Consider the following 439,568-nt stretch of genomic DNA (forward strand, 5'->3'; position numbering starts at 1 on the left):
CAGCGTTCGTCCTGAGCCAGGATCAAACTCTCCGTGAATGTTTTCCCGTAATCGGGATGAACACCACGAGAGCGGTGCGAGAGGAGGAATGATCCCCTCGCACACAGCGTCCTCGCTGTGTTTTTCAAAGGAACCTCGTCCCAGCAGATGCTGGAGACGGGGTATCAACATATCTGGCGTTGATTTTTGGCACGCTGTTGAGTTCTCAAGGAACGGTCGCTTCCTTTGTACTCACCCTCTCGGGCTTTCCTCCGGGCTTCCCTTCGGTGATCCAAACTCTATCAGGCTTTTCCGGTCTCTCTGACCACCGTCCTGCGGGCATGCAGAAGGTGATCCCGAGATAGGATCTGACAAGTATGGGTGCTGCCCGGCAAGGACGCCTGGTGACGTCACTCAGCCCCGAGCAGGGGTACGACTGTACATGGATCCGCGGAGTGGGTGCAAATCGTTTCGTTTGGTGGTCTAGACCACCAACGTGAGCTGTGTAAGCTCTCGCCCGTAACCGGTACTTACCGTGACATAGCCTGCTGCCACACTGCGCCGTCCCGGCGAGGCAGTGACGGCGCACATGAATCCCCACCCCTGGGAGGCTTCCCATGACCACCGTGACGTCCCCCGTCGCAGGACGCGCCATCGGACTGGCCGCCGTGCCGGATCCGGTCTTCTCCGGAGCCATGGTCGGCCCCGGCACGGCGCTCGACCCGGTACGCGAGCCCGCCGACGCCGTGGCCCCCGTGGACGGAGTCATCGTCTCGCTGCACCCGCACGCCTTCGTCGTCGTCGACGAGGAGGGACGCGGGGTGCTCACCCATCTCGGCATCGACACCGTCCAGCTCAACGGCGAGGGCTTCGAGCTGCTGGTGAAGAAGGGCGACACGGTGGTGCGCGGCCAGGCGGTGGTGCGCTGGAACCCCGCCGCCGTCGAAGCCGCCGGCAAGTCCCCCGTGTGCCCGATCGTGGCCTTGGAGGCCACCGCCGACAGCCTCTCCGATCTCCGCGACAACGGAGAGGTGAAGGCCGGCGACCGTCTCTTCACCTGGAAGTGACAGCACTGCCTTCCCAGGGCCGGCCTTCCCGGGGACGGCGTACAACAACCACCGCGGCGGTGGGACCCGCCGCACTATCGGAGACGGGTGAGATGGAGACAACGCTGCGAGGCGTCGGTGTGAGCCACGGTGTGGCGATCGGCGAGGTTCGGCACATGGGGACGGCGGTGCTGGAGCCGCCTGCCAAGCAGATCCCCGCGGAAGAGGCGGAGCGTGAACAGGGGCGCGCCCGTCAGGCGGTGGAGGCCGTGGCGGCCGATCTGATGGCACGCGGCAATCTGGCCGGGGGCGAAGCGCAGGCGGTGCTCGAGGCGCAGGCCTTGATGGCGCAGGACCCCGAGCTGATGGCGGATGTGGATCGGCGGATCGCCGTCGGCAGCACGGCCGAGCGCGCGGTCTACGACGCGTTCGCCGCCTACCGGGACCTGCTCGCCGGTGCCGGTGAGTACCTCGCGGGCCGGGTGGCCGACCTGGACGACGTGCGGAATCGTATCGTCGCCCGTCTGCTCGGTGTGCCGATGCCGGGTGTGCCGGACAGCGACGAGCCGTACGTGCTGGTCGCCCGTGACTTGGCGCCGGCGGACACGGCGCTGCTGGACCCGACCCTGGTCCTGGGCTTCGTCACCGAGGAGGGCGGGCCGACGAGTCACAGCGCGATTCTGGCGCGCGCGCTCGGTGTGCCGGCCGTCGTAGCGCTGCCCGGCGCCGTCGAGCTGGCCGAGGGCACGGTCATCGCCGTCGACGGCAGCACCGGCGAGATCTTCGTGAACCCCGGTGAGGAGAAGAAGGCGCAGTTGGAGGCCTCGGCCGCCGAGCGCAAGGCGGCGCTGGCCTCCGCGACCGGTCCCGGTGCCACTTCGGACGGCCACAAGGTGCCGTTGCTCGCGAACATCGGCGGTCCCGCGGACGTGGCCGCGGCGCTCGCTGCCGGTGCCGAGGGTGTCGGTCTGTTCCGGACCGAGTTCTTGTTCCTGGACGACAGCAAGAACGCGCCGTCCGAGGAGAAGCAGGTCGAGACCTACCGGCAGGTGCTGGAGGCCTTCCCCGAGGGCCGGGTCGTGGTGCGTGTGCTGGACGCGGGCGCGGACAAGCCGCTGGACTTCCTGACGCCGGGCGACGAGCCGAACCCGGCGCTCGGTGTGCGGGGGCTGCGGACGCTGCTCGAGCACCCCGAGGTGCTGCGCACCCAGCTGACGGCGCTCGCCAAGGCGGCCGAGGGCCTGCCGGTCTACCTCGAGGTGATGGCCCCGATGGTCGCGGACCGCACGGACGCCAAGGCGTTCGCGGACGCGTGCCGTGCCGCGGGGCTGCGGGCGAAGTTCGGTGCGATGGTCGAGATCCCGTCGGCCGCGCTGCGGGCGCGCTCGGTGCTTCAGGAGGTGGAGTTCCTGTCGCTGGGAACCAATGACCTGGCGCAGTACACCTTCGCCGCCGACCGTCAGGTGGGTGCGGTGTCGCGGTTGCAGGACCCCTGGCAGCCCGCGCTGCTCGACCTGGTCGCGATCGCCGCCGAGGCTGCGCGGGCCGAGGGCAAGAGCTGCGGGGTCTGCGGTGAGGCCGCGTCCGACCCGCTGCTCGCGTGCGTGCTGACCGGTCTGGGTGTCACCTCCCTGTCCATGGGTGCGGCATCCCTTCCCTATGTACGGGCGACGCTGGCGAAGTACACGCTGGCGCAGTGCGAGCGCGCGGCCGCGGCGGCGCGTGCCGCGGACAGCGCGGACGAGGCGCGCGCCGCGGCGCAGGCGGTGCTGTCCGGCGAGTGACCGTGGCCCGCCGTTCGCCGGCTGGTCCTCGAGGGGCGCTCCACCTGTCGGGTGGGGCGCCCCTCGGGTGTTCAGCCGTGCCGCGGGGCCGGTCCTTCTTCTGCTCCGAGGTCGGGCGGCTCGCCGTAGTCGACGCCCGATTCCGGGGAGATCAGGTCGCCGGATTCGATGTCGGTGCAGTAGGCGTCGAAGACCTCGCCGGCGGTGAGGGGTTCGAGGCCGCCGGCGTGCAGGCGCCAGCCGTAGACGCGGTCGGCGGTGCCGGGGGCGGTGGTGCGCATGACGAGCCCGCCGGGGCCGTCGGTGGCGATGCCGAGGGCGAGGACCGTGGTGAACTCCAGGGCTTCGGCCTCGTCGAGTTGTGTGGCGTCGCCTTCGTCGTCGGCGTGGAGGACGGCGAGGAGGGTTTCGGGTGTACCGGTGACGCTGCACACCAGGTGCCGGTTGCCGGGCGGGGCCGTGTCGAGGATGCGGACGACGAGGTCCGCGGCCCGGGCGAAGGCGGCGCGGCCGATGTTCTCGCCGCAGGAGGCGCAGGGGCCGAGCCGGGCCAGCAGGGTGGAGGCGTACTCCCAGGTGGCCTGGCGGACGGCCTCGTCGACGAGGTCGGGGACGAGTTCGGCCAGGGGCCGGCCGTCGTAGGGAAGGGTGGGGCCCCTGCTCGCGAGTTCGGCGGTGAAGCGGGCGCGGCTGGACGGGATGTCGGGGTCGAGACCGGTCGCCGCGCAGTATTCGGCGTACTCCTCGGGGTCGAAGAGGGCCACCGTGGTGTGGCCGCCTTGAGCGGCCAGGAGCTGGAGGAGTTTCTCGACCTGGTGGAGGTAGGCGGTGTGGTCGTCGAACGTGAAGCTGCGGTAGCGCCGCATGGCGCTGAAGTCCTGTTCGTCGGTGAGCAGGCCGATGGTGCCGGCGATCTCCCGGCGCAGGTCGCGCCGCATGGTCAGGTGGTCGGTGTGCGCCATGTTTCCCCCTGTGAGCGCTGTCGATCAATGCTCACTCACCGTAACCGGAGCCACTGACAACGGGGGCGGGCAGGCGTTCACGGAGCCTGCGGGTCCCCCCACCGTGGGCGGTGGGGGGGACCCGGCGCTCAGGCGCGCTTGCGGGCCAGTTCCTCGTAGAAGCGCAGCAGGTCGAGGTCGTCGACCGAGCCGGGGTTGACCGCCTTGTCCAGCGGCGTGCCCTGGAGGAGGCGCTTGACCGGGACCTCGATGCGCTTGCCGGTGAGGGTGTGCGGGATGCCCGGCACCTCGATGACCTCGTCGGGGACGTGGCGTGGGGAGAGCTGTTCGCGGATGGTCCGCTTGATGCGGTCGAGCAGCGCGTCGTCGAGGACGGCTCCGGGTGCCAGCTGCACGAAGAGCGGCATCCAGTAGCCGCCGTCGGGCTGTTCGACACCGATGACGAGGGATTCCTTGATCTCGGGGAGGCGTTCGACGGCTTCGTAGATGTCGGCGGAGCCCATTCGCACGCCCTGGCGGTTGAGCGTGGAGTCGGAGCGTCCGTGGATGATCACCGAGCCGCGGGAGGTGAGCGTGATCCAGTCGCCGTGGCGCCACACGCCGGGATACATGGCGAAGTAGCTGTCGTGGTAGCGGCTGCCGTCGGGGTCGTTCCAGAAGTGGATCGGCATGGACGGCATGGGGTTGGTGACCACGAGTTCGCCGACCTCGTCGATCAGCGGTGTGCCGTTCGGGTCCCAGGACTGGAGGTCGGTGCCCAGGCACGGGGCCTGGAGCTCGCCGATGTGGACGGGGAGGGTCGGTACGGCTCCCGCGAAGCAGGAACACACGTCGGTGCCGCCGCTGACGGAGGCGATCCACAGGTCCTCGCGGACCTCGTCGTGCAGCCAGCGGAATCCGTCGGGCGGCAGCGGCGATCCGGTCGTCGCGACGCACCGCACCGTCGACAGGTCGAAGTCCCGCGAGGGGTGGACCTCCGCCTTGCGGCAGGCCATGACGTAGGCTGCGGAGGTGCCGAACAGGGTGGCTCCGGTGCGTTCGGCGATACGCCACTGGGCGCCGGTGTCGGGGTGGCCGGGGCTGCCGTCGTACAGGATGACCGTCGTGCCGGTCAGCAGTCCGGAGACGAGGAAGTTCCACATCATCCAGCCGGTCGACGTGTACCAGAAGAAGCGGTCCCCGGGGCCGAGGTCGCAGTGCAGGCCGAGCTGCTTGAGGTGCTCGACGAGGATGCCGCCCTGGGACTGCACGATCGCCTTGGGCAGGCCGGTGGTGCCCGAGGAGTACAGCACCCACAGGGGGTGGTCGAAGGGCACCGGTTCGAAGACGGGGTCGACGTCGGCGGAGGTCAGGTCGGACCACTCCAGGGCGCCCTCGGGGGCTTCGGTGCCCAGGAGGGGGATGTGGACGACCGCGCGCAGGGTGGGAAGTTCGCGGCGCAGTTCGGTGACGACGTCGCGGCGGTCGTGCTCCTTGCCGCCGTAGCGGTAGCCGTCGACGGTGAACAGGACGACCGGTTCCACCTGCTGGAAGCGGTCGAGGACGCTGCGGGCGCCGAAGTCGGGGGCGCAGGACGTCCAGACGGCGCCGACGGCGGCCGTGGCGAGGAGGGCGACGACGGCCTGGGGGATGTTCGGCAGATAGCCGCTGACCCTGTCCCCCGGGCGTACACCGAGGGCGCGCAGCTCGGCGGCCAGGGCGCCCACCTGGCGGCGCAGTTCGGTCCAGGTCACCGGGCGCGGTTCGTGTGTCTCGTCGACGTGGAGGAGGGCGGGTTCGTCGGCGCGCGTGGCGGCCGCGCGCAGGGCGTGTTCGGCGTAGTTCAGGGTGGCGCCGGGGAACCATTCGGCGCCGGGCATCGACCGGTCGCCCAGCACGCGCGCGTAGGGGCTGGTGAACCGTACGTCGAACCACTGCGTCACGGCTTTCCAGAAGGCTTCCAGCTCGTCGACGGACCAGCGGTGCAGGGCCGGGTAACCGCCCAGGGCCGGGGCGCCGTGGTGCTCGGCCGCCCAGGACTGGAACTTCGTGATCTGTGCCTGGGCGATCCGCTGCGGATCGGGCTGCCAGAGCGGCAGGGGGTTCGCGGTCGACATGGGGCGGCTCCCGGACTGTGCGCGTCGTGTGCGTCGGTCCGCGCACGTGCTGGGGTGTGCGCGTGACGCGGCTGACACGGACGATGCCATGTGATCGACTTCTACACCAGGGTGCACCGCACATAGTCCGCGTCGTGAAGATGTGGTCGCGGCATGGATGAACGGCAGTTGAACGCCACGCGCGTCAACGGCCGTCGATGGCAGGGTGAGCAGTATGGACGGTCGTGACCTGGTGCGTTCGGTGAAGGCGGTCGGTTCGGCGGGGGTGGCCCAGGGGCTGCGCACCGTACGCGCCGCGTGGCGCCGGCGGCGCGCGGACGCCGTCGGCCTGCCGTCGCGGGGGGCCGAACGCGCGCGGGTGCCCGGTGCGGTGCGGGACGTGGAGCCCGGGCCCGGGGGCGGTGTCGTCCGCTTCGCCCGCTCGGAGCTCCGTATCGCCGTCGCCGGGAACGGGGCCGTCTTCTGGGGGTGGGACGGCGCCGGGCCCGAGCCGTCGTACGCGCTCGCCGGCCCGTGCCCGGAGCCGGACCCGCGCGCGGTGCTGGAGCCGGACAAGGACGGTGGCTGGCGGGTCGTGGCGGAACGGGTCACCCTCGGTGTCTCGCGGCACGGCGCGATCGAGGTCCGCACGCCCGGGGGTGTGCCGCTGCGCCGTGATCTGCCGCCCCGGTGGTGGGAGCCGGACGACGGGGGCCCCGCACGGTGGTCGCAGCGGTCGGAGGTGGCGGCCGACGCGCGGTTCTTCGGTCTGGGCGGCCGGGCCGGCGGTCCCCGGCTGCGCGACGGCACCTATCGCCTGTGGAACACCGATCCGGGCCATGCGTTCGGTCCCGGTGACGACCCGCTCCACGTCACCATGCCGGTGCAGCTGGTCGTGGCCGAAGCGGGCACGCACCTGGTGTTCCACGACAACTCCTGGGACGGCACGGTCACGCTCCGGGAGGGTGCGGAGGGCGCCGGCTCGGGCCACGACCGGGCCGGGGCGAGCGAGTTCAGGATGGACGGCGGTCCGCTGCGCTGCTGGGTGATCGTCGGCACCCCCGCGCGCGTGGCGCACGTCTGGTCCTCCCTCACCGGACCGGCCGCGGTCCCGCCCGCGTGGGCCCTGGGACACCATCACGCCGGGTGGGGCTCCGGCGGCGAGCAGGAGGTGCGGCGGATCGTCGCGGGCTATCACGAGCACGAACTGCCGCTGGACGCCGTGCACCTGGACACCGACCACCACGACACGCACCAGGTGTTCACGGTCGACGAGGACCGCTACCCCAAGCTGCCGGTGCTGGCCGAGGAGCTGCGGCGGGACGGGATCCGGCTGGTGTCCGTCGTCGAACCTGCCGTGAGGGCCGTGCCGGGCAACGCCGTGTACGACGGCGGAACGGCCGCGGACGCCTTCGTGCGGGACTCCTCGGGCCGGTTGGTGCGGGGCGTCGCCCGGCCCGGAGAGGCGGTTTTCCCGGACTTCACGCACGCGCGCGTGCGGCAGTGGTGGGGCGGCTTGTACCGGGAGCGGCTGGGGCGGGGCTTCGCCGGTTTCCGGCACGACATGAACGAGCCGACCTCCTTCGCCGCCTTCGGCGAGACGACCCTGCCCCGGTCGGCCCGGCACGCCCTGGAGGGCCGGGGCGGTGACCATCGCCAGGCGCACAACGTGTACGCCCTGTGCATGGCCGAGGCGGCGTACGAGGGGCTGCGGGACCTGGTGCCCGAGGAGCGGCCGTTCCTCTTCTCGCGCTCGGGCTGGGCCGGGACGCAGCGCTACGGCGGCACCTGGTCGGGCGACGTGGCCACCGGCTGGCCGGGGCTGCGGGCGTCGCTGTCACTGGTGCTGGGGCTGGGGCTGTGCGGAGTGCCGTACTCCGGCCCGGACGTGGGCGGGTCGGCCGGCGGCCCCTCCCCCGAGCTGTATCTGCGCCGGCTCCAACTGGGGTCCCGTCTGCCGTTGTTCCGCACGCACGCGAGCCCGCGGGCGGAGCGCGGGGAGCCGTGGGAGTTCGGGCCGGAGGTCCTGGAGCACGCGCGCGTGGCGCTCGTCGAGCGCCGGCGCCTGCTGCCGTACTTCGTGACGCTTGCGCACTTGGCGCGGCGCACCGGGGCGCCCTATGTGCGGCCGCTGTGGTGGGGCGCGCCGGAGGACCGGGCTCTGCGGGACTGCGAGGACGCCTTCCTGCTCGGCGACAGCCTGCTGGTGGCGCCCGTGCTCGACCCCGGTACGGACCGGAGGGCGGTGCGGCTGCCGCGGGGCCACTGGTACGACACCGCGACGGGACGGGCGTACGAGGGGCCGGGGCAGGTGCTGGTCGACGCCCCGCTCGCGCGGATTCCGGTGCTCGCGCGCGCGGGCGCGGTGATTCCCGTGCGGGGTGAGGGCGGCGGCCTGGAGCTGGAGGTGTGGGCGCCCGCCCAGGGGCGTACGGGCGGCGGACTGGTGGTGCCGGACGCGGGCGACGGCTGGGAGGAGCCGGAGCTCGAACGCTACGCGACCCGTTGGCAGGACGGGGAGGTCGTCGTCGAGCGCGAGCGGGAGGACGGTGCCGGCGAGCCCTCCCACCCGGTGCGCATACGGGGGCTCGGCGCGTCCTGAGTTCGGGCGGGCACCGGGCGGCCGTTGGGGCGTGTGCGGCCTGTCAGAGGTAGCGGCCGTCGAACCAGGCCCGGACGGCCCGGGTGTGCAGCGGGAAGGCGAGCTCGGCGGGCCTGCGCAGCAGGTGCCGGTCCTCCGTCTCGTCGGTGGCGGTGAACTGCGGCAGGCCCTCGGCGGGGCGCTCCGGAAGCAGTCCGAAGAGCAGCAGGTGCCCATCGGGCGAGCTCATCGCGTCGGCGAGCCGCACATCGCGCGCGGCCGCCTCGATCCCGGTCTCCTCCCGGAGCTCGCGGACGACGGCCTGGCGCCAGTCCTCGTGGTCGTCGATGTAGCCGCCCGGCAGCGCCGTTCCCCCGCGCGCGGGGGCGATGGTGCGGGTGATGACGACCAGGGCGGTGCCCCGGGTGTCGTACACGGGCTGGAGGGCCACCGCGACCGGCAGCGGGTTGCGGTAGGCCACGGTGCCGCAGGCCGGGCAGGTGCGGGGCCAGCCGGTGACGCCCTGGCCGTAAGGCGCTCCGCAGCTCGAACAGTGGGAGTGCGGTACGGAGTTGGCGGCCGGGTCCGGAGTTTCGGGCACGCGCGGACTGTATCCGATCAGTGGGCGGACGTCTTCCGTCGGTGGTTGTCACCGTTGCCGCCGGTGTCCTTGACGCTCCCTGTGCGCGGGGGAACACTTCCCCCACTCCCCGGACCCGGGCGTCTCGGGCGTCGGCGCCCCTGCCGCCCATCCCGGGCTGATTTCATCCATGTGGGACAAACTGTTACCAGTGAGGGCGAGGGGACGGATGGTCCCGGCCCTCGGCCGCTTCTCCACTCCCCAAGGGACAGCCATGACGGACAACGCCGAGAGGTTCGTGGCCGCCATCGACCAGGGCACCACCTCGAGCCGCTGCATCGTCTTCGACCACAGTGGCGCCATCGTCGCCGTCGACCAGCGCGAGCACCGCCAGATCTTCCCCAAGCCGGGCTGGGTGGAGCACGACGCCACCGAGATCTGGTCGAAGGTGCAGGCGGTGGTCGCGGGCGCGGTCGCCAAGGCGGGGCTGCGTGCCGACCAGCTCAGCGCCCTCGGCATCACCAACCAGCGCGAGACGACCGTCCTGTGGGACCGGGCCACCGGCAAGCCCGTGCACAACGCGATCGTCTGGCAGGACACGCGGACCGCGGCGCTCTGCAACGAACTGGGCGGCTCCGAAGGGCAGGATCGCTTCCGCGAGCAGACCGGCCTGCCGCTCGCCAGCTACTTCTCCGGCCCCAAGGCGGCCTGGCTGCTGGACAACGTGCCCGGCCTGCGCGATCGCGCCGAGCGTGGTGACATCGCCTTCGGCACGATCGACACCTGGCTGATCTGGAACCTCACCGGCGGAGTCGAGGGCGGCCGGCACGTCACCGACGTCACCAACGCCGGCCGCACCATGCTGATGAACCTGCGGACCCTCCGGTGGGACCGGTCGGTCCTGTCCGCCATGAACGTCCCCGAGGCGATGCTGCCCGAGATCAGATCCTCCTCCGAGGTGTACGGGACCGCCGTCGGCCAGCTCGCCGGGGTGCCCGTGGCATCCGCCCTCGGCGACCAGCAGGCGGCCGTGTTCGGGCAGGCCTGCTATGACGTGGGTGACGCCAAGAACACGTACGGCACCGGCAGCTTCCTGCTGCTGAACACGGGCAACCGGCCCGTGCCGTCCAAGAACGGCCTGCTCACCACCATGGGCTACAAGATCGGCGACGAGGCCCCGGTGTACTGCCTGGAGGGCGCCATCGCCGTCACGGGCGCGCTGGTGCAGTGGTTCCGTGACCAGCTCGGCATCATCCGCACCGCGGACGAGATCGAGCCGCTGGCGGCGAGCGTGGAGAACAACGGCGGCGCGTACATCGTGCCCGCCTTCTCCGGCCTGTTCGCGCCGTACTGGCGCTCCGACGCGCGCGGGGTGGTCACCGGCCTGACCCGGTACGTCACCAAGGCGCACCTGGCGCGGGCCGTGCTGGAGGCGACCAGCTGGCAGACGCGCGAAGTCGTGGACGCCATGTACCAGGACTCCGGGGTCCGGCTGACGACCCTGAAGGTCGACGGCGGCATGACGAAGAACAACCTGCTCATGCAGCACCAGGCGGACGTGCTCGACGTGCCGGTGATCCGTCCCAGGATCTCCGAGACCACCTGTCTGGGCGCCGCGTACGCGGCCGGGCTGGCCACGGGTGTGTGGAACGACCTCGAAGAGCTCAAGTCGCACTGGCGGAAGGACGCCGAGTGGACCCCGTCCATGGACGCCGCCGTCCGTGACCGCGAGTACCGCAACTGGCGCAAGGCCGTGGAGAAGAGCTTCGGCTGGCTGGAGGACGGCGAGAACTAGGAGTCCCCGGCCCCTCGTGAGCGGACCGTGCACCGGACCCTGCCCAAGGGCCGGGGCACGGGCCGCTCACGTGGCGTCAGACGGCGGCGGCCCGGCGGCGGTCCGCGGCGTGGGCCATCGCGTGCTGGACGACCTCGATGAGGACCTCCTTCACCGACTCGCGTTCGCGGGCGTCGCACAGCAGCAGCGGAACGTGGTCGTCGAGGTCGAGGGCCTGGCGGACGGTGTCCACGGGATGGCGGGCGGCGCCGTCGAAGCAGTTGACGGCGACGAGGAAGGGGATGGAGCGCCGCTCGAAGTAGTCCACGGCGGCGAAGCAGTCCTCGAGGCGGCGGGTGTCGGCCAGCACGACCGCGCCGAGCGCGCCCTCGGACAGCTCGTCCCACATGAACCAGAACCGCTCCTGCCCGGGCGTGCCGAACAGGTACAGCACCAGGTCCTCGCGCAGCGTGATACGGCCGAAGTCCATGGCCACCGTGGTGGTGTGCTTGCCCTCCACGCCGCTGACGTCGTCGACCGGCCGTCCGGCCTCGGTCAGCAGCTCCTCGGTGCGCAGCGGCCTGATCTCACTGACCGCGCCGACAAGGGTCGTCTTGCCCACGCCGAAGCCGCCGGCCACCAGGATCTTGAGCGTGACGGGCTCGACCGGGGGCTTGCCGCGCTCAGAACGGCCGAGGATCATCGATCTCTTCTCCTGCTCGATGGGGGTCGGGCGACGGCGGGCCGTATCCTCCGCCGCCGGGGGTCTCGACGACCAGTACGTCGCCGGGGGCGACGTCCGCGGAGTCGCTTCCGCCGAGTTCGGTGACCGTGCCGTCCGCGTGTTCCACCCGGTTGGCGCCCAGTGCCCCGGGCTCGCCGCCCGCCATGCCGTAGGGGCGCACCCTGCGGTGCTGGCAGAGCGTGGAGACGGTCATGGCCTCCAGGAAGCGGATGCGACGCACCGCACCGTCCCCGCCCGGCCACCGTCCGGCGCCGCCGCTGCCGTGCCGGACGGTGAACTCCTCCAGCCGTACGGGCAGCCGCCATTCGAGGACTTCGGGGTCGGTGAGCCGGGAGTTGGTCATGTGCGTCTGGACGACGCAGGCGCCGGGGAATCCGTCGCCCGCGCCCGAGCCGGAGGCGACGGTCTCGTAGTACTGGTGGCGCTCGTTGCCGAAGGTGATGTTGTTCATCGTGCCGGAGCCCTCCGCCTGGACACCGAGCGCCGCGTAGAGGGCGCCGGTGATCGCCTGGGAGGTCTCGACGTTGCCCGCGACGACGGCGGCCGGGGGCCGCGGGGAGAGCATGGAGCCCGGCGGCACGATGATCTCCAGGGGGCGCAGACAGCCGTCGTTGAGCGGGATGTCGTCGGCGACCAGCGTGCGGAAGACGTACAGGACGGCCGCGTTGACCACGGAGAACGGGGCGTTGAAGTTGGTCGCGAGCTGCGCGGAGGTGCCGGTGAAGTCGATCGTCGCCGACCGGCGTTCGCGGTCCACACGCACGCGTACGCGGATGACGGCGCCCGAGTCGGTCTCGTAGGCGTACTCCCCGTCGTCCAGGGCGTCGACGACCCGGCGGACGGCCTCCTCCGCGTTGTCCTGGACGTGCCGCATATAGGCCTGGACGACGTCGAGGCCGAAGTCCTCGATCATGTGGGCGACCTCGTCGACGCCCTTCTGGTTGGCGGCGACCTGGGCGCGCAGGTCGGCGAGGTTGGTCTCCGGGTTGCGGGAGGGGTGGGGCGCGCCGGTCAGCAGGCGGCGGGTCTCCTCCTCGCGCAGGCGGCCGTTCTCGGCGAGCAGCCAGTTGTCGAAGAGGACGCCCTCCTCCTCGATGGTGCGGCTGCCGGCCGGCATGGAGCCCGGCGCGATCCCGCCGATCTCGGCGTGGTGGCCGCGCGAGGCGACGTAGAAGAGGATGCGGTCACCCTGTGTGCCGGCGGTGTCGAACACCGGGGTGATGACGGTGACGTCCGGCAGGTGCGTGCCGCCGTGGTACGGGTCGTTGACGGCGTAGGTGTCGCCCGGCCGCATCCGGGGTCCGCGGCGCTGGATGACCTCCTTGACGCTGGTGCCCATCGAGCCCAGGTGCACGGGGATGTGCGGGGCGTTGGCCACCAGGTTTCCGTCCGGGTCGAACAGGGCGCAGGAGAAGTCGAGGCGCTCCTTGATGTTGACCGACTGGGCCGTGGACTCCAGCCGGGCGCCCATCTGCTCGGCGATGGACATGAAGAGGTTGTTGAACACCTCCAGCAGGACCGGGTCGGCTTCCGTACCGAGATCGGAACTCTGCGTGACCGTCATGCGTTCCAGGAGCAGATGTCCGTCGTCCCGCGCCACGGCCCGCCAGCCGTCGTCGACGACGGTCGTCGCACTGGCCTCGGTGACGATCGCGGGGCCGGTGACGGCCTCGCCGGGGGGCAGGTCCTCACGTCGGTGGAGGGGTACGTCGCGCCAGGCGCCGCCGGTGTGGAGGCGGACGGTCTCCGGGGCGCTGGAGCGGACGGCGCGGGCGGGGTCGTACGGGGAGAGGGCGGACAGATCGGGGGGGTCGGTGATGCCGGTGGCTTCCACGGAGAGGGCTTCGACGACGATCGGGCGGTCGAGCGTGAAGGAGTACGTGGCGCGATGACGTTCTTCGAAGGCGCGCCGCATGGCGGTGGGCGCGGTCAGCTCGACGGTGAGGGTGGTGTCCGTGCCGTCGTAGCGGAGCTGGGCGCGGCGGGTGACGCGGACACGTTCCTCGGGGACGTCCTCGGCGCGCAGTTCCGCGCGGGCCGCGCCCTCCAGATCGTCGGCGGTCTTCAGCACGCCCGGCATGGCGCCGGGCTCCAGGGGTGCTTCGACGGACTGCTCGCGCATGGCCGTGGTGTCGGCGAGACCGATGCCGAGCGCGGACAGGACGCCCGCCATGGGCGGGACGAGCACGGTGCGGATGCCGAGCGAGTCGGCGACCATGCAGGCGTGTTGTCCCCCGGCGCCGCCGAAGGTGGTGAGGGCGTAGCGGGTGACGTCGTGGCCCTTCTGCACGGAGATCCGCTTGACGGCGTTGGCGATGTTGGCGACGGCGATCTGCAGGTAGCCCTCGGCGACCTGCTCGGGGGTGCGGTCGTCGCCCGACCGCTCACGGATCTCGCGGGCGAGGCCGGTGAAGCGTTCGCGGACGAGTACCTCGTCGAGGGGCTGGTCGCCGCCGGGGCCGAACACCTCGGGGAAGTGGGCGGGCTGGATGCGGCCGAGCATGACGTTGGCGTCGGTGACGGCGAGGGGGCCTCCGCCCCGGTAGCAGGCGGGTCCCGGGTCGGCGCCCGCCGAGTCCGGGCCGACCCGGTAGCGGGAGCCGTCGAAGTGCAGGACCGAGCCGCCACCGGCGGCCACGGTGTGGATGTCGAGCATGGGGGCACGCAGCCGGACGCCGGCGATCTGCGTGGTGAGGACGCGTTCGTAGGTGCCCGCGTAGTGGGAGACGTCGGTGGAGGTGCCGCCCATGTCGAAGCCGATGACCCGGTCGAAGCCGGCGAGCCGGGACATGCAGGCCATGCCGACGATGCCGCCCGCGGGGCCGGACAGGACGGCGTCCTTGCCGCGGAACTGTCCGGCCTCGGCGAGCCCGCCGTTGGACTGCATGAACATCAGCCGCACGCCGTCCAGTTCGTCGGAGACGTGCTGGACGTAGCGGCGCAGCCCGGGCGACAGGTAGGCGTCGACGACGGCGGTGTCGCCGCGCGGCACGAGCTTCATCAGGGGGCTGACCTCGCTGGACAGCGAGATCTGCGGGAAGCCGACGCGGGCGGCCAGCTCGCCGACGGCCCTCTCGTGCGCGGGGTGCAGATGGCTGTGCAGGCAGACCACGGCGACGGCGCGGATCCCGTCGTCGTACGCCTGCCGCAGAGGTCCGGCCAGCGCGTCCAGGTCGGGGGCGCGCAGGACGGTGCCGTCGGCCGCGATGCGCTCGTCGACCTCGACGACCCGCTCGTACAGCAGCTCGGGCAGCTCGATACGGCGGGCGAAGATCCGCGGGCGGTTCTGGTAGGCGATGCGCAGGGCGTCCCGGAAGCCGCGGGTGACGACGAGGACGGTCCGCTCGCCCGTGCGTTCCAGCAGGGCGTTGGTGGCCACGGTGGTGCCCATGCGGACCGACTCGATGGAACGGGCGGAACCGTCGAGGAGTGCGCGGATGCCCGCGACGGCCGCGTCGGTGTACCGCGCGGGGTTGTCGGACAGCAGCTTGTGCGTGACCAGACGGCCGTCCGGGCGGCGCGCGACGATGTCGGTGAACGTGCCGCCCCGGTCGACCCAGAACTGCCAGCCCGTCATGTCACCACCCTGCTCTCCCACCGCTCACAGCGCCCGCAGGCCGTTGATCACGTCCCGCAGGATGCTCTCGTCCGGCAGTTCCGCGGGCGGCACGGGACGCGTCACGTGGACGTACTCCTCGTCCACGAGGTCGCCGACGAGCACGCGCACCACGCCGATGGGCAGATCGAGTTCCGCGGCGAGTTCGGCGACCGACTGCGGGGAGCGGCACAGCCCGACGATGTCCACGTGTTCCGGGGACAGCGTGACGTCCGCCTCCGGGTCGTCCACATGGGGTTCCGTGACGACCACCGCGATCAGGTCGAGGCGGTGCTGGGCCGCATGGCTGGTGCGGCCCCGCGTCATGGCGTACGGACGGACCACCGGTCCGGCCTCGTCGTCGAACCAGTGGCTTCGTGCCTGACCGTCTCCGCTCATGTCATCCCACTACCCGCCTCAGGGCACATCGGTGCGCGGAGCGGCACCCAGATGCGCACCGACCCGCTTGACCAGCAGTGTCATCTCGTAGGCCACCTGGCCGACGTCGGAGTCGGCGTCCGACAGGACGGCGAGGCAGCTGCCGTCGCCGGCCGCGGTCACGAACAGGAAGGCGTCGTCGAGCTCGACGACCGTCTGCCGGACGCCGCCCGCGTCGAAGTGCCGGCCCACGCCCTTGGCGAGGCTGTGGAAGCCGGAGGCCACGGCGGCCAGGTGTTCGCTGTCCTCCCGGGTCAGGTCCTTGGACACGCCGGTGGCCAGTCCGTCCCGGGACAGGACGATGGCCTTGCGGATGCTCGCGACCCTGTCCACGAGTTCGTCGAGGAGCCAGTTCAGCTCCACCTTGTTCACCTTGTCCGCCTCGGCCGTCTCGTTCGTCCTGTCCGTCGTGGTGTGGCCGGTCGCCTTCGGTGCGGTCATCGACCGTCCCCCTTTGTCGTTCCTTGTGCTGTGCTGTCGTCCGGGGCATGGTCCCCCGCGGCGTTCTCCTCGCGCCCGCGCCGCCAGCCGCGCTGGAGCGAGGCCATCCGGCTGCGTACCTCGTCGGCGTCGCGTTCGGCCGGGTCCGGGCCGGCGCCTTCGGGCCGGTCGGGGCTCCGCTTCAGTTGCGGGGCCAGACTGGCCTGCCGTCTGCGCCGGGGCAGCGGACCCGCGTCGGGTCCCGGGCCGCCGGGTGCCTCGGCCGGGTCGCGCCCCTCGCCGTCCTGCCCGCCGCCGGCGGGCGCGGGCCGGACGGTGCGCCGCGGAAGGGCCGGAGGCTGCCGCGCCCCCCGGCTCGCGGCCGGGGACTCCTCGGTGCTGTCGCGTTGCCCGCGCCCGTCGGCCGCTGCCGTGGCCGGTCCGGGCGGGGACTCGCCGCGACGGCGGGTCGGCAGCGGGGCCGCCGGTTCACGCTCAGGGCGGCCGGGACCCACCGGGTCCTCGGCGCCGGCCGTCTCGCGGCGGGACCTCTGCTCGGTGACCGGGCGTCCGTGGGAGCTGACCAGCTTGGGTGTCCGGCGCCGGGGCAGCGGGACCGCGCGCCCCGGGTTCTCCTCCTCGCCGGTCTCCTGCGGCGTGCCACGCCGGCTCGTGCTCTGCCGGTGCTCGGCGAGGCTGCGGGGCAGCGTCTCGTGCGCCGTCCGCCGTGCCGGGGAGAGGCGCGGGCCCAACAGTCCGCCGCGTTCGCCGGCCTCCTCGTCGAGGACGTCCGGGAAGTCCTCGATGGCGTCCAGGTCGACGGGCGCCTCCAGCTCCACCGGCCCGTCGAGGACCGAGGCCGGCAGCCCGGGCAGTTGCACGGGTGCCTGGGCGAGAGCGGTCCTGCGGCCTCCCTCCCGGTCGGCCTTCGGGGTGGGCCGGTCGAGGCGGAAGCCGATGCCGTTGGTGTCCGGGACGTCGTCCGTCAGCAGCGCGTCGGGGATGAAGACGATCGCGGTGGTGCCGCCGTACGGGGACGGCTGGAGCGAGACCCGGACGTTCTGCCGCTGGGCGAGCCGGCTGACCACGAACAGTCCGAGCCGGTCGGTGTCGGAGAGCTCGAACTCGGGTGTCTCGGCGAGCCGGAGGTTGGCGTCCAGCAGCGTCTCGGCGGCCATGCCGAGGCCCCGGTCGTGGATCTCCAGGGTGAAGCCGTTGGCGACGCGTTCGCCGACGACCTGGACCGCGGTGTGCGGCGGCGAGAACACCGTGGCGTTCTCCAGGAGTTCGGCCACGAGATGGGTGAGGTCGGCGACGGCCGGGCCCGTGACCGCGGTGCGCGGCAGCCGCCGGACCTCGATGCGTTCGTAGTCCTCGACCTCGGCGACGGCGGCGCGCACGATGTCCATCAGCTGGACGGGCTTGCGCCACTGCCGGGACGGGGCGGCGCCGGAGAGGATCACCAGGCCTTCGGCGTGCCGGCGCATACGGGTGGTCAGGTGGTCCAGCCGGAACAGGTCGGCGAGTTCGTCGGTGTCCTCGGTGCGGCGTTCCATCGCGTCGAGGAGGGTGAGCTGCTTGTGCAGCAGGACCTGGCTGCGACGGGCGAGGTTGACGAAGACCTCGGAGACGCCGGCGCGGAGTTCGGCCTGTTTGACGGCGGCCTCGACGGCGGCCCGCTGCAAGGTGTTGAGGGCCTGTCCGACCTCGCCGATCTCGTTCCTGTCGTACTCCAGGCGCGGGACCTCGGTCTCGACGTCGACCTGTTCGCCGGCCGACAGGCGGCGCATCACGCTGGGCAGCCTAACGCCGGAGGCCTCGTGGGCCTCCAGGCGCAGTTGCCTGAGGTCGCGGATGAGGCCGCGGCCGACGCGCACGGACAGGACGAGCGAGACCAGCACGGCGATCAGGCCGAGCACGCCCGCGACGGCGGCCTCCAGGATGACGTCCATCGCGACCGGGCGGACACGGTCCTGGAAGCGGTCGTTCGCCTCGTCGTTGAGGGTGCCCAGCTCGTCGAGGACGTCTCCGGCGGCGGTGTCCCAGCTCTGCACGCTCACCGCCCGCGGAGTGCCGGACGTGCTGGAGACGGCGGCCTGTTCGGCGGTCCGCAGCGGTGCGGAGGAGGCGTTCCGCCAGAAGCGGTCGTAGCGGCCGCGTTCGGCGGAGGGCAGCAGGGGCAGGTCGACGTCGTACAGCAGGGAACGCTGGGCGACCAGGTCGGAGATGCCGCGGGTCTCGTCGCGGGAGAGGTGGCCGACGATCAGCGAGGAGCCGAACAACGCGTCCTCGCGGGAGAGGAGTTCGCGGGCCTGGGCGAGACCGACCAGGGCGCGGTACTGCCTGGCCAGGTCGACGTCGTCGACGACGTGGAGGTTGGCGAGCAGGGCGTAGCAGGGGTCGATGAGCTGGTTGTAGAGGTCGAGTGCCTGGGCGCGTCCGACGGTGCGGTCCTCGACGCTGCGGCGCAGCGAGTCGATGCCGTCGAAGGCGTCCAGCGCGACGCTCAGGCGTCCGGCGCCGGACGGGCCGAGCGCTTCGCGGACGTCGGGGTTCTTCGCGGTCCTGCGGATCCTGGCGATGGCCTCGTCGGTGGCGCTCCTGCTGCGCCGCAGTGCGGCGAGGCCGTCGGAGGCGCGGGGGTCGGCGAGATGGACGAGGGTCTGGCGGCGTTCCTGCTGCAGGCCCCGGACCGTGTCCTCGGTGGGGTAGGCGACTTCCTCCACCACGGAGGACGCGTTGAACAGCTGCGTCACCTGCCGCCCGGTGATCAGCGTGGCGAAGGCCCAGATCGCGGTGAGCGAGAGCAGCGGCACGAGCAGCAGCGCCACGATCTTCCGGCGGATGGACTTCCCGCGAAAGCGCATGGCCTCCCCCAGCTCGTCCCCCAGAGGCCCCGGGGTACACATGTGCGTCAACAAACGGCGCGAGCCTACTACCGACATGCAGTCAACTCGAAGAGTCGTCCGGAGCCAGTACTTCCGTATGAGTGCCGGGAGCGGGCGAGTTGTCGGGGCATTGCGGGAGATGCCGGTCCGGAAGGCCGTGGTGGCGGGGGTACGGGAACGGGGCGTCCGGCCCGGTCGGTTGACCGATTTTTTTCGTCGGCCGGGAATCTTCGTGACGTCTCGTTCGTCCTTGTCCATGGGAGATGGGGGCGGAATCGGCCACAGGAGACGCAGTGCGCCTCCGGGCCGCGTAAAACAGCGCAAGCCGGGCAGCCACTGGGGAGCCGATTCTTCGGGCACCGGGGCGAGCGGTCTGCCGGCGGTGGGGAGGGACGCAAAGTGATGGGGACAGCGGAGCGACCGGGGGCGTACGGGTCTTCGGTGTACACGGGCGGGCGGGACGGGCAGCCGTCCTACAGGCCGTTGTGGGTCGAGGAGCCCGCGCGGCGGCGCAGGCTGCCGGATCCGGTGCGTTCGGCCGCCGTGCGGGCGGTGCTGATCGTCTCCGTGACGCTGATACAGGCCGTGGTGGCGTTCCTGTTCAGCGTGTCCGGGTCGTGGCTGGCGTTCCCGATGCTTCTGAGCAGCGTGGCCGGCACGGTGGTGGCCACCTGGGCGGCGCTCGACGTGTGGGTGACCCGCCAGGTGTGGAACCAGCGCAACGGCGTGGTGTCGGTGCCGAGCAGTACCGCGCGTGCCCTTCGGCGGGAGCGGCGCCAGGCGCGGCGGGAGGCGCGGGCCGCCGAGCGGGCGCGGAAGCGGATACGCGGCCGGAACGGCTCGGGGCAGCTGTCGCATCCGTAGGGGTGACCCGGCCGCCGGCGGGCGGCGGCCGGTCGAGCGGCCGGGCTCGGTCGGGCCGGTCGAGCGTGACGGCCCGGCCGGGCTCGGTCACGCCGGACGCTTGAACATCCGGGTCGCCGTGATCTCGCTGTGCACCGCCTCGCCCGCGGGAGTCTGCTGCGGCAGCCCTGGCCTCAGGTGCTCCTCCACACTGATGTACTTCAGCCCGGCCCTGAGGTCGGCGTCGTTGCGCAGCCGGATGACCAGGGGGAACTCGGCGAGCGCCGTCGTGTCGAACAGGCCGGTGGTGTAGAGGAGCTGCACACCGAGGGCGTCCGAGACGGCCCGCTGGAGCTCCAGCAGATAGGTGGCGTTGGCGCGGCCGATCGGGTTGTCCAGGAAGAGCGTGCCCGCGTGGCGGTGCTTGTCCCGGCCGCGGTCGTTCGACCTCAGGGCGGCCATCGTGCAGTACAGGGCGATGGCCGCGGTGAGCAGCTGGCCACCCGAGAACACGTCGCCCATCTGCCCGACGGGGACCCGCTCGGCGCGCAGGACGGCGTCCGGCTTGAGGATCTCCACGGCGATGCCCTTGGGCTGGAGCGCCGCGCCGACTCCGCGCAGCAGCAGGGACATGCCGTCCCGCCGCAGGTCCGAGTTCTTCTTCACGGCGGCGCGGGTGGCCTCGTCGATGACCTCGCCGAGCCGCTCGGTGAGCGTGGCCTGGTCGGGTTCGTCGAAGCGGATGCGCAGGAACTCCTGCCCGGACCACTCGCCGAGCCCCTCCGGAAGGCGGGACAGACGCTGGGCCGACCTGAGCGTGGCGAGCGCCGACTCGACCAGTCCGCGCAACCGGTCCACGATCGAGTCCCGGTTGCGTTCCAGTTGGGCCAGTTCGTCGGTGAGCACCCGGAGCCGGGGCGCGAAGGCCTCCGCCCATTTCCGGGCGTGCTCGGGCAGGGCGGAGGCGGGCAGTTCGCGGATCTGCTGCCGGGCGGGGGTGCGCACCTGCTCGTAGCGCGTGGAGTTGGCGTGCCGGACGAGGACGTCGCTCGCCTCGCGGGCGGCGGAGTCGGCGGCGGACAGGTCGCCGGCGCAGCCGCGCAGTGACCTGCGGGTCTCGGCGGCCGCCTGCCGGGCGTCCTCCGGGCTGCCCGGGTACGGCTCGGGTTCCTCCTGCTCCTCGTCACTCGTGTTTTCGCGCAGCTGGTCGCGCAGCATGCCGGCGATCTCGTCGAAGCCGCCGGCCGCGTCCTCGGCGGCGCGGTGGGACTCCAGCAGCTCGGCGTGCGCCTCACGGGCCTGGGCCAGCGCCCCGGCCCTGGAGGCGAGTTCGGCGGTGGCGGTGCGCAGCAGGGCCTGTGCGTGCTCGGCGTCGCGCGGGAGCAGGTCCTCGGGGAGTTCGGTGTGTGCCTCGCCGTCCTCGGGTGCGTGCCGCTCGGCCTCGCCGCGCAGCCGGCCGAGCTGTTCGCTCGCGGAGGACATCCGGGTCTCCAGGAGCTGCACCAGCTCCTCGGCTCGGGCGGCGGCGCCCTGCCGGGACGGCCCGTCGGAGCCCTCGGGGGATTCCAGGAGTTGTTCCGCGCGCGTACGGACCCTGTTGCTGAGCCGGTCGAGTTCGGCGCGGGCGGCGCTCTCGTCGCTCTCCGCTCGGGCCTGCTCGGCACGCAGGTCCGCGCCGACACCGACCTTCTCGTAGACCTGGGAGGCGGCCCGGTAGGCCTCGCGCAGAGCGGGCAGGGACGCCCTGGGTGCCTCCCCGTCGCTCTCCGGCACGCCGTCGGGGGCGCCGGCGATCTCGGAGCGCTCGGCGCGCAGCGCCCGCGCGGTGCGGCGGGTGTCGTCGGCGGCGCGCTGAGCGGCGCGCCGGTCCTCGTCGGCGGCACGGGCGCGTTCCAGGCAGACCTGGGCGCGGGCCTCGGACTCGGCTGCCTCGTCGGCGAGTTCGCGCAGCCGGGCCTGCCAGCCGGCCCGCTCGCGCAGCCGGAACGCGAGCCCGGCGAGGGCGTCGGCGGCGCGCCGCGCCTTCTGGGCGGCCTCCTGCCGCTCGTCGCGCTCCTGGGCGACTTCGGCGGCGGCCTCGTCGGCCTCCGCCCGCAGGCTCCGCGCCTCGGCCAGCTCGGCCTCGGCCTCCTCGGCGAACACGCGCGTGTCCTGGGCGGCCTGTGCCAGCTCCAGCAGCCGGCCGGCGGGGCAGCCGGTGCGCCAGGAGGCGAGCCGCGCCGCCAACTCCCGGTCCTTGCCGAGCCGGGCGGCCAGGGTGCGGATTTCCTCGTCCCGCTCGGTGGCCCGCGCGCGCAGCGCCTGCCGTTCCTCGTCGGCGGCGTACTCGTCGTGCATGGCCGGGTTCGGCGGAACGAGGAACACGTCGCCCTGCGGCGTGCCGTCCGCCGGGGTGGGGGCGAGCAGGGCGGCCGCGGTGCCGACGGCCACGGTCGAGCGGGGCAGCAGGGCCGCGTCCGCGAGGGCCTCGCGGGCACGCGCGTGCGTGTCCGGGTCGGTGATGATCACGCCGTCGACCAGCTCGGGCCGGGCGGCCAGGACGCGCGCGTGGTCGGCGGGGTCGACGGCCTGGGCGAGGTAGCGCCAGCCGGGCAGCGCGGGGATGCCGTGCTCGCCGAGGAACTCCACCGTGGCCAGTACGTCCGGGCCGGGCGGCAGCAGGCCGCCGTCGCCGAGCGCGCCGAGGATCCGGGAGTCGTCGGCGGCGGCGGTGCGCAGTTCGAACAGATGCCGCTCGGCGGAGGAGACGGCGTCGACGAGCAGTTCGCGCAGCTCGTCGGCGAAGCGGTCCAGGTCCTCGGGGGTGAGCGTGCCCTCGGCCCCGGCCTGGTCCGTCTCCGCGGCACTCTGCCGTCCCGGGGTGCCGTACGGCGCCCCTCCGGTGCGGTGGGCCGACTCGGCACCCGCCATCGTGGCGTCCGGTCCGGTCCGGGGCGCCGGCACTCCGGCCCGCGCGGCCCCGGTCGCGCCCGGCAGGCTCAGCAGTTCCGCGAGCCGCCCCTCGGCCGCCAGCGCCTCGGCAATGCGGCGCTCGGTCTCGTGGGCGCGCTGGGCCGCCGTCGCCGCGTCGGCCGCGCGGGCCGCGGTGAGCTCCGCGCGGGATTCGGCCGAGGCGGCCTCGCGCGCGTGTTCCGTGGCCTTCCGGGCAGTCTCGCGGACCTGGTCCCAGGCGGCGACCGCCGTCTTCTCCGCGTCGCTGGCGGCCAGGGCCGCACGCGCCGGATCGGCGTCGGGGGCGCTGTCGTCCAGCCAGCCCGCACGTACCGCCTCGGCGGTCTCCTGCTCGACCTCGGCGAGGCGCTGCCGCAGATGCCCGGCCTCGCTGCGGGCGCGCTGCGCCTCGGTCGCGGCGGCGGTCTGGTCCCGGTAGGCGGACTCGCCCACCTCCTGGAGCCGCGCGGACCGCTCCTCCTCCTCGTTGGCGACGGTCTCGGCGCTCTCGGCGGCCGCGTGCAGGGCCCGTACGAGATCCGTGGCGGCCTTGGCGCGCGCGGCCAGGGCCGGGGCCGCGTCCCGCTCGGCCTCCTGGATCGCCGCGGAGACACGGGCCACACGGTCGGCGGCGGCGCGGTGGCGCAGCACGGCCTCGGCGGCCTGCCACGCCGCGTACAGGGTGCGCGCGTCGGCGAGCTCCCGCTTCTGCGCGGCCGCGGATTTCTCGGCGGCCGCGAGGGCCAGTGAGGCATGCCGGTAGGCGAGTTCGGCGGCGATCAGCGCGCTGCGCTCGCGGGCGCCGTCGGAGTGCGTGACGCCGTAGGCGGCGGCCGTGACGCGCTGGGCGAGGTCGGCGGCCCGGACCCGCTCCCGTACCGCCCGGGCGGACAGCCGTCGCGCCAGCGTCCGGGTGCGCCGCTCGGCCGCGACGTGGACGTCACGCGCGCGTGTGCGGGCCTCGGCGGCCTCGACGATCCGGCCCAGCAGGTCGACCGAGCCCGCGGTGAAGTCCCGCTCGGCGATCAGCTCGGCGCGCCGGCCCAGCTTGTTGCCGAACCCGCTGACCAGGTCGGCGAGCCCGTCGGTGTCGCGGGTGTCGGTGACGGCGCGCAGCAGCAGGTCGGTGAAGTCGGAGTCCTTCTTCACCGCGAACAGGCCGGCCGCCTCACCCTCGTCGGCGTTCATCTCCCGCTGGTAGCGGAAGAGTTCGGGGTCGAGGCCGAGGTCGCCCAGGTGCTCGGTCCAGCGTTCGTGGATCTCCTCGAAGTGCACCTCGAGGTACGGGTAGGTCCTGGCAGCCTCGGTGATGGCGTCCCGGAAGCCCTTCATGGTGCGGCGACGGCCCCGCGCGCCCGACTGGCCCTCGGCGGAGGGCCGTACGGAAGTGGCCTCGGCGACGGGGAGGTTGTCCAGGGTGAGTCCGGGTCCGGGCCGGAAGGAGTACCAGGCCTCGGCGAACTTCCGCGGGTCGTTGGAGACCTGGCGCCCGCGCCACTCGCTGACCTTGCCGACGACCACGCACTCGCCGGTCTGCACGTGCTGCCACTCCAGCGCCACGTGCCCGCAGTCGTCGGCGAGCAGGAACTTGCGCAGCACGCCGGAGCTGGCGCCACCGAGGGTGTTGCGGTGGCCGGGCAGCATCACCGAGAAGATCAGCTTGAGCAGCACCGACTTGCCGCCGCCGTTCTCCAGGAACAGCACACCGGCGGGGGCGGGCCGGCGCGGCGGGCCGACCGGCTCCTCCTCGAAGAACTCCGCCTGGATGGGCGCGGGATCGGGCACCGGCTCGCCCACGCTCCGCAGGTCAAGCACGGTGTCGGCGTAGCGCGCACCGGCGGGCCCGATGGAGTAGAGGCGGACCCGGGACAGCTCGTACATGGCGGACTCTCGTCAGTCTTCTTGCAGTTGGGGGGTGGCGGACTTCGTGCGGGCGGGGGTGGCGGGAGGCGGCAGGGCCTCAGGAGTGGAACGGCAGCCCGGCGTCGGCCACCAGGTCCAGGTCGTCGCCGTCCTCGGCGGGCAGCAGGCTCGGTGTGCCGCCGGTCATCGGGACGATGCCCAGTTCCAGGAGTTCGGCCAGGGCGGCGCTGCCCGCCATGTCGCGCACCTGGAGCTGGTAGCGGGCCGTCGTGCGGTACGTGCCGCCGCTCTCGTCGCCGGTGCGCTGGAGGAACCCGGAGTCGGTCAGGAACGCCAGGGCCTTGGCCACGATGCCCGTGGTGGAGGCGGCCGGCCGGCGTGCGTCCTTGGTGGCCCCGGTCGCGCTGCGTCTGGCCCAGATCCGCCAGGCGGCCTCGAGGCCCGGCGCGTCGGTGGCCGGGTCGGTGTTCTCGCCCTGCTCCTCGGCGCGTTCCTCCAGGCGGCGGCAGGCCTGGCGGACGAAGGCGTCCACGCCGTTGACGGTGACGCGCCCGATGTAGCCGTCGTCGGCGAGGTCCTCGGGGCGCGGGAACGCCAGGGCGGCCACCGCGAGGTGGGCCAGTCCGTGCAGGAAGCGGTCGCCGGAGTCGGCGGCGGTACGGCGCGCGTAGTCGCCCATGCGGACGGCGAACACCGAGTCCTCGGCGGCGGTGACCGCCATCCCGGCACGCGGGGACACCTCCAGCACGACCAGCCCGAGTCCGGCGGCCACGGCGTCCGCGAGCCGTGCGAACGCCGGGTCCTCGCGGTGGCGGCGCAGCAGGTCGGCGTACTCCTGGTCGCGGGCGGGCTGCAGCTTGGGCTGGAGCCCGAAGGCGACGAGCCGGGCCGCGTCGGCGGCGTCGGCGGGTGTGACGGCGACCGCCGTGGGCGCGCCTGCGGCTTCCGGCTCACTCCGGTCGACGTGCTCGGTCACGGTTGGGGCTCCTTGCTGGGGTGTCGCTCGTGCGTACGGTTGCCGGCGGGGCTCACGCCGCCTCCGTCCGGTCGGCCGCCATGCCCGCCGCGTCCAGCAGTGCCGTGCCGACGATGAGGTCGGCGCCGCCGAACTCCCGATCGTCCAGTTCGGTCCCGTCGTCCACGGCGAACAGCAGCTTCTCCTCGCCCTGCCGGTAGGCGGTGCCGACCGGGGGGCTGGCCGCGTGGACGGCCAGCAGGGCGACCAGGTACGGCAGGTCGGGGTCCTTGTCGCGGGCCTCGGCGAGCAGTCCCGAAAGCCGTCGCGGCGCGTCGGCCGGCAGGTCAAGCAGCTCCATGGCGGCCGCGAGCTGCTCCTCGCTGAACCGGCTGTCGTCCGGGGTGGCGATCAGGTCGGGCTCGGGCATCTCGGCGCCCAGGTGCTCCCGCTCGACGGGCGGCGTCAGCAGGATGTCCACGAGGTCGGCGACACGGACCGACACCGGTGTGCGCAGCCCGGTCCCGCGCGCGAAGAAGGCGTCCGTGACCCGGATCGCCTGCTCCAGCGGCAGCGGGAGGGTGGGCGCGAGCAGGTGGCCGTAGAGGTCGGTCCCGGAGGTGGTCAGGGGGGTGGCGAAGGCCTGCCGGTCCTGCTCGGCGCGGAACAGGGGCCCGGCCTCCAGCAGCCGGGACTGCAGTTGGGTGTGCCTGCGGATGCAGTCCTTGACGATGTCGACCAGTTCGGCGGCGCGCCGCTTGTGCTCGGGGTCCTCCGACTCGTCGCGCGCCCTGCGGATGTTGGTCAGGATCGCGTTCTCGTGCCGGTAGCGGTCGGCGACGTGGTCCAGGGCCTCGGCGATCATGTCGGGGACGGCGCTGAGCCAGTCCACCGCCCGGACGTTGCGCCGGGTCGCCTCCAGGGCCCTGCGCAGGGTCTCCGAGTACTGCACGGTCCGGTAGCGGGCCTGTTCGGCGGCGAGCTGGGCGTCCGCGAGGCGGCCGCGGCTGATGAGCACCTCCAGCTTGACCTCGGCGGCGATCTGAGCGCTGGTGACGTCGGTGTCGAGGGCGCCGACGAGGACGTTGACCGCCTCGTCCGTGGTGCGCAGGTAGACGCTGCCGCCGGGGCCGGGGACCTCCTCGATCAGCTTGAAGTCGTAGTCGCGGCGCACATACGTGCCGTCCGGCCCGAAGGTGCCGTACACCGCGCGGAAGCCGCGGTCGACGCTGCCGACGTTGATCAGGTTCTCCAGGACCCAGCGGGCCACGCGCTCGTGCTCGCCGGACGGACGCCGCGGGGCCTGCGCGGCGACGCGCGGAACGAGCCGGGCCACGACCTGGTCGTGGTCGGCGCCGGTGTCGAAGTCCATGTTGAGGGTGACGAGGTCGATGGCGGCGAGCGCGACCTCCGCCATGCCGTACACCGAGTACTCGCCGGCGAGGTTGGCCTTGCGGACGTCCAGGTCGTGCAGCGGCGCGGTGCAGGCGAGCGCGCGCAGCCGCCGCGCCAGTCCCTCGTCGGCGGCCGGCCCCTGTGCGGGGCGCGGCCCCGCGCTGAGCTGGGGCGGAACGCTGTCCGTCGATGCAGGCGAAGTCACGGTGCACAGATTAGGTCCTCGGCCTGACAACGACCCAAACGGCACGGACGCGGCCGCCACGGTGCGTCGTCCCGCCCGCCCTCGCACAGGGCGCGGAGGGTCCGCCGGTCGCGGGTGAGGTACGGCCCGTCAGCCGCAGCGGGTCGTACGCGACGTGGACGGCGGGCACGGTTCGGCGGCGGTTGAAGGCGCCGCGCCGTTCCCGTGGGCCGGCCACTCCCGGCTCAGGCCAACTCCGGCTCCGCCCCCTCCGGCGTCGACAGCGCGGCCAGGGCCGCCGATACCGATGCCGACGAGCGCAGGTCGAGGCGGGCGCTCGTGCCGCGGGCGTGGTGGCGGAGTTCGTCGGCGGCCAGGGTGAGCAGTTGCGGCAGCAGGTCGGTGCAGCGCCGGGCCACCCAGCCGGTGCCCGCCGTGGCCAGCCACCACAGGCTCGCCGACCGGGTGGGCGCGGGGAACTCCGGCTCGGGCGAGGGCGCGGGCCCGCTCGCCACACCCGTCTCCGCGAGCAACGTGTGGAAGCGGAAGGCGAGTTGGCGGTGACCGCGCTCCCCCGGGTGCAGCCGGTCCGCGCTCCACATCGCGCGGTCGGTCAGCCACTGGCCCGCGTCGGCGTGCAGGTGCACGGCCCCGTAGCGCTCCGACAGGGCGTGGACCACCGTGTTGACCGCCCGCTGCCGCCGGGCCAGCGGGCGGGCCAGCGCGCCGGGCAGGCCGAGCATCGCGCCGGGGTCGGGCAGACAGGCCGTCAGCAGGACCGCGCCCCGGCCGGTGAAGGCCGCGAAGACCCGGTCGAGCCGGGCGGCCACCGCGTGGATGTCGAAGGTGCGGCGCAGGGTGTCGTTGACGCCGACGACGACCGACACGACGTCCGGGCGCAGCTCCAGTCCGGCCGGCGTCTGGCGCTCCAGAACGTCGCGGGTCTGCGCCCCGCTCACCGCGAGGTTGGTGAACTCCACGGCCGAGGGCTTCTCGGCGAGACCGCCGGCGAGCAGTGCCGCCCAGCCGCGCCGGCCGTCGCCCGTGGGATCGCCGACGCCCTCGGTCAGCGAATCGCCGAGGGCGACGAAGCGCAGCGGTCTCATGCCACACCCTCCTGCAACGGACGTCGCACGGGAGCCGGGACGTCGTGCGCGGCGAGGAACGCCTCCACGGAGGCGGTCCACCCGAAGCACTCCGCACGCGCGCGTGCCGCCTCGCGCCGCTCCCGTTCCGGGCGTGCCAGCAGGCCCTCCACGGCGTCGGCGAACGCCTCGCCGTGGTCCGCCGCGCTGTCGCCGGCGGAGCCGATCACCTCCGGCAGCGCGGAGGAGGCGCTGGCCACCACGGGGGTGCCGCAGGCCATCGCCTCCAGCGCGGCGAGCCCGAAGGTCTCGGCCGGCCCGGGTGCCAGGCACACGTCGGCGGAGGCCTGGAGCGCGGCGAGCCGGTCGCGGTCGCGGACGTGCCCGAGGAACGTCACCGGCAGCGCCCGCTCACGGGCCCGCTGCTCCAGCCGCGTCCGCAGCGGACCGTCCCCGGCCACCACCAGCACCGCCCGCCGTCCGCGCCGCAGCAGCGCCTCCAGCGCGTCCAGCGCGTTGCCGGGCCGCTTCTCCACGGACAGCCGGGAGCACATCACCAGCAGCGCCTCGTCGTCGCGTGCGTGCCGGGCACGCAGAGCCGCCTCCCGCAGCGCGGGGTGCCGTTCCACCAGGTCGACGCCCAGGGGCGCGCGCACGACGTTGCGCGCGCCGACCCGCACGAACTCGCGCTCGGCGAACTCGGTGGTGCACACCACGCGCGCGTAGGTGTGCGCGGTACGGACGTTGAGGGCGTCGGCGGCGCGCTGGGACAGGGTCTGCGGCAGGCCCCAGGTGCGCAGCACGCCGTCGGCGGTCTCGTGGGACACCATCACGGCCGGGACCCGGGCCCGCCGCGCCCACTTGCCGGTCCACCGCAGCGTCGTGCGGTCGGAGACCTCCAGGCGGTCCGGTGCGAGCTCCTCCAGGACGGCGGCCACCCGCCGCTTGTCGGTGAGGACGCGGTAGCCGCCGGTGCCGGGCAGCAGCGGCCCGGGCAGTGTGATCACGCGGCCCTGCTCGGTCTCCTCGTCGGTGTGGCGGTCGCCCGGGACGACCAGCACCGGTTCGTGGCCGGCGGCCTTGTAGCCCTTGCCGAGTTCGCGCAGGGCGGTGCGCAGTCCACCGGAGGCGGGGGCGACGAAGTTCGCGAGCCGCACGAGGGTGAGCGGCGCGGTGGTCATGCCGCCACCGCCGTCCGCCGCGCGGCGAGCACGTTCTCGTAGTGGGCGATGAGCTGGTCTCCGACCGCCGCCCAGGTGCGCTCCTCGACCGCGGAGCGGCCGGCCGCCGCGAACGACGCCCGCAGTGCCGGGTCGGCGGCCAGCGCCCACACGGCGTCGCGTACGGCGGCCGCGTCGCGCGGCGGGACCAGCAGCCCGGTGCGGTCGTGGGCGACCAGGTCGAGCGGACCGCCCGCGGCGGGCGCGACGACGGGCACCCCGGAGGCCATGGCCTCCTGCACGGTCTGGCAGAACGTCTCGAAGGGGCCGGTGTGCACGAAGACGTCCAGCGAGGCGAAGATCCGCGCGAGGTCGTCGCCGGTGCGACGGCCCAGGAAGACCGCGCCCGGCAGGGACTCGGTCAGCTGGGCGCGGCTGGGCCCGTCGCCCACCACCACGACCCGTACGCCGTTCAGGCCGCAGACCCCGGAGAGCAGTTCGACCTGCTTCTCGGGGGCGAGCCGGCCGACGTAGCCGACGATCAGCTCACCGTTCGGGGCGAGTTCGCGGCGCAGCGCCTCGTCGCGGTGCTCGGGGCGGAAGCGGACGGTGTCCACGCCGCGGCCCCACAGCCTGACACGGGGCACGCCGTGTGCCTCCAGGTCCTGCAGGGCGGCGCTGGAGGGGGCGAGGGTGAGGTCGGCGGCGGCGTGGACGGAGCGGATGCGCCGCCAGGCGGCCGCCTCGCCGGCGCCCATGTAGGTGCGGGCGTAGCCGGCGAGGTCGGTCTGGTAGACGGCGACGGCGGGGATGCCGAGCCGGGTGGCGGCCGCCATGCCGCGGACGCCGAGGACGAAGGGGCCGGCCAGGTGGACGAGGTCGGCGCGGTGCTCGGTGAGCGCCGCCGCGACGCGCCTGCTGGGCAGGGCGACGCGGACCTGGGGGTAGCCCGGGAGCGGAAGGGAGGGGACGCGGACGACGGGGCACGGCGCGGGGGCGTCGGACCCGGTCGAGGCGGCGGTGGCGGGAGCCACGACGAGGGGGGCGTGACCGCGATCGACGAGGTGCCGGGCGGTCTGGAGCGCGCAGTGGGCCACGCCGTTCACATCGGGGGGAAAGGATTCGGTCACGATGACGACACGCATACCGGTGTTGTCGCCGTGCTGGACGTGCCCGCGTCAACGTGGATCTTTCCGGACGAGGAACGTCCCATGAGCGTTGTGCTGTGCGGCCGGACCGGACGGTCCCCGGCCACGCGCTCCTGGCCCCCGGGTCACCGGATGTTCACGCGGTGGGCGTGTCCGGCCCGATCCGGCTGCGCACGGCGGTCTGGACCTCGTCCTCCTCGGCCGGGTCGGCGGCGAGTCTGCGCAGTCGTTCGACGACGCGCGTGTCGCCGGTCTCGGCGTGCCGGGCGGCGATCTCGCGGGTGGTCTCCTCGCAGTCCCACAGGCACTCGACGGCGAACCCGGCGGGGAAGGAGGGGTCGGTGGCGGCCAGGGCTCGGGCGGCACGGCCTCGCAGATGTGAGGAGGCGGTCTCGCGGTAGACGTGGCGCAGGACGGGCGCGGCGCAGGTGATGCCGAGTCGGCCGGCGCCGTCGACCAGGGTCCACAGGGTGGGCGCGTCGGGGCCTTCGCCCCGGACCGCCTCCCGGAGGGCGGCGAGGACGAGGTCGCGGTCCCGGACCGCGCCGCGGCAGGCGAGCACTCGTCCGGCGGCGGCGCCGAGCGGGTCGGGGCGGTGGGCCCAGCCGCGTGCCCGGTCGACGGCGGCGGCTCCGCGCATGCGTTCGAAGGCGTCGACGGCGGCCTCCACCACGGTGGCGGAGCCGTCGGACACCGCGGCCTCGATGAGGTCCAGGGCGTCGGGGTCGTCGCCGTCGGCGAGGTAGCGCAGGGCGGTACAGCGGGCCGCGTCGGTGCCCGCCCGGGCGGCGCGGAGGATCTCGGGCCGGTCCTCGGGACCGGCGACGGCGGTGAGGCAGCGGGCGGCCGGGGCATGGCGGGGCGCGCCGCGGTCGGCGCCCTGCTCGGCCCACTCGAACACCGCCTGCACGCTCCACCCGGGCCGGGGTCCGGTGGGGCGCATCTGCCGTTGCCAGAGGTCGAAGCAGCCCGCCTCGTGCGCGGCACGCACGCGGGTGGCGACCGACTCGCGCGGGTCGTCGGCCCACAGCCGCCACGGCCGGGGCTCGAAGGCGTCGCGCACCGCGGCGGCCAGCTCGGCCTCGCCCTCGGCGTCGGTGGCGAAGCGCGCGAGGACCGGCGTGGCGAGGGCGCGCAGCCCCGCGTCGTCGTCCCTGAGCGCCAGTTCGTCCAGGGCCCAGGCCCAGTTGGCGCCGGTGGCGGCGTACCTGCGCAGCAGGGCGAGCGCGTCCCGCCTGCCGTAGGAGGCGAGGTGCCCGAGCACGGCGAGGGCGAGTCCGGTGCGTGACTCGTCGGTGTCGAGGGCGTCCTCGGGGTCGAGGAGGTGCTCCTCGATCCGGTCCAGTTCGCCGTCGAGGTCGAGGAAGAGGCGGGCGTAGTACAGGGAGCGGTTCTCCACCTGCCAGTCGTGGCGTGGGTCGCTGAGCACGCAGTGGTTCAGTGCCGCCAGCGCCTCGGCGCGGGGGGCGGTGAGCGCGTGCAGCGTGCCGTCGCCGCGGCCCCGCTGGAGCAGGCCGAGCAGCGTACCGCTGGGCGCTATGACCGGATCGAACATGGGAAACAGCCTCACATCAAGCGTCGACGCAACCGGGGATCTCGTACTACCTGGCCGCGCGACAACACGTCGGGGCGCCCGCCGTCCGCTGCTTGCTGTAGACCATCTTCCTCTGCCTCTCGTCGGTGGCCCATGCGGGCCGGATCACGGCCCGCGCGGTGCGGCAACACCTGCCCAGCCATCGCGTCCGTGAATCACGACGTCATGATGACCCGGCGCCCGCGCTGCCGCGACCGAAATTTCCGGCGGCCCTGTACCGCCTCCCCCGTTGTTTGTGTCGTTCCTGGTCAGAAGGGCCGAAGCGGCTGCTTCCGGCCCGGGGATCAGCTCTCGCCGAACATCTCCAGCAGCTCCGTCCTGCCGAACATCCGGGCCGTGTCGACGGCCGAGGGGGTGCCGGCGGACGGGTCCGCGCCGCCCTCCAGGAGGGCTGTGATCACTTCCTGCTCACCCTTGAAGACCGCTCCTGCGAGGGGGGTCTGGCCCCGGTCGTTGACGCGGTCGGCGTCGGCGCCTCGGGCCAGCAGCGCGCGGACGGCGGCTGCGTGGCCGTGGTATGCGGCGAGCATCACCAGGGAGTCGCCGCGGTCGTTGGTGAGGTCGGCCGGGACGCCCGCGTCGACGTACGCCACGAGTGCCTCGGTCCGCCCCTGCCGGGCCAGATCGAAGATCTTGGTCGCCAGCTCCACGACCTCGGGGTCGGGGGCTTCACTCATCGGCCGGACCGCCTCTCACTGCGAACGTTCGGTACTGCGGGGAGCAAGCGTACGGCGGTCCGCGCTGGTCGGCCGTACGGGTGAATCGCCAGCGTACTGGCTCGTGCGCCACATGGCCGGATGCGCCCGAGGTAAAGATCACCACGGACACGGTCGGACGCAACAGTGGCCCTCAGGCACCCCACGGGACTCCGCCAACCGATGGAAATCTAACGAAATTCACCTAGTTGCACCTTTTGTCATATGGATACATTCTGTGAGCCTGGAAGAACTCATGGTGACTGTCCCCCGTGAACCAGGAGAGAGCAATGATCCTCAACATCTCGGGCGTTGTGCTGCTCGGCACCGTCGTCTTCCTGTTCTGCCGCAACCACGGACTGAAGAGCTCGCACGCGACGGTCTGCGGGCTCTTCGGCTTCTACCTGTCGAGCACCGGCGTGGCCCCGAGCATCAAGGCCGGGGGCGCAAGCCTCGCGAGCCTCTTGGGCGGGCTCAATTTCTGATTCCGCCCCCGTCCGTACGCACCCCTGGAGCATCAAGTGGCCCGGCGCCCTCTCCCTCGCATTCTGAGCAACGGCAGCGCACAGATCGCCCGCGGCCGGGAGCTGGCCCGGACGGCGGCGGGCGGCGCCACCGATGTCCTCCACCCGCTGATCACGATCTCGCGCGGTCTGCGCCGACTGGCCGGGGCCGGGCGGCGCAAGTGGGCGGAGACACCGAAGGACCGGCGGGGACCGCTCCTCTTCCTGGTCGTCTCGGTGATCCTGGTCGTGGCCCTGGTGCCGTACGGGCCGCTGCTCTCCGGCATCGTCCTCATGGCGGCGGCCGGCTGGCAGGGCCGCGACCGCACCCCGCCGAAGTCCAAGGGCCCCGACGAGTCGCGCATCCAGCGCCTGGCCTCCCTGTACGAGGCCCTGGTCCCCTACTTCTCGGCGGCCGAGGATCCGGCACCGCTGTACGCGCACGGTGGCGCGTGGGAGAAGGCGTTCCCCACCTTCGAGTTCGACGACTCGGGACGCGTGAGCCACCTGCTGATCCGTTACCCCGCGTACTTCACCGACGGCGAGACCGAGTCCCGCGCGCGGATCGAGCACCTGCTCACCGTCAAGGCCGGCCGCGGGCGCGAATACCTCTTCTCCTGGGACGAGGAGGGCAACCAGCTCACCGTCACCGCGCTCGCCCCGCTGCCCACGGACATCGCCGCGCAGCGCTTCGTCACGGCGCCGGGCGAGACCGTGCTCGGCTTCACCGACCCCGGCGAGGTCCAGCGCACGCTCCCCCTCGGCTACGGCGAGGAGCAGCGCGACGTGCCGCCGGTCCTCTGGCGCACGGGCCTGCGCTCCACCGAGCCGCACCTGCTGACCCTGGGCCAGGCCGGCAGCGGCACCTCGACGTTGCTGCGCTCCATCGCGCTCCAGGCCCTCCAGCACGGCGACGTGCTGATCGTCGACGGCGGCGCCACCGGCGAGTTCGCCTGCCTGTCCGGCCGGGACGGGGTGCTCGCGGTCGAGTGCGGGCTGGCCGGGGTGCTGGCGAGCCTGGAGTGGGCGGCCACCGAGACGGAGCGCAGGCTGATCGCCGTCAACCGCGCGCGGCAGGCGGGTCATCCGCCGCCGGAGGACACCAAGCGGCCACTGTGGCTGCTGCTCGACCGGCCGACCGCGTTCACGCACCTGGCCGCCGCGGACGGCCGCAAGGACCCGCAGGCGCTGCTCCAGGTGCCGCTGCGGCACGGGCGCGCGGTCGGCGTGGCGGTCGTCGTGGCCGAGCAGTTCGACAGCGCGGAGGCGCTGAGCGACGCGGTACGGCAGCACACACGCGCGCGTGTCGTCCTGGGGCCGGCGACGGCGGAGCAGCTCAAGGCGGTACTGGGGGCGCCGCCGCACACGACGCCGCTGCCCGTCGTCCCGGCCGGACGCGGGTACGCCCGGCTGGGGACGAAGCCGGTCCACCGGCTCCAGGTGCCGGTCACGCCCGACCCCTACGACGACGCGACGAGCGACGCGCACCGGCAGGCCGTGCTCGACCTTCTGCCGCCGAAGACCACGCCGGCCGACGGGGAGCGGGTGCCGGAGCCCATGGAGGCGGTGACGGAAGCGGTCGCGGAGCCCATGGAGACGGTGACGGAAGCGGTCGCGGAGCCCATGGAGACGGTGACGGAAGCGGTCGCGGAGCCCACGAAGGCGGTCGCGGAGCCCTCGTGAACCCCCTCGTCGGAGCCCTCGTGAACGCCTTCCGCAGAGCCCTCGTGAGCCGCGAAGCCGCAAACGGGGGCGAGGCGCGCCGCCCCGAGCCGACCCACCGGGCCGCGGGCGGCGCTCAGGCGACGAAGGTGCGAGGGGACTCGCCCCCGTTGGAGGCACCCGCCTCCACCAGCCGGGCCGCCGCCGCCAGTCGCGTCGCCGCCTCTTCCGCCACCGCTCCCGCGACCGTGAACGGCAGGCGGACATAGCCCTCGAAGGCGCCGTCGACGCCGAAGCGCGGGCCGGAGGGAACACGGACGCCCACCCGCTCGCCCGCCTCGGCGATACGGGAGCCGGACAGGCCGCCGGTGCGCACCCACAGCGTGAGGCCGCCGCCCGGGACCTCGAACTCCCAGCCGGGCAGCTCGCGCCGGACCGCCGCGACCAGGGCGTCCCGGTTGTCGCGGGCCTGGTCCCGCCGGACCGTCACGGCCTCCTCCCACCCCCCGGTGCTGAACAGCCAGTTCACGGCCAACTGCTCCAGGACGGGGGTGCCCAGGTCGGCGTAGGCCCGCGCGGCGACCAGGCTGCGGATCACGTCGGGGGCGGCCCGTACCCAGCCGATGCGCATCCCGGCCCAGAACGCCTTGCTGGCCGAGCCGACGGTGATCACCGTGGACCCGGCCGGGTCGAAGGCGCACACCCGCCGCGGCATCTCCAGCCCCGGATCCAGGTACAGCTCGCTCATCGTCTCGTCGACGACGAGCACCGTCCCCGCCGAGCGGGCCGCCTCCACCAGCCTCCGCCGCTGCTCCTCGTCGGCGAGCGCGCCGGTCGGGTTGTGGAAGTCGGCGACGACGTAGGCGATCCGGGGCGCGGCCTCGCGCAGCACCTGGCGCCAGCGGTCCAGGTCCCACCCGGTCAGCCCCTCGGCCATGGCCACGGGCACGAGCCGGGCGCCCGCCTCCCGCATCAGCTGGAGGATGTTCGCGTAGGACGGCGACTCGACGGCGATGCGCTCACCGCGGCCCCCGAAGAGGTGGCAGATGGCGTCGATGGCGCCCATGGCGCCGGTCGTCACCATGATCTGCTCGGGCATGGTGGGGATCCCACGCGTGGTGTACCGCTCGGCGATCATCGAGCGGAGCGCGGGCAGTCCGGCGGGATAGTCGCCGTGGGTGTGGGCGTAGGGCGGCAGTTCCTCCAGCGCGCCCCGAACGGCGCGGGTGAGCCACGGCTCCGGGGCCGGCAGGGCCGCGGTGCCGAGGTCGATCACCGAGCCCAGTGCCTCCGGCGGCAGGGGCTCCAGTCCGCGCGCGGGCAGCGGATTCCCCGCCGGCACCGCAGTCCAGCTGCCCGCGCCGCGCCGGGACTCCAGGAAGCCCTCGGTGCGCAGGGCCTCGTACGCGGCGGCGACCGTGGTGCGGCTGACGGAGAGGGACAGGGCGAGTTCGCGCTCGGCGGGCAGCCGGGCGGCCACCGGGACACGGCCTTCGAGCACCAGCAGCCGGATGCCGTCGGCGAGCGCGCGGTAGGCGGGCGGGCGGCGTGAGCCCGGGCCCGCCGGGCGGTCCTGCTGGGACTTGAGCAGCCGGGCGAGCTGCGCGGCGCCCACCGCAGAGGTCCACTGCGCCATGACGACCAGTCCACCTTCCTCGAATTGGCCATGGATGGATCATCTCCCCACACCACAGAGTGTCATCCACCAGTCCACTTCCACCACCAGGGGGGACGTTTTGTCCACACCGGCCCGCCTCGGGCGACGACTGATCCAGCTCTACGCCGGCCTCACGCTGTACGGCGCGAGTTCCGCGCTCCTCGTCCGGGCGGGCCTGGGCCTGGAGCCATGGAACGTGCTGCACCAGGGCCTGTCCGAACTGACGGGCCTGACGATCGGCGTGGTGTCGATCATCGTCGGCGCGATGGTTCTGCTCCTGTGGGTGCCGCTGCGCCAGCGCCCCGGGCTGGGCACGGTCTCCAACGTCTTCGTCGTCGGCCTCGCCCTGGACGGCACCCTCGCCCTGGTGCCCGACGCCCGCACACTGGCCGTCCGGGTTCCGCTGCTCCTGGCGGGCATCGTGCTCAACGGAGTGGCCACCGGTCTCTACATCGCCGCCCGCTTCGGGGCCGGCCCCCGCGACGGGCTGATGACCGGGCTGCACCAGCGCACCGGCCGCTCGATCCGCCTGATGCGGACGGCCGTGGAGGTGGCGGTCGTGGTCACCGGCTTCGCCCTCGGCGGCACGATCGGCGTCGGCACGGTGCTGTACGCGGTGTCCATCGGCCCGCTGGCCCAGCTCTTCCTGCGCGTGTTCGCCGTTCCGGCGCCGGCCGGAGACAAGCCCGTTGCCGCCGGGACACCCGAACGAGCCATACTGCGTCCGTGACCACGCCCGCACGCCACCCGTACCTCGACCATCCGGGGCCCATCCCGTTCGCGCACCGCGGCGGGGCGGCCGACGGGCTGGAGAACACGGTGGCGCAGTTCCGGCAGGCGGCCGGACTCGGCTACCGCTACATGGAGACCGACGTGCACGCCACGGCGGACGGCCGGCTCGTCGCCTTCCACGACGCGACCCTGGACCGGGTGACCGACGGCGCCGGCCGGATCGCGGACCTGCCGTGGGAGGACGTGCGCCAGGCGCGCGTGGCGGGCCGGGAGCCGGTGCCGCTCTTCGCGGAGCTGCTGGAGACCTTCCCCGGCGTCCGCTGGAACGTCGACGTCAAGGCCGAGCCCGCCCTGCGCCCCCTGCTGGACCTGATCGAGCGGACGAACGCCTGGGACCGCGTCTGCGTGGGCTCGTTCTCCGAGGCACGCGTGGTCCGGGCGCAGCGCCTGGCCGGGCCGCGCCTCGCGACCTCGTACGGCACCCGCGGGGTACTGGCTCTGCGGCTGCGCTCCTGGGGTCTGCCGGCGGTGCCGCGCCGGTCCGCGGTGGCCGCGCAGGTGCCCGTCTCCCAGTACGGCGTCCCGGTGGTCGACGGGCGGTTCGTGCGCGCCGCACACGCGCGCGGGCTGCACGTGCACGTGTGGACGATCAACGAACCCGCGCTGATGCACCGTCTCCTGGACCTCGGCGTCGATGGCATCATGACCGATCACATCGACACGTTGCGCAAGGTCATGGAGGACCGGGGCGTCTGGGCCTGAGGCCCGGCACACCCCCGTTCGCCTTCGCGGACCGTCGGCAACAGGGGAACCAGCGGGGAAGCGAGGGCACGGGGTGGGCAGTGACACCGTGCGGGCAGGACAGGCCGGCGACGAGGCCGCCGACCGGCGCCGCGAGCAGCGCGGCTGGTACTTCTACGACTGGGCGTGCTCCGTCTACTCCACGAGCGTGCTCACCGTGTTCCTCGGCCCCTACCTCACGGCGGTCGCCGAGTCGGCGGCGGACGCGGACGGGTTCGTGCACCCGCTGGGCATCCCGGTGCGGGCCGGGTCGTTCTTCGCGTACTGCGTCTCGGCGTCCGTCATCGTGGCGATCGTGCTGATGCCGGTCGCCGGCGCGGCGGCCGACCGCACCGGCCGCAAGAAGCCGCTCCTGGCGGCCGCCGCCTATGTGGGCGCCGGCGCCACCACGGGCCTGTTCTTCCTGGACGGCCACCGCTATCTGCTCGGCGGTCTGCTGCTGATCGTCGCCAACGCGTCGGTGGCCGTCTCGATGGTCCTCTACAACTCCTACCTGCCGCAGATCGCCGGGCCCGAGGAGCGCGACACGGTCTCCTCGCGCGGCTGGGCCTTCGGTTACGCGGCCGGCTCACTGGTGCTGGTGGCGAACCTCGTCCTGTTCACCGCCCACGACTCCTTCGGCGTCTCCGAGTCGACGGCCGTGCGCATCTGCCTGGCCTCGGCCGGTCTGTGGTGGGGCCTCTTCACGCTCGTCCCGCTGAAGCGGCTGCGCGACCGCCGCACCGCCCCCGTCGCGGCGCGGGTCCACGGCTGGCGCCAACTCGCCTCCACCATCCGGGACATGCGGGGCAAACCGCTCACCCTGTCCTTCCTGCTGGCCTATCTCGTCTACAACGACGGCATCCAGACGGTGATCTCACAGGCCTCGGTGTACGGCTCCAGGGAGCTGGGCCTGAGCCAGTCGACGCTCATCACGGCGGTGCTGATGGTGCAGGTGCTGGCGGTGGCGGGGGCGCTCGGCATGGGCCGGCTGGCCCGCCGGTACGGGGCCAAGCGCACGATCCTCGGATCGCTGGCCGCGTGGGCGGTGATCCTGGCGGCCGGGTACTTCCTGCCGGCCGGGGCGCCGATGTGGTTCTTCGTGCTGGCGGCCGGGATCGGGCTGGTCCTCGGCGGGAGCCAGGCGCTGTCCCGGTCGCTGTTCTCGCACCTGGTCCCGCCGGGCAAGGAGGCCGAGTACTTCTCGGCCTACGAGATGAGCGACCGGGGCATGAGCTGGCTCGGCCCGCTCCTGTTCGGGCTCACCTACCAGCTGACCGGCAGCTACCGGGACGCGATCATCTCGCTGGTGGCGTTCTTCGCGATCGGGTTCGTGCTGCTCGCCCGGGTTCCGGTGCGCCGTGCGATCGGCGACGCGGGCAATCCCGTTCCGGATCGGATTTAGCACTCAAGGCGAAAGGGCGGTAGTGTACGCGTTTGGCCTGCCAGGCGTACCGTTACTGCGCGTCAAAGATGCCGAAACGCTGGGTGACATCTCCTAACGGATGTGACAAACCGGGCGCCGGTGGGTACTGCACTGGTTGACAAGGCTGCGGCTACGACGGCGACGCATGACCCGGAACGGGAGATCGGAACGGGAATCTTTACCGCCGACCGGACGTTGACCGGATGACGACGACAGCGACACCTGTCCTGTGGGCGACAAGCCCGGGAGGCACGATTCATGAGTGAGCGAGCTCTTCGCGGCACGCGCCTCGTGGTGACCAGCTACGAGACCGACCGCGGTATCGACCTGGCCCCGCGCCAGGCCGTGGAGTACGCATGCGAGAAGGGGCACCGTTTCGAGATGCCCTTCTCGGTCGAGGCGGAGATCCCGCCGGAGTGGGAGTGCAAGGTCTGTGGGGCCCTGGCACTCCTGGTGGATGGCGACGGACCGGAGGAGAAGAAGGCGAAGCCGGCGCGTACGCACTGGGACATGCTGATGGAGCGGCGTACCCGCGAGGAGCTCGAAGAGGTCCTCGAGGAGCGTCTCGCCGTGCTGCGGTCCGGTGCGATGAACATCGCCGTCCATCCCCGGGACAGCCGCAAGAGCGCGTAGTCCCCGCCGGGGGCCGGGCCGGTTCGCAGCGCACGCCACGTACGCCAATGGCAGCGGGCGCCGTACGTTCACGTACGGCGCCCGCTGCCATGTCCGTTCTCGGTGGCATGGGTGGCGCGATGCGCCGGTGTCACCGGGTCACCGGGTCAGCGGCGGGCGCTGCTCCCCTGACGGATCGGCCGGCCCCGACGCGCTCGCCGACTCGTCCCTGATCACCTCGCCCTGGACCACCTTGCCGTCGGGGCGGTGGATGCGGGCCTGCTGGAAGGCGTCGCCGAACGTGCCGGGGGTGGCCTCGCGCAGCCTGCGGTCGACGGTCCGTCCCGTGTAGCGGCTCACGGCCTGCTGGACCGGCGGAAGCAACAGGAGCAGGCCCACCGCGTCCGAGATCAGGCCGGGGATCATCAGCAGCAGGCCGCCCAGCATCATCAGGCCGTTGCCACCGCGGCGCGAGGAGGGGGCGCCGCCCTGCTGGAGCGCCTCGTTGAGGTTCTGGAAGGCACGGCGGCCCGCCCGCTTGATCACCACCGCGCCGAGGACGAGGCCGGCGACCAGCAGCAGGAAGACCGTGAACCCGCCCGCCGCTCCCGCGACCACCGTCAGCAGCCAGATCTCCAGCACGATCCACACCGCGAGGCTCAGCGGCAGATACCGGCGGGGCCGGGAACGCCGGGGCCGGGCGGAGTACGAAGAGGTCGGAGCGCCAGTCGTCATGCTCCCAGTGTGCCTGGCGGCTGCTCAATCCCGGATAAGCACTACGCCTGGGGCTTGCCGCCCCGGCTGGTGATCTTGGTCACCCGCTCCCCCACGCCCCACGCGGTGACCCGCCACAGCGCCTCGACGAGGATGTCACGGCTCATCTTGGAGTCGCCGTGCTCGCGCTCGACGAAGGTGATGGGGACCTCGACGACGTGGTAGCCGGCCTTCACGGCGCGGCGGGCCAGGTCGACCTGGAAGCAGTAGCCCTGCGAGGCGACCTCGTCCAGGCCCAGGCCCTCCAGCGTCTCCCGGCGGAAGGCGCGGTAGCCGCCGGTGATGTCCCGCAGGGGGAGGTCCAGGGCGATGCGGGAGTAGGTGCTGCCGCCGCGCGAGAGGAACTCGCGGGACTTCGGCCAGTTCACCACGCGTCCGCCCGGCACCCAGCGGGAGCCGAGCACCAGGTCGGCGCCCTTGAGGGCGGTCAGCAGCCGGGGCAGTTCCTCGGGCTGGTGGGAGCCGTCGGCGTCCATCTCGATCAGGACGCCGTAGTCGCGCTCCAGGCCCCAGCGGAAGCCCGCGAGGTAGGCGGCTCCGAGGCCCTCCTTGCCCTTGCGGTGCAGCACGTGCACCTGGCCGTCCTCGGCCGCCAGTTCGTCGGCGAGCTTGCCCGTGCCGTCGGGGCTGTTGTCGTCGGCCACGAGGACGTGCGCCTCGGGGACGGACGTGCGCACCCGGCTCACGATCGTCTTGATGTTCTCCGCCTCGTTGTAGGTCGGAATGATCACCAAGGCCGTGCCGAGCGGGCCGAGTCGCCTGTCCCGGGCCCGGGAGCCGGCCGCGGGGGTGCCGTCGCCGTCGTTCACTACTGCCCCTTCATGTCCGTACGCAGGGGACCACCCTAGTGGCCCCGGCCTGCGAGGACGTGACATCGCAGGCGTACGGGGGTGTCGATTCGGCAAGAGCGGGGTAAGAGCGCTCGCCTCGATCGTGTCATGGATCCGCCCGTCCGGCGGATGGGGGCCCGGCGCCCTTCGGGCCGACCTGGGACCCGCTGGCTGCGGGTCTACCGAAAGCCGTTGTCTACTGAGCGCCCGGGCCCCACCCGGGTCACACCTTGCCGACCGTCCGGAACGTTCCCCCGCGGACGCGGGCGCTGAGCCTGGCTCCCAGCGACGGTGACCCGGTGCGGTACACCGTCCCTGACGCAGCGGCGCCGCGACACGGGTACGGAAGTTCCCCGGCCGGGCGTCCGGTGGTGGACCCGGCAGAACCTACCGGCCCGCTGCCGTCGCCTGTCAACCAGTGCCTTGACCTGTACAAACGACCACAACAGCCAGGTCGGGGCGGAGGATGCGCAGGTCGCGCGACCCAGCGGCGGACGCGGGGCGGCACAGCGCCTCCCCGGGAGATCACTCGCCCGGCCGTACGAACACCGTCCGTCCGCCCACCACGGTCCGCAGGCAGACGGGCAGGTCACCGCCCGGGGTGAGGTCGGGCAGCCCGGGGGTTCCCGAACGCGGGTCGGTCGACCAGCGCGCGACCCGGTCGTCGGGGGCCTGGACGACGAGTTCGCCGGTGCGCCAGACGGCGTAGTCCGCGGGGGCGCCGGGCACCAGGACGCCCGCGTCGTCCCGTCCGACCGCCCGCCAGCCGCCGCGGGTGTGCGCGGTGAACGCGGCGCGGACGGAGACGCGGTGCTCGGGGGTGCGGTGGAAGGCCGCCGCCCGAACCGTGCCCCACGGATCCAGCGGGGTGACGGGGCTGTCGGAGCCGAAGGCGAGGGGGACGCCGGCGCGCAGCAGGGCCGCGAAGGGGTTCAGCGTCCGGGCCCGCTCGGCGCCCAGGCGCTGGGCGTACATGCCCTCCTCGCCGCCCCACAGGGCGTCGAAGGCGGGCTGTACGGACGCGGTGAGACCGAGTTCGGCGAAGGCCGCGACGGTCTCCGGCGTGAGCATCTCGGCGTGCTCGACGCGGTGCCTGGCGGCGCGGACGCGGGCCAGGCCGACCTTCTCCGCGGCGGCGCGCACACCGTCGACGACCGCGGTGACGGCGGCGTCGCCGATGGCGTGGAAGCCCGCCTGGAGGCCCGCCTCGGTGCAGGCGGCGACGTGGGCGGCGACGGCGGCCGCGTCCAGGTAGGCGGTGCCGGTGTGGGCGGCGTCGGTGTAGGACGCGTGCAGGCAGGCGGTGTGCGAGCCGATGGAGCCGTCGACGAAGAGGTCACCGGCGGCGCCGGCGGCGCCCAGCCGGCGCGCCTTGTCGACGTCCTGCTCGGCCCAGTAGCCGACGACCCGGGGGCCGGGTTCCTCGGCGGCGAGCCGCAGCAGGCCCGTGAAGTCGTCCTCGGAGGAGATGCGCGGGCCGCCGCACTCGTGCACCGATCCGATGCCCAGGGAGGCGGCACGGGCGAGCGCCGCGCGCTGCGCCCCGGCGCGCTGGGCAGGGGTGACGGCGGCGAACGCGGCGGCCCGTACGGCGTGGTGGGCGTCGCCGGTCAGCGGGCCGTCCACGGGCCCGTGGATCTCCGGTACGAGGTCGAGCAGTGCCGTGGTGACGACCGCGGAGTGCACGTCGATACGGCTGAGGTAGAGCGGCCGGCCGCCGGTGGCCTCGTCGAGTTCGGCGCGCGTCGGGGGCCGTCCGCCGGGCCAGCGGGCCGCGTCCCAGCCGTGGCCGAGCAGGACGCGGTCGTCCGGCCGGGCGGCGGCGAAGTCCCGTACCCGGGCGAGCGCCGCCTCCAGGGAGGGCGCGTCGGACAGGTCGAGACCGGTGAGCGCGAGGCCGGTGGCGGTGGTGTGCACATGGGCGTCGGTGAACGCCGGGGTGACGAGGGCACCGTCCAGATCGACCACCTCGTCGACACCGTCGGCGAAGGCGTCGGCCGCCCCCTCCGAGCCGACCCAGGCCACTTGGCCCGCCTCCACGACCATGGCGGTCGCGAACGGGTCGGCGGGACTGTGGATCTCGCCCCTGCGCAGAAGGACGGTCCGGACCTCGGCAGCACGCTCACTCATGCCCCCAGTCTCCCGCCTGCCCCGAACCACCCGGCACGCAGGTCACCCGGACACGCTCCGGAACTCCACCGCGGGCGCCCCGACGAGCCCGCCCCGCGTCCCGGGACGTGCCTGCTGCGCCGGATCGGGTCAGATACGGGGCGGGCGGGATTCGTACGGGGTGGAGAGGACCACCGTCGTACGGGTCGACACGCCCGCCAACGTGCGTACGCGGGCCAGCAGTTCCTCCAGCTCGTGCGGGGTGGAGACGCGGACCTTGAGGATGTAGTTCTCGTCGCCGGCGACGCTGTGGCAGGCCTCGATCTCGGGGACGCCGGCCAGCCGGTCGGCGATGTCGTCGGGGGCGCTGGGATCGAAGGGTTTGACCGAGATGAAGGCGGTCATGGGCAGCCCCACGGCCTCGGCGTCGACGACGGCGGCGTAGCCGCGGATGACACCGCGCTGCTCCAGCCGCCGCACCCGCTGGTGCACGGCCGACGTGGACAGACCAGTGGCCTTGCCCAGGTCGGTGTAGCTCATCCGCCCGTCCTTGACGAGCAGCTGCACGATCTGTCGGTCCAGCTCCTCCATGGCGCAAGAACCTACCGTGCGGCCGATCTCCCGGAACAGCCGAGCGGCCCGGGTCGTGTCCCGCCGGCGGACAAACCCACCACGGCGGGCACCTGCGAGCGGCATGTGACCAACGCCACACACCCCGAAGCCCCTCCGTGATGTTCTCGTGATTACCGGCGAGAGCGGACGGGAAGTGCTTGCTGTGGTCGAGGCCGCAGCGCCTTCACGGCCCAGCCTTAGGGGGAGAATCCCATGCAGAGTCTCAAGCGCCCTGGTCGTCCTGTGCCCAGGCGACGGCAGTCGGTCATCGAGTTCCAGCCGGAGAGCCTGGAACCCGACGTCGACGACGACGTGGACGGCGCGGAATCCGACGCCTACGACACCTTCGAGATGTACCGGGTGTTCTGCCCGGAGTGCGCGCAACCCATCGCCCTGCTGGCGGACGAGGAGGTTCTGCCGGAGCACGCGCTGTGCGTCTCGCCGTGGAACCCGTTCGGACTCACGGTCTGCGCCGGTACGGGGCGCTGGGCGTCCGAGGCCCGGCCCGCGGACGAGTCCGTCGACCCCCAGGAGCAGGACACCGCGCTGCTGTTGACGCTCCCGCAGAGCCTCGACTGGCGCATGCAGCCCTTCTCGCACGTCGGCGGCCCGGGCTCCCGCCCGATGCGCGTGCCGCAGCTGCGCCGGTTCGCCGCCTGAGCGGCGCCGCACCGCCGGGCACCGGCGTCCGTCCGCGCACCACGGCCAGGGCGCACAGGCCGCCGTGGTGCCCGAACAGCGCCCCCGGTTCTCCGGAGGCCGCCGGCTCGGACGCCGGTGAACTCACGCGCGATTCCACCGGGCGGTGACCTGCCCGCCGTACTCCGCGTTGCCCGGGTATGACCACCACGCATCCGGCAGCCGGACGACGGCGGCGCGTCTTCGTGCCGCCGCCGCCCGCAGAATCGGTTCCGTCTGTGCCTTCGCAGCCCACGGACCCGCCGATCTACCGCGACCTGATGCGCGCCTGGGCCGACCGGGGCCGCACCCTGCCGGGACGTCACGACCCGGAGTGGGTCCGGCTGGCGGCGCCGCCGGCCGGTCTCGCGCAGCTCAGCGGGTCTCGGGACCCGCGACGTGACGGGCGATGACCATCCGCTGGATCTGGTTGGTGCCCTCGACGATCTGCAGGACCTTGGCCTCGCGCATGTAGCGCTCGGCCGGGAAGTCCGTGGTGTAGCCGTATCCGCCGAGCACCTGGACGGCGTCCGTGGTCACCTTCATGGCCGCGTCCGTGCAGAACAGCTTGGCCATGGCCGCCTGCCGCGCGAACGGCAGGCCCGCGTCGCGCAGCCGCGCCGCCGCCAGGTACAGCGCGCGGCCGGCCTCGATCTGCGTCGCCATGTCGGCGAGCATGAAGCGCAGCCCCTGGAAGTCGGAGATCGGCCGTCCGAACTGCTGCCGTCCGGCGGCGTAGCCGACCGCCTCGTCCAGCGCGGCCTGGGCGAGGCCGATGGCGCAGGCCGCGATGCCGAGGCGTCCGGAGTCGAGCGCGGACAGGGCGATGGCGAAGCCCTGTCCCTCCTCCCCCAGACGCCGGTCGTCGCCGACCCGCACACCGTCGAGATGGATCTGCGCGGTGGGTGAGCCCTTGAGGCCCATCTTCTTCTCCGGGGCAGCGGCACTCAGGCCCTCGGCGCCGGCCGGCACGAGGAAGGCGGTGATCCCGCGCGGGCCCCGCTCACCGGTACGCGCCATCACCGTGTAGAAGTCGGCGACCCCGCCGTGGGTGATCCAGGACTTGGTCCCGGTGAGCACCCACTCGTCGCCGTCCCGGACCGCCTTGGTGCTGAGCGAGGCGGCGTCGGAGCCGGAGGCCGGCTCGGAGAGGGCGTACGCGCCGAGCAGGCCGCCGCCCAACATCGCGGGCAGATGCTCGACCTGCTGCTTCTTGGTGCCGTAGGCGGCGAGCCCGTAGGAGGCGAGGGTATGCACGCTCAGGCCCAGGCCGACGGTGAGACGGGCCGCGGCCAGCTCCTCCAGGACCTGGAGGTAGACCTCGTAGGGCTGGTCGCCGCCGCCGTACTCGGAGTCGTAGGGCAGGCCGAGCAGGCCGGAGCGGGAGAGCAGGGTGAAGACCTCGCGCGGGAAGCGTCCCGCGTCCTCCTCCTCGGCCGCCTTCGGGGCGATCTCGTGCTGCGCGATGTCGCGGACGAGCGAGATCAGGTCCCGGGCCTCCTCCGTGGGCAGTTGCCGGTCCACCGGCTGCGGGGCGCGGTCGGGCATGGCTACGCTCTCCTCCCTTTCGGGCACATCGGCGGATGTGCGCCTTGGGTGGGGCGGCTCCGCCGGGGTCTTTCTCGGGCCCAGCCGGTGTCGGCGATCCCGGGTCACGGAAGCTGCTGACCAGCGGCTGTGCGCTGTGAGTATGCCCGATCCGAGGCATCTCGTCACCGGTTAACGACCGCTTACTTCAAGAAATCCCAGGGGCCCGAAATTGGTCCGAACCATTGACCGCACTGGTCTAGTCCTCCTAGGGTGCCCGAAACCAACGCTTACCGCGTTCATGCCAATCGGCACGATCCCCTCTCCCCCACGAGGAGACACCGATGCACACTCCGCACCGCCTCCGGGCGCTGCTGTCCGCCGCCTGTACCGTCGCACTCGGCGCCGGACTGCTCGCCGGCGCGGGCACGGCCACCGCCACCCCCACCCGGTCCGCCGCCCAGACGGCCGCCGCGGGTTCCAAGGTGGTCGGCTACTTCACCGAATGGGGCGTCTACGACCGCAAGTACCACGTCAAGAACATCGAGACCTCCGGCTCAGCGGCGAAACTCACCCACATCAACTACGCCTTCGGCAACGTCACCGGCGGCAAGTGCGCCATGGGCGACTCGTACGCGGCGACCGACCGCGCCTACACCGCCGCCGAGTCGGTGGACGGGGTCGCCGACACCTGGGACCAGCCGCTGCGCGGCAACTTCAACCAGCTGCTGAAGCTGAAGAAGAAGCACCCGGGGCTGAAGGTGCTGTGGTCGTTCGGCGGCTGGACCTGGTCGGGCGGCTTCGGCGAGGCCGCGAAGAACCCGTCCGCCTTCGCCCAGTCCTGCTACGACCTGGTCAAAAACTCCAAGTGGGCGGGCGTCTTCGACGGCATCGACATCGACTGGGAGTACCCCAACGCCTGCGGCAACACCTGCGACACCAGCGGCCGCGCGGCCTACAAGAACCTGATGGCGGCGCTGCGGGCCAAGTTCGGCGGCGGTGCGCTGGTCACCGCGGCGATCCCGGCGGACGCCAGCAGCGGCGGCAAGATCGACGCGGCCGACTACGCGGGCGCCGCGGCGCATGTCGACTGGTACAACCCCATGACCTACGACTACTTCGGCGCCTGGGACGCGGCCGGGCCGACGGCTCCGCACTCGCCACTGACCTCCTACTCCGGCATTCCGAGGACGGAGTACACCACCTCGGCGACCATCGCCAAGCTCAAGGGTCTCGGGATCCCCGCGTCGAAGCTGCTGCTCGGCATCGGCTTCTACGGCCGCGGCTGGACCGGCGTCACCCAGTCCGCCCCCGGCGGCACGGCGACCGGACCGGCGGCGGGCACGTACGAACAGGGCATCGACGACTACAAGGTGCTCAGGACCAAGTGCCCGGCGACCGGCACGGTGGGCGGCACCGCGTACGCCAAGTGCGGCAGCGAATGGTGGAGTTACGACACTCCGGCGACCATCGCGACCAAGATGACGTACAAGAACGACCAGGGCCTGGGCGGGACGTTCCTCTGGGAGCTGAGCGGGGACACCGCGAGCGGGGAGCTGATCAAGGCGATCAAGTAGCGCCAGGACCGAGGAGGCGGGGCGGAGGGCGAGTCCCCTCCCGCCTCCTCGCCCTGGGCCCTTGTCTCTCAGTCGTCGCGACGGGCGGGTGCGGGGGCCGGGTGGGTCGGGTCGATCTCCTCGATGGCGCGCAGCGCGCCGCCGAGGGTCTTCACCAGCAACTCGCGCATGGTCTCCCGGGAGAGTCCGGGCCGGCCGATCCAGTCCAGGGTGGCGCCCTCGACACTGCACACCCAGGCGAGCAGCCCCATGCGGGCCACCGGGGCGATGGCGGTACGGCCGTAGGCACCATCGGCGATGGTCGCGACGATGGCCTCGCGCACGCCGTCCCGGATGGCGTGCACCTCGGTGTCGAAGCCGACGCCGCCGCAGACGATGGTGCGGTAGGCGGCCTGGTTGTGCTCCGCGTAGCGCAGGTAGCCGTCGATGGTGCGCTGCACCCGGTCCACGGCCGGCATCTCCAGGCCGCGCGCCGCGGAGGTGACCAGGTCGGCGACGGAGTCCTCGATGATCGCCAGGTAGTAGCCGCGCTTGGACCGGAAGTAGTAGTAGATCAGTCCCTTGGCCACATGGGCCTGCCGGGCGATGTCGTCCATCGAGAGGGCGTCGTAGGACGTGTCGGCGAACAGCCTCCGTCCGATGGCGAGGAGTTCGGCGCGACGACCCTCGGAGCGCTCGGTGCCGCGCACCCGGCTGGGGGTCCCCCCTGCTCGAACGGAGTTCGGAGCTTGGGGGCGGGCGGTGTCACGCGGTGGGATGTTCAATTCGACCCTGGCCTCCAACTGGCGGTCGGACAACCGCAGTATGGCAGGCCGTCATGGCCCGGAGGCGGGTCGCCTCGAAGGCCCCGGTCGCCCGGGGCCCTCGTGCACGCGCGGAGTTCCGCTCAGCTCACGCCCACGGCGGCGAGCGCCTTGCGCTGTTGGCCCGTGAGGTGGGCCGGGAAGTACAGGTAGCAGATGCCGCCGGAGCCGGAGGCGACCTTGCCGGAGGCGTTGTAGCGCTTGGTCCTGAGCCAGATGTTCTCGAACTCCCGGCGCCGGTACACACGCCGTACCGCCGCGTCGTTCGGCGAGGCCGGGTCGTTGGCGATCACGTCGCCGTCCGCGGTGAAGCCGATGACGGTCATGAGGTGGCCGTTGGTGCCGTAACCGGCGCCTGTCAGCTCGGTGTTGAGGAAGGACTGGGACGTTATGGCCGGGATCCCGGCCGCGATCAGCGTCTCCAGGTCGGTGAGCGAGCCGAGCCGGGTCACCACTGCCTGGAGGTCCTTGAAGGTGGCCGCGTAGGCGGCGTTGAACGGCCAGTTGCCGCAGCCTTCGTACTGGTGGTCGTACGTGTACCGGGCCGCGTTGCAGACCTGCGGGTCGGCGTAGGACGGGTCGACCCAGGACAGTTGCTCGGGGGTGAGCCGTCCGCCCCAGTACTCGATGATCATCTGGGAGGAGGTGGGGCTGCACCAGGCCTCGCCGCCGTTGTCGTACTCGGGGTACTGGCCGGAGTGGATCGACTGCGAGTAGCGCGGAACGGTCAACTCCTTGGCCACGCCGGGTGCGGAGGCCGGGACGGTGAAGCGGTCGGGGACGTCGGAGCCCATGGCGCCGATCCGCCAGACGGTGGGCGTGAGCCGGGTGCCGGGCCTGCGGTGGAGGGTGAGCCGCAGCCGGTAGGAGGTGAGACGCAGCCCGGAGGCCGGATCGTCCAGGGAGAAGGTGTCCGTCCAGATGGTGCTGCGGCCGTCGCTCTGGCCGTCGACGGAGGTCCGTTTGACGTCCTGGTCGCCGGCCGCCCAGCGGCCCATCACGTACCAGGGGGTGTCCGTGCCGTCGGAGTACGTGCCGCGCAGTTCGACCTGGAGCCAGGTGCCGGCCGGGGTGTGCGCGTTCCAGGAGGCGACCGCCTCCGTCGCCGGGACGGACAGCCGGTGCGCCGGGCTGGTCCAGGTGGCGTACTCCCAGGTCCTGGTCGTGCCGGTGTGCGGGTCGGTGTAGTCGGTGGTGCCCGCGGGCTGCGCGATCTCGAGGCCGGGCCGGGTGCCCGCGACGGCGCGGGTACCGCGGGCCGTTCCCGCGCGCCAGTCGGTGTAGGTGGTCCAGGCGCGGTAGTCGACCGGGCGGGCCGGGGCGGCTCCGGCGCCCTTGGCGGGGGCGGCGGGGGCGGCCGTGGCCGCAGCGGCCAACGGGGCCGCGCCACCCGCCATCGCCGCCGCGGCGACCGCGACGGCCAGGACTGATCTGCGGGACGGCTGTTCGGCTCTGCTCATGGGTGGATGACCCCCAGGTGTCCGAAGTCGGGGCGGGTCCGTGGCTGCGCCCACTATGGCCGTGACACCCGCCTCCTGCCAGCACTTCGACATACGCCACGCCCACCAATATTGGTCTCCACCACTGGCATGACCTGCGCCGAGTCCCCGCGTCGCCGGTCAGGCGGCCCGCCCGCGCGGCCCCCCGCGACCACCGGCGGCGCGGGGAGCGGTCACTAGAATGACCGGGAAGAACACACCGTCCCGTCCCCTCCACGCACTCCGGGAATCGCCATCCGCGCCCTCGCCGCCTTCCTTCGTGACGCGCCGCCGTCCTGCGGGACCGTGCGGCTGGTCGGCGTCGACGGGCACGCGGGATCCGGGAAGTCCACGTTCGCCGGGAAGTTGGCCGTGGCGCTGGGGGGCGCGCCTGTGCTGCACCTGGACGACGTCGCCAGCCATGAGGAACTGTTCGCGTGGGAAGGCCGGCTGCTGAGCGAGGTCGTCGAGCCCCTCGGGCGGGGAGCGGCGGCACGCTACGCCCCCTACGACTGGCGGGCGCGGCGGTTCGGGGCCGCGCGGACGCTGCCGCGGGCGCCCGTGGTCCTTGTGGAGGGCGTGGGCGCCGGACGGCGGGCGCTGCGTCCGTATCTGGCGCGCCTGCTGTGGATGGATCTGCCACGCGAGGAGGCCTGGGGGCGGGGCCGGTCGCGCGACGGCGAGGAACAGCAGGAGTTCTGGGCCGGGTGGGTCGAGGCCGAGCGGCGGCATTTCGCCGAGGACCCCTCGCGGCCCTTCGCCGATCTTCTGGTACGGCAGTTGCCAGAGGGATACGCGGTGCTGCCGGGGCCTGCCGGGGCTGTTGGACCGGACCAGTTCGTCACCCACGGTGACGGGTCATCGGCAATGTGCTGAACTTGTGAAGACCCTTGCCAAGCAACTTTCCCGAGTCCCCCAACTCCGCTTGACCCGGGGGCCGTACAGGTCTTACGTTCTGAATGAGCGGTCATCGCGTACCGCCCGCAGTCACGAAGCCCCCGGTTGTTCCCCCGTGATCGGGGGCTTCGTTCTGCCCTCTTCGCGTTTTCCGGACGCTGCGCGACGTCATTCGCTCACCCTCGGTCACCACATCGGGTGCGTCCCGTACTCCGCCGCCTCACCGAACAGCCTGTGCGGCACCCTTCGGCGGGCGGCGGCCCCGCAGGTACGATGCCCTCGGTGCGACCTTTGAACGACTGCTTCGCGCACCTGCAACTCCGGTCCGCGGCAGAGCGGTTCGACCACAGGAAGCCGTCAGGTGGATGCCTGGCGGCGAACCTTCGGGGGCACGGTTTGTGGGGGACGTGATGGACTTCGGCACGCAGGGCCCGAAGGCCCCGGCCGACCTCGCGTGGCTGCGAGGCGTGGACGCCTACACGATGGGCGCCTATCCGCAGGCGGAGGAGGAGTTCCGGGCCGCGGTGCGGCTCGACCCGGGGATGGCCGACGGCTGGCTCGGTCTGCACGCGCTGCGCGTCGACACGACGACCGCGCTGCTCAGGATGTTCCGGCACCGCGACCGCTTCGGCGAACAGCGCGCCCGGCACCGCCGCACCCTCAACTCCTGGTACTGGCTGGGCTGGTGGGTGCAGCCCGTACTGGAGAGCCCGCGCGACCTGCTGCTCGCGCACGTCTCGCACTGGCTGGACGGCCGCCATGTCCCCGAGCTGGACCGCGCGCTGGCCGGGCTGCCGCCGGTGGACGCCGACCCCCAGGTCCGCTTTCTGCACGCCTGCCGCGCCTACCTCGTCAAGGACTGGGAACAGCTCGTCCGGCACACCGACCCGCTGCTCGACGATCCGCTGCTCGGCATCGAGGCCGGACTGTTCGGCGGCATGGCCCGGGTGCGCCTGGAGATGTACGGGCAGGCCGAGCCGCTGCTGTCGGCCGCGCTGATGCGCTGCCGCAGCGAGCAGCCGCAGCGCAAGGAACTCAGGTACTGGCTGGCGCGGGCGCACGAGGGCACCGGCCGCAGCGCGGCGGCGCTGCCCCTGTACCGGGCGGTGCACCGGGTCGATCCGGCCTTCATGGACACCTCGGCGCGGCTCACGGCGATCGCCGAGGGCGACGGGTACGAGGACACGGCCGGCCTCGCCGCAATCACCCTCACCGGCCTCGGGCAGGACCTCATGGACGGCCCGGATCTGCTGGACCCGCTGTTCGGCGCCGAGGGCCGGGACCTGAAGCTGTCCGGGACCGACCTGTCGGTGACCGGTCCACTGCCGTCGGTGACCGATCCGGCGGTGCGCCGGCGCACCCCGGCCGCCGACGCGCCGCTGCCCACCGGGCCCACCGACCCGGCGCTACTGGAGGAAGCGCTCTCCGAACTCGAGCGCATGGTGGGGCTCGAACCGGTGAAGCGGCAGGTCAAGGCCCTGTCGGCGCAGTTGAACATGGCGCGGCTGCGGGCCGGGCAGGGGCTGCCGGTGCAGCCGCCCAAACGCCACTTCGTCTTCTCCGGCCCCTCGGGCACCGGCAAGACCACCGTCGCCCGCATCCTCGGCCGTGTCTTCTACGCGCTCGGCCTGCTCGGCGGCGACCATCTGGTGGAGGCGCAGCGGGCCGACCTGGTCGGCGAATATCTGGGGCAGACCGCCGTCAAGGCCAACGAGCTCATCGACTCCGCGATCGGCGGTGTGCTCTTCGTCGACGAGGCCTACTCCCTGTCGAACTCGGGTTACGGCAAGGGCGACGCGTACGGCGACGAAGCCCTCCAGGTGCTGCTCAAGCGGGCCGAGGACAACCGCGACCACCTGGTGGTGATCCTCGCCGGCTACCCCGAGGGCATGGACCGCCTGCTCGCCGCGAACCCCGGGCTGTCGTCGCGCTTCACCACCCGGGTGGACTTCCCGTCGTACCGGCCGACGGAACTCACCGAGATCGGCAAGGTGCTCGCCACGGAGAACGGTGACCTGTGGGACGACGAGGCCCGGGACGAGCTGCACTCGATCGCCGGGCACGTGGTCGACCAGGGCTGGATCGACGAACTCGGCAACGGCCGGTTCCTGCGGACCCTCTACGAGAAGAGCTGCGCCTACCGGGACCTGAGGTTGTCGACGTACCCGGGAACGCCGACCCGGGACGACTTGTCGACCCTGCGGCTGCCGGACCTGATGCAGGCGTACGGGGAGGTGCTGTCGGGACGGGGGCCCCAGGATCCGTCGGGTGTGTGAGCACGGCCCTCGCCACCGAGGGCGGTCAGTCGTCGAGGATCGCGCCGCGTTCGCCCATGAAGCGCAGCCACTCCCGGTGCCAGCCCGTGGTGCCCCGCAGGTCCACGCCGTGCCAGTCCGGTTCGGAGCGGCGGCCGACCAGCCGCTCGCCCAGGGGCTCCCCCGAACCGCTGTCGAACAGCCGTACCCAGCCGTCCGCGCCGGCCGTCGCCACCACCCCGGACTTGGCGTGCAGCGCCACGGAGAGCACGGCGTGTCCCCCGCCCACCGACCAGTTGCGCTCCCGGTGCCTCAGGTCCCAGGAGCTGAGCGTGCCGTCCCGGCAGCCGCAGTAGAGCACCCCGGTGCCCGCGTCGTACACCAGGCCGAGCACCGTGTCCCCCAGTACGGCGAGGTCGGCGGCATGGCTGCCGTCGTCCTGGACGAAGAGCCGGATCCTGCGGTCGTCGCTGCCGCTGGCCACCAGGCCCGTGCCCGGCAGCGCGCACAGGCAGTACACCCCGGCGTCCGGGTGCGCGACCCACTGCCTGACGGGCCGGCCGGTGACGGCGTCCAGGGCGGCCACGGTTCCGGCGGAGGAACCGGCGAACATCAGGCCGGCGTCCGGGTCCAGGGCGAGGGAGCGCACGTAGCCGGAGGAGACCCGCGTCTGCCACACCTCGTCGCCGTCGAGGGTCCACAGCCGTACGGAACCGTCGGTGCCGCCCGAGGCGAGCCGGGTGTCCCCGACCGCGACGGCGGAGGTGGTGGGGGCGCCGTGGTGGGCGATCTCCAGGAAGGCCTGCCCGTTCTCCCGGTCCGCCAGATACACGCCGCCGTCGAGGGCGGCCGCCACCACATAGCGGCCGTGGGACATCAGGGCCATGTTGCGGAAGACCCCCGGGCAGCGCATGCTCTCCAGGGTGTCCAGGCGGGCCCGGTCCAGCACCTGCACCAGGCCCTCGGCGGTGCCGGCCACGACCTCGCCGTCGTCGGGCAGCATGCCCACCGCGGAGACCACCTGGGTCTCGTGCAGCATCGCTCCGTGCAGCCAGGCGCCCCGCAGGTCGGCTCCGGTCACCACGGCACCCTGGAGCAGCACCGAGCGCAGATCGCAGTCGCGCAGATCGGCGCCGGCCAGCCGGGCGCCCTGGAGGTCGGCACCGCGCAGATCGAGTCCGCGCAGCGAGCGGCCGGCCAGGGAGACGCCCATGCGGTTGGCCAGGGAGAGGCAGTTGGCGGGCAGCCGGCCGCCGACCAGGGAGCCCACCGGTCCGGCGGCGGGCTCGCGGACGGCCGGCGCCGACCCGCCCGGCGGCAGCCAGTCCAGCGGCGACAGTCCGGCGGAGGCCAGTTGCTCGGCCAGGTAGCCGACCGGTTCGGGCAGCAGCAGCCGTTCGTCCAGCGGGGCCCGGTCCCCGGCCCGCAGCGCCGTGCACAGGCTGCGCGCGGTGAGGAACTCGCGCATCGTCTTGAGCCGGAAGCGCACGGTGCCGTCGGCGGCCACCCGCAGGAAGGCCTCCCAGCGGGGGTCGGTGCTCAGCGGTCCGGCCGTCCCGGCGGAGGCGGGTTCGGGCACGCCGAGGATGCCGCGGGCCTCGGCCAGCGGCAGGGCGTGGGTGGCCCGGCTGCGCATCCGGCCCGCGAGCGCCGCGAGCCGGTCGGTGTCGGCGCGGACCGCCGCGCCGTCGACGGCGACGCGTTCGGCGCCGCCGAGCAGGACGGTGACGTACTCCTCGAACAGCTCCGAGGCGGTCGTGGGGGCCTCGCGGCCGGGCACGGCCAGTACCACGGACATCAGGTCGAGCAGACCGGGCAGCCGGGCCAGGTCGGTCAGGGCGCTGCTGGCGTCGATCAGCCGCCGCACCGGTTCCGACCGGGTGCCGAGCCGGCGCACCAGGGCCTGGACGCGCTGCTCGTAGCCGAGGTCGGCGAGCCGGATCACCTCGAAGGTGGACCCGTCCGACAGCCGGAGTCCGGGGACGCCGGCGGTGTCCTCGGGCGCGCTCCCGGACATCGGCGCGCCCGGCGCATCACCGGGGCGCAGGGCGGAGCGGTCCTGTTCGAAGTAGCCGGGCCTGCTCGCCAGCAGGATCTTGCTCCGGGGGCCCACCAGATCGGCGAGTTCGGCCAGCGTGCGCCGGGCACGCTCGGGAGTGACCTGCCAGCGCAGTTCGTCGAGCCCGTCGAGGATGACGACCAGCCGGCCGGTGTCGTTGGCGTACCGGAAGGACTGTGTGCCGCCGAGGAGCTCGGCGCCCTTGCCGCGCATCTGCGCGATCAGGAAGTCCTCCAGCGAGCCGGTGGCCGGCATCTCCGACAGCAGGGCGAGCACGGGGACACGTCCGCGGTCGGGGTCGTCCAGGCAGCGGCGGGCCAGGGCGTAGGCGAGGTGCCGGCAGTACCAGGACTTGCCGCTGCCGGGTTCGCCGAGCAGGGTCAGCTGGCTGTGCGAGCGCTCGCGCAGCCAGGAGTCGACGTAGTCGTCGAGCCAGTAGGCGTCGCCGCGCACCGGGGCCACCGCGTCGGACAGCGGGCGCCGGCACTGGAGATCCACATAGGCGCCGCGCTGGGTTCCGTTCTCGTACTCGTCGAGGATCCAGCGCAGATACGGTTCGACGCCGAGTACGCGCTCCAGCAGGGACTGGCGTGTGTGCAGTTCGAGCCGGCCGTCGGTGGCGGCGAGGCGGCGGGCGGTGTTGGAGATCCTGGTCTCGGTGACGGCCATGCCCCGGCCGTGTCCGCCGACGCGTTCGGCGAGCCGGCGCACATCGCCGCCCGACAGCTCGCCCTCCACGATGTGCGCGGTGAGCGGCCCGGGTTCGGTGGGGTGGCCGAAGACCGACTCCACGGCGCGGTCGCTCAGCCGGACCGAGTGCTGTGCGCTCCAGCCGAGGACGCCGAGCTGCTCCTCGCACTCCCTTATGGCCGGTGACTCTCCGCGCAGCGCCTCGGTGCCCTGCCGTTCGGCGGTGCCTCGGACCAGGTCGAGCAGGTCCCGGGTGTAGGCGGCGGTGGGGGCGCCGCCGGTGGTGACGACCTTGATCTGGCGCCGCCCGTAGGCGGCGCGCACGCCCTCGTCGGCCTCGGGCAGCACCACGACGGCGCCACGCCAGTAGGCGCCGAGCGAGTGCAGGGCGGGTGCCAGGAGTTCTTCGAGGACCGCGTCGTACGGGGCGAAGCCGACGAGGACCAGGGTGTGCGAGGCGGGCAGGTCGGCCAGGCGGGCGGTGAGCAGGGGGCGCAGAAAGCGGGCGGCCCGCCGCTCCCGTTCGCCGAGCAGGGCGTCCTGCGGGGCGTCCAGACAGCCGAAGAGATGGACGATCTGGGGCTGTGCGGTGTCCCAGAAGGCGATCGCCGTCTCGGTCTTGACGACGTGGAAGGGGCGCCGGAAGCGGCGGTAGGCGTGTTCGGCCGTCGGATACAGCGAGGTGACCAGGAGGCAGGCCGGTGGGCGGGCCGCGAGCCATTCATGGAGCGCTTCGGAGGGCGAAGGGGGCCGTGCGGGCGTCTCGCCGGGCACCGCCGGGCGTCCTGCGGTGCGCAGCAGGGTGATCAGGGCGGCGCGGCCGAAGCGGGCCAGGTACTCCTCGGTGAGCCGGCCCAGCGGAAGGGGCGAGGACTCGTCGGCGCGGCCGAGTTCGGCGAGCAGCGCCGTGCGGACCGTGTCATCCGTCTCGCGGTCGAACTCGGGGCCCAGGACCACGGCCAGGGAGCCGGTCTCCCAGGCCCGGGCCAGTTCGACGACGAGGTGCGGGTCGAACTCCGGCTGGGTGTCAGGCATGGGCGGCGCTCAGTCCGTCCAGCCAGCGGGCCAGGGCCCGGGTGACGCCGTCGTCCGTCACGTCGAGCGGCAGGGTGCGCAGCCCGCGGGTGAGCGCGACCCGCTGCTGCAGGGGCGAAACGTCGGCGGTCAGCACCCAGCCGACGGGTTTGTGCTCACCGAGCCCGGCGGTCGCCAGGTCCCAGAGCATGTTGAACTCCGGGTCGGACGGCCCGGCGCCGAGCACCAGCAGTTCATGAGTCTCCAGCAGGCCGCGCACGTACTCGGCGAGCCTGGGTTTGACCGCGCCGTACACCGCGAAGTCCCGGCGGGTGACGGTCAGCGTCTCCGGGTTGAGCACATCGCCGCACATCTTGACCAGCCGGGGGCGGGCGGGGGCGGTGTAGGCGAGGTCGGAGTCCCGTACGACGACGTCGACCGGACCGGCGACATCCTGCAGGGCCTCCTCGAGCAGCACGTCGTAGTTGGTGGTGAGGATCTCCTTGAGGCCGGTGGCGGCCAGTGCCCGGTGCGCCTCGGTACAGGCGAGGGAGCGGCGCAGTTCGCGGCGCAGATGGGAGATGAGGCTGTTGCGGCCGTACTCCGCCTCGTACGCCTCGGCCAGCGCGGGCAGGTCGTCGGGCAGCGGGGCGCCGCCGGCCGCCGGGCCCAGGGCCTGCCCGAGCGGGGCGAAGAGCCGGCCCCAGCCGGGGTATCCGGCACCCATGGACAGTCCGGCGCCCACGAGGACGGCCAGGCGGCCCTCCGCGGCCCGTGCGGCGAGGTGTCCGAACACTCCGTCGGCTGCTGTCATCCGCGTCCACCGTCCCCGTTCGTTCGTCGTGCGTCGGTCGTACGTCCGTCGATCACTCGGTGTCCGTCCGCCCGGCGGGGCCGCGCAGCTCCGCGACGGCGGAGCGGAAGCGGGAGACGGAGGCGTTGCCCCGGCCGTGGCCGTAGTCGTGCCGGACCCCGACCTCCAGTTGCCGGGTGACCCAAGCGTCCCACACCGCACGCACCCGCGGGTCCTCGATCGCATCGAGGGCCGCCCGGATCCGGCGGGTCAACCGGCCTGTGGCCAGGGCGACATGGGAGCGCACGGCGTAGTGCTCCAGCATCCGGTCCACCCGGACGAGTGCCTCGGCGCCGAGCGGGCCGCGGCCCCACACCCGACGGGCGAGCCACTGCCGGTCGGCGGGGTCGGCGCGCCCCCACAGCAGTCCCGAGACCGCGGTCACCCTGCCGTCGCCGAGGTCGGAGTGGCGCCGTCCGCCGTCGCGGCTCTCCCTGGCGGTGGTGTTGCGCAGGTCGTTGCGCAACTGGCCGGCCTCGGCGCACCAGGGGTAGGCGGTGGTGACGAAGGCCGCCGCGCGCGGGTCGCCGCCGGCGGTCAGGACGTCGGCCCAGGCGCGCCCGACGAAGGCGGTGCGCCGCCGGGCCGCCTCGGTGTACCGCTCCCAGGAGAACGCGTCGGTGGTCAGCGCGTGCCGCTGCGACTGGCCGTCGGCCATCCCGGTCACGCACTCCTCCCACAGCGCGCCGGGCAGCCCGGCGAGCGGTCCCGAGCGCGGCACGCCCCGCCGGGCGGCCTCCAGGGAGCGGGTCAACTCGCCACGTCCGTGGGCCGCGTAGGCCGTGGCGGTGCCGTAGCGCACGCGTTTGCGGTCGAGCAGGTCGTCGAGGCAGTAGAAAACCGCGAACAGCAGCTCCGGCACCAGACAGCGGTGGACCAGCCGGTTGGGGCGGCCGAGGGTCAGCCAGGGCAGTACGGCGCGGTACTTGCGGCCGGGCATCGCCTCGACGTAGTGCACGGCGGCCGGGCCCAGCCAGTGCGCGGCGGCGGTGCGCAGCGGGGTGCTCCACAGGTCCTGGACGAAGACCGCGGTGAACTCGGTCTCCACCGCGCCGTACCAGGTGGTGACCGGCCAGGGCGCCCCGTCGGGCCCGGTGGGGGCCAGGTCCGGGGCCGGGGGGACGTTCACTGGGCCGGCCGGCGGGGCGGCGCGGCGGGGCGCTCGCCGCTGGTCCGGCCGGCGGCCGGGCCCACCGTGTCCAGCCAGTGTTCCCAGGAGTGCACGGCCAGGGCCGTGTCCCGCATGGAGAGGATGCCGCGGCCGAACGGCTCGCTCACCGTCTTGCGGTTGGCCCAGAACACATCGGTGAAGTCCTCGGCCGCGGCGAGCCGGCGGTAGTCGACGTACGTCATCGGGCGGGGTACGGCGCCGGCCGCGCGCACGGTGTCCAGGGTCACGGCGACCTCGTGGCGGGTCTGGCCGGGCAGCCCCACCATGACGAAGCAGATCAGCAGGATGCCCTCGGCCGCGCACCAGGCGCCCAGATCGGCCAGCCGCTCGGCGCCGACGCGCCCGGAGAAGCGGTTCCGGCCGTCCGGGAGCAGCGACTCCACGCCGACGGCCACCCGGGTGCAGCCGGCCGCGGCCATCTCGCCCAGCAGCGGGGGGTCGAGTTCGGCGTGCGAGGTGACGCACTTCCAGGTGACCCCGGTGCGCGGGGTGCCGACGCGGGCGCAGAAGTCGTGGACGTAGTCGCGGTGGGCGGTGAAGTTGGCCCCGAACAGCGAGACGGCGGTGTATCCGTGGCTCTCGCGGGCCGCGCGCAGATAGCCGGCCAGGGTGTCCAGGCCCGTGCGGAAGTACTCGTGGCGGCCCATCACATCGGGGATCGGGCAGTAGCCGCAGTAGCTGTCGCAGCCGCGTGACACGCCGACCGCGAGCTCCCGTTCGGGTTCGCGGCCCGGGTACGACTCGTCCGCGGGCAGCCGCGCGTACCCGGCGACGGGCAGCAGGTCCAGTGCGGGCAGTTCCCAGTCGCCGGCCAGGCGGACGCCGGCCGGGCCGCGGGTCCAGGTGCCCGCCGTCCGGGTCAGGGTGCCGGGCACGGGTCCCGGCTCGACGCCGGCGGCCACCTGGGCGGCGATCTCGGCGAGTGCCGGCTCCCAGTCCTGCTCCAGGACGATCCAGTCGGCGTCGGTGCGCTGGAAGAGCCGGCGCAGGTGGTAGGCGCCCCGCCCGTACAGGGCGATCCGGGTGCCGGGGGACAGCTGGCGCAGCAGCCGGATGGTACGGGCCGTCTCCAGGGTGTTGTCCAGGGTGACGTGCAGGACGACGAGTCCGGTGGCGTGCAGTGCCTCCTCGACGACCGTGTCCCAGGTGACCTCGGGCAGGACGCCGTCGACGACGCGGACCTCGTGTCCGGCGCGATCGCGCAGATGGGCGGCGACCTCGCCGAGCTCCACGAAGTGGTGGTCCAGGTTGAGATAGGCGCTCACACAAGGTGCTGAGACGATCCGGATCAGCATGGCCGGCCTCCTGGCGGGTCGCGCGAGTGTTCCCGGACAGTACGGAAGTACGGGGGTGCGGAGAGCCGCCGCGCCGGCCGGGCCTCGTGCGCCGGGCGCGCCGTGTAGTGAACCATGCCACACCAGCGAGGACGGGGGCAGCGGTGCGCGCGCCTCAACAAGTGCCGCGCACGGGGCAGTTGCGGTGGATCCCGCCATACGGAAACATCGGCCCGGATGAGGCATCTGCGCAATGTCGAGGTCTACGTGGCCGCGGCGCTGGCCGCCGTGTTCGCCGTGCTGTCGGTCATCGGTGACATCGTGCCGGTGGACCTGCGGTGGGCGGCGCTGCTCGCGGCGGTGGCCCTGCTGGTGTACCGGTCGGCGCTGGAGACCCGGGGCCCGTCCGGGGACGAGTTGCTGGGGGACCGGGTCGCGCTCCAGGAGGCCTCGCCGCCGCTCGCCAAGCGGCTGGAAACGGCCCGTACGGTCTGGCTGTTCGCGCCGAGCGCGGTCAACTTCCTGACGCCGCAGGTGTCCCAGGCGCTGCGGCACCATGTGCTGAGCCGGCCGGAGGGGTCGGTGCGGGTGGTGGTGCTGGACCCGGCTGCCACGGACGCCGTCGCGGTCGCCGAACACCAGCTGGACGACAGCCTGGACGCTCCGCTGCAGCGGCTGCGGCCGTCGCTCGACACGGTGCTCCGGCAGCTCCGCACCATGGACTCCTGGCCGCGCACCGGCACCTTCGAGTACCGGGTGCTCCCCTACAGCCCCGGCTTCAGCCTGCTGGCCGTCGACCCGGGCGAGCGGGACGGCTGGCTGGTCCTGGAACTGCACGGCATCCGCAACGAGGCCGTCACCAGCCGAATGCACCTGCGCCTCACCCGCCGCGCCCACGAGACGTGGCACCGCTACTGGCTCCACCAGTACGAACACCTCTGGCACCAGTCCAGGCCCCTGGACCCGGCCCCGGGTACGGGGCCCGGCCCGACCCCGGCGCCCGGCCCGACCCCGGCGCCCGGTCCGGCCCCCGACTGACGAGCTGGTCCGGCCTGTGAGCGAGGCCCGGCGCACCGGTCCGCGCCGTGGCACCACGACGGCGCTGAGCGGCGGCGGCCCCCAGTGGGCGGCGGAGGTCAGCCTGCGGGACGCCCCGGCGCAACCGGCGAGGGGGCTCCTTCGAAGCCGGAAACCCGACCCGGCCGGGGCGACGACGCTCGGTGAAACGGCCACCGGCCCACCCGGTGAAGCGGGTGGGCCGGTGGCCATGGTGGGTCAGGCCGTGAGGGCCTGCCGGGGGCCGGGGCGGGGGGACGTGAGGGTCGGGGTGCGGTGGGCCGGGTCTGTGACTTCACCGACCAGGAGCTCCAGCACGTCCTCCAGGGCGACCAGGCCCAGCACCCGGCCGGTGGTGTCGGCCACCTGGGCCAGATGGGTGGCGGCCCGGCGCATCACCGTCAGGGCGTCGTCGAGCGGCAGATCGGCCCGCAGCGTGGTCATCGGCCGCCAGGCCCGCTGTGGCACCGCCCCGTCGAGGTCCTCCAGGTCGAGCACGTCCTTGACGTGCAGATACCCCAGGAAGGCACCGTTGCCCGCGGCGACCGGGAAGCGCGAGTAGCCCGTCCGGGCGGTGAGCGCGACGATCTCGGCCGACGTGACCGACGGGCCGACCGTGACCAGCGCCTCGGGCCGGAGCAGGACGTCGGTCACCGGCCGTGAGCCCAGCTCCAGCGCGTCCTCCAGACGCTCCTGCTCCTCGGGGTCCAGCAGCCCCGCCTGACGGGAGTCCTCCACCAGCCGGCCCAGCTGCACGCTGGTGAAGGCGGCCTCGACCTCGTCCTTGGGCTCGACGCGGAAGAGCCGCAGGACACCCTTGGCGCAGGCGCCGAGCGCCACCGTGATCGGCCGGCACAGCCGGGCGAAGGCAACCAGACCGGGACCGAGCCACAGTGCGGCCTTCTCCGGCGCGGCCATCGCGAGGTTCTTCGGCACCATCTCGCCGATGACGAGGTGGAAGAAGACCACGGCCGCGAGCGCGATGACGTAGCCGAGCGGGTGGACCATGCCGCTGGGCATGTGGAGCCATGCGAACACCGGCTCCAGCAGCCGGGCCACCGTCGGCTCGGCGACGGCGCCCAGGGTCAGCGAGCAGACGGTGATGCCGAACTGGGCGGCGGCCATCATCTGCGGCAGCCGCTCCAGGCCGTGCAGCACCTGGCGGGCCCGGGCCGTGCCGAGCGGTTCGATCTGGCTGCGGCGGACGGAGACGAGGGCGAACTCGGCACCGACGAAGAAGCCGTTGGCGAGGACCAGCAGCGCGGCGAAAAGCAGGTGGATCACGCTCATCGGGCGGCCTCCGCCACGGCCGGGACCGGGTCCGCCGCGGTGACGGTGCGGACCAGCCGCACCCGCTCCGCGCGGTAGTGCTCGACCTGGCGCACGGCCAGCCGCCAGCCCGGCAGCTCGGCGCTGTCGCCGGGGGCCGGGATGCGGCCGAGCAGGTCGGCGACCAGGCCGGCGACGGTCTCGTACGGGCCCTCGGGCGCGTCCAGGCCGATCCGCCGGAGCAGGTCGACCCGGCAGCCGCCGTCGACGTCCCAGGCGGGGCTCCCGTCCTCGGGCGGGGCCGGCGCGAGTTCCGGCACGTCCGTGGCGTCGTGCTCGTCGCGGACCTCGCCGACGAGTTCCTCGACGATGTCCTCCAGGGTGACGACGCCCGCGGTGCCGCCGTACTCGTCGACGACGACCGCGATCGGCTGCTCGTTGCGCAGCTGGGCGAGCAGCGGCTGCACCGGCAGGGTCTCGGGGACCAGCAGCGCCGGGCGGGCGATACGGCCCACCGGGGTGCGCAGCCACTCGTCGGACGGCACCGCGAGGGCGTCCTTGAGGTGGACCATGCCGACGACCTCGTCGATCTTCTCGTGGTACACGGGGAAGCGGGACAGGCCGGTGGCACGGGTGAGGTTCACCACGTCCTCGGCGGTCGCCGAGGACTGCAGCGCGCTGACCTTCACCCGCGGGGTCATGACGTGCTGTGCGGTCAGGTCGCCCAGGGACAGGGTGCGCACGAAGAGGTCCGCGGTGTCCTGTTCGAGGGCGCCGGCCCGGGCCGAGTGGCGGGCCAGCGAGACCAGCTCGCCGGGGGTGCGGGCGGAGGCCAGCTCCTCCGTGGGTTCGACGCCCAGGGCGCGCACCAGCCGGTTGGCGACCGTGTTGAGCGCCGCGATCACCGGGTGGAACAGGCGGGAGAAGAGATGCTGCGGGCCGGCCACGAAACGCGCCACCTGAAGGGGCCGGGAGACCGCCCAGTTCTTGGGTACGAGCTCGCCGATCACCATCTGGACCGCCGAGGCCAGCAGCATGCCGACGACGACGGCGACCCCGGAGACGGCTCCGCCCGGGACACCGGCCGCCGCGAACGGGCCGCGCAGCAGCCCGGCCAGCGCCGGTTCGGCGAGCATGCCGACGACCAGGGAGGTGATGGTGATGCCGAGCTGGGTGCCGGAGAGCTGGAAGGACAGCTCCTTGAGGGACTCGACGACCCTGAGGGCCCGTCTGTCGCCCTCCTCGGCGGCCTTCTCGGCGTCCGGGCGCTCGACCGTGACCAGGCCGAACTCGGCCGCGACGAAGAAGCCGTTGGCGAGAATGAGCAGAAGCGCCGCTCCGAGGAGCAGCAGGGGGATGGTCATGATGCCGCCGCCTCCGCATATACGCGGAACAGGTCCGCGCTATGTCGGCAGGGGGCGGCGCAGGTACTGCAGGACGATCCGTCCATCGCCGGGGGGAGTCACTCCTCGGGTAGCAGGAGCCCCTGGCACCGGTCGTGGAACCCAGGGGCGGAGGCGCAGCGAAAACGCGTCCGTAACCAGATTAATCAAGACACCGGCAGATGCGGCAGGGCGGACGGCACAGAGTCAGTCCCGAGGTTCGTCCGGGGACCGCTCGGAGCCCGGGACCGAACGGGCTTCGACGAGCGCGCGCAGGGCGCGCGCATCGGCGATGGCCTGCTGTTTCGCTATGCCCGGCTGGATGCCCAGTGCGGCCAGGCTGGTGCCGTCGCTGAGGTTCAGGAAAACCCACGGATCACCCGGGCGCAGGTTGACCTGTACTATCTCGGCCCACTCCAGACGGCGCCGGCCCGCGATGTTGACGACGGTGACACCCGCGTCGTCGGCGACCACCTTCGGGCGGGCGAGCAGGACCAGGACCCCGGCCAGGAGCGCGCCGGTGAAGGCGAAACTCACCCGTTCGCCGGGGCTGAGCTGCTCCAGCAGCAGCCCCACGGTCGTGATCACCACGAATATGGCCGCTCCGGCGGTGAGCAGGACGGCCCGGGTGCGGCCCGGCCGGAAGGTGACGGGAAGTGCGGGCAGGTCGGACATCTCTGTGTGCCTCCTCGTCCCTCAGAGACGGCAGGCGTGGATGGCCGTGGTGAGGATGGCCCGGGCGCCGATCTGGTACAGATCGTCCATGATCCGCTGCGCCTCCTTGGCGGGGACCATGGCACGCACGGCGACCCAGCCCTCGTTGTGCAGCGGGGAGACGGTCGGGGACTCCAGGCCCGGGGTCAGCGCGACGGCCTTCTCCAGCTGCTCGACCCGGCAGTCGTAGTCCATCATCACGTACGTCCGGGCCACCAGGACGCCCTGGAGGCGGCGCAGGAACTGCTGCACCTTGGGCTCCTCGACGTCGGCGCCGGTGCGGCGGACGACGATCGCCTCGGACTTCATGATCGACTCGCCGACGACCTCCAGTCCGGCGTTGCGCAGGGAGGTGCCGGTCTCGACGACGTCGGCGATGGCCTCGGCCACACCGAGTTCGATGGCGGTCTCGACGGCGCCGTCCAGGTGGACGACGGAGGCGTCGATGCCGCTGTCGGCGAGGTGCTTGCTGACGATGCCCTCGTAGGACGTGGCGACCGTCTTGCCGTTCAGGTCCGCGACGCCGCCGACCGTGCCGGGCTTGGCCGCGTAGTGGAAGGTGGAGCGGGCGAAGCCGAGCGGAAGGATCTCCTCGGCGCCCGCGCCGGAGTCGATGAGCAGGTCGCGGCCGGTGATGCCGATGTCCAGGCGGCCGGTGGAGACGTAGATCGCGATGTCGCGGGGGCGGAGGTAGAAGAACTCCACCTCGTTGACCGGGTCGACGATCCGCAGCTCCTTGGACTCCCGCCGTTGCTGGTAGCCGGCCTCATGCAGCATGTCCGCCGCAGGGCCGGAGAGTGAACCCTTGTTGGGGACGGCGATGCGCAGCATGAGGTCGGCTTCCTTCGTTCGTCTTGTACGACAGTGTGTGCGGTTGCTGGTACTCGGAGTGCTCGGAGTGCTCAGAGGTGGGCGTAGACGTCGTCCAGGGAGATGCCGCGGGCGACCATCATCACCTGGACGTGGTACAGCAGCTGCGAGATCTCCTCGGCGGCCGCCTCCTTGCCCTCGTACTCGGCGGCCATCCAGACCTCGGCGGCCTCCTCGACGACCTTCTTGCCGATGGCATGGACACCCTTGCCGACCAGCTCGGCCGTGCGGGAGGTGGCGGGGTCGCCGTTGGCGGCCTTGTGCTGGAGCTCGGTGAAGAGCTCCTCGAACGTCTTCTTGGACATGGTGCTGCCAACCCTACGCGCTCCGGGCGGCTGCTCACCGCCAGGGTTCGGATACCGAGCGGAGCGTGGCGGCGGTCGCGACCGCCGCGGTGACCGCCTCGTGGCCCTTGTCCTCGCTGGATCCCTCCAGGCCGGCCCGGTCCAGGGCCTGCTCCTCGGTGTCGCAGGTGAGCACGCCGAAGCCGACGGGAACGCCGGTCTCGACCGACACCTGGGTCAGGCCGTTGGCGACGCCCTGGCACACATAGTCGAAGTGTGGGGTGCCGCCCCGGATGACGACGCCGAGGGCGACGACCGCGTCGTAGCCGCGCCCGGCCAGGACCTTCGCCACCACCGGAAGCTCGAAGCTGCCCGGCACCCGGAGCAGGGTCGGCTCGTCGATCCCCAGCTCGTGCAGGGCACGCAGGGCCCCGTCCACGAGTCCGTCCATCACCTTCTCGTGCCACTGCGCCGCGACGACGGCGACCCTGAGGTCCCCGACGTTCCGGACGGACAGTTCCGGTGCACCCTTGCCGCTCACGTGTCTCCTCGAGTCTTTTCGCTTACTGGTTGCCGCAGGTGGACACGGCGGTGGTGTCCAGCCAGGGCAGGTCGTGCCCCATCCGGTCCCGCTTGGTGCGCAGGTAGCGGAGGTTGTGCTCGCCGGCCTGGACGGGCATCGGCTCCCGTCCGGTGACCCTCAGGCCGTGGCGGAGCAAAGCGTCGGTCTTGTCGGGGTTGTTGGTCAGCAGGCGCACGCTCCTGACCCCGAGGTCCTGAAGGATCCGCGCGCCGGCGCCGTAGTCACGGGCGTCGGCGGGCAGTCCGAGTTCGAGGTTGGCGTCGAGGGTGTCCCGGCCGCGCTCCTGGAGCTCGTAGGCGCGCAGCTTGGACATCAGGCCGATGCCGCGCCCCTCGTGGCCGCGCAGGTAGACCACCGCTCCCCGGCCCTCCTTCTGGATGCGCTCCAGGGAGGTGTCCAGCTGGGGGCCGCAGTCGCAGCGCTGGGAACCGAAGACGTCTCCGGTGAGGCACTCGGAGTGCACGCGGACCAGGACGTCCTCGCCGTCGCCGATCTCGCCGTGCACCAGGGCCACGTGTTCGACGCCGTCGGCGGTGGAGCGGTAGCCGTACGCGGTGAAGACGCCGTGCGCGGTGGGCAGGCGGACTTCGGCCTCGCGGCGGACCGCGGGCTGGGACGGCCGCTCCCCCTGCTCGGGCGGGGCCGGGAGCTCGGACGGGCGCCGGTGCGCGATCAGGTCCTCGATGGAGATGATCGTCAGGCCGTGCTTGCGCGCGAAGACGATCAGTTCGGGCAGGCGGAGCATCCGGCCGTCCTCACCGGCGATCTCGACGATCGCGCCGGCCGGGCGCAGCCCCGCGAGCCGGGCGAGGTCGACGGCCGCCTCGGTGTGGCCGGGGCGGGCGAGCACCCCGCCGGGACGGGCGCGCAGCGGGAAGACGTGGCCGGGCCGGACGAGGTCGGTGGGCTCCGCGGTGCCGCTCGCCAGCAGCTGGAGGGTGGTGGCGCGGTCGGAGGCGGAGATGCCGGTGGTGACGCCGTGGGCGGCACCGGCGTCGACGGAGACCGTGAAGGCGGTCTTCATCGACTCCGTGTTCTCCTCGACCATCTGCGGCAGCTTCAGCCGGTCCAGCTCCTCGCCCTCCATGGGCGCGCAGATCAGGCCGCGGCACTCGCTCATCATGAAGGCGACGATCTCGGGGGTCGCCTTCTCGGCGGCGATGACGAGGTCGCCCTCGTTCTCGCGGTCCTCGTCGTCGACGACCACGACCGGGCGGCCGGCCGCGATGTCGGCGACGGCCCGCTCGACCGGGTCGAGTGTCAAGTCCTCGGTGTTGTCGGTGCCGTAGAGGACGGTTGCCGCGGTCATGCGGGCGCTCCTTCCAGGACGGGCCGCGCGTCCGTGCGGGTGCGCAGCCACCAGTCGCGCATGCCCCACAGGACCAGTGCGCCGTAGACGATGTAGACGAAGCCGGAGAAGGCGAAGCCGTTGGCGAAGTTGAGCGGTACGCCGACGACGTCGACGAGCAGCCAGGCGAACCAGAACTCGACCATGCCGCGCGCCTGCGCGTACATGGCAACGACGGTGCCGACGAAGATGTAGGCGTCGGGCCAGGGGTCCCAGGACAGCGACGGGTAGGCATGGAACAGTCCGGCGACGGCGACCGTGCCGACCGCGGCGGCGCCGAGCAGCACGGCACGCTCGCGCCAGGTGGCGAACCGGACGGCGATGTGGCCGTCCGCCGCCCGGCCCTTGCCGCGGTTCCACTGCCACCAGCCGAAGACGGCGACCACCATGACGACGATCTGCTTGCCGGCGCTGCCCGAGAGATGGGCGGTGGCGAACGCGGCGAACAGGATCAGGCCGGACAGGAACTGGACGGGCCAGCTCCAGATGGAGCGCCGCCAGCCGAACGCGAGGCCGAGCAGGCCGATGATGTTGCCCGTCATGTCGGACCACTTGATGTGCTGGCCGAGGAGGGTGAACGCCTCGGAGTTGAGCCAGTTCACCGTCCGGCTCCCCGCGCACGGTCGCCGAGCAGCCGCTCGACGTACTTGGCGACGACGTCCACCTCGAGGTTGACCGGGTCGCCGGGCTGCTTCAGGCCGAGGGTGGTCAGCGCCAGGGTGGTGGGGATGAGGCTGACGGTGAAGTGTTCGTCGCCGGCCTCGACGACGGTGAGGCTGATGCCGTCGACGGTGATGGAGCCCTTCTCGACGACGTAACGCGCGAGGTCCGGCGGCAGCGAGATCTTCACGATCTCCCAGTGCTCGGAGGGGGTGCGGTCCAGGATCGTGCCGGTGCCGTCGACGTGCCCCTGCACGATGTGGCCGCCGAGGCGGGCGCCCACGGCGGTGGGGCGTTCGAGGTTGACGCGGGAGCCGGTGGTGAGGACGCCGAGGCTGGAGCGCTTGAGGGTCTCCGCCATGACGTCCGCGGTGAACTCGTCGCCCTCGTGCTCGACGACGGTGAGACAGACCCCGTTCACGGCGATGGAGTCGCCGTGCCGTGCGCCCTCGGTCACGACGGGGCCGCGGAGCCGGAAGCGGGCGGCGTCGCCGAGGTCCTCCACGGCGGTGACTTCGCCCAGCTCTTCGACGATTCCGGTGAACACTTCCCGGGTCCTCCTGCCTCTTCGGGGCACGGACTCCGGGGGCTGCCGACGTCGACAGACTGCACGAACGAGGACCCTCGGAGGGCGACGCCGGACGGGACCCGCCCGTGGAGGGCGAGCCCAGAGACGGCGGCGCACACGGGTGTGCTCGCTCGCCGCGCACTGCCTCCCATCCGGACTTTAACCGTCGGTCCAGGAATTCCACCTGGTCAACCGGCCGCTGGAAGCGACCGGGTCGCGGACTATAACCGCCGGTTCGGACTTTCACCGACCCCGGAGTGCGCTGCTACTGGTACAGAGCCAGTGTGCCACGCCCGATCGGCGCGACTACCGACGAAGCGTGTGGGGTGGCTCACAGAACGTACCGCCCGCCGTGCCGTGCGCGGGCGTGGAGGTCCGGCGGCGGGCAAGGGCCGTCGTCACCGCCGCCGGACCGGTCTGCACGGAAGTCAGACACTAAGAGGACTAGACCATGCAGGTCAACAGGTGCGTGGGACATGCAAGTTCCGCCGCGCCGGGCCGAACATACGGCGCGAGCTGTGAGGTTCGCACGACGCTGGACCGAATTCCGTACTCGCTGGACCGAATTCCGTACTCGCCGGACCGAATTCCGAACGGCGCCGGACCGAATTCCGAACGGCGCCGGACCGATTCCCGTGCGGCGCCGGGCCGGACCCCATGCCGCGCCGAACCGATTCCCGTGCGGCGGGCCGGACTCCTTGCCACGCCGGGCCGGACCGATTCCCGTGCGGCGCCGGGCCGGACCCCTTGCGGTGTCAGCGCTCCGGAGGGGCGAACAAGTCGTCCTGGGCCCGGTCGCGGGCGGTCACGAGCGCGCCGCGCAGCACCGCCCGGCCGCCGAGCGCGCCCGCCCTCACCTCGGTGCGCAGCGGGGACATCCGCGCCACGCGCTCCGCCACGCGCGCGGCGAGCACCTCACCGCCCGCCTGTCCGATCTCGCCCCCGAGGACCACGCACCCGGGATCGAGGACGGCCACCACCGAGGCGACCCCGAGGGCGACGCGGTCGGCCAGGGCATCGAGGAAGCGTGAGGCCACGGCGGAGTCCTCGGCGGCGGATACGGGCGCCCCCGCGGTTGCCCGTACCGCCGCCCGCACCAGTTCCGCGGCGACCGGCTCCGAACCCACGCCCTCCGGCCCGGCTCCCTCCGACCCGCTCCCCTCCGACCCGGCCCCCTCGGCCAACAGTCCGTGCCGCGCCGCCAGTTCCCTCACCGCCGTCGCGCCGGCCAGTGAGTGGAAGCCGTCCGCGCAGTCCGTCGCCGAAGGGAGGCCGTCGGTGCCCGGGACGGGCAGGAAGCCGATCTCGCCGGTGCCTCCGGAGGCACCGCGGCGCAGGGTTCCGTCCAGGACGACGGCCGCGCCCGTGCCGTGGCCGAGCCACAGCAGGACGAACGTGTCCCGGCCCCGGGCGGCCCCGTCGCGCTGCTCGGCCAGCGCCGCGAGGTTGGTCTCGTTCTCGACGGTGACCCGGGCCCGCGGCAGCCGCTCCTGCAACGCCGCCACCAGCCTGCGATGCCATTCGGGCAGTCCCGTGGAGTCGCGGAGCTCGCCGGTGACCGGGTCGATCAGCCCCGGCGCGCCGATGCCGACCGTGTGCAGCCGCTCCGCTCCCGCCTCCTTGACCACCCGCTCCACCAGACCGACCGCCTGCTCCAGCGCCGGCCCGGTGCCTGTGTCCCCGCCGATCGGCACGGACTCCGCGGCCAGTTCCCGGCCCAGCAGATCGGCGACGATCACGGACACGCTCTCGGTGCGGACGTCGAGGGCGGCCAGGTGGGCGCGGTCGGCGACGATGCCGTACAGCCGGGCGTTCGGCCCGCGCCGCTGCTCGCCGGACTCACCGACCACGGTGATCAGGCCGGAGACCGTCAGCCGTTCGACGAGGTCGGCGACGGTGGGCCGGGACAGACCGGTGAGCTGCTTCAACTTCCCTGCCGTCAGCGGTCCTTGCTGCTGAAGCAGCCGCAGGGCGAGCCGGTCGTTGATGGCCCGGGCGGTGCTCGGGGATGCGGGCATGCCGGGAATCCTCCCAGATCTGCGGGCTGCTGCCGTCCTTGATGTGCGCTATCTATCAGGCAGGTTCCCTGATAGTTTACGTCGGCGCGACGGCGCGAGGGGCAACGGCGGTCAGCCCGGGAGGGGCCGGACAATGAGTGCAGTGGTCTACGCACAGCGCGAGGTGCGGCGCGCCCGGTACGCCGTGGCGGCCGTCTTCGCCGTACACGGCGCCGTCACCGGCTCGTTCGCGACCCGCGTGCCGTGGATCCAGGACCACGCCGGGGTCAGCCCCGGGCAGCTGGGGCTCGCGCTGGCCTTCCCGGCCCTCGGCGCGTCCCTCGCGATGCCGCTCGCGGGCGGCATCAGCCACCGCTTCGGCGCCCGCAACGCGCTGCGTGGCCTGATCGCCCCGTGGACGCTCGCCCTCGTCCTGCCCTCCCTCGCGCCGAACCTCCTGACCCTCTGCCTCAGCCTGTTCGTCTACGGCGCCACGGCGGGCATGGCGGACGTCGCGATGAACGCCCTCGGGGTGGAGGTCGAGAACCGCCTCGACCGTTCGATCATGTCCGGCCTGCACGGCATGTGGAGCGCGGGAGCCCTGGTCGGCTCGGCGGCCGGCACGGTCGCCGCGCACCTCGGCTCGGACGCGCGGCTGCACCATCTGCTGGCCGCCGCCGTGCTGACCGTGCTGGGCGTGGCCGCCTGCACCTGGGTGCTGGACCTCCAGCCCGCCCAGGACGAGGAGCCGCCGCCGCGGTTCGCGCTGCCGCCGAAGTCGGCGCTGCTGATCGGCGCGATCGGGTTCTGCGCGGTGTTCGCGGAGGGCGCGAGCCTGGACTGGTCGGCGGTCTACCTGCGGCACCAACTGGAGACCTCGGCCGGCCTCGCGGCGGCCTGCACCACCGGCTTCACCCTCACCATGGCGATCGCGCGGATCGCGGGTGACCGGGTGGTGGACCGGTTCGGCGCCGTGCGCACGGTGCGGACGAGCGGCGTGCTGGCGGTCGTGGGCGGCCTGCTCGTCGTCGCCGGGGGCCATCCGGCGGTGGCGATGACCGGGTTCGCGCTGATGGGCCTCGGTATCGCGGTCGTCGTACCGCTGTGCTTCGCCGCGGCCGGCCGCAGCGGCCCGAACCCCAGTCAGGCCATCGCCGGTGTCGCGACCATCACATACACCTCCGGGCTGGTCGCCCCGAGCGCGATCGGCGGGCTGGCCCAGGCGACCAGCCTGGTGGTGTCCTTCGGCCTGGTGACCCTGCTGGCATGCGGTCTGGTCGCCTTCGCGGGGGTGCTCAGGGCGGGTGACCGGGACCGGACGAAGGTCGGTCCCGCGAGCACCGCGGTTCCCGACCCGCGGCCCTGAGCGACGCCTGAGCGGCTCCTGAGCGGCGTCTGAACGGCCCCTGAGCAGGGGCGGGTGGGTACGGGACCTCCGGGCACCCCCGACAATGGTGCGGACAGGCTCCACGTACAGAGAAAGCGAAATCCCACCATGAACCTCGGCGTGCGCTGGAAGCTGCACGGTGACGGGCGTACGCCCGCACCCGGAGCAGTGGTCCGGCCCGACGAACGGCTCTCGTGGCCCCGCACGGCAGGACTCGGCGCCCAGCACGTCGTGGCCATGTTCGGCGCCTCCTTCGTCGCCCCCGTGCTCATGGGTCTCGACCCCAACCTCGCGATCATGATGTCGGGCGTCGCGACCGTGATCTTCCTGCTCGCCACCCGCGGCCGGGTGCCCAGCTACCTGGGCTGCTCGCTCTCCTTCGTGGGCGTCGCCGCGGTCATCCGGGCGCAGGGCGGCACCAGCGCCACCGTGACCGGCGCGGTCTTCGTCGTCGGGGTCGCGCTGTTCCTGGTCGGCCTCGCCGTGCAGCGCTTCGGGGCGCGGATCATCCACGCCGCGATGCCGCCCATCGTCACCGGCGCGGTCGTCATGCTGATCGGCTTCAACCTCGCTCCGGTGACCGCCTCCACCTACTGGCCGCAGGACCAGTGGACGGCCCTGCTCGTGATGCTGTTCACCGGGCTGGCCGTCGTGTGCCTCCGCGGCTTCTGGTCCCGGATCGCGATCTTCCTCGGCCTGCTCTTCGGCTACGCCGCCTCCTGGGTCTTCGACCACGTCTTCGGCAGGATCCACTCGGTCGACGCGAGCGGCAAGCTCACCGACCACTGGCGCCTGGACCTCTCGGGCGTGGGCAAGGCCGACTGGATCGGGCTGCCGTCCTTCCACGGGCCCAGCTTCCAGTGGTCGGCGATCCTGGTGGCGCTGCCCGTCGTCATCGCGCTGGTCGCGGAGAACGCGGGGCACGTGAAGGCGGTCGGCGAGATGACCGGCGACCCGCTGGACGACAAGCTCGGCACCGCGATCTCGGCCGACGGTGTGGCCTCCATGCTGTCGACCGCGGTGGGCGGCCCGCCGAACACCACCTACTCCGAGAACATCGGCGTGATGGCCGCGACCCGCGTCTACTCGACGGCCGCGTACTGGGCCGCCGCGGGCTTCGCGCTGCTGTTCGGCCTCTGCCCCAAGTTCGGCGCGATCGTGGCCGCGATCCCGGGCGGTGTCCTCGGCGGCATCACCGTCATCCTGTACGGCATGATCGGCCTGCTCGGCGCGCAGATCTGGATCAACGCCAAGGTCGACCTGCGCAACCCGCTGAACCTGGTGCCGGCCGCGGCGGGCATCATCATCGGCGTCGGCAACGTCAGCCTGAAGTTCAGCGACACCTTCTCCCTCAGCGGCATCGCGCTCGGCACCCTGGTCGTCATCACCGGCTACCACGCGCTGCGCGCGTTCGCGCCCGCCCACCTCAAGAAGCAGGAGCCGCTGCTGGACGAGGGCACGTCGTCGTACGGCGGGGAGGCTCAGGGCACCGGGCCCGCCTCGTAGGTCCCCCTCCGCCCGACCTGTCTCACAGGCCCCCTCCGCCCCGTTCGCCGACGGGCGCGTTCCCCCGTTCCGGGGAAGCGCCGGGCCCGTCGGCGAACGGGGCGTCCCGGGCCTGGGACGCTGCCCTCATGGGGCAATCGGCACAACTCACCCATGGCCCGGACACAGTGGACGCGCTGGTCGCCAGGATGCGCCACCTGGCCGCCGGGCTGCCCGAGCGCGACGGGGTCGCGGTCTTCCAGCGTGTGTACCTCGCCGCCGCCGAGGCGGCCGGCCGATGGCCCGCGACCACGCTGGACGCACCGTTCGCCGGGCGGTACCTCGCCGCCGTGGACGCGGCCGCCGAAGGACGGCGGCCGCCCGCCTGCTGGCGGCCCCTGTTCCAGTTCCGGCGGCACCCCGGGGTGCGGCCGGCGCAGTTCGCGCTGGCGGGCGTCCACGCGCACATCGGCCACGACCTGGCCCTCGCCGTGGTGGACGCCTGCCGGGCCGCGCGGTGCGAACCGGCCGAGCTGGAGGGCGAGTTCGACCGCTTGGGCGACTTCCTCCTGTCGCTGGAGGAGCGGGTCCGCGAGGACCTGGTGCCCGGTCCCGAACTGCTCCACATCACCGATCCGCTCACCCACCTGCTCGGCTCGTGGGACCTGGAGCGGGCCCGGGAGGCGAGCTGGTCGGCCGCGCGGGCGCTGTGGGCACTGCGCCGACTGCCCGACATGGCCGAGGAGTTCGGCCGGCGGCTGGACGCCGCGATCGGCTTCGACTGCCGCATGATGCTCACGCCACTGCCGGGCTGATCCGGACATCCGCCCCGCACCTTCCCGGAACTCCCCCGTGATCACTGTACGTTGACCGCGGAACACGGACGATCACGAAGGAGCGCACCGTCATGGCGACCCGTCTGGGAATCGGTCTTCCGCAGAACCGGCAGTACGACCTCGGCAGGGACGTGCCCGACGTGGCACGCGCCGTGGAGCGCATCGGCTACGACAGCGTCTGGGTGTACGAGCGGGCCCTGTTCCCGGAGCCCGCCACACAGGGCCTGTACGGCATCGAGGGCGTGCCCTGGCCCGACTCGTACCGGCACGTGGCCGACCCGCTGGTCACGCTCACCCTGGCCGCGGCGGCCACCGAGCGGGTCCAGCTGGGCAGCAGCGTGCTGGTCGCGCCGCTGCACGTGCCGTTCCAGCTCGCCAGGTCCCTCGCCTCCCTGGACGCGGCCAGCGGCGGCCGGGTGCTCGCCGGCTTCGGCACGGGCTGGTCCCTGGACGAGTACGCGGCGGCGGGAATCCGGCCGATCAAGGAGCGCGGCCGGGTGCTGGACGAGGTGATCGACGTCTGCCGGGCCGTGTGGGGGCCCGACCCTGTGCGCTACGACGGCCGTGTCACGAAGATCGAGTCGGCCGTGGTGGGCCCCAAGCCGGCCCGGCCGATCCCGATCCTGCTGGCCGCGAGCACCCGCAAGGCCCGGGAGCGGCTCGTCGAGCACGCCGACGGCTGGCTCCCGGTGGCCATGGGCGCCGAGCAGGTCGCGAGCCAGTGGGACGCGGTGCGGGACCTGGCCGCCGAGCGTGGCCGGCAGCAGCCGATCCGGACGGTGCTGCGGGTGAACGCGACGTACTCGGCCAAGGCGTACGAGAGCACCGGCCGCCGGCCCTTCCAGGGCGACGCCGACCAGATCGCCGAGGACCTCCTCGCGTACGCGGCGATCGGCCTGGAGGAGATCCTGATCGACGTGCAGGGCCGGCTGCGGGACGCCGAGGAGCTCAAGGACGTCGCCGCGGAGGTGTTCGAGAAGGCGCGGGCGGCCGGGGTGTGACCGCCCTGGACTCCGGTCAGTCCTCCGGGAGTTCGACCGGAGCGATCTCGTCGTAGACGTCACCGGGGCCGGGGTTGGCCGGGTCGGTGCCGCCGCCGAGGTGGTGCATGACGCCCCAGACCGCGTTCAGCGCGGTCTGTACGGCGCCCTCGGCCCACCCGGCCGTCCAGGAGATGTCGTCGCCGGCGAGGAAGACGCCCCGCTTGTCCTCGGGCAGCCGGTCCTGCATGAAGTGGGTGAACAGGCGCCGCTGGTAGCGGTAGTGACCGGGCAGGTTGGCCTTGAACGCGCCCATGAAGTAGGGCTCGTTCTCCCAGGAGACGGTCACCGGGCTGCCGATGATGTGCTTGCGGATGTCGACGTTCGGATAGATCTCCGAGAGCGACTTCAGCATGACCTCCATCCGCTCGTTCGCGGACAGCGGCAGCCACTTCAGGCTGTCGTCGCACCAGGTGTAGGAGAGGCAGATGACGGCGGGCTTGTCCGGGCCGTCGTCGAGCAGGTAGGTGCCGCGGGTCATGCGGTCGGTGAGCGTCATCGACATCACGTCCCGGCCGGTCGGCTCGCCCTTGTCTTCGACGGCCCTGTCCCGCCAGAACGGCCGGTCGACGGGCACGAAGAGCTTGCTGGACTCCATGTAGTGGGTGCGCTCGATCGCGGTCCAGTGGTCGATCGGGAACAGCGCGTCGTCGCACCGGACCTTGGACAGCAGCATCCAGGACTGGGCAGTGAAGACGGCCGCCTTGTAGGTGCGGATGTCGCCGTTCGCGTCCGTCACCGTGATCCGGTTGTTCGCGGTGCGGTGCAGCCGGGTCACGGCGGGGCGCGGGTCGCCGTCCACATGCAGGGACTTCAGCGACGTGCCGTAGGGCCAGTGCAGGATCTTCTCCGGCTCGCGCTCCCAGAGCCTGAGCGGCAGTTGCTGCGAGCCGCCCACGATGCCGCGGTGGTGGTCGTCGGCCTCGGTGTAGACGACGCGCAGGATCTCCAGGATGGAGTTGGGGAAGTCGGTGTCCCAGCCGCCGGTGCCGAAGCCGACCTGGCCGAAGATCTCCCGGTGCCGGAAGGACCTGAAGGCCTCGGAGTCGCACAGGAAGCCGTAGAAGGTCTGGTTGTCGAGCTTCTCGACCAGCCGGGACCAGATCTCGCGGATGCGCGGCACGTCGCGCTCGCGCAGGGCGCGGTTCATGTCGGAGAAGTCGGCGCCCGCCTCCAGGCACCTGTTCCAGGCCTCCGCCACGTCCCGGTAGACCTGCGGCAGGTCGTCGATGGTCTCGGCGTAGTGCGACTCGCCCTTGAGGTCGACGACGGTCGACGGGGTCGCCTCGGCCAGGGGGTTGGGGAACGGCCGGGTCTCGAGGCCCACCAGGTCGATGTAGTGCTGGAGCGCGGTGGAGGACGGCGGGAAGCGCATGGCGCCCATCTCGGCGGTCAGCGACTCGTCGCAGCCCTCGAAGCCGACGGTGCGCAACCGGCCGCCGATCCGGTCGGCCTCGTAGACGACGGGCTTGAGACCCATCTTCATCAGCTCGTAGGCGGCGACGATGCCGGAAAGGCCGCCGCCGATGATCGCGACCTCGGTGCCGTGCTCGGTCGCGGGGACCTGGCCGAGGCCCGCCGGGTGGGCGAGGAAGTCGTCGTACGCGTACGGGAAGTCCGGGCCGAACATGGTGATCGGCGGCTGCTGCTCGTCGGCGTGCTCGACGGCGTTGGGCACCGTGGACGTCATGGGGTGCGGACTCCTTGCGCGAAAGAACCGGGGGTGGGGAGAGAGGGAGGGTCCGGGGGTCAGACGAGGGACCCGTAGAGGCCGGGGCGGCGGCCTTCCAGATACGGGTTGGCCTCGCGGGAGGCGGCGAGGGCGGCGGGGTCGGCGTCCGCGAGGACCAGTTCCTCGGACCGGCCGGCGCGGGTGCGGGCCACCCCGTCGGGGCCCGCCAGGGCGGAGAGCCCGACGAACTCGAACTCGCCTTCCGTGCCGACCCGGTTGACGTAGGCGACGTACATCTGGTTCTCGAAGGCGCGCACCGGGACCAGCGACTCGGCGACGAACTGGAACGGGTGCATGAGCGCCGTCGGGACGACGAGGAGGTCGGTGCCGGCCAGCGCGTGGGCGCGCACGTTCTCCGGGAACTCCACGTCGTAGCAGATGATCAGACCGACGGTCAGTCCGTTCAGCTCCGCCTGGACGACCGGCTGCTCGCCCGGCGTGAACTGGCCGTGCTCGAAGTCGCCGAACAGGTGGGTCTTGCGGTAGTTGGCGAGGCGGGTGCCGTCGGCGGAGATCAGCTGCACGGAGTTGTAGACCGTCTCGCCGTCCCGCTCCGGGTAGCCGTAGGCGACGGCCAGCCCGTGCCGGCGGGCCAGCTCCGCGACCGCGTCCGCCCGGTCCCCGTCGGCGGGCTCGGCCAGGCGGCCGATGTCGTCGCCGATCGCGTACCCGGTCAGGAACAGCTCCGACGTCGCCAGCAGCCCGGCCCCCGCGGCGGCGGCCCGGCCGGCGGCGTCGTCGAGGACCTTGAGGTTCTCGGCGACGGAGCCGGGACGGCCGGAGCTCTGGAGCAGGGCGGTGCGCATGGGTGTTCCTCACCGGTACGGGGGGTTCGGGGGTCGGTTAGACCGTACGTTCGGCCGTCTCGGGCGGACAAGCCGGAGCCGTTGCGCGCCGGTGAGCGAATCGTTGCGTACAACCAGGGATGGGCGGCGATTCGTTGCGCCACCGCGGGACACGGGGTCGAAGCACAGGTCCGCAGCCGCCCCGCGGCCTCCCGCTCCGGGCCGACCGCCCGGGCGCCCGCTACGCGCCGGGCCGGCCCCGGTGGCCCCCTGGCACGCCGAAGGCGGTCACGACCGCCGCGTGGTCCGAGGGCCAGTCGTTGCCGGCGACCTCCGGCCAGGGACGCGGGGTACCCCTGACGTACGTCCAGGAGTCGAGCACCCGCAGCCCCCGGTGCAGCACGTAGTCGATGCGGTCCTGCGGCTCGGGCCGCCCGCTGCCGTCCTCGTGCACCGGGTGGATCGGTGACCAGGTGTGCCCCGGGTCGGCGGCCGGGTCCGGACGGGCCTCGCGGTAGGAGTCGCGCAGGCCCGCCTCCTCGGCAGCCTTCGTCACCGGCCAGGCGACGTCCGGCCGGTCCAGGTGGGAGGGACAGTTGAAGTCACCGACCAGGACGACCGGTACGGAGGGGTCGCCCTCCTCGTCGATCCGGCGCAGGGCGTCCCGCATCTGCGTCAGCCGCACCTCCTCGTGGGCGATCAGCAGGTCCGCCGCGAGCCCGTCGTAGGCCGACTCGTACGGGCCGTAGGGCGTGTAGTGCAGGTGGGCCGTCCAGACGTCGACCTCGTGGCCCGGCGCGAGCCCGATACGGACCCCGGCGGCGCCGTAGAAGCCGACGTCCGGGTCGCCGAGGCGCGCGGTGATGGGGTGGCGGCTGATGACACCGAGGTTCTCGCCCGCCCGGTGGTGGTACCAGCCGAGTTCCCCGGCGAGCTCCTGGGCCGCGGTGCCCCCGGTCTCCTGCAGGCCCACGACGTCCGCACCGCACTCCAGGATCGCCTCGACCTGCTTGGCCCGGTGGTCGTCGACCTTGCTCCCGCCGAGCCAGAGGTTCCAGCTCATCACCCGCAGTTCGCCGCTCACCATGGCGGAGAGTTCCCCGGGGGTGACCCCGGTCAGGCTCTCGCGCAGCCTCCGTCCGGGTGCCGCGTCGATGGGGGCGAGCGACGGCACGGCGAGCACCGCGCACCCGGCCGCCTCGGCGGAGCTGACGCCGGTCTGCGTGTCCTCGACGGCCACGCAGGCGGCGGGGTCGACACCCAGGGCGCGGCAGGCGGCGAGGTAGGGGTCGGGGGCGGGCTTGGTGCGGTCGGTGTCGTCGGCGGTGACGGAGACCGTCAGGCGCCCGGGGCCGAGGACGTCGAGCACGATGTCGGCGACGGCGCGGGGCGACGCGGTCACCAGGGCGGTGGGTACGCCCTCCCGGGCGAGGGCGTCGAGCAGGTCGAGGGCGCCGGGGCGGGGCACGGTGCCGGTGCGGACACGGCCGGTGAACTCCCGGTGCAGTTCCCGGGCCACGTCCGCGGCCGGTGCGCCGGAGGCCGCGGCCAGCCAGCCCGCCGTGTGCTCGACGGGGCGGCCGAGCACCTCGGGCTGGTCCGCCTCGGTCAGGGGTCTGCCGGCGACGTGTTCCACCGCCTCCCACCACAGCCGCTCGGTGTCGACGAGCGTGCCGTCCATGTCGAACAGGACGGCCTGGAGGGGAAGCCGGGGGTGGGGGGTCACGTGATTCTCTTTCACAGCGGGTTCTTCGGGACCGGTTCTTCAGGACTGGCGGCTCACGGCCGGCGCCTCACGACCTGTTCGGGCGTTCTGCCACGAGGACGGGCCGCTCGGGCAGCGACACGTTCACGGCGGTGCCTGCCGCGAGCCCGGCGGCTTCGTGCGCGGGCAGGTCGGCCTTGACCTCGGTGGCGTCCGCCAGCCGGACGGTGATCCGGACGGTCGCGCCGAGGAAGGCGGTGGCGACCACCCGCGCGCCGCCGTCCTCGGTCGCCCGCACCTGGACGGCCTCGGGCCGCACGAGCACGTCCACCTCGCTCGCGGCGGGCGCCGGGCCGTTGACCGGCAGCCGCTGTCCGAGCACCTCGACGCCGCCGTCGGACAGCCGGCCCGGGATCCGGCTCATCGTGCCGACGAACTCGGCGACGAAGGCGGTCGCGGGGCGGCCGTACAACTCGGCCGGAGGCGCGCATTGTTCGAGCCGCCCGGCGCGCATCACGGCGACCCGGTCGGCGATCGACAGGGCCTCCTCCTGGTCGTGCGTCACGAACAGGGTGGTGATGCCGAGCTCCTGCTGGAGCCTGCGGATCTCCTCGCGCAGGGTCAGCCGGACCTTGGCGTCGAGGGCCGACAGCGGCTCGTCGAGGAGCAGGACCCGGGGGCGCAGGGCGAGCGCTCGGGCCAGCGCGATCCGCTGCTGCTGACCGCCGGAGAGCTGGTGCGGGAATCGGTCGCCCTTGTCGGCGAGGCCGACCAGCTCCAGCAACTCGGCGGCACGGGAACGGCGTTCGGCCGTCCGCACCTTGCGCATCCGCAGTCCGAAGGCGACGTTGTCGCGGGCGCTCAGCTGCGGGAAGAGACTGTACGACTGGAAGACCATCCCGGCGTCGCGGCGATGGGCCGGGACCCGGGTGACGTCGGCGCCGTCCACCAGCACCTCACCGGAGTCGGGGTGTTCGAACCCGGCGAGCATGCGCAGCGCGGTGGTCTTGCCGCAGCCGGAGGGCCCGAGCAGCGCCAGGAACTCCCCCGGCCGCACGCTCAGGTCGAGTCCGCCGAGGGCGACCGTGGCGCCGAACTCCCGGCGCAGCCCACGGAATTCGATGGTGGCGGCCTGCGTCGTGGCGGCCTTCTCAAGGGTGGTGGCGGTCATGGTTCATCCCCGGGACGAAGCGGTTCGGGTGCGTCCGCCGGCACCGGCGAGCGCGAGAAGCAGTGCCCAGGTCACGAGGAGACTGAGCACGGAGACGGCGACGGACATCTGGGCCTGCGAGCCGCCGATGCTGAAGATCCACACGGCGAAGGGCCGGAAACCCAGCAGCTGGGCCACGGTGAACTCGCCGAGGACCAGCGCCAGGGTGAGGAAGGCGGCGTTCAGCAGCGCCCCGCGCAGATTGGGCAGCACGGACCGGATCAGTGCCTGCGGCCAGGAGGCGCCACAACTGCGGGCGGCCTCGACGAGGGTCCGCACGTCGATCGCGCGGAGCCCGGAGTCCAGGGCCCGGTACACGAAGGGCAGCGCCAGTACGACGTAGGCGAGGACGAGCACGACGGGGAAGTCCGGATCCTGCAGGGCCACGAACGTCTGGAACAGCGGGGTGCGGGACAGGTGCTCGGGTCCCCACTTCAGCACGGTCGCGATCCCCGCGACGTACGCGATCGGCGGCACGACCAGCGGCAGCAGGCACACCACTTCGACGACGGGCCGCAGCCGGGGCGCGCCGAGCCGGAGCGCGACCATGGCGGGGACCATCAGCAGCAGCACGACGGCGATGGTGGCGGCGGCCAGTTGCAGCGACAGCAGCAGGCTGGGGACGAAGCCCTCGGTGGAGACGATCCGCGTGTAGGCGTCGAAGGTGACGCCCCGGCCCGGCACGTCGACCGTGAACACCACGGACGCGGCCAGCGGAATCAGGAAGTACAGCGCGGCGAGACCGAGGACGGCCCACCGCCATGGGTTCAGGCGAGCCATCGGGCGCTCCGGCGTTGCAGGGGCAGGTACACGGCCATGACCAGGCCCGCCACCAGGACCATGTCGAGGCTGAGGGCGAGGGCCACGTGCTCCTGGCCGACCAGCACGTTGCCGGAGAGGGCGTCGGCGATCTGCAGGGTGACCAGCGGCACCGAGCTGCCGACCATGGCGGCGGCGGTGGCGTAGGCGGCGAAGGCGCTGCCGAAGAGCAGGACCAGCCCGCCGAGCAGGGACGGCGCGAGGACGGGCAGGGCGACGTGCCGCCAGTACTGCACGGCCGTGGCGCCGTTGTTCCGCGCCGCCTCCCGCCACTGGGAGCGCAGGCCGTCCAGCGCGGGGGTGATGGTGAGCACCATCAGCGGGATCAGAAAGTACAGGTAGACGATCACCAGGCCCCAGAAGCTGTACAGGTCCCAGCCCTTCTCGGTCAGGCCCAGGTGCCGGGTCAGCACACCGGCGTTGCCGAGGGTGGCGACGAAGGCGAACGCCAGCGGGACGCCGCCGAAGTTGGCGAGCACCCCGGAGGCGGTGAGCACGGCCTCGCGCAGCACCCTGGAGCGGGAGGTCACGACCGCCTGCGCGAGCGGCAGCCCGAGCAGGGCCGCGAGCCCGGCGGCGACGGCGGACAGTTTGACGCTGCCGAGCAGGGCGGTCAGGTAGGCGCCGCGCAGGGAGGTCGTCAGGTTGTCCGTGGTGTGGGACTCGGCGCCCGTCGCCGGATCCTGGACGGTGAACGCGCCGTTCAGCATCGCCAGGGCGGGCAGCCCGAAGGCGAGTGCGGTGAAGGCGAGCAGAGGGACGACGGCGAGCCATCCCGGGGCGCGGCGCCGCCGCTTCACCGAAGCGGCGGGCGCCACGTCCGCCCGCGTGAGGGCGGTGGTCATCCGGAGACGGCCTTCCCCCAGCCCTGCGCGAGAACGTCCTTGGCCTTGCTCTGCTGGGCCTCGGACGGGAAGGCGGGTGTGCCGTCGACCTCCGGCAGCTTGGTGGCGGCGGCCTGGTCGAGGGTGCCGGCCTTCTCCATGGCGGGCATCAGGACCGGGCGGGCGTAGCCCTTGAGCCACAGGTTCTGGCCCTCGGCGCTGTAGAGGTACTCCTGCCACAGCCGCGCGGCGGCCGGGTGCGGGGCGTCCTTGTTGATGGCCTGGGAGTAGTACTGGGCGTACCGGCCGTCGGCGGGGACGGCCACCTTCCAGTCCACACCCTTGGACTTGAACTCGTCGGCGTACCCGGCGTTGAGGTAGTCCCAGTCGATGCTGATCGGTGTCTCGCCCTGCTCGACGGTGGCGGGGGTGGACTCGACGGGAGTGAAGTTGCCGTTCTTCTTCAGCTTGGCGAAGAAGTCGATGCCGGGCTGGATGTCGTCGAAGGAGCCGCCGGCGGCGAGGGCGGCCGCGTAGACGCCGCCGAAGGCCGCGCCGGCCTTGGTCGGGTTGCCGTTGAGGGCGACCTGCCCCTTGTACTCCGGCTTGAGCAGGTCCTTGAAGGTGGTCGGGCACTCCTTGACCCGCTTGGCGTCGCAGCCGATGGAGACGTAGCCGCCGTAGTCGTTGTACCAGCGGGCCTGCGGGTCCTTCTGGCCGGCGGGGATGCCGTCGAACGCGACCACCTTGTACCCGGCGAGCAGGCCCTGTTCGGCGGCGCTGAGTGCGAAGGAGCTGCCGAGGTCCAGTACGTCCGGGGCGCGGTCCTGGCCCTTGCGGGAGGTGACGGCGTTGATCTCGTCCTGGCTGGAGCCGTCCGGGTTCTCGACCTCGATCTTGATGCCGTACTTCTTCTCGAAGCCGTCGATCAGGGCGCCGTAGTTGGCCCAGTCGCGGGGCAGCGCGATGGCGTGCAGCGTGCCCTCCTTCTTGGCCGCCGCGACCAGCGCGTCCATCCCGCCGAAGTCGGCGGCGAAGGTGGCGGTGGCGGCGCTCTTGCCGTCGGCGGTGGCCGACGCCTTGTCGGGGGCGGCGCCGCAGGCGCTCAGGGCGAGCGCGGCGACGACGGCGAGGGAGCCGCCCAGGAGGGCTGTTCTCGGCAAGGACACGGTCACGGTCTCTCCAGGGGTGCGCACGAGGGGTGAGGCAGAGCGGAGAACTTGTCTGAACAAGTTGACCTCAGTACGCCCGTCGATGATGTCCTGAACATGAACGCCGGCCAAACCTCCAAGGCCCTTCGCCTGCATAGTTCCGTCCGCCTGGATCGACACTGAAACTCGATTAGGCTGCCTACGCTGTGCACAGCTGTCGACTCAGAGGGGAAGCATGACGGCACGACACGAGGAGATCGCCGACGCCCTGCGGCGTGCCATCGACCACGAGGAGTACACGGTCGGCAGCCGGCTGCCGACCGAGACGGCCCTGGCCGCCGAGTACGGCGTCGCACGCGGTACGGTCCGCCAGGCCGTCGCGGCCCTCACCGCCGAGGGGCTGATCGGCTCCCGGCAGGGCGCCCGCCGGGTCGTACTGGCCAGCCGCCGCAGCCAGAGCTTCGCCGAACTGCGCAGCTTCGCCCAGTGGGCCCGCGCCATGGGGCGGGAGGCGACGGGGCGCGTGGTGGCCCAGGAGTACCGCCCGGCGACCCAGGAGGACGCCGTCCGGCTCCAACTGGACGAGGGCTCACCGGTGTTGCACGTTCTTCGGGTACGCGGACTGGACGGCGAGCCGGTCCTGGTGGAGCGGACCGTGTACGCCGGCTGGGTCGCCCCCGCCGTCGAGGCGATCGAGCCCGACTGCGCGTCCGTCACCCAACGGCTCTACGAGGACACCGGCCTGGTCTTCGCCTATGGCGAACACCTCATCGACGCGGTCGCGGCAGGCGCCCAGGACGCCGAACTGCTCGGCATCCGCCGCACGAGCCCGCTGCTGCGGGTCCGCCGGGTGACGACGACCCGCGAGGGGCGCCCCGTGGAGTGGTCGGACGACCGCTACCGTCCGGACGCGGTGAGCTTCAGCGTGCACAATTCGATAGGGAACAACGCCCTGGCACGCAAGACGGCCGGCTGAAGGGGGCCTTCATGGATGTCGCCGGAATCACCGCGCTGCCGTACGTCGACGAGCACACGACCGTCGTCGCGGCGGACACCGACGCCGTGTGGCGCGGGCTCGGCGCCGCGCTGGAGGAATCGTTCTGCGGTCCCGGCGCGGCCCGTTACGCCCGCCTGGTCGGATGCGCCGACCGTGCGGCGGCCGGACCACGTCCCTTCGCGGAGGGCTCGACTCTCCCCGGGTTCCGGGTGGTCGCCGCCGACAGGGGCCGGGAGCTGGTGCTCACCGGACGTCATCGCTTCTCGTCGTACGCGCTGACGTTCCGCCTCGAACCGGCCGGTCCCGGGCGTTCGCGGCTGCGCGCCGAGACCCGGGCCGCCTTCCCCGGCCCGGCCGGCGGCCTCTACCGGCGGCTGGTGATCGCCACGGGCGGGCATGCGATGGGCATGCGGCGCCTGCTGTCTGCGGTCGGCCGCCGGTCCGCCTGACGGCGGGTCAGCCCGGCGCGCCGGAGGAGAAGCGGCGCAGCAGGGGCGAGAGCACCAGCACGGACTTCGTCCGTTCCACGAACGGCTCGCCGGCGATCCGCTCCAGGACCCGCTCGAAGTGCCGCATGTCGGCGGCGAAGACCTGGACGATCGCGTCCGCCTCACCGGTGACGGTGGAGGCGGACACGACCTCCTGGTAGCGCTCGAGGCCGCGCTGGATCGTCTCCGGCGAGGTGTGGCGCCGGCAGTAGATCTCGACGAACCCCTCGGTCTCCCAGCCGAGTGCCGCCGGGTCGACCCGGACGGTGAAACCGGTGATGGCCCCGGTGGCGCGCAGCCGGTCCACGCGCCGCTTCACGGCGGGCGCGGACAGGCCGACCAGCTGCCCGATGTCCGCGTAGGAGCGGCGGGCGTCCTCGGCGAGGGCGTGCACGATGCGTTCGTCGAGATCGTTCAGCACTGTCGGTGGATCACTTCTCGGGACTCGGCGGCTCAGTTCCAGCTGGCGTGCAGCGGCTTGCCCTCGGCGTAGCCTGCCGCGCTCTGAATGCCGACGATGGCCTTGTCGGCGAACTCCTCCAGTGAGCCGGCCCCGGCGTAGGTGCACGAGGAGCGGACGCCCGCGATGATCGAGTCGATCAGGTCCTCGACGCCCGGCATGGCCGGATCGAGGAACATCCGGGAGGTCGAGATGCCCTCCTCGAACAGCGCCTTGCGGGCGCGGTCGTACGCGGACTCCTCGGAGGTGCGGTTGCGCACCGCGCGCGCGGAGGCCATGCCGAACGACTCCTTGTAGGGGCGGCCGTTGGCGTCGTGCTGAAGGTCGCCGGGCGACTCGTAGGTGCCCGCGAACCAGGAGCCGATCATCACGTTGGACGCGCCGGCCGCGAGTGCCATCGCCACGTCGCGCGGGTGGCGGACACCGCCGTCGGCCCACACGTGCTTGCCGTACTTCCTCGCCTCGGCCGCGCACTCCAGGACCGCGGAGAACTGCGGGCGGCCCACGCCGGTCATCATGCGGGTGGTGCACATGGCGCCCGGTCCCACGCCGACCTTGACGATGTCGGCGCCCGCCTCGATGAGGTCCTTGACGCCCTCGGCGGAGACGATGTTGCCGGCGACGACCGGCACCCGCGGGTCGAGGTCCCGCACCAGCTTGACGGCGTTGATCATCGACTCCTGGTGGCCGTGCGCGGTGTCGATGACGAGGGTGTCGACGCCCGCGTCGAGCAACTGCTCGGCCTTGCCGGCCACGTCGCCGTTGATGCCCACGGCGGCGGCGATGCGCAGCTTGCCCCCGGCGTCGGTGGCCGGGGTGTACAGCGTGGCGCGCAGGGCGCCCTTGCGGGTGAGGATGCCGGCGAGCCTGCCGTCCTTGTCCACGGCGGGCGCGTAGCGGCGGTTGGCACCGTCCAGGGTGTTGAAGGCCTCGCGCGGGTCGATGTCCGCGTCCAGCAGGAGCAGGTCCTTGCTCATGACCACTTCGAGCTGGGTGAAGCGGTCGACACCGGTCAGGTCCCGGTCGGTGACCACACCGACCGGCCGGTGCTGCTCGTCGACGACCACGCCGGCGTTGTGCGCGCGTTTGGGCAGCAGGGCCAGGGCGTCGGCGACGGTCTGGTGCGGGGCGAGCACGATCGGGGTGTCCAGGACCAGATGGCGGCTCTTGACCCAGGAGATCACGTCGGTGACGACGTCGTTCGGGATGTCCTGCGGAATGACCACCAGTCCGCCGCGGCGGGCCACGGTCTCGGCCATGCGGCGCCCGGCGATGGCGGTCATGTTGGCGACGACGAGCGGGATGGTGGTGCCCGTGCCGTCCGGGGAGCCGAGGTCCACGCCCTGACGTGAACCGACCGCGCTGCGGCTCGGCACCATGAAGACGTCGTCGTACGTCAGGTCGTACGCGGGCTGGATGTCATTGAGGAAACGCACGTGCCGCACATCCCAGTCGATCAGAGGTGACCCCCGGACAGGTCCGTCAGGGGGAAAGAGCACGTACTTCATTCTCCCATGGCGCGGGCCGTGCCATGCCCCGGACGGAACGTCCAGGCCGGCCGCCCGCCCCCTAGGAGGAACCTCCAAGCGCGAGGGCGACGTCCAGGGTCGGCCGGCCGTCCACCGAGGCGGCGAAGACCTCCTCGGCGATCTCCCACTCCTCCGGCCTGGCCTGCGCGTACGCCTGCCAGCCCCGTACCACGATCAGCATCCCGCGCTCCACGGCCTCCGCCGGCCAGAGGGTCTCGTCGCCGAGGCTGTCGGCCAGCGCGTCCCAGTTCCGTCCGAACCAGCCGGGCAGTGAGAGGGCACGGGCGACCCGGTCCATCAGCCCCGCCTTGTCCGTGACACCGTCGAGGTCCAGCGTGACCACGACCCGGCCCGCCAGGTCTTCGCTCATCTCAGCACCGCCCGGAACGTGTTGTAGTGATCATCGGTGTAGTAGAACTCCCCGCCCCGGCCGGTGACGATGCGCCTGGCTCCGCGGTCGCGCGACCCCGGGGTCCGTACCGTGTACTCGTGGTAATAGCCGCGCGGCTCCTTGGGCAGCCGCCCCTCGAAATTGCCGAACACGGTGTTGTCCTGCCGGTACGGATAGGGGCCGCCCTTGTCGACGAGGGCCAGGGTCTGCCGGGCCTCGGCCGGCAGCCGGGACTGGCTGATCGTGGCCATCCCATGGGCCCACGACGGGGCTGAGGGGTCGGAACCGCCCGGCCCGGAGGGCGAGCAGCCCGTCAGAAGGACGGCGAGCGTGACGAGGAGCCCCGCGAGCACACGGGGGACGAACCGCAGCAGCATGCCGTCGATGCTCCCACGGCCGTCCCGCGCGGACTCGTCAGGGGCCGTCCGGGTCCGCCCTGTTGAGAGCCGGCCTGGGGGCGGGCCCCGCCGTCATCAGGTAGTCCGCGGCCGAGGTGTCCGTGACCAGGCTGGTGACCAGGCCGGACCGCAGCACCGCGTCGATCGCCGCCGCCTTGCGCTGTCCGCCCGCGATCGCGACGACCTCGGGGATACGGCGCAGCTGGTCGGCCTTGACCGTGATGCACCGCTCCCCCAGGTCCCGTCCGATCCGGCGGCCGTCGGCGTCGAACAGGTGCGCGGCCATCTCGGCGGAGACGCCGAGCGAGGCGTAGTGGGCCCGCTCCTCGTCGCTGAGCATGTCGTGCACCGTCGAGATGCCCGGCTCCCAGGAACCGATGGACACACAGGCGACCGTGACCTTGTCGAAGTACTCGAAGGCGCGCGCGATCCCGGTCTGGTGCCGCAGCGCCGCAGCGGTGGCCGCGTCCGGCAGCAGCATCGGCGCGTAGATGGGGTGGGCGTCGCCCCCCGAGACCTGGGCGGCGCGGCGCACGGCCTCCACCGAGCCGCGCTCGGAGGTCCCGGCGTCGTACACCCCCGTCAGCTGCACCACCGTGCAGGGCGGCAGCCGGTTCAGGGCCGCCGCCATGTGGATGGTGGAACGGCCCCAGGCCAGACCCAGCACGTCTCCCTCGTCGACGAGCTCGCCGAGCAGATCGGCGGCTACTTCGCCGAGGTTCTCGGGGTCGGGCGTCTCCTCTGCCTCGGCCGGGGACTCGACCACGACGGCGTGCCTGAGGCCGTAGCGGGCGCGGAGCGCGTCGGAGCGCTCGGCGTCCAGCTCGGCCGGCACGCGGATCTCGATGCGCACGAGATCCCGTTCGAGAGCGGTCTCCAGGACCCGGGCCACCTTGAAGCGGCTGACGCCGAACTCCTCGGCGATCTGGATCTTCGATTTGCCCTCGAGGTAGAAACGGCGGGCCATGGCCGCCGCCTGCACCAGCTCAGCGGGTCCCATCCGCATGGCTGACCGGCCCGCCGACATACCCGACACGGCGATCTCCTCACTGCTGTTCACATTCTGGATTCACCGTTCATCCTTGCAGATCCTGCGCGCTTGATCAGCCCTGCTGGGGAGCCGTTCACTCAGCCGTTGTTCAGTGGCCGCACGCCCAGGACGCCTTGGTGGTGGCCGTTTCCGCCTGACTGCGCAGGGCTCGCACCGCTTCGGCGGGGTCCTGCGCACCGTAGACCGCCGAGCCGGCGACGAACACGTCCGCGCCCGCCTCCGCGCACCGCTCGATCGTCGAGGCCGACACTCCGCCGTCGACCTGGAGCCACAGCTGGAGGCCGTGCTTGCCGATCAGCTCCCGGGTGCGGCGGATCTTGGGCAGCATGATGTCGAGGAAGGCCTGGCCGCCGAAGCCCGGCTCCACCGTCATGATCAGGAGCATGTCGAGCTCGGGAAGCAGGTCCTCGTACGGCTCGATGGGGGTGGCGGGCTTGAGTGCCATCGAGGCCCGGGCGCCCTTGGCGCGGATCTCGCGGGCCAGCCGGACGGGGGCGGCGGCCGCCTCGACGTGGAAGGTCACGGAGGACGCACCCGCCTCGACGTACTGCGGCGCCCAGCGGTCGGGCTGCTCGATCATCAGGTGGCAGTCCAGCGGGGTGTCCGTCGCCCGGGCCAGGGACTCCACGACGGGCACGCCGAGCGTGAGGTTCGGGACGAAGTGGTTGTCCATGACGTCGACGTGGAGCCAGTCGGCCCCTTCGACCGCCTTCGCCTCCTCGGCGAGACGCGCGAAGTCGGCGGACAGGATGCTGGGGTTGATCTGCACGGCCATGACCCAAGCGTGCCATGCCCGGGCCCGCCGGCTCTCCCCGGTACCCGGCCTCAAGCCGGGTACCGGGGAGAGCCGGCGATCATGACGCACGGGCGCGCGGGCGGGGCCGCCGTGCGCGGGTGCGGGCGGGGCCGCCGTGCGCGGGTGCGGGCGGGACCGCCGTGCGCGGGTGCGGTCGGGACCGCCGTGCGCGGGTGCGGGCGGGACCGCCGTGCGCGGGTGCGGGCGGGACCGCCGTGCGCGGGTGCGGTCGGGGCCGCACCCGCCGGCCCGCTCCACGGACGCTCCATGGACGCTTCGCGGGACGGCATGGGCCGCACCCGGGAAGGGGCCGGTCAGCCGGTGCGGCGGATCAGGGCCAGGTACATCGCGTCGGTCCCGTGCAGATGCGGCCACAGCTGCACGTCGGGGCCGTCGCCGAGGATCCCGACGCCCGGCAGCAGCGGGCGGGCGTCGATCAGTTCGGCCTCGGGGAACTGCTTGAGCACGTCGGTGACCACGACGCGGGTCTCGGCGAGGTGGGGGGAGCAGGTCGCGTAGCCGACCACGCCGCCGACGCGCACCGACTCCAGGGCCGTGCGCAGCAGGCCGCGCTGGAGCGGGGCGAAGCCGTCCAGGTCCTCCGGGCGGCGCCGCCACCGAGCCTCGGGGCGCCTGCGCAGGGCGCCGAGCCCGGTGCAGGGGACGTCGACGAGGACACGGTCGAAGCTGCCCGGCCGCCAGGCGGGACGCGTGCCGTCGGCGGCGATCACCTGGTACGGACCGGGGTTGCCGGCCAGCGCCTTCGCCACCAGCCCGGCGCGGTGGGGCTGCTTCTCGGAGGCGAGCAGGACGGCTCCGCGCTCGGCGGCGAGCGCGGCCAGCAGGGCCGCCTTGCCGCCGGGGCCCGCGCATCCGTCGAGCCACTTCCGGTCGGGGCCGTCGAGGGGCGCGTTCGCCAGGGCGAGCGCGACGAGCTGGCTGCCCTCGTCCTGGACGCCGGCCCGGCCCTCCCGTACGGCGTCCACGGCGCCCGGTTCGCCGCCCTCGGTCAGCCGTACGGCGTACGGCGACCAGCGGCCCGGCACCGCGGCCTCCTCGCGCAGCAGCTCCTCGGTGCCGGCCCGTCCGGGCCGGGCGACCAGGGTCACCTCCGGCCGCTCATTGTCGGCCTCCAGCAGGTCCTCGATCCCGGCGCGCCCGCCGCCGAGGGAGTCCCACAGGGCGGAGACGACCCAGCGGGGGTGGGAGTGGACGACGGCGAGGTGGTCCTCGGGGTCCTCGTCGTAGGGCGGGGCGACCTTCTCCAGCCATCCGTCGAGGTCGTGCTGCGCGACCTTGCGCAGCACTGCGTTGACGAACTTGGCCCGCCCGTCGCCGAGGACGACCCGGGCGAGCTCGACGGTGGCGGACACGGCGGCGTGGCTGGGGATGCGCGTCCCGAGCAGCTGGTGGGCGCCGAGGGTCAGCACGTCCAGGACGGGCGGGTCGACCTCGCGCAGCGGGCGGTCGACACAGTCCGCGAGGATCGCGTCGTACGTTCCCTGGCGGCGCAGCGTTCCGTACACCAGCTCGGTGGCGAGCGCGGCGTCCCGGCCGTCGAAGTCGCCCTTCTCGCGTGCCTTGCGCAGCAGCGGGGGCAGGACCAGGTTGGCGTAGGCGTCCCGCTCGTCCACGGCGCGCAGCGCCTCGAAGGCGAGGATGCGGACGGGGTCCTTCTGGGGTCGGCGGTAGGGCTTGGCGGGCTTGCCGGGCCGACGGGTGTCGCTCACGAAAAGGTGCTCCGGTTGTCTGGGTGCGCCGCGCTCGGACGCGCGGTGCACCCAGCCTACGTCCCGGTCCGGGCCGCCCGGTCAGCCGCCGAGCGTCTCGCCCTCGGCGATGCGCGCCCCGCGCGCCCAGTCCGCCGCCCGCATCGGCTTCTTGCCCTGCGCCTGTACCCACAGCAGCTCGACGGCGTACGAACCGGTGCCGACGTGGACGTCGTTCTTGCCGACGGCGAGCGCGCCCGGGGCGAGGTCGGTGCGCTGCGGCGCCGGGGCGGCCTGGATCAGCTTGAGCCGCTCGCCGCGGAACGTGGTCCAGGCGCCGGGCGCCGGTGTGCAGCCGCGTACCACGCGGTCCACGCGCAGGGCGGGCGCCGTCCAGTCGACCCGGGCGTCCTCGACGGTGATCTTGGGGGCGAGGGTGACGCCCTCGGCCGGCTGCGGCACGGCCGCCAGGGTGCCGTCCTCGATGCCGTCCATGGTCGCGGCGAGCAGTCCGGCCCCGGCGAGGGCGAGCCGGGTGAGCAGGTCGCCGCTGGTGTCGGTGGGCCGGATCCGCTCGGTGACGGCGCCGTAGACCGGGCCGGAGTCGAGCCCTTCCTCGATGAGGAAGGTGGACGCGCCGGTGATCTCGTCCCCGGCCATGAGGGCGTGCTGCGCGGGGGCGGCGCCGCGCCAGGCGGGCAGCAGGGAGAAGTGCAGGTTGACCCAGCCGCGGGCGGGGATGTCGAGGGCCGCCCTGGGCAGCAGGGCACCGTAGGCGACGACCGGGCAGCAGTCCGGGGCGATCTCCTTCAGCCGCTCCAGGAACTCCGGGTCGCGCGGCTTGACGGGCTTGAGCACCTCGATCCCGGCCTCCTCCGCCCGCTCGGCGACCGGGCTCGCGACCAGCCTGCGCCCGCGCCCGGCCGGCGCGTCGGGCCGGGTGACGACGGCGGCCACCTCGTGCCGCCCGGAGGCGAGCAGGGCGTCCAGAGCGGGAACGGCGACCTCGGGGGTACCGGCGAAGACGAGCTTCATGGGGTGGCTTGGGCCTCTCGGGCGGGTTGGACGGCGGGCAGCGCACCAGTCTATGACCACGGGCGAAAGGCCGTGGCTGACGGGCGGAGCGGTGCCGCGGACGCCGGGCCGGGCGGAAGGTGACGGGGCCGGGCGGCAAGTGACGGGGCCGGGCGACACAGGTAACAGGGCCGGGCGACAGGTGACCGGGCGGCAGGGGACAGGGCCGGGCGACGAGCGGCACGCCAGGCGGCGAGCCACGAAGCCGGGGCAGCAGGAGGCAGGCCACCGGAGCCGCGGCTGCACACGGCACACGGCAGGCGGCAGGCGGCACACGGCAGGCCGCACACGGCAGGCGGCAGGCGGCACACGGCACACGGCAGGCGGCACACGGCACACGGCAGGCGGCACACGGCAGGCGGCAGGCGGCAGGCGGCACACGGCAGGCGGCACACGGCAGGCGGCAGGCGGCAGGCGGCACACGGCAGGCGGCAGGCGGCAGGCGGCAGGCGGCAGGCGGCAGGCGGCAGGCGGCAGGCCAGATAGCAGGCCACGGAGCCGGGGCAGCAGATGACTGGGCCGGGCAATGGGCGGCACGCCAGGCAGCAGACCACGAAGCCCAGCCACAGACGACCCAGCCGGGCAACAGCCGGCACGCCAGGCAGCAGGCCACGGAGCCGGGACGAAGCAGACGACCGGGCGGCGCGTCAGGTGACGGGGGGGAGGCCGTCGGCCGACCGTGCAGCGCGCGTCCGGCGCACGGGGGCGTACGCGTGTTTCCCTACGCCCCCACACCGTGACCCGTGGAGGGCAAGCGCGTTGGTCAAGTAAGAGTTGACCACAGCGGGCCGCCTGCTCGGCCCGATTCCTTTCAACGCCGGTTCGAGAGGCTTGTTCATGGCCGACCACGCAACCCACGACGCCCAGGCCCGGGCCAGCCTGCACTTGCTGGTGCGGGACATCGAGCGGGTCCGCCGGCAGGTGGACGCACTGCGCACGCTCACCGCCCAGCTGGGCAACGTCTACCGCCCACGCCGCTCCGGCCCCTCCACGGGCTTCGTCGTCTACGGACGCGCCCCCGCCCCGACCGTCCGTCTCGCCCAGGAGCTGCGGGACAGTGTCGAGACCCTGGTCACGGCCGCCGTGGACTTCGACCGCTCGCTCGGCTTCTCGTGGGACGCCGTCGGCTCGGCCCTCGGTGTCACCAAGCAGGCGGTCCACCGGCGTTACGGCGCACGCCGCTCGGCGGCCGCGCCGGCCGCCGAGGGCGAGCGGACCCCGGAGCCGACCGGCACCCGTACGGTCAATGTCGGCACCGGCATCGCCACGGTCCCCGCGGCCCGCTCCATGCCGACCCAGCCGACGGCCTGCGGCCCGGCACTGCGCGACGAGCCCCGCCCCACCGCCTTCCCCGGCCCCCGCAACGGCTGACGCCCCCTTCCCGTGTCCCCTCCCGGCGGGCACCCGGGAGGTCCTGACACCACCGTCGGCCGGGCACTGACGGCTCCCGTCCGCCCATCTCACGCGGTCCCGGGCGCGGCCGGACACCAGGCGGTTCGCTCACCGCTCCGGCCCGACGGCCGCCGGGCACCCCGGCGAGACCCGTGCCGGCACGACGCGGTGCGGCCTCGGCCACCGCACCGGGCCCTCGGGGCACAGCCCCGGAACACCGGCCCGCGCAGACCCGACCGCCCGACCTGACCTGCGATCCGTCCTCCGCAGGGCACCGACTCGCCCGTGCCGCACGGAGCCTCGGGCCTCTGCGCGCCCACAGCCCGGCCGGGACGCGCGCCTTCGGCGAACGGCAGTACACGCGGCCGGAGTTGGCAGCCCCCCTCACCGTGCGGGCGTTGCCGTGTCAGCCGATGTCCGGTGGGTCGACGCGTACCTGGACCGGGTCATGGTTTCCGCGGGCCATGCGGGCCGCCTGAGTGGACTTCAGGGCGGAGGCCAACGCGGCTCCACTGCCGGGCGGGACGCGGATCAGGGCCCGGGTCCAGTGTTCGCCGGGTGGGGGCGCGCCGGATCGGCGCGGGCGTCCCGGAGGCGTGACCGGTAGCGGGACGGGCCCCAACACCTCTGCCTCCCGCGGCAGTTCGACGGCGGGGAGGAAGTCCGACACCGCCTCCGCCGGGCCCGACACGGCCGCCATGCGGGACACCGGCGGGAACCCGAGTTCGGCGCGTTCGGACAGCTCCCGCAGGGCGTGACCGACTGGATCCCAGCGCACCAGCGCCTGCACGGGCCGCAGGGTCGGCTCGGCGACGACCACCACGGTGCCGCCCTCCGGCTGCGGCCGGACGAGCGCGGCGGCGGCGATCCAGCGCCGCAGCGCGTCCTCACCGGCGCGCAGATCGGGACGCCCGAGCATGGCCCAGCCGTCCAGGAGCAGGGCCGCCGCGTACCCGCCCTCGGCGACCGGCTCCGCACCCGGGGTGCTCACCACCAGCGCGGGTGTCCCCGGCACCGTGTCCAGCACGTGCTCGCGTCCCGAGGTCCGCACGGGTACGGACGGGAACGCCCGGCCCAGTTCCTCGGCGGTCCGCCGCGCTCCGACGACCTGGGCCCGCAGCCGGAACGAGCCGCACTCCGGGCAGTGCCACGCCGGCTCCTCCCGCCCGCACCAGTCACAGCCGAGCGCCCCCGCGTCCTGCCCCTGGAGGGGTCCCGCGCAGTGCCGGCACCGTGCGGGCGCCCGGCACTGCGCGCAGGCCATCCGCGGCACGTAACCCCGGCGGGGCACCTGCACCAGTACGGGCCCGTGCCGCAGTCCCTCCCTGGCCGCCTGCCAGGCGAGCGAGGGCAGCCGGGCCGCCCGCGCGGCCTCGTCCCGGGCGAGATCGGTGTCGCCCACCGTGCGCACGAGCGGAGCCGCCCGCCGCACCTGTTCCCTGGCCGCGACGAGCGGCCTGGCCCAGCCGCTCTCGACGAGCTGTGCCGCCTCCACCGTGCAGCTCCAACCGCCCAGCAGGAAACCGCACTTGTCCTGCGCGGCGCGCAGCAGCAGCACTTCGCGGGCGTGCGGCTGCGGCGCGTGCTGCTCGCTGTGGCTGTCGTCCCCGTCGTCCCACAGCGCGACCAGCCCGAGATCCCGCACCGGCGCGAACATGGCGGCCCGGGTACCGACGACGGCCCGTACGGATCCCCGCCGCACGGCGAGCCACTGCCGGTACCTCTTCTCGGGCCCCGCGTCGGCGGTGAGCAGCGCGTGCCGTCCCTCGCCGAGCAGGGCCGTCAGCGCGGCGTCCACCCGGACGGCGGCCCGCCCGTCCGGTACGACGACGAGCGCACCGCGTCCCGAGGCGAGCGCGGCGGCGACGGAGCGGGCCAGTTCCTCGCTCCACCCGGGCCCGGGCAGCGCGTTCCACACGGCACGCGGCGAGCCCCCCGCGGCCAGGGCCCGCACGAACGCGTCCCCCCGCTCGTAGCGGGCCCAGGAGCCCGCGTCGGGTGCGGGCGGCGGCGGCAGCGGTGCGGGCGAGGGCCGTTCCTCGGCGCGCGCCCTGCGCGGCGGCACGGCGAGTTGGAGTACGTCGGCGACGCTGCCCGCGTACCGGTCGGCGACGGCCCGTGCCAGGCCGAGCAGTTCCTCGCTGAGCACGGGCTCGGGCGACACGACCTGGGCGAGCGCGGCGAGCGGCCCCGCGTAGTCGGACTCGGCCCGGCGCTCGATCAGGTACCCGTCGATGAGCCCGCCGCCCTCGCGCCGTCCCTCGCGCACCCGGTGCCGTCCGGCTCCGAACCGCACGCGCACCCGCACCCCGGGCCGCGCGTCGGCGTCCAGTTCGGCAGGCACGGCGTAGTCGAAGTAACGGTCGAGGTGCAGTGCGCCCTTGTCGACCAGTACGCGCGCCACGGGCAGCTCCCCGGCGAGCGCGGCACCGCGCCAGGTGCGCGGCTTGGCCCGCGGCTCCTGCGCCTTGCGCACGCTCTCCCGGATGAGCGCAAGCTGTTCCGGCGGCGCCCCCGCGGCCCCGCCGTCCCCCGTCCCGTTCTCGCTGCTCACGCTTGCATTCTTACCAAACGGGACCGACAACCGACGGCGAGCGAGGCCCGAACCCTCCTGGGGTCCGGGCCTCGCTCAGGTCTCGCGGCGGACGGCGCCCGCGGCGCCGGTCCTACAGACCCGCCGCCTCGCGCAGCGCGTCCACGCGGTCGGTGCGCTCCCAGGTGAAGTCGGGCAGCTCGCGGCCGAAGTGGCCGTAGGCGGCGGTCTGGGCGTAGATCGGGCGGAGCAGGTCGAGGTCGCGGATGATGGCGGCCGGACGCAGGTCGAAGACCTCGTCGATCGCCTTCTCGATCTTCTCGGGCTCCACCTTGTGGGTGCCGAAGGTCTCCACGAACAGGCCCACCGGCTCGGCCTTGCCGATCGCGTAGGCGACCTGGACCTCGCAGCGGGAGGCCAGGCCCGCCGCCACCACGTTCTTGGCGACCCAGCGCATCGCGTACGCGGCCGAGCGGTCCACCTTGGACGGGTCCTTGCCGGAGAAGGCGCCGCCGCCGTGGCGGGCCATACCGCCGTAGGTGTCGATGATGATCTTGCGACCGGTCAGTCCGGCGTCGCCCATCGGGCCGCCGATCTCGAACCGGCCGGTGGGGTTGACCAGCAGCCGGTAGCCCTCGGTGTCCAGCTTGATGCCGTCGTCCAGCAGCGCCTTCAGCTCCGGCTCGACGACGAACTCGCGGATGTCGGGCGCCAGCAGCGAGTCCAGGTCGATGTCGGAGGCGTGCTGCGAGGAGACGACCACGGTGTCGAGGCGGACCGCCTTGTCGCCGTCGTACTCGATGGTGACCTGGGTCTTGCCGTCCGGGCGCAGGTAGGGGATCGTGCCGTTCTTGCGCACGTCCGACAGGCGCTTGGACAGCCGGTGCGCCAGGAAGATCGGCAGCGGCATCAGCGTCGGGGTCTCGTCGGAGGCGTAGCCGAACATCAGGCCCTGGTCGCCCGCGCCCTGCCGGTCCAGCTCGTCGATGCCGTCGCCCGCGGCGCCACCCTCGACCCGCGATTCGTACGCCGTGTCCACGCCCTGCGCGATGTCCGGGGACTGCGCGCCGATCGAGACGGACACGCCGCAGGAGGCGCCGTCGAAGCCCTTCTTGGAGGAGTCGTAGCCGATCTCGAGGATCTTGTCCCGGACCAGGGTCGCGATGTCCGCGTAGGTCTTGGTCGTGACCTCGCCGGCCACGTGCACCAGGCCGGTGGTGATCAGTGTCTCCACGGCGACCCGGGAGGTCGGGTCCTCGCGCAGAAGCGCGTCGAGAATGGTGTCGCTGATCTGGTCAGCGATCTTGTCGGGGTGACCCTCGGTCACGGACTCCGAGGTGAACAGGCGACGGGACACAACGCTCCCTGGGGTTGCAGCGGCTGCTGGCTGATCATTGGCGGACGGGCACGGGGCTGCGCCCGGCGTCGTCCGAGAACAGTTTATCGGTCGCGCTCGGCCACCGGCCCACCTGTCTCGCCTCTCGGGAGCGCTGTGACCTGCGGCACGGGCATTCTGCCCAAGCCCGGCGACCTTGACCAGAGTCGCCACGCGCCGGGCTTCGACGTTCGAGGGAGCCGGGCAGGGGGCGCTCAGCCCAGCCGGGCGGCCACCAGGTCCCACACGGTGTCGGCCAGCGCCTCCTTCGGACCGTGCGGCACGTGGGTCTCGCCGCCGCCGGCGGCCAGCACCACGGCTTCGTTCTCTTCCGCGCCGAAGGTCCTGCGCTCCCCCACCTCGTTGACCACGAGCAGGTCACAGCCCTTGCGCTCGAGCTTCTTGCGCCCGTTGGCGAGGACGTCGTCGGTCTCCGCGGCGAAGCCCACGATCACCTGTCCGGGCCGCGCCCGTTCGGCTGATATCTCCGCGAGGATGTCCGGATTGCGTACCAGCGTGATGGGCGCGGGGTCCTCGCCGTCCTTCTTCTTGATCTTGCCGGCCGCGTAGGCCGCGGGGCGGAAGTCGGCGACCGCGGCGGCCATGACCACCGCGTCGGCGTCCGCGGCGGCCTTCAGTACCGCCTCCCGCAACTGCACGGCCGTGCCGACCCGGACCAGGTCCACGCCCGCCGGATCCGGCAGGGCGGTGTTGGCGGCGACGAGCGTGACCCGGGCCCCACGGGCCGCCGCCGTCCGCGCGAGGGCGTAGCCCTGCTTGCCGGAGGAACGGTTGCCGAGGAAGCGGACGGGGTCGAGGGGCTCACGGGTGCCGCCGGCGCTGACGACGACGTGCCGCCCGGCGAGGTCGGGCTCGGCCGCGCCCCGGGCCAGCACACGGCGGCAGACCTCGAAGATCTCCGCCGGTTCCGGCAGCCGGCCCTTGCCGGTGTCGACGCCGGTCAGCCGGCCGACCGCCGGTTCGATGACGACGGCGCCGCGGCGGCGCAGCGTCGCCACGTTGTCCTGGGTGGCCGGGTGCTCCCACATCTCGGTGTGCATCGCGGGGGCGAAGACCACCGGACAGCGGGCGGTGAGCAGGGTGTTGGTCAGCAGGTCGTCGGCGAGGCCGTGGGCGGCCCTGGCGAGCATGTCGGCGGTGGCGGGGGCGACGACCACCAGGTCGGCCTGCTGCCCGATGCGGACGTGCGGGACCTCATGGACGTCGTCCCAGACCTCGGTGGACACGGGGTGGCCGGACAGGGCGGACCAGGTCGCGGCGCCGACGAAGTGCAGCGCGGAGGCGGTCGGCACCACACGCACGTCGTGCCCCGACTCGGTCAGCCTGCGCAGCAGCTCGCACGCCTTGTAGGCGGCGATGCCGCCACCGACCCCCAGAACGACCTTGGGCTTGCTCACCGGGCCTCCCCGCACTCGACACACGCACGCCGCGGTTCGTCGGCGTACGCGTCCATGCTGCATCATCGCGGGATCGACTCCCGCACCCCCCGAGCACACCACAGGCCCGGCAGTCGTGCTGCCGGGCCTGTGGAAAAACCTACTGCGATCTGCAGATATGAAGAACCGCAGGGGCTACTGAGCGGGGACTACTGACCCGGGCCCTCGATGGCCTCGGACGTCAGCAGACCCGCGTTGATCTCCCGCAGGGAGATGGAGAGCGGCTTCTCGTGGACGTGGGTGTCGACGAGCGGACCGACGTACTCGAGGAGGCCCTCGCCGAGCTGCGAGTAGTACGCGTTGATCTGGCGGGCCCGCTTGGCCGCGTAGATCACGAGGCTGTACTTCGAGTCGGTGGCCTCGAGGAGCTCGTCGATCGGCGGGTTGATGATGCCCTCGGGCGCGGAGATGGAAGAGGACACGCTCTACCTTCCGATGGATGGGAAAGAATCAGTCGGTGCGACCGTCACGGTCACTCTCACGATCACACAACGTCCATCAAGGCTAGCAGCTCGCGAGCCACGTCCTCGACGGAGGTGTTGACCAGGGTCTCGTCGAACTCCGGCTCGGCCGCGAGTTCGATCTTCGCCGCCTCCAGCCGCCGTTCGATGACCTCGGGCGGCTCGGTCCCCCGCCCGGTGAGTCTGCGCACGAGCTCCTCCCAGGAGGGAGGAGCCAGGAACACCAGCCGGCCCTCGGGCATGGACTCGCGGACCTGCCGGGCGCCCTGGAGGTCGATCTCCAGCAGCACCGGCACACCCGACTCCAGGTGCTCCAGCACGGCGGCGCGCGGCGTGCCGTAGCGGTTGCCCGCGAACTCGGCCCACTCCAGCAGCTCGCCGTTGGCGATCATCTTGTCCATCTCCTCGTCGGTGACGAAGAAGTAGTGGACGCCGTGCTGCTCACCGGGACGGGGCTTGCGGGTCGTCGCGGACACCGACAGCCAGACCTCGGGGTGTTCCTTGCGCATATGGGCGACGACCGTGCTCTTGCCGACCCCTGAGGGGCCGGAGAGCACGGTCAGCCGCGGACGTGCGTCCGGGGGTACGGGGGTCGCGCCCCGGGGTGTTACAGCCATGCGCCGATTATTCCAGCAATCGCGCGGTGCCCGGGACTCCGGCCCCGAGCCCCCGGATTCAGGAGCCGGTGCTGCCGAACTCGCGCTCCAGGGAGGCGATCTGGTTGGACCCGAGGCCGCGCACGCGACGGCTCTCGGAGATGCCGAGCCGCTCCATGATCTGCTTGGCGCGGACCTTGCCCACGCCCGGAAGGGACTCAAGAAGGGCGGAGACCTTCATCTTGCCGATGACGTCGTTCTCCTGGCCCTGCTTGATGACCTCGTGCAGGGAGGCGCCGGAGTGCTTGAGTCGATTCTTGACCTCGGCCCGCTCCCGGCGAGCCGCGGCGGCCTTTTCGAGCGCGGCTGCGCGCTGTTCAGGGGTTAGGGGCGGAAGAGCCACGCCTACGTCACCTCGGATGTCGAACTGTCGGATACGGACCGGTGAGGAACCTAGTCGCCCCACACCTGAGGAGCTACGAGCAACACGCTTGCCCGTTCTCCCCCACTACCTTGAGGGCGTGGGAGGCGCCCCCACTCGACGGAGACTAGCGGTCTCGTCCGCCAGAGTCAGCGAGAACAGAGGAAAAGTCCTGGTCAGCCTCCGCCAGGCCGGGCATTTAGGACATAATGCCCCGGATTTGAGGATGTATCCAGACCCAGGCGGGCCCCGGGACGCCCGCCCGGTGACTCAGCCGCCGGTCACCGCGGTCCTGATCTCCTCCGCGAAGCGCTCCGCGGCGCTCCGCAGCGCCCCCACCTCGGGACCGTGACGCAGAACACCCCGGCTGACGCTCGGGACCACGTTGCGCACCACGGAGCCGAACACCCGGGGAAGGTCGGCCGGCGTCGCTCCCTGCGCGCCGATCCCCGGCGCGAGCAGCGGCCCGCCCATGTCCAGGTCGTACGACGACAGGTCGCCCAGCGTGGCCCCCACCACCGCGCCGAAGGAGCCGAGCGGGGCCTGCCCCGCGTTCTCCTCGGCGAGGTGCGCGAGCACGGTCGCGGCCACGGAACGGCCGTCGGGCCGCACGGCGTGCTGGACCTCGGCGCCCTCCGGGTTGGAGGTCAGGGCCAGCACGAACAGGCCCGCGCCGCTCTCCCGCGCCAGGTCGACCGCGGGCCTCAGCGACCCGTAGCCGAGGTACGGCGAGACGGTGAGCGCGTCCGAGAACAGCGGCGCGTCCTTGCGCAGGAACGACTCGGCGTAGGCGGCCATGGTCGAGCCGATGTCGCCGCGCTTGGCGTCCATCACGACCAGCGCCCCGGCCGCCCGGGCCTCCTCGACCGACTTCTCCAGGACGGCGAGGCCGCGCGAGCCGAAACGCTCGTAGAAGGCGCTCTGCGGCTTCAGGGCGGCCACCCGGCCGGCCAGCGCCTCCACCACGGTGCGGCTGAACCGCTCCAGACCGGCCACGTCGTCGTTCAGGCCCCACTCGGCGAGCAGCGAGGCGTGCGGGTCGATGCCGACGCACAGCGGGCCGCGCTCGTCCATGGCACGGCGCAGACGCGCGCCGAAGGGTTCCACCGGGCTCATGCCGCCTCCCCCGCCTTCCTCACGTCGGCGCCGACCGCGTCGGCGAGGGTGGCGTACGGGCTGGTCCGCAGGCGTGCGGCGAGCCCCTTGTGGATCGCGCGGCTCCAGAAGGGCCCCTGGTAGACGAAGGCGCTGTAGCCCTGGACCAGGGTGGCGCCGGCCAGGATGCGCTGCCAGGCGTCCTCGGCGTCCTCGATGCCGCCCACGCCGACCAGGGTGATGCGGTCGCCCACGCGCGCGTAGAGGCGGCGCAGCACCTCCAGGGAGCGCGCCTTCAGCGGCGCGCCCGAGAGTCCGCCGGTCTCCTTCACCAGCGAGGGCGCGGACGTCAGCCCGAGTCCCTCGCGCGCGATGGTGGTGTTGGTGGCGATGATCCCGTCCAGGCCCAGCTCCACGGCGAGGTCGGCGACGGCGTCGACGTCCTCGTCGGCGAGGTCCGGGGCGATCTTCACCAGCAGCGGCACCCGGCGCCCCGGCACGACCCGGTCGGCGGCCTCGCGCACGGCGGCAAGGAGCGGGCGCAGCGCCTCGGTGGCCTGGAGGTCGCGCAGTCCGGGGGTGTTCGGCGAGGAGACGTTGACGACCAGGTAGTCGGCGTACGGGGCCAGCCGCTCGGCGGACTTCACGTAGTCGCCGACGGCCTCCTCCTCCGGGACGACCTTGGTCTTGCCGATGTTGACGCCCACGACGGTCCTGAACGCGGGCGTGCGCGAGGCCAGGCGCGCGGCGACGGCGAGCGAGCCCTCGTTGTTGAAGCCCATGCGGTTGATCAGCGCGCGGTCCGCGACCAGCCGGAACAGCCGCTTCCTGGGGTTGCCGGGCTGCGGCTCCCCCGTGACCGTGCCGATCTCGACGTGGTCGAAGCCGAGCATCGACATCCCGTCGATCGCCACGGCGTTCTTGTCGAAGCCGGCGGCGAGCCCGAAGGGGCCGTGCATCCGCAGCCCGAGGGCCTCGGTGCGCAGCTCCTTGTGGCGGGGGGCGAGCACGGCGGCGACGAAGGTGCGCAGCACCGGGACGCGGGCGGCGAGCCGGATCCAGCGGAAGGCCAGGTGGTGCGCCTGTTCCGGGTCCATCCGCTGGAAGAGCAGACGGAAGAAAAGCTTGTACATCACTGAGTCCTCGGGTGTCCTCGGGGCCTCATGGGTCCCCATGGGTCCTCGTGAAGAGGGGGGACACCGTCTCCGGTGTCCCCCCTCGTGGCCGCTAGTCGCGGGTCGCGGTCAGGTGTCCCGCGTGTTCCTGGAGGGAGCGGACACCCACCTCGCCGCGGTGGAGGGCGTCGATGCCCTGGACCGCCGCGGCCAGCGCCTGGACCGTCGTCAGACACGGCACGGAGCGCGCCACGGCCGCGGTACGGATCTCGTAGCCGTCCAGGCGGCCGCCGGTGCCGTACGGGGTGTTGACGATGAGGTCGACCTCGCCGTCGTGGATGAGCTGGACGATGGTCCGCTCGCCGTTGGGCCCGGTGCCCTGGGACTGCTTGCGCACGACCGTGGCGTTGATGCCGTTGCGCTTGAGCACCTCGGCCGTGCCGGAGGTGGCGAGCAGTTCGAAGCCGTGGGCCACCAGCTCACGGGCCGGGAAGATCATCGACCGCTTGTCCCGGTTGGCGACCGAGATGAAGGCGCGGCCCTTGGTCGGCAGCGGACCGTAGGCCGCCGACTGCGACTTGGCGTACGCGGTGCCGAAGACGGAGTCGATGCCCATGACCTCGCCGGTGGAGCGCATCTCGGGGCCGAGGACGGTGTCCACACCGCGTCCGGAGGTGTCCCGGAAGCGGCTCCACGGCAGCACGGCCTCCTTGACGGAGATCGGCGCGTCCAGCGGCAGCGTGCCGCCGTCGCCGTTCCTCGGCAGCAGCCCCTCCTCGCGCAGTTCGGCGATGGTCGAGCCCAGCGAGATCCGGGCGGCGGCCTTGGCGAGCGGCACGGCGGTCGCCTTGGAGGTGAAGGGGACCGTACGGGAGGCGCGCGGGTTGGCTTCCAGGACGTAGAGGATGTCGCCGGACAGCGCGAACTGGATGTTGATCAGGCCGCGCACCCCGACACCGCGCGCGATGGCCTCGGTGGAGGCCCGCAGCCGCTTGATGTCGTACCCGCCGAGCGTGATCGGCGGCAGCGCGCACGCCGAGTCGCCGGAGTGGATGCCGGCCTCCTCGATGTGCTCCATGACGCCGCCGAGGTACAGCTCCTCGCCGTCGTAGAGGGCGTCGACGTCGATCTCTATGGCGTCGTCGAGGAACCGGTCGACGAGCACCGGGCGGGAGGGGCTGATCTCGGTCGACTCGGCGATGTACGCCTCCAGGCGCGCCTCGTCGTACACGATCTCCATGCCGCGGCCGCCCAGGACGTAGGACGGTCGGACCAGGACCGGGTAGCCGATCTCGTCGGCGATGGTCTTGGCCTGGGCGAAGGTGGTGGCGGTGCCGTGCTTGGGGGCCGGCAGGCCCGCCTCGACCAAGACCTGGCCGAAGGCGCCCCGGTCCTCGGCGGCGTGGATCGCCTCGGGCGGGGTGCCGACGATCGGCACGCCGTTGTCCTTCAGGGCCTGCGCCAGGCCCAGCGGGGTCTGGCCGCCCAACTGGACGACGACACCGGCGATCGGGCCGGCCTGCCGCTCCGCGTGGACGATCTCCAGGACGTCCTCCAGGGTGAGCGGCTCGAAGTACAGCCGGTCGGAGGTGTCGTAGTCGGTGGAGACGGTCTCCGGGTTGCAGTTGACCATCACGGTCTCGTACCCGGCGTCGTGCAGCGCGAAGGAGGCGTGCACGCAGGAGTAGTCGAACTCGATGCCCTGGCCGATGCGGTTGGGGCCGGAGCCCAGGATGATCACCGCCGGCCTCTCTCGCGGGGCGACCTCGTTCTCCTCGTCGTAGGAGGAGTAGAAGTACGGCGTCCTCGCGGCGAACTCGGCGGCGCAGGTGTCGACCGTCTTGTAGACCGGGCGGATGCCGAGCGCGTGCCGCACCTCGCGGACCACGTCCTCGCGCAGGCCCCGGATCTCGCCGATCTGCTGGTCGGAGAAGCCGTGCCGCTTGGCCTCGGCGAGCAGGTCGGCGGTCAGCTCGGGCGCCTCGGCCAGCTCGTCGGCGATCTCCTTGATCAGGAACAGCTGGTCGACGAACCACGGGTCGATCTTCGTGGCGTCGAAGACCTCCTCGGCCGTGGCCCCCGCGCGGATGGCCTGCATCACCGCGTTGATCCGGCCGTCGGTCGGGCGGACGGCCTCGCGCAGCCGCTCGTGCCGGTCGCCGGGGTCGCCGACGAACGTGAACCGGCTGCCCTTCTTCTCCAGCGAGCGCAGGGCCTTCTGGAGGGCCTCGGTGAAGTTGCGGCCGATGGCCATAGCCTCGCCGACCGACTTCATGGTGGTGGTCAGCGTGGAGTCGGCCTGCGGGAACTTCTCGAAGGCGAACCGGGGCGCCTTGACGACCACGTAGTCGAGGGTCGGCTCGAAGGAGGCCGGGGTCTCCTGCGTGATGTCGTTGGGGATCTCGTCGAGGGTGTAGCCGACGGCGAGCTTGGCGGCGATCTTGGCGATGGGGAAGCCGGTCGCCTTGGAGGCGAGCGCGGAGGAACGCGACACGCGCGGGTTCATCTCGATGACGATGACCCGGCCGTCCTCGGGGTTCACCGCGAACTGGATGTTGCAGCCGCCGGTGTCGACGCCGACCTCGCGGATGACGGCGATGCCGATGTCCCGCAGGATCTGGTACTCGCGGTCGGTGAGCGTCATGGCCGGGGCGACGGTGATGGAGTCGCCGGTGTGCACGCCCATCGGGTCGAAGTTCTCGATGGAGCAGACGACCACGACGTTGTCGTGCTTGTCGCGCATCAGCTCCAGCTCGTACTCCTTCCAGCCGAGGATGGACTCCTCCAGGAGCACCTCGGTGGTCGGGGAGAGCGCGAGGCCGGTGCCCGCGATGCGGCGCAGCTCGTCCTCGTCGTGGGCGAAGCCGGAGCCGGCGCCGCCCATGGTGAAGGAGGGGCGGACCACGACCGGGTAGCCGCCGAGCTCGTCGACGCCGGCCAGGATCTCGTCCATGGTGTGGCAGATCACGGAGCGGGCGGACTCGCCGTGCCCGGTCTTTCGCCGGACGGCCTCCACGACGCCCTTGAACTGCTCGCGGTCCTCGCCCTTGTGGATGGCCTCGACATTGGCGCCGATCAGCTCGACGCCGTACTTCTCCAGGACGCCGTTCTCGTGCAGCGAGATGGCGGTGTTGAGCGCCGTCTGACCGCCCAGGGTGGGCAGCAGGGCGTCGGGGCGCTCCTTGGCGATGATCTTCTCGACGAATTCCGGCGTGATCGGCTCGACGTAGGTGGCGTCGGCGATCTCCGGGTCGGTCATGATCGTCGCGGGGTTGGAGTTGACGAGGAGGACCCTGAGACCCTCGGCCTTCAGGACGCGGCACGCCTGGGTGCCGGAGTAGTCGAACTCGGCGGCCTGGCCGATGACGATCGGGCCGGAGCCGATGACCAGGACGGACTGGATATCGGTGCGCTTAGGCACGCTGGCCCTCCATCAGGACTGTGCTCATCAAAGACGTGAAGCGGTCGAACAGGTAGGCGGCGTCGTGGGGTCCCGCGGCCGCTTCGGGGTGGTACTGGACGCTGAAGGCCGGCTTGTCGAGGAGCTGGAGGCCTTCCACCACGTTGTCATTGAGGCAGACGTGGGAGACCTCGACACGGCCGAAGGGGGTGTCGGAGACCCGGTCGGTGGGGGCGTCGACGGCGAAGCCGTGGTTGTGCGCGGTGACCTCGACCTTGCCGGTCGTACGGTCCTGCACCGGCTGGTTGATGCCGCGGTGGCCGTACTTCAGCTTGTAGGTGCCGAAGCCCAGCGCGCGGCCCAGGATCTGGTTGCCGAAGCAGATGCCGAACAGCGGCGTGCCGCGCTCCAGGACGCCCCGCATGACGGAGACGGCGTGGTCGGCGGTGGCCGGGTCGCCGGGGCCGTTGGAGAAGAACACGCCGTCGGGCCCGACCGCGTACACGTCCTCGACCGTGGCGGTGGCGGGCAGCACGTGCACCTCGATGCCGCGTTCGGCCATGCGGTGCGGGGTCATGCCCTTGATGCCGAGGTCGACCGCGGCGACGGTGAACTTCTTCTCGCCGATCGCGGGGACCACGTACGCCTCCTCGGTGGCCACCTCGGCGGACAGGTCCGCGCCCTCCATCCGGGGCGACTCCAGGACGCGGGCCAGCAGCGCGGCGTCGTCCTGGACGGCCTCCCCGCTGAAGACGCCGACGCGCATGGCGCCGCGCTCGCGCAGGTGGCGGGTGAGGGCGCGGGTGTCGATGCCGCTGATGCCGACGACGCCCTGCGCGGCGAGCTCCTCGTCCAGGGTGCGCTGGGCACGCCAGTTGGAGGGCCGGCGCGCGGGGTCGCGCACGACGTAGCCGGAGACCCAGATCCGGTTCGACTCGGGGTCCTCGTCGTTGACGCCGGTGTTGCCGACGTGCGGAGCGGTCATGACGACGACCTGACGGTGGTACGACGGGTCGGTGAGCGTCTCCTGGTAGCCGGTCATGCCGGTGGAGAACACGGCCTCGCCGAACGTCTCCCCCACGGCCCCGTAGGCACGGCCGCGGAAGATCCGGCCGTCCTCCAGGACGAGTACGGCGGGAACCTTCGAGGTTCCCCTGGTGGAGGTGGTCATCGTTCGGCGCCTTCCGTGCTGTTCTTCTCGATCATGGTGGTGAGGGCCTCGACCCACTCGGTGTGCTCGGCCGCCCGGTCGGAGCGGAACCCGGAGTCGATCAGGCGATCGCCGTGCTCCCAGGTCACGACGAGCAGTCCGCCCTCGGTGAGCACCTTGCCGGCGATGCCCTTGTCGAGCCGGGCCCCGCGCAGCTGTGCGGCCGGGACGAAGAAGTCGTTCGCTCCGGGGCGCACCACGTCCAGGCCCGCGTCGGTCAGGGTCAGCTCGGCCCGGCTGCGGGTGCCCAGGCCGCGCGCCACGATGCGGTCCAGCCACTGCCCGGCGGTGGTGGAGCCGTGGTAGCGGCCGGTCATCGTCAGGTGCGCCGGACCGGGCTCCTCCGGCGCGCTCGGCAGCTCGGGCAGGTCGCCCTGGAGGGTGGCGCGCCACTTCCAGCCCTCGCGCATCAGCCAGTAGACGAGGGCGATGAACAGGACGAGGCCGATCAGCCAGCCGATACGGGCGCCCCAGTCGGTGACCGTGGCCGATTTCCCTTCCGCGGCGACTTCGGTCGCGAGCCCGGCTGCGAGCAGAGGTGCAGATGTCACGTGAGCTTCCCGTCGACGAGCGTGGCCTTGCCCCGGAGCCACGTGTGGGTGACACGGCCCGGCAGCTCACGTCCCTCGTACGGGGTGTTCCGGCTGCGCGAGGCGAAGCCCGCGGGGTCCACCTGCCCACGGTATGCCGTGTCGACCAGCGTGAGGTTGGCGGGCTCACCTGCCGAGACGGGGCGGCCGTGGCCGGTGGCCCGCCCGATCCGGGCCGGCGCGAAGGACATGCGGTCCGCGATGCCCGCCCAGTCCAGCAGACCGGTGTCGACCATGGTCTCCTGGAGCACGGACAGGGCGGTCTCCAGGCCGACCATGCCCATGGCGGCCGCGGCCCACTCGCAGTCCTTGTCCTCGTGCGGGTGCGGGGCGTGGTCGGTGGCGACGATGTCGATCGTGCCGTCGGCGAGCGCCTCGCGCAGGGCGTGCACGTCCCGCTCGGTGCGCAGCGGCGGGTTGACCTTGTAGACCGGGTTGTAGGTGCGCACCAGCTCGTCGGTGAGGAGCAGGTGGTGCGGGGTGACCTCGGCGGTGACCTGGATGCCGCGGGACTTGGCCCAGCGGACGATCTCGACGCTGCCCGCGGTCGACAGGTGGCAGATGTGGACGCGGGAGCCGACGTGATCGGCGAGCAGGACGTCGCGGGCGATGACCGACTCCTCGGCGACGGCCGGCCAGCCGCCCAGGCCCAGTTCGGCGGAGACGACGCCCTCGTTCATCTGGGCGCCCTCGGTCAGCCGCGGCTCCTGGGCGTGCTGGGCGACGACGCCGCCGAAGGCCTTCACGTACTCCAGCGCCCGGCGCATGATCACCGCGTCGTCGACGCACTTGCCGTCGTCGGAGAAGACGGTGACCCCGGCGGCCGACTCGTGCATGGCGCCGAGTTCGGCGAGCTTGCGGCCCTCCAGGCCGACCGTGACGGCGCCGATGGGCTGCACATCGCAGTAGCCGTGCTCCCGGCCCAGACGCCAGACCTGCTCGACGACGCCGGCGGTGTCGGCCACGGGGAAGGTGTTGGCCATGGCGAACACGGCGGTGTAGCCGCCGGAGGCGGCCGCGCGGGTGCCGGTCAGGACGGTCTCCGAGTCCTCGCGGCCCGGCTCGCGCAGGTGGGTGTGCAGGTCGACCAGGCCCGGCAGCAGCACCTTGCCGTCGGCCTCGACGATCTCCGCGCCCTCGGCAGACAGTCCGGTGCCGACCGCCTCGACGACCTCGCCGTCGATCAGGACGTCCTGCGGCGCGCCGCCGAGCACCTTGGCACCACGGATCAGAATCTTGCTCATGTCTCTTACTTCTCCTCGGTGGTGCGGGCTTGCGGGGCGGGCTCCATGCCCCCGAGCAGGAGGTACAGCACGGCCATGCGGATGGAGACGCCGTTGGTGACCTGCTCGACGGCGGTGCAGCGGTCGGAGTCCGCGACCTCGGCGGTGATCTCCATTCCGCGGACCATCGGGCCGGGGTGCATCACGATGGCGTGCTCGGGCATCCTGGCCATCCGCTCGGCGTCCAGACCGTAGCGCCGCGAGTACTCGCGCTCGGTCGGGAAGAAGGCGTCGTTCATCCGCTCGCGCTGCACGCGGAGCATCATCACCGCGTCGGACTTGGGCAGGGTGGCGTCGAGGTCGTAGGAGACCTCGCAGGGCCAGGACCCGACGCCGACCGGCAGCAGGGTCGGCGGGGCGACCAGGGTCACTTCGGCGCCGAGGGTGTGCAGCAGGTCGACGTTGGACCGGGCCACCCTGCTGTGCAGCACGTCGCCGACGAGGGTGACGCGCCTGCCGGACAGGTCCTGGCCGAGGCCCGCGTCCCTGCCGACCAGCCGGCGGCGCAGGGTGAAGGCGTCGAGCAGCGCCTGGGTGGGGTGCTGGTGGGTGCCGTCGCCGGCGTTGATGACGGCGGCGTCGATCCAGCCGGAGTTGGCCAGCCGGTACGGGGCCCCGGAGGCGCCGTGCCGGATGACCACGGCGTCGACGCCCATGGCCTCCAGGGTCTGGGCGGTGTCCTTCAGGGACTCGCCCTTGGACACCGACGATCCCTTGGCGGTGAAGTTGATGACGTCCGCGGACAGCCGCTTCTCCGCGGCCTCGAAGGAGATCCGGGTGCGGGTGGAGTCCTCGAAGAAGAGGTTGACGACGGTGCGGCCGCGCAGGGTCGGCAGTTTCTTGATCGGCCGGTCGGCGACCCGGGCCATCTCCTCGGCGGTGTCGAGGATCAGGACGGCGTCGTCGCGGGTGAGGTCGGCGGCCGAGATGAGATGACGCTGCATCTGTCAGGCTCCGTAAGGCGGTTCATTCGGGAGAATTGGGGCATACGGGCGCGTGCGAGGGCACACGCGCGGGGCGTACGGCGATGCGTACGCGCGCGTGTTACGGCTGGTCGCCCTGGGCGGCCGGCTTGGCGCCGAGCAGCACGGTGTCGCGACCGTCCTCCTCGGCGAGCAGGACCTTGACCGTCTCCCGCAGCGACGTGGGGAGGTTCTTGCCGACGTAGTCGGCGCGGATCGGCAGTTCGCGGTGGCCGCGGTCGACGAGGACGGCGAGCTGCACCGCGCGCGGACGCCCGATGTCGTTCAGGGCGTCGAGGGCGGCGCGGATGGTGCGGCCGGAGAAGAGCACGTCGTCGACGAGGACGACGAGGCGGCCGTCGATGCCGTCACCGGGGATCTCGGTGCGGGCCAGCGCACGCGGGGGCTGCATGCGCAGGTCGTCGCGGTACATGGTGATGTCGAGCGAGCCGCAGGGGACCTTGCGTTCGGTGATCTGCTCGAGTTTGACGGCGAGCCGCTGGGCGAGGAAGACGCCCCGGGTCGGAATGCCGAGGAGCATCACGTCGTCGGCGCCCTTGGCGCGCTCGACGATCTCGTGGGCGATGCGGGTCAGCACCCGCTCGATGTCGGGGCCCTCGAGAACGGGCCGGGCATCGGACGCTTGCGTGGTTTCGTGCGAGTCCATAAGAAACGGACCTCCTTCTCCGCCTCACGGGACGGACCTTAAAGGACGTCGGAATTGCGCCATACACGCTACCAGGTGCCGGAGACCTCCCTGATCACCCCCTTGGCGCAACGGACCGCGGTTACCACGGAAGCGGCGCTGCGGACCATTCGGCTTGACGCGGCAGAGTAACGCTGCGTAACCTCACAGTGAGTTACCAGCCGCGCGGCGTGGCACCCGAGCCAGTCGCGTCGACACAGTGTCCGGGGAGCCATATGTCCAGCGAATACGCCAAACAGCTCGGGGCCAAGCTCCGGGCGATCCGCACCCAGCAGGGCCTTTCCCTCCACGGTGTCGAGGAGAAGAGCCAGGGACGCTGGAAGGCGGTCGTGGTCGGTTCGTACGAGCGCGGCGACCGTGCCGTGACCGTGCAGCGCCTCGCCGAACTGGCGGATTTCTACGGGGTCCCCGTGCAGGAGCTGCTGCCGGGCACCACCCCCGGCGGAGCCGCCGAGCCCCCGCCGAAGCTGGTCCTGGACCTGGAGCGGCTGGCCACGGTGCCGGCCGAGAAGGCGGGCCCGCTCCAGCGCTACGCGGCGACGATCCAGTCGCAGCGCGGTGACTACAACGGCAAGGTGCTCTCCATCCGCCAGGACGACCTGCGCACACTCGCCGTCATCTACGACCAGTCGCCCTCGGTCCTCACCGAGCAGCTGATCAGCTGGGGCGTGCTGGACGCGGACGCGCGCCGCGCGGTGGCGTCCCACGAGGAGAGCTGACCGCTCGGCAGACCCAGCAGAAACGTGCCGCCGGGGTGGCCGGAACCGTTTGGTTCCGGCCACCCCGGCGGCTTTTTCGCGGCCCCCGTGGGGTGAGCGCGGCCCTGAAGCGGTCAGATGGGACCGGGCGCGTGCACACGGACGCCGAGGGGCCCGCAGCAGTCGTGCTGCGGGCCCCTGCACGTCCGTGCGGGCACCGGCTGCGGGCCGGTCCCCTCTTACACCTGGTCGCGGCGGAGGGAGGGCTTGAGCTCCTTCAGACGGCCCAGCAGGCCGTTGACGAACGAGGGCGACTCCTCCGTGGAGAACTCCTTCGCCAGCTGCACCATCTCGTCCAGCACGACGGCGTCCGGGGTCTCGTCGACCCAGATCAGCTCGTACGCGCCGAGCCGCAGAATGTTGCGGTCGACGACCGGCATACGGTCGAGCGTCCAGCCGACCGCGTACTGCGCGATCAGGTCGTCGATCCGGGTCGCGCGCTCCGCGTAGCCCTCGACGAGCTGCATCGTGTACTCGCTCACCGGGGGCTGCCGGGTGTCGGTCCGGGAGAGCCGGATCCAGTCAGCGAGGACCGTCAGGACGTCGGCGCCGCGCTGGTCACCCTCGAAGAGGATCTGGAAGGCACGCTTGCGGGCCGTGTTGCGGGCAGCCACGGTTAGCTGTTCACCCGGCCGAGGTAGTCGCTCGTGCGCGTGTCGACCTTGATCTTCTCACCGGTGGTGATGAAGAGCGGGACCTGGATCTGGTGGCCGGTCTCCAGCGTGGCGGGCTTGGTGCCACCGGTGGAGCGGTCGCCCTGGACGCCCGGCTCGGTCTCGGCGACGGTCAGCTCGACGGCGGCCGGCAGCTCGACGAAGAGCACCTCGCCCTCGTGCTGGGCGACGGTGGCCTCGAAGCCCTCGATCAGGAAGTTGGCGGTGTCGCCGACGACCTTGCGGTCGATGTGCAGCTGGTCGTAGGTCTCCATGTCCATGAAGACGAAGTAGTCGCCGTCCATGTAGGAGAACTGCATGTCACGCTTGTCGACGGTGGCCGTTTCGACCTTGACGCCGGCGTTGAACGTCTTGTCGACGGTCTTGCCGGAGAGCACGTTCTTGAGCTTGGTGCGCACGAAGGCCGGGCCCTTGCCGGGCTTGACGTGCTGGAACTCGACGACGGACCACAGCTGGCCGCCGTCGAGCTTGAGCACCATGCCGTTCTTGAGGTCGTTCGTGGAAGCCACGGTTGCGGAATCTCCTGGACTGACGTACGACCCGGGGGCAGGCGCACAGCGCGAGGCTAGAGCGCGAGGAGCTCCTTGGTCGTGATGGTGAGTAGCTCGGGTCCGCCGTCCGCCTCGGGGCGTACGACGAGCGTGTCATCGATCCGGACACCGCCCCGGCCCGGGAGGTGGACCCCAGGTTCGACGGTGACCGGCACGCAAGCGTCCAGTTTACCCATGGCTGAAGGGGCCAGCTGCGGGTCCTCGTCGATTTCGAGTCCGACCCCGTGCCCGGTGAGGGGTTGCAGGCCCTCTGCGAACCCGGCCGAATCCAGTACCTGGCGCGCGGCGCGGTCCACGTCACGGTAGGCGGCGCCGGGGGCCAGGGCCTCCCGTCCGGCGCGCTGGGCTGCGAAGACCAGGTCGTAGAGCTGGATCTGCCAGTCCGCCGGAGACGTGCCGATCACGAAGGTGCGGCCGATCTCGCAGCGGTAGCCGCGGTAGGCGGCGCCCAGGCACACCGTGAGGAAGTCGCCCTCCTCGACCCGCCGGTCGGTGGGCCGGTGGCCGCGGCGGCCGGAGTTCGGGCCGGTGGCCACGGAGGTCGGGAAAGCGGGTCCGTCGGCGCCGTGGTCGACGAGCCGCCGCTCCAGCTCCAGGGCGAGATGGCGCTCGGTGCGGCCGACCAGGATCGACTCCAGCAGCTCACCGAGGGCCTGATCGGCGATCTCGGCACCGATTCTCAGACAGGAGATCTCCTCCTCGTCCTTGACGACTCGGAGCTGCTCGACCGCGCTGCCCAGGTCGGTCAGACGCAACTGGGGCGCCACCGAGCCGAGGGCCCGGTAGCGGGCCACCGTGAGGTGGTGCTCCTCCACGGCGAGCGAGTCGGCGCCCTGGGTCCGGGCGTGGTCGGCGGCGGCGACGGCCGGGTCGCCGCCGGAGGGTTGGGGCAGGACCTGCACCCGCAGCGCCTCGTCGGTCCGGCCCTCGCAGGGCCGGTCGTCCGGCGGGCTCTGGCACACCAGCAGGTCCTCGCGCCTTCCGAGAAGCAGGACGGCACCCTGCGGGGCCGCCCCCGCGAGGTACCGCACATTGGCGGGACGAGTCACCAGCGCCGCCGCGCTGCCGCCCGCGTTGCAGCGCTCCCTCAGCCGGGTCCGGCGGGCCGCGTACACCTCTGACATGAACCGAGCGTAAGAGTCATGGCTCAATATCGCCGTTCGAGAGGTCCGAGTGGGTCTGCCGGATCCCGGCCCCGGGGCGCCGGGTGCCGTGTCCGGCGGTCGGGCCGCCTGCCCGGGCCCGCCGGGCGCGGCCGCGCCCTACCAGTTCGGGGGGCTGGCGATGGCTCGGGACAGGACCTCGTCCAGGACTCTGGCCGTGGCCGGGACGTCGAGTTGGGAGTTGTCGATGATGGGGAGGCCGGATCCGTACCAGCCGGCCATGCGGCCGTGGATGCGGGCGACCTCCTCGTCCGTCAGCCGGCGGTTTCCGGAACGCTCGGCGTTGCGCTCCAGGACGATGTCCAGGCCGGGCAGCAGCACGACCGGGAGCAGGCCGGGGCCGACATGGCGCTTCCAGCCGCCGAGCCCGACCACCGGGCGGTCGGGGAAGACGGCGTCGTCGAGGATGCACGAGATGCCGTTGGCGAGGAAGTTGCGGGCGGCGAATCCGCAGGTGCGGCGGGCGAGGCGGTACTGCGCCTCGGAGTGGTCGTTCCAGCCCGACTGCGGGTCGGCGAAGCCGGAGCGGACCCACTCGCGGACGTCGTCGAGGCTGATGTGCGCGGTGGGCACGCGGCGGTGGTCGGCCCAGTACTTGGCGACGCTCGTCTTGCCCGCGCCCGCCGGCCCGATCAGCAGCACCGCCAGCGTGGTGGTCGTCGGGTCGGGCGCGGTCTGGGCCGGCGGCACGCTGGGCATGCCGACGGGACCGCCCGGCGGCAGCCGGACATGTCCGGTGGCGTCCGTCGCGGGCGGCGCGGCGGGCGGCGGGACCCCGGGGGCCGACGGGTGTGGGCTCTGGGGGTGCGGCCGCTGAGGCTGCGAGTTCTGGGGGTGCGGCGCCGACGGAGGCGGCTGCTGAGGATGCGGCGCCGACCGGGGCAAGCCCTGAGGGTGCGGCGCTGACGGGGGCGGACCCTGAGGACGCGGCGCCGACAGAGGCGGACCCTGAGGACGCGGCGCCGACAGAGGCGAGCCCTGGTGATGCGGCGTCGGCAGAGGCGGCCCCTGGTGATGCGGTGCCGACGGGGGCGGGCCTTGGGGGTGCGGGCTCTGGGGACGCGGCGCCGACAGGGGCGGACCCTGAGGGTGCGGTGCTGACGGACGCGGGCCCGGCGATTGTGGCGCCGACGGGGGCGGGCCCTGAGGGCGTGGGCTCTGAGGATGGGGCGCCGACGGGTGCGGGCCCGGCGGTTGCGGTGCCGGGGCGCCGGGATGGCCCGATGCCGGAGGAGGCGGGGGCACGGGCGCGGAGCCCTGGGACGCGCCCGGGTGCCGCGGCCCCGGGTGATGTGCGTCCGGCGCCCAGCCGGCGGCCGGTCCGTGCCCCGGCTGGCGGGGCGGCGGCAGCGGTGAACCCACTGCGTGCTGCATCCGGTGCGACTCCGTCTCGTACGGGGCAATTGGCGCCGGCAGCGGGTCCCAGCCCCGCCGCCTACCGAACGGTACCGTCCCCGGCCGCCATATGGTGAACGGCCGGGCGCGGTCCGAAGTGCCCGTCGCGGCAGGCAGAACGGGGCGGATGCCGCTCGGTGGGACTTACTGTCCGACCTCGCCGTACGCGGCGAGCAGCACGGCCGGGTCGGGGCCCTCCAGGACGGTGGGCTTGGCGAGGCCGTCCAGGACGATGAAGCGCAGCAGGTCGCCGCGGGACTTCTTGTCGACCTTCATCGTCTCCAGCAGCTTGGGCCACTGGTCGTAGCGGTAGTGCAGCGGCAGGCCCACCGATTCGAGGACCGCGCGGTGGCGGTCGGCCGTGGCGTCGTCCAACCGGCCCGCCAGACGGCCGAGTTCGGCGGCGAAGTGCATGCCGACGGCGACCGCGGCGCCGTGCCGCCACTTGTACCGCTCGTTCTTCTCGATCGCGTGGCCCAGCGTGTGGCCGTAGTTGAGGATCTCCCGCAGGCCCGACTCCTTCAGGTCGGCGGAGACGACGTCCGCCTTGACCCTGATGGACCGCTCGACGAGTTCGGCGGTGTGCGGGCCGGCCGGGGTGCGGGCGGCCTCGGGGTCGGACTCGATCAGGTCGAGGATCACCGGGTCGGCGATGAAGCCGGCCTTGATGACCTCCGCGAGCCCGGACACGTAGTCGTTGACCGGGAGGGAGTCCAGCGCGGCCAGGTCGCACAGCACACCGGCGGGCGGGTGGAAGGCTCCCACGAGGTTCTTGCCCTCGGCGGTGTTGATGCCGGTCTTGCCGCCGACGGCCGCGTCCACCATGGCCAGCACGGTGGTCGGGACGGCGATCCAGCGCACCCCGCGCAGCCAGGTCGCGGCCACGAACCCGGCCAGGTCGGTGGTGGCGCCGCCGCCCACGCCCACGATGACGTCGGTGCGGGTGAACCCGCACTGGCCCAGCGCCTTCCAGCAGTAGGCGGCGACCTCCGCGGTCTTGGCCTCCTCCGCGTTCGGCACCTGGATGGCGACGGCCTCGTAGCCCTGCTCGGCCAGGTCGGCGCGGAGCGCGTCCCCGGTCTCGGCGAGCGCCTCGGGGTGGATCACGGCGACCCGCTTGGCCTTCTCGCCGACCAGGCCGGTGAGTTCACCGAGGAGCCGGCGGCCCACCAGGACGTCGTACGCCTCGGTGCCGGCCGTGCCGGCGATGTGGATCCGCGTGACCGACTCGCTCATACTTCCTTCAACTCCAGTGCGTCCAGGGCGGCTTGGGTGACCTCTTCGGGAGTGCGCCCGTCGGTCGGCACGACCGCGGTGGCGACCTCCTCGTACAGGTGCCGCCGGGCCTCCATCAACTCGCGCCACTGCTTGCGCGGGTTCACGGCGAGCAGCGGGCGGGCCACGTTCAGGCCGGTGCGCCTGACGGCCTCCTCGACGTCCATCGACAGGTACAGGACCGGCAGCCGGGCGATCAGGGCCCGTGTGTCCGGGTCCAGGATCGCGCCGCCGCCGAGGGCCAGTACGCCGTCGTGCCCGGCGAGCGCCCGGCGCACCGCATCCTTCTCGACGGCACGGAAGAACGGCTCGCCCTCGTCGACGAAGATCTCGGCGATGGTGCGGCCCTGCTCCGCGACGATGTCGTCGTCGACGTCCCGGTAGGCGATCCCGAGGCGGTCGGCCAGCATCCGCCCGACGGTGGACTTGCCGACGCCCATGGGTCCGACCAGGACGACGACCGGCTCGGCGCTCACCGGATCGCCAGGTTCTCGAGGTAGGACCGCACGTTGCGGCGGGTCTCGGGCACGCTGTCGCCGCCGAACTTCTCCGCGACGGCGTCGGCGAGGACGAGGGCCACCATGGCCTCGGCCACGATGCCGGCGGCCGGCACCGCGCACACGTCGGAGCGCTGGTGGTGGGCCTGCGCGGACTCGCCGGTGGAGACGTCCACGGTCCGCAGGGCCCGCGGCACGGTCGCGATCGGCTTCATCGCGGCGCGCACCCGCAGCAGCTCTCCCGTGGTCAGCCCGCCCTCGGTGCCGCCGGAGCGGCCCGTGGCACGCCGGATGCCCTCGTCGGTCGTGACGATCTCGTCGTGGGCCTGGGAGCCGGGCACCCGCGCCAGGCCGAAGCCGTCGCCGACCTCGACGCCCTTGATCGCCTGGATGCCCATGAGCGCGGCCGCGAGCCGGGCGTCGAGCCGCCGGTCCCAGTGCACGTGGGAGCCCAGGCCCACCGGCACGCCGTAGGCCAGCACCTCCACCACGCCGCCGAGCGTGTCGCCGTCCTTGTGGGCCTGGTCGATCTCCGCGACCATCGCCTTGGAGGCGTCCGCGTCCAGGCAGCGCACCGGGTCCGCGTCCAGCTTCTCCACGTCCGCCGGGGTCGGGTACACGCCGTAGGGCGCCTTGGCCGCGGCCAGCTCGACGACGTGGCTGACGATCTCGATGCCGGCGGTCTCCTTCAGGTACGACCGGGCCACGGCGCCCAGCGCGACACGGGCCGCGGTCTCGCGCGCGGAGGCCCGCTCCAGCACCGGCCGGGCCTCGTCGAAGCCGTACTTCTGCATGCCCGCCAGATCGGCGTGCCCGGGCCGGGGCCGGGTCAGCGGCGCGTTGCGCGCGAGCTCGGCCAGCTCCGCCGGGTCGACCGGGTCGGCGGCCATGACCTTCTCCCACTTGGGCCACTCGGTGTTGCCCACCATGACGGCCACCGGGGAGCCGAGGGTGAGGCCGTGCCGGACCCCGCCGAGGAAGGTGACCTCGTCCCGCTCGAACTTCATCCGGGCACCGCGCCCATAGCCCAGGCGCCGCCGTGCGAGGTGGTCCGCCACCATCTCCGTGGTGACGGGCACGCCGGCGGGAAGGCCCTCCAGCGTGGCGACGAGTGCGGGTCCGTGGGACTCCCCCGCGGTCAGCCAGCGCAACCTGCTCAACGGTGCTCCTCATGCTCGCGCCTGGAACTGCGACGGCGCGACCGGGTGCGCGGCCCTGGCCCGCCACCTCCGATCCTCCCACGTCCGGACGTCGGCCCCGGTCGCCGGTCCAGCAGTCGGACGCGCGGCGCACAGGCCCGCCCCGTGGCACCGGCATGTCACGTACTCCCGTCGGCCCGTCACGGGCGCACGGCGAGTGGGTCATCCGGGCCGCGAGGGCCGGCGCTTCTGCGCCGGAGGGGATGCGCCCTGGTCAGCGGGCCGCGAGGGCCTTCTCGCCCGCTTCGCGCATGGCGTGCAGGGGGGCCGGGCTGTGGCCCGTCATCTGTTCGACCTGGAGGACCGCCTGGTGCACCAGCAGGTCGAGGCCGCCGACGACGGCGCCGCCGGCCATGGACCAGCGGGCCGCCAGCGGCGTGGGCCACGGGTCGTAGAGGACGTCGAAGAGCGTGGCGGGCCGTCCGGGTACGGCGTCGACGAGCGCGTCCGTCGTCCCGGCCGGGGTGGTGGCGATCACCAGCGGCGCCTTCAGGGCCTGCCCGGCGTCCGTCCAGTCCGCCGTGCGGACCTCGACGTCCAGCCGCTCACCCCACTCCCGCATCTCGGCCGCGCGGGCGTCGCTGCGGACGTAGGCGACGACCTCGCCGGTGCAGACGCGGGCGAGCGCGGCCAGCGCGGAGGAGGCGGTGGCGCCGGCGCCGAGGATCGCCGCCGAGCCGACCTGCTCGACGCCGTGCTCGCGCAGGGCGGCGACCATGCCCGGCACGTCGGTGTTGTCCCCGACCCGGCGGCCGTCCGCGGTGAACACGACCGTGTTGACCGCCTCGACGGAGGCGGCGGTGTCGCTGATCTCGTCGAGCAGCGGGATGACCGCCCGCTTCAGCGGCATGGTCAGCGACAGCCCGGCCCACTCGGGTCCCAGGCCCTCGAAGAACGCGGGCAGGCCTGCCTCGTCGATCTCGAACCGGTCGTACGACCAGTCCGTGAGCCCCAGCTCCGCGTACGCCGCCCGGTGCAGCACCGGGGAGAGCGAGTGGGCGATCGGTGAACCGAGCACAGCCGCCCGACGGGCGTCAGTTGCTCTTGGTGGCATCGAACTTGTCCTTGAGCTTGAGGAATTCGGCGTACGTCTTGGCGAACTCCGTCTTGTGCAAGCCGTCGGTCGCCACGAAATAGATCCAGCCGTCCTGGGTCGGATTCAATGCCGCCCTCAGCGCGTCGTCGCCGGGGTTTCCGATCGGTCCGGGCGGAAGGCCCTTGTTGGTGTAGGTGTTGTACGGGTCCTGGTTGCTGTTGATCTCTTTTTCGCTGATGTGGATGTTGCTCTGGCCCTTCAGGTAATTGAAGGTCGAGTCGAACTGCAGCAACTGGTTGGTCTCGGTGTTGGTCGGCTTCAGGCGGTTGTAGATCACTTCCGCCATCTTGCGGAAGTCGTCGTGCGTCTTGCCCTCGGCCTGGACCAGGCTCGCGACCGTGACGAGCTGGAACGGATCGTCGAGGTTCAGTTCCTTCGCCTTGTCGGCGAACTTGTACCGGGCGTAGACCTCGTCGGCCTGTTTGACCATTTCCTTCAGGACCGCCTCGGGCTTCATGCCCTTGGCCGCGGGATAGGTGCCCGGATAGAGGAAGCCCTCCAGCGGATCCTTGATCCGGCTCTTGTTCTGGGCCCACTTGGGCAGACCGAGGTCCTTGTACTGCCGCGCGGCGATCTTCTGCGTGGTGCCGGCGGCCAGTTCCAGCTGCTTGTCGATGTCCTCGTAGACCAGGGCATTGCGTTCGCCCGGCTTGACCAGGACATTGCTCTGGCTCTTGGGGTCGAGCATCATCGTGATGGCGCTCGCCGCGGACATCTGCTTCTTCAGCAGATAGGCGCCCGCCTGGATCCGGTCTCCATTGGGGTTCTTCGACTGCGCCGCCACGAAGGCGTCGACGCTCTTGACCACGCCCGCCGCCTTCAGCGCCCGGCCGATGTCGTAGCCGCCCGCGCCCTTGGGGATTTCGACGGTGACCATCTCGTTGATTCCGTCGCCCGCGTAGTCCGGGGCGGCGCCGAAACGATCTTGGTAGAACTGGTAGCCGTAGTAGACGACTCCGGCGGTACCTCCGCCGAACACCAGGGCGACGACCAGGCAGGCGCAGCCGCTGCGGCGCTTCTTGTCCTTGCCCTTGCCGCCACGGCCCTTGCGGTCGCCCCGTCCCCGGCCCTCGTTCGGATCGTCGCCGTCCTCGTCGTCCTCGCCGTCGCCGGCCGCGAAGAACGCGTGGTCGTCCTGTTCGGCTTCGGGATCCGGGTCCCAGTCGGGCCGCGGCTCCGGCTCGGCGCGCCGACGGCTCGGCGGCTCCGGCGGCGGGTAGGCCTCGGGGGTGCCGTAATGATCGGGCTGTTGCGCGCCGTAGGACGCGGCCTGCTGGCCGTACGGGTCGGCCGGGTCGCCGGGGTAGGCCGGCTGCTGCTGCCCGCCGGAGCCGTCCCAGCCGCCCTGGCCGTAGCCCTGCTGCTGGAGGTGGCCCGCGTACTGCTGGTCGTACTGCTGCTGACCCTGGTCACCGTAGGGCTGCTGGTCGTACTGCTGCTGCCCCTGCTGACCGTAGTGCTGCTGCCCCTGCGGGTCGTAGTGCTGCTGCCCCTGGTCACCGTAGGGCTGCTGCTGGTACTGCCCGTCGTAGCCGGCCTGCTGCTGATCCCACTCGCCGTACTGCTGTTGCTGCGGCTGCTGCGGATGGTGCTGCGGCCCACCCCCGTAGGGGGACTGCGGGCCCGCGTGGGCCTGCTGTCCCCCCCATCCGCCGTCCCCGTACAACGGGTCCTCCGGATGCCACGGTTCGGGGCCTGGACCCCGGCCATACTCAGTCATCGATCCCCTAGAGCCGCGAGGCGTCGGTCACACGGCTGTGTGCCCCGGCTTCCGTTCCGCCTCTTTCTGTGCGTCGTCTGTTCGAACGCAGGCGCATCGCGCGGAACGTTACCGTATCGCGATCAGATGACCACTTCGACGCCCTCGCCCGGTGCTTTCCCTGACACTCGTTCGGATTCCAGGGCTTGTTGGAGGATGATGACGGCCGCGGCCTGGTCGATCACGGAGCGTCCCTTCTTGGATTTCACCCCGGAGGCACGCAGTCCCTGACTGGCCGTCACCGTGGTCATCCGCTCGTCCACCAGGCGGACCGGCACCGGGGCGATGCCCTTGGCCAGCTCGCCGGCGAAGGCGCGGACCTTGACCGCGGCCGGCCCCTCGCCCCCCTTGAGGGAGCGCGGGAGACCGACGACGACCTCGATCGGCTCGTACTCCGCGACGAGTTGCCCGAGCCGACGGTGTGCCGCGGGGACGTCCCGGCCGGGGACCGTCTCCACCGGGGTGGCGAGGATCCCGTCGGGGTCGCACGAGGCGACCCCGATCCGGGCGTCCCCGACGTCGATCGCGAGCCGACGTCCTCTGCGCATCGCTTCGGCCGCCCTACTTCGCCGTCTCGGCCACGAGCCGCTCCACGGCGTCAACGGCCTCGCCGACGGCGGCCGGGTTCTGTCCGCCGCCCTGGGCGACGTCCGGCTTGCCGCCACCGCCGCCGCCGAGGGTCTTGGCGGCCGTGCGGACCAGGTCACCGGCCTTCAGGCCGCGCTCGCGGGCGGCCTCGTTGGTGGCGATCACCGTGAGCGGCTTGCCGTTGTTCACCGTGAACAGGGCGACGACGACGGCCCGGCCGCCCTGGATCCGGCCGCGCACGTCGAGCACCAGCTTGCGCAGGTCGTCCGGCGTGGTGCCGTCCGGGACCCGGCCGGTCACGACGGCCACACCGCGGACGTCCTTGGCGGACTCGGCGAGACCGGCGGCGGCCTGAAGCACCTTCTCGGCGCGGAACTTCTCGATCTCCTTCTCGGCGTCCTTCAGCTTGCCGAGCATGGCGGAGACCTTCTCCGGCAACTCCTCCGGGCGGCCCTTGATCAGCTCCTGGAGCTGGGCGACGACCGTGTGCTCACGGGCCAGGAAGTTGTAGGCGTCCACGCCGACCAGGGCCTCGATACGGCGCACACCGGAGCCGATCGACGACTCGCCGAGCAGCTTCACCAGGCCCAGCTGGGCGGTGTTGTGCACGTGGGTGCCGCCGCACAGCTCCTTGGAGAAGTCACCGATGGTCACCACGCGCACACGCTCGCCGTACTTCTCGCCGAACTCGGCGATGGCGCCCTGCTTCTTGGCCTCGTCGATGCCCATGACCTCGGCGTGCACGTCCAGATCGCGGGCGAGCACCTCGTTGATCTTCTGCTCGACGTCGGTCATCACGGCCGTCGGGACGGCGGACGGGGAGCCGAAGTCGAAGCGGAAGCGGCCGGGCTGGTTCTCGGAGCCGGCCTGGGCGGCCGTCGGGCCGAGGGCGTCACGCAGGGCCTGGTGGGTCAGGTGCGTGGCGGAGTGGGCGCGGGCGATGGCCTTGCGGCGGCGGAAGTCGATCGAAGCCTGGGCCTTGGCGCCGACGGTGACCTCGCCGACCTGGACGACGCCCTTGTGGACGTACACGCCCGGGACCGGCTTCTGGCAGTCGCGGACCTCGATGACGGCGCCGGAGTCGACCTTGATGCGGCCGGTGTCGCCGATCTGACCGCCGCCCTCGGCGTAGAAGGGGGTGCGGTCGAGGACGATCTCGACCTCGTCGCCCTCGGTGGCGGCCGGGGAGGAGGCGCCGTCGACGAGGATGCCGACGATCGTGGACTCGCCCTCGGTGTCGGTGTACCCGATGAAGTCGGTCTCACCGGCGGAGTCGGCGATCTCACGGTAGGCGCCGACGTCGGCATGGCCGGTCTTCTTGGCCTGGGCGTCGGCCTTGGCGCGCTCCCGCTGCTCCTTCATCAGGCGGCGGAAGCCCTCCTCGTCCACGGACAGGCCCTGCTCGGCGGCCATCTCCAGGGTGAGGTCGATCGGGAAGCCCCAGGTGTCGTGGAGCAGGAAGGCCTTGTCGCCGGGCAGCACGGCGGAGCCGGCGGCCTTGGTCTCGGCGACGGCGCCGTCCAGCACGTTCGTACCGGCGTTGAGGGTCTTGAGGAAGCGGGCCTCCTCGGCGAGGGCGACCTTCTCGATCCGCTCGCGGTCGGTGATCAGCTCGGGGTACTGCTGCCCCATCATGCCGATCACCACGTCGATCAGGTCCTTGACGACCGGACCGGTGGCGCCCAGCAGGCGCATGTTGCGGATGGCGCGGCGCATGATGCGGCGCAGGACGTAGCCACGGCCCTCGTTGCCGGGGGTGACGCCGTCGCCGATGAGCATGGTGGCGGTGCGCATGTGGTCGGTGACCACGCGCAGCGCCACGTCCGAGTCGTGGGCGTCGCCGTAGGCGACACCGGTGAGCTCGGTGGCCTTGCCGATGACGGCCATGGAGGTGTCGATCTCGTACATGTTCTGCACGCCCTGCAGAATCATGGCGAGCCGCTCCAGGCCGAGCCCGGTGTCGATGTTCTGGCTCGGCAGGTCGCCGAGGATCTCGAAGTTGTCCTTGCCGGTGCCCTCGCCGCGCTCGTACTGCATGAAGACGAGGTTCCAGATCTCCACGTACCGCTCGTCGTTGACGGCGGGGCCGCCCTCGACGCCGAACTCGGGGCCGCGGTCGTAGTTGATCTCGGAGCAGGGGCCGCACGGGCCGGGAACGCCCATGGACCAGAAGTTGTCCTTCTTGCCCAGGCGCTGGATGCGCTCCTTGGGCACGCCGACGACCTCGTGCCAGATCCGCTCGGCCTCGTCGTCGTCCTGGTAGACGGTGATCCAGAGCTTCTCCGGCTCCAGGCCGTAACCGCCCTTGTCCTGGGGCGAGGTGAGCAGCTCCCAGGCGAGCTTGACGGCGCCCTCCTTGAAGTAGTCCCCGAAGGAGAAGTTGCCGCACATCTGGAAGAAGGTGCCGTGCCGGGTGGTCTTGCCGACCTCTTCGATGTCGGGCGTGCGCACGCACTTCTGCACGCTGGTGGCGCGCGGGAAGGGCGGCTTGACCTCACCCAGGAAGTAGGGCTTGAAGGGCACCATGCCGGCCGGGACGAGGAGCAGAGTCGGGTCGTCCGCGATGAGCGACGCCGAAGGGACGACGGTGTGCCCGCGCTCCTCGAAGAAGCTCAGCCAGCGGCGGCGGATCTCAGCCGACTCCATCAGTGGTCCTCATTCCGGTTGTACGAGTACGTCGTGTAGGGGTGTTCCGAGGACGCCGGGCCCTCGACGTACTTCGGGTGATTGCGGTTCTCGATGGCGGTGTACCGCCTGGACGGGGGCAGTTCCGGGTCGACCGGGGCGTTCAGGCCCAGGGCCTCGCCGAGTTCGGCCTCCCGCTGGGCCATGTTGTCGCGGACGTCGAGCGCGAAGCCGAGGGCGCGGTCCTTGAGCCGGTGACCCGCCTCGACCGCCTTGGTCGCCGCGGTCGCGGCGAGGCTCTCGGGGGTCAGCTGCCTGAGTTTGCGGTTGACCTTGGTGGTGGCCCACACTCCGGCGGCGACACCAGTGGTGAACCAGAACGTACGGCGGAACATCGCTAGTCCTTACTTCTCCCGGTTGTTCCGCTTCCCCCGCCGCGCGGCCGGGACGGTGCGGCCCACGATCACGGTACGCCTCGACGCCTTGCCGGGCACGTCCTCCTTGCGGCCGCCGAGCGCCCGGCGCACGCCGTATCCGAAGGCCGCGACCTTGACCAGCGGACCGCCGAAGGTGGAGGCGACGGTGGTCGACAACGCGGAGGCGTTGGACGTGACCTCCTGGACGTCGGAGGCGATCGCGTCGACACGGTCGATCTGGCTCTGTGCGGAGCGCACCGCCTGGGAGGCATCGGCCAGCAGCGGAACTGCCTGGTCGGTCACGTCCGCCACGAGCCGGGTGGTCGCCTTGAGCGTCTGGGCCAGCCTCGCCAGTGCGACCGCGAGGAAGGAGACCAGGATCGCCCAGAACACGGCCACCAGGATCCCGGCCACCTCTCCACCGGACACTGTGCGCACCCGCTCCCTGAAACGTGCCTGTACATCGAGAAAGTCGTGCACCGAGCCTATCGCGCCGAGGGTGGGGCTCCGTACCGGATTTCGCGCCCGTGCGCCGGTGGAACGAGCGAGCCCGCCGTCCCGCCCGCCCGGAAGGGCGGGGAGACGGCGGGCCGGGTGGTGCTGTGGTGCTACGGCCTGCCGGTGATCAGCGGGCGTAGTACTCGACGACGAGCTGCTCGTCGCAGATCACCGGGATCTCCTTGCGGTTCGGCTCGCGGTCCAGGCGGAACGCCAGGGCCTTGAGGTTCACCTGGAGGTAGCGCGGGGTCTCGCCGTCGGGGGCGAAGCCACCCTCGCGGGAAACCTGGAAGAGGGTCTTCTCGCGGCTGCGCTCGCGGACCTGGACCACGTCGTCGGGACGGACCTGGAAGGACGGCTTGTCGACCTTCTTGCCGTTGACCTGGATGTGGCCGTGGACGACCATCTGGCGGGCCTGGTAGATCGTGCGGGCGATGCCCGAACGCAGCACCAGGGCGTCAAGACGCTTCTCGAGGTCGATGACCAGGGCTTCACCGGTCTTCATCGACGTCTTGGCGGCACGCTCGTAGGCGCGGACCAGCTGACGCTCGCTGACGTCGTACTGAGCACGCAGACGCTGCTTCTCCAGCAGACGGACCTTGTAGTCCGAGTTCTGCTTGCGGCCACGGCCGTGCTCACCCGGCGGGTAGGGACGCGCCTCGAAGTACTTGACGGCCTTCGGGGTCAGCGCGATGCCGAGGGCACGCGACTTCTTGACCTTGGGGCGGGACTGGTTCGCCATGAACCAAACACCTCGCTTTTTCTGTGCGAATACGGCTTCACCAGGGTTAGGGGAGGTCGCATCCGCAGCCGGGGAAACCCTCCGGGGCCCTGCCGGGCCTGGTGGGCAGCCGCTCCCCTGGTCTGGGCACATACGTGCAGCACGCGAGTGGCCCACCGACCGCTCCCGGAGCTCCGGGTGGTGGTGGGCTGCCCGCGACACCGTTCGACGGTGCGCGACGCTCCTGGATCCCCGCCGTCCTGGAACGGCGGAGTTCCGGCTGAATGTCCCGCTCTGGTGGCGCCGGTTCCCCTTTCGGGGTTCCGGACACGGAACTCAGCGCTTCCCGGCAGTCTACAGGGCGCTCAGGACCGCTTCCGACCGAGGTGCTTGCGGGTCCACTCCACCGCGTCCGCGTACCGCGCCTCGGCGCCGTGCCGTCCCGGGGAGTAGTACTCGCGGTCCTTCAGGGCGTCCGGCGCGTACTGCTGGGCGGCGATGCCCTCGGGCAGGTCGTGCGGATAGACGTACCCCTGCGCGTGCCCGAGCTTGGCCGCGCCCTTGTAGTGCCCGTCCCGCAGATGGGGCGGGACCGGTCCGGCCTGTCCCTTGCGTACGTCGTCCAGGGCTGCGCCGATGGCCGTGGTCGCCGAGTTGGACTTGGGGGCGAGGGCCAGGGCGATGGTGGTGTGGCTGAGGGTCAGGGCGGCCTCGGGGAAGCCGATCATGGCGACGGCCTGGGCGGCGGCGACCGCCGTGGGCAGCGCGTGCGGGTCGGCCAGCCCGATGTCCTCACTGGCGGAGATCATCAGGCGGCGGGCGATGAACCGGGGGTCCTCGCCGGCCTCGATCATCCGGGCCAGGTAGTGCAGGGCGGCGTCGACATCGGAGCCTCGGATGGACTTGATCAGGGCGCTGGCGACATCGTAGTGCTGGTCGCCGTCGCGGTCGTACTTCACCGCGGCCCGGTCGACGGTCTCCTCGAGCGTGGTCAGGCCGATCTCGCTCTCGCCCTTGTCGAGGGCGGCCCCGGCGGCGGCCTCCAGGGCGGTCAGGGCGCGGCGGGCGTCGCCGCCGGCGATGCGCAGCAGATGGCTCTCGGTGTCCTCGGGGAGGCCGACGGCCGACCTCAGGCCGCGCTCGTCGGTGAGCGCGCGGCGGAGCAGACCGCGCACGTCGTCGTCGGTGAGCGGTTCGAGGGTGAGCAGGAGCGAGCGGGAGAGCAGCGGGGAGATCACCGAGAAGTACGGGTTCTCCGTGGTGGCCGCGATCAGGGTCACCCAGCGGTTCTCGACCGCCGGGAGCAGGGAGTCCTGCTGGGCCTTGCTGAAACGGTGGATCTCGTCCAGGAAGAGGACGGTCTCCTTGCCGTACCCGCCGGAGGCGCGGCGGGCGCCGTCGATGACCGCGCGGACCTCCTTGACGCCCGCGGTGATCGCCGACAGCTCCACGAAGCGCTTGTTGGTGGCCTTGGAGACCACGTACGCCAGGGTGGTCTTGCCGGTGCCGGGCGGGCCCCACAGGATCACCGAGGAGGGTCCCGCAGGGCCGCCCGCGCCCTCGCCGACCAGCCGGCGCAGCGGCGAGCCCGGCTTGAGCAGGTGCTGCTGGCCCACCACCTCGTCGAGGGTGCGCGGGCGCATCCGGACCGCCAGGGGACTCGCGGCCGGGTCCTTCTCCTGGCGTTCTTCACTTGCGGCGGTGAACAGGTCGGGCTCCACGCTGAAACCCTATGGCACACCACCGACAACGTGGCCGGACGGTGATCACCGCTCCGGCTCAGGCCCAGAGGCTGGTGCCCCAGCGGGTCAGGATCAGCATGACGATGACACCGCAGTGCGTGACCGGCAGCACCCAGGTGAACTCGGCGAGGAAGTTCTTCACCGGGCGCGGGGCGGGCAGGAAGTCGTTGCGGATGTTGAAGGAGGTCACGTACCAGAACATGACGATCGTGGCCACCCAGGCCAGCGAGCACCACAGGCACAGCGCGTTGATGCGGTACAGCGACTGGAACTGGAGCCAGGTGACGAAGCAGACGCCGAAGAGCGTGCCGAAGTTGAAGGTCAGCCAGTACCAGCGCGGGAAGGTGGTGCGGGCGAGCAGGCTCATGCCGACGCAGATGACGATGCCGTAGGCGACCAGGCCGAGCAGCGGGTTGGGGAACCCGAAGACGGTGGCCTGCTTGCTCTCCATGACGCTGCCGCAGGACACGATCGGGTTGAGGCTGCAGCTCGGGGTGAAGGTCTTGCCGCTGAGCTTGCCTTCGAGGATCTTCTGCTTGTCGATCGTGATGATCCACGCGGCGAGCAGACCGGCCGCTCCGGTGATCACCAGCAGCAGCGCGAAGGCGCGGCTGCCGCCCACCGTCCGCGGCGCGGTCACCGCGCGCTCCGGCTCGGGCTCCGCGGAGACGTGTTTGACTGTCGTCTTGCTCATCACGCCGATTCCGTCACTTGTGAGTTGGACCTTCTTCGGGCACGGCCATTGTGCCGCACGTGCGTGTGTGAACACCGTCAGGTGGTGACACGAAGGTGTGCACGGCCGGATCCGAACGTTCGGTTCCGGACGATGCTCGGACCATGACGCGAAACGAACTCGCGGTGCACGTACGGGGGCTGCGCAAGCGGTACGGGGACGTCACCGCGGTCGACGGAATGGACCTGGCGATCAGGAAGGGCGAGGTCCTGGGGCTGCTCGGACCCAACGGCGCGGGCAAGAGCACCACGGTGGAGATCATCCAGGGCCACCGCTCACGGGACGCGGGCGAGGTCTCGGTCCTGGGGGCGGACCCGGCGAGCGCCACGCGCGCGTGGCGCTCGCGCGTCGGAATCGTCTGGCAGGACGAATCGGCGCCCGCCGAGTTGACGGTCCGCGAGACCGTGCGGCACTTCGCCCGGTACTACCCCCGGCCGCGCGACCCGGAGGAGGTCATCGCCCTGGTGGGTCTGGAGGCGAAGGCGGGGAGCCGGATCAAGGCGCTGTCGGGTGGCCAGCGGCGTCGGCTGGACGTGGCCCTCGGGGTGATCGGCGGCCCGGAGCTGCTGCTCCTGGACGAGCCGACGACCGGTTTCGACCCGGCGGCGCGGCGCCGGTTCTGGACGCTGATCCGCACGCTCGCGCAGGAGGGCACGACGATCCTGCTGACCACGCACTACCTGGAGGAGGCGGAGGTCCTCGCGGATCGGCTGGCGGTGGTCGCCCGAGGCCGGATCGTCGCCGAGGGCACCTCCCGCGAGCTGCGGGAACGGCACGCCACCGGTGCCACCGTCGAGTGGACGGACCCCGACGGCACCCCGCGCACCGAGCACACCGGCACCCCCACCAGGACAGTCGCCGGCCTGATGCGTCGCTTCGACGGAGAGATACCGGGCCTGCGGGTGGGCCGCCCCACGCTGGAGGACGTCTATCTCCGGCTGACCGGACAGGAGGACGCGTGATGACCTCGACGACCGGACGGACCCGCGCCGGGGCGGCGGCCGCGCGGCTGCCCGGGGCGTGGGGCATCGGGCTGCACCGGGGCGCCCTGGAGATCAGGCAGTTCTTCCGGCAGCGCGAGCAGGTGGTGTTCACCTTCGCCTTCCCGGTGGTGTTCCTGTTCCTGTTCGCGTCGATCTTCCACGACGACGTCAGCGGCACCGGCGTCACCGCCTCGCAGCTCTACGTCTCCTCGATGCTGGCCTCGGGCATCATGTCGACCAGCTTCCAGTCCCTGGGCATATCGATCGCGGTCGAACGGGACGAGAAGGCGCTGCGCCGGCTGAGCGGCACGCCGATGCCGCCGACGGCGTACTTCCTGGGGAAAATCTGGCTGGTTCTCTTCACCGGCCTGCTGGAGACGGCGATCCTGCTGCTCGTCGGCACCACGCTGTACGGCGTCCGGCTACCCTCGGACGCGACCCGGTGGTTCCACTTCGCGTGGATCTTCGTGCTCGGCCTGACCGGGTGCGCGCTGCTGGGCATCGCGATCAGTTCGGTGCCCAGGTCGGCGAAGAGCGCCGCCTCGGTGGTCGTGCTGCCGTTCCTGGTGCTCCAGTTCATCTCCGGGGTCTACATCCTGGTCGACGCCCTCCCCGGCTGGATGCTGAACGTCGGCGCCCTCTTCCCGCTGAAGTGGCTGTGCCAGGGCCTGCGCGGGGTGTTCCTGCCGGACTCGGCGCGGGTGCTGGAACAGGCGGGGAGCTGGGAGTTCGGGCGGATCGCCCTGGTGCTCGCGGCCTGGTGCGCCGGCGGACTGGTGCTCTGCCTGCTGACGTTCCGCTGGAAGGACCGGCGGGCGGGCTGAGTCCGGGAGGCGGCCGCGGCCGGGACGGCGAAGGGCGCCGGTGCCCGGACAAGCACCGGCGCCCTTGCGTGAGGAGCGTCAGCCGAGACGGGATTCCAGTTCCGCGACGATCTCGTTGACCGCGATCGCCGTCTGCTCTCCGGACTCCATCTCCTTGAGCTGGACGACGCCGTCGGCGAGGTCGCGCTCACCGGCGACGAGCGTGAAGCGGGCACCGGACCGGTTGGCCGCCTTCATGGCGGCCTTGAGGCCCTTGTGGCCGTAGGAGAAGTCGGCGGCGATGCCCACCTTGCGCAGTTCGGAGACCTTCGCGAACAGCACCCGGCGTGCCTCCTCGCCGAGCGGGACCGCGAACACGCTGGTGGCCGACGGGATTGGGAGGTCGACTCCCTCCGCCTCCAGGGCCAGGACCGTACGGTCCACGCCCAGCGCCCAGCCCACCGACGGCAGCGCGGGGCCGCCGATCATCTCGGACAGGCCGTCGTACCGGCCGCCGCCGCCCACCGCGGACTGGGACCCGAGCCCGTCGTGCACGAACTCGAAGGTGGTGCGGGTGTAGTAGTCGAGTCCGCGGACCAGCTTGGCGTCGTCCTCGAAGGCGACTCCCTGGGCCTCCAGCAGCGCCCGCACTTCCTCGTGGTACGCCTTGCAGCCGTCGCACAGGTAGTCGCGCAGTAGCGGGACGCCCGTCAGCTGCTTCTGCACCGACTCCCGCTTGTCGTCCAGGACGCGCAGCGGGTTGATGTCGATCCGGGTGCGGGTGTCCTCGTCCAGGTCCAGGCCGCGCAGGAAGTCCTGGAGGGCGGCCCGGTAGACCGGACGGCACTCCTTGTCGCCCAGGCTGTTGAGCAGGATGCGGAAGTTGCTCAGGCCCAGCGAACGGTAGGCCTGGTCGGCCAGGATGATCAGCTCGGCGTCGAGCGCCGGGTCCTCCGCCCCGATCGCCTCCGCGCCGACCTGCGAGAAGTGGCGGTAACGGCCCTTCTGGGGGCGCTCGTAGCGGTAGTAGGAGCCGGAGTACCACAGCTTGACCGGCAGGTTGCCGGCCTTGTGGAGGTTGGCCTCCAGGGCGGCGCGGAGCACGGAGGCGGTGCCCTCGGGGCGCAGGGCGAGCTTGTCGCCGCCCTTGGTCTCGAAGGCGTACATCTCCTTGGTCACGATGTCGGTGGACTCGCCGACGCCGCGTGCGAACAGCTCCACGTTCTCGAAGCCGGGGGTCTCGATGTAGCCGTAGCCGGAGTTGCGCAGCGGGGCGGCGATCGCCTCGCGGACCGCCAGGTACTTCGCGGAGTCCGGCGGGATCAGGTCGTACGTGCCCTTGGGGGCCTTGAAGGTGCTCACGGAAGGTCTCTCGTCACATTCCTCGTCGGGGAGCGTCGTCCAGGTCCGCTCCCGGGCCGGCGGCCACCTGCCGCAGATAGGGATTGGTGGCGCGCTCCCGGCCGATGGTCGTCTGGGGGCCGTGGCCGGACAGCACCACGGTCGAGTCGTCGAGCGGCAGGCACACGCGGGCCAGCGAGTCGAGCATCTCGGCCGTGTCACCGCCGGGCAGGTCGGTGCGTCCGATGGAGCCGGCGAACAGCAGATCCCCGGAGAAGAAGACCGGCGGGATGTCCGCGGCCCCGGGCATCCGGAAGGTCACCGACCCCTTGGTATGGCCGGGCGCGTGCGCGACGGAGAACTCCAGGCCGGCCAGCTTCAGCTCGGCGCCGTCGGCCAGTTCCTTCACGTCGTCCGGCTCCCCCACGGTCAGCTCGCCCATGAGCGGCATGCCGATGGAACGGCCGAGCGCCTTCTCGGGGTCGCTCATCATGTACCGGTCGGCCGGGTGGATCCAGGCCGGTACGTCGTGCGCGCCGCACACCGGGACGACCGAGGCCACGTGGTCGATGTGGCCGTGGGTGAGAACGACGGCGACGGGCTTGAGCCGATGCTTCCTGACCGCTTCCTCGACGCCTTGGGCGGCCTGGTGGCCGGGGTCGATGATCACGCACTCCTCACCGGCGGCGGGGGCGACGAGGTAGCAGTTCGTCCCCCAGGCCCCGGCGGGGAACCCGGCAATGAGCACGATCGTCCTTCGTTGTGTCGATTACGGGCGGCTACAGCTGTTGTCAGAGCCTACCGGCGCTGCCGGATCCTCAGGTAACCCATATACGGTACGGGCACACGCGGGTGGACGCCTCGGGCGACGCACCCGTGACCGGTGGACACACGAGACGCATGAGGAGAGAACGCGGTGGTCAGCCAGGAGCAGCGGCGGCGTCAGCTCGCCCGGGAGAAGTTCTTGCGGCAGCAGCAGCGGCGCACCGCCGCGCGGCGCAAGTCACGCGCACGCACCTCCGTGATCGCGTCGGTACTGGGCGTGGTCCTGATCGGCAGTGTCGCGCTGTACACGACCGGGGTGCTGAAGAACGGCAAGGGCGACAAGGCCAACGCGAGCGCCGAGGTCACCCCGAGCGCCTCGGCCACCAGCAAGGCGCCGGACCCGTGCGCGAAGCCGGCCGCGGGCTCGGTGAAGAAGCTGAGCTGGGCCAAGGAACCGGCGATGTCCATCGACAAGTCGGCGAAGTACACGATGACGCTCGACACCACGTGCGGCGGGATGGACCTGGACCTGAAGGCGTCCGCGGCACCGCACACCGTGAACTCCTTCGACTTCCTGGCCGGAAAGGGCTTCTTCGACCACACCAAGTGCCACCGGCTCACCGCCGAGGGCATCTATGTCCTGCAGTGCGGCGACCCGGAGGGTACGGGCCGGGGCGGTCCCGGATACACGATTCCCGACGAGAACCTCAAGGACAAAAGCCTGAAGGGCGACGTCTATCCGGCGGGCACCGTGGCAATGGCCAACACGGGGCAGGCGCACTCCGGTGGAAGCCAGTTCTTCCTGGTGTACCAGGACAGTCCTCTCCCGCCCAGCTACACGCCTTTCGGCACCGTCTCCGAGTCGGGTATGAAGGTGCTGAAGAAGATCGCTGACGCAGGGGCGGAGCCCGCCGATCCGGAGACGGGCAACACCGCCCCGAACGCGACCGTGGTGATCAACAAGGCGACGGTGACGAAGTCCTGACGGCAGCGACGACCGGCTGGGAAATTTCGGTCGCGCTGGATGCGGACAGGCCACCCGCCGGTCGCCTATGTTGGCGGTGACGAAACTGTGGACGATGCCCGGGGGAGCTTCGAGGCCCTCCGCAGGCATCATGTGGAGGAGGCGCTGTGAGCAGCGACCCGTGGGGCCGCGTCGACGAGACGGGGACCGTGTACGTGCGTACGGCCGATGGCGAGCAGGTCGTCGGTTCCTGGCAGGCCGGCTCCCCTGAGGAGGCGCTGGCCTACTTCGAGCGCAAGTACGAGGGCCTGGTTGTCGAGATCGGCCTCCTCGAGAAGCGAGTGCAGACCACCGACCTGTCGGCCAAGGACGCCCAGGCCGCCGTCGGCCATCTGCGGGAGCAGATCGACGCGCACCACGCGGTCGGCGACCTGGACGTGTTGCGTGCCCGCCTGGACAAGCTGGTCGGGACGGTCGAGGCACGCCGTGAGGAGCGCAAGGCGCAGCGCGCCCGGCAGGCGGACGAGGCCCGGCACGCCAAGGAGGCGCTGGTCACGGAGGCCGAGGAGCTGGCCCGTTCCGATCAGTGGCGGGCGGCCGGGGAGCGGCTGCGCGCGCTGGTGGACACCTGGAAGGGGCTGCCGCGTCTGGACCGCAAGTCCGACGACGAGCTGTGGCACCGCTTCTCGCACGCCCGGTCGGCGTTCTCCAAGCGGCGCAAGGCGCACTTCGCGCAGCTGGACGCGCAGCGCGAGGACGCACGCAAGGCCAAGGAGCGGCTGGTCGCCGAGGCCGAGGCGCTGTCGGGCTCGACGGACTGGGGTCCCACCTCGGCCCGCTACCGCGAGCTGATGACGGAGTGGAAGGCAGCCGGCCGTGCCCAGCGCGAGCACGAGGACGACCTGTGGAACCGCTTCCGCGGTGCCCAGGACGTCTTCTTCGCCGCCCGCAGCTCGGTGTTCGCCGAGCGGGACGCCGAACAGGCCGAGAACCTGAAGCTGAAGGAGGAGCTGGCCGGAGAGGCCGAGAAGCTCCTGCCGATCACGGACCTGAAGGCCGCCCGCGCCGCCTTCCGCTCGATCAACGAGCGCTGGGAGACCATCGGCCATGTGCCGCGCGACGCCCGTCCGCGGGTGGAGGGTCGGATGCAGACGGTCGACCGGGCCATCCAGGAGGCCGAGGAGGCCGAGTGGCGCCGGACGAACCCGGAGGCGCGGGCCCGTGCCGAGGGTCTGACCGGTCAGCTCCAGGCCGCCGTGGACAAGCTGCGGGGGCAGATCGAGCAGGCCCGCGCCCAGGGCAACTCCTCCAGGGCCGACAAGCTCGAGAAGGAGCTTGACGGCCGCCAGGCGCTCCTGGACCAGGCTCTGAAGGGCCTCCAGGAGTTCGGCGGCTGATCCTGGGTCCGCCTGGATCCGGCGACGCTTCCACTGACGGCTGAGGGCCCCCGTAGCGCCTACGGGGGCCCTCAGCCGTTCTCTGTACTTGTCTTTCCCCGTACTCGTCCGGTGGCGGCTACGCCCGGCTGCGCGCCGACGTGACCCGGTAGACGTCGTAGACGCCCTCCACGCCCCGCACGGCCTTCAGGACGTGGCCCAGGTGCTTGGGGTCGCCCATCTCGAAGGTGAAGCGGGAGGTGGCGACGCGGTCGCGGGAGGTCTGGACGGCCGCGGAGAGGATGTTGACGTGCTGGTCGGACAGGACGCGTGTGACGTCCGAGAGCAGACGGGAGCGGTCCAGGGCCTCGACCTGGATGGCGACCAGGAAGACCGAGGACTGGGTGGGCGCCCACTCGACGTCGAGGATCCGCTCCGGCTCACGCGACAGTGACTCCACGTTGACGCAGTCACTGCGGTGAACCGATACGCCACTACCCCGCGTGACGAAGCCGATGATCGGGTCGCCGGGTACCGGAGTGCAGCAGCGGGCCAGCTTGACCCACACGTCGTCGACGCCCTTGACGACGACACCCGGGTCGGCGCTGGAGCGGCGCTTGCGGGAGCGTCCGCGCGAGGGCGGCACGCTCTCGTCGATCTCCTCGGTGGCCGCCTCCTCGCCGCCGAGCGCCTGCACCAGTTTCTGCACGATGTTCGGCGCGGAGACGTGCCCCTCGCCGATCGCCGCGTACAGCGCGGAGATGTCCGAGTAGCGCATCTCGTGCGCGAGGGTGACCAGGGAGTCGCCGGTCAGGATGCGCTGGATCGGCAGGTTCTGCTTGCGCATCGCGCGGACGATGGCGTCCTTGCCCTGCTCGATCGCCTCGTCCCGGCGCTCCTTGGAGAACCAGGCCCGGATCTTGTTGCGGGCGCGCGGGGACTTGACGAAGCCGAGCCAGTCGCGGGAGGGACCGGCGCCGGCCGCCTTGGAGGTGAAGACCTCCACCAGGTCGCCGTTGTCCAGGGTCGACTCCAGCGGAACGAGCCGGCCGTTGACGCGTGCTCCTATGGTGCGGTGGCCGACCTCGGTGTGGACGGCGTAGGCGAAGTCCACCGGGGTGGCGCCCGCCGGGAGCGCTATGACGTCGCCCTTGGGCGTGAAGACGAAGACCTCGTTGCGGGACAGGTCGAAGCGCAGCGACTCCAGGAACTCGCCGGGGTCCTCGGTCTCCTTCTGCCAGTCCAGCAACTGCCGCAGCCACGCCATGTCGTTGATGGCGCCCGCGTCCTTGCCGGCCTTGCCGGCGGGCTTCGGCGCGTCGGTACGGACCTTGGAGGCGCCGGCGACGGCCTCCTGCTTGTACTTCCAGTGCGCGGCGATGCCGTACTCGGCGCGGCGGTGCATGTCGAAGGTGCGGATCTGCAGCTCGACCGGCTTGCCGTTGGGGCCGATGACCGTCGTGTGCAGCGACTGGTACATGTTGAACTTGGGCATCGCGATGTAGTCCTTGAACCGGCCGGGGACCGGGTTCCATCGCGCGTGCACGGTGCCGAGAGCGGCGTAGCAGTCGCGGACCGTGTCGACCAGGACGCGGATGCCCACCAGGTCGTAGATCTCCGCGAAGTCACGGCCGCGGACGATCATCTTCTGGTAGACGCTGTAGTAGTGCTTGGGCCGGCCGGTGACGGTCGCCTTGATGCGCGCGGCGCGCAGGTCGGCCTGGACCTCGTCGGTCACGATGGCGAGGTACTCGTCCCGCTTGGGGGCGCGCTCGGCGACGAGGCGGACGATCTCGTCGTACATCTTGGGGTAGAGGATCGCGAAGGCGAGGTCCTCCAGCTCCCACTTGATGGTGTTCATGCCCAGCCGGTGGGCGAGCGGGGCGTAGATCTCAAGCGTCTCGCGGGCCTTCTTCTCCTGCTTCTCGCGCTTGAGGTAACGCATGGTGCGCATGTTGTGCAGGCGGTCGGCGAGCTTGATGACCAGGACGCGGGGGTCCTTGGCCATGGCGACGACCATCTTGCGTACGGTCTCGGCCTGCGCGGCCTCGCCGAACTTGACCTTGTCCAGCTTGGTGACGCCGTCGACGAGCAGGGCGACGGTGTCGCCGAAGTCGCGGCGCAGCTGGTCCAGGCCGTACTCGGTGTCCTCGACGGTGTCGTGCAGCAGCCCCGCCATCAGCGTGGCCGGGTCCATGCCGAGTTCGGCCAGGATGGTGGTCACGGCGAGCGGGTGCGTGATGTACGGGTCGCCGCTCTTGCGCTTCTGGCCGCGGTGCCAGCGCTCGGCGACCTGGTAGGCGCGCTCGATCTGGCGCAGGGTCGAGTTCTCGATCTTCGGGTCGTTGCTGCGCACTATCCGCAGCAGCGGCTCCAGCACCGGGTTGTACGGGTTGGCGCGCTGCACGCCGAGACGGGCGAGGCGGGCGCGGACGCGGTTGGAGGAGCCGGAACGGCCGGGCTGGCCGACGGAGGGGCGCACGACGGGCGGCGGCGCGGGACGCTCGGTCGGGGCCGGCTTGGGGCGCGCGGCCTCGGTCGACTTGCCTACGGGGGCGGACTGGGCGTGCTCGGCCGTCCCACGGGTGTCGCTCTTCGCGTGCGGCGCGGGCTTCGCCGCGGGCGCCGAGGCGGACTCGGGCTTGGCGGCGGTCAGTGGCTGGGCCTCGTCTGGCAAGAGGACTCCTCGTGCGCGATCCGGGTCCCCCAGTCAGGCTCCGGAGCCCCCATGGTAGCGATCCAGAGCTCCGGGATCCCCTCCAGCCCGATCGAAGGACCGTTTACGGGACTAACACACAAGACGGACACGAGATTCCGGTACCCCCCTTTCAAGCCCCCGAACAACCGGGCACCGCCCGTTGTACGGGGTCCGAAGCCCCCGCCGGGACCTGGGCAGAGCCCCAGGAGGGCGCCTCTCCCCCACCGAGCCGGGCAGACGGCCGGGAAACCGGGAGTGCAGGGGGCAGAGCTTCCGCTGGGGTCTGGGGCGAAGCCCCAGGGACGGGCCCTTTTCACCCACCGAAACGGGTGGCCGGGTGGGAAAGCCGGGGGTGCAGGGGGCGAAGCCCCCGCCGGGGTCTGGGGCGAAGCCCAGGGAGGGATCCTCTTCACTCACCAAGACGGGTGGGCGGCCGGGAAAGCCAGGGGTGCAGGGGCGAAGCCCCGCCGAGGTCTGGGGCGAAGCCCCGGGGACGGGACCCTACCCACCCACCGAGACGGGTGGGCGGAGCGGGGGCGCAGCCCCGGAACAGGGGGCCCGAGGCACCAAGCCCCAGGCCCCCACACACCACACTCAGAGCCGGAGGAGCGCCTCCAGCGGCGCCCCCGACAACGCCGGCTCCAACCGGGTCCGCCCACCGAGAAACCCGAGTTCCATCAGTACCGCCACACCGGCGACCTCCGCCCCGGCCCGCCGGATGAGCTGGATGGACGCCTCCGCGGTACCTCCCGTCGCGAGCACGTCGTCGACGACGAGAACACGGTCCCCCGCGCTCAGATCCTCCGCGTGGACCTCGATCTCCGCCGAGCCGTACTCCAGGTCGTACGCCTGGCTCAGCGTCGCTCCGGGGAGCTTGCCCGCCTTGCGCACGGGGATGAAGCCGAGGCCCGCGCGGAGCGCGACCGGGGCGCCGAGGATGAAGCCTCGGGCCTCCAGGCCGACGACCTTCGTCGCCCCCTCCCGGGTGCCGACCTCCGCCAGCGCGTCCGTGAGGACGGTGAACGCCGCCGGATCCGCCAGGAGCGGGGTGATGTCCTTGAACATCACCCCCGGCGACGGATAGTCGGCCACATCACGGATGCGGCTGAGCAGCAGCTCCTGGACGTCGGTCATCGTCGCTTCCCCGAGGGTCGGCCGCGGCCCCGGCCGCGGGAGGCGGGCTGGTTGCGCGGGCCCACCACGGCGGGTGCGGCGTCCTCCGGGTCCTCCGGCTCGTCACCGGCGGTGACCCCGGCGGACTCCGCCTCCAGGGGCTCGCCCTGCGCCGCCGCGTGCGCCCGCTTGGCGAGCACGCGCTTCTTGAGGGCCTTCATCTGCGGCTCGAGCTCCTTGAGATCGGCGACGAGCGGCGTGGCGATGAAGATCGAGGAGTACGCACCGGCCGCGAGGCCGACGAACAGCGACAGCGAGATGTCGTTCAGCATGCCCGCGCCGAGCACACCGCCGCCGATGAACAGCAGGCCCGCCACCGGCAGCAGCGCCACCACGGTGGTGTTGATGGAACGGATCAGCGTGCCGTTGATCGAGCGGTTCGCGATCTCGCTGTACGTCCAGCGGGTCTGCCGGGTGATGTCCTTCGTCTGCTCCTTGAGGCTGTCGAAGACGACGACCGTGTCGTAGAGCGAGTAACCGAGGATCGTCAGCAGACCGATCACCGTACCGGGCGTGACCTCGAAGCCGACGAGGGCGTAGACGCCGGTGGTGATCGTCAGGTCGTGGATCAGCGCGACGAGCGCGGCCAGCGCCATACGCCACTCGAACGCGATCGCCAGGTAGATCACGACCAGGACCATGAAGATCCCCAGGCCCTGCCAGGCCTTGTTGGCGATCTGCTCACCCCAGCTAGGACCGACCAGGTCGGCGTTGATGTGCTCCGGATTGACCTTCAGGTCCTTGGCCAGAGCTTCCTTGACCTGGTCGGACTTGCCGGTCTCGATGCCGGCGATCTGGATGCGCAGGGTGCCGTCACCGAGCTTCTGCACGATCGACTCCGCGCCGGAGGCGGCGTCGTGGGCGTAGCTCTCCGCCTGGGCCACCGACGCGCTCATGTGCTTCGGCGTGGTGAAGACCGCTCCGCCCTGGAACTCGATGCCCATGTTCAGGCCACGCACCGCCAGGCCCAGGATGGCCGTGATGGTGATCAGGATGGAGATGCCGTACCAGATCTTGCGGTTCTTGATGAAGTCGTAGCCGACCTCGCCGTGGTGCAGTCGGGCGCCGAGGTTGCCGAGTTTGGACACCTCACGCCTCCTTCGTCTCGATGGGGGCGGAGGGACGGCGGGTGCGGCGCAACGGAGGCTTGGCGCCCAGGCGCTTGGGATCCAGTCCCGACCAGCTGTGGCCACTCGCGAAGAACTTCCGACGGGCGAGAATCGTCATCAGCGGCTTGGTGAACAGGAAGATGACGACCACGTCGAGCACCGTGGTCAGACCGAGCGTGAACGCGAAGCCCTGCACCTTGCCGACGGTCACGATGAACAGCACGGCGGCGGCCAGGAACGACACGAAGTCCGAGACGAGGACGGTACGCCGGGCCCGCGGCCAGCCGCGCTCCACGGCGGGGCGCAGCGAGCGGCCCTCGCGGATCTCGTCCCTTATGCGTTCGAAGAACACGATGAACGAGTCCGCGGTGATACCGATCGCGACGATCGCGCCGCACACGGCCGGCAGGTTCAGCGCGAAGCCGATGGTCGGGCCGAGCAGCGACATGAGGGTGTACGTCAGCATCGCGGAGACCATCAGCGAAGTGATGGCGATCATCGCCAGGCCGCGGTAGTAGACCACCAGGTAGATCACGACCAGGGCCAGGCCGATGGCGCCCGCGATCAGACCGGCGTGCAGCTGCTCGCCGCCGAGCGCGGCGGTCACGGTGGTGACGCTGTCCTCCTTGAAGGTCAGCGGCAGCGAGCCGTAGGACAGCATGTTGGCGAGGCTCTGAGCGGACTGCTGGTCGAAACTGCCCGAGATCTGGGCGTTGCCACCGGTGATGGCGCTGCGCACGTACGGGTCCGAGACCACGTCGCCGTCCAGGACGATGGCGAACTGGTTCTGCGGGGACTGGTTCTGAGCCAGCCTGCCGGTGATGTCCGCAAACTTCTTGCCGCCCTTGCTCGTGAAGTCGAGCTGGACGATCCAGCCGGAGGCACCCTGCGTGTCGAAGACCGCTTGCGCCTTGTCGACGTCGGTGCCGTCCACCTGGGCGGGGCCGAGCAGGTACTTCTGCCACTGGCCCTGCGAGTTCTGGCCGCAGGCGACGGTCGACTCGGTGGGCAGCACGCCCTTGCCGGCGGTGGCACGCACGTCCTGCTTGCTGCAGTCCAGGGCGGCGTACTCGGCCTGGAGCTTGCTGTTCGCGTCACCGGAGCCGCTGCTCGGGGACGGTGCGGCGCTGGTGGAGGCCGACGGGCTCGCCGAGGCGTTCGGGCTGGCCGGGGAGCCGTTCGCGGACGGGGTGGCGTCCGCCTTCAGAGCGTCGGTGACCGGGCGGCCCTGCTTGGTCTCGGTGGCCGAGGGAGTCGGGGAACCGGAGGGGGTCGCCGCGCCGGTGGACTTGTCGGTCGCCTTGTGGGAGGTGCTGGGCGACGGCTCGGCCGGGGCGGCGCCGCTGATGTCGGTGGCGAGGACCGGGCGGAAGTACAGCTTCGCGGTGGTGCCGACCTGCTCCCGGGCCTGCTTGGAGTTGGTGCCCTTGGGGATGTTGACAATGATGTTGTCATTCCCCTGGGTCTGGACCTCGGCCTCCGATACACCGAGACCATTGACACGGCGTTCCATGATGTTGACAGCCGTGTCCATGTTGGCCTTGTTGACCGCGGATTCCTGACCGCGCTCCGGTACCGCCCGCAGCGTGATACTCGTACCGCCGGCCAGGTCGATGCCCAGGCGCGGAGCGGTGTTGCCGGTGACGAACATGCCTCCGGTGAGCGCCACGATGGCGATCAGAATGAGGGCCAGCGAGCGCCCCGGCTTGCTCTGGGCGCTCGCACTGCGTCCCTTTTTGGATACAGCCACCTTTTCAGCTACTCCCTCTCGGGCCGTCCCGCGCCGGGTGAGCTCGGCGACGGCCATCACATGGTGTCGGAATCCCGCGCGAAGTGAACGCATCCCAGGGCGCGCGCAGGTCGTGCCGCGCGCCCTGGGTGGTGACTACTTCGCCTCGGAGTCGCCGTCGGTCTTCTTCGGCTCGTCCTCCGCCTTCGCCTCGGCCGCGTCGGCCGGCTCCTCGGCCGACTCGGCCGGGTCCTCGGCCGACTCGGCCGGGTCCTCGGCCGCGTCCTTCTTGCCGAGGTCGATGGGCTTGTCGTCGGAGGCGCCGTCGGTGTCGGTGTCGGCGGACTCGTCGGCACCGGTGAGGGAGGAGGCGTCGTCGGGGACGAGGTCGGCGTCGGACTTCAGGTCGTGCTCGACGCCGTGGACGATGCGGTTGTACTCGTCGTCGCTCAGGACGGTCGCGATCGCGTTCTTGGCGAACAGCAGATCGACGCCCGGGCCCGCGTCGAGGAGGACCGTGTCGTCGTTGACCTCCTTGACCGTGGCGTACATGCCCCCGATGGTGCGGATACCACTACCGGGCTGCATCTGGTCGCGCATGTCCGCGGCCTGCTGCTGCTTCTTCTTGGCCGACCGGGTCATCAGGAACATGGCCCCGATGAGCACGATGAACGGGAGGAGGGTCACGAGACTCACGGGTCGGAACTTCCTTCACACGACCGCGATGGGGAGCGGCCTGATTGGTTGGGGGTATGTGTACTGCCTACAAAGGCGGCATCGGCGGAGTCTAGGCGAGTCCGCATGCAAGGAACAACGCTCAGCATGACACCTGGGTTCCTCCCCGGGCCAATACCTCAGCCCTCACGCCCCGAACAGGCCCTGTTGTCCGTTTCCCGCAGCTGACGAGCCGGGCGGGGTGAGACCGAGGTGCGCCCAGGCGGCGGGGGTGGCAACACGGCCGCGCGGAGTGCGGGCGAGCAGGCCCTCGCGGACGAGGAACGGCTCGGCAACCTCCTCGACGGTCTCACGCTCCTCGCCCACGGCGACCGCGAGCGTCGACAGGCCGACCGGGCCGCCGCCGAAGAGCTTCAGCAGTGCCTCGAGGACCGCCCGGTCGAGCCGGTCGAGGCCGCGGGCGTCGACCTCGTAGACCGCCAGGGCCGCGGCGGCGATCTCGCGCGTGATGGTCCCGTCTGCCTTGACCTGCGCGTAGTCGCGGACGCGGCGCAGCAGGCGGTTGGCGATGCGCGGGGTGCCCCGGGAGCGGCCGGCGATCTCGGCGGCGCCGTCGGTGTCGATCCGGACGTCGAGCAGGTTCGCCGAGCGGTGGACGACGCGCTCCAGCTCCGCGGGCCCGTAGAACTCCATGTGCGCGGTGAAGCCGAAGCGGTCGCGCAGCGGGGGTGGCAGCAGGCCCGCGCGTGTGGTGGCGCCCACGAGGGTGAAGGGAGGCAGTTCGAGCGGGATGGCGGTGGCGCCGGGCCCCTTGCCGACGATCACGTCGACCCGGAAGTCCTCCATCGCCATGTAGAGCATCTCCTCGGCGGGCCTCGACATGCGGTGGATCTCGTCGAGGAAGAGCACCTCGCCCTCCTGGAGGGAGGACAGGATGGCCGCGAGGTCGCCGGCGTGCTGGATGGCGGGACCCGAGGTGATGCGGATGGGGGCGCCCATCTCGGCCGCGATGATCATGGACAGAGTGGTCTTTCCCAGGCCGGGGGCGCCGGACAGCAGCACGTGGTCGGCGGTGGCGCCGCGCGCCCGGGCGGCGCGCAGCACGAGGTCGAGCTGCTCGCGGACCTTCTCCTGGCCGATGAACTCGCCCAGGTCCTTGGGGCGCAGGGCAGCCTCGACGGCCTGGTCCTCACCGTCGGCGGCGGAGCCCACCAGCCGCTCCGCCCCGGGGCCGACGCGCTCCTCGGCGGCGGGCGTGTCGGTCGTGTCGTCCCAGTTCACTCACGTACTCCTGGCTCAGCGGGCTCGGTTCAGGGTCTGCAGGGCCGCCTTGAGCAACTGGCCCACCTGGGGCGTGCCGCCGGCGGCCTCGGCCTGGGGTGCCACGGCGGTCACCGCCTCGTCGGCCTCGCGGGTGGCGTACCCGAGGCCGATCAGCGCCGCGTGCAGCTGGTCGCGCCAGCCCTGGGTGACCGGTGCGCCGACGACGGGTGCGCCGATGGGCTCGCCGAGCCGGTCCTTGAGCTCCAGCAGGAGCTTCTGGGCGCCCTTCTTGCCGATGCCCGGGACGGCGGTGAGGGCCTTCTCGTCGCCGGTGGCGACGGCCCGGCGCAGGGCGTCGGGCGTGTGCACGGCCAGCATCGCCTGGGCGAGCCGCGGTCCCACCCCGCTGGCGGTCTGCAGCAGCTCGAAGACCTGGCGCTCGTCGTCGTCCGCGAAGCCGTACAGGGTCAGTGAGTCCTCCCGTACGACGAGGGAGGTGGCGAGCCTGGACGGCCGGCCGAGGCGGAGCGTGGACAGCGTGTTCGGGGTGCACTGCACGGCCATGCCGACACCGCCGACCTCGATCACCGCGGCGTCGGGGGCGAGGGCTGCGACCGTGCCGCTGACGAAGGCGATCATGCCGTACGGCCTTTCGTTGTCGTCGTTGTCGTCGGGTGTCCGGCCGCGTGCGCGGCGACGGCCTGCTGGAGCCGGTTCTGGGCGGGGGCTCGCCAGATGTGGCAGATGGCCAGGGCGAGAGCGTCGGCGGCGTCGGCCGGCTTGGGGGGCGCGGCGAGCCGCAGCAGCCGGGTGACCATGGCGCCGACCTGCGCCTTGTCGGCGCGGCCGCTTCCGGTGACGGCGGCCTTGACCTCGCTGGGGGTGTGCAGGGCGACCGGGATGCCGCGGCGGGCCGCGCACAGCATCGCCACGGCGCTCGCCTGGGCGGTGCCCATCACCGTGCGCACGTTGTGCTGGCTGAAGACGCGTTCCACCGCCACGTATTCGGGGCGGTGCTCGTCCAGCCACCGCTCTATCCCCTGCTCGACGGCGACCAGGCGGTGGCTCAGGTCGGCGTCCACGGGGGTGCGGACGACTCCGACGCCGAGCATGGTCAGCGGCCGGCCCGCGACTCCCTCGACGACACCGACGCCGCAGCGGGTCAGTCCGGGGTCGACTCCCAGTACGCGCACGCGTGTCCCCTCCCCTCGTGACATGGTCGCGGTCCGTGGTGGTGATCTTTGCCTGACGCCAGGCTATCCGCTGCCACCGACAACGACGGCGGGCCGGCGGGAATGTCCCACCGGCCCGTCATGCGTGCGGGGCGACCGCGCGTCCGCGGCGGCGTTACGCCTCGACCTTCTCCATGATCTCGTCGCTGACGTCGAAGTTGGCGAAGACGTTCTGCACGTCGTCGCTGTCCTCGAGCGCGTCGATCAGCTTGAAGATCTTCTTGGCACCTTCCTCGTCCAGCTCCACCTGCATGGTGGGGACGAAGTTGGCCTCGGCGGAGTCGTAGTCGATGCCGGCCTCCTGGAGGGCGGTGCGGACCGCCACCAGGTCGGTGGCCTCGCTGAGCACCTCGAAGGACTCGCCGATGTCGTTGACCTCCTCGGCGCCCGCTTCCAGGACGGCCGTCAGGACGTCGTCCTCCGCCAAGTCGCCCTTGGGGACGATCACGACGCCCTTGCGGTTGAAGAGGTACGACACCGAGCCCGGGTCGGCCATGGAGCCGCCGTTGCGGGTCATGGCGACGCGGACGTCGGAGGCGGCGCGGTTGCGGTTGTCGGTGAGGCACTCGATGAGCACCGCGACACCGTTCGGCCCGTAACCCTCGTACATGATCGTCTCGTAGTCGGCGCCGCCGGCCTCGAGACCGCCGCCGCGCTTGATGGCCGAGTCGATGTTCTTGTTCGGCACCGACTGCTTCTTGGCCTTCTGCACGGCGTCGTAGAGCGTCGGGTTGCCGTCCAGGTCGACGCCGCCCATGCGAGCCGCGACCTCGATGTTCTTGATCAGCTTCGCGAAGAGCTTGCCGCGCTTGGCATCGATGACGGCCTTCTTGTGCTTCGTCGTGGCCCATTTAGAGTGGCCGGACATCTGCCTGTCTCCTTCGCGTAACCCGTCTGCGTACGAACGCAGGAATCCTACAAGGACTCCGGTGTCCGGTTCGCGCGCACCATGTCGACGAACAGGGCGTGCACACGGTGGTCGCCGGTCAGCTCCGGGTGGAACGACGTGGCCAGCGCGTTGCCCTGACGGACCGCGACGATGTGGCCGTCGTGCTCGGCGAGCACCTCGGCCCCGGCGCCGACGGACTCGACCCAGGGGGCGCGGATGAAGACGCCCTCCACAGGATCTCCCAGAACGCCCTTGACGTCGACGGCGGCCTCGAACGACTCGTTCTGCCGTCCGAAGGCGTTGCGGCGCACGATCATGTCGATACCGCCGACGGTCTCCTGGCCCGAACGCGGGTCGAGGATCTTGTCGGCGAGCATGATCATGCCGGCGCAGGTGCCGTAGACGGGCATGCCGTCCCGCACGCGCGCGCGGAGGGGGTCCATCACTCCGAAGAGGACGGCCAGCTTGGAGATGGTGGTGGACTCGCCGCCGGGGAGGACGAGGCCGTCGACCTCGGCGAGCTCTTCGGGGCGCCGCACCGGCCTGGCCACGGCGTCCGCCGCGGCCAGGGCGATGAGGTGCTCCCGTACGTCGCCCTGAAGGGCCAGGACGCCAATGACGGGTGAGTCGGTCATGTACGTGGGGTCTCTCTGCGTGCGGTCCCTCGGAGCCGGCTCACCAGCCGCGGTTGGCGTAGCGCTCGGTCTCGGGGAGGGTGTCGCAGTTGATGCCGACCATGGCCTCGCCGAGGTTGCGGGACGCCTCCGCGATGATCTTCGGGTCGTCGTAGAAGGTGGTGGCCTTCACGATGGCGGCGGCGCGCTTGGCCGGGTCGCCGGACTTGAAGATGCCGGAGCCGACGAAGACGCCCTCGGCGCCGAGCTGGCGCATCAGGGCCGCGTCGGCGGGGGTGGCCACACCGCCGGCGGAGAACAGCACGACCGGGAGCTTGCCCAGCTCGGCGACCTCCTTGACCAGCTCGTACGGGGCGCGCAGCTCCTTGGCGGCGGCGTACAGCTCGTGGTTGTCGTAGCCGCGCAGGCGGGCGATCTCGTTCTTGATCTGGCGCAGGTGGCGGACCGCCTCGACGACGTTGCCGGTGCCGGCCTCGCCCTTGGAGCGGATCATCGCGGCGCCCTCGGCGATCCGGCGCAGGGCCTCGCCGAGGTTGGTGGCGCCGCAGACGAAGGGGGTGGTGAAGGCCCACTTGTCGGAGTGGTTGACCTCGTCGGCCGGGGTGAGGACCTCGGACTCGTCGATGTAGTCGACGCCGAGCGACTGAAGGACCTGGGCCTCGACGAAGTGGCCGATGCGGGACTTGGCCATGACCGGGATGGAGACGGCGTCGATGATGCCCTCGATCATGTCCGGGTCGGACATGCGGGCCACGCCGCCGTCCTTGCGGATGTCGGCGGGGACACGCTCCAGGGCCATGACCGCGACGGCGCCCGCGTCCTCGGCGATCTTCGCCTGCTCCGGCGTGACGACGTCCATGATCACGCCACCCTTGAGCTGCTCGGCCATGCCGCGCTTCACACGGGCGGTACCGGTCTCGGGAGTCTGGGCGGAGTCGGAAATCGTGGTGGACACGGGTGACCTCACTTGGTGAGAAGAGGGTGTGGTGCGTCACCGAGGAAACGGGATTGGACCAGTCCACGGCAAGGGCCAATGGGAACCCGGTGGATCCTTTTCGCCCGGCACCGCCCGAAAGGGCGCCACTGGTTCCGGTCAGGCGGCCCGCTCCGCCAGGGCCGTCGGCGGCTCGTCGTCCATCTCGAAGGCCATGGGGAAAGGGGCGTGTCCGGCCAGCCGGAACCACCGCACCTTGCGGTGCTCACGCAGCCGGCGGGCGGCTCCCACCGCGTCGTTGTGGAAGCGGCGCGCCATCGGCACCCTGCGCACGGCCTCGGTCAGCTCGTGCGCCGCCTCCTCTCCCCCGGGCGCCTCGCGCACCGCCTCGACCTGCTGGGCCTCCGCGAACACGGCCCGCAGAGCCTGACTCAACTCGCTCTCCGCGACCTCCCGTTGCTCCTCCTCGGCCTGCCGCGCGGCGTGCGCGGACTCGTACAGCACGATGGAGGCGGCCGGGTCCAGCACGCCGGAGGTGGCCAGTTCCTGCGCCACCGAGGCCCGCCGCAGCAACTGCGCGTCCAGCGCGGCCCGCGCGGCGTCGATACGGGCGTGCAGCCGGTCCAGCCGCCCGGCCGTCCAGCTCAGATACAGCCCGATGGCCACGAGCGCGACGACAATCCAGATGAGCGTTACGGTCACGGGCGGCAAGGCTACCGGGACGCGCCGCCCGGACGGCCTGGGCCTTGCGTCCCGGATGCGTTGCCGAGGTCAGTCGCGGGCCAGGCCCAGGCGGGCCCGCAGCCCCGTGGTGCGTTCGTCGGCGGCGACGGCCGCGGCGCCGGCGGTGACCGTTTCGTAGACGGAGAGGATGTCGGCGCCGACGGTCGACCAGTCGAAGCGGCGCACATGGGTGCTGCCGCGTTCGCGCAGTTCGGCTCGGCGGGACGGGTCGGACAGCAGGCGCACGGCGGCTTCGGCGAGGGCGTCGGCGTCCTCGTTGGCGAAGAGTTCACCGGCCTTGCCGTGGTCCAGGACCTGGGCGAAGGCGTCCAGGTCCGAGGCGAGGACCGGGGCTCCGGCCGACAGGGCCTCGACCAGGATGATGCCGAAGCTCTCCCCGCCGGTGTTCGGGGCCACGTACAGGTCCACGCTGCGCAGGAGACGCGCTTTGTCCTCGTCGCTGATCATGCCCAGGAACTCCACGCGCGAGCGCAGTTCCCTCGGCAGGTCCTCCACCGCCTGCTCCTCGTCCCCGCGGCCCGCGACCAGCAGACGGGCCCCCGGGCGGGCGGCGAGGATCCCGGGCAGCGCCCGCATCAGCACGGGCAGGCCCTTGCGGGGCTCGTCGATGCGGCCGATGAAACCGATCGTGTCCCCCTGCCACTCCGGCTTGGGCTCGGCACGGGCGAAGAAGTCGACGTCGACGCCGTTGGGGATGACCACCGCGTCGCCGCCGAGGTGCTCGACGAGGGTGCGGCGGGCGTACTCGCTCACCGCGATCCGCGCGCTGATCTTCTCCAGGGCCGCCTGGAGGATGGCGTACGCGGCGATCATCGCCCGCGACCGGGGATTGGAGGTGTGGAAGGTGGCGACGATCGGTCCCTGGGCCGCCCAGCAGGCCAGCAGGCCCAGCGACGGCGAGGTCGGCTCGTGGATGTGGATCACGTCGAACCGGCCCTCGTGCAGCCAGCGCCGCACCCGGGCCGCCGACAGGAAGCCGAAGTTGAGCCGGGCCACCGAGCCGTTGTAGGGCACCGGGACCGCCCGGCCGGCCGAGACGGCGTAGGGCGGCAGCGGGGTGTCGTCGTCGGCGGGGGCGAGGACGGACACCTCGTGGCCGAGGCCGATGAAGTACTCCGCCAGGTCCCGGATGTGGAACTGCACACCACCGGGCACGTCCCACGAGTACGGGCAGACGATGCCGATCCTCACGCCGTCGCCTTCCCGGGACGCGCCGGATCCCGCCCGGGATCCAGGTCCGCGAGCCACAAGCGCTGAAGCATGTGCCAGTCCTCCGGATGCTCGGCGATCCCCGTGGCGAAGGCGTCGGCCAGCGCCTGTGTCATGACAGACGTCTTCTCGGCCCGCGTACCTGTCCCGGGCACGTCGACCGGGGGATGGACACGGCCCCGCATGACGGGCGAGTCGTCGTACCAGAGGGTGACGGGCAGCAGCAGGGCTCCCGTCTGCTGGGCGAGGAGGGCGGGCCCGGCGGGCATCCGGGCCGTCTCGCCGAAGAACGTCACCTCCACCCCGGAGGCCGACAGGTCACGGTCGGCGACCAGGCAGACCAGGCCGCCGTCGCGCAGCCGCCGGGCCAGCGTGCCGAACGCGGAACCGCCGCTGTGCGGCAGGACCTCCATGCCGAGGCCCTCGCGGTAGGCGACGAACCGGTCGTAGAGCGTCTCCGGCTTCAGCCGCTCGGCGACCGTCGTGAACGGCGTCTTCAGCTCGGTGGTGACCCAGGCGCCGGCCAGGTCCCAGTTGGCCAGGTGGGGCAGGGCGAGGACGACGCCCTTGCCTGCCGCCAGACCGTCGGTCAGGTGGTGCAGGTCCTTGGGGTCGAAGCCCGCCCTGATCCGCTCGGCGCTCCAGGCCGGCAGTCGGAAGGACTCCATCCAGTAGCGCAGGTACGAGCGCATCCCCGCACGCGACAGCTCGGCGAGGCGCTCGGGGGTCGCGTCGGGGAGCACGCGCGCGTAGTTGCCCTCCAGCCGCCGCACACCCTTGCCCCGCTGGCGCCAGGCCAGGTCGGCGACCGTGCGGCCGAGTCGCGCGGCGACCGGTTCGGGGAGCTTCTTCACGGTGCCCCAGCCGAGCCCGTACAGCCCGTCGGTGAGCCGCTCCTGGACGGTCATTTCGCCGCTCCGCTCCCCTGCTCCCGCCGGGCCGCCTCGGCCTCCGCCTCGGCCGACTCCCGGCGCACCGTGACGACCCGCTGGATCAGCGTGACCAGGCTGCCCGCGGCGACGATCCACAGGGCGATCGGCAGCAGGTACTGGATGCCCGGCACCCCGAACTTGTGCAGGCCCGCGAACCCGGCCGCGACCAGCGAGATCACCAGCCGCTCGGCACGCTCGACCAGCCCGTTGACGGCGACCGGCAGGCCGATCGACTCGCCCCGGGCCTTGGTGTACGACACCACCTGGCCGCTGGCCAGACAGAAGATCGACACCGCGCACAGCACGTTGTCGTTGCCCTGACCCGCGTACCACAGGGCGAATCCGCCGAAGATCGCGCCGTCGGCGACCCGGTCGAGCGTGGAGTCGAGGAAGGCGCCCCAGCGGCTGGAGCGGCCGAGCTGGCGGGCCATGTTGCCGTCGACGAGGTCGGAGAACACGAACAGCGTGATCACGACCGTGCCCCAGAAGAACTCGCCCCGCGGGTAGAAGACCAGCGCGCCCGCGACCACTCCGGCGGTCCCGATGAGCGTGACCGTGTCCGGGCTCACGCCCCGGCGGATGAGAAACGCGGCGAACGGTGTGAGGACACGCGTGAAGAATGCACGCGCGTACTTGTTCAGCATGGCCTTCCCGAGGGTCGGTGTCGCCGGGCGGCCCCTGCTGGCCACCGGCTGGCCCATCGTAGCCACGCACGCGCGTGCGCGGAGGTCGGGCGCCCGACCTCCGCGGGCACCGGCGGCCACCCGTGCGCAAGCGCTGGTCGACGCCGGGATCGGGTCCTTCGTATGGACGCAGCGTGACGGGAGTGGAAAGCTCGAAGGACCGCGGGCGTCGCAGGAGCCGCCAGTGCACGCGGTGCCGCGTGTCCGCGCCCACAGTGACCTCACCCTCAACGGGAGGCAGGATCATGGGCGACAAGACGCAGACCCACCCCGGAGCCGCCGGCAGGGCAAGGGCGGCCGACCATCCCGCATCCGTACGCAATGTGGTGCTGGTCGGCCACTCCGGATCGGGCAAGACGACCCTGGTGGAGGCTCTCGCGCTGACCGCGGGAGCGGTGAACCGTGCGGGCCGCGTGGAGGACGGCGGCAGCATCTCGGACTACGACGAGATCGAGCACCGGCAGCAGCGCTCGGTACAGCTCTCCCTGGTGCCCGTCGAATGGGACGGCATCAAGATCAACGTGCTGGACACCCCCGGCTACGCCGACTTCGTCGGGGAACTCAGGGCCGGTCTGCGCGCCGCGGACGCGGCCCTGTTCGTCGTCTCGGCCTCCGACGGCGTGGACGGCTCGACCCGCATGGTCTGGGAGGAGTGCGCGGCCGTCGGCATGCCCCGCGCCATCGTGATCACACACCTGGAGGCCGCCCGCGCGGACTTCGAGGAGATGACACGGGTGTGCGCGGAGGCGTTCGGCGCGGACGACCCCGACGCCGTCCTGCCCCTCTACCTGCCGCTGCGCGGCCCGCAGGGACCCGACGGGCACGCGCCCGCGACCGGTCTGGTCGGACTGCTGACGCAGAAGCTGTTCGACTACTCCTCCGGCGAGCGCAAGGAGTCCGAACCGGGCGAGGACCAGCTGCCGCAGCTGGAGGAGGCCCGCAACCGGCTGATCGAGGGCATCATCGCCGAGAGCGAGGACGAGACCCTCATGGACCGCTACCTCGGCGGTGAACAGGTCGACGTCAAGACGCTCATCGAGGACCTGGAACGAGCCGTCGCCCGCGGGGCGTTCTTCCCCGTCCTGGCCGCCGCGCCCGCCGCCGAGGGCGCCAAGCAGGGCATCGGCACCGTGGAAATCCTGGAGCTGATCATCCGCGGCTTCCCCACCCCGCTGGAGCACGAGGCACCCGCGGTCACCACCATCGACGGCGGCCCGCGCGAACTGCGGCCGTGCGACCCGGACGGGCCGCTGGTCGCCGAGATCGTCAAGACCTCCTCCGACCCGTACGTCGGCCGCGTCTCCCTGATTCGCGTCTTCTCCGGCACCCTGCGCCCCGACGAGACCGTGCACGTCTCCGGACACGGCCTGGCCGACCGCGGACACGAGGACCACGATGTCGACGAGCGGGTCGGCGCCCTGTCCACCCCCTTCGGCAAGCAGCAGCGCCCGGTGACGCACGTCATCGCCGGCGACCTCGCGTGCGTGGCGAAACTGGGCCGCGCCGAGACCGGCGACACGCTCTCCGCCAAGGACGACCCGCTGCTGATGGAGCCGTGGCAGATGCCCGACCCGCTGCTGCCCCTCGCCATCCAGGCCCACAGCAAACCCGACGAGGACAAGCTCTCCCAGGGCCTGGCCCGGCTCGTCGCGGAGGACCCGACGATGCGCCTGGAGCAGAACCAGGACACCCACCAGGTGGTGCTGTGGTGCCTCGGCGAGGCCCACGCCGACGTCGCCCTGGAGCGGCTGCGCAGCCGCTACGGCGTCCAGGTCGACGTCGTACCGCACCGCGTCTCGCTGCGCGAGACGTTCGCGGACCGGTCCGCGGGGCGCGGACGGCACGTCAAGCAGTCCGGCGGCCACGGCCAGTACGCCATCTGCGAGATCGAGGTGGAACCGCTGCCGGGCGGCTCGGGCATCGAGTTCGTGGACAAGGTCGTCGGCGGAGCCGTGCCACGGCAGTTCATCCCCTCGGTGGAGAAGGGGGTACGGACCCAGGCCGCCAAGGGCGTCGCCGCCGGCCACCCGCTGATCGACGTACGCGTCACCCTGCTGGACGGCAAGGCCCACTCGGTGGACTCCTCCGACGCGGCCTTCCAGACCGCGGGGGCGCTCGCACTGCGGGAGGCCGCGGCCGACGCGCGGATCCACCTGCTGGAACCGGTGGCCGAGGTGACCGTGCTGGTCGGCGACGACTACGTGGGGCCCGTGATGAGCGACTTGTCCGGACGGCGCGGCCGGGTGCTCGGCACCGAACAGGTGGGCAGCGGCCGCACCCTGATACGCGCCGAGGTGCCCGAGATCGAGATCGGCCGGTACGCGATCGACCTGCGCTCCCTGTCGCACGGCACGGCCCGCTTCGACCGACGGTACGTACGGCACGAGCCGATGCCGCCCCAGGTGGCCGACCGCATACGCCAACAGGAGCGCGAGGCCTCATAGTCGGCGCGCCCGGCGCACAACCAGGGCACTGGAACGCATCGTTGCGAACAGGTGGACGGCTCCGGCCGTCCACCTGTCCACGCGCTCCGCTGCCGATACCCTGATGACCTGATCAACAGGTGTGCGGGGCAGGGAAGTCGGGAAGGCCGCAGATGCAGGAGCGGCGGCAATGGGGGCGGAAGTGACGGACGGATTCGATTTCAGTCCCGGGGCTCAGGTGCCCCTGTCCGGCTCGGCGGGGCAGACGGCGGCGACCAACGCGCTCGCCGCGGCCGCCTACCGGGACGACGAAGTGACCAAGATCCTGGCCGCGGACAACGAATGGCACCAGTCCAAGGTCAGTCTGCCGCGCCCCTGGGCGAAGATCTTCCGCCCCAGGTTCGGCGAGGCCTTCTCCCGCGCGGTGATCGACCGCATGCTCGGCGCCGGGCGCAAACCGCTCATCCAGTCCTTCGGCCTCGAACCCCAGGTCGTCGTGGAGCACTGCCTGGCCGCCCACCGCATCCGCCGCGACCGCGACAACTGGCTGACGGCGGTGACGGTACTGTGCGGGCTGCTCTTCCTGCCCGGCCTCTTCGTGTGGCTGCTCGTGTTCACCTTGCGCGCCACCATCGGCAAACGTGAGGACAAACGAGCCGGCGCGCTCGCCAACACCCTGCTGGTCGCCATGGCCGCACTCGCCGTGCTCTTCCTGATCAAGATGCCCTTCACCGACTTCTGGGCCTGGTACGCACGCGCGGCGGTCGTCATGCCCGTGATCGGCTGGTTCTGGGCCAAGCAGATCTGCGAACGCTCGGCGCGCGAACTGCGGGAGCGCTGGGAAGGCCTCCTGACCGGCGGCGGCGTGGGCGCCAAGATCCCCGAAGCCGTTCCGGGCAACCCCGGCGACGCGGCCGAACAAGTACGCAAGGAACTCGCCCGGCTCAGCGCCGAGCAGCGCTCCAACTCCGTCTTCTACGCCGGGCCCAAGGGCATACTCGGCATGGGCACCCGCTGGGGCAGCTGGCAGCTGGCCGAGGAACTGGTCTCCGCCGAACCGGGCAAGGAGTTCCACCCCTTCCGCAGCTGGGACGTCATCACCGCGATCCAGGGCGGCCTGGCCATGCTCGAACGCACCTCCGTCAACACCGGCGGCTTCCCCAAGCCGACCGTCACCCACTGGGTCGTCACACCGATCGGGGAGAACGCCAAGGAGGTCTCCCGGCCGAGCGGCACCGACGTCGAGACGTACACGGTCAGGACGCACGCCATACAGGACATCTGCAACAAGCAGCAGTTCGGCAGCGGCGACCGCCACTACCTCGGGGTCCAGTGGACCCTCTGGGACGGCCATCTGGTCATCACCATGCTGGTCACCGTGACGGTGCTGCACGACACCCTGCGCGTCGAGGTCACCGGCCACGCCCTGGGACCGGTCAACCCCCTGTTCAACGAGAAACCGGCGGCCAAGGAGAAGGAAGTCCAGAAGGCGCTCCGCTTCTGGGAGACCCGCAAGGTGAAACTGCCCCTGATCGACGCCGACGAGGTGGTACGGCTCGCCGCCCGCGCCCCCCTGTCCTGGTACCCGCCGCTGCTGAAGTGGCTCGGCGGCAGCCTCACCCTGCCCGAGCCGTTCGGCCTGCGGCACGCCTGGGCCGACCAGCCCTGGCGGCACCGCTTCATGGCCGACGACGCGCTGCGCGCCGCCACCCCCGTGCTGCGGGTGGTGCACGCCGCGGCGCTCAAGGTCCTCAAGGAGAACGGCGTGAACGTCGAGAAGTTCGGCTCCCGCTCCGCGGTCCTCAGCGGCGCCGTCCAGGACGTGTCGCCGAGGAAGGCCGACTCCTACGACGCGTGAGGCGTACGCCCGTCGGACGGACTAGGCCTGCCAGGCCTCCGCGAGCATCTTGCGGGTGTCGGCGAGAAGCTGCGGCAGCACCTTCGTGTGGCCGACCACCGGCATGAAGTTCGTGTCACCGCCCCAGCGGGGCACGATGTGCTGGTGCAGATGGGCGGCGATACCGGCGCCGGCGACCGTGCCCTGGTTCATGCCGATGTTGAAGCCATGGGCGCCGGAGGCGGCGCGCAGCGCCCGCATCGCCTGCTTGGTCAGCTCCGCCAGCTCCGCGGTCTCCGCCTCGGTCAGGTCGGTGTAGTCGGCGACGTGACGGTAGGGCACGGTCATCAGGTGGCCGCCGTTGTAGGGGTACAGATTGAGCACCGCGTACACCAGCTCGCCGCGCCGGACGATCAGCCCGTCCTCGTCGGACTTGGCCGGGATCGAGCAGAAGGGGCAGCCGTCGTCGGCACCGGGGCCGCTCGGCTTGTTCTCGCCCTGGATGTAGGCCATCCGATGGGGCGTCCACAGGCGCTGGAACGCGTCCTGCGTCCCCACTCCGATCTGCTGCTCCGGCTCACTCGTCATGCGTGCAGCATATGGCGTGCGGCCTGCGGGCAGGCAAAGGCCCCCGGGGATGCCCCGGGGGCCTGAAGACCTATGTCGCTGGGCGCCGCATCACACCTGTACGCGGCGCTCCACCACGTCGAGGAGCTTCGCCAGCGCCTCGTCACGCGGAATGCCGTTCTCCTGGGAACCGTCGCGGTAGCGGAACGACACCGTGCCCGCGTTCATGTCGTCGTCACCGACGATGATCATGAACGGCACCTTGAGCTTCTGATGCGTCCTGATCTTCTTCTGCATGCGGTCCGAGGAGGAGTCCACCTCGACGCGCAGGCCCTTCTTCTTCGCGTCCGCGGCGAACTTCTGGAGGTACTCCACGTGGGCGTCGCCCACCGGAATACCGACCGCCTGGACGGGCGCCAGCCACGCCGGGAACGCGCCCGCGTAGTGCTCCAGCAGGACCGCGAAGAACCGCTCGATGCTTCCGAACAGCGCGCGGTGGATCATGACCGGGCGCTGCTTGGTGCCGTCCGCGGCCGTGTACTCCAGGTCGAAGCGCTCGGGCAGGTTGAAGTCGAGCTGGACCGTCGACATCTGCCAGGTGCGGCCGATCGCGTCCTTGACCTGGACGGAGATCTTCGGGCCGTAGAACGCCGCGCCACCCGGGTCCGGGACCAGCTGCAGGCCCTGCTTCTCGCCGACCTGGCGCAGGGTCTCGGTGGCCTCCTCCCAGACCTCGTCGGAGCCGACGTACTTCTCCGGGTCCTTGGTGGAAAGCTCCAGGTAGAAGTCGGTCAGGCCGTAGTCGCGCAGCAGGTTCAGCACGAAGGTGAGCGTCTTGTCGAGCTCGTCGGCCATCTGCTCGCGGGTGCAGTAGATGTGCGCGTCGTCCTGGGTGAAGCCGCGGGCACGGGTCAGGCCGTGCACGACACCCGACTTCTCGTAGCGGTAGACCGTGCCGAATTCGAAGAGCCGCAGGGGCAGTTCCCGGTACGACCGCCCGCGTGCGTCGAAGATCAGGTTGTGCATCGGGCAGTTCATGGGCTTGAGGTAGTAGTCCACGCCCTCGTCGAGCTGCATGGGCGGGTACATGCCTTCGGCGTACCAGTCCAGGTGGCCCGAGGTCTCGAAGAGCTTCCCCTTGGTCGCGTGCGGGGTGTAGACGAACTCGTAGCCCTCCTCCTCGTGGCGGCGGCGCGAGTAGTCCTCCATTACCCGGCGGATGATGCCGCCCTTGGGGTGGAAGACCGCCAGGCCGGAGCCGATCTGCTCGGGGATGGAGAACAGGTCCAGCTCGTTGCCCAGCTTGCGGTGGTCGCGCTTCTCGGCCTCGGCGAGGAAGTCCAGGTGCGCCTTCAGCTCGTCCTTGGACGGCCAGGCGGTGCCGTAGATGCGCTGGAGCTGCTTGTTCTTCTCGTTGCCGCGCCAGTACGCCGAGGCGTTGCGCATCAGCTTGAACGCCGGGATCAGCCGGGTGGAGGGCAGGTGGGGACCGCGGCAGAGGTCCTTCCAGCACAGCTCGCCGGTCTTGGCGTCCAGGTTGTCGTAGATCGTCAGCTCGCCGGCGCCGACCTCGACGTCCGCTCCGTCATCGTGCGAAGCCGACCCCTTGAGACCGATCAGCTCCAGCTTGTACGGCTCGTCGGCCAGCTCCTCGCGGGCGGCCTCGTCGGTGACGACGCGGCGGGAGAAGCGCTGGCCCCGCTTCTGGATCTCCTGCATCTTCTTCTCGATGGCCTTGAGATCCTCGGGCGTGAACGGCTTCTCGACGTCGAAGTCGTAGTAGAAGCCGTCCCTGACCGGCGGGCCGATGCCCAGCTTGGCCTCCGGGAAGATCTCCTGCACGGCCTGCGCCATGACGTGCGCGGTGGAGTGGCGCAGGATGTTGAGGCCGTCCTCGGAGGAGATCTCGACGCCCTCGACGGTCTCGCCGTCCTCGATCTCGTGGGCGAGGTCCCTGAGTTCGCCACCGACGCGCGCGGCGACGATCGAGCGCTCGCCGGCGAAGAGGTCGGCGGCCGTGGTGCCCGTCGTCACCGTGCGCTCTTCCCGCTCGGAATCGCGTTGGATGATCACACGGACGTCTGACACCGGTCTCTCCTGACTGCAGGTGGGGTGCGGCGCCATACCTGGAGCGCGCGCATGACTGGGATCGTACCGACCCCGGGCCCGTGACCGCGAAACGATTACGCACGGTCCACGGTCGGTCGCGGTCGTCCGCGTCAGTCGCGGTCGTCCCCGCCGCACGCCTCCTCGAAGCAGTCCGTGTCCTTGGCGTTCTCCTGCAACGACTTCATCAGCCGGTCCCGCTCCTCGTCGTCCACCTGCACGGGTACGACGCCCGAGGCGCCCGTGAGCCGGCGGAAGCCGCCGCGGCTCTCCAGCCGTCCGAGCACCCGCACCGGCAGTCCGACGAGGTGGGCGTGCCCGGCGATGCGGTAGTCCTCCTCGTCCAGGGTCGCGCGCACGTACGGCACTTCTGCGCCCGCGAGCACCCGCAGCCGTACGGTGCCCTCGCCGCGCGGCTGCGCACGGCGCAGCCGCACCACGGTGCCGGTGATCCGCGCGGGCACCGACGGTTCGGCGTGCAGATAGCGGGCGCCCGCCTCGCGCAGCACGGGCAGGTCGCCCGGCGAGAACTCGACGGCCTCTGCGGCGGCCGCGCAGGCCTCGGGGACGCCCGCGGCGGGCGCCCACTCGACAGCGACGCGCGCGCCCTCGGTGCCGCGGACGAGGGCGGCGACGGCCTCGGTGAGCTCACGGCTGGCGCCCGCGCGGACGGCGCCGTCGAAGGCGTCCATGGCGCCGGTGGCCCGGCGGTAGTCGACGGCCTCGCGGACGGCGTACAGGGCCTGGTGGAGGCATACGGCGAGGGGGCGTCCGGGGTCGACGGGGACGAAGGCGGTCAGGCCGCGGCCGTCGGCGGCGGAGCCGACGAGGACGTGGTCCAGGCACGCTGCGGCCGTACGCCGGTGGCGGGCGCCGTGGTAGCCGGCACGCGCGCGTGTGGCGAGCGCGGCGGCGAGCAGCATCTGCCGGGCGGCGCCGCGCAGCCGTTCCTCGACGGTCCAGCCGGCGGCGTCGGCAGGCCCCTCCGGCACGTCCCGCCACCAGCGGATCTCGTCGCTGGGCAGGCTGAGCGCGACCAGTACCTCGCGCGCGGAGGGCGTGCCGCTGCGGGCGAGGGCGTCCAGTGCCTCGCCGAGCAGGTCGTCGCTGTCGGGGAAGGCGCGGCTCTCGGGCACGAGCAGGCTGGTGCCGGCGCCGCCGGGGCCGGGCGGGGTCCAGCGGCCGTAGCGGCCGACGGCGCCGCCGCGCCGCTGCCAGCCGTGCCGGCGCAGCAGGGCCCCGAGGACGGCGGGGTCGACGTCGGAGGGCGCGGGGAGGCGGTTGCGGTGGGCGCCGACGGGGTGCGGTCGCACCGGTCGCAGCGGCTGGCCGAGGGGGCGGTGTGTCATGGTCTGCCTCCCGTCCCGACCCGCGTCATGATCTCGCACAGGGCCCGGTCGTCGAAGATGCGCGAGGTCGGCATCCGCACGGTGGTGCGGTGCCGGCCGGTGACGGGGTGGCCGGCGAGGTTGACCCAGTAGCAGCAGTGTCTGAGGTCGAGCCGGTCGTGGCCGGCGCGCAGCCACTGGTCCTGCGACCGGGGCACGATCATCACGACGAGGATCTTGTGCACCGAGACCGGGGTGCGGGCGAGTTTCGCCAGGTGGGCGTTGTCGAGCGTGAAGGAGAAGAACCGGCCCGGGGGGTTGGGCGGTACCTGGTAGGTGCACTTCAGCTGCACCTTGATGGTCACCTCGTCGTCGACGGTGTGACCGGGGGCGCTGTGGCTGACGTGCCAGTCGATGCCGTTGTCGGGGAAGGGCTGCGACAGCGAGCAGCCGGCCGCCGCGGCGACCGCGTGCAGATAGCCCACCTGAAGTGTCTCCATGCAGGCGGTGGTGGCGAGTGTGCCCCGTGGGGCGCTCGCGCGCTCGGGCAGCAGCCCGCCCCGCTCGGGCTGCGCCATCACCATGACCAACAGCCTTCCACGATTGGTGAATCCCCGCTGCGGGCGCGTGAACTGCAAAGACCCGCACTCCTGTTGTGTCCTTCCGGCGTACGGCGCAAACAGCCCGGGTATCACCAAACGGGCAGAAGGCGAACGCAGGAGACGCCGCGTCAGCTGCCCGGGTAGACCGAGGAGTTGTGGGCGTATGACGTGCTGGTACGAGGGGCCTCTGGCCGCGTTCGACACGGAGACGACGGGCGTCGACGTCGAGACCGACCGCATCGTGTCGGCCGCCGTCGTCGTCCAGGACGGCCCGGGCTTCCGGCCGCGGGTTCACCGCTGGCTGGTGAACCCGGGCGTGCCGGTTCCGGAGGCGGCGACGGCGGTGCACGGGCTGACCGACGAGCATCTCCAGCGCAACGGGCGCTGGCCGGCGCCGGTGGTGTACGAGTTGGCCGAGGAGCTGGCGGAGCAGGCCGCTCTGGGGCGGCCGCTGGTGGTGATGAACGCGCCGTTCGATCTGACGCTGCTGGACCGGGAGTTGCGCCGCCATCGGGCCTCGTCGCTGGAGCGCTGGTTCGAGGCGTCGCCGCTGCGGGTGCTGGATCCGCGGGTGCTGGACAAGCATCTCGACCGCTACCGCAAGGGCAGGCGCACCCTCACCGACCTGTGCGCGCACTACGGCGTGGCCTTGCAGGACGCGCACGACGCGGCGGCGGACGCCCTGGCCGCGCTGGAGGTGGTCCGCGCGCTCGGCCGCCACTTCGCGGCCCGCCTGGAACAGCTGACCCCGGCGGAACTGCACACGCTGCAGACGGGATGGCACGCGGCGCAGGCCCGCGGTCTTCAGGCGTGGTTCGCGCGCAGCGGGACGGAGGAGACGGTGGACCCGTCGTGGCCGCTGCGTCCGGACCTGCCGGCGGCGGCCGCCTAGTGCTGTGGCCGGAAAGGTTTGCCGGGAAGCTCGCGGCGTCCGGTGCGGTGCCTCGCAAGGCGGAGCATTGCCCGCGTACTGGATGTACTCGGGTGATGCGACAACGCGGCGTGGGGGTACCCCCGGCCGAAGGCTGGGGGAGTGCCGTGCCGGACGCCGCGAGCCGGTGAACCTTTCCGGTCACAGCACTAGGCATGTGAAAGGCCGGTCCGCCTGTGCGGACCGGCCTTACCCGGTGGGCGATACTGGGTTCGAACCAGTGACCTCTTCGGTGTGAACGAAGCGCTCTCCCACTGAGCTAATCGCCCGGGAACGCACTGAACCATACAGGCCCGCGGGGCGTTCGTTCAAACCGCTTCCAGGTGGGCGGCCAGTCCGCGTCGTCCGGCTCGCATCATCAGCCGGTGGTTGGCGCGGAAGAGGGGCCGGCCGGGCACGGCGAGCCGCCTGAGCAGCGGTTTGTTCACGTCGACGATCTGGTCGTAGCGGGCGAGGGTGCCGGTGCCGTGCGCGGTGAGCGTCCAGCGCGCCCAGCCGTCGACGTCCCCGGTGAGCGCGGCCTCCAGGACTCCGGCGGCCGGGTCGCGGCGCACCTCGCGCGCGGTGAAGGTCAGGTCGTGGGGCAGGAGGGAACGGATCCGGATGACGCCGGTCGCCGGGTCGGTCCGGGTCACCTCGCGCACCTGCCGCCACCAGTGCGGGTAGTCCTCGACCCGCTCCAGCGCCCGGTAGACGGCGTCGGGCGGTGCGGGCAGGGTCCACCGGGTGCGGAAGCGGTAGTGGGTCCAGTCCATGGAACGAGTCTGGCCCGGACGCCCGCGGTTCGGGATCTCTTCTTCCGTACCCATGAAGAAAGGTGACGGCGTTTTGGAAAAGGTCCGGGGATTTTCTCCGGCGGCGTCCGGCACTTCTCTCGGAATGGGACATAGTCCCGGAAGTCGGCCTTCTCCTTGATCCTCAAATACTTCTTCGGGAAGAACGGGACGGAGAGGGTCGACTTCTCGGCGCGTTCGCCGGCGCTCCACTCAGAAGTAACGGATCGTCACCGCGCTCTCTGGCGCCTCAGACATACACCAACGGCCCGTCCGCGTGATCGCAGACGGGCCGCCGGTTCCGGGTGGGCGATACTGGGTTCGAACCAGTGACCTCTTCGGTGTGAACGAAGCGCTCTCCCACTGAGCTAATCGCCCGGGCACAGAGAGAACATTACCGCATGTCAGGGGATACCCGGGACCACGGCCCGGCGAGCAACGGGACGCCACCCGCCGCGTTCAGCGGCCGCCGACGTCCCAGGGCGGCACCAGGCCGAACCTCCAGACGTACACCCCGGCCAGCGCGGCGACGATCACCAGGCCGATCAGGGTAAGCGCGATGTTGCGGCGGCGCACCTCGGGGTCGAGGGCCTGCTGGGCCGCCTCGGTGACCTTGCGCTTGGTCCAGCGCAGCACGAGCTGGGCCCAGACGAACTCGGTGGCCCAGATCGCCATGCCGCCGAAGATCACCAGCCAGCCCGGTCCGGGCAGCGCGAGCATGACGACGCCGGCGATCACGACCAGGAGTCCGACGAGGAAGATCCCCACCTGCCAGCCCAGGTGCAGCACGCGGCGTGACCGGACGAACGCGGGAGCCCGCGACCCCAGCCCCCGCCGGTCCCGCGCCTCCTCCGCCTCCGCCTCGGCCTTCGCCCCTTCCGGCGCCTCGGCCGGCTTCTCCGGTTCGTCACTCCCCGTATTCATACGTTTCAACCGTACCGGACGAGAATCCGGTCACCGGAATGGGCGTACCGTACGAACACGCCCTCGGCCGGAAGAGTTACGTAAAGCCAAGCAAAACACTCAGAGGGGTTTACAACGGCACCGTAGGTGGCATGTCGATTTCGCCGACGTGCGAATCCCCGAGCGCACACTGAGCGAAAGGCCCTGGCGCTTATGAACACCACGGTCAGCTGCGAGCTGCACCTGCGCCTCGTTGTATCGAGCGAGTCCTCTCTGCCTGTCCCCGCAGGCCTGCGGTACGACACGGCCGACCCCTACGCCGTGCACGCCACCTTCCATACCGGAGCCGAGGAGACCGTCGAGTGGGTGTTCGCCCGCGACCTCCTCGCCGAGGGGCTTCACCGACCCACGGGTACCGGAGACGTCCGTGTCTGGCCTTCGCGCAGCCATGGCCAGGGCGTCGTGTGCATCGCCCTGAGCTCTCCGGAGGGCGAAGCCCTGCTCGAGGCCCCTGCGCGGGCCCTGGAGTCCTTCCTGAAGCGAACGGACGCGGCCGTGCCCCCCGGCACGGAACACCGGCACTTCGATCTGGATCAGGAGCTGTCGCACATCCTCGCGGAGAGTTAGGAGCAGGCCCGTCGAAACCCTTCAAGCTGCCCGTCGCCGTCCACTCGGGGAGACGGCTCGGGCCAGGACAACCGCATACGCGAACACATCGGCACCGGTCTCCCGCGGGGGCTGGTGCCGATGTGCTCGCGTGACCTCAGCGGCGGCGCCGTGAGCTGCTCGGGGGCGCGTGGAGCCACTACCATCGGCCTGCATCGGCGGGCGTGTGCCCGATCCCCAGGTCAGGGAGCGAAACGTGCTGATCACCCACGACACCCGGTGCGCGCTGGACACCGTGGTGGATCTGGTGAACACCGCACCGGAGGACGACGGGGCACCGGACGGGCTGGAGGACGTCGCGGCGCTCGCGGATTTCGTGGCGAACCACAGGATGAGCGATGTGGGTGTGCTGTCGGAGTTCGATCTCTCCGCGGTGCGCAGGATCCGCGGCCGGTTCGCGGGGATCTTCGCGGCCCCGGACTGCCGGACGGCCGCGGGCATGATCAACGAGCTGGTGGCCGCCGCGGGCACCACGCCCCGGCTGACGGACCACGACGGGTACGACTGGCACGTGCACTACTTCGCGCCCGGTGCCTCCGTGGCCGACCACCTGGCCGCCGACTGCGGGATGGCGCTCGCGTTCTTCGTGGTGGCCGGGGAGCGGGAGCGGCTGCGGCGCTGCGAGGCTCCCGACTGCCGGCGTGCCTTCGTCGATCTGTCCCGCAACCGCTCGCGGCGGTACTGCGACAGCCGTACGTGCGGCAACCGTCTGCATGTGGCCGCCTACCGGGCGCGCCGCAAGGAGGCGGCCGGCTGAGCGGGGGGGGCGGGTGACGGACCTGTCCGGGCCGTCCCGGCGCCGTGCCGATGGTTGTCGTGGTCCCCGGCGGGTGACGCCGAGGACCCACGGATACGGCTCACAGCAACAGCAGGTCGTGCAACGAAGCCATGAGCAGCAGACACCCGATCACCGCAAGGAAGATCATCAGCGGCGGCTGGGAAAGGGCGAAGAGACATCCGCGCGGCTCGTCCTGCTTCGGCGCGGACTCGCTCTGTGTCGTGTCCACCATCTCGGGGCGATGATGACGCAGCCGCCGCGGCTGACGCGATCAACACACCAGGATTGTGCGGGAGTCAGCCGGATTCCGTGATCTTCGGTCCGCTTCGGCGCGGACCGTGATCACTTACGGGCGCACCCATGATCACCGTCATATGCCGTGCTTCTTCAGGATCGCCTCGATGTCGCTGAAGTCGTCCTCGCCCCCGGACGCCGCCGGCTTCGCGGCGGGCCGGCCGGAGGTGCGGGCGGCCGGTCCCAGGGACGGCGCCGACGCCGCCGGAGCCACCGCTCCCCGCTCCGCCGTCCGGGTCGTCTCTTTGCGCTCCGTGCGCGTGCCGCCGCGGCGGCGCTCCACCGCCCGGGTCGTCGCGAAGAGCAGCCAGGCGGCGCCGAGCAGGCCGAATCCCGCCCAGGCGGTCGGGCTGAGGGCGGTGTCGGCCAGCCAGCCGACGATTCCGGTCATCGCCAGGCCGACCGGGATCAGGGAGTAGGCGGCGATACGGGCCGCGGCGAGGAAGCGCCGCCGATACGCCGTGACGGCGGCGATGCCCAGGCCGGCCGCGGAAACGGCGGAACATACGGTCTCGGCGATCATCCGGTCCTCCAGGCAGGCTCACCGGTCGGGGTGGTTCGTCCCTTCCATCCTGCACCGCCCACCACCGGGGAGGCCATGTTCCGGGCGGACTTCAGGGGGATCTCCGGGTCGTCTCCTCCGCAGGTCCCGGTGGGGCGTACGACGTGTGATCCCGGTTGGGGCGCCCGCCAGGGGCCTGGGAGACTGTCCCCATGAGCGACTCCTCCCCCGCCCACGCCCCCGTCCCGGTCCTCGACGTCTGGTGCGAGCTCCAGTGCCCCGACTGCCGTACTGCGCTCGACGACCTGCGTGCCCTGCGTGCCCGGTACGGCGACCGGCTGGAGCTGCGGCTGCGGCACTTCCCGCTGGAGAAGCACCAGCACTCCTTCGCCGCCGCGCAGGCCGCGGAGGAGGCCGCCGAGCAGGGGCAGGGGTGGCCGTACGTGGAGGCGGTGCTGGGCCGGGTCGAGCGGCTGGCCCGCGAGGGCGAGCCCGTCCTGATCGAGGTGGCCCGTGAACTGGGCCTGGACGCCGAGGAGTTCGACACCGCGCTGATCGACGGCCGGCACATCCTGATCGTCGACGCCGACCAGGCCGAGGGCAAGGCGATCGGCGTGACCGGCACGCCGACGTACGTGGTCGGGGGCGAGCGCCTGGACGGCGGCAAGAGCCAGGAGGGGCTGCGCGAGCGCGTCGAGGAGATCGTGGACCGGCTGCTGGCCGAGGCCGGGCAGGGGAACTGACCGGCCCGTCCGTCGCCCCCGTTCGCACGGAGTGCCGAAGCGGTTCCTCAGAGCAGTTCCTTGTAGACGGCGCGCAGCACGGGCCGGTAGCCGAGGGACTCGTACAGCCGCTCGGCCGGGGTGTTGCCCGCGAAGACGTTGAGGCCCAGGACGCTTCTGCCCGCGGCCAGCGCCTGGGCCTCGGCCAGCAGCATCAGGGAGCGGCCGTGGCCCCGGCCGCGGAAGCGCTCGTCGGCCTCGACGTCGTAGACGAAGGCCCGCTCCTCGGTGACCGCCACCCACAGCGTGCCGACCGGGGTGCCCTCGTGCTCCAGGACGCTGAGCACCATGCCCGGAGTGTCGGGGCCCTGGGGCAGCAGCCGGGCGTGGTCCTCCTCCGACTTGGCCCATGCCTCGTCGGCGGGCACACCGCGGTCGATCCAGCTCTGCGCGTAGCCGCGCTTGCCGTCTTCGAGCCACGGGCCGTACTCGGCCGGGGTCATGGGCCTGCCCCGGCTGCCGGCGGGCAGTTCGGGCGCGGTGGCGTCCAGCCGCTTCTCCATGGTGCGGTTGCGTTCGACGTAGCCGAGCGCCGTGACCAGCCGGACCGCGGCCTCGGCGTCGGCGGGCACGGCGGCCTCGATCCGCTTGCAGCCCCAGCCGCGCACCACCTCCTCGGCGGCGAGCGCGGCCACCGTGCCGCGGCCCCGGCGGCGGTCCGGTTCGTCGATGTGCAGGTCGAGGACCCTGGCGACGGAGGGCCCGAAGACGGGGTGCGTGGCGAGGTGTATCCCGCCGACCGGACGGCTGTTCACGCACACCTGGTAGCGGCGTGAACGGGTTCCGTCGGCGTTCTGCTGCAGCGGCTCGGTCGGCCGCAGGGTCGTGGTCATCAGGGATGTTCTACCCGCTGCGGCACGACGCGGCAGCCGATTATGGCCCGCGTGTGCGGATCCGGACCGCCGTGTCTAGGGGTCCAGTCGGTGTGCCGAGCGTTCGTCGAAGATCCGCATGGCCTTGGCGGTCACCGGGCCCGGGGCGTCCGGCAGTTCGCGGTCGTCGACACGGTGCACGGCCTGGATGTCGCGCAGGGTGGAGGTGAGGAAGACCTCCTCGGCCCGGCTCAGGACGTCCAGCGGCAGGTCGGTCTCCTTCGCGCCCGTCCACTCGATCGTGAGGGCGCGGGTGATCCCGGCGAGGCAGCCGGAGGCGAGCGGCGGGGTGTGGATCTCCCCGTCGAGGACGACGAAGACGTTGGAGCCGGTGCCCTCGCAGAGCCGTCCGACGGTGTTGCCGAACAGGGCCTCGGTGGCGCCGTGTTGGTGGGCGCGGGCGAGCGCGACGACGTTCTCGGCGTACGAGGTGGTCTTCAGGCCGGTGAGGGCGCCGCGCTCGTTGCGGGTCCAGGGCACCGTGACGGCGGCGGTGGAGTCGGGGCGGCGGGTGGTCTCGCCGAGGGCGACCAGCAGCGTCGGGCCGTGGTCCCCCCGGTCGGAGCCGAGGGGACCCTGACCGCCGGTGTAGGTGATGCGCAGCCGGCCCAGCGGCATCGGGTTGGCCTCGAGCACGGCGGCGCAGGCGCGGCGCACCTCGTCGTGGTCGGGGTCGGGCAGGCCCAGGCCGCGGGCGGACCGGGTGAGCCGGTCCAGGTGACGGGTGAGCGCGAACGGCTTGCCGTCGAGCGCCTTCACCGTCTCGAAGATGCCGTCGCCCACGGTCAGCCCGTGGTCGAACGCGGAGACACGGGCGGACTCGATGTCCCGCAGCGCGCCGTCGAGCCAGATCTTCACCGTTGCAGTCCCTCTCCACTTTCCTCGTACGTGCCTGACGCTACCGCGAGCAGCCGGGCCGCCTTCAGCTCGGTCTCCCGCCACTCGCCCTCGGGGTCCGAGTCCCAGGTGATCCCGGCACCGGCGCCGAAACGCAGGACGGACGTGCCGGCGGCGCGGTCGATCCAGAAGGTGCGTATGCCGACGGCCAGCTCGCCCGTACCGCGGTCGGCGTCGACCCAGCCGATGCCGCCGCAGTAGGGGCCGCGGGGCGCGGTCTCCAGCGCGTCGATGATCCTGACGGCGCTCGACTTGGGGGCTCCGGTGATCGAGCCGGCCGGGAAGGCGGCGTCGAGCAGCTCGGGCCAGCCCGCGCCGTCGCACAGCTCGCCGCGGACCGTGGAGACGAGGTGGACCAGTCCGGGGTGCTTCTCGACGACGCACAGGTCGGGGACGGTGACGCTGCCGGTGGCGCAGACGCGCCCGATGTCGTTGCGGACCAGGTCCACGATCATCACGTTCTCGGCGTAGTCCTTGGCCAGGAGTTCCGCCTCGGTGCGGGCGGTGCCCTTGATCGGGCCGGACTCGACGGTCCGGCCGTCGCGGCGCAGGAAGAGCTCGGGGGACGCGGTGGCGATCTCCACCCCGTGGCCCGGCAGGCGAATCGTTCCCGCATACGGTGCCGGGTTGCCGCGGGCCAGTACGGCGGTCAGGGCGTCCACGTCGGCGTCGGGGGCGACCGGCGCGCCGAGCACGCGGCAGAGGTTCACCTGGTAGACCTCGCCGGTCGCGATGTGCTCGCGGACGCGGCGCACGCCGGCCGTGTACGCGGCGTGGCCGAGGGAAGAGGTCCAGTCACCGGCCGCCGGGCCGCGCCACCGGCCCGGGACGGGAGCGGGGACGGGTTCCTCCCGCACGTCACGGAAGCGGGCGCAGGTCAGCCGGCCCTCGTAGTCCGCGGCGACGGCCCAGAAACCGCTGGAGTCCAGGGCCGCGGGATCGCTGGTGACATCGGTCAGGCCGGTGGCGACACGGTCGCCGAAACGGGCAAGAGGAGGCAGGTCGAGCACGCCGTCGAGTCTATGGCGGGCGCCGTCCCGGGCGGTCCGGGCGTGTCGTTCCGGGCCCCCGGCCGCGTCGCCGAGCGGGCGCAGCGCAGCACGCTGCGCAAACGCGTTTTTGTACTGGCCCGGGAATCCGCTAGAGTTCAACACGTCGCCGGGCCGCGCAAGCGGACCGAAACGGCAGGCGGACGTAGCTCAGTTGGTAGAGCGCAACCTTGCCAAGGTTGAGGTCGCGAGTTCGAGCCTCGTCGTCCGCTCGTAGGAAGAGGGGATCTCCCGGATCCCCTGTACTCCTGGTGGAGTGGCCGAGAGGCGAGGCAACGGCCTGCAAAGCCGTCTACACGGGTTCAAATCCCGTCTCCACCTCCAAGGACGATTAGCTCAGCGGGAGAGCGCTTCCCTGACACGGAAGAGGTCACTGGTTCAATCCCAGTATCGTCCACTGGATCTGCCGAAGATCCTTACCCGCGCGATTAGCTCAGCGGGAGAGCGCTTCCCTGACACGGAAGAGGTCACTGGTTCAATCCCAGTATCGCGCACACGGATCGTGATCCCTACCCGTGATCATGATCTTGAGGACGATTAGCTCAGCGGGAGAGCGCTTCCCTGACACGGAAGAGGTCACTGGTTCAATCCCAGTATCGTCCACATACCACGAAGCCCCGGCCGTCGCGTACGGCCGGGGCTTCGTCGTTCCACGTGATCGGGGCCGGGGTTCCACGTGACCGGGCCGGGCCGCGGGGGCAGAGGGCAATGCCGGCGCAGCTCCCCAGCTGCGCCGGCATTCTGCCGTCCGCCGCACCCCCGTCCCCACGGGGTTTCATGGATGGATGTCCCCGCCCGGACCGCTCTTCCGGGCCTGGGGTCGCCGCTCAGCGCCCCAGCATCACACCCACGGACGACGCCTGTGTGGCCACTGTGTTCCAGCCGTCGAAGACGAGCAGGAGCAGGGCCGCCAGGGGAAGGGCCATCAGCGTCGCCACCAGGGGGTGGCGGCGGCCCGTACGGTGGGGGCGCGTGAGGCGCTCCTGTGCGCGGAGCAGCGTCCGCGGTGCCGTCAGGGCCATGGTCCCTCTCCTGACCGTCTCGGTTGTCGTTGGCAGCGGCGGGTGCTTGACCTCGGGGGACGAGTGCCGCACCCGCCGCTTGACCTCAAATCTAGGTGCGCGGCGCATCCGGGGCGTCATGCCCTCGTACCGATTGGAGGGCCTCCCGGAGGATGAGCCGTGCGCCGAGGACTACTCCCCTGGGTGGAGACATGTCTCCGGGCCTCGGGGTCTTCCCGGAGGGGTCGCCCGCGGCACCGCCGCCCTCACCGGCCACCGGATGAGCCGCCCCCGCTGTGCGTGACTTCGCTCACCTCGGCCGCACCCCGGCGCGGGGCCCGCTCCCCCCGGCGGCGGGGCCCGTCCGCCCCCGGCCCCCACGGCCGCCCAGCAGAGGTCCAACCTCCTTCCCCCTGCGGGCGGTTGGGATCTTGAAGCACCACAAGACGGGCTCACCCCAAGCGTGTTGACCGCCTGTCAAATCCGCTGTCTCGCGCGGACAATCGATGGGGTCGAGAGGGCGCGGCCTCTGCGCGCCGGCGGTCCCGGATACGTAAGCTGTGGCTCGTCACAGGGACCGGGCAGCGGGGATGAACATGGCGATGATGCGCCTGAGGCGCGAGGACCCGCGCGTCGTCGGCTCGTTCAGGCTTCACCGACGGCTCGGCGCGGGCGGGATGGGCGTGGTCTACCTGGGCTCCGACCGGAAGGGCCAGCGCGTGGCGCTGAAGGTCATCCGGCCGGATCTGGCGGAGGACCAGGAGTTCCGCTCGCGGTTCGCGCGCGAGGTCTCGGCGGCGCGGCGGATCCGGGGCGGGTGCACGGCGCGGCTGGTGGCCGCGGACCTGGAGGCGGACCGGCCGTGGTTCGCCACGCAGTACGTGCCCGGGCCCTCCCTGCACGACAAGGTGGCCGAAGAGGGTGCCCTGCGCGCGGCGGAGACGGCGGCGATCGGGGCCGCGCTGTCCGAGGGGCTGGTCGCCGTGCACGAGGCCGGGGTGGTGCACCGTGACCTCAAGCCCTCCAACATCCTGCTGTCCCCCAAGGGGCCGCGGATCATCGACTTCGGCATCGCGTGGGCGACCGGCGCCTCCACGCTCACACACGTCGGCACGGCGGTCGGCTCTCCGGGCTTCCTCGCCCCGGAGCAGGTGCGCGGCGCCGCGGTCACCCCGGCCACCGACGTGTTCTCGCTGGGGGCGACCCTGGCCTACGCGTCGACGGGCGACTCGCCGTTCGGGCACGGCAGTTCCGAGGTGATGCTGTACCGCGTGGTGCACGAGGAGCCGCAGCTGCACGGCGTGCCGGACGCGCTCGCTCCGCTGGTCCGGGCGTGTCTGGCGAAGGACCCCGAGGAGCGCCCCACCACGCTGCAGTTGTCGCTGCGGCTGAAGGAGATCGCCGCGCGCGAGGCTCAGGACCTGGACGAGGCGCGGCCCCCCGCGCCGCGTGGAGCGGAGGCCGACCGGTCGACGGGCCCCCTGGTCGACAGCTACCCGGGACGCCGGCGAACCGGTCAGCCCGAGCAGGCGCGGGGCCGGCGTCGTCCGCCGGGCACCCCCGCCCCACAGGGCGCGGTGCCTCCGTCGCGGGGCGGCACGTCGTCCCGCACGGGCGGCTCGTCCCGGGGCGGCGGTCCCTCTCGTACGGGCGGTTCGCGCCCGGCACCGGCGTCCCGGGGCGGTTCGCGCTCGGGGAGCGGCAGCCGTCCGGTGCGGCGCGACGGCGCCGGGCGGACGGGGCCGCGCGGCACGTCGAGCGGCCTGCGACCCGCCAATCCGAGGCTGCTGCGGCAGCGTCTGATCGTGTTCGTGGTGGTGACGCTGCTGGTCGCGCTCGGCATCGCGGCGGCGCAGGGCTGCCAGGGGCCCGCGCGGGGGCTGGGCGGCGACGGCCACGGCGTCCGGGAGCAGCGGCACGCGCAGACGACGGAGGCACCGTCGCCACGGCAGCCGTAGGGGACGGCGGGAGCCGCCGGGGAGGATCTCGGGCGTCGGGTGTCAGGTGTCGGGCGGGTGCAACGCTCGTCGGGCTCGTCGGGCGGCGGGTGCTACGGCTCGTCGGGCGGAGGCCACATCTCGTCGGGCGGGGCCTACGGCTGAGGGCGACCCGTCGCCGCGTGAAAAGCAACCGCAACGGCGGCGGACGTAAGGGCCGTGGGAATCGCCACGAACGATCCCGGGCGCCCGGCGATATCACGGCTCGTCGGGCCGGACGCCGACCCGTCCGGCAAGACCTACGCCGAGGACGACCCGTCACCGCGTGAAAAACGAGGGCGACCACGGCGGACGTGAGGCCGACGGGAGTCGCCACGGATCGTCCCGGGCGCCCGGCGGTCCCACAGGTCGTCACGTCGGACACCGACTCGTCGAGCAAGCCGGCGGGAGCCGCCACGGACGTTGGGCCGGGCGCCGGTTCGCCGGGCTCGTCGGGCGGGGGCGTCGGCTCGTTGGGCGAGGCCTATGGCTGAGGGCGGCCCGTCGTCACCGCGTAGAAGGCGACCGCGGCTGCGGCGCCCACGTTGAGGGAGTCGACGCCGTGCGACATGGGGATGCGGACCCACTCGTCGGCGGCGGCCAGGGCCCGGGGGGACAGTCCGGCGCCCTCGGCGCCGAGCATCAGCGCGACCCGGTCCATCCGGTGCGGGGCGACCTCGTCCAGGGTTTTGGCCTTCTCGTCGGGGGTGAGGGCGAGCAGCGTGAAACCGGCCTCGTGGACCGCGTCCAGGCCCCTCGGCCAGGTGTCGAGACGGGCGTACGGCACGGAGAAGACCGCGCCCATGGAGACCTTCACGCTGCGGCGGTAGAGCGGGTCGGCGCAGTCCGGGGAGAGCAGGACCGCGTCCATGCCGAGGGCGGCGGCGGAGCGGAAGATGGCGCCGATGTTGGTGTGGTCGTTGACGGACTCCATGACCGCGACCCGGCGGGCCGTCCGCAGCACCTCGGCCGCGGTGGGCAGCGGCTTGCGCTGCATGGAGGCGAGGGCGCCGCGGTGCACGTGGTAGCCGGTGACCCGTTCGGCGAGTTCGGGGCTCACCACGTGGACGGGTGCGGTGAGTTCGTCGATGACGTCGCGCATCGCGTCGACCCACTTCGCGGACAGCAGCATCGAGCGCATCTCGTACCCGGCGTCCCTGGCCCGGCGGATGACCTTCTCGCCCTCGGCGATGAACAGGCCCTCGGCGGGTTCGCGCCTGCGGCGCAGCTCCACGTCGGTCAGGTCCGTGTAGTCGCGCAGGCGCGGGTCGTCGGGGTCCTCGACGGTGATGAGATCGGCCACGGGTGATACTGCCTTGTCCTGGTGACGGTGGGGGCGGCTGGGGTGGGCGGGGGTCACTCCTCGGTGCGCGGGCCCACCGCGACGACCTCGCCGATGACGATGACGGCCGGCGGCCTCACGTCCTGCGCGCGTACGGTCTCGGCGACCGTCGCGAGGGTCGCGTCCACCCGGCGCTGAGCGGCCGTCGTGCCCTCCTGGACCAGGGCGACCGGGGTGTCGGGGGACTTGCCGTGGGCCATGAGCGTCTCGGCGATCCTGCCGATCTTGTCGACGCCCATCAGGACGACGAGCGTGCCGGTGAGCCTGGCCAGGGACGGCCAGTCGACCAGGGAACGCTCGTCGTCGGGCGCCACATGCCCGCTGACCACGGTGAACTCGTGGGCGACCCCCCGGTGGGTGACCGGGATGCCGGCCGCGCCCGGGACCGAGATCGAGCTGGAGATGCCGGGGACGACCGTGCAGGGAACGCCGGCCTCGGCGAGTGCCTGGAGCTCCTCCATGCCCCGGCCGAAGACGTACGGGTCGCCGCCCTTGAGCCGGACCACCGACTTGCCCTGCTTGGCGTGCTCGATGAGGGCGTGGTTGATCGCCTCCTGGGCCATGAAGCGGCCGTAGGGGATCTTCGCCGCGTCGATCACCTCGACGTGCGGCGGGAGTTCGGCGAGCAGGTCGCGCGGGCCGAGCCGGTCGGCTATGACGACGTCGGCCTCGGCGAGCAGCCGGCGCCCGCGGACCGTGATCAGGTCCGGGTCGCCGGGGCCGCCGCCGACCAGGGCGACGCCGGGGGTGCGGGTGCGGTGGTGCGGGGCGACCAGCGTGCCGTCGCGCAGGCCCTCCACGACCGCGTCGCGGATGGCCGCGGTGTGCCGGGGGTCGCGGCCGCGCGCGCTGGTGGTGAGCACGGCGACCGTGACGCCCTCGCTGTGGCCGGTGGCCGGGGTCCAGGCGGTCGCGGCGTCGGCGTCGTCGGAGCGGACGCACCACACGCGCAGACGCTCCGCCTCGGCCGAGGCGCGCGTGTTGGCGTCGTGGTCGCTGGTGGCGATCAGCGCGTACCAGGCGTCGGCGAGGTCGCCGTCCTCGTAGGGCCGCCGCTTCCAGGTGATCTCGCCCGTGTCCGCCATCGCCTCCACGGAGGGGGTGGCCTCGGGCGACACGAGGACGACGTCCGCGCCCGCCGCGGCGAGCGCCGGGAGGCGGCGCTGGGCGACCTGCCCGCCGCCGAGAACGACCACACGACGGCCGGTCAGGCGGAGGCCTACGGGGTAGGCGGGGTGTTCGGCCATGAGGCGAGCTCCTCTTGCGGCGGCGGTGCGATAGCCCTGACGTGCGGATTTTACGCGGTCGGGGGATGCGGCGGCCCGGGCGTCCGGTGGCTGGGCGGCGTGGCCGGGTCCGGGCCGTGGGCACCACCAGGGCACGTTGTGGACGGACCATGGGTCCGGTCCGTCCACACACGCGGCCGGCGGCCGGGGAATCGTGGATTCCGCGCGGCTACTTCTCCGTCACTCCCGCGGAGTCGAACGTGGCCACCTCGTGCATCGCCCGGGCCGTGCTCTGCACCAGCGGCAGGGCGAGCAGCGCGCCCGTGCCCTCGCCGAGGCGCAGGTCGAGGTCGACCAGAGGGCGCAGGCCGAGCTTGTTGAGGGCGGCGACGTGGCCCGGTTCGGCGCTGCGGTGGCCGGCGATGCAGGCCGCCAGCACCTCGGGGGCGATGGCGCGGGCGACCAGCGCGGCGGCGCCGGCGCTGACGCCGTCCAGGATGACCGGTGTGCGCAGGGAGGCGCCGCCCAGCAGCAGGCCGACGATGGCCGCGTGCTCGAAGCCGCCGATCGCGGCGAGCACGCCGATGGGGTCGGCCGGGTCCGGCTGGTGCAGTTCCAGGGCGCGGCGGACCACGTCGGTCTTGCGGGCCAGGGTCTCGTCGTTGATGCCCGTGCCCCGGCCGGTGACCTCGGCGGGATCGGCGCCCGTGAAGACGGAGATCAGGGCGGCGGACGCGGTGGTGTTCGCGATGCCCATCTCACCGGTGAGCAGCGCCTTGTTCCCGGCCGCCACCAGGTCGCGGGCGGTCTCGATGCCGACCTCGATGGCCTGCTTGGCCTCCTCGCGGCTCATCGCGGGACCGGCGGTCATGTCGGAGGTGCCCGCGCGGACCTTGCGGGGCAGCAGGCCCGGCGTGGCCGGGAGGTCGGCGGCGACGCCCACGTCGACGACGCAGACCTCGGCGCCCACCTGGGCGGCGAAGGCGTTGCAGACCGCTCCCCCGCCGAGGAAATTGGCCACCATCTGGGCGGTGACCTCCTGCGGCCAGGGGGTGACGCCCTGGGCGTGCACGCCGTGGTCGCCGGCGAAGACCGCGACGGCCGCGGGCTCGGGGATGGGCGGCGGGCACTGGCGGGACAGGCCGCAGAGCTGCGCGGAGATGATCTCCAGCATGCCGAGCGCGCCGGCCGGCTTGGTCATCCGCTTCTGCCGCTCCCAGGCCTCGCCGAGCGCCTTGGCGTCCAGCGGGCGGATCTGCGCGACGGTCTCGGCGAGCAGGTCGTGCGGGTCCTCGCCCGGCAGGGCGCGACGGCCGTACGTCTCCTCGTGCACGACCCAGGACAGCGGGCGGCGCTTGGACCAGCCCGCCTGCATCAGCTCGGGCTCGTCCGGGAACTCGTCGACGTAGCCCACGCACAGGTAGGCGACGATCTCCAGGTGCTCGGGCAGGCCGAGGGCGCGGACCATCTCGCGCTCGTCGAAGAAGCTCACCCAGCCGACGCCGAGGCCTTCCGCGCGGGCCGCAAGCCAGAGGTTCTCGACCGCGAGCGCGGAGGAGTACGGCGCCATCTGCGGCTGGGTGTGGCGGCCCAGGGTGTGCCGGCCGCCGCGGGTCGGGTCGGCGGTGACGACGATGTTCACCGGGGTGTCGAGGATGGCCTCGATCTTCAGTTCCTTGAACTGCTTCGCCCGGCCCTTGGGCAGCGACTTGGCGTACGCCTCGCGCTGACGCATGGCCAGTTCGTGCATCGCCTGCCTGGTTTCGGCGGAGCGGATGACGACGAAGTCCCAGGGCTGCGAGTGGCCCACGGACGGTGCCGTGTGAGCGGCCTCCAGGACGCGCAGCAGCACCTCGTGCGGGATGGGGTCGCCGCGGAAGCCGTTGCGGATGTCGCGGCGCTCGCGCATCACCTTGAGCACGGCTTCGCGCTCGGCGTCGTCGTAGCCGGGCGCGGCCGGGCCGGTGGGCCGCGGTGTCTCCGCCTCCGCGGCCGCGTTCTCCTCCCGGGCCTCCTCCGGGTCGGCGCCGTGGGTGTCCAGGTCGTCCGCGTGCTGGACGGCCTCGGGCGCGGGCTCCTCGCTCGACGCGGCGGCGTCGCCGTCGCGGGGTGCGGGGACCGTGACGGCGGGCTCCTCCGGGGCGAGTTGGTCCGCCGGGACGACGATCGGGTGCGGCGGGGTCGGGGCCAGGTGCGGGGTGGTGGGCACCGAACCCTCGACGGGCACGAACTCTCCGAGGGTCTGGCCGGGCTGCGGCTGAAGGGGAACGCCGGGGCGCAGGGGTGCGCCGTGGGCGTGTTCGCCGGTGGTCCGGTCCGCCGGCGGCTGGGCGGGCTGGGGCCCGGCCGTTTCGGAGGTCTCGGGGACGACGGCGTCGACGTGCTGGGGAGCGTCCGGATCCTGGACGGCGGGGTCCGCGATATGAGCCGCGGCGGGTACGGCGGCGGCATCGGCCACGTCCTGCGGGCCGGGCTCCACGACGGTGAGCGCCTCCGGCGCAGTCGGCTGCTCCACGACGGGGACGGGCGTCGCGGAGGCGTCGGCGGGAGCCGCCGGCGCGAGCGTGGTCTCGGGGGCGTCGGCTGCCTGGGCCTGCGGCCGCGTGGCCCCGGTCGGTTCATCTGCCGCGACGGTGGCGTCGGCGGAGTCGCCGGTCTCCGGGGTGTGAGCGGCTGCCTGAACCTGCGCGGCCTCGGCCTGGGCGGTCTGCGGGGCGGCCCCTGCCGGGCTCCGGCCCGTCTCAGGGGTGCCGAGGGCGACGGGCGCGGGCTCGACCTGCACGGCCCGCACTCCCCTGGGGCCGGTTCCCGTTGCCCGCGTCGTCGCGGCGGCGGCCACGGCGCCGGCGGGGACACCCGCCTGCGCGGCCTCGGCCGCGTCTTCGGGAGCAACGGCGGTCCGGGGCACGTCCAGGCCATCCGTCACCTGCGCGGCGTCCGGGGCGTGCGCGGGCTCGGCGGCACCGCCGGGCGCGCCCCCCGCCGCGGGCAGAGGGACACCGGGAACGACGCCGGCACCCTCCAACTGCGGGCCGGCCTCGGGCATCTGCCCACCATCGGGCACCTGGCCCGCGTCCGCGGCGACGGCACCGTCCGGCTGGGTCCCGGCTTCCGGCACCCGGCCACCGTCCGGAACCGGACCCGCGTCCGGGGCAACCCCGGCGGCAGCGCCCTCCGACGGGGACACGGCCGCGGCCTCAACTCCGGCCCCCGGCACGGGCGCACCGGGAGCGACACCGGCGCCCTCCGGCTGCGGCCCGGCCCCGGGCACCTGACCCGCGCCCGGGACAACCCCGGTCACAGCCTCCCCGGGCTGGAATGACACACCCTCAGCCGCACCACCGGGTTCAATCCCGGCCCCGGGCACGGCAACACCGGCGCCCTCCGACCGCGGCCCCGCCTCCGGCGTCCGGCCACCGGTCGGGACCTGGCCGAGCACCCGGCCCCGGCCGTCCGTCGGCGGGTGGCTCGTGTCAGGGCCGTACGGGACGGCGCCGGGCAGGGGCGCGTCGGCGGCGACGGCGGCCTGGGCCACGCCGACCGGCTCCGGGACCGCAACGGCCGTCTCCGCGGTTCCCGCCCCGGCGAGCACCGGAGGGGCCGCCACGGTGGGCTGGGCGCCCCAGGGCGCGGCGCCCTGCGGGGCCGTCTCGCGCAACTGCGGGACGTCGAGGTACTCGGGGCCGGTCGTGGGCGGTCCGGGCCGGCGGACCGGCGCGTCCGCGGGGCCGCGGTCGGCCAGGGAGCGGACCGGGCTCGCGGAGGCGTCGGGGATCGGCGGACCGAGGTGCAGCGGCCGGCGCGAAGGCACCGCCGCGGCGATCCCGGTCGGCGGCGTGGCCGCCGGGTCGTGGTGCCGCACACCGCCGAGGTCGACGGAGCCGGTGTCGCGTCCGGCCGTCTCGTGCGGGCCCGGCTGGTGGACGGCCTCGAGGACCGGCTCCGGGGCGGGCGGGGCCACCTCGTTGCCCCACGCTCCGTGGGAGCCCGGCAGGAGCAGGTCTTCGTCCTCGGCGGGAGACTCGGAGAGGTAGGCGTACGCACCGTGCGCGGGGACGCCCGGCTGCTCCACCATGCCTGCGCTCTCCGGCAGTCCCTCGCCCGGGACCTGGCCGGTGTCGGTCATGCGTACCCCTCGCCCATCGGTTTAGTGCTCCTACGACCAGCTCACCCGGAACGGCGCACCGACCGCCCCCAGTGAAGAACGAGCGTGCGCGCCGTGCGGCACGAACAACCCGTCCGGAAAAGGCGACAAAGCCATTGAGTGGCATTCTCGCGGTCGTCCGGCCACCGCGACAGCGTGATCCGCGACGGCCCGCTGTGGACTGCGCCACGTTGCGCGTTCTCCGGGTCTGCCGTACCACACCCGCCCTGAATCGGGTGGGTTTTCCGGACATTGACGAACGAACTTCCGGACCACCCGGTGCGGTGCAACGATCGGCCAGCCTACCGCGCGCGGTACGACAACCCGATCACGGGGCACGCTCGGGCAGCACGGCACTGAGCAGGAACACGACGCTGCGCTCGGTCTCCGTCCAGGCGCGCGTGTCGAGTGCCACGGACTGGAGCAGGGCGCACTCGACTTGGTATCCGTGCTCGGTGAGGTCGCGGCCGACGAGCTCGGCCGCGTCCCGGGTCGCGGCATGGGCGACGATCCGCTGCGGACGCCGGTCGGCGACCGCGGAGACCACGGCCACTCCCCCGCCGCCGACGCGGACGACGTCCGGTTCGGGCAGGTTCTCCAGAATGTGCGGGGCGGTGCCGTGCACCACCTGCGTGCGGACGCCGAAGCGGTGCGCGGCCGACTCGGTGCGGGCGCAGGCCCGCGCGTCCCGGTCGACGGCGATGACGGCGGCGCCGCCGCGCGCGGCCTCGGTGGCGAAGGCGCCGCTGCCGCAGCCGATGTCCCACACCAGGTCGCCGATTCGCGGTCCGAGGCGGGCGAGTTGGGCGGCCCGGAGCAGATCGGCCTCCCCCTCGCCGAGCCCGCCGCCGTAGGCCTCGGCGGGCTGGGTCCAGCCGCGCGGCCCGTGGGCGGGGTCGTTCCCGGCGATCCAGCCGCCGCCCTCGCCGCCGCCCCGGCCACCGATGACGATGACGACGTTGGGGTCGCGCCAGGTGTGGTCGGCGGCCTTGTCGGAGGTGACGACGCTGACCTGCTCGCGTGCGGTGCCGAGTTCCTCGCAGATGACGAACGTGCGGTGCACTCCGTCCAGGAGCAGGCCGAGTTCGGCGGGTCCGGCGCCGGGAGCGGTGAGCACGGCGACCTTGGCGTATGCGCGGCACACGTTCACCGCGCGTCGCAGGGTCCGCTTGTGTGCGACGACCACTTGGGCGTCGTCCCAGGGCATTCCGGCGCGGGCGAAGGCGGCGGCCACGGACGAGACGGCGGGGACGACCTCGACCTCCAGGCCGAACTCCGGTGCGCGCAGGCTCCGTACGACCCCGAAGAAGCCCGGGTCGCCGTCGGCGAACACCACCGCGGTACCGCGGTGGGCGGCGATGCGGCGGGCGGCGAGGGCGACACTGCCGAGGCGGATGCGTTCGGCGGTGCGCGGTACCTCGGGCAGCGCCAGGTGGTGGGCCGCGCCTGCCACGAGGGTGGCGGCGCCCAGGGCGCCGCGCGCCGCCTCGGTCAGCGGCGAACCGTCCCAGCCGATCACCGTGACCCGGTCGGCCATCGTCGTCAGTCTCCAGGATTGCGCAGGTCGTCGGGGCACGGACGCCCGAGGGCGTGTTCCGCGAGCGTACCGGGTGGAGCTGCCGGGTGCGCGGCGGGGCGGGGCGGGTGTGCCCGCGGGTCCCGGCGCCTCAGTTCCATTCCGAGAAGGACGTGTAGCCGCCGGACTCGGCGAGCTGCTCGCCCGCGCCCTCCAGGTCCTCCGGCAGCAGGCTCCACACGATGAAGTCGGTGCGCATGTCGGTCCATGTGCCGTCCTCGGTGCGGACGTGCGCTATGCAGGCGTTGCGCAGCACGCCCTCGCTGATGCAGCCGATCTTCTGGGCGACCTGCTGGGAGGCGGTGTTGTCGGCGGCCGTGCGCAGCTCGATGCGTTCGAACTTCTGGTCCCCGAAGAGCCATTGCGCGGTGGCGAGCGCGGCCTCCGCGGCATATCCCTCGCCGCGTGCCCAGGGTGCGACGATGTACGACAGCTCGGCGGACCGCACGTGCCAGTCGGCCTTGGTCAGCTGGACGACACCGACCAGCCGCTGGGTGAGGAACTCGGCGACCGCGAGGTCCAGGCCCCGGCCGGCGGTGCGTTCGGCAGGGGCGCACCCGGTGATCCAGGTGCGGGCCCCGTCCTCGGTGAAGGGCTGGGGGACGTCGGTCCAGGCCGCGACCTGTTCGTCGTTCATCATCTCGGCCAGGGCGGGTGCGTCGTCCTCCTCGAGGGGACGCAGCACCAACCGCTCCGTGCTGATGGAGATGTTGGGGAAGGTGCTGTTCATGCGCCGCTCCGTAACCTTCGGAAGAACCGTCAGGGCCTGCTGAACTGCCCAGCATGCAGCATGAAAGCACTGAACCGCACGACGGGGTCCTCCCCCACCGCCTGAACGGCGTGGGGGTGCCCCCACCCGGTGAGGGCGCGGACCCCGTGCGTCGCGCGGGTGGCGTCCGGCGGATCAGAAGGCCGGGACGACCGCTCCGTCGTACTTGTCCTCGATGAACTTCTTCACCTCGGGCGAGGTGAGGAGCTGGGCGAGCTTCTTGACCCGCGGGTCGTTCTCGTTGCCCTTCTTCACGGCGAGGAAGTTGGCGTACGGGTTGCCCTTCGCGGCCTCGGCGGCGATGGCGTCCTTGGCCGGGCTGAGCTTGGCCTCCAGCGCGTAGTTGCCGTTGATCACCGCGGCGTCGACGTCACCGAGGGAGCGCGGCAGCTGGGCCGCCTCCAGCTCCTTGAACTGCAGGTTCCTGGGGTTGGAGGTGACGTCCTTGGGGGTCGCGTCGTATCCGGCGCCGGCCTTCAGCTTGATGACGCCGTTGGCCTCCAGCAGCTTCAGGGCGCGGGCCTCGTTGGTGGTGTCGTTGGGCAGCGCGACGGTGGCGCCCTTCTTCAGATCGGCCAGCTTCTTGACGCTCTTGGAGTACACGCCGAGCGGCTCCAGGTGCACCGTGCCGCCGGGGACCGGCACGATGTCGGTGCCGTTCTTCTTGTTGAAGTCGTCGAGGTACGGCTTGTGCTGGAAGTAGTTGGCGTCGACCTGGCCCTGCTGGACGGCCGTGTTCGGGGTCACGTAGTCGGTGAACTCCTTGACCTCCAGCTTCAGGCCGGCCTTCTTCGCCAGGTTGTCCTTGACGTAGGCGAGGATCTCGCCCTGCGGGGTGGGGGTGGCGGCGACCGTCAGCGGGGCGTTCGCGTCGGTCTTGCCGGAGCCGGACTCCGAGCCGCAGGCGGTGAGCCCGAGGGTGAGGGCTCCGGCGGCGAGGACGGCGGCGGTGATCTTGGTGGTGTTACGCACGAAAAGTGCCTTTCCTTGGGTGGTGCGACCCCGGATACGGGGAGATCTGGGAGGAGGTCTTCAGGCGGCCTTGCCGACGCCGGTGGCCGCGGGCTCCCCGGCCTTCAGCAGCCGCAGCTTCGGCGCGGGGCCGGAGCGGCCGGAGCGGCGGTGCAGGGAGCGGGCCGCGAGGTCGCCGGCGAACTGGATGGCCGAGATGACCACGGCGAGGATGGCCACGGTGATCCACATGAGCTGGGTGTCGAAGCGCTGGTAGCCGTAGCGGATGGCGATGTCGCCGAGGCCGCCGGCGCCGACGGTGCCGGCCATCGCGGAGTAGCCGATGAGGGCGACGATCGTGGTGGTGGTGCCGGCGATCAGCGAAGGCAGGGACTCGGGGACGAGGACCTTGCGGACGATGGTCCAGGTGTTGCCGCCCATCGCCTGGACGGCCTCGACCAGCCCGCCGTCCACTTCGCGGACGGACGTCTCGACGAGCCGGGCGAAGAAGGGGATGGCGCCGATGGCCAGCGGCACGATGGCGGCCTCGCGGCCGATCGTCGTGCCGGTGACGAAGCGGGTGAAGCTCATCAGGGCCACCATCAGGATGATGAACGGCATCGAGCGGGCGACGTTCACGACCTGCCCGATCACCTTGTTGGCGACAACGTTCTGCAGCAGCCCGCCCCGGTCGGTGAGGACCAGCAGGACGCCGAGGGGCAGTCCGCCGACGACGGCGATGAGCGTGGACCAGCCGACCATGTAGAGGGTGTCCCAACAGGCCTGGGACAGCAGCGGCTGCATCGTCGAGAAATCAGTCCAGGTCACTTGGCACCTTCCTTCACCGGTTCCGGCTGCTGGGCCGGGGCGTGGTCGACGACGTCGATCTGCAGACCCTGCTCACGCAGGAAGCCGATGGGCACCACGTTGTCCTCGTAGCGGCCGGGCAGTTCGATGCGCATCCGGCCGACCTGGAGGCCGCCGATGGTGTCGATGGCCGCGCCGAGGATCGAGATGTCGATGTTGTAGGTGCGGGACAGCTGCGAGATGACGGGCTGGGTGGCGCTCTCGCCGTGGAAGGTGACGTCGATGACGGTCCGGTCGCCGGCGGAGGCCTCCCCACCGACCGGGAAGAGCGCGGCGGCCAGTTCGGAGCCCGGGGTGGCGAGGAGTTCGCTCACCGTGCCGGACTCGACGATGCGTCCGTTCTCCATGAGCGCCGCCGAGTCGCAGACGGACTTCACGACGTCCATCTCGTGCGTGATGAGCAGGACGGTCAGGCCGAGCTGCCGGTTCAGGTCGCGCAGCAGCTGGAGCACGGAGCGGGTGGTCTCCGGGTCGAGGGCGCTGGTGGCCTCGTCGGACAGCAGCACCTTGGGGTCGCCGGCGAGGGCGCGGGCGATGCCGACGCGCTGCTTCTGGCCGCCGGAGAGCTGGGCGGGGTAGGCCCGCGCCTTGTCGGCGAGACCGACGAGGTCGAGCAGTTCGAGCGCCCTGCTGGAACGTTCCTTCCCGGACGTGCCGAGGATCTCCAGCGGCAGCTCGACATTGTCCTGGACGGTGCGCGAGGACAGCAGGTTGAAGTGCTGGAAGACCATGCCGATCCGGCTGCGGGCCCGCCGCAGGTCCTTGCCCGCCCGGTGGCCGCGGCCGGCCAGCGCGGTGAGGTCCTGTCCGGCGACGGTGACCGTGCCGGAGGTGGGCCGCTCCAGCAGGTTGACGCAGCGGATGAGCGAGGACTTGCCCGCGCCGGACTGGCCGATGACGCCGTACACCTCGCCTTCGCGGACGTGCAGGTCGACGCCGTCGAGCGCGGTGATCTCGCGGCCGCGCGAACTGTAGACCTTGGTGAGGCCCGATGTGGTGATCACGTGGGTTTCCGTCACTGTCGAGTGCGCGGCGCGTCGTGGGCGCCGGGCACGGCATTCATGGTCGGGGAGCGCCAGAACGCGGCACGGCTCTCGCAGAGGTGCTCAAACCGGGAGAAACGTGTGCGCGGGGGCGTGGCTCGGCCGCGGGCGCCCGGACGGACCGGACGCGGGCGCGGACATGAGCGGGCTCTCGCTTCGGGGCGCGAGGCTCAGCTGGTGCAGGGGCCCTCTAGAAGGCGCACATTCGACGTACAGGACACATACAACGAGCACCGGGCGGCACAGTCGCCTCGGTCGCCGGGATGCGGTCGCTCGTCGTGGTCATGCGGTCAGTAAACCAGACCCACGGGGACGGGAGGCCAGCGTTGTCCACATGCTGGACGCACGTGGACACCTGGGCGATGGGGCGCGGACCTGGGGCTTTGGCGCCTGTGACCAGTGCGGACAAGGCCCGCGGGCGTCCGTCCGTACGACCGGGGGCGGGCGCGGGGAACGCCGGACTGTGGCCAACGCCACGGCGCCGCTTCGGGGAAGCCGCACCGGCGGGCACCGGGTCCCGCGGGGCCGGGCCGGGCGCGGCGGGGCGTTCGCCCCGTAATAAGGTCGCAGCATGCTTGATGCCCTGACGCTGGTGACCGGCGTCGCCGCGCTGCTGCTCGCCGCCTGGTGCGGCTGGGCGGCCTACCGTGACCAGCCCACGAAGGACTGGCACTTCATCGGGATGGCGGTGGTGTCGCTGCTCGCCCTGGTCCAGTTGGTGGTCGGGGTCGTGGCGCTGGCGCGGGGCGAGAAGCCGGCGCAGGGGACGACGATCTTCGTCGCGTATCTGCTGGGAGCCTTCGCGTGCGTCCCGGCGGCCGGGCTCATGTCGCTGACCGAGCGGACGCGCTGGGGTTCGGTGACGGCGGCGGCGGGCGGAGTGGTGCTCGCCGTCCTGGAGGTACGGCTCTATGACATCTGGGGAAGGTGAGATGAGCGCCGTGGAGGAGAAGCCGGCCGGGGCACGGCTCGTCAGCGGTCCGGGCACGCTGCTGGTCTGGCTGTACGGCGTGATGGTCGTCGGCGCGGTGTCGCGCTCGGCCTACCAGATCGCCACCGAGTTCGACCGGGCGCCGCTCGCCTACTCGCTGTCCGCGGTCGCCGGAGTCGTGTACGGCTTCATCACGTACTCGCTGGTGCGCGGCGGGGAGAAGGCGCGCAGGGCCGCGCTGGCGTGCTGCGTCGCCGAGCTGGTGGGCGTGCTGACGGTCGGCACGTGGACGCTCCTCGACAAGTCCGCCTTCCCGGACGCGACCGTGTGGTCGGACTACGGCCGGGGCTACGTCTTCATCCCGGTGCTGCTTCCGCTGTCGGCCCTGTACTGGCTGCGCAAGGCGCGGAAGCAGCAGCCGCAAGCGGCCTGAGCCGGTCCGCGGCCGCGCTACGCGGTCGCCGCGTAGCTGCCCTGCGGCTTCTCCAGGATGATCATCGGTACGCCGTCGGCGCCCTGGGAGGTGCCGACCACCTGGTAGCCCACGCGCCGGTACAGGCGCAGGTTGCCCTCGCTGCGGTGACCCGTGTGCAGCCGGAACCTGGTGGCGCCGCGCTCCACGGCCAGCGCGGCCTCGGCCGCGCGCAGCAGCCGGGCACCGATCCCGTGCCCCTGGAGGCGCGGGTGGACGCAGAGCTTGCTGATGAGGGCCGCGCCGTCCTCGGCCACCCGGCCGCGCACCGAGCCGACCACCTCGTCGCCGAGCCGCGCCACGAAGACGCAGTCCGCGGTCAGCTCGTGACGGATCGAGTCGAGGCTCTCGACGAGCGGGTCGATGCGGTAGTTGCCGTACAGCGCGGCCTCGCTCTGGAAGCACAGGTACTGCAACCTGAAGATCTGCTCCGCGTCCTGTTCGGCCGCCGCAGAGATGGTCACGCTCATGCCCATGTGCGCACGCCTCCCGCTCACTTGATCACCGGTCGTCCCCCACTCCTATCCCCGTGCTTCGCGGGCCGCAACCTCCGGTGCGCGCAATCGTCGCGGACATCCCGGACAACTGGCATGTTCCGGGCCCGTGCTGCCTTGTGAGATACCCAACTCACCCGCCCTCCAGTGGTGGGTGGGGTCCGGTGGCGACCGCGGTGCCCGTCGTGACGCGACGCGGCCGTCCCTGCGCGGGCTGCCGGGACGGCCGTGGGTCGCCCCGAACGGGGTGACGAAATTCAGCGGTTGGCGTGCCGGCCGCTCAGGAAGTCCTCGCGGGCGAGCAGTCCGGTGTCGGCGTTGTCGGTGAAGATGCCGTCGATGCCGGTGGCGAAGTAGGCCTGGAACACGGCGAAGACGTCACCGTAGGCGTCGGCGGCGGTGCCCTTGCGGAACGCGGGCGGCAGGAACGGGTTCTCGTTGCGGGCGGTGTACGGGTGCAGGATCAGACCCGCGGCGTGCGCGTCCCGGACCAGCGTGCTCGGCCGGGTGAGGTTGCCGTCGGCGTCCTTGGGGACGACCAGGTCGACGGTCGGGCCGATGCCCTGCGCGTAGGAGGCGATCTCCTTCAGGCCCTTGGGCGTGATCAGGTCGGCGACCGTGCGCGGATCGCCCGCCTCGACGAAGTCCCATGGGCGGCTGCGGGCGTCCGACAGCAGCACCACGAGCGGATTGCCGACCAGCCGGTCCAGCCGCTGGACACTGCTCGGCTCGAAGGACTGGAGGATCACCGGGGAGTCCTTCTTGTCCTTGCCGTACTTGCGCAGCAGCGCGGCGACCCGCTCCTCCAGGCCGAGGCCCAGCTTGCGGAAGTACGTCGGGTGCTTGGTCTCGGGGTAGATCCACACCTGCCGGCCGCGCTTGCGGGTCTGCTCGTCCTGCCACTTCAGGACCTCTTCGAAGGTGGGGATCTCCCAGCGGCCGTTGTAGAGGGTGTTGTGGGGACGGTTGGCCGGGATGCGTTCGATCGCGCGCAGCGTCTTCAGCTCGGCGAGGGTGAAGTCCTCGGTGAACCAGCCGGTGGTGGGCACCCCGTCCAGGGTCTTGGTGGTCCTGCGGGCGGCGAACTCGGGGTGGTCGGCGACGTCCGTGGTGCCGCCGATCTCCGGCTCGTGCCGGCACACGAGGTGACCGTCCTTCGTCGGCACCAGGTCACCGGCCTCGACGACATGGGCGCCGAGGTCGAGTGCCAGGTCGTAGGAGCCGAAGGTGTGCTCGGGCCGGTAGCCGCTGGCGCCCCGGTGGCCGACGATCGTCGGCACGGGCAGGCTCTTCAGCCCGCCGCCCTTCCGGCCGCCGGCTCCGCCCTGAACGGCTCCGGCCGCGCCGGGCAGTCCGAGGACCGCGCCGCCCGCGCCCAGCACCGCGGCCCCGAGTACGGCCCGGCGTCCGGTCCCGCGTCCCTGCTCGTCCGACTCCCGCGTACCCATGACCGCCTCCTGGTCTCGTGTCGTCCGTGCGCGCCGATCGTAGGTGGGCACCGATGACGGACGGGAGACCGCGCGGCGAACACCGGCGTGACGCCGGGTGTCGTCGGAGGCCGTACGGGACACAAGGGGCGTCGCCCGCCGAACGGGTGACGGTCCGTCGGCATGACCCGGGCCGGCCCGGGAAGACGCACTCGGTGGCGGTCGTCGCGGCCCCTGGTACGGCCGATCCGCCGAACGGGGCGAAGTGGCGTACGGCACGGGCGCCGCCGCGCGCGTCACGCGGTCCGGGTGCCGCCGCCTCGGGCCGCGGTGTGTCACGGCCCGCGGACCGCCGCCGGTCCCCGCGGACCGGAACCGCCACGGCCGCGCCCGGCACCACGAGCGGCACGACGAAGGCGACCGCGACGGACATCCCGTTCTCCGCCCCCGGACGGCGAGCGACCTCCATCACATCGTTCCGTTCGGGTCAACGGCGCGAAACGTACCTCCGTCGCAGGTAAACGTATGTCAACAGTGTGTAAGAGGCGGTGAGCCCGATGTGCATTCGGCCCCGGGCCGCGAGTATCGTCCTCACCTGCACAGACTCATGAACAATCCCTCGACATCTCCAGACACCGGAGGGCCCGTTGTCCCGCTTCGCGCTCATCAAGGCAGTGCTCGGCCCGATCATGCGCCTGATGTTCCGCCCACAGGTGGAGGGCGCGGAGCGGATTCCGGGCGACGGCCCGGTGATCCTGGCCGGCAACCACCTGACCTTCATCGACTCGATGATCCTGCCGCTGGTCTGCGACCGCCAGGTCTTCTTCATCGGCAAGGACGAGTACGTCACCGGGAAGGGCTTCAAGGGCCGGCTGATGGCCTGGTTCTTCACCGGCGTCGGCATGATCCCGGTCGACCGTGACGGCGGCCGGGGCGGTGTGGCCGCGCTGATGACCGGCCGCCGGGTGCTGGAGGAGGGCAGGATGTTCGGCATCTACCCGGAGGGCACCCGCTCCCCCGACGGCCGCCTCTACCGCGGCCGCACCGGCATCGCCCGGCTCACCCTGATGACCGGGGCGCCCGTGGTCCCGTTCGCCATGATCGGCACCGACAAGCTCCAGCCGGGTGGCTCGGGTCTGCCCCGGCCGGGCCGCGTCACCGTCCGCTTCGGCGAACCGATGGAGTTCTCCCGGTACGAGGGCATGGACCGGGACCGGTACGTCCTGCGGGCCGTGACCGACTCGGTGATGGCGGAGGTCATGCGGCTGTCCGGGCAGGAGTACGTCGACATGTACGCGACCAAGGCGAAGGCGGCCTAGCCAGGCCTCGGGCGGTCCGGCGGGGCACCGACGGCCGCGGGTCCGCCGTGGCCGGTCGCCACCACGCCGCGCAGGCTTGTCCCGGCACCGCCCGCGTCCCTGTCGTCCCGGCACCGCCCGCGCCGCCGTCGTACCGGCGCCGCCCGCCTCGTCGGCGGTGTGCCGCCCGCCGGGAGCGGTGTTCCGCCCGCCGGCCGACGCGCCGGGCTCCGGCGGACGGGGCCGCGACGACGGCGGCGACGGTCGACCGCCGTCACTCCGCCGCGCCGCCCGCCCGGGGTTCAGAGCTTCTGGCCCTTCAGCAGGAACCACGCCGCCAGTGCCGTTGCCAGCAGTACCGCCGCTCCCGCTCCCGACGCCAGGTGCAGGCCGTGGACGAAGGACTCCCTGGCCGCGTGCAGCAGGGCCTCGGAGGTCCGCGCCGGCAGGCCCGCCGCCACCTCGACCGCGCCGCCCAGCGACTCGCGGGCGGCGGACGGTGTGCCCTCCGGGCCGGTGAAGCCCCGGTAGACGCCGGTCACGATGGAGCCCAGCAGGGCGATGCCGAGGGCCGCGCCCAGTTCGTACGCCGTCTCGGAGACCGCCGAGGCGGCGCCCGCCTGCTCCTTGGGCACGCTGGACAGGATCACATCGGCGGTCACCGTGAAGGAGAAGCCGGCACCGACACCGACCACCAGCAGGGACGTGCCCAGCAGCGGGTAGCCGGTGGTCCCGCTGAGCGTCGTCAACGCGGCCAGCCCCAGCCCGATGGCAGCCAGTGAGCCGGAGACCACGGTCCGCACCGAGAAGCGCCTTGCCGCCCGCCCGGCGAGCAGTCCGGCCGCCACCGCGCCCACGGCGGCGGGCAGTTCGAACAGGCCTGCCTCGAACGGCCGCCTGCCCTGCACGAGTTGCAGGTACTGGGACAGGAAGAACACCAGACCGGACATGCCGAGCACGGTCAGCAGATCGGCGAGGACGGCGCCGGAGAACCCCCGGCTGCGGAAGAGCCGCATGTCCAGCAGCGGCTTCGGCAGCGTGAGCTGGCGGCGGACGAAGCCGTACAGCGCGGCCGCGCCCAGCAGACCCGTGGCCAGGACCGGCCAGGTGAACCCTCGCGCCGCGGCCTCCTTGACCGCGTAGACGACGCCGATCACGCCGACCAGCGACAGCACGACGCTCGCCAGGTCCCACGGGCCCGGGTCGGGGTTGCGGGACTCGGGCAGGGTCTTGATGCCGACCAGGACGAGGACCGCCATCACGGGCAGGTTGATCAGGAAGACCGAGCCCCACCAGAAGTGCTCGAGCAGCAGGCCGCCCACGATCGGGCCGACGGCCGTGCCGCCGGAGGCGGTGGCGCCCCAGATGCCGACGGCGAGGCTGCGCTCGCGCGGGTCGTGGAAGAGGTTGCGGATCAGGGCGAGCGTGGCGGGCATCAGGGTGGCGCCCGCGACACCGAGCAGCGCCCGCGCCAGGATCATCATGTCCGGCGTGGCGGCGTAGGCGTTGAGCACGGAGACCGCGCCGAACGCGGTGGCCCCGCCGAGCAGGATGCGCTTGCGGCCGATGCGGTCGCCGAGGCTGCCCATCGAGACGAGCAGACCGGCGATGACGAAGGAGTAGACGTCGCCGATCCACAGCAGCTGGGTGCCCGAAGGCCTGAGGTCCTCACTGATGAAGGGGGTCGCGAGACCGAGGACGGTCGCGTCGACGGCCACCAGCAGCACGGCGAGCACGAGGACGGAGAGCGCGAGCCAGCGGCCCGGACGCTGCTCCACCTCCGCCACACGAGCCGGCTGCAGGGTGCTGGTCATGATTCCTCGTTCCGTGAAGTGTCCGTGCGCAGTGCGCCGCCGAGCAGCAGCTCGGCGATCATGTGGTGGAAGTCCTTGGGGGCGACCTTGCCGCTCAGCACGACGTAGGCGCCGGAGGCGATGAGGCCGAAGAGGGCCTCGGTGAGCCAGGCGGGGGTGAGGTCGATACGGATCTCGCCGCTGAGCTGGCCGCGCCGGAAGACCTCGGAGATGCGCTCGTCGAGCCGCGCCCAGCCCTCGTTCTGCTCCTCGCCCTCGAACAGCTGGTTCTCCGTGTAGAGGAAGGAGAGCAGCCCGGCCGCCGGTTCGATCTCGCGGACCAGGCGCCGTACGGCGTCGCCCGCCGGCCCCTCCCCCAGACGGGCCGCGTCGAGGGCGGCCTCGCACTCGGCGATGCCGAGCGCCTCCAGCGCCCTGACGAGCGAGTCGCGTCCGGCGAAGTGGCGGTGCAGCGTGGCCCGGCTGATCCCGGCCGCCTTGGCGACCTCGTCCATGGTGGCGGTGGACTTGTGGGTGAGCAGGGTGGCTGCGCTGCGCAGCACGAGGTCACGGTCGACAGCCATGAGACAACGATACTCCACATGAGACATTGATGTCTCACATTAGGCGTACGTGTCTCACGGCCTCGTGCTGGAGGAGGGTGCCGTGGGCGCTCAGTGCCAGGGCAACTGCCCGCGCCGCTCCCAGTAGGCCCGCGGCTCCTCGGCCAGCGTGTCGAGGCGGGTGAGCTGGTCCTCGTCGAGGTCGACGGCGGGGGCGTGCAGGTTGGAGGCGAGCTGGCCGGGGGTGGCGGCGCCGGAGAGGACCACACCGGCCCAGGGGCTGCGCAGGATCAGGGCGAGGGCCACCGCGTCGCAGCCCAGGCCCGTCTCCCGGGCGACCGCCTTGAGCGCCTCGGGGGCGTACGGCTCGGCGAGCCGGCCGTTGGCCATGCCCTCCTTGACGATCACCGTCAGTCCGGCGTCGTGCGCCTCGGCGAGGGCGGAACCGGCGGAGGTCTCCAGGGCGTTGTACGTCGACTGGACGGTACGGAAGAGGGGGGCGCCGCCGACCGTCACGCCGAGCGCGGCCCGGACGGTGTCGGCCTGGGCGGGTCCGCTGGTGGAGAAGCCGATCGTGAGGCCGTCCGCGGCGGCCTCGGCGAGCCTGGCGTGCAGTTCCTTGTCGGTGAGCGCCGGGCTGTCCGGGGTCAGCGAGTGGATCTGGTACAGGTCGAGCCGGTCGCCGAGCAGTCCGGCGGTCTCGGCGCGCTGCCGCTCGTAGGCGGCGAGGCTGTGGTCCTTGACCTCGTGCCGGTCGGCGTCGGTGGTCCAGTTCGCGGTGTAGGTGTAGCCCCACTTGCTGCCGACGACGACATCGTCGGCGTCGGGGCGGGCCCTGAGCCAGTCGGCGAGGAACTCCTCGGCGCGGCCGTAGGAGCGGGCGGCGTCCACGTAGCGGACGCCCTGGGCGTAGGCGGCGTCCAGGAGTTCGTGGGTGCGCTCGCGCAGGGCGTCCACGGTGCGGTCGGCCGGGAGGTCCCTCTCACGGCCGAGGTTGATGTAACCCGGACGCCCGACGGCGGCGAGTCCCAGTCCGATGTGGCACGTGGGGGTCGTGGCCGAGGCCAGTCGGGCGAAGGGCATCGCGGGCTCCGTTCGGTCGCTTCCTTACGGCTGTGGACCAACGTAACCCGCGAGGCCCCGAAGGCCGGCGAACTACTTCCGGGCGTCCGCCCACTGGTGCTGCGCCGCCACGTCCGCCTTGACCTCGGCGAGCTGGACGGCGACCGCGCTCGGGGCGGTGCCGCCGCGGCCGCTGCGGGAGGCGAGGGCGCCGGGGACGTTGAGGACGGTGCGCACCTCGGGCGTCAGATGGGCGGAGATCTTGGCGAACTGCTCGTCGGTCAGCTCGTCGAGTTCCTTGCCCTCGGCCTCGGCGGCCTTCACGCACTCGCCGGCGACCTCGTGCGCCACCCGGAACGGCACGCCCTGCTTGACCAGCCACTCGGCGATGTCGGTGGCCAGCGAGAAGCCGGCCGGGGCCAGCTCCTCCATGCGCTCGCGGTGCACGGTGAGCGTGGCCATCATGCCGGTGAAGGCCGGCAGCAGGACCTCCAGCTGGTCGCAGGAGTCGAAGACGGGTTCCTTGTCCTCCTGGAGGTCGCGGTTGTACGCCAGCGGCAGGGCCTTCAGGGTGGCGAGCAGCCCGGTCAGGTTTCCGATCAGCCGGCCGGACTTGCCGCGCGCCAGCTCGGCGATGTCCGGGTTCTTCTTCTGCGGCATGATCGACGAGCCGGTGGAGAAGGCGTCGTGCAGGGTCACGAAGGAGAACTCCTTCGTGTTCCAGATGATGACCTCCTCGGCGATCCGGGAGAGGTTCACACCGATCATCGCGGTGACGAAGGCGAACTCCGCGACGAAGTCCCGGGAGGCCGTGCCGTCGATGGAGTTGCCGGCGCTGCCGCGCTCGAAGCCGAGGTCCCGCGCCACCGCCTCCGGGTCCAGGCCGAGGGAGGAACCGGCCAGGGCGCCGGAGCCGTACGGCGACACGGCCGTCCGCACGTCCCACTGGCGCAGCCGCTCGGCGTCCCGCGACAGGGACTGGACGTGCGCGAGGACGTGGTGGGCGAACAGGACCGGCTGGGCGTGCTGGAGGTGGGTGCGGCCGGGCATGGCCACGTCCGGGTGGGCCTCGGCCAGGCCGATGAGCGCGTCCTGGAGGTCGGCGATCAGACCGCCGATGATCCTGGCGTGGTCGCGCAGGTACATGCGGAAGAGGGTGGCGACCTGGTCGTTGCGGGACCGGCCGGCGCGCAGCTTGCCGCCGAGGTCGGCGCCGAGGCGCTCCAGCAGTCCGCGCTCCAGGGCGGTGTGCACGTCCTCGTCGGCGATGGTGCCGGTGAAGGAGCCGTCGGCGACGTCCGCCTCCAGCTGGTCGAGGCCGGCCAGCATGCGCCGCAGTTCGTCGTCCGTGAGCAGCCCGGCCTTGTGCAGCACGCGCGCGTGGGCGCGGGAGCCGGCGATGTCGTAGGGCGCGAGGCGCCAGTCGAAGTGGACGGACGCGGACAGCTTCGCCAGGGCCTCGGCGGGGCCGTCGGCGAAACGGCCGCCCCAGAGCCGTACGTCACCGCTGTTGCTGCTCACTGCGTTGCTCCTCGGAGATGGCGATGTGCGCGACCGCCTCCCCACCCGTGAGTGAGGAGGCGGTTGTCAGGCTAGTGCGTGCGAGGCGACCCGGCGCCGTGACGCGAGGTCCGCGCCGGGTCGGGGCCCAGGGTCTTTCGTCTGGATCGAGCCCGGCGTGATCCGGACGAGAGGCCCTAGGCCAGGTCGCGCCGTGCGGCGATCTGCGACGACAGGCTGTAGATGTCGATGAAGCCCTTGGCGGCGGACTGGTCGAAGGTGTCGCCGGTGTCGTAGGTGGCGAGGTTGAAGTCGTACAGCGACTCCTGGGAGCGCCGGCCCGTGACGACCGCGCGGCCGCCGTGCAGGGTCATGCGGACGTCGCCGGAGACGTGCTGGTTGGCCTCGTTGATGAAGCCGTCCAGGGCGCGCTTGAGCGGGGAGAACCACTGGCCGTCGTAGACCAGTTCGCCCCAGCGCTGCTCGACCTGCCGCTTGTAGCGGGCGAGTTCACGCTCGACCGTGACGTTCTCCAGCTCCTGGTGGGCGGTGATCAGGGCGATCGCGCCGGGAGCCTCGTACACCTCGCGGGACTTGATGCCGACGAGGCGGTCCTCGACCATGTCGATCCGGCCGATGCCCTGGGCGCCGGCGCGCTCGTTGAGCTGCTGGATGGCCTGGAGGACGGAGACGGGCTTGCCGTCGATGGCGACCGGGACGCCCTCCTTGAAGGTGATGATCACCTCGTCGGCCTCACGGGCGACGGCCGGGTTCTGGGTGTACTCGTAGATGTCCTCGATCGGCGCGTTCCAGATGTCCTCGAGGAAGCCGGTCTCCACGGCGCGGCCGAAGACGTTCTGGTCGATGGAGTACGGGGACTTCTTGGTGGTCGCGATCGGGAGGTTCTTCTCCTCGCAGAACGCGATGGCCTTGTCCCGGGTCATCGCGTAGTCGCGGACCGGGGCGATGCACTTCAGGTCGGGGGCCAGGGCGACGATGCCGGCCTCGAAGCGGACCTGGTCGTTGCCCTTGCCGGTGCAGCCGTGGGCGACGATGCCGGCGCCGTGCTTCTGGGCGGCGGCGACCAGGTGCTTGACGATCGTCGGCCGCGACAGCGCGGAGACCAGCGGGTAGCGGTCCATGTAGAGGGCGTTGGCCTTGATCGCCGGGAGGCAGTACTCGTCGGCGAACTCGTCCTTGGCGTCGGCGACCTCTGCCTCGACGGCACCGCAGGCGAGCGCGCGCTTGCGGATGACGTCCAGGTCCTCGCCGCCCTGGCCGACGTCGACCGCAACGGCGATGACCTCGGCGCCCGTCTCCTCGGCGATCCAGCCGATGGCGACGGAGGTGTCCAGACCGCCCGAGTAGGCGAGTACGACGCGCTCGGTCACGGGATTCTCCTCACACTGCATTCGCTGATATGCATGAGTATGCAGAACTCTGCATGGTTCGTCAATCTCATCCGGGGCGCGTCGCGGCACCAGGGGATTCGCAAGGTGCTTTCAGAACTCGCCCGTCACTCCCTGAACGAGCGCAACCGCTTCCGCGTATCTCCCGGCGAACACGGGCGCCCCGGCCGCCGGACCCCGGGCGCCTGCACCCGGCCGCCTGCACCTCACCCCGTGAGGTGACAGGCAGCCGTGGCCGCCCCGAGGAAGCGCCGGCCGGGGCGGCCACGGTGGGGCCTGTGGAGGCCGCAATTCCTTAGACAGGCGAAAGAACTTTCCCGGATAATCGTTGGACATGGGAAAGACGTATGAGCGCATAGACGGCAGGCTGCGCACGTTCATCGAGCGGCAGCCCCTCTTCTTCACCGCGACCGCCCCGCTCTCCGGCGACGGCACGGTCAACCTCTCCCCCAAGGGCCTCAAGGGCTCCTTCGCGGTGCTCGACGAGCACACCGTGGCCTACCTGGACTTCGCCGGGTCCAACGCGGAGACCATTGCCCACCTGCGTGAGAACGGCCGGATCGCCCTGATGTGGTGCGCCTTCCAGGGCCCGCCCAGCATCGTGCGCGTCCACGGCCGGGGCGAGCCCGTCTTCCGCGACGACCCTCGCTTCGGCGAACTCCTCGCCCGTTTCCCCGACATCGATCCGGCCGCCCACGGGCTTCGCGCGATCATCGTCGTACACGCCGAACTGGTGCGGGACACCTGCGGATACGCGGTCCCCTTCATGGCGTACGAGGCGGACCGCGATCTGCACGGCAGGCGCTTCGCGCGCGAGGACGACGCCTCGCTGAGCGACTACTTCACCCGGAAGGAGCACGTGGCCACCAGCCTGGACGGACTGCCCGGACTGCCGTTGCCGCTGCCGCCGTCCACGGTCTGAGCCATGCGCCCCGGTCTCGCCGCGCTCCTCGCCGCCCGGTCCCTCCTCGCTCTCGGTGCCGCGCCCGCGGGCGAGGTGCCGCTGCCGGAGCGGATGCGGGACACCGGCGGCGGCTCCCAGCTGATCACCGCTCAGGCGGCCCGCGCCGGCGCCATGTCGGGCACCGTCACGTGGTGGGACCTGCGCGGCGGACGCTGGGTGCGGGCCGGTTCGGCGCCGGCCCGGTTCGGCGCGAAGGGGCTCGTCGAGGGCTTGGAGCGGCGGCAGGAGACGTACACGACGCCGACCGGGCTGTACCACCTGCCGTTCGCCTTCGGCGTCCAGTCCGCGCCGGGCGGGACCCGGCTGCGGTACCGGCGGGTGGGCCCGGACTCTCGGTGGTGCCAGGACAACGGCTCGCGTTCCTGCAACCGCTGGACCCAGCCGCGCCCCGCGGACTGCCGGGCCACCGAGTCCGGGCACCTGGTGGCGTACCCGAGGCAGTACGCGCACGCGCTTGTCATCGGGTTCAACCACTCCCGTCCGGTGCGCGGCCGGGGGGCGGGCATCTTCCTGCACGTCAACGGGCCCGGGGCGACGGCCGGCTGTGTGCCGGTGCCACGTGAGGCCATGCGGCGGATCCTGGCGTGGGCGGATCCCGCGCGCCGGCCGCACATCGCGATCGGCACGGCGGGGCGGCGCGACCGCGATCAGCCGTTACTGACTCAGGGGCTTTCGTCCGGATCAGGCCGGATCAGGCCGGATCAGGCTTGCGAGCCCGGCGTGATCCGGGCGGAAGATCCTGGACGCCACCCGCCGGCAGCCGGACGATGAAGGCCGTGGAGCCGGGGCGGCTGTCCAGACCGACACCGCCGCCGTGGGCCTCCGTCACGGCCGCGACGATCGACAGGCCCAGGCCGGCCCCGGCGCCGCCGAAGGAGTCGGTGCGGCGGCGGTCGGCCCGGGTGAAGCGCTCGAAGACACCGGGCTGGACCTCCTCGGGGACGCCGGGCCCGTCGTCGTGCACCCGCAGCACGGCCGTGGCGGCGCTCTCCGGGTCCGCCTCCCGGTCGCACTCCAGGTCCAGTGACACCGTCACCTTGGTGCCCGCGGGCGTGTGCGCTCGCGCGTTGGCCAGCAGGTTGGCCAGCACCTGCTGGAGCCGGTGGGCGTCACCGGTCACCGTCACCGGTTCCTCCGGCAGCTCCAGCGTCCAGCGGTGCTCCGGACCCGCGGCCCGGGCGTCCGTCACCGCGTCCAGGACCAGTCGGGTCAGGTCGACCGGGTGGCGGTCCAGGGGACGCCCGGCGTCCAGCCGGGCCAGGAGCAGCATCTCGTCGACCATCTCGCCCATGCGCGCGGACTCGGCGGCGATGCGTTCCAGGGCCCGGGTGACCTCGGGCGGCACCGGCCCCGGGTGCAGCAGGGCGAGCTCGGCGTGGCCGCGCACCGTGGCGACCGGGGTGCGCAGCTCGTGGCTGGCGTCGGCGGCGAATCCGCGCAGCCGCTCCTCGCTGGCGTGCCGTTTGGTCAGCGCGTCCTCGACGTGGTGGAGCATCCGGTTGAAGGCGGCGCCGACCCGCCCGACCTCGCTGCGCGGGTCGGCGCGCGGCGCGCGGGGCGGCAGCGTCACCTCGCCGCTGGCGAGCGGCAGCTCGCTGACCCGGGCGGCGGTTTCCGCGACCCGGGTCAGCGGCCGCAGCGACCAGCGCACCCACAGGGCGCCCGCGACCCCGGCGACGGCCAGGGCCAGGGCGGAGACGATCCCCGCGACCAGTTCGAGGCGGTGGACCGCGGCCCGCACCGGCGCCATCGGCAGCCCGGTGACCAGCACGTCGCCGTCCCGGCCCGGCCAGGCCGCCAGCCGGTACTCACCCAGGTCGGACAGGCGCACCGTGCGCCCGCCGCGGTCCACCGGGAGCGCGGCCAGCGCCACGCGGTCGGCGCCGGTGAGGGTGACGTCGAAGCCGGGACGTGACTCGGAGGGGACCATGGCCGCGTGGGTCACCGTGCCGCCGAGGAGCCGCGCACCGAAGGTGCCGGCGGCCTGGCGGCGGGTGTCGCCGCGCTCGTCGCCGTCGTGGTCCGAGGGCTTGGCGGGCGTGACGGTGCCGTGCTCCAGGCTCTCCGGGAAGCCCGGACCGGCCTGCTGGAGCTGCTGGTCGATCCGGCCGGTGAGGAAGCCGTCCAGTTCGAGGACCGCGGCCACGCCGACGGCGGCGCAGCCGACGGCCAGCAGCACCACCAGGCCGAAGGTGAGCCGGGCCCGCAGGGTGCGCGGCCGGGGCAGCCGCGGTGTCCGCGGTGCCATCGCCCGCCGCGGCACGGTCACCGTACCGCCGGCTTCAGCACGTACCCGGCCCCGCGCACCGTGTGGATCATGGGCTCGCGGCCGGCGTCCACCTTCTTGCGCAGGTACGAGATGTACAGCTCCACCACATGGGCCTGGCCGCCGAAGTCGTAGGACCACACACGGTCGAGGATCTGCGCCTTGCTCAGCACCCGGCGCGGGTTGTCCATCAGGAAGCGCAGCAGCTCGAACTCGGTCGGGGACAGCTCGATCAGCTCTCCCGCCCGGGTGACCTCGCGGGCGTCCTCGTCCATGACCAGGTCGCCCACGGTCAGCCGCGGGCCGTCCGCCGGCTGCCGGGCCATGCCGGCGCGGCGCAGCAGTCCGCGCAGCCGGGCGACCACCTCCTCCAGGCTGAACGGCTTGGTCACGTAGTCGTCGCCGCCCGCGGTGATCCCCGCGACACGGTCCTCCACCGCGTCCCGCGCCGTGAGGAAGAGCACACAGACGCCCGGCTGCGCGGCGTGCAGCTCACGCAGCACGGCGAATCCGTCGGTGTCCGGGAGCATCACGTCGAGGACGACGGCGTCGGGCCGCACCTCGCGCGCCGCGGCGACGGCCGAGGCCCCGTCGCCCGCGGCGCGCACCTCCCAGCCCTGGTAGCGCAGGGCTCCGCAGAGCACTTCGGCGAGGTCGGGGTCGTCGTCGACGACGAGGACGCGCACGGGGGTGCCGTCGAGGCGGGTGAGGGCGGGCAGGCCGGGAGGGCTCGGGCGGAAGGTGTTCATGGCCCCTCCAGCATCGCCGGTCCCCGGCCCGGACGGCGAGGGAGGATGCTCTGAGTTTTCTGTGAGTGGGCCCACTCTGCCCGCGGCTCAGAGCTTCCTCAGAGGTTCGCCCCGCACAGTGGCGTCCTGGACCGGCGAAGGGACGGGAGAGCGGATGACCACGGTGTACGAGCGGCGGGCGGCACCGCCCGTGCCACTGGCGCCCCGGCGCTCCCCGGCGGGCGCGGTGCTGGCGCTGCTGTGGTCCGGTGCGGCCGCGGTGGTCCTCCTGTGGTGGTTCGACACCGCCTCCGTCGTGGGCGCGGCGGGCTGGCTGACCGGCGCCGGGCGGATCGCGGGCCTGCTGTGCGGGTACGCCTGCGCGGTGCTGGTCGGCCTGATGGCGCGGGTGCCGCTGCTGGAGCGCCGGATCGGCTCGGACCGAGTGGCGCGCTGGCACGCGATGGCCGGCCGCTACACGGTGTGCCTGCTGGTCGTGCACGTGGTGCTGATCCTCGCCGGGTACGCCGCGCAGGACGGCTTCTCCGTTCTGCGCGAGGCGGTCACGGTGGTGCTGGACTATCCGGAGATGCTGAAGGCCACCGCCGGGACCGTGATCCTCTTCGCGGTCGGCGTCACCTCGGCGCGCGCGGTGCGCCGCCGGACCGGTCACGAGTTCTGGTACTACACGCACCTGCTCACCTACGCCGCCGTCTTTCTGGCCTTCGGCCACCAGGTGGCGCTGGGCGCCGAGTTCACCGGCCACGTCCTGGCCACGGCGGCCTGGTACGCGCTGTACCTGGGCGTCGCGGCCCTGGTGGTGTGGTTCCGGATCCTGGTCCCGGTACGGCTCAACCTGCGCCACCGGATGCGGGTCGAGCTGGTCCACAAGGAGGCGCCGGGCGTGTACTCCGTCGTCGTGCGCGGCCACCGGCTGGACGAACTGGGCGCACTGCCGGGGCAGTTCTTCCGCTGGCGGTTCCTCGCCGAGGGCATGGCCTGGACGTCGACGCCGTACTCCCTGTCGGCACCGCCCCGCCCGGACCTGCTGCGCATCACGGTGAAGGCGCTCGGCGACCACAGCGCGGCCGTGCCGCTGCTGCGGCCGGGCACCCGGGTGTGGGCGGAGGGCCCCTACGGGTCGATGACCGCCGACCGGCGCACCTCGCACAAGTCCCTGCTGATCGCCGCCGGGGTCGGTATCACGCCGCTGCGGGCGCTGTTCGAGACGCTGCCCGGTGACGTCACCCTGCTGTACCGGGCACGTACAGCCGAAGACCTTGCCCTGGGCGGTGAGCTGGAGGCCATAGCGCGCGGGCGCGGGGCCCGGGTGCTGTACGCGCTCAACGGCCCGCGCGGCGAACGCCCCCGCCTCACCGTGGAGTCCCTGCGCACGGCCGTCCCCGACCTGGCCGGGCACGACGTGTACCTCTGCGGTCCGCACGCCTTCGCCCGGGACCTGTACGAGGTGCTGCGCGCCGCCGGGGTTCCGGACCGCCGTATCCACCACGAGTCGTTCGAGCTGTGAGGCCCTGTTGCACGCGCTGAGGAAGAACCGTCCGCTGCGCCGCGTCGTGCTGGCGAACGCCGCCACCGTCTCCGGACTGGTGATGCTGCTGTCGCTCAAGCCGCACACGCCGCCGCAGATCGCCGCGGATCCCGCGCCGGCCCCGTCCAGCGGTTCCAGCACGTCCGGCGGGACCGGCGGGGCCGGCCGGTCCACCGGTACCAGGTCCGTCACCGGTGAGACGGTGCAGACCCGCTGGGGTCCGGTCCAGGTGCGGGTCACGCTCGTCGACGGCCGGATCACCGACGTGACGGCGCTCGCCCAGCCCTCGGACAACCCGCGGGACCGGGAGATCAGCGGCTACGCCATCCCCCAGCTGCGCAGGGAGACGCTGACCGCGCAGAGCGCGAGCATCGACACCGTCTCGGGGGCGACGTACACCAGTGACGGATACCGCCGCTCGCTCCAGTCCGCGCTGGACGCGGCCCGGAGCTGAACCTCGACCGGACACTGAACGCGGGGCCGCCGTGGCACGTATTCCAGGGCCAAGGGACCACGCCGCCGCCCTTGACCCCGTCCGCGGAGGAACCGTGACCAGCACGCTCGCAGGAGGCCGCGCCGCCCGGCGCCAGACGATGCGCCGCATCCGGCCGCGCCGCTCCCCCGCCGTCCCGCTGCTGACCGCCGTCTGGGCGGGCGCGGCGGGCGTCGTCTGGCTGTGGTGGATGAACACCCCGTCCGTCGACGGCACCGCCGGGAGGGTCCTGAACGCGGGCCGGATCACCGGCCTGCTCGCCGGCTACCTCATGGCGCTGGTCGTGCTCCAGATGGCGCGGGTGCCGGCCCTGGAGCGGCGGGTGGGCTCCGACCGGGTCGCGCGCTGGCACGCCATGACCGGCCGGTACACGCTGTGCCTGGTCCTCGCGCACGTCTTCCTCACCATGTGGGGCTACGCGCTGCTGGGCGGCAGGTCGCTCGGCGACATCGTGGCGCAGACCGTCGAGTCCGTCGAGCAGCTGCCCGACATGGGCAAGGCCGCGATCGGCACCGGTCTGCTGGTGGTCGTCGGACTGGTCTCGATCGGCCCGGTGCGCCGCCGGATGCCGTACGACACGTGGTACCACGTGCACCTGCTCACCTATGCCGCGGTGTTCCTGACGTTCTGGCACCAGATCACCACCGGCAACGACTTCGCCGTGGAACCGGCCGCCAGGACCTTCTGGTACGGCCTGTACGGCGCCGTGACCGCGCTGGTGATCTGGTACCGGATCCTCACCCCGATCCGGCTGAACCTGCGCCACCGCATGCGGGTGGAGGCGGTGATCGAGGAGACGCCGGGCATCGTGTCGGTGCTGATCGGCGGCAAAAGGCTGCACCGGATGGGCGCGGAGGCCGGGCAGTTCTTCCGCTGGCGGTTCCTGGCACCCGGCATGCGGTTCTCCTCCCACCCGTACTCCCTGTCGGCGGCGCCCCGTCCGGACCTGCTGCGCATCACCGTGAAGGCGATCGGCGACCACAGCGCCGGGCTGCGCGAACTCACCCCCGGAACCCGGGTGTGGGCGGAGGGGCCGTACGGCGCGCTGACCGCGTCCCGGCGCAGCCGCGGCAAGGTGCTGCTGGTGGCGGGCGGGGTGGGCATCACGCCGATGCGGGCGCTGTTCGAGACGCTGCCCGGCGCGGCCGGTGACATCACGCTGCTGTACCGGGCCAACAGCACGCAGGACCTGGCCCTGTGGGGCGAACTGGCGAAGATCGCCGACGAGCGCGGCGCCCGGCTGATGTACGCGGTGAACAGCCCGGACGGGGAACGCCCCGACATCTCCGCCGAGTCGCTGCGCCGCAAGATCGCCGACATCGACCGTCACGACGTCTTCATGTGCGGCCCGCCCGGCTTCGCGCAGTCGGTGTACGAGGCACTGCGCGGCGCGGGTGTCCCCGCCCGCCGCATCCATCACGAGTCGTTCGAGATGTGAGCGACGGAACGCGGAACGGCCGCGGAAACCAGATGACTTACGGGACTCACGGGAATTCAGGAGCTCATCGGCGATGAGGAAGAGCCACCCCATCCGACGTGCCGTGCTGGCCGGCGCCGCGACCGTGTCCGGCATCGTGCTGCTGCTGTCGCTGAAGCCGGCCTCCGACCCGGCCTCCGCCTCGGCGGCCGGCGCGGCGCCGCAACGGACCGCGGCGGCGCAGGATTCGCCACAGGGCGGCAGCGGCGCGCAGCGGACGGGCACGCAGTCCGTGACCGGCGACGTGGCCCGGACCCAGTACGGCGACGTGCAGGTCCGGCTGACCGTCAGCGGCGGCAGGATCACCGCGGCGGAGGCGGTACAGGCACCGCAGGGCGGGGTCAGCGGCCAGAAGAGCGATCTGGCCGTCCCCAGGCTCAATCAGGAGGCCGTGACCGCGCAGAGCGCCGACATCGACACCGTCTCCGGGGCGACCTACACCAGCGGCGGCTACAAGAAGTCCCTCCAGTCGGCACTCGACAAGGTGAAGGCGGACGGTTCGGCGTCCGGGCAGGCCTCAGGTCCGGCGTCCGGGCAGGCATCCGGTCCGGCATCCGGGCAAGCCCCCGGTTCGCCTTCCGGCTCGTCCTCCTCGGGGGCCGCCGGCTCGCAAGCCGCGCAGACCCGTGCCGTCACGGGCGAGGCCGCGCAGACCCAGTACGGCCCGGTGCAGGTCCGGATCACGGTCAGCGGCGGCAGGATCACCAAGGCCGAGACGGTACAGGCACCGCAGGGCGGCGTCAGCGGCCAGAAGAGCGACCTCGCCGTCCCCAGGCTCAACCAGGAGGCCGTGACCGCGCAGAGCGCCGACATCGACACCGTCTCCGGGGCGACCTACACCAGCGGCGGCTACAAGAAGTCCCTCCAGTCGGCACTCGACAAGGCGGGTGGCTGAGGCCATGTCCGGTTCGGCGCAGGGTCCCGCCGCGGTGCGGCACGCGGAGGAGGTCATGGGGACCGTCTTCTCCTTCGACGTGCGCGGCGGTCGGTCCGACGCGGTGGCGGCGGCCCTGGACGAGGCGATCGCCGGGCTGCACCGCGCCGACGAGGTGTTCAGCACCTACCGCGACGACAGCCAGCTCTCCCGCCTGGCGCGCGGTGAGCTGACCGTGGCGGAGTGCGACCCCGAGGTCGCCGAGGTGCTCGAACTGGGCGCCGAGGCCGAACGGGTCAGCGAGGGCTGGTTCAGCCTGCGCTACCAGGGGAGCCTGGATCCGACCGGGATCGTCAAGGGCTGGGCCGCCGAACGGGCCGCCCGGCGGATCGCGGCGGCGGGGGTGAGCGGGGTCAGCGTGAACGGCGGCGGAGACGTGCAGTTGCTCGGCTCCCCCGACACGCAGCGGCCCTGGCGCGTAGGCGTCTCGGACCCCCTGCGCCCCGGCGCGCTCGCGGCGGTGGTCTCCGCGGCGGGTACGAGCGAGCTGGCGGTGGCGACATCGGGCACGGCCGAGCGCGGCGCCCACATCGTCGACCCGGGCACCGGCAGGTCGGCGGTCACCGACCTGGTCGCGGTCACCGTGGTCGCCCCCAGCCTGACCTGGGCGGACTGCTGGGCGACGGCCGCGTTCGCCATGGGCTCCCGCGAGGGCCTGGCCTGGCTGGAGTCGTTGCCGGACGTGGAGGCGCTGCTGATCACGGCGGGCGACGAGGTCAGGTGCACGCACGGGCTCGCCGCCCGCCTGGGCTGAGGTCCGGCCGGCCCCGCGCCGAGCTCACTGGCCGTTCTGCGCCAGCCTCAGCAGGTGGTCCGCCAGCGCCTGTCCCCCTGTGGGGTCCCGGCTGATCAGCAGCAGCGTGTCGTCGCCGGCGATGGTCCCCAGGATGTCGTGCAGCTCGGCCTGGTCGATGGCCGAGGCGAGGAACTGCGCCGCCCCCGGAGGCGTCCGCAGGACCACGAGGTTGGCGGAGGCCTCCGCGGAGATCAGCAGCTCCTGCGAGAGCCGCCGCATCCGCTCCTCCTTCACCGACTCCCCCAGCGGTGCGCGCGGAGTGCGGAAACCGCCCTCGCTGGGCACCGCGTAGATGAGGTCGCCGTCGGTGTTGCGGATCTTCACCGCGTTCAGCTCGTCCAGGTCGCGGGAGAGCGTCGCCTGGGTGACGCTCAGCCCGTCGTCGGCCAGCAGCTTCGCCAACTGGCTCTGGGAGCGCACTGGTTGCCGGTTGAGGATGTCCACGATCCGGCGGTGGCGGGCGGTGCGGGTCTGCGGCACCGCAGGCCCGGCCTCGGTCTGACCGTTCTGCGCCTGACTCATCGTCGTCTCAATCTCCGGATCATCCGTCCCCGTTTGCCACGTCCAGGACGCCGGGCAGCGCTCCGAGGAAGGCGTCCACCTCGTCGTCGCCGAGGTTCAGCGGCGGCATCAGCCGTACGACGTCGGGGGCGGGCGCGTTCACCAGGAAACCGGCCTCCTGAGCCGCCTGCTGCACCTGGGGCGCGCGCGGCTCGGTGAGCACGATACCCAGCAGCAGGCCCGCGCCCCTGACGTGGGCGACCAGCGGGTGGTCCAGTGACTCGATCCCCTCGCGCAGCTTCTCGCTCTGCCGCTTGACGTTCTCCAGCAGCCCCTCGCCCGCGATCGTGTCCAGGACGGCGAGTCCGGCGGCGCAGGCGACCGGGTTGCCGCCGAAGGTCGTACCGTGCTGACCGGGCTGGAGCAGGTCGCCGGCGCGCCCGAAGGCGACGGTGGCGCCGAGCGGCAGTCCGCCGCCCAGGCCCTTGGCGAGCGTGACGACGTCCGGCAGGACGCCCTCGTGGGCCTGGTACTCGAACCAGTGCCCGGTGCGCCCGACCCCGGTCTGCACCTCGTCGAGGACCAGCAGCGAACCCGTGGCCGCCGTGATCGCCCTGGCCGCCTTCAGATAGCCGGGCGGGGGCACCACGACCCCGTTCTCGCCCTGGATGGGCTCGATGACGACGAGGGCGGTCTCCTCGGTGACCGCGGCGGCCAGGGCCCGCGCGTCCCCGTAGGGCACGTGGGTGACCTCGCCGGGCAGCGGCAGGAACGGCTCCTGCTTGCCGGGCTGTCCGGTGAGCGCGAGGGCACCCATCGTCCGGCCGTGGAAGCCGCCCTCGGTGGCGACCATGTGCGGCCGCCCGGTCAGCCGGCCGATCTTGAAGGCGCCCTCGTTGGCCTCGGCGCCGGAGTTGCAGAAGAACACCTTGCCGTCCCGGCCGAAGAGCTGGAGCAGCCGTTCGGCCAGGGCGACGGGCGGTTCGGCGATGAACAGGTTGGAGACGTGGCCGAGGGAGGCGATCTGCCGGCCGACCGCCTCCACGACGGCGGGATGGGCGTGGCCGAGCGCGTTGACCGCGATACCGCCGACGAAGTCGACGTACTCCCGGCCGTCGGCGTCCCACAGTTTCGCGCCCGCACCGCGGACGAGGGCGAGCCGCGGGGTGCCGTAGTTGTTCATGAGCGCGCCCTGCCAGCGCGCGGTCAGTGCCTGGTTGCCCATCTCCTGATCACGCGCGTCCTGGTTGCTCACGTCCTGGTTGCTCACGACTCCCCCTGTTCGTCCGGCACGACCATCGTGCCGATGCCCTCGTCGGTGAAGATCTCCAGCAGGATCGAGTGCTGGACCCGGCCGTCGATGACGCGGGCGGTGGTCACGCCGCCGCGCACCGCGTGCAGGCAGCCCTGCATCTTCGGCACCATGCCGGAGGACAGCTCCGGCAGCAGCTTCTCCAGCTCGCTCGCGGTCAGGCGGCTGATCACCTCGTCGGAGTTCGGCCAGTCCTCGTAGAGGCCCTCGACGTCGGTGAGGACCATGAGGGTCTCGGCGCCCAGTGCCGCGGCGAGCGCCGCGGCCGCCGTATCGGCGTTGACGTTGTAGACGTGCCCGTCGTCCTCGGAACGGGCGATCGAGGACACGACCGGGATGCGGCCGTCGGCGAGCAGCGCCTCGATCGCGCCGGTGTCGATCGCGGTGATCTCGCCCACCCGCCCGATGTCGACCGGCTCGCCGTCGATCTCGGGGGTGTGCTTGGTGGCGGTGATGGTGTGGGCGTCCTCGCCGGTGAGGCCGACGGCGAAGGGCCCGTGCTGGTTGAGCAGGCCCACCAGCTCCCGCTGCACCTGCCCGGCGAGCACCATCCGCACGACGTCCATGGCCTCCTCGGTGGTGACCCGCAGACCCGCCTTGAACTCGCTGACGATGCCGTGCCGCTCGAGCGCCCGGCTGATCTGGGGGCCGCCGCCGTGCACGACGACGGGCCTGAGGCCGGCGTGCCGCAGGAAGACGACGTCCTGGGCGAAGGCGGCCTTCAGCTCCTCGTCCACCATGGCGTTGCCGCCGAACTTGATGACGACGATCTTGCCGTGGTGCCGGGTCAGCCAGGGCAGCGCCTCGACGAGGATCTTCGCCTTGGGGAGCGCGGTGTGTTTGCGAGTGGTTGCGGAGCTCATGAGGAGTACGCGCTGTTCTCGTGGACGTAGTCGGCGGTGAGGTCGTTGGTCCAGATGGTGGCGGTCTGGGCGCCGGCGGCGAGGTCGGCCACGATGTGGACCTCGCGGTAGCGCATGTCGACCTTCGCGCGGTCCTCGCCGACGCCGCCGTTCTTGCAGACCCAGACGCCGTTGATGGCGACGTTGAGCCGGTCGGGCTCGAAGGCGGCCCTGGTGGTGCCGATCGCCGAGAGGACGCGGCCCCAGTTGGGGTCCTCGCCGTGGATGGCGCACTTGAGGAGGTTGTTGCGGGCGATGGAGCGGCCCACCTCCACGGCGTCCTCCTCGGTCGCGGCGCCCACCACCTCGACCTTGATGTCCTTGCTGGCGCCCTCGGCGTCCCGGATGAGCTGCTGCCCGAGGTCGTCGCACACCGCTCGTACGGCCTCGGCGAACTCCGCGTACGGCGGGGTGACCCCGGAGGCGCCGGAGGCGAGCAGCAGCACGGTGTCGTTGGTGGACATGCAGCCGTCGGAGTCGACCCGGTCGAAGGTGACCCTGGTGGCGGCGCGCAGCGCCTGGTCGAGCACGTCGGACTCGAGGTCGGCGTCCGTGGTGAGGACCACGAGCATGGTGGCCAGGCCCGGGGCGAGCATGCCCGCGCCCTTGGCCATACCGCCGACGGTCCAGCCGTCCTTGGTCACCACGGACGTCTTGTGGACGGTGTCGGTGGTCTTGATGGCGATGGCGGCCTTCTCGCCGCCGTGCTCGGAGAGCCGGGCGGCGGCCGTCTCGATGCCCGGCAGCAGCTTGTCCATGGGCAGCAGGACGCCGATCAGTCCGGTGGAGCAGACCGCGACCTCGATGGCGCCGATACCGAGCACGTCGGCGGCCTTCTCGGCGGTGGCGTGGGTGTCCTGGAAGCCCTTGGAGCCGGTGCAGGCGTTGGCGCCGCCGGAGTTGAGGACGACCGCGGAGAGTCTGCCGTCCTTGAGGACCTGCTCGGACCACTGCACCGGGGCGGCCTTGACGCGGTTGGAGGTGAAGACGCCCGCGGCGGCGCGGCGGGGGCCGGTGTTGACCACGAGGGCCAGGTCCGGGTTGCCGCTCTCCTTGATCCCGGCGGCGATGCCCGCCGCCTGGAACCCCTTGGCTGCCGTGACGCTCACTGCATCTCCCTGTTCGCCGCGCCGCGGTAGCGGCTGATGTCACTGCCGCCCGTGCGGCGCAGCGGTGCGGCCATCGTCCTTGTCTGCGGCACGGTGGCTGCACGTGCGTCGCTCACGGTGCGACTCCGATCGTGGAAAGTCCGAGTTCCTCGGGAAGTCCGAGGGCGATGTTCATGCTCTGCACCGCGCCGCCCGCGGTGCCCTTGGTCAGGTTGTCGATGGCGCTGATCGCGATGACGCGGTGCGCGGCGGGGTCGTACGCCACCTGGATCTGCACGGCGTTGGAGCCGTACACGGAGGCGGTGGCGGGCCAGCGCCCCTCGGGGAGGAGGTGGACGAAGGGCTCGTCGGCGTAGGCCTTCTCGTACGCGGCGCGTACGGAGTCGGCGGTGACCCCGGGCCGGGCCTTGGCGCTGCACGTGGCGAGGATGCCGCGGGGCATCGGCGCGAGCGTGGGCGTGAAGGACACGGTGACGCGCTCCCCCGCCGCGGCGCTGAGGTTCTGGATCATCTCCGGGGTGTGCCGGTGCAGGCCGCCCACCCCGTAGGGGGACATGGATCCCATGACCTCGGAGCCGAGCAGGTGGGGCTTGGCCGCCTTGCCGGCACCGGAGGTGCCGGACGCGGCGACGATCACGGCCTCGTTCTCGGCGAGTCCGGCCGCGTAGGCCGGGAAGAGGGCGAGGGAGGCGGCCGTCGGGTAGCAGCCGGGCACCGCGATGCGCCTGGCCCCCGCCAGCGCGGCGCGGCCGCCGGGGAGTTCGGGGAGGCCGTAGGGCCAGGTGCCGGCGTGCGGGGAGCCGTAGAAGCGCTCCCAGTCGGCGGGGTCATTGAGCCGGAAGTCGGCGCCCATGTCGATGACGAGGACGTCGGGCCCCAGTCGCTCGGCGACGGCGGCGGACCGGCCGTGCGGCAGAGCGAGGAAGACGACGTCGTGCCCGGCGAGGACGTCGGGGGTGGTCTCCTCCAGGACGCGGTCGGCGAGGGGCGGCAGGTGCGGTTGCAGGGCGCCGAGCCGCTCTCCGGCGTTGGTGTTCCCGGTCAGGGCGCCGATCTCGGCCTCGGGGTGCGCCAGGAGCAGGCGCAGCGCTTCTCCGCCCGCGTATCCACTCGCTCCGGCGACCGCCACACGTACAGCCATGAACCCTCCTCCTCGATGGCATGACTATACGTATTCCTGCACGTTTATGCAACGGAATCAACGCCGGTCGTCGTACGGTGAGCGGGTGGAAAAGGGCGAGCGGGCGGCGGAGGGCCGGTTCCTGCCGGTGCCGGACGTGCTGGTGTACCTGGCCGGGAACTGGCGGGTCCGGCGGTCGGTGCGGGATCTGGCGGACGGCGGGACGGGGGAGTTCACCGGTACGACGGCCTTCGGCGCCCTGGACGGCGGCGGGCTGCTGCACCGGGAGTGCGGCACGTTCGTCTGGCAGGGGGTGGCCCGGCCCGCCGAGCGGACGCTGCGCTTTCTGCCCGGGAGCGTGCCGGGCACGGCCGACGTGCGCTTCGCGGACGGGCGGCCCTTCCACGATCTGGACCTGCGCTCCGGGCGGCACCTGGCCGCGCATCCGTGCGCGGCGGATCTCTACCGGGGCGAGTTCACCGTCCGGGACGCCGGGCACTGGCGCACCGTGTGGCGCGTGGGCGGCCCCGCGAAGGACCTGCTGCTGACGACGGACTACGCGCGCGAGGACTGAGCGAGGACTGAGCCCCTGGTACGCAGCCCGCCGCGGCTCCCGGCCGTCCGCTCCCCCGGCCGGCCGTCAGGGCAGCACCTCCGCGCAGGCCGCCCGCAGGCGGCGCACGCCCTCGGCGATCTCCGCCGTGCCGCCGACCGCGGCGAAGCTCAACCGCACGTGGGCGGCCGGGGGTTCGGCGCTGAAGTACGGGCGGCCGGGGGTGAGCGCGACGCCCGCGCGCAGGGCGGCGGCGGTCAGGGCGGCCTCGTCCGCACCGTCCGGCAGACGCGGCCACAGGTGGTAGCCCCCGGACGGGACGTGCGGCGGGGCGAGTTCGGGAAGGCGGCTCCGCAGCGCGGTGGTCATCGCGTCCCGACGGCTCTTCAACTCCGTGGCGAGCGCGCGCAGATGGCGGGGCCAGGCGGGAGAGCCGACCAGTTCGAGAGCGGCCTCCTGCAACGGCCGCGGCACGAAGAACGTGTCCACGACCTGGATGGCGCGCAGCCGTTCCAGCACCGGGCCGCGCGCGACCAGCGCACTCACCCGGAAGCTGGGCGAGGTGGCCTTGGTCAGCGAGCCGACGTGCACCACGACCCCGTCCGGGTCGGCGGCGACGAGCGGGGGCGGCAGGGTGCCCGCGTCCTCGTGCGCGAGCCGCCGTACGAAGTCGTCCTCGACGACGAAGGCGCCGGCCTCACGGGCCGTCCGCAGCACCCGCGCGCGCCGGTCGGGGGCGAGGACGGCGCCCGTGGGGTTCTGGAACAGGGGCTGGCAGACGAACACGCGGGCGCCGGTGGCCCGGAACGCGTCGGCGAGCAGTTCCGGCCTCACCCCCTCCGCGTCGACGGGCACGGGTACGGGCCGCAGCCCGGAGGACCGGGCGATGGCCAGCATGCCGGGATAGGTGGGCGACTCGACCAGCACCGGAGCGCCGGGCGGTGCCAGGGCGCGCAGGGCGGTGGTCAGCGCGGACTGGCCGCCCGCGGTGATCAGGACCTCGGCGGCGGTGACGGTCCCGCCCGGTCCGCCGATGTCCCGCGCGAACCACTCGCGCAGCTCCGGCAGCCCCTCCAGCGGCGGCCTCCCCCACGCCCCGGGACGGCGGCCGGCCCGGGACAGCGCGGCGGCCATGGCCCGCTCGGGCTGCAACGAGGGGTGCAGGTAGCCCCCGTTGAACTCGATCACGCCCGGCGGCGGGGCGGCCAGCGAGATCGTCACGCCGGAGGCGTCCACCGTGCGCGGTACGAGGTCGGCGGCGCCGTCCGCGCTGAGCGCGACCTCCTGCCAGGAGGTGTCGCCGGCGGGAGCGGTCGTCCCGCGCGCCGGGGCGCGGAAGGCGCCGGCGCCGGGACGGGTGACCACCAGGCCCTCCGCCGCCAGGTGCGACAGGGCCCGCGAGACGGTGACCGGGCTGACCCGGTACCGCTCGACGAGGACCCGGCTCGACGGGAGCTTTCCACCAGGTGAGTAGCGGTCCAGTTCCCGCCGCAGGCGTTCTGCGAGTTCGGTGACGCTGCTACGCTGTTGCATGAGAGCACAGAGTAGCGCTACCGCGCCGACACCGATAGCGGTGGACGCCCCGGCCCGCTCGCGCGCCGGCACCCTTCAGGCGGCCCTCGGCGTGGTCGCCTTCTCCCTGACCTTCCCGGCCACCGCCTGGGGCCTGGAGGGCTTCGGACCCTGGTCCCTGGTGGCCGTGCGCAGTGTGCTCGCCGCCGTCCTCGCGGGCGGCTGCCTGCTGGCGCTGCGCGTACCGCCGCCCGCACGCCGGCACTGGCCCGGCCTCGCGGTCGTGGCCGCCGGAGTGGTCCTCGGCTTCCCGCTGCTCACCACGCTCGCCCTGGAGACCTCCACCACCGCGCACGCAGCCGTCGTCGTGGGCCTGCTGCCGCTCACCACGGCGCTGCTCTCCGCGCTGCGCTTCGGCGTCCGCCCCTCGCGCATGTTCTGGACGGCTGCGCTGGCGGGCGCGGCGGCCGTGGTGACCTTCACCGTGCAGCAGAGCGGCGGTGCGCTGACCACCGCCGACGGCTACCTGTTCGGCGCCCTGCTGGTGTGCGCCGCCGGCTACACCGAGGGCGGCCGGCTGGCCCGCGTGATGCCGGGCTGGCAGGTCATCGGCTGGGCGCTGGTGGCGTGCCTGCCGCTCACCGTGCCCGCGGCCGCGCTCGCGCTGACGCACGAGCCCGTGCACCTGGGCGTCCACAGCGTGACCGGACTGCTCTGGGTCGCGGCGGGCTCGCAGTTCCTCGGGCTGGTCGTCTGGTACCGGGGCATGGCCGCCGTCGGCATCCCGAAGGCGAGCCAGTTGCAACTGGCCCAACCCCTGCTCACACTGGTGTGGTCGGTGCTGCTGCTCGGCGAGCACCTCACTCCGGCCGCCCCCGTGACGGCCGTAGCCGTGCTCGTCTGCATCGCCGTCACCCAGCGGGCGCGCGGCTGACCGGCGCTCACACCGGTGCCGACCGCACACCGGCCCGGCGGCTCACCGGTTCGGCCGCGCTCCGCACCGTAGACTCGGAAGTCGAGGACCGCTGCTCCCGCACATGGTGAGGAGGCCCCGCAGATGCGCGCAACCGTGGGCGACCAGCTCGTCCAGCACGGCAGGGTGGTCGGTCAGCACGACCAGATCAGCGAAATCGTCGAGGTCATGGGCTCGGAGGGCAACCCGCCGTACCGCGTCCGCTTCCCGGACGGGCACGAGGCCGTCATGTCACCGGGCCCCGACTGCCAGGTCCGCCACAAGAAGGAGCACGAACACCACTGAGTCAGCGCGGGGGTCTCGCCGGCCGGCGGTAGTGGTCGGCGACGACCCTCGCCATGGCCCCGGACGGATCGGCCGCCACCTCCTTCGCGGCGAAGAAGACGTGCCCGCGCACTTCCGGGTGCGCGGCAGCGAGGGTGAGGTGGCGGGACAGCTCGTCGGGGTCCCGCCAGGCCGCGCCCTGGGCGGAGTCGCCGGCCCTGTAGAGCGCCTCCCCCACGTACAGCCGCGTACGGCTGCCCCGTGCCGCCTCGGCCCACCAGGGCAGCAGGGCGGCGTAGTCGGCGGTGGCGAAGCCGATGGCCCAGTACAGCTGTGGGACGACGTAGTCGATCCAGCCCTCCCCGACCCACTTGCGGGTGTCCGCGTACAGGTCGTCGTACGTCTGCACGCCGGCCCGGGTGTCCGAGCCGCGCGGGTCGGACGAGGCGTTGCGCCACACCCCGAAGGGGCTGATCCCGAACCGGGTGCCCGGGCGGGTGGCGGCGACGGCCGCGGCCGTCTCGCGGATCAGCCGGTCGATGTTGTCGCGCCGCCAGTCGGCCCGGCCGGCGAAGGCGCCGCCGTACCGGTGGTGGGCGGCGTCGTCGTCGAAGGTCTGGCCGGCGACCGGATAGGGGTAGAAGTAGTCGTCGAAGTGGACGCCGTCCACCGGGTACCGGGACACCGCGTCGAGCATCGCCCGCTGCACGAACTCCCGGACCTCGGGCAGGCCGGGGTTGTAGTGGAGGCACCCGCCGTACCGGACCACCCAGTCGGGGTGCCTGCGGGCCGGATGGGAGGCGGCCAGCAGGGCCGGGTCGTCGTGCAGGGCGACCCGGTAGGGGTTGAACCAGGCGTGCAGCCGCAGTCCGCGGGCGTGCGCCTCCGCCACGGCCGTGCCCAGCGGATCCCAGCCCGGGTCCCTGCCCTGCGTGCCGGTGAGGAACTGCGACCACGGCTCGTGGGGCGAGGGCCACAGCGCGTCGGCCGCCGGGCGTACCTGGAGGAACACCGTGTTGAGCCGGCGGCGCACCGCCACGTCGAGCAGGGCGGTCAGCTCGCCGCGCTGCCGGGCCACGCTCAGCCCGGTGCGGGAGGGCCAGTCGCGGTTGCGCACGGTCGCCAGCCACATGCCGCGCATCTCGGTGACCTCGGCGCGGCCCCTCCGGTCGGTGCCGGTGCCGCCCGTCGCGGTGGCCGCGTCGCCGGTCACCGCCAGGGTCGACAGCGCCGCCACGGTGAACGACCGCCGTGTCACCCGTGTCCCTCGGGCCATCCGGGCACTCCCCGTACGCCGTGGATCCGCACGGTCACGGATCGTTCACCGGCCCAGCATGCCCGACCCGGGCGACCGATCACGGCCGCCACGGGGGTAACGTGCACGATCGGAGCAGGCACCGCACAACGGGCCGCCTGCCACAGCCGTAGGAACTGCGAAAGGGACGATGTGACCGGCATTTCGGGAGACATTGCACGCGTCGGAGTGGTGGGCTGCGGCCAGATGGGTGCGGGCATCGCCGAGGTGTGCGCCCGGGCCGGCCTGGAGGTGAAGGTCGCCGAGACCACCGGCGAGGCCCTGGAGATTGGCCGTACCCGGCTGTTCAACTCCCTGGCCAAGGCGGCCGAGCGCGGCAAGATCAGCGAGGCGGAGCGGGACGCGACGCAGGCCCGGCTGAGCTTCACCACCGACCTCGGCGAGTTCTCCGACCGCGACCTGGTGATCGAGGCCGTGGTGGAGAACGAGCAGGTCAAGACGGAGATCTTCCAGGTCCTGGACCAGGTGGTGACCCGGCCGGACGCGATCCTGGCCTCCAACACCTCCTCCATCCCGCTGGTGAGGCTGGCGGTCGCCACCGCGCGCCCCGACCAGGTGATCGGCATCCACTTCTTCAACCCCGCCCCGGTGCAGCAGCTGGTCGAGCTGATCCCGGCGCTCACCACCTCCGAGGGCACGCTGAGCCGGGCGCAGCTGTTCACCGAGAAGGTGCTCGGCAAGCACGCGATCCGCGCCCAGGACCGCTCGGGCTTCGTGGTGAACGCGCTGCTGATCCCCTACCTGCTCTCGGCGATCCGGATGTTCGAGTCGGGCATCGCCAGCCGCGAGGACATCGACAACGGCATGGAAATGGGCTGCGCCCACCCGATGGGCCCGCTGAGGCTGTCCGACCTGATCGGTCTGGACACGGTGGCCTCGGTCGCCCATTCCATGTACGAGGAGTACAAGGAGCCGCTGTACGCCGCTCCCCCGCTGCTCCAGCGCATGGTGGACGCCGGCCGGCTCGGCCGGAAGTCCGGCTCCGGCTTCTACACCTACGGCTGACCACGAGGAGCGACGGTCAGCGGGCCCGGCACCGAGGTGGTGCCGGGCCCGCGGCGTTCGCACACCGTGTGCGCTCCCTCAGGACAGCGTGTCCTGCCCGGGCCTGAGGTGGTGCAGAAGCAGTAACGCGGCCGCCATGTTGGCGGCTGGGACCTGGCCGCGGGCGACCAGGTCGGGAACGAGCTTGAGGGGGACCCATTCCCGGCGGTCGGACTCGAAGTCGTCCGCCGGGTGTCCGACGTACTCGCCCTCGTCCGACCAGTAGATGTGGTGCCGGGCATCGGTGAGTCCGTTGGACGGCTCCACGCTCATGAGGTGGTGCAGGGGGCCCGGCCGCCAGCCGGTCTCCTCCTCCAGTTCCCTGGCGGCCGCGGCCGTGATGTCCTCGCCGTCCTCCACGACGCCCGCCGCGAGCTCCCAGCCCCAGCTGTCGGTGATGAAGCGGTGGCGCCACAGGAGGAGGACCTCACCCGCCTCGTTCACCACCGTGGCCACGGCGACGGGCCGCAGCCGTATCAGGAAGTGGTCGAGGTGCCGGCCGTCCGGCAACTCGACATCCGCGAGGTTGACGGTGAACCAGCGGTTTGCGTACACAGTTTGTTCGTTCTGTTTCGTCCACTGCACGGTTCTGCCACCTTCCGTCGGGTCAGTGGCAATATCGCAGCCGGACCGGTCCCGCAGCAGGCGCATGGCGAGCCGCCGGGAGCACCGCGCCGCCGTCACAGCGGTACGCGCAGGGCTCCGTCGATCAGTTCGGCCGCCTCGGCCGTGCCGGCGCTGCCGTTGCGCACCAGGTGCTCGCGCACCGCGCGCAGTCTGTCCCGCAGCCGCTGCGACTCCATCCCACGGGCCTGTTCGGCCATCCGCACGGCCGTGGCCACCGCCTTGTCGGCGTTGCCCCGGCGCAGTTGGATCGTGCTGAGCATGGCCAGCCGGTGCACCCGGCCCCGGTCGTGCGCGGGGTTGTCCACGGCGGCCGCGGCGTGCTCCTCGGCGCCGGCCAGCTCGCCGAGGCTGAGCAGGGCCTCGGCCACCTGCACGTTGACCAGGCCGGGTTGGACGTAGCCCGTCTCATCGGGTTCGTATCCGCGCCGGATGCGTTCGGCGGCGGACTCGGCGCGCCCGATGCAGGCCAGGGCGCTCGTGCCGTCGCCGAGGTGGGCGTAGGCCTTGGCCTGCATCGCGTACAGGTCGGAGGCGAGCGCGGGGGTGATGTGCTGGCCGGCGGCGCGCAGCGCGGCCTCGGCGAAGGCGACGGCCTGACGGTACTCCCGCATGAACAGCGACTGGTTGACCAGCAGCGCGATCACATAGGCGCCGAGTCCCCGGTCCCCGCTGGCCTTGGCGAGCCTGAGTGCCTGGTGGAAGTAGCGCTGGGCCAGGCCGTGCGCGTCGGAGTCGTAGGCGCAGATGCCCACGATCGCCACCAAGGCGCCGGTGGCGCGGTGCAGTTGGCGGCCGGTGGCGTCGGTGTAGCTGCCCCGCAGCAGCGGGGCGGCCTCGGCGTTGAGGAAGCCCACGACACGGCCGCGGGTCGCGACGCCGCCGGCCTTGCGGTACATCTGCTCGTAGTGCGTGCGGGCGGCGCGCAGCATCTCGATGTCGGACGGGGTGACCCGGTGCCGGCCACCGCGGGAGACGTCCACGTCCTCGGGCGGGTTCTCCCACTCCCACACGGGCATGACGGCGGGCGTGCCGGTCACGGCGGGGGCTCCGAGGAGGTGCGGGCGCTGCTGCTCGTCGGATCGCCACAGGGCGGTGGCGCGTTCGACGAACCCGGACAGCGAGGTGCCGTGCGGCGCGGAGGGCTCGCCGGGCACGCCGAGGCCGATGTCGTCGAGCGTGACCGGCCGGTGCAGCCGACCCGCCAGCACCTCGCAGATCAGGTCGGGCACCTGGCCGCGCGGTCGCTGGCCCTTCAACCACCGGGCCACGGCGGTGTGTTCGTACCGGAGCGCGAGTCCGCGGGCCCGCCCCTCCTGGTTGACGTGCGCTGCCAGGCCTGCGTGCGAGATACCGGCCTCGTCCAGGACCGCGTCGAGCAGTGTGTTGGGCTGCATGGGTGCCCCCCGGTGGCTCTGTGGCGACAGCGTAGTGCGTTCGCCTTCACACGGGGTGTGAACGGAGCACGCGCATCCGGGCTGCACGCGCGCTGTCGCGGAGAGTCCCCACCCGGTTGACTGAACCGCCTCCTCCAAGAGGCCGTCCGGGCCGCCGGCTCCCCCTCGAAAAGTACGGCGGCCCGGCACGGCGACGCTCCGCGAGGTGGCCGGCCTTGCCGACCCGGGCGGACTCAAGCAGGGGCGCGGGGAACCGCGCGACCAGCCACCGGCCACCCGACAACCGACCCGCCCCACCGAGTGGCCCAGCCCCGTCGACCGAGGACGGCCAAAAAAAGGGGGCGCGGGAAACTGCGCGACCGGCCACCGACTGCCCGCAGTCGGCGACGGACTCGCAGTCCCCCGCGCTTGACCCGTCAGCTGCGCAGTACCGCCCCCGTGCGCGACGCGGCCAGCGCCACCGCCGCGTCGCGGGCGGCGGACGCCTCGTCCACGGTCAGCGTGCGGTCCGGCGCGCGGAAGCGCAGCGCGAAGGCGAGGGACTTGCGGCCCTCGCCGAGCTGCTCGGCATTCTCGTAGAGGTCGAACAGCCGGATGGACTCCAGGAGTTCACCGGCACCCTCGCGCAGCGCGGCCTCGACGTCGGCGGTCGGGACCGGCTTGTCGACGACGAGGGCGACGTCCTGCGTGGCGACCGGGAACGTGGAGATGCCCGGCGCCCGCGGGGTGTCGTCGCCGACCTGCTCCAGCACGTCCAGGTTCAGCTCCATCGCGCAGGTGCGCTCGGGCAGGCCCAGTGCCTTGACCACGCGCGGGTGCAGTTCGCCCGCATGGCCCACGACCCGCTCGGCGCCGTCCACCGTGACCGCGAACTCGGCGCAGCGGCCCGGGTGCCACGGACCGTACTGGCCCTTGCGCACGATCGGCTCGGCCCCGGTCTCGCCGGCCACGGTCCGCGCGGCCTCGACCGCGTCGGCCCAGTCGGCCGGGCGGCCCTTGCCCCACCAGCCGGTCTGCTCACGGGCGCCCGCGAGGACCACGGCCACATGGCGCGGCTGCTCGGGCAGCGCCGCGTTCAGCTCCGCGATCTCCTGGTCGGTGGGACGCCGGTCGATGGGCGGCTGGGCCGCGACCCGCTGCTCCTCGCGCGGGTGGAAGACCAGGCCGGTCTCGAACAGGGCGAGATCGTGGCTGCCGCGGCCGTCGTTGCGGCGCAGCGCGCCGAGCAGGCCCGGCAGCAGCGTGGTGCGCAGCGCGGGCTCCTCGTCGCTGAGCGGGTTGACCAGCCGGACCACACGGCGCGCGGGGTCGCCGGGCTCCAGGCCGAGCTGGTCGAAGACCTGCTCGCCGACGAACGGGTAGGTCGGCGCCTCGACGTAGCCCGCGCCGGCCAGCGCGCGGCCGACCCGGCGGTGCAGCCGCTGGCGGTGGGTGAGGCCGCGGCCCGAGGGGAGCCTGGGCAGCGTGGAGGGCAGGTTCTCGTAGCCCTCCAGGCGGATGACCTCTTCGGCCAGGTCGTTGGGGTCCGTCAGGTCGGGCCGCCAGGAGGGGACGGTGACGGTCAGCTCGTCCTGCCCCTCCACCTGGCAGCCGATCTGCTGGAGCCGGCGGACGACGGCCTCACGGCCGTAGACGACGCCCGCGACCTTGTCCGGGTGGTCGGCCGGCACGGTGATCGTGCGCGGAGCCGCGGGCGCGGCGACCTCGGTGACACCGGCGTCGGCCGTGCCGCCCGCGAGCAGGACCAGCAGGTCCACCGTGCGCTGGGCCGCGGCGGAGGCGGCCTGCGGGTCGACGCCCCGCTCGAAGCGGCGGGAGGCCTCCGAGGACAGCTTGTGACGGCGGGCGGTGCGCGCGATGGAGACCTGGTCGAAGTGCGCGGCCTCGATGACGACCTCGGTGGTCGCGTTCTCCGTGTCCTCGTGGTCGGCGATCTCGGTGTTGGCGCCGCCCATGACGCCCGCGAGGCCGATGGCGCCGCGCTCGTCGGTGATGACGAGGTCCTCGGCGTGCAGCGTGCGCTTGACGCCGTCGAGGGTGGTGAACTTCTCGCCCTCCTCGGCCCGGCGCACGCCGATCGTGCCCTGGACCAGCGTGCGGTCGTAGGCGTGCAGCGGCTGGCCGAGCTCCAGCATCACGTAGTTGGTGATGTCGACGGCGAGCGAGATCGGGCGCATGCCCGCCTTCTGGAGGCGGCGCTGGAGCCAGATCGGGGAGCGGGCCTCGGGGTCGAGGCCGGAGACGGTGCGCGCGGTGAAGCGGTCGCAGCCGTGCGGCTCGTCGATCCGCACCGGGTAACCGAAGGCGTTCGGGGCCGGTACGTCGAGCAGGGCGGGGTCGCGCAGCGGCAGACCGTAGGCGATCGCGGTCTCGCGGGCGACGCCGCGCAGGGACAGGCAGTCGCCGCGGTTGGCGGTGACGGCGATGTCGAGAACCTCGTCGACCAGCTCCAGCAGCTCGATGGCGTCCTTGCCGACCTCGGTCTCGGGCGGCAGCACGATGATGCCCTGGCTGCCGTCGTCGCCCATGCCCAGCTCGTCGCTGGAGCAGATCATGCCGTGGGAGGTCTTGCCGTAGGTCTTGCGGGCGCTGATCGCGAAGCCGCCGGGCAGCACGGCGCTCGGGAGGACCACGACGACCTTGTCGCCGACGGCGAAGTTGCGGGCGCCGCAGACGATCTCCTGCGGTTCGCCGGTGCCGTTGGCCTGGCCGACGTCGACGGTGCAGAAGCGGATCGGCTTCTTGAAGCCCTCCAGCTCCTCGATGGTCAGCACCCGGCCGACGGCGAGCGGCCCCTTGAGGTCGGCGCCGAGCTGTTCGACGGTCTCGACCTCGAGGCCGGACGAAATGAGCTTGGCCTGGACGTCGCGCCCGGTCTCCGTCGCCGGCAGGTCGACGTACTCCCGCAGCCAAGAAAGCGGGATCCGCATCAGATCTCCATCCCGAACGGCCGGGTGAACCGGACGTCACCCTCGACCATGTCTCGCATGTCTTCGACGTTGTGGCGGAACATCAGCATCCGCTCGATGCCGAACCCGAAGGCGAAGCCGCTGTACTTCTCGGGGTCGACGCCGCAGGCGGTGAGCACCCGCGGGTTGACCATCCCGCAGCCGCCGAGCTCGATCCAGCCCTCGGAGGAGCAGGTGCGGCAGGGCCGGTCGGGGTTGCCGACGGACTCGCCCCGGCAGACGTAGCACACCATGTCCATCTCGGCGGACGGCTCGGTGAAGGGGAAGAAGTTCGGCCGCAGCCGGGTCTTCATGCCCTCGCCGAACAGCGACTGCACCATGTGGTCCAGGGTGCCCTTGAGGTCGGCCATGGTCAGGCCCTCGTCCACGGCGAGCAGCTCGACCTGGTGGAAGACGGGCGTGTGGGTGGCGTCGAGCTCGTCGGTGCGGTACACGCGGCCGGGGCAGATCACGTAGACCGGCAGGTCGCGCTCGAACAGGGAGCGGATCTGCACGGGCGAGGTGTGGGTGCGCAGGACGACACCGGACTCGCTGCCGCCTTCGGGGCCCTGCACGAAGAAGGTGTCGGCCTCGCCGCGGGCCGGGTGGTCCGGGCCGATGTTCAGGGCGTCGAAGTTGAACCACTCGGCCTCGGCCTGCGGGCCCTCGGCGACCTCGTAGCCCATGGCCACGAAGACGTCCTCGATACGCTCCGAGAGCGTGGTCAGCGGGTGGCGGGCGCCGGCCGGTACGCGGTCGAACGGCAGCGTGACGTCGACGTCCTCCTCGACCAGCACACGGGCGTCCCGCTCCGCCTCGAGCTCGGTCTGACGGGCGGCGAGGCCCTTGTTCACCGCGCCGCGGGCCATGCCGACCCGCTTGCCGGCGTCGGCCTTGGCGTGCGGGGGCAGGGCGCCGATCTCGCGGTTGGCGAGGGAGAGCGGGGAGGCGGGGCCGGTATGGGCGACCTTGGCCTCGTGGAGCGCGTCGAGGGAGTCCGCGGCGGCGAAGGCGGCGAGCGCCTCGTCCCGCATGCGCTCGATCTCTTCCGGTTTCAACGCCTCGACCTCGACAGGGTCGTACGACTTATTGGGTGCCGACATCTCTTCCCGTGCTTCCGATTGGCTGGCTGGAGGTCCCCGTCACCGACTCGCACCGACTCGCACCGACTCGCGGACAGATCGTCACGGTTTTCGGGACACAAAGGTGCCAAAGGCCGAGTCTAACGGGGCCGGGGAAAGCGAATGCGCCCGTGGGTCCTCGGCGGGTGCTCAGAGCAGGTGTGCCGGGGTGCCCACGGGCAGGGTAAATCGGATCTCCGCGCCGCCGCCGCGGGCGCGGCCGACCGTGATGGTGCCGCCGTGGGCCTCGACGATGCCCTTGACGATGTAGAGCCCGAGTCCGGTCCCGCCGCGCTTGCTGCCCCGCCAGAAGCGGGTGAAGACACGGTTCATGGACTCCTCCGGAATGCCGGGTCCCTCGTCGCTCACCGTGACCGACGTGGCGGTGTTCCCCGCGTCGTCCCCTTCCCGTGGGGACGGCGCCGGCGTGACATCGATGGTGACGGATCCCTCGCCGTGCCGCACGGCATTTTCCACGAGGTTGCTCAGCACCTGGTCGATCTTGTCGGGGTCGGCCCACAGCTCGGGCAGCGGTTTCTCGACGCGCACCAGGAACCGGTCGGCGGGCTGGCCGGCGGCGACGTACGCCTGGACGTGCCGCCCGACCGCGGCGCCCATGTCGACGGGCTGGCGGCGCACCTCCAGGCGGCCGGAGTCGATGCGGGATATGTCGAGCAGTTCGGCGATGAGCCGGGTGACGCGGTCGGCGTCGGCGTCGACGGTCTCCAGCATCAGCCGTTTCTGGTCGTCGGTGAACCTCTCCCACTTGGCGAGCAGGGTCGCCGTGAAGCCCTTGACGGAGGTCAGCGGCGAGCGCAGCTCGTGGGCGACGGTGGCGATCAGCTCGGCGTGGCTGCGCTCGGTGCGGCGGCGGGCCTCGGTGTCGCGGAGGGAGACGACGACACGGCGGACCGGGCCGGTGGGGTGGGTGCGGACGTACTTCGCGGAGACGAGGACCTCCCGGCCACCGTGCAGCAGGAGGTTGCGTTCGGGCTGGCCCACCCGGATGGCCAGGCCGCCGTAGGGGTCGGTCAGCTGCCACCAGCGGCGCCCCTCCAGGTCCTCCAGCGGCAGGGCCTTCTCCAGGGGCTGTCCCAGGGCCTGGTCGGCGGGTACGGCGCTGATCCGGGCGGCGGCGGCGTTGAAGCAGATGATCCGCCCGTGCTCGTCGGCGATCACCAGGCCGTCGGGCAGGTCGTCGGGGTCGATGCCGAGGCCGGCGGGATCGTCCTGCCGGGGCGCGGGTGGTCGTCGCGCGTCCCGCGCTCCGGGCGCGCGACCGGTGCCGACACTCATCCCCTCACCCCACCTCTCAGCCGGTGCAGCAGGCCCCCGGGCTGGTCACCCTACTGGTTGCGGGTGGCAGAGCGGCATCCTCCGGAGCCGCGCTGCGCACGGGCCGACGCGTACAGACATACGGCGGCGGCGGTCGCGAGGTTCAGGCTCTCGGCCTTTCCGTGGATGGGGACGCGTACGACGGCGTCGGCGAGGGTGCGGGTCTCCTCCGGCAGGCCCCAGGCCTCGTTGCCGAACACCCACGCGGTGGGGCCGCCCATGGTGCCGTGGTCGAGCTCGTCGTCCAGATCGTGCTCGCCCGCGCCGTCGGCGGCGAGGATGCGCACCCCGGCGTCCCTGAGCGCGGCGACCGCCCGCTCGACGGGGACGCCGACGGCCACGGGCAGGTGGAACAGGGAGCCGACGGAGGCCCGGACGGCCTTGGGGTTGTAGAGGTCGACGGAGGCGTCCGTGAGGACGACCGCTTCGGCTCCGGCGGCGTCGGCGCAGCGCAGGACGGTGCCGGCGTTGCCGGGGTCGCGCACATGGGCGAGGACGGCGACGAGCTTCGGGCGGGCCGCGACGATGTCCTCGAAGGGGGTGTCGAGGAACCGGCACACGCCGACGAGCCCCTGCGGGGTGACGGTGGTGGAGATGTCGGCGATGACGTCGTCGGCGGCGAGGTGGATCCGGGCTCCCGCGGCGCGGGCCTCCCCCACGATGTCGGCGTACCGCTCGGCGGCCTCGACCGTGGCGAACAGTTCGACGAGGGTGGGCGTGTCGCCGGCCCGGTGCGCCGCCGCCTCCCGCACGGCCTGCGGCCCCTCCGCGAGGAACAGCCGCTCCTTGCCCCGGAAGTTCCGCTTGGCCAGCCGCCGCGCTGCCGAGACGCGGGGCGAGCGGGGAGAGATCAGGTCAGGGGTGGCGGGGGCCATGGAGAGCTTCACCTTCGGTAGGAACGTTCCGCCGCGACGGCGGTCAGCTGGCGGCCCCGGGCGGCGCCGGACGTGCCTCGGGCACCGCACGGCGCACATACGACGGACCCGCAGGCAGAGCCCACGGGTCCGTAGGATCGCGCCGACCGGGCCGGCGCTGCGTCACGCAGCCTTGGGCGCGTTGACGTCGCTCGGCAGGGCCTTCTGCGCGACCTCGACGAGCGCGGCGAACGCGCTGGCGTCGTTGACGGCCAGCTCGGCCAGGATCTTGCGGTCGACCTCGACGTTCGCGGCCTTCAGCCCCTGGATGAAGCGGTTGTACGTGATGCCGTTGGCGCGGGCAGCGGCGTTGATGCGCTGGATCCACAGCTGGCGGAAGTCACCCTTGCGCTTCTTGCGGTCGTTGTAGTTGTAGACCAGCGAGTGGGTGACCTGCTCCTTGGCCTTGCGGTACAGGCGCGAGCGCTGACCGCGGTAGCCGGAGGCCTGCTCGAGGATCGCCCGGCGCTTCTTGTGGGCGTTGACTGCCCGCTTGACGCGTGCCACTTGATTAACTCCTTGTAGCGGGGCCGTGGTTGTCCTCACACGGCCCGGAAACGATTGGGTCCCGGTCCTGACGTACGGCGCGCGGAGATCGGACGATCACGCGCCGCCGCGTCACTTGCCGAGAAGCTTCTTGATCTTCTTGGCGTCGCCCGGGGCCATCTCGGCGTTGCCGGTGAGGCGACGCGTCACACGGGACGACTTGTGCTCGAGCAGGTGACGCTTGCCGGCGCGCTCACGGAGCACCTTGCCGGAGCCGGTGACCTTGAAGCGCTTGCTGGCACCGCTGTGCGACTTGTTCTTCGGCATAGCGCCGTTCTCTCCTCGTAGGTGGCGCTCCGGTGCCCGGTCGCGAGAACCGGGCACGGTAGGAGCGTCGCTCTTGTATCGGTTACATCCTGGGACGTGGGGTCCCGGGGGTCACGCTTCGACGTGCTCCTCGGCCGACTCCTCGGCCGGCGCCTCGGCCGGCGCCTCGGCGTCCGCGGCGTTCTGCGAGCGGCCCGGGTTGGCCTTCGCTTCGGCCTTGCGGGCCTCCTGCGCCTGGCGGGCCTCGGCCATCGCCTCGGTCTTCTTCTTGTGCGGACCGAGAACCATGATCATGTTGCGACCGTCCTGCTTCGGGTTCGACTCCACGAAGCCGAGGTCCTGGACGTCCTCCGCGAGCCGCTGCAGCAGCCGGTAGCCCAGCTCGGGCCGGGACTGCTCGCGACCACGGAACATGATCGTGATCTTGACCTTGTCGCCCTGCTTGAGGAACCGGACGACGTGACCCTTCTTGGTGTCGTAGTCGTGCGGGTCGATCTTCGGCCGGAGCTTCATCTCCTTGATGACCGTGTGCGCCTGGTTCTTGCGCGCCTCACGGGCCTTCATGGCCGACTCGTACTTGAACTTCCCGTAGTCCATGAGCTTGCACACGGGCGGACGGGCGTTCGCCGCGACCTCGACCAGGTCCAGGTCGTACTCCTGCGCAAGCTCCAGTGCCTTCGCAAGCGGCACGATGCCGACCTGCTCGCCACTGGGACCGACAAGTCGCACCTCGGGAACGCGAATCCGGTCGTTGATGCGGGGCTCGGCGCTGATGGATCCTCCTCGGTTAGCACCACGCGACGGTCTGGCGGACAGCCGCGTACTCTGTGTTCGACAGACCTAACCGCGCCGAAGCACGAAAAATGCCCCGGACGATCACAGGCGGGGCTCCTCGAACTACCGGAGCAACCGCCGCGATGGACGCGGGGCGCACTTTCGGACGGATCGCCACCGCTGGGGCGGACCCGTCTGACCGGTGACCCGCCGCCCCGGAGGGCGGTCAGGTGGGAGTTCGAAGCCTCCACTTGTGGGCCGGGCCCGTATGCCTGGGCATACACGTCCAGCCGGTCGTCACACAAGGTTAGCAGGATCCATGGGGAAGGGCTAATTCAGGATGTCCAGGGCTCCCTGCGGGGGCCCCCTCGTCCTGCACCTATCGTGTGGGGCATGAGTGAGACCTCCCCCTCCGGCCCCGCCGAGCAGCCCGACTTCGACGCCATGACCCGCGACATCGCGGAGGTCCCGGCGGTCGAAGTGATCGTGACGGTCGCCGTCAACCTGATGAGCGCCGCCGCCGTGAAGCTCGGTCTGACCGAGGAGGGCGACGAGCACAAGGACCTGGACGAGGCCCGCAAGCTGGTGTCGGCGCTCGCCGGACTGCTGGACGCGAGCGCCACCGAGATCAGCTCCTTCCACGCGGCGCCGCTGCGCGACGGCCTGAAGTCGCTGCAGCTGGCCTTCCGCGAGGCCTCGCTCGTCCCGGACGAGCCGGGCCAGGGCCCGGGCGAGAAGTACACCGGGCCGATCTACGGCTGAGCCGCTCCAGCGGATCCCCGTTCCCGACCCGGCCGATCACCGCTGCGTCACGCAGCCGAACCCCGCTCCTTCACGTACAAGGGCTCGCCAGGCGGCGTCGCCCCGGCCGGCAGCAGTGCCAGGTCGAGGCCGCGCACCAGGCGGGCCCTCAGTGTCTCGCTGGCGGCGAGCCGCGCGGCCACGGCGCGGGCGGTCTCGGCCGGGGCGGTGGGGACGGACGGGTCGAGCACCAGTGCCAGGGTCCCGTCGGCCTGCCCCCGCCCGAGGTGGGCGCGCAGCACGGCGGGCTCCGCGGCGACGGCCTCCCGCACGGCGGTGACGACGGCCGGGTCGGCCAGCGGGTCGGTCGTCGTACGGCCCTCGGCGAGGGCGAGCAGGACGGGGCCGGTCAGCTCGAACGGCACCGGTCCGGCCATGTCCAGCACCACCGTGTCCGCCTTCTCGTGCGCGGTGGCCTCCAGGACCTGGTGCAGCCGCACGGCCACGGGCCGGGCGTCCGGGTCCCAGCTGGCCAGGGAGTCGGTGGAGGTGAAGGCGGGCAGCGCGGTGCGGTGACCGGCCTTCAGGGTGGGTACGGCCATCTCGCTGGTCTTCTCCCGGCGCAGCCCGTTCTCGTCCTCCTCGACCTCGCCGAGGACGGCCACCACGGGCACGAGCAGCCGTGCGCTCCTGAGCGCCTCCAGGACGGGTCCCACGGCGGTGCGGTCCTCGGCCCAGGCGGCGAGCGCCGCGCTCAGCCCGGGGTCGACGGAGCCGTCGTCGTCGGAGAAGCCGGAGTCGGGAATGTTCTTCTTCGCCACGGTGCCGACCCTATCCGGGGCCGTGCCCGCTCCCTCAGGGTCCCCTGGCCCACGTCCGCCGCGGCTCCCGCGGGACGTTCGGGCCCCGTATCGTCGGCGGCGGACGGGCCGCGCGCGGGGAAGCGGTGGGGGAGGACGGGGACGCGCGCGGGGACGGCGGCAAAGGACGGGGGCCGCGAGTGGGGAGGTGGCGGTGGGGACGGCGAGCGATGGACCGGTGCCCGTGCCGGTGGCGGTGACCGGGGGCGCGACCGTGGCGGTGGCGGCCCGCCGTCTCGGTTCCGGGGCGAGCGCCGGATACGGCGACGCCGTGTTCGACACGGCGAGCATCGTCAAGGTCGGCATCCTGGCGGCCCTGCTGCTGCGGGCGCAGGACGCGGGGCGGCGGCTGACCGGGCGGGAGAGGACGTACGCCGCCGCGATGATCGAGCACAGCGACAACGACGCGGCGTCGGCACTGTGGCGGGTCATCGGCGGAGCGGACGGCCTGGACGCGGCGAACGAGCGCTTCGGACTCACGGGGACCACCGGCGGCGACGGTCCGCTGTGGGGTCTGACCCGGACCACGGCCGCCGATCAACTCGTCCTGCTCCGGCAGGTGTTCGGCGGCGCCGGCGCGGAACGCTCGGAGCTGGGCGAGGCCTCGCGGACGTATCTTCAGGGGCTGATGGGACGGATCGCCCCGGGCCAGGACTGGGGGGTGTCGGCCGCCGCCGACGGCTCCGGGTGGGCCCTGAAGAACGGCTGGCTGCCGCGCGGTACGACCGGTCTGTGGGTCGTCAACAGCATCGGGCGGGTGACGGCCGGCGGCGACGACTACCTGGTGGCCGCCCTGTCCAGCGGCAACCGGACGAAGGAACAGGGCATCGCGCTGGTGGAGGCGGCCGCCCGGGCGGCGGTGTCGGCGTGCGGCCGGAGGGCGTGATCCGGGCCTCCTCGGCCGGACGGTCCGGGGCTGCGGCGGAAGAGCGGAGCCACGACCGGAAGACCCCGGTCTACAGCCGGAAGTCGGCCCCGCCCTCGCGGCGGCCGCGCCACAGGACGACCGCCACGACCAGCATCACTGCCCCGGCACTGCCCGCGAGGGGTCCCGCCCAGCCGGAGGCGCTGTCGGCCGCCTCGGCGGAGTCGGGGCCGGGGCCGAAGTACCGCTCGCCGTAGGACGCCGCGGTCAGGCCCTCGGGCCGGAGGCGGTCCGCGGCCTTGATGGCGGCGGCGGGATCGACCAGGCCGAAGCCGCGGGAGTCGTCGCGGCCGCCGACGGGGGCGTTGCGGGCCGTGTCCTCCAGGAGCTTCTTGATCTGGGCGGGGGTCAGACCCGGGTGGGCGGCCTTGACGAGGGCGACCGCGCCGGAGACGAAGGCCGACGCCGCGCTCGTGCCCCAGCCCTCGTAGTACCGCTGGTCGGGGTCGGCGATGACGACGTCGACACCGGGCGCGCTGACCGTCGCGTACCAGCGGCGGGTGGAGAAGGAGGCGCGGGTGCCGTAGCGGTCCACGGCGGTCGCGGCGATCACGCCCGGGTAGGCCGCCGGGTAGGAGATGTGGTCGCCCTTCTCGCCGCCGTTGCCGGCCGAGGCGACGACGACGGCGCCCTTGCTCAGCGCGTACTGGACGGCCTCGTCCTCGGCGGGCTCGGGGTGCGCGGAGTCCGAGTCGTCGCCGAGGGAGAGGTTGATGACGTCGGCGCCCTGGTCGGCGGCCCAGCGGATGCCGTCGGCGAGGGCGTTGCCGCGGGTGCTGCGGGCCTTGCTCCGGGCGGAGTCGTCCTCCTCCAGGATCACCCGCACGGGCAGGATCCGGGCCTCGGGCGCGATGCCCATGACTCCGTCCGTGTTGCCGGGGCCGTGCCCGTGACCGGCGATGATGCCGGCCATGGCGGTGCCGTGCCGGGCCCAGGGGCGGTCCCCGCGCCGCGCGCCGAAGCCGATCATGTCCCTGCCGGTCAGGACGTTGCCGCGCAGATCGGGGTGGTCGTCGTCGACGCCGGTGTCCAGGACGGCGACGGTGATGCCCTTGCCCCGGGTGGTGTGCCAGGCCTCCTGGGTGTGCATGGCGTCGAGGCCCCACTGCTGGGCGCGGATGCCGTCGGCGTGCGCGGGGGCCGACGGCACGAGGGCGAGGCAGGCGGCGAGGAACAGGCTCGGGACGCCGACCGCGAGAGCCCTGCGCGGCTTACGGTTCCCGGGTGTCACGGCGGCTGTCACGACGGCTCCTCCGTGGCTGACTTGACGGTCTGGCGCAGGCCCCGCTCGATGCGGTCGGCGAGGCCCTGGGCCTCGTTTCCGAGGCCTGCCTGGGCTGCGGGGGTGGTGGCTCCCGACTTCGTCGCGTCGGCGGCGGCCTGCGGGGGGCCGGCGGCGCGGCCGTCGGCCCAGCCGGACACGGCGTACACGACCACCGGGGCCTCGGTCAGCACGGAGACGGTCCACGACGCGCGCTGCTCGTCGCCGAAGGCCGCGGCGACGGTGCCCTTGGCGGCGTACGGGCGCGGCACGAGGTCGGTGCGCCGGGCGAGCCCCTCGTTCTCGAAGCGGGCGGCGAGGGACGTCATGGTGGGGGCGTCGGCCTTGGTGAAGAGCAGACCGACGGTGGTGACGTAGCTCTGGGTGGCGTCCGTGTAGGTGGCGCGCAGCAGACGGGCGCAGCCGACGGGGGTCAGGGCCTTGCGCAGCAACGGGTCGAAGGCGCCCTCGCAGCCGCTGTCCGGCGCGACGGCGACCCGGGTCCAGGTGCGGTCGGCTCCGCCCGGTCCGGCGCCGCGGCCGTCCACGGTGGGCGGGAAGAGCTGGTCGACGGGGACGCTGTGCCACATGGCGCCGGCCGTGGCGAAGCCGCCCTCCGCGCCGGGCTTCCCCGGCTCCCCGGTGAGCCAGCTGCCGGTCACGGCGCCGCCTATGAGCCCGATCCCGAGCACCACGCAGGCGGCCGCCACGGCGACCCGCGGCCGTACCAGCGCACCGGTCGGCCGTGCCCGCCGGTCGTAGCCCTCGGGCTCCCCGAAGCCCATGCCGAGCCCCGTCCCCGGCGCCATGGCCGCGCTCCAGGACAGCGCCGGATCAGGCGCCGTGGCGGCACCCGTGGCTCGCGGCGGTGCACCGGCGGGGGCCGCGGGAGCACCCGGGGAGGCGTCGAAGGGCGGATGCGGCGGAACCGGAGTCCACTCCGACCCGGTCGGCCGCTGGGGCGTGCCGGTGGGGCGGGGACGGTTGCCGGCGTCGCCCGGGCCGACGAGGCTGCCGGGTCCCGCGGTCCGGCCGGGCGCGCCCGGGTGGCGTGCCGTGCCGAGGGGGCCGGTCGCGGCGTCGGCGCCGACGACGGGCCCGGCCTGGGACTCCAGGGCGGTGGCGGGGCCCCTCGCGGTGTCCGACCGGGGGTCGCGTGCGGAGGACGGGGCCGTCGGGTGGTGCGGTGCGCTCGACACCGGGGGGTTGTGGACGGAGAGGGGGCGCAGGCGCGCGGTCGTCTCCGACGGGGTTTCGGCGGGCGCGCCGCCACCGCGTGCCACCGTTGAGGGCGAATGCCCCGGTGGCGGGGGTATGTTCCCGCGCTCGCGCCGGCCGGGCTGCGCCGGGTCACCGGGGAAGCGGTCGGCGGCCCTCCCGTCTCCGGAGGCCGCACGTCCTGACGGGGCGCCAGCGGAGCCGTAACCACGCGCAGCCCCGCGCCCGGGCGCCTGCGACGCGCCCGCTGAACGGCCCGCAGTCCCGGCGTGGGTGTCTGCGGACGCCCCAGGCCCGGCAGGGGTTCCGGACGTCGCGCGTCTCTCGGCCGATGGCGTGCCGAGTGGAAGGTCCCCTGCCCGACCGGGACCCGGCCGGGCAGGTGCCTCGCGGCCGGCCGTCGGGGGTGCGTCCGGGAAACGGGCCGTTGCCGGGGGCGGGGGCGGCGTCGTGAGGGGCGTGGTGCGCTGGGAAGGGGGTCGGAAGTCCGGGAATCGGGGGCGGGAAGCGGTGGTGGTCCGGGCGTCGTCGGTGGCGGAGCCGGTGCGAGGCGGTGGGAAGCCGGTGCCGTGGCCCGCGCGGATGTCCGTGTCCGACCCCCTCGGTCCTCCACCTGTCACGGCACCCGGGGAGCCGTCCGGAACCGGAACGGCGGAACCCGCCGAGGTGCCGCGCGGGGAGCCACCCCGGCCCGGAACGGCCGAACCCGCCGCAGTGCCGCGCGCGGAGACACTCCCAGCAGGAGCGGCCGAACCCGCCGAACCACCACGCGGGGAACCACCCCCAACGGGAGCGGCGGAACCCTCCGCAGCGCCGCGCGGGGAGCCACCCCGGCCCGGAGCGACCGAACCCGCCGAAGTACCGCGCGATTCCGTCGTCGTACCGCCGCCGGGCACCGCCCCTGCCAGGCCCTCGCCCGTGCCGGGCGCGGCCTGGGTGGGCCGGTCGTCGGTGGGGCGTGCCGTCGTGTCCGAGTCGCCGTCGCCGCCCGAGGGCCCGACGGGCCGCGGGGGGACGGGGGCGTGGCGCGCTTCCGTGCTCATGCACCCCCCGTTTCCTCGTGCCCGTGCCGTTTCACCGGGCACGGCCGTCCTCGTCGCCCCGCCCGGCGCGGACTCGTCGTCACCGGACACGCATACCCGTACGAGCGATCCGCCATCCCGGCTCAACGCCGCGGCCGGAATCACCTCGCGGTTCCGCCGATCGTGCGCGTCACTCTACGGGCTGCCCCGGTCCCGGCGGGAACCAGTCCAGGAGCCCAGGGGGATCTGCCCGGAACATCCCCCTACCCTGCGGTAATCAGGTCTGGCAGGCTGCGCCCATGACTGCGCGCGCCGCCGACCGGGCCCGTTACGACCGGGCCACCGCCCAACTCGACGCCCCTGTGGCCATCGTGGACCTGGACGCCTTCGACGCCAACGCGGACGACCTCGTCCGCCGGGCCGGCGGCAAGCCGATCCGGGTCGCCAGCAAGTCCGTACGCTGCCGGGCCCTGCTCGAACGCACCCTGGCGAAGGACGGCTTCGCGGGCGTCATGTCGTTCACCCTCGCCGAGTCCCTGTGGCTGGCCCGCTCGGGCTTCGACGACGTGCTGCTCGCCTACCCCTCCGCCGACCGCGCCGCCTACGCCGAACTCGCCGCCGACCCCAAACTCGCCCGTGCCGTCACGGTGATGGCCGACGACCCGGCGCAACTGGACCTGATCGACGCCGCACGCGAGGGCGGACGTGAAGTCGTCCGGGTCTGCCTGGAGTTGGACACCTCGCTGAGGCTGCTCGGCGGGCGCGTGCGGGTCGGCGCGCGCCGCTCCCCGCTGCACTCCCCCACCCAGATCGCCGACATGGCCCGTACGGTGGCCCGGCGGCCGGGGTTCGCGCTCGTGGGGATCATGGCGTACGAGGGCCATGTGGCGGGTGTGGGCGACGCGGTCGCGGGGCGGCCGCTGCGTTCGCGCGCGATCCGGCTGATGCAGGCGGCGGCGCGCAGGGAACTCGCCGAGCGGCGCGCCGCCGTGGTGCGGGCGGTCCGGGCCGTGGCGCCGGACCTGGAGTTCGTCAACGGCGGCGGCACCGGCAGTGTGCAGCACACGGCGGCGGAGGACGCGGTCACCGAGGTCGCCGCGGGCTCCGGGCTGTACGTCCCGCGGCTCTTCGACAACTACACGTCGTTCCGGGGCCGTCCGGCGGCGCTGTTCGCCCAGCCCGTCGTACGGCGCCCGGGGGTGGGGGTCGTCACGGTCCTGGGCGGCGGCTACCCGGCCTCCGGCGCGGCCGGCGCGGACCGGCTCCCGGTGCCGTACCTGCCCGAGGGACTGCGCTACGACCCCCAGGAGGGTGCGGGCGAGGTGCAGACCCCGCTGCTCGGCTCCCCCGCCGACGACCTGCTGATCGGCGACAAGGTGTGGTTCCGGCACGCCAAGGCGGGCGAGTTGTGCGAACGATTCGACACGCTGCACCTCGTCGAGGGCGATCGTGTGACGGCGGCGGTACCGACGTACCGGGGCGAGGGGCACACTTTCCTGTAGCCACGGGCTCCTTCCTGTAGCGACGGGCTCCATCCCGTAGCCCGGGCCCCGGGAGCCCGTACCCCCGGCATCCGCCGATTCCGGCTCAGCTCGACGGGCCGATGCTGCTGCCCACGCCGCCGCCGGTCGTGGCGTCGCCGATGGGCCGGATGCCCTTGGTGATCCTGTCCATGTCGGCCGGCGGCGGGCCGTCCGGACCGGCGTCGAAGACGAAGCGGACGAGGACCGGCGCCTGGGTGCCGGTGCTGGACGGGAAGACGAGCGACTCGACGTAACCGCCCGGCCCCTCGGCGGTTGCGACCAGCCGGCGCACGAAGTAGCCGGCCCGGCCCGCGACCGCGACCTGCCCGGACGCGACGGTCCGCTGGGAGGTGATCCCGCCGTAGAGGCGCTGGCCGATCGCGTTCCGCTCGTACGCCTCCTCGGCCGCGTCCTGGATGTCCCGCCTGGCCAGGGTCTCGGGGGTGGTGCCCTCGGCCGCGGTCGCCGTGCGGGTGATGACCAGGCCGTGCCGGCACAGCCCCACCCCGGCGGGGCAGTCGTAGACACCGTGGGTGGTCATGACGACGTCGTGCTGGGCGATGTTCTCCGGTTTCTCCCAGCCCTCCGGCAGCGGCAGGGTGATGCCGTTGAGCTGGTCGACGGCGACGGAGGGATCGTCGGCGGCGGAGGCTGCCGGGGACGGCGACGAGGTGGCGGTGGGGGCGCTCGTGGGCGTGGCGGACCGTGTGCCGGTGGCGGGGTCCGCCGTGCCGCCACCCCTGTCGTCGCGGCCCAGCAGGACCGCGCCCGTGACGACCGCGGCGACCAGGACGGCACCCGCGGTGACGAGGGCGACGGCCTTGACCCGGGACGGCCCCGCGCCGCTGGGCGGTGACGCGGGCGGCTGCCCGGGCGGCCCGGGGGCGCGCAGGTGCTCGGTCCAGGCCGTGCCATCCCACCAGCGTTCCAGGTGGGGGGCGTTGGGGTCGCGGTACCAGCCGGGCGGGGGCGTCATGCTCACCCCGGCACTCTATGCACCCGGTCCATCGGATTCATCGGCCGCCGGCCCCGCGGACGGCGGTCCGGGAGGCCGTGCTCGTGTGCGCGGTCCGCCGAATCCGCTGAATCCGCCGAATCCGCCGCGATCGCGCACACGTCAGCCGCCGTCACGCAACCGGCCCGGTTCCAGCCCGAGTTCACGCTCGGCCGTGGTGAACAGCAGGGTGTCGAGCGCTGGGTGGGTGAAGCGCGTGTCGTCGTTGGCGTAGGAGCCGAGTCCGTCGATCGCCACGAGGATGACCGCGCACGCCCCGAGGGCGTCGTCGGTGGTGAAGTCTCCCGCGCGCACACCGTCCTCGATCACGGCGGTCAGGGCGTCCCGCATGATCGCCTCCTGCTCGGCGACGACGCGCAGGAGGTTCGGGCGGTAGCGGGAGAGGTGGCGGGCGTTGAGCCAGAGCCGGCCGAGGTCGACGAAGTCCTCGCCGCCGAGGCGGCGCAGCAGGCGGCTCAGCCGCCGCACCGGCGGCAGCTCGGCCTCCCGAACCCGGACCGCGACCCCCGCCCCAGCCCCGCACGGCGCGCTTCCCGAACCCGGTCCGCGACGACCGTCCCCGCCCGGCACGGCGCGCTTCCCGAACCCGGTCCGTGACCCCCGTCTCAGCCGACCCCCGGCCGCGTGCGTTGTCCGGTTCCGGGTTCCGATCGTGTCAGGGACAGCAGTTCGCGGGCCGGGCCCACCGGGCGGTGACCGGTGGGCCAGACGGCGCGCAGGTCGCGTTCGAGGGTGACGCCGTCCACGGGCACGGGAACGAGCCGGCGCAGGGACAGCTCCTCGCCCACCGCGAGTTCGCTGAGCACCGCCGGTCCTGCTCCGCTCACCGCGGAGGCCTTCACCGCCGTCGTGGAGGACAGCTCGATCAGCGGGCGCGCCAGGCCGCCGAGCGCCGCGTCCAGCACCTGCCGGGTGCCGGAGCCCTTCTCCCGCAGGATCAGCGGCGTGGTGGCCAGTTCCTCCGCGGACAACGGCCGCCGGCGGCGGGCCCACGGGTGGGCCGGCGCGGTCACCACGAGCAGGCGGTCGTGGCCGATCACGACGGAGTCGAGACCGGACGGCACCGACACCCCCTCCACGAACCCCAGGTCCGCCTCGTCCGCGAGCAGCCGCTCCGCGACCACCGCCGAGTTCCCGGCGAGCAGGGACACCGCCGTGTCCGGCCGCCGGGTACGCAGCGCGATCAGCCATCCCGGCAGCAGGTACTCCGCGATCGTCATGCTGGCCGCCACCCGCAGCCGCGAGTCCCGCCGGTCCCGCAGCGCCTGCGCGCCCGCGTCGAAGGCCTCCGCCGCCTCGACGACCCGCCGCGCCCAGTCGGTGACCAGCGCACCGGCGTCCGTCAGCCGCGATCCGCGCGGCGAGCGGTCCACCAGCGCCACACCCAGCTGCCGCTCCATGGAACGGATCCGGCTGCTCGCCGCCGGCTGGGTGATGCCCAGCTCCCGCGCGGCCCCGCCCAGGCTCCCCAGCCGCGCCACCGCCAGCAACAGCTCCAGCGCGCCCAGGTCGGGCACCCGGTGCCCCAGCGAGGTCCTCGGCCGCCGTCCCGCGCCGTCTCCTCCGTTCACCTCAGTCCTCTCGGTACTCCTCATAAGGCCAGCTTATGTCGTGATAGACACAAACCCCCTGGTGGGAACGTATGGACCGGGAAAAGCTGGAGTCATGGTCATCGCAGCCCACACCCTGCCCCGGCAGGCCGCACCCCGGCCCCGCGTCCCCGCCGTCCGCCATCTGGGCCCCAACTGGTACGCCTCCGTCATGGGCACCGCCGCCGTCGGCACCGCGGGCGCCGCGCTGCCGCCGCACATCCCAGGACTGCGCACCGTGTGCACCGCCGTGTGGGCGCTCTCCCTCGTCGTGCTCGTGGCACTGCTCACCGCCCGCACCCTGCACTGGACCCACCACCGCGACCAGGCCCGCGCACACCTCCTGGACGCGACGGCTGCGCCCTTCTACGGCTGTCTGTCCATGGCCCTGCTGGCAGTCGGCGGCGGCGCCCTGTCCGTCGGGCGGGACTGGATCGGCACCCCGGCCGCGGTCGCCCTGGACGCCGTGCTGTACACCGCCGGTACGGCCGTCGGGCTCACGGCCGCCGTGGCCGTGCCGTACCTGATGGTCGTGCACCACCGGATCGAGCCGCACCAGGCCACGCCCGTGTGGCTGCTGCCGCTGGTCGCGCCCATGGTGTCCGCCGCCCTGGGACCCGCCCTCGTGGCGCACCTGCCGGCCGGACAGGCCCGGTCGACCCTGCTCCTCGCGTGTGTGGCGATGTTCGGGCTCAGCCTGCTCGCGACCCTGGTCGTACTGCCGGTGATCTTCGGCCGGCTGCTCACGGCGGGCCCGCTGCCGCTCGCGCTGACCCCGACGCTGTTCCTGGTCCTCGGCCCGCTCGGGCAGTCCACCACCGCCGTCGGCGCCTTCGCGGACACGGCACCCGGTGTCGTACCGGCCCCGTACGCCGGCGGTTTCGCCGTGCTCGCCGTGCTGTACGGCGTCCCGGTCATGGGCTTCGCGCTGATGTGGTTCGCCTTCGCCGCCGCCCAGGTGCTGCGCGCCGCCCGCCAGGGCATGGGCTTCGCCATGACCTGGTGGTCGTTCACGTTCCCGGTGGGCACCTGCGTCACCGGTGCCGCGGCCCTCGCCCGGCACACCCACCTCGCCGCCTGCAGCGCCCTCGCGGTCGGTCTGTACGCCGTCCTCGTGACCGCCTGGGCCGCCGCGGGCGTGCACACCGCCCGCGGGCTGATCAGCGGCGCGCTGCTCGCAGCGCCTCGCCCAGCACCCGCGGAGCCCGCGCCAGTGACGGCCCGTACCACGTCAGGTGCCGCCCGCTGACCAGCGCGCAGGGCAGTCCGGGGAAGGCCTCGGGACCGTCGTCGGCGGTGAAGCGGTACGGCTCGTCCGGCAGTACGACGACGTCCGGCGCCGCGGCCCGCAGTTCCTCCAGCGGGACGCGCGGATAGCGCTCGGTGTGCCGGGTGTAGAGGTGGTCGACGCCCAGACGGGCCAGGACGTCACCCGCGAAGGTGTCCCGGCCCAGCACCATCCAGGGCCGCCGCCAGATCGGTACGACGGCCGTCGTACGGCCCGGGGGCACGGGCGGTGACGACCAGGCCGCCTCGGCCTCGTCCAGCCACCGGGGCCGGCCGGTCCCGCCGCACGCGCTCAGCACCCGCGCCAGCTCGCGGAAGGCCTGCGGCAGGTCCCTGATCCCGGTCACCAGGACCTCCAGGCCCGCCGCACGCAGGGCGTCGAGGTCCGGCGCCCGGTTCTCCTCCTCGTTGGCGATCACCAGGTCGGGGGCGAGGGCGGCGATCCGGTCCACCTTGGGGTTCTTGGTGCCGCCGACCCGGGTGACGTCGAGGCCGGCCGGATGAGTGCACCAGTCGGTGGCGCCGACGAGCACGCCGGGCAGGGACACGGCCACCGCCTCGGTGAGCGAGGGGACCAGCGAGACGACCCGCATCAGCGCGACCGGTCCTGTACCGCCTCGATGTGCTCGGCGACCGCGACCACGACGACCCGGGTGTCGGCCACGGTCGCCCGCCAGCGGTGGCGGACCCCGCCGGTGAGGTACATCGTGTCGCCGCGCACCAGCCGGTAGGCACGGCCCTCCGCCTCGATCTCCACCGCTCCGTCGGCGACGTACATCAACTCGTCGTTGCGGTGCTGGAATTCACGGCCGGCGTCGTGGTCCCCGGTGAACTCCGAGGCGTGCAGCTGGTGGTGGCCGCGCACCAGGGAGCGCACCCGGGGTTCGGGTTCCAGCTCGGTGACCTCGGCGCGCACGACGTCGACGCTGCACGCCGGGTCGGCCGCCGCCAGCAGTTCCACGGCGGTGGTGCGCAGGGCGTCGGCGACCTTCTCCAGGGAGGTCTGGCTGGGCCGGGCCCGGTCGTTCTCGATCTGGCTCAGGAAGGGGACCGACAGGCCGCTGCGGTCGGCCACCACGGCGAGGGTGAGCCCCAGCGCGCGGCGGCGCCGCCGGACGGCCGCGCCCACTCGAAGGGGCCGCTCTTTGTTGTCGCCCATCGCTCCGGCTCCCTCCTTCGCTCGTCGGTCCGCTGCTCGTGGGGCCGCTGCCCGTGGGCCCGGTTCCGGGCGCACTCCTTCTGATGAGTTCTCTGCACCCTACGCATGTTCGGCAAACAGTTTCCTGTCGCCGTCATGTCCCTGTAAGGATCGCGCGGGCCCAGGGCGTGTGGGGGTGGCTCTGCGTGGTTGGCCGGATTCCTTCTGTGGACAAGCGTGCGGGGCGGGCCCGTCCTACGCATCGCAGGGCGACGCGGGGCGGGCCCGCCCCTTCGGCGGTGTCCGGGTCGGCGGCTACTGCGGGGTCATCCGCGCCGGGACGTCGGGGTGCTGCTTCAGCCAGGCGGTGACGGCCTCGGCCTCGTGGCCCTGACCGTGCTGGTTGATCTCGCTCTCCAGGCTGCCGAGCTCGTCCTCGCTCATCCTGAAGTTCTTGATCCACTTGGTGAGCTGCGGGTACTGCTCGGGGAACTTGGCGCTGGAGATGGTGCGCACGGTGTTGCCCTCGCCGAAGAGCTTCTTGTCGTCGGCGAGCTTGGTGAGGTCGTAGCGGCTGTACGCCCAGTGCGGCGACCACAGCACCACGGCCACGGGCTGCTTCTTGGCGTACGCGCGCTTGAGCTCGGCGAGCATCGCGGGCGTGGAGCCGTCGACGACCTTGTACTCCTTGTCCAGGCCGTAGCCGGGCAGGACCTTGTCCTTCAGCAGGGTCATCTCGCCGGTGCCCGGCTCGATGCCGATGATCTTCCCGTTGAAGGTGGACGCCTTGCCCTTGAGGTCCTCCAGGGACTTCACGCCCTTGACGTAGGACGGCACGGCGATCTCCAGGGAGGTCGGCTCGTACCAGGTGCCGAGGTCCCTGAGTCTGTCCTTGTTCTTGTCCCAGTAGTTCTTCTGGGCGTACGGCAGCCAGGCGTCGAAGTTGAGGTCGATGTCACCGCCGGCCAGGCCGGTGTAGACCGGGCCCACGTCCATCTGCTTCAGGTTCATCCGGTAGCCGCGGCGTTCCAGGACGTTCTTCCACAAGTGGGTGACGGCGATGTCCTCGTCCCACGGGAACCAGGCGACGTTCAGGGTGCGCTTGGCCTCCGCCGGCTTGGCGGCCGAGTCGCCGCCGGGCAGCGGGGCGAGCTTGTCGACGACGCCCGGGTTGTCCTTCAGCCAGGCGCGGACGGCGTCCTGCTGGCGGCCCTTGCCCGACTTGTTGATCTCGGCCTCGAGGCCGGTGAGCTGCTTCTCGGTCAGCTTGAAGTTCTTCAGCCACGTGCCGACGACCGGGTCGTCGTTCGCGAAGCCCTTGCGGGCCAGCGTGTGCACGCCGTCGCCCTTGCCCCAGGAGCCCTTGGGGTCCTTCAGCTTCTTCAGATCGAAGTCGCTGTACGCCCAGTGCGGTGACCAGAGCGTGACGACGATCGGTTCCTTCTTGCTGTAGGCGCGCTTGAGCTCGGCCAGCATGGCGGGCGTGGAGCTGTCGACGACCTTGTACTCCTTGTCCAGGCCGTAGTCCTTGAGGACCTTGCTCTTGAGCAGGGCCATCATGCCGGCGCTGGACTCGATGCCGGTGATCTTCCCGCCGAACAGGCCCGCCTTGCCCTTGAGGTCCTCGAGCGAGTTCACGTCCTTCATGTACGAGGGGACGGTCAGCTCCAGGGACGTCGGGCCGTACCAGGAGCCGAGGTCGTCGAGCCGGCTGCCGTACTTCTTCCAGTACTGGGCGTGGGTCGTCGGCAGCCAGGAGTCCGTCTCGAAGTCGACGTTGCCCTGGGCGAGCGCGGTGTAGAGCGGTCCGGCGTCGAACTGGCGGGCGTCGACCTGGTAGCCGCGCTGTTCGAGGATCTCCTTCCACAGGAAGGTGGACGCGACGCCCTCGTCCCACGGGATGTATCCGATGGTGATCTTCTTGCCGCGGCCGACGTCGCTGCCGTCGCCGGCGGCCGTCGTACTGCCGCCGCCCCCCGCGAAGAGGCCCATGCCGCCCGCGACCAGGGCGAGGATCACCACGCCGATCACGGCGATCTGCGGCTGCGGCCGGTAGGACCAGATCTTCAGGCCCTTGACGGCCCGCGCCTTGGCGGCGGCGCGCCGGCCGAGCGGCGAGACCTCGGTGCCCAGGGCGCTGGTCATGCGGTCGAGGTAGATCGCGAGGATCACGATGGCGATACCGGACTCGGAGCCGAGGCCGACGTTGAGCTGGCCGATGGCCTCGTTGACGTCGCCGCCGAGGCCGCCGGTGCCGACCATGCCGGCGATCGCGGCCATGGACAGGCCGAGCATGATCACCTGGTTGACGCCGGCCATCACGGTCGGCAGCGCCAGCGGCAGCTGGACGCGCAGCAGCGTGTTGCGGGGCGTGGTGCCGAACGCCTCGGCCGCCTCGACCAGTTCCTTGTCGACCTGGCGGATGCCCAGCTCGGTCATGCGGACGCCGGGCGCGAGGGCGAAGATCAGGGTGGCGACGATGCCCGCGGAGGCGCCCGTGCCGAAGAACAGGATGGCCGGGATGAGGTAGATCATCGCGGGCAGCGTCTGCATGAAGTCCAGGACCGGCCGGACGAAGGCGCTGACCCGGTCCGAGCGGGCCGCCCAGATGCCGACCGGCACCGAGATCACCAGCGCGATGATCGTGGCGACGAGGACCAGCGACAGGGTCACCATCGCGTCCGACCACAGCTCCATGGAGTCGATGAACGCGAACCCCACGAAGGTGAGCACTCCGGCGAAGGCGCCGCGCAGCCACCAGGCGAGCACGGCGAAGATGCCCGCGAGCAGCAGCGGTTCCGGCGCCTGGAGGACGGCGTTGATGCCGTCGTAGGTGCCGGTGAACACGGCCTTGAAGAAGTCGAAGAGCCAGGACATGTGGCCGAGCAGCCAGTCGACCGCGGAGTTGACCCAGTCGCCGAGCGGGATCCTAGGCACGGGCCACCGCCTTGTCGCCGCCCTTGTCCCGCGGCGCGTCGCAGCTCACCTGGGAGCTCTGCTCGTCGCCCAGGAAGCCGACGAGGCGCTGGCGCGGGACGATGCCGACGAGGTCGCGGTGCTCGTCCAGCACGGCGACCGGGTGGGGCACGCGGGCGCTGATCGCGCACAGCTCGGTGAACGGGGTGTGCGGGGTCGCGGTGTCACAGCCGCAGTCCGCCTCGTCACCGCGTACGTCGCGGTCCATGACCGACTCCGCGGTCAGCACCCGGGACCGGTCGACGTCCTGGGTGAAGGAGGCGACGTAGTCGTCGGCGGGGCGCAGCAGGATGTCCTCGGCGGTGCCCGTCTGCACGATGCGGCCGTCGCGCATGACGGCGATCCGGTCGCCCAGGCGCATGGCCTCGTTGAGGTCGTGGGTGATGAAGACGATCGTCTTCTTGAGCGTCTTCTGGAGCTGGAGCAGCTGGTCCTGCATGTCGCGCCGGATCAGCGGGTCCAGGGCGCTGAAGGACTCGTCCATCAGCAACAGGTCGGCGTCGGTGGCCAGGGCGCGGGCCAGGCCCACTCGCTGCTGCATGCCGCCGGAGAGCTCGTCGGGCCAGGAGGACTCCCAGCCGGCCAGACCGCACAGGGCGAGCGCCTCGTCGGCGCGGCGTTCGCGCTCGGCGCGGGGCACGCCCTGCACTTCCAGACCATAGGCGGCGTTCTCACGGACGCTGCGGTGCGGGAAGAGCGCGAAGTGCTGGAAGACCATGCTGATCTTCCTGGAGCGGACCTCGCGCAGCTCGCGGTCGCTGAGCGCGGTCAGGTCCTGGCCGTCGAAGCTGACGCTGCCGGCGGTCGGCTGCAGCAGCCCGTTCAGCATCCGCAGGAGCGTGGACTTGCCGGAACCGGACAGGCCCATGACGACGAAGATCTGGCCGGGATCGACGCTGAACGAGGCGTCGATGACGGCGGCGGTGGTGCCGTCGGCGCGCAAGTCCTCGCGGTCGGCACCCTGCCGTAGCTTTTCGACTGCCTCGTCCGGTCGTCGGCCGAACACCTTGAACAGGTGCCGGGCCTGAAGTCTTGAAGACACGCGTACCTCTTGTCTCGGGGCCAGGAACGGGATGCGGAGGGCCGCTGACAGTTGAAGAAAGCAACCACTTCGATCCGAAGCGCGCCTGCCCAGACCCGTTTGGCTCAAACCGAACGTGGCCTGCTTCACATCGCCGTCGGCTGCCGTTCACGTGGAATCCACGGTTCCCGGCCGTCCGGTGACTGTCGGTGCCGTACGGCATGATGCGAGACGTGACCGGACGACTGATGCTCCTCGACACCGCCTCCCTGTACTTCCGCGCCTATTTCGGCGTCCCGGAGTCGATCAGGGCCCCGGACGGCACGCCGGTGAACGCCGTGCGCGGGCTGCTCGACTTCATCGACCGGCTGGTCAAGGACCACCGGCCCGATCACCTGGTGGCCTGTATGGACGCCGACTGGCGGCCGGCCTGGCGGGTGGAGCTGATCCCCTCCTACAAGGCGCACCGGGTGGCCGTGGAGCACACCGGCGGTCCGGACGAGGAGGAGGTGCCGGACACCCTGTCCCCGCAGGTCCCGGTGATCGAGTCCGTCCTGGACGCGGTGGGCATCGCGCGCGTGGGCGTCGCGGGGTACGAGGCGGACGACGTGATCGGCACGTTCACCGCACGGGCGACGGGCCCGGTCGACATCGTCACCGGCGACCGGGACCTGTACCAGCTGGTGGACGACGCCCGCGGGGTGCGGGTGCTGTACCCGGTCAAGGGCGTCGGCACGCTCCAGGCCACCGACGAGGCCGCGCTGCGGGAGAAGTACGGGGTCGACGGCCCGGGGTACGCGGATCTGGCGCTGCTGCGCGGCGACCCGAGCGACGGACTGCCCGGCGTGCCCGGCATCGGGGAGAAGACGGCGGCCAGGCTGCTCGCCGAGTTCGGCGACCTGGCCGGGATCATGGCGGCCGTCGACGACCCGAAGGCGAAGCTCACGCCGTCGCAGCGCAGGCGGCTCGACGAGGCGCGGCCGTATCTCGCGGTGGCGCCGAAGGTCGTGCGTGTCGCCGCCGACGTCCCGGTGCCGGACGTGGACACGGCGCTGCCGCGCGCCCCGCGCGATCCGGCGGCACTCGAGGAGCTGGCGGCCCGCTGGGGTCTGGGAGGTTCGCTTCAGCGGCTGCTCGCCACGTTGCCGGCGTGACGGCTGTGGCGACGCGCGCGGCCGGCGGCCGGACGGGGGAGGTACTCACCGGGGCGAGGTGTTAACTTAGGTAAACCTAAGCAAGGGGAAACAGGGAGGCCGTCATGGCAGAACGTCCGGCGCGCAAGCCGCGCAGGACCCACTCCGCGCAGGTCGTCCGGACCGAACGGCTGACCCCGCACATGCAGCGCGTGGTGCTCGGCGGGGAGGGCCTGGCCGGCTTCTCGGCGGACACCTGCACGGACCACTACGTCAAGCTGCTGTTCCCGCCCGACGGGGTCACCTATCCGGAACCCTTCGATCTTCAGGGGATCCGCGAGGAGTTGCCGCGCGAGCAGTGGCCGGTGACCCGGACGTACACGGTGCGCGCCTGGGACCCCGGCCACCGCGAGCTGACCCTGGACTTCGTCATCCACGGCGACGAGGGGCTGGCCGGCCCCTGGTCGCTGCTGGCACGGCCGGGCGAGACCGTGCACTTCCTGGGTCCCGGCGGCGCCTACGCCCCGGACGCGAGCGCCGACTGGCATCTGCTGGCCGGTGACGAGAGCGCCCTGCCCGCGATCGCGCGCTCCCTGGAGGCCCTGCCCGAGGGCGCGACGGCCCACGCCTTCGTCGAGGTCGCGGGTCCCGAGGAGGAGCAGAAGATCGACTCCGACGTGGAGGTGGTCTGGCTGCACCGCGGCGAGCGGCCCGTCGGCCGGGCTCTGGTGGAGGCCGTACGGGCGCTGCCGTTCCCCGAGGGCCGGGTGCACGCGTTCGTGCACGGCGAGGCCGGGTTCGTGAAGGAGCTGCGCCGGCTGCTGCGGGTCGAGCACGCCGTTCCCCGCGAGGACCTGTCGATCTCCGGCTACTGGCGGCTCGGCCACGACGAGGACGGCTGGCAGGCCTCCAAGCGCGACTGGAACGCCCGGATCGAGACGGAGCAGGAGGGCGCGGCGCCGGCCGCGTGAGCCATGTACGAAAGCGGCGGTACCCGGGTCGGTACCGCCGCTTTCGCGTGGCTCAGACCGACCGCTGGTAGGAGCGGAACGTCCGTATCGACAGCCACACCGCGGCCACCGCGAGGGCCAGCAGCGCGCCGCCCCGGCTTCCCACGACACTCCAGTCGGGATGCGCGGACATCGCGGAACGGCCCGCCACCATCGCCCAGTTGAGCGGGTTGAAGTCGGCGGTGTGGCGCATCCAGGCGGGCATCTGCGCGGGCGCCATGAAGGCGGAGGACAGGAACGTCAGGGGCAGCAGCAGGAAGGTGTTGATCCCGATGATGGACTCCCGCTCCTGCACCAGCATTCCGAGCGCGTTGGAAAGCGCCCCGAAGACCGTGCCCAGCAGCACCGAGGCGAGCACCAGGATCAGGACGCCGCCGACGCCACCGGGGTAGTCGGCCCCGCCCAGCAGGCCGAGCAGCACGATGACGACCGACTGGAGGGCGGTGACCAGGCCGTTGTGGACCACGTTGCCGTTCATCAGGGCGGCCCGGCTGACCGGGGTGGTCAGGAACCGGTTGAGCGTGCCGCGCTGGATCTCCTCCAACGTGCCCATGCCGGCCCACATGTTGGAGCTGAGCGCGCTCATCACCACCACGCCCGGCACCAGGTAGTCCAGGTACGAGGTGGTGCCGAAGCCGCCGAGTTCGACGACCTTCCTGAAGAGGTTGCCGAACAGGAACAGCCAGATCACCGGCTGGATCAGCGTGATGACCGCGTAGGCCGGCTGGCGCGCGAACACCATCAGCTGACGCTGGGTCATGTACCAGGTCTGGGAGATCGCGGTGCTCATCGCGCACCTCCGGCGAGGGCGAGGGCCTCGGTGCCGGGGGCTCCGCTCCCGGCCTCCGCCTCGGCGTAACGTCGGCCCGCGTAGCGGAGGTAGACGTCGTCGAGGGAGGGGCGGGCCACGGTCGCCGCGGTCACGGTGACCCCGGCGCGCTCCAGGCCCGCGAGGAGCGCGGGCATGGCGGCGGCTCCGTCGTCGGCGCGGGCGCTGATCCGGCGTCCGTCGATCAGCACCTCGTGCACGCCGGGCAGGGCGCCCAGGGCGCTGCCGAGCACCGTGCGCCCGGCCTCGCCGACCGCCTCGCGCAGTTCCACGTGGACCGCGTCGCCGCGCAGTTCGCCCTTGAGGGAGTCCGGGGTGCCCTCGACGACGACCCGTCCGCGGTCGACGATGGCGATGCGCTCGGCGAGCCGGTCGGCCTCCTCCAGGTAGTGCGTGGTCAGCAGGATGGTCAGGCCCTCCTCGCCTGCCAGGCGGCCGATCTCGTCCCACATCGCCGTACGGGCTTCCGGGTCGAGGCCGGTGGTGGGCTCGTCGAGGAAGAGGACCTCGGGCCGGTGCACCAGTCCGAGGGCGACGTCCAGGCGCCGCCGCATACCGCCGGAGTAGCCCTTGACGGGGCGGCGGGCGGCGTCGGCGAGGCTGAACCGCTCCAGCAGTCCGTCGACCCGGCGGTCCAGGCCGGCGCCCCTCAGTCCGTAGAGCCTGCCCTGGAGCCGGAGGTTCTCGCGGCCGGTGGCGGCCGGGTCGGCGCCCGAACTCTGCGCGACCACGCCGATGGCACGCCGCACCCGGTCCGGGTGGCGCAGCACGTCGTGGCCGGCCACGGTCGCCTCGCCGGAGTCGGGGCGGGCCAGGGTGGTGAGGATCTTGACGGTGGTGGACTTGCCGGCGCCGTTCGGACCGAGGAGACCGAAGACGGTGCCCGGCTCGACGGTGATGTCCATGCCGTTCAGGGCGGTGACGTCACCGGGATAGGTCTTGGTCAGCCGACGTGCCTCGACGGCGGGCGCACGGGTGGGACTCATGGCGGAGCTCTCCTGGATGCGTGGATGCGGATGGGTGGCGAAGATCGCCGAATGATCCACGTGAGAGCGCCGGGCTACCCTGGGTGTGCCGCACCTCGATCGCCCAAAGAAGCCTCACGGTGGATTCGGCTCGGGGTTCGAGACCCTGGCGGGGCTGCTGCAACAGCCCTGCCGGGGTCTGTCTCATGGACGGTTCACTTCTGGTAGTGGCGTTCCTCGGCTTCCTTGAACTCCGCGGGGATCTCCCCCGTCTCGTGGAACCGGCGCCAGCTCTCGACGCCCGGCAGCGAGCCCTCGCGGATCTCGCGGGCGAAACCGCGGACCCACTCCGTCTCCGCCTCGGCCATGTGCTGGTGGTACTCGACCTCGACGAGGAACAGGCGCGGCAGCGTCTCGTAGAGCTTGTCCAGCACCGCCCGTCCGCTCGCCACCCGCATTTCCAGGGCGGTCAGCCGCTCCTCCAGCAGCCGCACGACGTCGTCCGGGGGCAGGGCCCCCAGCAACGAGAGCGCGGTCTCGAAGATCGGGTACTCCTTGGCCGGTACGGCGACGAGGTCCGACAGCCATCGCGTCATCTCCTCGCGGCCGGACTCGGTGAGCGCGTAGATCGTGCGCTCGGGGCGGTTGCCCCGCCGCTCCACGTCGACCACCTCGACGAAGCCGCGCTCCTCGAGGTTCTGCACGACCGTGTAGAGCGAGCCGTAGTTGATCTTGGTGCTGGCGTCCTTGCCCTGACGGCGCAGGGTCTGCGCGATCTCGTAGGGGTGCATGGGCTTCTGCCAGAGCGTGGTCATCACGGTCAGCGCGAGCGGATTGCTCAACTTTCTGCGCCCGCCGGCCATACCCCATCACCTCGCTTCCGAATATCCGTAGCCGAACATATCGCGACCTTATCCTCTCCGTCAATACACGCGATATATCGTGGCCTCCGGGATCGGGCACTCCGCCTCAGTCCCCCCGGACGCGCGCGTGCAGATGCATGTCGTGCCAGCCGTCCGCGTGGAGGCCCGAACTGCGCTTGGTGCCCTCCAGGGCGAAGCCGGTCCTGGTGGCGACGCGGCAGGAGGCGCCGTTGTGCACGGAGTGCAGGAGCTCCAGGCGGTGGAACCCGGTGTCCTCGAACGCCCAGTGGACGAGGGCCGCGGTGGCGCGCGAGGCCACCCCCCGGCCACGGGCCGCCGGAGCGGTCCAGTACGCCACCTCCGCCGCGCCGTCCTCGAACCGCACCTCGCGCAGCGCGACCCGCCCCACCGGGCGGCCGGTGTCCGCGTCGGCCACCGCCCACTGGCCCTCCCGGTCCGCCGCCCATGCGGCACGCCACTCCTCGATCCAGCCGGCCGCCTCGGACTCGGACTCGGCGGCCCTGGCATGCCACTGGTGCATGACCGGGTCCTGGAAGACGTCGTGGACGACGGGCGCGTCCTCGGGCGTCCAGGGCCGCAGGAGGAGACCGTCGCCGGTGGGCAGGGTGGGCTGCGCGGCGCGCGCGAAGGTGCCGGCGGGAAGTACCGGGCTGGTGAGAAAAGGCATGGCCCGTATCCTGCCCACGCGAAGGCCGCCGGCGCAGTGATTTTCCGGGGCCGTGGGCGGCCTCGTAGGCTTCGGTCGATGCGACGCAAGACCCGTACCCCGCCCTCCCCCCTGCCCCAGCGCCACGGGGTGGACCCGGTGCGGGTCCGGCTGCCCGCCGCGGGGACCTGGACCACCGTGCGGGCGTATCTGGTGGAGCGGCTGTCGGGGGCCGGCCCCGGGGTGGTCGGGGCCATGGTCGACGCGGGCCGGGTCGTCGGGGCCGACGGACGGGCGGTGGCGCCCGACGCGCCGTACGAGCCGGGGATGTACGTGTGGTTCCACCGGGAGCTGCCCGAGGAGGTGCCGGTGCCGTTCCCGCTTCGGGTCGTGCACCGCGACGAGCACCTCGTCGTCGTCGACAAGCCGCACTTCCTCGCCACCACCCCGCGCGGCTCGCACGTCGCCGAGACCGCGCTGGCACGGCTGCGGCGGGAGCTGGGGATCCCCGCGCTGAGCGCCGCGCACCGCCTGGACCGGCTCACCGCCGGGCTGGTGCTGTTCACGGTGCGGCCCGAGGAGCGCGGCGCCTACCAGACGCTGTTCCGCGACCGGCTGGTGCGCAAGGAGTACGAGGCGGTGGCCCCTTACGACCCGGCGCTGGTCCTGCCGCGGACCGTGCGCAGCCGGATCGTGAAGGAGCGCGGGGTGCAGGCCGCCCGCGAGGTGGCGGGCGAGCCGAACGCCGTCACGCGTGTGGAACTGGCCGAACACCGCGCGGACGGGCTCGGACGGTACCGGCTGGCGCCCGCCACCGGACAGACGCACCAGCTACGGGTGCACATGAACGCGCTGGGCGTGCCGATCCTGGGCGACCCGCTCTACCCGGTGGTGACCGCCCCCGTGCCGGCCGGCGACTTCCGGCGCCCGCTGCAACTGCTCGCGCGGACACTGGAGTTCACGGATCCGGTCACAGGGGCGGAGCACCGGTTCACCAGCGGACGGGCGCTCCAGGCCTGGTCCGACTTCGCGGGGTGGGCCGGTCAGTGACCGCGCCACCAGCGCAGGAAGCGCTGCCAGGCACCCGGGGGTCGGGCCGTGGCGGCGGCCGGTGCGGGGTTCGGCGCCCCGGCGCCCAGCGGCTCCTGCGCCGCCGCGGGCGCGGGCGGCGGCTCGGATGACGGCACGGGCGGCAGCTCGGGGGACGGCACGGACGACGGCCCGGGCCGCTGCCGAGCGGCCGCGGTGCCGACCTCCCAGGCCGGGCGCGGCGGCGCAACCGGGTGCGGGTTGTGGCTCGGCTTCGCTCTCTCGTCCTGCTGCGGCCGCGGCGTGAACCGCACCGGCAGCTCCACCAGATGGCGGGAGGCGATCGACTCCGTCCACCGCAGCTCCGCCTCGTCGCGGTCGAGCCGGACGTCCGGCAGCCGGGTCAGCAGCATGTCGACGCCGACGTCGGCGATGGCGCGCCCGACGTCCTGGCCGGGACATTCGTGCGGGCCGCCGCCGAAGGCGAGGTGGGAACGGTTGCCCTGCATGTCCGCCGTCGGGCCCGGCCGCACCCGGGGATCGACGTTGCCCGGCGCGATGCCCAGCAGCAGCCCGTCGCCCCGGCGGATGCGCCGGCCACCGAGTTCGGTCTCCTGCTTGGCGAAGTAGCCGAAGATGGTGCTGAACGGCGGCTCGTCCCACAGGGACTGCTCGACCGCCTCCGGCACCGTCATCTGACCGCCGTTGAGCTGGGCCCGGAAGCCCGGCTCGGTCAGGACCCGGCGCACGGTGTTGGCCAGCAGGTTGGCGGTGGCCTCGTAGGTGCCGATGAGCACGACCCGCAGGTGCTGGCCGACCTCCTCGTCGGTCAGGCCCGCCGGCTGCTCGATGAGGTGGCTGGTGAGGTCGTCCTCGGGCCGGGCCCGGCGGCGGGCGGTGACCCGCAGCAGGCAGTCCATGATGTACTCGTTGCTGGCGATCGCGGTCCCGGTGCCCTTGAGCATGTCGCGGGCGGCCTGCACGATCCGGTCGTTGTACTCCTCGGGCATGCCGAGGACCTGGCACATCACCGCCATGGGCAGATGCTCGGTGAACTGGGCGACGAGGTCGGCGCGGCCCGTCTCGCAGAACCGGTTGACCAGGCGCTGGGTGGCCCGGCCGATGTGGCGGCGCAGGGCGCGGAAGTCGACGAACTCCAGGGCGCCCTGGACGGCGCCGCGCAGCCGCTTGAGTTCCTCGCCCTCGGCGTGTGCGCAGATCGGCTGCCAGGCGATGTGCGGCATGAGCGGGTGATCGGGCTTGACCGTGCCGTCCCTGAGCGGCGTCCAGATACGGCTGTCCTTGGTGAACTGCGACGGGGTGCTCACCATGTGCAGGTTCTCGGCGTGGCCGAGTACCACCCACATCGGCACGTCGTCGTGGAGCAGTACGGGCGCCACCGGTCCGTACTGGTCGCGCAGTTGCTCGTAGAGCACTCTCAGGTCCCGCGCCTCGTGGAGCCGGTGCAGTCCTCCGGGCCCGGTGCCGTGCGCGGGGCAGCCGGGGGGCGGGTCGAGGGCGAAGTCGTCCGGACCGGTCGGGGAGTGGGGTTCAGGCGTCACAGCGGTCGCTTTCGGAAACGGAAGAGGTGTGGGTGCGGGACGGGCCGACCGGTGCGGATCAGGGGAGCGAGCCCGTCGCGGCGAGGGAGTGCAGGAAGCGCGTCAGCGTCATCAGCACATCGCGGCTGGAGGCGCGGCGCCGCGCGTCGCACTCGACGATCGGGATCTCCTCGGACAGGTCGAGCGCGGCGCGCAGTTCCGGGAGCGGGTGACGCGGCGCGTCCGGGAAGGAGTTGACGGCGACGACGAAGGGCACGCCGCGCTCCTCCAGGCGGCCCATGACGTCGAAGCTGACCTCCAGCCGGCGGGTGTCGGCCAGCACCACCGCGCCGAGCGCGCCCTCGAACAGCCCGTTCCACAGGAACCAGAAACGCTGCTGGCCGGGGGTGCCGAAGAGGTAGAGAACCAGGTGGTCGCTGATGGTGATGCGGCCGAAGTCCATCGCCACGGTGGTGGCGCTCTTGGACTCGGAGCCGTAGTCGTCGTCGACGCCGATACCGGCCTGGGTCATCGTCTCCTCGGTGGTGAGCGGCCTGATCTCGCTGACCGAGCCCACCATGGTCGTCTTGCCGACCCCGAAACCACCGACGATCACGATCTTCGCCGCGGCCTGGGCCGTGTGCGGCAGATGGTCCTCGGTGCGCGGGCCGGGAATGGTGTCAGAGCCTTTGAAGTCCATGCATCACCGCTTCGAGGAGGTGTCGGTCGGGGACCGCCCGGCGGACGATCGGCGCGCGGGCCTGCACGAGGCCGGCCGCGAGCAGCTCGGTGATCAGGGCCGTCGTCGCGCTGAACGGCAGGGTGAGGTAGGCCGACAGCTCGGCCACGGACAGCGGGGCGGTGCACAGCCGCAGCAGCGCCACCTGCTCCGGGGTGGCGGACGGCGGCGGCTCGGTGCGCGCCACGATCAGGGTCACCAGGTCGACGGCCGCGCGGGCGCCGTCCTCGCCCGCACCGGCGACCACGTACAGCCGCTCGGGGTGCTTCTCCTCGCCCTGCCCGGCGGGTCCGGGGGGAGGTGGCGGTTCGTGGCCGGGGGAACGCCTCTGGCGCCGCGGAGGGGTCATACGGTCTGCCCGCCCCGCCGCGGCGGACTGGTCAGGTGGGCGCCGATGCGGACCACGAGGTCGCGCATGCGGGCGCTCATGAGGCCGGGTTCGGTGCGGATGTCGGCGAGCACGGCGAGATAGGCGTTGGCCCCCGCGGACATGAGGTAGAAGTAGCCGCCGTCGATCTCGATGACGACCAGCTTCATCCGGCCGTCGCTGCCCGGGATCTCCACGGCGACGGCGGTCGCGAGGCTCTGGAGTCCGGCACAGGCCGCGGCGACCCGGTCGGCGGCGTCGGCGTCCCCGCCGTAGCGGGCGATGCGCAGTCCGTCGGCCGAGAGCACCACGATCATCTCGATGCCCGGCACGCTGTCGTGGAGCTCCTTGAGCATCCAGTCGAAGTTGGCTCGCTGCTGGATCACTTGAGGTCCCCCTCGTCGTCGGCCCGGACGTCGGCCTCGGCTCGGGCCGGCTCCTCGATCAGGTGCAGATACGCGGTCGGGTCCTGAGTGAACGCCGTCGGGTCCGGGCCCGGGTTGTCCTTCTTCAGCCCGTCCCAGAACGCCTCGACCCACAGGCCCGGTTCGGAGTCCTTCCTCGTGGGCGCGGGCCCGGGTGGGGGCACGGCCCGCACCGCCCCGCCCTCCCGCTCGGCGGCGGCCTGCCCGGCGCCGCGCCGGCTCAGCGGGGTCCTGGTCCGGCTGCGGCGCTGCGGCAGGCCGCCCGCCGTCCACTCGGTGACCTCGGGGACCTCGTCGTCCGCCGGGGACACCGCGGCGGGGACACGGGGGCTGGTGGGGCGGCGCCTCTTCGGGGCGCGCTCGGGGCCCGCCACTGCGTCCTCCCCGGGAGCCGGAACGGAGGTCGCGCCGATGCCGTGGGCGAGTCCCGGAGCGGGATCGATGGTCGTCATGTCGCCGGGCACGACGAGGACCGCGCGGACACCGCCGTAGGCGGAGGCCCGCAGGGAGACCTGCATCTTGTGCTTCGCGCACAGGCGTCCCACGACCGCGAGGCCGAGGCGGGGAGTGTCACTGAGGTCCAGCGGGTCGACCCCGGCCCTGGCCGCCTCGAGCAGGCGCTCGATCCGGGTGCGGGTCTCCTCGTTCAGGCTGACGCCGCCGTCCTCGATCTCGATGGCGACGCCGGTCTGCACCTCGACGGCCGTGACGTGCACCTTGGTCTGCGGCGGCGAGTAGCGGGTGGCGTTGTCGAGGAGTTCGGCCGCGGCGTGGATGACGGGCTCGACGTCGACGCCCTTGATGTTGACCTTGGCGATGGAGTGCAGTTCGATGCGCCGGTACTCCAGGATCCGGGACATGGCGCCGCGCAGCACGCTGTAGAGCGTGACCGGGTTGGGCCACTGCCGGCCGGGGCGGCCGCCGCCGATGACGGAGACGGAGTCGGCCAGGCGGCCGATCAGCGCGGTGCCGTGGTCGATGCGCAGCAGGTCGTCGAAGACCTCGGGGCTGCGGCCGTGGTCCTCCTCCATCTCCCGGAGTTCTCTGGCCTGTTGGTGCACGATCGCCTGGACGCGCCGGGCGATGCTGACGAAGGCGCGCTGGGTGGAGTCGCGGATGTTCTCCTCGTCGTCCACGATCTTGAGGATCATGCGCACCACCGCGCGCTGCGACTCGGGGATCCGGCGCCACTCGGGGTGGCCGTCGACGATGTCGCGCATCACCTCGGGAGGCGTGTGGCTGGCGCGCAGGTGGTCGACGGCGGCGGGGAGGATGTCGGAGGCGAGACGGTGGATCTCCCGGTCGTGGGCGGCCAGGCGCCCCTCCAGGTCCGCGGTGCGCCGGGCGTGCTCCGCCCGCTGGTCCCGGATGGTGCGTCCGCGGCGCACCGCTTCGGCGCCCGTGCTGAGCACCAGCAGGGTGGCGACGGCGCCGCAGCAGGCCACGGCGAGGCGGGCCGAGTCCGTCACCAGGGCGACGGCGGCCCCGGTGGCCGCCGCCATCACCAGGGCGGGCAGCAACAACACGCGCGCGTAGGGAAGTTCACGGCCACCGGGGGGCGATTGAACACTCACCATGTAAGCCCTCTGAGAAGAATCGGCTGGGTTCGGGCAGCTTCCAGTGGGGGTACGTCATGAAACTGACGGGAATTTCGGCACGTTTGAGGACGCTTGGGAGCAAGCTCACGAACAACCTCAACTCGCTGCGCCGCGGGCGAGCATAATCCGGTCGGATCATCGCCATGTCATATTCAGCAACGGCCTGAAACGGGGCGCGCGGCAGGAGTACGCTCGGGGCATTTGCACGCCCCGGCTCCAATCGAACACGTACGGTGACGCAGTGCGGGCATACGAAAATCACATGGTCCCGGCGGCACCCACCGGGACCATGTGATCGATGCGATCGTCCGGCTCCGCCTACCCGACCGAGGAGTAGGCCACGACCCCCCGCAGCAGCCCCTCCACCGCCTTGCGCGCGTTCTTGGCCACCGACGAGCCCTCCACCGGCGCCGCCGCCGAGATCTGGCCCAGCACGTCGATCACCTGCTTGCACCAGCGCACGAAGTCGCCCGCCGGCATCTCCGCCTCGCGCAGCACCTCGTCCAGGCCCTTGCCGGAGGTCCACATGTACGCGGCCCAGGCGAAGCCGAGGTCGGGCTCGCGCTGGCCCACCCCTTCGGTCTGGTTGATGCGGAAGTCCTCCTCCAGGGCGTCCAGCCGGCCCCAGATCCGCACCATCTCGCCGAGCGCCGCCTTCGCCTTCCCGGAGGGCAGCTTGGGTGCCATGGCGTCGTCACTGACCCGCGCCTCGTACACCAACGCCGAGACACAGGCGGCGAGTTCGGCCGGCCCCAGGCCCTCCCAGACGTGCTCGCGCAGGCATTCGCTGGCCAGCAGGTCGAGTTCGCCGTACAGCCGGGCGAGCCGCTTGCCGTGCTCGGTGACCTCGTCGCCGCGCAGATAGTCGAGCTCGGTCAGCAGCGCGACGATCCGGTCGAAGGTGCGCGCGATGGTGTTCGTACGGCCCTCGATGCGGTGCTCCAGCTGCTTGGTGTCGCGCAGCAGCCGGTGGTAGCGCTCGGCCCAACGGGCGTGGTCCTCGCGGTCGTCGCACCCGTGGCAGGGGTGGGCGCGGAGCGCGGTGCGCAGCCGGGCGATCTCACGGTCGTCGGCCGCCTGGGAGCGCCGCTTGCGGTGCCGCTCCGCCGGGATGTGCCCGGCCTTGGTGCGCAGCGCGGAGGCGAGGTCACGGCGGGACTGCGGGGAGCGCGGGTTGAACGACTTCGGGATCCGCATCCGCTCCAGCGGCTCCACGGGCACCGGGAAGTCGATGGCCGCCAGCCGCTTGACCTGACGCTCGGCGGTCAGCACCAGCGGGCGCGGGCCGTCGTGGTACTCCAGGCCGCGGTGGCCGTTGGAACGTCCCGCGGGCAGACCCGGGTCCAGCACCAGCGCCAGACCCGCGAACTTGCCGGTGGGGACGTGGATGACGTCGCCCGGCTTGAGCTTCTCCAGGGCGACGGCCGCCTCGGCACGCCGCTGGGACGCGCCCTGCCGGGCCAGCTCCGTCTCGCGGTCCTTCAGTTCCCGGCGCAGCCGCGCGTATTCCGTGAAGTCGCCGAGATGGCAGGTCATGGAGGCCTTGTAGCCGTCGAGTCCCTCCTCGTTGCGCTGCACCTGCCGGGAGATCCCGACGACCGACCTGTCGGCCTGGAACTGCGCGAAGGAGGTCTCCAGCAGCTCGCGCGAGCGGTGCCGCCCGAACTGCTCGACCAGGTTGACCGCCATGTTGTACGACGGCTTGAAGCTGGAGCGCAGCGGGTAGGTGCGGGTGCCGGCCAGGCCCGCCAGGTGCTCGGGGCTCGTGCCGCGCTGCCACAGCACCACCGCGTGGCCCTCGACGTCGATGCCACGGCGGCCGGCGCGACCGGTGAGCTGCGTGTACTCGCCGGCGGTGATGTCGGCGTGCTGCTCGCCGTTCCACTTCACGAGCTTTTCCAGCACCACCGAGCGGGCCGGCATGTTGATGCCGAGGGCGAGGGTCTCGGTGGCGAAGACCGCCTTGACCAGACCGCGCACGAACAGCTCCTCGACGACCTCCTTGAAGGTCGGCAGCATGCCCGCGTGGTGGGCGGCGATACCGCGCTCCAGGCCCTCCAGCCACTCGTAGTAGCCGAGGACGTGCAGGTCCTCGGCCGGGATGGCGGCGGTGCGCTCCTCGACCAGGGCGCGGACGCGCTCGCGCGCCGGCTCGTCGTTGAGTCTCAGGCCCGCGTGCAGGCACTGCTGGACGGCGGCCTCGCAGGCGGCGCGGCTGAAGATGAAGGTGATCGCGGGCAGCAGGCCCTCGGCGTCCAGGCGCTCGATGACCTCGGGACGGCTCGGCGTCCAGATCCGGGACCGCTGTCTGCGCTCCCGCTCACGGTCGGCCTCGCGCATCGCGCGGCCGCGCCGGCGGTCCTGGAACGAGGGGCGGCCGGCCTCCATGCGGGCCATGCGCGTGAGGTCGGGGTTGACGGCCTTCCGGTGGCCCTCGCCCTCCTCGAACAGGTCGTACATCCGGCGCCCGGCCAGCACGTGCTGGAACAGCGGAACGGGCCGGTGCTCGGAGACGATCACCTCGGTGTCCCCGCGGACGGTGTCCAGCCAGTCGCCGAACTCCTCGGCGTTGGACACGGTCGCCGACAGGGACACCAGGGTCACCGACTCGGGCAGGTGGATGATCACTTCCTCCCACACGGCGCCGCGGAAGCGGTCGGAGAGGTAGTGCACCTCGTCCATGACCACATAGCCGAGGCCGAGCAGGGTCTGGGAGCCGGCGTAGAGCATGTTCCGCAGCACCTCGGTGGTCATCACGACCACCGGGGCCTCGGAGTTGAGGCTGTTGTCGCCGGTCAGGAGGCCCACCTTGCCGCTGCCGTAGCGGCGGCACAGGTCTGCGTACTTCTGGTTGGACAGCGCCTTGATCGGCGTCGTGTAGAAGCACTTCCTGCCCTGCTGGAGGGCGAGGTGGACGGCGAACTCGCCCACGATCGTCTTGCCGGAGCCGGTGGGCGCGGCGACCAGTACGCCCTTGCCCGCCTCGAGCGCCTGGCAGGCCTCGATCTGGAACGGGTCGAGGCCGAAGTCGTACATCTCGCGGAATCCCGCGAGGGCGGTGGCCTGCTCGGCAGCTCGCCTGCGCGCTGCCGCATACCGCTCGGCCGGTGAGAGGTCCTCTGTCATCGTGCTTTCGAGCGTACCGGGCCGCACCGACAACAGGACGATCATTATCCCGATCGCCCCCGAGGCGGAAAAGCCGGCCGCTCGCGGTGCGAGCGGCCGGCCGGGAACCCGCGGCGGTGATCAGGTCACGTCGTCGTACCCGTTGACCCGGTCCGTCTGCTCGGGCAGGGCGCGGCGGGTGGTGACGGGTTCGACCTCGTCGATCTCCTCGGGGGTGAGGTCGAGCTCGGAGGCTTCGTCGTCCGACGGCCCCAGGGCCGCCAGGCGGTCCTTTCGGCGGTCGTTGAACAGGGCGATGATCACCGCGATGAAGTACAGCCCCCAGATCGGCGCCGCCAGCGCCAGCATCGTCAGGGGGTCGGCGCTCGGCGTGGCCACCGCGGCGAACGCCGTGATGCCGACGACCATGCCGCGCCACCAGCCGAGCATGCGCTTCCCGGACAGGATGCCGGTGAGGTTGAGCATGACGAGCAGGAGCGGCATCTCGAACGAGAGGCCGAAGACGATCACCATGCGCGAGACGAGGTCGAGCAGGTCGTCCAACGGCAGCAGGTTGTCGACATCCGCGGGCGTGAAGCCGATCAGCACCTTGGCGGTGGTGGGGAGCACCTTGTAGGCGAGGAGGCCGCCACCGAGGAAGAGCGGTACGCCCGCGCCGACGAAGGCGTAGGCGTACTTCCGCTCGTGCTTGTGCAGGCCGGGGGCGACGAACGCCCACAGCTGGTAGAGCCAGATCGGCGAGGCCAGCACCACCCCGGCCATCAGCGACACCTTCAGTGCCAGGGTGAAGGGCGCCAGCAGACCGTTGATCGTGAGGTGTGCGCAGGTGGTGCTGCTGCCCGATTTGGCCAGTTCCTCGAAGGACTGCCCACACCCCACCGAGCTCAGCACCGGCTTGGTGATGAAGTTGACGATGTCCTTGTAGAAGAAGGCGGCGACGATCGTCACGACCAGGATCGCCAGGACACCTTTCCCGAGCCGGTTGCGCAGCTCACGGAGGTGATCCGCGAGCGACATCCGCCCCTCGGGGTCCTTCTCCTTCTTGCGGGCGGACTTGAGCAACCCACATCCTCATCTCGTGCAGCGGACCGGAAGGGCTCCGGTCCTCCCGTCAGCGCTGAGTCGTGTCCGTCGGCTCGTTGACCGGGCGCGAGCTGGTCACGTCACCGGGCGCGGCCTGGATGGTGCGCTGGGCCGAGGACTGCTGCTCCTCACCGGCCGGAGTCGCCGAGCCGGCCGCGTTGGTCGACTTCGCCTCGTCCTTCATCGCCTTGGCCTCGCTCTTCAGGATGCGCGCGGACTTGCCGAGCGAGCGCGCCATGTCCGGGAGCTTCTTCGAACCGAACACCAGGACGATAACCAGGACCAGGAGCACCAGATGCCACGGCTCAAGTGCGTTGCGGAACATAAAGTCTTCACCTTCTCACTGAGGCGGGGCGGCGGGCATGTCCGACCACTCGGACAGGTGTCTGACCTCGTGCTGGCAGCGATCGTAACGCCCGGGGGTGAACGCTGAGCAATCCCCGTGCGTACTCCTGCTGGGCGACCCGTGCCTCTTAGTGCGGGCCATGACCAGCAGCGTACCCGGCCACAGGGGCAGGATGGCAGGGCGAGGCGATCGAAAGGGCACGGCGTTCGGGACTTCCCGGACTTTCCCGGCGGGACTCACCGCGACTCCAGCGACCGGGCGGCGCTCAGGCTCGCCCGCTCCAGGTCCTCGGCGACCCGGTTGATGCGCTGCGCCGACTCCGTGACCTGCCGGCCGAGGCGCTGCGCCTCGACGAAGACCCGGACGGCGAGCACTCCGAGGACGGCCATCCCCACGAACCCCACGGCCACCGCGAACATCGCCCAGAACATGACGCCGAGCCTAGAGGGCCGAGTGCAGGCGCAGCGTGCTGACCCCGCCGCCGGTGAGCAGTTCGACGATCCGCTCGCCGGCCGGCTTGCGGACCGCGGTGCCGCATTCGGGGCAGGTGAACGAGTAGAAGGTGGTGCGGCTGCTGGCGCCGACGACCAGGCGCAGCGCGCCCGCGGCGAGCTCGAACCGGCCCCGGCAGTCGGGGCAGCCCGCCCGAAACACCACCGGAGTCACGCTCCGCATCCCGGCGAACGCCGCCGCCACCGACATCTCACGCACCCCAGCCGTCGCCGACTCGCTCAAAGCCCCTGCTCCTGCCTGTCGTACCGACCGTCGTGAACCACGTCCGCACCCCCGGGCCCGCCCGCCGCGACGGCGTCCGCGGGGCCCCCGGCCCCGTCGTCCGCCGGCTCGTAGGCGGCCAGGGCCTCACGGGCCGCCCGCCGGGCGCTGTCGGCCAGCTCCCGCGGGGCGACGATCCGGCCTTCCCGGCCCAGGCGCAGCGCCAGCCGCCTGAGCGACGCCGGATCGGGCGTGCGCAGAGTGATACGCAGTCCGCCGTCGGGAAGCTCATCGGCACTGTCGTGCGGGTAGTACTCGGCGACCCAGCGGCCACCGGGACCGACCTCGACGACCACCTCCGGGTCCTCAGCGGCCGGCTGGACCAGGGCCTGCGACAGGTCGCGCAGCTCCATCTCCGGCGGTGCCGAGGGCTCGTCGAGGATCTTGATCTCGACGACCCGGTCGAGCCGGAAGGTGCGCCGCGCCTCGGAGCGGCGGCACCAGGCCTCCACGTAGGTGTGCCCGACGCTGACCAGGCGGATGGGGTCGATCTCGCGCTCGGTGACCTCGTCGCGGGCGGGCGAGTAGTAGCGGATCCACAGCCGGCGGCGCTCGGAGATCGCCCGGTCCACGTCGGCGAAGACCCCGCCCTCGGACTCGAAGGTCACCGACAGCCGGGAGCTGGCCCCGGCGGCCTCGCCGGCCGCGGCCTCCACCTTGGCCGTGGCCCGCAGCAGGGCCTGCCGGTCGCTCTCCCGCAGTCCGGGCAGCGTGGCCACCGCGCGCGCCGCCACCAGCAGCGCGGTCGCCTCGTCGGCGGCCAGCCGAAGCGGCTCGGCCGCCTCCGCCCCGAGCGCGGCGGGGTTGTGCCACCAGATGCGCTCGCCGTCGGTGTCGATGTCGAGCAGATCGCCGCCGCGGAAACTCGTACCGCACATGGGCAGTACGTCGAGGTCGGAGACCAGCTCGTCCTCGGTGATGCCGAAGGCGCGCGCCACGTCCTCGATCCGGGCGCCGGGGCGCTCCCTGAGATACGTCACCAGGGAGAGCATCCGCCGGGTCTGGTCGATGGCGCTCGCGGGCCTGACCGGTTTGCCTGCCACAGTGTCGCTCCGCTCCCCCTCAGCCCCCGGCCACGGCACGCAGCCGGTCCAGCACGTCCGCCCGCAGCTCGGCCGGCTCCAGGACCACCACGTCCGGTCCGAACTCGACCAGCCAGGCGTCCAGCCCGTGTCCGTACGGGATCTCCAACTCGTCCCAGCCGTCTCCCAGTTCCCGCACTGCGGTGGCCTTCGCCCGGAGGGGGTACCCCGCGTCCGCGCGCAGCCGGATCCGCGCGGAGCGGTCGGCACTCTCGCCCGCCCAGCTCGCCACGGTCTCGCGGACGGTGACGACGTCCGGGACCGGCGCGGTGAAGCCGCTGCCCCGGGAACGGACCCTGCCGGTGATCCTGGACAGCCGGAAGACCCGCTCGGCTCCCCGGTCGCGGTCGAACCCGGCCAGGTACCAGTGGCCGCGCCAGCACTCCAGCGCCCACGGCTCGACGTGCCGGGTCCCGGGCTGGGCGGCGTTGGCCTTGCGGTAGTCGAAGACGACCGGCCGGCGGTCGCGGCAGGCCAGCATCAGCGGCTCGAAGGCGGCCTCGTGCACCGGGATGCGCGGCTCCAGCGCGCCGTGCGCCTCGTAGGGGTCGACGTCCTCGGGCAGCCCGGCCGCGCGCAGCTTCTGCAGGGCGCCGCTGGCCGCCCCGGCCAGCCGGGCCTGCTGCCAGACCTTGGCTGCCAGACCGAGCGCGGCGGCCTCCTCGGCGTCGAGGGTGATGGGCGGCAGCCGGTTGCTGTCCCGGCGGGCCAGGTAGCCGACCTCGCCGTCCAGGCTCTCGACGGTCTCGATGACCAGCCCGAGCTCACGCAGGTCGTCCTTGTCCCGCTCGAACATGCGGTTGAAGGAGTCGTCGGACGCCGCAACGCCGCTCTTCTCCGACCCGGAGGCCGCGCCCCTGTCCCGGCCGGAGGCCTCGACGTAGGCCTCGATGGACTCCCGCAGCTCGCGCTTGCTCAGCGGCCGCCGCGTCCCGAGCAGGCACAGCGCCAGGTTCATCAGCCGCTCGGCCTTGGCAATGGCCATCGACGCCCTTCACCTTCCGTATGGTCCTTACGACCGATGACCGTACCGCCCCGCAGCGTACGGACAAAAGCCGAGGCCCATGCCCGGACAGGCATGGGCCACGGATGATCGGATCCAGCACGGATCCGGTGCACGACGATCAGACCGCGACCAGGTCGCAGACGAAGATCAGCGTCTCGCCCGGCTTGATCCGGCCGCCCGCGCCGCGGTCGCCGTAGGCGAGGTGCGGCGGGATGGTCAGCTGGCGGCGCCCGCCGACCTTCATGCCCTGCACACCCTGGTCCCAGCCGGCGATGACCTGGCCGATACCCAGCTGGAAGCGGAGCGGCGTGCCACGGTTCCAGGAGGCGTCGAACTCCTCGCCGGTGGAGAAGGCCACGCCGACGTAGTGGACGGCGACGGTGTCGCCGGCCTTGGCCACGGGCCCGTCGCCCTCCCAGATCTCCTTGATCTCGAGATCCGCCGGGGGCTCGCCGCCCGGGAAGTCGATCTCGGGCTTCTCGATGCTCACGTGTTTCTCCTGCTCATCTACGACAAGGCAACCTGCACAGTCTTACATCCCCGCCGGGTGCGCGGCCCGCGCCGGGAGACCGTGGCGCGGTGCTACATCGCCGCCAGGATGTCCACCGTGAAGACCAGCACCGAGTCCTTCTTGATGCCGCTGTTGGGGGGCGGGTTGTCGCCGTAGCCCAGGGCCGGCGGAACGACGATCAGGACCCGGCTGCCGACCTTCTTGCCGGCCAGTCCGTCGGCCCAGCCCTTGACGACCTGCTGGAGGGAGAACGAGGTCAGCGCATCGCGCTTGTACGTCGAGTCGAACTCCTTGCCGCCGTCCCACAGCACGCCCTTGTACTGGACGAGCACGGTGTTCTCCGGCTTGACCACGGGACCGTCGCCCTCGATCACGTAGTCGGCCACGAGCTTCTTGGGCGCGGCCGTCCTGGGCACGGTGATGGACGGGGCGGCGCCGTCGGTGTTGGTGCCGATCTTGGGCAGGTCGGCGTTGTCCTGGGCGACCGTCTTGCCCTTGGCCGAGCTCTTGGAGTTGAAGGTGTCCTGGAGGTCGACGACGAACACCAGCGTGTCGGTGCCCTTGATCCCGGCCTGGGCGTTGCCCTGCGTGCCGTATCCCCAGGTGGGCGGCACGGAGAACAGGACGCGGCTGCCCACCTTCTTGCCGGCGAGGGCATAGCGCCAGCCGTCGATGATCGTGCCCTGGGCGAGCTGGATGACGAGGGGGGCCTTGCGGTCGTAGGAGTTGTCGAAGAGCTTCGCCGAGTTCCAGATCTGGCCCAGGTAGTGCGCCTGGACGTAGTCGTTCTCCGCGATGGTGCGGCCACCGCCCGCGATCACCGTCTTGACGGCGATGTCCTTCGACGGGTCACCACTGCCCTTGGCGACGGTCGGCTTCTCGCCGAACTTCGTGCCCGCGGTGATCGCCGGCAGCGGCCCGGAGACGATCTTCGGCGAGGTCGCAGCGGACGGCTCGGAGGGCGACGGCGACGCGCTCTCGCTGGCCTTGCTCGAACCGGCCTTGTCGTTGCCGCAGGCGGCCAGGGTGACAAGTCCCGCGGGTACGGAAAGAAGAAGTGAGCGTCGGCGCACGGTGGGGGCCTCGTAATCGGTCGATCTTCTGATGGCGTGCGCGCAACTCTACGTCGTGAGCGGGGCGCCGTACGGTGAACGTACGGCGCCCGTGTGGCGTTCCGGTTCTCGTGTTGATCCGGCGCCCTCGTCCCGCCGGGCTCACATTCCGGCGATCAGCTTCTCCACCCGGTCGTCCACCGAACGGAACGGGTCCTTGCACAACACCGTCCGCTGTGCCTGGTCGTTGAGCTTCAGGTGCACCCAGTCGACGGTGAAGTCCCTGCGCTGTTCCTGCGCCCGCCGGATGAAGTCGCCGCGCAGCCGTGCCCGAGTGGTCTGCGGGGGAACCGACTTGCCCTCGAAGATCTTCATGTCGTTGCAGATCCGGGTGGCTTGACCCTTCTTCTCCAGCAGGTAGTACAGGCCACGACGGCGGTGGATGTCGTGGTAGGCGAGGTCTATCTGGGCGACCCGCGGGTGCGACATGGTCATGTTGTGCTTGGCCCGGTACCGCTCGATGAGCTTGTACTTCATCACCCAGTCGATCTCGGTGCCGATGCGGTCGAGGTCCTCGGTCTCGATCGCGTCCAGCGTACGGCCCCACAGCTCCAGCACCTGCTCCACCGTGCCGGTGCGGATACCGCGCCGCTCGCAGAAGTCCACGGCCTTCTCGTAGTACTCCCGCTGCACCTCCAGCGCGGAGGCCTCCCGGCCGCTGGCCAGGCGCACCTTGCGGCGGCCCGTGATGTCGTGGCTGACCTCGCGGATCGCCCGGATCGGGTTCTCCAGGGTCAGGTCGCGCATCACCGTGCCCGCCTCGATCATGCGCAGCACCAGGTCGGTCGCGCCCACCTTGAGCAGCATCGTCGTCTCGGACATGTTGGAGTCGCCGACGATGACGTGCAGCCGCCGGTAGCGCTCCGCGTCCGCGTGCGGCTCGTCGCGGGTGTTGATGATGGGCCGCGAACGGGTGGTCGCCGAGGAGACGCCCTCCCAGATGTGCTCGGCCCGCTGGCTCACGCAGTACACCGCCCCGCGCGGGGTCTGCAGCACCTTGCCCGCCCCGCAGAGCAGCTGCCTGGTGACCAGGAACGGGATGAGGATGTCCGCGAGACGCGAGAACTCTCCGTGCCGTGCCACCAGATAGTTCTCGTGGCAGCCGTAGGAGTTGCCCGCCGAGTCGGTGTTGTTCTTGAAAAGGTAGACGTCGCCCGCGATTCCCTCCTCGTGCAGGCGTCGTTCCGCGTCCACCAGGAGTCCTTCGAGAATGCGCTCGCCGGCCTTGTCGTGGGTGACCAGTTCGATCACATTGTCACACTCGGGTGTCGCGTATTCCGGGTGTGATCCCACGTCGAGATAGAGCCGGGCGCCGTTTCGCAGAAACACATTGCTGCTGCGGCCCCATGACACGACACGGCGGAAGAGGTACCGCGCCACCTCGTCAGGCGACAGGCGGCGCTGTCCCCTGAACGTGCACGTGACGCCGTACTCGTTCTCCAGCCCGAAAATGCGGCGGTCCATGACTGAACATTACGCCCGATCCTCTGCGCTCAAACGGGGTTCGGCAGCACGATTTGGATCATTTTCCGATGAAGCAGCAACCACCGCCCGCCCAACGGGAGCTGTGAGGACCCGCCCGGTGACCAGCAACACCAGCAGCGACACGGCCCCGGCGACGCCCGGCACCGCGAAGCCCCAGAGCGCGCCACCCCCCTCGACCACCGGGCCCGCGACACCCGTTCCGACGGACGCGCCCACGGTGAACGTCGTCACCAGCCAGGAGAAGGCCTCCGTCACCGTGCCGGCCGGCGCGTGCCGGTCCACGATGATGAACGCGCAGGCGATGCAGGGCGCCAGGAACACCCCGGCCAGCACCGTCAGCGCCACCATGGCCACCGCTCCGGGCATCAGCAGCAGCGGCAGGTAACACACCGCCAGAAGACCCACCAGCAGGCGCAGTCGCCGCTCGGGCGCGCCGGCCCACTGGCGCGCGCCGTAGACGGCGCCGCCGACCAGCGCGCCCAGCCCCAGGGCGGCCATCAGCCAACCGTAGACCGCGTCTCCGCCGTGGTCGTCCGCGTAGGGCACCGCCGCCACCGTGATGGAGCCCATGGCGACACCGACGAAGAGGAACGCGCCGAGCAGCGCCAGCAGGCCGGGCGAGCGCAGCGCGCCCAGCCAGTGCGCCTCCCGGGGCGCCGAACGCCAGGCCCGCGAGGGCGGCGAGACGACCACGGACAGCGCGCCCAGTACGCCGACGGCGTTCAGCACCACCAGCGCCGCCTGCGCCGACCACAGCGAGACGCAGAGGGTCACGAGCAACGGGCCGACGGTGAACATCACTTCCTGTGCGACGGCGTCCATCGCGTAGGCCGTGTGCACCTGGTCGTCCCTGCGCAGCACCGAGGGCCACAGCGCCCGCAGCCCGCCCTCCAGCGGCGGGGTGAAGAGCCCGGCCGCCGCCACGGCCGTGTACGCCACGGCGGGCGGCTGGGTGCCGGTCAGGGCGAAGACCGTCATCGCCAGCGCCGCGGCGAGCGCGGCGGGCAGCTGGACGCGGGGCTGTCCGTGCATGTCCACCAGGCGCCCGAGCACGGGCTGGCCCACCGCGTTGGCCACGCCGTACACCGCCGCCAGCGCCCCCGCGAGGCTGTACGTGCCGCCCTCCGCGCGGACGAACAGCACGATGGCGATCGCCGCGGTGGCGTTGGGCAGCCGCCCCACGAGGGTGCCGGTCAGCAGCCGGGCGGCGTGCCTCGCCCTGAGGATCTCCAGGTATCCCCCGAATCCCACGGCCATCGCCTGCCTTCCACCGGTTCGCCCGAGGTGCTGGAGCAACCTCTGGTGTTACGTATAACGTCCTCGGTCATACGTACCATGTGCGCTGTTCACCAGTCCAGACGAAGGAGCGTCCCCGCGGTGGCACGAAGCAGCACGCGCCCCACCAGCCGTGACGTCGCGCACGCCGCCGGGGTGTCCCAGGCCGCCGTCTCCCTGGTCCTCGGCGACAAGTGGCGCGGCCGGGTGTCGCAGGCGACCGCCGAACGGGTGCGCCGGGCCGCCGAGGAACTCGGCTACCGGCCCAACCTCGCCGCCCGCAACCTGCGCCTCGGCCGCACCCGGACCGTGCTCCTGGTCGTCCCCGCGCTGACCACCGAGTTCTTCGCCGGCGTCTACACCGGCGCCGCGCGCGTCGCCGCCGAGCACGGCTTCGGCGTCGTCCTCTACCCCTCCCCCGAGGGCATCGGCCCGGCCCGGAACCCGTTCGCCTCGGCCCAGGCGGCGCTGGACGGCGTGATCGCCTCCTCCATGGCCGCCGACGCGCTCTCCGCGATCCGCGGCGACCAGCTGCCGCTGGTCATGCTGGACAGCGACCCCGCGGGCAGCCTGGGCGCCGCGACCGTCAACCTGGACATCGCCGACGGCGTACGCCAGGTCGCCGACCATCTGCTCGGGCTCGGTCACCGGCGCTTCCTGCACCTCGCGGCGGACGTGGCCTCCTGGACCTTCGAGGTGCGGGCGAGGGAGCTCGGCGCCCGGGTGGGCGCGGTGCCCGGCACCTCGGTGCGCACCGCGCGCGCCCCCATCTCCATCGAGGACGCCAGGGCCGCCACCGAGGCCGCCGTGAGCGCCCCCGGGCCCCGGCCCACCGCGCTGGTCTGCGACGACGACAAGCTCGCCGCGGGTGCCTACAAGGCCCTGCGACGCCTCGGCCTGCGCGTGCCCGACGACGTCTCCGTCACCGGCCTCGACGACCTCGCCCTGGCCACCGCCATCGACCCCGAGCTCACCACGGTGCGGCTGGACGCCGAGCTGTTCGGCGAGCGGGGCATGCACGCCCTGCTGGCCGTTCTGGAGGGCCGCGCTCCCGTCGGCGGGGACATCCCCGTGGAACTCGTGGTACGGGGCTCCACGGCGCCGCCCGGCCCCTCCTGAAACCGCCCGGCGCCCTGAAAACGCCCGGTGCCCCGGCCCACAGCAGGCCGGGGCACCCGGGAACGGGGCTGCGGAGCGGGACTACTTCTCCTCGGAACCGTCCTCCTCGGCGCTCTCCGCCTCGGTCGCCGCGCCGTCGGCCTCGAGCAGCCTGCCCAGCTGACGGCCCACGATGCGCTTGAACTTGCGCTTCTGCGGCCGCGTACGGTCCAGCACCGCCACCTCCAGGCGCTCGGCGGGGATCTCCCGCTCACTGCCGTTGGTGTCGCGGGACAGGGCCTGCACGGCCAGCTTCAGCGCCTCCGCCAGCGACATGCCGTCCCGGTGGCGCTGGTCCAGGTAGCCGCTGATCTGCTCGGCGTTGCCGCCGACCGCGACCGAGCCGTGCTCGTCCACGATCGAGCCGTCGTGCGGCAGCCGGTAGATCTGGTCGCCGTCCGGGGTCTCCCCCACCTCGGCGACCACCAGCTCCACCTCGTACGGCTTCTCGGCGGCGCTGGAGAAGATCGTGCCCAGTGTCTGGGCGTACACGTTCGCCAGACCGCGGGCGGTCACGTCGTCCCGGTCGTAGGTGTAACCGCGCAGGTCGGCGTAGCGGACACCGCCGATGCGCAGGTTCTCGTACTCGTTGTACTTGCCGGCGGCCGCGAACGCGATCCGGTCGTAGATCTCGCTGAACTTGTGCAGCGCGCGGGACGGGTTCTCACCGACGAACACGATTCCGTCGGCGTACTGCAGCACGACCAGGCTGCGGCCACGGGCGATGCCCTTGCGGGCGTACTCCGCCCGGTCGGCCATGGCCTGCTGAGGTGATACATAGAACGGCGTCGACACCGGCTATCCGTCCCTTTCTGTAGAAGTCACTGGATCACCGAACAGATCCGGGCGCCGGCTACAGCAGCGCCGCCCGCGGGCCGTCCGGCTGCTCCAGGCGCCGCTGGAGCACCGAGCGGGCGATCTCCGAGGACTCGTCCTCGGTGAGCCGGCGGAATCCGTCCTCGGTGATCACGGTGACGATCGGATAGATCCGGCGGGCGACATCGGGACCACCGGTCGCCGAGTCGTCGTCTGCCGCGTCGTACAGGGCCTGGACCACCAGCGTCGTGGCCTCGGCCTCGGTCAGGTCCTCCCGGAAGAGCTTCTTCATCGCGCCGCGCGCGAAGATCGAGCCGGAGCCCGTGGCCGCGTAGCCGTGCTCCTCGGAACGGCCCCCCGTCACGTCGTAGGAGAAGATCCGGCCCTTCTCGCGGTCCAGGTCGTACCCCGCGAAGAGCGGGACCACGGCCAGACCCTGCATGGCCATGCCCAGGTTGGAGCGGATCATGGTCGACAGCCGGTTCGCCTTGCCCTCCAGCGAGAGCTGCGTCCCCTCGACCTTCTCGAAGTGCTCCAGCTCCAGCTGGAACAGCTTCACCATCTCCACCGCCAGACCGGCGGTGCCGGCGATACCGACGGCCGAGTACTCGTCCGCCGGGAACACCTTCTCGATGTCCCGCTGCGCGATCACGTTCCCCATCGTCGCCCGCCGGTCACCGGCCAGGACGACACCGCCCGGGAAGGCCGTCGCCACGATGGTGGTGCCGTGCGGCGCCTCGATCACGCCGTGGGTGGGGGGCAGCTGCCGCTTCCCCGGGAGCAGCTCCGGCTGGTGCTCGGCGAGAAAGTCCATGAACGAGGAGGACCCGGGCGTCAGGAAGGCACCTGGTAGACGCCCGGTGCTACGAGTGTTGGCTTCCACGCGTTTCCCTCCACGTAAGCAGCAGCCCGCCTTATGGCATCGGGCCGATCCTTGAACTGCCCCAGTGCAGCATTGCAGCTGAAGCACAGTACGCCACGGACCCTACCCGTCTCATGGCAGTGATCCACATGCTCTGGTGGAGCCGAGAGACATATACAGCAGACGCCCCCCTGGGAGGCGATCAACTCCTCGCGCTCGGCTTCGGTCAAGCCGTACCGGCGCTTCAGGTGATCCTGCCGTCCCTGGATGGCACGGCACGCCTTACAACGCGTCGACAGACCGTCCGACGCAGTCGCGTTGCGATGCCACTCACTGTGCGGCTTGACCTCACCACACGTCCGGCAGAGCTTTTGCCCGGCCGGGACCTCCACCTTCGCCCGAACCGACTTGCCCACGGCTTCCCGGCGGCGCCGGTAGTGCGCGGCGCTGTACTCCGCCACGCACTCCCGGCAGTGCACCTGGAGGCCATCACGTCGATTCTTGTCCCGCGCGAATGCGGCAAGAGGTAGCTCTCGCTTGCATTTCGTGCACTGTTTCGCATTCGGCTCGCCGGCCACCCTCACCCCCCGCGCCGACCTTCATTTCGAAAGCGAACAACCTAGATGGCTTTCACTCTCCACCTTTTTGCACGAAGGAGCGCACGAAATCCTCGGCATTTTCCTCGAGTACGTCGTCGATCTCGTCCAGCACGGAGTCCACGTCGTCGCTCAGCTTCTCGTGGCGTTCCTTGAGGTCGTCCGCGGCCTGCGCGTCCTGGGACTGCTCCTCGACCTCCTCGGTGGAACGCGTGGCCTTCTGCTGCCCGCCGCCGGTGTCCTTCGTTGCCATAACCCTCACCCCGCTCAGTTCGCCCGACATGGTCGCCATTACGGCCGATCGGTGATGTTCCGACCCTACAAGCCGGGTCCGACATCGGCCCCGCACTTTGTCCAACGTACGAGGGCCACCTCGATGATTCCCGGCGCCGGGGATTTCCACCCTGGAGGACACGCCCGGTCCGGGATCCGCTCAGCCGCCGGAAAGCACCCTGACCAGGTCTTCCGCGGTACGGCAGCGGTCGAGGAGCTCTTTGACGTGATTACGCGTTCCGCGAAGCGGTTCCAGGGTTGGGACGCGCTGGAGCGAGTCCCTGCCCGGCAGATCGAAGATCACCGAGTCCCAGGAGGCCGCGGCGACGTCGTCGGCGTACTGCTCCAGGCAGCGGCCGCGGAAGTACGCGCGCGTGTCCTCCGGCGGCTTCCTGCGGGCCCGGTCCACCTCGGTCTCGTCCAGCAGGCGCTTGATGCGGCCCCGGGCCACCAGACGGTTGTACAGGCCCTTGTCGGGGCGTACGTCCGCGTACTGGAGGTCGACGAGATGGAGGCGGGCAGCGTCCCAGTCGAGGCCGTCACGGCGCCGGTAGCCCTCCATGAGCTCCCGCTTGGCGACCCAGTCCAGCTCGCCGGCCAGGCTCATGGGGTCGTTCTCGAGCCGGTTGAGCGTGTCCTCCCAGCGGGACAGCACGTCCTTGGTCTGCTCGTCGGCGTCCGCGCCGAACCGCTCCTCCACGTACTTGCGCGACAGCTCGTAGTACTCCATCTGGAGCTGCACCGCGGTCAGTGTCCGGCCGCTGCGCAGTGTGATCAGGCGCTTGAGGCCCGGGTCGTGCGAGACCTGGTGGAGCGTGCGTACGGGCTGGTCGACGGCCAGGTCCACGGCGATGAAGCCGTCCTCGATCATGGACAGGACCAGGGCGGTCGTGCCCAGCTTGAGGTAGGTGGAGATCTCGGAGAGGTTGGCGTCGCCGATGATCACATGCAGGCGCCGGTACTTCTCCGCGTCGGCGTGGGGCTCGTCGCGCGTGTTGATGATCGGCCGCTTGAGTGTGGTCTCCAGACCGACCTCGACCTCGAAGTAGTCCGCGCGCTGGCTGAGCTGGAAGCCGTGCTCGTGGCCGTCCTGGCCGACGCCGACACGGCCGGCGCCCGTGATGACCTGGCGGGAGACGAAGAAGGGCGTGAGGTGGCGCACGATGTCGGAGAAGGCGGTCTCCCGCTTCATCAGGTAGTTCTCGTGCGTGCCGTAGGAGGCGCCCTTGTTGTCGGTGTTGTTCTTGTAGAGGTGGATCGGCTGGGCGCCGGGCAGCTGGGCCGCCCGCTCCGCGGCCTCGGCCATGATCCGTTCGCCGGCCTTGTCCCACAGGACGGCGTCGCGCGGGTTGGTGACCTCGGGCGCGCTGTACTCCGGGTGGGCATGGTCGACGTAGAGCCGTGCGCCATTGGTGAGGATGACGTTGGCCAGGCCGATGTCCTCGTCGGTGAGCTGGCTGGCGTCGGCCGCCTCGCGGGCGAGGTCGAAGCCCCGGGCGTCCCGCAGCGGATTCTCCTCCTCGAAGTCCCAGCGGGCCCGGCGCGCCCGGTGCATGGCCGCCGCGTAGGCGTTGACGATCTGGGATGAGGTGAGCATGGCATTGGCATTGGGGTGGCCGGGGACGGAGATCCCGTACTCCGTCTCGATGCCCATTACTCGCCGTACGGTCATGCGGCCCTCCTTGCCCGGCGGCGCCCTCGGTCGTGGGCGTCGCTCAAGTACCGCTGATGCCCGGGTGCCTGTGCGGTGCCCGTCCCCGCACTGCGCAACCCGGCGGTACGAAAGAGCCTAGAACGCCTTTGCGCTGGTGGGGAGATCATTTGCGTCATTGCCTGCTCCATGCGTGGCCCGGAAACAGCCGACTGCGGGTACCCCGTGGAGGGCACCCGCAGCCACCCCGCATTTACAGGTACTGACCGGTGTTCGCCACCGTGTCGATGGAGCGTCCGGTGTCCGCGCCCTGCTTTCCGGTGATGAGGGTGCGGATGTAGACGATCCGCTCGCCCTTCTTTCCGGAGATCCGGGCCCAGTCGTCCGGGTTGGTGGTGTTGGGCAGGTCCTCGTTCTCCTTGAACTCGTCCACGCAGGCCTGGAGCAGGTGGGAGACGCGGAGACCCTTCTGGCTCTTCTCGAGGAAGTCCTTGATCGCCATCTTCTTGGCGCGGCCGACGATGTTCTCGATCATGGCGCCGGAGTTGAAGTCCTTGAAGTACAGGACTTCCTTGTCACCGTTGGCGTAGGTGACCTCCAGGAAGCGGTTCTCCTCGGTTTCGGCGTACATGTGTTCCACCGCGGTCTGGATCATGCCCTGGACCGTGGCGTCCTTGGCGCCGCCGTGTTCCGCGAGGTCGTCCGAGTGCAGCGGGAGGCGCTCGGTGAGGTACTTCCCGAAGATGTCCTTCGCCGCCTCGGCGTCCGGACGCTCGATCTTGATCTTCACATCGAGGCGGCCGGGCCGCAGGATGGCCGGGTCGATCATGTCCTCGCGGTTGGAGGCGCCGATCACGACCACGTTCTGCAGGCCTTCCACACCGTCGATCTCGGCGAGCAGCTGGGGGACGATGGTGTTCTCCACGTCCGAGCTGACACCGGAACCCCGGGTGCGGAAGAGGGACTCCATCTCGTCGAAGAAGACGATCACGGGGGTGCCCTCGCCGGCCTTCTCCCGGGCGCGCTGGAAGACGAGGCGGATCTGCCGCTCGGTCTCGCCGACGTACTTGTTCAGCAGCTCCGGGCCCTTGATGTTGAGGAAGAAGCTCTTGCCCGCCGCCTGCCCGGTGACCTCGGCGACCTTCTTGGCGAGCGAGTTCGCGACGGCCTTGGCGATGAGCGTCTTGCCGCATCCGGGAGGCCCGTAGAGCAGGACGCCCTTCGGCGGGCGCAGCTCGTGCTCCTTGAACAGGTCCGGGTAGAGGTATGGCAGCTCCACGGCGTCGCGGATGGCCTCGATCTGGTTGCCGAGGCCGCCGATCTGCTCGTAGCCGATGTCGGGCACCTCTTCGAGGACGAGTTCCTCGACCTCGCTCTTGGGCACGACCTCGTAGACGTAGCCGGACCTGGGTTCGAGCAGGAGCGCGTCGCCGGGGCGGATGGTGACGTCCAGCAACGGCTCGGCGAGCCGTACCACCCGCTCCTCGTCGGTGTGCCCGAGCACCAGGGCCCGCTCGCCGTCCTCGAGGATCTCCTTGAGGGTGACGATGTCGCCGACGCGCTCGAACTCCATGGCCTCGACCACGTTGAGCGCCTCGTTGAGCATCACTTCCTGGCCGCGCCTGAGCTCGTCGAGCTCGACGCTGGGACTGACGTTCACCCGGAGCTTGCGGCCGCCGGTGAAGATGTCGGCCGTGCCGTCCTCGACGGCCTGAAGGAAGACCCCGAAGCCGGCCGGCGGCTGGGCGAGCCGGTCGACCTCTTCCTTGAGGGCCACGATCTGGTCGCGGGCCTCGCGGAGCGTGTTCGCGAGGCGTTCGTTCTGCGCGGACACGCCGGCCAGGTTGGTCTGCAACTCGACGATCCGCTCTTCGAGAATCCTCGTGTGACGCGGAGAGTCGGCGAGCTTGCGGCGCAGGACGGCGATCTCCTGCTCAAGGTAGGCGATCTGCCCGGCCGGGTCGTCGGACCCGCGTCCCGGGCGGATGCCGCGGTTCATGTCGTCGTCGTGGGCTGCCACGGTCCTCACCTCCTCCAAGGGGAGCTGGACGCTTCCAGACCCTACCTGGGTGGGTGTCGATTGAAACCCCTAGATCACAAAGACTGTCGGGGTGTGTCCGATCTTCACCCTTGCGCTCTCCCTCACGCCAGGGGAATACCCACCGAACATGATTGGAAAGCGGGCAGAGGTAGGGTCGACACGTTCAACACCCGTCAGAGCTGGCCGGATTCCCGTACGGCTCGACGTGATACGGCAGGAGAGATGACCGTGCAGCAGCAGACCTCGGACGGTGGCGAGGCACTGGAGGTCTGGATCGACCAGGACCTGTGTACCGGCGACGGCATCTGCGCGCAGTACGCGCCGGAGGTCTTCGAGCTGGACATCGACGGTCTGGCCTATGTGAAGAGCCCGGAGGACGAGCTCCTTCAGGAGGCGGGAGCGGCAACGCCCGTGCCGCTCCCGCTTCTCACGGACGTGGTGGACTCGGCCAAGGAGTGCCCCGGCGAGTGCATCCACGTGCGCCGCGTCTCGGACAGGGTCGAGGTGTACGGACCTGACGCGGAGTGACCGCTTCGGCGCGACGCGTCACCATTGTCTGTTTTCTCACATTTTCAGGGAACGCGGTCAGACACCGCGAGCCCCGGCGTCCGCGGAGCGGACGAACGCGCCGTTCTGCCACCGCCACTTCACGCTGTCCTTGAGGTCGGGGCAGCAATTCGGCACGTCGGGCGAGGAGTAGCCGAGCAGGGTCGCGGTGACGGCGCCGTCGCGGACGGCGAAGTCCGTGACCGAGTACCGGTCCTTGGCCTCGACGAGGGTGGCGACCACGCGGGGCTCGGCGGCTCCGGCGGCCTGGGTGAGGACGTAGACGGCGTCGGGCGGTGTGCCCATGGTGGCGTCGCAGTGCACGACGGCCACGGTCTCCGGTCTGCCGTCCCCGTCGAGGTCACCGGAGGCCTTCTTCGCCACCACGGCCCGCACCGGGCCGCAGTCGATCGGGAAGGTCACGCCGGTGGTGCTCGGGGCCGGCGCGGTGGCGGGGGCGGAGTTCGCGCGGGTGCCCTGCGGCTGGGCGGCCGTGGCCGAGCCGGGCTGCACGAACGAGGAGAGGGCGACCACACCGGCGACCGCGGTGGCGGTGGCCATCCAGTGGATGGGGCGGGTGTGCGTGTGGGCCAGTTCCGGAACGGCGGATTGCTGCACTAGGAGCATCTCCTGCGAGGGCTGTGCCGGTGGGGGTGGCCAGCATCGTGCCACACGTCACAGTGCGGGGGAACGGCGGGGTGGGGGTCAACGTGAGGGCGCCGTGGCGGAGTTCCCGGTGGTTGCCGGGAACTCCGTCACGGCGCCCGTGTGTTGCGTGCGCGGCGGGACGCGTCAGCGGGCGGCGCCGCCGTCCGCGTTGGGGCCCTCGTAGTCCTCGCCGTAGGCGCCCTTCGCGGGGCGGCGGCGGCGCATGGGCGGCTCGACGCCGTCCGCGAGCCGACGGGCGGTGAGCAGGAAGCCGGTGTGGCCGATCATGCGGTGGTCCGGGCGGACGGCCAGGCCCTCGACGTGCCAGTTGCGGATCATCGTCTCCCAGGCGGTCGGCTCGTTGAAGCAGCCGATCTCGCGGATGGACTCCACGGTCCGGGCGAGCTGGGTGGTCGTCGCGACGTAGCAGCACAGGATGCCGCCGGGGACGAGCGCCTTGGAGACGGCCTCCAGGCACTCCCAGGGGGCGAGCATGTCGAGGATGACACGGTCGACGTCGGTGTCGGAGAGGTTGTCCTGGAGGTCTCCGACCGTGAGCTGCCAGGCCGGGTGGGGGCCGCCGAAGTAGCGTTCCACGTTCGCCTGCGCGATCTCGGCGAAGTCGGCGCGGCGCTCGTAGCTGTGCAGCATGCCCTGGTCGCCGATGGCCCGCAGCAGGAAGCTGCTGAGCGAGCCGGAGCCGACGCCGGCCTCCACGACGCGCGCGCCGGGGAAGATGTCGGCGAAGGCGAGGATCTGCCCCGCGTCCTTGGGATAGACAACGGCTGCCCCGCGGGGCATGGACAGGACGTAGTCGGGGAGCAGGGGGCGCAGCGCGAGGTAGGCGACGTTGCCGGTGGTGCGGACAACGCTGCCCTCGGGTGCGCCGATCAGTTCGTCGTGCGGGAAGGAACCCTTGTGGGTGTGGAAGTTCTTCCCTGCTTCGAGCGTGAACGTGTAGTGGCGGCCCTTGGGGTCGGTCAGCTGTACCTGGTCCCCGACCTTGAAGGGCCCGCGGCGGCGGGCGGCACCGGTCGGTTCGGACATGTGACCAGCCTACCGGTCCCCGACGGGCCCTCCGACCACGCTGACGGGCCCTACGCGGAGGCCGACGGGCGGGCCATGGCCTTCACGAAGGCGCGCTCCACGTCGGCCGCGGACAGCACGCCGTAGATCTCGCCGGTCTCCTCCACCACGAGGTACTCGGTCGCCGGGGTGGCGCGGAGCACGTCGAGGAGGTCCTCTCCGGCGAGTTCGGCGGAGACGCGCATGCCGTCGGTGAGCTCCTGGGCGAGTTCGCTGGCGTAGACCCAGGGGCGGCGGTGTTCGGGTACGCCGACGATGGCGGACTCGCGGACGAGGGAGAGCGGCTCGCCGTGGCCGTCGACGACGACCAGGGCGCGGGCGCCGGCGGTGTTGGCGCGGCGCAGGGCCTCGGCCAGGGAGGTGTTGCCCTCGACCGGTACGGCACGGCGGGTGAGGGCACGGGCGCGCAGTTCGGGGAGGTGCTCGCGCAGCCGGGCCATGCGCAGGCTGTTGCCGGCGCCGGTCCAGATGATCGCGGCCAGGATGGCGGCGAGCAGGGCGTTGGTGACGGTGCCCATGCCGACGCTGTCCTCGGCGGTGGGGCCGAGGGCGCCGGACTGGGTGACCAAGGGCAGTCCGATCAGGACGGCGACCGCGAGCGCGCGGCCGACCCAGGCGGCGGCGACGGTGCCGCTCATCGGCCTGCCGGTGATCTTCCAGACGACGGCGCGGAGCATGCGGCCGCCGTCGAGAGGCAGACCGGGCAGCAGGTTGAAGGCGGCCACGATGAGGTTCGAGATCATCAGGCCGGCCAGCAGGACACCGGCGACCGTGCCGCGCTCGAGGGGCCGCAGGGCGGCGTAGAAGACACCGGCGAGGATCAGCGACAGCAGCGGGCCGACGAAGGCCAGGACGAACTCGCGGCCGGGGGTCTCGGCCTCCTTCTCGATCTCGGAGACGCCGCCGAAGAACTGGAGCTGGATACGCCGGACCGGGAGCTTGAAGCGGAGGGCGGCGATGGTGTGGGCGAGCTCGTGGACGAGGACGGAGCCGTAGAAGGCGACCGCGAAGAACAGGGCGACGAGGTAGCGGGCCGCGCCGAGTTCGGGCAGCACCCGGTCGAGCTGTCCGCCGAACACCCAGGTGATCAGCGCGGCCACGAGGAACCAGCTGGGCGCCACGTACACGGGCACCCCGAAGGGCCGCCCCATGAGGAGCCCGCCCCTGAGGTCGCTCGGGCGCCGCGGCGGCTCCTGTCCGGTCCCGGAACGGGCGAGAGTGCGGTCGGGGTGGGACTCGGGACGCGTGCGGTCCCCGGGAGCGTGGGCGGGACGCTCGGGACGGGTACCGGCTTCGCGTCCGGCGGCCGGGTCAGCGCCGTGGGCGTAGCCGCGCTCGGGGTGGGCGTCGGGGCGGAGGTCGTCGGTGACGGGCGGCTGGGACGGGGTGTCGCCGGAACGGTCCCGGTCCTCCGTCTCCCCCGTCGTCTCCGTCGGCTCCTCCGTCCCGCCCTCCGCCGCGGGGGCAGGGGTGGCGGTCGGCGAGGCCGGCTCGGGCGGGGCCGCGTCGGCCGGCTCGGCGCCCGGGCCCACGGAGTCGGGGGCCGGGTCCACCGGGCCCGTGCGGCGCTCTGCCGACTCGTCCTTGCCGGAACGCGGCTGTCCGCTCCCGCCGCTCACGTCCACGGTGTCCCCTTGTTCGAAGCACGTCTTCCGTGCCTGACGGCCGGAAGGTCTCGGGTCGATGGTATGCGGCCGTGGCAACCGGTCACGCCCGGCACCCCATGTGTTTTCCCCGCTTCGCACACAACATGACCGTCCCCGGGTCACTGTCGGTGGTGGGCCGTAGGGTCTGGTGCATGGAGACGAGCACGGAGGGCGAGCCCGGCACCCCGCACGACGCCGTCGGACCGGCCCGGTCACGCCACAGCGCGCCGCGGGCCGCCGAGTTGCAGCCCGCGCCGGAGACGGCTCGGCCGCCGGACGCGGCGCGGACGACGGTCCCCGCACAGGCGGCCGCCGGGCAGGAGACGTCGACCGGCGCGGCGCACGCTGCGGCGGCCGGCGGGGGCGACGCGGGCCCTGAGACCGCGGGCGGTGCGGGCGGTCCGGACGGTGGTGGAGCGGATGTGCGCGAGGAGGGCGTCGGCCGTCCCGTGGCGGATGGCGCGGCGCCGGGCGGACGCGAGGCGGCCGCGGCGCCGGGTGCGGACGTGCCGGGCGGCGACGGGGGCTCGGGCGTGGAGGGCCGCCGGGCTGTCGCACCGCCCAGTTCGCTGTCTCCCTCGCGGGCCGGGGACTTCATGCAGTGTCCGTTGCTGTACCGGTTCCGGGTGATCGACCGGTTGCCGGAGAAGCCGAGTGAGGCCGCGACGCGGGGCACGCTGGTGCACGCCGTGCTGGAGCGGCTGTTCGACGCGCCCGCCGGGGAGCGGACCGCGCCACGGGCCAAGGAACTGGTCCCGGGCCAGTGGCAGCGGCTGCGCGAGGCGCGGCCCGAGCTGGTGGAGCTGTTCGCGGACGACACCGACGGCGAGCGGCTGGCGCGCTGGCTGGCGGAGGCGGAGCGGCTGGTGGAGCGCTGGTTCACGCTGGAGGACCCGACCCGGCTGGAGCCCGCCGAGCGGGAGCTGTTCGTCGAGGCGGAGCTGGACTCGGGGCTGACGCTGCGCGGGATCATCGACCGGGTGGACGTGGCGCCCACGGGCGAGGTGCGGATCGTCGACTACAAGACGGGCAAGGCGCCCCGCCCCGAGTACGCCGAGGGCGCGCTGTTCCAGATGAAGTTCTACGCCCTGGTGGTGTGGCGGCTGAAGAGGGTCCTCCCGCGGCGGCTGCAACTGGTGTACCTGGGCAGCGGCGACGTACTGACCTACGACCCGGTCCCCGCCGACCTGGAGTGGGTGGAGCGCAAGCTGCTGGCGCTGTGGGAGGCGATCCGGCTGGCCACCGAGACCGGTGACTGGCGGCCGCGCCCCACCAAGCTGTGCGGCTGGTGCGACCACCAGGCCCACTGCCCGGAGTTCGGCGGCACTCCGCCGCCCTACCCGCTGCCGGTGAGGGCGGCGGAGTCCGGCACGGCGGCGCAGGGCAGAATGGGGCCGGACTAGCGAAGGAGACTCACGTGGCCATCCGCGTCCTACTGGTCGACGACCAGCCGCTGCTGCGCACCGGGTTCCGGATGATCCTGGAGGCCGAGCAGGACATCGCGGTCGTGGGCGAGGCCGGAGACGGTCTGCAGGCCCTGGACCAGGTACGGGCCCTTCAGCCCGACGTGGTGCTGATGGACATCCGCATGCCGCGGATGGACGGCGTGGAGGCGACCCGGCAGATCACCGGACCGGAACGGAACGGTCCGGCGAAGGTGCTGGTCCTCACCACCTTCGACCTCGACGAGTACGTGGTGGAGGCGCTGCGCGCGGGCGCGAGCGGCTTCCTGCTCAAGGACGCCCCCGCCAACGAGCTGGTGCAGGCGATCCGGGTGGTCGCGGCCGGCGAGGCGATGCTGGCGCCGAGCATCACGCGCCGGCTGCTGGACAAGTACGCCACACATCTGCCCTCCGGGGAGGAGCAGGTGCCGGACACACTGCACACCCTCACCGACCGTGAGGTGGAGGTGCTGAAGCTGGTGGCGCGCGGCTTGTCCAACGCGGAGATCGCCGCCGATCTGTTCGTCAGCGAGACGACGGTCAAGACGCATGTGGGGCATGTACTGACGAAGCTGGGGCTGCGCGACCGCGTGCAGGCCGCGGTGTACGCGTACGAGAGCGGACTGGTGCGCCCCGGCGCGCAGTAGCGGCGGCCCCCGCGGCGCAACGCGAGGCAACGGCGAAGGGCGCCCCTCCCGGAAGATCGGGAGGGGCGCCCTTCGCCGTAGGGACGGTGGCGGATCAGCCGCCCACACCGCGGCCGAGCTCCCACAGCTGAAGCGTCGCCGAGGAGTTGAGGGCGTACGCGGTGCCCGTGATGTTGTCGCGGGCGGCGACGTACTGCTTGCCCTGCCAGAGCGGGATCAGCGGGACCTCGCTGGCGACGATGTCCTGAATGTCCGTCAGGCTGGCGGACGCGGAGAGCCGGTCGGCCTGGCGACGGGACTGCGGGATCAGGGTGTTGCGGATCTCGCTGTTGGCGTAGGGGGTGTTGAGGGTGTTGCCCTTGTCGAGGAACGGCGCCAGGTAGTTGTCGGCGTCCGGGAAGTCAGGGAACCAGCCCATGCCGTAGACGTCGTACTGGCCCTTCTTCTCCGCCGGGCGGAAGGTGTCCCAGGGGGTGCCCTGGATGTCGACCTCGAACAGACCGCTGCCGTTGAGCTGCTGCCGAAGGATCTCGAACTCCTTCTTGGTGGCAGGCCCGTAGTGGTCCGTCGTGTAGTGCATCGTCAGCTTCACCGGGGTGGTGACACCGGCCTTCTCCAGCAGCGAACGGGCCTTGGCCACGCTGGGGTCGCCGTACCGGTTGAAGAAGGAGTTGGAGTGACCGGTGATGGTGGCCGGGACCATCGAGTACAGCGGCTCGGCCTGGGTGCCGTAGACCTCGGAGACGAGTTCGCTGCGGTTGATGATCTGGGCCATGGCCTCACGCACGGCCTTGGTCTTCACCGTCGGGGCGTCGGTGTTGAAGGCCAGGTAGCGGATCTCCAGGCCGGCCGTCTCGACGATGCCGACCTTGCTGTCCTTGGCGGCCGACAGCGTGCGGATCTGCTCGGGCGACATGTTGCGGGTCATGACGTCGATGTCGCCCTTGTCGAGCGCGTCGCCCATGGTGTCGGCGTCCGCGAAGGAGCGGATCTGCACCTTGTCGTTGTTGAGCTTCAACGTCCCCTGGTAGTTGGGGTTCTTGGTGAAGACCCCGTCGACCATCTCGCCGTTCTTGACGTTGGCCTTCAGGGTGTACGGGCCGGAGCCGTCCACGGCGAAGCCGTCGCGGAGCTTGTCCTTCTCGTAGTCCTTGGGGTTGACGATGCCCGCGACGGGCGTCGACAGCTTGTACGGGAAGATGGCGTCAGCCGTGTTGAGGTGGAAGATGACCTCACGGTCGCCCTGGGTCTCCACGGTGTCCACGGTGGAGAGCAGGCCGGACACACCGCTGTCGGCGTTGATGGAGATGGCGCGGTCGACGGAGAACTTCACGTCGGCCGCGGTGATGGGCTCGCCGCTGGCGAACTTCAGGCCCTCACGCAGGGTGCAGGCGTAGCGCTCGTTGCCGCTGTCCGTGAAGCCGCACTTCTCGGCCGCCTCCGGGACGGGGTCACCGTCGCCCTTGGGCTGGATCATCAGGGTCTGCACGGTCTGGCGCAGGATGTTCCAGGTACCGACGTCGTAGGCGTACGCCGGGTCGACGGGCGCCGGGGCGTCCTGCGAAGCGGTGAACCGGTCCGTGGTGCCGACGACGATGGCGTCGCCGCTCTTGCTGCCGCTGTCGGAACCGCCGCACGCGGCGAGTACCGGCGCGAGCAGACCGACCACGGCCGGCAGCACCAAAGTCTTGCGGTTCATGCTCGAGTTTCTCCAGAGCTGTCTTGTCCGTGTATCCGGCATGCAAGGTGTTGCGACGGATCACGGGGGCAGGGTCGATGTTCTCGCGACGAGATTAGTCCTCCCCCGCAGGACCGTTCGCGGCCACCGGAGTTGAACTCCCATCACGCAGCGGAACCGGGTGCGGACGGACCGGAAACCCGTCGCCGGAAGGATTCGTGCAGCGTTCCACCAAACGGGACACAAGGGCGCGCGCACGGCACCCGAGAGGGGGCGGACAGCACGCCCCGGACCCGTTGTCGACCCCCCGGGGAGTGGGGAACGTCACACGCACAAGTAGGGGAACGAGTGCCGGAATTCGGCCATACGGCGAGCTTTGAATTCGCTCGGACATCCGGTTCGTGGGCCTTTTCCGCGGGACTTGGCACGCTGGGTGAACGGTTAGCGCATTTCTGTCATCAGACCGCGCAGAAATGACAGGTCCACGTCTTCGAGGGTGGGGACGACGGTCCGCCGGAAGGCCGGGGGGATGGGGGCGACCGAGGGGACGGCGACGACCCGGCAGCCGGCGGCCTCCGCCGCGGCGACTCCGGTGACGGTGTCCTCGATCACGGCGCACCGGGTGGGGTCCGCGCCGAGGCCCGCGGCGGCCAGCAGGTAGGGGTCGGGGTGCGGCTTGGTGCGCAGGACCTCGTCGCCGGCCACGGACAGGGCGAAGTGCTGGGGGCCGAGCGAGGTCAGGACCCGGTCGATGATGCGGCGGTGGGAGGCGGAGACCAGGGCGGTGGGGATCCGCTGCTCGGACAGTTCGGCCAGCAGCCGTGCGGCACCCGGCATCAGGGGCAGCGCGCCGTCGATACGGGCCTCGAAGCCCTCGTTCAGCAGGGTGGTGACCTCGGCGAGGGTGACGGCGGCGCCGGTGGCCTCGATGAGGAAGCCCGCGCTGCGGGTCATGGGACCACCGACGACGACGTGTCTCCAGGAGTCGTCGAGCCTGTGTCCGAGGGCGGCGAACACCTCCACCTCGACGTCCCACCAGAAGCCCTCGGTGTCCACCAGGGTTCCGTCCATGTCCAGGAGCACGGCCTGCAAGGCTGAGCCTTCGGCCGTACGGGTTCCGAGCGCCGGTACCGTGCTGGTCATCCGCGCATACCTCCTTGAGGGACGATCAGGCCGGTTCCCACACGGGGAACCGGCCTGCGATGGACCGACAATTGTACGACGCCCACAACCGAAATGCCCGCACGAACCGCCCGCAACGGCATCGGCGCACGACGGCACCGGGGTGGCGCGCGAGGACGGCCGGTCCGCGGTCCGCTGCCCTCCGCACCGTCCCGCAGGACCTCTCGACCGCGCCGGTGACCAGGGGAAACCCCGGGTCAGCGGGCGTTGAAGTACTTGGCCTCCGGGTGGTGGATCACGATGGCGTCGGTGGACTGTTCGGGATGGAGCTGGAACTCCTCGGACAGGTGGACGCCGATCCGCTCGGGGCGGAGGAGGTCGGCGATCTTGGCACGGTCCTCCAGGTCGGGGCAGGCGCCGTAGCCGAGCGAGAACCGGGCGCCCCGGTACTTCAGGGCGAACATGTCCTCGATGTCGGCGGGGTCCTCACCGGCGAAGCCCAGCTCGGCGCGCACCCGGGCGTGCCAGTACTCGGCGAGGGCCTCGGCCAGCTGCACGGACAGCCCGTGCAGCTCCAGATAGTCGCGGTAGGAGTCGGCGGCGAACAGCCGGGCGGTCTCCTCGCCGATCCTGGAGCCGACGGTGACGACCTGGAAGCCGACCACGTCCCTCTCCCCCGACTCCTCCGGGCGGAAGAAGTCCGCCAGGCACAGCCGGCGGCCGCGGCGCTGGCGGGGGAAGGTGAAGCGGGTGCGCTCGTTGCCCTGGTCGTCCAGGATGATCAGGTCGTCGTCCTTGGACACGCAGGGGAAGTAGCCGTGGACCACGGCGGCCTCCAGCAGGCCGTCCGTCTGAAGCCTCTCCAGCAGGCCGCGCAGCCGGGGCCGGCCCTCGCTCTCGACGAGTTCCTCGTAGGTGGGCCCGGAGCCGGTGCGGGCCTGCTTGAGCCCCCACTGGCCCTTGAACAGGGCGCCCTCGTCCAGCCAGGACGCGTACTCCTTGAGCTGGATGCCCTTGATCACCCGCGTGCCCCAGAACGGCGGCTCGGGCACCGGGTTGTCGGTGGCCACGTCGGAGCGGACGTGCCCCTCCTCCGGCCGCTGCTCCTCGACCGCCTGGGCGGTGGCGGCCCGCACCCGGCGCTGCCGGAGTTCGGGCAGCTTCGCCCCGGGCACGCCCCGCTTGACCCCGATCAGGGCGTCCATCAGGCGCAGGCCCTCGAACGCGTCGCGGGCGTAGCGGACCTCCCCGTCGTACAGCTCGTGCAGGTCCTGTTCGACATAGGCGCGGGTCAGGGCGGCGCCGCCGAGGATGACCGGGTAGCCGGTCGCCAGGCCGCGGGCGTTGAGCTCCTCCAGGTTCTCCTTCATGATCACCGTGGACTTCACCAGCAGCCCGGACATGCCGATCACGTCGGCCCGGTGCTCCTCGGCCGCCTCCAGGATCGCCGAGACCGGCTGCTTGATGCCCAGGTTGACCACGTTGTAGCCGTTGTTGGACAGGATGATGTCGACGAGGTTCTTGCCGATGTCGTGCACGTCACCGCGTACGGTCGCCAGCACGATCGTGCCCTTGCCCGCCTCGTCGGTCTTCTCCATGTGCGGCTCCAGGTGGGCGACCGCGTTCTTCATCACCTCGGCCGACTGGAGCACGAACGGCAGCTGCATCTGCCCGGAGCCGAACAGCTCACCGACCACCTTCATGCCGTCCAGCAGGGTGTCGTTGACGATGTCCAGGGCCTTGCGCGTCTCCAGGGCCTCGTCCAGGTCCTGCTCCAGGCCGTTCTTCTCGCCGTCGATGATCCGCCGCTTCAGGCGCTCCTCCAGCGGCAGCGCGGCCAGTTCCTCGGCCTTGCCGGCCTTCAGCGACTTCGCCGTGGCGCCCTCGAACAGCTGCATGAGCTTCTGCAGCGGGTCGTAGCCCTCGCGGCGGCGGTCGTGGATCAGGTCGAGCGCGGTGGTGACCTGCTCCTCGTCGAAGCGGGCGATCGGCAGGATCTTGCTGGCGTGCACGATCGCCGAGTCCAGGCCCGCCTTGACGCACTCGTCCAGGAACACGCTGTTCAGCAGGATCCGGGCGGCCGGGTTCAGACCGAAGGAGATGTTCGACAGGCCCAGCGTGGTCTGCACCTCCGGGTGCCGCCGCTTCAGCTCCCGGATGCCCTCGATGGTGGCCACACCGTCGCCCCGGGACTCCTCCTGGCCGGTGCAGATGGTGAAGGTCAGGCAGTCGACGAGGATGTCCTCCTCACGGATGCCCCAGTTGCCGGTCAGGTCCGCGATCAGCCGCTCGGCGATCTCCACCTTCTTCTCGGCGGTACGGGCCTGGCCCTCCTCGTCGATGGTCAGCGCGATCAGCGCCGCCCCGTGCTCCCGCGCCAGGGCCGTCACCCGCGCGAACCGCGACTCGGGTCCGTCGCCGTCCTCGTAGTTCACCGAGTTGATCACCGCGCGGCCGCCCAGCTGCTCCAGCCCGGCCCGGATCACGTCCACCTCGGTGGAGTCCAGCACGATCGGCAGCGTCGAGGCCGTGGCGAACCGGCCCGCCAGCTCCCGCATGTCCGCGACCCCGTCCCGGCCGACGTAGTCCACGCACAGGTCCAGCATGTGCGCGCCCTCGCGGATCTGCTCGCGCGCCAGCTCCACGCAGTCGTCCCAGCGGCCCTCGAGCATGGCCTCACGGAACTTCTTCGACCCGTTGGCGTTCGTCCGCTCGCCGATCGCCAGGTAGGACGTGTCCTGGCGGAAGGGCACGGTCTGGTACAGGGAGGCCGCGCCCGGCTCCGGGCGCGGGCTGCGCTCCACCGGGGACAGGTCCCGCACCCGCTCGACCACCTGGCGCAGGTGCTCCGGCGTGGTGCCGCAGCAGCCGCCCACCAGGGACAGTCCGTAGTCGCGGACGAAGTGGCCCTGCGCGTCGGCCAGCTCCGGCGCCGTCAGCGGGTAGTGCGCGCCGTCCTTGGTCAGCACGGGGAGACCGGCGTTCGGCATGCACGACAGCGGGACGCGCGCGTGCCGGGACAGGTAGCGCAGGTGCTCGCTCATCTCGGCGGGGCCGGTGGCGCAGTTCAGGCCGATCATGTCGACGCCCAGCGGCTCCAGCGCCGTCAGCGCGGCGCCGATCTCCGAGCCCAGCAGCATGGTGCCGGTCGTCTCCACCGTCACCGACACGATCAGCGGGACCTCGTACCCGGCGGTCTCCATCGCGCGGCGGGCCGCGATGACGGAGGCCTTGGTCTGGAGCAGGTCCTGGGTGGTCTCCACCAGCAGCGCGTCCGCGCCTCCGGCGAGCAGGCCCTCGGCGTTCTGCCGGTAGGCGTCGCGGATGGCGGCGAAGGTGGTGTGGCCGAGCGTCGGCAGCTTCGTACCCGGGCCCATGGAGCCCAGCACCCAGCGGGGGCGGCCGTCCGCGGCGGTGAACACGTCCGCCGCCTCACGGGCGATACGGGCGCCCGCCTCGGACAGCTCGGCGACCCGCTCGGCGATGTCGTACTCGCCCAGGGCGGTCAGGTTGGCCCCGAACGTGTTGGTCTCCACGCAGTCCACGCCGGCCTCGAAGTAGGCGGCGTGGACCGAACGGACGATGTCGGGGCGGGTGACGTTCAGGACCTCGTTGCAGCCCTCCAGCTGCTGGAAGTCGTCCAGCGAGGGCTCCTGGGCCTGAAGCATGGTGCCCATCGCTCCGTCGGCGACCACCACACGGGTGGCGAGTGCCTCACGCAGGGCGGACGCACGGGTCCGGCTGTCGGCGGAAGGGGTCGGCGGCAACGCGGCCATGAAGGGGCTCCCTTGGGGTGCGACGGCTGTCGGCTTTGCGCGTTCCCGGGAGCGAGCACAGCGCTGCCCGGGCGAGGCGCACGCCGCCAGGGTAGCCGGGACCGGCCCCTGACGGTCACGGCGTCCACCAAGCGGACGAGGATGACGGTCGGAACACCCCGGGTGGCGGGGTCGCGCGACAGGTGACGGCCGACCATTGGCGGGGGATCGGCACGGACCGGTAGTGTTCGGCATTGCCGAACGGGCGCCACGACGAGAGTCGTCCGCCGGCGGTCGAAGGGGACGGAGGCAGGACGGCGATGGCACGGAACATCCAGTCGCTCGAGCGGGCGGCCGCGATGCTGCGGTTGCTGGCGGGCGGTGAGCGGCGGCTGGGCCTGTCGGACATCGCCTCCTCACTGGGCCTCGCCAAGGGCACCGCCCACGGCATCCTGCGCACCCTCCAGCACGAGGGCTTCGTCGAACAGGACGAGGCCTCCGGCCGGTACCAGCTGGGCGCGGAGCTGCTGCGCCTGGGCACCACCTACCTCGACGTCCACGAACTGCGGGCCCGCGCGCTGGTGTGGACGGACGACCTGGCCCGGTCCAGCGGGGAGAGCGTGTACCTGGGCGTGCTGCACCAGCACGGCGTGCTGATCGTGCACCACGTCTTCCGCCCGGACGACAGTCGGCAGGTGCTGGAGATCGGGGCGATGCAGCCGCTGCACTGCACGGCTCTGGGCAAGGTGCTGGCGGCGTACGACCCGGTGGCGCACAGTGAGGCGGTCGAGACCGACCGCAAGGCGTTCACGGACCGCACCGTGTGCGGGATCGACGACTTCGAGCACATCCTCGACCTCACGCGCGCGCGTGGCTACGCCGCCGACGTCGAGGAGACCTGGGAGGGCGTCGCCTCCATCGCCGCGCCCATTCACGACCGGCGGCGGATGCCGGTCGGCGCGGTCGGCATCACCGGCGCCGTGGAGCGGGTGTGCCGCGAGGGCGACCTGCGCCACGAACTCGTCGCGGCGGTCCGGGACTGCGCCCGCGCGGTCTCCCGCGACCTGGGCGCCGGGCGTTTCTGACCGCCGCAGGAAGCCGCGGGCCGCGTCCCGCGCAACCGGGCGCGGGGCCCTGCTCACGTCCCGTACGACCAGGGGCGGAGCCCCTGCGCCCCGCCCGTACGACCGGGTCGGTACGCCTCTGGGCGCGACTGCCTTCACCATGCCCGCTAGGCCGGCCGCCGTGCCCTCGCGACCCGCCACCCGCGCAGTCAGCCTCCGCACCCATGTGGCCCGCCGTCGCACCCACGCGGCCCGCCATCACTCCCTCGCGGGCCTGCCGTCACACCTGCACGGCCCGCCGTCGCACCCACGCGGCTCGTCACCGCGCCCGCTCACGCCGGGCGCCGCCCCCCGGACCCTTCGCGATCAGTAACGATCGCGGTTTCGGTACCGGGGGCCTTGACGGCCGCGTGGTGCGAGGCGAGACTCCCGTCCAACGGTCGGCATTGTCGAACACCTTGCGGTAATACGCGCTAGAGTGTGACAACGCCAAGGGCCGGCATCGCCCTCACCCACGAGGGCGCGAGCTCCCGGACGGAGGGACCCGGGGTTCGGCTACCTCTGGACGAAGGACAAAGGAGTCGCGGGTGTCCAGCTCCGACATCTTCATCGGCGAGACCATCGGTACCGCCGTACTCATCCTGCTCGGCGGCGGCGTCTGCGCCGCGGTGACGCTGAAGGCCTCCAAGGCCCGCAACGCCGGCTGGCTCGCCATCGCCTTCGGGTGGGGTTTCGCCGTGATGACGGCCGTGTACATCTCGGGCCCGCTCTCCGGTGCCCACCTCAACCCGGCCGTGACCGTCGCCCTGGCCATCAAGAACGGCGACTGGACCAACGTGCCGACCTACCTCGGCGGCCAGATGCTCGGCGCCATGATCGGCGCGACCCTGGTCTGGGTGGCCTACTACGGCCAGTTCCACGCCCACCTCACCGACCGGGAGATCGTCGGCGGCCCCGGCGCCCAGACCACCGCCGCCAAGGCGGTCGAGGCCCAGGAGAAGGGCGCGGGCCCCGTCCTCGGCATCTTCTCCACCGGCCCCGAGATCCGGCACGCGGCGCAGAACCTCGCCACGGAGATCGTCGGCACCGTCGTGCTGATCCTCGCGGTCCTCACCCAGGGCCTGAACGACCAGGGCAACGGCCTCGGCGTCCTCGGCGGCCTGATCACCGCCCTCGTCGTCGTCTCGATCGGTCTCTCCCTCGGCGGTCCCACGGGCTACGCCATCAACCCCGCCCGTGACCTCGGCCCCCGCATCGTCCACGCCCTGCTGCCGCTGCCCAACAAGGGCGGATCCGACTGGGGCTACGCCTGGATCCCGGTGGTCGGCCCGCTCATCGGCGGCGCCATCGGCGCCGGCATCTACAACGCCGCCTTCGCCTGACGGGCACCGCTCTCCGAGCCCTCGCGCACCGCGCACCGCGCCGCACCCCGAACGCCGTACCCCCGCCCCATCGACCACGGACCCCAGGAGCAGACAGTGACGGACGCCCACACCGCCGGCCTCGCATCCCACGGCCAAGGGCCCTTCATCGCCGCCATCGACCAGGGCACCACCTCGAGCCGCTGCATCGTCTTCGACCGGGACGGCCGGATCGTCTCGGTCGACCAGAAGGAACACGAACAGATCTTCCCCAAGCCGGGCTGGGTCGAACACAACGCCACCGAGATCTGGACCAACGTGCAGGAGGTCGTCGCCGGAGCCATCGCGAAGGCCGGCATCACCCGCGACGACATCAAGGCCATCGGCATCACCAACCAGCGCGAGACCACCGTGCTGTGGGACCGGAACACCGGTGAGCCCGTCCACAACGCCATCGTCTGGCAGGACACCCGCACCGACGCCCTGTGCAAGGAACTGGGCCGCAACGTCGGCCAGGACCGCTTCCGCCGCGAGACCGGCCTCCCCCTCGCCTCCTACTTCGCCGGTCCCAAGGCCCGCTGGCTGCTCGACAACGTCGAGGGACTGCGCGAGCGCGCCGAGGCGGGCGACCTGCTGTTCGGGACCATGGACACCTGGGTCATCTGGAACCTGACCGGTGGCACGGACGGCGGCAAGCACGTCACGGACGTCACCAACGCCTCCCGGACCCTCCTGATGAACCTGCACACCATGGAGTGGGACCAGAAGATCGCCGAGTCGATCGGCGTACCGACGCGGATGCTGCCCGAGATCCGTTCCTCCGCCGAGGTCTACGGCGAGATCAAGGGCGGCAAGCTGGGCGACCTGCTCGGCGGCATCCCGGTCGCCTCGGCGCTCGGTGACCAGCAGGCGGCCCTGTTCGGCCAGACCTGCTTCTCCGAGGGCGAGACCAAGTCGACGTACGGCACCGGCACCTTCATGGTGATGAACACCGGCGACAAGATCATCAACTCGTACAGCGGACTGCTGACCACCGTCGGCTACCGGATCGGCGACGACAAGCCGGTCTACGCCCTGGAGGGCTCGATCGCGGTCACCGGCTCCCTGGTGCAGTGGATGCGCGACCAGATGGGCCTGATCTCCACCGCCGCCGAGATCGAGACGCTCGCGCTGTCGGTCGAGGACAACGGCGGCGCCTACTTCGTGCCCGCCTTCTCCGGCCTGTTCGCCCCGTACTGGCGCTCCGACGCCCGCGGGGTGATCGCCGGCCTGACGCGGTACGTGACCAAGGCGCACCTCGCGCGCGCCGTCCTGGAGGCCACCGCCTGGCAGACGCGGGAGATCGCGGACGCCATGACCAAGGACTCCGGTGTCGAGCTGACGGCGCTGAAGGTCGACGGCGGCATGACCTCCAACAACCTGCTGATGCAGATGCTCGCGGACTTCCTGGACGCCCCCGTGGTGCGCCCGATGGTCGCCGAGACCACCTGCCTCGGTGCCGCCTACGCCGCCGGTCTCGCCGTCGGTTTCTGGAGCAGCACCGACGACCTGCGCGCCAACTGGCGCCGGGCCGCCGAATGGACCCCCCGCATGGACGCGGACATCCGCGACCGTGAGTACAAGAACTGGCTCAAGGCCGTCGAGAGGACCATGGGCTGGCTCGACGACGAGAGCTGATGAAAACCGATGAAAGCTGACGAAAGCTGACGAGGAGCAAGAACAAGCGATGACCGGTCAGTCCACCCTGCAGTCCGTGCCCGCCCTGGGAACGGTTCCGTCCTTCGGTCCGAACCCGAGCCGTGCCGAGACCCGGGAGCAGCTCTCGAGGGCGGCCTACGACCTCCTCGTGATCGGCGGCGGCATCCTGGGCATCTCCACCGCCTGGCACGCCGCGCAGTCCGGTCTCAGGGTGGCCCTGGTCGACGCCGGCGACTTCGCCGGCGCCACCTCCTCCGCCTCCTCCAAGCTGCTCCACGGGGGCCTGCGCTATCTGCAGACCGGCGCGGTGAAGCTGGTGGCGGAGAACCACTTCGAGCGCCGTGCGGTCTCCCGCCAGGTGGCTCCCCATCTGGCGAACCCGCTCACCTTCTACCTCCCCGTGTACAAGGGCGGGCCGCACGGCGCGGCGAAGCTCGGGGCGGGTGTGTTCGCCTACTCCGCGCTGTCCGCCTTCGGCGACGGTGTGGGCCACCTGCTCAGCCCGGCGAGGGCCGCGCAGGACGTGCCGGAGCTGCGCACCGAGGACCTCAGGGCGGTGGCCGTCTACGGCGACGACCAGATGAACGACGCGCGCATGGCGCTGATGACGGTCCGCGCCGCCGTCGAGTCGGGCGCGGTCGTCCTCAACCACGCCGAGGTGACCGGTCTGCGCTTCACCCGGGGCCGGGTCACCGGCGCCGAGCTGAGGGACCGGCTGTCCGGCGAGGAGTTCGGGGTGGACGCCCGCCTGGTGCTGAACGCGACCGGCCCCTGGGTGGACCACCTGCGCAGGATGGAGGATCCGAACGCGGCGCCGTCGATCCGCCTGTCCAAGGGCGCCCACCTGGTGCTGAAGCGCACCTCCCCGTGGAAGGCCGCGCTGGCCACGCCGATCGACAAGTACCGCATCACCTTCGCCCTCCCCTGGGAGGACATGCTGCTGCTCGGCACGACCGACCAGGAGTACGAGGGCGACCCGGCCGATGTGGCGGTCGACGACAAGGACATCGCCCAGATACTCGACGAGGCCGCGTTCTCCGTACGCGACCGGCAGCTCGACCGCGACCTGATCACGTACGCGTTCGCCGGGCTGCGGGTGCTGCCGGGCGGCCCCGGGGACACCGCCAAGGCCAGGCGCGAGACGGTGGTGACGGAGGGCAGGGGCGGCATGCTGTCCGTGGCCGGCGGCAAGTGGACCACCTTCCGGCACATCGGCCGGACGGTGATGAGGAAGCTGGAGTCCCTGCCGAGCGCCCCGCTGGGCGAGGACTTCGAGCCGATCTCCTCCCTGCCGAAGCGGCTGCCGCTGCCGGGCATCGCCAACCCGCGGGCGGTCGCCCACCGGCTCCTGGTGGACCGTCCGGCGCCCGGTCCGCGCATGGCGGCCGACACCGCCAAGCACCTGGCCACGCACTACGGTTCGCTGGCCTTCGACATCGCCCGGCTGGCCAACGAGAACCCGGAGCTGGGCGAGCGGGTCCACCCGGACGCCCCGGAGATCTGGGCGCAGGTCGTCTGGGCCCGGGACCACGAGTGGGCCCGGACGGCGGACGACGTGCTGCGCCGGCGTACGACGCTGACGATCCGCGGCCTGGCCACGGACGAGGTACGGGCGAAGGTGCGGGACCTGCTCGGCCGGAGGCGGCCCGACGGGCAGTGAGCAAAGCCGCCGGGCCGGCGCCGCGGCCGGCTCCCCCGCAAGGGGTGCCGACTGCGGCGCCGAGCTGTGCGTTTTCCTCCCGGGCCGGTCCGGGGAACCTCCATAATGGGCCGAGACATCCGATGTCTGAGCGCCCTGGGGAGGCCGGTCATGGCGGTGACCGACGAGGCGATCGAGAAGATCAAGGGGATGATCGTCTCCGGTGCGCTGCGACCCGGCGACCGGCTGCCCAAGGAGAGCGAACTCGCCGCCGAACTGGGGCTGTCGCGCAACTCCCTGCGGGAGGCCGTGCGGGCGCTGTCCCTGATCCGGATCCTGGACGTGCGGCAGGGCGACGGCACGTACGTCACCAGCCTGGATCCTCAACTGCTTCTGGAGGCACTGGGGTTCGTCGTCGACTTCCACCGCGACGACACGATGCTGGAATTCCTGGCGGTGCGCCGCATCCTGGAGCCGGCCGCGACCGCGATGGCGGCGTCCCGCATCAGCGAGGAGCAACTGGACGTGCTCGAAGCCCGGTTGGACGCGCTCGGCGGCGATCCCTCGGTGGAGGAGCTGGTCGCCTGCGATCTGGAGTTCCACCGGGGCATCGGGCGGGGCTGCGGCAACTCGGTCCTGTGCTCCCTGCTCGACGGGTTGTCCGGGCCCGCCACCCGGGCCCGCGTCTGGCGCGGACTGGACCGGCGGGACGCGGTCGGCCGCACGCTGCGCGAGCACCGCGCGATCCTCGGCGCGCTGCGCGACCGGGACGCGGAGGCGGCTCGTTCGTGGGCGACGGTGCACATCGCGAGCGTGGAGCAGTGGCTGCGCTCGGCCCGGTGATCCATCGGAGGTGCGGACCGGAGGACGGGCGGGGCCGCCGGGGGCGGCGATCATGGGTGTTCGAAGGACTCGGACGGGGCAGTGATCCGTTCACTCCCCCGTGCAAGGGGGCTGCGGACGCCCCCGCCGAACGCCGTAAGGTTGGTGGGTCAGGCGAGGGCACGTCGGAAGGAGGCGCTGGGTGATCGAGCTCGAGGGGGTTCCCGAGCTGATCGACCCGGTCATGGTGGCCGCGTTCGAGGGCTGGAACGATGCCGGCGACGCCGCCTCCACCGCGGTCGCGCATCTGGAGAAGGAGTGGAAGGGCGAGGTGTTCGCGGCACTGGACGCCGAGGACTACTACGACTTCCAGGTCAACCGCCCGACCGTGTTCATGGACGGCGGCGTGCGTAAGATCACCTGGCCGACGACCAGGTTGTCGGTGGTCCGGGTCGGCGGCGACAAGCCGCGCGACCTGGTGCTGGTCCGCGGCATCGAACCGTCCATGCGCTGGCGCTCGTTCTGCAACGAACTGCTCGGCTTCGCGCACGAGCTGGGTGTGGAGCTGGTGGTCATCCTGGGCGCGCTGCTCGGTGACACCCCGCACACGCGTCCGGTCCCCATCAGCGGGACCACGTCGGACACGGATCTGGCCCGCCGCATGGACCTGGAGGAGACCAAGTACGAGGGGCCGACGGGCATCGTCGGGATCCTCCAGGAGGCCTGCACGCACGCGGGTGTCCCGGCCGTCTCGCTGTGGGCGGCGGTTCCGCACTACGTGTCGCAGCCGCCGAATCCGAAGGCCACGCTGGCCCTCCTCAACCGTCTGGAGGACCTGCTGGACCTGCGCATTCCGCTGGGCGAGCTGCCGGAGGACGCGCGTGCCTGGCAGGTGGGCGTGGACCAGCTGGCCGCCGAGGACAGCGAGGTCGCGGAGTACGTCCAGACGCTGGAGGAGGCCCGGGACACCGCCGAGCTGCCGGAGGCGTCGGGCGAGGCGATCGCCCGTGAGTTCGAGCGGTATCTGCGGCGCCGGGACGGCGGCCCGTCGTCGGGCGGCCACGCCACGGCGGACGGCGGCGACGGCGGCTCGTATCTGCGGGACGGCCCCGGCGGACGGTCACGACCGCCACGACCGCCGAAGGCGGAGCCGGACGACGGGGACGACGCGTCGGAGGAGTGAACGGATCAGGGGCGGTGCGCGTGACGCGCACCGCCCCTGATGCCGTGTCCGGCCGGTCGGGTCAGAGAGCCACGCCCAGCAGGGCGTCCACGGCGCGCGAGACGAGGCCGGGGGCGCCGGTGTCCTCGCCGCCGTGCTCCTGCTGGAGGGCCACCCAGCGGTCGACCGCGGCGAGGGCCGCCGGGGCGTTCAGGTCGTCGGCGAGGGCGTCGCGGATCTCCTCGACCAGCGCGTCCGCGGACGGGCCGTCGGGCCGGGAGACGGCCGCGCGCCAGCGGTCCAGACGCTCGCCGGCTTCCTGGAGCACCCGGTCGGTCCACTCCCAGTCGGAGCGGTAGTGGTGGGCGAGGAGCGCGAGGCGGATGGCGGCGGGGTCGACGCCGTCGCGCCTGAGCTGCGAGACGAAGACCAGGTTGCCCTTGGACTTGGACATCTTCTCGCCGTCGAGCGCGACCATGCCGGCGTGGACGTACGCCTTGGCCATGGGGAACTCGCCGGTGAGCACCTGGGCGTGCGAGGCGCCCATCTCGTGGTGCGGGAAGGCGAGGTCGGAGCCGCCGCCCTGCACCTCGAAGCCCATGCCGAGGTGGTCCAGGGCGATGGCCACGCACTCGATGTGCCAGCCGGGCCGGCCACGGCCGAGGGAGCCCCCGTCCCAGCTCGGCTCGCCGTCCCGGGCGGCCATCCACAGCATCGGGTCGAGCGGGTTCTTCTTGCCCGGGCGGTCCGGGTCGCCGCCGCGCTCGGCCGAAAGCAGCCGCATGGCCGCCGCGTCGAGGCGGGAGACCTCGCCGAAGTGGGGGTCGGACTCGACGGAGAAGTACACGTCCCCGTCGAGCTCGTACGCCGCCCCCAGGTCGCGCAGTCGTTCGACCAGCGGGACGATGCCGGGTATGGCCTCCACGGCGCCGATGTAGTGCCGGGGCGGCAGCATCCGCAGGGCCGTCATGTCCTCACGGAACAGGGCCGTCTCCTGCTCGGCCAGCTCCACCCAGTCGACGTCGTCGCGCTGCGCCCGCTCCAGCAGGGGATCGTCGACGTCGGTCACATTCTGGACGTAGTGAACCTGCCGCTTGGTGTCGAGCCACACGCGCTGCACGAGGTCGAACGCGTTGTAGGTCGCCGCGTGCCCCATGTGGGTGGCGTCGTACGGCGTGATGCCGCAGACATAGATACGGGCGACGGGACCGGGGTCGAGTGTGACCAGGCCACCGGTCGCGGTGTCGTGGATCCTGAGGTCGCGGCCCTCACCAGGCAGGGCGGGGACTTCGGAAGCGGGCCAGGCATGCATGTCATGAGCGTAACCGGACCGCGGTCCCATCTACGAACCGGACCACCCCGGAGGGCTGGTTGACCCCTGTTCTCTCAGACCGGCGGCCATGGGATCGCCGGCCACTCGCCGCTCGGCTCGGGGTGTGCGCCGGAGGTGAGCAGCGCGGTCACGCGTGCGCGGGTGGCGTCGAGTTCGGCCGGGGTGATCAGGGCGGCCAGCCGGGTCGCGAGGGGGGCGCCGTCGCGGAGCGTGTCCTCCAGGGCCTTGAGGACGGCCAGGACCTCCGGCGGGAGCGGTTCGCCCGCCCAGCCCCACAGGAGGGTGCGCAGCTTGTTCTCGACGTTGAAGGTGACGCCGTGGTCGATGCCGTAGAGGTGTCCCTCCGGGGTCGGCAGCAGGTGGCCGCCCTTGCGGTCGGCGTTGTTGATCACGGCGTCCAGCACGGCCATCCGTCGCAGCCGCTCGTCGTCGGCGTGCACCAGCAGCGCCGTGCGCCCCTCGCCGACCTCGGCGAAGCCGATCGCCTTCCAGCCCGGTCCGGGTTCCTCGGCGTCCAGCAGCGCGAGCAGTTCGGCTTCCGGGGTCGCCTCGATCCACAGCTGGACCATGCCCTCGCCGTACGGGCCGTCGCGCAGCACGGTGGGCGGCACCAGGGACCAGCCGGTCGCCTCGGAGACCTCGTACGCCGCCACCTCGCGGGCGGCGAGGGTGCCGTCGGGGAAGTCCCACAGCGGCCGCTCCCCGGCGACCGGCTTGTACACGCAGGACGCCTCCCGGCCGTCGTACGCGACCGTGCAGAACAGTGCCGCGTTGGAGGCCTCGCGGATGCGGCCGCGCACGGTCAGCTCACCCTGGGCGAGCAGTTCCGCGGGCTCGGCGCCGGGCGTCACGCTCCGCGGCGGTATCCGTTCTGGCGCGGACATACGTGTCCTTCCGGGTCGAGCGGGAGGCTGCACAGCGGGCACGGCGGCCGCCCGGCGTTGACGACGTCGAGGGCGCGCTTGGCGAAGGCCCTCGCCTGCGCGCCGGTGAGCCGGACCCGCAGCATCGGGGGACCGTTCTCCTCGTCCTGCAGCAGCCGCTCCTCGGCCTCGGCGAGGTCCTCCTCGGACTCCGCGTCGAGCTCGACGAGGGCCTGCGCCTCGACGATCATGCGCTGTTCCTCACCGTCCCAGGCGAGCGCCATGGTGCCCACCCGGAACTCCTCCTCGATGGGAGTGTCCAGCGGGCCGGTGTCGGCGATCTCGCTGGGCGCCATGGCGGGCACGGCGGCGCTGCCGCCGCTGCGGCGCAGCACCTCGTCCAGCAGTTCGTCCATGCGCTCGGCGAGCGCGGCGACCTGGGTCTTCTCCAGGGCCACGCTGGTCACCCGGGGGCCTGCGGTGGCCTGGAGGAAGAACGTACGGCGCCCGGGCAGTCCGACCGTGCCGGCCACGAAGCGGTCCGGGGGGTCGTAGAGGAACACCTGACGGGACACGTCCTGTCTCCATGGGAATCGTGAGAACGTCTGAATCGGGAAGTCGAGGGCGACCGCTTCACCCTACTGCGGCCGACGATCACGGTGCGCCCGCGCCGCCCCCGACCGGTGCGTCGTCGCCCTCCGGCTCCTCACGCGGTGCCAGGGACGCGAAGTCCCCGGTGTCGCCGAGCCGTACCAGGAAGGGCCGCAACCTGGTGTAGCGGATCGCGGTGACGGAACAGGGTTCGACGGAGATCCTCTGGAAGAGGTCCAGATGAAGGCCGAGCGCGTCCGCCACGAGGGACTTGATGATGTCACCGTGGGAGCACATCAGGTAGACGGCGTCGGCGCCGTGGTCGCGCTCCACGCGCGCGTTCCACTCGCGCACCGCCTCGGCGGCACGGGTCTGCATCGCGCGCATGGACTCGCCCCCGGGGAACGCGGCCGCCGAGGGATGCGCCTGCACCACCTCCATCAGCGGCTCGTCCTTGAGCTCGGCGAGCTTGCGGCCGGACCAGTCACCGTAGTGGCACTCGCCGATCCGCTCGTCCGTGTGCGCGGTCAGTTCCGGCCGGGCGTCCAGCAGCGGTCGTACGGTTTCCCGGCAGCGCTGCAGCGGACTGGTGACGACTTCGGCGATCGGCAGTCCGCCGAGCCGCCCCGGCAGCGCCGCGGCCTGCGCGGTGCCGCGTTCGTCCAGGGCGACCCCGGGGGTCCAGCCGGCGAGCAGTCCGGCGGTGTTGGCGGTGGAACGTCCGTGCCTGACGAGGATCAGCGTGGGCATGCGGCCAGGGTAGGCGTACGAACGCTTCGGGTGGCGACCGGACGAAGGGAGAACACGCTCTGTGATCGTCGACTGCGCCGTCTACCGTGACGGCCACCGCACACCGGGCTTCGCCGACCTCGCCGACGCCCTGGCCGCGGCGCGGGCCGCCGGGGGTTTCGTGTGGGTGGGGCTGCACGAGCCGGGCGAGGACGAGTTCGGCCTGGTCACCGAGGAGTTCGCGTTGCATCCCCTGGCGGTCGAGGACGCCCTGAAGGCGCATCAGCGGCCCAAGCTGGAGGTCTACGACGACTCCCTGTTCGCGGTGCTCAAGCCCGTGGTGTACGAGCCGCGCAGCGACGCCGTCTCCACCGGCGAGATCATGATCTTCCTGGGCGACTCGTTCGTGGTGACGGTCCGCCACGGCGAGGGCGACGGGCTTGCCGCCGTACGGCGCCGTCTCGAACAGGAGCCGGAGACGCTCGGCCACGGCCCGACCGCCGTGCTGTACGCCATCGCCGACACCACCGTCGACCACTACCTGGACGTGGCCGCCGAGCTCCAGACGGACCTGGAGGAGCTGGAGGCGGAGGTCTTCTCGCCGGACGGCGGCTCGCGGCACTCCGCCTCACGCATCTACGCCTTCAAACGCCGGATCACGGAGTTCCGGCGGGCGACGGGCCCGCTGGCGCTGCCGATGTCCCGCCTGGGCGGCACCGGCACGAGCCTGTTCACCCCGGCCGTGCCCTTCGTGGACGACAAGGCGCGGCCGTTCTTCCGGGACGTCAGCGACCATCTGACCCGGGTCAACGACTCGGTGGAGAGCCTGGACCGGCTGGTCTCGGACATCCTGTCGGCGCACCTCGCGCAGACCGGCGTCCAGCAGAACGACGACATGCGGAAGATCTCCGCGTGGGCGGCCATGGCCGCGGTGCCCACGATGATCGCCGGTATCTACGGCATGAACTTCGCGCACATGCCGGAGCTGCACTGGCTCTGGTCCTACCCGGCGGTGATCCTGCTGATGGCCGCTCTGGAGATGCTGCTGTACCGGCTGTTCAAACGGCAGGGCTGGCTGTAGGTCCCGTGTCACCCGTCAGGCGAACGCGGGCGCCTGGGCAGCGGGTCCGCCGAGGGCGTCGCGGCGCTCGGGCATGCGCGGGGTCGTCATCCGGCGCCGGCCCTCCAGCCGCTCGTAGGCGTACACGGCGTGGATGCCGGCCGCGAGGAGCGCCGACCTGGCCGCGGACCGGCCGAGGTTGCGGCCCATACGGGACATGACGGCCAGGCTGACGTCGCGGTGGACGCGGATCCCGGCGAGCGCGTACGCGTGCAGCGTCCGCCGGATGGTCCGGCGGTACCCGGCGGCGAGGCGCACTCACCGCGCTTGCACGGCAGGGCGCGGATCCGGCCGGGCTTGTCCTCGTCCGCCCCGTGGCGGGCGATCTTCGGGGCGAGGCCGCGCTCGCCGGACGGTACGAGCGCCGCGATCCGGCCGTTCTCCCGGCCGCCCCGCGCCTCCCCGCCGGCCGCCATGGAGCGGAACAGCCGGAAGGACTCGTCGTGGTCGAGGATCTCCTGGAACAGGCTTCCGGGCCAAAGCACCGCGGGCCGCCTCCCTGCCCGACTGCCGCGCAGCTCGAGTCGAATGCGACCGCGGGGGTGCCGCAACAGGGGTGAGGGCGCACTACGCCGAACGGAGGAGCGTGCGGCGGGCGGCGGGGCGACCGGAACGGGGCCGGACACGGGCGTAACCGCGCGGCGGCGGGCGCGTTGTTCTCCATGACGGCCGTGGCGGGGAAGACCCCCGAGCCCCCACCACGGCCGCGAAAAGCCACCGACATACCGCCCCGCCGCCTGCCGTGTCGCGGCGGGCGATCACGCCAGCCCGGCACGCTCCAGAGCCTCGGTGCCGGCCCGCAGCGAGGCCAGCCGCTCCTCCAGCGTGAAGCCCGCGGGGGCGAGGGTCAGCGTGGTCACCCCCGCCGCGGCGTAGGCCTTCATGCGGTCCGCGATCCGGTCGACGGAGCCGAGCAGTGTGGTCTGGTCGATGAGCTGCTGCGGTACGGCGGCCGCGGCGCCCTGCTTGTCGCCGGACAGGTACTTCTCCTGGATCTCGGCGGCCTCCTTCTCGTAGCCCATGCGACGGGCGAGCTGGTTGTAGAAGTTCTGCTTGCGGCTGCCCATGCCGCCGACGTACAGCGCGGTGTAGGGGCGGAAGGTGTCGGCGAGGCGGGACACGTCCTTGTCGTCGCCGACGGCCAGCGGCAGGGTCGGGCAGACGTCGAAGCCGTCCAGGCTCTTGCCGGCCTTCTCGCGGCCGGCGCGCAGGTGCTTGACCGCCGTCTCCTCGAGGTGGTCGGCGGAGGGGAAGATGAGCAGCGCGCCGTCGGCGATCTCGCCGGTCTGCTCCAGGTTCCTCGGGCCGATGGCGGCGATGTAGAGCGGGATGTGCTCACGCTGCGGGTGCACGGTCAGCTTGATCGGCTTGCCGGGACCGCCCGGCAGCGGCAGCGTCCAGTGCTCGCCGTCGTACGTCAGCCGTTCCCGCGTCATCGCCCTGCGGACGATCTCGACGTACTCGCGGGTGCGGGCCAGCGGCTTGTCGAACTTCACGCCGTACCAGCCCTCGGACACCTGCGGGCCGGAGACGCCGAGGCCGAGCCGGAAGCGGCCGCCGGACAGCGAGTCCAGCGTGGCGGCCGTCATCGCCGTCATCGCGGGCTGCCGGGCGGGGATCTGGAAGATGGCCGAGCCCACGTCGATGCGCTCGGTCTGCGCTGCGACCCAGGTGAGCACGGTGGCCGCGTCCGAGCCGTAGGCCTCGGCCGCCCAGCACACGGCGTATCCGAGCCGGTCCGCCTCCTGCGCGACGGCCAGGTTGTCCGCGTCCATGCCGGCACCCCAGTAGCCGAGGTTGATCCCGAGCTGCATGCCGTTCCCCTTACCGATCAGTAACGTCCGTTGTGCGGGGAACACTAGCGCGGCGCCACGGCACATGGCAGTGCACGACCTGCGGGACGGCCGGTTCGCGGCGCCGCCCCGACGGGCGGGGACCGGGTTGTCCACAGGTCACCCACGTACCAGCCGTGGCCAGTAATCTCGCGACCATGGAGCAGAGGCATCTCGGCCGTACGGGCCTGCGCGTGTCCCGCATCGGCCTCGGCACCCTCACCTGGGGCCGGGACACCGACGAGCACGACGCCGCGGACATGCTGAAGGTGTTCTGGGAGGCGGGCGGCACCCTCGTGGACACGGCGGACGTGTACGGCGACGGACAGGCCGAGTACCTGCTCGGGCTGCTCATGGACGGCCTCGTGCCCCGCCGTGACCTGGTCCTCTCGACCAAGGCGGGCAGCGTGCCGGACCCGGACCGGCGTTTCGACGGCTCCCGCGGCCATCTGCTGGCCGCGCTGGACGCCTCCCTCGCCCGCCTCGGCACGGACTACGTCGACGTGTGGCACGTCCACGCCTTCGACCCGCACACACCGCTGGAGGAGACCCTCCACGCGGTCGACCTCGCCGTCGGCAGCGGCCGGGTGCGCTACGCGGGCGTCTCCAACTTCTGCGGCTGGCAGCTGGCCAAGGCCGCGACCTGGCAGCTCGCGGCGCCCGGCACCCGGACGCGGCTGGCGAGCACGCAGATGGAGTACTCGCTGCTGCAACGCGGCGTGGAGCGCGAGGTGCTGCCCGCCGCGCTGGACCTGGGCGTCGGCCTGCTGCCGTCCTCACCGCTGGGCCGCGGCGTGCTGACCGGCAAGTACCGCAACGCGACGCCGCCGGACTCGCGGGGCGCCTCGGAACACCTGGCGCCGTTCGTCGAGCCGTACCTGGACGACACGGCGGGCCGCATCGTGGACGCGGTGTCCACGGCGGCGGACGGGCTGGCGGTGACCCCGCTCCAGGTGGCCCTCGCCTGGGTCCGCGACCGGCCGGGCGTGACGGCGCCGATCGTCGGTACCCGCAACGCGCAGCAGCTCACGGCGGTGTTGTCAGTGGAGGCGCTTAGTCTTCCTGACGAGATCTGCCGGGCGCTCGACGACGTGTCGGAGCCCGTGCACCGCTATCCCGATCACGACTGGAGCACGCTGTGAGCACGGAGCCGGAGACCACGGAACAGACGGGGCCTGGCACCCCGGACCCCGGGGCGGACGACGGCCTCCGCCACGACGGCCCGGTCGGGGAGGGCGGTACGCCGGGGGGCGGGATGTCGGGGAACAGCGCGTCGGAGGGCGGGGCGGCTGCGGAGGGGGACGCCTCCGGGGCCGGAACGAGCGCCGGGAGCGGCGCCTCGGAAGCCGAGGGGGCCGGGGAAGGCGGCGCCTCGGACGGCGGGGCGAACTCGGAGGACGGCGCCTCCGAGGCCGGTGCGGCCTCGGGCGGGGGCGTCGCCCCGGAGGACGGCGCGAGCGCGGGCGGCGGTGACTCGGCGGAGGACGGGCGGTCCGGCGCGGAGGCGGAGCCCTCGGACGGCTCGGACGGCTCGGACGAATCGGACGGCTCGGACGGCTCGGACGGGGGCAAGAGGTCCGAGGCCGAGGCCGAGTTGGCGGCTCAGCGGGTCGAGCGGGAGCGGATCGAGCAGCGGAAGGCCGAGCGGAAGGGGCAGATCGAGAGCGGCGGCAAGCTCAGCGGCACGGCGGCCGACCTGCTGGCCGCCGTGCGGGCCGTGGAGAGCGGTGAGAAGCCCTCGGCCACCGTCTTCGCCGAGCCCGAGCCCGCACCGCGCCGCTCCGCCCCCGAACCGGCACCGCGGCCGAGGACCGTGGCGCCCGAGGCCACCACCGCGCCCGCCGGGCCGGCGCCGGAGACCGTCCAGGCGGTGCGCCGGGTGCTGGCCCAGGGCGGCGCACCGGAGACGCTCGCCCCCCAGGTCGCCGCCGCCCTCGGCGAGGGCGCGGAGGAGCGGCTGCACGCCGACCCCTGGCAGTTGCTCCACGTCACCGGCGTACGGCCGGAGCAGGCCGACGGGTTCGCGCGCGCCCTGCTCGGCGCCGAGTGCGGCCCGGACGACGAGCGCCGCGGGCGGGCCTTCACCGTGTGGCTGCTGGAGCAGGCCGCCCTCGCCGGGCACACGGCCCTGGAAGCCCCGGCCCTGACCGCCGCCCTGGCCCAGCGGGCGGTGCCCGACCCCGAGGCGGCCCTGAACGGCACGCTGGCGGAGGGCGAGGCCCTGGTGTTCCAGGACGCCCTGGAGGACGCCCCGGCCACCGAGGAGGCGGACGAGGACGGCGGGCGTCCGGTGCGCGTCCTCGTCGGCCTGGAGCGGTACGCGCTCGCCGAGGAGAGTCTGGCCGACGGACTCGCCCGCCTGATCAACTCCGCGCCGAAGGAAGGCGGTTCGGCCACGGACTGGGAGCGGGCCGCCGCCTCCGCGCAGGGCTCCGCCGCCGAGTTGCTCCGCGCCGTGGCCGGGCACGGACTGGTGCTGCACACCGGCGGGGAGGCGTCCCGCGTCGAGCCCGCGCGGCTGCTCGTCGAGGCGGGTCGTCTCGGGCTGCGCGCCTGGGCCGCCGCCCACAGCCCGCTCGGCCGGGACGGCTTCGGGCAGCTTCTCGGGCGGCTCCCGCAGGCGCAGGAGCCCTCGGAGGCGCCCGAGTCCGCCGTCGCCACCGTGGCCGGACTGCTGTCCGGCGCCGAGGGCCCCGGCCGGGACGAGGACGGTTCGCTCGCGCTGGACCTCCTCGTCGTGCTCGACGCGCCCCAACTGGACGTGGAGACGGCGGCCCTGCTGGTCGAGTCGCTGCCGGACGGGGCGCGGCTGGTGCTGGCCGGGGATCCGGCGGTGCTGTGGTCGGTGGGCCCGGGTCGGGTGTTCGCGGATCTGCTGGCGGCGCGGGTGTGCCCGCAGATCGCCTCGCGCCTGCCGGATCCGGGCCCGCTGGGCGAGCTGGTTTCCGGCGTCGGCGCCGGCGAGCTGAACCAGGTGGCGGCGCCCGGCAAGGAGGTGGTGATCGTCCCGGTGCGGGACGCGGGCGAGGCCGTGCACCGGACCGTGCAACTCGTCGCGGACGCGGTGCCGCGGGCGATCGGCATCCCGGCCGAGCAGACCGTGGTGATCACCCCGGGTCACGGCGGCGCGGCCGGCACGCGCGCGCTGAACGCCGCGCTGAAGGAGCGGCTCAACCCGGGGCCCGGCCGCTTCGGCGGTTTCGACCCCGGCGACCGGATCGCCTACTCCCCCGCTCCGGGCCGTACGCTGCCCGGACAGGTGGTGAAGGCCGACGCCGAGGGACTGCACCTGTCCTGCTCGGACGCCCACGTGGTGGTCCCGAAGGAGCGGGTGGAGTCGCAACTGCGGCACGGCTGGGCGCTGACCGCGCACCAGGCCGTCGGCGGCCGGTGGCCCGCGGTGGTCGTCGTGCTGCCCGGTGACGCGGCCAAGGGGCTCAGCCGCCCGTGGGTCTACACGGCGTTCAGCCGGGCCGCCCGGCATCTGTCCGTGGTGCACGGAGTGGAGCAGGCACTGCCCCGTGCCGTCGCCGAGATCCCGGCCAGGCCCCGTACGACCCGCCTGCCCGCCCTGCTCCAGCCCCCGGCGCAGGATCCCGGGACACAGGAGGGAACGGCCGGCTGAGATCCCGGAACTCCTGGAACTCCCAGCGCTCCTGGAACACACGCCTCAGCCGTCGGGGACCCGCCCGGCATGCGACCGGGGCGGACCGGCGACCGCCGGTCCGCCCACGGGCCTCAGCGGTCGTTCGCGTCCAGCGGTTCCAGGTCCTCTTCGTCGAGCGGCGCGCTGAAGTCGTCCTCGTCGAGGTCCTCGTCCTCGTCCTCGTCGAGGTCGTCGTCGTCCAGCTCGTCGTCCTCGTCGTCGAAGACCGCGCTGACGTCGAAACGGCAGACGACCCGCTCCGGGTCGACGTGCTCGAAGGGGGCGTCCAGCCATTCGCCCGGGTCGGCGGGCTCGTCCGCGGCGGTGACCCACAAAGTCGAGTCACCCTCCTCCAGGCCGAACTCCTTGTGCCGGGAGGCGATCTCGTCCGGTTCGAACTCGCCGAACAGGATGCCGATCGCCCCGTGCGCCGTGCCGGAGGCGCCCTCGGCGGTGCCCAGGACGGCCTCGGAGTCCGCGGCCTCCACCCGCTGGGCCTGCGCCAGCAGCCGCTGCGGCTCGGCCACGGCGTAGTCGCGGCGGATGATCACGCTGATCGCGTTCGGCTCCTCGGGACCCGTGTACGGCGGCAGCGAGTCGTCACCGGGGATCTCGAAGGGCGTGACCTCGTCGTAGCGGTCGTAGAGCAGTTCGTCGTACGTCTCCGCCGCCGCGGCCAGCTGGTTGAACGCCTCGTAGACGGCCGGGTCTTCGTCACCCGACCTGCGTTCGACCGCGGCCAGGTGGCGGTCGAGCGCGGTCTTGACCGCCTCGGCGGCGGCGCGTACCTCGGCAGCGGTGGGCTGCGCAGCATCAGACATAGTGCAGACGCTATCCGTACCGGGCCCCAGCCCGCACAATAGATGCGATGCCGGAATACGAATTTGTCGACGTGTACGTCCCGCGCGGGGTGTCCCGCAAGGAGACGGCACGTCTGCTGACGGACCACGCCGAGTACGGACACTGGGAGTTGTACCGTCTGAGCCTGCTGCGCGACGGCAGCCGCAGGGTGCGGTTGCGCCGGCGGATCATCCGCCAGGTGCGCGCCACGTGGTGAGCTGAGGCGGCCGAGCCACAGCGGGCCCCGCCGAAGCGGGGCCCGCTTTGTCATGGGCATCGCCGTTTTCGGGCTACCTGGCGGAGGTCCGTGCCTTGCGGTACAGCACCGCACCCGCGAGCAGCGCGCCCGCGCCCACCGGCAGGACGGCGCCCATCGGCAGTTCGCTGCCGGTGTGGGCGAGCTGCGCCCGGCTGCCGGTCGCGGCGACGGACTGCGCCTCCGGCTGGTTCACCCGCGTCGAACCACCGGGAGTGCCGCTGCCGCCGCCCTCGGAGGGCGGCGTGGCCGGGGTAGCGGGGGTGGCAGGAGTGCCAGGTGTGCCGGGCGTGCCGGGCTGACCCGGAGTACCCGGGTGACCGGGCGTCCCCGGATGTCCCGGATGTCCCGGGTGGCCGGGGTGGCCCGGGTGGCCCGGGTGGCCCGGGTGCCTCGGTGTGCTGGGCGGGTTCTCCCGGTCGCCGCCCGGAGGCGTGGCGTGGCTCCCGCCGCCGTTGGCACAGTGGTTGCCCATGGCCGGGTTGGCCACACCGATCACGTCGACGCTGTTGCCGCAGACGTTGACGGGCACGTCGACCGGCACCTGCACCGTGTTGCCGGAGCCGACACCCGGCGAGTCGCTGGTGCGCCCCTGGGCGTGGGCACCGCCGTTGTTCCCGGACGCGCTGCCGCCGCCGTGCTGGGCGCAGGTGTTGCCCGCCGCCGGGTTGAGCAGTCCGACGACGTTGATCGTGTTGCCGCAGACGTTCACCGGCACGTGCACCGGCACCTGCACCGTGTTGCCGGACAGCACGCCCGGTGACCGGGACGCGGCGCCGGACGCGCCCGCGTCGGCGTGGGCGTAGCCGCTCGCCGCGGCGATCACGCCGGTGGCCGCGGCCACCGTCATCAGGCCCTTTCGGGTGACCTGTCGCATTTTGCTGAATCCCTGCCTTCGACCTTCTCGAACCTTCCGGAACGCGCGGTCGCATCCGTCGGAATTCCGTCGTCGCGACCGCGCCGATAAACCGGTCGGCCCCCGAGCGCAAGGCGGGCGCTCCGGGGCCGACGGGTTCAGACCCCCCACGGAGTCGATGGAGTCAGACCCTCACGGGGCGGGGCACAACGTCAGTGGTTGACACAGGTGTTGCCGAAGGCGGGGTTCAGCAGCCCGATCACCGAGATCGTGTTGCCGCACACGTTCACCGGCACGTGAACGGGCACCTGGATGACGTTGCCGGAAACGACGCCGGGGGACTGCACGGCAGCACCCTGGGCGCCCGAGTCGGCGGCGGCCATCCCGGCGCCCGCGAGAACCAGTCCACCGGTGGCGACCGCGGCAGCGACGACCTTCTTGATCATTATTCCTCCTCGTTGACAAAGGCGATCTCATGTTGCTGATCGCATCACCTGTAACGAGGAGGAACTAATCGGGATACGAGCTTATGGTCGCATTCACTCTTCCCGGCCTTTCCCGCACGCGCGGCCGATTACCGGGGTCAAGCCGTTGATGACGCATCCGGGCGGAACTGCCGTTGATGACGCATCCGGGCGGAACTCAGGACGCGTCGATGAACCGGTCGAGCACGCGCACGCCGAACTTCAGGCCGTCCACCGGCACCCGCTCGTCCACGCCGTGGAACATGCCCGCGAAGTCCAGCTCCGGCGGCAGCTTCAGCGGCGCGAAGCCGAAGCCCCGGATGCCCAGGTCGTCGAAGGACTTGGCGTCGGTGCCTCCGGAGAGCATGTACGGGATGGCCTTCGCGGCCGGGTCCTCGGCCACCAGCGCGGACTGCATCGCGTCCACCAGGGCCCCGTCGAAGGTGGTCTCGACGGCCTTGTCGGAGTGCACGTCCTCGCGCTTGACCTTCGGTCCCAGGATCCGGTCGAGGTCGGCGAGGAACTCCTCCTCGAAGCCGGGCAGGAACCGCCCGTCGACGTGCGCGGTGGCCTCGCCCGGGATGACGTTGACCTTGTAACCGGCGCCCAGCTGCGTGGGGTTGGCGGTGTTGCTCAGGGTGGCGCCGATGAGCTTGGCGATGCCGCCGAGCTTCGCGATGGTGCCGTCCATGTCCTCCGGGTCGAGCTTGGTGCCGAGCGCGTCGCCCAGTTCGTCCAGGAAGGCGCGGGTGGTCTTGGTCACCCGCACCGGGAACCTGTGCCGCCCGAGCCGGGCGACGGCCTCCGACAGCTCGGTGATCGCGTTGTCCCGGTGGATCATCGAGCCGTGCCCCGCGGTGCCGGCCACGGTCAGCTTCATCCAGTGCATGCCCTTCTCGGCCGTCTGGATCAGGTACAGCCGTCGCTGTTCGCTGACGGTGAAGGAGAACCCGCCGACCTCGCTGATCGCCTCGGTGACCCCCTCGAACAGGTCCGGGTGGTTGTCCACCAGGTACCGGGCTCCGTACGTACCGCCCGCCTCCTCGTCGGCGAGGAAGGCGAGCACGATGTCCCGCGGGGGCCTGCGTCCGCTGCGCAGCCGGTCGCGCACGACCGCCAGCGTCATCGCGTCCATGTCCTTCATGTCGACCGCGCCGCGACCCCACACGCACCCGTCCGCGACCTCCCCGGAGAAGGGGTGGTGGGTCCAGTCGTCGGCGTTGGCCGGTACGACGTCGGTGTGGCCGTGGATCAGCAGCGCCGGCCGGGAGGGGTCCTCGCCCTCGATGCGGGCCACCGTCGAGGCCCGGCCCGGGTGCGACTCGAAGATCTTCGGTTCCAGGCCCACCTCGGCGAGCTTCTCGGCGACGTACTCGGCCGCCCTGCGCTCACCCGGTCCCGAGTGGTCGCCGTAGTTGCTGGTGTCGATCTGGATCAGCTCGCGGCAGAGGTCCACGACCTCGTCCTCGCCGGTGACGCCCCTGGCCGTGCCCGTCTCGCTCACGCTGCTTCCTCCCGCTGTGTGCTGGTGGCCACCCCGTGTGCCGGTGGTCCACTCATCCTCCCCCTCCCCCGCGCCAACCCCAAGAGAGCCCCGGGCCCCGCCCGCCGCCGCCCGCGCCCCGGCCCGCCCGCGCGGCGGCCCCCTGGGGCGGGCGGGTGATCGGGCCTGCCCGAAAGCCTGGTAATGTTTCCTTCGTCGCCGCGGGAAGGCCTGCACGACAAGCACCCCGTCCGGGTGGCGGAATGGCAGACGCGCTAGCTTGAGGTGCTAGTGCCCTTTATCGGGCGTGGGGGTTCAAGTCCCCCCTCGGACACCACCGGAAAACGGTGTCGACCAGTATCGGTCGGCACCGTTTTCGCGTTCCCGCACACCGCACACCGCCCCGGGGCTACACGTGCGCCGCCGCCATGTGGTCCGTGAACCAGTCCCGGGCCAGGTCGGTCACCGTCTCCAGGGCTCCGGGCTCCTCGAAGAGATGGGTGGCGCCGGGGACGACGCCGAGGTGGCTCTCGCAGCGCAGCCGGGACTGCGCCTGGCGGTTGAGGTCGAGGACGACGGTGTCGGCGCCGCCGACGATCAGCAGGGTGGGGGCGGTCACGTCCGGCAGGCGCGTCCCGGCCAGGTCGGGACGGCCGCCCCGGGAGACCACGGCGGCTATGTGCGCGCCGGGTTCCGCAGCTGCCCAGAGGGCGGCGGCCGCGCCGGTGCTGGCGCCGAAGTAGCCGACCGCCATCCGCTCGGCGCCGGGCCGGCCGCGCAGCCAGCCGGTGGCGGCGGTGAGCCGGGCGGCCAGCAGCGTGGTGTCGAACACGTTGGCCCGATCCCGCGCCTCCTCCTCGGTGAGCAGGTCGAACAGGAGGGTGCCGAGGCCGGCCCGGTTCAGGCCCTCGGCGACGAAGCGGTTGCGCGGGCTGTGCCGTCCGCTGCCGCTGCCGTGCGCGAAGACCACGATGCCGACGGCCTCGGGGGGCACCGTCAGATGACCGCCGAGCCGCACGGCACCGGCCGCCACCTCCACCTCGCGGTCGACGGGGAACCGGTGCGAGCGGCCCGCCGCCCGGCGCAGGCACGCGACGACGTCCTCGTCGTCGAGCTGGGCGAAGTCGGCGTAGAACTGGCCGACCGCGAAGAAGTCCGGCGGGGTGGCCAGGCACACGAGTTCGTCGGCCTCGCCGCCGAGCCGGTGCGTCCAGTCCGGCGGTGCGACGGGGACCGCCAGCACGATCCGCGCGGCCCCGCGGGCGCGTACCGTCCGGCAGGCCGCCCGCGCCGTCGAGCCGGTGGCCACGCCGTCGTCGACGACCACCGCGGTCCGGCCCGCGACGGCGACCGGTGGCCGTTCGCCCCGGTAGCGCTCGCCGCGCCGCCGGAGCTCGTCGCGTTCGCGCTCCTCCACGCGCGCGAGTTCCCCGGGTGTGACGCGTGCGTCGCGCAGCACGTCCTCGCCGAGTACGCGTACGCCGTCCTCGCCGATCGCCCCCATGCCCAGCTCCGGATGGAAGGGCACGCCCAGTTTCCGTACGAGGCACACGTCCAGCGGGGCGCCGAGGGCCTCCGCGACGACCTCGGCCACGGGGACGCCGCCGCGGGGCAGGCCGAGCACCACGACGTCCTGGCCGGTGAGGTGTTCCAGGCGGGCGGCCAGCCGCCGTCCCGCGTCGAGACGGTCCGTGAAGAGCACCGTTCGGCTCCTTCACTCCCTGGATGTCCACAGGGGGACGGGAGGCGTCGCCTCCGGCGCTCCCACCGCGTCGATGTCGCCCGCGGCGGCGCGCAGCAGCTCGCGGCCGAGCGCGATCAGCGCACGGCCGGCCGCGAGTTCGTCCCCGATCTCGGGCACCGCCATGTCGTACGGATTGCGGCGGGCCTCCGCCCGGGTCTCCAGGACGTTGTCGCCGGTGTCCAGGACGATCCGGGCGGTGGTGTCCGGGTCGTGTTCGGACAGATACAGATTGAGCCGCCACTCCTTGACGGAGGGAGGCCGGATGCCGACGGGTCGAGTCATCGTCCGTGTCTCCTCAACTCCGGTGGGAGGCGAGGTCACACGGTCGAGGCGACGAGTGACCCGGCGTGGCCTCCGTCTTCCACTGTGCCCCCGTCGCGCGCGTGCCGCACGGGCGCGACGGGGGAAGCGGGCGTACCGGGGGCGGGCGGGTGCGCCGCCGCGGGCAGAATGGGGGGCATGACCATGCGTTCCTGCCCGTGCGGGCTGCCCGAGCCGTATGAGAGGTGCTGCGGCCGCTACCACGGTGGTGGTGCCGCCGCGCCGACCGCCGAGGCGTTGATGCGGTCCCGGTACTGCGCCTTCGTGCGGCTGGACGCGGGGTATCTGCTGCGGACCTGGCACCCGCGGACGCGGCCGACGCGGCTCGACCTGGATCCCGGGATGCGCTGGACGGGTCTGGAGATCCTCGGCACGACGGACGGTTCGGCGTTCCACGGCACGGGGACGGTGACGTTCCGGGCGTCCTACCGGGGTGGCTCGCTGCTCGAACGCAGCCGGTTCGAGCGGGTCGACGGGGCGTGGGTGTACGTGGACGGGGACTTCCCCGAGCAGTGAGGCAGTGCCGCGCTACGGCGCCAGGACGTCCAGTTCCTGGAGGGCCCCGACGGTGATCTCGCGGGTCAGCCGCTCGGCGCGGTCCGCGTCGCGGGCCCGGACCGCCTCGGCGAGCCGGACGTGGAGGGTGACGGCGGCGGGGTCGGGCTCCTCGAACATGACCTCGTGGTGGGTGCGGCCCGTCAGGACCTCGGCGACGACGTCGCCGAGGCGGGCGAACATCTCGTTCCCGGAGGCGCTGAGGATCACGCGGTGGAAGGCGACGTCGTGGACCAGGTACGCCTGAAGCCGGTGGTGGCCGCGTGAGTTGGCCACCATGCCGAGGGCGCACTCGGTGAGTTCGGCGCACTGCTCGGGGGTGGCGAGCCGGGCGGCCAGACCCGCGGCGACCGGTTCGACGGCGGAGCGCAGCACGGTCAGCGACCGCAGCTGCCGGGTCCGGTCGGCGCCGGCCAGGCGCCAGCGGATGACCTGCGGGTCGTAGACGTTCCACTCGGTCAGGGGGAGCACGGTCACGCCGACGCGGCGGCGCGAAGCCACCAGGTGCATGGACTCAAGGACGCGGACCGCCTCGCGCATCACGGAGCGTGACACGTCAAAGCGCTGCGCCAGTTCGTCGGTGCGCAGCACGCTGCCCGGCGGATACTCGCCCGCGGTGATGGCGGGGCCGAGGGTGTCCAGTACGCGGCCGTGCAGCCCTCGGCCCGGTGTGCTCATGCACTCAGCGTACGGGGCGGATCACACTCCCAAAAAGTCAGACTTATATGTCACAGACTCTTGAATTAGTCGTACCTATGGGTTTCAGTGTGGCGGACGCCGGATGTCGGCGTCCCATGTCGAGGAAGACAGCGAGGCAGTGATGCGCACCCCCCACGTCGTCGTGGTGATGGGCGTCGCCGGCACGGGCAAGACCACGATCGGTCCCCTGCTCGCCGCCCGGCTCGGCGTCCCGTACGCCGAGGGCGACGACTTCCACCCGCGGGCCAACATCGCCAAGATGACGGCCGGGATCCCGCTCGGCGACGAGGACCGGTGGCCGTGGCTCGACGCCATCGGCGCCTGGGCCCACGGGCGGGCGGGGCTGGGCGGGGTGGTGAGCAGTTCGGCGCTGAAGCGGTCGTACCGCGACCGGCTGCGGGCCGCGGCTCCCGGCGTCGTCTTCGTGCACCTGGCGGGCGACCGGAAGCTCATCGAGGACCGGATGGGGCACCGCCGGGGTCACTTCATGCCGACGGCGCTGCTGGACTCCCAGTTCGCCACGCTGGAGCCGCTCCAGCGGGACGAGCGGGGCGTCGCGGTCGACGTCTCCGGGTCGCCCGAGGAGATCACCGCACGCGCGGTGGCCGCGCTGGACGGCCTCGACAACTCCACGCAGTCCTCCGAGGTGCCGCGGCCCTGAGCCCCGGCGCCTCTCCCCCACGCTCGCCGACTGCGGCACACCTCTCCCCACCGTCCCTCTTCACCTGCAAGGGAACACCGTGACCAGACTCAGCGTCGAGATGCTGGCAGCGGACGCGCCCCCGCCGATCACCTCGGCCGGCCACGCCCAGCTCGGCATCGCCGTCCTCGCGGGCATCGCCGTCATCGTCCTGCTCATCACCAGGTTCAAGCTGCACGCCTTCCTGTCCCTGACCATCGGATCGCTGGTGCTCGGCGCGGTCGCCGGGGCACCGCTCGACAAGGCGATCACGAGCTTCACCGCCGGCCTCGGCTCCACCGTCGCCGGCGTGGGCGTGCTGATCGCCCTCGGCGCGATCCTCGGCAAGCTGCTCGCCGACTCCGGCGGCGCCGACCAGGTCGTCGACACGATCCTGGCGAAGGCCAAGGGGCGGGCGATGCCGTGGGCGATGGTGCTGATCGCCTCCGTGATCGGTCTGCCGCTGTTCTTCGAGGTCGGCATCGTGCTGCTGATCCCGGTCGTGCTGATGGTGGCCAAGCGCGGCAACTACTCCCTGATGCGCATCGGTGTGCCGGCGCTGGCCGGTCTGTCCGTGATGCACGGCCTGATCCCGCCGCACCCCGGCCCGCTGGTCGCCATCGACGCGGTCAAGGCCAACCTGGGCGTGACGCTGGCGCTCGGCATCCTCGTCGCCATACCGACGGTGATCATCGCCGGTCCGCTGTTCGCCAAGGTCGCGGCCCGCTGGGTGGACGTCCCCGTTCCGGACCGGATGCTGCCCCAGCGCCCGTCGGAGGAGCTTCAGCGGCGTCCGAGCTTCGGCGCCACGCTGGCCACGGTGCTGCTCCCGGTGGTGCTGATGCTGGCCAAGGCCCTGGTCGACATCGTCGTGGACGACCCGGCGAACATGACCCAGCGTGTCTTCGACGTCATCGGCTCCCCGATGATCGCGCTGCTCGCCGCCGTGCTCGTCGGCGTCTTCACGCTGGGGAGGCCGGCCGGGTTCAGCAAGGAGCGGATCTCCTCGACCGTCGAGAAGGGCCTCATGCCCATCGCCGGCATCCTGCTGATCGTGGGCGCGGGCGGCGGCTTCAAGCAGACGCTGATCGACGCCGGGGTGGGCCAGATGGTGCTGGACATCTCCAAGGACTGGTCGATCCCGGCGCTGCTGCTGGCCTGGCTCATCGCGGTGACGATCCGGCTCGCGACCGGTTCGGCGACCGTGGCGACCATCTCGGCGGCCGGTCTGGTCGCCCCGCTCGCGGCCGACATGTCGACCACCCACGCCGCCCTGCTGGTGCTGGCCATCGGCGCCGGCTCGCTGTTCTTCAGCCATGTCAACGACGCCGGGTTCTGGCTGGTGAAGGAGTACTTCGGGCTGAGCGTCGGCCAGACGATCAAGAGCTGGTCGGTCATGGAGACGATCATCTCGGTGGTCGCGGGCGCCCTGGTCCTGCTGCTGTCCCTGGTGATCTAGTGCTGTGACCGGAAAGGTTCACCGGCTCGCGACGCCCGGCACGGCACTCCCCCAGCCTTCGGCCGGGGGTACCCCCACGCCGCGTTGTCGCATCACCCGAGTACATCCAGTACGCGGGCGATGCTCCGCCTTGCGAGGCTCCCCCACTGCCTGAAGGGCGTGGGAGGTGCCCCCAGCACCGGACGCCGCGAGCTTCCCGGCACACCTTCCCGGCCACAGCACCAGCGGTACGCCGCGGCGGCCGTGACCGGGTGGTGCCCGGTCACGGCCGCCGCGGCCGTACGTGCCTTTCCGCCGGTGGGTCTACGGGCGCCACAGCGGGTGTTCCCCGGTCGCCCACTCGCGGGTCACCAGGCCGGTGCGCAGGCCGCGGCGGGCCTCCGGGTCGCCGAGTGCCATGCCGATGTGGCCGGCCAGGACGACGCCGATGGTCAGGGCGAGCCAGTCGTGGACGAAGGTCGCGCTGGTGCGCCAGGCCACCGGGGTGAGATGGGTGAACCACATCAGCAGGCCGGTGCCGAGCATGACCAGGCAGGCGCCGGCGATCCAGGCGGCGTAGATCTTCTGGCCGGCGTTGAACTTTCCGGCCGGGCGGGAGGCGGGCCGGCGGTCGCGGCGCAGGGCGGCGCGCAGCCAGACCCGGTCGTGCCGGCCGAAGCGGTTGAGGAGGCGCAGGTCGGCGCGGAAGGCGCGGGAGGCCAGGCCCAGCAGGACCGGTACGGGCAGGGCGAGGCCCGCGCACTCGTGGACGCGGACGACCAGTTCGCGCCGGCCGACCAGTTCGGCGAGCTGGGGGATGTAGAGGCAGGCCGCCGTCACCACGCACACGCCCATGAGCGCGGCCGTGGTCCGGTGCACCCACCGCTCGGCCCGGGTGAAGCGGCGGACGCGGGTGCCGGGCGGGGCCGGGGCGTCAGCTCGTAGGGACATCGGAGCGTCCGTTCGAACGGCCGACCCAGGCGTCGACGTCGTAGCCGAGGTGCTCCCAGTAGCCGGGCTCGACGCGGTCGGTGACGGTGATGCCGGAGAGCCACTTGGCCGACTTGTAGAAGTACATGGGGGCCACGTAGAGGCGGACCGGCCCGCCGTGCGCGTGGGTCAGGTCCTTGTCCTGCATGCGCAGCGCGACCAGCACGTCGGGACGGCGGGCCTGGTCGAGGGTGAGGCTCTCGGTGTAGGTGCCGTCGAAGCAGGTGAACCGGACGGCTCTGGCGCCCGCCCGCACTCCGGCCGCGTCGAGCAGCCGGGAGAGCCGTACGCCCTCGAAGGGTGTGCCGGGCACCCGCCAGCCGGTGACGCACTGGACGTCGCGGACCATGCGGGTCCGGGGCAGGGCCCTGAGGTCGGCCAGCGTGTAGGTGGCGGGGTGGTCGACGAGGCCGTCGACGGTGAGGCGGTAGTCCGCGGCGTCCTTGTGCGGGACCGAGGCGGCGACCGAGTAGTAGCGGAAGCCGCCGCCGTTCGGCAGCAGGCCGGTCAGACCGGTGGGGTCCTTGCCGGACACCGCACCGAGGAGGCCCTCCATGCCGCGTTGCAGTGTGGGCGCGGTGGCCACGCCGAGGGCGCCCAGGCCGACGGTGGCGAGGAAGATGCGGCGGCCCACGGGACGGCCTTCCTCCTCGGGCCGTCCCTCCTCATCGGGGAGTTCGGAGTTCACCTCTTCATTCGAGCACCCGCGCCCCCGGCGGACCAGGGGTCGCGGGTGTTCGTCAGACTTCCGTCACTGTTTCCCGTACCCGGGGCTCAGGGCGCCGCCTCCGCGGTCTCCGCCGCCTCCGCGGCCTTCTCCAGCTGGAAGGCCTCGTTGCCCAGCCCGATGCGGGCGTGTGCCTCCGGTCGGCGGGAGCGCAGTACGGCGCCCTGGACCAGGCCGACGACGAGGGCGAGGCCGATGATGCCGGGCAGCACCCGGCTCAGGGCCGAGCCGGGGCCGGCGTCGACCAGGACGTCGAAGTCCTTGACGGTGTAGGTGGCGATCACCAGCAGGGCCAGGCCGGCCACGGCGGAGGTGACCAGCCGCCAGGCCTGCGCGGCCGCCGCGCCGCGCCGTACGAAGAAGACGATCACCGAGACGCTGGCGGCGGCCATCAGCACGATCACGCCGAGCGCGCCGAGGTTGCCGAACCAGGTGAACAGGTGCAGCACGGGCGCGGTCGGGTCGCCGGTCGGCTTGTCGTCGGTGACGGCGAAGGCGATCACGATGACCAGCGAGACGACGGTCTGCGAGAGGGATCCGGTCGCGGGCGCGCCGCTGGAGCTGGACGTGCGCCCGAAGGCGGCCGGCAGCAGGCCCTCGCGGCCCATGGCGAAGGCGTACCGGGCGACGACGTTGTGGAAGCTCAGCATGGCCGCGAACATGCCGGTGACGAACAGGACGTGCAGGACGTCGGTGAAGGTGCCGCCGAGCCGCGACTCGGTCAGGGTGAACAGCAGCCCGGCGCTCTCCTTCTGCGCCGTGCCGATGATCGCCGAGGGGCCGGTGGCGACGGTGAGGGCCCAGCTGCTGACCGCGAAGAAGACGGCGACGCCGGCGACGGCGAGGAACATCACGCGCGGGACCAGGACGTGCGGGCGGCTGGTCTCCTCCGCGTACACCGGGGCCTGCTCGAAGCCGAGGAAGGCCGCGATGCAGAAGCACAGCGCGGTGCCGATGCCGGCGCCGGCGAGGGTGTCCGGGTTGAAGGCGTGCAGGGACAGGCCCTCCTTGGCGGGGTCGGCGATCGCCGCCACGTCGAAGATCACGACGAGTACGACCTCGATGACCAGCAGCACGCCGAGCACGCGCGCGTTGACGTCGATCTTCAGCCAGCCGAGCACGCCGACGACGGCCGCGGCCGCGAGCGCGGGGATCCACCAGGCGACGGTGACGTCGGCGTAGGTGGCGAACAGGTTGGAGACCTCGAAGCCGAAGATCCCGTAGATGCCGGCCTGGAGCGCGTTGTAGGCGACGAGGGCGACGAGCGCCGCGCCGGCGCCCGCCGTGCCGCCGAGGCCCCGGGAGATGTAGGCGTAGAAGGCGCCCGCGTTGTGGACGTGGCGGCTCATCTCGGCGTATCCGAAGCTGAAGAGGATCAGCACGGTGCCGAGGACCACGAAGAGCAGCGGCTGTCCGACGATCCCCATCACCGCGAATGTGGTGGGCATGACACCCGCGACCACCATGAGCGGGGCGGTCGCCGCGAGCACGGAGAGCAGCAGGCCCCCCGTGCCGAGCCGGTCGGCGCGCAGGGCGCGCTCCTGCCCCTTGAAGGTGCTGATGGCGCCACCGTCGGCGGTGGTTCTGCTCGTGCTCGAACTGCCCGTCGTCATCGGGGGTTCGTCCTTTCGGGCGTCGGGGTCGTGGTGCGTACGGGGTTGCGGGGCACTACACCGCACCGAGCGCGCCGGCGCGCGCGATGCGGAAGGCGGTGTACGGATCTCGGTCGGGGTACGCCCACGGCACCTGGCTGGGATGGTCGCCGATGCGGTGGAACAGGGCGGCGGCCTCGGCACCCCGGCCCTCGCAGTGCTTGGCGTGGGCGAGGAAGTTCAGATCGACCAGACGGCGGGGATGGCCCTCCTGCTCCCACTCCAGCCACCAGTCGAAGGCCGCCTTCATCACCTGGCGGGCCCGGCGGCCCGTCCAGTGCCCGGAGGCGGCCGGGTCGGCCTGTGCGTGGCCGACGCCGGCCAGGACGCGGTAGCGCTCGGCGTGCGCGACCACCGGGAGCATGGCCAGCGGCGAGTCGGCGGGCGCCTGCTCGGCGGCCCAGTTGGCGAAGTCGTAGACCTCGTGCAGCGGGTCCGGGCCGGCTTCGGCGCGCCGCTCGGCCAGCTGGGCCACCATCAGGTGGTGGGCGTGGTGGTGGTCGGGGTGGCGGTGGCGGACCTTGTCGAAGAGGCGGACCACCTCCTCCTCGTCGCCCAGGCCACGCTCCAGCAGGAGCAGGCCGAGCCACGGCGTGGGGTCCTCGGGTGCCAGCTCGGCCGCCGCCCGGCAGGCCTCGCGGGCCCGGTCGGGCTTCTCCCTGCCGCACAGGGCACCCTGCACCAGGGACATGCCGAGCAGGACGGAGGCGTCGGCGGACTCGGGTTCGGCGAGCAGCCAGTCACGGGTCCAGGCCGCGGTGTGGGACTCCTCGGCGAGGACGGTGACGCGGTGTCCCCGGCGGTCCCAGTCGTCCTTGGTGCGCACGAGCAGCGAGCGCACCGTCTGCCACCGGCCCTGCGCCAACGCCGCACGCGCGTCACGGAGTTCGGTGTCGTCGAGAGCGGTGTCAAAAGCCTGGGCCGCTCGCTTGCGGCCGCGTCCGAGGGGAGGCGGGGGTGGGGACACCGCGGAACTTCCTCACGCGCTCTTTGTTCGTGGCCCGGTACGCCCCGGGAGCGGCCCCCCGTTCGGCCCACCGGCCTCGGCTTGCTCGTCGCTCATCGGCTTGCCATCGGCTGATCACGGACAGCAAACCCCCAGCCAATGCGCTCCGTCAAGGGTCACCCTCGCGTTACACGCGTCAACTGCCCTCACACAAGCGGTACTTGCGAAGACGCCCGATCGCCGGGCCGTGACGACGGGCCGCCCCGCAGGAGGGTCACTCCTCTGGCGTACACCGTGGCACGGCGGTGCCGGGGGTCCCACCATGGTCCAGGGCCGCGCCATCGCCCCCGACCACGGGGCGTCGTGACCGGGCGGACCGCCCGAATCCGGGTCATCCCGGCAGCGGGCCGGGCCCAGGAACGCTACAGTCGGCCACTACGCACCCCGTGGCCCGGCCGGATGATCGAGGTACGCAGCGTGTCGGTTCTGGTTGTGATTCTCGCCGTGAGCGCCGCCTGCTGCCTGGGCTTCGGTTTCGTGCTCCAGCAGAACGCGGCCCAGCGGGCACCGCTCGGCGACTTCCTCTCGCCCCGGCTGCTGCTGGACCTGATGAAGGTGCCGCGCTGGCTGGGCGGTCTGGGGCTGATGATCGGCGGCATGGTGCTGGGTGCCTTCGCCCTGGGCCGGGGCGAGATCTCGCTGGTGGAACCGCTGCTGGCCACGAACCTGCTGTTCGCCCTGGCCCTGTCCCGGCGGCAGACCAGGCAGCCCCTGGGCGGCCAGGGCTGGGCGGGGCTCGCCCTGCTGGCCGGTGGTGTGACCGCGTTCATCGTGGCGGGGCGGCCACGTGGCGGCAGCGCCGTCACCGACCCGCTGCGGCACTGGTTGATCATCGGCGTGATGGTGGGTGTGGCCCTGCTGCTGACGGCCTACGCCAAGCGCTCACGGCTGAGCTGGGGACCGGTCCTGCTGGCGGTGGCCGCCGGGCTCCTCTACGGCGTGCAGGACGCGCTGACCCGGGTGAGCGGGCAGCGGTTCTCGGCGGGCGGCTGGACGGAACTGTTCACCGGCTGGCAGCCGTACGGTCTGCTGGTGATCGGCGTCACCGGGCTGATCCTCATGCAGAGCGCCTTCGAGACGGCGCCGCTGCGCATGTCCCTGCCGGCCCTGACCGCGGCCGAGCCGCTGGCCGGAATCGCCTGCGGGGTGGGCTTCCTCGGTGACCGGCTGCGCACCGACACCGGGGCACTGGCCTGGGAGGCGTCTGGCCTCGCGGCGATCGTGACGGGCATCGTCCTGCTCGGCCTGCATCCGGCGATGCCGTACGGGGCGGCGGTGCCCGAGCAGAAGCACGACCTGCAGGCACGCTGAGCCGGGCCCGGCCCGCGGCCACGCGGACGGTGACGGCCGCCCACCCGGACGGCGGCCTGCTTGCACGGCGGCCTGCTTGGATCGCGGCCTGCTTGGATGGCGGCATGAGCGCTGAAGACGAGATCCTCGACATCGTCGACGAACAGGACCGGGTCGTCGGGCGGTCCCCGCGCGGCGAGGCGTACGCCAAGGGGCTGCGCCACCGCTGCGTCTTCGTCCAGGCCCGGGACGCGGAGGGCCGCCTCTTCGTCCACCGGCGCACCTCCACCAAGCTGGTCTTCCCCTCCCTCCACGACATGTTCGTCGGCGGTGTGGTCGGCGCCGGCGAGGCCTACGACGACGCGGCCCTGCGCGAGGCCGAGGAGGAACTGGGGGTCACGGGGCTGCCCCGCCCCGAGTACCTCTTCAAGTTCCTGTACGACGACGGCGCCGGCCGCACCTGGTGGTCGGCGGTCTACCAGGTCCGCTGCGACCTGCCGGTACGGCCGCAGGCCGAGGAGGTCGCCTGGCACGACTTCCTGCCCGAGGACGAGGTGGAACACCGCCTGGCCGAGTGGGAGTGGGTACCGGACGGGCTGGCCGCCTACGAACGGCTGAAGGCCCACCGGTCACGGGGGTGAACCGGCCATGGGGGCGGCACGGCTGCGGCCGCCCCCTCGCTCCCGCTCGTGCGAAGGCCGGCCGTACGGGCGCCGGCTACGGCCGCAGTGCCCGCAGCAGCAGGTCGGCCAGGTGGTCGGCGACCTCCTGGGGGCCGAGCGGGCCGTCGGGCCGGTACCAGGTCGACAGGTGGTGCACGGAGCCGAAGTGGTAGTCGACCACGAGGTCCGCCGGGGTCGCCGTGGAGAAGACGCCGGCCCGCTGGCCCTCCTCGATGAGCGCGCGGAAGCGTTCGTGGTAGCGCCGGCGCTCGGCGCGCACCTGCTTGTTCTTCTCCGGGCTCAGGTGGTGCATCGAGCGGAAGAAGATCATGGCGTCGTCGAGGTTCTCGATGGTGGTGACCACCACGTCCGCCGCCGCGTCCCGCAGCCGCTTCTCGACCGGTTCGTCGGCGTCCGCGAAGGCGTCCAGGCGCTCCTGCTGGACGCGCAGCACGCGCGCGTACACCTCGTGCAGGAGGTCGTCCTTGGAGCCGAAGTAGTGGTAGAGCGCCCCTTTGGTGACGCCGGCCGCCTCGACGATCTCCTGCACCGAGGTGCGGTCGTAGCCCTGCTCGGCGAAGAGCCGGGTGGCGGCGGCCAGGAGCCGCTGCGGCACCGGAGTGCCGCCTGAGTCCGTCGTCCTGGGCACCTGCCGCCACCTGCCTTCCGTGTTCCTGCTCGCTGCACTGCCTACGGGAACGCAGTTCCCGACGGAGGATCTTCCCATTTGCCGTCCTCGGCAAGTCCGGCAGGATCTCGGTCGGCCCCGGTCGCCCGCGCCCAGGTGTCAGCCGGTCTCCTCCCATTTCCGCTGGATGTGGTTCATGTTCGTCAGCCAGCGGTCGGGGTCGGCGGCCCGGGCCCGGTAGAAACCGGCGACCTCGGGGTGCGGCAGGATCAGGAAGCGGTCCTGGGCGATACCGTCGAGCAGGGCGTCGGCCACGTCCTCCGGCTCGATCGCGGTGGGCTGGAGCACCAGGTCGCCGGCGCTGCCGGTGGCGGCCAGCATGTCGGTGCGCACGCCCTGCGGGCAGATCGCGTGCACCTTGATCCCGCGGTGGCGGTAGGTCAGCGACAGCCACTCGGCGAAGGCGTAGGCGCCGTGCTTGGTGACGCTGTACGGAGCCGCGCCGATCATGGTGAGCAGCCCGGCCGCGGACACGGTGGAGACGAACCGGCCGCTGCCGCGTTCCAGCCAGGCGGGGAGCAGCGTCTCGGCGGCGCGGACGTGGGCCATGACGTTGACGTCCCAGGCCTGTGCCCACACCTTCTCCCCGGCCGCCTCCGAACCGCCCGAGCCGAGGCCCGCGTTGGCACAGTAGACGTCGACCGTGCCGCCGAGCGCGTCACGGGCCGCGGCGACGATCTCGGAGGCGTCGCCCGGGACCGCGATGCCGCCGATCTCCCCGGCGACGGACGCGGCCCGGTCGGCGTCGAGGTCGTTGACGACGACCCGGGCGCCCTCGGCGGCGAACCGGCGGGCCAGCGCGGCGCCGATACCGCCCCCGGCCCCGGTGACGACCACTCCCGCACCCTGCACGGCTTGCACCATCGGTCTCCTTCGGCCTGGCTCCGACACGACACGGATCGACTCGACTCGACTCCGCCGCATCAGACTAACCAGTCGGTATGTGGTGCCGGAAGGGATGTTCCGCAGGAGGCGCCGTCCGCTTCGTTCCCTGGCGGACGGGCGCACGCTAGCGTGCGTGGGCATGACACCCGCAGCGATCACGGAGGTCACTGTATGAAGCTGTCCAGACGGAGCCTGCTCGCCACCACCGCCGCCGCCGCGACCTCCGGAGCCGTGGCGGCCCCGGCCCAGGCCGCCCCCGGTGGCAACCGCCCGCTGCGCACCGGTTTCGAGCGCCTCGACGCCGAGGGCTACGCCTCCCTGCGCGGGCAGCGGGTCGGAATCGTCACCAACCCGACGGGCGTCACCCGGGACGTGCGGCACATCGTGGACGTGATGCACGCCGACCGCCGGGTGAACCTGGTGGCCGTCTTCGGCCCCGAGCACGGCTTCCGCGGCACCGCGCAGGCGGGCGGCTCGGAGGGCCGCTACGACGACCCGGCCACCGGGCTGCCGGTGTACGACACGTACCTCAAGAGCGGGCGTCCGCTCGCCGACGTCTTCACGGCCTCCGGCGTGGACACGGTCGTCTTCGACATCCAGGACGCGGGCGCCCGCTTCTACACCTACATCTGGACGCTCTACGACTGCATGGAGGCCGCGGCCCTCGCCGGCAAGCGGTTCGTGGTGCTCGACCGGCCCAACCCGGTGACCGGCCGGGAGGCACTGGGGCCGGTGCTGCACGAGGAGTTCGCGACCTTCGTCGGGCGCCGGCCGATCGCGCAGGCCCACGGCATGACCGTCGCCGAGCTGGCGCGGCTGTTCAACGGCGAGTTCCTCACCACGCCGGTTCCGCTGGAGACCGTCCTGATGACCGGCTGGAGGCGGTCGGACTTCTACGACGCCTCCGGGCTGCCCTGGGTGCCGCCGAGCCCGAACATGCCGACTCCCGAGACCGCCCTGGTCTACTCCGGAACGTGCCTGTTCGAGGGCACCAACCTGTCGGAGGGACGGGGCACCACCCGCCCCTTCGAGCTGCTGGGCGCGGCGGGCGTCGACGGGCGCTGGGCGGCCGCGGCCAACGCGCTGCGCCTGCCGGGCGTGCACTTCCGGGAGGCGTACTTCACGCCCACCTTCTCCAAGTTCCAGGACACGACCGTCGGCGGGGTGCAGATCCACGTGCACAACCGGGACGCCTTCGATCCGGTACGGACCGGGATCGCGCTGCTCGTGACCGCCAAGCGGGTCTGGAGCGGGTTCGCCTGGCGCTCGGACAACTGGATCGACAAGCTCACCGGATCCACTCAGGTGCGCACGATGATCGACGCCGGTGCGGGCACCGACGAGGTGGTGACGGCCTGGCGGCAGGAGCTGGCCGCGTTCCGGAAGACCCGGAAGGAATACCTCCTCTACTGATGGGCCGTGACCCCTGGCCGGCCCGGCCCGTTGGCAGGACGATGCGCGACACATCGCTCCGCTTCCGGGGACGAGGGGGTCGGTCATGGCGGTACCGGACATCAGCGTGGCTCCCTACTGGGAACTGACCTTCGACGCCGACGGGGACGTGGACGGCGTCGAGCGGGACCGGCTGCTCGCCGGAGTCGAACGGCGGGCGGTGCGCGACCTGATCGTCTTCGCGCACGGCTGGAACAACGACCGTTCGGGCGCGACCCGGCTCTGCAGCAGCTTCTTCGAACCGGTCCCGCGGCTCGCCCCGGCGGCCCGGATCGGGTACGTCGGGGTGATGTGGCCGTCGATGCGGTTCTGCGACGAGCCCATCCCCGACTTCCCCCGGTCCACCGCCGCCGGGCCGGTGCCGTCGGCCGCGCTCGACAAGGACACCCGGAAGGCGCTGCGGGACACCTTCCCCGGGCGGGCCTCGCTGGTCGACGCGCTCGCGGGGATGCTGGACGGCCCCGCGCGCGAACCGGCCGCGCTGGAGGAGTTCGGACGGCTGGTGCGGCGGCTGGCCGGGGACGTGTCGCCGGGGCCGTGGGCCCGGTTCGCGGCGGACACCGTGACGGATGGCGTGCCGCAGCGCGAGCCGGCGATGTTCGCACGGCCCGCGGCGGAGGTCTGCGCCGAGTTCGCCGACGCCCTCGCCGGGCTCGGGGACCCGGGCGGGCAGCGGCCGTTCACGCTGCCGAACCCGTGGGACGGCGCGAAGGAGCTGCTGCGGCAGGCGACGTACTACACGATGAAGCGGCGCGCGGGCACGGTCGGCGAGCGGGGGCTCGGCCCGGTGGTCGGACGGCTCGCGCAGGCGGCGCCCGGGGTGCGGGTCCATCTGGTGGGCCACAGCTTCGGCGGGCGGCTGGTGTCGTTCGCGCTGAGCGGGCTGCCCGAGGGGGTGCGGACGGTGAAGTCCGTGACGCTGCTCCAAGGGGCCTTCTCCCACTACGCGTTCGCGCCCCGGCTGCCCGGCGATCCGCGCGCGGGCGGGGTGCTGCGGGGCCGGGAGCGCCGTGTCGACGGCCCCCTGGTGTGCTGCCACTCCCGCTTCGACACGGCCCTCGGCACGCTGTATCCGCTGGCCTCGCGGATGGCGGACGACGACCGGTCGGTGCTCGGCCTCGACGTCGGCGCCCTGCTCGGGGCCGCCTGGGGTGCGATGGGGCACGACGGCGTGCAGGCGGTGCCCGGCACGCGCGCGTGCACCCTCTCCGAGGCCCTGGCCGCGCCGTTCCCGGCGTCGGGATGCGTGAACGTGGACGCGGCCGAGGTGGTCAGGCGCGGCGGTCCTCCGGCCGGCGCGCACAGCGACATCGTGCACCCGGAGCTGGCGCGGGTGGTGCTGGCGGCGGGCCGCGTCCGCTGACACCGGCCCGCCGCCCGTTCGGAGGGTCTAGTGCTGTGACCGGAAAGGTTCACCGGCTCGCGGCGCCCGGCACGGCACTCCCCCAGCCTTCGGCCGGGGGTACCCCCACGCCGCGTAGTCGCATCACCCGAGTACATCCAGTACGCGGGCAATGCTCCGCCTTGCGATGCTCCCCCACTGCCTGAACGGCGTGGGAGGTGCCCCCAGCACCGGACGCCGCGAGCTTCCCGGCAAACCTTCCCGGCCACAGCACTAGCGGTGACCGGTGTACTCCACGACCTGCTGGAAGGTCGGGCGGTTCTGCCAGCTGATCTTCCCGTGCTTGATGCCGCCCAGGACGCGCTGGACGATCGAGTCGGCGCACCACTGGTCACCCGCGGAGCACTGGTCGTCGCCAGGGTAGACCTGGGCCGCGGTGGCTCCGGCCGCCTGCTTCAGCGTGCCGATCAGGGTGTCCCGGCAGGCGTTCAGGCTGCCGCCGCCGCAGAACGTCCGTGCCAGCGGACCCCGCACCGGCTCACCGAGCACCGCCCGGATGTCCTTGTCGACATAGCTCCACCAGCCGTACTGGAAGGCGCTTCCGGCGTGCGAGCCGGTCGGGCCGTGCCCGGCCGACGGGGACTCGTCGAGCGGCAGGTTGGCGGTGAAGGCGCCGTACAGGTCGCTGCCCAGTCCCGGCTCGAACTCGGCCTTCACCAGCAGCGGCCACCAGGCGTCCAGGATCCGGATGGCCTCGGCGTTGGCGTAGGTCTTGGAGCCCGCCGAGGTCTCGGTGCGCCTGGCGCCCGCGGACAGCCATGTCCGGAGCTTGCCCACCGCGGCCGCGGCCGTGGAGTCGGTGACCGGCGAGCTGTCGATCACCTTCAGCAGGTTCGGCAGCACGTCCTCGGCCCTGAGATCGGCCACGGCCGCGTCCGCCATCGCCTTCACCAGCGAGGCACGGGTCACCCCGCCGGCCGCGACCAGCTTCCGCACCCGGTCCTCCAGCAGGTCGCCGCGGTGCACGGAGCCGTTGCCCCAGGAGGCCGCGGAGTAGTCCAGGGCCTGCTTGTTGTTCCAGGAGACGTAGTAGTCCTGGTCGACGGAGGCGGGGTGGGCGGAGGACGGGGTGTAGTCCGCGGTGTTGACCGCCGGGTCCCAGTTCCGCCACTCGTACGCCGGCTGCGCCCACACCGGGAACTCGGCGTCCACGGCGTTCGCCCGCACCGGGTTGTCGCCGCTGTTGTAGTACGCGGTGTGCCGGGAGTCGGCGTAGAACCAGTTGAACGTGTAGTTGATGTGCTGCGCGGCCCTCTGGAAGTCCTCGGGGCCCTTGACGAAGTCGGGGTCGTTGAGCATCTGGAAGCCGATGATCGAGTCGGCCTCGTGCAGGAAGGAGGAGCGCAGGGTGGTGTAGGCGACCTTCTTGCCGCCGACGGTGGCGCGGTACTCGACCGGGCCGTACTTCGTGCGCCACACGCGCATGGTGTAGGAGCCGGCCGCCGTTCCGTCGGCGACGGTGGGCTTCCAGGAGTTGGTCTGCTCGACCTTGTCCATGGCCGTGCAGGTGCCGCGGTACAGGTAGTGGAAGTCGTCCTGGCACAGTTCGACGGCGTAGGTGTCGATGATGTCCTGGCCGGAGGTCGTGGCGCTCCACGAGTAGTCCTGACCGCGGCCGAGTTCGACGTACATGCTCAGGCCGGCGAAGGAGGCGCCGCGGGCGCTGATGCCCGGACCCTGGATCTCCTGGAGCATCAGCAGCTGGGGCGCGAAGTAGCCGGTCTGCGGACCGAAGACGGCGACCGGGTGACCGCTCGCGGTGTGCTCGCCGCCGACGACGAGGGCGTTGGACATGCCGCGCCGGGCGGAGGTCAGGGCGCTCTTCGCGGCCGAGGAGGTGGCGCCCCGCGCGGCCGCGGTCGCCGCGCTGCCGGTGCGGCCGTACACCAGCGGCTCCTGGGCCACCGAGCCGGCGTCGGGCAGGGCCCGGCCCCTGGGGTCGTCGGGCTTCGTCGCGTACGGGTAGCTCCTGCCGTCGTGCACGGTCAGGACGGCCTCGGGGTCGTTGCGCTCACGGAAGGACTCCCAGATCCTGGTGCCCTCCTCGACGCCGAACTTGGACTGGGCGGCCAGCAGGGACAGCGCGTTGTTCACCTCGCCGCCGCCGCCCGAGCCGAACAGGGCGCCGACCACGGAGCCCAGCGCGACCATGTCGGTGACCTTGAAGCGGGCGATGGTGCCGGCGTTGGTGATCGAGTCCTTGTGGCCGGTCAGGACGTACTCGCCGGGGAAGTAGCGACCGGAGTCGGAGGCTTCGATGTAGGCGTTGATGCCGTCGAGGTAGGCGTTCACGTCGGCGAGGGCCTGCTGCCCGCGGGCGCCGTTCCCGGCCACGGCGCGGTCGATCTGCGCCTGGAGGTCGGCCTCGGTGTACGGGGCATTGCGCCAGAACTCCTGCTCCAGTCCCTGGTTGGCGGCCGCGCCGCCGGCGAAGGAGGTCAGCTGCCCGCGGCCGACGTGCCGGAAGACGTCCATGAGCCACAGCCGGTCCTGGGCGGCGGCGTACCCGGCGCCGAACTCGGTGCCGTAGCGGGTGGTGCCCGTGATGTGCGGCACACCGGTCTTCTTGTCGCGGACGATCGTCACGTCACTGCGGCCCGCGGGCTTCTCGGTGGAGGCGACCTGCCCGGAGGGGACGCCGAACGAGGCGTCGTTGAAGAACGAGTTGATCTTCGCGTCGGTGAGCGCCGGGTAGCCCGTGGCCAGGTTGGCGTACGGGCCGAGCTGGTCCTCGGCGTGGCTCGGCTGGGTACCGAAGGCCTGGTTGAGGAGGATCTGCGCCAGGGTGGCGTTGCCGTTCTCGCCGGGCGGCAGGATGTCCGAGCACTGGCCGCCGCAGTAGTCGTTCGAGGCCGCGGCGGTCGCACCGGCGGCGGCGCCGGCCGGCGTCCCGGCCGCGACCGCTTGGGAAAAGGGTGACAAAAGACCGGCAATGAGGACGCATACCGATGCGGTCTTCAGGAACCCGGGGAATCTGCGGGGAGTTCTCAGTCTGTCAAGCGCGAAATGTGGGGTGCGCCGGTGCATGGCAGCTCCTCCCGACGGGGGTGGTGCCGGGACGTTACCGCCGGTATCCCTCAAGGGGAAGATGAACATGCGTCACTTTTTGGGGGCACCTCGTGAGGGTCAACCAGGGCGGCGTTATGGCGGGCATCGGAAAACGGATGGAGCCGGATCGGGTGTCGGCACGTCTATCCGGCGGAGCCGTCACGACGGCTCCGTACGACGACGCCGCAGTGACCGAAGTGCGGATGCAGGTGTGACGGAGGTGCAGGGCGATGGCCGGTTTCCGGAGTCTGGCGAGACAGGTGAGGGACCCGCGGTGCGATCTGGCGCTGCGGCGTTACTCGCTGCGCAAGTGCCTCGAGCGGTTCGCTCCCTATGGGCACAGGGCGACCTGGGATCATCTGTGCTCCCGGGCCGGGTTCGGTCCCGAGGACAGGTCCCCCGATCCAGTGCGGCTCGTGGCCGCACTGGACGAACTGGAACAAGCGCGTTCGGTGTGGCTCGACTACGAGGCCGGGTTCGCCAGGCGCCGTAAGCAGGAGAAGCACGACGGGCTGCGCAGGCCGGGCAGCGTGGACGACTGGCACCGGATGACCTGGGGCGGCTTCGGGGTCGCCTGGTGCGACGACCCCCGGGTGCACCCGAGGGAACCGCTGGCCGAGGTGCTGAGCCGGCTGATCGCCGCGCTGGAGCGCGAACCGGGCGCGGCGTGCCCGGTGTGCGGCGGCGAGCGGCTGGCCTGGACGTACGACCTGGATCACGAGCCGTCGTCCGGCCCGGTCTGCGCGGACTGCGGGATCCTGGTCCCGCTGCCCGTTCTCACGCCCGAGGCCCTGGCGTACGCCAGGCGGGGGCGGCTGCTGATGTCCGCCTGACCACGACGGCAGGCCCTTGAGGTGAGGTGCGCCGGTCCTGCCGGACGGATGACGGGGCACCTCGGAGTCCGCCCGGCGGCCGGGACCACCGGCGCCCGTCGGCACGGGGCGGACCGGCGCGTCTCGCGGGGCGGTCCGGGGGGTCCGGCGCGGCGGCGGCCGGTTCCGCCAGGATGCGTTGCCGCCGGCCGTGGGGGGACTACGCGCGGCCGGCGCCGCTCCTTCGCTCCGCCATCAGGCGCGAGCCCGTCAGGCGTTCGCCGAAGACGTCGTCCGGGTTGGACAGCACACAGGTGTCCAGGGACAGGCAGCCGCAGCCGATGCAGTCGGTGAGGTGGTCGCGCAGGCGGTTGAGCTGCCTGATGCGCTCGTCGAGTTCGGAGCGCCAGGCCTCGGAGAGCCGGGCCCAGTCCTCCCGGGTGGGGGTGCGCTCCTCGGGGAGCCGGGCGAGCGCCTCACGGATCGTGGCGAGCGGGATGCCCACGCGCTGCGCCGCCCGGACGAAGGCGACCCGGCGCAGCGCGTCGCGGGAGTAGCGGCGCTGGTTGCCCGATGTGCGGCGGCTGCTGATCAGACCCTTGGACTCGTAGAAGTGCAGGGCCGAGACGGCGGCGCCGCTGCGGGCCGACAGCTGGCCGACGGTCAGCTCGTGGATCTTCTCGGGGATCTGGGGCACCCCTCAGAGCCTACCCACCGCGTCACCCGCCCGGTCCGTTGACAGGGGCTCCGGACCCGGCCATGCTAAGCAGTTGCTTAGACTTCGACCGCGAGGCGGGAGGCCGGACACATGGCGGAGCCGAGGATCTTCACGTCCCCCGACGAACTCAGGGCGGCGGTGGGCGAGCGGCTGGGGTACACCGACTGGCTGGAGATCGACCAGAAGCGGATCGACCTGTTCGCCGACGCGACCGGCGACCACCAGTGGATCCACGTGGACCCGGAGAAGGCCGCCGTGGGCCCCTTCGGCACGACCATCGCCCACGGCTATCTGACCCTGTCGCTGCTCCCGCTCTTCGGGCCGCGGCTGATCGCGGTAGAGGGCGTGCGGATGGGCGTCAACTACGGCACCAACAAGGTCCGCTTCCCCGCCCCCGTCCCGGTCGGCTCACGGCTGCGGTCCACCGCCGTGATCACCGGCGTGGACGACGTGCCGGGCGGGGTGCAGGTGACCGTCGCCTTCACCGTGGAGCGCGAGGGCGGCGACAAGCCGGTGTGCGTGGCGGAGTCGGTGGTGCGGTACTACTTCTAGGGCCTCTCGGGTCGGTGCCCGCCGGCCCCGACCATCCGCAGCACGAGGTCGGCGTACAGCGCGCCGACCTCCTCGGGGGTGCGGGGGCCGTCGAGGTTGAACCAGCGGGCGACGTCGATGCACAGGGAGAGCACGGCAAGCGTGGTGCCGCGCACGTCCGGCACGTCGAACTCGCCCGAGGCGACGCCGTCCTCGATGATCCCGCGCACCTCTGCGTCGACCTGGCGGCGCAGTGCGAGGATCTCCGCGCGGGCGTCCGGACCGAGCGAGTCCAGTTCGTACTGCACGACCCGGGCGGTGGTGCGCCCGCCCGCGTGCCAGCGCACGAAGGAGCTGACGGCGTCGGCGAGCCTCTCGGTCGCGCCGCCCTCGCGCCGGGCGGCGGTGCGCAGGATCTCCAGCGCCTTCTCGTGGCCGATCCGGCTGATGCGGTGGAGCAGTTCTTCCTTGGTCCGGTAGTGGATGTAGAGGGCGGCCGGGCTCATTCCGGCGCGGCCGGCGATGTCGCGGGTCGTCGTCGCGTGGTAGCCCCGTTCGGCGAAGGCCTCCACGGCGGCCACGAGTAGCCGCCGGGCCGCGTCCGGGGTGACCTCGCCCCACGGCTGCGGGTCACCGCCGGCCGTCTCCTGCGCCGTAGTCATCGCTCGCCCCTCTTTCGCGTCAGGGGGTCCACCATACCGCCGAGGGTGAGCGCTCGCTTAGCCTGCTGCGCCGGTGGTGTGGGACGGATGCTGGGCCGGCGGTGTGGGACGGACCGCGGCCTCACAGCTTCTCGAAGGGATCATGTTCGGAGAGCAGCTTCTCCAGCCGTGCCTGGTCGACCCGGCTGACGATCCGGCCGGCCTCCTGGCGGTCCCTGACCACCTTGGCGAGCGTGAACGCGGAGGTGACAAGGTACAGGACGGCGATGGCGAGGAAGGCGCGCACCCAGGCGTCGGCGTTCAGTCTGAAGATGCCGATGGCGGTGGCCGCCATGGCGATGCCGAAGGAGGCGACCGCCTGGCCGTAGAAGGCGGCGGTGCTCTGCTGCTTGACCGGTGTGTCACTCATGGCGACCAGCGTCGGCCCGGGGGCCCGCCGCCGCATCCGCCGGGATACTCAGCTCGCGTACTCAGAATTCCGGCTGCCGGGGCCGGGGCCCGGAACGCCCGCCCGCGCGGGCGCCGCCTGTTCGATCCCGCGGCTCTACGATGTGCCCCATGGCCCGACCCCGCACCCCGCTCCTCAGCACCGCCCGCATCGTCGCGACGGCGCGGGAGCTCGTGGACGCGGAGGGCCTGGCGGCCGTCTCCACCCGCCGGCTCGCCGCCGAGCTGGGGGTGAGCGGGCCCTCGCTCTATCACCACTTCCGGACCAAGGACGAGATCCTGGAGGCGGTCGCGGACTCGGTGAGCGCCCAGGTCGACCTGTCGATGTTCGAGGACGGCCGGGACTGGCGGACCGCGCTGCGCGACTGGGCCGTGTCCTACCGGGCCGCCCTGCGCGACCACCCGAACATCGTTCCGGTCCTCGCCGGCGGCCCCGGCCGCCGTCCCGCCGCGCTGCGGCTGGCCGACGCGGTCTACGGCGCGATGGTCGACGCGGGCTGGCCACCGGCGCAGGCGACCTCCATCGGCGCGCTGATGCGGTACTTCGTCATGGGCTCCGCGCTCGGCTCCTTCGCCGGGGGCTTCGTGGACGACGCCGGGGCCTACGACCCGGCCGACTACCCGCGTCTCGGGCAGGCCCATCTGCTGGCCGAGCAGCAGGAGAAGATCGACGAACGGGCCTTCGAGACCGGTCTTGCGGCGCTGCTGGACGGGCTGACTCGGCAGTACGAGCAGGTGGGGCGGAGCACGTGAGCACACTTCGGCGCGCGCCGAAGCGTCCGTGTCCCATGCTGGCCTCATGAGCACCGGAGAACGGATACGAACCCGGCGCCAGGACCCCGTGGCACCACCCCTGGCCGCGCTCGCCGGGCTGATCGCCGACGAGACGCGGGCCGCGTGCCTGCTGGCGCTGCTCGACGGGCGGGCGTGGACGGCCGGCGAACTGGCCCGGCACGCGGGCGTCGCCGCGTCCACGCTCAGCGAGCACCTGGGCAAGCTCGTCGCGGGCGGGCTGCTCACCGAGGAGCGGCAGGGCCGGCACCGGTACGTGCGCCTGGCCGACGCGCGGGTCGCCCAGCTCGTGGAGGACCTGGCCGCCCAGGCCGCCCCGCGGGCCGCGCGCCGGCCGCGCACGCTGCGGGAGTCGAGCGCCGGGTCGGCGATGGCCCGCGGGCGCACCTGCTACGACCATCTCGCCGGGCGGCTCGGCATCGCGCTCACCGACGCGCTCACCGCGCGCGGACTGCTGCGCCAGGACCTCGGCTTCGCGCTGACGGACGCCGGGCTGACCTGGTTCGGCACGACGGGCATCGGCCTGGACCGCACGGGACGGCGCCCGCTGGTCCGGGCCTGCCTCGACTGGACGGAACGGCGCCCCCATCTCGCGGGGGCCGCCGGCGCGGCCCTGTGCCGGCACGCCTTCGACGCGGGCTGGTGCGTGCGCATCGGCTCGGAGCGCGCCGTCGGGGTCACCCCGGCCGGCGAGCGCGCCCTGTCCGACCTGCTGGGGATCGAGACGGCGGCGCTGCGCTGAGCGCGCCGCCGGCCGGTCCCGCCGTCCGAAATCCGCGAGCCCCGCCCACCCCTGCCCACCTAACCTCAGGAAGCATGATGAACGTCTCCCCGTCCCGCCTGGCCGCCGCGGCCGCCACGGTCACCGTGGTGCTGTGGGCCTCCGCCTTCGTCTCGATCCGCAGCGCGGGTGCCGCGTACTCGCCGGGCGCGCTGGCCCTCGGGCGGCTGCTGGCCGGAGCCCTGACGCTGGGCGCGATCTGCCTGGTGCGGCGGGAGGGGTGGCCGCCGCGGGCTGCCTGGCGCGGAATCGCGATATCCGGGCTGCTGTGGTTCGGCTTCTACATGGTGGCCCTGAACTGGGGCGAGCAACAGGTGGACGCCGGGACCGCGGCGCTGGTGGTCAATGTCGGCCCGCTGCTGATCGCGCTGCTCGGGGCGCGGCTGCTGGGGGATCCGATGCCGCCGCGGCTGCTGGCGGGCATGGCGGTGTCGTTCGCGGGGGCGGTGACCGTGGGCCTGTCGATGTCGGGCGGCGGCGGATCCTCGGTGCTGGGCGTGGTGCTGTGCCTGCTGGCGGCGGTCGCGTACGCCTCCGGGGTCGTCGCCCAGAAGCCGGCGCTGGGCCGGGCGAGCGTGTTGCAGGTGACGACGTTCGGGTGCCTGGTCGGCGCGGTCGTCTGCCTCCCCTTCACCGGCCAGCTCCTCCACGAGGCCGCCCGCGCCCCGCTGCCGGCCACGCTCAACATGGTCTACCTGGGCGTGTTCCCGACCGCGCTCGCGTTCACGACCTGGGCCTACGCGCTGTCCCGCACGACCGCGAGCCGGATGGGCGCGACGACGTACGCCGTGCCGGCCCTGGTCGTGCTGATGTCGTGGCTGGCGCTGGGTGAGGTGCCGGGTCCGGTGACCCTGGTGGGCGGGGCCCTGTGCCTGGCCGGAGTGGCGGTCTCCCGCTCCCGTCCGCACCGCCGGACCTCCCGGACGGCGCGCGAGGAGCCCCGGCCGGAACACGTGTCCTGACCCCGGGACGACCGGCGGGCCTCAGAACACCACCAGCGCCCGGCCGCCTTTGCCGGCCAGCATGTTCTCGAAGGCGGCCGGGATGTCGTCCAGGGAGATCCGGTCGGTGACCAGGGCGGCCAGGTCGAGCCGGCCGGAGCGGACGTGTTCGGCGAGCACGGGCAGGTCCCTGGCCGGATCCGAGTTGCCGTAGACGCAGCCGGTCAGGGTACGGCCCCAGTGGAAGAGTTCCAGGGCGTTGAAGGTGACCTGCTCGTCCTTGTCGCCGATGCCGACGACCGTCGTGCGGCCGCCACGGCGGGTGGACTCCCAGGCGGCGCGGATCGTGACCGCGCGGCCCACGCACTCCACGGCGGCGTCGACCCCCTGTTTCCCGGTGAGGGCGCGGATCTCGCGGGGGGTGTCCCCGGTGGCCGGGAGGAAGTCGGTGGCGCCCGCCCGGCGGGCGAGTTCCTCCTTCTCCGGGGAGACGTCCACGGCGACGATCCTCCCGGCGCCGGCGATCCGGGCGGCCTGGAGGGTGGCGAGGCCCACTCCGCCGACGCCGAACACCGCGACCGTCTCACCGGGGCGCACCTTCGCCGCGTGGTGGACGGCGCCGTAACCGGTGAGGACGGCGCAGCCGAGGAGCGCGGCGTCGGTGACCGGGACGCCGTCCGGGAGGGGCAGCACGCAGGAGGCGGCGACCACCGTCTCCCCGGCGAAGGCGGCGACGTTCAGGCCGGGGTGCAGTTCGGTGCCGTCGGCGGTGCGGGCGTGGACGTCGGCGGCGCCGTTCATCGCGTTGGCGCACAGCCAGACCTCGCCGAGCGAGCAGGCGTGGCAGTTCCCGCAGGACGGCGCCCAGTTGAGCACCACCGTGTCCCCCGGCGCGACGTGGGTGACGCCCTCGCCGACCGCGACGACGGTCCCGGCGCCCTCATGACCGAGAACGGCGGGCACCGGCACCCGCAGGGTGCCGTTCGTCAGGGACAGATCGGAGTGGCAGACCCCGGCGGCAGCGAGCCGGACACGAACCCGTCCGGGCCCCGGCTCCGGCAACTCGATCCCGGTGATCTCCAACGGCGAGCCGACAGCGGGCAGGACGGCGGCACGTACGGCCATGAGGCGTGACTCCCTTAGAACTGGAGGGACTTGGTCTGGAGGTATTCGGTGAGGCCGTACGTGCCGAGTTCGCGGCCCACGCCGGACTGCTTGTAACCGCCGAAGGGGGCGAGGGGGTTGAAGCGGCCGCCGTTGATGTCGACCTGGCCGGTGTCCAGCCGGCGGGCGAAGGCCACCGCCTCCGCCTCGTCGCCCGCCCAGACGGCGCCGGCGAGACCGTAGACCGTGCCGTTGGCGATGCGCAGGGCGTCCTCCTCGTCGTCGTAGCGGAGGATGGAGAGGACCGGGCCGAAGATCTCCTCCTGGGCGACGGTCATCCCGGGGGTGACGTCGGCGAGGACGGTGGGGCTGACGAAGTAGCCCCGTTCGCGCGGGGATCCGGGGCCGCCCGCGACGACGCGGGCCCCCTCGGCGACGCCCTTCTCGATGTAACCGCGCACCCGTGCCCACTGCTTGGCGTTCACCACGGGACCGATGCGCTCGCCGTACTTGGCGGCGGCCGTCGCGGCCAGGGCGACCGCCTCCTCGTACTGGTCGTGGTGGACCAGCATGCGGGTCCAGGCGCTGCACGTCTGGCCGGAGTTGGACATGACGTTGGCGACGCCGACGTTCACCGCCCTGGCCAGGTCGGCGCTGGGCAGGATGACGTTGGCGGACTTGCCGCCCAGTTCCAGGGCGACCTTCTTGACGGCGGCGCCCGCGATCGCGCCGATCCGCCTGCCGACGGCCGTGGATCCGGTGAAGGAGACCAGGTCCACGTCCGGGTGCTCGGCGAGCGCCTGTCCCGCGACCGGGCCGACTCCGGTGACCAGGTTGAACACGCCCGCCGGCAGCCCGGCCTCGTCGACCGCCCCGGCGAACAGCCGGGCGGTGAGCGGGGTGTCCTCGGCGGGCTTGAGGACGACGGTGCAGCCCGCGGCCAGCGCGGGGGCGGCCTTGGCGACGATCTGGTGCAGCGGGTAGTTCCAGGGGGTGATCGCGCCGACGACGCCGACCGGCTCGTGGTACACGGTGGAGTTGCCGACCTTCTCCTCGAAGGCGTACGTCGCCGCGAGGCCGGCGTAGAAACCGGCGACCGCGATCGGCATGCCCACGTGGACCGTCCGGGAGAAGGCGAGCGGCGAACCGAGTTCGGCGGTGACGGTCCCGGCGATCTCCTCCTCGCGGGCCGCCAGCGCGTCCCGCAGTGCGGCCAGGCGGGCGGCCCGCTCTGCGGGCGGAGTCGCGGACCAGCCGGGCAGGGCGGCGCGGGCCGCGCGTACGGCCGCGTCGACGTCCTCGGCGGTGCCCGCGGGCACGGTGCCGATCACCTGCTCGTCGGCCGGGTTCACCACCTCGATGACGTCCCGGCCCGCGGCGGGACGCCAGGCGCCGTCGATGTACATGCCGTCGTGTGCCTTCATCGTGCTCCTCCGGGGCGGGGGCCGTCGTCGGTCTCGTCCGCGCGCACAAGCATCCGCGTGAACAAGCTACTGGCAGCCCATAAACTAGCGCCGGTAGCTTTCCATTGGCCGCACGCCCCTCACCCTGCCGGTCCCCGCCCTGCCGGGGCCCTTCACTCCTCCAGGTCGGGCAGCCGGTCCGGGGCCGGGCAGATGCGCTCGCCGCGCTGGTCGAAGACGAACAGGCGGGCGAGGTCGACCAGGAGCGGCACCTGCATCCCGTGCCGCAGTTCGATGTCCGGCGTGGTCCGCACGACCAGGTCGCCGGGCAGGCGGGGCTCCGGCGCGGCGACCGGGTCCGGCGCGGGTCCGGCGGGGTGCTCCAGCACCACCACGGGTCCCGCGCGCAGGGCGCCCGCCCGGTCCCGCAGCCGGTTCAGGACCGTGCCCTCGCGCCGGCGCCGCCGGGTCGGGCGCCGGGTGGGACGCGGGGCCTCCAGATCGGGCACGACGGCGGGGCGGGAGCCGGTGTTGAAGTGGACGAGGACCTCGTGGCCCTGGAACTCCATGTGCTCCACCAGCCCCGTGATCGTCACCTCCCCGGGCCGGGCGACGGGCGCGGGGGCTCCCGTGCGCCGGGACGAGGCCGAGAACTTGGGGGCGATCCGAACGGCCTCCGAGCGCAGCCCCACGATCACTTCGCGGCCCTGCTGCACGCGCAGCAACTGGTGGTCCAGGGACAGGGGTTCGGGCAGGCGCAGGAACTGCTTGCCCAGGCTGATGGTCATGGCGCCGTCGAGCGGGGCGCGGACCAGGCCGCGCAGCAGGTTGATGCGCGGGGTGCCGATGAAGGCGGCCACGAAGACGTTGCGCGGCAGCGCGTACACCGCGCGTGGGGTGTCCACCTGCTGGAGGACGCCGCCGCGCAGGACGGCGACCCGGTCGCCCAGGGACATGGCCTCGGACTGGTCATGGGTGACGTAGACCGTGGTGACGCCCAACTCCCTGGTCAGCTTGGATATTTCGGCGCGCAGATGGTTGCGGAGCTTGGCGTCGAGGTTGGACAGCGGCTCGTCCATCAGGAAGGCGGAGGGGTGCCGGGAGATCGCGCGGCCCATGGCGACGCGCTGGCGTTCGCCGCCGGAGAGCTGGCTGGGGAAGCGGTCGAGGAGGTCCTCGATGCCCAGCATCCGGGCGGTGGCGTCGACGCGGCCGGCGGGGTCCGCGCCGGGCGACTCGATGCGCAGCGGGAAGCCGATGTTGTCGCGGCTGGTCATGTTCGGGTAGAGCGCGAAGTTCTGGAAGACCATCGCCATGTCCCGGCCGGAGGGCGGCAGATCGTTGCCGTACTCGCCGTCGAGCAGCAACTGCCCCTCGGTGATCTCCTCCAGCCCGGCGATCATCCTGAGCACGGTGGACTTCCCGCAGCCGGAGGGCCCGAGCAGCACCAGGAACTCGCCGGGCGCGATGTCGAGCGAGAGGCGGTCCACCACGCGGACGCCCTTGGCGTAGGTCTTGCTCACGTCGTGCAGAGAGATGGCGCGTGTCATGAGGCATTCCCCCGGGACTCACCAGAGCACTGAGGCTCCGCGGGTCGAACGCCTCGTGCGGGTCGTACGGGGCGTATGAGTCACGGAAGTTAACGGAATGTGCGCACCGGGGGGAAGAGACCGGGCAGGATCGGACGCCGCCGTCCGCCAGGCGAGAAAGCGGACGATCATGTTCAGGGCGGGCGGCCGGCCGTGGGCCACCCGCCCGCCGCGCCGCCCGGTGTCAGGTCGTCGAGGTCAGGTGGGCGAAGACGACGACGTTGCTGGAGTAGCCGGCCCTGTGGGTGTAGAGGCCGCCGCAGGTGATCACGCGGAGTTCGGAGCGGCGGGACGTGCCGTACACCTCCTTGTCCGGGAAGCGGGCCTTGTCGAAGACCCGTACCTTGTCGACGGTGTAGACGGCGGTGCGGCCGTCCTCGCGCCGGACCTCGATGCGGTGGCCCGGCCCGAGCCGGCCGAGCCCGGCGAAGACGGCGGCGCCGGTCCTGGTGTCGCGGTGCCCGACCGCGACCGCCGTGCCGGGCTCCCCGGGCGTGGGGCCGCCGTCGTACCAGCCGACGAGCTTGGGCTTGTCGACCGGTGGTGTCCGGAGTTCCCGGTCGCCGTCGAGGCCGACCCCGATGATGGGCGCGTCGATGCCGAGGGAGGGGATGCGCAGGGTGGTCGCACGGGACCGGGGCAGCGGCGCGGGCGGGCGCGAGGAGGATCCGGGCCGTGGCGAGGCGGACCTGCCGCGGTCCGGGCCGCCGCCGTTCGAACCGTCCGTGCCGGCATCGCCGCGTGCCGGGGCGCGGCCGTCCGCCCTGCCTCCGTCCGCCCTGCCTCCGTCCGCCCCGTCGCCCTCCCCGCCGGAGGGACCCGGGTGGGCCGGGGCCACGGCGCCCGGCCCGGCCGCTCGCTCCGGCGCGGTGCCGTCGTGCTGCCCACCGCACCGGTTCCCGGCCGTGGCCAGGACGACCGCGAGCACGGTCGTCCTGGCCAGGCGGTAGGCGCGGGTCCGGTACCAGGGCCTGCGTCTGCGCCTACGCGGCACCATGCGGGCGCCGGCGGGCCAGCCGCGTGTACACGACCCCGCTGACCGCGACCAGACCCACGGCCGCCGCCCCGGTCACCGGCGAGAAGGCCGCGACCGACGAGGCGAGACCGCCGCCGCCCGCCTGGACGCCGCCCAGCGGACCGCCGAGGTCGCCGCGCCCGTAGCCCGCGACCTCGTTGCGGCCCGGGTCCTCGATCCGGCCGCCCGGACCATGCGCCCCCGCGTGTGGGCCGTTGTCCCCGCGGCAGTGGACGCGGAAGATCTTCTCCTTGGGAGTGCCGGCGCCGGTCCAGGTGATCTTGTACTGCCCGTCAGCGAGCCCCAGCGGGTCGGTGTGGCCCGCGCCGCCGCCCAGGGCGATGGTGCCGGTGACGGTGGCGCTGTTGGGCAGCGGTGGCTGCGGCTGGATGCTGTAGCCGATGCTGGGCAGGACGTCGAAGTTGGCGGCGTCCAGGTAGAACCGGCAGACCACGGGGTCGTCCTTCGAGACTCCGAAGGGCACGCCCACCCGATGGATCTTGATGTCGCCGGCTTCCCCCTGGGCCATGGCGGACGGTGCCGCCAGCCACGTGGCACCGGCCGCGGTCAGGGCCGTCAGGGCGACGGCGCCGACGCGGGAGCCGAAGGTGCGTGGGTTTGTCAGGGTGGGCATGCGTGTTCCTCCGAGTCAGACGATTTTCATACAAATCGCTCTTTCATCTGACTGTCTTTCACATGCGTTCGCGTCGTGAGGCGACCGGCACCCGACGCGCCGTCAGCTTTCCCCCGCCCGGCGCAACCGTTTCCCGCCCCTCCCCGCCGGGACCTCGCGGCACCGGGAAATCGGTCTCAGTCCAGCACCCGCGCCAGGTAGGGACGCAGCATCCGCCGCATCTCCTCGATGATCCGCTCGTCGCCCTGGGCGTCGACACGGAAGGCGAGTTGGACCAGGGTGTCGGCGGTCTCGACGGCGATCAGGAAGGTGCGCCGCAGGTCGTCGTCGGGCGGGCGGCGCAGATAGCCGGACAGGAGGTCCGTGAGCCGGTCGGCGACGCGGTGGTTGGGTTCGGCGTAGCGGGCGCCGACAGGGATCTGGTTGCCGAAGTCGACGAGGGAGAACCCGGGGGCGGTCCGCTTCATGGCCAGGTACTCGTCCAGGACGGCGTCCATGGCGGCACGCCATCCGCCGCTCCCCGCCTTCCCCTCCGTCCCTTCCTTCTTCGCCTTCTCCGCCTTCTCCGCCTTCTCCGCCTTCTTCAGCCGCTCGGCGACGCGCTCGGTGTACCGGTCGAGGTTGCGCTGGGCGAGCGCGTCCGCCATCGCCCGCTTGTTGCCGAAGAACCGGTAGACCGAGCCGATGGGCACACCGGCGCGCTCCGCGACGGCACGCGTGGTCAGCGCGTCGTAGCCGACCTCGTCGAGGAGATCGGCGCAGGCGTCGAGGATCCTGGTCAGCCGTTCGGCGCTGCGCCGCTGCACGGGCGCACGGCGAAGCGGGGTCGGGTGGGACACGGCTTCATCATGCCCTCCCCCGACGAGCGGGTGAAGCGCGCCCCCGGCAGGCCGGACCGCGACCCCGCTACGGCTTCGGAAACGCGGCCGGGGCGGGTGCCTTCGCAGACACGGACCGGGACGGCTCCGGCGACTCCGGCGCTTCCGGGGGCGCGGCCGTGATATCGGCCGTGCTCTGGACCGGACGGCCCGCGACCGCCCAGACCGTGCCGTCGTCGGCGTAGAGGCGGACGGTGACGTGATGGGTGCCGTGGGGGACGAACCGGCCGGAGAGGCGGTACTCCGTGGCGCGCAGGCGGACGACGAGCCGGCCGTCCACCAGCAGTTGGGCGAGGCCGCGCCCGGCCGTCGCCCGGGCGGCCGTGCCGTCCGGGGAGAAGTGGAAGCGGCGCACGGCCAGCCGTACGTCCCAGTCGCCGTCGGTGTCCGGCCGCACCTCGACACGGACCTCGGGGGCGGTCTTCCGGTCCACCTCGCGGTAGCGCCGGCCCTCCTCGTCGGTGTGGTCGAGGAGCTTGCCCACGGGCTCGGGCGGCTTCCCGTCCACCGGCCCGTGCGCGCCCTCCGGTCCACAGCCCGCCGGCCCGGCCAGGAGCAGGGCACAGACCGCGAGCGCAGCGAGTGATCCCCGCGTCCACGACGACATGACTGGGGAGCCTAGAGCAGCGGCCGGACCCACCGGATCCCCCTGAGGTCGGGTTCTGCCCTCCGCCCGGAGTAGGGGGTCTTGCGCCCCGGAAAGGCCAATCCTACGGTGTTCCATAGGAATCAGGTTGCAAGGGAGCGATCATGAGCGGGGACGCACGCAAGACCGCCGAGAAACTGACCTACCTCTCCGGGTTCGGCAACGAGCACGGTTCCGAGGCGGTTCCGGGCGCACTGCCCGAGGGCCGCAACTCCCCGCAGCGCGCCCCGCTCGGGCTGTACGCGGAGCAGCTCAGCGGTACCGCCTTCACCGAGCCGCGGGCCCACAACCGCCGCTCGTGGCTGTACCGGATCCGCCCGTCGGCCGCGCACCCGGCGTTCACCCGGACCGGCAACGGCGCGATCCGCACGGCTCCGTTCACCGAGACGGTGCCCGACCCGAACCGGCTGCGCTGGAACCCGCTGCCGGAGCCCGCCCGCGGGACGGACTTCCTCGCCGGACTGTGGACGCTGGGCGGCAACGGCGACGCCACCCAGCGCACCGGAGTGGCCGTGCACCTCTACCACGCCGACTCCTCGATGGAGCGCGTCTTCAGCGACGCGGACGGCGAGCTGCTGATCGTGCCGGAGCACGGCGGGCTGCTGCTGCGCACCGAGTTCGGGCTGCTGCACGCCGAGCCGGGCGACGTGGCGCTCATCCCCCGCGGGGTGCGCTTCCGCGTGGAGCTTCTCGACGCCACCGCCCGCGGCTACGTCTGCGAGAACTACGGCGCCCCCTTCCGCCTCCCCGACCTCGGCCCCATCGGCGCCAACGGCCTCGCCAACGCCCGCGACTTCCACGCTCCGGTCGCCGCCTACGAGGACACCGAGGGCCCGGTGGAGGTGGTGAACAAGTTCTGCGGCAACCTGTGGACCGCCACCTACGACCACTCCCCGCTCGACGTGGTGGCCTGGCACGGCAACCTCGTGCCGTACGTCTACGACCTGCGCCGCTTCAACGTGATCGGCACGATCTCGTACGACCACCCGGACCCGTCGATCTTCACGGTGCTGACCTCGCCCTCCGACACCCCGGGCCTGGCCGGCGTGGACTTCGTCGTCTTCGCGCCGCGCTGGCTGGTCGGCGAGGACACCTTCCGGCCGCCGTACTTCCACCGGAACGTGATGAGCGAGTACATGGGCCTGATCGAGGGCGCCTACGACGCCAAGGCGGAGGGCTTCGTGCCGGGCGGCGGCTCGCTGCACAACATGATGTCGGCGCACGGCCCGGACCGGGAGACCTTCGACAGGGCGAGCGCGGCGGAGTTGCAGCCGCACAAGGTGGACGACGGGCTGGCGTTCATGTTCGAGACGCGCTGGCCGCTGACGCTCACGCCGCACGCGGCCGGGGCCGAGCACCGTCAGCGGCGGTACGACGACGTCTGGCAGGGGCTCGAGCGTCACTTCCGCCCCTTGCCCTGATCGATTCCCTACCGGTACGGATGAACCGTGACCTCCTTCGCCCCGGATTCGATCGTCCTGAACCGCAAGTTGCCGCTGTGGTACCAGGTGTCGCAGTCGTTGCGCGCCTCGATCCTCGGCCGCTCGCCCCAGGACCCGCTGCGCCTGCCCACCGAGGAGCAACTGGCGGGGCACTACGGCGTGAGCGTGCTGACCATGCGGCAGGCGCTGAAGGAGCTGGAGGACGAGGGGCTGATCACCCGACACCGGCGGCGCGGCACGTTCATCGAGCCCGGTGCCCGGCGGGGCGCCCCGGTGCGGCTGCTGGGCTCGGTGGACGCCATCGTGGCCCAGCAGTCCGGTATGACCACCGAGCTGCTGGCCCACGGTACGGAGGCGGTGCCCGCCGAACTGGCCGAGTTCTTCCCGGATCTGGGCGAGGTGGCGACGTACCACCGGCTGCGCGGCGACGAGAAGACCGGTGAGCCGACCAACCACGCCCGCAACTACGTCCGTCCGGAGCTGGCCCGCCGGATGACGCCGGAGGATCTGGTGCGCTGGCCGATGACCAAGGTGCTGCGGGACGTGGTGGGCGCCGACATCAGCCGGATCACGGACACCGTCCAGGCCCGGCTGGCCGATCCGGAGACGGCGCGGCTGCTGCAAGTCCCGCTGCTCAGCCCGATCCTGCACTACACGGGGGTCACCTACGACGCGGCGGGGCGGCCGCTGGACGTGGCGGTGATCCACTACCGGGGGGACCGTTTCTCCTTCACGGTCACCCTCGACGCCACCTGACCCGGCCGTCCGGTCAGGTCGTACGATGCCCGGCGTGACGCACGACGACGCTCCGCCGCTGGCCGACCTCATGCCGTGGTCCGTCGCACCGCCGCGGCTGGGCCGGGGGTGGCCGGTGGCTCCCGACGCGGGCTGTCTCAGGGCCCGCTGGGAGGCCCTGCTGAAGGCCGAGGGCCCCGACCGGGAGGCCCTGTTCGAGCCGACGCGCTCGCGCACGCCGTACACGGCCGTCGGGCAGCTGCCGGGCCGGACCGGCGGCACCGGGAGGCTGATCCGCGCCTCGGGCCCCTGCCCGGAGCCGGTGCGTGTGCTCGCGGCGCCGTTCGACGAGCAGTGGCTGATTCCCGACCACCGTCTGATCGACGCGGCCCGCCCCGAGTTGTGGCGGGTGGCGGACGCCCGGCAGGTCTTCGTGGCGGAGACGGCCGCCGCGCCCGGCACCGGACCGCCCCTGCTGGCGACGTCCCTGCTGCCCGTCCTGCGTCCGGGACGCATCCGGCCGCTGTACCGCCGTCCGGCGGCGGCGGAGCCGAACCTGGCGCCCGGCCTGCTGGACCACCTGGCCGCCCGCCTCGGGCACCGCCCGGCCCCGGAGGACGTCCTCGCCTGGACGCTCGCGGCAGCCCGCCCCGGTCCGGACGGCCCGGTGGTCCCGCTCACCGGAAACGCCGGGGCCTGGGCGGCCGGAGTGGAACTGGGCCGCCGGACGCTGTGGCTGATGCGCCGCGACGGCGAGCGCCCCAAGCTCCCCGGCGGGCGCCGCCCCTACGTCCGCGCCCCGCTGCCTGCACGCCCGCTGACCGTGCGCTACGACCACGACGAGGAGACCCTGCACCTCGACGAGGGCCGTGTCTCCCCCGTCCCGCCGCAGGCCTGGGACTTCGAGGCCGGCTCGGTGCGGGTCCTGGAGCAGTGGTTCGCCGCGCGGACCGCGCAGGGCGAACCGGGCACCCTGGCGGCCGTCCGCCCGGCGGCCTGGCCGCAGGCGTGGACGTCCGAGCTCCTGGAGCTGATCACGGTCCTCGCCCTGCTGGCTGAACTGGGGCCGCGCCGGGAGGCGTTGGAGGTGACGGACGCGATCACCGCGACCGGCCTGCGGTCCGCGGGGATCCTGCCGGTGCCGGACGCGGCCCGCCGACCGGCCTCGGTCCTCGACCACCGCGAGGAAGGCCCCGAGGGTCAGTTCGCCCTGATCTGAGGGGCTGCCGGCGGGTATGGACGGGCGCCCGGAGGCGATCCGGCCGCCCGGGCGGGTGATCCGCTCCGGTGACAAAGGGGTGGACGCGGGTCATGATCCGGGGCGCGGATCAGCTTCCGCCGCCCCTGGAGGACGTCACCGTGGCCCCAGTCGAGCAGGCCGTGTCGGCGCCGTGCGCCGCCCGGCAGCTCGCCGGCCTCGGGGCCCGGGTCATCGGGTCGAGCGGGTGGACGGAGGTGGCTTCGCGCGGGGGATGTTCCCGCGCTCGGACAGCACACCGGGGCGCTGTCGCGTGCCGTGGGAATGACGGACGGCGAGATCGCGGCGCTGCGCCCGGTCGGCGTGGTGGCCTGAGCGCGGGTCGGGTGAACGGGCCGAGGAGACGCGGGACGGGACTCAGCGCGCGCCGAACAGCGAGCGGCGCAGCCTGCGCAGCGGCGCGAACAGCGACACGCGGTGGACCCTGGCTCGCCTGCCCGTGCGGTCGTGCGGACCACGTGCGGTCAGCTCGCGCATCAGCGACGTCGCCTCGGCCGTCTCCCGCTGTGGCACGGCGGGGCCGGCCAGCACCGACAGATGGCGGTCGAGACGCGAGCTGGTCGCGCTGCTCCCGCAGGTGATCGCAGGGACCCTGGCCCTGCTGCGCACTGTTATCTGCTCCATGTCACTCCCCACCCGTACGAGTCCACCCGGCCCGGGCAGAGTAACCCTATCGCCCCGTTGGGGCACTCGTGTATCGCGGTGGCAGGATTCACCTTCCCTGGAGGGGTGTTGACGATTACTCTCCGAATCCGACCGTTTTCAAGGCGAGTTGAACAATTGGCCGTGTAGTGGGCCCGGGTGACCCCCCGTCGGGTTCGACGGTCACGGCGAGTGATGTCGCCGACCGAGTGAGGCCCGAGACGACCAGGGGCGCGTCACCCTCGAACAGGCCGAGGGAGCGCGGTGGTGCGCCGGGGCGCATGAGCCACAGCTGGCGCACCCGGCCACTGGGCGGATCCGCGTACCCGCCCAGGGTCACCACGGCCCGCTCCCGCGAAGCGGAAGCGATCACTCCGATACTGCGGCCCTCCGCGTCCCGGCCGGTGGCGGCCCGGGTGTCCGGGGCGGCGAGAACGTGGGCGATCTCACGTGCCCGGTCCCGCTGGGCCGCCAGCTCGTCCTGGGTCCGGTTCGCCTGCACGGCGAAGAGCGCGGCGACCACGAGGGCCGCGGCGGCGGTCACGGTGGCGAACGGCACGAACAGGGGGCGCGGCCGGGGCGCACGGGTGCGCGCGGGCGGCGGCCGGGTCCCCCAGACGTGCGGGGGCAGTTGGGGCGTGTGCTCACGCGCCGGCGCGGGATCCTGAGGGGTGTCGCGTATCGCGGCCAGCACCCGCTCGCGCAGCGCGGCGGGCGCCGGGGTGGCGGCGGACCAGGCCAGACGCACCACGTCCTCGGACAGGGCACGCACCTGGGCGGCGCACGCGGAACAGTTCTTCAGGTGCTTGTCGAAGCGGACCCGTTCGGCGGGCTCCAGGGCGTGGAGGGCGTAGGGCGCGGCGAGGGAGTGCGGATCCTCGCGGCGCAGCAGGCGGTCGAGCAGGCTCATGCGGCACATCCCAGGCACTCGCGCAGCCGGATGAGCCCGTCGCGCATCCGCGTCTTGACCGTGCCCAGCGGCAGGGACAGCCGCTCGGCCACTTCACGGTAGGTGTAACCGTCGTAGTAGGCGAGGGTGACCGACTGGCGTTGCAGGGCGGTGAGGCGGTCCAGGCAGCGCCGTACCCACTCGCGTTCCAGGCCGGCCTCGACCTCCTCGGCGACGTGGTCGAAGGCCGGCGAGGCGGCGCGCACCGCCTCGCGCCGCTCCCGCTCGCCGGCGGCGCGGACGCTGCGCACCCGGTCGACGGCGCGGCGGTGGGCGAGGGTGAGCACCCAGGACAGGGCGCTGCCCCGCCCGGGGTCGAACCTCGGGGCGGAGCGCCACAGTTCGAGCAGTACCTCCTGAGCGACCTCCTCGGACTGGGCCGGGTCGCGCACCACGCGCCGCACCAGCCCGTAGATGGGTCCGGACACCAGCCCGTACAGCTCCTCGAACGCCTTGTGGTCGCCCCCCGCCACGAGCACCAGAAGCTCGTCCGCCTCCACCCGCCGCCCCCTCTCCGCCGGCCGCCGTGGGCCCGTCCTCACGCACGCGGGGCGCGCCAACTGCGTGCCCCTCGGATGAGGTACGGATCGGCGGGCCGAAAACGCGGGTCGGGCAGGAAGAAAAGAAATCCGGCGACGGACCCATCCCGACCGGCCCGGTCTCCGAATCCCCGTACGACAGGCAAGTCGGCACTGAGGACGGATCGGCATGACAAGTTTCCCCAGTCTCTCCAGGCGCGGCGGGGGCACCCCCAGGCGTTCGGCTCCCGGGGAGGGACGCAGAGGCCTCGCCTCCCTCGTCTGCGGCGCGCTGGCCGCCGGGGGGCTCGCGGCCACCGGCACGGCCGTGCTCGAACCCGGGCGAGCCGCCGCCTCCAGCCACCGGGAGGCGCCGCTCATCTCGGGCACCCCGCAGTACGACAACACGGACCTGTACGCGTTCGTCAGCCCGGACAAGCCCGACACCACGACCCTCGTGGCGAACTGGATACCGTTCGAGGAGCCGGCCGGGGGTCCGAACTTCTACACGTTCGCGGACGACGCCCAGTACGACCTGCACATCGACAACGACGGTGACGCGCGGAGCGACCTGGTCTTCCGGTTCACGTTCAGGACGCACGTCAAGGACAAGCACACGTTCCTCTACAACACGGGTCCGGTGCACAGCCTGGACGACCCGAACCTGAACGTGACCCAGACGTACGACGTCGATCTGATCAGGCTGCGCCACGAGCGGCCGGTGTCCACGACGCGGCTCGCGGACGGTGTGCCGGTGGCGCCGTCGAACGTCGGCAAGGCGTCGATGCCGGACTACGGCGCGCTGCGGAAGCAGGCCGTCCACCGGACGGCGAGCGGTGCGGCGACGTTCGCCGGGCAGGCCGACGACCCGTTCTTCGCGGACCTCCGCGTCTTCGACCTGCTGTACGGCGGTGACCTCTCGGAGGTCGGCAACGACACGCTCAAGGGCTACAACGTCAACACGATCGCCCTCCAGGTGCCGAACGACCTGATCCGCGAGTCGGCCGGGCAGCCCGTCGTGGGCATCTGGTCGACCACGCAGCGCAGGAACGCCCGAGGCGGCTTCACGCAGGTCTCGCGTCTGGGCAACCCGCTCGTCAACGAGGTCGTCAACCCGCAGAAGGACAAGGACGGGTTCAACGCCTCCTCGCCCCACGACGACGCGCGGTTCCTCCGGAACGTCACCCATCCCGAACTGCCGAAGCTCATCGAGCAGATCTACAAGATCAAGGCGCCCGCCGAGCCGCGCGCCGATCTCGTGGAGGTGTTCCTCAAGGGCGTGAAGGACCTCAACCAGCCGCCGTACGTGCGGCCGTCGGAGCAGCTGCGGCTGAACACCTCGATCGAGCCGAGCCCGCATCCGAAGCGGCTGGGCGTCCTCGACGGCGACAACGCGGGCTTCCCGAACGGCCGCAGGCTCACCGACGACGTGATCGACGCGGCGCTCCAGGTGATGGAGGGCGCGCTGCTCGGCGCGAAGAACGACCTGGGCGACGCGGTCGACGCGAACGACAAAAAGTTCGAGAGCTCGTTCCCGTACGTGGCCGAGCCGACGTCGGGTTCGCGCGGGCGGGTCGCCGAGAGCACGAGCGCGGACGTGCGCAGCGGGCTGGGCGACGCGTTGCGGCCGGCGGGGGCCTCCGGGGACACGATGCTGATGGCTGGTTCGGCCGCCGCGGGAGCGGCCGGGGTCCTGCTGATCGGCACGGGCCTGTCCTGGTGGCGCCGCCGTTCGCAGCGCCCGTACTGACCCACGCCCCCACCGGCCGGCGCGGCCCGCGCTCCACACATCCCCCACGGCGCGGGCCGCGCCACCCCACGCGACCACGGCCGTACCGGCGGTTCGGCCCGAACACCCAGGCGACCAAGGAGAGGGCATGGCCCGGCGCGACGACCCCACCCCACCTGACCGCGGACCCCGCACCACCGGTCCCGCGACGCCTTCGGAGAACCGGCCCGCCGAGCCCGACCACGGCCCGGCCGGCCCGCCGAGGGAACACCACCGCGAGCACCCGCACGACGTCTCCCCCACGGCCCCGGCGGAGCGCGAGGCCGAAGGCCCGCAGGACGGCACCCCCACCTCCCCCGGGGAGCGCGAGGCGGAGGGCAGTGCCCCGGAGGTGGGGCCGCCGGTGTCCCGCGGGCCTGGCGACCGAGCCGTCGCGGACGGGCGCGTCGCCGCGACGGGGCGCCGTCGGCGGCGGGGGCCGCTAGCCGGGTTCGTGGTGCTGCTGGCCGTGGTCATGACCGGGGCCGCCCTGGCCGTGGGGGCGGGGCGGGACGGCCATGAGGCGGCCGGCCTCGCGGGCGGGACCGTGGCTCCGGAGCTGCTCGCCGGGGGAAGTCCGGGCACCGACGTCACGTCGCTCCAGGCGCGTCTGCGGGCGACGCCGAAGGACCACGCCGCCTGGGCCGCCCTCGGGCTCGCCCAGGTCGAGGAGGCGCGGACCAAGGGCGACCCCTCGCGGTACCCGCAGGCCGAGAGGGCGCTGGCGCGGTCGCTGAAGCTGGCGCCCGGAAACGATCCGGCCCTCGCCGGCCGGGCCGCGCTCGCCGCCGCCCGGCACGACTTCGCCGGTGCCCTGGCCCACGCGGACCAGGCCCTGGAGCGGAACCCCTACAGCGAGCGCGCCCTGTCCTCCCGGATCGACGCCCTCGTCGAACTCGGCCGGTACGACGAGGCGTCCGACGCAGCCGACACCGCCGACGCCCGGCGCCCGGGCGTACCGGTCTTCACGCGCTACGCCTACGTGCGCGAACTGCGCGGCGACGTCACCACCGCCCACCGCGTCCTCGAGCAGGCCCTCGCCGCCGCCACCGCCCGCGGCGACATCGCCTACGTCGCCACCCAGCTCGGCCAACTCGCCTGGAACCAGGGTGAGTACAAGGAGGCCCTCGGCCACTACGCGCGGGCCCTGGCCGCCGACGACGGCTACCTGCCCGCTCTGGAGGGCCGCGCCCGCGCCCGGGCGGCGAGCGGTGACCTCGCCGCCGCCGTCGGAGACCTGGAGGACGTCGTCTCCCGCTCCCCGCTGCCCGGACCGCTCGTCGCGCTCGGGGAGCTGTACGAGGCCCGCGGCGCCGCCGGTGACCGGGCGAAGGCGCGGAACCAGTACGCCCTGGTCGACGCCTGGATCGCGCTCGCCCGCGCGGGCGGCGTCAACGCCGACCTGGACACCGCGCTCGCCGCCGCCGACCACGGCGACGCCGGGGCGGCGCTGCGCGCGGCCCGCGCCGAATGGGCCCGCCGGCACACCGTGCACACCGCGGACGCGCTCGCCTGGGCGCTGCTCAGGAACGGCCGCGCCCGGGAGGCCCTCCCCTACGCCCGGCAGGCCACGGCCACCGGCTACCGCAACGCCGCGTTCCTCTACCACCGCGGCATGATCGAGCACGCCACCGGCCACACCGACGCCGCCCGCACCCACCTCACCGCCGCCTTGAAACTGAACCCCGGCTTCTCCCCCCTCGCCGCCCGCACGGCACGCACGACCCTGAAGTCCCTGGAGACAGCCCGATGAAACACCTCCACCCACTCCACGCCACCCCGGCCGCCCCCGCCAGGGCGCCGCACAGGAACGGCCGCGCCCGGGAGGCCTTCCCCCACGCCCGACAGGCCACGGCCACCGGCTACCGCAAGGCCGCCCTGAAACCGAACCCCGGCTTCTCCCCCCTCACCGCCCGCACGGCACGCACGACCCTGAAGTCCCCGGAGGCAGCCCGATGAAACACCTCCACCCCCTCCGCGCCACCGGGGCCGTCCTCGCCGCGGCCTGCGCTCTCGTCCTCGTCCCGGCCGGCGTCGCGAGCGCGCATCCGCTCGGGAACTTCACCGTCAACCGCTACGACGGGCTGGTCGCCTCCCCCGGCGTGCTCCGTGTGGACCACGTCGAGGACCTCGCCGAGATCCCGGCGACCCTGGCCAAGCCGGACATCGAGCGGAGCGGCCTGGCGGCGTGGGCCCGGCAGCGGTGCGAGAAGGCCGCGCGGGACAGCGCCGTCACGGTCGACGGACGCACGGTCGCGCTCACCGCGCACGGCAGCCACGCGCGCGTGCGCCCGGGCCAGGCGGGCCTCGACACCCTCCGGGTGGAGTGCGGGCTGAGCACGCCGCTGCCCGAGGGAGCCACCGCCACCGTCGGTTTCCGCGGCGCGGAGGCGTCCTCCGGGCCCGGCTGGCGGGAGATCACGGCGCGCGGCGACCGGATGACGCTCACCGCGTCCGATGTGCCGAACACCTCCGTGTCCCGCGAACTGACCGTCTATCCAGCGCGGTTGCTGACCTCCCCCGCCGACACCTCCGCCGCGTCCCTGCGGGTGCGGCCGGGCGGCCCCGCGCTCGCCGACGAGCGGCGCGACGCGCCCGCCGCCTCCGTGCTGCCCCGCGGCGCCGACCGCTGGACACGGGCTCTGGACGACCTGGTCGCCCGGCACGACCTCACCCTCGGCTTCGCCGCCCTCGCCCTGGTCGTCGCCGTCGGGCTCGGCGCGCTGCACGCCCTGGCCCCGGGCCACGGCAAGACCGTCATGGCGGCGATGGCGGCGGCGCGCGGCGGCCGGGCCCGCCCCAGGGACGTCCTGCCGCTGGCCGCCTCGGTGACGGTCACCCACACGCTCGGCGTGGTCGCCCTCGGGCTGCTGGTCGCGGCCGGCTCCGCGGCCGCGCCCTCGGTGATCGCCTGGCTGGGAGTCGCCGGCGGCGTCCTGGTCACCCTGGCGGGCGCCGGCCTCGTACGCCGCGCCTGGCGCAACCGCGACCACGGGCACGGTCACAGCCACGCGCACGGGCACGGTCACAGCCATGGGCACGAGCACGGGCATGCGCACAGCCACGATCACCATCACGACCACGGCCTGGAACACACTCACGGCGGCCACACCCACACCCACCCCGCGGCACCCACCCTCCGCGGCACCCTGCTCCTGGGGTTCGCCGGCGGGCTCGTGCCCAGTCCGTCCGCGGTGGTGGTCCTGGTGGGCGCGGTGGCGCTGGGGCAGGCCTGGTTCGGGCTGCTGCTCGTGGTGGCGTACGGCGTCGGACTCGCCCTGACCCTCACCGCGGCCGGGATCGCCGTGGTGAAGCTGGGCAGCGGCGTGCACCGGCTGCTGGACGGGCGCCCCCGCTGGACCGCGGGCCCGGTGGCGGCCCTGGTGCGCAGGACCGCGCCGCTCGGGTCGGCGTGCGTGGTCGTCGCTCTGGGGGCCGGGCTGATGCTCAAGGGGGCGGCAGCGGCGCTGGGCTGAGCGATGACCGAGAGGTCCCGCAGGATCGGCCCGAGGGGCGGGCCGGCGCGGCGGAGACCCCGACGCGCGGGGTCTCCGCTTCGGGCGCGGAGAGGGCCTGGTGGTGCCTCGTGGTGACGGTGGGTCAGGCCGCCTTGGTGAACACCGGGAGGTAGCCACCGGAGTGGCCGGCCGCCGTCGGGTGGTACGACTCGCCGATGCTGAGCCAGTTGACGCTGTGCAGCCAGGAGCTTCCGGAGCAGATCTCGTGGCCGGTGAAGGTGGTGCGGACGTCGCCGAAGACGAAGCCGTGGTTGGCGACGATCTTGGCGGTGGCGGCGTCGATGTAGTCGGCGGCGCCGTTGATGGCGGAGCGCTTGGCCTCGCTGAGGCCCAGGCAGAGCTGTCCGAGCAGGTAGAAGCGGGGGTAGCCGATGACGACCACGCGCGCGTTGGGAGCCTTGGTGCGGATCGTCGAGTAGAGGTTGTTCAGCTTGCCGGGCAGCGTCGAGTCGATGTACGCCCTGGCGGTGTTGATGCGCGAGATGCAGTCGCTGTCGGACTGGAGCACACAGGTCGTCATGACGTCGGAGAAACCGGCGTCGTTGCCGCCGACGGTGATCGAGACGAGGGCGGTGGTGGAGTTGAGCGGGCCGAGCTGGTTGGCCAGTACGTCGTCGGTCCTGGCACCCGAGCAGGCGGTGAAGGAGAACGACGACGGGGAGTTGGCTGCATTCCACAGGTAGGGGTACGCGTTCGTGCTGCGGTTGCAGCTGCCGCTGGAGCTGATGTAGCTGCCGGCGCCCACCCCGGATGAGTAGGAGTCGCCGAGGGCCACGTACGGGCCGTTCGCAGCCAGTTGGGCCGCCTGCGCCATCGTCGCCCCGGTCAGGGCGAGGCCGAGGGTCAGGAGGAGGGAGCCGACATAGGCGGAAATTCGGGAACTTCGTCTCATGGAACCTCCCTTTAGCAGGATCTCTGCCGTAACCGTGGTAGCAGCTACGCGTGTTGACAGGGAAGTGTCCATGTCAAAACTTTTTAGCGATCAACGAAATCCGTTGTGGCGCAAGAGGCTTGGGAGGTTGGGAACCGGCCACTCGAAGGAGGTCCGCAAGCAGGCGAGCACCCGTACGAGCGGCTTCCGCATCTTGACGGGCGCCGCGGGCTGCGCGACATTGAAGCCCGGCATCCGGCGCTTCGGGGGGCAAAGTCGCCAATGCAGACCATACGCATCAAGACAGCTTCAACACCGGGCACACAGCGGGCGCGGTCAGGGCCGGGGAGGGACCTGTCACCGCTGCTCGCGGGCGCCGCGACGGCAATCGGGGGGATCGGTGCGCTGCTCGCGCTCACCGGCTCCAACTCCCCCCTGCGCGGCCCGTTGACGCTGTTCTTCCTGCTCGCGGCGCCGGCCGCGGCCATCGCCGCCGCGCTGCGCGGACTGGATCCTTTCGGCCGCGTCCTCGTCTCGGTGGCGGGCGCGGTCGTCCTCGACATGCTGGTGGCCCAGGGGATGCTGGCCGTGCACCGATGGTCCGTCAGCGGCGGACTGCTGGCCGTCACCGCGTTCAGCTCCCTCGTTCTCCTGCTGGTTCTGGTGCGGCGGCAGCGCGGCCGTACGGCGAGAAGACAGGGCTCCTGACGTGGACATCAGCGTGTACCGCCCCGGCGAGCTGAGCGCCGCCGACCGGGCGGCGTGGACCGCGATGCAGTCCAAGGCTCATCTGCACGGTGCGGAGGAACTGGGGAACCCCTTCCTCTCCCCCGAGTTCACACTCGCGGTGGGCCGGTGCAGACGCGGGGTGCGGATCGCGGTGGTCCGCGAGGACGGCGAGCCCGCCGCGTTCTTCCCGTTCCAGAGATCGGCCACCGGCGTCGGCCGGGCCGTCGGGCTCGGCGTCTCCGACTGCCAGGGCCTGGTGCACCGGCCCGGCTTCACCTGGGACGCCCGTGAGCTGCTGCGGGCCTGCTCACTGGCCGTCTGGGAGTTCGACCACCTGGTGACGGGCCAGGAGCCGTTCGAGGCGGGAGCCTCCGGCAGCTTCCCGTCCCCGGTCATGGACGTCGACCAGGGCTACGACACGTATGTGCGCGAACTGCGCGCCCGGTCGCCCAAGTTCACCCGGACCACACTCGCCAAGGAGCGCAGGCTGGGCCGTGACACGGGCCCGGTGCGCTACGTCCACGACGAGCGCGACCCCGCCGCGCTGCGCAGGCTGATGGCCTGGAAGTCCGCCCAGTACCGGCGGACCGGGCGCAGCGACCGCTTCGCGCACGAGTGGATCACCCGCCTGGTGACACAGCTGTTCCACACCCGCTCCGACTCCTTCGCGGGGATCCTGTCGGTGCTGTACACGGACGGCCGGCCGGTCGCCGCCCACTTCGGGCTGCGCTCCGAACGGGTGCTGGCCTGCTGGTTCCCGGCCTACGACCCGGCGTTCGCGAAGTTCTCCCCGGGGCTGATCCTGCATCTGCGCATGGCCGAGGCGGCCGCCGCCGACGGCATCGCGTACCTGGATCTCGGCCGGGGCCAGAAGGAGTACAAGGACTCCCTGAAGACACGCGAACTCAGCGTGTGCGAAGGGTGGGTGACACGACGTCACCCGGTGGCGGTCGGGCATCGGGCGCGCCGCGCCCCGGTCCGGGCGCTGCGCAACGCGGTGCTGTCGCGGCCGGAACTGTTCGAGCCCGCGGACAGGATCCTCAAACGCATGGGACAAATCCGTTCCAGGCGCTGAGCAGTACGTACAGGGTTGCGTTACGGCAAAACCAACAAAAACGTGAGGCCTCGTTCCAGGTCTTGCCATACTGGTTCAATCATCAATACCGTCGTACATCTCACCCGCATCGGTCCGTCTGCAAGCGGCTCAAGGGGAGGGCTCGGGGCCGGGACGTTCCGGCGCGGAGCGCGGTAGGGGGGTGCCGTGCTCGGTGACCGCAGGTGTGACCGAGCCGTGCCGCGCGACCGGCTGCCGTTCTTCCGGCAGGCCGGACAGCTTTGCCAGCTCACCCGGTGTGTTCGGAGAGCCTTTCCGGCGCGCCCCGGGTGATCAACCCCCCTTTCGAACCGGATACACAGCCGGGCCGCCCGAGGGGCGGGCGGTCCGCCGGACGAGAGGGAACACGACTCATGAGCTCCGTTCTGCGCTCGCCTTCGTCGGAACAGGATCCGACGCTCGCCGCGGAATACCGGCCCATTTCCTCGCACTTGGCCATCACACCGCCGGTGAGCGTGGTGATTCCCGCCATGAACGAGGCCGAGAACCTGCCCTACGTCTTCAAGACACTTCCGGACTGGATTCACGAAGTGGTCCTCGTGGACGGCAATTCCACCGACGACACCGTCGAGGTGGCCCGGGAACTGTGGCCCAAGGTGAAGGTCGTCGACCAGCGCGGCAAGGGCAAGGGGGATGCCCTGATCACCGGTTTCGAGGAGTGCACCGGCGACATCATCGTGATGGTCGACGCGGACGGCTCGGCCGACGGCGGCGAGATCGTCTCGTACGTCTCGGCCCTGGTCTCGGGCGCGGACTTCGCCAAGGGCTCCCGGTTCGCCAACGGCGGCGGCACCGACGACATGACCTTCATCCGCAAGCTCGGCAACCGGGCCCTGTGCGCCGTGGTCAACCGCAAGTTCGGCGCCCGCTACACCGACCTGTGCTACGGGTACAACGCGTTCTGGCGGCACTGCCTGGACAAGATCGAGCTGGACTGCACCGGCTTCGAGGTCGAGACGCTGATGAACATCAGAGTGGTCAAGGCCGGATTGAAGGTGCAGGAGATCCCCAGCCACGAGTACCTGCGCATCCACGGGGCCAGCAATCTGCGCGCCGTGCGGGACGGACTGCGGGTGCTGAAGGTGATCCTCAAGGAGCGCTCCAACCGGCGTGAACTGCGCCGCCAGGGCCGCCAGGCCCGCCGGTCGCCGATGCTCGACGCGGTGCGGGGAGAGGCGTCTTGAGCGGTCTCGGCATCTCCGTCGTGATCTGCGTCTACACCGAGGACCGCTGGGAGGACATCCTCGCGGCGGTCTCCTCGGTGCGGGCGCAGTCCCGGCCGGCCCTGGAGACCCTCCTGGTGGTGGACCACAACCCGGCGCTGCTGGGGAGGCTGGCCAAGGAGTACAAGGAGTACCCGGACGGCGGCGAGGTGCGGGTGCTCGCCAACGCGGGCCCGCGCGGCCTGTCCGCCGGCCGCAACACGGGCATCGCCGCCTCCCGCGGTGAGATCGTCGCCTTCCTCGACGACGACGCCGTGGCCGAGCGGGACTGGCTGCGGCACTTCGCCGAGGGGTACGCGGACCCGCGGGTCATGGCCGTCGGCGGCCGCACGGTCCCGGTCTGGGCGTCGGGCCGCCGGCCGGCCTGGTTCCCGGAGGAGTTCGACTGGGTGGTGGGCTGCACCTACCGCGGCCTGCCGCCGGGCCGGGTCCGGGTGCGCAACGTGCTCGGCGGCAACGCCTCCTTCCGGCGCACGGCGTTCGACGCGGCGGGCGGCTTCGCCACCGGCATCGGCCGCGACGGCGACAAGCGCCCGCTGGGGTGCGAGGAGACGGAGCTGTGCATCCGGCTCACCCGGGCCCGCCCGGACGCGGTCCTCCTGATCGACGACCGGGCGGTCATCCACCACCGGGTGCCGGAGACGCGCGAGCACTTCCGCTACTTCCGCACCCGGGTCTACGCGGAGGGCCTGTCGAAGGCGCTGGTCGCGCGGAGCGTCGGCGCGCAGAAGGGCCTCGAGTCCGAACGCCGGTACACCACCCGGGTGCTGCCCTCGGGGGTGGCCCGCGGGCTGCGGGACGCGCTGCTGGCCCGGCCGGGCGGCGCGGGCCGGGCCGGCGCGATCGTCGCCGGGGTGCTCACGGCAGCGGGCGGCTACGCCGTCGGCAGTGTCAGGGCCCGGCGGGGCGGCACGGCGTTCTCGGTGGTCTCGGTGTCATCGGTGTCATCGGTGGCCGGGATCGCGCACGCCCCGCGGGACGGGAGGACCGGGCAGACCCCGCAGACCGGGGGGACCGGGCAGGACGAGGGGGGACGCACCACATGAACGGCCGTACCAGCGCGCCCGTGCCGGTGCTCATGTACCACGCGGTCGCGCCGGAGCCCAACGAGGCCACCCGCGAACTGTCCGTGACGCCCGAGGCGTTCGCGGAGCAGATGGCCGTACTCAAGGACCGGGGCTTCCAGCCGGTCACCACGGCCCGGCTGGCCGGGCACTGGCGTGGCAGGAGCCTGCCGCCGCTGCCCGCGAACCCCGTCCTGATCACCTTCGACGACGGCTACGAGGGCGTGCACCGCTACGCCCTGCCGGCGCTGGACCACTACGGCTTCCCCGCCACGCTGTTCGTCTCCACGGGCTGGATCCGCGGCGCCCACCACACCGGCGGGGGCCTGGACACCATGCTCGACTGGGACCAGGTGCGCGAACTCGCGGCCGGCGGGGTCGAGATCGGCGGGCACAGCCACACCCACCCGCAGCTCGACCAGCTCGACGACGACACCCTGTGGTCGGAGCTGATCCGCTGCAGGGAGATCGTCGCCGGTGAACTGGGCACCGTGCCCGCCTCGTTCGCCTACCCCTACGGCTACTCCAGCCGCCGGGTGCGGGCCCTGGTGCGGGCGGCGGGCTTCACCCAGGCCCTCGCCGTCGGCAACGCCCTGGCCCGCCGACGGCAGGGCCCGTACGCGCTGCACCGGCTCACGGTGCGCCGCAGCACGTCCACCGAGGAGTTCGAGCGGATCGTCCAGGGCCGCGCGATCACCCGGAACTTCGCCAGGGACCGTGCCCTCACCAAGGGCTACGCCATGGTCCGCAGAGCCCGACAGGTCCGCCGGAAGGCCATCCGTACCCGTGTCTGACACGACCACCACCACCGAGGCATCGGCCACCGGGCCCGAGGCGCCCGAGCAGCCGGGGCGCCGTCTGCGGCTGCCCGGACGGAGCCGGTCCCCCGGCGGCAACCCGCTGTTCCGCAACGCCTACGCGCTGATGCTCAACACCGGGATCTCCGCGGTGCTGGGCCTCGGCTACTGGCTGGTCGCGGCCCGCTACTACTCCGACGACGCGGTCGGCCAGGGCTCGGCCGCCATCGCCGCCATGAAGCTCCTCGCCGGGCTGACCGCGGTGACGCTCACCGGGGCCCTGGCCCGCTTCATCCCGATCTCCGGCCGCGCCACCGGACGGCTCATCGCCCGTACGTACGTGGGCAGTTCGCTGATCGTGGCGTGCGCGGCCGGGATGTTCCTGCTCACCCTCGACGTGTGGGGGCCGTCGTACCGCTTCCTGCACGGGCTCGCCCACGGCCTCGGCTTCGTCGTCGCCGTCATGGCGTGGAACCTGCTCACCCTCCAGGACGGGGTGCTGACCGGGCTGCGCAGCGCGCCCTGGGTCCCGGTGGGCAACACCGTGTTCTCGGGGGTGAAGCTGGCCCTGCTGGTGGGGCTCGCCGTCGCGATCCCGACGACCGGCGTCTTCGTCTCCTGGGTCGCGGCGATCGCCTTCTCCATCGTGCCGCTGGGCTGGCTGGTGTTCCGGCGCCTGGTGCCCCGGCACGTACGGGCGACCGAGGACCACGCCAGGCCGCCGACGGCGAAGGAACTCGGGCGGTTCCTGGCGGGCGACTACACCGGCTCGCTGTTCTCCCTCGCGGTCGTCTACCTGGTGCCGGTGATCATCGCCGCGCAGGTCAGCTCCGCGGACAACGCGTACTTCTACATCACGACCACCATCGGCGGCACGGTCAACCTGCTCGCCATCAACATGGGTGCCTCACTGACCGTCGAGGGGTCGCACGACCCGGCCCGGCTGGCCGCCAACACCCGCGCGGCGCTGAAGCGGATGGCCCGCATCATGCTGCCCATCTGCGGGCTGCTGTTCCTGCTGGCGCCGTACATCCTGCACGTCTTCGGCGAGGGCTACGCGCACGCGGCCACCCCGCTGCTGCGCTGGTTCGCCGTCGGCGCCCTGCTGCGGGTCGTGATGGAGACGTACTTCGCGGTGCTGCGCGCCCAGAGCCGTACCGCCGGACTGGCCTGGCTCCAGGGCCTGTTGTGCGCCCTGGTGCTCGGTCTGACGCTGCTGCTGCTCCCCCGGATGGGGCTGACCGGCGCCGGCGTCGCGGAGATCTCCAGCCTCGCCGTGATCGTCGCGATCGCCGCGCCGAAGCTGTACCGGACCGTCAGGGCCGTGCCCGCCGCCGAGGTCCCCGACGACGCCGCACCTGACGGGGACCTCGCCGACCTGGGGGCGCGCGAGGACCCCGCCGGGACCGCACCGCACCGGCGGCCCGCCTGGGCAGCGGAGTCCGACACCCTCGCCCTGGGCATCCACATCGACTTCGACCACGTGGAGCGCCGGCCGGACGTACGGCCCGGACCGGGCACCCCGCCCGCCGGCACCGCCGCGGTGGACCCCGACCGGCCGCCGGCCGGGCCGCACGGACCCGAGGCGCTGGGGCTGCCGGTGGAGGAGCTGACGGTGGAGGAGCTGAAGCCGGTCTCGCCGGTCTCGCCGGGACCGGCCGAGCGCGAGGTGGACGCCCCGTTCGGGCCGGAGGACCGAGTCGTCGTGCCGGACGGGCCGTACTCCACCGAAGAGCAGACCGCAGTACCGGACAGCCCCTTCCCCACCGAAGTGCGAGCCGCAGTACCCGGCGGCCCCAACTCCACCGGAGAGCGGACCGCAGTACCGGACGCCCCCTACTCCACCGGAGAGCAAGCCGCAGTACCCGGCGGTCCGTACACCGCCGGCGAGCGGGCCGTCGTACCGGAGACGCACTTCGCGGCCGGGGACCGGGCCACCGTGCCGAAGGTGGGGACCTCGCCGCGGGAGGCCGCCCCGGAGGAGGACCTCCTCGCCCGGAGCGGGCCCGACCCGTCCTGGTGGGAGCGTCTCGCCCCCACCCGGGCCGGCGTCCTGCTCGGTTGTCTGCTGGCCGCGGCACTGCTGCTGTACTGGGTGCCCGCGCTGCGCCTGGACGACTCCGACCTGGACCGGATGGGCGGCCTCGGCCTCGTCTCGGTGCTGCCGCTGCCGACCCTGGCCGGCGCCGCGCTGCTGATCGGGGTGTTCGCCGCGCTGCTGTGGCTGCGCCGCGAACACCGGGCACTGCTGCTGGTCACCCTGGTCGCCACCGTCGTCTCCCTGCACGCGCTGCCCGCGGTGATCGAGAGCGAGCCGCGCTTCGCCACCGCCTGGCAGCACCTCGGCTTCATCGACTTCATCGACCGCACCGGATCGGCCGTGCCGGACCTCGACGCGCGGTGGAGCTGGCCCGGGTTCTTCGCGGTGGCCGCCTTCATCGCCCGCGCGTGCGGTCTGAGCGACTTCACCGAGGTCATCCGCTGGTGGCCGCTGACCATCCAGCTGCTCTACCTGCCCCCCATGTTCCTGCTGACCCGCTCGCTGCGGGCGAGCTGGCGGGCCAGATGGACCGGCGTGTGGATCTTCGTGCTCAGCGGCTGGGTGGGCCAGGACTACTTCTCCCCGCAGGGCTTCACCTATCTGCTGTACCTGGCCTTCGTGGCGATCCTCCTCGTCTGGTTCCGGGCGCCGCGGATGCCGTGGACCAAGGCCCGGCCGGGCGAGGCGGAGGTGGAGCCGGCCGACCGGCGGCAGCGGGCGGTGCTGCTCCTGGTGGTGATCGGCCTGTTCGCCGCCAGCGTCCCGGCGCACCAGCTCACCCCGTTCGTGATGCTGGGCGTGCTGGCCGTGCTGGTCCTGGTCCGGAGGTCCGAACTGCGCGGCCTGCCCGTGCTGTTCGCGGTACTGGCGGCGTTCTGGCTGGGCTTCATGGCCGAGCCGTACTGGTCAGGCCACTTCGACGAGCTGTTCGGCGGGGTCGGCGGCGTCGGCAGCAATGTCTCGACGTCCGTCTCGGGCCGGATCCAGGGCGGCGACTCGACCCACCAACTGGTGCTGTACGCACGCGTGCTGCTGGCCGGCTCCGTGATGACCTTCGCCTGCTGGGGCTGGTGGCGGCGACGCGAGCACAAGTACCGTGAGCGCTCCCTGCCGGTGCTCACCTTCGTGCCGTTCCTCGGCTTCGGGATGCAGTCCTACGGCGGTGAGATGGCGCTGCGGGTCTTCATGTTCGCCCTGCCCGGGGCCGCCCTGCTCGCCGCGCTCGCGCTCTTCCCACGCACCGGCGCCACCGCGGAGGAACGGGACAAGGACCGGGTGAGCCTGGCGCCGCTGGCCGCGCTGCTGGCGGGCCTGCTGCTCATGGGCGGCTTCCTGGTCGCCCGGTGGGGCAACGAGACCTTCGAGCGGATCCGGCCCGGCGAGGTCGCGGCCATGGACTACGTGTACGCCCACGACAGACCGACGGTACGGCTGCTGTGGCTGAGCAACGACCCGGCCGTCAACGTCACTCCGGCCATGCCGTGGGGCGCGCGGGACATGGAACGCGTCGACTACGTGCCCACCCTGGCACCGGCCGACCCGGTGCTGGTCTCCGGCCTGGTCAAGTCGCTCAGGGACGCGGGTCCGAACGCGTACCTGATGATCAACCGCAGTCAGGTGACGTATCTGCGGATGGACGTGGGCTACTCGGCCACCTGGGAGTCGCGGCTGGTGCGCCACCTCGACGACCGGCAGGAGCTGAGCAAGGTCCTCGGCAACGACGACGTGACCCTGTACGAGCTGCGCGAGCAGCCCTCCGGTCCCGTGCCCGAGCCGAATCCGGGGCCGATCGGGCCGAGGGTGACGTGGACACCGTGGTCGGTGGTCGGCGGAGCCGCGGCGCTGGCGCTGACCGTGCTGCTGACGGCGCGGGAGGTCGTCCGGGTCGCGATGCGGCCCAGTGGGCGCCGGCTGCGGTGGCTCCAGGGCAGCTTCTGGTTCTCGCTGCCGCTGCTGGCGGTGCTGTTCGCCTCGCTGGTGCAGCGGTTCCTGACCATGGGGGGCGGCTGAGCGGACGGCGGGTGGAGCGGCTCCGGCGGGTCACCGCTGGAGCCACTTCACCTCGTACGCCTTCATGTCGAAGCGCCTGCCGTCGATCCGCGCGCTGATCGTGCGGTTCAGGGTGTTGACCACCAGGACCGTCCGGTCGTCGGCCAGCACGCGCACGTTGGGCACGTCGTCCGGGGCGACGGACACCGTCCGGTACCCGGTCCCCGGCGGGAACGCCCGGTTGAACCGGGAGACCAGGTCGTACATGGGAAGCGCCCGGCCGCCGCCGGAGGAGTCGGTCGGGGTCCACAGGCAGCCGGGGCAGTCGCCCGTGCGGTTCTCCGGGTTCCAGTAGAAGCCGGTGGAGGCGCCGCCCTTGGCCATGGCGATCAGGCCGGCGGCCTGGACGGCGACGCGGTGCGGTTCGGACCAGTCCTTGCGGTCGTCGTTGCGGTCGGCGGGCTCGACGTAGTACTCGGCCCACCACAGCGGCAGGCCGCCCGTCTGCGACCGCACCCACCGGCCGACGTCCGTCAGCTTGTCGGTGGCGCGGAACTCGTCGGGCAGCAGGTCGTCGTCCTTGGTGTAGCTGGAGCCGTCCACGACGACGAAGTCGGCGCCCGCCTTGTGCTGGTTCCAGTAGGCGAAGGCGTCCAGGACCCGCTGGTCCAAGGCTCCCCAGGGGCCCCTCAGAACGGTGGAGGCGTCCTGCTTCTGCCGCGGGTCGACGCTGTCCATGACCAGGTACGGTCCCCCCACCATGATCTTGGGGTCGACCTTTTTGAGCGCCTTGTGAACCAGGTTGTACAGCTCGGTGTAGCCCTCGTAGTCCCAGCGGCCCTCGGCGTTGTTCCAGAAGCCCTTGAACTCGTTCCAGACGATGAAGTGGCGTACGTCCGGATAGCGTTCGGCGACGGTCGCGGCGAGTGCGGCGTAGTCCTTGTAGTGGTCGCGGGTCGGCGCGGTCTCCAGGGCGTCCTGGCTCCAGTCGGTGCTGTCCACGCCGGCCCGGCCACCCTTCATCCAGTCGGGCGCGCAGCACAGCGTGATCACCGGAGTGCCGCCCGAGGCGCGGACGAAGTCGATCCGCCGGTCCAGCGCCTCGAAGTCGTAACGCCCCTTGACCGGCTCGGGGTTGTCGGCGCCCCAGCCCATGATCGCCTGGTTCTGCGGCAGGCCGCCGTCCTTCGACAGCAGTGCCTCGGCCCGGCCGGTCGCGGCCGCGCTGCCCTCGTCGGCGCTGAACTGGGTGTGGGTGAAGCCCCAGCCGACGTCCGGCTCGTCCACGTTCCGCGGGGTCGCCGGTGTCCCGTGCACCTTGCCGCCGTCGCGTGTGGTGCCCTCGGTGCTCGCGCCGCCGGGCAGCGTGCTGAGCAGGGCCACGACCAGGGCCACCGCCGTCACTCCCACGCCGAGCAGCGCGGTGAGCCGCCACCGCCCCGCCTCCGGATTCCCCCCATGACGTCTCATCAAGGACAACAGTAAGGGCGGAAATCATCCGCGGGACAGGGTTCCGGCAGGCTCGGCCCGCGACGGGCTCCGTCCGGGCGCCGGCACGGGACGCGCGGGGGAAACCGGGTGCGCGCGGCGCCCGCGTGACGGATCATGGCGGCATGCCCGCGAACCCGCACGACGCTCTGCCGATCCGGCTCACCGTCGACGACTCCGACTCTCCGTCCGACGTCGTCGACGCGCTGTTCCTCGGCCGCTTCGCGACGGGCGAGCAGCCGTACTCGCACGCGGCGAACATCGACCGCGTGCGCCCCGGCGCCACCCTGCTGCCCAAGGACGCCCGGGTGCTGCGCGCGGCCCTCGACGACGACCGCAGCGCGACCCTCGCCGAGGGCGAGGGCTGGACGCTGCTGATCTCCCGGTGGAACCGGGGAGCCGACGTCACGGTCACCGCGACCAGCGCCGAGCTGGCCGCGAAGGTGCTGGAGCAGGCGACGGACGGCGCCGCGGACGAGCCGGAGCCGCAGCCGGAGAACGTGACGATGGGCTTCTGGTACGTCTCGCCCCGGCGCGGCCCGCACCGCACCACCCGGCAGATCTCGGCGGGCACCTGGGACGAGCTGCGGCCGAACTACACCGCCCCGGTCGCGGACGCCATGGACCGGCTGATGAAGACGACCCCCGAGGACATCGCGGGCCGGCTGCTCCTGCTGCACGGCCCGCCGGGCACGGGCAAGACCTCGGCGCTGCGGACCCTGGCCCGGTCCTGGCGCGACTGGTGCCAGGTGGACTGCGTGCTGGACCCGGAGCGGCTGTTCAGCGACGTCGGCTACCTCATGGACATCGCCATCGGCGAGGAGGACACGGCGGGCAAGGGGCGCTGGCGGCTGCTCCTGCTGGAGGACTGCGACGAGCTGATCCGCGGCGAGGCCAAGCACACCGCGGGCCAGGCGCTGTCCCGGCTGCTGAACCTCACCGACGGACTGCTCGGCCAGGGGCGCAACGTGCTGGTCGGGGTGACGACCAACGAGGACCTGGAGCGCCTGCACCCGGCCGTGGTCCGCCCGGGCCGGTGCCTGGCCCGCATCGAGGTGGGCCGGCTGACCCGCCGGGAGGCGGTGAACTGGCTGGGCACCGAGGAGGGGGTGGGCCGCGACGGGGCGACCCTCGCCGAGCTGTACGCGCTGCGGCGGGGCACGTCGCCGACGGCGCTGCCGGAGCCACGCGAGGGGGCCGACGCGGGTCTGTACCTGTGACGGGTCCTGGGCGAGCACCGGTGCTTTGATGGGCGTATGACCCTGTTCGTCGGGACGTCGGGCTGGCAGTACAAGGACTGGCGGGGCGTGCTGTACCCGCAGGGGTGCCCCACACGGCTGTGGCTGGAGGAGTACGCCGCCGCCTTCGCCACCCTGGAGGTCAACAACGCCTTCTACCGGCTGCCCGCGCGGGAGACCTTCGAGGCCTGGCGGGAGCGGGTCCCGGCGGACTTCGTGGTCGCGGTGAAGGCGAGCCGGTTCCTCACCCACATCAAGCGGCTGAAGGACCCCGGGGAGCCGGTGCACCGCCTGATGACGCACGCGGCGGGCCTCGGCGACCGGCTGGGCCCGGTGCTGCTCCAGCTCCCGCCGACCCTGCGCGCGGATCCGGGACTGCTGGACGCCTGCCTGGCGTGCTTCCCGTCCGGCACCCGGGTCGCGGTCGAGCCGCGCCACGAGTCGTGGTGGACGCCGGAGGTGCGCGAGGTCCTCCGGTCCCGGGGCGCCGCCCTGTGCTGGGCCGACGCCTACGCCCGCCCGGTCACGCCGCTGTGGCGGACGGCCGGCTGGGGGTACGTCCGCTTCCACGTGGGCCGCGCCCGGGCCTGGCCGCACTACGGCCGGCGGTCGCTGGAGACCTGGGTCGACCGGATCGCCACGACCTGGCCGGACACGCGGGACGTGTACGCCTACTTCAACAACGACCCGACGGGGGCGGCGGTCCAGGACGCGGTGGTGTTCGCACGGGCGGCCAGGAGCGCGGGCCTGGCGGTGACCCGCACTCCGGCGCTCACGGGTGACCGGCAGAAGGTCCCGGGCCGGTGACTCTGTTGCGGGGCCGCCGCTCCCCTACCGCTCCCCGTAGGCCGCCCGCAGGGCGTCCCGCACGGCGGTGAGCGCGTCGTCCTCGGTGAGCCCGAGCCGTCGCACCCGCTCGGCGTACGCCTGGGCGGCGGCCGCGGTCTCCCGCGCCGCCGCCGAGTCCGCGGCGGCGACGAACGTGCCGTTGCGCCCGCGCGTCTCGATCACGCCGTCCGCCTCCAGCGCCCGGTAGGCCTTGGCGACCGTGTTCGCCGCGAGCCCGAGCGACTCGGCCAGCCCGCGCACCGTGGGCAGCCGGTACCCCACCGGCAGCACCCCCGACCGCGCCTGCTCGGAGATCTGCGCCCGCACCTGCTCGTAGGGAGGTGCGCCGTCCTCGATGTGGATCTTCAAGGTCACGGGGTGATTGTCCCGCACCGCGCGCGTACGGCCCAGCGGAAAATGGGAGGCACCCCGCCCGGTCTCCGCCGTAGCGTGCCCCTCCATGACCGTGATCATCCGCGACCTCCGCCCCGACGCGCCGGCCGACCTCGAGGGCTTCGCCCGTGTCCGGCACCTCGCGTTGCCGTTCATACTGTTCACTCCCGGCTCACTCGTCCACGACCTCACCCATCTGCACCCCGACGCCCACTACCGGCCGCTGGTCGCCGTGGCGGACGGCGAGGTGATCGGCACCGCGCAGGTGCACCTGTCCCACGAGAGCACCGAGCCCGGCCAGGGCAACATCAACGTGTACGTGCATCCCGAGCACACCCGCCGCGGCGCCGGCACGCTCCTCGTACGGGCCGCCGAGGAACATCTGGCCGCGCACGGGGCGGCCAGGCTGCACTCCTGGGTCCTGGACGAGCCGGGCAACCGCGCCTTCGCCGAGCGGCACGGCTACCGCGCGAGCCGGAGCGCGCACTTCCTCCGCCTGGACCTGGCGGGCGGCACCCTGCCGCCGCGGCAGGACCCGCCGCCTGGTGTGGAACTGCGCCGGGGCACGGACTTCGCCGACGACCCGCGCCCCCTGTTCGAGCTGGACGCGGAGACCACGGCGGACGAACCCAGCGACGTGGACTACGAGTTCACCGACTACGCGGCCTGGCTGGCGGAGACCTGGCGGCACCCGCTGTTCAGCCCCGAACTGACGTCGGTGGCGGTGGTGGACGGCCGTCCCGCGGCCTTCACCGCGGCCCGTACGGACGGCGGCACCCGCTACTCCACCGCCATGACGGGCACCGCCCGCGCCTTCCGCGGCCGGGGCCTGGCCAAGCTCGCCAAGAACGACTCGCTGCACCGCGCCCGGGCCGCCGGGTACACGGAGGCGTTCACGGGCAACGACACCGGCAACGCGCCGATGATCGCGATCAACGAGTGGTTCGGGTACGCGGTCTGCGGGACGGAGGTGCGCCATGTCCGCGAACTCGGCTGAGGCCGGCGGCCGGCCGCCGGCGCCGACGGAGGTGGACGTCGTCCTCGTCAAGGGCGGCCGCACCAAGATCCGCTACCGGGGCGTGCTCGTGTCCGACGACGGCACGCGCCTCACCGTCCGGGCCGCGTGGGCGGGCGAGGGCGCCCGCGACTTCGGCTTCGTACGCTTCGAGCCGGGCGACGTCTTCACCGAGCACTACTGGCGGGACCGCTGGTACTCGGTGAAGGAGGTCCGCGACGCCTCAGGCGCGCTGAAGGGCTGGTACTGCGACGTCACCCGCCCCGCCACCCGCTCCGGCACGGACCTCGTCGTCGAGGACCTCGACCTGGACCTGTGGCGCTCCGCCGACGGCACGGACGTACGACGGCTGGACGAGGACGAGTTCGCGGCGAGCGGCCTGGCGCGCACCGACCCCGGGGCGGCGGCCGCCGCCCTGGCCGCCCTCGACGAACTGGAGGGACTGGCCCGCGAGGGCGGCTTCGAGGCGCTGCTGTCCTGATTGCCGCACCGGCTCGCGCGGGCTCAGTCCGAGGCCACCACCGCGTACCGCTCGTCGTCCACCTCACGGCCCCACAGCCGCGCGTCGGCCGACAGTGACTCCAGGTGGATGTGGGAGACGAGTGGCCGAAGAAGCATGGTCAGCCGGTCCGGGGGTATGCCGACGGGGGTGAGCGTGCCCCAGACACCCTCGATCAGGACGAGCCGTCCGTCCGGCCGCAGCAGCCCCTGCCAGTGCCGCAGCGCGCGGGCGGGGTCGGGCAGTGTCCACAGGACGTGCCGGACCAGGACGGCGTCGAAGCGCTGCCCGCCCACCGGCGGGTTCGCCGCATCGCCGGCCAGGAACACCGCGTCGTGGCCGGCGAGCTTCGCCCGGGCCCGCTCCACCATCGCCGGGGACAGGTCGACGCCGGTCACCCGGTGCCCCTGCTCGGCCGCGAGGAGCGACAGGCTGCCGGTGCCGCAGCCGAGGTCGAGGATCTCGGCGGGGCGCCCGGGAAGCCAGCCGCGCAGCCGTTCGGCCCAGGCGGCGCGCACCCCCGGGTCGCGCAGCCCGTGATCCGGCTCCTCGTCGAAGACGGCGGCCTGGGCGTCCCAGTCCATCCCGGCCCAGCCCGCCCCGTCACCTTCGGTCGTCGTATGCGCACTCATGCACCCCAGAGTGACACCGACCACTGACAACCGAATCGTGACAGCCGCCACAGACAGACCCGCACCGATAAGCGACTCTCGCCCGAAAGGTCCTACCTCCGTACGAAGACGGACCCGGTAGGCCTCGAAGGAGGCAGCCATGCGCCGAGTGACAGTGCAGAAGCCCCTGAGGAAGACGGACGCCCGCCGCGTCCGCGAGGAAGCGGACCAGCGTCCCGCCGGACGGCCCGAGGTCCGCAAGGACATCGCGCGCACGTGGTGGCCGGACACATGACCGGCGGCCGGGCGATGAGACGTCAGACCAGCCGCTTGCGGTAGTGGACACGGTCGTAGGGCCCGTCCACACGGCGCTCGACGACCTCGTAGCCGAAGCGCGGATAGATCCGCTGGTTCTCCCACATCAGCGCGTTCGTGTAGAGCCTGACCTCGGGCAGGCCCAGCGCACGCGCGCGCGTGTCCACGAACTCCAGCAGCCGCCGCCCCACCCCCGTGCCGTGCGCGTCGGGGTGGACGGCGATGCTGTCGAGGAAGAGGTGGTCCGCGCGCGCCTCGATCACGACGAGTCCCGTCACCCGGCCCCCTTCGGGCTCCCGGACGACGAACACCTTCCCCGCCGCCACGTTCGCCGCGTGGTCCGCCTCCATGGGCGCCGGGACGACTCCGATGCGCTCGATGTAGGGGCGGTAGGCCGCGTCGGTCACCGCCTTCACGGCCGGCACCTCGGCGGCGGACGCCGCCCTGATCCCCTCGCCCGCCATGCCCTGCGCGCCCACCGCTCAGCCCCTGTCCCATCCCCACCTGAGCGCAGCCTCAGCGCTCCCTTAACGCGAGCATAAGGGCCCAAAGGCCCCTCGGAACAGCGTTTCCGCAGTTCAGAGACGGGCCTTTGGGGGCTCTTCTAGCCTTGGGGAGCCAAACAGGGAGCCACGGCCGGAAAATCAGACCTCTTCCAAGGCCTCATCCTCGGCTGCGTCGTCATCGTCGCCGAAGATGTCATCCATGGCTTCCGCTCCCTCAGCGATGACGGGACGCAACTGCTTGCGATAGACCTGCTCAGTCGTCCCGCTCCCATTGTGTCCAACGAGACGCGAGATCACTTCGATCGGAATCCCGTAGTCCGACAGCACAGACACGAAGCTTGTCCGCAGCTCGCGCGGGGTCCACTCCTTCGGGTTCTCGAAGCCAGCGTCCTTGAGAAGCGACCTGAAGTTGCGGCGCACGTTGAGGGCGCTGCGGAGTTCACCCGTCTCCGTCGGGAAGACCAGTCCCTCATCGGTCCATTCCATGCCGGCTGCGGAGCATGCCGCCTGCTCACGACGCTTGTGAGCCTTCATGACGGCGACGGTTTGCTGCGGCATGGCCAGCGAGCGTCGACTCCTGCGGGTCTTCGTGTCGCCGTGCCTCCGTACCGAACGCCACACGTCCACGTGCGGCTTCTCCTTCCCTGCGCCTGTCAGGTGAACATGCGACCAGGTCAGGGGCCGTGCTTCCTCCGGCCGGACACCCACGAGCAGCGATAGAACCACATAGGCGTGGATCCAGGTGCCTTGCTTCGCGCGAAGAACAGCCGCACCCTGGTCCAAGGAGAGCGACTTACTCGGCCGCCCGGCTCGCCCTTCCGGTACCTCGACCAATTCAGCGACGTTGCGCACAGCCCTACCTCTCCTCTGAGCGTGGCTGATCGAGCGTCGAAGGATCGAGTGCACCATCTTCAAGGACTGGGTTGCGAGAACCTCGGCCTCAGCCTCCAACCACTCATCCAGATGGTCAGCTTCGAGGCCGCACAGCTTGCCCTTGCCCAGATGAGGGATGATGTGGTTCTCGGCGAGGCTCTTGTACGTGTCGACGCTGGTTACTTCCCTGCCCTTGAGTCCTTGGGCAAGCCAGTCGGTCACAGCTTGAGCAACGGTGTAGTTGGCCGGCGTCTTGACGCCAGCAGCCAGCTCCTTTCTCAGCTCGCGGAGCTTCTGACGAACTTCGGCTTTCGTCTTGCCCGACACCTTGGGTCGATTGCGTTTGCCAGCTGGGGTGTAGCCCAGAGATACGGCGCCGATGTACCTGTTCTTGGACCTATCCCAGTAGATCGAGTCGTCGCCGTGCCCGGCCCTGGTACGCCTCTTGGACGTCTCAGTCATGTGCTCTCGCCTTCCAAGAGAAGCAGGGCCACACCTGAGGGTGTGGCCCTGCGTTGTTGCTGGAGCTAAGCGGCGGCTTCAGCCTCGCGCTTGAGCAGTTCGACGTACTGCGCGATGTACTCGGGTGGGATGAGGCGCCGACGGCCGATACGAACCGTCTGGAGACGTCCAAGGCGGATCTCCTCGTAGACCAGCGAGCGACCGATACCCAAGGCTGCTGCTGCTTCTTCCGGTCGGTACAGAACCCGCTCAGCGGGGGAGGCAAGCGTGATGCTCATCCGGGGTTGCTCCTCGGCTGGTGTCCTGGGGGCCCTTCTGGGAAGTCCGCTACATCCGCTACATCGCTACATCGCAGGTCAGCGCGGGTGTTTTTGTAGCGGACGGGTGGCATGTAGCGGCTACGCACGCGCCACGAGGTAGCGGGCATAGCCGCTACACGCTTCGGTGCCGCTACAGATTCAGGGGCTCTGAACTGGGCTGTAGCGGTGTAGCGGCTGTAGCGGGGTCCTGGGGAGGGGGCGGGCAGTAGCGTGCCCACGCGTCCGCCAGATCCTCGGCGTGGAAGCCCTTGAGGACTCCGCCGGCGGTGCGGATGTTCCGGGATCGGATGGGGGTGTTGTCGGCGGTCATGTACTCGCCGAGCATCCGGGCAAGGCGCCGGTTGTCGAGGGGCTTGCCGTCGAGGTCGGCCCAGGGGGCGTCGTCGAGAGCGTTGAGCCGGTCGAGGATGGCAATGGTCGGCAGCTTGTCCACGCCAATCAGGACGTGGTCGCGCAAGTCGGTCAACAGCCGGACTCCCAGGCTGTGTTTGTCAGTCGTCTGCGCGGCTTTGACGAGCGTCACGCACGCTTCGCGAGCCCGCACGGGCCACTGGCCGCCGACGGCGTCCGCGATGGCCAGTAGCGGCTCCCACACGTCGGCGGGGCGGTCGGTGACGCCGTCGGGCATCTCCGGCCAGGCCCCGAGCACGAACCCGCGCACTTGCTCCGCCCATTCGGCGAGCCGGTCACGCAGTTTGTGGCCTTCCGCCTCGTGCATGCGTGCACGGAAGGGTTCCACGCGTTCGTTGCGGGCCCGCCGGCGCATGCGGATGACGACGGAGCGGGTCATGATCGTGTCCGGCAGCGCTCCGAGTCCGGCGACCGCGACCGCGCAGTACGAGGGGAAGGCCTGCACGGTCTGGTTGCCGCCGTCGCCGATGCACCGGTAGGTGACGCCGGTACGGCGGTGTCCGGCGTTCAAGAAGCCGCGCAGTTCCTCGTTGTCCCCCGCCTTGGGCCCAAAGATGGTGTCGATCTCGTCGAACAGGATCGTGGGCCGCCCGTCGGCTCCGGACACGGCCCGGAAGAGGGCGGCGGCGGACGCGTTGACCGCGACCATCGGGTGCGGCACAAGGGTTTCCACGATCTCCAGCGCCCGCGACTTCCCAGACCCCGGCTCCGGGGACAGGAAGGCCAGGCGGGGGGTGGAGTCGAAGCAGTCGAGCAGGTGAGCGTGTGCGTCCCACAACGCCACGGCGATGTAGGCGGCCTCGTGCGGGAAGACGTTGAAGCGACGGTGGAAGGCTTCCACCTCGTTGAGCAGCGCGGCCCCGTCAATGGCGTTCATGCGGCGGCCCTCCCTTCGGCGGGTACGGCAGGCTTTCCGGTGCAGGCGGACTTGTGAGCGGCGTACTCGGTGACCAGAGCGGCCACGGCGCGGGGACCGGTGGCGGTGCCGGTCTGCCCGCAGGCGCAGGCGTAGGCGGCAGTGGGGGTGTCGCCGTAGCGCTTGGACCAGCGGGCGCCGTCCCAGTGATCGCGGTAGACCGGCGGGGCGTAGATGCGGATACCGGGCCGGTCCGGTGTCGCGTCGTCCGTGCCGTGGCGGGCCTCGTCGGTCCGGTACCGGTCAGAACGAAGAGCAGTTCGGACGCCCTGACGGGCGACGCCTTCCGGCTCGCCCACGGCCGCCGGGGGCGCGGCCGGTTCGGCGACGTCCGGGCCGTCCGGGGCGGTGGTGATGCTCTTCAGGCGAGGGCGAGGAGGGGTGCTCATGCCGCATCCCGCCTGCTCTGGTTGTGGGCGATGGACCAGTCCAGGGCGCTGCGGAGGGTGGAGCGGCACTCGGACGCGGACAGTCCAGCCGCCTCCCCTCCCTCCTGAAGAGCCTGCTCAACCACACTGCGGGGGAGGTCGCCCCACGCGACGAACCGCCCCAGGGCGCGCGCCGCGCGGAACAACGTCCCTTCCCGCTCGCCGACTTGAGCCGCGGCCACGTTTCGCACCTCATTGGCGAGCGCTACATCCGCGTATCGACGAGATTGCCCCGCTACAGCCCCAGGCGGCGTCTCAGACGCCTTGGGGGCCGGTTGCAGGATGGCTTGCAGCCATGCGGGCAGAGGGGCCGCGAGACGGTCGTACGGCGCTTCGTAGAGTCCGGCGGGGGTGATGCTGCCGGCGGCGACGACGTAGCCGCCCCACGCGCGGGTGTCGATCAACGGGGCGATGGTGCCTGCGGTGTTGCCCAGCCGGATGCCGTGCGGTGCGGTGAAGTACAGGTGCTCGCCGCCGCTCGCGGTCCGGGTGCGGTAGGTGTCGGGGACGGTGTGCCCGGCGCGCTCGCAGAGCGCTTGAAAGGTTGTCGCGCCGCAAGGCGCGTCCGAACTGCTCTTGTCCTTGGGCATGTCGAGGTCGACGACGACCAGCCGTGAGGGGCCGGTGGCGATGCCGACGTTGTACGGCGCGTGCGACCACGCGGCCTGGATGCGGTCCGGGTCGTTGGTCGCCCGGTCCTCCCACTTGCGGTGCCCGTCGGCGCAGGGTCCGGTTCCGGTGCAGGTGGTCTCGCCGTGGAGGGCGGGCCGCTTCGTGCCGGGGCGCAGGGGGAAGACGTGCCAGCCGTGCAGCACGGCGTCCAGCGCGGCGTGCATCAGGTGCTTGTTCATGCCGCCACCCCCAGCGCGGCCGTGGCGAGGTAGGCGCGGCCGATGTGCTCGGTGTAGGCGGGTGGGATGGCTTCGGTCAGTTCCTCGCGCACGTCGGTCCAGTCGATGCCCATGGCGGTCTGCAGCTCCGGGACGGTGGGCTTGCCGCCGCCGTTGCCGTAGGCGGCGACGTAGGGGCCGTCGTAGAAGCGGCCGTGCCGCCACCCGCGCACGCGACCCCGGTGCGGGCGGTGCGCGGGCCGCTGGGTGGTCCAGCCGCCCAACTCGAAGTTGCGGTGGCGGATCACGCCGAGCCCGAACATCTCCCCGCACAGGGTGAGGTCTTTGCTGATCTTCGCGCGGCCGTTGGGCTGCTCGATGACGTACGGCACGCCCGTGCGGTCGAGCAGGGTGCGGGTGGCGCCCACCAGGTCGACGTGGGGGCGCCCCCAGCCCTGGGAGGCGTTGGTGCCCACGGTCAGGGCGCATCCGTGCTGGCACGGCGGCGAGGCGTGCACGAACACGTACCGGCGGATCTCGCCCGACGCGATCAGCGCGGCCAGGTACTCCAGCGCGTCGCCCTGGTGGTAGGGGAAGGGGTAGTTCGGCCGGTCGGCGATGTCGCAGCCGTCCACGGCGAATCCCGCGTCCTCGTAGCCCTTACCTGCCCCGCCGGCGCAGGAGAACAGGTCCAGTAAGCGCGGCCGTGGGTCCGGCAGTCGCCGGATGCTGGTGGGTTGGGTCATGCTGGGTGTCTCCAGTTCCTCGGATGGATGCTGGTTGGCAAGGGCGGCCCCGGATCTTTGGCGAGATGGTGGGGGCCGCCCTTGGCGTAGCTAGTGGTGCGTCGCCCAGTGGGTGTACTGCTGGCGGACGTAGCCGCGCGGGTCCTTCTCGGCCTGCACGGCGAGGTCCGGGGCGGTGTGCGGCCGGTCGGTGTCGAGCAGCATCACGGCCGCCGCGTGTGCGGTTGCTGTGGCTTCGCCGTACGGCACGTCGGGCTCGTCCAGCAGGGCGATGCGGTCCAGCAGCGCGGCTTTGCGCAGGTAGTAGTCCCGGTCCAGTTCGGTGAAGCACTCGGCCGTGGCGAGGGTGCGGGCGGTCCAGCCGATCTCGCTGACGATGCTGGGTGCGAGCGCGTACGCCGCTTCCGGGGTCGGGAAGGGCTCCGGCGCGGGGCGGTGGTCGGCCGTGACGTACAGACGACGGCGCTCGCCGTCGCGGGCGGGGTACTGCCGGACGCCGCCGGTGGCGAACGCGCCGCTGAGTGCGGCGGTGACGCGGTCGGTGTCGGCCGGGTCGCAGATGACGCGGATCTCGAACACGCTGCTCCTGTTCACGGGTTGGGGATGGCGTGGACGACGGCGGTGGTGAGGTTGGTGATGGGTTCGGCGGCGCCGGTGGAGGCGAGGAAGAAGCCGAACATGACGGCGGCGAACGCGGCGCCGAAGCTGAGGCTGTGGCTGCGGAGCAGGAAGAACAGGACGAGTCCGAACAGGAAGACGAGCGAGACGGTCACGGCCATTCGGTGAACTCCCGGTCGGTGCGGCGGTCGTAGTGAGGGCGTCGGGTGCCGGCGTGATGGATGTCGCGGCCGGTGTTGAGCAGCCGGCGGCCGGCGCGGAGCCGGTAGCGATGTCCGTGGCAGCGGCGGCACAACTTGACCTTGCGGCCGGCCAGCCGGATGCCGGTACCGGTGCACTTCCGGCACGGGGCGAACGGCTGGACTGCACATAACACTGCGTAGCCAGCGAGGATCAGCAGGAGGGCACAGCTAGCGAGAGCCACGGGGGCTCACATCCCTTCTCAGGGCGGTTTCGGGGTGTTTCCGCAGGTGGGCCGCTAGACGCTAGTGAGCTGATCAGCGGCCCTGCGGGGCGCTAGTGGAGGTGCTAGACCTAGCGGTGGCGGCTGCTAGGTCTAGCACCTCTGCTCGGTCAGGCGGCGGCCCGATCGGCATTACGCCGTGTAATCGCGGCGGCGACATCGGCGCGCTTGATGCCGCGCCGGTTGGCGCCCTCGCCGTCGTCGGTGGTGCCCCAGACCTGTCCCGGCTTGATGCCCCACGGCTTGAGAGCGGCGGTGACGTTCTCACCGGCCCATCCGGCGTAGGCGTCGGGATGGGCGGAGGTGAGGCGGACGGCGATGCGCTCGCACCACACGGCCTTCTCGTCGTCGGCGATGACGTCGAGGACGTCGGCGAGGATGTCGGATCCGGTGCCGGTGTTCCTTGCCGATGGCGTGGCCGGTGACGTTGCCGTACGCCTCCCGGGCCTGGCGGGCGCGGGCGACGATGCGTTCGGCGGCGACGGCGTCCACGAACGCGGAGGCGACGATGCGGGGGTCGTCGCCCTCGCCGGCCATCCAGCAAATCCCCCGGTCGGAGCGGGAGAACATCGTGGCCCGGTAGCCGGACTTGTACATCGACGTGCCGAGCACCATGTCGTCGGCGGGCTGTCCCATGACCTTGAGGCAGAACCGCAGGACGGCGTTGGCGCTGATGCCGGTGGGCAGGGACTTCGCGTCGGGGCGCTGGGTGCCGAACATGGCCACGATCCCCAGGGCGGGGCCGCGCTTGGTCAAGTCGGTGCAGATCGCCTCGATCTCCTTGCCGTACTCCTCGTGCTCGAACGGCACTTGGCATTCGTCGAAGCCGGCCACGATCGGGTGCAGGCCCAGGCTCTTGTCACTGGCCAGTTCGGGGGTGACCTTGGACTCCGGGCAGCGCGAGCGGGGCAGGGACTTGATGACCTTCGCCCGGCGGCGCAGTTCCTCCTTCAGCTCCCGCAGGGCGTGGACGACGTACTCGATGTCGTCGTCTTCCTCGCCGGCGCGGTAGCGGTGGCAGACCGGTTCCAGGGCTCCGAAGTCGCCGGTGCCCTTGAAGTCGAACGCGTAGATCTCGGCCCGGGGGTCGAGGGCGGCGATCAGTAGGAGTAGCCGCATGAGGAAGGTCTTGCCCATGCGGGGGATGGAGCCGACGACGACGGAGGCGAACATGAGCGTCACGGCGACGTCGCGCATGCGCTGGTCGTTGCCGAACACCACCGGCTTGAACAGGTCCACCGTCCCGGACTTGGCCAGCGGCCAAGCGGGCTTGGTGGTCTCGTTCATCGGCTTGTCGCCGACCCACAGCACCAGACGTCCTTCGTGCTGTTCGGGGTCGGGGGCGGGCCACACGCAGCCGGTCTTGCGGCGCAGACCGGAGGCCAGCGGCTTGCGGGCCTCCATGATGTCCTCGGGCGTGACGCCGTAGGGAAGGTCCAGGTCGGCGCGGTAGCCGGGCCCGTCACGGACGATCTCCGAGACGAACCGCAGGCCGTTCATGTCGGCGCCCTTCTTGATGGCGGCGGTGATCTTCGCGTTCCCGATGGAGTCGAGTCCGCGCAGGACGATGGAGCCGGTGAGCTTCTGTACCTCGGTCTTCAGCACCGCCGGACCCACCACGGGCGCGTCGGGCTGCTGGCCACCGAGACCGAGCAGGAGCACGCCGCCGGCGGCGAACGCGTACAGGTAGGCGGGGGCCAGGACGTACAGGTACAGGGCGAACCCGACACCGAACACGGCCGCGACCAGGGTCACCAGGCCACGCAGCCGGATACGGCCCGCGCGCAGCCGGGCCAGACGCATGTACTCCTCGACGTCCTCGGTACGGACGGCGAACTCCCGCAACGGGGCGGCCTCGCGGTCCCACACCCACCGGTTCGTGGACGCCACGAACCGGCACGCGCCCCGGGGCGACATCAGGGCGAGGCGCCCGGCATACACCGGGACGCGAACCCCGTGATAGAGCGCGGCGTAGCCCACGTTCGCGCCGGCGTGGCGGGCGGTGGCCAGGAAGTCACGCCGGTTGGTGAGCCAACCGGCAAGGACCGGCTTGCGCTTGGTGATGCTCACCTTCGGGTCCGGCAACGCCGGGTTGTCGACCGCGACGGGCACGGTCGGGGTGTCGTCGTCGGCGACCGGGTCGGGCACGGGGCGCAGGTGCGGGCCCATGGTGCTGTCCGTCATTCTGGGTACTCCCTGCTGCTCAAAAATGGGTGGTGGGTGGCCCGGGGGCGGTCTGTTTCCTTGGCCGGGACGACCGCCCCCGGGGCGCTGCTACTTGCCGTTCTTGCTGGTGCGGGCCTGTTCGGCGCGCTTGCGGGCCTGGTCCTCGATCCGGGCGACCCGGCGCTGAAGGTCGCTCTGGTCGACCCGGCCGCCGGACTGGCGGTCGTCGGCGAGCCCGCGCTTGGCCATCCGGGCGACCAACAACGCGATCCGAGTCTTCTCACCAGCGGTGAAGCGAAGCTGTTCGCTGCTCACGACGGTTTCTCCGTTCCGGGCCGGACTGTCCGGCTCCCGACGGCCCCGGACCACGGGGGTCCCGGAACCGCGGGGAACCGTCAGCGCCGACGGGCGCGGCGGACGGTGTCAGCAGCGCGCTTGCCGTCCCCGCCGCCCACCGAGCGGACGACGGTGACGACACCCCACGCGCACACGGCCGCGAGGAACGCGAGCAGCGCGAGGTTGGCGGCCATGGCGGTCAGCACGCCGACCAGCAGCGGGCCGAAGTACACCCCGGCCGCGACCGCGCCGGCCCCGACGCCGGAGCCGAGCGCGATGCGCTGCACGGTGCGGTCCGGCGGCGCCTGGTGAACGTGCTGGTGGATGACCTGCGGTCCGCTGTACTGCTGCGGCGGGGCGGGCAGGCGATCGGTGTAGGCGTAGGTGCCATCGGGGAGTTGCACGACCCGGGGCACGTCAGGCAGCGATTCCATGCGAGGTTCCTTCGGGATACGCGCACGGCACGCACATGCCGAGCGAGGCGGGAATGACGTAGCCGGCGTCGCATCGGCAGGCGGGGCAGGTGCGGCGAGCGGCGTTGGCCTTGGCCAGCGCCGCCCACCTGGCCGGCGTCATGGGCCGGACCGGCTTGGCCAGGTCGACCCGGTAGAGGTAGGCGACCAGCGGCTCACGGCGGCGGCGTGGCCGTTCGAGCTGAGCGGCCACGCCCTGACCACCCGGGCGCAGACCGCGCGCCCGGAGTTGTCGGCGGGTGGCGTATCCGTCCGGGGCCAGGCGCCACCGGAACACCGGCAGCGCCGCCATCACGCGGCCACGCGCTTCCATGCGGCCCGCAGGCGGACCTCGGATGCGGAGTGTCCGGCGGCGCGGAAGCGGGTGGCCATCTCTCGGTAGGACAGGGCCGGGGTTTCGCTGTGACGGATCTCGTCGACCAGCGCGTCCAACGCCTCGTCGGTGAGCGCGGGTCCGGCCTCCAGCGGGAGTGCCGCCACCGGCTCCGTCGGGCCCCAGACGGGCAGTTCCCAGCGGGGCGTGACACCGGGCGTGACGCGGGTCGTCACGCTGGTCAGCGCCCTTCCGGTCTCCTCGCCGTCCCGGGCCATCTCCAGCGTCGACCACGCCCGCGAAAGGGTGTCGGCGGTCTTGGCCTGGACGCGTGCGACGCGGGCGCCGGCCTCCGTCACGGCCGTCAGCCGGGTCTCCTCGGTGGTGGCCTCCGCTCGCAGCCGGGCGCGGGCCACGGCCGCTTCGTCGCGGGCCTCTTGCTGGATGCCGCGGATCGCCCCGAGCGCGGTCGGGGTGAGTGCGGTGCGTTCCCACAGTCCGTGGACCAGCCACAGGGCCTTGGCCGCGATCGGCAGCCACGCCACGGCCAGCCACGCGCCGGCGGACTCCTCAGCGGTGAGCGCGTGCGCGATCAGGACGCCGGCGGCGATCAGGCCGAAGCACCAGCCGACGGCGGTGACCGTGCGGCTATGGTCGCCCTGCGCGGCCAGGCGGCGTTCGTAGGCGAGGGTGGCCAGCCATCCGCCGTCAATGCCGAGACCGACGACCAGGGCGACCGGCCACGGCACCGCCGTGCCCAGCCACATCACGACCACGGCCAGGGTGAGGACCATGGACACCGCCGTCATCGCGACCGCCGGCAGCACGGTCTTGGCACTCATGCCGCACCCCCCAGCGTGAGCAGGGCGGCGAGGATGAGCAGGGCGCCCCCGGTGTAGGTGAGGTCGACCGCGCGGCGCAGGCAGGTGAACTTGGCGACGGCCAGCCGGGACAGGCCGGCGATGTCCGCCGCGAGGTCGCGCGAGACGGCGCCGCTGATCTCGTCCGGGGTGAGGGTGGCCCACAGCGGGAAGCCGAAGCGCTCGCGCCGACTGCCCAGGTTCGGGCGCACCGAGCGCAGCAGCATCCCGGCAGCGGCGACCAGCACCACCAGGCCGCCCCCGCCGACGATGGCGGCCGGCAGGGTCAGGGGAAGGGTTCGGGCGACCGACCAGGCGCCGGCCAGCACCGCGCCGACGAACGCCAGCAGCAGCGCGGTCTTGCTGTCCGTTCGCGCGATCTCCGCCTTCACCTCGGCGTGCGCGGCACTCAGGTTCCGGCCGGTAGCGCTCACGCGGCACCGCCGGGCACCATCGCGCCGGCCGTGCGGTTGGCCAGCGCGCGGCGCTCGGCGAGCACCCGGCGGCGAGCACGGCGGATGCGACGGGTGTCCAGCTCGGTCGGGGTGCGGTCCAGCGTGGTGATCTGCGCGTCGAGCAGGTCGACGTCGGCGAGGATCGCGGGCATCTCCGCTTCGATGGCGTCCAGTTCCGCGTTCGTCGGCTCCATGAAGTCGGCGAACGCGGTAACAGCTTCCTGAACAGTGACGATGTTGTCCATTGGGTCGTGTTCTCCCTTGCAGGTGGCAACGGCCCGAACCGCGCCCCCGGAGCGGCAACTCCGGGGGCGCGCGCCGTTGGGGTCGGAACGTCCGGCTCCCCTCAGCGCTGCTCGTACGAGACGAGCAGCGGAGGCAAGCGGCCGCCGCACCGCAGTGCGGCGGCAGTCGAGATCGTGCTGGTGTCTCCTCCGGGAACACGGGCTCCCGTTTCAGGCGTATGGAGACGTGACCTTTCGGTCTCAGCCCTCCGGTTGACCAGGGATCCGGGCCCCTCGGCCCGCTCTGTCCCGGGCCCCTTGGCGCCGCGTTCGTAAACGCGGCGCCCATCGCGTACACACCGCAGACCGGACGCGAGCCCGAAATCTGGTGCGCACCAGTAGACAACTGGTGCGCACCAGAGTCAAGGTGGTTCGCCGAATCGGGTGGCGTTCACCTCGTTGCGGTGCCTCTCCAGAAGACCGCTTCAGACAGGGCGGCCGGTAGCCAACAGGGCTTAACATCCGTCCTGTTAACCCCTGTTGACCTGGGGCAATGTGCGGCATGCTGGGGCCGTCAGTTGAGGGCATCTACCACCGGACGGTGGCCTGTGAGCGCAGGACTTCGAAGCGCGCGGATGGCGCGCGGCTGGTCTCAGGAGCGACTGGTTCGCGAGATTGAGCAGTGCGCCCGACGGAACGTCACGGACGTTGCTTCGACCGCAAGTTTGCGGGTGTATGTGTCCGAGTGGGAGAACGGCAAGCGCACCATCTCAGACCGCTACGCGGCGGTTCTGCGGCAGCTTCTCGGAGTTACTGACGCGGAGTTGAGAGGCACCACGCCAGCGCCGGTGGTGCTGTTGGCCGACGGTTACGACGAACTGCTCAGCCGAATTGATGCGGCCAGTAGCGTCAGTGAGTCCATGGTGAAGGCGTTCAACGACCAAACCGAGTTGCTCCGAACCATGGACCGTCAGATGGGCGCGGCCGGACTGGTCGACCAGATGACGGGCCACCTTGCCGCGCTGGAAGACGCACTCAGTTTCGCCGTACTGCCTACCGCGCGTCGGCCCGTGGCACTGGCGCTCGCGGGTGCATCGACCCTCGCAGCGTGGCAGGCAATCGACTCCGGAGCGGTGGAGCGAGCGTGGCGTCATTACGAACTTGCGAAGCGGGCCGCGCGAGACGCTGAGGCTCCGATGTACCTCGCCCACGCCATGGCGGAACAGGCGTACGTGCTCTGTGAAGCCGGACGGCCGGCGCTCGGCGTCGACCTCGTTCGGGACGCCCGGTGCACGGTCGGCCAGGCCGCTTCGGCTCGGCTCCGGGCATGGCTGTACGCCGCAGAGGCGGAAATGTGCGCTCACGCAGGCATGCCGGACGACTGCCGACGAGCGCTCGATGCTGCCATGGCCAGCATCCCGCCGGGCCCGGAGGACCGGGACCCCGACATGCTGAGCATCTTCCTGAACGGCGTGCATCTCGCCCGATGGCACGGCAACGTGCTCGCCTTGCTCGGTGATGGCGACGCGGTCGCGAGTTTGTACGGAGCACTGGAAGGGATGGACCCGACCTTTGTACGGGCGCGAGCCGGACTGCACACCGACTTGGCGCAAGCGCACCTCACCCGAGCCGAGTACGACGATGCCCACACCCATCTGAGGCAGGCCCGGCTGTTGGCGAGCCGCACCGGTTCGGTGCGGCAGCGCCGTCGTGTCGACATGCTCAGCGCGCGGCTGTGACTCCCTGCTGGCGCTGGCTCGCCAGGATGTGCAGCAGGGCAACGAGGGTGCCGGACCCCATCAGCTCCCCGCGGGCCATGAGCCCCGGAATGTCGGCCAGGGGGACCCACTCGATGTGGCCCGCCTCCTCAAGGTCGCTCGGCTCGCCGACCTTTTCCGCCCCGTGGCCCACGAAGATCTCGTGTGGCGAGTCGACCATGCCGACCATGGGCTGATAGGTCACGACGTGTTCCAGCGACTTCGGGCGCCACCCGGTCTCTTCGACGACTTCCCGCAGTGCCGTGGCCGCTGGGTCCTCTCCGGCGTCAACGATGCCGCCTGGGAGTTCCCAACCGAACTGCTGCGGTACGAAGCGGTATCGCCACATCATGAGCGCGCGGTCTTGGTCGTCCAGCACCGCCGTGACGGCCACGCGGTGCAGCCGCACCACATGGTGCTCGAACCGCTCCACTCCTGGCGGTTCCACGTCCCAGAGCTGAAGCTTCACCCATCGGTTGTCGTACAGGTCGCGCTCACCGTGGATGCGCCACGGCTCCACATCTTTGGGCCGTTCGACGCTCACCGCGCCCGGCACCCGGTAGGAACTCCGGCCCCGCACTTCCAACGCTCCCTCGGCCAGCAGGCGGGCGAGCACTTGCCGCAGTGCCGTCCGGCCGATGCCGAGTTCTTCGACCAGCGCGCGTTCCGACGGAATCTTGTCGCCGGGGGCGTACACGCCGGACGCCAGTCGCTCTCGAAGCGTCTCGTAAACCTTGGTCGTCTTCGGTCCCATCCGCGGAGCACTCTCCGTTCTGCCGTGGTGCGTACCAGCGTACCGGGTAGAAGCCACGTAGCCCTCCGTCAGGTTTCAGATTTCCTCATCGAGAGGATTCCGAAAACGGGAATAACTCAAGAAATCCAAATATCTAGAGGGGATACGAATGCTCCACCGGTCGCCTTGCGCAGATTTGCGTGCGCGATAGCGGTCCCGATGGCAGTGTTGGTGCAGTTCGGGAGGGAGGCCGCGTCGTATGCGTCTGCGATCTCTCCTAGGGCAGGATTGTGTTCCCGCATCTCTGCAACTATTGCATCTCCGTGCAATGGCCTGGCTGTAAGCGTCTGCCGCAAGACAGTCTCATACTCAAGCAGTCCGTTCGCCTCTAGGATTTTATGGAGGCTTTCATTGTCGGCTGCCGCAACCTGAAACTTTGTCGGATCGCGAGGGCTCGCGGCTACAGCTGGCGTGTCTTTGAGTTTCCTGACCACGCTTTCTGGGCCGTCTTCAGGCGCGCCACTTAAAGTTGCGGGCGCCGAGCTGATGTCGAATCCGTCGGAAAAGAGGCCCGGATAGGCCTGCTGCAGTCCCTGATGGATCGGTGCCGCTCCTATGGAGATGGTGAGACAGCCCAGTGCTGCAAGGTACTGGATGTCCGAGTCAGATAGACGCATCATCGCGTCCTTGGCTGACCCCAACAACTGCGTGATCATCAGGTATAGCTGCTCGTGATGGATCATCCCGAAGAGCTTAAGTTGTTTGAAAACAAATAGTGCACTGAGGGCTGCAAAGTGGCTGCTCGTCAGTTTTTGAGCGGTGGTAATTGCGGCGCTCAAGGCAAGTGTGGCTGTAGTTCTATCCGTTCGGGCCGTCCTGTCCACCAGGACATCTACAAGCACCTCACCGAGGTCTTGGTCCCCACTCTTCGCAAAGCCAGCTTGCGCTTCCAGGATGTCTGACTGGACGCCAGGATCCTCGATATTCCCAATTGCCTGTGGCTGCCTGTCATGGAGTTCGGACAAGTAGTTCATAGTGAACTCGTCGGCCCTCTCGATTGCCACCCGATGGGCGCCCTGTGAGAGTTTGGAAAAATTCTCCTTAAAGACGTCCATGGCGATGGCCTTGGCGTCGTCATAGCTGACACCGTATTGCACTACATGGGCCTGAATGTTCGTTGACCCGTCACCGCTCCGCTGCTTCTGTCGCCAGATCAACGGTCGCCGCCTACCTTGTTATTGTCGCCGAAAGTGATGTTTCCGCCGCTTTGAATGTTTGTGGAATTATCTCCGCTTCGTTGCATTTGGCGGGGTGCCTCTCGGTTCGATCCATTTTGCCTAGTTTGTGTGATTTGGTATGCGGCTACCGCCAATGAGCCCAGCCCGGCGGCAGCGCTTACGACGCTGGCGAGCTTTTCTGCGCGGTCCAACCCCAGGTAGAGGCCGGTGGCGAGCAGAGCCAAGCCCGCTGCTGTCGTGCAGACCAGGATGATCTGTTGCGTTCGAGTCACCATGGCATTTTGAGTCACGGAAGCCTCATGGCGCACTCGTTTCATCCACTTCCAACCCACAGTGCGTGCGGCCGGTTGCGGACAAGCTGTGGACGGGAACGGCCCACTGGTGGCTCCCCTTGGGGAAAGTGCAAGGCCAGAGGGGGTGTTGGGAAGCTGCTGCGCCGTTGTCTGAGGAGGCCAGTAGGCCCGCACGGTTACTCGTGGTCCCTGCCGCACAGTGCGCGGTGGTACCGGAGGTGTGCTTCGTTGATCTGGTGGGCGGGGTGCCGGCGGAGTTGGCCTATGGGGGTGTCGTCGGTGGTCATGCGCACGGTGTCGTCGATGTCGACGTAGATGGCGAGTGCGTCGAACTGGACGTGGTGATTAGGGCAGAGGACGAGCAGGTTGGACAGCTTGTCCGGGCCGTTGTGGGGGCGACCGAGGCCGCGGATGTGGGCAGCTTCGCGGTAGGCGCTGAATCGGGTCGACAGTTGCAGGCTGCAGACCTGGCAGCGGTCGCCGTGCAGTCTTTTCACCGTGGTAGTCAGCTCGGAATCACGGACGACTCGAGAGAGGGTGACCGTGCGCCGTGAGGTTGGACCCGATTCCGTCTCCTGCTCTTCTCCGTCGTCGGTGACGCCGCTCGCGCTGTCGTAGCCGGCCAACCCCAGCCGTTCCATCAGTGCATGCTGAGGAACATCGGCAAGATGGGTCTCCCGCAGGACAGCGACCGCCTGGGAGCGGACGAAGGGGTCGTCCAGCAGGTGCGCTACCTGTTCCGACAGTCCCGCTGCAGGGTTGAACCTGTCGAACCTTGCGGCATGGGGCTTCGCGGACTGCTCGGGCGGTAGACCTTGCACGTCCCACAGTCGGCTCGTCTGCAGGTGCCAGAACGGATACTCGGGGGTCGCGGAAGAGTCCGGAAGGCCGAACTCGGCCAGGAGCTCTCCCACCTCGTCACGGAACTGCCGCCAGGGCGCGAGGCGGGGATTTCCTGCGGCGATCCTGGAGATAGCCCATAGCAGAGCCAGTGGCTTGTGCCTACTCGGCTGGTCGTTCCTCTGATGAACCCTGAGGTGCCTGAGCCTGTCCATCAGCATGCTCGCGGTCAGCTTCTCCCGTGATCCGGTCGGGTCAGAGGAAGCCGGGGCGGTGCCGTCTGGCCGGCGGGGCGCTGGAAACAATCCGAGCGACTCGCGGCCACCCTCGGTCAAGCGTGGGGGTGAAGGCTTGTCCTCCTCAGAAGGGAAGGGAGTCCGCCGGCGTAGGTCCGGCAACGCCCCATGCCCGTGCCCCACCCACTCAATCCAGGAACGTGGAGCGCGACTAAGCACGTCGACTGCCACGAGCCGGGGGTTGCCTCGGCGCTCGATCCAGGCCCAGTCGACTTGATCGCCCTCTGCACTGAGATCCAGCAGCGTCATGTCATAGCGGTAGTTGGGGAATGGCTTGCCGTTGGTCTCCTGCTCGATCAGCTCGGCGCGCTCGATGACCGCCAGGCCGCAGAACTGCACATACCCCTTGGGCGTCTTGTTTCGCGATACGGCTGCGAACACAAGTAGCGGCACGGCCCGGGCCCGCTGCTCGGGAGTAGGGGCTTGATGCTCTGCGAAGGCTTCCAGCAGCACCGCATTGCCCTGGGTACTGCCCACAGGCACCGTGTGGTCGACCCTGTGGTCTCCGAAGTAGCGCACGCGGCCGTTGTCCAGATCGAACACGTCGTGCCAGGGAGTCTCAGCGGTCCCGGCCTTCCACGGGCTGGAACGAATCAGGATCGCCGGCCGACGCTTCCCGTTCTTGGACCTGGCGATCGGATTGATGCCCTTGCTCAACTGGATCTTAGGCAACGTATCGGAAGCCGTGACGTAATGGATGTTCCGGTACCCACCGATGACTGGGACCGAAGGGTCTCTGTTCCGCGCGGAGCGCAGGACCTCACCGACACGCAGATGACTTCCCACCGAGAGCCTCCCCCTGACGCCACTACTCTGCGCGAGAAATCCTGCCATGTCTGACGTCGAGCTTCGGAAGCGCGTTACAGACACCCGCGATCGGGTTCGGAGGCAGTCGCTTCGCACATTACTGCCTGCCTCCGTGCCGCTGGCCGTTGATCCGAACCACCCACCTTGCTGAGGAACTGGGTAGGCCGTGCAATGTCAAGATTCTCTCTGTGAGTCTCGATATTGCTTCAGGAGTTCCATGGCGTGGATCGTCCATGGATGGTTCGGTCCGAGTGTCCTGGTCCGGCCTTCTGTAACTTCTTCTAGATGCTCGATTGCTTCAGCGTTTTGGTCGAGCGCATGCAGAACCGCGCCCAATGTTTGCCGAGCGTTAAATGTGAGGGGGTAATCGGAGCCGAAACGTCGCGTAAACTTCGCAGAGGCGGAGCGAATGTACGGTAGGGCATCCGCCGGTCGCCCTACGCGGTGGAGTGTAAAGGCGCAGTTGAGTTCTGCGGTAAGTGTGAGGGTGTGGTCTTCCCCGAGTTCGCGACGGCATTCCATGACCAAGTCCGGCCCTGCGTCTACGTCTACCGGCTGTGTGGATATTTCTAGGAGGCCCGACCGCGTGAGAAGCGTGAGGGGGTGCACAGGGCCGAGTGCTCGAACGCACCCCTCTGCTGCTCGCCGATACAGTGAGATGCCATCCGGCCTTCGGTCAAGGTTGACGAGTGGACTGGCTAGCCTTCTGCAAGCCGCTAGAGTGTCCGGTGCTTCTGGGCCTAGCGTCCGTTCGCAGTCCTCCAAGACTTGCCGTAAAAGAGCCTCGGACTCCTCAAACCGTCCAAGTCGAAATAGAGCCCGTCCTACACGTTGGCGCAGCCTGATGAGCCAAATGTTGTCTTCGTCGAGCCGGGGTTTCAGCAGCTCCACAGCGTCTCTGCCCAAGTTGAGTGCTGAGGCGTAGTCGCCAGCCCTATGGACTGCGCTGACAAGCCGGAGAGCGCATTCTGCCGCAGCTTCTGTTGTTGGTTGGCTGGTCGCCCAACTCGCCGTTCTGCGCAATAGCGCGACCACATGCGGTGCGAGCAGGTTCACCCGGGGGTCCTGCGTCCCTCGGTCAGGCACCTCTGGCAATAGAGCGAGACATAGGCGGGCCGCAGTGGAGGAGAGCTGCTCGTGCTGGTCAGCGGGTATGGCTCGGGCCACGCTGTCGAGGAGCACGCCGTGGGTGCGTAGGCAGCGCGTCTCCCCAGGCGCCAGCTCGGTGAGGGAGTGATCAATGAGCCCGCGCAGAGCCGATTCGACGTGAGATGCCGGGAGCGCCGGGCCGAGTTCGGCCCCGAGCAGAACTGACAGCGGCAATGGATCACCGGACCAGCAGGCGAGTAGGCGCAGAAGGTGACCTGCTTCGGATAGGCCTTGTGCGGCGAGGGCATCGAGGGAAAGCTGCCAAGTGCGGCTGGGCAGGTGTCGAGAATCGCCACCGATGGCTGTGGCGCCTTGTTCGATGAACTCGATGGGGTCGAGACCTGCGCTGCCGTCGAGTCGGCGGCCGTAGTCGGCAAGGCTCCATGGGTCGATCACCTGGTGGGCGAGGAATCCGCCGGCGAGGGTAAGCGCCAGAGGCAGTCGCCCGAGGCGGTCAGCAACCTCCGCAGCATCTTCGATCGACCCGGCATGCGGTGCGAGGTCGCGTAGAACCAGGGCGGCTTCTTCACGTGGAAGTACACCGAATTGGAGCAGTTCCGCCCCGGGCCACCAATGAGCCGCCGCTTGCCGGGTCGTGACGACGACGGTGCCGGTGGGGCTGGTACGCAGCCAGCCGCCGTCGCGAAGGATGGCGGGGTTGTCGGCGTTGTCGAGGACCAGTAGCCAGGGTTGGTCGGAGCGGTCGAGGTAGTGCCAAACGAGATCGGCGGCGGGACGTAGTCCGCTGCGTGCTCCCATCAGTTCGCCGTCGGTGGCTCCGCGGTCGGCTGCGACGGCGAGCATGCCGGCACGTAGAGAGGTCGAGTCGGAAGCGTTGACCCACAGCCCGAGTCGACCGGCCTGGTTGGTGGCGTGGTGGAAGAGCGTGTAGGCGACAGCGGTTTTGCCGCAGCCGCCCAGGCCGTGAAGGACGTAGACGCGGTTCCCGACGCCGGGCTCGACGGCGGCGCGCAGACGGTCCATCTCTCCGACGCGGTCGCGGAGTACCACGGGGGTGCGGCCGACCGCTGGACGGCGCACGGAGTCCGGCCCCGACCAATCGGGGGCGTGGTGATGGTGCTCAGTGATGTGCTGGTCGCCGGAGGTTTGGTAGATGCGGCCCTGGCCATCGGCCCGAGCATCGTTGCGGCCGCTCATCGGTGGCCGAAGTTCTGGTCCCGGCCGGCCTGGTAGACCCGAGCATGACCGGAGGCGGTGGCGTGCTGCGTCACCGACGAGTCTGCGGGCGTGTACGGGGCCAGTTCGTTGAGCAGCATCCGCAGCGCCTCTGTTTCCTCGGGATGCGCTGCGAGCAGTCGCCGTATGCGGCCCTGCCACTCCGCACCCAGTTCGCTGCGGGATTCGGGGTCGCCACCAGCCTGTGCAGCCAGCAGGTCTCTTCGGGTCACGTCGAGTTCGCCGGAAATCGCCTCGGCCCGCTCTGGCTCAGCACGGCGCCACAACGAGGCAACGCCGTCCCTGGCACGTTGCCACGCCTCGGTCGTCAATAGGGTGACCAGGGTTGTCCCTGCCGTACCCGCCAGCATGGCCATCTCCGGATCCACGAACGCGCCCCCTCCAGTCAGTGATTACCCGTTGGCCCAGAGTAGCCAGCGCAGCCCCTAACGACCAAGGACGACCGTGAGGGTGGAGTGGGCTGCCGCGCCGTCACGGATTAGTCGAACTGAGCTGTCTCTGCTGTCGGTTGTGTTGTAAACCGGTGGGACGCACGCTGGCGTTGGAACAACGGGGGAGTCTCGCCATGGCAAGGGTGGTCGTCGTCCACGGCATCGGGCAGGAATTCTTGGGACCCGAACTGATGGCAGTGCAGGTGGGGCCGGCGCTCCGGGACGGCGTACGTCTAGCGGGTGGGCTGCGGCTGGAGCCAGAGGACGTGACGTGCGCGTTCTACGGAAACTTGTACTTCGAGAAGGGGACCCGCTCCCTGGACCTGCCTCCCTGGGACGAGACGGACGTAGAGGACGGGCTTGAAGCCGAGCTGCTGGAGGCATGGTGGGAGCAGGCTGCTCAAGCCGACCCTGAGGTCCTTGGGCCCGATGCGGCCGGTTCTCGCGGCCCGCTCGGTTTCGGCGCATCCCGGCTGCTGCTCTCGGAGCGGGTACGAGCAGCACTCGACGCGCTCAGCGGTTCCCGATTCTTTGCCAAGGTGTCCGACCGACTCCTCATCTTCGCGCTGAAGCAGGTACGTCGCTACATGACGGAACCTGAGCTGAAGCAGCAGGCCCGGGCCTGTATCGCCGAGGTGATCACTGACGAGACGCGGGTGCTGGTCGCGCACTCGCTCGGCTCGGTCGTTGCATACGAGGCGCTGTGTGCCCATCCGGATTGGCCGATCACTGATTTCATCACGCTGGGGTCGCCACTCGGCATGCGCAGTGTGGTCTTCGACCGGCTGCGGCCGCCTCCGGTGGATGGGGCCGGTAGTTGGCCTGGTGGGGTCGAACGGTGGACGAATATCGCCGACCGTGGCGACATTGTGGCCCTTGCCGACCGGCTGGCACCGCGATTCGGAGACCGGGTCCAGGACGTCTCGATAAGCAACGGCATGCAGATGCACGATCTGCTTCGCTACCTCACTGCGCCGAGCACGGGCAGAGCCGTGGCTCGGGGACTGGGGGGCTGAGTACATGGCAGCGCAAGGCCGCAGGTTCCTGATCGCAATGGGCGTCGGGACCTACACGGACCCGGGGATCAACGACCTGCCGGGAGTGCCGCAAGACGTCGCCCGCGTGCGCGCATTGCTGGAGCCGATGGACTACACGCTGGCCCTGCCCGAACTGACCTCCGACCCTGACAGGGACCTGGTGGAGCGCATCGAGGACTGGGTGCTGGAGACCGATCTAGGTCCACAGGACGTGGTCGTCGTCTATTTCGCCGGTCACGGGGTGAAGGCAACAGACCGACACTACCTGCAGTGTGCCGGCAGCAGGGCAGGCCGCTATACGACAGCATTGGCCAGCGAAGACCTCTGCCGTCCCTTGATGACAAGTCCGGTCGGACATCTCCTGGTCATCCTCGACACGTGCTACGCGGGGGCCGGCACCGAGGAGATCGCGAAGCTGGCCGCCGAGCTGGCGGCCTCGCAGCGAGGCGCTGCTGGCCGCTGGATGATGGCAGCGGCTCGGGGCAAGGAACGGGCCCGCGAGAACGCCTTCGTTGATGCTCTGGCTCATGTTCTGGAACAGCCGCAGGCGGGCGCCCGGCAGGAGCATCTGGGCGTACGGGAGGTCACCGAACGCGTCAACGAGTACTTCCGGAGCAAACACCCTGCGCAGCATGCGCGCCACTCCACCATCGACAGCGACGGCCATGCCCCGTTCTTCCACAACCGGGCCCACATCCCGGGCCTGCCAACAGACGACCTGGACGTCGACACGCTCACCCGATTGCGCAAGCAGACTCGCGGCCACTTCGAGGCACGAGGCCGGGGCGTAGAACACATCAGTGACCGCGGCGACTACTTCACAGGCCGGACAGCCGCCCTTACCGCCCTGGCATCCTGGCTGACTGCACAGCGACACGACCGCAAAGCACGAGTGATCACCGGCGACCCAGGGTCGGGCAAGTCCTCGCTGCTGGGCCGCTTCCTGATGCTCACCGATGCCGACCACCCAGCGCGTGCCACCACTCCTGAACCAGCCTTGCCCCCGGTAGGGCTGGCGGTGGTGCGGCTTCACGCTCGGCGCGCCGTACTCGAGGAGCTGGCCGCCGATCTGGCTGCCGCGATGGGCCTACCCAACGGCTGCGACCGCGAGGACCTCCTTGATGCGCTGGGCGACCGCACACAGCCGGTCGTCATCGTGGTCGACGCTCTCGACGAGGCCGGCACGGCGGGTGACGCGGCCGAGGGCAACCGTATCGCCCGAGATTTTCTACAGCCTTTGAGCACGCTGCCCTCGGTACGCCTCGTCATCGGCACCAGGCGCCCGCAGATTCCGGCACTCGGCCGGGCCGTCATCACCCTCGACCTTGACATGCCCGAACACATTGCCGACCAGGATGTGATCAACTACGCCAGAGCACTCCTCCTCGATGCACAAGACCCGGACAGTTGCTCCCCGTACAAAGGGCTTCCCGACGAAGCGGCCAGGGTCGCTCAAGGCATCGCATCACGGGCCGGTAAATCGTTCCTCGTCGCCCGGATGACGGCACGAGCCCTGGTCTACGGCCAAATCACTGTCGACACCAGCCGCCCAGACTGGGAGCGAGAACTTCCGAGCGAGGCGGGACAAGCCTTCGCCGCCTACCTCGCACGATTCGGCTCCGACCGGCAGAAAGTCGAGCGTCTCATGCGGCCACTGGCATACGCCCAGGGGGCAGGGCTGCCCTGGTCCACCGTGTGGGCACCAGTCGCCGAAGCACTCTCCGGCATTCCCTGCCCGCAGGAAGACTTGCGCTGGCTGCACGAGCACGCAGGGGCCTACCTGGTCGAAACCTTGACTCCGGCTGGCTCGGCATACCGCCTCTTCCACGAAACCATGGCCGAACACCTTCGTGAGCGTGGCGACGACCTCACCGCACACAAAGCGATCACCTCAACCCTTCTGGCGCAGGTCCCCCAGGATCCGAGCACCGGCCGCCAGGACTGGCCAGCCGCACACCTGTATCTGCGCGACCACCTCGCCACACACGCCGCAGCAGGCCACTGCCTCGACACGGTGCTGCGCGACAGCGAGTTCCTCGTGCACGCGACACCGGCACACCTGCTCCACTCGTTTCACGCGGCCAACTCCGACGAGTGCCGATTGCGCTGCTCCATCTACCGGGCCTCAGCCGGTGTCCATTCCGCGGCTGGCCCGCAGGAGCGACGTGGCATCCTCGCCATCGACGCCGCCCGGTACGCAGAACACGCCCTCGCCCAAGAACTGTCGCGGGGATGGTCTTGGCGCCCTCGCTGGGCGACCGGATCCCAGGTACACCCCGCCCTCCTCAGCACCTTCACCGGCCACACCGGTTGGGTCCAGGCCGTCGTCTGCACGGTGATCGACGGTCGGCCCCACGCCATCACGGGAGGCACTGACGGCACCGTTCGGGTGTGGGACCTCACCGATGGCGCCGAACGCGCCACTCTCACCGGCCACACCGGTCAGGTCTGGACCGTCGCCTGCACGGTGATCGACGGTCGGCCCCACGCCATCACGGGCGGCTCTGACAGCATCGTTCGGGTGTGGGACCTCACCGATGGCGCCGAACGCGCCACTCTCACCGGCCACACTGGTTGGGTCTGGGCCATCGCCTGCACAGCGATCGACGGCCGGCCCCACGCCATCACGCGCGGCTTTGACGGCACCGTTCGGGTGTGGGACCTCACCGACGGCGCCGAACGCGCCACTCTCACCGGCCACAGCAAGTCCGTAAATGCCGTCGCCTGCACGGTGATCGACGGTCGGCCCCACGCCATCACGGGAGGTGATGACGGCACCGTTCGGGTGTGGGACCTCACAGATGGCGCCGAACGCGCCACTCTCACCGGCCACAGCAAGTCCGTAAATGCCATCGCCTGCACGGTGATCGACGGTCGGCCCCACGCCATCACGGGCGGCACTGACGGCACCGTTCGGGTGTGGGACCTCACCGACGGCGCCGAACGCGCCACTCTCACCGGCCACACCGGTCGGGTCCAGGCCGTCGCCTGCACGGTGATCGACGGCCGGCCCCACGCCATCACGGGCGGCACTGACAGCACCGTTCGGCTGTGGAACCTCACAGATGGCGCCGAACGCGCCACTCTCACCGGCCACATCTTTGCCGTAAGCGCCGTCGCCTGCACGGTGATCGACGGTCGGCCCCACGCCATCACGGGAGGCTCTGACGGCACCGTTCGACTGTGGGACCTCACGGATCGCGCCGAACGCGCCACTCTCACCGGCCACACTGGTTGGGTCCAGGCCGTCGCCTGCACAGCGATCGACGGCCGACCCCACGCCATCACGGTAAGCTCCGACGGCACCGTTCGGGTGTGGGACCTCACCGACGGCGCCAAACGTGCCACTCTCACCGGCCACAGCGAGTCCGTAAATGCCATCGCCTGCACGGTGATCGACGGTCGGCCCCACGCCATCACGGGCGGCTCTGACAGCACCGTTCGGCTCTGGAACCTCACCGACGGCGCCGAACGCGCCACTCTCACCGGCCACACCGGTCAGGTCTGGGCCGTCGCCTGCACGGTGATCGACGGTCGGCCCCATGCCGTCACGGGCGGCCATGACGGCACCGTTCGGCTGTGGAACCTCACCGACGGCGCCGAACGCGCCACTCTCACCGGCCACAGCAAGTCCGTAAATGCCATCGCCTGCACGGTGATCGACGGTCGGCCCCACGCCATCACGGGCGGCACTGACGGCACCGTTCGGGTGTGGGACCTCACAGATGGCGCCGAACGCGCCACTCTCACCGGCCACGCTGGTTGGGTCCGGGCCGTCGCCGGCACGGCGATCGACGGCCGGCCCCACGCCATCACGGGAGGTGATGACGGCACCGTTCGGGTGTGGGACCTCACAGATGGCGCCGAACGTGCCACTCTCACCGGCCACACCGCGTTTGTAAGCGCCATCGCCTGCACGGTGATCGACGGTCGGCCCCACGCCTTCACCGGCAGCGATGACAAGACTCTCGGCACGTGGGACCTTGAACGCCACCGGCTCGTGGAGACCATACAGCTTCCTGCACCAACCGATGCGGTGGCTGTGAACGGCCACGACATTGTCATTGGTATGAGCCACGAGGTTGTAGTTCTCACCAAGCGAGGTCCAGGGCCCAGCAACGGGATCACGTAGCCACATCCTCACCCCCAGCCGTTCCCCGGCGAACCACGCACACCGTAAATCGCCCGATTAGACGCCATGGGTAAAGCCCACTGTAAATCTGCTGGGTCGCACGCGTCGGGCCGTCTCTGGGCCGTCCGAGGGTGGCCCACAGCGACCAACGACGACCGTTCGGCTACCGGTCTGCGCTGCGTCGGCCTTGATCGCGTGAGGTCGCCCCCGACCCGCGTCTCTTCCTCCGCAAGAAGCGCCAGGGCCTGGAGGGCGCATGCCGTCGGCGCGGGGAGCCATTCTGGGAGCCAATCGTGGCGTCTGGCTGCGGACGAACACGGACTGCCGCGGACGGTGAAGCCGCACAGGCGCAGGTGAGCCGGGGCCTCCGAACCCCTCTTCCTCAGCCCTCAGTTAGCCCTGCCTTAACGCGAGCATAAGGATCTCCCCGCACCGCCTCCAACCGGCGTTTTCGCGGTGCGTTGCGGCTAGCTTCTGATCACCCCCACGGGATCCGTCCCACTCAACGGGATCCGTCCCGCCCACGGGATCCGTCCCGCCGTGTCAGAACAACCGCCCCGAGGAGTCCCCCTGATGCCCGCACGCCGCACGGCCGCCGCTTCCGCCGTCCTCGGCCTGGCCCCGCTGGCCCTGACCGCGCTCGCCGCGGCGCCCGCGGCCGCGCACGGCTCCATGGGGGACCCGGTCAGCCGGGTGGCCCAGTGCTACGCGGAGGGGCCGGAGAGCCCGAAGTCGGCGGCTTGCAAGGCGGCCGTCGAGGCCGGCGGCACCCAGGCGCTGTACGACTGGAACGGCATCCGGATCGGCGACGCGGACGGCCGCCACCGGGAGCTGATACCGGACGGCAGGCTGTGCAGCGCCGGCAACGAGGAGTTCAAGGGCCTGGACCTGCCCCGCGCGGACTGGCCCGCGACGGGCGTGCACAGCGGCGCGTACACCTTCAGGTATCGCGTGACCGCCCCGCACAAGGGCACCTTCACGGTCTACCTCACCAAGCCCGGCTACGACCCGGCCAAGTCGCCGGCCTGGGACGACCTCGATCTGGCGCATCCGGTGGCGACGGCCACCGACCCGGTCGCCGCGGACGGCTTCTACACCTTCTCCGGCACGCTGCCCGAACGCTCGGGCAGGCACCTGCTGTACGCGGTGTGGCAGCGCTCGGACAGCCCGGAGGCGTTCTACTCCTGCTCGGACGTCACCTACGGTGGCGGGAGCGGCGGCGCGTCCGGCGGCTCCGCCCCGGCGCCGGCCGCCTCCGCGCCGACCGAGCGGCAGATCGAGGACGGCGCCGGCAGGTCGTCGGTCGAGCACCACGGCCACGGGGACGACGACGCCCGGACCACGACGGATCCGGTGGCGCCCGCGTCGGCGGAGCCGGCCGCGAGCCCGGCGTCGCATCCGGCGTCGGACCCGGCCGTGCGGTCGGCCGGGGACACGGCCGCTGCGGACCGCGCCGCACAGGCCGCCGCCGACGAGCCGAACCGGCCGCGGGCCGCCGGCAGCCCGGTGAACCTGGCCGAGACCGGAGGCGACGGCCGCACGGCGTACCTCGCGGTCGGCGGCGCGGCCGCCCTGGCGCTCGGCTCGGCGGCGCTGTTCGCCTCGGTCCGCCGTCGCGCCGCGGCGGGCGGCGGGCGGGGCCGCTGACGCGGCCCGTCGAACGCGGGGCCTGTCCGGCGGCTCAGGCCGGGCAGGCCCCGAGCCACGTCAGCTGAAGACCGACGCGCAGGTGGTGGCGCCGGCGTGCGCCGGGTCGAGCGCGTTGGCCACCTCGTGGAAGGCGATGCGGTCGATCGTGCCGATCGTCACATGCTCGGACAGGTCGACCGCGCACAGGTCCTGCAACAGGACGTTGCGCACGTCGGGGCCGGTCAGGTACTGGGTGCGCCACGGCGTGGCCACCTCGTCGTACTTGGTGGCGATGACCGTGTAGTGCACGCCGGGCACGGTGTCGCCGCCCTCGTTGAGCTTGGTGAGGAAGGCGGACCCGGCGATCTGGTCGGCGAGGCCGGGGGTGGCGGCCTTGAGCAGGTCGCTCGCGCCCGGGAAGTAGGGCAGGAGGTTGGTGAGGCCGCTGAGGGTGGTGCCGTGGTTGTCGGGCGCGATGCCGACGAGGGCGTTCACCTTGGCGGCTCCGCCGAGGAACTTCAGGTAGTAGCGGGGCATCATCCCGCCCTGTGAGTGGCCGACGAGATCGGCCTTGGGGGCGCCGGTCGCGGCGAGCACCTTGTCGACGAAGGCGGACAGCTGCTCGGCCGACTTGTCGATGGGGCCGAGGCCGTAGAAGAGCGGGACGCCCGGCAACTGGCCGTAGTCGAGGGAGAAGACGCAGTAGCCGCGGTCCTTCAGATACGGCGCGAGAGACAGCCAGTTGTCGACGGAGTTGCCGAAGGTGCCGTGGACGAGGACGACCGGACGGGGATGGGCGGCGGAGGGCTTGCAGCTGTAGTTGTTCCAGCCGCTGCTCGGAGCAGTGGCCGCGTGAGCGGTGGCGGCGGGGGCGGTGGCGAGGGCGGCGGCCAGCAGCAGGGCGGCCAGTGGCCTGAGGACGCGCTTGAAGGGCAGCATCGGGTGATCTCCTTGCGGCTCAAGGGAGGTGCGACGGCACTACGCCCTGTGATCCGGATCACGGGATGCTGTTCACTCGTCAAGTTACGGACGAGTAGTAGAACTGTGAAGTTACGCGCCAGTAAAAACTTCGGGCGACGCCCGGATACGACCGAGGGCCGTGATGTAACGCCCTTGACGAACCGTCACCAAGCGGGCCGGATCGGACCGTACGGCGCGAGATGCGCCAACTGCCCCCACAGCGTGCGCACTTCACCCTCACCGATCACCTCACCCCACGCCCGCACGACATCGGCGGCCGACTCCTCCGCCGCGCGGGTGCAGGCCCGGCCGTGCTCGGTCAGCACGATCAGACGGGCCCGCGCGTCCTGGGGATGTGGCAGACGCTCCGCGTATCCCTTGCGCACGATCTCGTCGACGAGCTGACTGGCGGCCTGCTTGGTGACCCCCAGATGGGCGGCCAGCTCGGTGACCGTCGCCCCGTCCGGGGCCAGCCGCGCGAACGCGAAGCCGTGCGCCGGCCGGAGCCCCTCGAAGCCGCGGGCGACGACTCCGTCGTGGATGCGCCGGGTCAGCTCGCCGGCGACGGCCAGCAGGGTGGCGGACAGGGCCATGGCCTCGGAGTTCTGCACGGAGGCATTGAAACACCCTTGACGAGACAGTCAAGCAGCTTGACTATGATTGCGGGCCATTTAGTCAAGCAACTTGACCATCACTTCCGAGGAGACACCCATGCCCGTCGTCCGCCCGTCCGACGCCGTGACCCACGAGATCCACGGCGCCCGCTTCGTCTCGTACGCCACCCCGCGGACCGGGTCCAGGCAGCTGTGCGCCTGGCGCGGCGAGATCCCCGCCGGCACCAGGGCCCCGGCCCACACCGTCACCCACGAGGAGATCCTCCACCTGCTCGACGGCGAACTCCTGATCACGCTCGACGGCCGCACCGAGCGCGTCGCCGCGGGCGACACGGTGATCATCAACGCCGGTGCGACGCTCACCGTGGAGAACCCGGCGGACCGCACCGCGGTCTCCTGGGTCACCACGTCCATCGGCCTTCAGGCCCACATGGCGAACGGCACGGTGCTCACTCCGCCGTGGGCCAACTGACCCCGATCCGAGGGGAGTCACGCGGCCAGCGTGCCCGGCATCACCGCCCGCGGGCCGAACCGGGCTCGCGCGCGGTCCGCGACCTCCTCGATACGGCGGACCTTCTCGTCGACGGGGTCGAAGGCGAGCTGGTGGAAGGCCTGTTCGGCGGGCCCGAGGCCCTCGGCGCGCAGAACGAGCGCGCGGACCCGGGCGCGCTGGAGTCCCAGGGTCTCGTACAGGGCGTACGCGACTCCGGTCAACGCGGCCGAGTGCGCGGTCGGTTCGGCCAGCGTGCGGCTGCGGGTGGTACCGACCGGGGTCCGGTCGGCGTAGCGCACGGTGAGGGTCAGGGTGCGGCAGACCTTGCCCAGGGCGCGCAGCCGGGAGCCCAGTTCCCCGGCGGCCGACAACAGCGCCCTGCGGTGCCGGTCGGGGTCCAGTTCGTCCCGGTCGAAGGGGCGTTCCGCCGCGAGCACGGGGTTCCCCCCTCCTCGAACGCGGCCGAGAGCTTGGGGGAGGGAGACGGCGTTCGGTACGACCCGGCTCCGGTCGACGCCGTTCGCCTTCTCATGGAGTTCGCGGCCGGACTTGGCGCCGACCAGGCGCTGGAGGGTCGACAGGGGCGCGGCGGCGACCCGGCCCAGGGTGTCGAGGCCGTACTCGTCCAGGGTGCGGGCCGTCACCGCGCCGACGCCGGGCAGCGCGGTGACGGGCCGCTCGGCCAGGAACCCCGCCACGGCGTCCGGTTCGCCGGGCACCGCGCACGTGAGTCCGGGCCGGGCGTCGCGCAGGGCCATGCGGGCCAGCATCGGGCCCGGCCCGGCGCCGATCACGCAGTCCACGCCGTGCAGCGCGAGGGCGCGGACCCGGATCACCGACGCCAGCTCGACCGCGTCGCGCCCGAAGTACCGTTCGGCGCCCCGCAGATCGGCCAGCGCCCCGTCCGGCGGCAGCGCCTCGACGACCGGGGTGAACTCCCCGAGGAGCCCGAGCAGCCCCGGCAGGGCGGCCTCGTACATCGGCGGCAGCTGGAAACGTACGCAGAGAACCGTCATCCCGCACTCCCTGGACTCTGGTGCCACAACTTCCTTCCACCCGGCGGGCCTTCGCCCGCGGGACGCAGATCGGCCCAGGGGTGCATCTCGTACCCCGTGGACATGCGGATCGTCCGGCCGCGCGCGGGGACGCCGTCACCGGGCTCCTCCGGTGCCGGTCCGGCCAGGCGCGCCGCCACTTCGTCGAGTCCGCCCTCGGCACGCAGTTCGACGAGTTCGGCCAGGTTCCAGGCCGCGGCGCCCACCACGCTGAGGCTGCGCGGGCCGCGCCGCTGCACCACGCCGCGCACCAGCAGCAGCCAGGAGTGGAAGACGGTGCGCGCGCAGGCGTCGTGGGAGTCGTCGAAGAAGGCGAGGTCGACCAGGCCGGTGCCGTCGTCCAGCGTGGTGAAGATGACCCTTTTGCCGGACCGGACCGGCGGGGTCTGGGTGGCCGCCTTGGCGCCCGCGACCAGTACCGTCTCACCGTGCCGGGCCTCGCGCAGCCGGCGCGCCGGGACCACGCCCAGCTCGTCGAGGAACTTCCGGTGGTCGTCCATCAGGTTCCGCGAGACGTCCATGGAGAGCACGCCCAGTTCGGCGCTGAGCCGTTCGGCGTCGGACAGGTCGGGGAGCCCGGCCGCGGCCGTCCTCCTCCCGCCGGCCAGCGGCAGTTGGCCGCCGCCCGCGCCGCGGGCGCCGCGGTGCAGCTCGGTCAGGTGCAGTTGCAGGTCGCGGCGGTTGGCGCCGAACGCGTCCAGCGCGCCCACCTGGGCGAGCCGGGCGGCGACCGGGCGGCTGGGCCGGGCCCGTTCCCAGAAGTCGAGCAGCGAGGCGTAGGGCTGTCCGTCCGCGATCCGCGCCGCCTCGGCCTCGCTGATGCCGTGCACATCGGAGAGGGCCAGCCGGAGTCCCCACATACCGGAAGAACCGGGCTTCTGTTCAGACACCAGTTCGATACGGTGGGCGACTCCCGACCTGTTCACGTCCAGCGGCAGGATCGGCACCCCGCGCCGCCGCGCGTCCGCCAGCAGCAGCCGCTTCGGGTACATCCCGGGGTCGTGCGTGAGCAGCCCGGCGTAGAAGGCGGCCGGGTGATGGGCCTTCAGCCACGCCGACTGGTACGTCGGCACGGCGAAGGCGACCGCGTGCGCCTTGCAGAAGCCGTAGGAGCCGAACGCCTCGACGATCTCCCAGGTGTGGTGAATCGTTTCCGCGTCGTACCCCTTCGCCGCCGCGTGCTGCGCGAACCACACCTTGATCCGCCCCTGCGACTCCAGGTCGGACAGCCCGCGCCGCACCCGGTCGGCCTCGTCGCGTCCGCAGCCGGTCATGAGGTGCAGGATGTGGATGATCTGCTCGTGGAAGACGACGACCCCGTACGTCTCCTCCAGCGGTTCCCGGAGGTCGGGGTGCGGATAGCGCACCGGCGCCCGCCCGTGCCGGGCCTCGATGAACGGCCGCACCATGTCGGCGGCGACCGGACCGGGCCGGAACAGGGAGATGTCGACGACCAGGTCGTGGAAGCCGGCCGGCTGGAGACGTCCGACCAGGTCGCGCTGGCCCGGGGACTCGATCTGGAAGCAGCCGAGGGTCTCGGCGGAGCGGATGAGCCGGTACGTCGCCGGGTCGCCGTCCGGCAGGGAGTCCAGGTCGATCCGCTCCCCCGTGGTCCGCTCCACCTCCGCGACCGCGTGCGCCATCGCCGACTGCATCCGCACCCCCAGCACGTCCAGCTTGAGCAGCCCGAGGTCCTCCACGTCGTCCTTGTCGAACTGGGACATGGGGAAGCCCTCGCCGCTGGTGGGCACGACCGGTGTGCGGGACGGCAGGGAGGCGTCGGAGAGCAGGACACCGCAGGGGTGCATGGCGACCCCGCGGGGAAGGGCGTCCAGGGCCTCGACCAGCTCCCACAGCCTGCCGTACCTGTCCCGTTCCCCCGCCAGCTCCCTGAGCTCGGGCAGCTCGTCGAGCGCCGCGCGGGCGTCGCGGGCACGGATGTGCGGGAAGGACTTGGCGATGCGGTCGATGTCGGCGGGATCCATGGACAGGGCGGCCCCGACATCGCGGATGGCGTGCCGTACGCGGTACGTCTCCGGCATGGCGACGGTCGCGACCCGTTCGGTGCCGAACCGGCCGATGATCTCGCGGTAGACCTCCAGCCGGCGCGCGGACTCCACATCGATGTCGATGTCGGGCAGGGCCGTGCGCCGCTTGGACAGGAAGCGCTCCATCAGCAGCCCGTGCTCGACCGGGTCGGCGTGGGCGATGCCGAGGAGGTGGTTGACGAGGGAGCCGGCGCCGGAGCCGCGGGCGGCGACCCGGATGCCCATCTTCCGCACGTCGTCGACGACTTGGGCGACGGTGAGGAAGTAGGTGGCGAAGCCGTGGTGGGCGATGATGTCCAGCTCCCGGTGCATCCGCTCCCAGTAGTCCCGGCGGCCGGCGTAGCCGCGCAGCACCATGCCCGCCGCCGCCCAGGAGGCGAGTACGCGCTGGGCGGTGCGGCGGCCGGCGCCGACGAGGTGCGGCTCGGGGAAGTGGACGGTGCCCAGGCCGAGGTCGTCCTCGGGGTCGACCAGGCACTCGGCGGCCGTCGCCCGGGTCTGCTCCAGCAGGCGGTGGGCGGCCTCGGTGCGGAAGCCGGCGGCCTCCACGATCCGCTCGGCAGCGCGCAGCATGGCGTCCGGTTCCTTCAGCCAGGCCTCGCCGGAGTCCAGCTCCTTGGCCGGGTCGATGGGGACGAGCCGGCGAGCGGCGTCCAGCACGTCGGCGACCGGGCCCTGGCCCGGGTCGGCGTACCGGACGGCGTTGCTGAGCACGGGCCGGATCCGCTGCTCGGCGGCGAAGCCGACGGTGCGGGCGGCCAGGCGCAGCGAGCCGGGTCCGGTGCCCGTGCGGCCGTGCCAGACGGCCTCCAGGCGCAGGGCGTCGCCGTAGGTCTCACGCCAGGGCACGAGGAGTCTCGCGGCCCGGTCGGGGCGGCCGGCGGCGAGGGCGCGGCCGACGTCGGAGTCGGGCCCGAGCAGGACGGTCAGGCCGTCGGCGTGGTTGCCGGGCCAGGGCAGCAGCGGGGTGCCCGGAGACGGGGGTCCGCCCTGTTCGCGCGCAGCCGTGAGCCCGGAGTGGGCGGCGGTGACCAGGCGGCACAGATCGGCCCAGCCGCGGGCACCGGCGCGGGCGAGGTAGGTGGCCCGGGGGGCCGACTCGTCGACGAAGGCGCCTCCGCGTACGGGGGTGCGACGCCGCTCCCGCCGTACGGGCTCCGCGGTCTCGACCGCCAGTTCCACACCGAACAGGGGGCGGACGCCCGCCGCGGCGCAGGCCTTGGCGAAGCGGACCGAGCCGGCCAGGGTGTCGCGGTCGGTGAGCGCGAGCGCGTCCATGCCGCGTTCCGCGGCGCGCTCGGCCAGCCGCTCCGGGTGCGAGGCGCCGTAGCGCAGGGAGAACCCGGAGGCGGTGTGCAGATGCGTGAAGTCCGGCATCCGCACCTCCCGCACTCGTGAGCCATGACCGCCCTCGAACATCAGTTCCCATCTCTCTCACCCCCACCATAAACCAATTTCCGAACGTCTGTGCGACATCCGTTCGAGCGTGTCTCACCTGCGCAAACGCCCGGCGCCCGGAGCGCGAGGGACGTGACGGCCATGCGAAAGCCCCGCCTTCGTGAGGGCGGGGCCTTCGCCGGCTGTGTGGAGGCCGGGGCCAGGATCAGCCGATCTGGGCGCCGGTCGCCGAGAGGGCCTCGGTGACCGGCTGGAAGAAGGTCACACCGCCCGAGGTGCAGTCGCCGCTGCCACCGGAGGTGAGGCCGATCGCGGTCTCGCCGTCGAACAGAGAGCCACCGCTGTCACCGGGCTCGGCACACACATCGGTCTGGATCAGACCGCTGACCGTGCCCTCGGCGTAGTTCACGGTGGCGTTCAGACCGGTGACCGTGCCGCTGTGCACCTGGGTCGTCGAGCCGCTGCGGGTCACCTTCTCGCCGACGGTCGCCTCGCCCGCCCTGGTGATCGCCTGCGTCGAGCCGTTGTAGAGGTTCACCGCGCTCGGGTGGTCCACGCTCGCGGTGTACCTGACCAGACCGAAGTCGTCGCCCGGGAAGCTGGACCGTTCGTTCTGGCCGATCACCGTGCCACCGGCGTCCGACCAGGTGGAGATCGCCTCCGTGCAGTGGCCGGCGGTGAGGAAGTACGGCTGGCCGCCCTTGACCACGTTGAAGCCGAGCGAGCAGCGGCCGCCGGAGCCGGTGATCGCGTCACCGCCCGCGACGAAGGGCTTGAACTTCCCCTTCGAACGCCTGAGTTCGGCCTTGGCGCCGAGCCCGTCGACGACCTCGCTCAGCGTGGTCCACTCGGCACCGGAGACCGTGCTGTCGGCGGTGACGACGACCTTGTTGGTCACGGGGTCCGTCGCCCACGAGGTGCCGGGGATGGTCGCGTCCTTCTCCAGCGTGGTGCGGGCACCGGTCAGTTCGGCGAGGGAGTTCCGTACGACTCTGGCCTTGGCACCCGCCCGCTCGACGGTCTCGGCGGTACTCGCGTCGAGCACGTTCACCACGAGGCTCTTCGTCGTGGCGTCGTAGTACGTGCCCGCGGCGTCGGCGCCGAGGTCCCGCACGAGCGTCGAGGCGAGCTTTCCGGCCGCCGCGGACGAAAGGGTCCGGACCTCGGGGGCCTTCGCAGGTTCACTGGCGTTCGCACTCTGGAAGGTGACTCCCGCGACGAGCAGGGCGGCGATGCCCGCACCCGCCACGGCCGCACGGCGTCCGGGTATGCGTCGATGCTTCAACTGACGTCCTCCTGTGGGGGACCGGCCCGTGAGGTAGTGGGGACCCGACGAGCCGGAAGGCGGTTGAACGGCGCCCACTATTCCGATGCCCCCAGCGCGCACACAAGGTCGTGTTCTGGACGCGTGTACGTCAACGGGCGTATGTCCCCTGCGTATCGGCCTGTCCCCCGAGATCACCGCTGGGGCGTTCACGCAACATTCACAGCGCAAACACCACGTGCGGATGACCGGTCCGCATTCCGCGAGGTCTAGCCCTGGCTCGAATTCGGCCTCTCGGGTGCGGGTTCCACCCGGGGCGCGGGCGCCGGAGCCGCCGCGGGAAGTTGCTGCTGCGCCTTCTCCAGGAACCGCAGCAGCTCGACCGGGAAGGGCAGGACCAGGGTGGAGTTCTTCTCGGCGGCGACCGCCGTCACGGTCTGGAGGAGCCGCAGTTGCAGCGCGGCGGGCGTGTCCGCCATCTGCTGGGCCGCCTCGGCCAGCTTCTTCGACGCCTGGAGCTCCGCATCCGCGTTGATGACCCGCGCCCGGCGCTCACGGTCGGCCTCCGCCTGCCGGGCCATGGACCGCTTCATCGTCTCGGGCAGCGACACGTCCTTGATCTCCACCCGGTCGATCGTGACGCCCCACTCCACGGCCGGGCTGTCGATCATCAGCTCCAGCCCCTGGTTGAGCTTCTCGCGGTCGGACAGCAGATTGTCCAGTTCACTCTTGCCGATGATGGACCTCAGCGAGGTCTGCGCCATCTGCGAGACCGCGAAGCGGTAGTCCTCCACCTGGACCAGCGCCTCGGCCGGCGAGGTCACCTTGAAGTAGACGACGGCGTCCACACGCACCGTCACGTTGTCCCGGGTGATGCCCTCCTGCGCCGGCACGGGCATCGTCACGATCTGCATGCTGACCTTCTGGAGCCGGTCCACGAACGGGACGATCAGCGTGAGCCCGGGTCCGCGCACCTGTGGGCGCAGCCTGCCGAGGCGGAACACCACGCCCCGCTCGTACTGCTTGACGACCCGCGCCGCCGCCATCAGGCCCACCGCTCCGGCGGACGCGAGCGCCACCCCCGCCGTCACCAGTTCCTCGACCATCACGGTCCCCCCAATCCGGCACGGGCGCGCAGGCTCACGGTCCTTCGACCGTAACCCGCGCCGCGCCCAAGGGCGAGCCCCCGCACGCCGGTTGCGTACGGGGGCTCTTCGCTGTGGAGCGCGGGGGGCGCCGGGCCGCGCACTCCGCGGCCCGGCACAGAGGGACGTCAGCCGATGTGGACCCCGTAGGCGCTCAGCGCGGCGGTGACCGGCTGGAAGAAGGTCGTACCGCCGGAGGTGCAGTTGCCACTGCCGCCGGAGGTCAGGCCGTAGGCGATGCCGCTGTTGGAGTACAGCGAGCCGCCGGAGTCACCGGGCTCGGCGCAGACGGTGGTCTGGATGAGACCGTTGACGATCTCGCCGTTGCCGTAGTTGACCGTCGCGTTGAGCGCCGTGACCCTGCCGCTGTGAATGCCGGTCGTCGAGCCGCGCCGGTAGACGGTGGTACCCACGGACGGCGTGGCCGCGCTGGTGATGGTCACGCTGCCCACGGCGCTCGGCTTGGCGACCGAGGTGTTGGTGTAGCGCACGATGCCGTAGTCGTGACCGGGGAAGGAGGAGCCGGCGGTGGTGCCGAGCGTGGTGGTGTGGGAGGAGTTCGACCACCAGGTGCCCGCGCCGTCGGTGCAGTGACCGGCGGTCAGGAAGTAGGAGTTGCCGCTGTTGTCCTTGACGTTGAAGCCCAGCGAGCAGCGCCAGCTACTCGCATAGATGGCGTCGCCGCCGGAGATCAGCTTGTTGAACTTGCCGGCGGTGTGCTTGATGGTCAGGGCGCCGGAGTTGCCCCCCGCCTGCTGCTTGATCCGGGCGATGTCGGCCTGGGAGACCGTGCTGTCGACGGTGACGACGACCCGGTTGGTCTTGCTGTCGACGGTCCAGGCGGTGCCCGGGATGTCGGCCTTGAGCACGGAGTCGCTCGCGGTGGTGAGCTGGGACGCACTGAAGGTGGTGGGAGTGTCGGACGCGTTCGCACTGGGGACCGCGAACGCGGCTGCGGCCACGAAGCCGGAGGCGACGGCGATCAGCCGGGTCCGTCTCGTCACGCCGCTGCGGGGAGTGGTGCGCTTGATCCTCACTTTTCGTTCCTCCACAAAGGAAGTCGGGGGCCCGCGTGGGGTCGGGGCCCGTGAGGCGCAGTCAGCGGACGGATGTTCGGATTCCGAACACGCCGTGCCCCTGACAAGCGCTGTGGGGGAGTATTCGGCCGAACGACCGGTCGGCGCAAGGGCGCCTTTCGGCCGCGCGACCATGTGCGATTCGAGTGAACTATGTGCGATCAGGCGGAATTGACATGCGGTCAACAGCGGGAAGGCGACCCCGGGTCGGGCCCGTGTCCCCTCGCCGCTGTCACGCCGTCGTGGCCCCCGCACCCCATATGCCCTCACGGCGCCGTCCGGCCGGACGCTCGCGCAGGTCGGCCCGGGAGGCCCGCTCCGGTCCGGCGCCGGCGGCGAGCCGCACCCGGCCGCCGAAGGGCCGTCCGCCGAAGGCCGGTTCGTCCGCCCCGGCAGCGGTGACCGCGACCGCTTCGCCCTCGGCCGTCCGGGCTCGGGGGATGTCCGGAACTCGATGCTCCGGATAGCCCCCGGGCCCGGACGCGCGGATCCGAGTGAGGGGGTCGCGGGGCGCCGGCGCCGTCTCGGAACGGCGCGCGCGACCCTGCTTCCACGGGTCGGACAGGTCCATCATGAGATGAGCCCTTCCATACGCGGCCCGGCGGCCAAACCCCGCCGCCGCCCATCGTCCGGGCCCGGGGCTCGTGGACGGGGCAGCTGGTGGACGGGGTGTACGGCCGGCGGTGGTCAGCAGTCGCAGCACGAGCAGCCGTCACAGCAGTCGCAGCCGTCACAGCAGCAGTCGCACCCTTCGCAGCACGAGCAGTCGCAGTTGTTGCAGCAGCCCGAGCGCTTCTTGCCCGACCACGGACCCTCGAACTCGTCGGCGCAGCACACCTTGCAGGTGCAGCACAGCCCGACGGCCACCGCGCACGCGGCCCAGAACCCGCGCCCGCCGGGCCGCGGCGGCTCACCGCCCCCGGCGTACGGGTGATTCGGATGGTTCGGGTCGTACGGAGCCTGCGGGGCGTACGGTCCCTGCGGCGGGCCGAAGGCCCCCTCGGGCGCGTGCCCGCAGGACTCGGTGCCGAAGGCGCGGTCGACGGAGCGCCGGAGCTCGTGCACGAGCAGCCGATGGGCGAGCCGTCCGTCGCCGAACTCCACCTCGCTCAGGGCGAGCCGGATGCCGTGCACCGCGTCGTCCGCGAGCCGGCGCGCCTCGCCGAGCGGCGTCCCGGTGGCGGTGAGCGGATTCCAGGCGCCGGTGGCGGCGTCGGACTCACGGTCCTCCACGGCGTCCAGGAGGTGCGCCAGCCGTCCGAACAGGCGCCCGGCCTCGGCGAGCGGGGCGGCGTTGCCCGGCCGCCCGGCGAGGAGCGCGGTGTGCGCGAAGGCCGCGGCGGTCGCGGTCTCGGTGGGCTCGGTGACGGCCAGGAGCGGCGTCCCGGGACCGGCGAGCGCCTCAAGGCCCGACTGACGGTCCACCGCGTCCAGGAGCACCGCGGTGTCGAATCCGACACCGGCCCCCGTACGGGCGCCCGCCCGGCTCCAGTTGTCGGCGACCCGGCGCGCGGCGAGCGCCACCGGCCGGCGCGCCAGCAGTCCGTCGCCGTCGGCGACGTGGTCGCGCACCTTGGCCGAGGCCAGCACCAGTGAGACGGCCGCCGCCAGTCGCGGCCCCTCGCCGAGGGCGACGGACGCGGTGCGCATTCCGCGCAGCGGGCACGGCCCGGCGGTACGCCGCAGGCCGCCGGCCCGCCCGGCCCTCTCCGCCTGAGCCTCCGTCAGGACCGAGACGAGCAGCCCGTCGTAGTTCGTCACGATCCGCGCGAACTGCCCGTGGTCACCGCGCAGGGCCAGACACAGCCCGCACAAGTGGGCCATCCACTCGGCGCCGAGTCCTTCCCCGAGCCGGTGACGGCAGGGCCTGACGATTCCGAACACGACCATCCCCCTTGGTGTGCAGGACGTTGAGTCGCGGCATCGTACCGACCCCTTCGTTCACCCGTACGCCCCGACCGTCACCCATATGCCGAGAACAATAATATTTCACTCTCAGTCAGCAGTTGTGTGGGTCAAAATCCTTGGGGCATACGGGCTCTCGACGTATTGGTCGTGCACCAGTACCGTCACAAACCCCCCGTGCGCCGCCTGTTCACTTGGCGCGTTGTCAGCATCATGGATGACCATAGGGATGCGGAATGCAGAAAAGACCGCTGTGAGAGGAGGCGTCCATGGGATCGGTACGCAAGGCGAGTGCGTGGCTCGGCCTCGTCGACGACAACGATGACGAGCGCTACTACGACGACGACTACACGGAAGGGACCGAGTCCGGGGACGCCTGGGTCACCGACCCCCGGGTGAAGGTGGCTGCGGACACGGCAGAGGACAAGGGCCGCCGGATCGGCACGGTGACACCGGACAGCTTCCGGGACGCCCGCGCCATCGGCGAGCTGTTCCGGGAGGGCGTGCCCGTCATCATGAACCTGACGGCCATGGAAGCCTCCGACGCCAAGCGCGTGGTCGACTTCGCGGCCGGGCTCGTCTTCGGGCTGCGCGGCTCCATCGACCGCGTGTCCACCCGGGTGTTCCTGCTGTCCCCCGCCGACACCGAGATCGTCAACGGGGACCCGGCGGTGCACCGCGCGGACGGGTTCTTCAACCAGAGCTGAGGCAGGGCCGTACACCGGCCCTGCCCCGTTCGGGGCTCACCGGAAGGCGTCGAACCCGGTGAGCGCCTTGCCCAGCACGAGCTGGTGCATCTCGACGGTGCCCTCGTAGGTGAGCACCGACTCGAGGTTGGTCGCGTGCCGCATCACGGGGTACTCCAGGGAGATCCCGTTCGCCCCGAGAATCGTCCGCGCGGTACGGCAGATCTCGATCGCCTCTCGTACGTTGTTGAGCTTGCCGAAGCTGACCTGCTCGGGACGCAGGCGGCCGGCGTCCATGCGCCGCCCCAGATGGTGGGCGAGCAGAATCCCCTTGTGCAGTTCGACCGCCATGTCGGCGAGCTTGGCCTGGGTGAGCTGGAAGCCTCCGATGGGCCTGCCGAACTGCTCGCGCGACTTGGCGTAGTCGAGGGCGGCCTCGAAGCTGGAGCGGGCCGCGCCCATGGCACCCCAGACGATGCCGTAGCGGGCGTGCGAGAGACAGCCGAGCGGTCCGCGCAGCCCGGTGGCCTCCGGCAGTACGGCGTCGGCGGGCAGCCGTACGTCGTCCAGGACCAGCTCGCTGGTGACGCTCGCCCGCAGGGACCACTTGTGCTTGATCTCCGGGGCGGAGAACCCGGGGGTGCCGGCCGGCACGAGGAAGCCGCGGATGCCGTCCTCGGTCTGCGCCCAGACGACGGCGACGCCGGCCACGGAGCCGTTGGTGATCCACATCTTGCGGCCGTTGAGGATCCAGTCGGTGCCGTCACGCTTGGCGTGGGTGCGCATGGAGCCGGGGTCGGAGCCGTGGTCGGGCTCGGTGAGCCCGAAGCAGCCGATCACCTCGCCGGCGGCCATGGGAGGCAGCCACCTCTGCTTCTGCTCCTCGTTTCCGAACCGGTGGATGGCGTACATGGCGAGCGAGCCCTGCACCGAGACCAGGGACCGGATGCCGGAGTCGGCGGCCTCGAGCTCGAGGCAGGCGAGCCCGTACTGGACGGCGGTGGCGCCCGCGCAGCCGTATCCGGTCAGGGACATGCCGAGGGCGCCGATGCTGCCGAGCTCGCGGGACAGTTCCCGGATGACGGGCAGCTCGCCCTTCTCGTACCACTCGGCGACCCGGGGCAGGACACGGTCGGCGGCCCACTGCCGCATGGTGTCGCGGACGGCCAGGTCCTCCGGGTCCAGCAGGTCGTCGATCCCGAGCGGGTCTGCGGGGTCGAACGAGGGCACCGGGGACGACGAGGACAACGGGGACGACTGCGAGGACATGGGGACACCCTCCGGCAACTGAAACCTAGCACCGCTAGTTGTGCGACTCCGGCCCGACGTTACGACGCGGAGCCGCGCACGTCCAGCGTGCTCCTCCCCCGCCGCGGCGCCGACCGCCGGAAAGGGAGGGCGCTCATGCCGAGACGCGGGACCTCTCGGCCTCCCGCTGCGCGGGCAGTTCGACCGCCGGCTCCTCACAGTGCATCACCCGCGGCAGCCGCAGCGCCATCACCGCCCCCAGCAGCAACAGCCCCGCGCTCACCAGCAGCGTCACATGCAGCCCGTGCACGAAGGCGTCCCGGGCCGCCCGCCGCAGGGCGGCACCGACCGGCCCGCCGAGCTGTTCGGCGACCTCGTACGCCTCCCCCAGCGAGTGCGCCGCGGCTCCGGAGTCCTTCGCCGGCACCCCCGGCACATCGGCGAGCCCGGGCGCGTACGCCGCGTTCATCACCGTGCCCAGCAGGGCGATGCCCATCCCCGCGCCCAACTGGTAGGACGTCTCCCCGATCGCCGCCGCTCCGCCCGCCTGCGCCGGCGGCGCCTCGCTCAGCATCGACTCGTACGCCCCGAACAGCGTCATCTCCAGGCCGAAGCCGAGCAGCGCGAAGCCGGCGAGGAGCAGTCCCGGGTTGTCCCGGCCGCCCATCGCCGTGAGCACCACCACCGCGGCGGCGGTCACACAGAACCCGAAGGACACCATCCGCCGCGGCCCGAGCCGCCGCAGCAGCCGCGCCCCGGCGAGTCCGGCCGCCATCGCGGCGAACGTCAGCGGCAGCAGCCGCAGCCCCGTGGCGAGCGGCGAGAGCCCGAGCACCAGTTGCAGGTACTGCGCCGCGATCAGTTCGAGCCCGACCAGCGCCAGCATGGCCAGCACGATGCAGCCCACCGACGTGCTGAACGCCGGGCGCGCGAACATCCTGAGGTCCACCAGCGGCTGCGTCCGCCGCCGCTGCCGCCGTACGAACGTCACCAGTAGCGCCGCGCCGACCACCAGCGGCCCCACGGTGAGCGCGCTCAGCGCCGTCTCCCCGCCGCCGAGCCGCTTCACGCCCAGCACCACACCGAACAGTCCGGCCGCCGCCAGCAACGCGCCGACCACGTCCCAGGGCCCGTTGCGGCCGCCGGTCGACTCGGGCAGCAGCAGCCGGCCCACGGGCAGGCTGACCAGCATCAGCGGGATGTTGACGAGGAAGACCGACCCCCACCAGAAGTGCTCGAGCAGGAAGCCGCCGAGCAGCGGCCCGACCGCCGCGCCCACCGCGGCGACCGCGCTCCAGATCCCGATCGCCAGCGCCCGCTCGCGCCGGTCCGGGAACACCTGCCGCAGAAGTGACAGCGTGGCCGGCATGATCATGGCGCCGCCGACGCCGAGCAGCGCCCGCGCGAAGATCAGCATCTGGGGGTTGGGGGCGAAGGCCGCCACACCGGAGGCGATGCCGAAGAGTGCATAGCCCAGCAGCAGGATCCGTCTGCGGCCGACCCGGTCGCCCAGCGTGCCGAACAGGATCAGCAGCGAGGCGCAGACAAGGGGATAGGTGTCGACGATCCAGAGCAGTTGCATGGCGCCGGGCTTGAGATCCTCGGTGACCGCGGGCACCGCCACGTGCAGCACGGTCGCGTCCACCGCCACCAGCAGCAGGCTGGCGCAGAGGACGACCAGGACGACCCAGCGGTTGGCACCGGCACCCGCCGCCCGACGGCGCAGCCGGTCGGCGGCCGCGGTCGTCCCGGACATGTACGTACCTCCCAGATGAGCCCTCGCGTTCGGCGGCCCGCGGGGTGGGGACTCCCCGTGGCTCGGCCGGAGCGGAGTGGGCCCCCGACCTGCGCGACGACGTGCGAGTGACACGTCAGACTACGCTCATTCGCCCGGATGGCGCGTGGCTCACCTCTCAGAGCAGGCGCTCAACCCGTGTGGCGTGCGCCACTCCGCTTCCCCGTGAATGCCCCGTAAGTTCCCGGTGAGCGCCCCGTGGGCGTGCCCCGGTGGCCGCTCCGGTTACCGGCAGCACCGATAATCGAGTCCGTGAGCGATCTTGCGACGCGCGTGGCAGTGGTCCGCGCCGGGGCCCTGCGCAGGGCCGCCCCGGCCCTCCTCGGGTACGCCGCCGTGCGTGCTCTGGGTCTGGTCGCCCTGGCGCTGTGGAGTGCCGAGCGCGGCAAGAGCGCGTACACGCTGCTGACCGCCCGCTGGGACTCGCTCTGGTACGCCGGGGTGGCCGGGCTCGGCTACGGCTACGAGGTACGCCTGCCGAACGGGGACGTGCACTCGAACCTGGCCTTCTTCCCGCTGCTGCCCTGGCTGGAGCGGCTGCTCGCCGCGGTGAGCCCGCTGTCGTACGCCGACGCGGGCTTCGCGGTCAGCCTGGCGGCCTCCCTCGCCGCGGCCTGGGGGATCTTCGCGGTCGCCGATCACGTGTACGGCCGCGGGACCGGCGTCGCGGCCGTGCTGCTGTGGGCGGTGCTGCCGGTCGGGATCGTGCAGTCCATGGCCTACAGCGAGTCGCTGTTCACGGCCCTCGCCGCCTGGGCGCTGTACGCCGTGCTCACCGGCCGCTGGGTGACGGCGGGCACCCTGGCCCTGCTGGCGGGACTGACGCGGCCGGTGGGTCTCGCGGTGGTCGCGGCGGTGTGGGCGGCGGCGCTCGCCTCGTTCGTGGAAGACCGGAGCGCCACGGCGGCGGACGGCGCGCCAGACGCGCACCGCGCCCCGGCCGCCACCGGGCACGCCACCGCCCGCCGCCTGCTCGGCATGGCGCTCGCCCCGCTCGGCGCCGCCGGATACGTCCTGTGGGTCGGCCACCGCACCGGCAAGGGCCTTTTCGGCTACCTCCACGTCCAGGCCGGCTGGCGCAACGGCTTCGACGGCGGGTACGCCTTCGCCCGCTTCGTCGCCGACAAGTTCACGACCTTCCCCTCGGCCCTCGCCGGGGCCGGGCTGATCCTCGGGGTCGCCGGGGTCATCTGGCTGTACGTCACCGGCGTACGGCAGCGGCAGCCGCTCGCGCTGCTGGTGTACTCGGGTGTCGTGACCGCACTCGCCCTGTGCGCGTCGAGCTACTTCGGTTCCAAGCCGCGCCTGTTGCTGCCCGCCTTCCCGCTGCTGCTGCCGCTCGCGTCGGCGCTCGCCCGGACGCGCGTGGCCCGGTCGGCGCTGATCGTGGGCGGCGTCGCGGTGGCCTCGGCGGTCTACGGGGCGTTCTGGCTGAACGGCTCCGGTCCCCCGTGACCGGACGGCTCCGACCGGCCGAGGGCGCACGGCATTTCATCCGGACGTTCGGTCAACGCATTCATAAGCGCCGCATAAGCGTCCCACCGGAATGATCAAAGGAAATGCGGGACGGGTTCGTTCGTGATTGCGGATTCCGTGGATATAAAGCCCCGTTGAGAGCAATCCCACATCACGTGGTCATCACAAATCACGTGCTTCGTCAGGGAACACACCTCACTCGCTGTAACGTCGATTGGGTGCGTACCGAACGAACCCTCACCCGCCTGGACCGGGTGTTCGCCAGGCTGGACCGTGAGCCGCAACGGCCGGCGCACATCGACATGCCGCGAATGAGCCGCCACCGGTTCGTGCTCTTCTCGGCGACGCTCGCCTTCTACCTGGCCATCGTCTGGGCCGTGGTCACCACCTCGTGGCTGGTCCGGCTCGACTGGCAGGTCATGTTCTTCCGGCCGTACCAGCAGTGGCCGCAGATCCACGCGTTCCTCGACTACTACGTGGTGCTCGGCCAGCGGGGCCCCACCGCCGTGATGGTCTGCGCATGGCTGGGCTGGCGCTCCTGGCGGCAGCACACGCTGCGCCCGCTGCTGACCCTCGCCGCCTCGCTGCTGCTGCTCAACGCCACGGTCGGCGCCGCGAAGATCGGCATGGGACGTCTGGGACCCCACTACGCGACCGTCATCGGCTCGAACGAGATGGGCCTGGGCGGCGATATATTCCCCAGCGGCCACACCGCCAACGCCGTGGTGACCTGGGGCATCCTGGCCTATCTGGCCTCCACCCCGAGAGCGCGCCGCTGGCTGTCGGCACTGTCCGCGGTGACAGCGCTCGGCGTCGGCCTGACCACGGTCTACCTGGGGACGCACTGGCTGAGCGACGTGCTCCTCGGCTGGGCCGCGGGGCTGCTGATCCTGCTGGCGCTGCCGTGGTTCGAGCCGCTGATCGCCAGGACCGAGGTCGCCCTGTTCGACCTGCGCGACCGCTGGCGTGCCCGTCCCGGCCGCCCGGCACCCGTGCCCGCGCCCGCCGCACCCGTCGGCGCGCCCGTCGTGTTCACCCCACGCGCCCCCGCCTCGGACGAGACCCCGGTGGCCCACGAGACGGTCGGCGCCGGACGCACGCCCCGGCCACCGGCCCACCTCGCCCCGGGCCGGCACACGGGCCGCTCCGAGCGCACGACGGTCACCCCGGCCGGCAGCCGCAGGCCGCCGCACCCCGACCGCGTCCCCCGCGGCACGGCCTCGGCGGCCCGCCCCCTGACGGGCAGTTGACGACGGACCGCCGCGGGATCCGGGAGCGCCGGCGGCGGTTCAGCCCTTCCAGGCCCGTGCCACGCGGCCGTCCCGGACCTCGAAGTTCAGCCGTCCGAACCGGTACTCCATGGTGATGATCGCGCCCGGCGGCAGTGACCGCACCGTGCTCCAGCCCCGTTCACGCGCGAGCCGTTCGGCCTGTCCGGCCTCGAGGCCGACATATGCGTCGGGGTTGTCCTGGGGTTCCGCCGGCGGAGTGGGAATCGGTGCCATACCGCCACGCTAGGTGCCCGCTCGCGCCGGGGAAAGCCCACCCCGGCACGCGGGTCACTCGATCCTCTCCTGTCACACTTGTGTCACAAGCCCCAGCCTCCGGAACGGTCTCACTCCGTCACACGTACGGGCGGTTCCGCCCCTCTTCCGCAGTCCCGCGAACGCAATTCCCACCGGCCGGGACAGCGCCCGGATAAGCCCGGCCGAATGCGCCGCGAGAAGCGTTCCGCGAACCGCACCGGGACGCCCTCGCATTCCGAATCCGCGGCCGTTCCCGGAAGCTGACACGGCAGGGGAATTCCACCCGTTCCGCTGCCGGAGCGAGCGCCCCGCCGGACGGCGGAAGGCCCCGCCCGGTCGGTGGACCGGACGGGCCCTGGGCCCGTGGCGGGAGCCGGAGCGGCTCAGAGTTCGAGGCGCTGACCGGGCACGATCAGATCGGGATCGCCTCCGATGACGGACCTGTTGACGGAGTGGAGCCACTGCCAGGTGGTCCCGTGCCGGGCGGCGATGCCGCTCAGCGTGTCGCCCGCGCGCACGGTGTACGCGCCGCGGGAGGCGCCGCGGTTCGGGTGGCCCGCCTCGCGCGCCGGCGCCGTCGACGGCCGCCGCGGCGGGACCGCGTCCCGTGTCTTCTGCCGGCCGCCCTCCTGGACCGGCTTGTCCGCCGACTTGGGTGTGCTGTGCGCCGATTCGGTCGTCGTCCCCGCCCCGGATCCGGCCGCGGGTGCGCTGCCGTACGCCCCGGCCCGGGCCGAACAGACCGGCCACGCGCCCCAGCCCTGGGTCTGCTGGACCCTGGTGGCGACGGCGATCTGCTGGGCCCTGGAGGCCCGGTCGGCGGTGGGCGCGTAGGCCGTGCCGCCGTAGGCGCGCCAGGTGCCGGCGGCGAACTGGAGCCCGCCGTAGTAGCCGTTGCCGGTGTTGATGTGCCAGTTGCCGCCGCTCTCGCACCGGGCGATGCGGTCCCACACGCCGGCGTCCGCCGCGTGGGCGTTGCCGGTGGCGGCCAGCAGCCCGAGCGGGGCGAGCAGGGCCGCCCCGGCGAGAGCCGCCGTCGTCCGTGCCCTGCGGGCGTTGTCGCGCGTGGTGTCGTGGCTCTTGTCGGCACATTCGGACATGTGGATCCCTCTCGAAGCACTCGGGGTCCCCCAAGGCGGGCGTGCCCGCCGCGCATGGACGCGGCCGGCCCGCTCGCCCCGTCCGCCGCACGAGGTCGTACCGAGCCGTGCTCGGCCCGGTGCGGTCGGCGGACGTACCCGAGTGGTGCTCGTTGCACACGGCTGAGGAATGTAAGGAGCGGACGGAGCCCGGATCAACCAACCGCCCGTTCCGGCAGGCCAGTTCACCGTTACCGGCGGTACAGACTTTTTTCCGACACCCACTTCATTCACTGATTTCCTGATTTTTCGACCACCGGCACCCTCGATCTGTGACTCACTTCACCGACCCAACGCCTTTGCACTTGCGGTGAGTTGACCGTGAGTGCCGGATTCCGTACCTGCCGTCACCCTCCGCACGGGATGGTTCGATTCCGTTCGCCGGAGGGCGTGACTCCCGCCACAGATCACCCGTTGTCTTCTTCATGAGCCGGGTCCCTCCCGGTTCATGGGCCGGGAGCCACCCGGCTCCGCCACGCACAGCATCCCGAGGGAGCCACCCGTGCCGCGCATGCTCGACGTCAGCGACGCCGTACGCGCCGAGATCGGCGACGAAGAAGCCGACCGGCTGCTCGCCGGACAGAACGCCCCGGGCAGTTACGACTGCACGTCCTGCCGCACCCCCGGCAACTCCGAACAGGAGCGCACCAGCACCGTCCTGTTCGTCGGGGACGAGACCGCCGTCCTTGCCTTCGCCCACGCCACCTGCCTGCCCTCGCAGGTCGTCCAGGTCACCGAGGAGCAACTGCGGGGCGCGGTCCGCTCCATCAACGGAAACACGGGCCCCTCCGGCAGGGTGCCGGAGCAGACCCCGCCCCAGTGGAGCGCGCCCGAGCAGGCCGTGCCCCAGAAGGCGATGCCGGAGCAGGCCGTGCTCGGGATCACCAGCGGACTCGTCCTGATCGCCGGGGAGTTGCACCCCGCCCTGGTCGTCGAGCCGACCGCGCCCATCGTGCGTCCGGGCTCGCTGGGCGGCGCCGACGAGTTCCTGCCGCTGCTCATCGAGCAGGGCTACGCCCCGGTGACCGAACTCGCCGCCGTGCCGCCGGTACTGCACGGCTGGTCGGTGCTGCTCGCCGTGGGCCAGCTGCACGCCGTCCTCCAGCCCCAGGCCAACGGCGGCCAGCCGGTGGCCTGGTGGCAGGCGCACCAGCCGCTCCAGGTCACCGACGGCTGGCGGGCGGCCGCCAACAAGCACCAGCAGGTGATCATGTTTGCCGCGCCGGTCGGGTCCATCGGGCGGCAGCCGCGGGAGGACCTGCTGCGGGACGCGCTGGACAAGGCCGCGGCGGGCGGAAGGCTGGTCGCGGCGACGCTGCCGCTCGCCGGGACCTGAGCCGCATCCCTTCCGGTTCGGGGTCGTTTGGAGATACGTGCACGCATATGACGTTCCCCGCCGCCAGACCTACCCGCCCATCCCCTCCGCGCGGACGCCCCAGGATCATCACGGCGGCCCATCGGCCACGCCGATCTACGACGCGCTCTACGCCGAGTACGTCAAGTCCTACCGGACCCTGCCGGGCGACCGCAGCGGCGAGGAGGATCTGGGTTTTGTAGCGTTCGGGAACCTGCCGCACGATACGGGCTCCACCGTGTACGGCGCCTACAGCCTGGGGGCCTACAGCACCCGCCATGGCACGGTGCGGCAGCAGACGCAGTGGCAGCGGGTCGGAACGATCGGGCGGCAGGAAACCGGGATGCACCACGTTCCCGCGGCCCTGCCACCGGCTCCGCGGCGCGGAATCTGATCCGCCGACGGCGAAGGGGCGGCCCCCGTTCAGGGCCGCCCCTTCGTCGTCGCCGCTACTTCTTCTTCGCGCCGCGCTTCTCGCGCACCCGCACCGAGATGTGGATCGGCGTGCCGTCGAAGCCGAACTCCTCACGCAGCCGTCGCTCGATGAACCGCCGGTAGCCGGCCTCGATGAACCCGGAGGCGAACAGCACGAACCGCGGCGGCTTGGTGCCGGCCTGGGTGCCGAACAGGATGCGCGGCTGCTTGCCGCCCCGGATCGGGTGCGGGTGGGCGGCGACCAGCTCGCCGAGGAAGGCGTTGAGGCGGCCGGTCGGCACCCGGGTCTCCCAGCCGGCCAGCGCCGTCTCGATCGCCGGGACCAGCTTCTCCACGTGCCGTCCGGTCTGCGCCGAGACGTTGACGCGCGGGGCCCACGCGATCTGCGCGAGCTCGGTCTCGATCTCCCGCTCCAGGTAGTAGCGGCGCTCCTCGTCGAGGGTGTCCCACTTGTTGTAGGCGATGACGAGCGCGCGGCCCGCCTCCACGGCCATGGTGATGATCCGCTGGTCCTGCACCGAGACGGACTCGGAGGCGTCGATCAGGATGACGGCGACCTCGGCCTTCTCGACGGCGGCCGCGGTGCGCAGCGAGGCGTAGTAGTCGGCACCCTGCTGGAGGTGGACACGCTTGCGGATGCCTGCGGTGTCGACGAACTTCCAGGTCTTGCCGCCCAGTTCGATCAGCTCGTCGACCGGGTCGCGGGTGGTTCCGGCCAGCTCGTTGACAACGACGCGCTCCTCGCCCGCCACCTTGTTCAGCAGCGAGGACTTGCCGACGTTCGGGCGGCCGATGAGGGCCACCCGGCGGGGGCCGCCGACGCCGCTCCCGCCGAACGTCTCGCGCGGCGCCTCGGGGAGCGCCTCCAGGACGCGGTCCAGCATGTCGCCGGTGCCGCGGCCGTGCAGGGCCGAGACCGGGTGCGGCTCACCGAGGCCGAGCGACCACAGGTACGTGGCGTCCGCCTCGCCGCTCGGGCCGTCGACCTTGTTGGCGCACAGCACCACCGGCTTGCCCGCCTTGCGCAGGAGCCGTACGACGGCCTCGTCGGTGTCGGTGGCGCCGACCTTGGCGTCCACGACGAACACCACCGCGTCGGCGGCCTCGATGGCGTACTCGGCCTGCGCGGCCACGGAGGCGTCGATGCCGAGGACGTCCTGCTCCCAGCCGCCGGTGTCGACGACCTTGAAGCGGCGTCCCGCCCACTCGGCATCGTAGGTGACGCGGTCGCGGGTGACGCCCGGCTTGTCCTCGACGACCGCCTCACGGCGGCCGATGATGCGGTTCACCAGAGTCGACTTGCCGACATTGGGGCGGCCGACGACGGCGAGGACGGGCAGCGGGCCGTGTCCGGCGGCCTCGATGGCGCCCTCGACGTCCTCGATGTCGAAGCCCTCTTCCGCGGCGAGCTCCATGAACTTCGCGTACTCGGCCTCGCCGAGCGCCCCGTGCTCGTACTCGTGCTCGGCCGAGCCGTCGGGCTGGATGTCGTCGTTCATGAAGTCCGTACCTCGTCGTTCATCGTGGTGATCGGTGGAGCACCACCGGTTCGCGGTGATCCACTACTCAAGTGTCGCCCAGGGCCCGTCCGGCGGACAGGCCCTGGCGCCCGGTCAGCCGCCGGGCGTTTTCCAGGTGGTCGGTGAGCTGCTTCTGGATGCGCTCGGTCGCCTCGTCCAGGGCCCGGCGCGTACGCCGCCCGCCCTCGTCGCCCGCTTCGAACGGGTCACCGAAGACGACGTCGACCCGGTGGCGCAGCGGGGGCAGCCCCTTTATCAACCGTCCGCGCCGCTCGGAACTTCCCAGCACGGCCACCGGGACGATCGGGGCGCCGCTGCGGACCGCGAAGTAGGCGAGCCCGGCCCGCAGGGAGGCGAAGTCGCCCTCGCCCCGGGTGCCCTCGGGGAAGATCCCGAGGACGCCGCCCTGCTTCAGGACGCCGAGCGCCCGTGTGATCGCCGAACGGTCGGCGGAGTGCCGGTCCACCTGAAGCTGGCCGATGCCGGTCAGGAAGGGGCCCAGCGGGCCGACGAACGCCTCCTTCTTGATCAGGAAGTGCACCGGCCGGGGTGCCACGCCCATGACCATCGGGCCGTCGACGTTGTGCGCGTGGTTGACCGCGAGGATCACCGGGCCGGCGGCGGGCACCTTCCAGGCGCCCAGCACGCGCGGGCGCCACAGCCCGTACATCAGCCCGACGCCGATCCGCCGGCCGACGTCGGCACCGCGCTCCGACGGAGGACCCGCCGCACGCTCCGGCGGACGGTTCACTTCGCGGCCCGCTTCTCCTCGACGAGGGTGACCACGCACTCGATGACCTGTGCCAGCGACAGCTCGGTGGTGTCCACCTCGACCGCGTCGCCGGCCTTGGCCAGCGGGGAGGTCTTGCGGCTGGAGTCGGCCGCGTCGCGCTTGATCAGGGCCTCGCGCGTGGCGTGGACGTCGGCGCCCTTGAGTTCACCGCTGCGCCGGGCGGCGCGGGCCTCCGGGGAGGCGGTGAGGAAGATCTTCAGGTCGGCGTCCGGCAGCACGGTGGTGCCGATGTCGCGGCCCTCGACGACGATCCCGGCCTCGGCGGACACGGCCAGCGAGCGCTGGAGCTCGGTGATCCGGGTCCGCACCTCCGGTACGGCACTGACCGCGCTGACCTGGGCGGTGACCTCCTGGGTGCGGATCGGACCGGCCACGTCCACGCCGTCGACGGTGATCGTCGGGTGGGCGGGGTCGGTGCCGGAGACGATCTCGGGCTTGCCGGCCACCGCGGCGATCGCGGTGGGGTCGTCCATGTCGATCCCGTTGGTCACCATCCACCACGTGATCGCCCGGTACTGGGCGCCGGTGTCCAGGTAGCTCAGGCCGAGCTGTGCGGCCACGGCCTTCGATGTGCTCGACTTGCCCGTGCCGGAAGGACCGTCGATGGCGACGATCACAGGCTGGACGGTCCGGGCGGCGCCGTTTTCCACAGCGGGGCACCTTCCTGGTGAAGGGTGGTGGGTGGTGTGCGGGACGCGAGAGCGCCCCGCACAAGGTTACTGGCTTCCCGGAGGCCCTCTTACTGGCGGATGGCCCAGCCCCGCTCCCGCAGGGCGGAGGTGAGGACCGGTGCTGCCTTCGGCTCGACCATGAGCTGCACCAGGCCGGCCTGCTGCCCGGTGGCGTGCTCGATGCGCACGTCCTCGACGTTGACCCCGGCCAGTCCCGCGTCCGCGAAGATGCGGGCCAGTTGGCCGGGCTGGTCGTCGATGAGGACCGCGACGACCTCGTACACCCGCGGCGCGGACCCGTGCTTGCCGGGAACCCGGACCTGGCCGGCGTTGCCCCGCCGCAGCACGTCCTCGATGCCGGCGGCGCCCTCGCGGCGCTTGGCCTCGTCGGAGGACTGGAGGGCGCGCAGGGCCTGCACGGCCTCCTCCAGGTCGATGGAGATGTCGGAGAGCAGGTCGGCGACCGGTTCCGGGTTGGCGGACAGGATGTCGATCCACATCCGCGGGTCGGAGGCCGCGATCCGGGTCACGTCCCTGATGCCCTGCCCGCACAGCCGTACGGCCGCGTCCTCCGCGTTCTTCAGACGCGCGGCGACCAGGCTGGAGACCAGGTGGGGCATGTGGGAGACGAGGGCCACGGCACGGTCGTGGGCGTCGGCGTCCATGACGACCGGGACCGCCCGGCAGTGCGAGACGAGCTCCAGGGCCAGGTTGAGGACCTCGGTGTCGGTGTCCCGGGTGGGCGTGAGCACCCAGGGGCGGCCCTCGAAGAGGTCACCGGTCGCCGCCAGCGGACCCGACTGCTCGCGGCCCGACATGGGGTGCGTGCCGATGTAGCCGGTCAGGTCCAGGCCCATCGACTCCAGCTCACGGCGCGGGCCGCCCTTGACGCTGGCCACGTCCAGGTAGCCGCGGGCCGCACCGCGGCGCATGGCGTCGGCGAGCACTCCCGCCACGTGCGCCGGCGGCGCGGCGACGATGGCGAGGTCGACCGGCCCGTCCGGGGCCTCGTCCGTGCCGGCGCCGAGCGCCGCGGCCGTACGGGCCTGCTCCGGGTCGTGGTCGGCGAGGTGCACGACCACCCCGCGCTGGGCGAGAGCCAGGGCGGCGGAGGTGCCGATCAGCCCGGTGCCGATCACGAGTGCGTTTCTCACTGGGCGATGTCCTTGCGCAGGGCGGCCGCCGCGCCGAGGTAGACATGGGCGATCTCGTCGCGCGGCCGGTCGGACTCGATGTGCGCGAGGACGCGGACGACGCGGGGCATGGCGCCCTCGATGTCCAGTTCCTGGGCGCAGATCAGCGGTACGTCGACGATGCCGAGCTTGCGGGCCGCGGCGGCCGGGAAGTCGCTGTGCAGGTCGGGGGTGGCCGTGAACCAGATGCTGATCAGGTCGTCCGCGGTCAGGCCGTTCCGCTCCAGGACGGCGGTGAGCAGCGCCCCGACCTGCTCGTCCATGTGCCCGGCCTCGTCCCGCTCGAGTTGGACGGCCCCCCGGACCGCTCGTACCGCCACGGCGCTGCTCCTTGCTGAGGTGAATCGGGTCTCGTGTCCAGCCTAGTCAGACCACGTGGGCCGGGTGGCCGGCGCCCGTCCGCTGAGACGACCGGGGAAACGGGTGGTTTATTACGTGCTGTCACGATGTGCTTCGACTTGACCGTATTCGATGCGAAGATGCTGATGCTCCGCTCGGAGCTCTTCCCTCCTTCCCCCGGAACCCCGGAGTGACGACATGACCCAGGGCTCGACGCGGCGCACGGTTCTCGCCACGAGTGCGGTGGCGCTCGTGGCGGCGGGCTGCGGCACCAAAGCCAGCAGCAACCCCGAGACGTCACCTTCCGCGGAGGCGACCTCCCCCTCGGACAAGACGACGTCCCACCCTTCGGCGGCGTCCGGCGCCACGGAGGGGTCCGCCACCGGACCGGAACTGGCGAGTACGGCCGACATCCCGGAAGGCGGCGGCAAGGTCTTCGCCGAGCAGAAGGTCGTGGTCACCCAGCCGAAGAAGGGCGAGTTCAAGGCCTTCTCGGCGATCTGCTCGCACCAGGGCTGCACGGTGGGCAAAATCTCCAACGGCATGATCGACTGTCCCTGCCACGGCAGCAGGTTCCGCATCGCCGACGGCTCGGTGGCCAACGGGCCGGCGGTCAGCCCGCTGGACGCCAAGCAGATCAAGGTGGAGGGAAATTCCATCCACCTGCTGTGAGGATCCGCGTACGCTCCCGGGCATGCAGCCCGAGGACCTGGTGCGTGACCACACCATCTACACCTGTGTCATGGGGTCACGGGCCTTCGGGCTGGCGACGGACGACAGCGACACGGACCGCAGGGGCGTGTTCGTCGCGCCCACTCCCCTGTTCTGGCGCTTCGAGAAGCCGCCGACGCATGTGGAGGGGCCCCTCGACGAGCAGTTCAGCTGGGAGCTGGAGCGCTTCTGCGCGCTGGCGCTGCGCGCGAACCCCAACATCCTGGAGTGCCTGCACTCGCCCCTGGTGGAGTATGTGGACGACACCGGCCGCGAACTGCTGTCCCTGCGTGGCGCGTTCCTCTCCCGACAGGTGAGCGGGACATTCACCCGCTACGCGCTGAGTCAGCGCGGGAAGCTCGAAGCCGATGTCCGCACGCACGGCGCCCCGCGCTGGAAGCACGCGATGCATCTGCTGCGCCTGCTGACCAGCGCCCGCGACCTGCTGCGCACCGGCACGCTGACGGTCGACGTCGGCGACCGGCGCGAACCGCTCCTGGAGGTGCGGCGGGGTGAGGTCCCGTGGCCCGAGGTCGAGTCCCGGATGGCCCGCCTGGCCGCCGAGACCGAACGGGCCGCCGACCGCACCCCGCTCCCCGCGGAGCCCGATCACCGACGCGTGGCGGACTTCCTGCGCCGTGTCCGCCACGCGTCGGCCTGCCGGGGAGACGTCTGAGCAGGCCTGATCCAGACGGAGGACCCTAGAGGTCGACCTCGTTCATCAGCATGCCGACCTCGGTGTTCGACAGGCGGCGGAGCCAGCCGGACTTCTGGTCGCCCAGGGTGATGGGGCCGAAGGCGGTGCGGACGAGCTTGTCCACCGGGAAGCCCGCAGCGTCGAGCATGCGGCGGACGATGTGCTTGCGGCCCTCGTGGAGGGTGACCTCCACGAGGTAGTTCTTGCCGGTCTGCTCGACGACCCGGAAGTGGTCCGCGCGCGCGTAGCCGTCCTCCAGCTGGATGCCGTCCTTGAGCTGCTTGCCCAGGTCCCGCGGGATCGGGCCGACGATGTGCGCGAGGTAGGTCTTGCGCACGCCGTACTTCGGGTGGGTCAGCCGGTGCGCCAGCTCGCCGTGGTTCGTGAGCAGGATCACACCCTCGGTCTCGGTGTCGAGGCGGCCGACGTGGAAGAGGCGCGTCTCGCGGTTGGTGACGTAGTCACCGAGGCACTGGCGGCCCTCCGGGTCCTCCATGGTGGAGACGACACCGGCGGGCTTGTTCAGCGAGAAGAACTGGTACGACTGCGTGGCCACGGTCAGGCCGTCGACCTTGACCTCGTCCTTCTCCGGGTCGACCCGGCGGCCCTGCTCCAGGACGATCTCGCCGTTGACCTCGACCCGGGCCTGCTCGATCAGCTCCTCGCAGGCGCGCCGGGAACCGTAGCCCGCGCGGGCGAGCACCTTCTGAAGCCGCTCGCCCTCCTGCTCGGCGCCCGGGAAGGTCTTGGGCAGCTTGACGTCCTTCTTCCCGGCGTACCGCTCGCGGTTGCGCTCCTCCATCCGCGTCTCGTACTCGCGGGAGCGGGCCGGAGCCGTACGGCCGCCCTGCTGGGGCTGCCTGGGGCCGCCCTTGGCGCCACCGCGCGCGGATCCGCCGCGCCCGGACTTGGGGCCGTCCTTGGTCGCGCCGGGGCCGACGTCGTAGCGGCGCTCCTCGGGTCGGGGCTTGCGGGGGCGGCCCTGCCCCTGCCGCTCGTCCCTGTTGTTGCCGGCACCGCGGTAGTCGCCGCGCCCGCCGTTCCTGCCGCTGCCGCTGCTTCGCATCAAAATTCCGTCGTCGTGTTCGTCGTGTGGTCGCCGTCTGCGCCCGGCGCGTCATCGGGAGCGTCCGGGTCGAACGACGGTACGCCCTCCTGGGTCTCGGCCTCGATCGCCTCCGCCTCAGGGAGGAAGGGCGCGAGTTCCGGGAGTTCGTCCAGACCGCGCAGGCCCATCCGCTCCAGGAAGTAGTTCGTCGTCCTGTACAGGATCGCACCTGTTTCGGGTTCCGCGCCCGCCTCCTCGACCAGACCGCGTTGGAGCAGCGTACGCATGACTCCGTCGCAGTTGACTCCGCGGACGGCGGAGACGCGGCTGCGGCTGACCGGCTGGCGGTAGGCGACCACGGCGAGGGTCTCCAGGGCGGCCTGGGTGAGCCGGGCCTGCTGGCCGTCCAGGACGAAGCCCTCGACGGCGGCCGCGTACTCGGGGCGGGCGTAGAAACGCCAGCCTCCGGCGATCAGCCGCAGCTCGAAGCCGCGGCCCTGCACCGTGTACTCGTCGGCCAGTTCGCGCAACGCGTCCGCGACCTGCCGGCGGGGCCGTTGCAGGATCTTCGCGAGGTGCTCCTCGGTCGCGGGCTCGTCCACGACCATGAGGACGGCCTCCAGGGCGGGCCTGAGGTCGAGGTCGGCGACGGTGCTCGGGGCCGCGGACGGGTCGGTGGTCTCCTCGTTCACGCCTTCTCCTCCTCCTTGGGCTCCTTGGGCTCCTTGGGCTCCTCGGGCACCTCGGGCACCTCGGGCGGACGGTCGAACTCGTCCGTCACGGTGGGCGTCTCGTCCCCGTCACCGCCGGTCCAGCGCACGATCAGCTCGCCGAGGGCGGTCTCCTGGTCCAGGGCCACGGCCTTCTCGCGGTACAGCTCCAGCAGGGCGAGGAAGCGGGCCACGACGGTGAGCGTGTCGTCGGTGTCGGCCACCAGTTCCCGGAAGCCGGCCTCACCCAGCTCCCGCAGCCGGGCGATCACGATCCCCGCCTGCTCCTGCACGCTGACCAGCGGCGCGTGGATGTGGTCGACGTACACCTGCGGCTTGGGCTTGGGCTGCATCGCCTTGACGGCGAGTTCGGCGAAGCGCGCCGCGCCGATGCTGATGACGACCTCGGGCAGCAGTTCGGCGTGGTGGGGTTCCAGCCCGACGGTACGGGGGCGGCGCCGGCCCTCCTCGTCCAGCCGGCGGCTGAAGATGTCGGCGATCTGCTTGTACGCGCGGTACTGGAGCAGCCGGGCGAACAGCAGGTCGCGTGCTTCGAGCAACGCCAGGTCGGCCTCGTCCTCGATCTCCGCCGCGGGCAGCAGCCGGGCCGCCTTGAGGTCGAGCAGGGTGGCGGCCACGACCAGGAACTCGGTCGTCTGGTCCAGGTCCCAGTCGGGTCCCATGGCCCGGATGTGCGCCATGAACTCGTCGGTGACCTTGGACAGGGCCACCTCGGTGACGTCGAGCTTGTGCCTCGAGATCAGCTGGAGCAGCAGGTCGAACGGCCCCTCGAAGTTGGCCAGCCGAACCTTGAACACCCCGTCACCGAGAGCACCGTCCCCCTCGCCGGCCCCTTCGGACGACGGCCCGGCCTCGGCCCCCACACCTGAAGCGGCCTCGGGCCTCGACGCGGCTTCCGTCCGGCGCACCTCGTCGGCTTCCGCTCCGGAAGCAGCACGAGCCTCCGCCCGGGAACCGTCCGCGACCGCCGGCTCCGAAACGTCCCCCGCCGCCAGCACGGCCTCCACCCGGCGGCCCGCGTCAGCCTGCTGTCCGAGGGCGCCACGAACCTCCGCCCGGGAACCGTCCGCGATCCCCGGCTGCGAGACATCGCCGGCACCCGGCCCGGACGTCGTGCCGGAACCGGCGCGGGGCAGGGGCGAGCCGCCTGGCCCGGCCGCCGCACTCTCGGCGACGCCGATCGCCGGCTCGGCCGGCTGCCCGGCGGCCGGGCCCACGGCCGGGCCGTCTCCCGGGAGGTCCACCGGAGGCTCAGGAGCCCGTACCGGCGGCTCGGAAGGCTGCTCGGCGGTCCCGGGTGCGGGCATGGGCTCCGGAGGCGCGGCCGGCGGTTCGGGGCGCTCGTCCTGGGGCGCGGGCGGCTCGGGTGGATGAGCCGGGGGTGGGGATGCCGTTCCCGGGCCGCGGCCGAGGGCGCGTCTGCGGCCGGTGGGGGTGGGAGCGTCGTTCGAGGTCATTGCCGTCGCAGGCTACCGCTTACCGCCCGCGCGGACGGCTAACGGCCGCGCAGCCGCCGTACCAGGATGCTCGCCTCGCCCCGGGACTCCAGGTCGGCCAGCACCACGGCGACCGCCTCGCGGACGATGCGCCCGCGGTCCACGGCGAGCCCGTGCTCGCCGCGGAGCACCAGCCGGGCGTGCTCCAGGTCCATGAGCTCCTCGGCGGACACGTACACGGTGATCTTCTCGTCGTGCCGTTCCCGTCCGCTGGGCCGGCGCGCCGCGCCGCGGCCCCGCTTGCGCGGCTGCGCGGCGGCAGAACCTTCCGGCGCCGCCGCCGGACGCCGTGCGGGGCGCTCCCCGGTCGCGGACCGGCTGCGGGACTCGCCCGCGTCCGTCGGTCCCGCCTCCACCGCCACGTGCTCCGCGCCCTCGCCGTCGCCGCCCTGCGCGGGCACCGACTGCGGCGCGTCCTCCGCCGAGGCGGCCGCGTCACCCTCCGCCGCGGGGGCGGGCACCCGGGCCTCGCCGCCTGCCTGGCGTCGGGGAGTGGACGGCTGGAGCGCCATTCCCCCTGTCGTACGGAACAGTTCGTCGGCCCCCGGCAGACTCACTCGGCGTGACACCGGGCGAGCACCTCCCTGGCGAGCTGGCGGTAGGCGGCGGCACCGACGGAGTTGGAGGCGTACGTGGTGATCGGCTCACCGGCGACCGTGGTCTCCGGGAAGCGGACCGTGCGTCCGATGACCGTGTGGTAGACGTGGTCGTCGAACGCCTCGACGACACGCGCGAGCACCTCACGGCTGTGCACGGTGCGCGAGTCGTACATCGTGGCCAGGATCCCGTCGAGCTCCAGCTCCGGGTTGAGGCGCTCCTGGACCTTCTCGATGGTCTCGGTCAGCAGAGCCACACCGCGCAGCGCGAAGAACTCGCACTCCAGCGGCACGATCACCTTGTGCGCGGCCGTGAGGGCGTTGACGGTGAGCAGACCGAGCGAGGGCTGGCAGTCGATGACGATGTAGTCGTAGTCGTCCATCAGCGGCTTCAGGGCGCGCTGGAGTGTCGACTCACGCGCGACCTCGCTCACCAGCTGGACCTCGGCGGCCGACAGGTCGATGTTGCTGGGCAGCAGGTCCATGTTGGGGACCGCCGTCTTCAGCAGGACCTCGTCCGCGGACATGCCCCGCTCCATGAGCAGGTTGTAGACGGTGAGGTCGAGCTCCATGGGGTTGACGCCGAGACCCACCGACAGCGCGCCCTGCGGGTCGAAGTCCACGAGCAGCACCCGGCGGCCGTACTCCGCGAGCGCGGCACCCAGGTTGATGGTCGACGTGGTCTTGCCGACGCCGCCCTTCTGGTTGCACATCGCGATGATCTTCGCGGGGCCGTGGTCGGTCAGCGGACCCGGGATCGGGAAGTACGGCAGCGGGCGTCCGGTCGGGCCGATGCGCTCACGGCGCTGGCGGGCCGCGTCGGGCGCGAGCGTGGCCGCGTACTCGGGGTCGGGCTCGTACTCGGCGTCGGGGTCGTAGAAGTGCCCCTCGGGCAGTTCGTCGTAGTCGGCGAAGTGGTTGTGGGGCGCGCCACTTCCGTCGCCGGCCATGGCGTTCACGTGATGGCCATCCATGCTTGGGTGTGCTGGCTGAGTCACCCCTGGTGTCCGGTGACTCTGGTGGGCTGCGAAGGTGCGCACAGCAACGGAGCCGACAGCCTCGAGCCGCGTGGGGCCCTGGCCCGTCGCAGGCATTCCTGGTTGACCACCCCCGGGAGAAAATGTCGACTCATTCACAAGTCGTCTTACCTCCTTGGTGACCAGGGAACTTCTAGACAGGTCAGCGTGGCACCATGCCGACGATTGGCGACTCTATGGCGTGTCGGCGGTCCGCAGCAACACAATCCGCCGGACCCGGCCCGATGTGTCGGTAATGGAACAACCCTCTGTCAAGGGCGTACGACCGTCGCACGGCAGGTTTCACCGGTGCGTGAATCGGTCGAATGGTTGCGTTCGAGGCGAGTTGACCGAGTGCGGCGAAGTGACCATACACACATCCGGCCGGACCTTGTGGGACAAGGTCCGGCCGGTCGTGCGAGGTTGACGACACGTGTTGACGTATCGCCTTTCACACCTTGGCGACTTGGCGACCCGCTCAGCCGAGCAGGGACTCCAGCGCGACGTGCTCCAGGCCGAGGGCCTCGGCGACCTCGCGGTAAACGACCTTGCCCTCGTGGGTGTTGAGGCCCTTGGCCAGCGCCGGGTCACGGCGCAGCGCCTCCACCCAGCCGCGGTTGGCGAGTTCGACGATGTACGGCAGCGTGGCGTTGGTCAGTGCGTAGGTGGAGGTGTTGGGCACGGCACCCGGCATGTTGGCGACGCAGTAGAACACCGACTCGTGGACCTTGAAGGTCGGCTCGGCGTGCGTGGTCGGGTGGGAGTCCTCGAAGCATCCGCCCTGGTCGATCGCGATGTCGACAAGGACACTTCCGGCCTTCATCCGGGACACCAGCTCGTTGCTGACCAGCTTCGGGGCCTTGGCGCCCGGGACGAGCACGGCACCGACCACGAGGTCGGCCTCCACGCAGGCCTTCTCCAGCTCGAAGGCGTTGGAGACGACGGTCTTGATCTTCGTGCCGAAGATCTTGTCCGCCTCCTTGAGCTTGTTGATGTCCTTGTCCAGGAGGGTCACGTGGAAGCCCAGACCGATGGCGATCTGCGCGGCGTTCCAGCCGGAGACGCCACCGCCGATGATGACGGCCTCGCCGGCCGGCACGCCCGGGACGCCACCCGGCAGCACACCGCGGCCGCCCGCGGCGCGCATCAGGTGGTAGGCGCCGACCTGCGGCGCGAGACGGCCCGCGACCTCGGACATCGGGGCGAGCAGCGGCAGCGCGCGATTCGGGAGCTCGACGGTCTCGTAGGCGATCGCCGTGGTGCCGGACTCCAGCAGGGCGTCGGTGCACTCCTTGGAGGCGGCCAGGTGCAGGTAGGTGAAGAGGATCTGGTCCTTGCGGAGGCGGTGGTACTCCTCGGCGATGGGCTCCTTGACCTTCAGCACCATGTCGGCGGCGGCCCAGACCTCGTCCGCGGTCTCGAGGATCCGGGCGCCGGCGGCCACGTACTCCTCGTCCGGGATCGAGGAGCCGACGCCCGCGTTCCGCTCGACGACGACCTGGTGGCCGTTACGCACGAGCTCGTGCACGCCGGCGGGGGTGATGGCCACCCGGAACTCGTTGTTCTTGACTTCGCGGGGGATGCCGACCTTCACGTCGATCACGGTCCTTGGCTCAGAGAATGTGGGGCAATATCAGACGTACCCCGGCATGCGAGGGCATACCAGGCAACACCGCAGGAGAGCGAGCGGCAGAACCAGTCTAATGAAGGCTTTCTCTCTGTCTAGCCTTTCATTGCATCAATCTTCAGCGGATGCACTGCGGATTTCGCAGGCATTGCCGTCTCCTGCCGTCAAGGGGCCCTCCGGACCGCCCTCCTCGGCCGCAGGGACCTCGTCGCCGAGCATGCGCCGGGCCGTTCCGCGGTGCAGGGCCGCCGTGGCCGTGTCGCCCAGCCGCTCCAGGGTGTCGGCGAGCCGCAACTGGAGCGCCGCCTGGAGCCGTACGTCCTCGGCGTGGCGGGCCCACTCCACCGCCTCCTGGCAGGTGCGCAGACAGTCCTCGGGCCGCCCGGCGTACTCCTGGACGCGGGCCAGCTCGCTCAACGCCCGCGCGTGGGCGGCGACATCGCCCGCCTTGCGGTGCGCGGCGACGGCCGCCCGCCAGTTGCGCAGGGCCTCGCCGTAGCGGCCCGTGTAGGTGTGCGCGGTGGCGATACGGCCGTAGAGGCGGGCGGCGTCCTCGCGCTCCTCGCGCGCGAGCCGCCGCGCCAGGGCACGGCCGAACCAGTCGGCGGCCCGGTCGTAGTCCCCCAGCTCCTGGTGGGCGCTGCCTACGGATTCCATGGCGCGGCTGATCGCGTACGGGTCGTCGGCCTCCCGCCCGGCGTCCAGCGCGGCCCGGTAGCGGGCCAGAGCCGCCGCCGTACGCCCGGTGCGGGCGTCCAGGTCGGCGAGGTTCAGCAGGGCGGCGGCCTTCTCCCGGGGCAGCCCGCGCCGCTCGGCCACGTCCAGGACGAGCCGGTGGATGCCGTAGAGGTCACCGGCGGCGGCCTGGGTGCCGATGTGCGCCACCATGGCCCGCACCAGCTGGGACATCAAGCGGCGGGCCAGGGTGTCCAGTTCGCCGTCGGCGACGGCGAGCCGGGCCGCGGCGAGCAGGGCGGGCCTGCGGGCGCGCAGCCACTTCTCGGCGGCCCGCGGAGTGGCGAAGCGCAGCCCGGGAGGCAGGCTCTTCAGCTTCTCCCTGGTCTCGGGGCTGTCGGTCTCGGTGATCGCCCGGCAGGACTGGAGCAGCCGCACGGTCCGCTCCAGCATCCGGGCGCGGGCGAGCCGCAGCTCGGCGGGGCGGTCCTGGCGCTGGGCGAGGTCCGCCAGCAGCGGGTGCAGGCAGCCGGGGACCTCGTAGCACGGCAGCGGCGAGGGGACGGCGCGCAGCACGCCGAGTTCGGCGAAGTCGTCGAGGAAGCCGCGGGCGGCCTCGACCGAGCAGCCGGCGAGCGCGGAGGCGGTCTGCGGGTCGACGTCACCGGCCGGGGCGAGGGAGAGCAGGCGCAGCAGCCGGGCGGCCGGGCCGGACAGGGTGCCGTGCACGAACCGCAGCACCCGGTCGAGGGCGGAACGCTCGTCGGGGTCGGCGCGCAGCTGCTTGGCGAGGTCGGCGACGGCCGCCTGGGGGTGGGCGGCGAGCCAGCCGCCGGCCAGGGTCAGCGCGGCGGGCTGGCCCTGGCAGACCTCGATCAGGCTCTCGGCGGCGCGCGGGTCGACGGTGATGCGCACCGGGTCGATGCGCTGCGCCAGCAGTTCCACGCCGGACTTGGTGTCCAGGCCGCCCAGGGTGCACGGGCGGACGTCGGCGATCCCGGTGAGCGGGCCCCGGGAGACGGCGACGAGCAGGCAGTCGGCGTTCTCCGGCAGCAGCGCGTCGACCTGGTCCGCGCCGGCCGCGTCGTCGAGCAGGAGCAGGGCCCGGCGCTCGGCGAGGGCGGTGCGCAGGGCCTCGGTCAGGTCGTCCTCGGCGGCGCCGGGCGGGGTCGGCAGATCGAGGGCCGTGAGCAGGTCGCGGGCGACCGCCTCGACGGGTACGGGGGTGCCGTCGGACTCGGTGAGCCCGGCGCGCAGCACACCGCCGGGGTAACGCTGCGCGACCTGCCCCACCAGTTCCTCGGCGAGCGCCGTACGGCCGGAGCCGGGCCTGCCCGCGATCAGCAGGACGCGTGCGCGCGGCTCCTTGCGGCCGGCCAGGGTGTCGAGGCCGGCGCGCTCGATGTCGGCGCGCAGCTCCTTCAACTCCCGTGTGCGGCCCAGGAAGAGACTCTTCGCGGCAGCGGGGAACCGGTCCCCGCCGGACAGGTTCACGCCACCTGCGTCCACCGCCTGATCCGTCACGGGCCACACTCCCGTCCCACGCACGTGCAAGCCCGCCGGGACTCCGGTTCGGGCGTTTCCAGAGCCTAGTTCACGCTCTGCGACGAACCGTGAGGAGCACGGCGGACACGTCGCCCGATCGGATCAGGCGATCGTCACACCGCAGGGGTCGACGGTGTGTTCAGGACGCGAAGGGGCGCGCCGGCCAGGGCGCCTCGGCCGGGCGCAGTGCGTCCAATCCGTCCCCCCGGCGCGCGGCGACCAGCGACAGGACGCCCACCACCAGGCAGTTGTTGTGCAGTTCGCCCGCGAGCACGCCCCGTACCAGTTCGTCCACCGGGATCCGCGCGTGCTCCATGTCGGTCTCCTCGTGCTCCGCCGCGAAGCGCTCGCCGACCGCCTCGGACAGGCCCCGGGCGAGGAAGATCCGCACGGACTCGTCGCAGCCGCCCGGGGTGGTGTAGACGTCGGTCAGCACCCGCCAGTCCTCGGCCTTGACGTGGGCCTCCTCGTACAGCTCGCGCTGGGCGGCGTGCAGCGGGTTCTCGCCGGGAACGTCGAGCAGGCCCGCCGGGATCTCCCACAGCCGCTGCCGCACCGGGTGGCGGTACTGGCGGATCAGCAGCACCCGGTCCTCCTCGTCGAGGGCGAGGACGGCCACGGAGCCCGGATGCACCTGGTAGTCGCGGGTGACCACGGAGCCGTCGGGCATGACGACGTCGTCGGTGCGGACGGAGGTCTTGCCGCCGACGAACGGGGTGCTGGTGGCCCGGATCTCCCACTCCTCCGGGATGTCCTTGATCGTCATGCCCTGGCCTTTCCGACGTGCGCAAACAGAACGGGGGTGCGCACCTTTGACAGTACGCACCCCCGCAACCGTACAACCGGGTGTGCTACTTGGAGTTCTTCCGCTCGACGGCGGCCTTCACCAGGCCCGCGAACAGCGGGTGCGGACGCGTCGGGCGCGAGCGCAGCTCCGGGTGCGCCTGGGTGGCGACCAGGTAGGGGTGGACCTCGCGCGGGTACTCCACGTACTCGACGAGCTTGCCGTCCGGGGAGGTGCCGGAGAAGACGATGCCCGCCTTCTTCTCCAGCTCCGCGCGGTAGGCGTTGTTCACCTCGTAGCGGTGGCGGTGGCGCTCCTCGACGTACTCCTTGCCGTCGTAGACCTCGCGCACGATCGAGCCCTCGGCCAGCTTCGCCGGGTACATGCCGAGCCGCATGGTGCCGCCCATGTCGCCCTCGCCGGCGACGATGTCCATCTGCTCGGCCATGGTGGAGATCACCGGGTGGCCGGTGGCCGGGTCGAACTCGGTGGAGTTGGCGTCCGCGATGCCGGCGAGGCTGCGGGCGGCCTCGATCACGATGCACTGCAGGCCCAGGCACAGGCCCAGCAGCGGGATGCCGTTCTCACGGGCGTAGCGGATGGCGCCGACCTTGCCGAGCACGCCGCGGTCGCCGAAGCCGCCCGGGATGCAAATGCCGTCGACGCCGGCGAGCTGCTGCTCGGCGCCGGCCGCGGTCTTGCAGTCGTCGGAGGTGACCCACTTGATCTTCACCCGGGCCCTGTTGGCGAAGCCGCCCGCGCGCAGCGCCTCGGTCACCGACAGGTAGGCGTCGGGCAGGTCGATGTACTTGCCGACCAGGGCCAGGGTGATCTCGTGCTCGGGCTTGTGGACGCGGTCCAGCAGGTCGTCCCAGGTCGTCCAGTCCACGTCGCGGAAGGGCAGGTCCAGCTTGCGCACGACGTAGGCGTCCAGGCCCTCGGAGTGCACGACCTTCGGGATGTCGTAGATCGACCGGGCGTCGGGGCAGGCGACCACGGCCGCCTCGTCGACGTCGCACATCAGGGAGATCTTGCGCTTGATCGCGGTGGGCACCTCGCGGTCACAGCGCAGCACGATCGCGTCCGGCTGGATGCCGATGTTGCGCAGCGCGGCGACCGAGTGCTGGGTCGGCTTCGTCTTCAGCTCCCCGGAGGGACCGATGTAGGGAAGCAGCGAGATGTGCACGACGAAGACGTTGTCCCGGCCGACCTCGTGGCGGACCTGGCGGACGGTCTCCAGGAACGGCAGCGACTCGATGTCGCCGACCGTGCCGCCGACCTCGGTGATGACGACGTCCACCTCGTCGGTGGCCATGCGCCGGATGCGGTGCTTGATCTCGTTGGTGATGTGCGGGATGACCTGCACCGTGTCGCCCAGGTACTCGCCGCGCCGCTCCTTGGCGATGACCGTGGAGTACACCTGGCCGGTGGTGACGTTGGCGGAGCCGTCCAGGTCCCGGTCGAGGAAGCGCTCGTAGTGGCCGATGTCCAGGTCGGTCTCGGCGCCGTCGTTGGTGACGAACACCTCACCGTGCTGGAAGGGGTTCATCGTGCCCGGGTCGACGTTGAGGTACGGGTCCAGCTTCTGCATCACGACGCGCAGGCCCCGGGCCTTCAGCAGCATGCCCAGGCTGGAGGCGGTGAGGCCCTTGCCGAGCGAGGAGGCGACACCCCCGGTGACGAAGATGTGCTTGGTCGTCGTGGCTTTGCTGTTTCGGAAAGCAGCGGGCGGCATGGCCAAGAGGGGGCTCCCGTGGTCGCGGTCTGTCGTGCGGTACGGCTGGCCGGTCCGGGGAACCCGGTGTCCGGCTGAGGCGCCGTCGCTGCGGTTCGGGGGTTTCGAGCCCACCGGTCCACGGGCTACCAGGGTATCAGCGCCTGACGGGCATGGCTCCCGGCCACGCTCCGCGCACGCTCCGACACGTGCGCGTACCACTCACAGGTCCCTCACCCATGGCTCACTCGTTCGGCGCACCCGGGTTGCCCGGAGCGGCACGCAGATCATCTACGTGCGTCGTATCCTGCTCGGACACTCGCTGAGGAGCCCCGCCGGCAACACGGCACCACCCCCGTCCGTATGACCCGGAACAACAAGAGCTCGTCAGTTCGTTGAGCAAGGGTTGTCGTTCTGCCCCACGGCCGACCGGCGGTCCCCCCACCCCTCGACGACGCATTACAACCACCCCTTGACCGCACTAGCGACAGCCCCTTCGCGGGGTGTGACGTGGCCGTTCGACTGGAGTTGCACGTGGCCGGGCGCATCGAAGATTACGCACTCATCGGAGACATGCAGACCGCTGCCCTGGTCTGCCGGGACGGGACAGTCGACTGGCTGTGCCTGCCCCGCTTCGATTCCCATGCCATCTTCGCCGGCCTGCTGGGTACCGAGGAACACGGTTTCTGGCGGATCGGGCCGGCGTTCGCGGCCGGCACACAGCCGCCCACGGCGGCCCGGCGCAGTTACCGCGGTGACTCGCTGATCCTGGAATCCGAGTGGGACACCCCGCGCGGCACGGTCCGCGTGACGGATTTCATGCCCCCGCGCGACGGCGCCCCGCAGGTGATCCGCATCGTGGAGGGCGTCACCGGCCGGGTGCCGATGCGCTCCACGCTGCGCATGCGCTTCTCCTACGGCCGGGTCGTGCCGTGGGTGCACCGGCACGAGGGCCGCACGGTGGCGGTGGCGGGTCCGGACTCCGTGTGGTTCGACACATCGGTGAAGACCTACGGCAAGTCGCTGACCACGTACGCGGACTTCACCGTCGCTCCCGGTGACCGGATCGCGTTCACCATCTCCTGGCAGGCGTCGCACAAGGAGCCGCCGCCGCTGCCGGAGCCGGAGCAGTCGCTGGAGGCGACGGATGAGTTCTGGCGCGATTGGGTCGGGCACTGCACGTACCACGGGCCCTACCGCGAGGCCGTGGTCCGCAGCCTGATCACGCTCAAGGCCCTGACCTACGCCCCGACCGGCGGCATCGTGGCGGCCCCCACCACGTCGCTGCCCGAGGACATCGGCGGCGTACGCAACTGGGACTACCGCTACACCTGGCTGCGCGACGCGGCGATCACCCTGTCCTCGCTGCTGCGCACCGGCTACCGCGAGGAGGCCCGCGCCTGGCGCGAGTGGCTGCTGCGGGCCGTCGCCGGCGATCCGGACAACCTCCAGATCATGTACGGCATCGCCGGCGAGCGCGAGCTGGGCGAGGCGGAGCTCGACTGGCTGCCCGGCTACGAGAACTCCGCGCCGGTCCGGGTGGGCAACGGCGCCGCGCACCAGCTCCAGCTGGACGTCTACGGCGAGGTCACCGAGGCCCTGCACCTGGCCCACATGACGGGCCTGGCCCGCAACGACTACGCCTCCCTGCTCCAGCTCAAGCTGATCCAGTACCTGGAGAAGCACTGGCAGGAGCCGGACGAGGGCATCTGGGAGGTGCGCGGGCCACGCCGCCACTTCGTGCACTCCAAGGTCATGGCCTGGGTCGCCGTCGACCGCACCATCAAGCTCATCGAGTCCGGGGAGGCCGACGGCCCGCTGGAGCGTTGGAAGGTGCTGCGGGACGACATCCACCGCGAGGTGTGCGAGAAGGGCTACGACAAGGAGCGCAACACCTTCACGCAGTCCTACGGTTCGCGGGAGCTGGACGCGTCCTTGCTGCTCATCCCGCAGATGGGCTTCCTGCCGCCGGACGACAAGCGGGTCATCGGCACCATCGAGGCGATCCAGCGCGAGCTGTCCACCGCGGACGGGTTCATCCTGCGCTACCCCACCGACGGCGACCACGCGGGCGTCGACGGCCTGCCCGGCGACGAGGGCGCCTTCCTCGCCTGCTCCTTCTGGATGGCCGACGACCTGGCGATGATCGGCCGCGTGGACGAGGCGCGCAAGCTCTTCGACAAGCTCCTCTCGCTCCGCAACGACCTGGGCCTCCTCGCCGAGGAGTGGGACCCGCGCCGCCAGCGCCAGGTGGGCAACTTCCCCCAGGCCTTCAGCCATGTGCCGCTGATCGACACGGCCCTGCGCCTGACGGCGAGCGGCGCGTACGGAGGCTGACCCGGCGCCGGGCGGGCGAACGCGCGCGCCCGGCGGTCGGCCCAGCTCAGGGTGGTCGGACCGCTCCGGCCACCCGACGCTGCCGCCGCGTCGCGGGCAGAGGTAGCGTCCGCTTCATGGACCGCAGATTCGACACCGAGGGCACCGGCATCACCGTCCGGCGCGCCCTCGAACTGCCCGGCCTGCGCAGCGGCCTCCCCGAGGTCCTCGCCGGCGCCGACAAGCTGACCCGCACCGTCCGCTGGGTGCACGCCGGCGAGGTCCCCAACATCGCCTCCCTGCTCAAGGGCGGCGAACTCCTGCTGACCACCGGCTACGGACTCGGCACCCGCCCCGCCGACCAGCGGGCCTTCGTGCGCACCCTCGCCGACCGCGGCATCGCGGCCCTGGTGGTGGAGCTGGGCCCGCGCTTCACCCGCCTGCCCACCGCCCTCGTCGAGACTGCGCGGTCCGCCGGCCTCCCCCTCGTCCAGCTGCACCGCGAGGTGCCGTTCGTGGCGGTCACCGAGGAGATCCACACGGAGATCGTCAACGGTCACTACGCGCTGCTCCAGCGGGCCGAGGAGGTGCACCGCCGCTGCACTCAGGCACTGCTCGGCGGCGGCGGAGTGCCGCAGGTGCTCGGCATCCTGGCCGACTTCGGCGGCAACCCGGTCTTCCTGGAGACCCCGGACGGACAGTTGTTGTACGCGGCCGGCTCCGGCCCCGAGGGCGCCGATCCGCTCCAGGTCTGGGAGGGACTGCGCGACCAGCGCAAGGACGCGGCGCCGCCGGCCGGTTCGGTCGTCGTGGACGTGCCCGGCGGCGGACCGGGCACCGGCTCGGTGCGCGCCCGGCTCGTGCTGCTGCCGGTCCGCTCGCCGCTGGCCCCGGTGCACCGCATGGCCGCCGAGCGGGCGGCGGGTCTCCTCGCCGTGGTGCTGATGCAGGCCCGCCAGGAGGAGGAGCTGGCGGCGCGCGGCCGCGGCGACTTCCTCACCGACCTCGCCGAGGGGCGTATCGCCGCGGAGGACGCTCCCGCGCAGGCCCGGGTCCTCGGCTTCAAGCCGGGCAACAGCCCGCTGCTGCCCGTGGTGATGCGGCTCGGCGACGCGCTCGCGTCCACCGGGGACACCGCCCGGCCGAGCGCGGCCGCCGGCGGCGGGGGCTGGGCGGTACTGGCCCGCGCGGTCGCCGAGGAACTCGCCTCGGTGGGCGTGCCGGTGCTGCTGGGCGTGCGGCCGGTCGAGGGCCGGGTGCCGCTGCTGATCGGCCTGCGCTCGGAGAAGGAGCGGCCCACCGTCGCGGACCGGGTCGCGGCGGCCCTGCGGGCGGGTGTGGAGCGGGCCGGGATGCGGCGGCCGGGCGGGCAGCCGGAGGTGGTGGTCGTCGGTGTGGCGGGCGGCTGGGCGGCCGCCTCGGCGGGCCTGCGGCACGCGGCGGAGGCGGCGACGGCGGCGCAGGGGCTGCCGGACCGGCCCTGGTACGACGCCCGCCGCCTGGACATCGACCTGCTGCTGTGGCGGCTGCGCGACCACCCCGACCTGGCGGCCTTCGTGGACCGCGCGATCGGCCCGCTGCGGGACCACGACCTGCGCTCGAAGCCGCCGCTGCTGCCCACCCTTCAGACGTATCTGGCGCACGCGGGCCGCAAGGCGGAGACCGCCCGCGAGCTGCACCTGAACCGGCAGACGCTCTACAACCGCCTGGCCCGGATCGGGGAGTTGCTGGGCACCGACCTCGACGACCCGCAGACGGTCCTGGCCCTGAGTCTGGCCCTGCGGGCCCGCCGGCACGTGCCGTGAGCGTCAGGTCAGCGGCCGGGGCCGGGTCAACTCGTCGTAGACGCTGAGCACCTGGGCGACCGTGTCGTCCTCGGTGGGCCAGGTGGCGGCCTGCCGGATGCCCATGTCCCGCAGCGCCTCGCGGCGTTCGGGGTCGCCGAGCAGCCGTATGACGGCGCCGGTGAACGCGTCCACGTCCTGGTCCGGTACCAGTTCGGCCGCGTCGCCCACGAGTTCGGGCACCCCGCCGGTCCGCGCGGCGACGAGCGGCACCCGCGCGTGCAGGGCCTCCTGGGCGAGGACGGAGCGGGCCTCCCAGCTCCTGGGCAGCAGCGCCAGGTCGGCGGCGGCCAGCAGCTCGCCGACGTCGTCCCGCCGCCCGAGGAGCCGGACCGGCAGTTCCTCGTCCTCGATCCGCCGCTGGAACTCCGCACGCAGGGGCCCCTCCCCCGCGACGACGAGCAGCGGCACGGGTTCCATGAGGCGCCAGGCGCGGGCCGCGTCCAGCAGCAGCTCGTGGCCGCGGCCCGGGTCCAGGGAAGCCACGGCGATCAGCAACGGCCGGTCGATGGCGCCGAGTTCGGCCCGCACCTTGGAGCATGGACGGTCCGGGTGCTCGTATCCGGCGGTCGGCCGGGGCACCGCGACGGCGGCGAGCCGGGCGTCCCGCGCGCCTCGCCCGCGGGCCCGGTCGACGAGTTCGGAGGTGGTGCCGAGCACGACGGTGGCGGCCTTGACCACACGGCGCTCCAGGAGCCGCATCAGGTGCGCGCGGGCCCCTTCGGCGTGCACGTGGTTGTGCCAGGTCACCACGAGGGGCGTGCTGCGGCCGCTGAGCGCCAGCACGGCGCGGAACGAGGCGTGCAGCCCGTGCGCGTGCACCAGGTCGGCGTCCGCGCAGACCGTGCGCAGCGCGGCCACGGACACCGGGTCGCTGCTGCGCGGCACGTGCACGTGCTGGGCGCCGACGCCGGTGAAGGAGTAGGCGCGGTCGGCCTCGGCGGGGGCGCACACCGTCACCCGCACGCCCCGGGCGACCAGGCCCGCGGCCAGCGACCGCACGTGCGCGCTGCTGCCGGCGTTGCCTCCGCCCAGCACCTGCACGGTGCGCAGCGTCGACTGACCGTGCGATACGTGGCTGCTCACGGGGCTCACGCGGCCGGGGCTCCTGGTTCGGCGTCGGGAGGGTCACGGGAAACGTACAGAAGGTATCGAGCCGGGGTACAAAGCCGCAGACGCTGTCCCGGCTCACTGCCCCCGGCGTCCAAGGATGCCAGTACGTACGGGTGTTCCGGGTCGGCGGTGGGTGCCGGGCGCCTGCGGGAACGGTTCGACAGCTTGACGCCGGATCACTCATAAGAGTGAAACCGGCGGGTCGGTGCCGCCCTCGGCGCGTTCATTTTCTCCCCGTGCGCGGGAGCGGCGGCCACCGCGAGGGCGTACGGGACCGGTCCGCCGCGCCCCTCGCACGCGACGGCGCCGCGCCCAGGGCGTGCGCCCCCGTACCACCGCTCACCAGCCGCTCCCCGAACACGCGGGGCAGCACCGCCGCGGTGACTCCTCTGACAGCGTCCGGTCCACCGCGCGGCAGCGCGGACACCGCGCCGGCCAACCGACCGGGCCGCGCGACCGACCCGGCAGACGCGGCCCGCGCCGCCGGACCCGCCACGGACCGCACACGGTCGGCCCCGGACGCGGCTACCACGGCCACCGCCGGCCCGGCGCACACGGCCGGCACCGCCGGGGTCGCCGCGGACCGCACCCGACCGCCTCGGACCGCAGCCACTACAGCCACCGCCCACCCGGCACATACGGCCGGCACCGCCGGACCCACCGTGGACCGCACACGGTCGGCCCGGGACACGGCCGTCGCGGCCGTCGCCGGTCCGGGGTACCGCCCGATGGGCCGTCCTGCGTGGTGCGTGCGGCCCCAGCATTCGCGTCCGGCCGGTGGTGTGCGCGGGGTGGCGGCACGGGAGATCATTTCGCCACCCTACGCACTTCCTAGTGCTGTGGCCGGAACGGTTTGCCGGGAAGCTCGCGGCGTCCGGTGCTGGGGGCACCCCCCACGCCCTTCAGGCAGTGGGGGAACATCGCAAGGCGGAGCATCACCCGCGTACTGGATGTACTCGGGTGATGCGACAACGCGGCGTGGGGGTACCCCCGGCCGAAGGCTGGGGGAGTGCCGTGCCCGGCGCCGCGAGCCGGTGAACCTTTCCGGTCGCAGCACTAACGCTCCGACAGGCAACGTCGGCGCCGTCGCGACGCCCGGCACGCACTCTCGCCGCACCGCCCGAAAGCCCAAGTACATCCAGTACGAGGACTTCCGGCCGGCGCACCGAGAGCACGCACCGGACGCCGCTCCTTGACGGGCAGACGTTGCCCGCCGCGGCACTAGCCGACGAAGTACGTCGGGTTCGGCAGCTTGAAGGTGTGCTCGGCGTAACCGCCGTCGAGGTCGGAGTACTGGTCGCCGAAGTTGGCGACGATGTCGTACCCGAGGTCCTCGATGTGCTTGCGGGTGCCGGCCTTGTACTGGACGGTCGTGCAGGTCCAGGCGCCCGGGGTGGCGCAGCCCTTCAGGTAGGACGGCGGGTTGGCCGCGTCCTTGAGGAACATGTGCGCGGCGTCGAGGTTGACGTCGGCGCCGACCTTCTTCAGGTTCTCCACGGCGGCGGAGCGCTGTGCCTCGCTCAGGCCGGAGTTGTAGAAGACCTCGACGCCCTTCTTCGCGGCGTACCGCACGAGTTCGGGGCTGCCGAAGACCGCCGGGCGGTCGGCCTTGTTGACGTAGGCCGCCCAGGTGGCGCTGTTGTAGCCGTAGCTGTTCTTCTTCTCGTAGTCCAGGCTGAGCAGCAGCGTGTCGTCGATGTCGAAGACGACGGCCGGCTTGTTCTTGCCCTTGTGGCCCGCCTTGTCCGCCGCCTTGTCGATCCACTTCTTGGCGTCGGCGTCGACGCGCGCGAGGTCCTTGGCGTACGGGCTGTCCGGGGACGCCTGGTAGACACCGTCGGCGTCGAGCTTGGTGCCGTAGTAGGCGTCGATGTCCTGGGTGAGGAGCCCGATGTTGTAGGGCTCGTGGGTGGAGTTGGCGGTCGACTGACCTGCCGTGGCCGCACCGGCGCCGTAGAGCACGGCACTGGTGAGGGCGCAGGTGGCGGCGAGGGCCGCGATACGCAGTGGCTTGTGCATGAGTCGTTTTCTACGCGCGTCACCCACGGATGCGCGAGACCGTGCGGGGTACCTTTTGCCCGATCGATATCTGGCGTGGCCGACAATTCGCCTGCGCCACCCGCCGTTCACCTCGGCCGGTCACGCGCTGTCAGCGCCCCCGCCACGGCGTCCAGTCGCCGAGGTACGCATCCCGGTTCGCCGTCCGGGCCTCGGCGCGGGTGAGCTGGGGGCGGTGGGCCGGGTCGGCGATCCGCGCGCCGGGGCCGGAGTTGCGGTACTCGGCGAAACGTTGGTCCTGCCAGGGGTACGTGTCCGACATGTTGGCATATGGTGCGACCGCGTCGATGCCCGGGCCGAGCCAGGTGTCGCGGACGGTCAGCATCGGGCGGGCGGTCGTGTCCGAGCTGGGCACCCAGGGACGGGCGAGTTTGTAGCCGCCGTCCGGGGCCCGGCTGGTGACGCGGCCGTGCGTGACCAGGTAGCCGCGCGGATTGGCGGCCGCGGTGGAGGGCGCGAAGACGAAGCCGTACGGTGCCGCCGCCAGGTCGCTGCGGTCCAGCGCGCGGAAGTGGCAGTGCTCGAACACCGCGGTCGCCCGGCCGAAGACGAAGTCGACGTCGCCCTCGATGCGGCAGTGGGCGTAGTACTGGCGGGCGAAGGCGGACAGGGTCCTGGTGTCGGCGTACAGCGTGTCCTGGTGGCCCAGGAAGCGGCAGTGCCAGAACGCCGAGCGGTCGCCCTGCACCTTGACGGCGACGGCCTGGGTGCCGCTGACGCCGGGGTGGTCGGCACGCAGCCAGTCGTTGGCGAAGGTGATCCGGTGGGCGGTGAAACCGTCCGCCTGGACGGTCGTGGTGGCCGATCCGCTGGTGCCGTAGGTACCGCCGTCGGGTGTGGGCGTGCCGGCCGCGTGGTCGTACACGATCGTCACGTCGCGGGCGTCGCCCGTGGCGCCGATCCAGGTCATGTCCGTGCGCGTGGCGTCCACGGAGACGGTCTCCCGGTAGGTGCCCGGCGCGAGGACCAGGGTCCAGCCGCCACCCGCGGCCGCGTTCACCGCGGCCTGCACCTGGGTGAAGTCGCCGCGGCCGTGCGGGTCGACGTAGAGGGTGCGCGGGGTGCGACGGGCGGCCGGTGAGCCGTGGCGGCCGAACGGGTGCGGCCGGGCGGCGGCTCCGGCGGGCGGGGCGGCCAGGCCGAGCACGGCGCCGGCGGCAGCTCCGGCGAGCAGCAGTCCCCTTCTGGACAGGCCCTTTCCGGGCCGTCCCTTTCCAGGCAGGGGCGGCGGGGACGGGCGGAGGTGGGGCGAGGGCATGCGGGTGCTCCTTCGCGGTGCGGCGGGTCGGCGGCGGTGGCGGGGCGGGGGGGGGGGGGCCCCCCCCCCCCCCCGGGGGGGGGGCGGCCCCCCCCCCCCCCCCCCCCCCCCGGGGGGGGGGCCCCCCCCCCCCGGGCCGAGGGGGGTGGAGTCGGGG

The 439,568-nt window shown here is 72.1% G+C and carries 389 protein-coding genes, 8 tRNA genes, 4 pseudogenes and 1 riboswitch; of the genes and pseudogenes, 122 read left to right on the top strand and 279 right to left on the bottom strand.

What is annotated here, in order from left to right; genetic code table 11:
- The first annotated feature begins 596 nt into the window (after positions 1 to 596).
- Entirely contained in the window at positions 597 to 1,046 is a 450-nt protein-coding gene (locus tag ACIQMV_RS00005; protein WP_141362943.1) for a PTS glucose transporter subunit IIA, read from the top strand.
- Positions 1,047 to 1,138: 92 nt separating this feature from the next.
- Positions 1,139 to 2,809: a phosphoenolpyruvate--protein phosphotransferase gene (gene ptsP, locus ACIQMV_RS00010; protein WP_402589913.1), complete on the top strand. Its 1,671-nt coding sequence runs from the start codon at positions 1,139 to 1,141 to the stop codon at positions 2,807 to 2,809.
- 71 nt (positions 2,810 to 2,880) lie between these two features.
- On the opposite strand, the gene ACIQMV_RS00015 is transcribed toward ptsP, so the two are convergent.
- Both ACIQMV_RS00015 and ACIQMV_RS00020 read right to left on the bottom strand, forming a co-directional pair.
- Positions 2,881 to 3,771 carry a hypothetical protein gene (locus tag ACIQMV_RS00015; protein ID WP_402589915.1) on the bottom strand — a complete coding sequence of 297 codons (891 nt, stop codon included), beginning with the start codon at positions 3,769 to 3,771 and terminating at the stop codon, positions 2,881 to 2,883.
- 128 nt (positions 3,772 to 3,899) lie between these two features.
- A complete protein-coding gene (locus ACIQMV_RS00020) occupies positions 3,900 to 5,867 on the bottom strand; it encodes an acetoacetate--CoA ligase (RefSeq protein ID WP_402589917.1) in 1,968 nt (655 codons plus the stop codon).
- A 214-nt stretch (positions 5,868 to 6,081) separates the two neighbouring features.
- Between ACIQMV_RS00020 and ACIQMV_RS00025 the strand changes: the two genes are divergently transcribed.
- On the top strand, positions 6,082 to 8,448 hold the full coding sequence (locus tag ACIQMV_RS00025; protein WP_402589919.1) for a glycoside hydrolase family 31 protein: 2,367 nt from the start codon (positions 6,082 to 6,084) through the stop codon (positions 8,446 to 8,448).
- Positions 8,449 to 8,491: 43 nt separating this feature from the next.
- On the opposite strand, the gene ACIQMV_RS00030 is transcribed toward ACIQMV_RS00025, so the two are convergent.
- Positions 8,492 to 9,028, bottom strand: a complete 537-nt coding sequence (locus ACIQMV_RS00030) for an NUDIX domain-containing protein (RefSeq protein ID WP_141362933.1) — start codon at positions 9,026 to 9,028, stop codon at positions 8,492 to 8,494.
- A 253-nt stretch (positions 9,029 to 9,281) separates the two neighbouring features.
- Between ACIQMV_RS00030 and glpK (ACIQMV_RS00035) the strand changes: the two genes are divergently transcribed.
- Positions 9,282 to 10,802, top strand: coding sequence for a glycerol kinase GlpK (gene glpK, locus ACIQMV_RS00035; RefSeq protein ID WP_402589921.1), 1,521 nt, complete (start codon positions 9,282 to 9,284; stop codon positions 10,800 to 10,802).
- 76 nt (positions 10,803 to 10,878) lie between these two features.
- Here the strand turns inward: glpK (ACIQMV_RS00035) and ACIQMV_RS00040 are convergent, their stop codons facing one another.
- The 5 genes from ACIQMV_RS00040 to ACIQMV_RS00060 are packed head-to-tail and all read right to left on the bottom strand — an operon-like array spanning position 10,879 to position 18,846.
- Complete coding sequence (locus ACIQMV_RS00040; RefSeq protein ID WP_401777600.1) at positions 10,879 to 11,484, bottom strand: GTP-binding protein; 606 nt, start codon at positions 11,482 to 11,484, stop codon at positions 10,879 to 10,881.
- Positions 11,465 to 15,103 carry a hydantoinase B/oxoprolinase family protein gene (locus tag ACIQMV_RS00045; RefSeq protein WP_402589924.1) on the bottom strand — a complete coding sequence of 1,213 codons (3,639 nt, stop codon included), beginning with the start codon at positions 15,101 to 15,103 and terminating at the stop codon, positions 11,465 to 11,467. Before ACIQMV_RS00045 ends, ACIQMV_RS00040 begins: the two co-directional genes overlap by 20 nt.
- Before the next feature lie 24 nt (positions 15,104 to 15,127).
- Positions 15,128 to 15,520 (bottom strand): DUF742 domain-containing protein, encoded by a 393-nt coding sequence (locus tag ACIQMV_RS00050; RefSeq protein WP_388476463.1) that lies wholly within the window; start codon positions 15,518 to 15,520, stop codon positions 15,128 to 15,130.
- A gap of 18 nt (positions 15,521 to 15,538) precedes the next feature.
- On the bottom strand, positions 15,539 to 16,000 hold the full coding sequence (locus tag ACIQMV_RS00055; protein WP_401777605.1) for a roadblock/LC7 domain-containing protein: 462 nt from the start codon (positions 15,998 to 16,000) through the stop codon (positions 15,539 to 15,541).
- Positions 15,997 to 18,846 (bottom strand): nitrate- and nitrite sensing domain-containing protein, encoded by a 2,850-nt coding sequence (locus tag ACIQMV_RS00060; RefSeq protein ID WP_402589926.1) that lies wholly within the window; start codon positions 18,844 to 18,846, stop codon positions 15,997 to 15,999. Before ACIQMV_RS00060 ends, ACIQMV_RS00055 begins: the two co-directional genes overlap by 4 nt.
- Positions 18,847 to 19,269: 423 nt before the next feature.
- On the opposite strand from ACIQMV_RS00060, the gene ACIQMV_RS00065 reads away from it, so the two are divergent.
- On the top strand, positions 19,270 to 19,731 hold the full coding sequence (locus tag ACIQMV_RS00065; RefSeq protein WP_402589928.1) for a hypothetical protein: 462 nt from the start codon (positions 19,270 to 19,272) through the stop codon (positions 19,729 to 19,731).
- A gap of 87 nt (positions 19,732 to 19,818) precedes the next feature.
- Here ACIQMV_RS00065 and ACIQMV_RS00070 read toward each other — a convergent pair whose 3' ends face one another.
- The 8 genes from ACIQMV_RS00070 to ACIQMV_RS00105 form a co-directional block, all read right to left on the bottom strand.
- Positions 19,819 to 24,522 carry a hypothetical protein gene (locus tag ACIQMV_RS00070; protein ID WP_402589930.1) on the bottom strand — a complete coding sequence of 1,568 codons (4,704 nt, stop codon included), beginning with the start codon at positions 24,520 to 24,522 and terminating at the stop codon, positions 19,819 to 19,821.
- Positions 24,523 to 24,601: 79 nt separating this feature from the next.
- On the bottom strand, positions 24,602 to 25,480 hold the full coding sequence (locus ACIQMV_RS00075; protein ID WP_141362919.1) for a hypothetical protein: 879 nt from the start codon (positions 25,478 to 25,480) through the stop codon (positions 24,602 to 24,604).
- Positions 25,481 to 25,532: 52 nt separating this feature from the next.
- Positions 25,533 to 27,059, bottom strand: coding sequence for a hypothetical protein (locus ACIQMV_RS00080; protein WP_402589932.1), 1,527 nt, complete (start codon positions 27,057 to 27,059; stop codon positions 25,533 to 25,535).
- A 224-nt stretch (positions 27,060 to 27,283) separates the two neighbouring features.
- Positions 27,284 to 28,144, bottom strand: coding sequence for an SGNH/GDSL hydrolase family protein (locus tag ACIQMV_RS00085; RefSeq protein ID WP_402589934.1), 861 nt, complete (start codon positions 28,142 to 28,144; stop codon positions 27,284 to 27,286).
- Complete coding sequence (locus ACIQMV_RS00090; protein ID WP_402589936.1) at positions 28,141 to 29,304, bottom strand: glycosyltransferase; 1,164 nt, start codon at positions 29,302 to 29,304, stop codon at positions 28,141 to 28,143. The genes ACIQMV_RS00085 and ACIQMV_RS00090 overlap by 4 nt, the downstream gene beginning before the upstream one ends.
- Positions 29,301 to 30,428 carry a glycosyltransferase family 4 protein gene (locus ACIQMV_RS00095; RefSeq protein WP_402589938.1) on the bottom strand — a complete coding sequence of 376 codons (1,128 nt, stop codon included), beginning with the start codon at positions 30,426 to 30,428 and terminating at the stop codon, positions 29,301 to 29,303. Before ACIQMV_RS00095 ends, ACIQMV_RS00090 begins: the two co-directional genes overlap by 4 nt.
- A 139-nt stretch (positions 30,429 to 30,567) precedes the next feature.
- Positions 30,568 to 31,986 carry a HEAT repeat domain-containing protein gene (locus ACIQMV_RS00100; protein WP_402589940.1) on the bottom strand — a complete coding sequence of 473 codons (1,419 nt, stop codon included), beginning with the start codon at positions 31,984 to 31,986 and terminating at the stop codon, positions 30,568 to 30,570.
- A gap of 323 nt (positions 31,987 to 32,309) precedes the next feature.
- Positions 32,310 to 32,702 (bottom strand): ankyrin repeat domain-containing protein, encoded by a 393-nt coding sequence (locus ACIQMV_RS00105; RefSeq protein WP_141362907.1) that lies wholly within the window; start codon positions 32,700 to 32,702, stop codon positions 32,310 to 32,312.
- 308 nt (positions 32,703 to 33,010) lie between these two features.
- On the opposite strand from ACIQMV_RS00105, the gene ACIQMV_RS00110 reads away from it, so the two are divergent.
- Both ACIQMV_RS00110 and ACIQMV_RS00115 read left to right on the top strand, forming a co-directional pair.
- Entirely contained in the window at positions 33,011 to 33,205 is a 195-nt protein-coding gene (locus tag ACIQMV_RS00110) for a hypothetical protein (protein ID WP_141362905.1), read from the top strand.
- Positions 33,206 to 33,241: 36 nt separating this feature from the next.
- Positions 33,242 to 34,906, top strand: coding sequence for a hypothetical protein (locus ACIQMV_RS00115; protein WP_402589943.1), 1,665 nt, complete (start codon positions 33,242 to 33,244; stop codon positions 34,904 to 34,906).
- 115 nt (positions 34,907 to 35,021) lie between these two features.
- Here ACIQMV_RS00115 and ACIQMV_RS00120 read toward each other — a convergent pair whose 3' ends face one another.
- Positions 35,022 to 36,521: a PLP-dependent aminotransferase family protein gene (locus ACIQMV_RS00120; protein ID WP_402589945.1), complete on the bottom strand. Its 1,500-nt coding sequence runs from the start codon at positions 36,519 to 36,521 to the stop codon at positions 35,022 to 35,024.
- A gap of 100 nt (positions 36,522 to 36,621) precedes the next feature.
- Between ACIQMV_RS00120 and ACIQMV_RS00125 the strand changes: the two genes are divergently transcribed.
- The 4 genes from ACIQMV_RS00125 (at position 36,622) to ACIQMV_RS00140 (ending at position 40,113) form a co-directional block, all read left to right on the top strand.
- Positions 36,622 to 37,272, top strand: a complete 651-nt coding sequence (locus ACIQMV_RS00125) for a YitT family protein (protein WP_141362898.1) — start codon at positions 36,622 to 36,624, stop codon at positions 37,270 to 37,272.
- The gene (locus ACIQMV_RS00130; RefSeq protein ID WP_402589947.1) at positions 37,269 to 38,036 is read left to right on the top strand and encodes a glycerophosphodiester phosphodiesterase; all 768 of its coding nucleotides are present in this window, start codon (positions 37,269 to 37,271) and stop codon (positions 38,034 to 38,036) included. Before ACIQMV_RS00125 ends, ACIQMV_RS00130 begins: the two co-directional genes overlap by 4 nt.
- Before the next feature lie 73 nt (positions 38,037 to 38,109).
- On the top strand, positions 38,110 to 39,459 hold the full coding sequence (locus ACIQMV_RS00135; RefSeq protein WP_402589949.1) for an MFS transporter: 1,350 nt from the start codon (positions 38,110 to 38,112) through the stop codon (positions 39,457 to 39,459).
- A gap of 279 nt (positions 39,460 to 39,738) precedes the next feature.
- Positions 39,739 to 40,113 carry an RNA polymerase-binding protein RbpA gene (locus ACIQMV_RS00140; protein ID WP_181807911.1) on the top strand — a complete coding sequence of 125 codons (375 nt, stop codon included), beginning with the start codon at positions 39,739 to 39,741 and terminating at the stop codon, positions 40,111 to 40,113.
- A gap of 138 nt (positions 40,114 to 40,251) precedes the next feature.
- On the opposite strand, the gene fxsA is transcribed toward ACIQMV_RS00140, so the two are convergent.
- The 4 genes from fxsA to ACIQMV_RS00160 all read right to left on the bottom strand — a co-directional run bounded on the left by fxsA (position 40,252) and on the right by ACIQMV_RS00160 (position 44,396).
- Entirely contained in the window at positions 40,252 to 40,827 is a 576-nt protein-coding gene (gene fxsA, locus ACIQMV_RS00145; protein ID WP_141362893.1) for an FxsA family membrane protein, read from the bottom strand.
- Positions 40,828 to 40,868: 41 nt separating this feature from the next.
- Positions 40,869 to 41,675: a polyprenol monophosphomannose synthase gene (locus ACIQMV_RS00150; RefSeq protein WP_172633034.1), complete on the bottom strand. Its 807-nt coding sequence runs from the start codon at positions 41,673 to 41,675 to the stop codon at positions 40,869 to 40,871.
- Between the two features lie 546 nt (positions 41,676 to 42,221).
- A complete protein-coding gene (locus ACIQMV_RS00155) occupies positions 42,222 to 43,826 on the bottom strand; it encodes an amidohydrolase (RefSeq protein ID WP_402589952.1) in 1,605 nt (534 codons plus the stop codon).
- 129 nt (positions 43,827 to 43,955) lie between these two features.
- Positions 43,956 to 44,396: an Lrp/AsnC family transcriptional regulator gene (locus ACIQMV_RS00160; protein ID WP_141362887.1), complete on the bottom strand. Its 441-nt coding sequence runs from the start codon at positions 44,394 to 44,396 to the stop codon at positions 43,956 to 43,958.
- A gap of 234 nt (positions 44,397 to 44,630) precedes the next feature.
- On the opposite strand from ACIQMV_RS00160, the gene ACIQMV_RS00165 reads away from it, so the two are divergent.
- Both ACIQMV_RS00165 and ACIQMV_RS00170 read left to right on the top strand, forming a co-directional pair.
- Complete coding sequence (locus tag ACIQMV_RS00165) at positions 44,631 to 45,077, top strand: hypothetical protein (protein WP_141362885.1); 447 nt, start codon at positions 44,631 to 44,633, stop codon at positions 45,075 to 45,077.
- Between the two features lie 179 nt (positions 45,078 to 45,256).
- A complete protein-coding gene (locus ACIQMV_RS00170) occupies positions 45,257 to 45,508 on the top strand; it encodes a hypothetical protein (protein WP_141362883.1) in 252 nt (83 codons plus the stop codon).
- On the opposite strand, the gene ACIQMV_RS00175 is transcribed toward ACIQMV_RS00170, so the two are convergent.
- Positions 45,471 to 46,643, bottom strand: a complete 1,173-nt coding sequence (locus tag ACIQMV_RS00175; protein ID WP_141362881.1) for an acyl-CoA dehydrogenase family protein — start codon at positions 46,641 to 46,643, stop codon at positions 45,471 to 45,473. The genes ACIQMV_RS00170 and ACIQMV_RS00175 overlap by 38 nt on opposite strands.
- 323 nt (positions 46,644 to 46,966) lie before the next feature.
- On the opposite strand from ACIQMV_RS00175, the gene ACIQMV_RS00180 reads away from it, so the two are divergent.
- Positions 46,967 to 48,199: a glycoside hydrolase family 18 protein gene (locus ACIQMV_RS00180; RefSeq protein ID WP_402589955.1), complete on the top strand. Its 1,233-nt coding sequence runs from the start codon at positions 46,967 to 46,969 to the stop codon at positions 48,197 to 48,199.
- 68 nt (positions 48,200 to 48,267) lie between these two features.
- Here the strand turns inward: ACIQMV_RS00180 and ACIQMV_RS00185 are convergent, their stop codons facing one another.
- Both ACIQMV_RS00185 and ACIQMV_RS00190 read right to left on the bottom strand, forming a co-directional pair.
- Positions 48,268 to 48,888, bottom strand: a complete 621-nt coding sequence (locus ACIQMV_RS00185) for a TetR/AcrR family transcriptional regulator (RefSeq protein WP_401777660.1) — start codon at positions 48,886 to 48,888, stop codon at positions 48,268 to 48,270.
- A 197-nt stretch (positions 48,889 to 49,085) separates the two neighbouring features.
- Positions 49,086 to 50,462 (bottom strand): peptidase C39 family protein, encoded by a 1,377-nt coding sequence (locus ACIQMV_RS00190; RefSeq protein WP_402589957.1) that lies wholly within the window; start codon positions 50,460 to 50,462, stop codon positions 49,086 to 49,088.
- Positions 50,463 to 50,735: 273 nt separating this feature from the next.
- Here ACIQMV_RS00190 and ACIQMV_RS00195 point away from each other — a divergent pair, with 273 nt between their 5' ends.
- Both ACIQMV_RS00195 and ACIQMV_RS00200 read left to right on the top strand, forming a co-directional pair.
- Positions 50,736 to 51,356, top strand: coding sequence for a uridine kinase (locus ACIQMV_RS00195; RefSeq protein ID WP_402590954.1), 621 nt, complete (start codon positions 50,736 to 50,738; stop codon positions 51,354 to 51,356).
- A 431-nt stretch (positions 51,357 to 51,787) separates the two neighbouring features.
- Positions 51,788 to 53,653 (top strand): AAA family ATPase, encoded by a 1,866-nt coding sequence (locus ACIQMV_RS00200; protein WP_225076288.1) that lies wholly within the window; start codon positions 51,788 to 51,790, stop codon positions 53,651 to 53,653.
- Between the two features lie 25 nt (positions 53,654 to 53,678).
- On the opposite strand, the gene ACIQMV_RS00205 is transcribed toward ACIQMV_RS00200, so the two are convergent.
- From ACIQMV_RS00205 to ACIQMV_RS00220, 4 genes are read right to left on the bottom strand one after another with little or no spacing between them, the layout of a single operon-like run.
- Complete coding sequence (locus tag ACIQMV_RS00205) at positions 53,679 to 57,416, bottom strand: NACHT domain-containing protein (protein WP_402589959.1); 3,738 nt, start codon at positions 57,414 to 57,416, stop codon at positions 53,679 to 53,681.
- On the bottom strand, positions 57,409 to 58,209 hold the full coding sequence (locus ACIQMV_RS00210; protein WP_402589961.1) for an SIR2 family protein: 801 nt from the start codon (positions 58,207 to 58,209) through the stop codon (positions 57,409 to 57,411). The genes ACIQMV_RS00205 and ACIQMV_RS00210 overlap by 8 nt, the downstream gene beginning before the upstream one ends.
- Positions 58,210 to 58,261: 52 nt before the next feature.
- Positions 58,262 to 59,377, bottom strand: coding sequence for a hypothetical protein (locus ACIQMV_RS00215; RefSeq protein WP_402589963.1), 1,116 nt, complete (start codon positions 59,375 to 59,377; stop codon positions 58,262 to 58,264).
- On the bottom strand, positions 59,374 to 60,714 hold the full coding sequence (locus ACIQMV_RS00220) for a B12-binding domain-containing radical SAM protein (protein ID WP_402589965.1): 1,341 nt from the start codon (positions 60,712 to 60,714) through the stop codon (positions 59,374 to 59,376). Before ACIQMV_RS00220 ends, ACIQMV_RS00215 begins: the two co-directional genes overlap by 4 nt.
- Before the next feature lie 216 nt (positions 60,715 to 60,930).
- Here ACIQMV_RS00220 and ACIQMV_RS00225 point away from each other — a divergent pair, with 216 nt between their 5' ends.
- The gene (locus ACIQMV_RS00225; protein WP_402589967.1) at positions 60,931 to 61,731 is read left to right on the top strand and encodes a hypothetical protein; all 801 of its coding nucleotides are present in this window, start codon (positions 60,931 to 60,933) and stop codon (positions 61,729 to 61,731) included.
- Between the two features lie 237 nt (positions 61,732 to 61,968).
- Here the strand turns inward: ACIQMV_RS00225 and ACIQMV_RS00230 are convergent, their stop codons facing one another.
- The 10 genes from ACIQMV_RS00230 to ACIQMV_RS00275 all read right to left on the bottom strand — a co-directional run bounded on the left by ACIQMV_RS00230 (position 61,969) and on the right by ACIQMV_RS00275 (position 71,445).
- Positions 61,969 to 63,039, bottom strand: coding sequence for a hemolysin family protein (locus tag ACIQMV_RS00230; RefSeq protein WP_402589969.1), 1,071 nt, complete (start codon positions 63,037 to 63,039; stop codon positions 61,969 to 61,971).
- A complete protein-coding gene (locus tag ACIQMV_RS00235) occupies positions 63,036 to 64,382 on the bottom strand; it encodes a hemolysin family protein (protein ID WP_402589971.1) in 1,347 nt (448 codons plus the stop codon). The genes ACIQMV_RS00230 and ACIQMV_RS00235 overlap by 4 nt, the downstream gene beginning before the upstream one ends.
- 225 nt (positions 64,383 to 64,607) lie before the next feature.
- Positions 64,608 to 65,075 carry a PH domain-containing protein gene (locus ACIQMV_RS00240; protein WP_141362858.1) on the bottom strand — a complete coding sequence of 156 codons (468 nt, stop codon included), beginning with the start codon at positions 65,073 to 65,075 and terminating at the stop codon, positions 64,608 to 64,610.
- Between the two features lie 21 nt (positions 65,076 to 65,096).
- Positions 65,097 to 65,945, bottom strand: a complete 849-nt coding sequence (gene hisG, locus ACIQMV_RS00245) for an ATP phosphoribosyltransferase (RefSeq protein WP_402589973.1) — start codon at positions 65,943 to 65,945, stop codon at positions 65,097 to 65,099.
- Between the two features lie 71 nt (positions 65,946 to 66,016).
- Entirely contained in the window at positions 66,017 to 66,289 is a 273-nt protein-coding gene (locus tag ACIQMV_RS00250; RefSeq protein WP_031486114.1) for a phosphoribosyl-ATP diphosphatase, read from the bottom strand.
- 34 nt (positions 66,290 to 66,323) lie between these two features.
- Positions 66,324 to 66,809: a 6,7-dimethyl-8-ribityllumazine synthase gene (ribH, locus tag ACIQMV_RS00255; protein WP_225076283.1), complete on the bottom strand. Its 486-nt coding sequence runs from the start codon at positions 66,807 to 66,809 to the stop codon at positions 66,324 to 66,326.
- 22 nt (positions 66,810 to 66,831) lie between these two features.
- Entirely contained in the window at positions 66,832 to 68,160 is a 1,329-nt protein-coding gene (locus tag ACIQMV_RS00260; protein WP_402589975.1) for a bifunctional 3,4-dihydroxy-2-butanone-4-phosphate synthase/GTP cyclohydrolase II, read from the bottom strand.
- Positions 68,157 to 68,801: a nicotinamide mononucleotide transporter family protein gene (locus ACIQMV_RS00265; protein WP_141362851.1), complete on the bottom strand. Its 645-nt coding sequence runs from the start codon at positions 68,799 to 68,801 to the stop codon at positions 68,157 to 68,159. The genes ACIQMV_RS00260 and ACIQMV_RS00265 overlap by 4 nt, the downstream gene beginning before the upstream one ends.
- Positions 68,798 to 69,406: a riboflavin synthase gene (locus ACIQMV_RS00270; RefSeq protein ID WP_141362849.1), complete on the bottom strand. Its 609-nt coding sequence runs from the start codon at positions 69,404 to 69,406 to the stop codon at positions 68,798 to 68,800. The genes ACIQMV_RS00265 and ACIQMV_RS00270 overlap by 4 nt, the downstream gene beginning before the upstream one ends.
- A gap of 155 nt (positions 69,407 to 69,561) precedes the next feature.
- Positions 69,562 to 69,692: riboswitch (FMN riboswitch) on the bottom strand.
- A 490-nt stretch (positions 69,693 to 70,182) separates the two neighbouring features.
- Positions 70,183 to 71,445: an ROK family transcriptional regulator gene (locus ACIQMV_RS00275; protein ID WP_402589978.1), complete on the bottom strand. Its 1,263-nt coding sequence runs from the start codon at positions 71,443 to 71,445 to the stop codon at positions 70,183 to 70,185.
- 133 nt (positions 71,446 to 71,578) lie between these two features.
- On the opposite strand from ACIQMV_RS00275, the gene ACIQMV_RS00280 reads away from it, so the two are divergent.
- The 4 genes from ACIQMV_RS00280 (at position 71,579) to ACIQMV_RS00295 (ending at position 76,133) form a co-directional block, all read left to right on the top strand.
- Positions 71,579 to 72,790, top strand: a complete 1,212-nt coding sequence (locus ACIQMV_RS00280) for an MFS transporter (protein WP_402589980.1) — start codon at positions 71,579 to 71,581, stop codon at positions 72,788 to 72,790.
- Positions 72,791 to 72,919: 129 nt separating this feature from the next.
- On the top strand, positions 72,920 to 74,317 hold the full coding sequence (locus tag ACIQMV_RS00285) for a uracil-xanthine permease family protein (RefSeq protein ID WP_402589982.1): 1,398 nt from the start codon (positions 72,920 to 72,922) through the stop codon (positions 74,315 to 74,317).
- A 128-nt stretch (positions 74,318 to 74,445) separates the two neighbouring features.
- A complete protein-coding gene (locus tag ACIQMV_RS00290) occupies positions 74,446 to 75,111 on the top strand; it encodes a DUF5995 family protein (protein ID WP_402589983.1) in 666 nt (221 codons plus the stop codon).
- A gap of 92 nt (positions 75,112 to 75,203) precedes the next feature.
- The gene (locus ACIQMV_RS00295; RefSeq protein WP_402589985.1) at positions 75,204 to 76,133 is read left to right on the top strand and encodes an LLM class F420-dependent oxidoreductase; all 930 of its coding nucleotides are present in this window, start codon (positions 75,204 to 75,206) and stop codon (positions 76,131 to 76,133) included.
- A gap of 16 nt (positions 76,134 to 76,149) precedes the next feature.
- On the opposite strand, the gene ACIQMV_RS00300 is transcribed toward ACIQMV_RS00295, so the two are convergent.
- The 7 genes from ACIQMV_RS00300 to ACIQMV_RS00330 all read right to left on the bottom strand — a co-directional run bounded on the left by ACIQMV_RS00300 (position 76,150) and on the right by ACIQMV_RS00330 (position 84,422).
- Positions 76,150 to 77,862 (bottom strand): flavin monoamine oxidase family protein, encoded by a 1,713-nt coding sequence (locus ACIQMV_RS00300; RefSeq protein WP_402589987.1) that lies wholly within the window; start codon positions 77,860 to 77,862, stop codon positions 76,150 to 76,152.
- Positions 77,863 to 77,921: 59 nt separating this feature from the next.
- Positions 77,922 to 78,710 carry a carbon-nitrogen hydrolase family protein gene (locus ACIQMV_RS00305; protein WP_402589989.1) on the bottom strand — a complete coding sequence of 263 codons (789 nt, stop codon included), beginning with the start codon at positions 78,708 to 78,710 and terminating at the stop codon, positions 77,922 to 77,924.
- Positions 78,711 to 78,930: 220 nt separating this feature from the next.
- Entirely contained in the window at positions 78,931 to 80,415 is a 1,485-nt protein-coding gene (locus tag ACIQMV_RS00310) for an HAD-IA family hydrolase (RefSeq protein ID WP_402589991.1), read from the bottom strand.
- A 67-nt stretch (positions 80,416 to 80,482) separates the two neighbouring features.
- Complete coding sequence (locus ACIQMV_RS00315; RefSeq protein ID WP_402589993.1) at positions 80,483 to 81,565, bottom strand: ABC transporter ATP-binding protein; 1,083 nt, start codon at positions 81,563 to 81,565, stop codon at positions 80,483 to 80,485.
- A gap of 3 nt (positions 81,566 to 81,568) precedes the next feature.
- The gene (locus tag ACIQMV_RS00320; protein ID WP_141362828.1) at positions 81,569 to 82,384 is read right to left on the bottom strand and encodes an ABC transporter permease; all 816 of its coding nucleotides are present in this window, start codon (positions 82,382 to 82,384) and stop codon (positions 81,569 to 81,571) included.
- A complete protein-coding gene (locus ACIQMV_RS00325; protein ID WP_401777757.1) occupies positions 82,372 to 83,268 on the bottom strand; it encodes an ABC transporter permease in 897 nt (298 codons plus the stop codon). Before ACIQMV_RS00325 ends, ACIQMV_RS00320 begins: the two co-directional genes overlap by 13 nt.
- A complete protein-coding gene (locus ACIQMV_RS00330) occupies positions 83,265 to 84,422 on the bottom strand; it encodes an ABC transporter substrate-binding protein (RefSeq protein ID WP_402589996.1) in 1,158 nt (385 codons plus the stop codon). The genes ACIQMV_RS00325 and ACIQMV_RS00330 overlap by 4 nt, the downstream gene beginning before the upstream one ends.
- 211 nt (positions 84,423 to 84,633) lie before the next feature.
- Here ACIQMV_RS00330 and ACIQMV_RS00335 point away from each other — a divergent pair, with 211 nt between their 5' ends.
- On the top strand, positions 84,634 to 85,374 hold the full coding sequence (locus tag ACIQMV_RS00335; RefSeq protein WP_141362822.1) for a GntR family transcriptional regulator: 741 nt from the start codon (positions 84,634 to 84,636) through the stop codon (positions 85,372 to 85,374).
- A gap of 11 nt (positions 85,375 to 85,385) precedes the next feature.
- Positions 85,386 to 85,844 carry a hypothetical protein gene (locus ACIQMV_RS00340; protein WP_402589998.1) on the top strand — a complete coding sequence of 153 codons (459 nt, stop codon included), beginning with the start codon at positions 85,386 to 85,388 and terminating at the stop codon, positions 85,842 to 85,844.
- 7 nt (positions 85,845 to 85,851) lie between these two features.
- Here the strand turns inward: ACIQMV_RS00340 and ACIQMV_RS00345 are convergent, their stop codons facing one another.
- The 8 genes from ACIQMV_RS00345 to fmt all read right to left on the bottom strand — a co-directional run bounded on the left by ACIQMV_RS00345 (position 85,852) and on the right by fmt (position 93,252).
- Positions 85,852 to 86,304, bottom strand: coding sequence for an Lrp/AsnC family transcriptional regulator (locus tag ACIQMV_RS00345; protein WP_141362818.1), 453 nt, complete (start codon positions 86,302 to 86,304; stop codon positions 85,852 to 85,854).
- A 32-nt stretch (positions 86,305 to 86,336) separates the two neighbouring features.
- Positions 86,337 to 87,779 carry a GuaB1 family IMP dehydrogenase-related protein gene (locus ACIQMV_RS00350; protein WP_172633028.1) on the bottom strand — a complete coding sequence of 481 codons (1,443 nt, stop codon included), beginning with the start codon at positions 87,777 to 87,779 and terminating at the stop codon, positions 86,337 to 86,339.
- Between the two features lie 133 nt (positions 87,780 to 87,912).
- The gene (locus ACIQMV_RS00355; protein ID WP_402590001.1) at positions 87,913 to 88,242 is read right to left on the bottom strand and encodes a barstar family protein; all 330 of its coding nucleotides are present in this window, start codon (positions 88,240 to 88,242) and stop codon (positions 87,913 to 87,915) included.
- Positions 88,239 to 88,640, bottom strand: coding sequence for a ribonuclease domain-containing protein (locus ACIQMV_RS00360; RefSeq protein WP_141362812.1), 402 nt, complete (start codon positions 88,638 to 88,640; stop codon positions 88,239 to 88,241). Before ACIQMV_RS00360 ends, ACIQMV_RS00355 begins: the two co-directional genes overlap by 4 nt.
- Before the next feature lie 37 nt (positions 88,641 to 88,677).
- Positions 88,678 to 89,721, bottom strand: coding sequence for a sugar-binding transcriptional regulator (locus ACIQMV_RS00365; protein WP_402590003.1), 1,044 nt, complete (start codon positions 89,719 to 89,721; stop codon positions 88,678 to 88,680).
- A gap of 79 nt (positions 89,722 to 89,800) precedes the next feature.
- Positions 89,801 to 90,487 carry a ribulose-phosphate 3-epimerase gene (gene rpe / locus ACIQMV_RS00370; protein WP_141362808.1) on the bottom strand — a complete coding sequence of 229 codons (687 nt, stop codon included), beginning with the start codon at positions 90,485 to 90,487 and terminating at the stop codon, positions 89,801 to 89,803.
- A gap of 335 nt (positions 90,488 to 90,822) precedes the next feature.
- On the bottom strand, positions 90,823 to 92,238 hold the full coding sequence (locus ACIQMV_RS00375) for an RsmB/NOP family class I SAM-dependent RNA methyltransferase (protein WP_402590006.1): 1,416 nt from the start codon (positions 92,236 to 92,238) through the stop codon (positions 90,823 to 90,825).
- A gap of 81 nt (positions 92,239 to 92,319) precedes the next feature.
- Entirely contained in the window at positions 92,320 to 93,252 is a 933-nt protein-coding gene (gene fmt, locus ACIQMV_RS00380) for a methionyl-tRNA formyltransferase (protein WP_141362804.1), read from the bottom strand.
- An 876-nt stretch (positions 93,253 to 94,128) separates the two neighbouring features.
- Here fmt and ACIQMV_RS00385 point away from each other — a divergent pair.
- A complete protein-coding gene (locus tag ACIQMV_RS00385) occupies positions 94,129 to 94,662 on the top strand; it encodes a hypothetical protein (protein WP_402590008.1) in 534 nt (177 codons plus the stop codon).
- Positions 94,663 to 95,089: 427 nt separating this feature from the next.
- On the opposite strand, the gene ACIQMV_RS00390 is transcribed toward ACIQMV_RS00385, so the two are convergent.
- The 14 genes from ACIQMV_RS00390 to pyrR all read right to left on the bottom strand — a co-directional run bounded on the left by ACIQMV_RS00390 (position 95,090) and on the right by pyrR (position 111,848).
- Positions 95,090 to 97,237 carry a primosomal protein N' gene (locus tag ACIQMV_RS00390; protein ID WP_402590010.1) on the bottom strand — a complete coding sequence of 716 codons (2,148 nt, stop codon included), beginning with the start codon at positions 97,235 to 97,237 and terminating at the stop codon, positions 95,090 to 95,092.
- Between the two features lie 112 nt (positions 97,238 to 97,349).
- Positions 97,350 to 98,573, bottom strand: coding sequence for a methionine adenosyltransferase (gene metK, locus ACIQMV_RS00395; RefSeq protein ID WP_402590012.1), 1,224 nt, complete (start codon positions 98,571 to 98,573; stop codon positions 97,350 to 97,352).
- A gap of 233 nt (positions 98,574 to 98,806) precedes the next feature.
- The gene (coaBC, locus tag ACIQMV_RS00400) at positions 98,807 to 100,009 is read right to left on the bottom strand and encodes a bifunctional phosphopantothenoylcysteine decarboxylase/phosphopantothenate--cysteine ligase CoaBC (RefSeq protein ID WP_402590014.1); all 1,203 of its coding nucleotides are present in this window, start codon (positions 100,007 to 100,009) and stop codon (positions 98,807 to 98,809) included.
- A 188-nt stretch (positions 100,010 to 100,197) separates the two neighbouring features.
- Positions 100,198 to 100,470, bottom strand: a complete 273-nt coding sequence (rpoZ, locus tag ACIQMV_RS00405) for a DNA-directed RNA polymerase subunit omega (RefSeq protein ID WP_205385858.1) — start codon at positions 100,468 to 100,470, stop codon at positions 100,198 to 100,200.
- Positions 100,471 to 100,532: 62 nt separating this feature from the next.
- Positions 100,533 to 101,126, bottom strand: a complete 594-nt coding sequence (gmk, locus tag ACIQMV_RS00410; protein ID WP_141362794.1) for a guanylate kinase — start codon at positions 101,124 to 101,126, stop codon at positions 100,533 to 100,535.
- A gap of 58 nt (positions 101,127 to 101,184) precedes the next feature.
- The gene (locus ACIQMV_RS00415; protein ID WP_003977346.1) at positions 101,185 to 101,508 is read right to left on the bottom strand and encodes an integration host factor; all 324 of its coding nucleotides are present in this window, start codon (positions 101,506 to 101,508) and stop codon (positions 101,185 to 101,187) included.
- Positions 101,509 to 101,796: 288 nt separating this feature from the next.
- Positions 101,797 to 102,642, bottom strand: coding sequence for an orotidine-5'-phosphate decarboxylase (gene pyrF, locus ACIQMV_RS00420; RefSeq protein ID WP_402590017.1), 846 nt, complete (start codon positions 102,640 to 102,642; stop codon positions 101,797 to 101,799).
- On the bottom strand, positions 102,639 to 103,754 hold the full coding sequence (locus tag ACIQMV_RS00425) for a quinone-dependent dihydroorotate dehydrogenase (RefSeq protein ID WP_402590019.1): 1,116 nt from the start codon (positions 103,752 to 103,754) through the stop codon (positions 102,639 to 102,641). The genes pyrF and ACIQMV_RS00425 overlap by 4 nt, the downstream gene beginning before the upstream one ends.
- 94 nt (positions 103,755 to 103,848) lie before the next feature.
- Positions 103,849 to 107,157 carry a carbamoyl-phosphate synthase large subunit gene (carB, locus tag ACIQMV_RS00430; protein ID WP_402590021.1) on the bottom strand — a complete coding sequence of 1,103 codons (3,309 nt, stop codon included), beginning with the start codon at positions 107,155 to 107,157 and terminating at the stop codon, positions 103,849 to 103,851.
- Positions 107,150 to 108,307 (bottom strand): glutamine-hydrolyzing carbamoyl-phosphate synthase small subunit, encoded by a 1,158-nt coding sequence (gene carA, locus ACIQMV_RS00435; RefSeq protein ID WP_402590022.1) that lies wholly within the window; start codon positions 108,305 to 108,307, stop codon positions 107,150 to 107,152. Before carA ends, carB begins: the two co-directional genes overlap by 8 nt.
- Positions 108,304 to 108,897, bottom strand: a complete 594-nt coding sequence (locus ACIQMV_RS00440) for a hypothetical protein (RefSeq protein ID WP_402590023.1) — start codon at positions 108,895 to 108,897, stop codon at positions 108,304 to 108,306. Before ACIQMV_RS00440 ends, carA begins: the two co-directional genes overlap by 4 nt.
- Positions 108,894 to 110,180 (bottom strand): dihydroorotase, encoded by a 1,287-nt coding sequence (locus tag ACIQMV_RS00445; RefSeq protein ID WP_402590025.1) that lies wholly within the window; start codon positions 110,178 to 110,180, stop codon positions 108,894 to 108,896. The genes ACIQMV_RS00440 and ACIQMV_RS00445 overlap by 4 nt, the downstream gene beginning before the upstream one ends.
- Before the next feature lie 5 nt (positions 110,181 to 110,185).
- Complete coding sequence (locus tag ACIQMV_RS00450; RefSeq protein WP_141362784.1) at positions 110,186 to 111,163, bottom strand: aspartate carbamoyltransferase catalytic subunit; 978 nt, start codon at positions 111,161 to 111,163, stop codon at positions 110,186 to 110,188.
- A gap of 100 nt (positions 111,164 to 111,263) precedes the next feature.
- Positions 111,264 to 111,848, bottom strand: a complete 585-nt coding sequence (gene pyrR, locus ACIQMV_RS00455; RefSeq protein WP_402590027.1) for a bifunctional pyr operon transcriptional regulator/uracil phosphoribosyltransferase PyrR — start codon at positions 111,846 to 111,848, stop codon at positions 111,264 to 111,266.
- A 254-nt stretch (positions 111,849 to 112,102) separates the two neighbouring features.
- On the opposite strand from pyrR, the gene bldD reads away from it, so the two are divergent.
- Positions 112,103 to 112,606 carry a transcriptional regulator BldD gene (gene bldD, locus ACIQMV_RS00460; RefSeq protein WP_004990661.1) on the top strand — a complete coding sequence of 168 codons (504 nt, stop codon included), beginning with the start codon at positions 112,103 to 112,105 and terminating at the stop codon, positions 112,604 to 112,606.
- Positions 112,607 to 112,824: 218 nt separating this feature from the next.
- Here bldD and nusB read toward each other — a convergent pair whose 3' ends face one another.
- The 16 genes from nusB to ACIQMV_RS00540 all read right to left on the bottom strand — a co-directional run bounded on the left by nusB (position 112,825) and on the right by ACIQMV_RS00540 (position 129,538).
- The gene (nusB, locus tag ACIQMV_RS00465) at positions 112,825 to 113,259 is read right to left on the bottom strand and encodes a transcription antitermination factor NusB (RefSeq protein ID WP_141362780.1); all 435 of its coding nucleotides are present in this window, start codon (positions 113,257 to 113,259) and stop codon (positions 112,825 to 112,827) included.
- A gap of 2 nt (positions 113,260 to 113,261) precedes the next feature.
- Positions 113,262 to 113,828, bottom strand: coding sequence for an elongation factor P (gene efp, locus ACIQMV_RS00470; protein WP_141362778.1), 567 nt, complete (start codon positions 113,826 to 113,828; stop codon positions 113,262 to 113,264).
- Between the two features lie 56 nt (positions 113,829 to 113,884).
- Positions 113,885 to 114,994 carry an aminopeptidase P family protein gene (locus ACIQMV_RS00475; protein WP_402590030.1) on the bottom strand — a complete coding sequence of 370 codons (1,110 nt, stop codon included), beginning with the start codon at positions 114,992 to 114,994 and terminating at the stop codon, positions 113,885 to 113,887.
- A gap of 138 nt (positions 114,995 to 115,132) precedes the next feature.
- Positions 115,133 to 116,107 carry an AAA family ATPase gene (locus tag ACIQMV_RS00480; RefSeq protein WP_402590956.1) on the bottom strand — a complete coding sequence of 325 codons (975 nt, stop codon included), beginning with the start codon at positions 116,105 to 116,107 and terminating at the stop codon, positions 115,133 to 115,135.
- A gap of 465 nt (positions 116,108 to 116,572) precedes the next feature.
- Entirely contained in the window at positions 116,573 to 117,664 is a 1,092-nt protein-coding gene (gene aroB, locus ACIQMV_RS00485; protein WP_141362774.1) for a 3-dehydroquinate synthase, read from the bottom strand.
- A complete protein-coding gene (locus tag ACIQMV_RS00490; protein WP_402590032.1) occupies positions 117,661 to 118,179 on the bottom strand; it encodes a shikimate kinase in 519 nt (172 codons plus the stop codon). The genes aroB and ACIQMV_RS00490 overlap by 4 nt, the downstream gene beginning before the upstream one ends.
- A complete protein-coding gene (gene aroC, locus ACIQMV_RS00495; RefSeq protein ID WP_401871423.1) occupies positions 118,176 to 119,360 on the bottom strand; it encodes a chorismate synthase in 1,185 nt (394 codons plus the stop codon). The genes ACIQMV_RS00490 and aroC overlap by 4 nt, the downstream gene beginning before the upstream one ends.
- Positions 119,361 to 119,613: 253 nt before the next feature.
- Positions 119,614 to 120,453 (bottom strand): shikimate dehydrogenase, encoded by an 840-nt coding sequence (locus ACIQMV_RS00500; protein WP_402590034.1) that lies wholly within the window; start codon positions 120,451 to 120,453, stop codon positions 119,614 to 119,616.
- Positions 120,434 to 122,215 carry an endolytic transglycosylase MltG gene (gene mltG, locus ACIQMV_RS00505; protein WP_402590036.1) on the bottom strand — a complete coding sequence of 594 codons (1,782 nt, stop codon included), beginning with the start codon at positions 122,213 to 122,215 and terminating at the stop codon, positions 120,434 to 120,436. Before mltG ends, ACIQMV_RS00500 begins: the two co-directional genes overlap by 20 nt.
- A gap of 122 nt (positions 122,216 to 122,337) precedes the next feature.
- Complete coding sequence (gene ruvX / locus ACIQMV_RS00510) at positions 122,338 to 122,802, bottom strand: Holliday junction resolvase RuvX (RefSeq protein WP_141362764.1); 465 nt, start codon at positions 122,800 to 122,802, stop codon at positions 122,338 to 122,340.
- Between the two features lie 13 nt (positions 122,803 to 122,815).
- The gene (alaS, locus tag ACIQMV_RS00515; RefSeq protein ID WP_402590039.1) at positions 122,816 to 125,488 is read right to left on the bottom strand and encodes an alanine--tRNA ligase; all 2,673 of its coding nucleotides are present in this window, start codon (positions 125,486 to 125,488) and stop codon (positions 122,816 to 122,818) included.
- Positions 125,488 to 125,862, bottom strand: coding sequence for a hypothetical protein (locus tag ACIQMV_RS00520; protein WP_225076241.1), 375 nt, complete (start codon positions 125,860 to 125,862; stop codon positions 125,488 to 125,490). The genes alaS and ACIQMV_RS00520 overlap by 1 nt, the downstream gene beginning before the upstream one ends.
- A 9-nt stretch (positions 125,863 to 125,871) precedes the next feature.
- Positions 125,872 to 126,321: a DUF948 domain-containing protein gene (locus tag ACIQMV_RS00525; RefSeq protein ID WP_172633025.1), complete on the bottom strand. Its 450-nt coding sequence runs from the start codon at positions 126,319 to 126,321 to the stop codon at positions 125,872 to 125,874.
- Between the two features lie 187 nt (positions 126,322 to 126,508).
- Positions 126,509 to 127,123 (bottom strand): 30S ribosomal protein S4, encoded by a 615-nt coding sequence (rpsD, locus tag ACIQMV_RS00530; protein ID WP_100567868.1) that lies wholly within the window; start codon positions 127,121 to 127,123, stop codon positions 126,509 to 126,511.
- Positions 127,124 to 127,467: 344 nt separating this feature from the next.
- Positions 127,468 to 128,823 carry a replication-associated recombination protein A gene (locus ACIQMV_RS00535; RefSeq protein ID WP_402590042.1) on the bottom strand — a complete coding sequence of 452 codons (1,356 nt, stop codon included), beginning with the start codon at positions 128,821 to 128,823 and terminating at the stop codon, positions 127,468 to 127,470.
- A 58-nt stretch (positions 128,824 to 128,881) separates the two neighbouring features.
- Positions 128,882 to 129,538, bottom strand: coding sequence for a vitamin K epoxide reductase family protein (locus ACIQMV_RS00540; protein WP_141362754.1), 657 nt, complete (start codon positions 129,536 to 129,538; stop codon positions 128,882 to 128,884).
- A 143-nt stretch (positions 129,539 to 129,681) separates the two neighbouring features.
- On the opposite strand from ACIQMV_RS00540, the gene ACIQMV_RS00545 reads away from it, so the two are divergent.
- Complete coding sequence (locus ACIQMV_RS00545) at positions 129,682 to 130,539, top strand: ABC transporter ATP-binding protein (RefSeq protein ID WP_402590044.1); 858 nt, start codon at positions 129,682 to 129,684, stop codon at positions 130,537 to 130,539.
- Positions 130,539 to 131,384, top strand: coding sequence for an ABC transporter permease (locus ACIQMV_RS00550; protein WP_402590046.1), 846 nt, complete (start codon positions 130,539 to 130,541; stop codon positions 131,382 to 131,384). Before ACIQMV_RS00545 ends, ACIQMV_RS00550 begins: the two co-directional genes overlap by 1 nt.
- Before the next feature lie 78 nt (positions 131,385 to 131,462).
- Here ACIQMV_RS00550 and hisS read toward each other — a convergent pair whose 3' ends face one another.
- Entirely contained in the window at positions 131,463 to 132,725 is a 1,263-nt protein-coding gene (gene hisS / locus ACIQMV_RS00555; protein WP_402590048.1) for a histidine--tRNA ligase, read from the bottom strand.
- 13 nt (positions 132,726 to 132,738) lie between these two features.
- A complete protein-coding gene (locus ACIQMV_RS00560) occupies positions 132,739 to 133,452 on the bottom strand; it encodes an MBL fold metallo-hydrolase (protein WP_225076235.1) in 714 nt (237 codons plus the stop codon).
- A 168-nt stretch (positions 133,453 to 133,620) separates the two neighbouring features.
- On the opposite strand from ACIQMV_RS00560, the gene ACIQMV_RS00565 reads away from it, so the two are divergent.
- Complete coding sequence (locus ACIQMV_RS00565) at positions 133,621 to 134,454, top strand: peptidylprolyl isomerase (protein WP_402590050.1); 834 nt, start codon at positions 133,621 to 133,623, stop codon at positions 134,452 to 134,454.
- Positions 134,455 to 134,600: 146 nt separating this feature from the next.
- Complete coding sequence (locus ACIQMV_RS00570; RefSeq protein ID WP_402590051.1) at positions 134,601 to 135,830, top strand: DUF349 domain-containing protein; 1,230 nt, start codon at positions 134,601 to 134,603, stop codon at positions 135,828 to 135,830.
- 118 nt (positions 135,831 to 135,948) lie between these two features.
- Here the strand turns inward: ACIQMV_RS00570 and ACIQMV_RS00575 are convergent, their stop codons facing one another.
- From ACIQMV_RS00575 to pgsA, 15 genes are all read right to left on the bottom strand, one after another.
- On the bottom strand, positions 135,949 to 138,486 hold the full coding sequence (locus ACIQMV_RS00575) for a RelA/SpoT family protein (protein WP_388476688.1): 2,538 nt from the start codon (positions 138,484 to 138,486) through the stop codon (positions 135,949 to 135,951).
- A 615-nt stretch (positions 138,487 to 139,101) separates the two neighbouring features.
- Positions 139,102 to 139,641 carry an adenine phosphoribosyltransferase gene (locus ACIQMV_RS00580; RefSeq protein WP_141362739.1) on the bottom strand — a complete coding sequence of 180 codons (540 nt, stop codon included), beginning with the start codon at positions 139,639 to 139,641 and terminating at the stop codon, positions 139,102 to 139,104.
- Positions 139,638 to 140,768 (bottom strand): protein translocase subunit SecF, encoded by a 1,131-nt coding sequence (gene secF, locus ACIQMV_RS00585; RefSeq protein WP_401777823.1) that lies wholly within the window; start codon positions 140,766 to 140,768, stop codon positions 139,638 to 139,640. Before secF ends, ACIQMV_RS00580 begins: the two co-directional genes overlap by 4 nt.
- Position 140,769: 1 nt before the next feature.
- Positions 140,770 to 142,539 (bottom strand): protein translocase subunit SecD, encoded by a 1,770-nt coding sequence (gene secD / locus ACIQMV_RS00590; protein ID WP_402590054.1) that lies wholly within the window; start codon positions 142,537 to 142,539, stop codon positions 140,770 to 140,772.
- Positions 142,540 to 142,674: 135 nt separating this feature from the next.
- A complete protein-coding gene (yajC, locus tag ACIQMV_RS00595; RefSeq protein ID WP_402590056.1) occupies positions 142,675 to 143,214 on the bottom strand; it encodes a preprotein translocase subunit YajC in 540 nt (179 codons plus the stop codon).
- A 165-nt stretch (positions 143,215 to 143,379) separates the two neighbouring features.
- Entirely contained in the window at positions 143,380 to 144,474 is a 1,095-nt protein-coding gene (gene ruvB, locus ACIQMV_RS00600) for a Holliday junction branch migration DNA helicase RuvB (protein ID WP_141362732.1), read from the bottom strand.
- Between the two features lie 15 nt (positions 144,475 to 144,489).
- A complete protein-coding gene (gene ruvA / locus ACIQMV_RS00605; RefSeq protein ID WP_141362730.1) occupies positions 144,490 to 145,095 on the bottom strand; it encodes a Holliday junction branch migration protein RuvA in 606 nt (201 codons plus the stop codon).
- Positions 145,092 to 145,649, bottom strand: a complete 558-nt coding sequence (gene ruvC, locus ACIQMV_RS00610; protein ID WP_141362728.1) for a crossover junction endodeoxyribonuclease RuvC — start codon at positions 145,647 to 145,649, stop codon at positions 145,092 to 145,094. The genes ruvA and ruvC overlap by 4 nt, the downstream gene beginning before the upstream one ends.
- A 154-nt stretch (positions 145,650 to 145,803) precedes the next feature.
- Positions 145,804 to 146,556, bottom strand: coding sequence for a YebC/PmpR family DNA-binding transcriptional regulator (locus ACIQMV_RS00615; protein WP_141362726.1), 753 nt, complete (start codon positions 146,554 to 146,556; stop codon positions 145,804 to 145,806).
- A gap of 47 nt (positions 146,557 to 146,603) precedes the next feature.
- Positions 146,604 to 147,212, bottom strand: a complete 609-nt coding sequence (gene pdxT / locus ACIQMV_RS00620) for a pyridoxal 5'-phosphate synthase glutaminase subunit PdxT (protein WP_401777833.1) — start codon at positions 147,210 to 147,212, stop codon at positions 146,604 to 146,606.
- Positions 147,213 to 147,252: 40 nt separating this feature from the next.
- A complete protein-coding gene (gene pdxS, locus ACIQMV_RS00625; RefSeq protein ID WP_253266445.1) occupies positions 147,253 to 148,101 on the bottom strand; it encodes a pyridoxal 5'-phosphate synthase lyase subunit PdxS in 849 nt (282 codons plus the stop codon).
- Positions 148,102 to 148,305: 204 nt separating this feature from the next.
- Complete coding sequence (locus ACIQMV_RS00630) at positions 148,306 to 148,848, bottom strand: hypothetical protein (protein WP_141362720.1); 543 nt, start codon at positions 148,846 to 148,848, stop codon at positions 148,306 to 148,308.
- Positions 148,849 to 148,917: 69 nt separating this feature from the next.
- Positions 148,918 to 150,081, bottom strand: coding sequence for a glycosyltransferase family 4 protein (locus ACIQMV_RS00635; protein WP_402590059.1), 1,164 nt, complete (start codon positions 150,079 to 150,081; stop codon positions 148,918 to 148,920).
- Complete coding sequence (locus tag ACIQMV_RS00640; RefSeq protein WP_402590060.1) at positions 150,078 to 151,007, bottom strand: phosphatidylinositol mannoside acyltransferase; 930 nt, start codon at positions 151,005 to 151,007, stop codon at positions 150,078 to 150,080. Before ACIQMV_RS00640 ends, ACIQMV_RS00635 begins: the two co-directional genes overlap by 4 nt.
- Positions 151,004 to 151,732 (bottom strand): phosphatidylinositol phosphate synthase, encoded by a 729-nt coding sequence (gene pgsA, locus ACIQMV_RS00645; RefSeq protein ID WP_141362714.1) that lies wholly within the window; start codon positions 151,730 to 151,732, stop codon positions 151,004 to 151,006. The genes ACIQMV_RS00640 and pgsA overlap by 4 nt, the downstream gene beginning before the upstream one ends.
- A 227-nt stretch (positions 151,733 to 151,959) precedes the next feature.
- Between pgsA and ACIQMV_RS00650 the strand changes: the two genes are divergently transcribed.
- The gene (locus ACIQMV_RS00650) at positions 151,960 to 154,158 is read left to right on the top strand and encodes an elongation factor G-like protein EF-G2 (RefSeq protein ID WP_141362712.1); all 2,199 of its coding nucleotides are present in this window, start codon (positions 151,960 to 151,962) and stop codon (positions 154,156 to 154,158) included.
- A 169-nt stretch (positions 154,159 to 154,327) separates the two neighbouring features.
- Positions 154,328 to 155,995 (top strand): hypothetical protein, encoded by a 1,668-nt coding sequence (locus tag ACIQMV_RS00655; RefSeq protein ID WP_402590062.1) that lies wholly within the window; start codon positions 154,328 to 154,330, stop codon positions 155,993 to 155,995.
- 21 nt (positions 155,996 to 156,016) lie between these two features.
- Here ACIQMV_RS00655 and ACIQMV_RS00660 read toward each other — a convergent pair whose 3' ends face one another.
- From ACIQMV_RS00660 to ACIQMV_RS00675, 4 genes are all read right to left on the bottom strand, one after another.
- Entirely contained in the window at positions 156,017 to 156,562 is a 546-nt protein-coding gene (locus ACIQMV_RS00660; protein ID WP_390840828.1) for an HIT family protein, read from the bottom strand.
- A gap of 90 nt (positions 156,563 to 156,652) precedes the next feature.
- Positions 156,653 to 158,629 (bottom strand): threonine--tRNA ligase, encoded by a 1,977-nt coding sequence (gene thrS / locus ACIQMV_RS00665; RefSeq protein WP_141362707.1) that lies wholly within the window; start codon positions 158,627 to 158,629, stop codon positions 156,653 to 156,655.
- A gap of 131 nt (positions 158,630 to 158,760) precedes the next feature.
- A complete protein-coding gene (locus tag ACIQMV_RS00670; protein ID WP_402590065.1) occupies positions 158,761 to 159,996 on the bottom strand; it encodes a hypothetical protein in 1,236 nt (411 codons plus the stop codon).
- The gene (locus ACIQMV_RS00675) at positions 159,993 to 160,559 is read right to left on the bottom strand and encodes a DUF4365 domain-containing protein (protein WP_402590067.1); all 567 of its coding nucleotides are present in this window, start codon (positions 160,557 to 160,559) and stop codon (positions 159,993 to 159,995) included. The genes ACIQMV_RS00670 and ACIQMV_RS00675 overlap by 4 nt, the downstream gene beginning before the upstream one ends.
- Positions 160,560 to 160,740: 181 nt before the next feature.
- On the opposite strand from ACIQMV_RS00675, the gene ACIQMV_RS00680 reads away from it, so the two are divergent.
- The gene (locus ACIQMV_RS00680; protein ID WP_141362701.1) at positions 160,741 to 161,469 is read left to right on the top strand and encodes a 3'-5' exonuclease; all 729 of its coding nucleotides are present in this window, start codon (positions 160,741 to 160,743) and stop codon (positions 161,467 to 161,469) included.
- A 236-nt stretch (positions 161,470 to 161,705) separates the two neighbouring features.
- Here ACIQMV_RS00680 and ACIQMV_RS00685 read toward each other — a convergent pair.
- The 4 genes from ACIQMV_RS00685 to ACIQMV_RS00700 all read right to left on the bottom strand — a co-directional run bounded on the left by ACIQMV_RS00685 (position 161,706) and on the right by ACIQMV_RS00700 (position 163,205).
- Positions 161,706 to 161,777, bottom strand: a tRNA-Val gene (locus ACIQMV_RS00685).
- Positions 161,778 to 161,816: 39 nt separating this feature from the next.
- On the bottom strand, positions 161,817 to 162,263 hold the full coding sequence (locus tag ACIQMV_RS00690; RefSeq protein ID WP_402590068.1) for an SRPBCC family protein: 447 nt from the start codon (positions 162,261 to 162,263) through the stop codon (positions 161,817 to 161,819).
- Between the two features lie 324 nt (positions 162,264 to 162,587).
- A tRNA-Val gene (locus ACIQMV_RS00695) sits at positions 162,588 to 162,659 on the bottom strand.
- Between the two features lie 81 nt (positions 162,660 to 162,740).
- Entirely contained in the window at positions 162,741 to 163,205 is a 465-nt protein-coding gene (locus tag ACIQMV_RS00700) for a TIGR02611 family protein (protein WP_402590070.1), read from the bottom strand.
- Between the two features lie 192 nt (positions 163,206 to 163,397).
- Between ACIQMV_RS00700 and ACIQMV_RS00705 the strand changes: the two genes are divergently transcribed.
- Positions 163,398 to 163,811, top strand: a complete 414-nt coding sequence (locus tag ACIQMV_RS00705) for an SsgA family sporulation/cell division regulator (RefSeq protein WP_004002642.1) — start codon at positions 163,398 to 163,400, stop codon at positions 163,809 to 163,811.
- 235 nt (positions 163,812 to 164,046) lie between these two features.
- A complete protein-coding gene (locus ACIQMV_RS00710) occupies positions 164,047 to 164,607 on the top strand; it encodes a CGNR zinc finger domain-containing protein (protein WP_402590072.1) in 561 nt (186 codons plus the stop codon).
- A 100-nt stretch (positions 164,608 to 164,707) separates the two neighbouring features.
- Here ACIQMV_RS00710 and ACIQMV_RS00715 read toward each other — a convergent pair whose 3' ends face one another.
- Positions 164,708 to 164,860 carry a hypothetical protein gene (locus ACIQMV_RS00715; protein ID WP_172633024.1) on the bottom strand — a complete coding sequence of 51 codons (153 nt, stop codon included), beginning with the start codon at positions 164,858 to 164,860 and terminating at the stop codon, positions 164,708 to 164,710.
- A 138-nt stretch (positions 164,861 to 164,998) separates the two neighbouring features.
- Complete coding sequence (locus tag ACIQMV_RS00720) at positions 164,999 to 165,445, bottom strand: hypothetical protein (RefSeq protein ID WP_141362693.1); 447 nt, start codon at positions 165,443 to 165,445, stop codon at positions 164,999 to 165,001.
- Between the two features lie 191 nt (positions 165,446 to 165,636).
- Between ACIQMV_RS00720 and ACIQMV_RS00725 the strand changes: the two genes are divergently transcribed.
- Entirely contained in the window at positions 165,637 to 166,167 is a 531-nt protein-coding gene (locus ACIQMV_RS00725) for a DsbA family protein (RefSeq protein ID WP_402590075.1), read from the top strand.
- Positions 166,168 to 166,214: 47 nt separating this feature from the next.
- Here ACIQMV_RS00725 and ACIQMV_RS00730 read toward each other — a convergent pair whose 3' ends face one another.
- The 3 genes from ACIQMV_RS00730 to ACIQMV_RS00740 form a co-directional block, all read right to left on the bottom strand.
- Positions 166,215 to 167,039 carry a GNAT family N-acetyltransferase gene (locus tag ACIQMV_RS00730; RefSeq protein ID WP_402590076.1) on the bottom strand — a complete coding sequence of 275 codons (825 nt, stop codon included), beginning with the start codon at positions 167,037 to 167,039 and terminating at the stop codon, positions 166,215 to 166,217.
- A gap of 75 nt (positions 167,040 to 167,114) precedes the next feature.
- The gene (locus ACIQMV_RS00735) at positions 167,115 to 167,936 is read right to left on the bottom strand and encodes an aminotransferase class IV (protein WP_401775137.1); all 822 of its coding nucleotides are present in this window, start codon (positions 167,934 to 167,936) and stop codon (positions 167,115 to 167,117) included.
- Positions 167,933 to 168,985, bottom strand: coding sequence for a chorismate-binding protein (locus tag ACIQMV_RS00740; protein ID WP_402590078.1), 1,053 nt, complete (start codon positions 168,983 to 168,985; stop codon positions 167,933 to 167,935). The genes ACIQMV_RS00735 and ACIQMV_RS00740 overlap by 4 nt, the downstream gene beginning before the upstream one ends.
- 178 nt (positions 168,986 to 169,163) lie before the next feature.
- Between ACIQMV_RS00740 and ACIQMV_RS00745 the strand changes: the two genes are divergently transcribed.
- The 5 genes from ACIQMV_RS00745 to ACIQMV_RS00765 all read left to right on the top strand — a co-directional run bounded on the left by ACIQMV_RS00745 (position 169,164) and on the right by ACIQMV_RS00765 (position 169,627).
- Positions 169,164 to 169,236: transfer RNA gene (locus tag ACIQMV_RS00745), tRNA-Gly, on the top strand.
- A 38-nt stretch (positions 169,237 to 169,274) separates the two neighbouring features.
- Positions 169,275 to 169,348, top strand: a tRNA-Cys gene (locus ACIQMV_RS00750).
- 1 nt (position 169,349) lies between these two features.
- Positions 169,350 to 169,421, top strand: a tRNA-Val gene (locus ACIQMV_RS00755).
- A 25-nt stretch (positions 169,422 to 169,446) separates the two neighbouring features.
- Positions 169,447 to 169,518: transfer RNA gene (locus tag ACIQMV_RS00760), tRNA-Val, on the top strand.
- A 37-nt stretch (positions 169,519 to 169,555) separates the two neighbouring features.
- A tRNA-Val gene (locus tag ACIQMV_RS00765) sits at positions 169,556 to 169,627 on the top strand.
- Between the two features lie 224 nt (positions 169,628 to 169,851).
- On the opposite strand, the gene ACIQMV_RS00770 is transcribed toward ACIQMV_RS00765, so the two are convergent.
- On the bottom strand, positions 169,852 to 170,046 hold the full coding sequence (locus ACIQMV_RS00770; protein WP_141362683.1) for a hypothetical protein: 195 nt from the start codon (positions 170,044 to 170,046) through the stop codon (positions 169,852 to 169,854).
- 569 nt (positions 170,047 to 170,615) lie between these two features.
- Between ACIQMV_RS00770 and ACIQMV_RS00775 the strand changes: the two genes are divergently transcribed.
- Positions 170,616 to 171,983 carry a serine/threonine-protein kinase gene (locus tag ACIQMV_RS00775; protein ID WP_401775143.1) on the top strand — a complete coding sequence of 456 codons (1,368 nt, stop codon included), beginning with the start codon at positions 170,616 to 170,618 and terminating at the stop codon, positions 171,981 to 171,983.
- 502 nt (positions 171,984 to 172,485) lie between these two features.
- Here the strand turns inward: ACIQMV_RS00775 and ACIQMV_RS00780 are convergent.
- The 8 genes from ACIQMV_RS00780 to ACIQMV_RS00815 all read right to left on the bottom strand — a co-directional run bounded on the left by ACIQMV_RS00780 (position 172,486) and on the right by ACIQMV_RS00815 (position 183,880).
- Entirely contained in the window at positions 172,486 to 173,304 is an 819-nt protein-coding gene (locus tag ACIQMV_RS00780; protein ID WP_402590080.1) for a TrmH family RNA methyltransferase, read from the bottom strand.
- A gap of 53 nt (positions 173,305 to 173,357) precedes the next feature.
- Complete coding sequence (gene cobA / locus ACIQMV_RS00785; RefSeq protein ID WP_402590082.1) at positions 173,358 to 174,590, bottom strand: uroporphyrinogen-III C-methyltransferase; 1,233 nt, start codon at positions 174,588 to 174,590, stop codon at positions 173,358 to 173,360.
- Positions 174,591 to 174,798: 208 nt separating this feature from the next.
- Positions 174,799 to 178,695, bottom strand: a complete 3,897-nt coding sequence (gene cobT / locus ACIQMV_RS00790; protein WP_402590084.1) for a nicotinate-nucleotide--dimethylbenzimidazole phosphoribosyltransferase — start codon at positions 178,693 to 178,695, stop codon at positions 174,799 to 174,801.
- 346 nt (positions 178,696 to 179,041) lie between these two features.
- On the bottom strand, positions 179,042 to 180,250 hold the full coding sequence (cbiE, locus tag ACIQMV_RS00795; protein ID WP_402590086.1) for a precorrin-6y C5,15-methyltransferase (decarboxylating) subunit CbiE: 1,209 nt from the start codon (positions 180,248 to 180,250) through the stop codon (positions 179,042 to 179,044).
- Between the two features lie 130 nt (positions 180,251 to 180,380).
- A complete protein-coding gene (locus ACIQMV_RS00800) occupies positions 180,381 to 181,019 on the bottom strand; it encodes a GNAT family N-acetyltransferase (protein ID WP_402590087.1) in 639 nt (212 codons plus the stop codon).
- 174 nt (positions 181,020 to 181,193) lie between these two features.
- Complete coding sequence (locus ACIQMV_RS00805) at positions 181,194 to 182,030, bottom strand: MetQ/NlpA family ABC transporter substrate-binding protein (RefSeq protein WP_402590089.1); 837 nt, start codon at positions 182,028 to 182,030, stop codon at positions 181,194 to 181,196.
- Positions 182,031 to 182,090: 60 nt separating this feature from the next.
- Positions 182,091 to 182,837, bottom strand: coding sequence for a methionine ABC transporter permease (locus ACIQMV_RS00810; protein ID WP_402590091.1), 747 nt, complete (start codon positions 182,835 to 182,837; stop codon positions 182,091 to 182,093).
- Complete coding sequence (locus ACIQMV_RS00815; RefSeq protein WP_402590093.1) at positions 182,834 to 183,880, bottom strand: methionine ABC transporter ATP-binding protein; 1,047 nt, start codon at positions 183,878 to 183,880, stop codon at positions 182,834 to 182,836. The genes ACIQMV_RS00810 and ACIQMV_RS00815 overlap by 4 nt, the downstream gene beginning before the upstream one ends.
- A gap of 610 nt (positions 183,881 to 184,490) precedes the next feature.
- Between ACIQMV_RS00815 and ACIQMV_RS00820 the strand changes: the two genes are divergently transcribed.
- Both ACIQMV_RS00820 and ACIQMV_RS00825 read left to right on the top strand, forming a co-directional pair.
- Positions 184,491 to 184,850, top strand: coding sequence for a hypothetical protein (locus tag ACIQMV_RS00820; RefSeq protein WP_365774332.1), 360 nt, complete (start codon positions 184,491 to 184,493; stop codon positions 184,848 to 184,850).
- A 1-nt stretch (position 184,851) separates the two neighbouring features.
- Complete coding sequence (locus ACIQMV_RS00825; protein WP_141362661.1) at positions 184,852 to 185,283, top strand: hypothetical protein; 432 nt, start codon at positions 184,852 to 184,854, stop codon at positions 185,281 to 185,283.
- Positions 185,284 to 185,300: 17 nt separating this feature from the next.
- Here ACIQMV_RS00825 and ACIQMV_RS00830 read toward each other — a convergent pair whose 3' ends face one another.
- A complete protein-coding gene (locus ACIQMV_RS00830) occupies positions 185,301 to 185,798 on the bottom strand; it encodes a GNAT family N-acetyltransferase (protein WP_402590095.1) in 498 nt (165 codons plus the stop codon).
- Between the two features lie 275 nt (positions 185,799 to 186,073).
- Positions 186,074 to 187,264 carry a glycerophosphodiester phosphodiesterase gene (locus ACIQMV_RS00835; RefSeq protein WP_402590097.1) on the bottom strand — a complete coding sequence of 397 codons (1,191 nt, stop codon included), beginning with the start codon at positions 187,262 to 187,264 and terminating at the stop codon, positions 186,074 to 186,076.
- A 626-nt stretch (positions 187,265 to 187,890) separates the two neighbouring features.
- Between ACIQMV_RS00835 and ACIQMV_RS00840 the strand changes: the two genes are divergently transcribed.
- Entirely contained in the window at positions 187,891 to 188,562 is a 672-nt protein-coding gene (locus ACIQMV_RS00840) for a 1-acyl-sn-glycerol-3-phosphate acyltransferase (protein ID WP_141362655.1), read from the top strand.
- A gap of 281 nt (positions 188,563 to 188,843) precedes the next feature.
- Here the strand turns inward: ACIQMV_RS00840 and ACIQMV_RS00845 are convergent, their stop codons facing one another.
- From ACIQMV_RS00845 to ACIQMV_RS00865, 5 genes are all read right to left on the bottom strand, one after another.
- A complete protein-coding gene (locus tag ACIQMV_RS00845) occupies positions 188,844 to 190,355 on the bottom strand; it encodes an MFS transporter (RefSeq protein ID WP_402590099.1) in 1,512 nt (503 codons plus the stop codon).
- The gene (locus ACIQMV_RS00850) at positions 190,352 to 190,918 is read right to left on the bottom strand and encodes a TetR/AcrR family transcriptional regulator (protein WP_402590101.1); all 567 of its coding nucleotides are present in this window, start codon (positions 190,916 to 190,918) and stop codon (positions 190,352 to 190,354) included. Before ACIQMV_RS00850 ends, ACIQMV_RS00845 begins: the two co-directional genes overlap by 4 nt.
- A gap of 90 nt (positions 190,919 to 191,008) precedes the next feature.
- Positions 191,009 to 191,980: an aldo/keto reductase gene (locus ACIQMV_RS00855; RefSeq protein WP_402590103.1), complete on the bottom strand. Its 972-nt coding sequence runs from the start codon at positions 191,978 to 191,980 to the stop codon at positions 191,009 to 191,011.
- 72 nt (positions 191,981 to 192,052) lie between these two features.
- Positions 192,053 to 193,480, bottom strand: coding sequence for an argininosuccinate lyase (argH, locus tag ACIQMV_RS00860; protein ID WP_402590104.1), 1,428 nt, complete (start codon positions 193,478 to 193,480; stop codon positions 192,053 to 192,055).
- 176 nt (positions 193,481 to 193,656) lie between these two features.
- Positions 193,657 to 194,850 (bottom strand): argininosuccinate synthase, encoded by a 1,194-nt coding sequence (locus ACIQMV_RS00865; protein WP_141362645.1) that lies wholly within the window; start codon positions 194,848 to 194,850, stop codon positions 193,657 to 193,659.
- 352 nt (positions 194,851 to 195,202) lie between these two features.
- Between ACIQMV_RS00865 and ACIQMV_RS00870 the strand changes: the two genes are divergently transcribed.
- Entirely contained in the window at positions 195,203 to 195,790 is a 588-nt protein-coding gene (locus ACIQMV_RS00870; RefSeq protein ID WP_402590107.1) for a pyridoxamine 5'-phosphate oxidase family protein, read from the top strand.
- A 3-nt stretch (positions 195,791 to 195,793) separates the two neighbouring features.
- A pseudogene (locus ACIQMV_RS00875) lies at positions 195,794 to 196,493 on the top strand (hypothetical protein).
- A 30-nt stretch (positions 196,494 to 196,523) separates the two neighbouring features.
- Here ACIQMV_RS00875 and ACIQMV_RS00880 read toward each other — a convergent pair.
- The gene (locus tag ACIQMV_RS00880) at positions 196,524 to 198,080 is read right to left on the bottom strand and encodes a sensor histidine kinase (RefSeq protein WP_402590109.1); all 1,557 of its coding nucleotides are present in this window, start codon (positions 198,078 to 198,080) and stop codon (positions 196,524 to 196,526) included.
- A 17-nt stretch (positions 198,081 to 198,097) separates the two neighbouring features.
- On the bottom strand, positions 198,098 to 198,847 hold the full coding sequence (locus ACIQMV_RS00885) for a response regulator transcription factor (RefSeq protein WP_402590110.1): 750 nt from the start codon (positions 198,845 to 198,847) through the stop codon (positions 198,098 to 198,100).
- A 154-nt stretch (positions 198,848 to 199,001) separates the two neighbouring features.
- On the opposite strand from ACIQMV_RS00885, the gene ACIQMV_RS00890 reads away from it, so the two are divergent.
- The 5 genes from ACIQMV_RS00890 to ACIQMV_RS00910 all read left to right on the top strand — a co-directional run bounded on the left by ACIQMV_RS00890 (position 199,002) and on the right by ACIQMV_RS00910 (position 204,033).
- Positions 199,002 to 200,354: a ferric reductase-like transmembrane domain-containing protein gene (locus ACIQMV_RS00890; RefSeq protein ID WP_402590112.1), complete on the top strand. Its 1,353-nt coding sequence runs from the start codon at positions 199,002 to 199,004 to the stop codon at positions 200,352 to 200,354.
- Positions 200,355 to 200,361: 7 nt separating this feature from the next.
- On the top strand, positions 200,362 to 200,829 hold the full coding sequence (locus ACIQMV_RS00895) for an FMN-binding protein (RefSeq protein WP_402590114.1): 468 nt from the start codon (positions 200,362 to 200,364) through the stop codon (positions 200,827 to 200,829).
- A gap of 94 nt (positions 200,830 to 200,923) precedes the next feature.
- Entirely contained in the window at positions 200,924 to 202,306 is a 1,383-nt protein-coding gene (locus ACIQMV_RS00900) for a ferric reductase-like transmembrane domain-containing protein (RefSeq protein WP_402590116.1), read from the top strand.
- A 73-nt stretch (positions 202,307 to 202,379) separates the two neighbouring features.
- Positions 202,380 to 203,240: an FMN-binding protein gene (locus tag ACIQMV_RS00905; RefSeq protein ID WP_402590118.1), complete on the top strand. Its 861-nt coding sequence runs from the start codon at positions 202,380 to 202,382 to the stop codon at positions 203,238 to 203,240.
- A gap of 4 nt (positions 203,241 to 203,244) precedes the next feature.
- Positions 203,245 to 204,033 carry an FAD:protein FMN transferase gene (locus ACIQMV_RS00910; protein WP_402590120.1) on the top strand — a complete coding sequence of 263 codons (789 nt, stop codon included), beginning with the start codon at positions 203,245 to 203,247 and terminating at the stop codon, positions 204,031 to 204,033.
- A gap of 24 nt (positions 204,034 to 204,057) precedes the next feature.
- Here the strand turns inward: ACIQMV_RS00910 and ACIQMV_RS00915 are convergent, their stop codons facing one another.
- From ACIQMV_RS00915 to argC, 5 genes are all read right to left on the bottom strand, one after another.
- Entirely contained in the window at positions 204,058 to 204,597 is a 540-nt protein-coding gene (locus tag ACIQMV_RS00915) for an arginine repressor (RefSeq protein ID WP_100567805.1), read from the bottom strand.
- 19 nt (positions 204,598 to 204,616) lie between these two features.
- Positions 204,617 to 205,801 carry an acetylornithine transaminase gene (locus ACIQMV_RS00920; RefSeq protein WP_402590958.1) on the bottom strand — a complete coding sequence of 395 codons (1,185 nt, stop codon included), beginning with the start codon at positions 205,799 to 205,801 and terminating at the stop codon, positions 204,617 to 204,619.
- Positions 205,802 to 205,842: 41 nt separating this feature from the next.
- Positions 205,843 to 206,751, bottom strand: a complete 909-nt coding sequence (gene argB / locus ACIQMV_RS00925; RefSeq protein WP_141362628.1) for an acetylglutamate kinase — start codon at positions 206,749 to 206,751, stop codon at positions 205,843 to 205,845.
- Positions 206,748 to 207,899, bottom strand: coding sequence for a bifunctional glutamate N-acetyltransferase/amino-acid acetyltransferase ArgJ (gene argJ, locus ACIQMV_RS00930; RefSeq protein ID WP_402590123.1), 1,152 nt, complete (start codon positions 207,897 to 207,899; stop codon positions 206,748 to 206,750). Before argJ ends, argB begins: the two co-directional genes overlap by 4 nt.
- A 112-nt stretch (positions 207,900 to 208,011) precedes the next feature.
- Positions 208,012 to 209,040, bottom strand: coding sequence for an N-acetyl-gamma-glutamyl-phosphate reductase (gene argC, locus ACIQMV_RS00935; RefSeq protein WP_141362624.1), 1,029 nt, complete (start codon positions 209,038 to 209,040; stop codon positions 208,012 to 208,014).
- Between the two features lie 85 nt (positions 209,041 to 209,125).
- Between argC and ACIQMV_RS00940 the strand changes: the two genes are divergently transcribed.
- Complete coding sequence (locus tag ACIQMV_RS00940) at positions 209,126 to 209,593, top strand: DUF6314 family protein (RefSeq protein WP_402590125.1); 468 nt, start codon at positions 209,126 to 209,128, stop codon at positions 209,591 to 209,593.
- A 66-nt stretch (positions 209,594 to 209,659) separates the two neighbouring features.
- On the opposite strand, the gene ACIQMV_RS00945 is transcribed toward ACIQMV_RS00940, so the two are convergent.
- Positions 209,660 to 211,105, bottom strand: a complete 1,446-nt coding sequence (locus ACIQMV_RS00945) for a PLP-dependent aminotransferase family protein (RefSeq protein ID WP_402590127.1) — start codon at positions 211,103 to 211,105, stop codon at positions 209,660 to 209,662.
- Between ACIQMV_RS00945 and ACIQMV_RS00950 the strand changes: the two genes are divergently transcribed.
- The gene (locus ACIQMV_RS00950) at positions 211,104 to 212,018 is read left to right on the top strand and encodes a DMT family transporter (RefSeq protein WP_402590129.1); all 915 of its coding nucleotides are present in this window, start codon (positions 211,104 to 211,106) and stop codon (positions 212,016 to 212,018) included. The two genes, ACIQMV_RS00945 and ACIQMV_RS00950, sit on opposite strands and share 2 nt — an antisense overlap.
- A gap of 123 nt (positions 212,019 to 212,141) precedes the next feature.
- Positions 212,142 to 212,342 (top strand): DUF1918 domain-containing protein, encoded by a 201-nt coding sequence (locus ACIQMV_RS00955; protein WP_402590131.1) that lies wholly within the window; start codon positions 212,142 to 212,144, stop codon positions 212,340 to 212,342.
- Between the two features lies 1 nt (position 212,343).
- Here the strand turns inward: ACIQMV_RS00955 and ACIQMV_RS00960 are convergent, their stop codons facing one another.
- On the bottom strand, positions 212,344 to 213,597 hold the full coding sequence (locus ACIQMV_RS00960; RefSeq protein WP_402590133.1) for a glycoside hydrolase family 10 protein: 1,254 nt from the start codon (positions 213,595 to 213,597) through the stop codon (positions 212,344 to 212,346).
- A 171-nt stretch (positions 213,598 to 213,768) separates the two neighbouring features.
- On the opposite strand from ACIQMV_RS00960, the gene ACIQMV_RS00965 reads away from it, so the two are divergent.
- The gene (locus tag ACIQMV_RS00965) at positions 213,769 to 214,641 is read left to right on the top strand and encodes a 3-hydroxybutyryl-CoA dehydrogenase (protein WP_141362612.1); all 873 of its coding nucleotides are present in this window, start codon (positions 213,769 to 213,771) and stop codon (positions 214,639 to 214,641) included.
- A gap of 78 nt (positions 214,642 to 214,719) precedes the next feature.
- On the opposite strand, the gene ACIQMV_RS00970 is transcribed toward ACIQMV_RS00965, so the two are convergent.
- From ACIQMV_RS00970 to infC, 9 genes are all read right to left on the bottom strand, one after another.
- Positions 214,720 to 215,265 (bottom strand): NUDIX domain-containing protein, encoded by a 546-nt coding sequence (locus ACIQMV_RS00970; RefSeq protein WP_141362610.1) that lies wholly within the window; start codon positions 215,263 to 215,265, stop codon positions 214,720 to 214,722.
- A gap of 95 nt (positions 215,266 to 215,360) precedes the next feature.
- Positions 215,361 to 216,701 carry a transcriptional regulator gene (locus tag ACIQMV_RS00975; RefSeq protein WP_402590135.1) on the bottom strand — a complete coding sequence of 447 codons (1,341 nt, stop codon included), beginning with the start codon at positions 216,699 to 216,701 and terminating at the stop codon, positions 215,361 to 215,363.
- Between the two features lie 416 nt (positions 216,702 to 217,117).
- Entirely contained in the window at positions 217,118 to 219,631 is a 2,514-nt protein-coding gene (gene pheT, locus ACIQMV_RS00980) for a phenylalanine--tRNA ligase subunit beta (protein ID WP_402590137.1), read from the bottom strand.
- The gene (pheS, locus tag ACIQMV_RS00985; RefSeq protein ID WP_402590139.1) at positions 219,631 to 220,752 is read right to left on the bottom strand and encodes a phenylalanine--tRNA ligase subunit alpha; all 1,122 of its coding nucleotides are present in this window, start codon (positions 220,750 to 220,752) and stop codon (positions 219,631 to 219,633) included. The genes pheT and pheS overlap by 1 nt, the downstream gene beginning before the upstream one ends.
- A gap of 168 nt (positions 220,753 to 220,920) precedes the next feature.
- Entirely contained in the window at positions 220,921 to 222,066 is a 1,146-nt protein-coding gene (locus ACIQMV_RS00990; RefSeq protein ID WP_402590141.1) for an ATP-binding protein, read from the bottom strand.
- Between the two features lie 50 nt (positions 222,067 to 222,116).
- On the bottom strand, positions 222,117 to 222,980 hold the full coding sequence (locus tag ACIQMV_RS00995; protein WP_225076166.1) for an RNA methyltransferase: 864 nt from the start codon (positions 222,978 to 222,980) through the stop codon (positions 222,117 to 222,119).
- Positions 222,981 to 223,142: 162 nt separating this feature from the next.
- The gene (gene rplT / locus ACIQMV_RS01000; RefSeq protein WP_014671645.1) at positions 223,143 to 223,526 is read right to left on the bottom strand and encodes a 50S ribosomal protein L20; all 384 of its coding nucleotides are present in this window, start codon (positions 223,524 to 223,526) and stop codon (positions 223,143 to 223,145) included.
- 111 nt (positions 223,527 to 223,637) lie between these two features.
- A complete protein-coding gene (gene rpmI, locus ACIQMV_RS01005) occupies positions 223,638 to 223,832 on the bottom strand; it encodes a 50S ribosomal protein L35 (protein WP_015661694.1) in 195 nt (64 codons plus the stop codon).
- 111 nt (positions 223,833 to 223,943) lie between these two features.
- On the bottom strand, positions 223,944 to 224,606 hold the full coding sequence (infC, locus tag ACIQMV_RS01010) for a translation initiation factor IF-3 (RefSeq protein ID WP_402590960.1): 663 nt from the start codon (positions 224,604 to 224,606) through the stop codon (positions 223,944 to 223,946).
- A gap of 393 nt (positions 224,607 to 224,999) precedes the next feature.
- Here infC and ACIQMV_RS01015 point away from each other — a divergent pair, with 393 nt between their 5' ends.
- Positions 225,000 to 225,368, top strand: coding sequence for a DUF1844 domain-containing protein (locus ACIQMV_RS01015; protein WP_141362596.1), 369 nt, complete (start codon positions 225,000 to 225,002; stop codon positions 225,366 to 225,368).
- 47 nt (positions 225,369 to 225,415) lie between these two features.
- Here the strand turns inward: ACIQMV_RS01015 and ACIQMV_RS01020 are convergent, their stop codons facing one another.
- Positions 225,416 to 226,168 carry an SseB family protein gene (locus ACIQMV_RS01020; RefSeq protein WP_402590144.1) on the bottom strand — a complete coding sequence of 251 codons (753 nt, stop codon included), beginning with the start codon at positions 226,166 to 226,168 and terminating at the stop codon, positions 225,416 to 225,418.
- A 187-nt stretch (positions 226,169 to 226,355) separates the two neighbouring features.
- On the opposite strand from ACIQMV_RS01020, the gene ACIQMV_RS01025 reads away from it, so the two are divergent.
- Entirely contained in the window at positions 226,356 to 227,093 is a 738-nt protein-coding gene (locus tag ACIQMV_RS01025) for a serine hydrolase (RefSeq protein ID WP_402590146.1), read from the top strand.
- 70 nt (positions 227,094 to 227,163) lie between these two features.
- Here ACIQMV_RS01025 and mycP read toward each other — a convergent pair whose 3' ends face one another.
- The gene (mycP, locus tag ACIQMV_RS01030; protein WP_402590147.1) at positions 227,164 to 228,375 is read right to left on the bottom strand and encodes a type VII secretion-associated serine protease mycosin; all 1,212 of its coding nucleotides are present in this window, start codon (positions 228,373 to 228,375) and stop codon (positions 227,164 to 227,166) included.
- Entirely contained in the window at positions 228,372 to 229,592 is a 1,221-nt protein-coding gene (locus tag ACIQMV_RS01035) for a hypothetical protein (protein WP_402590149.1), read from the bottom strand. The genes mycP and ACIQMV_RS01035 overlap by 4 nt, the downstream gene beginning before the upstream one ends.
- A 1,340-nt stretch (positions 229,593 to 230,932) precedes the next feature.
- Here ACIQMV_RS01035 and ACIQMV_RS01040 point away from each other — a divergent pair.
- Positions 230,933 to 232,135, top strand: a complete 1,203-nt coding sequence (locus ACIQMV_RS01040; protein WP_402590151.1) for an amino acid deaminase/aldolase — start codon at positions 230,933 to 230,935, stop codon at positions 232,133 to 232,135.
- Positions 232,136 to 232,220: 85 nt separating this feature from the next.
- Here the strand turns inward: ACIQMV_RS01040 and ACIQMV_RS01045 are convergent, their stop codons facing one another.
- From ACIQMV_RS01045 to ACIQMV_RS01055, 3 genes are all read right to left on the bottom strand, one after another.
- A complete protein-coding gene (locus tag ACIQMV_RS01045; protein WP_402590961.1) occupies positions 232,221 to 233,132 on the bottom strand; it encodes a DUF2510 domain-containing protein in 912 nt (303 codons plus the stop codon).
- Between the two features lie 141 nt (positions 233,133 to 233,273).
- A complete protein-coding gene (locus tag ACIQMV_RS01050; RefSeq protein ID WP_402590153.1) occupies positions 233,274 to 233,639 on the bottom strand; it encodes a TetR family transcriptional regulator C-terminal domain-containing protein in 366 nt (121 codons plus the stop codon).
- A 137-nt stretch (positions 233,640 to 233,776) separates the two neighbouring features.
- Positions 233,777 to 234,766 (bottom strand): LysR family transcriptional regulator, encoded by a 990-nt coding sequence (locus ACIQMV_RS01055; RefSeq protein WP_402590155.1) that lies wholly within the window; start codon positions 234,764 to 234,766, stop codon positions 233,777 to 233,779.
- A gap of 70 nt (positions 234,767 to 234,836) precedes the next feature.
- Here ACIQMV_RS01055 and ACIQMV_RS01060 point away from each other — a divergent pair, with 70 nt between their 5' ends.
- A complete protein-coding gene (locus ACIQMV_RS01060) occupies positions 234,837 to 236,009 on the top strand; it encodes a TDT family transporter (RefSeq protein WP_402590157.1) in 1,173 nt (390 codons plus the stop codon).
- Here ACIQMV_RS01060 and ACIQMV_RS01065 read toward each other — a convergent pair.
- The 4 genes from ACIQMV_RS01065 to ACIQMV_RS01080 all read right to left on the bottom strand — a co-directional run bounded on the left by ACIQMV_RS01065 (position 235,921) and on the right by ACIQMV_RS01080 (position 241,203).
- The gene (locus ACIQMV_RS01065) at positions 235,921 to 236,640 is read right to left on the bottom strand and encodes a helical backbone metal receptor (RefSeq protein ID WP_402590159.1); all 720 of its coding nucleotides are present in this window, start codon (positions 236,638 to 236,640) and stop codon (positions 235,921 to 235,923) included. The two genes, ACIQMV_RS01060 and ACIQMV_RS01065, sit on opposite strands and share 89 nt — an antisense overlap.
- Positions 236,640 to 237,206, bottom strand: a complete 567-nt coding sequence (locus ACIQMV_RS01070) for a helix-turn-helix domain-containing protein (protein WP_141362579.1) — start codon at positions 237,204 to 237,206, stop codon at positions 236,640 to 236,642. Before ACIQMV_RS01070 ends, ACIQMV_RS01065 begins: the two co-directional genes overlap by 1 nt.
- 294 nt (positions 237,207 to 237,500) lie before the next feature.
- Positions 237,501 to 240,122: an ABC transporter permease/substrate binding protein gene (locus ACIQMV_RS01075; protein ID WP_402590161.1), complete on the bottom strand. Its 2,622-nt coding sequence runs from the start codon at positions 240,120 to 240,122 to the stop codon at positions 237,501 to 237,503.
- Positions 240,115 to 241,203, bottom strand: a complete 1,089-nt coding sequence (locus tag ACIQMV_RS01080) for a glycine betaine/L-proline ABC transporter ATP-binding protein (protein ID WP_402590163.1) — start codon at positions 241,201 to 241,203, stop codon at positions 240,115 to 240,117. Before ACIQMV_RS01080 ends, ACIQMV_RS01075 begins: the two co-directional genes overlap by 8 nt.
- 203 nt (positions 241,204 to 241,406) lie before the next feature.
- On the opposite strand from ACIQMV_RS01080, the gene ACIQMV_RS01085 reads away from it, so the two are divergent.
- Together ACIQMV_RS01085 and ACIQMV_RS01090 are read left to right on the top strand one after the other, a co-directional pair.
- Positions 241,407 to 242,336, top strand: coding sequence for a 5'-3' exonuclease H3TH domain-containing protein (locus ACIQMV_RS01085; RefSeq protein WP_402590962.1), 930 nt, complete (start codon positions 241,407 to 241,409; stop codon positions 242,334 to 242,336).
- Between the two features lie 104 nt (positions 242,337 to 242,440).
- Positions 242,441 to 243,286 (top strand): siderophore-interacting protein, encoded by an 846-nt coding sequence (locus ACIQMV_RS01090; RefSeq protein ID WP_141362571.1) that lies wholly within the window; start codon positions 242,441 to 242,443, stop codon positions 243,284 to 243,286.
- Between the two features lie 52 nt (positions 243,287 to 243,338).
- On the opposite strand, the gene ACIQMV_RS01095 is transcribed toward ACIQMV_RS01090, so the two are convergent.
- From ACIQMV_RS01095 to ACIQMV_RS01110, 4 genes are all read right to left on the bottom strand, one after another.
- The gene (locus tag ACIQMV_RS01095) at positions 243,339 to 244,115 is read right to left on the bottom strand and encodes an ABC transporter permease (RefSeq protein ID WP_402590165.1); all 777 of its coding nucleotides are present in this window, start codon (positions 244,113 to 244,115) and stop codon (positions 243,339 to 243,341) included.
- Complete coding sequence (locus ACIQMV_RS01100) at positions 244,112 to 245,140, bottom strand: ATP-binding cassette domain-containing protein (RefSeq protein WP_402590167.1); 1,029 nt, start codon at positions 245,138 to 245,140, stop codon at positions 244,112 to 244,114. The genes ACIQMV_RS01095 and ACIQMV_RS01100 overlap by 4 nt, the downstream gene beginning before the upstream one ends.
- A 194-nt stretch (positions 245,141 to 245,334) precedes the next feature.
- The gene (locus ACIQMV_RS01105) at positions 245,335 to 245,982 is read right to left on the bottom strand and encodes a PadR family transcriptional regulator (RefSeq protein WP_141362565.1); all 648 of its coding nucleotides are present in this window, start codon (positions 245,980 to 245,982) and stop codon (positions 245,335 to 245,337) included.
- Between the two features lie 106 nt (positions 245,983 to 246,088).
- Positions 246,089 to 246,670: a GNAT family N-acetyltransferase gene (locus ACIQMV_RS01110; protein WP_402590169.1), complete on the bottom strand. Its 582-nt coding sequence runs from the start codon at positions 246,668 to 246,670 to the stop codon at positions 246,089 to 246,091.
- 78 nt (positions 246,671 to 246,748) lie between these two features.
- Here ACIQMV_RS01110 and ACIQMV_RS01115 point away from each other — a divergent pair, with 78 nt between their 5' ends.
- Complete coding sequence (locus ACIQMV_RS01115) at positions 246,749 to 247,699, top strand: RluA family pseudouridine synthase (RefSeq protein WP_402590171.1); 951 nt, start codon at positions 246,749 to 246,751, stop codon at positions 247,697 to 247,699.
- Here the strand turns inward: ACIQMV_RS01115 and ACIQMV_RS01120 are convergent.
- The 16 genes from ACIQMV_RS01120 to ACIQMV_RS01195 form a co-directional block, all read right to left on the bottom strand.
- Positions 247,693 to 249,240: a cytochrome P450 gene (locus ACIQMV_RS01120; RefSeq protein ID WP_402590173.1), complete on the bottom strand. Its 1,548-nt coding sequence runs from the start codon at positions 249,238 to 249,240 to the stop codon at positions 247,693 to 247,695. The genes ACIQMV_RS01115 and ACIQMV_RS01120 overlap by 7 nt on opposite strands.
- A 58-nt stretch (positions 249,241 to 249,298) precedes the next feature.
- Positions 249,299 to 249,919, bottom strand: coding sequence for an ATP/GTP-binding protein (locus ACIQMV_RS01125; RefSeq protein WP_141362557.1), 621 nt, complete (start codon positions 249,917 to 249,919; stop codon positions 249,299 to 249,301).
- Entirely contained in the window at positions 249,900 to 250,307 is a 408-nt protein-coding gene (locus tag ACIQMV_RS01130; protein ID WP_402590175.1) for a DUF742 domain-containing protein, read from the bottom strand. The genes ACIQMV_RS01125 and ACIQMV_RS01130 overlap by 20 nt, the downstream gene beginning before the upstream one ends.
- Entirely contained in the window at positions 250,304 to 250,711 is a 408-nt protein-coding gene (locus ACIQMV_RS01135) for a roadblock/LC7 domain-containing protein (RefSeq protein WP_141362553.1), read from the bottom strand. The genes ACIQMV_RS01130 and ACIQMV_RS01135 overlap by 4 nt, the downstream gene beginning before the upstream one ends.
- A complete protein-coding gene (locus tag ACIQMV_RS01140) occupies positions 250,708 to 252,327 on the bottom strand; it encodes an ATP-binding protein (protein ID WP_402590177.1) in 1,620 nt (539 codons plus the stop codon). Before ACIQMV_RS01140 ends, ACIQMV_RS01135 begins: the two co-directional genes overlap by 4 nt.
- 339 nt (positions 252,328 to 252,666) lie before the next feature.
- Entirely contained in the window at positions 252,667 to 255,519 is a 2,853-nt protein-coding gene (locus ACIQMV_RS01145; protein WP_401775243.1) for a DEAD/DEAH box helicase, read from the bottom strand.
- A gap of 75 nt (positions 255,520 to 255,594) precedes the next feature.
- On the bottom strand, positions 255,595 to 256,536 hold the full coding sequence (gene tatC, locus ACIQMV_RS01150; RefSeq protein ID WP_141362547.1) for a twin-arginine translocase subunit TatC: 942 nt from the start codon (positions 256,534 to 256,536) through the stop codon (positions 255,595 to 255,597).
- 49 nt (positions 256,537 to 256,585) lie between these two features.
- Positions 256,586 to 256,882 carry a Sec-independent protein translocase subunit TatA gene (tatA, locus tag ACIQMV_RS01155; RefSeq protein ID WP_141362545.1) on the bottom strand — a complete coding sequence of 99 codons (297 nt, stop codon included), beginning with the start codon at positions 256,880 to 256,882 and terminating at the stop codon, positions 256,586 to 256,588.
- A gap of 257 nt (positions 256,883 to 257,139) precedes the next feature.
- Positions 257,140 to 257,334 carry a hypothetical protein gene (locus ACIQMV_RS01160; RefSeq protein WP_402590180.1) on the bottom strand — a complete coding sequence of 65 codons (195 nt, stop codon included), beginning with the start codon at positions 257,332 to 257,334 and terminating at the stop codon, positions 257,140 to 257,142.
- 10 nt (positions 257,335 to 257,344) lie between these two features.
- Positions 257,345 to 257,638, bottom strand: a complete 294-nt coding sequence (locus tag ACIQMV_RS01165; RefSeq protein ID WP_141362541.1) for a hypothetical protein — start codon at positions 257,636 to 257,638, stop codon at positions 257,345 to 257,347.
- Positions 257,635 to 258,720: a helix-turn-helix transcriptional regulator gene (locus ACIQMV_RS01170; protein ID WP_402590182.1), complete on the bottom strand. Its 1,086-nt coding sequence runs from the start codon at positions 258,718 to 258,720 to the stop codon at positions 257,635 to 257,637. Before ACIQMV_RS01170 ends, ACIQMV_RS01165 begins: the two co-directional genes overlap by 4 nt.
- Positions 258,721 to 258,739: 19 nt before the next feature.
- On the bottom strand, positions 258,740 to 259,744 hold the full coding sequence (locus ACIQMV_RS01175; RefSeq protein WP_402590184.1) for a helix-turn-helix transcriptional regulator: 1,005 nt from the start codon (positions 259,742 to 259,744) through the stop codon (positions 258,740 to 258,742).
- A gap of 139 nt (positions 259,745 to 259,883) precedes the next feature.
- Positions 259,884 to 260,255 carry an FKBP-type peptidyl-prolyl cis-trans isomerase gene (locus tag ACIQMV_RS01180; RefSeq protein WP_141362535.1) on the bottom strand — a complete coding sequence of 124 codons (372 nt, stop codon included), beginning with the start codon at positions 260,253 to 260,255 and terminating at the stop codon, positions 259,884 to 259,886.
- 92 nt (positions 260,256 to 260,347) lie between these two features.
- Positions 260,348 to 261,349 (bottom strand): FKBP-type peptidyl-prolyl cis-trans isomerase, encoded by a 1,002-nt coding sequence (locus ACIQMV_RS01185; RefSeq protein ID WP_402590186.1) that lies wholly within the window; start codon positions 261,347 to 261,349, stop codon positions 260,348 to 260,350.
- 141 nt (positions 261,350 to 261,490) lie between these two features.
- On the bottom strand, positions 261,491 to 262,852 hold the full coding sequence (gene pafA, locus ACIQMV_RS01190) for a Pup--protein ligase (protein ID WP_141362531.1): 1,362 nt from the start codon (positions 262,850 to 262,852) through the stop codon (positions 261,491 to 261,493).
- Positions 262,853 to 262,861: 9 nt separating this feature from the next.
- Positions 262,862 to 264,130, bottom strand: a complete 1,269-nt coding sequence (locus tag ACIQMV_RS01195; protein WP_402590188.1) for an MFS transporter — start codon at positions 264,128 to 264,130, stop codon at positions 262,862 to 262,864.
- Positions 264,131 to 264,250: 120 nt separating this feature from the next.
- On the opposite strand from ACIQMV_RS01195, the gene ACIQMV_RS01200 reads away from it, so the two are divergent.
- Complete coding sequence (locus tag ACIQMV_RS01200; RefSeq protein ID WP_141362527.1) at positions 264,251 to 265,267, top strand: LacI family DNA-binding transcriptional regulator; 1,017 nt, start codon at positions 264,251 to 264,253, stop codon at positions 265,265 to 265,267.
- Between the two features lie 81 nt (positions 265,268 to 265,348).
- On the opposite strand, the gene prcA is transcribed toward ACIQMV_RS01200, so the two are convergent.
- The 6 genes from prcA to arc form a co-directional block, all read right to left on the bottom strand.
- Complete coding sequence (gene prcA / locus ACIQMV_RS01205; RefSeq protein WP_141362525.1) at positions 265,349 to 266,101, bottom strand: proteasome subunit alpha; 753 nt, start codon at positions 266,099 to 266,101, stop codon at positions 265,349 to 265,351.
- 58 nt (positions 266,102 to 266,159) lie between these two features.
- Entirely contained in the window at positions 266,160 to 267,005 is an 846-nt protein-coding gene (prcB, locus tag ACIQMV_RS01210; protein WP_402590190.1) for a proteasome subunit beta, read from the bottom strand.
- On the bottom strand, positions 266,957 to 267,562 hold the full coding sequence (locus ACIQMV_RS01215) for an endonuclease VII domain-containing protein (RefSeq protein ID WP_402590192.1): 606 nt from the start codon (positions 267,560 to 267,562) through the stop codon (positions 266,957 to 266,959). Before ACIQMV_RS01215 ends, prcB begins: the two co-directional genes overlap by 49 nt.
- Positions 267,563 to 267,614: 52 nt before the next feature.
- Positions 267,615 to 267,833, bottom strand: coding sequence for a ubiquitin-like protein Pup (locus ACIQMV_RS01220; protein ID WP_141362521.1), 219 nt, complete (start codon positions 267,831 to 267,833; stop codon positions 267,615 to 267,617).
- Between the two features lie 180 nt (positions 267,834 to 268,013).
- Positions 268,014 to 269,525, bottom strand: coding sequence for a depupylase/deamidase Dop (gene dop, locus ACIQMV_RS01225; RefSeq protein ID WP_172633017.1), 1,512 nt, complete (start codon positions 269,523 to 269,525; stop codon positions 268,014 to 268,016).
- Positions 269,526 to 269,757: 232 nt separating this feature from the next.
- Positions 269,758 to 271,524 (bottom strand): proteasome ATPase, encoded by a 1,767-nt coding sequence (gene arc, locus ACIQMV_RS01230; protein WP_402590195.1) that lies wholly within the window; start codon positions 271,522 to 271,524, stop codon positions 269,758 to 269,760.
- 243 nt (positions 271,525 to 271,767) lie between these two features.
- On the opposite strand from arc, the gene ACIQMV_RS01235 reads away from it, so the two are divergent.
- Positions 271,768 to 272,073 (top strand): ferredoxin, encoded by a 306-nt coding sequence (locus ACIQMV_RS01235; RefSeq protein ID WP_402590197.1) that lies wholly within the window; start codon positions 271,768 to 271,770, stop codon positions 272,071 to 272,073.
- Between the two features lie 57 nt (positions 272,074 to 272,130).
- Here ACIQMV_RS01235 and ACIQMV_RS01240 read toward each other — a convergent pair whose 3' ends face one another.
- The 3 genes from ACIQMV_RS01240 to ACIQMV_RS01250 all read right to left on the bottom strand — a co-directional run bounded on the left by ACIQMV_RS01240 (position 272,131) and on the right by ACIQMV_RS01250 (position 275,450).
- Entirely contained in the window at positions 272,131 to 272,709 is a 579-nt protein-coding gene (locus ACIQMV_RS01240) for a hypothetical protein (RefSeq protein WP_402590198.1), read from the bottom strand.
- A 174-nt stretch (positions 272,710 to 272,883) separates the two neighbouring features.
- Positions 272,884 to 273,786, bottom strand: coding sequence for a tRNA (adenine-N1)-methyltransferase (locus ACIQMV_RS01245; RefSeq protein ID WP_402590200.1), 903 nt, complete (start codon positions 273,784 to 273,786; stop codon positions 272,884 to 272,886).
- Positions 273,787 to 273,836: 50 nt separating this feature from the next.
- Positions 273,837 to 275,450, bottom strand: a complete 1,614-nt coding sequence (locus ACIQMV_RS01250) for a site-2 protease family protein (protein ID WP_402590202.1) — start codon at positions 275,448 to 275,450, stop codon at positions 273,837 to 273,839.
- Positions 275,451 to 275,977: 527 nt separating this feature from the next.
- Between ACIQMV_RS01250 and ACIQMV_RS01255 the strand changes: the two genes are divergently transcribed.
- Together ACIQMV_RS01255 and ACIQMV_RS01260 are read left to right on the top strand one after the other, a co-directional pair.
- Positions 275,978 to 276,874, top strand: a complete 897-nt coding sequence (locus ACIQMV_RS01255) for a RecB family exonuclease (protein WP_402590963.1) — start codon at positions 275,978 to 275,980, stop codon at positions 276,872 to 276,874.
- Positions 276,875 to 276,888: 14 nt separating this feature from the next.
- Positions 276,889 to 277,560, top strand: a complete 672-nt coding sequence (locus ACIQMV_RS01260) for a response regulator transcription factor (RefSeq protein WP_100567746.1) — start codon at positions 276,889 to 276,891, stop codon at positions 277,558 to 277,560.
- A 94-nt stretch (positions 277,561 to 277,654) separates the two neighbouring features.
- Here ACIQMV_RS01260 and ACIQMV_RS01265 read toward each other — a convergent pair whose 3' ends face one another.
- From ACIQMV_RS01265 to metH, 3 genes are all read right to left on the bottom strand, one after another.
- Positions 277,655 to 279,259 (bottom strand): ABC transporter substrate-binding protein, encoded by a 1,605-nt coding sequence (locus tag ACIQMV_RS01265; protein WP_401775268.1) that lies wholly within the window; start codon positions 279,257 to 279,259, stop codon positions 277,655 to 277,657.
- A gap of 420 nt (positions 279,260 to 279,679) precedes the next feature.
- On the bottom strand, positions 279,680 to 280,381 hold the full coding sequence (locus ACIQMV_RS01270) for an HAD family phosphatase (RefSeq protein ID WP_141362510.1): 702 nt from the start codon (positions 280,379 to 280,381) through the stop codon (positions 279,680 to 279,682).
- 236 nt (positions 280,382 to 280,617) lie between these two features.
- Entirely contained in the window at positions 280,618 to 284,136 is a 3,519-nt protein-coding gene (metH, locus tag ACIQMV_RS01275) for a methionine synthase (RefSeq protein WP_402590204.1), read from the bottom strand.
- A gap of 299 nt (positions 284,137 to 284,435) precedes the next feature.
- Here metH and ACIQMV_RS01280 point away from each other — a divergent pair, with 299 nt between their 5' ends.
- The 6 genes from ACIQMV_RS01280 (at position 284,436) to ACIQMV_RS01305 (ending at position 291,882) form a co-directional block, all read left to right on the top strand.
- The gene (locus ACIQMV_RS01280) at positions 284,436 to 285,200 is read left to right on the top strand and encodes an IclR family transcriptional regulator (protein WP_402590206.1); all 765 of its coding nucleotides are present in this window, start codon (positions 284,436 to 284,438) and stop codon (positions 285,198 to 285,200) included.
- Between the two features lie 566 nt (positions 285,201 to 285,766).
- Entirely contained in the window at positions 285,767 to 286,561 is a 795-nt protein-coding gene (locus ACIQMV_RS01285; RefSeq protein ID WP_402590208.1) for an MIP/aquaporin family protein, read from the top strand.
- Positions 286,562 to 286,657: 96 nt separating this feature from the next.
- Complete coding sequence (glpK, locus tag ACIQMV_RS01290) at positions 286,658 to 288,217, top strand: glycerol kinase GlpK (RefSeq protein ID WP_402590210.1); 1,560 nt, start codon at positions 286,658 to 286,660, stop codon at positions 288,215 to 288,217.
- Between the two features lie 49 nt (positions 288,218 to 288,266).
- Positions 288,267 to 289,898: an FAD-dependent oxidoreductase gene (locus tag ACIQMV_RS01295; RefSeq protein WP_402590211.1), complete on the top strand. Its 1,632-nt coding sequence runs from the start codon at positions 288,267 to 288,269 to the stop codon at positions 289,896 to 289,898.
- Between the two features lie 150 nt (positions 289,899 to 290,048).
- Positions 290,049 to 290,720: a FadR/GntR family transcriptional regulator gene (locus ACIQMV_RS01300; protein ID WP_402590213.1), complete on the top strand. Its 672-nt coding sequence runs from the start codon at positions 290,049 to 290,051 to the stop codon at positions 290,718 to 290,720.
- A gap of 181 nt (positions 290,721 to 290,901) precedes the next feature.
- Positions 290,902 to 291,882, top strand: a complete 981-nt coding sequence (locus tag ACIQMV_RS01305) for a PAC2 family protein (protein WP_402590215.1) — start codon at positions 290,902 to 290,904, stop codon at positions 291,880 to 291,882.
- 61 nt (positions 291,883 to 291,943) lie between these two features.
- Here ACIQMV_RS01305 and mshC read toward each other — a convergent pair whose 3' ends face one another.
- The 4 genes from mshC to ACIQMV_RS01325 form a co-directional block, all read right to left on the bottom strand.
- Positions 291,944 to 293,173 (bottom strand): cysteine--1-D-myo-inosityl 2-amino-2-deoxy-alpha-D-glucopyranoside ligase, encoded by a 1,230-nt coding sequence (mshC, locus tag ACIQMV_RS01310; protein WP_402590217.1) that lies wholly within the window; start codon positions 293,171 to 293,173, stop codon positions 291,944 to 291,946.
- A 74-nt stretch (positions 293,174 to 293,247) separates the two neighbouring features.
- The gene (locus ACIQMV_RS01315; protein ID WP_402590219.1) at positions 293,248 to 294,078 is read right to left on the bottom strand and encodes an SCO1664 family protein; all 831 of its coding nucleotides are present in this window, start codon (positions 294,076 to 294,078) and stop codon (positions 293,248 to 293,250) included.
- Complete coding sequence (locus ACIQMV_RS01320) at positions 294,042 to 294,632, bottom strand: DUF3090 domain-containing protein (RefSeq protein ID WP_141362492.1); 591 nt, start codon at positions 294,630 to 294,632, stop codon at positions 294,042 to 294,044. The genes ACIQMV_RS01315 and ACIQMV_RS01320 overlap by 37 nt, the downstream gene beginning before the upstream one ends.
- Before the next feature lie 79 nt (positions 294,633 to 294,711).
- Positions 294,712 to 295,398 (bottom strand): histidine phosphatase family protein, encoded by a 687-nt coding sequence (locus tag ACIQMV_RS01325; protein ID WP_141362490.1) that lies wholly within the window; start codon positions 295,396 to 295,398, stop codon positions 294,712 to 294,714.
- Positions 295,399 to 295,459: 61 nt separating this feature from the next.
- Between ACIQMV_RS01325 and ACIQMV_RS01330 the strand changes: the two genes are divergently transcribed.
- Positions 295,460 to 296,458, top strand: a complete 999-nt coding sequence (locus tag ACIQMV_RS01330) for a magnesium and cobalt transport protein CorA (RefSeq protein ID WP_402590221.1) — start codon at positions 295,460 to 295,462, stop codon at positions 296,456 to 296,458.
- Positions 296,459 to 296,473: 15 nt separating this feature from the next.
- Here ACIQMV_RS01330 and ACIQMV_RS01335 read toward each other — a convergent pair.
- Positions 296,474 to 296,982 (bottom strand): annotated as a pseudogene (locus tag ACIQMV_RS01335) (hypothetical protein).
- A gap of 273 nt (positions 296,983 to 297,255) precedes the next feature.
- A complete protein-coding gene (locus ACIQMV_RS01340; protein WP_402590223.1) occupies positions 297,256 to 298,311 on the bottom strand; it encodes an LLM class F420-dependent oxidoreductase in 1,056 nt (351 codons plus the stop codon).
- A gap of 176 nt (positions 298,312 to 298,487) precedes the next feature.
- Here ACIQMV_RS01340 and ACIQMV_RS01345 point away from each other — a divergent pair, with 176 nt between their 5' ends.
- Both ACIQMV_RS01345 and ACIQMV_RS01350 read left to right on the top strand, forming a co-directional pair.
- A complete protein-coding gene (locus tag ACIQMV_RS01345) occupies positions 298,488 to 299,471 on the top strand; it encodes an aldo/keto reductase (protein ID WP_141362484.1) in 984 nt (327 codons plus the stop codon).
- Entirely contained in the window at positions 299,468 to 301,954 is a 2,487-nt protein-coding gene (locus ACIQMV_RS01350; protein ID WP_402590226.1) for a helix-hairpin-helix domain-containing protein, read from the top strand. The genes ACIQMV_RS01345 and ACIQMV_RS01350 overlap by 4 nt, the downstream gene beginning before the upstream one ends.
- Positions 301,955 to 302,067: 113 nt before the next feature.
- Here ACIQMV_RS01350 and ACIQMV_RS01355 read toward each other — a convergent pair whose 3' ends face one another.
- The gene (locus tag ACIQMV_RS01355) at positions 302,068 to 302,796 is read right to left on the bottom strand and encodes a hypothetical protein (protein WP_402590228.1); all 729 of its coding nucleotides are present in this window, start codon (positions 302,794 to 302,796) and stop codon (positions 302,068 to 302,070) included.
- A gap of 47 nt (positions 302,797 to 302,843) precedes the next feature.
- On the opposite strand from ACIQMV_RS01355, the gene ACIQMV_RS01360 reads away from it, so the two are divergent.
- Positions 302,844 to 303,032 (top strand): DUF5703 family protein, encoded by a 189-nt coding sequence (locus ACIQMV_RS01360; protein ID WP_030244084.1) that lies wholly within the window; start codon positions 302,844 to 302,846, stop codon positions 303,030 to 303,032.
- Between the two features lie 73 nt (positions 303,033 to 303,105).
- On the opposite strand, the gene ACIQMV_RS01365 is transcribed toward ACIQMV_RS01360, so the two are convergent.
- From ACIQMV_RS01365 to ACIQMV_RS01375, 3 genes are all read right to left on the bottom strand, one after another.
- Positions 303,106 to 303,948 (bottom strand): chaplin, encoded by an 843-nt coding sequence (locus tag ACIQMV_RS01365; protein ID WP_402590230.1) that lies wholly within the window; start codon positions 303,946 to 303,948, stop codon positions 303,106 to 303,108.
- Positions 303,949 to 304,139: 191 nt separating this feature from the next.
- On the bottom strand, positions 304,140 to 304,373 hold the full coding sequence (gene chpH / locus ACIQMV_RS01370; protein WP_141362476.1) for a chaplin ChpH: 234 nt from the start codon (positions 304,371 to 304,373) through the stop codon (positions 304,140 to 304,142).
- 196 nt (positions 304,374 to 304,569) lie between these two features.
- Positions 304,570 to 305,895: a M20/M25/M40 family metallo-hydrolase gene (locus ACIQMV_RS01375; protein WP_361412875.1), complete on the bottom strand. Its 1,326-nt coding sequence runs from the start codon at positions 305,893 to 305,895 to the stop codon at positions 304,570 to 304,572.
- 228 nt (positions 305,896 to 306,123) lie between these two features.
- On the opposite strand from ACIQMV_RS01375, the gene ACIQMV_RS01380 reads away from it, so the two are divergent.
- Positions 306,124 to 306,211 (top strand) — tRNA-Leu (locus ACIQMV_RS01380).
- A gap of 72 nt (positions 306,212 to 306,283) precedes the next feature.
- Here ACIQMV_RS01380 and ACIQMV_RS01385 read toward each other — a convergent pair.
- Both ACIQMV_RS01385 and ACIQMV_RS01390 read right to left on the bottom strand, forming a co-directional pair.
- A complete protein-coding gene (locus ACIQMV_RS01385; RefSeq protein ID WP_402590233.1) occupies positions 306,284 to 307,576 on the bottom strand; it encodes a phosphoribosyltransferase family protein in 1,293 nt (430 codons plus the stop codon).
- 12 nt (positions 307,577 to 307,588) lie between these two features.
- Positions 307,589 to 307,900: a dsRBD fold-containing protein gene (locus ACIQMV_RS01390; protein WP_141362470.1), complete on the bottom strand. Its 312-nt coding sequence runs from the start codon at positions 307,898 to 307,900 to the stop codon at positions 307,589 to 307,591.
- Positions 307,901 to 308,077: 177 nt separating this feature from the next.
- Here ACIQMV_RS01390 and ACIQMV_RS01395 point away from each other — a divergent pair, with 177 nt between their 5' ends.
- Complete coding sequence (locus ACIQMV_RS01395; protein ID WP_401775313.1) at positions 308,078 to 308,455, top strand: YchJ family protein; 378 nt, start codon at positions 308,078 to 308,080, stop codon at positions 308,453 to 308,455.
- A 12-nt stretch (positions 308,456 to 308,467) separates the two neighbouring features.
- Here ACIQMV_RS01395 and ACIQMV_RS01400 read toward each other — a convergent pair whose 3' ends face one another.
- The gene (locus ACIQMV_RS01400; protein WP_141362466.1) at positions 308,468 to 309,172 is read right to left on the bottom strand and encodes a FadR/GntR family transcriptional regulator; all 705 of its coding nucleotides are present in this window, start codon (positions 309,170 to 309,172) and stop codon (positions 308,468 to 308,470) included.
- Between the two features lie 142 nt (positions 309,173 to 309,314).
- Here ACIQMV_RS01400 and ACIQMV_RS01405 point away from each other — a divergent pair, with 142 nt between their 5' ends.
- Together ACIQMV_RS01405 and ACIQMV_RS01410 are read left to right on the top strand one after the other, a co-directional pair.
- On the top strand, positions 309,315 to 309,854 hold the full coding sequence (locus tag ACIQMV_RS01405; RefSeq protein WP_402590964.1) for a gluconokinase: 540 nt from the start codon (positions 309,315 to 309,317) through the stop codon (positions 309,852 to 309,854).
- Between the two features lie 79 nt (positions 309,855 to 309,933).
- A complete protein-coding gene (locus tag ACIQMV_RS01410; protein ID WP_141362464.1) occupies positions 309,934 to 311,331 on the top strand; it encodes a GntP family permease in 1,398 nt (465 codons plus the stop codon).
- Positions 311,332 to 311,634: 303 nt separating this feature from the next.
- On the opposite strand, the gene ACIQMV_RS01415 is transcribed toward ACIQMV_RS01410, so the two are convergent.
- From ACIQMV_RS01415 to ACIQMV_RS01430, 4 genes are all read right to left on the bottom strand, one after another.
- Entirely contained in the window at positions 311,635 to 312,261 is a 627-nt protein-coding gene (locus ACIQMV_RS01415; protein ID WP_402590236.1) for a cytochrome b/b6 domain-containing protein, read from the bottom strand.
- Positions 312,245 to 312,988 (bottom strand): molybdopterin-dependent oxidoreductase, encoded by a 744-nt coding sequence (locus ACIQMV_RS01420; protein ID WP_402590238.1) that lies wholly within the window; start codon positions 312,986 to 312,988, stop codon positions 312,245 to 312,247. The genes ACIQMV_RS01415 and ACIQMV_RS01420 overlap by 17 nt, the downstream gene beginning before the upstream one ends.
- A gap of 86 nt (positions 312,989 to 313,074) precedes the next feature.
- The gene (locus ACIQMV_RS01425) at positions 313,075 to 314,640 is read right to left on the bottom strand and encodes an APC family permease (protein WP_141362459.1); all 1,566 of its coding nucleotides are present in this window, start codon (positions 314,638 to 314,640) and stop codon (positions 313,075 to 313,077) included.
- 55 nt (positions 314,641 to 314,695) lie between these two features.
- Complete coding sequence (locus ACIQMV_RS01430) at positions 314,696 to 315,646, bottom strand: hypothetical protein (RefSeq protein ID WP_402590240.1); 951 nt, start codon at positions 315,644 to 315,646, stop codon at positions 314,696 to 314,698.
- Between the two features lie 456 nt (positions 315,647 to 316,102).
- Between ACIQMV_RS01430 and ACIQMV_RS01435 the strand changes: the two genes are divergently transcribed.
- Positions 316,103 to 316,996 carry a DMT family transporter gene (locus tag ACIQMV_RS01435; RefSeq protein ID WP_141362456.1) on the top strand — a complete coding sequence of 298 codons (894 nt, stop codon included), beginning with the start codon at positions 316,103 to 316,105 and terminating at the stop codon, positions 316,994 to 316,996.
- Between the two features lie 104 nt (positions 316,997 to 317,100).
- Positions 317,101 to 317,616, top strand: coding sequence for an NUDIX hydrolase (locus tag ACIQMV_RS01440; RefSeq protein ID WP_402590242.1), 516 nt, complete (start codon positions 317,101 to 317,103; stop codon positions 317,614 to 317,616).
- A gap of 76 nt (positions 317,617 to 317,692) precedes the next feature.
- On the opposite strand, the gene ACIQMV_RS01445 is transcribed toward ACIQMV_RS01440, so the two are convergent.
- Positions 317,693 to 318,286 (bottom strand): TetR/AcrR family transcriptional regulator, encoded by a 594-nt coding sequence (locus tag ACIQMV_RS01445; RefSeq protein ID WP_141362452.1) that lies wholly within the window; start codon positions 318,284 to 318,286, stop codon positions 317,693 to 317,695.
- A gap of 138 nt (positions 318,287 to 318,424) precedes the next feature.
- Positions 318,425 to 319,189 (bottom strand): SDR family oxidoreductase, encoded by a 765-nt coding sequence (locus ACIQMV_RS01450; RefSeq protein WP_401775330.1) that lies wholly within the window; start codon positions 319,187 to 319,189, stop codon positions 318,425 to 318,427.
- 192 nt (positions 319,190 to 319,381) lie between these two features.
- Between ACIQMV_RS01450 and ACIQMV_RS01455 the strand changes: the two genes are divergently transcribed.
- Positions 319,382 to 320,623: an exo-beta-N-acetylmuramidase NamZ domain-containing protein gene (locus ACIQMV_RS01455; RefSeq protein ID WP_402590245.1), complete on the top strand. Its 1,242-nt coding sequence runs from the start codon at positions 319,382 to 319,384 to the stop codon at positions 320,621 to 320,623.
- Between the two features lie 85 nt (positions 320,624 to 320,708).
- A complete protein-coding gene (locus tag ACIQMV_RS01460) occupies positions 320,709 to 322,025 on the top strand; it encodes a serine-threonine protein kinase (RefSeq protein ID WP_402590247.1) in 1,317 nt (438 codons plus the stop codon).
- A 252-nt stretch (positions 322,026 to 322,277) separates the two neighbouring features.
- Here ACIQMV_RS01460 and ACIQMV_RS01465 read toward each other — a convergent pair whose 3' ends face one another.
- Entirely contained in the window at positions 322,278 to 325,091 is a 2,814-nt protein-coding gene (locus ACIQMV_RS01465; RefSeq protein WP_402590249.1) for a penicillin acylase family protein, read from the bottom strand.
- A 251-nt stretch (positions 325,092 to 325,342) separates the two neighbouring features.
- On the opposite strand from ACIQMV_RS01465, the gene ACIQMV_RS01470 reads away from it, so the two are divergent.
- A complete protein-coding gene (locus ACIQMV_RS01470) occupies positions 325,343 to 325,945 on the top strand; it encodes a hypothetical protein (protein WP_376502816.1) in 603 nt (200 codons plus the stop codon).
- A gap of 199 nt (positions 325,946 to 326,144) precedes the next feature.
- On the opposite strand, the gene soxR is transcribed toward ACIQMV_RS01470, so the two are convergent.
- Entirely contained in the window at positions 326,145 to 326,621 is a 477-nt protein-coding gene (soxR, locus tag ACIQMV_RS01475) for a redox-sensitive transcriptional activator SoxR (RefSeq protein ID WP_402590251.1), read from the bottom strand.
- A 111-nt stretch (positions 326,622 to 326,732) separates the two neighbouring features.
- On the opposite strand from soxR, the gene ACIQMV_RS01480 reads away from it, so the two are divergent.
- On the top strand, positions 326,733 to 327,194 hold the full coding sequence (locus ACIQMV_RS01480) for a MaoC family dehydratase (RefSeq protein WP_402590253.1): 462 nt from the start codon (positions 326,733 to 326,735) through the stop codon (positions 327,192 to 327,194).
- On the opposite strand, the gene ACIQMV_RS01485 is transcribed toward ACIQMV_RS01480, so the two are convergent.
- Positions 327,191 to 327,835: a TetR/AcrR family transcriptional regulator gene (locus ACIQMV_RS01485; protein ID WP_402590255.1), complete on the bottom strand. Its 645-nt coding sequence runs from the start codon at positions 327,833 to 327,835 to the stop codon at positions 327,191 to 327,193. The two genes, ACIQMV_RS01480 and ACIQMV_RS01485, sit on opposite strands and share 4 nt — an antisense overlap.
- A gap of 121 nt (positions 327,836 to 327,956) precedes the next feature.
- Positions 327,957 to 328,244, bottom strand: a complete 288-nt coding sequence (locus ACIQMV_RS01490) for a YiaA/YiaB family inner membrane protein (RefSeq protein WP_141362437.1) — start codon at positions 328,242 to 328,244, stop codon at positions 327,957 to 327,959.
- A gap of 149 nt (positions 328,245 to 328,393) precedes the next feature.
- On the opposite strand from ACIQMV_RS01490, the gene ACIQMV_RS01495 reads away from it, so the two are divergent.
- From ACIQMV_RS01495 to ACIQMV_RS01505, 3 genes are all read left to right on the top strand, one after another.
- On the top strand, positions 328,394 to 329,035 hold the full coding sequence (locus ACIQMV_RS01495) for a TetR/AcrR family transcriptional regulator (protein ID WP_402590257.1): 642 nt from the start codon (positions 328,394 to 328,396) through the stop codon (positions 329,033 to 329,035).
- 46 nt (positions 329,036 to 329,081) lie between these two features.
- On the top strand, positions 329,082 to 329,816 hold the full coding sequence (locus ACIQMV_RS01500; protein WP_401775345.1) for an ArsR/SmtB family transcription factor: 735 nt from the start codon (positions 329,082 to 329,084) through the stop codon (positions 329,814 to 329,816).
- A gap of 74 nt (positions 329,817 to 329,890) precedes the next feature.
- The gene (locus ACIQMV_RS01505) at positions 329,891 to 330,817 is read left to right on the top strand and encodes a DMT family transporter (protein WP_141362433.1); all 927 of its coding nucleotides are present in this window, start codon (positions 329,891 to 329,893) and stop codon (positions 330,815 to 330,817) included.
- Positions 330,818 to 330,838: 21 nt separating this feature from the next.
- On the opposite strand, the gene ACIQMV_RS01510 is transcribed toward ACIQMV_RS01505, so the two are convergent.
- The 7 genes from ACIQMV_RS01510 to ACIQMV_RS01540 form a co-directional block, all read right to left on the bottom strand.
- Positions 330,839 to 331,921 carry a Zn-dependent alcohol dehydrogenase gene (locus tag ACIQMV_RS01510; protein WP_402590260.1) on the bottom strand — a complete coding sequence of 361 codons (1,083 nt, stop codon included), beginning with the start codon at positions 331,919 to 331,921 and terminating at the stop codon, positions 330,839 to 330,841.
- A gap of 14 nt (positions 331,922 to 331,935) precedes the next feature.
- Positions 331,936 to 333,324 carry an aldehyde dehydrogenase family protein gene (locus ACIQMV_RS01515; protein WP_402590262.1) on the bottom strand — a complete coding sequence of 463 codons (1,389 nt, stop codon included), beginning with the start codon at positions 333,322 to 333,324 and terminating at the stop codon, positions 331,936 to 331,938.
- 152 nt (positions 333,325 to 333,476) lie between these two features.
- On the bottom strand, positions 333,477 to 334,853 hold the full coding sequence (locus ACIQMV_RS01520) for an ABC transporter ATP-binding protein (RefSeq protein ID WP_141362427.1): 1,377 nt from the start codon (positions 334,851 to 334,853) through the stop codon (positions 333,477 to 333,479).
- A gap of 223 nt (positions 334,854 to 335,076) precedes the next feature.
- Positions 335,077 to 335,889, bottom strand: a complete 813-nt coding sequence (locus ACIQMV_RS01525; protein ID WP_402590264.1) for a class F sortase — start codon at positions 335,887 to 335,889, stop codon at positions 335,077 to 335,079.
- Positions 335,876 to 336,541, bottom strand: a complete 666-nt coding sequence (locus ACIQMV_RS01530; RefSeq protein WP_402590266.1) for a hypothetical protein — start codon at positions 336,539 to 336,541, stop codon at positions 335,876 to 335,878. The genes ACIQMV_RS01525 and ACIQMV_RS01530 overlap by 14 nt, the downstream gene beginning before the upstream one ends.
- A gap of 176 nt (positions 336,542 to 336,717) precedes the next feature.
- Positions 336,718 to 337,380 carry a TetR family transcriptional regulator gene (locus tag ACIQMV_RS01535; protein ID WP_402590268.1) on the bottom strand — a complete coding sequence of 221 codons (663 nt, stop codon included), beginning with the start codon at positions 337,378 to 337,380 and terminating at the stop codon, positions 336,718 to 336,720.
- A gap of 67 nt (positions 337,381 to 337,447) precedes the next feature.
- Complete coding sequence (locus tag ACIQMV_RS01540) at positions 337,448 to 338,026, bottom strand: hypothetical protein (RefSeq protein ID WP_402590270.1); 579 nt, start codon at positions 338,024 to 338,026, stop codon at positions 337,448 to 337,450.
- Positions 338,027 to 338,169: 143 nt separating this feature from the next.
- Between ACIQMV_RS01540 and hmgA the strand changes: the two genes are divergently transcribed.
- The 4 genes and pseudogenes from hmgA to ACIQMV_RS01560 all read left to right on the top strand — a co-directional run.
- Entirely contained in the window at positions 338,170 to 339,486 is a 1,317-nt protein-coding gene (hmgA, locus tag ACIQMV_RS01545; RefSeq protein WP_402590272.1) for a homogentisate 1,2-dioxygenase, read from the top strand.
- A gap of 27 nt (positions 339,487 to 339,513) precedes the next feature.
- The gene (locus tag ACIQMV_RS01550; RefSeq protein WP_402590274.1) at positions 339,514 to 340,263 is read left to right on the top strand and encodes a GntR family transcriptional regulator; all 750 of its coding nucleotides are present in this window, start codon (positions 339,514 to 339,516) and stop codon (positions 340,261 to 340,263) included.
- Positions 340,264 to 340,288: 25 nt separating this feature from the next.
- Positions 340,289 to 341,461, top strand: coding sequence for a type ISP restriction/modification enzyme (locus ACIQMV_RS01555; protein ID WP_402590276.1), 1,173 nt, complete (start codon positions 340,289 to 340,291; stop codon positions 341,459 to 341,461).
- A gap of 92 nt (positions 341,462 to 341,553) precedes the next feature.
- Positions 341,554 to 341,714, top strand: a pseudogene (locus ACIQMV_RS01560) (CoA transferase); the annotation flags it as partial.
- A gap of 143 nt (positions 341,715 to 341,857) precedes the next feature.
- Here ACIQMV_RS01560 and ACIQMV_RS01565 read toward each other — a convergent pair.
- The 3 genes from ACIQMV_RS01565 to ACIQMV_RS01575 all read right to left on the bottom strand — a co-directional run bounded on the left by ACIQMV_RS01565 (position 341,858) and on the right by ACIQMV_RS01575 (position 343,591).
- On the bottom strand, positions 341,858 to 342,124 hold the full coding sequence (locus ACIQMV_RS01565; RefSeq protein WP_141362413.1) for a hypothetical protein: 267 nt from the start codon (positions 342,122 to 342,124) through the stop codon (positions 341,858 to 341,860).
- 115 nt (positions 342,125 to 342,239) lie between these two features.
- Entirely contained in the window at positions 342,240 to 343,052 is an 813-nt protein-coding gene (locus tag ACIQMV_RS01570) for an anti-sigma factor domain-containing protein (RefSeq protein ID WP_401775374.1), read from the bottom strand.
- Entirely contained in the window at positions 343,049 to 343,591 is a 543-nt protein-coding gene (locus tag ACIQMV_RS01575; RefSeq protein WP_141362409.1) for a sigma-70 family RNA polymerase sigma factor, read from the bottom strand. The genes ACIQMV_RS01570 and ACIQMV_RS01575 overlap by 4 nt, the downstream gene beginning before the upstream one ends.
- 208 nt (positions 343,592 to 343,799) lie before the next feature.
- Here ACIQMV_RS01575 and ACIQMV_RS01580 point away from each other — a divergent pair, with 208 nt between their 5' ends.
- The 4 genes from ACIQMV_RS01580 (at position 343,800) to ACIQMV_RS01595 (ending at position 348,853) form a co-directional block, all read left to right on the top strand.
- Positions 343,800 to 345,359 carry a DUF4331 domain-containing protein gene (locus ACIQMV_RS01580; RefSeq protein WP_402590277.1) on the top strand — a complete coding sequence of 520 codons (1,560 nt, stop codon included), beginning with the start codon at positions 343,800 to 343,802 and terminating at the stop codon, positions 345,357 to 345,359.
- A gap of 127 nt (positions 345,360 to 345,486) precedes the next feature.
- Positions 345,487 to 347,130: a tetratricopeptide repeat protein gene (locus ACIQMV_RS01585; protein ID WP_402590279.1), complete on the top strand. Its 1,644-nt coding sequence runs from the start codon at positions 345,487 to 345,489 to the stop codon at positions 347,128 to 347,130.
- On the top strand, positions 347,127 to 347,336 hold the full coding sequence (locus ACIQMV_RS01590) for a hypothetical protein (RefSeq protein WP_401775385.1): 210 nt from the start codon (positions 347,127 to 347,129) through the stop codon (positions 347,334 to 347,336). The genes ACIQMV_RS01585 and ACIQMV_RS01590 overlap by 4 nt, the downstream gene beginning before the upstream one ends.
- A complete protein-coding gene (locus tag ACIQMV_RS01595; RefSeq protein WP_402590281.1) occupies positions 347,333 to 348,853 on the top strand; it encodes a nickel transporter in 1,521 nt (506 codons plus the stop codon). The genes ACIQMV_RS01590 and ACIQMV_RS01595 overlap by 4 nt, the downstream gene beginning before the upstream one ends.
- 124 nt (positions 348,854 to 348,977) lie before the next feature.
- Here ACIQMV_RS01595 and ACIQMV_RS01600 read toward each other — a convergent pair whose 3' ends face one another.
- On the bottom strand, positions 348,978 to 349,787 hold the full coding sequence (locus ACIQMV_RS01600) for an SGNH/GDSL hydrolase family protein (RefSeq protein WP_402590283.1): 810 nt from the start codon (positions 349,785 to 349,787) through the stop codon (positions 348,978 to 348,980).
- A 261-nt stretch (positions 349,788 to 350,048) separates the two neighbouring features.
- Here ACIQMV_RS01600 and ACIQMV_RS01605 point away from each other — a divergent pair, with 261 nt between their 5' ends.
- The 6 genes from ACIQMV_RS01605 to ACIQMV_RS01630 all read left to right on the top strand — a co-directional run bounded on the left by ACIQMV_RS01605 (position 350,049) and on the right by ACIQMV_RS01630 (position 358,744).
- Positions 350,049 to 350,474, top strand: coding sequence for a hypothetical protein (locus tag ACIQMV_RS01605; RefSeq protein ID WP_253266216.1), 426 nt, complete (start codon positions 350,049 to 350,051; stop codon positions 350,472 to 350,474).
- Position 350,475: 1 nt separating this feature from the next.
- Positions 350,476 to 351,570 (top strand): GNAT family N-acetyltransferase, encoded by a 1,095-nt coding sequence (locus tag ACIQMV_RS01610; RefSeq protein ID WP_402590285.1) that lies wholly within the window; start codon positions 350,476 to 350,478, stop codon positions 351,568 to 351,570.
- A 392-nt stretch (positions 351,571 to 351,962) separates the two neighbouring features.
- The gene (locus ACIQMV_RS01615; RefSeq protein ID WP_141362394.1) at positions 351,963 to 352,793 is read left to right on the top strand and encodes a glycosyltransferase family 2 protein; all 831 of its coding nucleotides are present in this window, start codon (positions 351,963 to 351,965) and stop codon (positions 352,791 to 352,793) included.
- Positions 352,790 to 353,878 carry a glycosyltransferase family 2 protein gene (locus ACIQMV_RS01620; RefSeq protein WP_402590288.1) on the top strand — a complete coding sequence of 363 codons (1,089 nt, stop codon included), beginning with the start codon at positions 352,790 to 352,792 and terminating at the stop codon, positions 353,876 to 353,878. Before ACIQMV_RS01615 ends, ACIQMV_RS01620 begins: the two co-directional genes overlap by 4 nt.
- Entirely contained in the window at positions 353,875 to 354,690 is an 816-nt protein-coding gene (locus ACIQMV_RS01625) for a polysaccharide deacetylase family protein (protein ID WP_402590290.1), read from the top strand. Before ACIQMV_RS01620 ends, ACIQMV_RS01625 begins: the two co-directional genes overlap by 4 nt.
- Entirely contained in the window at positions 354,683 to 358,744 is a 4,062-nt protein-coding gene (locus tag ACIQMV_RS01630; RefSeq protein ID WP_402590292.1) for a lipopolysaccharide biosynthesis protein, read from the top strand. The genes ACIQMV_RS01625 and ACIQMV_RS01630 overlap by 8 nt, the downstream gene beginning before the upstream one ends.
- Before the next feature lie 30 nt (positions 358,745 to 358,774).
- Here ACIQMV_RS01630 and ACIQMV_RS01635 read toward each other — a convergent pair whose 3' ends face one another.
- Positions 358,775 to 360,193: a xylan 1,4-beta-xylosidase gene (locus tag ACIQMV_RS01635; RefSeq protein ID WP_402590294.1), complete on the bottom strand. Its 1,419-nt coding sequence runs from the start codon at positions 360,191 to 360,193 to the stop codon at positions 358,775 to 358,777.
- Positions 360,194 to 360,336: 143 nt separating this feature from the next.
- Between ACIQMV_RS01635 and ACIQMV_RS01640 the strand changes: the two genes are divergently transcribed.
- Together ACIQMV_RS01640 and ACIQMV_RS01645 are read left to right on the top strand one after the other, a co-directional pair.
- A complete protein-coding gene (locus ACIQMV_RS01640; RefSeq protein WP_402590296.1) occupies positions 360,337 to 361,431 on the top strand; it encodes a DUF5925 domain-containing protein in 1,095 nt (364 codons plus the stop codon).
- A gap of 36 nt (positions 361,432 to 361,467) precedes the next feature.
- A complete protein-coding gene (locus ACIQMV_RS01645; RefSeq protein WP_402590298.1) occupies positions 361,468 to 362,256 on the top strand; it encodes a DUF72 domain-containing protein in 789 nt (262 codons plus the stop codon).
- Positions 362,257 to 362,280: 24 nt separating this feature from the next.
- Here ACIQMV_RS01645 and ACIQMV_RS01650 read toward each other — a convergent pair whose 3' ends face one another.
- Complete coding sequence (locus tag ACIQMV_RS01650; RefSeq protein WP_141362384.1) at positions 362,281 to 362,652, bottom strand: GntR family transcriptional regulator; 372 nt, start codon at positions 362,650 to 362,652, stop codon at positions 362,281 to 362,283.
- A gap of 85 nt (positions 362,653 to 362,737) precedes the next feature.
- Between ACIQMV_RS01650 and ACIQMV_RS01655 the strand changes: the two genes are divergently transcribed.
- Both ACIQMV_RS01655 and ACIQMV_RS01660 read left to right on the top strand, forming a co-directional pair.
- Positions 362,738 to 363,667 (top strand): GNAT family N-acetyltransferase, encoded by a 930-nt coding sequence (locus ACIQMV_RS01655; RefSeq protein WP_402590300.1) that lies wholly within the window; start codon positions 362,738 to 362,740, stop codon positions 363,665 to 363,667.
- Positions 363,648 to 364,166 carry a DUF402 domain-containing protein gene (locus tag ACIQMV_RS01660; RefSeq protein ID WP_388477113.1) on the top strand — a complete coding sequence of 173 codons (519 nt, stop codon included), beginning with the start codon at positions 363,648 to 363,650 and terminating at the stop codon, positions 364,164 to 364,166. The genes ACIQMV_RS01655 and ACIQMV_RS01660 overlap by 20 nt, the downstream gene beginning before the upstream one ends.
- A 23-nt stretch (positions 364,167 to 364,189) precedes the next feature.
- On the opposite strand, the gene ACIQMV_RS01665 is transcribed toward ACIQMV_RS01660, so the two are convergent.
- Positions 364,190 to 364,816 carry a class I SAM-dependent methyltransferase gene (locus tag ACIQMV_RS01665; RefSeq protein ID WP_402590303.1) on the bottom strand — a complete coding sequence of 209 codons (627 nt, stop codon included), beginning with the start codon at positions 364,814 to 364,816 and terminating at the stop codon, positions 364,190 to 364,192.
- Between the two features lie 139 nt (positions 364,817 to 364,955).
- On the opposite strand from ACIQMV_RS01665, the gene ACIQMV_RS01670 reads away from it, so the two are divergent.
- A complete protein-coding gene (locus ACIQMV_RS01670) occupies positions 364,956 to 365,090 on the top strand; it encodes a hypothetical protein (protein ID WP_402590305.1) in 135 nt (44 codons plus the stop codon).
- A gap of 22 nt (positions 365,091 to 365,112) precedes the next feature.
- On the opposite strand, the gene ACIQMV_RS01675 is transcribed toward ACIQMV_RS01670, so the two are convergent.
- The 17 genes and pseudogenes from ACIQMV_RS01675 to ACIQMV_RS01755 form a co-directional block, all read right to left on the bottom strand.
- Entirely contained in the window at positions 365,113 to 365,574 is a 462-nt protein-coding gene (locus tag ACIQMV_RS01675; RefSeq protein WP_141366783.1) for a GNAT family N-acetyltransferase, read from the bottom strand.
- Positions 365,575 to 365,754: 180 nt separating this feature from the next.
- Positions 365,755 to 366,951 carry a tyrosine recombinase XerC gene (gene xerC, locus ACIQMV_RS01680; protein WP_402590307.1) on the bottom strand — a complete coding sequence of 399 codons (1,197 nt, stop codon included), beginning with the start codon at positions 366,949 to 366,951 and terminating at the stop codon, positions 365,755 to 365,757.
- Between the two features lie 65 nt (positions 366,952 to 367,016).
- Positions 367,017 to 367,229 carry a helix-turn-helix domain-containing protein gene (locus ACIQMV_RS01685; protein ID WP_073943210.1) on the bottom strand — a complete coding sequence of 71 codons (213 nt, stop codon included), beginning with the start codon at positions 367,227 to 367,229 and terminating at the stop codon, positions 367,017 to 367,019.
- A 172-nt stretch (positions 367,230 to 367,401) separates the two neighbouring features.
- A complete protein-coding gene (locus tag ACIQMV_RS01690) occupies positions 367,402 to 368,559 on the bottom strand; it encodes a DUF3631 domain-containing protein (protein WP_402590309.1) in 1,158 nt (385 codons plus the stop codon).
- Entirely contained in the window at positions 368,556 to 368,987 is a 432-nt protein-coding gene (locus tag ACIQMV_RS01695) for a hypothetical protein (protein ID WP_402590311.1), read from the bottom strand. Before ACIQMV_RS01695 ends, ACIQMV_RS01690 begins: the two co-directional genes overlap by 4 nt.
- The gene (locus tag ACIQMV_RS01700) at positions 368,984 to 369,877 is read right to left on the bottom strand and encodes a bifunctional DNA primase/polymerase (RefSeq protein ID WP_402590313.1); all 894 of its coding nucleotides are present in this window, start codon (positions 369,875 to 369,877) and stop codon (positions 368,984 to 368,986) included. The genes ACIQMV_RS01695 and ACIQMV_RS01700 overlap by 4 nt, the downstream gene beginning before the upstream one ends.
- Positions 369,874 to 370,602 carry a DNA methylase gene (locus tag ACIQMV_RS01705; protein ID WP_402590315.1) on the bottom strand — a complete coding sequence of 243 codons (729 nt, stop codon included), beginning with the start codon at positions 370,600 to 370,602 and terminating at the stop codon, positions 369,874 to 369,876. Before ACIQMV_RS01705 ends, ACIQMV_RS01700 begins: the two co-directional genes overlap by 4 nt.
- Positions 370,603 to 370,692: 90 nt before the next feature.
- The gene (locus tag ACIQMV_RS01710; RefSeq protein WP_402590317.1) at positions 370,693 to 371,196 is read right to left on the bottom strand and encodes a hypothetical protein; all 504 of its coding nucleotides are present in this window, start codon (positions 371,194 to 371,196) and stop codon (positions 370,693 to 370,695) included.
- The gene (locus ACIQMV_RS01715; RefSeq protein WP_383729497.1) at positions 371,193 to 371,381 is read right to left on the bottom strand and encodes a hypothetical protein; all 189 of its coding nucleotides are present in this window, start codon (positions 371,379 to 371,381) and stop codon (positions 371,193 to 371,195) included. The genes ACIQMV_RS01710 and ACIQMV_RS01715 overlap by 4 nt, the downstream gene beginning before the upstream one ends.
- A complete protein-coding gene (locus ACIQMV_RS01720; protein WP_402590319.1) occupies positions 371,372 to 371,596 on the bottom strand; it encodes a hypothetical protein in 225 nt (74 codons plus the stop codon). Before ACIQMV_RS01720 ends, ACIQMV_RS01715 begins: the two co-directional genes overlap by 10 nt.
- A gap of 197 nt (positions 371,597 to 371,793) precedes the next feature.
- Positions 371,794 to 373,867 (bottom strand): annotated as a pseudogene (locus ACIQMV_RS01725) (cell division protein FtsK).
- 90 nt (positions 373,868 to 373,957) lie between these two features.
- Positions 373,958 to 374,164: a DUF6257 family protein gene (locus tag ACIQMV_RS01730; protein WP_402590321.1), complete on the bottom strand. Its 207-nt coding sequence runs from the start codon at positions 374,162 to 374,164 to the stop codon at positions 373,958 to 373,960.
- Between the two features lie 80 nt (positions 374,165 to 374,244).
- Positions 374,245 to 374,619: a DUF6251 family protein gene (locus ACIQMV_RS01735; protein ID WP_402590323.1), complete on the bottom strand. Its 375-nt coding sequence runs from the start codon at positions 374,617 to 374,619 to the stop codon at positions 374,245 to 374,247.
- Positions 374,603 to 374,950 carry an RRQRL motif-containing zinc-binding protein gene (locus ACIQMV_RS01740; protein ID WP_402590965.1) on the bottom strand — a complete coding sequence of 116 codons (348 nt, stop codon included), beginning with the start codon at positions 374,948 to 374,950 and terminating at the stop codon, positions 374,603 to 374,605. Before ACIQMV_RS01740 ends, ACIQMV_RS01735 begins: the two co-directional genes overlap by 17 nt.
- Complete coding sequence (locus ACIQMV_RS01745; protein WP_402590325.1) at positions 374,950 to 375,813, bottom strand: protein spdB; 864 nt, start codon at positions 375,811 to 375,813, stop codon at positions 374,950 to 374,952. The genes ACIQMV_RS01740 and ACIQMV_RS01745 overlap by 1 nt, the downstream gene beginning before the upstream one ends.
- Entirely contained in the window at positions 375,810 to 376,265 is a 456-nt protein-coding gene (locus ACIQMV_RS01750; protein WP_402590327.1) for a Pycsar system effector family protein, read from the bottom strand. Before ACIQMV_RS01750 ends, ACIQMV_RS01745 begins: the two co-directional genes overlap by 4 nt.
- Positions 376,262 to 376,531, bottom strand: a complete 270-nt coding sequence (locus ACIQMV_RS01755) for a DUF6284 family protein (protein ID WP_402590329.1) — start codon at positions 376,529 to 376,531, stop codon at positions 376,262 to 376,264. The genes ACIQMV_RS01750 and ACIQMV_RS01755 overlap by 4 nt, the downstream gene beginning before the upstream one ends.
- 710 nt (positions 376,532 to 377,241) lie before the next feature.
- On the opposite strand from ACIQMV_RS01755, the gene ACIQMV_RS01760 reads away from it, so the two are divergent.
- On the top strand, positions 377,242 to 378,249 hold the full coding sequence (locus ACIQMV_RS01760) for an XRE family transcriptional regulator (RefSeq protein WP_402590331.1): 1,008 nt from the start codon (positions 377,242 to 377,244) through the stop codon (positions 378,247 to 378,249).
- Here ACIQMV_RS01760 and ACIQMV_RS01765 read toward each other — a convergent pair.
- The 6 genes from ACIQMV_RS01765 to ACIQMV_RS01790 form a co-directional block, all read right to left on the bottom strand.
- Complete coding sequence (locus tag ACIQMV_RS01765) at positions 378,233 to 379,021, bottom strand: NUDIX domain-containing protein (protein ID WP_402590333.1); 789 nt, start codon at positions 379,019 to 379,021, stop codon at positions 378,233 to 378,235. The genes ACIQMV_RS01760 and ACIQMV_RS01765 overlap by 17 nt on opposite strands.
- A gap of 116 nt (positions 379,022 to 379,137) precedes the next feature.
- Positions 379,138 to 380,217, bottom strand: coding sequence for an LPO_1073/Vpar_1526 family protein (locus ACIQMV_RS01770; protein WP_402590335.1), 1,080 nt, complete (start codon positions 380,215 to 380,217; stop codon positions 379,138 to 379,140).
- Positions 380,214 to 380,528 (bottom strand): hypothetical protein, encoded by a 315-nt coding sequence (locus ACIQMV_RS01775; protein WP_402590337.1) that lies wholly within the window; start codon positions 380,526 to 380,528, stop codon positions 380,214 to 380,216. The genes ACIQMV_RS01770 and ACIQMV_RS01775 overlap by 4 nt, the downstream gene beginning before the upstream one ends.
- 179 nt (positions 380,529 to 380,707) lie before the next feature.
- On the bottom strand, positions 380,708 to 382,324 hold the full coding sequence (locus tag ACIQMV_RS01780) for an HNH endonuclease (protein WP_402590338.1): 1,617 nt from the start codon (positions 382,322 to 382,324) through the stop codon (positions 380,708 to 380,710).
- A gap of 324 nt (positions 382,325 to 382,648) precedes the next feature.
- Positions 382,649 to 384,781: a tetratricopeptide repeat protein gene (locus tag ACIQMV_RS01785; RefSeq protein ID WP_402590340.1), complete on the bottom strand. Its 2,133-nt coding sequence runs from the start codon at positions 384,779 to 384,781 to the stop codon at positions 382,649 to 382,651.
- Positions 384,778 to 385,188 (bottom strand): hypothetical protein, encoded by a 411-nt coding sequence (locus ACIQMV_RS01790; protein ID WP_402590342.1) that lies wholly within the window; start codon positions 385,186 to 385,188, stop codon positions 384,778 to 384,780. Before ACIQMV_RS01790 ends, ACIQMV_RS01785 begins: the two co-directional genes overlap by 4 nt.
- 197 nt (positions 385,189 to 385,385) lie before the next feature.
- Here ACIQMV_RS01790 and ACIQMV_RS01795 point away from each other — a divergent pair, with 197 nt between their 5' ends.
- The 3 genes from ACIQMV_RS01795 (at position 385,386) to ACIQMV_RS01805 (ending at position 392,067) form a co-directional block, all read left to right on the top strand.
- Complete coding sequence (locus tag ACIQMV_RS01795; RefSeq protein WP_402590344.1) at positions 385,386 to 386,267, top strand: antibiotic ABC transporter ATP-binding protein; 882 nt, start codon at positions 385,386 to 385,388, stop codon at positions 386,265 to 386,267.
- Between the two features lie 4 nt (positions 386,268 to 386,271).
- On the top strand, positions 386,272 to 390,420 hold the full coding sequence (locus ACIQMV_RS01800; protein ID WP_402590346.1) for a caspase family protein: 4,149 nt from the start codon (positions 386,272 to 386,274) through the stop codon (positions 390,418 to 390,420).
- Positions 390,421 to 390,993: 573 nt separating this feature from the next.
- Positions 390,994 to 392,067: a lytic polysaccharide monooxygenase gene (locus ACIQMV_RS01805; protein ID WP_402590348.1), complete on the top strand. Its 1,074-nt coding sequence runs from the start codon at positions 390,994 to 390,996 to the stop codon at positions 392,065 to 392,067.
- 60 nt (positions 392,068 to 392,127) lie between these two features.
- On the opposite strand, the gene ACIQMV_RS01810 is transcribed toward ACIQMV_RS01805, so the two are convergent.
- Positions 392,128 to 392,988 (bottom strand): triacylglycerol lipase, encoded by an 861-nt coding sequence (locus ACIQMV_RS01810; protein WP_141362373.1) that lies wholly within the window; start codon positions 392,986 to 392,988, stop codon positions 392,128 to 392,130.
- 185 nt (positions 392,989 to 393,173) lie between these two features.
- Positions 393,174 to 393,620, bottom strand: a complete 447-nt coding sequence (locus tag ACIQMV_RS01815) for a MarR family winged helix-turn-helix transcriptional regulator (protein WP_402590350.1) — start codon at positions 393,618 to 393,620, stop codon at positions 393,174 to 393,176.
- A 100-nt stretch (positions 393,621 to 393,720) separates the two neighbouring features.
- Between ACIQMV_RS01815 and ACIQMV_RS01820 the strand changes: the two genes are divergently transcribed.
- Entirely contained in the window at positions 393,721 to 394,095 is a 375-nt protein-coding gene (locus ACIQMV_RS01820) for a cupin domain-containing protein (RefSeq protein ID WP_402590352.1), read from the top strand.
- Positions 394,096 to 394,112: 17 nt separating this feature from the next.
- On the opposite strand, the gene ACIQMV_RS01825 is transcribed toward ACIQMV_RS01820, so the two are convergent.
- The 7 genes from ACIQMV_RS01825 to ACIQMV_RS01855 form a co-directional block, all read right to left on the bottom strand.
- Complete coding sequence (locus ACIQMV_RS01825; RefSeq protein ID WP_402590354.1) at positions 394,113 to 395,132, bottom strand: DNA polymerase thumb domain-containing protein; 1,020 nt, start codon at positions 395,130 to 395,132, stop codon at positions 394,113 to 394,115.
- Complete coding sequence (locus tag ACIQMV_RS01830; RefSeq protein WP_402590356.1) at positions 395,129 to 398,596, bottom strand: DNA polymerase III subunit alpha; 3,468 nt, start codon at positions 398,594 to 398,596, stop codon at positions 395,129 to 395,131. Before ACIQMV_RS01830 ends, ACIQMV_RS01825 begins: the two co-directional genes overlap by 4 nt.
- A 226-nt stretch (positions 398,597 to 398,822) precedes the next feature.
- Positions 398,823 to 399,902 (bottom strand): S1 family peptidase, encoded by a 1,080-nt coding sequence (locus ACIQMV_RS01835; protein WP_402590358.1) that lies wholly within the window; start codon positions 399,900 to 399,902, stop codon positions 398,823 to 398,825.
- Between the two features lie 248 nt (positions 399,903 to 400,150).
- On the bottom strand, positions 400,151 to 400,987 hold the full coding sequence (locus ACIQMV_RS01840; protein WP_402590360.1) for a slipin family protein: 837 nt from the start codon (positions 400,985 to 400,987) through the stop codon (positions 400,151 to 400,153).
- A gap of 167 nt (positions 400,988 to 401,154) precedes the next feature.
- Positions 401,155 to 402,063, bottom strand: a complete 909-nt coding sequence (locus ACIQMV_RS01845) for a S1 family peptidase (protein WP_141362358.1) — start codon at positions 402,061 to 402,063, stop codon at positions 401,155 to 401,157.
- Between the two features lie 271 nt (positions 402,064 to 402,334).
- On the bottom strand, positions 402,335 to 402,676 hold the full coding sequence (locus ACIQMV_RS01850) for a hypothetical protein (RefSeq protein WP_402590363.1): 342 nt from the start codon (positions 402,674 to 402,676) through the stop codon (positions 402,335 to 402,337).
- A 113-nt stretch (positions 402,677 to 402,789) separates the two neighbouring features.
- Positions 402,790 to 403,986 (bottom strand): DUF5685 family protein, encoded by a 1,197-nt coding sequence (locus tag ACIQMV_RS01855; RefSeq protein WP_402590365.1) that lies wholly within the window; start codon positions 403,984 to 403,986, stop codon positions 402,790 to 402,792.
- Positions 403,987 to 404,276: 290 nt separating this feature from the next.
- Between ACIQMV_RS01855 and ACIQMV_RS01860 the strand changes: the two genes are divergently transcribed.
- The gene (locus ACIQMV_RS01860) at positions 404,277 to 404,714 is read left to right on the top strand and encodes a cell division protein SepF (protein ID WP_141362352.1); all 438 of its coding nucleotides are present in this window, start codon (positions 404,277 to 404,279) and stop codon (positions 404,712 to 404,714) included.
- A 36-nt stretch (positions 404,715 to 404,750) separates the two neighbouring features.
- Here ACIQMV_RS01860 and ACIQMV_RS01865 read toward each other — a convergent pair whose 3' ends face one another.
- Both ACIQMV_RS01865 and ACIQMV_RS01870 read right to left on the bottom strand, forming a co-directional pair.
- On the bottom strand, positions 404,751 to 405,962 hold the full coding sequence (locus ACIQMV_RS01865) for an acyl-CoA dehydrogenase family protein (RefSeq protein ID WP_402590367.1): 1,212 nt from the start codon (positions 405,960 to 405,962) through the stop codon (positions 404,751 to 404,753).
- A gap of 133 nt (positions 405,963 to 406,095) precedes the next feature.
- The gene (locus ACIQMV_RS01870; protein WP_402590369.1) at positions 406,096 to 407,697 is read right to left on the bottom strand and encodes an MFS transporter; all 1,602 of its coding nucleotides are present in this window, start codon (positions 407,695 to 407,697) and stop codon (positions 406,096 to 406,098) included.
- Between the two features lie 291 nt (positions 407,698 to 407,988).
- Here ACIQMV_RS01870 and ACIQMV_RS01875 point away from each other — a divergent pair, with 291 nt between their 5' ends.
- Both ACIQMV_RS01875 and ACIQMV_RS01880 read left to right on the top strand, forming a co-directional pair.
- On the top strand, positions 407,989 to 409,191 hold the full coding sequence (locus ACIQMV_RS01875) for a hypothetical protein (protein WP_402590371.1): 1,203 nt from the start codon (positions 407,989 to 407,991) through the stop codon (positions 409,189 to 409,191).
- A 239-nt stretch (positions 409,192 to 409,430) separates the two neighbouring features.
- Complete coding sequence (locus ACIQMV_RS01880; RefSeq protein WP_402590373.1) at positions 409,431 to 410,462, top strand: phosphatase PAP2 family protein; 1,032 nt, start codon at positions 409,431 to 409,433, stop codon at positions 410,460 to 410,462.
- A 39-nt stretch (positions 410,463 to 410,501) separates the two neighbouring features.
- Here ACIQMV_RS01880 and ACIQMV_RS01885 read toward each other — a convergent pair whose 3' ends face one another.
- Both ACIQMV_RS01885 and ACIQMV_RS01890 read right to left on the bottom strand, forming a co-directional pair.
- Positions 410,502 to 410,717 carry an I78 family peptidase inhibitor gene (locus tag ACIQMV_RS01885; RefSeq protein WP_141362342.1) on the bottom strand — a complete coding sequence of 72 codons (216 nt, stop codon included), beginning with the start codon at positions 410,715 to 410,717 and terminating at the stop codon, positions 410,502 to 410,504.
- 404 nt (positions 410,718 to 411,121) lie between these two features.
- The gene (locus ACIQMV_RS01890; protein ID WP_402590376.1) at positions 411,122 to 411,838 is read right to left on the bottom strand and encodes a transglycosylase family protein; all 717 of its coding nucleotides are present in this window, start codon (positions 411,836 to 411,838) and stop codon (positions 411,122 to 411,124) included.
- Positions 411,839 to 412,379: 541 nt separating this feature from the next.
- On the opposite strand from ACIQMV_RS01890, the gene ACIQMV_RS01895 reads away from it, so the two are divergent.
- Complete coding sequence (locus ACIQMV_RS01895) at positions 412,380 to 413,213, top strand: hypothetical protein (RefSeq protein ID WP_402590378.1); 834 nt, start codon at positions 412,380 to 412,382, stop codon at positions 413,211 to 413,213.
- A gap of 37 nt (positions 413,214 to 413,250) precedes the next feature.
- A complete protein-coding gene (locus tag ACIQMV_RS01900) occupies positions 413,251 to 413,625 on the top strand; it encodes a hypothetical protein (RefSeq protein ID WP_402590380.1) in 375 nt (124 codons plus the stop codon).
- A gap of 55 nt (positions 413,626 to 413,680) precedes the next feature.
- Here ACIQMV_RS01900 and der read toward each other — a convergent pair whose 3' ends face one another.
- The 5 genes from der to aroH form a co-directional block, all read right to left on the bottom strand.
- The gene (der, locus tag ACIQMV_RS01905; protein WP_402590382.1) at positions 413,681 to 415,165 is read right to left on the bottom strand and encodes a ribosome biogenesis GTPase Der; all 1,485 of its coding nucleotides are present in this window, start codon (positions 415,163 to 415,165) and stop codon (positions 413,681 to 413,683) included.
- Between the two features lie 67 nt (positions 415,166 to 415,232).
- Positions 415,233 to 415,856, bottom strand: coding sequence for a lysophospholipid acyltransferase family protein (locus ACIQMV_RS01910; protein ID WP_402590966.1), 624 nt, complete (start codon positions 415,854 to 415,856; stop codon positions 415,233 to 415,235).
- 77 nt (positions 415,857 to 415,933) lie between these two features.
- A complete protein-coding gene (cmk, locus tag ACIQMV_RS01915; protein ID WP_402590384.1) occupies positions 415,934 to 416,629 on the bottom strand; it encodes a (d)CMP kinase in 696 nt (231 codons plus the stop codon).
- Between the two features lie 89 nt (positions 416,630 to 416,718).
- Complete coding sequence (locus ACIQMV_RS01920; protein ID WP_402590386.1) at positions 416,719 to 417,804, bottom strand: prephenate dehydrogenase; 1,086 nt, start codon at positions 417,802 to 417,804, stop codon at positions 416,719 to 416,721.
- Positions 417,801 to 418,163 carry a chorismate mutase gene (gene aroH, locus ACIQMV_RS01925; RefSeq protein WP_225076036.1) on the bottom strand — a complete coding sequence of 121 codons (363 nt, stop codon included), beginning with the start codon at positions 418,161 to 418,163 and terminating at the stop codon, positions 417,801 to 417,803. The genes ACIQMV_RS01920 and aroH overlap by 4 nt, the downstream gene beginning before the upstream one ends.
- Before the next feature lie 217 nt (positions 418,164 to 418,380).
- Here aroH and ACIQMV_RS01930 point away from each other — a divergent pair, with 217 nt between their 5' ends.
- Both ACIQMV_RS01930 and ACIQMV_RS01935 read left to right on the top strand, forming a co-directional pair.
- Positions 418,381 to 418,854, top strand: a complete 474-nt coding sequence (locus tag ACIQMV_RS01930) for a Rieske 2Fe-2S domain-containing protein (protein WP_402590388.1) — start codon at positions 418,381 to 418,383, stop codon at positions 418,852 to 418,854.
- Between the two features lie 22 nt (positions 418,855 to 418,876).
- A complete protein-coding gene (locus tag ACIQMV_RS01935) occupies positions 418,877 to 419,569 on the top strand; it encodes a DNA polymerase beta superfamily protein (protein WP_402590390.1) in 693 nt (230 codons plus the stop codon).
- A 25-nt stretch (positions 419,570 to 419,594) separates the two neighbouring features.
- Here the strand turns inward: ACIQMV_RS01935 and ACIQMV_RS01940 are convergent, their stop codons facing one another.
- From ACIQMV_RS01940 to ACIQMV_RS01980, 9 genes are all read right to left on the bottom strand, one after another.
- Positions 419,595 to 420,656: a pseudouridine synthase gene (locus ACIQMV_RS01940; RefSeq protein ID WP_402590392.1), complete on the bottom strand. Its 1,062-nt coding sequence runs from the start codon at positions 420,654 to 420,656 to the stop codon at positions 419,595 to 419,597.
- Positions 420,656 to 421,330, bottom strand: coding sequence for an SMC-Scp complex subunit ScpB (scpB, locus tag ACIQMV_RS01945; protein WP_141362321.1), 675 nt, complete (start codon positions 421,328 to 421,330; stop codon positions 420,656 to 420,658). The genes ACIQMV_RS01940 and scpB overlap by 1 nt, the downstream gene beginning before the upstream one ends.
- Positions 421,327 to 422,376 (bottom strand): segregation and condensation protein A, encoded by a 1,050-nt coding sequence (locus tag ACIQMV_RS01950; protein WP_402590967.1) that lies wholly within the window; start codon positions 422,374 to 422,376, stop codon positions 421,327 to 421,329. Before ACIQMV_RS01950 ends, scpB begins: the two co-directional genes overlap by 4 nt.
- 488 nt (positions 422,377 to 422,864) lie before the next feature.
- Positions 422,865 to 423,434: a hypothetical protein gene (locus ACIQMV_RS01955; protein ID WP_402590394.1), complete on the bottom strand. Its 570-nt coding sequence runs from the start codon at positions 423,432 to 423,434 to the stop codon at positions 422,865 to 422,867.
- Positions 423,419 to 424,555: a ParA family protein gene (locus ACIQMV_RS01960; protein ID WP_141362315.1), complete on the bottom strand. Its 1,137-nt coding sequence runs from the start codon at positions 424,553 to 424,555 to the stop codon at positions 423,419 to 423,421. Before ACIQMV_RS01960 ends, ACIQMV_RS01955 begins: the two co-directional genes overlap by 16 nt.
- Before the next feature lie 400 nt (positions 424,556 to 424,955).
- On the bottom strand, positions 424,956 to 426,080 hold the full coding sequence (ald, locus tag ACIQMV_RS01965) for an alanine dehydrogenase (RefSeq protein WP_141362313.1): 1,125 nt from the start codon (positions 426,078 to 426,080) through the stop codon (positions 424,956 to 424,958).
- 135 nt (positions 426,081 to 426,215) lie between these two features.
- Positions 426,216 to 428,303, bottom strand: coding sequence for a tetratricopeptide repeat protein (locus ACIQMV_RS01970; protein ID WP_402590397.1), 2,088 nt, complete (start codon positions 428,301 to 428,303; stop codon positions 426,216 to 426,218).
- 160 nt (positions 428,304 to 428,463) lie between these two features.
- Positions 428,464 to 429,090: an NUDIX hydrolase gene (locus tag ACIQMV_RS01975; protein WP_141362309.1), complete on the bottom strand. Its 627-nt coding sequence runs from the start codon at positions 429,088 to 429,090 to the stop codon at positions 428,464 to 428,466.
- An 85-nt stretch (positions 429,091 to 429,175) separates the two neighbouring features.
- Positions 429,176 to 430,843, bottom strand: coding sequence for a CTP synthase (locus tag ACIQMV_RS01980; protein WP_141362307.1), 1,668 nt, complete (start codon positions 430,841 to 430,843; stop codon positions 429,176 to 429,178).
- Between the two features lie 513 nt (positions 430,844 to 431,356).
- On the opposite strand from ACIQMV_RS01980, the gene ACIQMV_RS01985 reads away from it, so the two are divergent.
- Complete coding sequence (locus tag ACIQMV_RS01985) at positions 431,357 to 433,159, top strand: glycoside hydrolase family 15 protein (RefSeq protein ID WP_172633010.1); 1,803 nt, start codon at positions 431,357 to 431,359, stop codon at positions 433,157 to 433,159.
- Between the two features lie 116 nt (positions 433,160 to 433,275).
- Positions 433,276 to 434,943: a PucR family transcriptional regulator gene (locus ACIQMV_RS01990; protein WP_402590400.1), complete on the top strand. Its 1,668-nt coding sequence runs from the start codon at positions 433,276 to 433,278 to the stop codon at positions 434,941 to 434,943.
- A gap of 3 nt (positions 434,944 to 434,946) precedes the next feature.
- Here ACIQMV_RS01990 and ACIQMV_RS01995 read toward each other — a convergent pair whose 3' ends face one another.
- From ACIQMV_RS01995 to ACIQMV_RS02005, 3 genes are all read right to left on the bottom strand, one after another.
- Positions 434,947 to 436,077, bottom strand: a complete 1,131-nt coding sequence (locus tag ACIQMV_RS01995) for a glycosyltransferase family 4 protein (protein WP_402590402.1) — start codon at positions 436,075 to 436,077, stop codon at positions 434,947 to 434,949.
- A gap of 1,239 nt (positions 436,078 to 437,316) precedes the next feature.
- Positions 437,317 to 438,114: an HAD family acid phosphatase gene (locus tag ACIQMV_RS02000; protein WP_402590404.1), complete on the bottom strand. Its 798-nt coding sequence runs from the start codon at positions 438,112 to 438,114 to the stop codon at positions 437,317 to 437,319.
- 130 nt (positions 438,115 to 438,244) lie between these two features.
- Positions 438,245 to 439,411: a pectinesterase family protein gene (locus ACIQMV_RS02005; protein ID WP_402590406.1), complete on the bottom strand. Its 1,167-nt coding sequence runs from the start codon at positions 439,409 to 439,411 to the stop codon at positions 438,245 to 438,247.
- Positions 439,412 to 439,568 lie beyond the last annotated feature (157 nt).

This window comes from Streptomyces sp. NPDC091412 (assembly GCF_044756885.1).
Taxonomy (GTDB): domain Bacteria; phylum Actinomycetota; class Actinomycetes; order Streptomycetales; family Streptomycetaceae; genus Streptomyces.

Excerpts from the sequence above, each read along its gene's own strand:
- ACIQMV_RS00275 (WP_402589978.1), bottom strand. The coding sequence starts at position 71,445 with ATGCCCGCATCCCCGAGCACCGCCCGGGCCATCAACGACCGGCTCGCC.
- ACIQMV_RS00425 (WP_402590019.1), bottom strand. The coding sequence starts at position 103,754 with ATGTACAAGCTTTTCTTCCGTCTGCTCTTCCAGCGGATGGACCCGGAA.
- argB (WP_141362628.1), bottom strand. The coding sequence starts at position 206,751 with ATGAGCTCCGCAACCACTCGCAAACACACCGCGCTCCCCAAGGCGAAG.
- ACIQMV_RS01325 (WP_141362490.1), bottom strand. The coding sequence starts at position 295,398 with ATGCCCACGCTGATCCTCGTCAGGCACGGACGTTCCACCGCCAACACC.
- ACIQMV_RS00715 (WP_172633024.1), bottom strand. The coding sequence starts at position 164,860 with ATGGTGGACACGACACAGAGCGAGTCCGCGCCGAAGCAGGACGAGCCG.
- ACIQMV_RS01175 (WP_402590184.1), bottom strand. The coding sequence starts at position 259,744 with ATGGCCATTGCCAAGGCCGAGCGGCTGATGAACCTGGCGCTGTGCCTG.
- ACIQMV_RS01300 (WP_402590213.1), top strand. The coding sequence starts at position 290,049 with ATGGCGGTGACCGACGAGGCGATCGAGAAGATCAAGGGGATGATCGTC.
- ACIQMV_RS02005 (WP_402590406.1), bottom strand. The coding sequence starts at position 439,411 with ATGCCCTCGCCCCACCTCCGCCCGTCCCCGCCGCCCCTGCCTGGAAAG.
- ACIQMV_RS01105 (WP_141362565.1), bottom strand. The coding sequence starts at position 245,982 with ATGGCCGGCGGGCGCAGAAAGTTGAGCAATCCGCTCGCGCTGACCGTG.
- ACIQMV_RS01040 (WP_402590151.1), top strand. The coding sequence starts at position 230,933 with ATGACTGCGCGCGCCGCCGACCGGGCCCGTTACGACCGGGCCACCGCC.
- ACIQMV_RS01160 (WP_402590180.1), bottom strand. The coding sequence starts at position 257,334 with ATGTTCTGGGCGATGTTCGCGGTGGCCGTGGGGTTCGTGGGGATGGCC.
- ACIQMV_RS01390 (WP_141362470.1), bottom strand. The coding sequence starts at position 307,900 with ATGACTCGACCCGTCGGCATCCGGCCTCCCTCCGTCAAGGAGTGGCGG.
- ACIQMV_RS00095 (WP_402589938.1), bottom strand. The coding sequence starts at position 30,428 with ATGCGTGTCGTCATCGTGACCGAATCCTTTCCCCCCGATGTGAACGGC.
- ACIQMV_RS01315 (WP_402590219.1), bottom strand. The coding sequence starts at position 294,078 with ATGTCCGCGCCAGAACGGATACCGCCGCGGAGCGTGACGCCCGGCGCC.
- pdxS (WP_253266445.1), bottom strand. The coding sequence starts at position 148,101 with ATGGCCGAGCAGCTCAAGGGTGGCGTGATCATGGACGTCGTCACGCCG.
- ACIQMV_RS01670 (WP_402590305.1), top strand. The coding sequence starts at position 364,956 with ATGCGCCGAGTGACAGTGCAGAAGCCCCTGAGGAAGACGGACGCCCGC.
- glpK (WP_402589921.1), top strand. The coding sequence starts at position 9,282 with ATGACGGACAACGCCGAGAGGTTCGTGGCCGCCATCGACCAGGGCACC.
- ACIQMV_RS00070 (WP_402589930.1), bottom strand. The coding sequence starts at position 24,522 with ATGTACGAGCTGTCCCGGGTCCGCCTCTACTCCATCGGGCCCGCCGGT.
- pheT (WP_402590137.1), bottom strand. The coding sequence starts at position 219,631 with ATGCGGATCCCGCTTTCTTGGCTGCGGGAGTACGTCGACCTGCCGGCG.
- cobA (WP_402590082.1), bottom strand. The coding sequence starts at position 174,590 with ATGGCCGAACACCCCGCCTACCCCGTAGGCCTCCGCCTGACCGGCCGT.
- ACIQMV_RS01795 (WP_402590344.1), top strand. The coding sequence starts at position 385,386 with ATGGCAAGGGTGGTCGTCGTCCACGGCATCGGGCAGGAATTCTTGGGA.
- ACIQMV_RS01085 (WP_402590962.1), top strand. The coding sequence starts at position 241,407 with ATGCGAGACGTGACCGGACGACTGATGCTCCTCGACACCGCCTCCCTG.
- ACIQMV_RS01455 (WP_402590245.1), top strand. The coding sequence starts at position 319,382 with ATGAAGCTGTCCAGACGGAGCCTGCTCGCCACCACCGCCGCCGCCGCG.
- ACIQMV_RS01885 (WP_141362342.1), bottom strand. The coding sequence starts at position 410,717 with ATGGCACCGATTCCCACTCCGCCGGCGGAACCCCAGGACAACCCCGAC.
- ACIQMV_RS01625 (WP_402590290.1), top strand. The coding sequence starts at position 353,875 with ATGAACGGCCGTACCAGCGCGCCCGTGCCGGTGCTCATGTACCACGCG.
- ACIQMV_RS01515 (WP_402590262.1), bottom strand. The coding sequence starts at position 333,324 with ATGAAGGCACACGACGGCATGTACATCGACGGCGCCTGGCGTCCCGCC.
- ACIQMV_RS01485 (WP_402590255.1), bottom strand. The coding sequence starts at position 327,835 with ATGACTACGGCGCAGGAGACGGCCGGCGGTGACCCGCAGCCGTGGGGC.
- ACIQMV_RS01065 (WP_402590159.1), bottom strand. The coding sequence starts at position 236,640 with ATGCGGGTCGTCTCGCTGGTCCCCTCGCTCACCGAGGCGGTGGCCGTG.
- ACIQMV_RS00180 (WP_402589955.1), top strand. The coding sequence starts at position 46,967 with ATGCACACTCCGCACCGCCTCCGGGCGCTGCTGTCCGCCGCCTGTACC.
- ACIQMV_RS00995 (WP_225076166.1), bottom strand. The coding sequence starts at position 222,980 with ATGGCCCCCGCCACCCCTGACCTGATCTCTCCCCGCTCGCCCCGCGTC.
- ACIQMV_RS01360 (WP_030244084.1), top strand. The coding sequence starts at position 302,844 with ATGCCGGAATACGAATTTGTCGACGTGTACGTCCCGCGCGGGGTGTCC.
- ACIQMV_RS00945 (WP_402590127.1), bottom strand. The coding sequence starts at position 211,105 with ATGCAACAGCGTAGCAGCGTCACCGAACTCGCAGAACGCCTGCGGCGG.
- ACIQMV_RS01450 (WP_401775330.1), bottom strand. The coding sequence starts at position 319,189 with ATGGTGCAAGCCGTGCAGGGTGCGGGAGTGGTCGTCACCGGGGCCGGG.
- ACIQMV_RS00910 (WP_402590120.1), top strand. The coding sequence starts at position 203,245 with ATGTCCGGTTCGGCGCAGGGTCCCGCCGCGGTGCGGCACGCGGAGGAG.
- ACIQMV_RS01145 (WP_401775243.1), bottom strand. The coding sequence starts at position 255,519 with ATGATCGTCCTGTTGTCGGTGCGGCCCGGTACGCTCGAAAGCACGATG.
- ACIQMV_RS01220 (WP_141362521.1), bottom strand. The coding sequence starts at position 267,833 with ATGGCAACGAAGGACACCGGCGGCGGGCAGCAGAAGGCCACGCGTTCC.
- ACIQMV_RS00175 (WP_141362881.1), bottom strand. The coding sequence starts at position 46,643 with ATGCCCGACCGCGCCCCGCAGCCGGTGGACCGGCAACTGCCCACGGAG.
- ACIQMV_RS00950 (WP_402590129.1), top strand. The coding sequence starts at position 211,104 with ATGAGAGCACAGAGTAGCGCTACCGCGCCGACACCGATAGCGGTGGAC.
- ACIQMV_RS00920 (WP_402590958.1), bottom strand. The coding sequence starts at position 205,801 with ATGGGCAACCAGGCACTGACCGCGCGCTGGCAGGGCGCGCTCATGAAC.
- ACIQMV_RS01590 (WP_401775385.1), top strand. The coding sequence starts at position 347,127 with ATGAAACACCTCCACCCACTCCACGCCACCCCGGCCGCCCCCGCCAGG.
- ACIQMV_RS00830 (WP_402590095.1), bottom strand. The coding sequence starts at position 185,798 with ATGGGCATGAGCGTGACCATCTCTGCGGCGGCCGAACAGGACGCGGAG.
- pgsA (WP_141362714.1), bottom strand. The coding sequence starts at position 151,732 with ATGGGCCAGCCGGTGGCCAGCAGGGGCCGCCCGGCGACACCGACCCTC.
- ACIQMV_RS01500 (WP_401775345.1), top strand. The coding sequence starts at position 329,082 with ATGAGCACCGGAGAACGGATACGAACCCGGCGCCAGGACCCCGTGGCA.
- ACIQMV_RS01465 (WP_402590249.1), bottom strand. The coding sequence starts at position 325,091 with ATGCACCGGCGCACCCCACATTTCGCGCTTGACAGACTGAGAACTCCC.
- ACIQMV_RS01960 (WP_141362315.1), bottom strand. The coding sequence starts at position 424,555 with ATGCCTGCGACGGGCCAGGGCCCCACGCGGCTCGAGGCTGTCGGCTCC.
- mshC (WP_402590217.1), bottom strand. The coding sequence starts at position 293,173 with ATGCATGCCTGGCCCGCTTCCGAAGTCCCCGCCCTGCCTGGTGAGGGC.
- ACIQMV_RS00340 (WP_402589998.1), top strand. The coding sequence starts at position 85,386 with ATGGATGTCGCCGGAATCACCGCGCTGCCGTACGTCGACGAGCACACG.
- ACIQMV_RS01100 (WP_402590167.1), bottom strand. The coding sequence starts at position 245,140 with ATGAGTCCCACCCGTGCGCCCGCCGTCGAGGCACGTCGGCTGACCAAG.
- ACIQMV_RS01765 (WP_402590333.1), bottom strand. The coding sequence starts at position 379,021 with ATGGGACCGAAGACGACCAAGGTTTACGAGACGCTTCGAGAGCGACTG.
- ACIQMV_RS00640 (WP_402590060.1), bottom strand. The coding sequence starts at position 151,007 with ATGACCGTCCAGGAGCGGCTCACCGACGGGCTGTACGGGCTCGGCTGG.
- ACIQMV_RS00160 (WP_141362887.1), bottom strand. The coding sequence starts at position 44,396 with ATGGAGGAGCTGGACCGACAGATCGTGCAGCTGCTCGTCAAGGACGGG.
- ACIQMV_RS01615 (WP_141362394.1), top strand. The coding sequence starts at position 351,963 with ATGAGCTCCGTTCTGCGCTCGCCTTCGTCGGAACAGGATCCGACGCTC.
- ACIQMV_RS01785 (WP_402590340.1), bottom strand. The coding sequence starts at position 384,781 with ATGAGCGGCCGCAACGATGCTCGGGCCGATGGCCAGGGCCGCATCTAC.
- ACIQMV_RS01695 (WP_402590311.1), bottom strand. The coding sequence starts at position 368,987 with ATGAGCACCCCTCCTCGCCCTCGCCTGAAGAGCATCACCACCGCCCCG.
- ACIQMV_RS01990 (WP_402590400.1), top strand. The coding sequence starts at position 433,276 with ATGGACCGCAGATTCGACACCGAGGGCACCGGCATCACCGTCCGGCGC.
- ACIQMV_RS00825 (WP_141362661.1), top strand. The coding sequence starts at position 184,852 with ATGAGCGCCGTGGAGGAGAAGCCGGCCGGGGCACGGCTCGTCAGCGGT.
- ACIQMV_RS00615 (WP_141362726.1), bottom strand. The coding sequence starts at position 146,556 with ATGTCCGGCCACTCTAAATGGGCCACGACGAAGCACAAGAAGGCCGTC.
- ACIQMV_RS01490 (WP_141362437.1), bottom strand. The coding sequence starts at position 328,244 with ATGAGTGACACACCGGTCAAGCAGCAGAGCACCGCCGCCTTCTACGGC.
- ACIQMV_RS01735 (WP_402590323.1), bottom strand. The coding sequence starts at position 374,619 with ATGGAATCGCTGCCTGACGTGCCCCGGGTCGTGCAACTCCCCGATGGC.
- fmt (WP_141362804.1), bottom strand. The coding sequence starts at position 93,252 with ATGAAGCTCGTCTTCGCCGGTACCCCCGAGGTCGCCGTTCCCGCTCTG.
- ACIQMV_RS01195 (WP_402590188.1), bottom strand. The coding sequence starts at position 264,130 with ATGGCCGTGGGATTCGGGGGATACCTGGAGATCCTCAGGGCGAGGCAC.
- ACIQMV_RS00065 (WP_402589928.1), top strand. The coding sequence starts at position 19,270 with ATGGGGACAGCGGAGCGACCGGGGGCGTACGGGTCTTCGGTGTACACG.
- ACIQMV_RS01400 (WP_141362466.1), bottom strand. The coding sequence starts at position 309,172 with ATGAGCACACCGGGCCGAGGGCTGCACGGCCGCGTACTGGACACCCTC.
- metH (WP_402590204.1), bottom strand. The coding sequence starts at position 284,136 with ATGGCCGCGTTGCCGCCGACCCCTTCCGCCGACAGCCGGACCCGTGCG.
- ACIQMV_RS00445 (WP_402590025.1), bottom strand. The coding sequence starts at position 110,180 with ATGAGCAAGATTCTGATCCGTGGTGCCAAGGTGCTCGGCGGCGCGCCG.
- ACIQMV_RS00730 (WP_402590076.1), bottom strand. The coding sequence starts at position 167,039 with ATGACCACGACCCTGCGGCCGACCGAGCCGCTGCAGCAGAACGCCGAC.
- ACIQMV_RS01060 (WP_402590157.1), top strand. The coding sequence starts at position 234,837 with ATGGTCATCGCAGCCCACACCCTGCCCCGGCAGGCCGCACCCCGGCCC.
- fxsA (WP_141362893.1), bottom strand. The coding sequence starts at position 40,827 with ATGACGACTGGCGCTCCGACCTCTTCGTACTCCGCCCGGCCCCGGCGT.
- pyrF (WP_402590017.1), bottom strand. The coding sequence starts at position 102,642 with ATGAGCCCGGTGGAACCCTTCGGCGCGCGTCTGCGCCGTGCCATGGAC.
- ACIQMV_RS01940 (WP_402590392.1), bottom strand. The coding sequence starts at position 420,656 with ATGCGAAGCAGCGGCAGCGGCAGGAACGGCGGGCGCGGCGACTACCGC.
- ACIQMV_RS01700 (WP_402590313.1), bottom strand. The coding sequence starts at position 369,877 with ATGAACAAGCACCTGATGCACGCCGCGCTGGACGCCGTGCTGCACGGC.
- xerC (WP_402590307.1), bottom strand. The coding sequence starts at position 366,951 with ATGACTGAGACGTCCAAGAGGCGTACCAGGGCCGGGCACGGCGACGAC.
- ACIQMV_RS00025 (WP_402589919.1), top strand. The coding sequence starts at position 6,082 with ATGGACGGTCGTGACCTGGTGCGTTCGGTGAAGGCGGTCGGTTCGGCG.
- ACIQMV_RS01675 (WP_141366783.1), bottom strand. The coding sequence starts at position 365,574 with ATGGCGGGCGAGGGGATCAGGGCGGCGTCCGCCGCCGAGGTGCCGGCC.
- ptsP (WP_402589913.1), top strand. The coding sequence starts at position 1,139 with ATGGAGACAACGCTGCGAGGCGTCGGTGTGAGCCACGGTGTGGCGATC.
- ACIQMV_RS01510 (WP_402590260.1), bottom strand. The coding sequence starts at position 331,921 with ATGGCCGTACGTGCCGCCGTCCTGCCCGCTGTCGGCTCGCCGTTGGAG.
- ACIQMV_RS00020 (WP_402589917.1), bottom strand. The coding sequence starts at position 5,867 with ATGTCGACCGCGAACCCCCTGCCGCTCTGGCAGCCCGATCCGCAGCGG.
- ACIQMV_RS00325 (WP_401777757.1), bottom strand. The coding sequence starts at position 83,268 with ATGACCACCGCCCTCACGCGGGCGGACGTGGCGCCCGCCGCTTCGGTG.
- ACIQMV_RS00885 (WP_402590110.1), bottom strand. The coding sequence starts at position 198,847 with ATGAACACCTTCCGCCCGAGCCCTCCCGGCCTGCCCGCCCTCACCCGC.
- ACIQMV_RS00225 (WP_402589967.1), top strand. The coding sequence starts at position 60,931 with ATGAGGCATCTGCGCAATGTCGAGGTCTACGTGGCCGCGGCGCTGGCC.
- ACIQMV_RS01800 (WP_402590346.1), top strand. The coding sequence starts at position 386,272 with ATGGCAGCGCAAGGCCGCAGGTTCCTGATCGCAATGGGCGTCGGGACC.
- ACIQMV_RS00690 (WP_402590068.1), bottom strand. The coding sequence starts at position 162,263 with ATGGACTGGACCCACTACCGCTTCCGCACCCGGTGGACCCTGCCCGCA.
- ACIQMV_RS00670 (WP_402590065.1), bottom strand. The coding sequence starts at position 159,996 with ATGACACACCGCCCCCTCGGCCAGCCGCTGCGACCGGTGCGACCGCAC.
- argC (WP_141362624.1), bottom strand. The coding sequence starts at position 209,040 with ATGGCTGTACGTGTGGCGGTCGCCGGAGCGAGTGGATACGCGGGCGGA.
- ACIQMV_RS00540 (WP_141362754.1), bottom strand. The coding sequence starts at position 129,538 with ATGAGCAAGACGACAGTCAAACACGTCTCCGCGGAGCCCGAGCCGGAG.
- ACIQMV_RS00990 (WP_402590141.1), bottom strand. The coding sequence starts at position 222,066 with ATGAGTGTCGGCACCGGTCGCGCGCCCGGAGCGCGGGACGCGCGACGA.
- ACIQMV_RS00475 (WP_402590030.1), bottom strand. The coding sequence starts at position 114,994 with ATGTCAGAGGTGTACGCGGCCCGCCGGACCCGGCTGAGGGAGCGCTGC.
- hmgA (WP_402590272.1), top strand. The coding sequence starts at position 338,170 with ATGAGCGGGGACGCACGCAAGACCGCCGAGAAACTGACCTACCTCTCC.
- ACIQMV_RS01820 (WP_402590352.1), top strand. The coding sequence starts at position 393,721 with ATGCCCGTCGTCCGCCCGTCCGACGCCGTGACCCACGAGATCCACGGC.
- ACIQMV_RS00105 (WP_141362907.1), bottom strand. The coding sequence starts at position 32,702 with ATGAGTGAAGCCCCCGACCCCGAGGTCGTGGAGCTGGCGACCAAGATC.
- ACIQMV_RS00360 (WP_141362812.1), bottom strand. The coding sequence starts at position 88,640 with ATGCTGCTGCGGTTCGTCCCCCGTGTGCTCGCGGGGCTCCTCGTCACG.
- hisG (WP_402589973.1), bottom strand. The coding sequence starts at position 65,945 with ATGCTGCGCATCGCCGTCCCCAACAAGGGTTCACTCTCCGGCCCTGCG.
- ACIQMV_RS01520 (WP_141362427.1), bottom strand. The coding sequence starts at position 334,853 with ATGACACGCGCCATCTCTCTGCACGACGTGAGCAAGACCTACGCCAAG.
- ACIQMV_RS01810 (WP_141362373.1), bottom strand. The coding sequence starts at position 392,988 with ATGCTGCCCTTCAAGCGCGTCCTCAGGCCACTGGCCGCCCTGCTGCTG.
- ACIQMV_RS00960 (WP_402590133.1), bottom strand. The coding sequence starts at position 213,597 with ATGGCCCGAGGGACACGGGTGACACGGCGGTCGTTCACCGTGGCGGCG.
- ACIQMV_RS00240 (WP_141362858.1), bottom strand. The coding sequence starts at position 65,075 with ATGTCCGACCTGCCCGCACTTCCCGTCACCTTCCGGCCGGGCCGCACC.
- ACIQMV_RS00705 (WP_004002642.1), top strand. The coding sequence starts at position 163,398 with ATGAACACCACGGTCAGCTGCGAGCTGCACCTGCGCCTCGTTGTATCG.
- ACIQMV_RS01130 (WP_402590175.1), bottom strand. The coding sequence starts at position 250,307 with ATGACCCCTCCGCGGCGCCAGAGGCGTTCCCCCGGCCACGAACCGCCA.
- ACIQMV_RS01015 (WP_141362596.1), top strand. The coding sequence starts at position 225,000 with ATGAGTGAGACCTCCCCCTCCGGCCCCGCCGAGCAGCCCGACTTCGAC.
- ACIQMV_RS00085 (WP_402589934.1), bottom strand. The coding sequence starts at position 28,144 with ATGAGACCGCTGCGCTTCGTCGCCCTCGGCGATTCGCTGACCGAGGGC.
- ACIQMV_RS01110 (WP_402590169.1), bottom strand. The coding sequence starts at position 246,670 with ATGCCTTTTCTCACCAGCCCGGTACTTCCCGCCGGCACCTTCGCGCGC.
- ACIQMV_RS01830 (WP_402590356.1), bottom strand. The coding sequence starts at position 398,596 with ATGCCGGACTTCACGCATCTGCACACCGCCTCCGGGTTCTCCCTGCGC.
- ACIQMV_RS00230 (WP_402589969.1), bottom strand. The coding sequence starts at position 63,039 with ATGAGCGTGATCCACCTGCTTTTCGCCGCGCTGCTGGTCCTCGCCAAC.
- ACIQMV_RS00305 (WP_402589989.1), bottom strand. The coding sequence starts at position 78,710 with ATGCGCACCGCCCTGCTCCAGAGCTCCGGCCGTCCCGGCTCCGTCGCC.
- cbiE (WP_402590086.1), bottom strand. The coding sequence starts at position 180,250 with ATGGCCGACCGGGTCACGGTGATCGGCTGGGACGGTTCGCCGCTGACC.
- ACIQMV_RS01530 (WP_402590266.1), bottom strand. The coding sequence starts at position 336,541 with ATGCCCACCCTGACAAACCCACGCACCTTCGGCTCCCGCGTCGGCGCC.
- ACIQMV_RS00220 (WP_402589965.1), bottom strand. The coding sequence starts at position 60,714 with ATGCTGATCCGGATCGTCTCAGCACCTTGTGTGAGCGCCTATCTCAAC.
- ACIQMV_RS00190 (WP_402589957.1), bottom strand. The coding sequence starts at position 50,462 with ATGAGCAGAGCCGAACAGCCGTCCCGCAGATCAGTCCTGGCCGTCGCG.
- ACIQMV_RS00205 (WP_402589959.1), bottom strand. The coding sequence starts at position 57,416 with ATGCCTGACACCCAGCCGGAGTTCGACCCGCACCTCGTCGTCGAACTG.
- ACIQMV_RS00090 (WP_402589936.1), bottom strand. The coding sequence starts at position 29,304 with ATGACCACCGCGCCGCTCACCCTCGTGCGGCTCGCGAACTTCGTCGCC.
- ACIQMV_RS00040 (WP_401777600.1), bottom strand. The coding sequence starts at position 11,484 with ATGATCCTCGGCCGTTCTGAGCGCGGCAAGCCCCCGGTCGAGCCCGTC.
- ACIQMV_RS01405 (WP_402590964.1), top strand. The coding sequence starts at position 309,315 with ATGCGCACCCCCCACGTCGTCGTGGTGATGGGCGTCGCCGGCACGGGC.
- ACIQMV_RS00200 (WP_225076288.1), top strand. The coding sequence starts at position 51,788 with ATGGACTTCGGCACGCAGGGCCCGAAGGCCCCGGCCGACCTCGCGTGG.
- ACIQMV_RS01870 (WP_402590369.1), bottom strand. The coding sequence starts at position 407,697 with ATGTCCGGGACGACCGCGGCCGCCGACCGGCTGCGCCGTCGGGCGGCG.
- ACIQMV_RS00550 (WP_402590046.1), top strand. The coding sequence starts at position 130,539 with ATGACCTCGACGACCGGACGGACCCGCGCCGGGGCGGCGGCCGCGCGG.
- gmk (WP_141362794.1), bottom strand. The coding sequence starts at position 101,126 with ATGGCTGTAACACCCCGGGGCGCGACCCCCGTACCCCCGGACGCACGT.
- ACIQMV_RS01755 (WP_402590329.1), bottom strand. The coding sequence starts at position 376,531 with ATGGACAACATCGTCACTGTTCAGGAAGCTGTTACCGCGTTCGCCGAC.
- ACIQMV_RS00015 (WP_402589915.1), bottom strand. The coding sequence starts at position 3,771 with ATGGCGCACACCGACCACCTGACCATGCGGCGCGACCTGCGCCGGGAG.
- ACIQMV_RS00775 (WP_401775143.1), top strand. The coding sequence starts at position 170,616 with ATGAACATGGCGATGATGCGCCTGAGGCGCGAGGACCCGCGCGTCGTC.
- ACIQMV_RS01585 (WP_402590279.1), top strand. The coding sequence starts at position 345,487 with ATGGCCCGGCGCGACGACCCCACCCCACCTGACCGCGGACCCCGCACC.
- ACIQMV_RS01525 (WP_402590264.1), bottom strand. The coding sequence starts at position 335,889 with ATGGTGCCGCGTAGGCGCAGACGCAGGCCCTGGTACCGGACCCGCGCC.
- ACIQMV_RS00905 (WP_402590118.1), top strand. The coding sequence starts at position 202,380 with ATGAGGAAGAGCCACCCCATCCGACGTGCCGTGCTGGCCGGCGCCGCG.
- ACIQMV_RS01395 (WP_401775313.1), top strand. The coding sequence starts at position 308,078 with ATGACCATGCGTTCCTGCCCGTGCGGGCTGCCCGAGCCGTATGAGAGG.
- ACIQMV_RS00235 (WP_402589971.1), bottom strand. The coding sequence starts at position 64,382 with ATGACCATCCCCCTGCTGCTCCTCGGAGCGGCGCTTCTGCTCATTCTC.
- ACIQMV_RS00520 (WP_225076241.1), bottom strand. The coding sequence starts at position 125,862 with ATGTTCCGCCGTACGTTCTGGTTCACCACTGGTGTCGCCGCCGGAGTG.
- ACIQMV_RS01600 (WP_402590283.1), bottom strand. The coding sequence starts at position 349,787 with ATGAGACGAAGTTCCCGAATTTCCGCCTATGTCGGCTCCCTCCTCCTG.
- der (WP_402590382.1), bottom strand. The coding sequence starts at position 415,165 with ATGAACGACGACATCCAGCCCGACGGCTCGGCCGAGCACGAGTACGAG.
- ACIQMV_RS01125 (WP_141362557.1), bottom strand. The coding sequence starts at position 249,919 with ATGGACTTCAAAGGCTCTGACACCATTCCCGGCCCGCGCACCGAGGAC.
- ACIQMV_RS01245 (WP_402590200.1), bottom strand. The coding sequence starts at position 273,786 with ATGTCCGAACCGACCGGTGCCGCCCGCCGCCGCGGGCCCTTCAAGGTC.
- ACIQMV_RS01470 (WP_376502816.1), top strand. The coding sequence starts at position 325,343 with ATGGCCGGTTTCCGGAGTCTGGCGAGACAGGTGAGGGACCCGCGGTGC.
- ACIQMV_RS01850 (WP_402590363.1), bottom strand. The coding sequence starts at position 402,676 with ATGATGGACCTGTCCGACCCGTGGAAGCAGGGTCGCGCGCGCCGTTCC.
- ACIQMV_RS00155 (WP_402589952.1), bottom strand. The coding sequence starts at position 43,826 with ATGAGTGAGCGTGCTGCCGAGGTCCGGACCGTCCTTCTGCGCAGGGGC.
- ACIQMV_RS01495 (WP_402590257.1), top strand. The coding sequence starts at position 328,394 with ATGGCCCGACCCCGCACCCCGCTCCTCAGCACCGCCCGCATCGTCGCG.
- alaS (WP_402590039.1), bottom strand. The coding sequence starts at position 125,488 with ATGGAGTCGGCTGAGATCCGCCGCCGCTGGCTGAGCTTCTTCGAGGAG.
- ACIQMV_RS01580 (WP_402590277.1), top strand. The coding sequence starts at position 343,800 with ATGACAAGTTTCCCCAGTCTCTCCAGGCGCGGCGGGGGCACCCCCAGG.
- bldD (WP_004990661.1), top strand. The coding sequence starts at position 112,103 with ATGTCCAGCGAATACGCCAAACAGCTCGGGGCCAAGCTCCGGGCGATC.
- ACIQMV_RS00915 (WP_100567805.1), bottom strand. The coding sequence starts at position 204,597 with ATGAGTCAGGCGCAGAACGGTCAGACCGAGGCCGGGCCTGCGGTGCCG.
- mltG (WP_402590036.1), bottom strand. The coding sequence starts at position 122,215 with ATGACTGAGTATGGCCGGGGTCCAGGCCCCGAACCGTGGCATCCGGAG.
- ACIQMV_RS01605 (WP_253266216.1), top strand. The coding sequence starts at position 350,049 with ATGCAGACCATACGCATCAAGACAGCTTCAACACCGGGCACACAGCGG.
- ACIQMV_RS01540 (WP_402590270.1), bottom strand. The coding sequence starts at position 338,026 with ATGTCGTCGTGGACGCGGGGATCACTCGCTGCGCTCGCGGTCTGTGCC.
- ACIQMV_RS00285 (WP_402589982.1), top strand. The coding sequence starts at position 72,920 with ATGAACCTCGGCGTGCGCTGGAAGCTGCACGGTGACGGGCGTACGCCC.
- ACIQMV_RS01565 (WP_141362413.1), bottom strand. The coding sequence starts at position 342,124 with ATGGAGCAGATAACAGTGCGCAGCAGGGCCAGGGTCCCTGCGATCACC.
- aroB (WP_141362774.1), bottom strand. The coding sequence starts at position 117,664 with ATGAGCGAGTCGGTCACGCGGATCCACATCGCCGGCACGGCCGGCACC.
- ACIQMV_RS01805 (WP_402590348.1), top strand. The coding sequence starts at position 390,994 with ATGCCCGCACGCCGCACGGCCGCCGCTTCCGCCGTCCTCGGCCTGGCC.
- ACIQMV_RS01660 (WP_388477113.1), top strand. The coding sequence starts at position 363,648 with ATGTCCGCGAACTCGGCTGAGGCCGGCGGCCGGCCGCCGGCGCCGACG.
- ACIQMV_RS01270 (WP_141362510.1), bottom strand. The coding sequence starts at position 280,381 with ATGACCAGCACGGTACCGGCGCTCGGAACCCGTACGGCCGAAGGCTCA.
- rpe (WP_141362808.1), bottom strand. The coding sequence starts at position 90,487 with ATGGCCGTGCAGATCAACCCCAGCATCCTGTCCGCCGACTTCGCGCGT.
- ACIQMV_RS01745 (WP_402590325.1), bottom strand. The coding sequence starts at position 375,813 with ATGAGTGCCAAGACCGTGCTGCCGGCGGTCGCGATGACGGCGGTGTCC.
- ACIQMV_RS01705 (WP_402590315.1), bottom strand. The coding sequence starts at position 370,602 with ATGACCCAACCCACCAGCATCCGGCGACTGCCGGACCCACGGCCGCGC.
- ACIQMV_RS00845 (WP_402590099.1), bottom strand. The coding sequence starts at position 190,355 with ATGACCAGCACCCTGCAGCCGGCTCGTGTGGCGGAGGTGGAGCAGCGT.
- pdxT (WP_401777833.1), bottom strand. The coding sequence starts at position 147,212 with ATGACCGACTCACCCGTCATTGGCGTCCTGGCCCTTCAGGGCGACGTA.
- ACIQMV_RS00295 (WP_402589985.1), top strand. The coding sequence starts at position 75,204 with ATGGCGACCCGTCTGGGAATCGGTCTTCCGCAGAACCGGCAGTACGAC.
- ACIQMV_RS02000 (WP_402590404.1), bottom strand. The coding sequence starts at position 438,114 with ATGCACAAGCCACTGCGTATCGCGGCCCTCGCCGCCACCTGCGCCCTC.
- ACIQMV_RS00545 (WP_402590044.1), top strand. The coding sequence starts at position 129,682 with ATGACGCGAAACGAACTCGCGGTGCACGTACGGGGGCTGCGCAAGCGG.
- ACIQMV_RS00335 (WP_141362822.1), top strand. The coding sequence starts at position 84,634 with ATGACGGCACGACACGAGGAGATCGCCGACGCCCTGCGGCGTGCCATC.
- ACIQMV_RS00165 (WP_141362885.1), top strand. The coding sequence starts at position 44,631 with ATGCAGAGTCTCAAGCGCCCTGGTCGTCCTGTGCCCAGGCGACGGCAG.
- ACIQMV_RS01665 (WP_402590303.1), bottom strand. The coding sequence starts at position 364,816 with ATGAGTGCGCATACGACGACCGAAGGTGACGGGGCGGGCTGGGCCGGG.
- ACIQMV_RS01715 (WP_383729497.1), bottom strand. The coding sequence starts at position 371,381 with ATGGCCGTGACCGTCTCGCTCGTCTTCCTGTTCGGACTCGTCCTGTTC.
- ACIQMV_RS00100 (WP_402589940.1), bottom strand. The coding sequence starts at position 31,986 with ATGTTCGATCCGGTCATAGCGCCCAGCGGTACGCTGCTCGGCCTGCTC.
- ACIQMV_RS00680 (WP_141362701.1), top strand. The coding sequence starts at position 160,741 with ATGACGTGCTGGTACGAGGGGCCTCTGGCCGCGTTCGACACGGAGACG.
- ACIQMV_RS01365 (WP_402590230.1), bottom strand. The coding sequence starts at position 303,948 with ATGCGACAGGTCACCCGAAAGGGCCTGATGACGGTGGCCGCGGCCACC.
- ACIQMV_RS00725 (WP_402590075.1), top strand. The coding sequence starts at position 165,637 with ATGAGCGACTCCTCCCCCGCCCACGCCCCCGTCCCGGTCCTCGACGTC.
- ACIQMV_RS00850 (WP_402590101.1), bottom strand. The coding sequence starts at position 190,918 with ATGGCTGTCGACCGTGACCTCGTGCTGCGCAGCGCAGCCACCCTGCTC.
- ACIQMV_RS01355 (WP_402590228.1), bottom strand. The coding sequence starts at position 302,796 with ATGTCTGATGCTGCGCAGCCCACCGCTGCCGAGGTACGCGCCGCCGCC.
- ACIQMV_RS00005 (WP_141362943.1), top strand. The coding sequence starts at position 597 with ATGACCACCGTGACGTCCCCCGTCGCAGGACGCGCCATCGGACTGGCC.
- ACIQMV_RS00800 (WP_402590087.1), bottom strand. The coding sequence starts at position 181,019 with ATGAACAGCACCTTCCCCAACATCTCCATCAGCACGGAGCGGTTGGTG.
- ACIQMV_RS00975 (WP_402590135.1), bottom strand. The coding sequence starts at position 216,701 with ATGCAGCCCAACACACTGCTCGACGCGGTCCTGGACGAGGCCGGTATC.
- ACIQMV_RS00260 (WP_402589975.1), bottom strand. The coding sequence starts at position 68,160 with ATGACCGCGGCAACCGTCCTCTACGGCACCGACAACACCGAGGACTTG.
- ACIQMV_RS01555 (WP_402590276.1), top strand. The coding sequence starts at position 340,289 with ATGCCCGGCGTGACGCACGACGACGCTCCGCCGCTGGCCGACCTCATG.
- ACIQMV_RS01280 (WP_402590206.1), top strand. The coding sequence starts at position 284,436 with ATGGCACGGAACATCCAGTCGCTCGAGCGGGCGGCCGCGATGCTGCGG.
- ACIQMV_RS01295 (WP_402590211.1), top strand. The coding sequence starts at position 288,267 with ATGACCGGTCAGTCCACCCTGCAGTCCGTGCCCGCCCTGGGAACGGTT.
- carA (WP_402590022.1), bottom strand. The coding sequence starts at position 108,307 with ATGACCACCTCCACCAGGGGAACCTCGAAGGTTCCCGCCGTACTCGTC.
- ACIQMV_RS00655 (WP_402590062.1), top strand. The coding sequence starts at position 154,328 with ATGGGGGCGGAAGTGACGGACGGATTCGATTTCAGTCCCGGGGCTCAG.
- ACIQMV_RS01425 (WP_141362459.1), bottom strand. The coding sequence starts at position 314,640 with ATGACGACGGGCAGTTCGAGCACGAGCAGAACCACCGCCGACGGTGGC.
- ACIQMV_RS01235 (WP_402590197.1), top strand. The coding sequence starts at position 271,768 with ATGACCGTGCAGCAGCAGACCTCGGACGGTGGCGAGGCACTGGAGGTC.
- ACIQMV_RS01045 (WP_402590961.1), bottom strand. The coding sequence starts at position 233,132 with ATGACGCCCCCGCCCGGCTGGTACCGCGACCCCAACGCCCCCCACCTG.
- ACIQMV_RS00500 (WP_402590034.1), bottom strand. The coding sequence starts at position 120,453 with ATGCCACCAAGAGCAACTGACGCCCGTCGGGCGGCTGTGCTCGGTTCA.
- ACIQMV_RS01635 (WP_402590294.1), bottom strand. The coding sequence starts at position 360,193 with ATGAGACGTCATGGGGGGAATCCGGAGGCGGGGCGGTGGCGGCTCACC.
- ACIQMV_RS01440 (WP_402590242.1), top strand. The coding sequence starts at position 317,101 with ATGAGCGCTGAAGACGAGATCCTCGACATCGTCGACGAACAGGACCGG.
- ACIQMV_RS01090 (WP_141362571.1), top strand. The coding sequence starts at position 242,441 with ATGGCAGAACGTCCGGCGCGCAAGCCGCGCAGGACCCACTCCGCGCAG.
- ACIQMV_RS01840 (WP_402590360.1), bottom strand. The coding sequence starts at position 400,987 with ATGGTCGAGGAACTGGTGACGGCGGGGGTGGCGCTCGCGTCCGCCGGA.
- ACIQMV_RS00050 (WP_388476463.1), bottom strand. The coding sequence starts at position 15,520 with ATGAGCGGAGACGGTCAGGCACGAAGCCACTGGTTCGACGACGAGGCC.
- ACIQMV_RS00820 (WP_365774332.1), top strand. The coding sequence starts at position 184,491 with ATGCTTGATGCCCTGACGCTGGTGACCGGCGTCGCCGCGCTGCTGCTC.
- pheS (WP_402590139.1), bottom strand. The coding sequence starts at position 220,752 with ATGTCGGCACCCAATAAGTCGTACGACCCTGTCGAGGTCGAGGCGTTG.
- ACIQMV_RS01460 (WP_402590247.1), top strand. The coding sequence starts at position 320,709 with ATGGCGGTACCGGACATCAGCGTGGCTCCCTACTGGGAACTGACCTTC.
- ACIQMV_RS01055 (WP_402590155.1), bottom strand. The coding sequence starts at position 234,766 with ATGAGGAGTACCGAGAGGACTGAGGTGAACGGAGGAGACGGCGCGGGA.
- ACIQMV_RS00660 (WP_390840828.1), bottom strand. The coding sequence starts at position 156,562 with ATGACGAGTGAGCCGGAGCAGCAGATCGGAGTGGGGACGCAGGACGCG.
- ACIQMV_RS01930 (WP_402590388.1), top strand. The coding sequence starts at position 418,381 with ATGACCCAGGGCTCGACGCGGCGCACGGTTCTCGCCACGAGTGCGGTG.
- ACIQMV_RS01115 (WP_402590171.1), top strand. The coding sequence starts at position 246,749 with ATGCGACGCAAGACCCGTACCCCGCCCTCCCCCCTGCCCCAGCGCCAC.
- ACIQMV_RS00290 (WP_402589983.1), top strand. The coding sequence starts at position 74,446 with ATGGGGCAATCGGCACAACTCACCCATGGCCCGGACACAGTGGACGCG.
- rpsD (WP_100567868.1), bottom strand. The coding sequence starts at position 127,123 with ATGGCGAACCAGTCCCGCCCCAAGGTCAAGAAGTCGCGTGCCCTCGGC.
- ACIQMV_RS00650 (WP_141362712.1), top strand. The coding sequence starts at position 151,960 with ATGGGCGACAAGACGCAGACCCACCCCGGAGCCGCCGGCAGGGCAAGG.
- ACIQMV_RS01345 (WP_141362484.1), top strand. The coding sequence starts at position 298,488 with ATGGAGCAGAGGCATCTCGGCCGTACGGGCCTGCGCGTGTCCCGCATC.
- ACIQMV_RS01570 (WP_401775374.1), bottom strand. The coding sequence starts at position 343,052 with ATGAGCCTGCTCGACCGCCTGCTGCGCCGCGAGGATCCGCACTCCCTC.
- ACIQMV_RS01980 (WP_141362307.1), bottom strand. The coding sequence starts at position 430,843 with ATGCCGCCCGCTGCTTTCCGAAACAGCAAAGCCACGACGACCAAGCAC.
- ruvX (WP_141362764.1), bottom strand. The coding sequence starts at position 122,802 with ATGCGCAGAGGACGTCGGCTCGCGATCGACGTCGGGGACGCCCGGATC.
- ACIQMV_RS00720 (WP_141362693.1), bottom strand. The coding sequence starts at position 165,445 with ATGATCGCCGAGACCGTATGTTCCGCCGTTTCCGCGGCCGGCCTGGGC.
- ACIQMV_RS00250 (WP_031486114.1), bottom strand. The coding sequence starts at position 66,289 with ATGTCCAAGAAGACGTTCGAGGAGCTCTTCACCGAGCTCCAGCACAAG.
- ACIQMV_RS01640 (WP_402590296.1), top strand. The coding sequence starts at position 360,337 with ATGCCCGCGAACCCGCACGACGCTCTGCCGATCCGGCTCACCGTCGAC.
- ACIQMV_RS00110 (WP_141362905.1), top strand. The coding sequence starts at position 33,011 with ATGATCCTCAACATCTCGGGCGTTGTGCTGCTCGGCACCGTCGTCTTC.
- ACIQMV_RS01860 (WP_141362352.1), top strand. The coding sequence starts at position 404,277 with ATGGGATCGGTACGCAAGGCGAGTGCGTGGCTCGGCCTCGTCGACGAC.
- ACIQMV_RS00835 (WP_402590097.1), bottom strand. The coding sequence starts at position 187,264 with ATGGGTACGCGGGAGTCGGACGAGCAGGGACGCGGGACCGGACGCCGG.
- ACIQMV_RS01685 (WP_073943210.1), bottom strand. The coding sequence starts at position 367,229 with ATGAGCATCACGCTTGCCTCCCCCGCTGAGCGGGTTCTGTACCGACCG.
- ACIQMV_RS01825 (WP_402590354.1), bottom strand. The coding sequence starts at position 395,132 with ATGACGGTTCTCTGCGTACGTTTCCAGCTGCCGCCGATGTACGAGGCC.
- ACIQMV_RS01415 (WP_402590236.1), bottom strand. The coding sequence starts at position 312,261 with ATGTCCCTACGAGCTGACGCCCCGGCCCCGCCCGGCACCCGCGTCCGC.
- ACIQMV_RS00870 (WP_402590107.1), top strand. The coding sequence starts at position 195,203 with ATGGGAAAGACGTATGAGCGCATAGACGGCAGGCTGCGCACGTTCATC.
- ACIQMV_RS01890 (WP_402590376.1), bottom strand. The coding sequence starts at position 411,838 with ATGTCCGAATGTGCCGACAAGAGCCACGACACCACGCGCGACAACGCC.
- pyrR (WP_402590027.1), bottom strand. The coding sequence starts at position 111,848 with ATGGACTCGCACGAAACCACGCAAGCGTCCGATGCCCGGCCCGTTCTC.
- ACIQMV_RS00320 (WP_141362828.1), bottom strand. The coding sequence starts at position 82,384 with ATGGCTCGCCTGAACCCATGGCGGTGGGCCGTCCTCGGTCTCGCCGCG.
- pafA (WP_141362531.1), bottom strand. The coding sequence starts at position 262,852 with ATGGACCGCCGCATTTTCGGGCTGGAGAACGAGTACGGCGTCACGTGC.
- cobT (WP_402590084.1), bottom strand. The coding sequence starts at position 178,695 with ATGACCGACACCGGCCAGGTCCCGGGCGAGGGACTGCCGGAGAGCGCA.
- ACIQMV_RS00855 (WP_402590103.1), bottom strand. The coding sequence starts at position 191,980 with ATGCCCTTCGCCCGACTGGCCTCGGCCACGACCCCCACGTGCCACATC.
- ACIQMV_RS00955 (WP_402590131.1), top strand. The coding sequence starts at position 212,142 with ATGCGCGCAACCGTGGGCGACCAGCTCGTCCAGCACGGCAGGGTGGTC.
- ACIQMV_RS00770 (WP_141362683.1), bottom strand. The coding sequence starts at position 170,046 with ATGGCCCTGACGGCACCGCGGACGCTGCTCCGCGCACAGGAGCGCCTC.
- ACIQMV_RS00210 (WP_402589961.1), bottom strand. The coding sequence starts at position 58,209 with ATGACAGCAGCCGACGGAGTGTTCGGACACCTCGCCGCACGGGCCGCG.
- ACIQMV_RS01690 (WP_402590309.1), bottom strand. The coding sequence starts at position 368,559 with ATGAACGCCATTGACGGGGCCGCGCTGCTCAACGAGGTGGAAGCCTTC.
- ACIQMV_RS01740 (WP_402590965.1), bottom strand. The coding sequence starts at position 374,950 with ATGGCGGCGCTGCCGGTGTTCCGGTGGCGCCTGGCCCCGGACGGATAC.
- ACIQMV_RS01655 (WP_402590300.1), top strand. The coding sequence starts at position 362,738 with ATGACCGTGATCATCCGCGACCTCCGCCCCGACGCGCCGGCCGACCTC.
- dop (WP_172633017.1), bottom strand. The coding sequence starts at position 269,525 with ATGACCGTACGGCGAGTAATGGGCATCGAGACGGAGTACGGGATCTCC.
- ACIQMV_RS00055 (WP_401777605.1), bottom strand. The coding sequence starts at position 16,000 with ATGACCGCACCGAAGGCGACCGGCCACACCACGACGGACAGGACGAAC.
- ACIQMV_RS01095 (WP_402590165.1), bottom strand. The coding sequence starts at position 244,115 with ATGAGCACCGCGATCTCCCAGACCTGGTACATGACCCAGCGTCAGCTG.
- rpmI (WP_015661694.1), bottom strand. The coding sequence starts at position 223,832 with ATGCCGAAGAACAAGTCGCACAGCGGTGCCAGCAAGCGCTTCAAGGTC.
- ACIQMV_RS00280 (WP_402589980.1), top strand. The coding sequence starts at position 71,579 with ATGAGTGCAGTGGTCTACGCACAGCGCGAGGTGCGGCGCGCCCGGTAC.
- ACIQMV_RS01265 (WP_401775268.1), bottom strand. The coding sequence starts at position 279,259 with ATGAACCGCAAGACTTTGGTGCTGCCGGCCGTGGTCGGTCTGCTCGCG.
- ACIQMV_RS01645 (WP_402590298.1), top strand. The coding sequence starts at position 361,468 with ATGACCCTGTTCGTCGGGACGTCGGGCTGGCAGTACAAGGACTGGCGG.
- ACIQMV_RS00355 (WP_402590001.1), bottom strand. The coding sequence starts at position 88,242 with ATGAGCGAAGACCTGGCGGGCCGGGTCGTGGTCACGCTGGACCTCGAC.
- ACIQMV_RS00060 (WP_402589926.1), bottom strand. The coding sequence starts at position 18,846 with ATGCGCTTTCGCGGGAAGTCCATCCGCCGGAAGATCGTGGCGCTGCTG.
- ACIQMV_RS01480 (WP_402590253.1), top strand. The coding sequence starts at position 326,733 with ATGGCGGAGCCGAGGATCTTCACGTCCCCCGACGAACTCAGGGCGGCG.
- ACIQMV_RS01935 (WP_402590390.1), top strand. The coding sequence starts at position 418,877 with ATGCAGCCCGAGGACCTGGTGCGTGACCACACCATCTACACCTGTGTC.
- tatA (WP_141362545.1), bottom strand. The coding sequence starts at position 256,882 with ATGTTCCGCAACGCACTTGAGCCGTGGCATCTGGTGCTCCTGGTCCTG.
- ACIQMV_RS00880 (WP_402590109.1), bottom strand. The coding sequence starts at position 198,080 with ATGGCACCGCGGACACCGCGGCTGCCCCGGCCGCGCACCCTGCGGGCC.
- ACIQMV_RS00385 (WP_402590008.1), top strand. The coding sequence starts at position 94,129 with ATGGCCGACCACGCAACCCACGACGCCCAGGCCCGGGCCAGCCTGCAC.
- ACIQMV_RS01595 (WP_402590281.1), top strand. The coding sequence starts at position 347,333 with ATGAAACACCTCCACCCCCTCCGCGCCACCGGGGCCGTCCTCGCCGCG.
- ACIQMV_RS01975 (WP_141362309.1), bottom strand. The coding sequence starts at position 429,090 with ATGACGATCAAGGACATCCCGGAGGAGTGGGAGATCCGGGCCACCAGC.
- ACIQMV_RS01140 (WP_402590177.1), bottom strand. The coding sequence starts at position 252,327 with ATGGTGAGTGTTCAATCGCCCCCCGGTGGCCGTGAACTTCCCTACGCG.
- ACIQMV_RS00315 (WP_402589993.1), bottom strand. The coding sequence starts at position 81,565 with ATGACCGCCACCACCCTTGAGAAGGCCGCCACGACGCAGGCCGCCACC.
- ACIQMV_RS01910 (WP_402590966.1), bottom strand. The coding sequence starts at position 415,856 with ATGTACGGGCTGTGGCGCCCGCGCGTGCTGGGCGCCTGGAAGGTGCCC.
- ACIQMV_RS00450 (WP_141362784.1), bottom strand. The coding sequence starts at position 111,163 with ATGCAGCGTCATCTCATCTCGGCCGCCGACCTCACCCGCGACGACGCC.
- ACIQMV_RS00170 (WP_141362883.1), top strand. The coding sequence starts at position 45,257 with ATGACCACCACGCATCCGGCAGCCGGACGACGGCGGCGCGTCTTCGTG.
- ACIQMV_RS00675 (WP_402590067.1), bottom strand. The coding sequence starts at position 160,559 with ATGGTGATGGCGCAGCCCGAGCGGGGCGGGCTGCTGCCCGAGCGCGCG.
- chpH (WP_141362476.1), bottom strand. The coding sequence starts at position 304,373 with ATGATCAAGAAGGTCGTCGCTGCCGCGGTCGCCACCGGTGGACTGGTT.
- ACIQMV_RS00890 (WP_402590112.1), top strand. The coding sequence starts at position 199,002 with ATGACCACGGTGTACGAGCGGCGGGCGGCACCGCCCGTGCCACTGGCG.
- ACIQMV_RS01865 (WP_402590367.1), bottom strand. The coding sequence starts at position 405,962 with ATGTCCTCGCAGTCGTCCCCGTTGTCCTCGTCGTCCCCGGTGCCCTCG.
- ACIQMV_RS00120 (WP_402589945.1), bottom strand. The coding sequence starts at position 36,521 with ATGGCGCAGTGGACCTCTGCGGTGGGCGCCGCGCAGCTCGCCCGGCTG.
- ACIQMV_RS00300 (WP_402589987.1), bottom strand. The coding sequence starts at position 77,862 with ATGACGTCCACGGTGCCCAACGCCGTCGAGCACGCCGACGAGCAGCAG.
- ACIQMV_RS00140 (WP_181807911.1), top strand. The coding sequence starts at position 39,739 with ATGAGTGAGCGAGCTCTTCGCGGCACGCGCCTCGTGGTGACCAGCTAC.
- ACIQMV_RS00580 (WP_141362739.1), bottom strand. The coding sequence starts at position 139,641 with ATGACCGACGTCCAGGAGCTGCTGCTCAGCCGCATCCGTGATGTGGCC.
- ruvA (WP_141362730.1), bottom strand. The coding sequence starts at position 145,095 with ATGATCGCCTTCGTCAGCGGCACGGTCGCAGCCCTCGCCCCCGACGCC.
- ACIQMV_RS01340 (WP_402590223.1), bottom strand. The coding sequence starts at position 298,311 with ATGCAGCTCGGGATCAACCTCGGCTACTGGGGTGCCGGCATGGACGCG.
- ACIQMV_RS00700 (WP_402590070.1), bottom strand. The coding sequence starts at position 163,205 with ATGAATACGGGGAGTGACGAACCGGAGAAGCCGGCCGAGGCGCCGGAA.
- ACIQMV_RS01505 (WP_141362433.1), top strand. The coding sequence starts at position 329,891 with ATGATGAACGTCTCCCCGTCCCGCCTGGCCGCCGCGGCCGCCACGGTC.
- ACIQMV_RS00045 (WP_402589924.1), bottom strand. The coding sequence starts at position 15,103 with ATGACGGGCTGGCAGTTCTGGGTCGACCGGGGCGGCACGTTCACCGAC.
- ACIQMV_RS01070 (WP_141362579.1), bottom strand. The coding sequence starts at position 237,206 with ATGGGCGACAACAAAGAGCGGCCCCTTCGAGTGGGCGCGGCCGTCCGG.